Here is a 456428-nt window from a genome sequence, read left to right as displayed (position 1 = left end):
GGGGATGTCCTTACTGGAAGCGCCGGTAACGATGTCGTAGAAGCAGCGGGTGGGCACGACACCTTGCGTGGGGGCGGCGGCAGTGATGAGCTATTCGGTCAAGAGGGCAACGACACCTTGGACGGAGGTGCTGGGGCTGATTTGCTGGATGGCGGCAATGAAGACGACACCTATGTTTTCGGCCTCGGGTCAGGCCACGACGTTATTCGGGAGGGCATCCTGGACGGGAGCGAAGGCGGCTTTGACACGCTGCGCATCACTGGGGTCGCTCCTGCGGCGGTCAAGGTGAGCCGTGACCGCACGGACGTCCTCATCGCACTGCCGGGGCACGTGGAGGGTCAAACCTATGTGTATGACAGCGTCCGTCTGCAAGATGTCATCAGTCCATCAGCCGAAAAGACTTCGGGAATTGACAGGGTCGTTTTCGACGACGGTTCAGTGTGGACCATGGATCAGATCAAGAAGATGCTCGTAGAAGGCACCGACGGAGATGACCTCATCCAGGGATTTGCAGGGTCCGATTCGATAGACGGGCGTGCCGGCAATGATCACCTGATCGGCCTGGGCGGAGCGGACACTTTACTCGGCGGTGCAGGCAACGATCACCTCGACGGCGGCGACGGGGATGACTACCTGGATGGGGGATCCGGCAACGATGTGTTGATCGGGGGGCGGGGACAGAACCTTTACCTCCTGACACCCGGGTCTGGTGAGGATGTGATCGGGGTCATCGGTGTAGATGGCGGTAAAGATATTGTGCTGGTTCCCTCGGAGATTGGCCTCGACAATGTTGAGGTGCTGCGGGACGGCGGCGACCTGGTGTTCAGGCTCAAGGGAACGCTCGACAGCATCCGATTCCCTGCGATCTTGAAGAATGGCGGCGAAATCGTTCGCGGCTACGCTATTGAACTCCGTTCCCAAAGCGGTGAGAGTCGAGATCTCGATGCGTTGAAGATTGGCCTCCTGCGCGGCGGTGACGGGGACGACAAGCTGTTCGGATACAGCTCGGACGACGTCCTGACCGGGGGCGCAGGTGATGACATCCTCCAAGGAGAGGAGGGTTCAGACATGCTCGAAGGCGGATCGGGGGCCGACGTTCTCCTAGGTGGTGCCGGTGACGACCAGCTTGAGGGCGGGGACGGGATTGACGACTTGACGGGCGGCCTGGGGAATGACCGCTTGGCGGGTGGCGCTGGCGACGACTTGTTGCATAACGATGAGGGCAACGACACCTTCGTCTTCGGGTTCGGTGATGGCAACGACGTTGTTTATGAAGGCGACTTTGGCGAGTCCAGGGACCGAGTGGTGCTGAAGGAAGGGGTCCTTCCGGAGCATGTGACATTGGAGTGGGGTGACAGCCTGGGCTTTGATGAGGTGCGACTGCGTCTCACGCCCACCGGCGAATCGATCTCGTTCCGCGTGGATCTGACAGGGAAGGACCATGGCATCGACTCCGTCGAGTTCGCTGATGGCACGGTCTGGACCGCCTCGTACCTGCGGGAGCAGCTGAATCGACCTACCGAGGGGGCCGACCGCATCAACGGCACTTCGGAAGGAGAAGTGATTCGTGGCTTCGGCGGCAATGACACGATCAGCGCTGGCGACGGAGACGACGTGGTCACTGGTGGTGCTGGCGACGACGTTGTCAGCACTGGGCCGGGAGCGGACACCATTGTGTTCAACCGCGGAGACGGTGTGGACAGCTACAGCAACTATGGGGAGTTCCGAGCTGAAGAAGACGTGCCGGATCGGTTGGTGTTTGGAGAAGGGATCTCTCAGGACGAGGTGAAGGTCTGGCGAGGGATCTACGACAGCCTGGTCGTCACCGTCGGTGGTCTCTCCGATCGACTGGAGTTTGTAGGGCTGCTCAGTCAGCCCGCTGCACTTTCCACGATCCGATTCGCCGATGGAGGCGTGTGGACCGGCGAGCGCATCTACGCCAACTTCGCCGGCACCATCGGTAGCGAAGGCGGGGACGTCCTTTCCGCAGATGAAGGCGCTCACGTCGTCTACGCACTTGGTGGGGACGACTCGTTGTCTGGCTCCATGGGGAACGACGTGTTGGACGGAGGAAGCGGCAAGGACATCATGGATGGCTCTGGCGGGGATGACGTGTACATCGTCGACAACACGTCTGACCGGGTGAGGGAGCGCGAAGGCGCGGGACACGATCGCATTGAATCGAGCATCACCTACACGCTGCCCAATCAAATCGACAGCGAGGTCGAAGATCTTTGGCTGACGGGTTCCTCGCATATCAATGCCACTGGTAACGCGCTGAACAACGAGCTGCGTGGGAATGACGGCAACAACCGTCTCAACGGCGGCGCCGGCGCCGACAACATGAGCGGAGGCAAAGGCGACGACACCTATGTGGTCGACAATACGCTCGACCTTGTGACGGAGGCAGCAAACGCCGGGTTCGATAAGGTGGAGTCATCGATCAGCTATGTTCTCGGCGCAAACCTTGAGAGCCTTGCCCTAACCGGCTCGGCCGCCATCAGCGGCACCGGCAATGACTTGGCGAACACGCTGCTCGGCAACGGCGCGGCGAATCGACTGGATGGGGGCAAGGGCGCGGACCAGATGACGGGAGGCGCTGGCAACGATGTCTACGTCGTGGATAACGCAGGTGATGTCGTCACGGAGGCCGGATCTGCCGGGGTCGACACCATCGAGTCCAGCATCAGCTGGAAGCTGAATGACAACGTGGAGAACCTCACTCTCACGGGGTCCACCAGCCTCAATGGCACGGGCAATAGTTTGTCTAACACCTTGCAAGGTAACGCCGCTGCAAACACGTTGGATGGCGGCGTGGGAATCGACACGCTCATCGGTGGCCGTGGCAACGACGTCTACCTGGTGGACCACACGAACGACAAGGTCACCGAGAGCGTCGGGGAGGGCATCGACACCGTGCGCAGCTCTGCGACGTACACCTTGGCTGCAGAATCGGAGATCGAGGTGCTGGAGCTGACCGGCTCCGGAACGATCAACGGCACTGGGAACAAGTTCGACAACACGCTGTGGGGTAACGATGGCGCCAACCTGCTCAAGGGCGGTGAAGGCAATGACACCTACCGAGGCAGGGGAGGCAACGACACGCTGTACGACACCTCCACCACCTCGAACGATGTCTACATCTGGGGCCGCCAGGGTGGAGCCGACAACGTCACTGACGTTGGTGGTACCGACCGGCTCAGCATCCTTGCCGGGGTGACAGCGGATCAGGTGTGGTTGCGCAAGAACGGCAATCACCTTGAACTGTCAGTGATCGGTACGACGGACACGCTCACCGTCACCAACTGGTACCTCAATCCGGCAAACCGGCTGGAGTCGTTCGTGTTGGCTGACCAGAAGGCCTTGTCGGCGGCCAATGTGCAGAAGCTGGTGGACGCGATGGCCTCCTTCGCGCCGCCGGCCGGTGGTCAGACCACCCTCCCGCCGAACTACCAGAGCTCTCTGGGCGCGACGATCGCGGCCAACTGGGTCTGAACCGTCACGTCCTGACCCGCGAAAGCGGGCAGGACGCTCAGCGGGAACGGCTTGATCCCGTCGATCAGCGGACGCCTCGTCAAGACGCGGTCGGCCGTTCCCGCCGTTCCGCGAGTACTCACATCCGCACCGGTTCATAAGCCGGTGCGGGTGTGCTCCGCGCCGCAAGGGCGTCGGCAGTTGCCTCGGCGACTTTATCCCTCCCTTCGGGGATCCCTACATCGGCGTGCGGCCGCTAGACTGCCGCGCGCCAAACGCAAGCAGTGGACGAGAGAGTGAGATGTCGGCAGAAGTAGCGCTCATTGAGGGCCAAGAACGGCCGGAGCCCATGATGGCGTCGCACCCGCAGCAAGCCGAGAGTGCGGGCCTCGCTCGGCTGCAAGCCCTGTGTCTCATTGCTCGCCTGCACCATGTGGCTGCCGATCCAGCGGCCCTCCTCCACCAGCTCGGCAAGGCTCCCAGTGAAACCCTGAGCACGCAGGACCTGCTGCTCGCTGCCAAGCACCTCGGCCTCAAGGCCAAGCTAAGCCGCACGACCGCAGAACGCCTTCCGCTGGCCGCCCTGCCCGCTCTGGCCCTGCTCAAGGACGGCCGCCTGGTGGTGCTGGCCCAATGCGACGGCCAGCGCGTGCTGTTCCAGGACACCAGCGTCGAAGCCAGTCGGCCCACCATCGAGCCGCTGGAGGTATTCGCCGCCCAATGGACCGGCGAGCTGATCCTGATCACCAGCCGCGCCTCGCTCACCGGTGCACTGGCCAAGTTCGACTTCAGTTGGTTCATCCCCAGCCTGATCAAGCACCGCAAGCTGCTGGGCGAGGTGCTGCTGATCTCGTTGTTCCTGCAGCTCTTTGCGCTCATCTCGCCGCTGTTCTTCCAAGTGGTCATGGACAAGGTGCTGGTGCACCGCGGCGTGACCACGCTCGATGTGCTGATCATCGGCCTGCTGGTGGTGGTCACGTTCGAGAGCGTGCTCAACGCGCTGCGCACCTACGTGTTCAGCCACACCACCAGCCGCATCGATGTCGAGCTCGGCGCCCGACTGTTCCGTCACCTGGTACAGCTCCCGCTGGCCTACTTCCAGGCTCGCCGCGTGGGTGACTCGGTGGCTCGCATCCGGGAGTTGGAGAACATCCGCAGCTTCCTCACCGGCAACGCACTCACCCTGGTGCTGGACCTGCTGTTCTCGACCCTCTTCATTGCGGTGATGTTCGCCTACAGCGTGCCGCTGACGCTGATCGTGCTGCTGTCGGTGCCGCTGTACGTGGGCTTGAGCCTGCTGGTGGTGCCGGTGCTGCGCGCCCGGCTCAACGAGAAGTTCGCCCGCGGCGCCGAGAACCAGTCGATGCTGGTGGAAACCGTCAGCGCCATCCAGACCGTGAAGGCCACCGCGCTGGAGCCGGCCATGGCCCGCCGCTGGGACGACCAGCTGGCGGCCTATGTGTCGGCGGGCTTTCGCACGCAGACGCTGGCGAGCTTTGCCAACGAGGGCGTGAACCTGATCGGCAAGCTGGTGAACGCTGCCACCCTCTGGTATGGCGCTCACCTGGTGATGGACAACGAACTGACGGTCGGCATGTTCGTGGCCTTCAACATGTTCGCCCAGCGGGTGGCGCAGCCCATCATGCGCATGGCGCAGATGTGGACGGACTTCCAGCAAACGGGCATTTCGATGGCGCGGCTGGGCGACATCCTCAACACCCGCACCGAGGTGCCGCCGACCAATGCGGCCCAGTTGCCGCCGGTGAAGGGCCGGGTGACGCTGGACCAGGTGGTCTTCCGCTACCGGCCTGAGGCCGCTCCGGTGCTCAACGGCATCACGCTGGACATCCGGCCGGGCGAGGTGATCGGCATCGTCGGCCGCTCGGGATCGGGCAAGAGCACGCTGACCAAGCTGGTGCAGCGGCTGTACACGCCGGAGCAAGGCCGGCTGCTGGTGGACGGCATCGACATCAGCCTGATCGACGCCGCTCAGCTGCGCCGCCAGGTGGGGGTGGTGCTGCAGGAGAACCTGCTGTTCAACCGCAGCGTGCGGGAGAACATCGCCATCATCGATCCCGCCGCTCCGATCGAGGCGGTGGTGCGGGCGGCCCAGCTGGCCGGCGCGCATGACTTCATCAGCGAGCTGCCGGAAGGCTACGACACCGTCGTGGGGGAGCAAGGCGCCAGCCTCTCGGGCGGGCAGCGCCAGCGCATCGCGATTGCCCGTGCGCTGTTCAACAGCCCCCGCATCCTGATCTTTGACGAAGCGACGAGTGCGTTGGACTACGAGAGCGAGGCGATCGTGCAGCGCAACATGGCCGCGATCTGCAAGGGCCGCACGGTGTTGATCATCGCGCACCGGCTGAGCGCGGTGCGGCATGCCCACCGGATTGTGGTGATGGACAAGGGACGCATCGTGGAGATGGGGCCGCATGATCAGCTGATCGCCAAGGACAAGGGCCTGTACGCGCATCTTTGGCGCATGCAGGGCGGCCAGGGAGGTGCAGCATGAGTACCACCACCGCCACTACGACCACCACCGCCACCACGCCAGCGCCGTCCGTTCCTCGGCATCCCGTTGCGGAGCTGTTCGCGCGCTACAAGGCCGTCTTCCAGGCCGCATGGGCCGTGCGGCATGAATTGGCCGGCCCACGGCGGCTGGCGGACGAGGCGGCCTTTCTGCCGGCGGCGCTGAGCCTGCAGGAGACCCCGGTGCACCCGGCGCCGCGGCGCACGGCCTTCGTCATCTGCGCCTTGTTCCTCATCGCCCTGGTGTGGTCCATCGTGGGCGAGATCGACATTGTGGCCGTTGCTCAGGGACGGATTGTGGTGAGCGACCGCACCAAGGTGATCCAGCCGCTGGAGACCAGCGTGATCAAGCGGATCCTGGTGAAGGACGGCGACCAAGTCGAAGCCGGTCAGGTGCTGGTGGAACTCGACGCAACCATCGCATCGGCCGACCAGTCGAGCGTGGAGCAGCAGCTGCAATCCGCAAGCAGTGAGGCGGCTCGCAGTCAGGCGCTCCTCAAGGCGATGGAGGGCCACGGCAGCATCCCGCGACTGTCCGCGACGCCGTCGGACACCTTCGACCGCAGTAGCGCCGAGGCACAGTTGGATGCCGAGTGGAGCGACATCCGAGCCAAGCTGGCCAAGCTGGATGCCGAGCAGAGCCGGCGAAATGCGGAGATCGCGACGGTGGAGGCCAGCGTCGCCAAGCTGAACGCGACCCTGCCGCTGGTGCGTCAGCGCGAGGCGGACTTCAAGGCGTTGGCGGACCAGGGGTTCGTGGCCGGCCATGCGAACCAGGACCGCACCCGAGAGCGTATCGAACTGGAGCGTGACCTCGCGACCCAGGTGGCCCGCCTGGCCGAGGCTCGGGCGGCGCTCGCCGAGACGCACAACACGCGGGCCGCCTACCTGGCGGAGACCCGGCGAACGCTGAGCGACCGCCAGAGCGACGCGACGCTGAAGCTCAAGCAGCTGACCCAGGAGCGCGCCAAGGCGCAGCAGCGCACCCGGCTGACCCAGTTGACGGCACCCGTCGCCGGTACGGTTCAGCAACTCGCGGTGCACACCGCGGGCGGCGTGGCCACCGAGGCGCAACCGCTGATGGTCATCGTGCCGCACGAGGCACAGGTGACCGCCGAGGTGGTGATAGACAACAAGGACATCGGGTTTGTGAACGCCGGCCAGCTGGCGGAGGTGAAGCTGGAGACTTTCAATTTCACGAAATACGGGACCGTGCCGGCGGAGGTGAGCTGGGTGACGGCGGATGCCGTGGAGGACGAGAAACGAGGGGCGATCTTTCCGGCGACGCTGAAGCTCCAGCAGTCCACCATTCTGGTGGATGGCAAGCTGGTCCGCCTGTCGCCGGGGATGGCTTTAACAGCGGAGATCAAGACCGGCAGGCGCAGGGTCATCGAGTACCTGCTGTCGCCCGTCCAGCGGCACGTTGGAGAGAGCCTCCGCGAAAGATAAGGCACAGTGATACGAAGGCGAATCGGCGTGCAACGGGAGGGGCCGTGCGAATGAAATCGACCGCACCATCGGCAGCACGCAGACGTTGGCGCGCGGCGTTGAACGGCTGCATGCTCGCAGCGTCCTTTGTCGTGGCCGGAACGGCCAACGGTGCTCCGACGCGGGCAGTGCCGCTCGGCGATCGGGGTCCCCAGATCGTCTGCCCGTCCGGCGGCGACCTGTACTTCGAGATCGGCGGTCACCGTGTACGTATTGCCGCCGAACGCTGGGCAGTGCGGTTGCGGGTTGGTGACGGTTTCGAGGACCTGCACGGTGAAACGCTTGAGGCATGCAGCGCCGAGCCGCTGCGCGTTTACGAGCTCCGCGTCTTCGGTCCTGCCGAGCTTCCGCTCCGCGAGCGCCGGACCATTGCACTGCTCGATACCCGCTCGAACCTTATACGCGAGCTGCGCACGGACTTCCTGCCTCATGAATCAAGCTGCCGTCGAGGTCCCCACTGGACCACGTGCAGTACGGCCGCCATGATGCGCGAAATGGGGCCGGACGATTGGACGGCGAGCCTGCGCTTCGATCCGGACTTCTACCGCGCGCCGGACGGCGCGCCGTTCTTCATTGTCGGCACCCATGGCTATCCGATGATCGGCAACTTCGGGCCGGTCGCCTTCTATCGTTGGGATGCTGCGCTCGCCGTGGCCTACCGGGCTCGGCCTTGCCGGCCTCGCGGCCCGGACTTGCCTCCCGATTGCCAGCCGAATCATTACATCGAAGCCGATCGAGAACTCCGCCGTCTTGTGCAGGGCCTGATTGAACCAAGCCCGCTTCCAGCGCGCGCCGGCGACGGGCGGACTGTCACGCCTTGATCCGGTGAGCGCTGCAGCGGCCGGTCGCAAGCCCCAAAGGGCTGTGACTGAGAACATGAACTATGCCGCGAGCACAGGAGGCTGCGCGTTGTCTCAGTCGACCGATGCGGCGGCGGTTTCGGTGAGTTTGGGTTCGAGGATGACCCACAGGACGAGTGCTGCTGCAATGGCGCTTGCATCCAGTAGCGACTCCGCCGCGACTTCTTGCCTACCGCAGTAGGGAAGGGCCGCTAAATAGCCATCGACGGCCGCCGAACTGGGGGACGGCAGGCGGACCGATAGGTCGGCGTAGGAGAAGGTTTGCTGACCGAGGGGTTGCGGCGGCACCGCGGGAGGCAGTGGAAGAGCCAAAGCGGCGGTCGCTGGCGCTGCTGGAGCGGCAGTCGCGAGAGCAGCGACGCGCGTGGCCGCAGCCTTCGGTTGCTCCATCTGATGTAACAGCTGTTTGGTCAGACGTGGGTGACGCCGCCCGTCCCGCTCCCGGCGTAAGCGCGACCGGCGTAGCTGCGGGCGGCTCGGCACCAGCGAATGACTGCTATATTAGGTTTTGAAGATATGGTTGAACCGCCTCCCGTGTACGGAAAAATTATCTTGCGACTGATCGGGTTCGCAGCCCTCGTAGGTGTTGCGTCCTCAGTTGCCTGGTTTTGGCATAAATCAACAATCCAACAGTTGCCCCCTCTTTTTCCACCAGAGATGGTGGCGTCCGCCCTGTCGAGCAAGGATGTCGTAGGAGACCTTGGTGGCATTCCTGTGAAAATACCGGCACATTTCGCTGGTTACGTTGAGTATGACGGGGATCCCGGGTGGGGTCAGCGCGTTAAAGGTGATCCTGCAGTGAGAACGAGTCGGTCAAAGCTGCGCAGCTTCGGTTTTGACGTTCGTTATCCCGACATGGCAGGCACGTCAACGGTTGAACTCCGCCGAGATCAGCGCAGCCGTAGTATCGGCAGCACGCTTTGGATCGGTGTGGGAATCAATACTGGTAGCTACTATCCGGGCGATGGTTTTTTGGACCGAATCTTGGCATCTCGCTTGGCAACGAAGAAGGAGCGGCTGGAATACGAGCGCTACGAGGCATTGACGAAAAAGGAGCACGGTCTAGCAGCATATGCTCCATCGGGTTTCGATTCGCACAGTGGGCGCCCGTATCGTGAGGATCCGAGTGCCAAAGACTTGTTCGTGTATCGCGATTCGTCGCAACACGTCCGAACTTATATCGAATGTAGCAACCGGCCGCACGCTGCAGCCCCGTGTCAGCACATCTTCAGTCTAGAGCCGGAGGCCGGCGCGCAGGTGTACATCATGTATCGACGCGGGCTCTTATCTGAGTGGCGGCAGATTCAAGAATCTGTTCGTCGGCTTATGATGAGTTTTAAAGTTGAACCAGCTCTTTCGTGAGCGGAGCGACGTGGTCGCGGCTCCTGCTCACATTTTTGATATGGTAATGTAGATCGGCTGATGGAAGCGCGCCGCAAGTTTCAGCTCAGCAGAAAAATAACAACGGTTCTAAAAAGATTTCCGCACGTAGGTGTACGAACTGTTGAAGCCCCAATGTGCTACTTTAAGTTGCGGGTAGCGGGAGTGACTATATGAGCGCATTGCTTCTCCCTCTTGCCAGACAGCTCGTCTACTCGAAGCGGGCGCTGGTGCTATTTGTCGTCGTCGGACCTCTGGTCGCCCTGTTCTCGACTAGCGACGCAGCAGGTGCCATCAAAGCGGGAATTCTTCCGGTTTTATATCTCATTGGCTCGGTGCTTGCCGCAATGTGCTGGGTCCTCTTTTCCTTCACGTTTGCCGCACTTGCGAGACTCCAGGAGCAATCGGGACCTCAGTCGCTTGTCTCGACTGAGTGGTTTACTATCCTTCTAGGGCCGGTAGTCGGGGCCGCAGCCGGCTATTTGATCACCGGTATGACAACGTGTTCGAGCGTTCAACGCATAGCCCGCTTGAGCGAGTGTGCGATGGTGCTGATTGAAAGAGACTACGGCATCACGTTGTTGCCGGGCATGATTTGCGGACTGCTGGCCACCCTTATCTGGGCTCGCCGATAGCATGCCGCCTTCGGGCAGCGCCCGCCCTTGCTCGACATCGTCGAAAGCTGATCCTACATTTGTCTGATCATGCGAAGCCCGGACCATTTTGAGCCGCTCTTACATCGCGCACGATGTCCCTGCAGCGATGCTGTGCATCACTGCAGCCATGATGAATCGGGCGATTGGTTGACAATGAACGCTGATGTTGTTGATCCGTTTGCTTCTCGAGCATTAGATTTGCCGAACGGCGATGGATAAGTAGAGCGCCTGCCGTTGAAGGAGAAGCGATGACGTACATACTTCAAACAGTTGAAGAGGCTGGCAAAGAGAGAATCACTGCTGACGCAGGGGCGGACCCCAAAAAGCTTCGGCGCCTTCAGGCGCGTGGGGGATTTTTTGAGAACACCTTTGACCTGACGTGGGCCGTTGATCGAGAGATAAATAGCTATTTGGTCCGCGCGCCTAAGGTTGCTCCGGGTCCCCAGGAGTGTGCATATTTTTTTCTTTTTGAAGGGCATCTTTACGGACTCTGGAGGCCAACGTCGTCTCGTGAAATGCCAGTCAATTTCGATAAGGGCGACGAGCCAGATCCATCGATTTGGAATGCGGTGACTTCAGCGCTGACCGATGCATTTTCGGTTTACGGGCGTTATGGGAGCGTCAACGATCCAATGCACGTTCCGCCGATCTTCCCTAAGAAGAATGGTTGATGTGTTTTGCCTCGGCTATCAGGCGCTGTTGTTTCGTTGTCGTCGGCCATCAGCCGCTGGTGCGCACATAAAAATTCAGATGGCTCCTGCGTTATAGCAGCCCGTTATCCTGACGAGCGATGGGGTTCTTGAAGGACTCTTTGTGGCGCCTAGCGTGCCGTTTTCCTTCAACTCCGTTGTGGTAAACGCCGTAGCAGGTGCCGTGGTGGTCCTAAAGGTGCTACAGTGATTGCCTTGCACAGCAGACGAGCGAATCCGCCAACCGTCTGCGTGCGGGTGTTGGCCCAGTCGAGCCCGTGAATCGCGGATCTGGTCGAGTGGAGGACGCATGGGAGCCGAAGCTTGACAGGACAGTTGGTTTTACGTCATACTCGCTCCACCAAAATTCAGCGCCCAGCCGGTCTCGGTTGGGCGTTTTCGTTTGGGCGTTTCCCGCGCCAATGCGGGCTGCCGGGCCGTTCTGCCTGTGCCACGGGTCCGCTACTTTGGCCCAATTTTCGGCACAGTTCGATTCTGTCCTGCTCTCTCTTCTCTAAAAAAGAGGCTGCTTTTTCTAGTTGGCACACGCAAAAGTCCTTTGCTGACGCGGACTTGTGCGAGCGTCGAATAGAGCGGTTGTCTGACCGTCTTGGATGAGCAGAGACGGTGCGCGAACCCGATCACGCCCTCGTCACCTGCCCGGCAGCCGGTCAAACTTGTGGTCTTCGTCATACCGCGAAGGCATTCGGGTGACGTACAAAGTGAGCGGTGTCACGACAGCCCAGAAATTGACGTTAAGCACCGCAGACCTGCGCGCGACCGCACAGAGACTGCTCAGTGGTGCCTGCCCAGCTGCGATTTGCTGTCAACCGGCGACTTTGTGGTTGTACTGTTGGGGCCGGGCTAGGGGCACGACGTGGCGGCGCCTACTACCCGCGGGGCGACATGACGTGCTCCGTGCAGTTCCCGCCTCAGCCCAGGGCGTTACCGCATCAAAAGGCGACAAGTCGAGGTCGCGTGAAAAGTATCACGGCAGTCGCGCCCGCTACGGGTAGGAGAAGACTCGCTACTAGTGCTACAAAAGGCATTCGAAAGGTGCCAGGTTTGTCGCGGACGTGAGATGTCTCTGCGTCTGATTCGTCTCTTTTTCCTGGCCAGAATCGAATGCCGCGTCTTACCAGGGTCAGTATCGAAAGGTCCTTGCTCAAGGGCGAGGCAATCCATTTCCTTGAGGCCAACGGGAAGAACGGAGAGGTTGTCCTAAAGACACCGAACTCCCGCCGCATCTACGACTTTCTTAGGCGCTCAGACGTTCGGGATGCCAAGGACCTGCAGACAGACTTCATCGAAGGGCTGTGGGCCGCGTACGACCACGGAGATGATCCGGCGGCCGACCAAGGGCCTCAGGAGACCGGCGAGGCAGAGCAACCGCGCATCTGGCGCATCGCTGAGATTCAGACCACAAACTTCGGTGGCCTGAACGTCTGGGGCGGGCCTTCATTCACCTGGTCGGTCAACGGCGCGAGCTGGCTGCTCGACGGCGCGAATGGGAGTGGCAAGTCTTCTCTGCTTGGAGCAGTGGTGTGGGCCTGCACCGGGTATCGGCCACGGGATGAAGCAACGACCCCAGCTCACGTCCATGCACCTGTGCTCGATTCGCAAGACGAGAAGATTGGAACGTGGCCTCCGTTAGCCTGCTATCCCGATAGCGCTGAGGCGATTGCTGGAAGTCCCGAGGTAGAGGTAAGAGTCACATTTGCCGACGAGTTGACTGGTGAGAACGCCGTCATCTCGCGAGCATTGCGGGGGGGGAAGGTGCACGAGTCATGGGCCCCGGCGCTCAAAGTGCACGATGTCTTCCTAAACACTGGCATAGCAATGCCGGTTGCACTGTCGTCCTTGCGTCTAACAGACAAGGATGGTGATGGCGCTCTCACTCGTGCCGTGGCACAACTAACAGGACTCGATGAGCTTGCCGAACTAGGTGACCTGTGCAGCGGCTTGAGCAACGCCGGACGTGAGTACGCCTCATACGCGAAGAAAGCCGGATTGGCGCAGAAGGAATCGAGCTTTCGGGAAAAACTGACTAGCGCTGCGAAGGAACTTGCGCAAATCGGCGAGGTGCTGCCGAACTTCCACCCATCTGACGCACTCGGCAAGTCGGGCCCAATGGTGAAACTCGGCATCCAGTTGAAAGATGTCGCGGCCCATCATGCAAGCACCCTCGCCTCCGACCTAGCAGATGGGACCGAAACCTCCAGCACGGAGAGCCAGAGGGCAATTATTGTTGCCCTCACCGCCGTAGCGTCGAAGCTTGACGCGGGCCTTCAAAGCGTTGCGTTCTGGAAGGATCTGTCCGAGCTTGCAAACGCATTGACGCCAGAGGTGTGCATATCGATCCGAGGTGCTCTATTGGCAGCAGAAACAGAGCTGGCAGAGGCACTGGGAAGTCACGAGAGGCAAAAGAACGATACGCGCTTTCGCATGAAGGCTGCTGCTGCTGAATGGCACGTGAGGCATCGCGAAGGCGACATTCTTGAGTGTCCGCTTTGCTCGCAACGCCTTGACCTCCTTCCTGCGCTCCAGCAAGAACTGCAGTCGCTAAAAACGGCCGGGACTGTCGCGCAACTGACCCTACAACAAAGCGTCACTCAAATTCGAGAGACCTTGCTTACGGCCCTACCTGACAGCGTGGAGGAATTTGTTCGCGACCACGATATCCAAGAACCGCGACTAGTGATGTGCGAGTCGTTCCGAGAGGTTTTTGGTTCAGGTGCGAAACACGGTCGTCTGCTGACTAAGCTATGTCAGCTCGTAAATGAAGCACTGGAATCCGCCCCGCCTGATGAGCTCCTCATTGCGGCTGGCCCTGTGATGAAGTTTGCTGCCATCGAGCACAAGCAGCTCGTGTCACTCTTCCGCAAGATCGAGTGGTGCCTTGACCTCCAGCAGTGGCACCACGCGACGGCTGCGAGATGGGAAGCTTGGTGGTCCGCGCTGGATGCCGGGCCAGCTACGGAGCCACTCCAGCATAACCCAAGCGAGCTGCGGGCAGCGTCACGAGCCGAGTCACTGCGCCAACATGTGGCACGCCTTTCGAAGGCAATGGACAGCGCCAAGCCGTACGCACAGGCAGCGGAATACCTACGCGATGCCGTAAAGCTTGGACGGGAGATTTCTGGCATCCAAGGAGAGCACGAAAGGCGCGCTAAGGTCATAGAAGCGATCCAGCCTCTCAAGCTGCTCACGACCCTGTCCCAAGCAGTCGCACGACAAGCGATTGGGGACCTGTCGGGTCGTATCAGGCGGATCCTTGAGGACATGCACGTTTCCGAGCGGTTCCACTACCGAACTGCCAAGCTGCAAAAACGAGAAGGTCTGGTGGTGAGAGGCTCCTTTGACGGGGACCTTCAAGTCGATGCCACCCTCATTGCGAATACGTCCTGGCTGCGCTCCGCACTCTGGGCGTTCATCTTTGCCTTGCGCGAAGAGGCGGTGGAGCAGTACGGCGGCGACCCATTGCCTGTGTGGCTCTTCGACGATCCGCAAACTACATTCGACCTCGCCCACCGATACAACTGGGCGAGCTACGTTGCGTCATTGCAGAAGACAGCGCCAGCTGCGCAGGTCATCATCGCTACTCACGACGAAACGTTCGCGGCCAGGCTTAGACAATCCGAACTTCACGCCAGGGAGGGTCTGATCAAAGGTGCCTCGCCAGACAGCGGCGCACTTGCGGTGCTGGAAGGCTCCAGCGTCGACCGTTGCTGGAAGGTTGCCGACGCCAACCGTTCTTCGACAAAAGCCGCGGTTGACTACTTGGTGGATGCGCGCACTTACCTGGAAGGCATGCTCAGGGCGATGCTTGCGGGACAAGGCGGTGACATAGGGGGTTTTTCCATCACCCAACTCCGGAAGCGCATGGAAGAGCTTGGACGGCAAGGACGAGCGCCATGGGATAAGCAATGCTTTTCCGAGCTCGCTCAAATCCTCAAAAAAACAGCGATCGATTATCTTAACGAAGCCCACCATGCAACGCGGGCGCAGTTAACTTATGCGGAGGCCAAGGGATTCAACGTCATCTGGCCAAACCTTTTCAAGGTTCTCAATCAGTGTTATCGCGACATCAGGGACTATCGCCTGCTGCACGGAATGCCGAGCGCTTTCCATCTTTCCGAGCCGGCGATAGATTTCCCCGAGGGATTCTCTGAAGTTGTTAAGCGGAAAAGTTTGAGCCTCCTGGGTAGAGCGTCGGCATTCTCTCGAGGGATATCAGAAGGCTCGCTCACGTACGAGCCCTACGATGACATGCCGCGACCTGAGGTGCGTCTGGCGCAGCATTCGGCGTACAGGCTCGCCGCAAGCACGCTGGAGCCGGTCGCAAGACCAGGTGACATTCTCCTCGTGCATAACCTCAGTGAACCGCAGTCCAAGGCGCTGGTTGTGGCTATCGCTGAACAAAAAATCCTAGCTAGGCGCTTCGTTGTTTCTGACGCATCAAGCAACGTCGCGGTGCTTACGGCGAACGCTCTCGACCCCGTCGAGATTGCGTCCCCCGTTGTTGCGCGGCGGGAATCTATAAAGCTGCGCCGTGTCGTTGGTGTCCTTTTCGATCGTGCCCATTCAGTGACGCCTTCCATGGACCGTGAGGTTACGGCATGTGCTGGCGAGGCGGAAGTGCAAGCGATCCTGACGCGATGTGCGGGGTTAGTGGAGGTCAATGGACAGAGCGCTCAACCGCTTGCGCTCGATGGACAGCACATCTTGGTCGGCGCGCAGGTGAAGAACCGGACAGAGCTCGGGCGGCTTGATGGACTCCCAGTGATCGCACTGGATTCGGATCAACGTCGGTACTTCAAACGCCTGCGACTGGTAAGCGGCGGGCTCGTCATCCTTGAGAGCCTCGATGGCGGCGGCGACTATCCGCCGGAAGTAATGTGGGAGCCAGGGAATGAAGGGAAGCGCGTTATTGAGGAGGTTTGGGAAGTGCTCGGCGTCCTGTTTGAGCGCCCGGACCAGTAGCGCACGCTGACGAATAGACACGTCGGCAGCAAATGGCTGAACCGTTCCCGTGCTTTCGCAGTGTAGGGCGTCAGTGGCTGGTGCTTCGGCCTGTCGCAACCGTTGGAGGGACGAGCCGCCAGGCCACGGGCTCAGTGAAGTATGCTCGGCCACCCTTCTTTTGGAGGACTGTTCAATGCCGAAGACCTACGCCCAACTGCGCAATGAGATGGAAGCCCTGCAGCATCGCATGGAAGCGGCAAGGCGTAAGGAAGGCGCGGGTGCGTTGAAAGAGATCCGGAAGCTGGCCTCGCTGTACGGCTTCACCGCAGAGGACGTGTTCGGGGACGGACCGAAGGGCGGTACCGCCCTCAAGACATCGAGCCAGGCGCCCACGCAAGATGGCCCCAAGTACCAAGACGGGCACGGCAACAGCTGGTCCGGCCGCGGCCCTCGCCCGCGCTGGCTGCGTGAAGCTCTGGAGAGAGGCGAGGCCATCGAATCTTTCCTTGTCGCAGCCGAAGGCACCGGCGGAGTCAGCGCTGCCAACCGGAGGGCGCCAGCCAAGAAGCGTCGCTCCGCCGGTCGGCGGCCGGCTGCCAAGAAGGCCTCGCGCCGAACTGCTGAGGCGCCCGGGCGCAAGGCCGCATCGAAGAAGGCTGCGAAACCGGCCGCCAGGAAGCGCAAGGCGGCGGTGTCCGCTGCTGCGGAGGCGCCCGAGGCGGGCGCAGCCGAGTGAGAGCGGCCGCGCCCTCAGGTTCGGGAGGCAAATGCGGCCGATCGCCTCGCGTTACGCCGCTCGCGGCACAGAGGTCTCGGGAACCCGTGCCAACACCTGCGCCTCCAGCACCTTGATCCGATCAGCCGCATCGGTGACGGAGTCGGTGATGTACTGCGTGATTTCCAAGGGAATATCGAGGCCAGCCAGCTCGTTGATGACCTGCTTGGCCTGACGGAGCCATTCGACGTGCATGGCGCTCAGCGTCGCGAGCTGCTGCGCCAGCACATCCGGCGCTGCAGCGTCGAGGCAAGACTGAAACGCCATCTCCAGCGCGGCCGTCGCCGACAGCATCGCCGAGAACGGCTCATGCAGTGCACGAGGGATGGCGAGCTCCGCGCTCTTGAGCGAGTCCTGCTGGCTCACCCAGTCCGAGGCATGGCGCCACAGGCAGGCGAACGTCTGGAATCCGACGTAGCGCTCGTACAGGGCAGCAAGCTCCGCTTCTGTCGCTCCTTCGAGGATCTGCCGCAGGCCAGGCAAGAAGCCCAGCATTCGGTCGAGAATGATCTCCACAGACGCGCCTTGGGCGGCGAGTTGTTTGATGCGCAAATCGATGGCCGCAGCCACCTGATCATGTGCGTGCATGCTCATTTCCTTCAGAGGTGGGTGACGGTTGGCGAGGTGAGCCGGGGCACCTGCTAGAAATTGCAGCGTGCCACTGGGAACCAGCTACTGGAGCCCGTTCGCAAGGGGTCTGCACCGTCTGCTCACAAACCTGTCCACAGCTGTGGTGGACAACTGCGGGAGCGACGGGCGCCGACGGCTCAACGCACCATGGGGGAGGGGGCCGCTGCTAGCGGCCTGTTCGCCCTCCTTCAGTCCGTCGTCAGTACCAAGCACCCGGCCATGACGCGGACCCGCACCTGCGTGTCCACCTCAAAGCCTGCGTCCCTGAGCCATTTGCCACGCAGGCGCACCCACGGTACCGGTGTGTCCGCCACGCCAGAGGGCTGCCGGCTTCGGTCGTAGGGGAGGAACGCCCCATTGACGCTGAGGTAGCGCTCGTTCCTCTCTAGCTTGCTGGTTGTGGGCAATGCTTCGCCCGGCCTATGATTGACATCAGCCACGATTGACTTCCAGTTCAAGTTGATTGTGGTTAGCCGATCCGAGGTGTTGCTGCACCTTCGGGTCGGCGCCTTTACGGCGTCGCCGCGCGGACAGAATAAAGAGACAACCTCCCACAGGGAAGGACCCAGCGGGCGCTTTTCTGGCTCATCCAGCTACAAGCGCGTCTGCTTGATCGCTGGCCCGGTCTCCTCCTTCTATCCTTTCGCGCGACGAGCAGTAACCGTCTACAGCCGCAGTGCTGCAAGCACCGCGTGCTGTGGTGGAGGAGCAGCCGTCGTCGACGGGCTCTTCCCGATTCGCCTTTCCACATTGCATCGGGCCGCTGAACGGCTGGCTCGCGTCACACCGCAGTGAATGCTGTGCAAGGTCGCCCTCGAGAACGCGGGGGAGGACCCATGCGGCAGCCCTGTAGCCTTCCATCCAAAGGTCCCCGATGCATCACCTGCATCGATCTCCAAGATTGGCAAAAGGTCGCCGAGCTGCGCGACGATCAGGAGGGGGTCCTGCAGCAGTACCTGAACCAGCCGATAGCGGTACCGGCGCTCTCCACTGGGGCAGCGGTCCAGTGCCACCAGCACCGAGCGGTGAAGCCCAGTGATGAATCCATCTGAGCGTAGCTGTCGCTCCAGTCCCCGGTACCAGATGCGCCTTCGCTGCCACGAGACGTCACGTGCAAGCGTTGCGCAGCACCAGAAGCCGTATGGCGTGTGACCGTCGAGCATGCTTCTCCTTCAGATCGCCTGCAAAGCGCGCAGGCAAAGATCGCCCATCCCACACCCTCTTTGGGGCAGGAGCCTTTATCGGTTAAGGAATGCAGTCAGCCGGTTCTGATGCTGCTGACGGTAGTTGGGGAGCCGAGCCTGTGAGGGTGACGCAGAACATGCGACCGGGCTCTGAATGGATTGCAGGATGACCGCCAGGCTGCCGTCGCCTTAATCTCGACCAATCCTTCTTTCCCCATTGCTGCCTCCCTGTGTACGCGCTATTTTTCGCCGAGTTGGGCCCGCACTTCAATGACATATTGGGTCTGGGACCCATTCCTGAAAGTTATGGGAGGTCCAATGGAGCTAAGACACCTGCGCTACTTCGCAGCTGTTGCAGAAGCCGGCAGTTTCAGTGTGGCGGCAGAGGGACTGTTCATCGCTCAGCCAGCCTTGTCGAAGCAGATCCGTCAACTAGAAGAAGAGCTAGGGGTCCTGCTGTTCGCTCGGCATGCAAGGGGAGTTGTGTTGACGCCCGCCGGCAAAGCGCTGTTGCCCGAGGCCCGAGTGCAACTTGCGTCCATGGGACGTCTGGCAGACCTGGCGCGTCGTGCAAGGGGCGTGGAGAAGCACCGACTCAGGGTCGGGATCGCTCCTTCTTTGGCGATTCCGGTGCTGCGTGAGCTCTCAGCCCGGCTGCAGGCACACTTCTCCGAATTCGACATGGACGTGCGCGACATCGCAAGCACTGAGCAAACCGAAGCCTTGCTTGCGAATGAAATCGACATTGGTATGGCGTGCCTGCGGCCGAGACATTCCGCGGTGTCGGTGGCGTGCCACTTGGAGGACCGGCTCTGCATAGCAATGCACCAGCAAGATCCCCGAGCCAGACAAGAGTCCTTGAGCTTGCAGCAGTTCGTCGAGGACCGATTCGCGGCCTTCAGTGAGCAGTCTTGGCTCGCACGCGGGGACCGGCCCGACCCGATCTTTGCGAAGGCCAGATTCCAGCCCTACGTGCACTATGAGGTCGCGACGGTGCACCGGGTCCTGGACTTGGTCGCGGCAGGGCTGGGTGTGGCCTTGCTTCCTTCAGTCCTTGCGCTTCACCGGCCGAGGGAGGTGGCACTGCGACCGCTGCGCAACGTGCCGCGCTGCACCGCACTCGCGCTGCTTCGGCGGCGAGCCGACAGCAATCCGGTGCTCGCATTCGTCGATCCGGCGATGCGGGAGATCTTCGCCCGTCTCCAGCAAGCTGCCGCGGATGCGCTTGATGGCGCAACGCTCCAGCGTCGTCCCTGACCGTCCTCGCCGCTCCCCGGGACACGCATCCCGATTGATAAAAATCAGAAGCAACAAGCAGCTAGAAGGCGGTGTTTTCCGCTCATTTGAGGGAGATCGGCGCCAGCAGCCCCCCAAGAGAGGGGGGCTGCGCCCGTGGAATCACCTAGGGCGCACGATAGACTTTCGCGGCGCAAATCCGGGTACTGCGATCAGCACCGATCGCTGGCCGGCACAAATAGCAAAAAAGATCCGAGGGAGGTCTTCCAAGCATGAATCTGTCTGACCTGACAGACGCACTCGCGAGTGTCTTTGCCGAGCAGGCGTTTGACGAGGTCAATCGTCCGATGCGCATGCGACTGGCAGGGCGCCACGGCGTGCTTGACAAGGTGCTGCTGCTCCAACGGATCGACATCCGCGAATCATTGTGCGGCGGCATCGAGGGCCATATCACTTGCCTCAGCACTCGATCGGATCTGCCGCTGCAGCAGTTCAATGCGCTGCCATTGGAAGTGCAGTTGGTGACCGACAGCGGGCGTCTGCGTCCCATCTGCGGTCTCGTGACGGCGGCCCGGCGCGGCCAGTCGGACGGCTCGTTGACGTTGTACCAGTTGACCATGAGCGATGCGCTCGGTGTCATGGAACGGCGCGTCAACAGCCGGGTGTTTCGCAACCTGAGCGTGCTGGAGATCACACGGGTGCTCCTGGACGAGTGGCTGCAACGCTACCCAGCGCTGGCCCGTTCATTTACCTATGAACTGCTTCGTCTTGAAGCCAGTCGCTACCCCAAGCGCGAGTTCATCCGCCAGGCCAACGAAACCGACGCGGCCTTTCTCCGCCGGCTGTGGAAGCGGTCGGGATTGGCGTGGTTCTTCCGTCCTGTGGCTGGCGAGGGCAAGGACGACACGCCGCGGCACCAATTGGTGCTGTTTGATGACGCGATGCAGCTGCCCCAGAACGCGGCGGGGGAGATTCGCTATCACCGCCTGGACGGTACGGAGCGGCGCGACAGCATCACGCTGTGGGCTTCGGCGGTCCAACTGGTGCCGGGTAGCACGCGGCGCAGCAGCTACGACTACAAGGTATCGGGCATCAGCCAGGTCGAAGAGACCACGGTGATCGATCAAGGCGAGAGCGGCAACGAGTTCGCGGCGCTGCTGCAGGACGCGGTGGTGGAGCCTCCGCATGCCGGCGACAGCTACGCAGATCACCAGCGGCTGACGCGGTTGCGCATGCTGCGCCACGAGTTCGAGGCGGCTTGTACTCACGGCAGCGGTGGCAATCGTGACCAGGCGGTTGGGGAGTGGAACACCATCGCCGGCCATCCGGAGTTGGACACTCGCTCCGCTGAGCAACGCCAGTACATCACCATCGAGCTGCACCACGAGGGCGACAACAATCTGCCCAAGGAGCTGAACGACCGCGCACAGGCGCTTTTCGCAGCGTGCGAGCGGCACGTCCCCGGCTGGGCCGGTAGTCACCTCTCCGGCGGAAGCACTCCGAGCTTTGATGCTCAGCAACGCTATCGCAATCGGTTCATTGCGGTGCAGCGCGGCACGCCGCTGGTCCCGGCATGGAACCCAAAGCAGGACCTGCCGCCTACGCCACCGACCACGGCCATCGTGGTCGGTCCGGAAGGGGAGGAAGTGTGGTGCGACGAGCAAGGCCGCGTGAAGATCCAGTTTCCTGGCTTGAACTCTCGTGACCACGAGCATGCGCAGGGCGCGGGCACAAATGGCACCGACGCAGACAGCGCCTGGGTGCGCTGGATGACCTTGTGGGCCGGGGCGCACTATGGCCTCGACGCCATTCCGCGCGTCGGCATGGAGGTCAAGGTCGAGTTCGCCGACGGCGATCCGGACCGACCCTATATCGCCGGTGTGCTGCATGGCTCCACCACGCCGCCGGTGAACTTCAGCCATAAAGGCAACTTGCCCGGCAACAAGCACCTCACCGGGCTGAAGACCAAGGAGGTGCACGGGCAGCGCTATAACCAAGTGCGTGCGGACGACACGCCAGGGGAGATCAGCCTCCAGTCCGCCAGCGAGCACGGCCACAGTCAGCTCAACCTGGGCTACTTGACCCATCCTCGGCAGGACGGCAAAGCCGAGCCGAGGGGGGAAGGCTTCGAGCTGCGCTCAGACGAGAGCGGTGCGATCCGCGCCGCCAAAGGTCTGCTCATCTCCGCATGGAAGCGGCTCAACGCGAGTGATGGCCAGCTCGCGCGGGCGGAATATGAAACTCTGATGGAAGAGTGCCTCGAGCTGTTCAAGGCGCTCGGAAAGTACGCCGCCGAGCACCAAGCCTTGGCGATCGATGAGAAGCCACAGGATGAGCTGAAGAAGGCGGTCCACGACTGGGAGAATGGCAGCAACACCGACCCGAAGTCACCGCCATCCGATGCGCCGAGTATCGGCATCACGGCGCCCGCCGGTATCAGCTTCGCCACGCCGAAGTGCCTCGTCAGCTATGCCGGGGTGAACATCGACACCGTGGCCCAGCAGCACCTGCAGCTCACCAGCGGCCAGCGCTTCAACGTCAATGCTGGCAAGGGGCTCAGCCTGTTTTCTCATCACGATGGGCTGAAAGCGATCGCTCACCAGGGTGCGTTGCAGCTGCAAAGCCAGCACGACGACACGCTCGTCGATTCCGCCAAGGACATCGTCGTGCGCGCGCAGGGCAGCATCACTCTGATGGCCAAGGACATCAAGCTGGTCAGCGAGTCCGGTTCATTCATAAAGATTGATGGCGATATCACTCTCGGGACCAGTGGCACGATTACCAGTAAAGCGTCGAGCTTTCCTCATGGCGGACCAGCGACCATGGGTACTGACCTTCCGGCCTTTGCTGCCGGGAACGTTGATCAGCGATTCGTCTTGAAATACCCGGGCGACAAAGAATCGGCACTTCCAGCCGCGAACCGTCGCTACCGCATTGCATTGAGCGACGGAAGTGTCGCCGAGGGCATCAGCGACGCCAACGGATTCACGGAGCTATTGCAGCGTGATGCAATGCATATCGCGGCAATTCAAATATTGAACGAATCGGCTGGCTGACCAGCTGCCGCGATTGCGACCGCCTTTATACGGACAACGGAAATGGGAATTTATAAGCGCTGGGATAGTCTAGAGACCGAAGTTCGAGCGGCATTGGTTCCGGATAGAAAACTCGACCGCGCCGTGCTGGTGAGGCCGCCGCTCCCCGGCAATATCATCGTCATCCACGGCGTCAACGACGTAGGTGTGGGCTACGGAAATGTCGAAGCCGGGCTCTGCGAGGGGTTGAACGATCGCTTGTGGCCCGGTACGCCGCCCAACCAGCTTCCCTATCGTGCTGCACCCTGGCGCAATTACGAAGAGCAAGACCATAGCAAGCTGGAAGCGGACCCCGATGGCGTCTTCTTCCGCCGTAAACCGGACGGTAACACGTACAGCCCGGTCATTCCGTTCTACTGGGGCTTCCGAGAGCAGACGAGCCGCGCAAAATCGGGCGAAAAACTTCCTCACGGTCAGAACACCGATTACTACGGCAACCGCCTTGATGCTGATTTCAGCAAGGAAGGAGGCGCTTTTGCCAACGCGACCAATAACCTGCAAGACATGTGGAACAAGGGGACTGGAGCCACTGGCGGGATTCCTGACCTCGCTATGGGAGATCCTCTAAGGCCAGTGCTTGCGGCTCCCGGCCGGATGTACATGATCCTCGCGGCCATGAGGCTCGCCGCTCTCATCTCGATCATTCGTGACTACGATGAGAATGAAGTTGTTTCGTTGGTGGCGCACAGCCAGGGATGCATGCTGAGCCTGCTCGCCCAGGCATTCTTGATAGAAAAGGGTCTGCGGCCGGCTGATACGCTGGTGCTCACCCATCCGCCCTATAGCATTGACGAGGACCCTTTGGTGGAAACGTCCACTGGCGGTGGGGTGGACGACATGCTGATGAGCGAACTGCGTTACCGGTTCTTGGCCTCCGGCCAGACGCTCGGCGCACGTCTGTCGACCCTCGTGAATATTGTGAAGGGTGTGCAATCCGCAAAGAACACCACACCGGAAATCACGAAGTTGAAGGAGCCTCGTTTCCAAGGTGTGGTCGGCGGCCGGTGGGATGCCGGCAACGACCGAGATAACCGGGGAAAGGTGTACCTCTACTTCTGTCCGGAGGACGCCACGGTCGCGTTCAAGAACGTGGTCGGAATGGGGTGGCAAGGACTGCCGGATTACATTGAAGGTCATCAATGGCGCAGACTCAACCGCGGCAATTCCTATCACGTCGCATCTCCGGTCTTTGATCCCAGGTCGTGGGAAAAAATCAAGGTGACTCGGCAACCCATGAACGAGATGAAAGGCGCGTTCTTTCAACGTGTCTTCACCGCTCGGAGGCGGCCTGATCCGGCACGCGGGGCCCCGGTATTGGTCGGACAAGAGCCGCACTATTTCGCTTTTCGGATGCCCGGCGAGCACCCGTTTTCTCACCTTGCGGGCGTGCGCAGCCTCTGGCAAGACCCTGTGGACTACGGGGGGCGCTCCCAAGGCGATCTGGCCTCGGTCCCTCCCGACGAAAAACGAACGGGCTGGCGGTGGATCAATGGCGAGAAGCTGGTTAAACCAGTCCCTGCGGACATGTACTCTGGGGGGCTTGATGAAGATGCCAAGCCGGGACAGCCGAGGAGGGCGCCTCCGGGATCACCTCGCGGCTCATATGAAGAAGTCGACCCGGTAGACGCGAGCATTGGCCCTACTTCCGGCAATCTGAGGCGGGCGCGTTTCTGGGCCCTGGTTGATGAGCAGGATGACAACCAAAAGGTGCGGGCAGTGCATGCTGCAATGGAGCCTCCCGGTGCACGTCCGGCCCCGCAGCCCAGTCCACAACCAGCTGTGTTCGCCGGCCCTGTGCGCGCGGCTTTTCACATGAGGGACGTAGCCAAAGCGCTCTATAACGCAGGCAAGGCGACCAAGGATCAGACGCCCGTCGTCACTGCGGCATACGAGTGCCTCGAGAACGGCAGGCCCACCGGAAAACTGCTCCTTGAGCGCGAAGAGTCGAGCGAGGAGGCTCGGCTAAGGTTGCAAGTGAGTGGTATCGCCACGAGATCGTTCCATGGCGCAATCTTCGGTAGCCGCGTTAACCATCGCAATGTGACGGCTTACGATGTAGCGATTGGCGGCGGCAAGGCGACCAGCGATCCAGGTTTCTGCGAGTACCTATGCGCGGTCGCCGACTGGCGCATTCGGGACACTGCCACCGCTCGTCCGGGCTTCCTCACGTGGCGCCGCTTCGAGAAGCGATATAACACATACTACTCGGCTGAACCCGAGTGGCGGAAGTCGCTCATTAAGCAGACAAGCCAGTATTTCACGGGCGGAGAGTTGCCCAGATCCCTCCCTGTCGTGCCAGAAGGTGCCCCTAAAAGCGTCATCTTTGAATCGAAGAAGGGGGTCATCATTGCCCCCGGAGTGCCATATCCTGCCTGGTACCGATGAGAGCATTACTTGGTAGACCGCCAGTGCTGTGGCGATATTTTGCGGCCGCCATCCTCGCACTTCTTGTCTTGCTGCCCGTGTGGGTAACCCTTGGAATGGTCGTTGTTGAACCCAACGCCCTGATGACAGAGAACCAAACGATGACGAGTCGGATCATGTGGTGGATTGCTGTACCAGTGCTTGTTGTTGCGGCCTTCTTCGGGTGGCGATGGCATGTCGGACAGGGCGAGGCTCGACAATCCGCTTCGTCTTCCGGCCATCCACCCTCCCATCCGGCGGCCGCAACTGCCGCGTTGCCTAGTGCTGAAGTTGAGAGAACGGAAGTGCTGGAAGTGGTCGGTCTTGGCGTGACCTTTGAGAAGTACCGGCAAGGTCAACTGTGGGAGGCGCTGCAAAACGGAGGGGCAGTGTCCAGTATTCGGGAGCAAGACCCGAAGAAGTACCCTTGGAGTGCAGACGATAAAGCAGGGCAAGCTGCGACAAGGGTTGCGCACGCAGTAGACAACGGCTTGCGCGGAACTCCGATGTACTGGGGCATCCCGGTTTTCAACGCCAGTGGGCCAATTTCGGATCCAACAATGGCAGATCGCCCCGATGCGCCGCAGATTGGCATCGCAGATGCAGTGGACGTCGTGGGAATGGGGTGGCATCTACTTGTTGCGGGACCGCGCCGCTTCGAAGAACGCCCCGATAGGCTGCTGGAAGACGTCTTCGAGTTCTTTGACAACCATCGCGATGTCCCATTCGTGGTGCTAACAAGCAACGATGGTCTGGAACCGCGCGATCTTCACCGTGCACCCGGAACACCAGCACTGTTACGGAATGGGCACTATGTGCCAGAGACTCCAGATACGGACGTGGTGCTGGTGTTGGCCCGGCGTGACCGTGTCAATGCACTCCGTCAATGGGCGTTCGAAGACGTGGATGAAGCTTCAGCGAGCGTTGAAGAACTGAATCGGCGAGGAGTAGCGCGTCGGCTGTACCTTGCATACGACGCTTTCCAGCGGGCCGGCCGCGGCGAAGGGGGCGGGCGGCGCCCGACGGTAGATGAGTGGCTGAAAGTCAGCACTGATTTCGTACGGAACTCCGGGGTGTATTCTGAAGGCGTCTCCCCTTGGACGAAGCTCGGCGAACCGGATGCCGGATCTCCGAATCGTTCTTTCAAGCCTACGCCCTGGTTTCCGGTGCCGTGGAACAAGGACCAACTCGCATCGTTTGATCGACTTCCGACCCTTGGATATGTGCACCGGCCTGTGTTTGTGAAAACCGTCGATGAAAATGGTCAGGCGCTTTCGCGTAGCGACGCACGCGCCGCTGTGTTGGCGTCCGGTTGGCAGCGGGCATTGCAATCTCTCCCCGAGAGCGACCGGCTAAAGGCGCCATCCCGGATTGTCTCGGCGACAGGGGGCAACACTGATCAGACAGTCGCACTTCATCATGTGCTCAACGACTGGAGCGATCAAGGCGGCCCGGAGCTGGATCCCGGAAAAGTCGGGCAGTGGCTCAACGTTGATCGGAAGCTGGGTGACACCGGCGCCGCAACCTTGTTTGCCCAGATAAGCATTGGCATCATGGGAAGCTATCGCGCAGGCGGAACGAGCGTAGCGATCAATATGCGGGACGACAAGGAGACAAGCATCGTGTTCATTACGCCACCGGGCGAGGAACAGCGTCGGAAACAGCAGCATCGGCGGGGCGGTGACGTGTTCAAGAACGCAGCGACCCCGACGGTTGACCCCTCCAACTATGAGCAGCATTGAGCGCGTTTGAGACAGCACCGGCTGACGCTACATGCCCAACATCATTCGTCTCGGGGATCCCACCAGCCATGGCGGCAAGGTCATTGGCGTCGCAGCGACTCATCACACCGTGATGGGCATCCCAGTCGCTCGTCTGGGCGACAAGTGCACGTGCCCAAAGAAGGGCCACAAGAACTGCACCATCGTCGAAGGCGACCCGAACTACACGATCGACGGGGTGCCGGTGGCGTTCGAGGGACACAAGATCAGTTGCGGAGCGACGCTGATTGCCACGCTGGGCAACTTCTCCAAAGGCTGAGCTGTTCCGGGCGTGCTCCTTGCCGATCGATTCCCATGAACGACAGCCTCTCCGCATCACCGCACCCCATCCTGAGCCGCAGCGAAAGGCTGCGGTCGCGTGTGGCGAGTCTCCGGTGGCGGTGTCTCGACGACACCTGGTCCGGCTGGCACACCCGTCACCGCTTCCTCTGCGGGAAAGGACACGAGCTGAACGTCTATCCCAGCGTGCTGCTGCGCGGCAAGGGCTTCTGCGAGCAGTGCCGCTGCGAGGGGATGCTTCAGGACTTGCACGAAGCCGCCAAGCGGGATGGAGTGACATGCCTCGAGTCGCAGTGGAAGGGCGTGGAGAGCCCGCACCGATTTCGCTGCGCTTGCGGGCATGAATGGCTACGCGCTCCGAAGCACATGTTGTCGACAGCTGGTCGAGGAGCGTGCCCAAGGTGCACAGCAGAGAAAACCAAGAGCCAGCGGCGGCTGGTGGACGGATTGCAGCGCCTGCAAACGATCGCCGCTGGTCTCGGCGGGCAGTGCCTGAGCGACGCTTACCGTGGAGGCCTACACCGCTATCGCTTCAAATGCGCGCGGGATCACCAGTGGGACGCGATCGGTGCGGAAGTGCTGCGCGGCTCTTGGTGCGGCGCCTGTGCAGATGAGCACAAGCGGCACGCCTACCTTCTGTCGGACGGCCTTGAGCGATTGCGCGCTGCTGCCGCAGAGAAGGGCGGTTGCTGCGAAAGCGATGCCTACCTTGGCAAACGCCATCGCTATCGATTCCGCTGCGGAAACGGCCACAGGTGGGAAGCTCTAGGCGGCAACGTCCTCAACGGGTCATGGTGCCTCGAATGCACGAAGGACAGCAAGCGGCTGAGCATCGAAGCGGCGCATGAAGCGGCTCGCGCCCGAGGTGGCGAGTGTCTGTCGAGCACCTATATCAATGCCGCCACCAAGCTGAGCTGGGTGTGCGACCGAGGCCACCTTTGGCACGCGCCGCTCTCAATAATCCGTCGGGGCCATTGGTGCCGCGAGTGTGCCAACGTGGCACAGATCGCTAATCGCAAATCGAAAGCCAGAATTCGATACAACGGCGGGGGACGTCACGCGGCCCTGCCGGAATAGGGGCGTCGGAGCTCCCAGTCACTTGAGCCTGATTCGTCTGGTTTCGCTGCGCTGCGGCCGCCGCTTCAGGCTGAAAGCGGTCATCGAGCGGTGTCCTTGATCGCGGATCGGTATCCGCTCTCAAAGCCCACGAAAAGTAGTGCTCGACTTGCCGCATGGACAAGCGAGTTTCCAAGCGGACGTTGGACTTCCGAGGGGTTGGCCGGTGATTAGCCCCCGGCAAAAGTGGCAGGATTGGTCGATCGGCTCGTTGGCCTGCAACTGTCCCAGCGCCGCAAGCGTAAGCTCCCCCTGTGAGTAGACAACCGATTTTTGGAGAATGCGGCGTCATAGGAAGGAAGAGGCCGAATGAGGAAGAGCAAGTTCAGCGAGAGCCAGATCGTGGCGATCTTGAAGGAAGGGGAAGCCGGAATGCTGGTGGCCGAGGTGTGCCGCAAGCACGGCATCAGCGCGGCGACGTACTACGCGTGGAAGAGCAAGTACGCTGGGGCCACGGTATCGGACCTGACGCGCATGCGCGAACTCGAAGCCGAGAACTCGCGGCTGAAGCGCATGTACGCGGACCTGGCGTTGGAGAACGCGGCCATCAAGGACGTGCTGTCAAAAAAGTTCTGACGCCGTCCGCGAAGCGGCAGGTGGTGCAGGTCATGGTGACCGAGCATCGCTTGTCGATTGCGCGAGCCTGCACGGTTGCAGGCTTGTCGCGGGCGGCGTACTACAAGACGCCGGTACTACCCCAGGAGAAGGATGCCGAGGTCATCGACGCGCTCAACGGCGTGGTGGAGAAGAACGGCCGCTGGGGGTTCTGGAAGTGCTTCGACCGGCTGCGCCTGGATGGCCGGCCATGGAACCACAAGCGGGTCTGGCGCGTGTACTGCGAGCTGGGGCTGAACATCCCGCGGCGCACGAGAAAACGCATCCCCAAACGAGTTCCGGTCCCGCTGGCGGCCACCGGCTTTGTCAACGACGGCTGGGCGCTGGACTTCATGCACGACGTGCTGTACGACGGACGGCGGTTCCGCACGCTCAACGTGATCGACGAGGCCAACCGCGAAGCGCTGGCCATCGAGGTGTCGCAGTCCATCCCTTCGACGCTGCTGATCAGGACGCTGGATCGGTTGATCGAGTGGTACGGACCGCCGAAGTCAATCCGCATGGACAACGGCCCGGAGATGACCAGCCATGACTTCGTGAAATGGGCGCAGCGCAACGGCATCGCGCTGAACTACATCGAGCCCGGCGAGCCGAACCAGAACGCGTACATCGAACGATTCAACAAGACCTACCGCACCGAGGTGCTCGACGCCTACCTGTTCAGCTCGATTGAACAAGTCAAGGCGATCACCGAGGAGTGGATAACGCAGTACAACGAGTACCGACCGCATGACTCGCTGGGCGGCATTCCGCCACGCCAGTTCATGCCACGTTTGACGTGTCATAGCTACGACTTGATCTGACATTACCCTTGCCCGACAGGGCGTTCAAGGAAGTCAGATGACACAAGATCAGAAGATCATTCGCAACAAGATCGGGCTATTGAAGCTGGCGCAGACGCTGGGCAGCGTATCAGAAGCATGCAAGGTGCTGGGTTTCAGCCGAGACAGCTTCTACCGCTTCAAGGAACTGTACGAGACGGGCGGAGAAACGGCGCTCGCAGAGATCTCCCGCAAGAAGCCCAACCTGAAGAACCGGGCGGACCCCATCATCGAGCGAGCGGTGATCGACTTCGCGCTGGAGCAGCCGGCATACGGCCAGGTGCGCGTTGCCAACGAGTTGAGAAAGCGCGCCATCAGCGTATCACCCGCCGGCGTGCGCACGATCTGGCTGCGCCATGACTTGCAGACCTTCCAACTGCGCCTGAAGGCGCTGTCGGCCAAGGTGGCGCAGGAGGGCGTGATTCTCACAGAGGATCAGGTCCGTGCGCTGGAGAAGGCCAAGCAGGAGAAGGAAGCGCACGGCGAGATCGAGACCGAGCACCCGGGCTACCTCGGCTCGCAGGACACCTACTACGTGGGCAATCTCAAAGGCGTAGGGCGCATCTACCAGCAGACCTTCATCGACACGTACAGCAAGCTCGCGTTCGTCAAACTCTACGACCGCAAGCATGCGATCACGGCGGCGGATATGCTCAACGACCGGGTGCTGCCGTTCTTCGAGGAACACGGGGTGCCGCTGCTGCGCATCCTGACCGACCGTGGCAGCGAGTACTGCGGCAACCGGGAGACGCACGAGTTCGCGCTGTATCTGGACCTGGAGAACATCGAGCACACGCGCACGCGCACGAAGAGGCCTCAGACCAACGGGATCTGCGAGCGCTTCCATCAGACCATCCAGAACGAGTTCTACGCCAGCGCCTTCCGGCGCAAGCTGTACAACTCGCTGGACGAACTGCAGGTGGACGTTGACGAGTGGATGCAGAGCTACAACGCCGAGCGGACGCACTCGGGCAAGTACTGCTACGGTAAGACGCCGCTGCAGACCTTTATCGAGAGTGCAACGCTGGCGTACGATAAACAGCTGGATCAGATCAAGCAGACACCTCACGCCGATACGGCCGTCGCTTGACGGCTTGTCTGTCAGATCAAGTCTCGACTAGGACATTTGACGACCACAACCGCCGCAAACTTCAGTATTCAACTGTCTGCTTGACAGGGGAGCTTACGCAAGAACTTGCTCGGCCCCTGCCGGCAGGCTCCTGTCTGGCGGGGGCCGTTTGCTGTCCGTCGTGGTGGCTTCGGCGTCCTCGCTCCATACCCGATGACCAATCTTCCTCGCTTCGTCCAGCTCAAGGTCGAACACGCCGCAGAGAAGCGCGACGCACTCGAACCTCTTGAAGCCGTCCTTCAGAGCTTGCCTGTACACCTCTTCCGACGTTGCGCCGTTTCGCATCATCGCGACGTATGGAGCAGGGTCGTGCACCTTCTTGTCCATGCTTAAGCAGCCCTTCGATTTCTCCGTCACATTAGCCGCTTCAGACTGAAAGCGGCCGTCCGTCGCGAGCGGTCGACTCCCGAGTGAGCATGGCCTCTGTTTCGGTAATCATCGATTCGCAGCGAGCCCGATGCTCCGGGAACTTCACACCCACGATTCTCAGTTTGGCAAGCCTCACGCGGTGATCTATGAATGGATAGCCCTCCAAGCTCAGTGCAACGGCGATCTTCCTTGAGTCCGAGCACTCGTCTATCCAACGCTCAACCGTCCTCATGATCTGAGCGCCATTGTCGGAGGTTCTCCATAGCCAAAGGCTCAGTAGATCGGCTGCATCCTGACATCGGACGGAAGGGGGCAGGTCCGCCCAAATCAAGTCCGCGACGGGACCATGCGGGGGATAGGAAGTCAGGAGCGCGCAGATCGATTCATCCGAACTCGAAGTGGGGGCTGTCCTCCAACGGGCGACTTCTTTGAGGGCATCTCGTACCAACGGCGCGCGATCGATCATGTCTTCCTAACATGCTTTGAAAGAGAGCTTAGCCGAGTCAAAGGCTGGATGCGCAACCCGTTCTTGCGCCGACGAAGACCGCTTTTCCGCGCTGCGCGAGCGACCGCTTTCGCTGCAGTGCAGCAGCCGCTTCAGGCTGAAAGCGGTCCTTGCGCCGTCGAGCCCTTGCGGCGCGCAGCTAGCCCATCAAACGTTTCAGCTCAAGCGCAGTAAGCAGCGTAAACCTCGAGGGCTTGAAGTCAACGGCGTTCACGACGAGCCGGCGAACAGGATGGAAGCAGTCTTGTTTAGGGGCTGCAATACATGTTCAACGCCGCGCAGGATGCCGCGTTTCGCTTCTTCGACGAGCTCTGGGTCGGTTTCTTGAGGCACAACCGAATCGACTCGCACTGTCGTCTGACCGCATTCTGTGAAGTGGACCTCCGCCTCGAAGATGACCACTGAGCTTCCGCCGCCTGCGTTCTGGCGCACCTCGTGGATGTTGAGTTCGATCATTCTCAGATGGTCATTTCCATGTGCGGCGGAATCGTACCTGCCAGCGGCGGTTGCAACGTCCGCTTCCGCCTGCCCAGCCGAGACTGCATCAGGCTGAGAGCGGACGTGAATCAAACACGTTGCAAAGCCCTAGCGACTAGTTCTGCGGGCCACATCCCCATGTGGCCACAGCCCATGGTGGCGCTCGCTGCTGACAGAGTGCCTTCGACCACCACCCGCTTCCCAGAGAGGCGGCGGCAAACCTCTTAGTCAAATCCGAGTGCACCGCTGCCCACCGTGAGCCAAATGGAAGATCGATAGCCCTCACTCCGCTCGGCGACGGGGAAGTGGCTGATGCACACGTCCTCGAAATCAAAACTGAGAATGCCCTGCACGCTGATGTCTTGGCCGTCCAACTCCGCCAAACGCGCGAGAGCTTGGTTGACTGAAAGATGATGTTCCATGGCGCCCCAGCCTACCTTGTCGAAGTCCGCTTCCGCTGCAGTGCAGCCGCCGCTCCAGGCTGAGAGCGGTCGCTAGCGCGCTTGAGTCCCGGTCAGTTTGAGCTGTCGTATCTCCTTCGGAGTGCTTCCATCAGTTGGGCTCGGTCTTCCTCAAGACCAAGAACAACGGTTTCAATAACCGGCTTCCGCTGCGGCTCTGACACGCGAGGCAGGCACTTACCGACGTAGTTGGCCGCGTCCGAGAGAGCATTGCGGCAGTACGCGTTCGAAATCGAGTCCCAAGCCAAGGCTATCGCGTGCGCGATGAAAACAGAGAAGTTGCCCGCCTTGCCGCCGTTTCCTCCGACCTTCAACGCGATCGCCCCAGCACGGAGATGCAGCAGTTCGGTTGGCATGCCATCGATGATGATGCCGGGGACGGCGTCAGGCGAAGTTGCGATTTGGGTCATCGAGTCAAGCAGGCCGCCAAACTCGGCCTGCCTGATAGCGCCTTCACCGCGGTCGGTGAGCACCGGCGACGGCTCGAAATGCCGCCAAATCATCGTCCGCGCGCACACCACCGAGACCTTTCCAAGCCCGAATGTGATGCAGATCTCGGGATGGAACGATGGCATGAGCAACAAGCGAATCGCTTCCGCGGCGTCCGTGCACGCAGGATCGTTCTCGAACGACGCGATCCCCATAGATCTGCAAATTGCCTCGGACGTATAGGCGTCTGTTTTCATGGTGCGCCAGCTTACCTGACTGTCAACGTCGGTTCAAAACTGACCCACTTTCCGGCGATGGCGTCGGAGTAAATCTGACCCACCCGGGGCCTCATTGCGTCAATTCTTCGGCTTGACCTGTCCGGCCTTGCGCTTGTCCTTCAGGCGGTAGCTCTCGCCGGCGATCTGCACGATGTGCGCGTGATGCAGCAGCCGGTCGAGCAGCGCAGCCGTGAGGGTCTGGTCGTCGGCGAAGGCGCTGGACCACTGGCTGAACGGCAGGTTGCTGGTGAGCACAATGCTGCCGCGCTCGTACCGCTTGGCCACGACGTTGAAGAACAGCGTCGCCTCCTCGCGCCCGAAGGGCAAATAACCGATCTCGTCAACGACGAGCAGCTTGGGGCCCACCACCGCCCGGTTGAAGTAATCCTCGAGTCGGTCTTGCTTGTGGGCCGTGGCCAGTTGCAGCATCAGGTCGGCCGCCGTGATGAAGCGCGTCTTGATGCCCGCCATCACCGCCCGGTACGCCAGGGCTTGCGCCAAATGGCTCTTGCCAACGCCGCTGGGGCCGAGGAAGACGACGTTCTCGGCGCGCTCGACGAAGCTCAGGGCCGCCAGATCCTGGATCTGGCTCCGTGGCGCACCGCTGGCGAAGCCGAAGTCGTATTCCTCCAGCGTCTTGACCGACGGCAGCGTGGCCATCTTCAGCAACGCGCTGCGCTGGCGTTCCAGACGGGCGTTGTTCTCTTCGACGAGCACCTGCTCGAGGAAGTCAGCCAGGCTGGCATCTTGCTGCGCCGCACGCTGCGCGAGCGCTGGCCACTCGCTGGCGATGCGCTCCAGCTTCAGCATGCCGCAGAGGCTGGTGATGCGTTCGTGCTGCAGGTTCATGCCGGCACCTGCAGCAGCTCGTTGTAGACTGACAACGGGTGCTGCAGGCTCTCCACCGGCACAGGCAGGTGCCGCAGTTGGCGCACCGGCAGATCCGGTCGGCTCACCTGCGGCAGCGGCAGCAGCGCCTCCCGCTCGACCAGCAGGCGTCGATCGGGTCGCTCCTGCGTTGTGGCGTGGACCCGGCTGTTGGCCACCTCCGCCAGCCAGCGGCCCACATACGCGTTGGCCGCCTGTGCGTCCAGCTTCAGCCCGGCCTGCTTGAGCGTGGCAGCCAACGGGACGCAGAAGCTGCCCTTGAGGTAGGAGTTGAAGCGCTCGACCTTGCCCTTGGTCTTGGCTCGGTAGGGCCGGCACAGTCGTGGTGCGAAGCCGTACCGCTCGGACAGCTCCAGCATCCTGCTGTGCCAGCGATGCTGCCCCTCGCCGTAGGCGTCGCGTTCGACCACGATGGTGCCGGCGTTGTCGAACAGCACGTGCTGCGGCACGCCGCCGAAGTACTCGAAGGCTTGGCCAATGCACTCGCACAACGTCTCCGCGCGCTCGTTCGTAGTGAAGCGAACCCAGGCCGCTCTGCTGTAGCCCAGGGTTGCGACGAAGGCCAGCAGCGGACTGCGACCGCGCCGGATATGGGTGAAGTCGGCCTGCATCTGCTTGCCCGGCGGTGTCTCGAAACGCACCACCGGCTCCTCGGCCACTGAGCGGTGTTCGTTGATGAACTGCTTGAGCTGCGTGACGCCGCCGCTGTAGCCGAGTTCGGTGATCTCGCGCAGCAACACCACCGCCGGGATCCAGTGCGGCCTGGCCGCCTCGATACGCCCCAACAGGTAGTCCTTGTACGCGTCGAGCTTGGTAGGCCTCGGTGCCCTCGGGCCATAGTGCCTCGCCTCCTCGTCGCGCAGGTACCGCCTCACCGTGTTGCGCGAACAGTTCAACTGCCGTGCCATCTCCCGAATGCTCACGCCCCGCCGGGCCAGAACCTTGATCTCCACTGCTTGCTCCTGGGTCAACATCGGCGGACAAAGCCGCCATCTTCATCCCAGGCGGGTCAGTTTTACTCCGGCGCGGTGGGTCAGTATTACTCCGACGGCAACACCTGACGGCCAAGTCCCCCGCTGCATCCGGCAACGCCAACGTCTGCTTCCGCTGCGGAGCCGCCAGCCGCTTCAGGCTGAAAGCGGTCTCCCGTCGTAGTTAAGCCAGCAGATGCCAGCGCCTGGCTCGGAGGTCAAATACAGCCCTCCGGTCCACTGGACCGTCATACTCGTTGTCGACGTACGAGGTCTTCAACTGATCCTCGTCCAAGCTGGTGATGTAGATGTCATGCGGCGGCCAACGCCGACCCAACGCACGCAACCAAGACTTCAGTGTCAGCGTCCACGGGAGCTCGCTCCACGACCGTCCTCCGTCGGTTGACAGATGCGCATCCGACCGCCCGCAAGGGTTTGAGGTATCGCTGTAGTTCTCGACCACAACCCTGACTTCCCCCGCTGCCTCTGCGGGTCGAGTACGCCCAATCTCCGGAGCGGCGAGATAAGCGCGAGTTGGTTCCATTCGGTCAAGCGTACCTCAGCCGATGTCCGCTTCCGCTGCGAAGCGGGGCGGCTTCAGGCTGTGAGCGGAAGTTCACGCGGCAACTCTTCATTCTTCGTAGTCAGGCATCGGTGGCAGCTTGGTCTCCAAGGTAGCCGGTGAGATGCGGATTAACTCTTTCCATTCGAGCAACAGGCGAGCCACCGTGGAATCGGCCTCAGGCACCGCCGTGAGGCCCATTCGCTCTGTAGCGATGTTCCGCAAGTACGCCGAGATTTCTTCAGCGTTTTTCCCATCGCGCACAAGGGAGAACACGCCTGGCACGTAGGCGTAGTACTCGTCCCGCGCACGCGGTTCGCCAGCGACCCCAATGGGATCCCATATGTAGTGCAGAACCTCGTCAACCATGCGGTAGAGGTCTTTGTCATTCATCAAGTGCTGCACGTTTTCTCCAAGAGACGCGCGTGTGCGCAATCGGCTGGGCTGGCTGTCGCAGAGCGGTAATTCTGCCGCTACAAACGGCCGCTTCCGCTGCATAGCGGTCGTTCCGGCGTGCTCAAAGTCTCAGAGATTTGTGGCATGTCCGGGGCTTCAACGGCACGGAAGAGACATTCCGAAGCGGCAGGCACTGAGTCACAGGCACAAGCCCGGCAGCATGCCGCTCCCAGCCAATCAGCGTGCAGTGAGGCCAAACAGCTGCCGCTGCTCCTGCCACATCCGCGGTAGCAAGTCCTCTCGCCCGCGGAGCAGTTGAAAGTTCAGCTGCCGCGGCTGCTTGCCTTCCAGGACGGCCTCCACGATGTCGGGCGCCAGCAGGGTCAGCCGCAGCACCTCCGCCACCCATCCGGGCTCCAGCTTCAGCTTGCGCGCCAGGTCGCTGGCGTGCAGCACATCGCCGCTGTCGATCAGCCGCTGCCAGTAGAACGCCTTGCCCAGCATCTTGATCATGGAGGCATCCAGTGTGGCCTGCGTCGTCAGCGTCGGGGTCCCCGGTGGCGGCGTGAGCAGCTTGCGGTTGTGGCGCCGCTTGATGGCCAGCGGCACGAATGTGACGTTCTGCACTCCATCACGGTACTGCCGCGGTTCCCCCGCAGGCTCCACAGTGACCGTGCGCCGAGGGCTGTTGACCGGTCGTGTTGCTTGCACCATCACGCGAACTCCACCTCAGCATTCCGCATCCGCTGCTCCTCCACGAAGGGATGCCGGTGGATCTCCGGCCCAAAGCCATGCCAGCCGTCGCTGTGCCAGACGATGTCCAGCCCGTCGTCGCGCAGCTGGACCCGTTCGATGAGCAAGCGGGCGATGCGCTGCTGCTCGGCGGGGAAGAGCTGATCCCAGACGTCACCGATGCGCTGCAGCGCCACCACTGCGCGGGGCTCGTCGATCTCAGCACCTGCCGCGTGACCTTGCGCTGAGCGCCAGGTGGCAATCAGCATCTCCGGCTGCCGCAGTGCGGCGTGGATCTGCTGCAGCACGGCTGCTTCGATCTCGGCCGCTGGAATCAACCCGATGCTGCGGCGCCCAGGGTGCCGCACCGAGGAGGCCGACCGACGCTTGTAGAGGTAGGGCGCGTAGTAGCGATAGCGCTTGCCGTTCTTCTTGTCGGTGTAGGTCGGCAGCATGCGCTGGCCATCGGGTGCGAACAGCAGGCCCGTCAGCAGCGACGGGTTCTCCGAGCGGCGCTGGCGGGGACCCTGCTTGCGTTCGTCGATCAACACATGCGCAGCGTCCCACAGGGCAGGGGAAACGATGGCCGGGTGCTGCCCCGCATAGCGCTCACCCTTGTGCACGATTTCGCCGAGATAGACCCGGTTGCGCAGCAGCAAGAAGAGGTACTGCTGGTCGATGGGCCGGCCCTCCCGCAGCTTGCCGGACTGCGTCACCCACGACTTGGTGGTGCGCCCCTCGACGGCCAGCTCGCGTACCAGCGTGGCCGCCGAGCCATGCTCGGCGTACCGGCGGAAGATGTGCCGCACGAGTTCCGCCTCTGCCTCGTTGACCACCAGCTTTCGGTCCACGACGTCGTAGCCCAGCGGCGGCATGCCGCCCATCCACAGTCCCTTGGCCTTGCTGGCCGCGATCTTGTCCCGGATGCGCTCCCCGGTCACTTCCCGCTCGAACTGGGCGAAGGACAGCAGCACATTGAGCGTCAGCCGGCCCATGCTGGTGGTGGTGTTGAACTGCTGGGTGACCGAGACAAAAGACACGCCACAGCGGTCGAACACCTCCACCAGGCGAGCGAAGTCGGCCAGGCTGCGGGTCAGGCGGTCGATCTTGTAGACGACCACGATATCGATGCGACCGGCCTCGATGTCCTTCATGAGGCGCTGCAGCGCGGGGCGCTCCAGGTTGCCGCCGGAATAGGCCGGGTCGTCGTAGCCATCGGCCACCGCCACCCACCCTTCATGCCGCTGGCTGGCGATGTAGGCCAGGCCGGCGTCCCGTTGGGCTTCCAGGCTGTTGTACTCCTGGTCCAGGCCCTCGTCCGTCGACTTGCGGGTGTAGACGGCGCAACGACGCTTTGCAACCACAGGCGCGGACACCGCTCCTCGTGCCGTCCTCATGCCTTGTCTCCCCGGCGAGACGCTTTGAGGCCAAAGAAGGCCGGCCCGCTCCACTGCGTTCCCGTGATGGCGCGGGCGATGGCCGAGAGGCTCTTGTAGCGCCGGCCCTGGTGCTCGAAGTCACCCGGTCCGCGGACGACCACCCGGTGCACGACCCCGTCGTACTCACGCGTCAGGAGCGTTCCGGGCATCAAACTATCCGCTTCACGCTGGCTGAGCCGCGGCACGACGCCGGTCTCGCCGATCTGCTCCAGCCGACGGCGCACCGAGGGCGACAAGCCGCCGAAGGCGCGCTCCTGCAGCCGGTAGGCGAGGCGGGTCTCCAGGTAGGTGCGATTGCGATGGTTCGGCCGCTGCTCAAAGAGCTCATCCCACAGCGTCCACAGGTTCTCCATCGGCAGGTAGGGCAACTGGGCGATCTGCTCAGCGATGTGGGCAGTGCCGGCGTTTGCGGATGCCGGTGTCTTCATGCGTCAACTCCTTCTAGTCGAGACGGGTTGGCATTGACGCTCTGCTCGGGCAGGAAGTGAAGTCCAACCAGCGGGGCCGGCGAATGCAGTGGCGTAGGCGCCGCACTGGTACGCAGCTGCAGCCGCAGTAGCGCGAGGGCCAGCAGGTCGGCGATCTCCTGGTGTGGATGACGAGGTGGGTCGGCTTGCGCTTGGCGATGGCCGAGAAAGGAAGGTTCTTGCAGACGCATGAGAAGAAGTTCACGAACAAACCAATCCGATGCTAGGACGCAGCCTCGGTTGGCGTAACTCCTTTGCGCTCCCTCGCTGGGCTGACAGGGGTGGATGGCTTGATAGCAGATGTATGCGCAACTACCATTTGCGCTCGCAGTAAAGAACCTTAACTACTTGGAGACCTTATGAACAACTTCAGCAGCAAACGTGCAGAGGCCGATCAGCGCCGAATGGCAGATCGACATCGCATAGCCGTCGAAGGCCGGCGCATCCGCTGGTGGATTGAGCAAACCTGCAGCACTGCGTGAGCAACGGGCCGGAGGTGCCGGCCCGGATCTTGGAGAAGAAGAATGAAGAAAAGACGGGCCTCGAACGAGGCCCATTCGCATCTTGGTCATCACCAGGTGCGGCAGCAGCGGCCTCAGCAAGGCCCCCACTTCCGTTATCAGCAACGCCCCGTGGCCCTCAAGGAGATGGCACGGATCCTGGACTGCGCCATCGAGAAGCTGGCCAGCGGTGAACTGCCGCCCGAGTTCATGGAGCGATTCCAGCGTGGCGCGCGGCTGGCCAACTCCCTGGGCCGTAAGGCGATGCTCAAGGCGGCTGACGGGCGCGACGACGTGCTGCACGGCCTGGCCGGCTGCCAGCATGATCTGCACCGGTCCTTCTGGTTGCTGGTCCACCATCGCGATGTGTTCGAGCAAGCCTGTGACGCGATCGATTTGTGCCTGGACGGACTGCGCGGGGGCCATGTACAGGAGGTCAGCGCGGGGGCAGCTGAGGCGGTGCCGTCCGGATTCGACAGGGCGGCCCGCCCCGGGCGAGCGCAACCATGCAGTCGCGCTGAGGATGGCGCATCAGCGCAGGAGGGCACGAAGCGCCTGGCCGAACAACGGATCCCTGCCAGTGACGCCCTCGAAAAACCGATCTGGCGGCCCGGCGCGATTGAGCCCACGCCGGCGCCCTTTGCATTTGACTTCCGCTGCGTGCAGCTGGCCGACTGGCCGCATGGCGTGATCTGGCTGACGGATGCCCAGGCTGCGATCTTCAAGGCGCTCTGGTTGGCCAAGGGGAAGTGCCTCGCCGCCGAGGAGATCATGCGCCTGGCCGGGCTGAGCAGCGAGAAGCCCGGTGACCTCTTCAAGGTGAAGGCGTGCAACAAGGGTGAGCCGGAGTACGAAGGGCCGCTGTATGCCTATCGAGCGCTGGTCATCACGCATCGACAGCGCGGCACCTATTCGATGCCCATCGCCAGGCCGGGGCATTGCCTTCGCTCCAAGCCGCCTGCCCGCACATCACCGTGAGCAGCACCTGAGTCGAGCGGATCGTTCGACATTCGAAGCGACAACGGCGAGCCATCGGCTCGCCGTTTGCGTTTGGGAGGCCGCGGCCCTTGGGTCTGCGGCGTCATTTGTTGCAGCAGCGCTACGTCATAAGGAACCGATGTCAGTCCTATAAGGAACTGCATAAGGAACCGCATGAGGAACTGGCCCGATTCATAGGGAACTGCATAAGGAACTGGGGCGAATCTTAAGGAACTGCATGGGGAACTCGGTTCGCCATGAAGGCAAGAAGCCAGTGTTCATGCGGCTTCCATAAGGAACTGAACAACCGCTGAATGAGGAACTTTCGTTCCCTTATCAGTTCCTCAAGATAGTTCTTCAATCCTTCCTGTGCATCGCACATCAACACAGGAAGGTTCCATGTTCATCTCTTCACCCAAGGGCCGAGCGGCGCAAAGCGCGGCCCATCAGCTCGCCGCAGCGGTGGCGGACCTCGCCACGCCGGTGCAGCGCCAGGTCCTCAGCGAGCACGAGCTGGCTCACCGCTGGGGCATCAACCACAAGACGCTGGCGCGCTGGCGTCACGAGGGTCGCGGGCCGAAGTACCTGAAGCTGTCAAAGCGGGTCGGCTACCCCGTCGAGGCGATTGTGGAGTTCGAGCGGGCCGCGGTCTACAGCTCGACGTCGCAGCGTGCGGGTCAGTGAGGGCGCGGTCATGAACCACATCACCACGACCGATACGGCGCTGACCGGCTGCCATGTGTCCGAGCTCGCTGCGCTGCCGGCGATCGCCGCGCTCACCATTGCCGAGCTGGCAGCGATGCCCGCCGTTCACAAGGCCGACGTCCAGCGCCAGCTGCAGGACGCCGCTGCATGGCTGCGCCAGGCCGAGCAGAAGTTCGCCGCGGCACTCGACGCCGCCTACGGCGCCACCAGCCGGCAGGCCCTGCGCGACTCGGGCCGGGACTTCGGCACCGTGAATGGTCGCGACGGCAGCGTGCAGATCACCTTCGAGCTGCCCAAGCGCGTCAAGTGGGACCAGCAGCAGTTGCACCAGCTGGCCGAGCGCATCGTCGCTGGCGGCGAGAAGGTCGAGCACTACATCGACGCCAAGCTGTCCGTCTCCGAGACGAAGTTCAAGAGCTGGCCACCCAGCCTGCAGGAGCAGTTCGCGCCCGCCCGAACCGTCGAGCCCGGCAAGGCCAGCATCACCCTCCACGTCGATGCCAAGGAGTCCAACTGATGGCGCTGCCCATCGTCACCGCGGAGCAGCGGCTCGCAGAGCGCACCGGCGTCAAGCTGGTGCTGCTGGGACGCGCCGGAGTTGGCAAGACCTCTCAGCTGAAGACGCTGCCCGAGGCGAGCACGCTGTTCGTCGACCTGGAAGCGGGCGACCTGGCGGTCAAGGACTGGCGGGGCGACACCCTGCGTCCGGCGACCTGGTCCGAGTTCCGGGACACGGTGGTGTTCCTGGCCGGTCCGAACCCGGCGCTGCCCGCCGATGCCCCGTTCTCGCAGGCGCACTTCGATCACGTCTGCCAGCGCTACGGCGATCCGGCGCAGCTGGACAAGTACGACTGCTACTTCGTCGACAGCCTCACGGTCCTGGCCCGTTGGTGCCTGGCGTGGGCCAAGACGCAGCCGCAGGCGTTCTCCGAGCGCACCGGCAAGCCGGACACGCGCGGCGCCTATGGCTTGCTCGGCGCAGAAATGATTGGTGCGCTCACGCACCTGCAGCACGCCCGCGGCAAGCACGTCGTCTTTGTTGCCATCCTCGACGAGCGCCTGGACGACTTCAACCGCAAGGTGTTCCTGCCCCAGATCGAGGGAAGCAAGACCGCGAATGAGCTGCCGGGTGTTGTGGACGAAGTCGTGACCTTGGCCGAGATCAAGTCGGAGGACGGCAGCGCCTTCCGCGCCTTCGTCACCCACACCCTCAATCCCTACGGCTACCCAGCCAAGGACCGCTCCGGCTCGCTCGACCTGCTGGAGCCGCCCGACCTCGGCGCGCTGATCGCCAAGTGCGCCGCCACTCACAAAACCATCAACAACCAACAACCGCAAAGGACCGCCGCATGACGATGTGGAACGATTTCAACGACGCTGAACCGCAATCCTTCGACCTGATCCCCAAGGGCACTGTCGCACCGGTGCGCATGACGCTGAAGCCGGGTGGCTTCGATGACGAATCGCAAGGCTGGACCGGCGGCTGGGCGACACAGTCTTACGAGACCGGTTCGGTCTACCTGGCCTGCGAGTTCGTGGTGCTGGCCGGCGACTACGCCAAGCGCAAGGTTTGGTCGAGCGTTGGAATCTACAGCGCGAAGGGCCCGACTTGGGGGCAGATGGGCCGCAGCTTCATCCGAGCTGTGCTCAACAGCGCGCGCAACCTGCACCCGAAGGACTTGAGCCCCCAGGCTGCCGCACAGCGCTGCCTGCAAGGCTTTCACGAGCTGGACGGCATCGAGTTCCTTGCCCGCATAGACGTGGAGAAGGACGGCCGCGACGAACTCAAAAACGTCATCAAGGCCGCCGTCGAGCCGGACCACCCGGACTACGCAAGGCTGATGGGCGTGGCGCCGCGTGCGGCGCCGGCCGGCACCGCGCAGCCCACGACCCACGTGCCCCCCACGCCGGCCGCTGTCCCCGCGGCTCAGGGTTACCGACCCGCAGCGCAGCCTGCTGCCGCCACCCGTGCCCCTGCCCCTGGGCACACCGCGGCGCCGGGCCGTGCGCCCGTCACCGGCAAACCGGCGTGGGCCCAGTGAGGAGGAGGCCTATTGAAATGTTGGATCTGCTCACGCAGCGCCCGCGGCTTCGGACACAGCGACACCCGCTACGCACTGACCGACCCGCGGCACTACCCAATCGACTGGGTGTTCTGCTCACGCCGGTGCCAGGAAGCGTTCCACACGCTGTACGGGAGCTGGCGGGCCGTGCGCGAGGGGGACATCGACCGCAAGGAGGTGCTGATGATCGATCCGTCTGAAATCGAGCAGGCCTCGATGCGTCGCTGCCTGCGCGCCTTCGGCGAAGCCGGCTCGGCCATCGGGTTCGGCAAGCCGCTGGGCCAGTACAGCGAAGCGGAGGCGCTGCAGGTCATCGATTCAATTGTGAGCTGCTACACCGAGGCCATGGCCGAGCACCACGAGGCCACGAAGTACCCCCCCAGTGCGCGGCATGGCGCCCGTGCCCGACCCGCTCCTGGTGCCGTTCGCCGACATGGACAGCGATGTACCTTGGGAGGATCGACAAGTCGCCGCCGGGTCCAACTTCGGGAGGAACAAGTGACGAGTGAAATCGTCCGCCTTGGTGGCGACGCGCTGGCGACATCGCGTAGGAAACGGCGGCCTCTCGCCGATCGGCTCTGGGCTCGCGTGGACATCAGCGCAGGAAACGATGGGTGCTGGTTGTGGACAGGTTCAACGAATACGGGCGGCTATGGGGAAATCCGCCGCAGCCCCGTCGGAAACGAGTTGCGAGGAAAGAAGGAAAGTACGCATCGGATCGCCTGGGAGCTGACATACGGGCAGATCCCGCCTGGAGTTTTCGTCTGCCACCGTTGCGATAACCCCCGGTGCGTCAACCCACTACATCTATGGCTTGGCACCCAAGCAGAGAACTTGGCCGACATGAAGGCTAAAGGACGCTCATTGCTTGGCGATCGCAATGGTACTGCGCGCTTGAGCACCCGGCAGGTTCAGATCATCAAGCGGCTGCTCCAGTCGCAGGCGTGCTCGGCCAACGAACTGGCAACGCTTGTGGGTGTAAGCCCGTCAACCGTGTCGTTCATCAGGCGCGGAGGGACCTGGAGGCATATTGATGCTGGACTTTAACCCCACGTCCAACCTGGGCGAACGGGTGGAGGCGCTGATCGACGACGGCCTGCAGCGGCGGGCCGCCGAGCAGCCCGCTCGCAGCTACCTCGGCGCCTCGCGCGTCGGCGTGGCCTGCGAGCGGGCCCTGCAGTTCGAGTACGCGCAGGCCCCCGTGGACCCGGGACGCAGCTTCACCGGCCGCCTGCTGCGCATCTTCGAGCGCGGCCACCGGATGGAGGAGTGTATGGCGGCCTGGCTGCGTGCCGCCGGCTTCGATCTGCGCACCTGCAAGGCGGACGGCGAGCAGTTTGGCTTCAGCGTCGCCGACGGGCGGCTGCAAGGCCATGTCGACGGCGTGCTGCTCTCCGGCCCGGACGGGTTTGCCTGCCCGGCGCTGTGGGAGATGAAGTGCCTGGGCGCCAAGGGGTGGAAGGAGCTGCAGAAGCACGGCCTGGCCGCCGCTAAACCGGTCTACGCGGCCCAGGTCGCGCTGTACCAGGCGTACCTGCAACTGCACGAGCACCCGGCGCTGTTCACCGCGCTGAACGCCGATTCGATGGAGATCTACGCCGAGCTCGTGCCCTTCGATGCGGCGCTGGCACAGCGGATGTCGGACCGCGCTGCCCGGGTCATCCAGGCCACCGAGGCGGGCGAGCTGCTGCCCCGCGCCTTTGTCGATCCGACCCATTTCGAATGCCGGTTCTGCGCCTGGCAGGACCGCTGCAAATCACTGTCATGACCAAGAACCCATCACCTTTGACTGCTGAGGATCTGATGCAAGAGCGGCTGCTGACGGCCGACGAAACGGCCCACGCCCTGTGTCTGCCGTCCTCCCTCTTGAGCAACGCCGCCAAGCGCGAGCGCCTGCTCATCCCTCACTACTACATCAACAAGCTGGTCCGCTTCAAGCTCCACGAGATGCTGGCGTGGCAAGCGCAACGCGCCCGGAAGGAGGCGCCCGATGCTTGACTTCAACGACTACGGTACCCCGGTGCATCATCAGCTCGACGCGCAGCGCGACGAGATCCGGGCGGCCTTGCTCGCCCGACTGGAGTCGGTGCTGGCCATCATGTTCCCTGCCGGGAAGAAGCGCGGCGGCAAGCTGCTGATCGGCGACGTGCTGGGCAGTCCCGGCGACAGCCTGGAGATCGTGCTGGAAGGCGAAAAGGCCGGCCTCTGGACCGACCGCGCCAACGGCTCGGGTGGCGACGTCTTCTCGATCATCGCTGCGCACTACGGCCTGGACGTGCAGCGCGATTTTCAGGCGGTGCTGCAGAAGGCGTGTGATCTGCTCGGTCGCGCCCCGGTGCAGCCGGCGGCCAAGCCGCCCCGCAAGCAGCCGGTTGACGAGCTGGGCCCGGCTACGGCCCGGTGGGACTACCTTGACGCTGCAGGCCAACGGATCGCCAGCGTCTACCGCTACGACCCGCCGGGTGGCAAGAAGGAATTTCGGCCCTGGGATGTGCGCCGCAAGAAGGCCACCGCCCCCAACCCTCGCCCGCTGTACAACCAACCCGGCATCTCGACTGCCGACCTGGTGGTGCTCACGGAAGGCGAGAAGTGTGCCGATACGCTGATCCGGCTCGGCATCTGCGCGACGACAGCGATGAACGGCGCCAACGCACCGATCGAGAAGACCGACTGGTCCCCGCTGGCTGGCAAGACTGTGCTGATCTGGCCCGACAAGGATAAGCCGGGCTGGCAGTACGCCGAGAACGCGGCGCAGGCCATCCTGCGGGCCGGTGCGACCTCGTGCGCGATCCTGTACCCCCCGGAAGATACGCCGGAGGGCTGGGACGCGGCTGATGCCGCTGCGGAGGGATTCGACGTGCAGGGCTTCATCACGGCTCGTCGGGGCATGCCCGTGACTCTGCTCGCAGAGCCGGCATCAGCACAGGAGCTGCTGGAAGGCGTCGACTGGAACACCGAGGACGGCCTGGCCACGGCGTTCACCCGTCACTACGCAGCGGATTGGCGCTACTGCGCCGCATGGGGCAAGTGGATGGTCTGGACCGGCACCCGTTGGAACGAGGACGAGGTAAAGTACGTCCTGCACCTGGCGCGCGGCATCGGGCAGAGTGCGGCCACCGTGGCAGACAGCCCGCGCCAGCGGGCCCGGCTCGCCAGCTCGTCGACCTTCGCTGCCATCGAGAAGATTGCGCGCTCGGAACCCCGCCATGCCTCGCGTGCGAGCGAGTGGGACCGGGACCTGTGGGCCTTGAACACACCAGGCGGCGTGGTGCAACTGCGCGACGCGTCGTTGCGGGCTCACGCGCGCGGCGACCAGATGACCAAGATCACCACCGCTGCCCCGCACGGGGAGTGCCCCAACTGGTTGGCCTTCCTGGACTCGTCGACGGGGGGAGACGTCGAGCTGCAGCGCTACCTCGCGCGCATGGTGGGCTATTGCCTGACGGGCTCCACGCAAGAGCACGCGCTGTTCTTCCTGTACGGCACCGGCGGCAATGGCAAGTCCGTGTTCATCAACACCATTGCCTCGATCCTGGGCGACTACGCGACGCATGCGCCGATGGACACGTTCATGGAGTCTCGCTCAGACCGTCATCCCACGGACATGGCCGGGTTGCGCGGCGCCCGCCTGGTCTGTTCGGTGGAGACGGAGCAAGGCCGGCGCTGGGCCGAGTCCAAGGTCAAGGCGCTGACCGGTGGCGACCCGATTTCCGCTCGCTTCATGCGACAGGACTTCTTCCAGTTCACGCCGCAGTTCAAGCTGATCGTGGCGGGTAATCACAGACCCTCAATGCGCAACATCGACGAAGCGATGAAGCGACGACTGCACCTGGTGCCATTCACCGTGACGATCCCGGCCGAGCGGCGTGACAAATGGCTGCCTGAGAAGCTGCTGGCCGAGCGCGGCGGCATCCTCGCCTGGGCCATCAAGGGCTGCTTGGAATGGCTGCAACAGGGCCTGAATCCGCCGCAATCGGTGGTGGCGGCGACCCATGAGTACTTCGAGGCGGAGGATGCCCTCGGACGCCATATCGCCGAGCGCTGCGTGCTGGCCCCCAACGCGAAAGCCCTCACGATCGAGCTGTACGCCGACTTCAAGCAGTGGGCGGAGGCCAATGGCGAGTTCGTGATGTCCCAGCGACGGTTCTCGGATGCCTTGATCGCTCGCCGGATCGAGCGATGGCGCAACAGCGCGGGCGTCCGCGGCTTTGTCGGGATCGGCCTGAAGGTGCCTTCTGCTGCGCTGAAGACGCCGCTTCCGTACAAGGACGACTGAGCCAAACACCTGGGACCGGCACTTCGGTCTGACGCAACTGCCGCATTACATCGTTAACTCTCTTATATGCGTGTATGCGCGCATATAAAAGAGTTAACGATGTACTGTGTCCGCAGTGTCGGAAGACTGCCGGGGCATGCCTCGGTGCCGGTTCACCTGGAACGAAAACCGGAACAAGCAATGACACAGAAATTCACGGTGCTGGCCCTGGACCTGGGCACCGCGACCGGCTGGGCGCTGCGCCAGCGAGACGGCACGACCACGAGCGGCACGCAGCACTTCAAGCCGCAACGCTTCGAAGGCGGCGGGATGCGCTTCCTGCGCTTCAAGCGCTGGCTGACCGAACTGCGGTCCACCGCTGGCGACATCGGCGCTGTGTACTTCGAGGAAGTGCGGCGACACACCGGGGTCGATGCGGCGCACGTCTACGGTGGGTTGATGGCTCACTTGACGGCCTGGTGTGAGCAGCACCAGGTCCCGTACCAGGGCGTACCCGTCGGGGCCATTAAACGGCACGTAGCGGGCCGCGGCAACGCGGGCAAGGGGGAGGTGGCCACCGCGGTGAAAAAACGCGGCTACGGTCCTTTGGACGATAACGAGGCCGACGCACTCGCGCTGTTGCTGTGGGCCGTCGACACGGAAGGAGACGCCGAGTGAACGACAAAGCAGTGATTCCAGTGCTGTCGGGTCGCATCCATGGGACCAGCGTGCCGCTGGTCAATGCCCGGCGTCTGCACGAGTTCCTGGAGTCCTCGCAGGACTACACGACCTGGATCAAGGGGCGCATCCGCAAGTACGGCTTCGAGGAAGGTGCCGACTACTTGCTCCACAAGTTTGTGGAGCAAGTCCCCCACCAGGGAGGCTGGCGCACGGTACATCGATCGGAGGTGCACCTCACGCTAGACATGGCCAAGGAGTTGGCGATGGTAGAGCGCACACCGCGCGGTCGGGACGCACGGCGCTACTTCATCGAATGCGAGCGGCGCCTTCGGCAGGAGCAGTCCGCGCCCGTTGTGCCGACGGCGCTCAGCCGCGGACAGCGGCAGGCGATCAATCGGAGAGCTTGGGCGGATGTCGCTGGCGAGGCCTATGCAGCTTTTCATGCAAGGCGGGAGGAGTTGATCCGAGAGGCGGCTGCGCAGCCCGTGGCGCGGCCGGCATACCTGCCGCTTAGCCATCGCCCGAAGTGGGCTCGGTGAGGAGGGAATCCATGAAGATCGACACGTACCGGTATCGTTGCCCTTTAGGCAGGCTGCAGCCGCAGACGACCGACCTGGATGCTGTGAAGGAACACGGCTGGCGAGACCAACGCATCCTCGTGGTGAGCGAAGCCGACGAACGCTTGGACTTCGTCGAACGCGAGATCGTCCGCCGCATCGGCGAGCGGCTGTATGGCAAAGGAGGCAAGCGCCATGACTGAGCAGTGGACCGTTGAGGCTGTGGCGATGCGGTTCGCCGATGCTGCTGAGACGTCCCGACGGCTGCCTGCCGTTCGGGTGCAGGGCTACCTCAGCACCTGGCCGCGGGTCGTTCGGGAGCCGTGGGAGGCGCTGGGGCGCAGGGAGGAGGCACCGGTGCGCTTTCCGCCCAGCCCGCAGGACATCGAGCGCCTGCTGCAGGCCATGCAATGGGTGCAGTGGCTGCAGGTGGAGCAGCGGCACCTGGTGTGGATGCGGGCGCAGCGCTACGGCTGGCAGGAGATCGGCAAGCGCCTGGGCTGCGAGCGGACCACGGCCTGGCGTCGGTGGATGGTGGCCCTGCAGGTCATCGCCGATCGGCTCAACCAGCAGGCCGTGGGTGCCAGCGCTCCTTTGCGCTCCTTTGCGCACCCAGGTGCTCCTGAAATGCGGCTATAGCTCCCATGCGCGCCCTCAAGCGCTACTTGGGGGCTGCAACACTTTGGCCGTTTTTCGGTACAGTTTTGGGTACGGTGGCGCAGGGACCAGCAGTAGGGAGTGATCTCCCGGAGTGAAAAGCAGGGCCTGGTACCCAGCGTTACTTTGCGCTCCGATCCGCGGCGCAAGAAGGGCTGGCGTTCCCACATGCGGTGTGGCCGGCGTCTCGGAGTGGAAGACGGCCGGCGTTGTTCTCGGTACAGTTCGAACTGCGACTGCATAAGGACCTGCTGTAGAGCGACGCGATCCACCTCAGATCGCTGTCGACCCTCCGCTCAGCAGCCCACAGGAGAGTTTGTGGGTCCTTCCTTTTGGGTACCAATGCGGGCGGAAAACCCGCGAGGTATTTCTAGCGTCTAGCTGCAAACCTGTGTTTGCGGCGTTTGCACTGGCGAAGCTAGCCGCCAACCGTCGCCAGGACGTTTCGCCAGAGTTCCGCCGGTTGGACCCCAACGTAGCCTGACTCCTGAGCGTCGTTGCACTCGATCACGGTCCATTCGCCAGCGCTCGTCTTAGCGAAATCGACAACGAGGAATGGGACCTGGAGCCGCTTAGCCACCTCTGCTGCCATCGCTAGGCCTGCCCTTACGTCCGAACACTCATATGGGGGCAGCTGATACCAGTATCGCCCCCATCCAACGCAGGCCCCATGCCACCAGAAGGAGCGGTATTCGACGGAAGGCTGGACCTTCCCTGGCACACGGCCCGGCACGGGCTGCAAGGACACGAACTCGCGCACTACTGGCTTCTGCCAATGAAGGATCGGGTCGCTGCGATAGCGTCTCGCGACCTGCTCATACTGAAGCCGGTCCTTGATCACAGCAAGATCAGGATTGTGCTTGCTGGTTTGCCGCGACCCTTTCAAGAAGACCGGCCACTCGAAATCTGCTTCGATCTCCTCGACTCGGGGAAGCTGGTCGAAAACCCGACTGCGCGGTGTGTACTCCTCGATGAGCGGGTACCACTGCTCCAGCTCACTGGCTAGCGCGTGCTGCTCAGGCGAGTTCACTGGCCGCAGTCCAAATTTCATCTTCTCCTTGAACTCGGCTTCGTAGTCGACGATCGGACCAATTCGGAGGACGCAGACCTCTTCTCCATCGACTTGGTACGGGTGACTGCAGCTGAAGTGCAGTTCAAAGTTGAAGTCGTACGCTGATACGCCCACCTCCTCGGTGACTACCAGCAGTCGGTTGTCCAAGCGGGTGACGTTCACCGGCTCCACCTTCATAGATTGACAGCAGCCGTCGATCGTACACGCCGCCTTCCGATGTTGACCGATCGGTAGCTGAAGCGCGGGTCCGCCTGCCCGTTCCCCGTGAAGCCGCTCCTGCCACCTGCTTTCGGCGTTCTGCCTCCGTATCGGGAGGCAGGCGGTCCTTTCGTAGCCACTACATCCTCATGTTCATGCGAAGAATGTCATCTCAGGACTGCTCCAGGCCCCTGCAGCTCGAACACTGGCCCACGAGCAAACTCATCGCGTACGCCCGGAATCCGAGAAAAAACGACCACGCGGTAGACCAGATGGCGGCTGTCATTGCTGAATTTGGGTTCCGCTTGCCCGTGGTGGTGCGTAGCACCGGCGAGCTGGTCGACGGTCACCTGCGACTGAAGGCCGCGATCAAGCTCGGACTGGAGGCGATCCCGGTCGTCCTGGCCGATGAGCTGACCGACACGCAGATTCGTGCCTTTCGCCTCCTGGCCAACCGGTCCGCGACTTGGGCTGAGTGGGACGACGATCTGCTCCAGCTTGAGCTCGCTGCGCTGAACGAGGCGGATTTCGACCTGTCGCTCACCGGGTTCGATGCCGATGAGCTGGCGGACATCCTGTCCGGCGTTGAAGTGGAGCAGGATGGGCAGACGGACGATGACGCTGTTCCGGAGCCAGAGGCGCGCCCAATCTCCCAGGTGGGTGATGTGTGGCTGATGGGGAAGCACCGCCTGGTCTGCGGGGACGCAACCACCGTAGCGGCCTATCAGCTGCTGCTGGGCGATGGCCAAGTCGACATGGTGTTCACAGACCCGCCGTTCAACGTTGCGTACGGGGATAGCGCAATGTTCAGAAAGCGGGGCACGTCCCGACCCATCCTGAACGACGCCCTCGGAGCGGGCTTCCAGCAGTTCCTCGCCGACGCTCTGGCGTTGATGGTCCCGCGCTGTCGCGGCGCGATGTACATCGCCATGTCCTCCAGCGAGCTCGACGCGCTGCAGGCCGCCTTCCGAGATGCTGGCGGTCACTGGTCCACCTTCATCATCTGGGCAAAGAACCGCTTCTCGCTGGGAACCGCGGACTACCAGCGCCAGTTCGAGCCGATCCTCTATGGCTGGCCGAAGGGCGTCAAGCGCCATTGGTGCGGGGATCGTGACCAAAGCGACGTCTGGCAGATCGACCGGCGAGCGAAGAACGACTTGCACCCGACCATGAAGCCAGTGGAGTTGGTCGAGCGCGCGATCCGCAACTCCAGCCGGCCGGGTGACATCGTGCTCGATCCGTTCGCCGGTTCGGGCACCACCTTGATCGCGGCGGAGAAAGTCGGTCGAATCGCTCGCCTGATGGAGTTGGATCCGAAGTACGCTGACACCATCGTGAGGCGGTGGCAAGACTGGACGGGCAAGAGCGCGGTGCGCGAGCACGACGGTGTCGCGTTCAACGAGGTCGCTGGCACAGCAGAAGCTGAGCCCTGCAAAGCGGCCCCAGTGGACTGAGCCTACGCCAACTCCTCCTGCATGGCAGCGTCGATGACGAAGCCGGTGAGGTAGGGCAAGCCCCTCGGTATGCCGTGATACGCCGACGTCTTGGCGCCGATCCGCCACGCCATCCACCGGTCGATGGCTTTCTGGATCGCCTGGGGAAGGGGCTCGCCAGCGTGCACCTCGTTCAGAACGTCATCCGCGAAGTGCCGGCCCGAGCGGCTGTCGAGAAAGGCCCGGACCGACTCCATCGGTTCTCCCGTCGCCTTCGCGATGCCGCGCATGGCGATGGGCCAGGCGGTCGGGGCGTGTTCACGCATCGTGCCGATGAAGCCCCAGGCTTCGTTGGGTGCGGCGGGGACGTTGTCGTTGGGTTGCATGTCGTTTTCCTTCTGGAGGAGGGGTGCGTGCGATGACCCTATTCACGCTCTGAGCGAGCAGGAAGCCAAGGGGTCTTGGCCTCCAACCTGATACCGATTGATCAGCCGATTCGCGCCACGTAGCGCGCGTAGTCCGCGCCTTCCGGGTTGACGTAGAGGGTGGGACGCTGCGGCGCCACGACTTCGATGCAGAGCGCGGCGCCGTGAACTGACCCACCTGCACCGGCCAGCCAGCTCCGCCGGCGCATGAAGTTCGAGGTGAACTCGTCGAACTCGGCTGCTGTAAGGTGGTGGGTGGTGGTGATGTACACCCGCTGCGGGTCACCGTGAATCGCCACGTGGTCGAGGCAAACCGGCTTGCGGGTGAAGCTGAGCGCGACATCCAAAGCCATCACCTGGACTTGCCGTCCGTTGAAGGTCACCGTGCGGGTCACGTCTGTCGCCGGTGCTAGGGTCGTGTAGTTCATCTCTGCGTTCCTTCTTTGTTGCGCCGCGAAGCTGCGACACCGCTATGAACGCTCGGCGGGCGGAAGAAGTGAAGTCCCGGTGCCCCCTGAAATGGATACGGTTTGATCACGCTGGGTACATGGCCCAGGATGGCTTTGATAATGGCTGGTGCGCTGTGTGATGTCCGCGGCGCGGCTCCTGCTGCGCGGCCGCAATTCGCTGGAGGTGGTCGACCTCGGCAAAGGGGTCACTGACCGGCTTGCGTGGTCGGTCCCGTCCGAGCACGTCGTAGGCCAGCACGGCCACGAACCACCGGGTGCCGTCGGTGGTGACGACGCCAAGGTTGAACAGGTCCTGCAGCAGCGCATCGCGTGCAGAGGCCGGGAAACCCGGCGGCAGCGATTCGATCCGCCCTTCGGTGTGGTCCATCGCGTGCTCCAGGATGTAGCGCTGGAGGTCGTTCACTGCGGTGTGGGTCATCGTCTCTCCTTGAATGTCAGCGTGCCGCGAGACCACGCGGGCCGGCACAGCCGTGCATGAACGCTCCAAGGGCGTCCCGGCGTCAAGGGGTCACTGGCAGATGTGCCGGTGTTCACAGATGGGCCGCTTGGCGGCCCACCCTGGAATCACCGCAGCTCAGCGATGTCGAAGACGCTGCTGCCAGCCATCTCGCGATCGCCCGCTTCAACGATGCGGTAGACGCGCTTACCGCCATCCTCCTTGTCAGAGACCACCTGCAGGCCAAGGCGCTTGCGGAAGGTGCCCGAGAAGGTGCCGCGCACGGTGTGCGGCAGCCAGCCGGTCAGCGCCTGGATCTCGGCCACCGTGGCGCCGCTGGGGCGACGCAGCAAGGCAATGACCTGCGCTTGCTTGCTGCCGTCGCGGGGCGCGCGTGTCTTGCGTGCCGGCGCCGGTTGAGTGCCAGCCCAGCTGGCTTCCGCAGCCGCCACGTCATCCTCCAGCGTGCTGTCCTCATCGAGCGCCACCGCCTCGCCTTCCGGCTTGGGTCGCGCTTGGCCGATGGCCTGATAGCCCGTGTCGGTGACGGCATGGCGTTTCCCTTCCTGATAGGCCCAGCCGCGGGCCACCAAGCCCTGCAGCACCTTGGCACGGGCGCCACCCTTGACGCTGGCGGGGAACCACTCGATGCGGCCTTCGTTGTGCTCGGCCGCGTGAGTCAAGGTCTCGCGCTGGGTCGCGGTCAGGGTCGTTGCGTTCATGTTGTTCATCCTTTTGGGTTGGTTGGCTGTCGCTGTGCGACGTCGCTATGAACGCTCTTCTCGGGCCGCGCAGCAACGGAAGAGTTGATGCGAGTTGATTCAAGGTCGGCACGGCCGGCTTGTCCCTTGGAGTGCAATGAATGAGCTGGCTCTATTCGCGGGCGCTGGTGGAGGCCTACTCGGCGGCCACCAGCTTGGATGGCGCACCGTTTGCGCCGTCGAGCTCGACCCCTACGCCGCAGGCGTTCTCGTCGCCCGCCAGAACGATGGCCTTCTCCCGGCTTTCCCGGTTTGGGATGACGTGCGCACCTTTGACGGACGCCGATGGCGAGGCTGTATTGACGTGGTATCTGGCGGCTTTCCCTGCCAAGATGTCAGCGTCGCCGGCAGGGGCGCCGGCATCGACGGCGAGCGCTCCGGCCTCTGGGCCGAGATGGCGCGCATCGTGGGCGAGGTTCGACCGCGCCACGTCTTCGTGGAGAACAGCCCAGCGCTCCGTACTCGGGGACTCGGACGCGTCCTCGGTGACTTGGCCGCGCTCGGGTATGACTGCCGGTGGACGGTGCTGGGAGCTGCCGATGTCGGGGCGCCGCACCGGCGCGACCGCTTCTGGCTGGTCGCTACCGACGCCCACGGCACAGCGCAGCGGCACGAACCGCAGTCTGTCGGCCAATGCCGCGGTGCGGCCCTCGCTGGAGACAATGGCGCAGCGCGGATCGTGGCCGACCCCGACCGTGAGCGGCAATCACAATCGCAAGGGGGCCAGCGCAACGAGCGGCGATGGCTTGGCGACAGCGGTCCTGCGCTGGCCAACGCCGCACGGCTTCAGCCAGGCTGGCCGCAGCGACGGGCCGAGTGGCAACGAGCTGGGCGGGGCCATCCATCGGAGCCTGTGGCTAGCGACGCCGACGGCGCGCGACTGGAAGAGCGGCGCTGCGAGTCCGCTGACCCGCGAGCGCAACTCAAGGCCCTTGAGCGAGCAGATTGGTGGCTCGCTGAACCCGACGTGGGTCGAGTGGCTCATGGGGTGGCCGCTCGGGTGGACCGACTTAAAGCCCTTGGCAACGGGCAAGTGCCTCTGTGCGCCGCCACCGCTTGGCGGCTGCTCACCGCAGACATCATCGGTCCTTGACTTGACCGCTACGCCGCGGTGATGACTGCGCAACAAGCGACCGCTCGCGGCGAGGGCTTCCGCGCTTCCTGCCGCCAGTCCAGCGGACTCGACGACAGGCGCTGCCATGTCCGAGCTGGGCGGCAATCCAGATGCATCGAGCTGTGGTGTGCCGCCCGCCGAATCAGTTGGGCTCGGCGGCCTTCTTGCGGCTCTTGAGCCCGCGCTCGTAGCCAGCCTGGAAGGCCGCTTCCAGGGCGGCCCGCACTTCCCAGACGCTCAGCCCGTGAAAGTCCAGGCGATCCGAGTAGCGGACTTCGAGAGTCTCGATGGACAGGTGCTGGCTGGCGATGGCGGTCAAGAGGGTGTTGAGGTCTTGCATGGTCGGTCCTTGGTTGTGTTGCGGGACAACCGCATGAACGCTCTTCCCCGCGATGAAGCCAAGCACTGTTTGCAGTGAGTTGCCGTTCGATCGAGTAGACACATCTGCCGCCTCGGAGCTTGGCGACAACCTGATCCAACACATGTGAATCGATTGGTCGATGGGCATCTCGATACGCGCCTATGCCCGTCACCGGGGCGTCAGCGACACGGCAGTCCACAAGGCGATCCGGGCGGGCCGCATCACCCCGGAGCCGGACGGCACCGTTGATGCGCAAAGAGCTGACGCCGAGTGGGCGCAGAACACGGAAGAGCAGCGCGTCGGCACGCGGCAGCAAGCCCCTCGGGTGCAAAGCGACCTGGTGGAGCGCGGCGCTGCGTCAGCGGGTGGTACCTCGCTGTTGCAGGCCCGCACCGTCAACGAGGTCGTCAAGGCGCAAGCCAACAAGGTCCGGCTGGCCCGCCTCAAGGGCGAGCTGGTGGACCGATCGCAGGCGCTGGCCCACGTTTTCAAGCTGGCGCGTGCGGAGCGCGATGCCTGGCTCAACTGGCCCGGCCGGGTCTCGTCCGAACTGGCGGCCCGGCTCGGCGTGGACCCGCACGAGATGCACGTGGCGCTGGAGCGCGCGGTGCGTGAGCAACTGCAGGAGCTGGGCGAAGTAGAGCCGCGGCTGGATGGATGATGGACTTCAACTACGAAGGTGCGGTCGAAATCGAGCGGGCATGGCGGCAAGGCCTTACACCGGACCCGCTGCTGACGGTCTCCGAATGGGCTGACCGACACCGGGTGCTGTCCAGCAAGGCATCGGCCGAGCCGGGACGCTGGCGGACCGCCCGCACGCCCTACCTGCGGGAGATCCTCGACTGCCTCTCGCCCACTTCACCCGTGGAGCGCGTGGTGTTCATGAAGGGCGCACAGGTCGGTGCCCCGCTGGCGCTCGATACGCCGATTCCCACTCCCGAAGGGTGGAGCACGATGGGCCAGCTGAGCCCCGGCGACTATGTCTTCGGGGCCGATGGCTGGCCCTGCAAAGTCACGGGCGTCTCGCCAGTGCTCGAAGACCAGCCCTGCTATTGCATCCTCTTCGAGGACGGTCAGACCGTCGTCTGTGATGCAGCGCATCTCTGGCGCGTGTGGGACTTCACCAATGATGTTCCGCAGGAACGCACGCTGCGAACGGAGCACATGGTCGGGCGTGTGAAGTTGGGCCGGAGCAAGCGGTTTCGGTATGCCGTGGACTTGTGCAAGGCGGTGGAGTTGCCCCGCGAACCGTTGCTGATCGATCCCTACCTGCTGGGTGTCTGGTTGGGCGACGGCAGCAGCACGATGAATCACATCAGCGTGCATGAAGACGATGAGGAGATCGCGCAGCACTTGAACGCCTGCGGCGTCAATGCCGTATTCCGCCTGCCCACCTGGCGCAAGGGGCGCTGCGCCAATGTGATCATCGACCCGACGTACCGGGCCATCGGCGAGGATCAATTGCCCCTGGCTGGCAGTGGTCGCTCCCGTTTCATGACACATCTGCGGCTGCTGGACTTGCTGGACAACAAGCACATCCCGCAGGCCTACTTGCGCGCCGGGCGCCAGCAGCGTCTGGCCTTGGTGCAGGGCTTGATGGATACCGACGGCACCATCAGCGCCGACGGCAAGACATGTACCTTCTCCAACGTCGATCGCAACTTGATCGATGGACTGGTCGAGTTGCTGTACAGCCTGGGCTACAAACCCAGCGTGTCCAGCCGACCGGGCAGGCTGCATCAATTCCGCGAGCAAGGCTGGACGGCCAGCCAGGAGCATTGGCGGGTGACCTGGACCGCCTATGCAGAAGAGCCGATGTTCCGGCTCTCGCGCAAGCTTGCCCGCATGCGTTCGATCGACAAGGGGCTGCCCGCCAGGAGCCGGCGCCGACGTATCGTCGATATCCAGCCGGTGGCCTCGGTACCGGTGCGCTGTATCGCCGTGGACTCGTCCGATCACCTGTTCCTGTGCGGCAAGGGCTGGATTCCTACCCACAACACCGAGGCGGGCAGTAATTGGATTGGCTACGTGATCCATCACTCGCCGGGTCCCATGATGGCCGTCTGGCCGACGGTGGAGATGGCCAAGCGCAACTCCAAGCAGCGGATCGATCCGCTGGTGGAGGAGTCACCGGTGTTGGCCGAGCTGATCGCGCCGGCCCGCAGCCGGGACGCTGGCAACACCATCCTGTCCAAGGAGTTCCGCGGCGGCGTGCTGGTGATGACCGGGGCCAACAGCGCGGTGGGCCTGCGATCGATGCCGGTGCGCTACCTGTTCCTGGATGAGGTGGACGGCTATCCGCTGGACGTGGAGGGCGAAGGGGATGCGATCTCGCTGGCCGAGGCCCGCACTCGCACCTTTGCCCGGCGCAAGATCTTCATCGTGTCGACGCCGACCATCGCCGGAGCCTCGACCATCGAGCGCGAGTATGAAGCGTCGGACCAACGTCGCTACTTCGTGCCGTGCCCGCATTGCGGCCACAGCCAGTGGCTGCGCTTCGAGCGACTGCGCTGGGAGCGGGAGCGGCCGCACACCGTCGCCTACATCTGCGAGGACTGCGAAGCGCCCATCCCCGAGCACCACAAGACGCGAATGCTGGAGCGCGGGGAGTGGCGGGCGACGGTGACGGGCGGCTCGCGGCGGACGGCCGGCTTCCACTTGTCATCGCTGTACAGCCCGATCGGCTGGCGCTCGTGGCGCGACATTGCTGCCGCCTGGGAGAGCGCCACCGCGAAGGAGTCGCGCTCGTCGGCGGCCATCAAGACCTTCAAGAACACGGAGCTGGGCGAGACGTGGACCGAAGACGGCGAGGCGCCCGACTGGCAGCGCCTGCTGGAGCGGCGCGAGAGCTACCGCCCGGGATTGGTCCCCTGGGGTGGCCTGCTGCTGGTGGCGGGGGCCGACATCCAGAAAGACCGCATCGAAGTGTCGGTCTGGGCTTGGGGCCGCGGCAAGGAATCCTGGTTGATCGAGCACCGCGTGCTGATGGGCGACACCGGGCGAGCCGACGTGTGGCGACAGCTCGGCGCGCTGCTGAACGAAACCTGGACTCACGAAAGCGGCGTGCAGATGCCGCTGGCCAAGCTGGCGGTGGACACGGGTTTCCAGACACAGGAGGCCTACGCCTTCGCACGCGCCTGCCACGATTCCCGGGTGATGGCCGTCAAGGGTGTGCCGAGCGGCGCCGCGCTGATCGGGACACCCACCGCGGTGGACGTCACGGCAGGCGGCCGCCGGCTGCGCCGCGGCATCAAGGTCTTCGCGGTGGCTGTGGGTCTCGCCAAGCAGGAGCTGTACAGCAACCTGCGCAAGGCGCCGACCGTGGACCCGGGCACCGGCGAGATCGCCTATCCGCCGGGCTACGTGCACCTCCCCGCCATGGACGCCGAGTACCTGCAGCAGCTGTGCGCCGAGCAACTCGTCACGCGGCGGGACCGCAACGGCTTTCCGGTACGCGAGTGGCAGAAGATGCGGGAGCGCAACGATGCCTTGGACTGCCTTGTATACGCCCGAGCCGCTGCCGCTGCCTGCGGTCTGGACCGCTTGGAAGAGCGCCACTGGCGGGAGCTGGAGCGCCCGTTCACCGTAGAACAGACCCGACCGACGATCCGCCGGCCCGACCCAGATCCGCCGGATCTCTTCACCGCCGTACCGCCTGAAGCCACCGATCCCGGTGGCCTCGCTGTTTCTGGGCCCGCGCGGCCGGCCCGCCGCGTTGTCAAAAGCCGCTGGTTGGGCCGATGACCTCCACAAGGACCCTCTCCATGACCTACACCTTGGACGATGTGCAGCGCCTGCAGGCCGCTCTGGCCAAAGGCGAGCGGCGCGTCAGCTTCGGCGACAAGACCGTCGAATACCGTGACGTGACGGAGCTACAGGCTGCCCTGCGTGAGATCAAGCGCGGCTTGGCTGCCCAAGGGGTGACGGCCCGCCCGCCCCGGCAGATCCGCGTCACCACCAGCAAGGGCACCTGATGGGCTGGTTCGCCAAACTCAGGCGCGGGCTGTTCGGGGCGACGCCCACCTACGACGGTGTCGGCGGTGGCCGCCGAGCCGTTGCCTGGCAGGTCGGCAACCCGGGCGCCGTCGCGGCGCTGGCGTTCACTCAGAACGAGCTGCGCGCCAAGAGCCGCGACTTGGTGCGCCGCAACGCGTGGGCGGCGGCGGGCACCGAGGCGTTTGTGGCCGCCGCGATCGGCACCGGCATCAAGCCGCAGTCGCTGGTGCTGGATATCCCGCAGCGCGAGACGATCCAGGCGCTGTGGCGCGACTGGTGCGAGGACGCAGATGCTGGCGGCCTCACCGATTTCTACGGCCTGCAGGCGCTGGCCTGCCGGGCGATGCTGGAAGGCGGTGAGGCGCTGGTCCGGCTGCGCTATCGACGCCCTGAGGATCGGCTACCGGTGGCTCTGCAGATCCAGGTGCTGGAGCCAGAACACCTGCCGGCCACGATGAACCTGGAACTGCTTTCGGGCAACGTCGTGCGGGCGGGCATCGAATTTGACCGGCTGGGCCGGCGCGTGGCCTATCACCTCTACCGCTCGCACCCGAACGATGGCGCCTTGGCGCCGATGTCGGGCGTCGGCGGCATGGAGACGGTGCGCATCCCGGCCAGCGAGGTGATCCACCTGTTGCGTCCTCTGCGGCCGGGCCAGATCCGCGGCGAGCCCTGGCTCGCCCGCGCCCTCGTGAAGCTCCACGAGCTGGACCAGTACGACGACGCGGAGTTGGTGCGCAAGAAGACGGCGGCCATGTTCGCCGGCTTCATCACCCGGGGGGCTCCCGAGGACAACCTGATGGGCGAAGGCGAGCCGGATGCCCACGGTGCGGCGCTCGCCGGGCTGGAGCCCGGCACCCTGCAGTTCCTGGAACCCGGCGAGGACATCCGCTTCTCGGCCCCTGCGGACGTAGGCAGCAGCTACGCCGATTTCATGCGGCAGCAATTCCGGGCAGTGGCCGCCGCGATGGGCATCACCTACGAGATGCTGACCGGTGATCTCACCCAGGTGAACTACTCCTCCATCCGCGCCGGGCTGCTGGAGTTCCGCCGTCGCTGCGAAGCGCTGCAGCACGGCGTGATCGTGCACCAGCTGTGCCGGCCGATCTGGCGGGCCTGGATGACGCAGGCGGTGTTGGGGGGGGCGCTGGAGCTGCCGGGCTACACCCGGCGCCGCCGGCAGTACCAGGCGGTGAAGTGGATTCCCCAAGGCTGGCAGTGGGTGGACCCGAAGAAGGAGTTCGACGCGATGAACACCGCGATCCGCTCCGGTCTGCTCTCGCGCTCCGAGGCGATCTCGGCTTCTGGCTACGACGCCGAAGACGTCGACCGTGAGATTGCCGCTGACAACGAACGTGCTGACGCCCTGGGGCTGGTTTTTGACTCGGACCCGCGGCACGACCGGTCCACGGCACCACCAGCGGTACCCGCCGCAGACGAACAGGACCTCTGACATGTCACTCCCTTACCTGGCGTCCCGGCTCTATGGGACGCCGCTGCTGATCACCCGATCCAAGCTCGACGTTATCCTGGCAGTGCTGGGTTCGCGCCTCGGGTGGCCCAGCGTCGAAGCTCATCCGGCGCTGCCGGTTCCCCGGACAGCGGCCAGCCCGCCCGCCCCCGGCATCGCCCTGATCCCTATCCACGGCACCCTGGTGCGCCGGTCGATGGGTCTGGAGGCGGCCTCCGGCTTGACCTCCTATGCCGAGATCGGCGCCCGCCTGGACGCCGCGCTGGCCGATCCGGAGGTCAAGGGCATCCTGCTGGACGTCGACTCGCCTGGCGGCGAGGCGGGTGGTGTGTTCGAGCTGGCGCAGCGCATCCGCACGGCCAGCCGGAGCAAGCCCGTCTGGGCCCACGCCAACGATGCGGCCTACTCGGCGGCCTATGCGATCGCCGCAGCGGCCGGCCGGTTGACGCTGTCGCAGACGGCCGGCGTCGGCTCCATTGGTGTCATCGCCCTGCACGTGGACCAGTCGGCCAAAGACCTGAAGGACGGACTGGCGTACCGCGCGGTCTACGCCGGCCACCACAAGAACGATTTCAGCCCGCACCAGCCGCTGACACCCGAAGCCGCCTCTGCCTTGCAGGTCGAGGTCGATCGCCTCTACGGCATCTTCGTCGGCTCCGTAGCGCAAATGCGCGGCTTGAGCGAAGACGCTGTGCGGGCGACCGAGGCGCGGCTGCTTTTCGGCCAAGGCGCTGTTGACGCCGGGCTGGCCGATGCCGTGCTGAGCCTGGAGGCGGTGCAGGCGGAGTTCGCCGCCCACCTCGCCGGTCCGGCCGTTCTCCTTCCTTCGCTCATCGCGGTGACGTCACGGCTTGTTTCCGCTTCTCCTTCTTCCTCACCCACGGAGCACACGATGCACTCCAACGACCTCATGGTCCCGCCGGCTGACGCGGTGCCGTCCACCACTGCTACGCAGCCGCCGGTTGGCGCAACAGATCCCGCGCCTGCCGCTGCAGCTGCCTATCGCAACGAGGCGCATGCCATCGCCGAGCTGTGCCTGATCGCTGGCGCACCGGAGCGCACTGCCGAGTTCCTCGGTGCCAGCATGACCCAGGACCAAGTCCGACGGGTGCTGCTCGACGCCCGGGCCAGCCAGCCGGAGATCAGCTCTCGGATTACGGCCGACGCCGGCACGTCCGCATCGGCTTCGCCGGAATCGAATCCCCTGATGTCAGCCGTCAAGAAACTGATCTCCCGGAGCTGAACCATGCCCGTGCTTCGTGAACCCAACAACCTGGGCGACCTGCTGAAGTACGAGGCGCCGAATTTGTACTCCCGCGAGACCGGCACCGTGGCTGCTGGCCAGAAACTCGCTCTCGGCACCGTCGTCGGCCGAGAAGCGGCCACCGGCAAGATCAAGGCGCTGGCGACAGCCGCCAAGGACGGCACCGAGGTCGCGGAGGCCGTGCTCGCCTTCGACATCGATGCGTCGCAGGGCGAGCGGGCCGATGCGGTCCTGATCGTGCGCCACGCCGTCTTTGCCCGCGCCGCGCTGGTCTGGCCGGCCGGCATCACCCCCGAGCAGCGCTCCGCGGCCATCGCCCAGCTCGCGGTGCGCGGGCTGGCGGTCCGCGACAGCGCCTGAGCGCCTCGCTCCCGACGTCTCCCCCTCATCCAACCCGCCCGGCGTCACCCGCCCGGCGGGTTTTCTTTTACGCCACCGAATGCAGAACCCCTTCAACAACCCGGCGTTTTCCACCGCCGCCCCGACGGCGGCCATCAACATCCTGCCCAACCGCTACGGCCGGCTGGAGTCGCTCAACCTGATGCCGATCAAGTCGGTGCGGCTGCGCCAGATCTTGATCGAGGAGCGCAACGGCGTGCTCAACCTGCTGCCCACACGGCCGCCCGGCGCGCCGGGCACGGTCGGCACCCGCGGCAAGCGGGGTATCCGCTCCTTTGTGGTGCCCCACATCCCGCACGACGACGTGGTGCTGCCCGAGGAGGTGCAGGGCCTGCGCGGCTTCGGCAGCGAAACCGAGCTGGAGTCCATCGCGGGTGTCATGGCCGGCCACCTGGAGACCATGCGCAACAAGCACGCGATCACGCTGGAGCACCTGCGCATGGGGGCCCTCAAGGGCGTGATCCTCGATGCCGACGGCTCGGTGCTCTACGACCTCTACCGTGAGTTCGACATCCAGCCCAAGACGATCAGCTTTGGGCTGGAGAACGAGAAGACCAACGTCAAAGCCAAGTGCATCGAGGTGCTGGCCCACATCGAGGAGCACCTGCGGGGCGAGTTCATGACGGGCGTGCACTGCCTGTGCTCGCCGGAGTTCTTCGCCGCGCTGACCGGCCACGCCACCGTGATCAAGGCCTACGAGCGCTGGCAGGACGGGGCCGTCCTCATCAACGATGTGCGCCAGGGCTTCCGCTACGGCTCCATCCTGTTCGAGGAATACCGCGGCCAGGCCAGCGACGAAGACGGCAACACCCGGCGCTTCATCGGAGCAGGAGAGGCGCAGGCCTTCCCGCTTGGAACGATCAGCACCTTTGCCACCTATGTTGCGCCGGCCGATTTCAACGAGACGGTCAACACGCCAGGGCAGCCGCTGTACGCGAAGCAGGAGCCGCGCAAGTTCGATCGCGGCACCGATCTGCACACGCAGAGCAACCCGCTGCCGATGTGCCACCGGCCGGCCCTGCTGGTGAAGCTGAAGGTGTGATGCCCATCGAGGAGCTGTACCTCGCCGCTGCTCGCGCTGGATTGCTGAGCGACGCGGAGGTCGGTGGTCGCACCGTGGCCGTGGACTTCCGCGCTCCCGACGAGAGCGTGCTCGATGGCCTGGCGCTCTCGGCTGATCCGTCGATCCGCTACCCCGCGTCGTGGCTGCCTGAGTTGGCCGCCGGCGATTCGTTGCAGGTGGGCCGCCAAAGCTACCGGGTGAGGCTGGTCCGCGTCCTTGGCGACGGCACCGAACGACAGGCGCTGCTCACCTTGCTCTGAAATCGACGCTCGATGCCATCCCTGCGCGAACGCCTCGTGTTGGCGGTGATCGCCCGTGTCAGCGCTGCCGTGCAACCCGTGCCGGTGCTGCGCTCTCCGGCCACACCGGTGTTCCGTGACACCAATGCGGCGCTGCTGCTCTTTCCAGAAAGCGACGCGGTCACCGAGCACAGCAACGGCGTGGTCACCCGGGCGCTGACGCTGCGCCTGGTGGCGCTGGCGCGCGGAGACGACGCCTTTGCCGCCACCGACCACCTGATCGTCGCCGCCCACGCGGCATTGCTCGCCGATCCCAATTTTGGTGGCCTGGCGCTCGCTGTTCGTGAGCTCGATTGCGAGTGGGACAGCGACGACACCGACACAGGCGCGGTCGCCCAACCCGCCCGCTACGCGATCCGCTACCGAACCCATACCCACGACCTCACCGGATCCGGTTGATCGACGCCAGCTGCGTGATCTGACGCCCACCTCCGACCTGCGCCACGGCCATGGCCGCCTGCTGGATGCTAATGAAACCGGCCAGCGCCAGCTGGCCGAGTTCGGCCTCACCGAGGCGACCAAAGCGGTGGCTTCGACCCCTTGCTCTCTCGAACTTACCGAAGAAGGCGACTGACCATTCCTGATCAGTGGCCCAAGCCCAATGCAATGTTGAGGTACTGTCCCAACACCGCACTCGCGCCACCGCTGAAAAGGGGAATCAAGAAGAGCCCTACAGGTCGCGTCCACCAGGGGCCAGGAGATACAGAGGGCGCGGAGTGGATGTGGATATGAGTGCCGACGTTGGTGACGTGCGGGTGGGCTGGCACCTGGCCTAGCAGTTCGGCTTGCCATCGAGCTTGTTGTGCCCCTTCTCGTGCCTTCGTCAGCTCTCTTTTCAAGTAGAGCGAGGCCCTTTGCGCGAATCCACCACTGATGATCATCGAAACGCAAACCAAAAACATGGGGTGAATCAGCGACCAAGGTGGCACAAATGCTGGCACCCATTCAAATACGGGACCAATCCACGCCAGAGCTTGGACCTGGTAGCAAAGCCACTGCGTGCCGTATCCAACATAGGCGAATGGCCGAAACCCCCAATCCAGGTATCCGTGCGTGAGCCAGCACAACCCTTTGAGGCCTGATAGAAGCAACAGGGATGCGGGTGTCCATGTCAGCCAGCGTGAGAACCACTGATATCGACGCTGCCGCCGTGCCGCTTGTGCAACTGAAAGCATCTCCGCTTTTTCAGTCATTCGACCTCCCTGTTCGTGCTGAGCAGCAACGGTGTGTGCTCGCTCCTCAAGAGTAGCAGCAACGAGGGCATCGGCCTCGCTCACATGCGACGGCAACGCCCGCTTGCCTCGGGCGTCAATCCAGCGGGTTCTCGTCCCTAAAAGTCACCTCGGTGTTGAGCCGTGGGCGCCCTACTCACATCCATCAATCAGAACAAGGTACTGTTCATGCCCTACTTCTCCGGCCAAGGCCGCGTCTACGTCGGATCGCGCGATGCCGCCGGCCGCCCCCTCGGCCTGTCCTATGTCGGCAACGTCCCCGAATTGAAGGTCTCGCTGTCGGTGGAGACCCTGGAGCACCAGGAGTCCTCCAGCGGCCAGCGCCTCACCGACCTGCAGCTGATCAAAACCAAGAAGGGCGAGTTCTCCTGCACGCTGGAAGAGCTGGTGCCGGGCAATCTTGCGCTGGGCCTGTACGGCACCACCACGCAACAGGCCGCCGGCAGTGTGGCGGCCGAGGCGCTGCCCAATCCGGTCACGCCGGGCAGCCTCTACCTGCTGACCAAGCAGAACGTCTCCACGGTGGTGGTCAAGGATTCGTCTTCCACGCCGAAGACGCTGCCAGCGGCGCAGTACAGCGTCAATGCCAAGCACGGCTCGCTCGTGGTCAACGACAAGACCGCAGGGGGGCCCTACGTCGAGCCGTTCAAGGTCGACTATGCCTATGGGGTTGCGCAGGTGACCTCGATGTTCACCCAACCGCTGCCGGAGCGCTGGGTGCGCTTTGAGGGGTTGAACACGGCCGACGGTAACGCGGAGGTTGTCATCGACCTGTACCGAGTCGCGATCAACCCGGCCAAGGAGCTGTCGATGATCACCGACGAGCTGCTGAAGTTCGAGCTGTCGGGCCAGGTGCTCGCCGACACGCTGAAGCCCGCCACCGGGGAGCTGGGCCAGTTCGGCCGGCTCGTGCTGCTATGAGCGAGGATGGAGCCAGCATGGACCTGGACATCATCTCGCCGCTGACGGTGACCGTGGACATCGCCGGCGAGCGCCTAGAGATCCGCCCTCTGGTGCTGGGCGAACTGCCCGCCGTACTGAAGGCCATGCGGCCTTTTGCGTCGCAGCTGGCCGCGGAGCCGGATTGGCTGACGCTGCTGTGCGAGCACGGGGAGGCGCTGCTGCAGACACTCAGCCTGGCGGCACGCCGGCCCCGGGAGTGGATCGACCGCCTCGCCGTCGACGAAGCGCTGGTGCTGGCCGGCGCGGTGTTCGAGGTGAATGCCGATTTTTTCGTGCGGCGGGTGGCGCCGCGCATCGGCAGGCTGGCTCAGGCCATCAGCAGCCGCTTGGCTGGGCCAGCGCCATCGCCCGGCTGATCCGGGGGGGCCACCGGTACGCCGAGATCCTGAGCTACACGCTGGCCCAGGTGAACGCTTTTCTGGCGGCCGATGCCCGGATGGAGCACGAGCGGCTCGCCGCACAGCTCACTGTCACTGCGGTGGCTGCCCAGGGCAGCCGGGACGCCATTCAACAGCTGCAGCGGGAGCTGCAGAAGTACAGCGCATGAAACTGCAACTCACCGCTGGCGGCCTGCTGAGGCCGGGCGGTTTCGACGCATGGCAGGAGGACTTTCGGCGTTCCCTCCGAACCGACGTGGCAAAGGCCATGCGGGAGACCGGTAAGGAGATAGTCGAGACCGTCCGGTCCGAGATGCGTGCCAGCTTCAAGACCGCCAAGCCGTCCTTCCTGAAGTCCATGCGGTCCAAGGTCTTCGACAGCAAGCCGGACCGCTTGCCCGCGCTCTACATCGGCTCCAAGGTGCCCTGGCTCGGCCTCCACGAGCAGGGGGGTGCCATTCAGGGCCGCATGTTGATCCCGCTGCTGCCGCAACACCAGCGCCTGGGCCGCAAGGCATTCGCTCGGGTAGTGCGCGACCTGATGGACGCCGGCAACGCGTTTTTCGTCCAGAGGGACGGACGCGCGATCCTGATGGCGGAGAACCTCTCTGCCAACAGCCGGGCGCTCACCCGCTTTCGGCGCGCCGAGCGGGAACGCAGCGACGTCAAGCGGCTGAAGCGAGGACAGGAGATCCCGATTGCCGTGTTTGTGCGGCAAGTTCGCCTGCGGCGCCGGTTCGACCTGACGCGCACGGTGAGCCGCGACTTGCTGCGCTTGGTCGCGGCTATCGAGAAGGCCTCGACCTCATCCTGATTTCCTTCCAAGGAAATGTCATGGCTCAAAACCGAGCGCAGATCCTCATTACCGCCGTCGACGACACGCGGCGGGCGTTTCAGACCATACAGGCCAGCCTGGTGCAGCTGCGCGAGCAAGCCGCGCAGGTGGGAGACTCCCTGCGAGACGTGGGGGCGGGCATCGGCGCCGGAGCCGGCGTGCGAGACCTGCAGGCGGCAGCCGCGCAATACGACGCGCTGCAAGGCCGGCTCCAGCGGGCAGCGACCTCGCAGGGTGCCTCCCGTGCCGACGCGCCGCCGCTGGATGTCGCGGGGCGCGACCAGACCGTTCTCACCGAGACGGCAGCACTGCACGCGCGGCTGGCAGCGGCAGCGCGCAACGCCGCCCGGTCGCAGGGCGAAGTGGTGTCCGCAACGGCCGGTATCGGCCAGGCTGCTGCACAGTCGGCCCGCGCCTTGCAACCGCTGCAGGCCGGGATGGCGCGCCTGCGAACGGAGGCCGGCCAATTCGGCGCGGCGTTCGGGCAAATGGGCGCGGCCCTCGGCGTTGGCGCGGGCGTGCGCGAGCTGACGGGGGCGGCCGACCAGTACAAGGGGTTGCAGGCCCGCTTGAAGCTGGCGGTGTCTTCCCAGGAGGAGTTCAACCATGCCGAGGGCGAGCTGTTCGAGATGGCGCAGCGCAATCGGGCGCCGTGGGCGGAAACGGTGTCGCTGTACACCAAGCTGGCGCCGACCCTGCAGGCCCTGGGCCGGTCCCAGTCGGAGGCGTTGGACACCACCAACGCTGTCGGACAGGCCATGACGCTGTCCGGCAGCTCTGCCGAAGGTGCCTCAGCCGCGCTGATGCAGCTGGGCCAGGCCCTGGGCAGCGGCACGCTGCGCGGCGACGAGTTCAATTCGGTCATGGACCAGGCTCCCCGGCTGGCGACCGCCATTGCCGCCGGCCTGGGTGTCCCGAAAGACGCGCTGCGCCAACTGGCAGAACAGGGCAAGTTGACCTCTGCCGCAGTCATCGATGCCCTGCTCAAGCAGCGGGGCCGGCTCGCTGAGGAGTACGGCAGCCTGCCGGACACGGTGTCGGGGGCGTTGACCCGCCTGCAGAACGCCTTCCTGCGGGCCTTTGGCAGCCGCGACAGCGCGAGCGGCTGGACCGCTGGGCTAGCGCAAGGGATCCAGCTGCTGGCCCAGCACATCGGCGGTTTGCTGACACTGGTGGGCATCGGGTTGATGGCGGCGTTCGGGCGGCTGGTGAGCTCGATGGTCGCCAGCACGGCGGCGGCCCGCGCCGAGGCAATCGCCCGCCTCAGCCAACTGCGGGGGCTGGAGGCGGAGGCCATTGCTCGCATGCGGGTCACCGCAGCGGCCCTCGCCCAGGCGCGGGCGCAAGGCGCCACCTCAGTCGCACTCGTCACGGACGCGGTCCAGGCCCGTAAACAGGCTGGCGCGGCCAGCGCAGCCGTAGCGCAAGCGGCAGCATCGACCGGCCTGCTCGGCCGGGCCACGGCGGCGCTGCGCGGCGCCTTCACGCTCCTGGGCGGTCCCATTGGCATGGTGGTGACGGCGGTCGGCCTGCTGGGCTCTGCCTTGTACTCCGCCCGGGACGCAGTGGTCGAGTTTGGTGGCCGGACCGCCTCGATCCGGCAGATCGTCGCGGCCGCCTGGTCGCTGCTGACCGAGAAGGTGCAGGCCGCCTGGGGCGCCCTGGTGGAGTTGGTCCGCATCAACGACCACACCTGGGCGCGCCTGCGTGACACCGCCATCGGGGGTCTCACCCGCCTCGGCACCGGACTGCGGGCGCTGGTGAACACGGGGATCGGCGCCTTCACGGCGATCGGCTCGCTGGCGGCCAGGACAGCGGAGTTCCTGGTCGAGCGCTTCAAAACGGCGTTCTCCGACATCGGAGCGCTGACCCGCGCCTTGAAGCAGGACATCGCGGCAGCCTTCGAGGGTGATTTCTCGATGCGCGCGATGAAGGGTGAAATCGACCGCAATCTGCAGCAGATGCAGAGCGTCGACGACGAGCTCGCCGGCAAGGTGCGGGAGGCGTTCGACCGCGACTACGTCGGCGAGGCAGCCCAAGCCATTGCGGCCCGCATCCGACCCGATTCCAAGAAGAAGGACACCTTCGCGGAGCCGCCGCCGAAGGGCACCCCACCTCCGCCGCCGGGCGCCGCCGCTTGGCAAGCGTTGCTGAAGGCCCAAGCGGACGCCGCGTTCCAGTTGCTCAAGGACAGCCTGGAGCGGGAACAGCGGGCGCTGGACCGGGCACTGGAGGACCGCACCATTTCGATCCGCAGCTATCACGAGCGCAAGGCGCGGCTGGAGCAGCAGGAGATTGACGCGGAGATCAACCGCACGCGGCAAGCGATCGCCGAGCAGCAGCGTGCGGTCAAAGCAGCAGAGAAGCCGGACGACCGCGCCAAGGCGCAGGCCGATCTGGCCAAGATCAACGCCGACTTCACGGTGCTGCTGCGCAAGCGAGGGGACGTTGCTGTTGCCGCGGCGCGGGCCACCGCCCAGGCAGAACGCGAGCTGAGGGAGGAGCTCACCAAGGCGCGAGAAGAACTGCTGGACCTGACCCAGGCCAGCACGGCGCAGGACCGGCGTGCGACCATCGAGGAGCAGTACCGCAAGCTGATGGAGCGGCTGCGCGCTGAGGGCGACAGCGCCGGCATGGCAACCCTGGGCCGCCTCATCGACGTCAAGGCGGCATCTGCCGACCTAACCACCTACGAACGCGAATTCGACACCACCCTGGCCCGCATGCGCGCCAGCGAGCAGTCCATCGACCTGCAGCGTCAGGCCGGCCTGCTGACCGAATCCCAGGCGAAGCGGCAGATCCTGGCCCTGCACCGGGAGACCGGCACCGTGCTCGATGCTCTGCTGCCCAAGCTGGAAACCACCGGCGCCGCCATCGGCCCGGAGGCGGTGGCCCGGGTGCAGGCGTGGAAGAATGAGATCGCTCAGGTAAAGCTGGCGGTCGACGAGGTGGCGGTGGCCATCGACGGCAGCATTCGGGACGGCTTTGGGCAGCTGTTCGAGGACATCGGCCGCGGAGCGAAAACCGCCAAGGAGGCTTTCGGCGACTTCGCTCGCTCGGTGCTGGTGACCATCCAGCGGATTGCCTCGCAGAAGCTCGCGGAGTCGCTGTTCGCCAGTTTGCCGAAGGGAAGCGGCGGGGCGTCCGGCTTTGCCGGGTTCATCTCCTCGCTCCTCAAGGGCTACGCCTCGGGCGGCTACGTCACAGGCCCCGGCACCTCGACGAGCGATTCCATTCCGGCGCGTCTGTCGGCCGGGGAGTTTGTCGTCAACGCGGCAGCAGTGCGCCGGGTGGGCGTGGCTTTTCTGCATTCGCTCAATGGGGTGGCGCAGGGACCGACCTTCAAGGGTCCGGCACTTGCCTTTGCGGCCGGCGGCCTGGTTCCCGACGTCCAGCCTCGTCAGCAAGCCCCCGCCGCCCAGGGCGTGCGCATCGTCAACGTGATCGACCCCGCAATGGCGGCCGATTACCTCAACTCGTCCGCAGGCGAGAAAACCATCCTCAACATCCTGCAGCGCAACGCCGGCTCCGTCCGGCAGGTGCTGACCTGAGCAAGAGAGAACACCGATGGCATTTGAATCGGGCACCGCGACTGATTACCGCAACCTCCTGGAGCGCTTACGCGTCTTCCTGACCCAGCACCCGGCGCTGGTCGCCGCCGGCCAGCAATGGACCGAGCTGCGCTGGGTCTCAGACGCCGCGACCCAAGAGCTCCTCCTGCGGGCGCCCGGCCTCGCTGGTGCTGACGACATCTACTGCGGCGTGCGGTCCTACGAGAACCCCACCTCCGGCTACTACATGTGGGACCTCAACGGGAGCATTGGCTTCAGCCAGGTTGACACGTTCTACGCCCAGCCCGGCTGCCTGACCGGCTGGCTGCCGATGATGAGCCTCTGGAACGACGCGACGCCGTACTGGTTTGTCGCCAACGGCCGCCGGGCGGTGGTCGTGGCCAAGGTCTCCACGCTCTACCAGGCGGCCTACCTGGGCTTCATCCTGCCCTACACTGCGCCGGGCCAGTACCCCTATCCCTTGCTGATCGGTGGCTCCATGACGGGCCAGCGGGGGCGGCGCTACAGCGTCACCGGGCCCAACCACCGGCATTTTGTGGATCCGGGCGAGGACGTGCAAAACGCCAGCTCGACGGCCACGATGCTGCGGGGGCCGGCCGGCGCCTGGCTGCCGTTTCAGAACACCTACAGCCCGACAACGGAATCCCGATACGACAGCGCCCGGCCGGTCTGGCCGGGCAGCTACGCCTACCTCAGCGTGTTTCGGGAAGCGCTGGACGGCACCTACGTGCTGATGCCGATCGTGCTGTCGCAGGGCAACTCGGCCGGCGACCACGACCTGTTCGGTGAGCTGGACGGCGTCTACCAAGTCTCCGGCTTCAACAACGCGGCCGGAAACCTCATCCAGGTGAACGGGGTGGACCACCTGGTGGTGCAGAACGTCTTTCGCACCTCGGTGCGGGACTACTGGGCCTTGCGCCTGGCCTGAGGAGCGCAATGGCCTACCAAACTGGAACGGCAGCGGGTCCGACCCCGCTGCTGGACGCACTGCGGCTGTTCGCCGTCGCCAGCGGCTGGCAGGAGCTGCGCTGGGGGCCGTCCGGCCCCAGCCAGCAGCTGTCGCTGCGCAAGGGCGAGCTGATTTTTCACCTGCGCAGCGCGCTGGATGAGGCGCTGCGCTCCGGCTACCAGCGGGTGACCGGCATCTTTCTGGTCGGCTCCGACCAGTTCGATCCCGCGCAGCCTTGGAACAACCAGCCGGGTCTGCCACGCGACCCGTCGAAGCGCATCGAGGCGGTGGGCCTGTACGAGGTCGAAGGTCCCTGCACCTATCACCTGTTCTCGTCCGAGTCGCCGGTGCAACTGACGATGGTGGCCGAGGTCGCGCCGGGGGTGTACCACCACCTCGCCTTTGGGCAACTCGTGAAATACGGCGACTACCCGGGCGGCGCCTTTGTGTCGGGCGCCTTTGGCTCGTCGGACGCGCTCACCGCCAGCGCCAGCGACTACATCTTCGGGGACACGCAGGACCTGCATTTCGGCCTGCCGTTCAACGACTATAAATATGCAGGTGGGAACTACGTGCGGGCGGCGGCCGACGGCTTCGATGGCTGGTGGTCGGTCTGCCAGGCGTCGCCGATCACCGGCAAGCGAGCCATCTCTATCTGGGAGGAAGGGCCGCGCAGCCCGCGCGAGACGCTGGCCAACTACTGGTGGAGCCGCACGCCGAACACGCTGAACGGCATCGCGCCGCTGTTGCCGTTTTACGTTTTCCTGGAACGGCCTGATGGGTTCTTCTCGCCTTTTGGCTACCCAGCCCACTTGCGCTACCTGAACATCACGCACCATGCACCGGCGGAGGTGTTTGCGATTGGCCCCGAACAATGGATGGCGTTTCCGGCGCATTCGAAGAACAACAAGTCCGGTGTGCACGGCTACGCCGTGCGGCTGGAGCGCTGAGCGATGGCCGCCTTCGCAGGGATCGTGGCTCCGGGCTCGGCCGTTGGAGAGCCGGTCCACTATGAGCGCGCCAGGGGCATCTCCGGCTACCGGCCGGTGCGCTACCCCTTTGCCGCCGCCGACAGCGTTTCGCCCTTGGCGGGTACCAGGGGCGCAGCTCGGCCAATCAGTGAGCCGCAACGGCGGCTGGCCGGCGCCCGGATGCCGTCCTTCGCAGACGACTGGTACCACCGCATCCACCTGCTGCCGCCGCGGATCGACCTTGGCAATGTGATCAGCCCCATCGTGCGCCGGCTGGAGGTGTGGAATGCGCATCTCCAGGAGCAGACGGTGCTGGCCATCGAGGCCACTGGCGCAGATGGCCTGGCGCTGTCAGGGCCGCCCGCGCCACCGTTGGTCTTCGGAGCGCTGCAATCGCGGACCTACAGCTTCTCGGCGAGCCACCGCGGTACGCCGGCGATCAACGCGGCCTTCACCTTCCGCTTTGCCGGCGGTGCCGAGATGCGGTTGGGCGTTACCGGCCGGCGGGTGGTGGTGTTCGGCATCCGGCCCGACTGGTCGGATGGCATGACGGAGCGCTTGGAATGGCTGAGCGAGGTGCTGGAGGCACACGACGGCTCCGAGCAGCGCATTCGACTGCGGCAGCTGCCGCGGCGCAGCTTCGAGTACAGCTGGCTCCTGGAGGGGCAGGACGTTCGCCTGCTGGAGCACCTGCTGTTTGCGTGGGGAGCCCGCATCTACTGCCTGCCCGTCTGGACGGATGGCAGCCGGCTGCTGCAGGACGTGGTCGCTGGCGGCCGCCAACTGGTGGTGCCCGACGCTGCACACAGCGACTACCACCCGGGCGGCATAGCGGTGCTCTGGCGCTCGACGGCCGAGAACGAGGCGGTGGAGATCGCGTCGGTCGACGGCGCGGCCTTGACGCTGACCCTGGCGCTGGGACAGTCCTGGCCGGCCGGCACCCGCGTGCTGCCAGCGCGGCTGGCCCGCCTGGACGGAACGACGGGCGTCCGGCGGCTGACGGACACAATCGCCAGCGGCCGCTGCCGGTTCACGGTGGAGGATTTGGGCGCATCAAGCGCTCCTGAGCCTGGAACGGTCTATCGGAGCTATTCCGTCTTCGATTGGCCGCCGGACTGGAGCGAAGAGATCGACGTCAGCTGTCAGCGTAAGCTGACCGTGATCGATTCGGGCACCGGACCTCGGGGATTCGATGATGAATCCGGCGCGCCGCAACTCGGCCGGCGCCTCACCTGGCTGCTGCCGAATCGGCCGCAGATCACGGCCTTCCGCCAGTGGCTGGCCGCCCGGACCGGCCGGGTGCATCCCTGCTGGCTGCCGACGTTCACCTCGAACCTGCAGGTCAGTCGAGCGGTCGTCAGCGGCGGCTCGGGCCTCGTGGTGCGCAACACCGGCTACAGCCGCTTCGTCACTGCCCATCCACAGCGCCGAGATCTGATCCTGCGCACGAGGTTGGGCACGTTCTTCCGGCGCGTCACCGGTGCAGAAGAGCTCTCCGCCCAAGAAGAGCTGCTGTCCCTTGACCAGCCACTGGACGTCACCGTGACGGTCGACCAGGTGCTGCAGGTCTCCTGGCTGGAACTGGTGCGGCTCGACCAGGACGCGGTCGAGCTGTTTTGGGAGACGGATGGCGTCGTGCGCGTTCAGTTGTCGACTCGAACCCTGCCGTCATGAACTACCTGGAGCAAGACCAATCAATGCACGCCGGGCAGCCGCAGGAGCTGTATCGCTTCGCGCAAGAGCACCGGCGCTGGTGCTATACGTCCGGCCAAGTGCCGGTCACCTACCAATCGGAGACCTACGAGCCGGCGCCGATCTCGCGCAGCAACATCGAGCACAGCAACGAGCTGTCGCGCAGCGGATTGGAGGTGCAGGTGCCGCGGGACCTGCCCCTGGCGGCACTGTTTGTGGCCGCGCCGCCGGAGGGGGTGGTCAGCCTCACGCTGTACCGACGGCATCTGGGGCAGGGCGGCGAGGCCAGCGAGTTCGTGACCTACTGGAAGGGGCGGCTGACGGTGGCCCGCCTGGCGGGCGCGGAGGCCACGCTCAAGTGCGAGCCGATTGCCTCATCGCTCAAGCGGCTGGGCCTACGGGCCCGGTACCAGATCGCCTGCCGCCACGTCCTGTATTCGCCCGCTTGTGGAGTGGCCAAGGAGCGGTTCAGGGTGGAGGGCCAGGTCGACCGGATCGCTGGCACCTCGGTTTGGGTCGCTGCGGCGGCGGAGCGTGAGAACGGCTATTTCGGCGGCGGCTACCTGCAGTGCGCCGTCGGCGCCCGCATGGTGACCGGCCACAGCGGTGGCGAGCTGACCCTCACCGCGCCAATGGTGGGTCTGCTCCCCGGTGAGCGGGTTCAGCTCTACGCTGGCTGCGACCACTGGACCACCCACTGCCGCGACCGCTTCCAGAACCTGGACAACTTCGGCGGCTTCCCCTTCATCCCCTGGAAAAACCCGTTCTCGGGCGACGCCATCGTCTGATTCTCCATGTGGCCCCAACTCATTGTCTGGATCGCAACGACGGTCCTGTCGGCGCTGCTCGCGCCCAAACCCAAGTCCCAGGATGCGCAGCCGGGCCAGATCGGCGACAAGGACCTGCCCATCGCGTCTCAGGACGCGCCCATTCCGGTGCTGTTCGGCACCCGGGTGATCTCCGGCCCGAACGTCGTCTGGTACGGCGACGTGCAGGTCAAACCCATCAAGAAGAAGGGAGGCGGCAAGAAGTGACGGAGGTGATTGCCAAGCTGGAACACGCCCGGCAGCTGGGCTACTGCGCCCGCGGCATGCGGCGCTGGTTTGAAGGCCGAGAGCGGTCCTGGGCCGAGTTTGTCGAGCACGGCGTGCCGGCGCGCTGGCTGCGCGAGAGCGGCGATGCGCTGGCGCAGCGAGTCGCCGAGCAGGCTGAGCAGGTGACAGCAGAGGAGCGTCATCGATGAGCGGCGGCGGCAGCAAGAAGAAGGTCACCGTCGGCTACTGGTACGGGCTCGGGGCGCAGCTCGCGCTGTGCCATGGGCCGGTGGATGCCATCACCGAGATCCGGGTGGGCGAACGAGTCGCTTGGTCGGGAGAAGCGACCGGCAACATCACGTTGGGGATCCACCAGCCCGGCCTGTTCGGCGGCGAAGAGCGAGAAGGCGGCGTCGATGGGGTGGTGGACGTGCTGATGGGTGGCCCTGACCAGGGCCGCAATGCCTACCTCCACGAGCAGCTGGGACCGGACATCCCGGCGTTTCGCGGCATCGTCTGCCTGGTGTTGCGCCGCGTGTGGGTGGCGGCAATGAACCCGTACATCAAGCCGTGGTCGATCCGCGCGCGGCGCATGCCGAGCGGGTGGTATCCCTCGCGCGCAGCGATCGGCGCCGACGCCAACCCGGCGCACATCATCCGGGAGTGCCTGACCAACGCCGACTGGGGCATGGGCTATCCGGCGGCGGACATGGACGACCTCAGCTTCCGTGCCGCCGCCGACACCCTGTACGCCGAAGGATTCGGGCTGTCGCTGCTGTGGAGCCAGGAAGAGACCGTCGAGAGCTTTGTGCTCTCCGTGCTGAAGCACATCGACGGCGTGCTCTTCGTGCACCCGCGGACCGGCCTGTTTGTGCTCCAGCTCGCCCGCGCCGGGTATCAGCTGGATCAGCTGCCGGTGTTCGATCCCTCGAACGTCCTGCGCATCGAGGAGTTCACCCGGCCCTCGTGGGGTGAGACCGTCAACCAGGTCACGGTGTTGTACCGCGACGCGGCCAGCGACAAGGATGCCTCCGTGACGGTGCACGACGTGGCGGCCGTGCAGATCAACGGCGGTGTGGTGGCCACCTCGATCCAGTACCCGGGCATCAGCCATGCTGCGCTGGCCAACCGCGTGGCGATGCGCGAGCTGAAGCAGCTATCCGCCAGCTTGGCCAAGTGCACCTTTGTCGCCAACCGGCAGGCAGCGGGGCTGCAGATCGGGGACGTCATCAAGCTCGCGTGGCCGCCCTATGGCATCGAACAGCTGCCGATGCGAGTCGTGCGCATTGCCTACGGCGAGCTGACGAACGGCGCTGTGCGCGTCGACTGCGTGCAGGATGTCTTCGGGCTGCCGCAGTCGGTCTACTCGGCGCCGCCGTCCTCCGGCTGGAGGGAGCCGACCAGTGAGCCGCAACCCTGCCCGCAGCAGTTGCTGTTCGAGGTGCCGTACTGGTGGGTGGTGCAGGACCTGACCGGGGAGTCGGACAGCCGGCTCGGCGAGATCGACGAGCTGGACGGGCTCGTGGCCACCTGCGGCACGCGGCCGAGCAGCGATGCATTTGGCTTCAAGGTGATGGCTCGGCTGTCGGGTGGATTCGAGGAGAAAGGGCAGGGGAGTTTCACTCCCTCGGCGGTGCTGGTGGAAGCGTTGCCGCAGTCCGCAGCACAGGTCCGGGCGCCACTGTCCTCGGCAAGCGACCTCGCCGAGGTAGGGTCCGGTGGCCTGGCGCTGGTCAACGGCGAGTGGCTCAAGGTCACCGAGGTGGACGCTGCAGCTCCCGCCGTGGTACTGGAGCGCGGCTTGTTGGACACCGTTCCAGGCCACCACCCGGCTGGCAGCCGTCTCTGGTTTGTGGAAGAAGGCCGGCACTACCTGCGGCCGGAGTACGTGGCCGGCGAGACAGTGCGAGCGAATCTCCTCACCCAGACACCTCGCGGCACGCTGCCGGCCAATGTGGCGACCGAAATCAGCCTGCAGCTGAACAAGCGGTTCATCCGGCCCTACTGCCCGGGCCGCCTGCAGGTGAACAGCCGCGCGTACCCGGTGGCCGTGGCCGGCCCGATCTCGGTGAGCTGGGCGACCCGCAATCGCCGCAGCCAGACCGCCTACCTGGTGCTGCAGGCCGAGGGCAGCGTGACGCCGGAGGCGGGTCAGACCACCACCGTGCGTTTCTATGGCGAGACCGGCCGGCTGTGCCGAACCCTGACCGGCCTCACCGGCGACAGCGTCACTTGGCCGCTGGCTCAGGAGCTGGCGGATTCCGGACTGGGACGGGTCAACGGGCGGCTGCGCATCGAAGTTGAGGCGGCCCGCGACGGCCACAGCTCCTGGCAGCACCACAACATCGAGTTCGAGCGGACGGGCTACGGCCTGCACTACGGCAAGTTCTATGGAGGCGCGTGATGCCGATGACCGATCCGAACCTGGGCCTGAGCTACGGCTGGACCCAGGGTGAGCACAACTGGAATGGCGGCATGGACGCCAACCTGAAGCGGCTGGGCGCGGTCATTGGACTGGCGGTCAAGGACCGCGACCTCACCACGCCTCCGGCCGCTCCGGTGGAGGGTGAGCGCTACCTGATCCCTGCAGCTGCCACTGGTGCCTGGGCCGGAAAAGCCGGACAGATCGCAGTGCGCATCGGTGCGAGCTGGGAGTACCACGTACCGAGGCCCGGTTGGCTGTGCTTCATCGAAGACGAGAGCGTCCTCGCCGTTTTCAAGGCCACTGGCTGGAGTCCCGGTGTGCCGATCTGACCTCAACCCATCCCCCTGCACCCGCCCTTGAGGCGGGTTTTTTGTTTATGGAGATCCATGTGAACGATCAAACCAAACCCTCCCTCGTGAACAACATGCTGGTGCTCAACAAGGAGGACTTCGACGACCTGCTGGACCGCGCCGCCGAGCGCGGTGCCGAGCGTGTGCTGGCTCAACTGGGCCTGGAGAACGGCCACGCCGCCCGCGACATCCGCGAGCTGCGGGATTTGCTCGACGCCTGGCGCGATGCCCGCCGCACCGCCTGGCGCACGACCGTGAAGGTGCTCACCACCGGCCTGCTGGCTGCGCTGTTGATCGGGGCGTCCGTCAAGTTCAACCCCTGGGGAGGCAGCCAATGATCGAGACGCTGCTGGGCGGCCTGCTCGGTGGCATCTTCCGGCTCGCGCCCGAACTGCTGAAGTGGCTGGACCGAGCCGGCGAGCGCGCGCACGAGCTCGCCATGCAGGACAAGGCGTTGGAGTTCGAGCGGCTCAGGGGCGCGCAGCGCATGGCTGAGATCGGCGCGGCAGCCGACGCGGCCTGGACCACCGGTGCCATCGCGGCGCTGAAAGAGGCGATCGCAGCCCAGGGTCAGCCATCCGGCGTGCGCTGGGTCGATGCGCTGTCAACGAGCGTGCGGCCGGTCATCACCTACTGGTTCATGGCGCTGTACTGCGTGGCCAAGGGGGCGGCGCTGGCCGGTGCGGTCAATGCAGGGTTTGGCTGGGGGTCGATGCTGGCCCAGGCCTGGACCGACGCAGACCAGGCGCTGTGGTCGGGGATGTTGAACTTCTGGTTTGTCGGACGTGTGTTCGACCGGATGCGGTCGTGATCGCCGTGCCGCCGCAGGCCATCGAGCTGGCCAAGCGTTTCGAAGGTTTTCACCGGGTGCCCAAGCACGACCCTCTTCGCCGGGCCCACCCCTACATCTGCCCTGCTGGATACCACACCATCGGTTTCGGGCATCTGTGCCGGCCGGACCATCCGCCGATCACTGAGGCGGAGGGCGAGGCCTATCTGATGCTGGACCTGACGAAGGCTGTGGAGGCGACGCTGCGCTACTGCCCAGTGCTGGCCGTCGAGGAGCAAGGCCGGCTGGCCGCCATCGTTGACTTCACCTTCAACCTTGGCGCCGGACGGCTGCAAACGTCGACGCTGCGCCGCTGTCTCAACGAGCGCGCCTGGCCCGCTGCCGCAGACGAGTTGCGCCGCTGGGTGTATGGCGGAGGGCGTGTGCTGCCGGGCTTAGTGGTCCGCAGGCAGGCAGAAGCAAATTTGCTGCTGATCACTTGATAGCCAAACACCTAAATGTCGAAACGGAACGAACAGCAACATGGCTTTTAGAGTTTACTACGAGCACTGTCGCGCAAGTACCTCCACGGACACTGCTGCATGAATTGGCGCAGTTCTAGAGCTGCCTGCTCTTGAGTTTGGCTATCGTGCAAACCTATCACTAGACCCCCAAGTCTCTGCGCCCATGCCCGCTTATTCTGCGCCAATTGATTGATCGCCGCTGCTAGATCCTTGGATGAGTTCACGGGTGGTTGCGGTGTTTCGGGAAGCTCCGAAGCTAAAAAATCGAAAAACCAGGTTTTCAACTTTTCGGAGTAGAGCGCTTCCAACCCTTTCTCTCCGAGTGCAGCAAGTTCATGGAACCGCTCGATTCGAGACGTCGATTCTTCGCCGTTGATCATCACAATCTCACTCTTTGCAGCCTTTAGGGCCGTCACACAAATGGAAAGGCCATTCCTGTTCGGCAATGCACCGCCTAAGGCAGTTCTCGCAGTTGCCACGCCAACTGAATTCTTGGCAGATCGCGTAGAGCCGGATGCATTGGTTCTTCGGATCGTCCGGCCAACCCTCCGGTCTGTCAGCTGGGGGATCCTGCGGGGGCCATTGTCCAGGAATATAGCCTGGATTGAAATGCACCGGTTGGGGGCGCCTTTTCCACCAGTCATACACTTTTTTGGCTGCAACTCCTGCCGCTGCTGCCCCCGCTGCGAGTCCGGCTACGCAGGCGGGATTCGCAGCACATGCGGCAACAGCAGGAACAATCCGCCCGTCCGGATCTTTGTATCGTGTAGGCTGACCGAACGCATACGAAAAAGTATTCGTGCCTCCTGCTAAGCCAATCGAATCGCTTTGGATGTACCTGCCGGTTTGGAATTGGTAGGTTCGGAAGTAGTTATACGCATTTGCTGCTTCGGGATCAAAATATTGCCCCGGGAAACGAAGCTGGAAGTCTAGCCGCTGGGCTGTCGGTTGCCCCTGTGGCGTCCCGATGGCTGCCCCGATGCCGAAGGGCTCGGCGAGGATGCTCCACTCCCAGCGCTTGGCGGCCGATGTGTCGGTGATCAGCCTCGGCGTGTTGAGGTGGTCCGGATGAACGTAGCGGAGTTGGGGCGAGTTCAGCGGCGTGCCACTCGTGCGGATCGGCTGGGTCGGCGTAGCTCCGGTGATCACCGCCACCGGCGTGTCCCGCAGCCAGATGTACTCCCGCTTGACCAGTTGGTTTTGATCCCGCTCGGCAATGAGCTGCCCGCCCTCGTCATAGTGAAAGTAGGTGTCGCTCGATCCGACATAACTCGGTGGGTTGTACGTCGTGCCATTGGCCGTCAGGGTGGAGCCCGTCTTGCGCGTGCGCTGCCCCAGCCCGTTGTGGCTGTACACGTGCCGCGCCATCGGCCCGTAGCTGTGCGTCAGCCGCCCCGTCACCACCACCCCTTCCCCGGTGGTGTAGCTGTAGTTCACCGTCCCCACCGGGTTGGCCGGATCGACGGTGATGTTGCCCGTCTCGTCCGTCGTGATCGCCTGCGCGGCCTGGCTGTCCACCTGCACGCTCTGCAGCCGGTTGCTCGTCGCCGGGTAGCTGTACGTCGTGGCGCTGCTGCCCGCCCCGCTCAGGATGCGCCGCGTGCGGTTGCCGTTGAGGTCGTACTCGTAGCTGTACGTCGTGCTGCCGATCACCGCCTGCGTCAGCCGGTCCAGGTTGTCGTAGCCGAAGCTGGCCACGGTCGGGCTCGCCGCCAGCCCGCTCTGGATCGCCTCGATGCGGCTGGCCGCGTCGTACTTCAGCGTGTACTGCGCCTGCTCGGCGGTGACGCCGGTCGCCCCTTTGCCCAGCGTGAACCCGGTGATGCGCCCGTCCAGGTCGAAGCTGCGGCTGTAGCTCTGCACGGGGACGGTGCTGCCGTTGCCGTAGGTCCAGCTCTTCACCACGTAGCTGCCGGCGTCCAGCGGCTGGTACTGCACGTTGCTCACCACCGCCTGGGCCGTGCTGCTGCCGGGGTCGGTGGTGGTGATGCCGCTGATGCGGCCCTGGCTGTCGTACTGGTAGTCCACCCGGCGGCCCGACGGGTAGGTCAGCCCCTGCAGTCGCCCGCTGCTGCTGTCCCAGCGGTAGCTCAGCGTGTCGGCCGGGGTGCAACTCGCTGCGGCGCCCCAGATCTGGCAGCGTCGCAGCGCCCGGCCCTGCGGGTCGTAGGCGAACTCCAGCCGGCTGGTCTGCTGGCCGCTGGCGTTGAGTTCGGTGATGCTGGTCAGCCGGCCCCGCCCGTAGTTCTCCGCCCCCACGGTGGTGACGAAGGCGTCGTAGCCGTACACGGTCTTGGCGCCACCAGGGTAGCTGGCCTGCTTGAGCCGGTTCAGCGCGTCGTAGCTGTAGGTGATCTTCTGCCCGCGGGCGTTGCTCACCTCGATCACGTTGCCGGCTGCATCCACCTTGCTGCTGGTGGTGCCGGTGTCGGGGCTGATCAGGCTCACCGGGTTGCCCAAGCCGTCCACGGCATAGCTGGTGGTGTTCTTGCGCGCGTCGGTGACGCTGCTGAGCTGGTCGCGCTTGTCCCAGCCGTACTGGATCACCGGGGTGGCTTCGCCGGCCTTGGCCGCCGGCAGCGTCTGCTGCTTCAGCCGGTACAGTTCGTCGTAGCTCTGCGTGGTGACCTGCTGGCGCGGGTCGGTGATCTTGGTGCGATGGCCTTCGGCGTCGTATTCGTACTGCGTGGTGGTGCTCTGCTGTGCCAGGGCCGGCACGGCCTGCGCCACCATCAGCGCGCCCAGCAGCGTGCGCTGCCCCCAGTGGCGCGCTCGCTTGTTTGCTTGCGTCATGGTTCCTCCCCCGAGTGGGGTGTTGGATTGCTTTTGTTCGTTGTGGCCGCTCAGCTCAATGCACGGCGCCGGTCACGCTCTGCAGTCGGCCCAGTGCGTCATAGGCCCGGCTGATGTTGCGCATCAGCGCCCCGCTCGGGTCCTTCACTTCTTCCTTCTCCCGCTCGCCGGCGTTGTTCAGCGTGTACGTCACCGAGTTGCCCAGCCCGTCGCTGATGCCCGTCAGCCGGTGCGCGTCGTCGTAGCTGTAGCGCACGTAGCTGCCGTCGGGCTGCGTCACCTGCTTGAGCAGGCCCGTAGGCTCGTAGTCGTACTTGGTGCTCTGCCCGCCCGTGCTCACGCTCTTGAGCCGCTGCCGCAGGTCGTAGGTGTACTCGGTGCTGACGTTGTTCGGGTCCACCATGGTCAACACCTGGCCGTGCGGGTTGTACCTGGTGTAGCGGGTCACTTGGCCGGCGGCGTCGGTCACCTGCTTCAGGTCGCCCCGGGTCCACTCGGCCGTGGTGTCGGTGTAGTACTCGTACTTGGTCACGTCGGCCGCGTCGGTGCGCGGGCCGTCTTCGCTCAGCACTTGGCCGTACTCGTTGTAGGTGTAGCTCCACTGGCGCGCCGCCACGCCGGGAGCCAGCGTCGCTGCGAAGCCCTTGCTCCCGTCCTCGTCCGTAGTGGCCTGCTCCACCCGCTTGCACACCACGGCGATTGGCTTGCCGTTCGATAGCTTGGCAGTTGCTGGAGCACAACTAGCAGTCACATTGCCGTTGAAGGAATCCGGCTGACCGTTGTAAATGGTCGTCACGATACGTCGTGGCTCGGCCAGCTTCACCGTCATATGCCAATCGGGATGCCACTGCGTGCTGATCTTGCGGCTGGCAGTGGGTAGCGCTGCGCCAGCCACCAGGAATGCCGTGCATTGGGCGGCTTTGCCCAACCCCTCAACTCGGCTCGTCTCCAGCCCGCGACTGTCTCTTTCATAACAAGTCCGCTTGCCGGTGAAGTCGTCCCTCGAAATCGCTCTTCCGGCAACGTCGTACTCAACCGTGCTTGTGCTTGCGTCACACCCCGCGCCCTTCGGCTGGGAGACGCCAGCCCCCCGCATCGCCATTGCGGCGTTACTGAAGCGATGCGTCCGCTTCACACCCTTCGGATCAGTTTCAACAGTTCCAGAGCTGGAGTAGCTGTAGGCTCTAGCTCCAATTCTTGCGCCTTCCCCGTGTCCGACGTTGATAACCTTCAAAGCAGAGTCGTAGCCGTAAGTGGAAAATCGATGTCCATCTTCCCTCGTGATACCGGTAAGCGCAGCAGGAAATCTCAAATCTTCATAGTGATACGTCATCTTGCTCGAATCGGGATAGATGACCCCGGTGAGGAGGCCCTGCGCCAACTTGCCTTCCGGTAGTCCGACGTCAAATTCGAATGCAATGGAGCCGCGGCCTGGCGAGGTGACGGACAGCAGCCGACCCTCCGCATCGTAGTCGAAGCGAATGGACCGGAGGGATCGCGCCTCGGTGACCGTCTGAAGTCGCAACTCGGATGGGGAATTGTATGTTATATAAAAGCTGCCGCCACGGAGCGATTCAATACCCACCAGCCGCCCCAAACCGTCGAACGACTTGATCTGCTCCTCATCTTCAAACAGCACTCTCCAGCGCACGTCGGTAAGGCCGGCTCCTTCAATCTCCCACAGTTGCCCCCGCGTGGGTTCTTTCGGCATCCACTTTCCCTCGGGAAAGCGAAAAATGCCAGTCTTTCCGTCTGCGCGAACGATCAAAACAGACGCCAAGTTTCCATCGGCAGCCGGTGTGAAGCGCACAGATTCGCTGTAGGTATGCAACCACCCCGGCCCGATATAACTTCGGGACGCTATGGCGGCGTGGGAAGAATAGAAACGCCTGAGCGGAAAACCTAGAACTTCTGAATCGTTCTCCCTTTGAATCTTTTCGCCGACACCTAGCAAGGTAGGGTTGGCATGCGGACATGAGTGATCCTGAAGTCTCGGCGTATCTCTTTGTGCTGACCAGTAATAAGGACCCTTGGGGCTACATTCTTTCGTCTTCGAGTCATATCTCATGGCGTGCACTTTGATTAGCCGCACCTCCCTGAAGAATTTGTCAAAGAACCCGCCATCAAGAAATTTTGGGGTTTCGTTTACCCCGTCGGGAAGGGGGATGTTCCCTAATGTCCATCCGGTATCTTCATAGACGTACGGCGGCTTGCACTCTTTTGCAGTGTATCGCCTCAGGCCAAGTGCAACACGGTCAGCGATATTTCCGTCGTGAAGAACAATCAATGGGGGTTTGTGGCAATAGGGGCGCCCATCGGTGCTGCCCTTGCTTGACCATTCGCCACCATACGCATCACACTTCATGACGTCCTCGGCGCCAGTAAATATTCCCATTATCCCGGCTGACACAGTAACCTGCGCAGTAGCGACAGCCGAGAAAGACGCGATTAATATGCCGAAGGTTGCCTTCAGCGCAAATCGATTAGAATTGTTGAAATTTGTTGACAAGCAAGACATGCGAATATCAATAAATAAAACGAGAATGCCTTTATGGCAGCGTTCTTGCATGGACAACTGTGCGACTACTCTTGTCGATATCAATTAGCAAGAGATGGGAAATTCGCTGTCCTTCGCTGCGGCTGTGTTGGATCGGCGCTCCACCCAGCGCGGGGCAAAAGAGTAGAGTCTTCCACTGGACAATTGTGCCCCCCACAAGAGGGAGAGACAGGCTGAATGCCTCACTTCCTGGGAGGAGTCACAGCAAGGCCGCGCGCCGAAAAATGCGACCGCGCAGCTTTTTCGGGCACCCAACCCGTCAAAGGCCATCATGGCGGCACGCCATTTCGCATTGCAACCGCTGCGTTGGAGAAGCGCGACACCGAGCTATCGGGCTCTAAACCGGATCGAGGGCTGTCAGTCCTGCGCCAACTGGGCATGTGCCGCGTCAGCGAACTTACGGCAAACCGACGCTGCCTTGGCTGCGTTGAACCAAGGAGAACCGAACTGGATCGCTGGGCGGTACCTCTCAAGGCAAGGCAAGGCAAGGCAAGGCAAGGCCATGGCCATCCTTGCCGCGACGGCTTACATGCCCGTGTGGTCCCGTTGGCAACGCTCTACCGAACCATGCACGGAATCTGGTTCCCCAGGCCGTCGTCTCTTGTGACTGCTGATTGAACTGATCACGCAAGCGCACTCCCTCGCCTGCGCAGAATACAGGTCGACATGCCGCGGGCGCTTGGAACCGAAGAGACGGGTATACTGGATGCATCCACAGGGTCGCATTGCCAGTCTACCAAATGAAGCTAGTGCAGCGTCTGGCCGAGGAATTCCTGCGACCGTGACGCTACGCCGCCTTTATGCAGTGCGAGATCCTGCATTGGGCGTGTCGAGAACGTCGGGTAGGTACCTCAGCGAGCTGTCTTACGGGGAACAAGTCAGCGTTTTCATGTGTAGAAGCTGCTCTTGGCGAAGCCCCTGCCCCGGTTTGGCAGTAAACAGATATCATGCTGCCTGAAGGCGGTGCTTATTGATGAACTGAATTGCCGCGGGAACGCTATTGGTCAGTTCCGGTCAGAATGTGAAATTGGATGTATGTCGCAGCACAGTCCCATTCCGGTGATTGATTTGTTCGCCGGACCCGGCGGGCTCGGTGAAGGTTTTTCGTCCATTGTCGATGACACAGGTGCGCGCCGCTTCGCAGTCAAGGTGTCAATTGAGAAGGATGAGGTGGCATCCCAGACGCTTTCCTTACGCGCCCTGTTTCGTAGTTTTGCGCGAGGGAAAGCTCCGGACTGTTATTACGATTACGTTCGGGGCCGTATTTCCAGGCGGGAGTTATTCTCGCACCCGTCGATCTCCGAGGAGAGCCGCATGGCAGCAGGGGAGGCCAAATGCGCTGAACTCGGGGTGACGCCTCACAAGACAGTGGATAGATGGATACGCGAGGCCCTCGGGAACTCAAGGGAGTGGGTTCTTATAGGTGGCCCACCGTGTCAGGCATATTCAATGGTCGGCAGATCTCGGCTTCGCGGCAAGGACCCAAAGAAGTTTGAAAGTGACAAACGTCATTTTCTTTATACAGAATATTTGAGAATCATTCGACAATTCGGGCCGGCAGTTTTTGTCATGGAGAACGTTAAGGGAATGTTGACGTCGACGCATGGCGGCTCTCCGATTTTCGACAGAATTCTTGCCGACTTGAAGTCTCCCGGAAACGGGCTTCACTATTGCATAAGATCCTTCGTCGTCAGCGGAGAGGACATCAAGCCTGCGGAATACGTGATCGAGGCCGAGAAGTTCGGGCTGCCGCAGACAAGGCACCGTGTCATCCTTTTCGGGATACGCTCCGATCTGGCTGAGTCCGCTTCTGCGGCACTGCGGCAGATTGGCCGGTTCGTGCTGCAGGAGGTGGGGGCAAGGGTGGGCGTGAAGGCCGTTCTTGACGGGTTGCCGCGACTGCGAAGTCGGCTTTCCAGGGAGGCCGACAGTGCCGCGGCGTGGCTCGCAGCGTTGAAGGAGGCGCCGGTCGGCATGAAGGGGTGGCGCCAGCCCATCCGGGCCGAACTGGAGACGGCCATGGGGCGTGCTTGGCGCGAGGCTGCCAAGCATGAGTCCTTCGGTGGCCGGTTCATCGAGTGTGACATGGCCACCCCGGAATTCATGCCGGAGAACCTCTGGGCCTGGTTCCACGACCCGAAGCTCGAGGGCGTCCTGCAGCACGAAACCCGGCTGCACATGCGTTCGGATCTGCACCGCTACATGTTCGCGGCATGCTATGCGGCCAAGCATCGGCTGTCTCCGAAGTTGCCGCAGTTTCCGCCACGCCTGCTACCCGACCACGGGAACATGAAGGCGGAGGAGGTGCCCTTCCTGGACCGTTTTCGGGTCCAGTTGGCCGCCGAGCCATCCACAACGGTCGTCTCGCACATTTCGAAGGACGGGCACTACTACATCCACTACGACCCTTCACAGTGCCGAAGTCTCACGGTGCGAGAGGCAGCCCGGCTTCAGACATTCCCCGACAACTACTTTTTCGAGGGAAGCCGCACCCAACAGTACTGGCAGGTCGGCAACGCGGTTCCGCCATACCTGGCGCGGCAGATCGCCGAGGTTGTGTTCGATTTCATCCAGGCTTCCCGGCGCTGATTTCGCCAAGCGCCTCACCGCTCTCGATCCACCGGCGAAGGGTCTTCGGCATGGCAGCGACGGCGGAAGCATCCCTGGTGGCGCATTCCCAGCACACCAGAACGCGCCAACCTTCGGACCGCAGTGCGTTCACCGCCCGCCGGTCCCGTTCCACGTTGCCCTCCAGTTTCGTGCGCCAGAATTCCTCGCGGCTCGACGGCAGTTTGGCGTTCTTGCAGCCAGCGTGCCGGTGCCAGAAGCACCCGTGCACGAAGACAGCGACGCGACGCCCGGGCAGCACGATATCCGGCGCGCCCGGCAAGTCACGGCGATGCAGGCGGAACCGGTATCCGGCTGCAAAGAGGGCTTTCCGGAGCAGAATCTCCGGCTTCGTGTTCTTGCCGCGGATGCCGGACATCATCCGGCTCCTGGTCTCTGGGGCAACCACGTCCGTCATCGCGCGGGCCTTCAGCGAAGTTCGGGAATGTCTTCGGATGCCGCGGAGTAGCTTGCACCGAGAACCGCATCCCTGCATTCCGGCTTTTTCGCCCACTCGGAAACCATCCGGCCTGCCGCCGTCCGGTGCAGTTCGGCATCCACTTCCCTGGCCCATGTGGCGACCTGTTCCAGCAGTTCCGGAGAGCACGCTTGGCGAGCCCAGATACGGTCGAGATCAATGCGCTCGCCAAGTCGATCAGAGAGCACGGCCACCACGTAGGCCGTGACATTTGCCTGGAAGGCCTGGAACATCGGGCGGACAAGCTTCTGAGCGTCGCGGAAGAGCTTCGCCTTGGCGATCATGCCCTTGTAATCCGCAACCGTCGGCAACGGCAGCTCCGCCCCTTCCGGCCCGCTCAACGAGGCCATGAACCGGTCGAAGTTCTTCTGCGAGCCCAGGCTGACCACTTCCGGCTTGCGATCCCAAGCGTTCAGGTACTTCGCCAGGTCGGTCTTCGTGATCCGGCGGGCGGGAGGAATGGCTTCCTTGAGCGCCTTGAGCCTGGCTGGCGTCGTTCCTTCCCGGGCCAGCATCGTGTTGTAGCTGCCTGCTGCACGCTCGTAGAACCAGCGCCCGACCCCGTCCGGGCAGTAGACGGTGAGGGACAGCTTCTCGATCTCGACATGGAACGGCTTGTTTGCGGACAGGTCGGACTGCCGCACCGCGTTCTGGCTGTTGGCGAATCGGGAAATGTCGGAGACCAGCGCCTCCTCCCTCACCGGGTCCTGCGTCTTCATGACGATGATCTTGGCGGGCACTCGCACGCGGCTCAGGTCCGTGTCGGGAAATTTCTTCTTTGAAAAGTAGAGAGAGGCGGTCGTCTGCCCTCCGTTGACGATCTGCAGACCCTTTAGCCATGCAATGCCGGTCGAGCCGTCCTCCGCCTTTCCGAAGCGGATCTCGTCAGCGACGACCACGATGCCGTTGTTGTAGGCCATGAAGCGGCCCGGAGCAGTCCTCAGCGTGTTCTGGATTCCGGCGTTGACACCCTTGCCCTTGACGCTCAGGAAGGACCGGACGTTGGCCTCCAGCAGGCGTGCACCGAACTTCTCGTACAGCAGCCGTAGCGCTTCGCCGGGGATGGCGGTCAGTGCGTAGTCGTAATCGTCGTCGCCCGTCTCCCCGGGCACCGAGACGCACGGCAGCGGCCGGCCCGACACTTCGGTAAAGTCGACCACCAGCTCGTCGCGGGGTTTGCCCTCCGACAGGTGGCGGTACAACCGCTCGATGTCCATGACCTCGAGACGGACTGCCTTGCCGGCGATGTCCCGGGTCTTGAAACTTTTGGATTTCGTCACCTTGTCCGTGAGAACGAACACGCGGACCTGCTCGAGCTCGTCGTAGATCTCCTGAAGGATCTCGGCGAAGCTTCGCACATCGGATGTCGGCTCGAGCTTCGGCGCCAGCTTGCCCTCCGCGGCAAAACCGATGAACCTGAGGCATTGCTCGACCGCCGTTCGCGTTTCGGTGTCGGAGATGGGGGTCGGCTCCTCGACGCCCTCGTAGAGGCTAACGAACAGGTCGAGCTGGTCCTGCTCTTCCGACAGTGCGTAACCGCTGAGGCGCAGATTGGCATTGAGCACCTTCCCCTGGAAATGACAGGAAACCGGCTCGAAGGTCATGCCGATCTCGGCCATGTGCTGCATGGCAATTTCGCAGAAAACCAGCTCGGCAAACGGAGAACCGTCAGCCATCTGGTTCCTGACTTCGGTCTGCGTCTCTCGCAGGAAATCGGGCAGTGACATTTCTACAGCACCTTCAATGCTTGGAGCGCTTCGACAAGGCTGAGGCCATTGCCATGCACCCTGTCGAGGTCGAGTTCATAAGCCGCCCTGAATATTCCGGCGGGGACGGTCGCGTGAGTCAGACGGGGAAAGCTTGCGGTCACCAGGAGGATACGCATCTCTGCCAGTTCCACGCGCCGGGAGTACCGACCGGCGTGGCTGCCGAGGTAGCCCGCCGCCAGGAGGCGTTCCGCCAGCATCCTCCCGGCTTCGGTGTCGTCTCCGGTCCTGCTTCGCAAGTCGGCAACCGATTCGGGAAGCGACCGCCCGTCTGCATGCTGCCGAAATCTCAACCCGGCCAGGAAGAGTGGCTGGCGAACCGAGTCATCGAGCTGGTCGAGCGAAACGATTCGAGCGGGGAAGCCGGACGAGGCAAGTGTCGCCTTCACCTCGATCGCTCCTGTTCCGAGCAGGAAGTCCTGCGTACCGCCCAGCGGCCCCACCCATGACTCGATCGCTGCTGCGGGCGGCATGCCGGTCTCGACGATGGCCGAAAGCATTGTCAGTTCCCCGATCAGCCCCGTCTCTGCCTCGGCGCTCAGCGCCTGCCCCCCCGTGCGCATGAATTCCTGCCACGCACGCACGCGACCGAGGAAGCCGCGCAGTGATCGCTGGGGGTCAAGTGATGTCTCAGCATCGAGGGCCCCCGCCACGTCACAGGCCATGGCAAGGAACAGCTCGGCGCTGCCCGTCGACTTGCGGCTGAGAGCCAGAGACAGGGTGCCGGCCTGGTTGAGGTCAACCCGCTCCACGTTGAAGCCCTGGCCCTCGGGCAGCTTGTCCGCGGCCGGGAGCGACGCTCCGGGGAAGCGAACCAGCAATGCCTCCTCGTTGCCGGGGAAGCGCCGACCAGCACTGAGGAGGCACCGCCCCGATGGGGCAATCGGGATCGTCCGCCATCCGCTGTTTCCGTCGGTGCTCGACAGCGATTGCCAAGCCAGGATGAACTCCTCACTCTGTCGGGCCATATTCCTGCTCCCAGCGCTCCCACGTCAGGTGGTCCACCTTGTACTCAACCTTGATCCCGGAGTTGCTCTGCGGGAAGCTGAGGCCGATCGCGATCACCGGAGCCGTGCGGCCTTTGAGGGCCGGCTGGTCTGACTTGGCGGGATCGAGCGGATAAATCAGCAACAGTCCTCGCTCCGGTGCTGGCGCAACTCCCTCTGCACCGTTCCCGCGGATGCGCCGGATCGCCGGTCCGTTAGGAAGCTCCGGCGGCTGCGGTACCTGACCGTCCTTGTGCCGGCCCGGATCTTTTGTCCAGGCGTGCCGGGTTGCCGTCAAGGCGGCCTCCCAGGCGGGTCCCTCCAGGTCGATGGCTTCGTCCCTGGGCGAGAGAAGCCGGCCGATAGCATAGCGATCGCGCGGGTCCCCTGCCTTACGCTTGAGCATCCTATCAATCGTGATGCCCCCCGGGAAGGTGTAAGAACCGCCGTCCCCGCCTCCCAGCATCACAACGGTCCACGAGGTGAGTTCCCCTTCGGTAGCCATTGATCGGATGAACTGGGCGAGCAGGCCGCTCTTCACCTTGGTCGCCTTGGGGTGCGTCGCGTATCCTTCAAGAAACTCGGCGACCAAGTCGGCCGGGATGCCCTGCCAGAGGTGGCCCTGCCACACGTGTTTGCCACCCCCGCGCGACCGGCTGATCTCTCCTGCGTGGACTGGAGGCCCCATTGCCCGGATCAACTGCGCTGTCGCGGACAGGTTGCGATCGAGCTGAGGCCCGTCGTCGAAGAGGGAGACCGTTTCCAGGAGTTCGCCGCTGAACGAAAGCTGCAGGCTCTTCGCAGTGCGCATCTTGAGCGGCGACGTCACCAGCAGCGTCGGATGAGACTGAACTTTCAGACCGTAGTCGCGCGGCTTCGCGCCGCGATCGGCCATGTCGTCAAATTCCTCGCGCAGCTCCTCCGACGCGTCCGCGATGTGCCCGAACCATTCGACCAAGTCGTCACTGGTGTACAGGCGGCACAGGTCCACGTAACCCGGCCGGTACCCGAACCAGCGCCCCATTTGCATCAGCGTGTCGTACATCTTCGTCGTCCGAACGAAGTAGCTCGTGCACAGGCCTTCCAGTGTCAGCCCCCGTGCAAGCTTGTCTCCGCCGATCGCTATGACCTTCAGTCCGTGGCCTTCCTCGTCCGCGTAGTCGAGTGCGTCCTTTGCCGTGCCGTTCACCGTGCGGACCGAGATGTCCGAGATCACATCGGGGAGCGCATGCGCGATCTCGTCCCAGGCAGGAACCTTCCGCGCGCCATCTGCTTCCGGGACGAGCTGCTCGAGCTCTGCCGAGGTCGGAACGAAGTCCTCTTCCCACAACCGCCGAAGCTGCTCCAGCAGTTCCTCGTGGTCGATCCGGCGCGTGATCCGCTGTTTCATCCTCCGCACAGCCTCCTCGACCTGCAGATGCACGTGCTGCTGCACCGCGGTAAAGCGCGTCACGTGGACCAGCATGGAGGAGTGATGAGAGCCCTGCCCGCGGCAGGTCCGTGCAGCGCATGCCAGGACGAAGGAACAGATCGCGTTCCTGAGCGAGGGAGGAATCGCCTCCTGGCCGTTGTAGATGGGGATGTGCTCCTTCCTGTGTCTCGCAGGCATCCAGCCGCCCGGTTCCTCCCTGTTCACATGATCGGCGACCGGGCGCGTGAGCGGCAGCCCTCCGTCCCGCCCCTCGGGGCCCAGGAGACCGAAGACCCGGGCGGGACCTACATAGTTGGACGGGGCGGCTAGGTTGACGATGAACGCCTCGGGGAACAGGTCGGGGCCCTCTTCCGGGGTCTCGTTGCGCCGGTGGATGAAGATGTTGGCAAATGGCGTCGCCGTGTAGCCCACGTAGGCCGACTTCTCGAAGGCATGAAGGATCTTCCGGATGAGGCTGTTGATGGTCTTGGGCTGATGCTCCTCGTCCGGCTTGCCGTCCGCATCGAACAGCTGTTCGCCCGTGTCGACGGAAGCGTGGTCCGCCTCGTCGTCGATGACGAGCAGCGGCAGTTTGGTGACGACCCGGCGCCCGGTAGCCCTGTCAGTGGTGTCCGCGACGTGCCCCCGGATCCACTTGAGGAGCTGGGTGAGGACCGTCTTCTGCTTCTTCACGACGAACAGCCACGGCCGCTCCTCGGGCGTGATGGCGAAATGCCTGGCGACTGTCGCACTGAAGTCGCCGTTGTCGGCACGGGTTGTTGCGCAATGCGGGTGAATGCTCGGATCGCTATCAATCTCGGCAACGCCGATCGGCTTGCCCGGATCTCGGTTCGCCGACGTCTCATAGCCGAGGAAGCATTCTTCGAGACGGATCTGCGTTTGCGCCCGCAGGTTGTTGTGCACCCCGGCGAGGACGATGATGATCTTGTATCCGGCGTCTGCCGCCTTGCACACCAAGCCGGAGTAGTTGCTGGTCTTGCCCGACTGGACGTGGCCGACGACCAGTCCCCGGCGATCCCATGCACCTTCCCGGAGCGGATCCTCCAGCTGCCTGAGGATGTTGTCCGTTGACTCGTCAAGAGCCTGGACCACGTCGAGGGCCAGCTTTCGCTCCAGGTAGCCTTGATACCGCTGCCAGTAGCGCCAGTCCTTCTTCCTTGCCGAGACGAGCCAGGGCCTGTGGTTCTCGTCGTTCTCGAGCGTCGAGTCCCTCCCGATCCAGTGACTGAAGCGCCGGATGAGCTCTGCAACCGCACACGCCTCGTCAATCCCGCCGGGGTGCGCGGAGGCCAGCATTGTCGCGGCGACTTTCACCTTTTCCGCGATGAGGGCCGGTGTGATGCCTCCCTTTTCCTTGTCTCCACGCATAAGCGTCTGCGCGATGCTGATGGCGTCGGCGAGCGCTCGGTCGTTCTCGGTCATGTCGAAGTCCTTGTGCTTGCGTTCACTGCAGCTCGTCCGGTAGGCCGTCGACGAGCGCCGGATAGTTCTGGAATGGCTCCATGCCGAGCAGCGTTCGCTTGGCGGCCTGAGCACTCATCCCGCGGCGTTTGACCATGTCTTCGTAGAAAGGGAATAGCGCCTCGATGACGGCCTTCGGCGGTTCTCCCGCGAAGGCCGTGCGAGGGGTTTCCCTGTTCTCTGCCGTGTCAAGCCAGATGCGCTGCACCGGCACCGTTTCCTCGATCACCCTCAGCATGGCGCGCACGAGTGTGGCCTGGGGGCCTGAACCGTCAAGGACCGCCGCAATCGCCGGGTGTCTTTCGTCGATCCGGTATTTGACGCCCGACCTGCTGTGCTCGGCCCGCCAGGCATGATCCAGCGGGACACCTCTGTGGCCCGTTGCCGGTGCTCCCCGATACGCAAACACCTTTCGCGCGCGGGCACGCGTGTCCTCTGCCAGACGCGTCAGCCAGGGGCGAAGAGTCACGGGCGGCCGCGCCGTTGATTTCCGGATGTCGATCCTCCAGGCCGTGTCGGCCGTGTTCGGGATGTCGAGCCGGATGCGGGCCAGCCTGTGAGCCTCTTCCCGGTTCCATGCGCGGCCCTGCCCCAGGCCCAGCCATCCTCCGGCAAGCAGCAGCCGCTCGTTGCGATAGACATAGAAGCCCTGCTGCGCCGTCCAGCCCTCGGGACCGGCGGCCGCTTCGAACTCTTCCGCCGTCAGCTGGTCCTTGTGGGGCAGTACATGGCACTCGACCTCGATCTTGCCGACGTCGGTCGGCATCCTGGCGATCGGGGACGCCCATGGCTTTGCAGCATGACCGCTCATGAAAGGGTCCCAGGGCAGTACGGGCCGCCCGTTGATCAGCAGCCGCAAGCGCCTCCGGGGACCGCCCAGAAGGCGATGGAACACCATGGCCAAGTGCCGTTCGGCGCCATCTATCATGTCGTTGAAGTCGTCCGCCGTGTACCCGGGCGTGACGATCCGGTCCATCGCCTCCCACAACACGAGTGTTCCCGCGCTTCGTCCTGAGAGTTGCACGAGGAAGGGCTCGGAGCCGGTAGCCGGCCCTTCGAACAGCAGCCACCCTCCATCGGCACTGGCGGCCAGCTGGTCGAGGTCCCAGCGCAGGCAGGCAGTACTCGGGCCGACCACGGAAGCGACCGTCAGCCGCCGGCATTGCGAAAAGGAGGCGGTCTTCAGTCCCAGGCCGAAGCGGCCGAGATCCTGCGGTTCGCGGGAATCCACCGGGCTCTTGTCGCCGAGGGTCATCGCACTCTCGAGTTGGGAGTCCGTCATGCCGTCGCCATCGTCGAGAATCGAAATCCGGCTGTCGGGACCGCTCCAGGCGAAGTCGATGCGGACCTCCCGCGCTCCGGCCGAGATGCTGTTGTCGACGATATCGGCAAGTGCGGATCCGGTGGAGTAGCCGAGGCCGCGTAGCGACTGCAGCATCGCGGACGCGCGGGGCGGTGCGTTGCGAGTTCCGCGGCTCATCGCCAGTAACCTTTCCCCGGCCAGTGCTCGAAGCCCATGGCCATAAGATCCCGTGCCAGGCGACGCAGGGTGCTGTCTTCGGGGTCGTTGAGGTAGACCCAGACCGACCCGGCGCCGTGCTGCTGCCGGAGGTCCTCGACGGGAATGCCGTTCTGAAGGCACCTTTCGAGCAGGCGGGCAAGAGCGGACGGTTTCGCGGGCTCCTCCGGCGTGGAGGATGCCTCGACTGTCATGCGTTGCCTTCGTGCCCCCCGCGCGTTGGAGGGGAGAGCGCCCCTGCCGACCATCTTCCTGGCGGCATCGCTGTCGCGCTCGTGTTCGCCCTGTTGTACGGATGAAGGGTCCTTACCGAGCCACGCTGCAAGGGACCCGGAGCGGTGCGGATGTCGAAGGTCGCGGAGGGCGGCTGCCTCTATCTGCCTGATCCGTTCTCTAGTGACCTGGTACTTTTCGCCCACTTCCTCCAGCGTGAGTGCGTCGTCCAGCCCGAAGCCAAAGCGCATGCGGAGTACCTGCTCCTGCTTGGCCCCGAGGCCGCGCAGCTGCACGTCCAGCGTCCGGCGCAAGTGCAAGGCCGCGACATGCTCGAACGGATCGGCGTTGCACCGGTTCTCGATGCCTGGTTCAAGATCGAGCGCCTCAACAGGGAGGGGCTCGGAGGTTGCGCGCAGCGCCGGACCGATCTTTGCGATCGGCAGCGAAAGCCGTTCGGCCAACCATTTGACCGGGGCTCGACGGCCCGTCTCCCTTTCGAAGTCCTCGTCCTCTCTCAGAATGCGGCGGGCCGTGTCGAACATGTGGACCGGAAGCCGGATGAGGAGGGACTTGTCGGCCACCGAGCGGCTGACCTGCTGGCGGATCCACCAGATCGCCATGGTCGAGAACTTGAGCCCCCGGCGCCAGTCAAACTTGTCGACGGCCTTCAGCAGCCCGATGTTGCCTTCCTGAAGGAGATCTTCCATCGGTACGCCCAGGCCGTGATACCTCCTGGCAACCGTCAACACCAGCTTCAGGTTCGCATCCGTCAGGCGATCCCTCGCGTCCCGATAGGCCCGGACTGCGGAGGAAAAGCGCGACGCCGATGCCGTTCTGTCTTCGCTTGCCGCGGCGCATAGGTCCAGCAGGAACTGCCTCGTGATGCGAAGCTCGGCGAGTGTTCGACGAATCTCGATGGGAAGCGCGGCCGCTCCACACATGTTCGCCAGATCTGCAATCCTCCTGAGAAAACCAACAGGATCGGCCGAACGGTCCTCCAGTTCAACCCCCGGTTCGTCGTCGGATCCGTTCCCCTCTTGCGAGGAACGCGGTCGGCCAACATCTTCAATGCCTGCCGCATCTCCAGCGTCTTCCTCAGGCGGGACATCATCTCCAGCCTCGGCCGTAATCCAGCTCATGGGCCGGGCGCCCCTGCGCACGGAATCTGCTGCCACGACGAGGTGCTGAAGGCCTGCGGGCCATGCTGAAAGGGCGTCGAGCGCCTCATCCACGCCCCTCTCCATCGCCTGCGCCAGTGCAATCTCCTCCTCGGCGGTTACGAGTCGCTTGCGGTGCAGGTCTCTCATATAGAGACGGACCGGGTCGTTCCGGTTCGACCGGAGGTCATCCAGAAATGCCAGCGCGTCGGAGACGGCGGCCTCTTCCTCAGACGTCTCGTCGGGATCGACAAACACCTCGAAGTTGTCGAATGGAGAGCGGTACTCCACGCGGTCATCAATTTCCGCCCCGAGGTCGTTCAAGACAATGCGGAGCAGGACCTTGCCCGCCGCGTCCTTGTCCTGCTCGGGATCAAGGGACAGGTCCTCAACGGCGGCAAGCGGCACGCTCCCTTCCCGTACCGCTCTCAGGACGAGGCGGCGCAGTTCGGCGACACCTTTGGCGCCTTCCGCACTCGGCAGCGGGGCCGCCAAGTGCGGCAGAATCACCTCGATATCGTCCCACGCAGCGGACGAATCGACCGGGGCATGCAGTGAGATCGATGCCTGGATCGCTGCTGCTGCTTCCGCCACTGAGCGGTCATCCACCGGGGCCGGCCGATCCTCCTCTGCTTCCCAGGCGTCAAGAGCGGCAGGCAGGCCGCTGCCGAAGCCGTCCGTGAGCTCGTCAAGGTCCATGACATCCTGGCGCTGGTTGTCTCCTGGAGATGGGACAGGAGTCACGCCGTGGTTGCCGCCGGAAGGCGCACCTGCTGGGGCCGAATTGCTGAGGGCAATCGACGCCCGCTGCTCGCCCGATTGACCAGCGCTTGGCCCGAATTCCGGTAGAGGCGAGGCCGGTCGAAAGATCGGCAGCGTGACGCCCGAGGCCGGTGGATGGCTGTCTTCTTGCGGACACGCAACTGCCGTCGCGCCAGCGCCCGTTACGGATACGGCTGCCGCGATGCGTTCCGCCGCACGCTGAGCGCCGAGGCGCTTGGCGTGGAAGAGAGCGTCATTCCCGGCTGGATCACGCGCGGTCGGGTCGGCGCCGGCTTGCAGCAGAAGTTCGCATATGCCCGCCCGGTCGTGAGAGGCCGCGATCATCAATGCCGTCAGCCCCTTGTCGTCACGGGCATTGAGGTCGTCACCCCGCTCGATGTGCAGGCGAACCGCGCTCTCGACGCCTGTAACAATCGCCGTTCGAAACAAGCGATTGAGGCGCGGAGCATCAGGCTTCGGCTCGCTCACGCGGGCTTCACCTCGCTCGCGCTGATCCGCGAGTTGGAATCGGCTGTGCTACTCCCCGGGCCGGCTGCGACTGGCTCGGGTTGTGTTCCCTTCGGTCGGCTAATGTTCCCTGTGTCCATGGCCGGGCTTGTTCTGGCTAATTGAAACAAATTCTACAGTGCCCACCTGCAGCCGTGCGTACCATCACACCCGAATGATTCACAGTTGCCGGGAGACGGGATGACGTGAGGAGGGAGTCGATGGTCCCTAGCATCATGATGCCGCCGCGCGCAGATTTCGTTCCTTCCGAACGGCGCAGTCGCCCACAGGTGGACGAGATCAGGGCAGGGCAGGAGAGGGAGACGGGGCTCGGTTGGCCGCGTACGGTAGCGGGAACGACACAGGAAGGCTGGTCTTATGGTGGTTCTGCACCACCAAAATACGACGCCCAACCGTTCTCGGTTGGGCGCTTTCGTTTGGGCCTTTCCCGCGCCAGTGCGGGCTTGCGGGGCGTTCTGCCTGTGCCGCGGGTCGGCCACTTCAGGCGAATTTCTGGTCCAGTTCGATTCTGTCCTGCTCTCTCTTCTCTGAAAAAAGAGACCACTTTTTCTAACCGGCACAAGGAGAAGTCCTTTGCTCACGCGGGCTTACGCGTGTGTCGAATAGAGCGGTTGCAAACCGTCTTAGTGGAGCAGAGACGGGTAGAAAACCGGGGTGAGCTGCTACTCACATCCCCGGCCGCACTGCGACCTCGGTGACTTGTCGAGTTCCTCCCATTGAACACATTGGCGCCTCCATAAACTAGATCACGTGTGAATGATGCAGCGCGTCTTCTGCGCTGAGTGGAAACGTTGCCGACCTGTTGGATCACTGGAGCAGTGAGAGCCGAGTGAGGGGGGGGCAACTCCGAGATCGTGTCCGTCCTTCGCGGAGACGCTGAGGATGTTCGGGCATGTGCCTAACCTTTGCGTTGACCGGATCCGGCCGGGCAAGGCGAGGGCTGCTCCGCAGGCATGGACCCGTGTCTGTGCCGAGTAAAGCCGTTGCAGAATGGTGAAGAGTAGCTGTTCGGCTATCAAATCAAACCGCCAAGTGGATGCGCGCCAGGTTACGGTTCAAACAAGGAGAAATCCATGCTGGAAGGCGTCGCACACTCGGCTTTGGGCAAGGCGTTAAGTTGGCTGGCTGGGAAGGCAATGGCCCTTCTTGTTCGGCGCAAGGCGCGAGCGGCGCTCCATGGCGGCGACGCGATCGATGCCAAAACCGTCAAAGGCCAGGTCTCGCAGACCATCAAGCAGTTGCTCAACGAGCCACTTCTCAACGAGAAGACGAAAGTACGTGCGTCCCGCGAGTGGCTGGTCCGGCCCGACACGCACGCTGAGATGACCAACTACGTGACTGGGTGCCTAGGTAGCAACCAATCCCTCGAGAGCTCCAGCCTGGAGCGCATGAGCAAAACATACGCCGAGGTCACCGGCGAGGCAGCTCAACTGGCAAAGGGGGTTGTCATCGGCGTGGCCGGCTATATAAGTGAAATGCTGGCTGCCCACCCGAACTTTGTTGCCGCCAATCTTCTGGAGCTTGCTGCTGAGGGACGCGCGAGGCGCGCCGCACAATTGGCTGCACGGGACGCTCGAGTATTGATTGATGCCTCTAAGGCACTGCTCGACCAGGCGCCCCAAGCGGGCAACCTTTTGGCGCAGCGGGTACCTGCAGTCTTTGACTCCGGAAGTGGCTCGAAGGAACGCAAACGGTTGGACGTCGCTGCGCTTGTTCGGCTGCTTGTCGAGCGCCGTCTGGTCGTCGTCGCCGGCGAAGGCGGCATCGGCAAAACGACCGCTTTGGTTGAGCTTGGCAGGGCGTTGCTTGATGACCCCGCGCTGCCTGTTCCGCTTTTCGTTTCTGCAGCGGGTTGGTCGCGCACGGGACAGCCGCTCTTGGAATACCTCGCCAAACTCGGTGGCGTCCAGCGCAGTGGCCTCGAGGAAGCGGAGCTCTCCCTACTGCTCGACGAAGGCAAGGTCGCCGTCTTGCTGAACGGCTGGAACGAGGTGCCTGCAGCCATGAAGGCGTCCGCTACCGCGCGTGCAGATGATTTTCTGGCGGCGCACCCGGGAGTTCTCGTTGCGTGCAGCTCCCGACGTGCCGAAGGCCCCTTTGCGACTGCCTCTGGAGCGAAGGTCCGCGTTCTGGAGTTCAACTGGGAACGACAGCGGGAGCTCATGCAACAAGCGTTGGCCCCCGACGTGGCACGCCGCCTCATCGAACGCTTTCAAAGTGACACGATCTTGCGGTTGGCAGCTCGCAATCCTTTGCTTCTTTCCAGCGCGATTCGTCTCGCCCAGGAGGGCCACGAGGTTCCGGCGACCCTGTATGAGCTGCTTGATGCAGTGCAGTCCCTACTAGAGGCGTCGGGCCACCGTGAAGTTGTGCTGCGAGAAGGACCTGTCTTTGGTCAACAGCGGGTCTATCTGCGGCAGCTTGCAAGTGCAATGACCACTGCCGGTGCTGCCGACTTGCCTGTCGAAGATGCGCTACGGGTGGTGGGAGAAACTGTCGCCGAGCTTCGCTTGGCACACCGGGCCGGCAATAACGTCGAGCCGGCTCAGGTGCTCGAAGTCCTTTGCGATACCCACTTGCTCCACCGCGATTGCGCCGACGAGACGGTGCGATTTGCCCACCAACGCTTTCAGGAGTACTACGCCGCCGCGTGGGTGCTCCAGCAACTATCTGTGCAGGAACTCTCCGAGGACATTGAAGGTTCCTTGCTGCGGGATGTCTTCAATTGGCCGGCTTGGTCGGAAACCTTGCGACTGGCCGCTGACAAGCTGGCTACTGGGCCGGCAACTCCTCGAAGGCGCCTGGTCGACCTCGCGCTTCGCACCGACCTGACCTTGGCCAGTGCCCTGGCAGGTTCTGTCCGAATGCAACCTGAGGAGGGCGCTCCCTTCTCAACGCTCACCGAGGGCATCACAAAACTTCATGCGACTTCATCGGCGGCGGCCAGGAACCATGCGATGGCTTGTATGGCGCTGTGCCGTTGCTCGTTGTTCGGGGCTGAGTTGGCCGAGCTCATCGGAGCCGGCAACCTGCAAGAGACCCTCGCCGTGGTCCATGGTGTTGGCGGCCTCAGCGTCCGCTCCTTCGACGGAAGACTGATGGACCTTTACGGCGCCTGGGATGCGACGCAACGTGACGCATTTATCGGGGCTTTGGGCGGGCATCCGGAGAACCTGCCATTTCTCATTGACGTTGCAGCACGGGATGAAAGCGAGCAGGTCACCGAGCAGGCCATCGCGGCGCTAGCCTGGCAGTTCCCTGCCTCCGGAGCGGCTCTCGACGCCTGGTTCGCCGCACCAGACGAGGTGAAAATCTCGCATAACGCCTTCTATGCTGTCATGTTCCTCGTCCCGGTTGAACGAACGAAGGAGATTGTCAAGGAGGTGCAGAGACTGGCTGCGAGTAGAGGCGACGACGCACTCCTCCTGCGCCTTGCATATCAACTGCCAGTAGAGCAATGCGCCTTCGCTGTCGATGCGGCCAAGAAGGCCCTCCGCGAGGGCGAGCGCTACCAAGGGAACCATGCGCTCAAGCTCGTCCAGGCGTTCGCGCCTGAGGAACTAGCTGCGATTGCAGGGGAGCTTGTCCTTCTGCATCCCGTGGTTCCTGACTGGGCCGCCGAGCAGCTCGCTAACCTCGGCGCTGATGAACGACAGGCTGCATTCGCGCGGCTGTATCCTAAGGCCGTTGGCTCTTCGGCGGAAAAGGTCGACGCGGGGCGAATTGGAACCCTTGCATCTCCCGGCGACGTCTCAAGATTGTTTGACCGATGGCTCAACCAGCCTAACTCCTCAGAGGAGGAGCAGGTTCGCGAGCGCCTGCTGCATCGAATGCTGCTGGCTGCGTCGACGGAAGACCTTTCCAGCGCGGTTTTGGCGCAACGGCATGTGCTGGACGTCCTCCGAATACGTAGGATGCTCGCGCTCCTGTCTCGTCCGCGTACGCTCGAGCGCTACTCAGATCAGGCACTCGAGGAGCCTCGTGCTCCCGCGCGAGCCGTGGTCGAGGACTTGGTTACACGGTATTGGAGCACTGTGGAGCCTTACGACGTCCCTCCAAATGGCGCCAAGGCAGCCCTCTGCAGCCTCATGGCTGCCTCGGACCCTCAGTACTTCGAAGAACGCATTCTCGAAGGCCTCATGCTTGAGATGCAGCGGCGAAACACGGTCGCCGACTGTCGCACTCAGCAGAGTTCCAACTCGCATGCTGGCGAATTCGAGGACGCGGCCGTTGCTTGCGGAATATCAATGGCGCAACGGTTGATCCCATTGCTGGGTACCCGTGATGAGGGCTCCGTGCTGTCTGGCGTGCTGCGGCGGATCGCGCTCAAGCCCTGGAAACGAACGAAGTTTGATGGCCGCCTAGACATGCCTGCGCGTCGACAGCGGCTCTCCGAAGGACATGTCCTTCGCCAGCGGGACGCTGATTACCAGGCCGTCACCGATGCACTAGCGAAACATCTTGCGCACCGTATCCAGAAGCTCGGGGACGAGACTGCTCATCCAAGAGAGAATCTGTTCCACCGACGCTGGTGGCTGATGACACTGCTAGCAGGTCTACCCACCCATGTCGGCTGGGGGGAGCTGCGCAAATGCCTTACACGTGGCGATGTGCTTCTTGACCGCTTCATATATGCCCTGAACTCCCTCGTTTCCCAAGGTGCCGGCCTCGACGACGATGACCTGGTCGAGGCGTTGCGAGCCAAGTTTCACGAGCGGCTGGAGAGCAAGGAGTGGTTCGACCAGCAAGACACCACGTTGGAGGACTTGGCCGCCCTTCACTTCTTCATCGAGTCCGACGCCTTCTCCTCGTCCGACCTCGATTCCACCGTTGACCTTTGGGTCTCGAAAGCCCCGAACTACGTCATCGCGCGCAAGCTGCTCGAAATTGGCACGGCGGCAGCCATGGGCCAATTCTTCCGCCACGCGCTGAAGGGGACGTTCAAGGGTTTGGACGAAGTGGCGTCTGCCTTCTTGCACAGCTCGGACGGGCCGCTAGACTTGGTCACGATGTCGCTCGACGGCACACTGTTCAGACTGCTGCGGGGCTACCATGCTCAGGAAGCAGTGGCCACCGAATTGTCAAAGCGTCTCTCCGAGAAGCCAGAGCAGCTCCACAAGGTCTTGGAGACTTGCTTGCGACAAGGTACAGACGTTGCCGGAAAGCTAATTTTGTCTCTCGTGCGCCTCCTTCCGGAGCCCGATACGCGGTCCCTCGACTACGTGCTTGACTATTTCGACCTCGCTGTGCGTGGAAAGTGTGGAGGCGATGTGTTCTCGCTGACTGAATTCTTCGAACAACGGGAGCTCGTCGAGGGTTCAACGAATATCCAGAACGTCTCGTCCAGGGCATGCAACTATCTTCGAGTTCAGCTCTTTCAAAGAGCGTTGGCCGGGGCGCTGGGGGCTCGCGCGGCCGCGACACTGCTCCTTGCAGTGGAAGAACTGCGCTTCCACTATGGACGTCCCGTCGACGAACCGAGGCACCCCAACCTCGACGGTGGATCGGCCTGGCCGCATGCGCTTGCTGAAGCGTTCGCGCCTAGCGCGTGCTGACAGCTACAAGGCCAGGCCTACCGGCAAACGCTCATCGAGGTTGTCGGCAGGCCGACTCGATGCTGCTCAGTTGCAGCTATCGTTTCGCTATACTGCTGCGCAAAGGGGTGGCAGCCCCGCCGTCCGCGTCTCACCGAGACAAGGTGAATCTGCTAGCTTGTCTTCCGTCGCTGGTTCTTCTTCCGGTGCCGGGCGTAATGCGGACAACGCCCAGAGGGTGCACCGGAGACGGAGAAACAATGACCGATTCTCGATCTGCTACCCAAGCTTTTGTGTTTGAAATGAAGGGACAGGCAGCCGCGTTGCGCGAACAGGCGCGTAAATCAGGGACTGCATTGAGCCACAGCCAAGCGCTTGAGGTCGTAGCTCAGCTCAATGGCTTCAGAGACTGGAACGCTGCGGCGGCAGCCAGAAGCACCGGCAAAGCTGCAGCTGGCGATGCAAACCGAGCATCTCCAACGCGTCCCGCAACTCTTTCTAAGGTCCAGTTGGACCTGAAGAATTCTGCAGAGGCGACCCCGGCTATGGTGGCCGCTTTGCTGGCCTCCGTCGATGACGATCGACACTGGCAGCTGCGGGTCACAAAGGACGGCATCGCGTACCTATCTGATGTCGCGGGCAATTCTGACCTCGACAGCCTGGCGTTCAGGCTCGAAACCTGGTGTGCAGGATGCGGGGATGTTGGCCCGCAGGCGGCCGCAGACGAGCTATGGGTCCTGTCGGTGTACCGCGATCTTGTCGAGAACTGGCCTGATCCCAAGTCAGCGCTGATCGACTGGTGAATCGCAGGCATTCGGTCAGCCGCGTGTTGACCGGACGCTTCGACCGTGCGAGGGTCTGGTGTCGTCATGGCAAAGACGTCGGCCCTGGCGCCGGTCAATAGCGCGCCTGCAAGGATTGCGCGACTCGGGAGCGGTGGGCCTACCGCTGTGAAGGCTTCGTCTTCGAAAGGCTGGACAGCGGCACCCATCGGCCAACCTTGCCGGGTACGCCCTCGATCTGGCCATCATAATATTTCGAGACTCGGGCCCATCCGCCTTTCACTTCAAAAACTTCTAGCTGCTGTCGCTTGCGCAAAGTGTTTGTTGCCGGGGCGCGCTTGCTTGGCGCTAGCCGTTCCTGTACTTCATCGACGACGAAGTATTGCTCGGGAGGTGCTGCTTGGGCGCCCACGTTGTAGGCCAAAACAAATACTGCAGCGAGTGAGCGAAATCGCATGGTCGGGCCCCGGCGTTGAAGTGGGAGTGATTACACAGCGCTGGCTGACCCGGTTCACGTGCAGATGTCACGACGGCTATGCCAGAAACTGACAGGTCAGCCGCAATGACACCGCGGCGCCCGAGCTGGACGGTTCCACAAGGGAGGGGCACCGGTGAACGCAGCATGTCCGCAGTAAAGTACCGCACCAAACACACTATGGAGTACCCGCTGATGCCAAAAACGTACGCCCAGCTGCGTGACGAGATGGGAGCGCTTCAGCGCCGTATGGAAGCCGCCAGGCGCAAAGAGGGCGCCGGTGCCTTGAAAGAGATCAAGAATGTCGTCGCGCTCTACGGCTTTACCGCGGAGGACGTGTTCGGCGGTGAGAAGGCTCGGACCCGGAATTCATCAACGGGCAAGGCCTCACGGGCCGAAGTGCCGAAGTACCAGGACGCCCATGGCAACAGCTGGTCGGGCCGCGGCCCTCGCCCGCGCTGGCTGCGCGAAGCTCTGGAGCGAGGCGAGGTGATCGAATCCTTCCTCGTCGCCGAAGGTACCAGCGAAGTCCGCGCTGCAAGCGAGCGGGCGCTAGCCAAGAAGCGTCGCTCCGCCGGTCAGCCGCCGGCGGCCAAGAAGGCCTCGCGCCGAACTGCTGAGGCGCCCGGGCGCAAGGCCGCATCGAAAAAGGCAGCGAAACCGGCCACCAGGAAGCGCAGGGCGGCGGTGTCCGCTGCAGCGGAGAAACCCGAGGCGACCGCAGCCGAGTGAGAGCTACCCCAAGCCCGTTGGGAGGCAGATGGGCCGCTCTCCTCGCTCCAGGCCGCTCGCGGCACGGCGCTCTCGGGAACGCGTGCTAGGACCTGCGCCTCCAGCATCCTGATCCGGTCAGCAGCATCCGTGACCGAGTCGGTGATGTACTGCGTGATTCCCAACGGGATGTCGAGGGCAGCCAGGTCGTTGATGACCTGCTTAGCCTGACGGAGCCATTCGACGTGCATGGCGCTCAGCGTGGCGAGCTGCTGCGCAAGAACGTCCGGCGCAGCAGCGTCGAGGCACGATTGAAACGCCATCTCCAGCGCGGCCGTCGCGGACAGCATCGCCGCGAACGGCTCATGCAACGCGCGAGGAATGGCCAGCTCTGCGCTCTTCAGCGAGTCCTGCTGGCTCACCCAGTCCGAGGCATGGCGCCACAGGCAGGCGAAGGCCTGGAATCCGACATAGCGTTCGTACAGGTCAACAAGTTCCGCTTCTGTCGCTCCTTCGAGGATCTGCCGGAGGCCAGGCAAGAAGCCCAGCATTCGGTCGAGAATGATCTCTACAGATGCGCCTTGGGCGGCGAGTTGTTTGATGCGCAAATCGATGGCCGCAGCCACCTGATCATGTGCGTGCATGCTCATTTCCTTCAGAGGTGGATGACGGTTGGCGAGGTGAGCCGGGGCACCTGCTAGAAATTGCAGCGTGCCACTGGGAACCAGCTACTGGAGCCCGTTCGCAAGGGGTCTGCACCGTCTGCTCACAAACCTGTCCACAGCTGTGGTGGACAACTGCGGGAGCGACGGGCGCCGACGGCTCAACGCACCATGGGGGAGGGGGCCGCTGCTAGCGGCCTGTTCGCCCTCCTTCAGTCCGTCGTCAGTACCAAGCACCCGGCCATGACGCGGACCCGCACCTGCGTATCCACCTCAAAGCCTGCGTCCCTGAGCCATTTGCCCCGCAGGCGCACCCACGGTACCGGTGTGTCCGCCACGCCAGAGGGCTGCCGGCTTCGGTCGTAGGGGAGGAACGCCCCATTGACGCTGAGGTAGCGCTCGTTCCTCTCTAGCTTGCTGGTTGTGGGCAATGCTTCGCCCGGCCTATGATTGACATCAGCCACGATTGACTTCCTGCGTAAGTTGATTGTGGTTAGCCGATCCGAGGTGTTCCCGCACCTTCGGGTCGGCGCCTTTACGGCGTCGCCGCGCGGACAGAATAAAGAGACAACCTCCCACAGGGAAGGACCCAGCGGGCGCTTTTCTGGCTCATCCAGCTACAAGCGCGTCTGCTTGATCGCTGGCCCGGTCTCCTCCTTCTATCCTTTCGCGCGACGAGCAGTAACCGTCTACAGCCGCAGTGCTGCAAGCACCGCGTGCTGTGGTGGAGGAGCAGCCGTCGTCGACGGGCTCTTCCCGATTCGCCTTTCCACATTGCATCGGACCGCTGAACGGCTGGCTCGCGTCACACCGCAGTGAATGCTGTGCAAGGTCGCCCTCGAGAACGCGGGGGAGGACCCATGCGGCAGCCCTGTAGCTTTCCATCCAAAGGTCCCCGATGCATCACCTGCATCGATCTCCAAGATTGGCAAAAGGTCGCCGAGCTGCGCCACGATCAGGATGGGGTCCTGCAGCAGTACCTGAACCAGCCGATAGCGGTACCGGCGCTCTCCACTGGCGCAGCGGTCCAGTGCCACAAGCACCGAGCGGTGAAGCCCAGTGATGAATCCATCTGAGCGTAGCTGTCGCTCCAGTCCCCGGTACCAGATGCGCCTTCGCTGCCACGAGACGTCACGTGCAAGCGTTGCGCAGCACCAGAAGCCGTATGGCGTGTGACCGTCGAGCATGCTTCTCCTTCAGATCGCCTGCAAAGCGCGCAGGCAAAGATCGCCCATCCCACACCCCTCTTTGGGGCAGGAGCCTTTATCGGTTAAGGAATGCAGTCAGCCGGTTCTGATGCTGCTGACGGTAGTTGGGGAGCCGAGCCTATGAGGGTGACGCAGAACGTGCGACCGGGCTCTGAATGGATGGCAGGATGACCGCCAGGCTGCCGTCGCCTTAATCTCGACCAATCCTTCTTTCCCCATTGCTGCCTCCCTGTGTACGCGCTATTTTTCGCCGAGTTGGGCCCGCACTTCAATGACATATTGGGTCTGGGACCCATTCCTCAAAGTTATGGGAGGTCCAATGGAGCTGAGACACCTGCGCTACTTCGCAGCTGTTGCAGAAGCCGGCAGTTTCAGTGTGGCGGCAGAGGGGCTGTTCATCGCTCAACCAGCCTTGTCGAAGCAGATCCGTCAACTAGAAGAAGAGCTAGCAGGCTGCTGAAATACCTCGCCGTCGGCAGCGCATCCTGGCGGAGATGCGGCACAGTGTCACCCAGCACCCGAACCTGAATCTTGTTGTCACCTATGCGCGGTCCCGACACCTTCACCGAGAGCCTGTTCAGCGTCAAGAAGCTGGACGACTTCGTGCCGGCCACGCATCCGCTGCGAGCGATACGCGCGATGGTCAACGACGCGTTGATCGAGCTTGAAGACATGTTCGCCGACATGTATGAGGACGCCGCCAAGGGCGGGCGTCCGAGCATCGCCCCGCAGAAGCTGCTACGGGCGATGTTGCTGCAGGTGCTGTACTCGGTGCGCTCGGAGCGACTGCTGATGGAGCAAGTGCAATACAACTTGCTGTTTCGCTGGTTCATCGGCCTATCGATGGACGACAACGTGTGGGTGCCCACGGTATTCAGCAAGAACCGACAGCGCTTGATCGAGCACGATGCGGTGGTCGCGTTCTTCAACGAAGTGCTGGCGCAAGCCGAGCGCAAGAACTGGCTGTCCAAGGAACACTTCAGTGTGGACGGCACGCTGATCCAGGCGTGGGCCAGCCACAAGAGCTTTGTGCCCAAGAAGGCCGGTGACGACGACGACGCGGGCGGTGGCAGCAGCAACGATGGCAGCGACTTCCGGGGCCAGCCGCGCAGCAACGACACGCACGAATCGAAGACCGATCCAGACAGCCGCCTGTATTGCAAGGGCAAGACTGCCAGCGAGATGCGCTTCATGGGCCACACACTGATGGACAACCGGCACGGCCTGATCGTCAATGCCGTGGTCACTCAGGCAGACGGCTATGCCGAGCGCGCGGCGGCCCGGGCCATGATCAACGATGCCCGGCAGGTCAACCCTGAGGCAGAGATCACGCTGGGTGCAGACAAGGGCTACGACGCGGCGCAGTTCATCGCCGAGTTGCAGCAGCTCAAGGTCGAGCCTCATGTGGCGCAGAACAAGTCGGGGCGTCGCTCGGCGGTGCCCGATGAGATCGCCCAGACCGACGGGTACGCGTTGTCGATGCAATGCCGCAAGCGCATCGAGCAGGCCTTCGGGTGGGCCAAGACCATCGGCTCGATCCGGCAGGTGATGGTGCGCGGACTCAAGAAGGTGGACCAGTTGTTCGTGCTGAACATGGCGGCCTACAACTTGGTGCGCATGCGCTCGCTGGGACAGGTCCGTCTGCAAGGCGCCAGATGAGCAGCGCAGGTGCGCAACTCGGCCCTCCACAGGGGCGAACCGGCCCGGAAATGGCCCTTCTGACACTCCTCGCGACGGCAGCTACCGAAACTCCATCAGCTCGCGGGTCGAGGTAGGTGCTTCAGCGCAGTATTTCAGCAGCCTGCTAGGGGTCCTGCTGTTCGCTCGGCATGCAAGGGGAGTTGTGTTGACGCCCGCCGGCAAAGCGCTGCTGCCCGAGGCCCGCGTGCAACTTGCGTCCATGGGACGCCTGGCAGACCTGGCGCGTCGTGCAAGGGGCGTGGAGAAGCACCGACTCAGGGTCGGCATCGCTCCTTCGTTGGCGATTCCGGTGCTGCCTGGGCTCGCAGCCCGACTGCAGGCGCACTTCTCCGAATTCGACATGGACGTGCGCGACATCGCAAGCACCGAGCAAACCGAAGCCTTGCTTGCGAATGAAATCGACATTGGTATGGCGTGCCTGCGGCCGAGGCATTCCGCGGTGTCGGTGGCGTGCCACTTGGAGGACCGGCTCTGCATAGCAATGCATCAGCAAGATCCTCGGGCCAGACAAGAGTCCTTGAGATTGCAGCAGTTCGTCGAGGACCGATTCGCGGCCTTCAGTGAGCAATCTTGGCTAGCACGCGGGGACCGGCCCGACCCGATCTTTGCGAAGGCCAGATTCCAGCCCTACGTGCACTATGAGGTCGCGACGGTGCACCGGGTCCTGGACTTGGTCGCGGCAGGGCTGGGTGTGGCCTTGCTTCCCTCAGTCCTTGCGGTTCACCGGCCCAAGGAGGTGGCACTGCGACCGCTGCGCAACGTGCCGCGCTGCACCGCGCTCGCGCTGCTTCGGCGGCGAGCCGACAGCAATCCGGTGCTCGCATTCGTGGATCCGGCGATGCGGGAGATCTTCGCCCGTCTCCAGCAAGCTGCGGCGGATGCGCTCGATGGCGCAACGGTCGGGTGCTGACTCTAGCTGCACCATCGCCGGCGGCTTAACAGCGGACTACGTGGCGAGGACGGCCTCTGCTGGGCCGGTCCGCAGGTTGTCGTGGAACTTCTTAGACCGATGTGCACCGGTACCCCCTCGTTATGGGGGGAGCGCCTCGACCATGAGCGAGCAGACTGCACAATTGAGGTGCTAGGCAACAGGGAGCAAAATCGATGAGCCAAGAACTGCGCCGGGTCTATGAAAAGGCGGGTGCCCTTGATCGCTATTACGACGAAAGTACGCCGGTCGATCTTTATCGTGGTCGTAGGAAGGGCGACGCGACGGACCTGATGCAGCCGACATTGATCGGCTGGTACACCAAGCAGGACCTGCGGCGCCCAGACGTCCTCGCTGTCAATCAGCAGGGACAGAGTCCGCAGTATGTCGGAAGCGACTTTGGCCAGCTGGCGACGGAGGACCAGGCGAAACCCCTCACCGCCGACATGTTGCGCAACGCGGACAAGTTGATGGTCAAGGGATGTCGCACCATGAAGGGCGACCATCGAGGGGTGTCTGTGTTCGACAAGAAGAACACGCTACTGCCCAAGTTCGAGTGGTATCGGCTGCCTGCTGGGACGGCACTGCCCCCAGCACTTGCCGTAACGCGAGATGCTCCTTTTGCCACGAGCAGCAGACCCACCCACTACACCGTCGCCCCCAAAGACGACATGCCACTGTCGCTGTTTCTGCAGCATCTCAAAGGCCTCGCAGCGAAGGCTGTGGCCGAGTAAAAACGATCCTGGAGAAGAACCCCATGTCTGAACTGTCGATGCAATGCCTGTCCATTCTTGTTTCGTCCGTGCTGAACGAGCGAGAACGGCTGCTCAAGCGGATCCAGGAGGTCTCGGACGAGGTCGAGGAGGATGAGCGCCTGTCAGAGCGGGTCATGGACATTGACCGCGTGCTCGGGGAGCTGGAGGAGGCCTATGAGGCTGCCCGCGCAAAAGAGCCTGTTTACCCCAGTTTTGAAGCGCGCTACACCGCAGTGTTTCCTAGCTGATTAGTTGTGGGATTCGCAGACATCGTTTCACTAAGATGTCATAGCTACGACTTGATCTGACATTACCCTTGCCCGACAGGGCGTTCAAGGAAGTCAGATGACACAAGATCAGAAGATCATTCGCAACAAGATCGGGCTATTGAAGCTGGCGCAGACGCTGGGCAGCGTATCAGAAGCATGCAAGGTGCTGGGTTTCAGCCGAGACAGCTTCTACCGCTTCAAGGAACTGTACGAGACGGGCGGAGAAACGGCGCTCGCAGAGATCTCCCGCAAGAAGCCCAACCTGAAGAACCGGGCGGACCCCATCATCGAGCGAGCGGTGATCGACTTCGCGCTGGAGCAGCCGGCATACGGCCAGGTGCGCGTTGCCAACGAGTTGAGAAAGCGCGCCATCAGCGTATCACCCGCCGGCGTGCGCACGATCTGGCTGCGCCATGACTTGCAGACCTTCCGTAAGCTCCCCCTGTGAGTAGACAACCGATTTTTGGAGAATGCGGCGTCATAGGAAGGAAGAGGCCGAATGAGGAAGAGCAAGTTCAGCGAGAGCCAGATCGTGGCGATCTTGAAGGAAGGGGAAGCCGGAATGCTGGTGGCCGAGGTGTGCCGCAAGCACGGCATCAGCGCGGCGACGTACTACGCGTGGAAGAGCAAGTACGCTGGGGCCACGGTATCGGACCTGACGCGCATGCGCGAACTCGAAGCCGAGAACTCGCGGCTGAAGCGCATGTACGCGGACCTGGCGTTGGAGAACGCGGCCATCAAGGACGTGCTGTCAAAAAAGTTCTGACGCCGTCCGCGAAGCGGCAGGTGGTGCAGGTCATGGTGACCGAGCATCGCTTGTCGATTGCGCGAGCCTGCACGGTTGCAGGCTTGTCGCGGGCGGCGTACTACAAGACGCCGGTACTACCCCAGGAGAAGGATGCCGAGGTCATCGACGCGCTCAACGGCGTGGTGGAGAAGAACGGCCGCTGGGGGTTCTGGAAGTGCTTCGACCGGCTGCGCCTGGATGGCCGGCCATGGAACCACAAGCGGGTCTGGCGCGTGTACTGCGAGCTGGGGCTGAACATCCCGCGGCGCACGAGAAAACGCATCCCCAAACGAGTTCCGGTCCCGCTGGCGGCCACCGGCTTTGTCAACGACGGCTGGGCGCTGGACTTCATGCACGACGTGCTGTACGACGGACGGCGGTTCCGCACGCTCAACGTGATCGACGAGGCCAACCGCGAAGCGCTGGCCATCGAGGTGTCGCAGTCCATCCCTTCGACGCTGCTGATCAGGACGCTGGATCGGTTGATCGAGTGGTACGGACCGCCGAAGTCAATCCGCATGGACAACGGCCCGGAGATGACCAGCCATGACTTCGTGAAATGGGCGCAGCGCAACGGCATCGCGCTGAACTACATCGAGCCCGGCGAGCCGAACCAGAACGCGTACATCGAACGATTCAACAAGACCTACCGCACCGAGGTGCTCGACGCCTACCTGTTCAGCTCGATTGAACAAGTCAAGGCGATCACCGAGGAGTGGATAACGCAGTACAACGAGTACCGACCGCATGACTCGCTGGGCGGCATTCCGCCACGCCAGTTCATGCCACGTTTGACGACCACAACCGCCGCAAACTTCAGTATTCAACTGTCTGCTTGACAGGGGAGCTTACGCTTCCAACTGCGCCTGAAGGCGCTGTCGGCCAAGGTGGCGCAGGAGGGCGTGATTCTCACAGAGGATCAGGTCCGTGCGCTGGAGAAGGCCAAGCAGGAGAAGGAAGCGCACGGCGAGATCGAGACCGAGCACCCGGGCTACCTCGGCTCGCAGGACACCTACTACGTGGGCAATCTCAAAGGCGTAGGGCGCATCTACCAGCAGACCTTCATCGACACGTACAGCAAGCTCGCGTTCGTCAAACTCTACGACCGCAAGCATGCGATCACGGCGGCGGATATGCTCAACGACCGGGTGCTGCCGTTCTTCGAGGACCACGGGGTGCCGCTGCTGCGCATCCTGACCGACCGTGGCAGCGAGTACTGCGGCAACCGGGAGACGCACGAGTTCGCGCTGTATCTGGACCTGGAGAACATCGAGCACACGCGCACGCGCACGAAGAGGCCTCAGACCAACGGGATCTGCGAGCGCTTCCATCAGACCATCCAGAACGAGTTCTACGCCAGCGCCTTCCGGCGCAAGCTGTACAACTCGCTGGACGAACTGCAGGTGGACGTTGACGAGTGGATGCAGAGCTACAACGCCGAGCGGACGCACTCGGGCAAGTACTGCTACGGTAAAACGCCGCTGCAGACCTTTATCGAGAGTGCAACGCTGGCGTACGATAAACAGCTGGATCAGATCAAGCAGACACCTCACACCGATACGGCCGTCGCTTGACGGCTTGTCTGTCAGATCAAGTCTCGACTAGGACAGTTCAGCCGAACTTGGAGTGCCTTCCGAACCGCCTCGTACAACTCGGATGCCTCGTAGGGTTTCATCAGCAACACCGCACCGCCTAACCCTTCGCTCCAGCTTGCGGCGTAGTCCCCCGTCGCAAACACGATGGCGATGTCCGGTTGTTGCTGCCGCGCTTGCTGTGCGAGCGCAGTGCCAGAAGTCCCTGGCAGGCCGACATCTGCCAGCAGGACATCGACGCGGTGCTCCGACAGCTTGCGCAGGGCCGTCCCGGCGTCCGCGGCGTTGAGCACACGGTAGCCCTCATGCCGCAGCAGCTCAGTCGTGGTGTCGCGGATCAGACAATCGTCCTCAACGAACAGCACGGTCGCGCCGCTTGGTGTTGACCACCGCGCTCCTTCCGAGAGTATGCGCGTTGCGGCGAAGGAGGCGCTCTGCGCTGCTGCCGAGCGACGTTGCGCATCATTACCAAGCACGTGCCGAACCTTGCGAGCCAGCGCTTCGCGGGTGTACGGCTTAGACAGCAGTTCCACGCCGGGGTCCAGCCGCCCGCCGTGAACGATCGAATTTTCGGTGTAGCCGGAAGTGAACAGCACGCTGATATTGGGCAAGCGCTCGCGCGCCTTGCGTGCCAACTCTGGACTTCGGAGGGGACCCGGCATGACGACGTCGGTGAAAAGCAGGTCGATCGGCACGCCACTGTCGATGACCGTGAGCGCGCTGGATGCATCCTTGGCCTTCAGCACAACGTAGCCTAGATCAGCGAGAAGCGCGACAGCCGTGTCTCGCACAGCTTCGTCATCCTCGACCACCAAGACGGTCTCGCTCCCGCCTCGCACGGGGGCAGGAGCGGTATCGGCTACCACATCCTCAGCCTCAATGGCGCGCGGAAGGTAGATCTTGACAGTCGTGCCCTCTCCGAGTTCGCTGTAAATCTTGATATGCCCGCCCGATTGCTTGACGAAGCCATAGACCATTGAAAGGCCCAGCCCGGTGCCCTGTCCCTCGGGCTTGGTGCTGAAAAACGGCTCGAAAACACGATCGATGAGATGCGGCGGAATGCCCTCGCCCGTGTCAGACACTGCCAGCAGGACGTACTGCCCCGGGTGAATGTCTTCATCTCCGTGCAGTCGCGCGTACTCGTCATCCAGCATCGCGTTGCTTGCTTCGATCGTGAGGCGGCCTCGACCGTTCATCGCATCGCGGGCGTTGATGGCAAGGTTGAGAATCGCGTTCTCGGTCTGACCTGCATCAACAAGCGTGTTCCAGAGACCTCCGGCGATGACCGTTTCAACTTCGACCTCCTCACCGATTGCTCGCCGTAACATGTCGTCCATGGACCTGACGAAGCGTCCGATGTTGACAACCTTCGGCTCGAGCGGCTGCCGGCGACCGAATGCGAGCAACTGCGACGCCAGCTTCGCCCCTCGTTCCACGCCGGAAAGCGCATTCTGAACGCGTTGCAGCGCCCGATCCTTCCCTTGCAATTCACCAGCGAGCAGTTGGAGATTGCCGCTCACGACCTGTAGAAGGTTGTTGAAGTCGTGGGCCACGCCGCCTGTCAGCTTGCCTAGCGCCTCCATCTTCTGCGCTTGGCGCAGAGCCCGCTGCGCGGCCTCCCGTTCAGTAGACTCCCGTTGCAGCCGGTCCAACGCATCCGCCAATTCCTGCGTACGCTGAGCGACGCGCTGCTCCAGCGTTCCGTTCAGGGCATGCAGCGCTTCCTCTGCGTGCTTCTGGTGAGTCACGTCGTATCCATCGACGAAGATGCCGTCGACCGTACCATCGGCCCTCAGGATTGGCTGGTAAACGAGGTGGATATAGCGCTGCTCCAGCACGCCGCGAGGATCTCTCTGCAGTTGCACGCCGAGGTTGCGGCCCGTGAACGGCTGGCCTGTCTGATAGACGTTGTCCAGCAACTCAAAAAACCCCTGACCTTCGACTTCCGGGAGCGCCTCGCGCACGCTGCGCCCGATCAGGTCACGATGCCCAACCAACTGCAGATATGCATCGTTGACCAGCTCAAAGACGTGACGCTCGCCGCGCAGCAGGCACATGAAGCTCGGCGCCTGCTGAAACAGCGATCGCAGCCGGTCGCGCTCTTGCGTCCGTTGCTCAATTTCCGACGTCAGGCGGGCGTTTGCTTGGCGCAGCGCGTCAGCTGCCTCCTGACGCATCCGCAATGCCTCCGCCAGTGCCGCGGACCGCTGGCGCTCCGCTTCGTATACCTGCACGCTTGCCAAGCGCGAGGCGATCTGGCCGGCGAACAGGTCGAGAAAGGAGAGGTAGTCTTTGTCAGCAGGCCGAAACGGATTCAGCCCGACGACCATGGCACCCAGCGGCCGCTCAGTTCCCTGGCCCAGCAGCGGAATGAGCGCTGCTGTGCTCGGGGGCCGCATCCACTCGCCACAGGGAATGTCCTGGAGGCACGATAGATCCAGGAGCGTTGTTGCGACGCCGTCCCAGACGCTTCGGAGGTCCCATGTGACCGCTTGGTCCAACGCAACGTATGCGGGCGCATGAGGGTGGTCACGATGCAATCCGGCGGTGCAAGCAAGGCGAGCGTGCCTCGCTCCGTCGAAAAGGTAGATGACGCAGAACGGCATGTCCCGCTGGTTCTGCTCGAGCGCGAGCCCTACCGCGTCGAAGACCGCCGAGGTGGTCTCCGCATTTGCAAGGCCGGAAGCCAGCCCTTGAAGAGACGCAAGTCGGCGCTCACTGATGACTCGCTCCGTCTCCTCGGTGACGGCGCAAAAGACACCCTCCACCGTCCCGGTGTCGCCGAGCAGGGGACTGTAGGAGAACGTGTGGTAGGTTTCCTCAGGATAGCCGTGCCGGTTCAGGATGAGTTGCAGACCCCGGTCCCAAGTCGCCTCGCCTTTCTCGTAGACAAGCCGCAATCTGGGCTCCACCTCAGCCCATATCTCGGACCAAAGAACACGGGTCGGCTTGGCGAGCGAGTCGGGGTGTTTGTCCCCAAGCGTCGGACGGTACGCATCGTTGTACAGGAAGGCGATGTCCGGCCCCCACCCCAGCCACATCTCGAACTTGGAGGTGAGCAGCAACCGAACCGCCACTTTCAGCGCGTGCGGCCAGTTCGACGGCGGCCCTAAGCTGGTTGACGCCCAGTCGTGTTGCCTCATCAAGGTCGCCATCTCGCCACTCCCGACGAAGATGTCCTCATACTCGTCAACGCAAGGTTGGCTCGTCAGCTGCACGGAATGATGCATATCGAAACGACTAAACGACCTGTATTACGATAAAGCGCTCGCTTCGGAAAGGCGGTTTGCTTTCGCAGTGAGGCGACGCAGAAATGGCACAAGGTGAGCCGAGGCGCATTCTACGAAGGTGGCCATGATTGGCGCTATGCAACGTCCTGACGGGTTCTAGGACGTGCTGAGAACCAGTCCACCGCAGCCTTGGCTCCCCAGGGAAGCAGAATTGCCCGGCCTGGTGTCCAGAGCGGCTCAAACGCAACCTAGGTGCGTAGCACTGATTGGCGCCGCGGTATAACCAACTTCAATTTGGTGAGAGCCCTTAGGGACCATGAGGCTGGCAGCCTTCCGGTGCATGGGTTCGCGGAGCAAGCGTGCCCGTGCTCACGGGCTCGTAAGGACCGCCAGCGTTCAATCTCCCGTGCGAGCGGTACTGAAGGCGACGTAGCCGGCCAGCTGCGGCCCGGTGCAGTCCGATGCCTATGGATCGGCGCACCGCAGCTAGACGGCATCCGTGAACGGCAAAGCTGAAGCAGATGCAGATGCAAAATGTGTGCAGCATCTTTTGCAACAGAGAAGGACGATCTAGCCAATCACCGAAATGTTTAGGCCGCGTCTTCGTCCACAGCTTCCTGGTCCATTGCAGTCTCAATGCCACCGTGCGAGTAGCATGCGCCGCTGCAATTGTTCTCACCTATGCGTGTCCTGGCGAGGACGAAGCGGCCGTATTCCCTGCGCCGGCCGCTTCGCATAAGGATCCACCGTCTCTTCGGCACCACCGTGCCAGCGCTCTTGATGATTCCCGGGCCTGATGGGGCGATTTGCGCATTGGCGGAAAATCGCGAAGCCTTCATGCCGTCGTGAAGCTGCGTCATACCCGTACACGGGCCCTACCAGACACGTCAGACACACTAGCTACGGTTGTCCGCATGTTGGCCCACACGCCTACCTTACCAGTGCGCGTGGCTCGTAGAACTTTCAATGGGTCGCGAAGGCTTTGCGATGGGCGTGCAGGGACCCGACGAAGCCATTCGGTGAACAGAGCGCCCGGTACGACACGGATTGACCGCCGTGCAGCCGCCTTCCCTCCGAGGCGGGTGCCCTGCGCACTGCCGCGGTATGCGCCTGCATCAGCTCGGGCTGGCTAGGATCTGCCGATGTTCGTCCTGCGTAGAGCAGCGACCTAGCGCCCACTTGGGCAGGAATCCAGGGGGTCTCCTCTTGGTGTTCTTGCCGGTCACTGGCGGCTTGATGCGCGCCATCCTTAGAGCGGCTAACAAAACTCAGCGCAGCGGTTCTGGCTAGGCGCGCCGCCGCAGACAGTACGACCGGTACGGCAAGGCGGCGCAACGACGCCAGAAGAGTTTTGTTAGCCGCTCTTAGTCATGGTTGCCCTGCGAGCCGTCGCCCCGGTTGCTGACCACAGGAGTCTGTGCACGGCTATCCGACGCGGGGAAAACCGAACAGCACGCGGACGTCTGCCACGGAGCTCACAGCGGCCAAATCGGCGCCAGCAGGCTGTTGGGTTATGTCATCTCGCCAACTCCTCCTGGTAGCTCGCGGCGCGTTACGGCAATTTTCCTCGGATATTTCTAGACCTGGCGCGCAGGGGTCAACAAGGGCGGGCTTACGCCGAAAACCGCACTAGGCCTCGCGAGCCAACCCGGCTCGCAGCCCCAACCACCCTCCGAACAAGAAGATGACCTTCGTTCCAACAAAACAGCGAACAGCGGCGTATACACCAGCTGCCTTGGGTATCGTCGCTGCAGCCAGCCTTCTGGGCAGTGGGGCCGAGGGTGTGCTGTTCGGCCTGCTGGGCGTGGCGCTGATGGCGGTTGGTGGGCTGGCACCCCGCGCACCGCTGAAGTTCATTGCCGCAGCACAGCTGTCACAGCGCTCGCATGCCGAGTCCTTGAGCCGCTTCGCCGCGCAGTTGGGGCCCGTGTGGACAGCCCAAGTCGACAGTGCGCGCACGCAGACTGAATCCGCGATCGACCGCTTGAGCCAGCGCTTTGGCGGCATTGTCGGACGGCTGGGGCATGCGCTGGACGCGCAAGCGGTCAGTGCCGCGGGCGGCCCGCAACTGGTGGGCATCTTCCACGAGGCCGACAGCTCGCTAGGGGAGGTCGTCTCGTCCTTGCAGGTCATCACCGAGGGCAAGGCCGAGCTGGTCAAGGAAGTGCACGCGCTGGAGCATTTCATTGGCGAACTGGGCAAGATGGCGACCGACGTGGCACTGATCGCCCAGCAGACCAACCTGCTGGCCACCAACGCCGCAATCGCTGCTGCCCGGGCCGGCGAACACGGTCGTGCCTTCGCAGTGCTGGCGCAGGAGGTGCGCAAGCTGTCGGCCGAATCGGGCCACACCGGTTGCCGTATCGCGGCGCAGGTCGAAAGCGTGACTACTGCGATCGTCCGTGCCCGCCAAAAGGCCGAATCGACCGCGCAGCGGGACGGCGAGCGCATTGACATGTCTCGCGACGCCATCGCCTCGGTGCTTGACCGACTCCAAACGGCGGTCAATGCGGTGTTGCAGTCGCGCGACCAGCTACAACACGAGAGTGCGGCCATCCGGGCCGAGGTGGGCGAGGCGCTCGTGCAACTGCAGTTCCAGGACCGCGTGAGCCAAATTTTGTCGCATGTGGCGGCGAGCATCGACCAGCTGCCGCACGAGATGAACACCCATACCCGACGCTGCCATGCGGCGCGAGCGTTGCTTCCGCTCGATGCCTCATCGCTGCTGGCCGCCTTGCATAGCAGCTACGCGATGGCCGACGAACGCGCACTGCACGACGGCAGCTCCGCAGCGAAACCGGTCGAAGAAGTGACCTTCTTCTAAAGAGGAAACACCTTGTCCAAGACCATCATGATCGTCGACGACTCCGCTTCGCTGCGGCAGGTCGTCAGCATCGCGCTCAAGGGCGCCGGATATGACGTACTCGAAGGCAGCGACGGCCGGGCGGCGCTATCCAAACTCAGCGGCCAGCGCATACACCTCATCGTCAGCGACGTGAACATGCCCAATATGGATGGCATCAGCTTCCTGAAGGCAATGCGCCAGCTGCCGGCCTACAAGTTCACGCCTGTGGTGATGCTCACGACCGAATCGGCGGAAGACAAGAAGCAACAAGGCCGTGACGCTGGCGCCAAGGCCTGGGTGACCAAGCCGTTCCGACCGGAGCACTTGCTGGCGGTGGTGCAGAAGCTGGTGGCCGCGTAAAGGGAGGGGCAATGAAATGAATGCTGATTCGAGTCCTGTTTCCGCGCTGGCTTCGACGTCCACCACGCCAGCAGCCTTGCGAGTGGAGGGCGAACTCACGATCTACCGCGCTGCCGCACTCAAGCAGCACCTGCTGGGCTGGTCGCATGAAGCACCGGTGGTGGAGTTGGACCTTGCGGAAGTGACCGAGATTGATACCGCCGGCATCCAGCTGCTGCTGGCGCTAAAGCGCAAGGTTGTCGCGATGGAGCGCGAGCTGCGCCTTGTTGCACACAGCCAGGTCGTTCGCGAGGCGCTGCGTACGGTCGGCATGGCGGCCATGTTCGGCATCGGCGTCTCGGAGGCGGTGTGATGGACATCAACCAGGCATTGCCCACCTTCATCGCGGAAAGCCGCGAGCTGCTAGATGACATGGAGCAGCAGTTACTCCGTCCCGACGCGCGCGAGTGCGGCGAGGCGCTCAACGCAATCTTCCGCGCAGTGCACACGATCAAGGGTTCGGCTGGATTGTTCGGTTTGGACGACATCGTGGCCTTCACGCATGTGGTCGAAGGCGTGCTCGACGAGACGCGCGACGGCAGGCGATCGATGACAGATGACCTGGTCTCGGTGTTGCTGCAGTGCGCCGACCAGACCCGGGCGCTGGTGGATGCGGTGGGCGATACCAATGCAGCCGTCCACGCGCATCACCAGGCGGCCTGCCACGAACTGCTGCAGCAGCTGAGAAGCGAGACGAATCCAACAGCACATGGGGACGCGCGTGCCCTGGCGGCCTCAGTTGGAGGGCTGCGTAATCACTGGCACATCTCCTTGCGCTTCAAGCCCGACGTGCTACGCCACGGGCTGGATCCGATGCCGTTCATCCGGTACCTCGGTACGCTGGGTTGCGTGGAAGCGGTTGCTCCGATCGCCGACGCGATGCCCGAAAGCGAAGAGCTCGATCCCGAAAGCTGCTACCTCGGCTTCGAGATCGCCTTCAGCAGCCCAAACGCCGACAAGAAGCTGATCGAGTCCGCCTTCGAGTTCGTGCTAGATGATTGCGAACTGCGTATCGTGCCGCCGCACAGCCAGGTACAGGCATACCTGGACCTCATTGACCAACTGCCCGAGAAGCCCGCACGGCTAGGCGAGCTGCTGGTGCAGTGCGGATCGATCACCGAGCATGAGCTACAGGCAGCCTTGCAGGCGCAGGCTCGAACGGTCGGCGATCGCGCGCCACTAGGCGAAATCCTGGTAGGACAGGGCTCGGCGCCGGCGCATGTGGTACACGCGGCACTGTCCAAGCAGCGACAGGTCAAGGAGTCCAGGGCACTGGAGACGCAGACGGTGCGTGTTGATGCTGCAAAGCTTGACCAGCTGATCGACCAAGTCGGCGAGCTGATCATCGCTGCAGCCACTGCCAACATGCTGTCGCGCCGAAGCGCGAGCGCCGAGGTTCAGGAATGCAACGCGACGCTCACCACGCTGATTGAGGGACTGCGGGACAGCGCGCTGAAGCTTCGCATGGTCAAGATCGGTGCCACCTTCAGTCGCTTCCAGCGCGTAGTGCATGACGCGGCGCGTGAGCTAGGGAAGGACATCGCTCTGGAGATCAGCGGCGAAGACACGGAACTCGACAAGACAGTGGTCGAGAAGATTGGTGATCCGTTGACTCACCTAGTGCGCAATGCGGTGGACCATGGCATCGACACACCGGAGCTGCGAACAGCACGTGGTAAGCCACCGCGCGGCACAGTGCGGCTGAACGCGTACCACGAATCCGGCTCGATCGTGATCGAAGTGTCGGACGATGGGGGCGGGCTCAACCGCGAGCGCATCCTCGCCAAGGGTGTGGAGCGCGGCCTGGTGGAACTGGGAAAGGCACTGAGCGATGCCGAGGTGTTTGCGCTGATCTTCGAGCCGGGATTCTCGACGGCCGAGCAGGTCACCAACTTGTCCGGCCGCGGCGTCGGCATGGACGTGGTCAAGCGCAACATTGCGGCGCTTCGCGGCAGTGTGGATATTGAGAGCCGCCCTGGCCAGGGCACCACGATCCGCGTGCGCCTGCCACTGACTCTAGCCATCATCAACGGCTTCCAGGTGGCGGTGGGCAAATCGGTGTTCGTGCTCCCGTTGGAAATGGTGGACGAGTGCATCGAGCACGTGACTCACACCGGGCACGATTTCACCGACCTGCGCGGCGAGGTGCTGCCATTCATCCGTCTCCGCGATCAGTTCGGCATAGAGGATGAGCCGACGTCGAGGCAGAACATCGTCGTTGTCAAGCACGCCTCCCAGCGATTCGGCATCGTGGTCGACACGCTGCTGGGTGAAGCGCAGACCGTGATCAAACCCCTGGCGCGCATGTTCTCCCGTGTGGTGGGCATCAGCGGCTCGAGCATCCTGGGGAGCGGAGAGGTCGCCTTGATTCTCGACGTGCCGGCGTTGATGAACCACACACAACGCGAGTGCAACACGGCCTGAGTGCAAGCCGTCTGGAGCCGTGAGCACGCAAACTGTCATTCTGGGCAGAAAGACTGGCAATTCAACCAAGGGACACTGATGCTCAGCGACATCAAGATTAGCGTTCGACTAATCGCCGCCTTCCTCATCGTGGCCGCATTTTGTGCGCTCGTCGGCTTGGTCGGCATCACCGTTACCGCCAAGATTAATGACAAGGCCGAACGCATGTACGACACCGAGCTGCTGGGCCTCTCGCTCGTCAAGGAGGCAAACGTCGAACTCACCGCGGTCGGTCGCGCCCGCGCCAACTACATGCTCGCCGCGACGACCGACGACAGGGCGCGCCACCAAGACGCCGTCACAAAGGCCCTCGCTGCGATGAAGGACTACCTCGCGAAGGCGGCACCCCTGCTTGTGAGCAAAGAAGGTCAGCTGATCCTCAAAGCGTTCGCGACCGAGGCGACGCAGTACGAACGAGACCTACAGGCGCTGCTGGCGCTCGCCTCCACCCGCCGGCTTCAGGAAGCCGACGAGGCCTTGGACCGGCAGGCCCAGGCAGCCTTGAGCAAGGCCAAGCAGCTGGACGGAATGGTGGCGGAGTTGGTCAGACTCAAGGAAGCGCGCGCCAGGCAGGCTGCCGAAGAGGCACAGGCGCTGTACGAGCAGAGCCGCACGCTGATGATCCGAACGATGGTTGCGGCGCTTGTGGGCGGCGTGTGGCTGGCCTTCTTGATCAGCCGCAGCATTAGCCGACCGCTAGCGCAGGTGGTGCAGGCGGCCAACCGCATCGCTGAGGGCGACCTCACGGTTCAACTGGGGTGCACCACCAAGGACGAGAACGGGCAACTGCTACAGGCCATGTGCCAAATGGTCGCCCGTCTGACCGAGGTGGCCCGCGACGTAACCAGCAGTGCCGAGGCGCTCGCCAGCGCCTCCGAGGAAGTAGGCGCGATCGCACAGTCGCTGTCGCAGGCAACTAGCGAGCCGGCCGCCGGCGTAGAGGAATCCAGCGCCTCGATCGAGCAGATCACTTCCAGAGTCGCGCAGAACACCGAGAACGCGAGACTCGCCGACGGTATGGCAAAGAAGGCTTCAATCGGAGCCAGCGAAGTTGGCGAAGCTGTGAAGGAAGCGGTCAACGCGATGGAGCAGATCGCGCAGATGATCGGCATCACTGATGACACCGCCTACCAGACTGGCCTGCTGGCCCAGAACGCGGCGAGCAAGGCCGCCCGCGCTGGCCAGCATGGCAAGGGCTTCGCGGTCGTAGCCGCCGAAGTGCGCAAGTTGGCCGAGCGCAGCCAGGTGGCGGCACAGGAGATCGGAATGGTCGCCTCGAGCAGCGTGGATCTGGCCGAAAAGGCCGGCCGCCTGCTCGACGAGATTGTTCCGAACATCCGCAAGACCAGCGAGCTGGTGCAGGACATCATCGCGGCCTCGCAGGAGCAGAGCTCGGGTGTGCGTCCAATCAACGCTGCCATAAGCCAGCTCAGCCGGACCACGCAGCAGAACGCGTCCAGTTCCGAGGAGCTGGCAGCCACCGCTGTGGAGATGCGCCACCAGGCGCAGCAGCTGCAGCATGTGGTGTCGTTCTTCAAGTTTGGGGCCGCACGAGCTGGCACGCCAAGTGAGCCGAAGCGGCCGCTGAAAGCCAAGGTTCGGCAAGCAATGGGCAAGGTGGTGGCGGCTGCCAGCCCAGGGGCAGCGGCTGCGGCGGCCCTGGCACTCAATCGCGACGAAGCAAGTATCGCCCAGTTCTGAACCTGGCGACCCTAAAGGAGTAATCATGGATACCGCACTCGCCCCGGTGCCCGCCGAGGCAATGGCAGCGCCGTTGTCCTTAGATCCGGCGCAGTACCTCACCTTCATGCTCAATGGCGAAGCGTTTGCCATCGGCATCCTCTCGATCAAGGAGATCATCGAGTACCACGGCCTGACGACAGTGCCAATGATGCCGGGCTGCGTGCGCGGCGTTATCAATCTGCGCGGTGCCGTGGTGCCGGTGATAGACCTGCAGGCGCGCTTTGGCCGCGGCACCTCCCCCGTGACCAAGCGCACCTGCATCGTGATTGTTGAGACGCAGCACGACGATGGGCGCCAAGTCGTCGGTGTCATCGTCGACGTCGTTAATGAGGTGCTGGAGATCGCTCCGGCCGACGTCGAGCCGGCGCCCGCGTTCGGCGCGCGCATCAACACCGAGTACATCGCCGGCATCGGCAAGGTGCGCGGCAAGTTCGTCATCCTGCTGCAGGCCGAGGCGGTGCTGCGCATTGACGACGACAGCTTCGCAGAGGCCACCCCCCGTCACGGCCGGCCCTTCCTGAACTGACTAACCGCTGCCTCGCAGTTCCGCGAGACGCCCCGTATACCTTGTAAGGCAATATTCCCATGTTCAACAATCTCAAAGTCGCGACTCGCCTCGCGATCGGATTCGGGCTCCTGATCGCCCTGCTCGTCACGATGTCGCTCATCGGCATGGCAAAGATGTCCAGCATCCATGACAGCCTGGAACTCGTCGTCGGCGACCGCGTCCCCAAGGTGCTCGATGCCAACGAGATCGCGCGAAACACGATCGACAACGGCCGCTGGATGCGCGCCATCTTGCTGGCGGCCAACGAGTCGGAGGTCGACGGCCTGAAGAAGCGCATCGATGCCAACTTGACGGAGAACAACGAGCGGCTGGCCAACTTGGAGCGTATGGTCAGCAGCGACGAGGGGCGGGCCCTGCTGAAAGAAGTCACCGTACGTCGACAGGCGCTGGCTTTGAAGTACGACCCGTTCTACGTTCACGCCAAGGCCGACCGTGTGAAAGCCGCCGAGTACATGCGCAACGAGGTGTGGCCCGCGAACAATGCGCTGGAAGAATCGCTGCAGGCACTGGTGAAGCTGCAGCAGAACAACATGACGGCCGACTCTCAGGCGGCCACCGAAGCATACAAGCAAGCCACGCTGCTGATCATCGCGATTGGCGTGGCGGCGCTGCTGATCGGCGTCACGGCAGCTTGGGTCATTACACGCAGCCTGCTGCGGGTGCTCGGGGGGGAGCCGGCCTATGCGGCAGAGGTGCTACGCGCGGTGGCGGACGGCAAGATCGACGTCGAAGTAAAGACCGCCACTACTAACGACGACAGCATGCTGGCGGCAGTGAAGGCGATGGTCCAGCGTCTGCTGACGGTGATCGAGGGCCAGCGCCGTGCCATCGAAGCGGCCAACCACGGCGACTTCAGCGTCCGGGTGGACACGCAAGGCCTCAAGGGCTTCCAGCATGAGATGGGCAATGGCGTGAACCGACTGATGTCCACCGTGGGCGACAGCCTGAACGACGTACGCCGCGTGATGGGTGCGATGGCCGAGGGCGACCTGACGCAGACGATCGACAAGGACTACGAAGGCGCCTTTGGTGAGATGAGGCGCCACGTGAACGACACGGTAGCCCGGCTGTCGCAGGTCGTGACCGATGTGACGGGCAGCGCTGAGGCGCTGGCAGGTGCCTCCGAAGAGGTGAGCGCGACCGCGCAATCGCTGTCACAGGCGACCAGCGAGCAGGCAGCTGGCGTGGAGGAGACCAGCGCCTCGATTGAACAGATGACGGCCAGCATCGCCCAGAACACCGAAAACGCAAAGATCACCGACGGAATGGCAACCAAGGCTGCCAGCGAGGCGGGCGAAGGTGGCGACGCGGTCAAGGCCACCGTGCAGGCGATGAAGCAGATCGCGCAGAAGATCGGCATCATTGATGACATCGCCTACCAGACCAATCTGCTGGCCCTGAACGCGGCGATCGAGGCCGCCCGCGCTGGCGAGCATGGCAAGGGCTTCGCAGTCGTGGCCGCAGAAGTGCGCAAGCTCGCCGAGCGCAGTCAGGTGGCCGCCCAGGAGATCGGCACCGTGGCTTCCAGCAGTGTGGAACTGGCAGAGAAGGCCGGCCACCTGCTCGACGAGATCGTGCCGAACATCCGTAAGACCAGCGATTTGGTGCAGGAGATCACCGCTGCTTCCCAGGAGCAGAGCTCGGGTGTCAGCCAGATCAACGCCGCCGTGAGCCAGCTGAGTCTGACCACGCAGCAGAACGCGTCCAGCTCCGAGGAACTGGCCGCTACAGCGGAGGAGATGAGCAGCCAGGCCCAACAGCTGCAACAGACGATGGCGTTCTTCCGTGTCGGCAGCCCGGCTATTGCCGGCAGGAGCGGGCCGGCGCTCAGCAAGCCGATCCAATCGGGAGCGATCAAGCGCAAAGCGCAACCGCCAGTGTCGCCGCCGGCTGCGCAAGTGCGTGCACGGGCAGGCATGAACGGCCATGCGGTCCCTGACGAGGCGTCGTTCGCGAGCTTCTGAGCCGCGACTGGAGGCATGGCGTGTATCCCACTCTGAGCGACAGCGAGTTCGACTGTTTCCGGCGCTTCATCCTTAACGCGGCCGGCATCCATATGTCCGCTGCAAAGAAGCAGCTGGTGGCTGGTCGGCTGGGCAAGCGGCTGAAAGCACGGGGCCTGTCCAGCTTCGGTGCCTACTATGAGGTGCTGCAGTGCGGCCAGGACCGGCAGGAAGTGCAGACCGCAGTCGACCTGCTCACGACTAACGAGACCTACTTCTTCAGGGAGCCGCGTCACTTCCAGCTGCTGCGGCAGCTGGCGCAGGACGCCGCCGCAGCCTCACGACCACTGACGGTCTGGAGCGCGGCCAGCTCCACTGGCGAAGAAGCCTACAGCATTGCGATGGTGCTCGCCGACCTGATGCCCTCGCTGCCTTGGTCGGTGATGGGCAGCGACATCAGCCAGCGTGTGCTGGACCGGGCGCGAACCGGGCACTACGACCTACAGCGTGCACGCCAGACGCCCCCCGAATACCTGCGGCGCTTCTGTCTGCGGGGCCACGGAGAGCAGGAGGGGACGCTGCTGGTCCGGCGCGAGTTGCGCCAGCGGGTTCAGTTTCAGCAAATCAACTTGAATGAACCCTTGCCCTCGCTCGGCAGCTTTGATTTGGTGTTCCTGCGCAACGTGATGATCTATTTCAACGGAGATACCAAGCGCCAGGTGGTCCAGCGCGTGACCTCGGCGTTGGCATCGGGCGGCCACCTGTGCATCGGGCACTCGGAGAGCATTAGTGACCTCGCGACCGGTCTCACGCTGCTGGCGCCGTCGATCTACCGCAAGCCATGACGCGGCGATGTAACTTCAAGCCAACGACGTGGTATTGCAGCCAGGACGGTGGTGCATCGGCAAGACGTCGGCTCATGTGTGGACGCTGCTTGGTTCCTGCGAAGCGTTGACCGCATGGCACCCGCGCAGTATTGGACTGCTCCCGGTCCGGTAGACAAGCCTGACCTATCCTTTGAGCATAGGAGGCAGACTGAATCGCCCCAGGATTTGTGGAGGCTCCAACTCTTGAGAAGATGGAGCCATGAAAAAGTCGAACAAGTTCTCACCTGAGGTTCGCGAGCGCGCGGTGCGGATGGTGCATGAAGCACGCGGGGAGTACCCGTCGCTGTGGCGCGCAGTCGAATCGATCGCGCCGAAGATCGGCTGCGTGCCGCAGACGCTGCTGGATTGGGTCAAGCAGTCAGAGGTAGATGCCGGTACGGGCGCGGGCACTACGACAGCGGAGGCGCAGCACGTGAGGGAGCTGGAGCGCGAGGTCAAGGAGCTGCGCCGGGCCAACGAGATCCTGAAGCTGGCCAGCGCGTTTTTCGCCCAGGCGGAGCTCGACCGCCGCACGAAGTCTTGAAGGCGTTCGTCGATGCGCATCGGAGTGACTTCGGGGTTGAGCCGATCTGCCACCTGCTGCAGATCGCCCCGTCGGGTTACCGACGCCATGCGGCGCGCCGGCGCGAGCCGGGCCGCTGGTGCGCACGCATGCAGCGCGATGCGCAGTTGATGCCGGAGATCGAACAGGTCTGGCAATCCAACCGGCAGGTCTACGGTGCGGATAAGGTCTGGCGCCAGCTCGGCCGGCAAGGCACGAAGGTGGCGCGCTGCACCGTCGAGCGCCTGATGCGCAGGCTGGGTCTTCGCGGCGTGATCCGAGGCAAGGGCATTCGCACGACGGTGCCCGATGCCAAGGCGCCGTGCCCGCTGGATAAGGTCAACAGGGTATTCCGGGCAGATCGGCCGAACCAACTTTGGGTGAGCGACTTCACCTACGTGTCGACTTGGCAGGGCTTCGCCTACGTCGCCTTCGTCGTCGATGTCTCCGCACGGCGCATCGTGGGCTGGCGCGTGAACCACTCGATGCGCACCGACTTCGTCCTGGATGCGCTGGAGCAGGCGTTGTACGCCCGCCAGCCCGAAGCCGAAGAGGGGCTGATCTGCCACTCGGACAGGGGCTCGCAATACGTCAGCATCCGCTACACCGAGCGGCTTGCCGAGGCGGGAATCGAGCCCTCGGTTGGCAGCAAGGGCGACAGCTATGACAACGCCCTGGCCGAGACCATCAACGGGCTGCACAAGGCCGAGGTGATCCATCGGCGCAGTTGGAAGACCCGCGAAGCCGTTGAGCTTGCCACGCTCGAATGGGTCGCCTGGTTCAACCATCATCGATTGATGGCACCGCTGGGCTACATTCCGCCGGCCGAGGCCGAGGCAAACTACCACCGCCAACTCGCCGAGCGATCGGCCGCGACGGCGTGACCACTTAAACCAACCAGCCTCCACTAAAGCCGGGGCGGTTCACCTTCGCGGTCAGCCGATGAGGGATCGCAGTGATCGGAAACGGACGAGCGCGCTGGAGCATCGGCCCCTACTGCCTACACCCAAGGTGGGACACAGACATCGAGACGTCTACGGCTCTGACGCCATGGAGCAATCGCGTTGAACGAAATCGAGCACCAACTGCGGCGGCACTGGCTTGACCAAGTGGAGATCGAAGCCGGCAGCCTCGCTGCGAATTCGATCAACCTCTTGTCCATAGCCTGTCAGAGCAACAAAGCGGCATGCGGCAAGGTCCCGGTACTCGCGCATCCGGGCTGCTAGCGTATAACCGTCCATCGCAGGAAGACCGATGTCAAGGATTGCAACCTCGGGCGTGAACGACTCGATATGCCGCAATCCCTCCGCGGGGTCATGCGCGATCCGAACATCGTGGCCGTACGCGCGCAGCAAATGCCCGAGCGATTCGGCCGCGTCTACATTGTCGTCCACCAGCAGGACGCGCAGACCGCAGGAGCCAGACGGCTGGACGAGCATTTCACTATCCGGACGGTCCTCCTTCGCGCTATCAGGCACCTCTCCGAAGGCAATAGGTAACCGAATCGTGAACTCACTCCCGTGTCCCGGCCCCTCACTTTGTGCGGAAACAGTGCCGCCATGCAGCAGCACGAAACTCTTCACCAACGCCAAGCCAATGCCCAGTCCCCCTTCAACGCGAGCGATGTCTCGAGCGCCCTGAAAGAAGATGTCAAAGATGCGCGGCAACATCTCCGCCGAAATGCCTTGCCCATTGTCTTTGACGCTGATGACCACGGACTCGTCGCTCGAACGGCTTGCACTCAGGCGGATATCGCCTCCAACGTCCGTATAGCGGGCAGCATTGGTCATGAGGTTGGACACCACCTGGGCCAGCCGTACTGAATCGCCTTGGACATACAACCGGTCGTCGATGCTCACCGACAGGCGGTGGCCGCGTTGCTCCAGCAGCGGGCTGGACATCTCAACGGCCTTGTTCAGCACGTCCGAGATACGCACCCGCTCTTGCTTCAGCTCAATTTTCCCCCGCGCAACTTTTGATATATCGAGGAGATCGTCGACTAGCCGGACAAGATGATCGAGCTGGCGCTGAATGATCGCCTGCTCCCGGCTCGTGCCGGTGTCGCCGCGCATGCGCATCAGCTGAAGCGCAGTGACGATAGGAGAGAGAGGGTTGCGCAGCTCGTGACCAAGCATGGCCAGGAATTCATCCTTTGCGCGACTGGCTTCCTGCAACTCCGCAAGCAGCCGCTCACGCTCTGCATAGGCGCGTTCAAGCCGCCGTCGATTGCCCACCTGCTCGGTGACATCGACGGCGATCAGGATCACGCCATCCACCGTCCCGTCGTCCGCTCGGAGTGGCTCTAGATTGAACTTGAAGAACCGCTCCTCGCCGGTGCCCCGTTCAAGGAGGTACTCCTCCGCTGAGAACCGCTCGCCGGTCACGTACACCCGATGCAGCTCCCGCCCAAGGTCTGACCGGTCCCATTGCGGCAGTGCCTCCGCCAGCGTCTTGCCAACAAGGTCATCGCATCCCACCATTTCGCAATAACGCTCGTTCGCCAAGCCGAACACGTGCTCGGCGCCAACAAGCAGCGCGGCAGCCACCGGCGCATGGGTCAGCACCCTTCTCAGCCGTGCTTCGGCTTCTTGGCGCGCGACGCGGTCGGTGGCATCACGTGTGAAGCACCGGGTATAGGCCAGCTTCCCGTCCTCGAAGCAGGCATTGGAATGGATCAACACCTGCTTGATGCTGCCGTCTTTGCAACGCAATCGAGCCGGTTGGTCGCGCAGCGTGCCCCCGGCGTTGAGTGTCGCAAGGATCGAATTCAGCACATCGGGGTCGACATGGAATTTGGAGAGGTGGTGACCCACGTACTCGTCGCGGTGGTATCCCAGCATCTCGAGTTCCGCACGGTTTGCCCACAGTATCGTCCCGTCGCCGGCGACACGGTGCAGCCCCTCAGCTGCGTTCTCGACGAAGTCGGCCAGTTCCTTTTCACGGTGGTGCAACGCCTTCTCTGCTGCCTGGCGTCGGGCGACCTCGATTTCCAGTGCGTTCGCCCTTTGTTGCCACATTGCGACGAGGCGATGCAAATCTGCCGGTTCCCGGGTCAGCGAAAGCTGTTCGCTGGCGCAAACATGATGGTGGGCACCACACACTTTTTGGAAGGCGACGATGTGGTCGGCATCATTGAAAAGGCGGAACGGGTAGGCACAAAAGAGGTGAAATTCATACTTTTTCACCAGGGCATTCCAGAGCTCCTCAAGACGGATGGCCGCCTGGAAATTCCCTTGTGCGCAGAGGAGGGCCACCATTTCCCCAAAGGCGTGCACTGGTGCGCCTATCGCCGCGGCCCGTGCAACGCAGGCGCCGACGCTTTCAAGGAACCGCGCTTCGTCTGGCCACCCTTGCTGCATGAAACGATTCAATGTGGCTTGGGCATCGAGGGCAAGCCATTGCCCCGGACCGAGCTGGTCCGGACCCGTGGCGCACCTGAAGACGCTGAGCCGCCTTTGCAGCACAGTCAAATGCTCTTCAGCCGCGATGACAATCCCCACGCCTCCGGCACACAGCGCGCTTTCAAGGAATTCGCCCACCTCCTCGAGCAAGAATGCGTCTTCGTCATAAAAGCGGACGAAGTGGCCAGTGCGTGAGGTTTCGGGCGCGCGCGGTCGACTGGATGTCTGAAGCATCTGGGCTCCGGGTGATGATGAGAACAGCGCTTGGATACCAGCGAGGAACGCGGGAGGGTGCTACGGTCTCGAGCCAAGTCAGCCTCGAGTGCCTTGTGACGCATGCCCTTTCACTCTCTGTGAGAGTCATTCTAAGTCAGGCATGCTTTCGGCATTGAAGCTGGTCCATACTTTGTTGCTCCGCGAAGGCCGCATTGAAGGCATTTGCGCTCGCACCTATAGCATTCCACTCCGAATCGGAGGGTTGATCGTTGGGAATCTCCTCTCCAACTATCGACCGTATCGCATGGACGAGGTACGCAGCTCGCACACGTATTCTCGAGTTGCAAGTTGAAACGGCGGCTCGGCCTGAGGGGAACGCGCCGACTCCAGCAGAGGACCCGCCGAAACTTGGCCCAACACCGAGGCCAGGCGCCAGGTTGCCCGCGGAATGTGGAAGTGGCCACGCTGCAAGGGCAGCGCCGATGCCGATGGAACGAAACACAGGATCAACACCGCGACGGGGTACCATCGCGCGCTTACCCGGGAGTAGCAGTGAAGAAGGACTTTGCAGGCATCGAACTTTCGGCTTCTGAATTCAGCCAACTGAGCCTTCTTTGCCAGTCGGACCCAAAGTTTCCCCAGACGTACCTTGAGTGGCTCACACTCGTGGAAGAAGGCCGCCTCTTAGCGCTGGGGGTGGGGCTAGTCGCTTCGCCCTTCCGCATGGACGTTGCGAATTTCGGGGCCTGGTGCAGCCTGGTTGGAATCGTGCCGTGCTTAGAAGCGCTGCGGGCCTATGCAATCATTGGCCGAAAACAGCAGATGAAGGATTAAGAGCGGCTAACAAAACTCAGCGCAGCGGTTCTGGCTAGGCGCGCCGCCGCAGACAGTACGACCGGTACGGCAAGGCGGCGCAACGACGCCAGAAGAGTTTTGTTAGCCGCTCTAAGCGTGAACTCGCTGTGCCCGGGCTGCCTAGCGTGAAGGAGGATGCGGTTCCTCGCGTTGCCCCGGATTTCCTTGAAGTGGGCGAACAGGTCCTTGCTGCCGTGGTCCGGTAGGCGTTCCGCCATTCCATCTTGAACGTATGCGTCCGGTCTGGGCACATTGATCCATGTCCCGAGGGCGTTGGATAGTTCCCACTATGGACATAGTGGACGCTAACAAGAGTGGCAAGAGTGCAGCCAGCACGCCTCGTAAGCGACGCCCGCATGCTGAGGAATTCAAGCAGACGGTGGTCGATGCTTGTCGGGTACCGGGCGCCTCGCTTTCGGGCGTCGCGCTCAAGTACGGCGTCAACGCGAACCTGGCGCGGCGCTGGTGCAAGGAGCGACCCGAGGGCAGGCAGGCGCTGCCACCGGCGCTACTACCGGTGAGCGTCTGCGATCGGGCACTGAGCCCGACGGTCGCTCCGACAGCTTCGCCCATCGAGATCGGGATCCAGAGCGTCCGCATCATCGTGCCGGCTCACGTCGACGCCGGCACGCTGCGCGAGGTGCTGAAGGCCGTAAGCGAGGTCCATGGCTGATGCTGGGCCTGCCGCCGAGCACGCGGGTGTGGATCGCGGCCGGCCACACCGACATGCGCAAGGGCTTCGACGGCCTGGCGGCCCTGGTGCAGACCGCGCTGGCCAACAACCCGTACTCCGGCCACGTGATTGTCTTCCGCGGCAAGCGCGGCGACATGCTCAAGGTGCTGTGGTTCGATGGCCAGGGCCTGCTGCTGTTGAGCAAGCGCCTGGAGCGTGGCCGCTTCGTCTGGCCGCAGGCCACCTCGGGTGCCGTATCGCTCACCCCAGCACAGCTGTCGATGCTCCTGGAAGGCATCGACTGGCGGATGCCCGTACGGACCTGGCAGCCGGAGATGGCGGTGTGAGGTAACCGGCGGTCAACGCGGTTGCGAGCGGACCGGGCCGTTGGCACAGTACAGCCCGTGGCCGCGATCTCCGTCGAAGACTACGAAGCGCTCAAGGACCGCCTCGCGCAACGCGAGCGTGAGCTGCTGCTGGAGCGTCTGCTGGTCGAGAAGCTCAAGCTGGAGGTCGCCCGGCTCAAGCGCGACAAGTTCGGCGCGAGTTCCGAGCGCCTGGAGCACATCGAGCAGCTGGAGTTGCTGGTCGAAGACCTCGAGACCCGGTGCAGCGCCCTGCCGGACGGCGAGGCGCAGAACACGGCGGCGTCCACACCTGCGCATCATCCCCCTGCACGCAAGCCGCTGCCGCCGCACTTGCCACGCGAGACGGTACGTCATGAGCCGGCGTGCAACTGCAGCGAGTGCGGCGGCAAGCTTCGCTACGTCGGCGAGGATGTGGCCGAGGTGCTGGAGCTGGTGCGGCAGCGCTTCAAGGTCGTGCGGCATGTGCGGCCGAAGTACTCGTGCCCGCGGTGCCAGACCCTGATCCAGATGCCGGCGCCGAGTCGCCCGATCGCGCGTGGCCTGGCGGGCTCGAACCTGCTGGCACACGTGCTGGTCAGCAAGTTCGCCGACCACCTGCCCCTGTACCGCCAGAGCGAGCTCTACGCCCGCGAGGGGGTGGAGCTGGAGCGCTCGACGCTGGCCGACTGGGTGGGTGGTGCCTCGCGCCTGCTGGAGCCCTTGATGGACGCGCTGCAGCAGTACGTGCTCAGCGCCGAGAAGCTGCACGCCGACGACACACCGGTGGCGGTGCTCGCGCCCGGCAAGGGACGCACGAAGACCGGGCGGCTGTGGGCGTACGTGCGAGACGAGCGGCCGATGGGCAGCCAGGCGCCGCCGGCGGTGTGGTTCCAGTATTCGCCCGACCGCAAGGGCGAGCGGCCACAGGAACACCTGAAGCGGTTCACCGGCATCTTGCAGGCCGACGGCTATACGGGCTTCGAGGCGCTGTACGAGCAAGGCCGGGTGGTCGAGGCAGCCTGCTGGGCGCATGCCCGGCGCAAGTTCTTCGAGCTGAACCAGGCGACGAAGTCGCCGCAGGCCCACGAGGCGTTGCAGCGCATCGCCGAGTTATACGAGATCGAGCGGCACGTTCGCGGCCGGCCGCCCGACGAGCGGTGGCGGGTGAGGCAGGACCAGGCGGTGCCGAAGCTACAGGCACTGCGAAGGTGGATGGACAGCGTGCTGGCGGCCACCTCGTCGAAGTCCGAACTCGCCCGGGCCATTCGCTACTCGCTGGGCCGCTGGCCTGCGCTCGTGCGCTACGCCGAGGACGGGCGCGTAGAAATCGACAACAACGCCGCCGAACGCGAGATCCGGGCGGTGGCCCTTGGCAGGAAGAACTGGTTGTTCGCCGGATCTGATGCAGGAGGCGAGCGGTCGGCAACGTTTTATTGTCTCATCGGAACGGCCAAGCTGAATGGCCTGGACCCGCAGGCGTACCTGGCGCATGTGCTGGAACACATCGGCGAACATCGCGTGGATCGAGTGGATCGAGTGGCGGACTTGCTGCCGTGGAACGTGGTGAGCCGGCTGATCCGCGGCGGTACCGAGGAACTACAGGCAGCCTGATGTCAAGGTGTCGACCGGCGACGCTTACCAAGGATCCACGCATTGCCCAGCTTATCGAAGAATGGCAATTCGAGTACAACTGGCGCCGTTCGCATGGGAGTCTGAAGGGCCGAACACCGGCTGAACGGGTTGGCGAACTGGCAGCAAAGACGCCCCTACATGAAGAGGTCGCTGCTCTATACGACTGCTCCAAGGAACGCCTTCGCTACAGCGCTTGGAAGACCGACCAAATCGTTGCCGGGTCGCCCTCTGCCCGCTCAAAGCGGAGCGACCAAGCAGGGGGTGGCGTCAAGCCAAAAAAGTGAAACGATGTCTGCGAATCCCACAGCTCATGCGCCGCTTGAGCCTGCAGGGCGTGCGCCGCGGCAAGGCAGTGCGCACGCACCGTCAGCGATTCCAAGGCACCGTGCCCGCTCGACCGGGTCAGTGGCGTCTTTAAGGCCGAACGACCCAACCAGCTCTGGGTCTCGGACTTCACCTTCACCTACGTCAGCACCTGGCGAGCCTGGCTGTACGTGGCCTTCGTGGTTGACGTGTACGCACGGCGCATCGTGGGTTGGCGCGTGAGCAGCACGATGTGTCCTAGTCGAGACTTGATCTGACAGACAAGCCGTCAAGCGACGGCCGTATCGGCGTGAGGTGTCTGCTTGATCTGATCCAGCTGTTTATCGTACGCCAGCGTTGCACTCTCGATAAAGGTCTGCAGCGGCGTCTTACCGTAGCAGTACTTGCCCGAGTGCGTCCGCTCGGCGTTGTAGCTCTGCATCCACTCGTCAACGTCCACCTGCAGTTCGTCCAGCGAGTTGTACAGCTTGCGCCGGAAGGCGCTGGCGTAGAACTCGTTCTGGATGGTCTGATGGAAGCGCTCGCAGATCCCGTTGGTCTGAGGCCTCTTCGTGCGCGTGCGCGTGTGCTCGATGTTCTCCAGGTCCAGATACAGCGCGAACTCGTGCGTCTCCCGGTTGCCGCAGTACTCGCTGCCACGGTCGGTCAGGATGCGCAGCAGCGGCACCCCGTGTTCCTCGAAGAACGGCAGCACCCGGTCGTTGAGCATATCCGCCGCCGTGATCGCATGCTTGCGGTCGTAGAGTTTGACGAACGCGAGCTTGCTGTACGTGTCGATGAAGGTCTGCTGGTAGATGCGCCCTACGCCTTTGAGATTGCCCACGTAGTAGGTGTCCTGCGAGCCGAGGTAGCCCGGGTGCTCTGTCTCGATCTCGCCGTGCGCTTCCTTCTCCTGCTTGGCCTTCTCCAGCGCACGGACCTGATCCTCTGTGAGAATCACGCCCTCCTGCGCCACCTTGGCCGACAGCGCCTTCAGGCGCAGTTGGAAGGTCTGCAAGTCATGGCGCAGCCAGATCGTGCGCACGCCGGCGGGTGATACGCTGATGGCGCGCTTTCTCAACTCGTTGGCAACGCGCACCTGGCCGTATGCCGGCTGCTCCAGCGCGAAGTCGATCACCGCTCGCTCGATGATGGGGTCCGCCCGGTTCTTCAGGTTGGGCTTCTTGCGGGAGATCTCTGCGAGCGCCGTTTCTCCGCCCGTCTCGTACAGTTCCTTGAAGCGGTAGAAGCTGTCTCGGCTGAAACCCAGCACCTTGCATGCTTCTGATACGCTGCCCAGCGTCTGCGCCAGCTTCAATAGCCCGATCTTGTTGCGAATGATCTTCTGATCTTGTGTCATCTGACTTCCTTGAACGCCCTGTCGGGCAAGGGTAATGTCAGATCAAGTCGTAGCTATGACAGCTGACGGTGCTAGGGCGTGACAGGAGTGCAGTCTGCTTATCACACGCATTTCGCCGGGCAACCCTGCGAGGTCCTCAGTTCACGCGCTCTGCGTCTTCGGTCTGTCCAAAAATCATTACGGCCCACCCGGCGACGGTGATCCGCGCAGGACGCCTGCAAGTAGTGGAGCGGACGTGTTGGTCGCGCAGCTGCGCTTCCGCATTGCTTGGCGCCGTGGTGCCGAATAAGGCGCCTCGTCGCGTATGGAAGCAGCAGCTTGACAGGATGGTTGGTTTTACGTCATACTAGATCCACCAAAATTCAGCGCCCAACCGGTCTCGGTTGGGCTTTCTCATTGGGCCCTTTCTCGCGTTGGCGGGGACTTCCGGGCCATAGCGCCTGTGCCAAGCGGTCTGTCTGTCCCGACCGTTTTGGGTCCAGTTTGATTCTTCCCCGCCCTCTGTTCTCCGGAATGTGAGACGACTTGCGGCGCGTGGCACACGCAGAGTTGCCGTGCCGGCGGGGACTTACCCATGTGTCGAATGGAGTGGTTGCCACACCGTCTTGGAGCAGCAAGGACGGTGGGTCGACGACCAGGAGCCGGTGGCGCCCCTAGCGGGACCCACTGCCGGTGACTGTCGTGGCGCCTCGAGCGTCCTCCTCGCACAGCCTCTTGCCATGTGGACGAGCCATTGCGGCCTGTTTCGCATCGCCCCTCCACATCCTGACCCGAGGAGACTCACCATGGCCAAAGAAGAACTGATCGAAATGCAGGGCCTCGTCAACGAGATCCTGCCGGACTCCCGCTTCCGAGTGACGCTGGAGAACGGTCATCAGCTGATCGCTTACAGCGCCGGCAAGATGCGCAAGCACCACATCCGCATCCTGGCCGGCGACAACGTGTCGCTGGAGCTGTCGCCCTACGACCTGTCGAAGGGACGCATCACGTTCCGACACCTCGAGCGCCGGGGGCCGCCGGGCGCCTCGTCGCGACAAGCGCGCCGCTGATGATCAGTTTGCGCGCAACGTCCCCTGAATACAGCTTGCTTCTCGAGAAGCTACTGAACATCACCAGCGCAAGCTGGAGCATTCTTTCAACCCATCCATCAAGGAAAAACGATATGGCCACCGAAACCGGTACTGTGAAATGGTTCAACGAAGGCAAGGGCTTCGGCTTCATTGCCCCTGACAACGGCGGCAAGGACCTGTTCGCCCACTTCAAGGAAATCCAGGGCAACGGCTTCAAGACGCTGCTGGAGAACCAGCGCGTGGAGTTCGAAGTCACTGAAGGGCAGAAGGGCCCGCAGGCTTCGCGCATTCGTGCGCTCTGACTTGCAGGGAGTCCTGCTGCGCCTTTGCCGGCCTAGCCGATGAAGGACCTGCAGGAAGCGACCGAGCGGATTTGTGAACTCAAGGGTTCACTCATCGCGCTCGACGCCCTGATGACGGCGGTGCTGCACACGCTATCTACCGACATGCGAAGTGCAGTGCTGGAGCGCTTTGCGGTCCATGCCGAGGTGGCGAGAACCGTGCTGTTGCACGACGCCATCTCGGAGCACACCATTGCGGCGTTCGAGCATGACGTGGGCCGATTCATCGCAATCGGACATGCGCCATGTGAGCCGGGTGGAATCAAGAAGAAGTAGCCGTCGTGAGAGTTCCGCTGTAGCGCCCAACCGGTCTCGGTTGGGCGTTTTCGTTTGGGCCTTTCCCGCGCCAATGCGGGCTTGCGGACCGGTCTGCCTGTGCCACGGGTCCGTTACTTTGGTCCACTTTTTGGCCCAATTCGATTCTGTCCTGCTCTCTCTTCTCTGAAATGGAGGCCACCGGACCGGGAGCAGTTCAAGGATAGGTCAGGCTTGTCTACCGGACCGGGAGCAGTTCAACGAGAGCTGATCGCTAATAGAGTGTGCGAGATCAGAGGGGCGCGATAATAAGAGATCTGGACCTAGACGACTTGCTTGGCAACCGGCATCCGGACGCTACTTTCCATGATGCAAAAATGGCGTCACTAACCGTAGACTTGTCGACCAATTCGATAAGTTTCGACTTCCTGATCCCATGCGGCTCCGCAACCGGGAACGAGCTGTCATATGAGAGAGGCGTGCTGACATTCCACCATATCCTCTTCTACTATGTAGGGCCGAGCGTCTACCATAGCAGTTCGAACGACAGGGCAGCACTATGGATCGCATCAATCGGGTCGGTTTCTGAACTCCCCACTGAGGTGCGCTCTGCACTGCCCGAGGAATTGCCGCAGGGTCCGATCAGCCACTACTTCTATTCGCTTACTACAAATAGCTTCATTGTTGTGGTGGCCTCGAGCGCCGCATTCGACTGGCAGTGACGGGAACGAGCGCCACCTCGATGGCCACGGCTTCTTGCCTCGTTTGGCCCAGCACGTTGAGCCTCCCTGCAGCGCCGGCCGTTCGCACGGCGCGTCGTGCATGAAGTGAAGTCCAAGACGCAGCCTTGGTTGACATACTCGCCGGAGTCCAGCCGCACAGGGTCACGTTGCGGCACGCGCTTTTTCGTGCGCTGCGGCAGGGTCAACCCCATCTCACAATACGCCCGCCAGACCCTCTTGTGGTTTCTCACTCGCCCGCTGGTAGCACTTTCAGAAGCCGAATAGCTGCGGCCAGCAAGTATGTCAACGCCCAAGCCAAGCCGAGTGAGATGTGCGACCGAGGGCACCTTTGGCACACGCCGAGTTCAAGATTCCTGTACCGGTTGATTCACGACTGATGTCGGGAGGCAGACGCGTATCGCTGTTCCTCGGCCAACTGTTGATGTGACTCTGATCTCGGCGCCGATCAAATCGAGCAGACGCTTGACAATGGATAGGCCGAGGCCGTAGCCCCCGCCGACTGGCGTGGCAGCGACATGCCCGCCGACTTGATAGAACGCGCTGAAGATGCGCTGCTGAGCAGTGGCAGGAATACCCACGCCGTTATCAGCCACGATGAGTTCAACGCCTGCCGATCGCCGTCGCGCTGCAACCCGGACCTTGCTTGAGGTGAACTTGATCGCGTTGGAGATCAGATTCTCCATGATGCGATAGAGCAGTTTCTCATCGGTGGCCACCTGCAGCGCGGTGTAGCGAAACTTCAAGTCAATTTTTCGGGTAGTGGCTGCATCTTCAAACTGAAGCTCCAGTCCTTGAAACATGTCCTGCAGCGAGAAGCTCTGGACAGTGGCTTGTACCGTGATCGTCTCGAGCCGAGTGATCTCCAGGAAGTTGGCGAGATACCGTTGCAGGTCGCCGATTGCGGACTTCACCTTCGGTACGATGACGTGGAAGTCTTTGGCACTGTTCTGCGTGAGCGCGTTGACGAACAACTGCATGCCGTGCAAACGCTGGCGGAAATCGTGGCTCGCCTCGTTGAAGAACTGAGTTTTGATACGCAGCTGATTCTGCGACTCTGCTCTCAGCTGCTCAAGCATTTCGTTTTGAGCCTGGATCTTCACCACGAGACCGTGCGTCAAGAACCAAACGAGCGCACACACCGCCAACGTCAACATAACCAGAATGAGGCCCAGGTTGCGTGCGAGCTGGTTGAATGACTGGAAGGCCTCATCCTCCGGATAGACCGCAGCCAACAGCCAGGTGGTGCTGGGAATGCGCTTGAAGGTGCAGATCGCGCTGCGGCCGTCGTGCTCTATCGACGTGCCGGTGCCTTCGAAGCCCGCGAGCGCCCTCTCGAAGATGGGGTTCCCACCGAGGGGATAGGCCCGCTCCAGCAAGTGGCTGCGATCGGGATGCATCACCAATCGCCCATCGCCAGTCACGATATACATGAAGCCCGTCCTTCCAATTGCCGTTCTGGCGATCGGTCCGAGCAGCTGGGGATGGGAAAGGCCGAAACTGCCGGCATTGATGGCGATGATCTTGCTGCGGTCCCTTGAAAACACGGGCGTTGCAAACATGATCACTACGTTCCGATCCGCCTTCGTCGTCACGAAGGGCTCAGAGATCACCGGCCCCCGTGTGCTGATCTGTCCTAGTCGAGACTTGATCTGACAGACAAGCCGTCAAGCGACGGCCGTATCGGCGTGAGGTGTCTGCTTGATCTGATCCAGCTGTTTATCGTACGCCAGCGTTGCACTCTCGATAAAGGTCTGCAGCGGCGTCTTACCGTAGCAGTACTTGCCCGAGTGCGTCCGCTCGGCGTTGTAGCTCTGCATCCACTCGTCAACGTCCACCTGCAGTTCGTCCAGCGAGTTGTACAGCTTGCGCCGGAAGGCGCTGGCGTAGAACTCGTTCTGGATGGTCTGATGGAAGCGCTCGCAGATCCCGTTGGTCTGAGGCCTCTTCGTGCGCGTGCGCGTGTGCTCGATGTTCTCCAGGTCCAGATACAGCGCGAACTCGTGCGTCTCCCGGTTGCCGCAGTACTCGCTGCCACGGTCGGTCAGGATGCGCAGCAGCGGCACCCCGTGTTCCTCGAAGAACGGCAGCACCCGGTCGTTGAGCATATCCGCCGCCGTGATCGCATGCTTGCGGTCGTAGAGTTTGACGAACGCGAGCTTGCTGTACGTGTCGATGAAGGTCTGCTGGTAGATGCGCCCTACGCCTTTGAGATTGTCCACGTAGTAGGTGTCCTGCGAGCCGAGGTAGCCCGGGTGCTCGGTCTCGATCTCGCCGTCTCGCCGTGCGCTTCCTTCTCCTGCTTGGCCTTCTCCAGCGCACGGACCTGATCCTCTGTGAGAATCACGCCCTCCTGCGCCACCTTGGCCGACAGCGCCTTCAGGCGCAGTTGGAAGGTCTGCAAGTCATGGCGCAGCCAGATCGTGCGCACGCCGGCGGGTGATACGCTGATGGCGCGCTTTCTCAACTCGTTGGCAACGCGCACCTGGCCGTATGCCGGCTGCTCCAGCGCGAAGTCGATCACCGCTCGCTCGATGATGGGGTCCGCCCGGTTCTTCAGGTTGGGCTTCTTGCGGGAGATCTCTGCGAGCGCCGTTTCTCCGCCCGTCTCGTACAGTTCCTTGAAGCGGTAGAAGCTGTCTCGGCTGAAACCCAGCACCTTGCATGCTTCTGATACGCTGCCCAGCGTCTGCGCCAGCTTCAATAGCCCGATCTTGTTGCGAATGATCTTCTGATCTTGTGTCATCTGACTTCCTTGAACGCCCTGTCGGGCAAGGGTAATGTCAGATCAAGTCGTAGCTATGACAGCTGATCGCGTCCCGGTTGTACTGTCGCCAGCTGAAGTCTTGACCGCGCCTCCCCGGCAGAAAGGGCCGCTCGGCGATGATCCGGCCCTCGGGCGAAAACAGGAAGACGCTCCGCTCGAAGATCGCGTTCAGTCCCGCGTTCGTGTCCAAGTACCGTTGTGCTGCATCACTCGATGCGACGTCGAGTTCGGTCACGGCAAGCGCACTGAGCGACAGCGCATTCTTGAGCGTCACCAGCTGCTGGCCCAGGTTTTCCGCCATGCTGGTGGTGAAGCTCGCTTGTTCCTTGTGCAGCGTCTGCTCTAGGTTGCTGCGGAACAGGCGCAACTGCAGGGTCGTGATGAGCAAGGCCATCATCGCCAGGGCGACTGCCGATATCGCCGCGACCTTGTTGGACAAACCCAAGCCGCGGAGCCTTGGAAGCAGGCCCACCTACACCCCGTGCTGCTCGATGTAACCCAGCTGCATACCCAGTGCGACGGCATGAGTCCTATCGTGGGCGCGGAGGGCTCGTATCAGGGCGGACACATGGTTGTCCACCGTACCAGAGGAGATGTTGAGCCGACGAGCCACGTCCTTCGTTGAGCAACCGGCCGAGAGCAAGTTGAGGATCTCGATCTGTCGGCGTGTGAGATGACTTTGCTGAGCTTCAGTCGTCTGCGTCTCGAAGCACAACCGGCCGTCGAGAATCTTCGCAATGGTCCCGCTGAATTCCTCGACGCTCGCTGTTTTGAGCACGTAGCCAAGAAATCCCATCCCCCGGATTTCCTCTCGCCACTGTGAATTCTCGTAGGCTGTGATGATTGCAGTGCGAGGGGCCAGTCCTTTACGATGAACATGGCGCACGAGAGATAGTCCATTCGCGCCAGGTATTCCGATGTCTAGCAAGACACGGAACCAGCAGTCCTCGGTCAAGAGCGCAGCGGTGGCCTGGTCGGCATCCCTGCAGATTTCAACCCGATCCACCATCCCGGCGAACAACGACCGCGTCGCTTCAGCGACCAGCGGATGGTCCTCGATGATCAGGATGACCTTCATGCTTCGCCTCCCAAGACGTGCGACTTCCATGCTGATGCATTGCGTGGCCTGCACTGGACTCTTCTCGACCGCTGCAGTGTCCGAAGACCATCCAGAAACCGATGCCGTAGTGGCGATCGACGAAGAGCCGAGCCATCACCTTGTGTTGTGGACAAGGGCACTCAGGGTGTTTGACGTGTCTTTCCTGCCAGGGGCTGTGTCCCTGTGGCACCGGCACGAGAAGGACAGCGTCCTTCTGTGCCTGGACGGCGCCGACGTTCCTTCAGAGGAGCCAGGGAAGCCGCTCGAAGTCCGCCCCCCGATACCGGCAGGGCGAATCTATTACAAGCCCTACGAGCAGAAGCCGTATGTCCACAGAATCCGCAATGTTGATAGAACCGCGTTCAGGATTCTGGACATCGAAGTGCTCGCGCGCCCACGTCCCAACGCGGTCAGTCTGGACCCGCTCGACGAAGCTTGGCAGGTGCTCATCGACAACGATCGTGTCCGTGTCTCGAAGATCTTGCTCAAATCGCGCACAGCCACTGCACCCGTCCGGTTCAAGGGCGCTCGCCTCTTCGTGGCCTTGACCGAGGGTGTCTACGCGATCGAGTCCAGCACCCGGAGTGCGCAAAGACTCAAGGTCGGGCGCGGAGACCTTCGCGCCGTGGACGAGGACGGGATCGAAACCGTCCGGAATCTGGCTGCATCGGAGCTGGAACTGGCCGTTGTCGAGGTGAAGTGACACGCGACATATCGCTCAGCCGTCTGTCGCCGCTGTTCACAGCCTCACCGCGGTGGAGCGTGGCACCTGCTGCGGCCACCGCTGCTGAACGAACGCCACCTCAGCGCGGAGCAACGCGCCTCGTGTCCTGCGGGGCACAGCTGCCGCCCCTTCCTTTGTGTGCGGTGCATCCGCAAGTGGCCCTTGCGTAGGGGCCGCGCCGTCGCGCCTCGTCTCGATCGTCATGTGGCTTCCATCCCGGCGCGCGGCCACGTCCCTGCCCTTGGCAGTGCGATCTTCTCTAGCGAGAAGCGACAGGAGCCGCGCTAGAGGCTCTGCTGATGCCGCGGTGGCACCTGCCTATCAGTGCAGGCGCGGGCGCATCCGTGAGAATCGGCATATTTCCATCATGCGCGTGTCAAGTCACCATGTCGGTCCCTGTCGCCCACAGAAATTGGGAGTGGTGAATGCCGCAAGCCAAAGAAGAGGAAGTCGCGCCCGGCGAATTGGTGGTGCTGGTTGTCGACGACAACATCGATGCTGCCATGTCGCTTGGCTGTTTGCTGGAACTGCTCGGATGCGAGACCGCCGTCGCGTACGACGGTCCTACTGCAATCCAGGTGGCGGCCGTGGCGCACCCACACCTCGCAATCATCGATCTGGACCTGCCCGGCTTTGACGGGTGTGAAGTGATAAGACGTTTGAGGGCCAACGGCTGGATCGGGCCCGGTGCCCGTATCTGCCTGACAGGGCGCGGTGGACCGGAGGACCGGACACGATGCACTGAGGCGGGCTTTGACGAGTTCTGGTCCAAGCCGTTGGAGCTGTCAGATTTGCACCGTGCGCTGGCCTCTTCCCGCGAGGCCGTGCGAGGGCGCCTGGAACAGCAGCAAGGCCGCGGTCTAGGTGTGAAGCTTCAATAGGTTGTATCTGTGGTTCACCCGGACTGAGTCTGGGAGACTGGAAGTCGCCAAACACCCAGCACTTCCAGGAAACAGCCGGATGAACACCCATAAGAATGCCCGACTTGCGTTCGCCCGTCGTCTCGAAATGGTTCTTGACATGACCGATCGGGGCCTCAAGCCAGCAGAAGCGGCGTTGCGCCACGGCGTCACACCGCCCACGGCGCGCAAGTGGCTGGGGCGCTACCTGGCAGAGGGACAGGCCGCGTTGGGCGATGCGTCTTCCAGACCCAAGCACTCGCCTCGCGCGATCGAGCCCGGCAAGGCGTTGCTCATCGTCGAGTTGCGGCGGCGCCGGATGATCCAGTCAAGAATCGCCAACACCGTGGGAGTGTCGGAGGCGACGGTCAGCCGCGTGCTGGCTCGTGCAGGACTGTCCAAGCTGTCGGACTTGGAGCCGCGAGAGCCGGTGCAGCGCTACGAGCATGCAGAGGCAGGGGACTTGCTGCACATCGACACCAAGAAGCTCGGGCGCATCGAACGGCCCGGCCATCGTGTCACGGGCAACCGCAAGGACTCCGTTGAGGGCGCCGGCTGGGAATTCCTGTTCGTGGCGGTGGATGACCACGCGCGGGTCGCCTTCACCGCCATGCATCCCGACGAGCGCGGGCAAAGCGCTGTGCAGTTCTTGCGCGACGCCGTGGCTTACTACAACCGCCTGGGTGTGACGATCAAGCGCTTGCTGACCGACAACGGCTCGGCATTCCGATCCAAGCCCTTTAGACACGCTTGTCAACAGCTGGGCATCACTCAGAAGTTCACCCGAGCGTACCGCCCGCAAACCAACGGCAAGGCCGAGCGATTCATCCAGTCGGCCCTCCGTGAGTGGGCCTACGGCTGGACCTACCAGAACTCCGAGCAGCGACGCCAGGCGCTTCACCGCTGGCAACACCACTACAACTGGCACCGTCCACATCACGGCATCGGCCGCGTTGCACCCATCTCCCGCCTTCCTCCGCCAAGAAACAACGTCTTGACAGTTCACATCTAGGCAGGCCCGGATTCAGAGCGCCGGGGCAGCGAAACCCAGCATTCACGTGCTGACGCTGCCCTTCGGCAGGCGGCAACCCGGTCCGGCCCTTCCCGCAAATGGCCCCGCAGATGCAGCGGCTGCTTGCAGGCCACAATGTGAGGCGCGGACGGCCAGTCCTGAGCGGGTTCCGCATTTGTGACCCACGGCAGCTCGGTCTCCTGGCTCAACATGCCGGGAGGCGGCACACACAGCGGTGGAGCCGATGTCAACGATCGCGGTTGGGGGACTGGCGCCTACGGACTACGAGCCGGGAGAAACCCACGCCGTACGGTTCGGCGGACCGGGGTGGGTATGACCGATCGGGGCACCCTTGGTGGCCAATTTGCCCGCAGCCATGCAGTGAACAACGAGGGAAGGGTGGTCGGCACTTCATTCACGGGTGGCGACGCCGAACGCGCGCCCGCCTGTTCGATCGCAGCCGAATGCTCGACCTGAACACGCTTGTCATGCAAGCGGCGCGGGCTGGCTGCTCACGGAGGCCAGCAACATCAACGTTTGCGGCCAGATCGTCAGAACAGGCGGGATCGGCCGCGCCTCGCCTTCGTTCCTGCTGTCGTCGGTGCACAAGGCCGGCACTTTGCTGTTGTGCCCGCCCGGCGCGCTCCTATTGACGCTTCGGAGGCGGCACACGCGCGACTGACGCCGCACACCGGTCGCACAACTCAACCACGGGTTTGTTGACGGAAGCCATGATCAAGGCGGCGTGCGCCGTGGTTCGACGGCCAGGGTCGCCTGCTGTCGAGCCAAGCGGCCGAAACGCGGCCTGCTGGGTCTGGCCGCAGCCCGCCTCAGTCACCGCCTCTCGCACCGGGGCGTCGCTGCCGATGCGGCTGGATGGTATCGGCTGGCGAATGCCAGTACCGAGCCGGCACCGGCCAATGGCGGTTTGAGACCACGGACAGCCGATCCGGGTGCGCTGCAGCCGGCCGTTGACACCGCGCCGCCAGTGGTTGGCCCGCGCCAAACGGTCGCATCGGGGGCCGGCCGTTTTTGCACTTGGGTCGCCTCCCGCTGCAAGGACTGGCATCGACGCCGGGCGGAACTGTTACGCTGCTTGAATCGGGCCTACCGGTCCGGTCCCACCCCAGTGCACATCGGCACATAGAAAGGAACCACCATGCCTAAAGGCCAACAGCGCAGCAACAAGGAAGCGAAAAAGCCGAAGAAGGACGACTCGAACTCGAAGCCGCTTTCCTCGGCAGCCGTGATGCCTTCCATCACCACCGTCGTTCCGGATCGCAGCAAGAAGAAAAAGTGATGTGACGGATCCAAGCACCGAAGACCACCGCCCGGGCGCACCGCTCACCGCGGTGTTGAACTGCACCACCGCCTCTGTGGCGGCTGCCCGGATTCGGTGCTCAGGCCGCCACGCACGATCGGACGGTGGCTTGACCACAGCCGCCGGCCTCGGCCTCAGCCGGAAGGAGGTGGCCAGCAGCGGCATCTGCCGCATGGTGACGGGGCCATCCGCCCCACTCGAACACAGCCCTCCCCACCGCCTCGCGGATCTCCCCGCATTGCCGGCGGATCACCTCGGCCTTGTACCGGACGTTGATGCTCTTGGCCCGCGCCTGATCGTTGCTGTCGGCCGGCGGGCAACGCCGGCCCAGAACGGGCTCCTCCGCCATCCGTGTGGCCTCACTCGATTGGAATTGAAGACCTGAAGGGGCCTCAGCCCGACTTCACATGACCGCACATCCGCCGCCCGAGGTACCGGCGCCGGTGGACCTGACCGTCGCCCTTCCCAGTGCGCCAGGAGGAGGCGGTGGCGGCCCGTATGACGCCGCTGCCCTTGGCGAACCGGCGCAGCTCGGCGACGCTGCAGCCACGGGCATGTGCCAACCATGGGTCGGCGCTTTCGATGTCCCGGCTCTGCAGCGCGGCAAGGACGCCGTGCGCCAGAGCACGTACCCCCTCGGTCACACGGGTTCCAGTTCGCATAGTCTCTGAACCAATCGCTGCCATGCCGCCCGGCTGGCATCGCAACGCCGTGGAGACGGCGCGCCCAGCTGCCGGGCGAACGCTCGCTGCGATGGCCGGGCGTTGGTGAGCACCTGCGATGGCGGCAGCCCGCCGATTCATCATCCTGAACGCCATGGCGCGTCCTAGAACGAGCTTCACATGTGAACATTATCCTGCCTTCGCGCTGAGCTGGCGTTTCCGATTCGGCCGGCGTGTGGCCCCCCAAAACGGGGGGCCGATCCGTACCTCAAGCGCAGGTGGTATGCAGCAAAATGCATATCGTTACAGGTGCCACATCTCCCGTGCTTGGAGCTCGGCGTTGAGCCACGCCCGGCCTGAGGCCACCACGGAAGTGCTTCGAGCCGGACTCCACACGCGCAATTCATTCCGATGCCCACCCTGGTCTTCACCCCTCGCTACACCGCTGATTCCCAAGCACTGTGGAAGGCGGCTGGCCATCTGGGCTGGAAGACAGAACGTCTGACGGCTTGGAAGGTGCCCGAGCATCTGAGGACCCTTCCCGATCCGGTGCTGTACGGTGAGGCGCTATTCGGCCCCGCGCTCGCGGAGCAATTGGGCCTTGTGTTGCTCAATCCGCCTGAGGATTGGTTGGTTCGATTGCCCGAAGAATTCAGGTTGCGCGACATCGTGCTGACCACCCTCGGGACGGCTCGCGCCTCCTTGCACCGTGCCTTTGTCAAGCCGCCGAATGACAAGAGCTTTCCAGCCAGCGTCTACACGGGAAGCGATTTGCCGCGGGAGTATCCGGATGAGATGCCGGTGTTGGTGTCGGAGATCGTGAGGTGGGAGAAGGAGTTTCGCTGCTTCATCCTCGACAGGTCACTGCGAACGTACTCTGTCTATTCCCGCCATGGGGAGCTGCAGCATCACCAAGCCTTCTCCAGTTCTCCGGAAGAGAACCGGGAACTGGAGGACTTCGCCACTCGACTTCTGGCTGATCCCCGAGTCGACCTGCCGCGTGCGGCAGTCGTCGATATAGGAAAGATCGAGGGTCGGGGCTGGGCCTGTGTGGAGCAGAACGCTGCTTGGGGGGCCGGCATCTATGGGTGCGATCCGTCGGCTGTCCTGGAAGTTGTTCAGCACGCCGCCAGCAAGCTTTGAACGGGCGGATCGAATGCCTGTCTTGATGTGTCGTGGAGAGTTCGCATGAGCGACGTCGTGAAATGGAGATTCGGGGGAATTGCCCTGGTCATATACGGCCTGAAGCTGATCTTCTTCGGCGGCAACAAAACAGTGGGGGGCCGCTACATCGAACTCTTCGGGTGGCGGTTCGGCAGCGGGGAGCAAGAGCCGCTCAGCACGTTCGAAGCTTGGTTCTGGGGTGTCGCTCTCATCGCCGCGGGTGTTTTTGTCTACAAGCTTGGGGGCTGATCCGCCAAAGCGGGGAACCCCACTCCATGGTTTGGTCTCATTCGAGAAATAGGACGATGTACACACTGCTCTTTCGCGTACCGCAGGCCAGTTTGAGTACCGAGGCGATGGAACTCGACGTCTTGGAGCAATACGAGAAGCTGGAGATGGATGGCGTTTGCTCCAGCTACTGGCCGCTGCTGGCGACCCAACTTGCTCTGCCGGGAAACGCTGCTTCGACACCGATCGTCTACGAAGAAGAAGACGGGTTGGCCATATTCGAATGGAGCAAGGAATTCATTCAGGCGTATTGCTCTTTGGACAAGCAGGTGCTGGCATCCGCTGTGAACGAGCTCGAGCGCGTCCAGGCCTGCCCAGGTGTCGACTGTGCGCTCGCGCATGACGCCGCGATCGAGCTTCAAGAGTTCTTGGGCAAGACGCTGCGCAGCCAGTTCGCGGTCATTGAGTACGCGACATTCTGACTGGACGAACAGCAAGATGCGCCCTGTGGCCAGCTTGTTGACGAAGATGAAGATCCCGCGATGCACCGGCGCTTCGATGCTGACCGGTCCACGAGCACGCCCAGCGCGGGGACTGTCGTCATTCGCTCTTCAGTGGGTGGCGCCTATGCCAACCGAAGGTGGAATCGCGGTCTCCAGCACGCCAGCGCCTGCTGCCGGCCACCAGCCGGAGCCGCCTGGGAGACCCGGGCCCGGAAGGCCTTTGCGCGCAATGCGGTTTCCTCTCCAGCGCCGAACTGCCAGGGCGCCCATGGCCACCGCGAATCAGGCCGTGGCCCACGCCTCGCTGCCTGCAGGCGCTTTGGAGCGAGGCAGGCCCTCGCGTTCATTCCCGGATGAAGATGAGGCACGATGATCCATCGACCGAAGCCCCACCTGCGTGGTCACGAACCGCTGCCCGCGTCAGCCGTCTCGGCTGCACTCCAGAGGTGAGCACGTCGCTTGCCGGCCCGCTTCGCGCTGTATAACGCCTGGTCGGCGTCGGCAAGAAGTTCTTCTGGGGCGGCCTCTTCGGCATGGGCAACGATACGCACGCCAATGCTGACCGAGACGTTCGCGCCGCCCGCGCTCAGTGGGTAGGGCTCGCTTCCAGCCGCGATGATCTTCCCGGCAACGCGCTGCGCGTCCGCCACGTCTCCCAGCCCTTCCAGCACCACAACGAACTCGTCTCCACCGAGGCGCGCAACCAGGTCAGATGCACGCACGCAACTGCGTAGCCGGCGCGCGAACTCTTGCAATAGTTCGTCGCCGGCCTGGTGGCCGAGGCGGTCATTCACCGATTTGAACCCGTCCAGGTCCAGGTAGAGGATGGCGATCCTGCGGTTGGAACGCATGGCTCTTGCCTGCGCTGCCGGGATGCTGAGCAAGGCTGCGCGCCGGTTCGGCAGCGTGGTGAGAGCGTCCTCCATCGCCAGGGCCTGCAGCTGTGCTTCGAGGGACTTGCGTTCGCTGATGTCGCGCATGAAGGCATCGAAGAAGCGGGTGCCATCGCGGTGGCTCCTGACGCGTACCGCCACTTCCACCGGAAAGGTCGTGCCGTCGCGGCGCCAACCGGTCAGTTCAGCCCGGCGGTCCACCATGCGCGTCGTGCCACCATGCTCCAGGTAGCGGCGCATCCAGCCGGGATGCATCGACCGCATCTCGGGCGGCATGATCAGTTCAGCGAGGGGGGTGCCTATCGCCTCCTCACGGGTCCAGCCGAACGTCCGCTCCGCCGCCCGATTCCAGTTCACGACATGCCCGTCTTCCCGCACGCTCACGAAGGCGTCGTTGGCCTGCTCCAGGATGGCCACCAGAGCGGTCTCACTCTCGGCCAAGGCGGCCGTGCGTTGCTCCACACGCGATTCCAGGTCATGATTGGCCGCCAGGAGTTGATCCTGCTGTGCGGCCAGGGCGTCGAGCATCTCATTGAACGAAGCCCCCAAGCGCCCGATCTCGCTGCCCTCATCGGCGGCAGCGCGCACATTGCGCTCGCCGCGGCGGGTCGCGTCGGTGACCGCCATCAGGCCGTACAGTCCCCGTGTGGTGCTGCGCGCCATCCAGACGGCCAGTAACACTCCCAGCCCGACCGCGAGCACGGCGAACCCCAGGCCTTCGAGGGTCACCTTGCGCAGCTGCCGGTTGACGCCTTCCATGCCTGCTGCAAAGCGCACCCAGCCAAGCGACGTCCCCTTCCACAACACAGGCGCAGCGACGTCCAGAACGCGGCCGTCGTCGATCAACACCGCCGCCGCCTGTGGGCCGCTGAGCATTCCCCGTGTGACGGCGTCTGACATGTACATGCCGATGCGGTTCGGCTCCGAGTGCGCAACGATGCGGCCGGTGGAGTCCAGGATGGCGACATAGCGCAACTCGGGATAGGACACGAACCCCTGGACGACTTCCTGGGCCGAAGCGAGGTCGGCGCTGAGCAGCTCGCTGACGGCATGTTGAGCGATGCCCTGTGTGAGGCTCATGCCGCGTTGGACCTGCCGCTCATGAAGGAAGCGATGCTGCTCGACGACAAGATCGGCCACGAACAAGGCCATCAGCACGGCATGCACCAGCGCCACCCCGGCTGCGAGCTTCACACGGAACGACCGGAACCGATGCAGCGACGCGGGCATGACGATCAGTTCCATCCCACGGGCCGAATGTCCCGCTCGAAGTCGCGCACGAAACGGCGCACCTTGTCGTAGTCGGCTGCGACCGCGGGCTCGAAACCGCCGACGGCCATGCGCGCCAGGATCGCCCGGCCGGGCTCCTGTGTTGCGAGCGAGACCAGGGCATCCCTGATCTGCGCCGCCATCATCTCGCTGACGCCGGACCGGACCATGACCGCGTTGTTGACGAGCGGCTCGGTTGTCCACTTCACCATCAGCTGCGAGGCAAGGTGCGGCCGGTCCTGCTCGAAGCTGCGCCACGCCTGCGGCCAGCTCCCTGCCGCGGCGGTCTTGCCGAGTGCAACGTTGAGGATCGAACTCTCCTGGGTTCCTGCGTAGATGACGTTCATCGAGCCGATGTCCACGCCGTGGTCGTGCAGCCAGCGCTGGGGCAGGAGTGTCGCTGCCAGGGCGGTGGGAGCGGGGAAGCTGACCGCTTTGCCATTCAGATCGGCCGGACGTTGAACCACGCTGTCCTTGCGAACCAGGATCAGGCCCCGGAAGTCGCGATCGTCCGCCACTTTTGCGATCACGCGATAGCCGTACTTCTCGGCGACCACGGTCTGGTAGGGATTGGGCAGCGCAACGTGAACCTTTTGCTCACGGAGTTTCTGCTCAAAGGCACTGTAGCTCGAAGACGCTTCGAGTGCGAAATGGACGCCCTTGATGCGGGCATTCAAGTGGTCGACGAGCGGCTGGTACAGCGTGGCCAGCTTCTGCGGGCTGTGCAGCGGGTGCACGGCAACGGTGACGACCTCGCTTTCGGGCGCGATCGGCTCCGTGGAGTAGCTGGGCTGGTACTCCGGCGTCTCGGAGCGGCATCCGGCCAGGGCCGCCGCGAGCACGCAGCAGAAGCTGGCCGTCATCTGCCGGACAGCCTGAGGAGCGCCCGAAGTCTGGCGGGCCGACAGAAGGGGAGCGAGCGTATTCATGGAGGGAACCCGGTCGGCGGAGGCCCGACATGCCAGCTCGGATGGTGGCACCCCCGCCACAGGCCCAGTCGAAGGAATAGGGGCGCACCGGCCACGTTTATCAGGGATACCGCGCCGCCGGAGGGGAATCAGTCAGCCGCCTCCAGGTCGAGCTGTCGCCATGGCGCGCGGAATCGCCGCATCGGCGCAGCATCACCGCAGTGCTTGGGACATCGAGCGCATGGCCTGCCGTGGCGGCATCCTCCCGCCGAAAGCGGCTGCGGCGAAGCGGCCGAGGCTTGGTGGCAGGCGGGGAGGCCTGCATCCTCGGCCCGTGCCGCCGGGAAGCCGAAGGTGATGACCCGGCTCATCGTCGGGCAGGCAACGCGTTGCGGGCGCCTGCGGCGCTGGCGACCCGGAGCAGGAAGTGCGATGACAGCAGCCGGCCGAGGGCGCCGCAAGGGCGCGTTGCTCGTGCCTGGGGCGCCTTTCCTCGGTCATGGGCTGCCCTGCTCGAGGGGCTGCAACCTGTGCGTCGAGTCCCTCGGTCCTGCTGCTGTCGTCCAGGCGCTCGAAGGAGGCGTTCTGACGCCGCTCACCTGGCTGGATGAAGTGGGCGCCCGTCCTCGCCAGCGGCTCACGCGGGGACGCCCGGGGGAGCGTCTCCCGTCCATGCTCCAGGTCGCGGGGCCGGGCAGGCCGTGGCCGTGCAGCAGGCGGCCCGGGGCAGGTCGGTCTGCCCGCGGGGATCGGCCTACCGGCTCCCCCTGGATGTCCGCAGCGGGATTGCGTCCTCTTCCTTGGGGCGGCATTCTGCCGTCGCAGCGCTGTACTGGCAGGGCGGGCGCAAGGCCAGACGACCCGTGCACCGTGTGGGCAGGCCAGGTCCAGCCGGGCCGCTGGCCTCAGGTCTCGATCAACATCCCGATCGGCAGGAAGCGCTTGACCTGCAGAGGAAGCGCGAGTTCCGAAATCAGGAAGCGCATTTCCTCCGGGCTGTACGCGCGCCGGTAGGAGGTGAACCCGTCGGAAATGAACTCCCGCGAGTAGAACGGCGAAATGGCTGCCAGGAACAGGAGGCCTTGAATGGTTCGCCGAATGTCGAAGATCGACACCACCTTGGCCACCCGGGTCGCTTCCTTGAGAACCTGGGTGAGCGCCGAAGGCGCAAAGTGATGCAGCGACTGAGCGCAAATCAGGAGGTCGAAAGAACGATCCTCGAAGGGCAGGTCGGTGGCGTCGGCCGCGCATGAAACGATCCGATGGACGTCGCACCGGGGGGCGCAAAGATCACTGACCGTGATCTCGAAATCGCAGCCGCTTCGCTCCAGCCGCGCGGCGAGCCGTCTGCTGAGCCACCCGCTTCCGGCGCATATCTCGAGGATCCGGGTTGTCCTCGTTGCCCCGGGAAGCGGCGCCAATCGGGCGGCGAAATGCTCGGCGAGCTGCTCGCCCAAGGGAAATGCGGTCGCCAGCCTTTCCAGGTCCCGCACCACTTTTTCCGCGGCCTCCGAGCCGGGATAGAGATCGAGGATTTCCGGCTTCTGCTGGAACAACCAGCTGTCGATCCATCTCGAGTTGGCGCGCCGGAAATCATCTAGGAGGGCGTCAAGCGTCGGCATGGCGTCATTGCGGTTCGGTGTTGTTTTCAGAAGCCTGAAGGCGGAATTGTCGTAGATCCACCTTTCCTCGCGAGGCAGGGTGTTCACCTCCCGGGGAAAGGCCGTCACTGCGAAGCGGTCGCAGCGCCATAGGCAGGCCGCGGCGCATCGGCGAGATGCCATCCAATGCGCCGCTGCGCAGGGCAGTGCACCAGGCCTGCGCCCATATGCGGCACGCCCGGACCGGGCTTCCCTCTGGCGCAGGCCAGCCCTGTTCGTTGACGCGGCGGCGGTTGATACTTGGGCCCATCACCAATGAGCCAGGGAGCAAGCATGGGAACATGGGCCGTCGACGCCTTCGGCAATGATGATGCGGCGGACTGGCTCCGCGAACTCCAGGAGGCAGACGACCTGGGGCCTGTCGTGGAGGCCATCCAGGCAGTGACGTCGGTCGGCGAGGACGAGCTGGAGGCCCCCGAAAGTGCGGTGGCGTTGGCCGCCATCGAGGTGCTGGCACGGCTCGGAGGCAGCACGGGCGAGCGCGACGCTCACACCGAGGCGATCGACCAGTGGATGGAGAGGACCCGCGCCGTGCCGACCCCGGAGATCCTGGCGAGTGCAGAGGCGGCGATCGATCGCATCCTCGGCGAAGACTCCGAACTCCGCGAGCTGTGGGAGGACAGCGACGACTACGAAGCCTGGGTGCGGTCGGTGCAGTCCCTGCGCACGCGGGTGGCGGCCGGGGCCTTTCGATAGCGAATAGCGAACCTCCAGCGCGCGCCGGGGCCCTTGCATCGCTGAATGCGAAGGCCGGCCGGATCAGGCCACTGACGCGGCCAGCAGAGGGCCACCCGGCGGAGCCAGCAGAGGCCCACCCGATGGAGGACGAGCGGTGCGCTCACCGGTGCGGCGGCAAGCGACGGCCGGCATGGCCATCGCTATCGCTGTTGCATCGCAGGGGTCGACAAGGCGCATGCTGGCTGCAAGCTGCCGCGCGGGGCCTGCCTTGGGAAAGCAGCTCGCCCCGGTGGCTCGGCGGCACGGCCGGTCGAGCAGGGTGGCGGCGCGCCACCGGCCGGCAAGAGCCGGCGCGGGGGGCATGCGCGTTCACCCCATCTGCCCGTAGATCATGTTCGCCGCCGCAATCCGGCTCTCGTCGACCGGGTTGGCGGCTCGCTCAAACACCTTGCGGAAGACCACGGCGGCCTCCTCCGGCGAGCGCGCCTGCTTCAACGCATCCAAGGTGCCGGCTTCGCTCGTCTCGAGTTCGTGCTTCAGCATCGCGTAGTTGGCAGCCGGGCTGCTGGGGTCCAGCCCTTGCTCCTTGGCGAAGTTGAGGAAGGCGGTCTTGCGGTCGCCGGTCCATTGCGCCCAGCCATAGCCGAACTGGCTGCCGTTCGGCGAGCCGAAGGTCGGATGGCTGGGGTCGGAGCCGAACTCGTTGACATTCGAGTTCATGCCTGCGCTCTCGTGATAGAGGTTGCCCACCACACCGGCCGCCTGCTCACGCGTCAGGCCGAAGTCCTTCGACAACTGCTCAGCCACGTCGAGGGCCATCTTCTTCCCGTCGCCTTCGGAGAGTTGTCCCGACACCGCTTCCTTGCTGAAGGGGGCCAGGCCGCCCTGGCGGCCGCCGCCCGAAGCCGCAGGTGCGGGTGCGCCCGCGGCGGGTGCAGGCGCCGGCGCGCCCGGGACCTTGGGCTGGCCGTTGGTGCTCCAGGGCGAGCCGGCGCCCCACGGGTCCGCCGCCTGGCCCTGGGCCGCGGGGCCAGCCTCCGGTGGCGACAGTGGCGCACCGGACGGCGAACCGAGTCCCTTGGCGACCGGGCCGGCAGCTGGCGCTGTCGAGCCACCCGGGCTTGGCTGCCCCTGTGGCTGCAGCATCTGCGTCAACAGCTGCAGCAGCTGGACCAACGATTCCAGCAAGCCCTGCATGTGTTGCATCGGCCCCTGCTGTTGTTGGGGCCCGGAGGCGCTGCCCACGCTGCCTCCACCGAAGGGGTCGGCATCGCCGCCCAACTGACGGGCGCCGGCCTGCAGGTTGTTGTTGAGCTGCTGTCGCAATGCCTGCCAGGCGTTGGTGGTGTCCGCACTCGGCGTGAAGCCGGCGCCCTGCATGGCTTGCATCATCATGTCGAGCATGAGCTGTGACATCAGGCGACTGGTGGCTCCGGTGCCGCTGACATTGCCTACCGCATCGAGGGCGTCGGCCATGATCTTCTCCTTCGGGGTGGTTGGGGGCCGTCAGGTGCAGCCGCGGCAGAGGCGGGCGGCCTCCGGGCATGACCTGCGGGCGGCGGCGGTGGCTGCCGCCTGAGCCGACTTTACGAAGCGACCGCTGCCAGGCCGTCAGGAAGGCGAAGCGGGGATCGCCGGGGCGAAGCGGCGCATTGCCGGCCAGATGCCCTTCACAGCCGCTCCCGGGTGCGGCAAGCGCACGGTGGTGGCGTCCGCCCGACCCACACGCCACGGGCGCCGTGGCGGCCGACCGATTCCGGCGCCGCCGGGATCGGCGCATCGCGCCGTACCGCGGCCTGCGGGCCCGGCTCGCAGGCGGCCCCGTCGAAGAGCCTCGTCGCCACAGGTCCGCAGGCGCAGAGCCGCATGCGCAGCCGCTCCCGGGGCTGCCAATGCCGAAGCCAGCACCGCCCGGCAAGGGAAGGCCACCGGCGTCGATCGCGGTGGGCAGGAGGCCCGATCGCTCATCTAAGATGAGGCGGGCAATCCGGAGACTGGATGATTTCCTCCCCCACGCAGCACGGCGTCCAAGAAGATGGCGGTCCCAATCCCACCCGGTGCGCCGCCGTCGCATGGTGCAGTCCCTGAGAACTGCCGCCTCCGAGGGGCGGATGAAGGACGCTCGCCGAGGCGACGAAGCGTCCGTCCGTCGGGTGGCCCTGTGGCTCGTGGCCGGCAATGTCGCCCTGGCCGGGACCCTCACGGCGGCCACTTGGCTGGCGCTCGAATCGAGCTCCCAGGCGCATGCCGACCGTGCCCGGCAAGCCACCGAGAACCTGGCGGACAGCCTGAGCGCACAGATCGGCGCTGAACTGAAGCAAATCGACAATGCGCTTGCCACGGTGGCGCTGCACGCACAGCGCAGCAGCGCCGATGTCGACGAGCGGCGAGGAACGATCGAGCGCAGCATCGCCGAGCAGCGTGCGCTGGTGCCTCAGGTGGATGCGATGCGAGCCACCGATGCCGAAGGCAGCGTCGTCTATGCCGTCGTCCCCGGAGGCGCCCGGGTCAACGTCGCCGACCGCGATTACTTCAAGGCGGCCGCCGCAGGGGCGTCCGGCCTCATCGTGTCCGAGCCCTTGCAGGGGCGCATTGTGCGCAGCTGGGGCATCATCCTGGCCAGGCGCCTTCAGGATGCCGACGGCCGGTTCGCCGGTGTCGTCTACACCAACTTGTCGACCGCGCACTTCATGGCGGAGTTCAAGCGCTTCTCGGTGGGCAGTGAGGGTGCCATCGCCCTGCGATCCAAGGGCATGCGCCTGGTGGTCCGGTACTCCGCGAGGGAGCCGCACTCCACGCAGGGCATTGGCACCACTTCCGTGTCCCCGGAGCTGCAACGACTGCTGGCGCTCCAGCCGACACACGGCTGGTACCGTACGAAAACGGCGCTCGACGGCATCGAGCGGATCACCGCGTACCGTCAGGTGAGTGGTGGCTTGATGACCGTGATGGCCGGCCTGGCGACCAAGGACTTCCTCGCCGCCTGGCACCAGGAAGTGGCGCAGCAAGTCGCGCTGCTCGGTGTGGTCCTTGTCGCCCTGGGCGGGTTCTCGGTCGTCATTTTCCTGCAGCATCGCCGGCAGCGCGCCGCCCGCACCGAGTTGGCCCGGCTGGCTGCCGAGCAGCATGCCATGCTCGACAACGAACTGGTCGGCATGGCGAAGATCAAGGACCGGACCATCCAGTGGAAGAACCGGGCCATGGAGCGGCTCTTCGGTTACGGCGATTCGGAGCTGCTGGGGGCGTCCATCCAGCAGCTGTTCCAGGACGAAGCCGCCTACCTCGAAAAGGGAAAGCTCACCGACGCCTTGCTGCGCGAAGGCGAGCCGTATCGCACGCAAGTGCTGATGCGGCACAAGCGCGGGCAGTCGGTCTGGATCGACCTGGCCGGCGTCAATCTCTCCGGGGACGAGTCCTTGTGGCTGATGGCCGACATCAGCGGCCTGAAGGCCAGCGAGGAAAGGGCGCAGCACCTGGCGCTGCACGATCCGCTGACCGGCCTGGCCAACCGCCTGCTCTTCAAGGAGCGGCTGGAATACATCCTGGCGGACGCCAAGCGCAGCGGTGAAACAGCGGCGGTCTGCTACCTGGACCTCGACGGCTTCAAGGAGGTGAACGACGGACTCGGGCACGACGCGGGCGACGCCGTGCTGCGCGAGGTTGCCCTGCGCATGTCGGCCTGTCTGCGCGCCAACGACGTGGTGGCGCGGCTGGGTGGCGATGAATTTGGGCTGGTGCTGACCCACCTCGGCGAGGCAGGCGAAGCACACGCGGTGCTCCACCGGCTGGTCCAGGCCGTGGGCCAACCGGTGGCGTTGCCGCAGGGCGCCTCTGTGGCCGTCGGCGTCAGCATCGGTGTGGCGCTGACACCCCGCCATGGCAATGACGCGGCAACGCTGATGAAACTGGCTGACGGCGCCATGTACCGTGCGAAGAAGGCGGGCAAGGGGCGCGTCTTCGTGCACGAACAGGCGGCGTGATCGAGGGGGCGCCCTCCCGGGCGGCCGTGCGCATCGACGTGGCTGTCCTTGTGTTGCGCAGACCGGCGCCGCCACCCGCCGGCACGTCGCTGCCGTCCTGCGGACCGATCAGCGCGAGCCAGCGCCCGTTTGCCTGCACCGCCCGCCTCAGTGCAGGCCGCTCGGGTCGAACTCGACCGCCAAGCCCGCGCCTGTGCGCAGTTGCTGAGCCAGTGAAGCCAGCGACAAGGGCTTGACCAGGAAGGCATTCATGCCGGCGCCCTCACAGGCGCGCCGTGTCGACGGGCTGTCATCCGTGGTGGAGGCAATGATGGGCAATGGCGTCAAGCCATGCTGCTCGAACTGGCGCAGCCGACGTGTCGCCTCCAGCCCATCCATGACCGGCATGTTGACGTCCATCAGCACCGCGGAGGGTCGCAGGCGTTGGCAATACTCGAGCGCCTCCAGCCCGCTTTCCGCGGTCTCCGAGTCGCATTGCAAGACCCGAAGCATCTGCGTCGCCAGGATGCGATTCACCTCGTTGTCATCCACCACCAAGACCAGGGGGCGGCCGCTGTCCAGACTGGCTGGTGCGGTGTGGCCGCTGTGCTCCGTTTCCCACCGGGACGCGGACAGCTTGATCTGCCGCAGGTCGCCCGGGCTGAACGGCACCATCCAGAACTCGAGCTTGCCGATGGCGGTCCCGGCAATGGCCGCGTACAGCGAGTCCTTGTCGACACCGAGAATCAGGCGGCCGCCTGGCGGCAGCAGGTCACTCCAGGGGCCGAGCGCTTCGGCCGACACGCCGCTGCTCTCGTGCCCGATCACGAGGGCTGGTGAAGGGCGCCGCTTCACGTCGAGCTCATGGCGGGCCTCATCGACCTTGCTGAAGTGACGAACGATCCAGCCATCGCGCTGAAGCCGGCGGCGCAGCGCCTGGTCCTTCTCGAGGGTGGCGCCGATCAGCCAGGCCTGCGGCAGGGACAACAGCGGGTTGCCGGTGGGCGCATTGGGATGCCGGCGGCCCAGCGTCACTTCGAACTGCAGGACCGTCCCTTCGCCGGACGAGTGGGTTTGCGAGTATCCCGGCTGGCTGCGGGCTTCGAAGGTGACGCCGGCCAGGCCCAGCGGGCTGCCGGCCGTGTCCGGGGCCACGATGCGAGTCACTCGTGCGTTCTCGGACAGCCGCGCGAATGTCGACGGGTCGCCCGCATCGGGATAGGCCACCTGCAAGAGCAGCCGGGACCGCTCTTCGTCCAGCGTGTAGGTGTGCGTGGTGAAGAACACGCTCCGCGGCGATTGCGCGACGGCTGCTTCCGCCTGGCCAAGGAGGAAGGCGCCGACCGCTGTCACATGGAGCACATCGCTGGCGCTGAACAGCGCATCGCCCTGGTAGTCGAAGTCGAGATGCGCGCCCAGGGCTCGCAGGCGGACCGAGGCATCCTGAGCGGCGGCGGTGAGTTGGTCGGCCAGATTGGCGCTGCCTTCACTTGCCGCGGGTTCGGTGCTCATGCCAAGCTCCTTGAAGCCTCGGTCAGACTATCCTGCCGGGGCCCTGCAAACGCAAGGATGTCAGCCCCTGTGGTATTTCTCAGGGGGCCTTGCGCGGCCATCAGGACGAAAGAACGCGAGCGCCAGCTCCTGTGGCTGGCGTTCTCCTGCATGCGATCCCCGCCGCATGCCATGCAACGGTTCGCTTGCGGCGGCCACGGGTCGTCCCCGGGCAGCGAGGCCCTGGCGGTCCCGGTCCCCGGGGTCGCCCTTCGCCGAGGGCACCGGCGCATTGGCGACCCCCACCCTCGACTCGAGGGGACGCCGCCGCCGGCCGAGCGCCGATCTTCTGCAGCAGAATCACCACTGCATGAAAACGACGGTCTTCACGACATGGTCCCATTGCAGAAGCTGCTGGTTCTCGACCTCGACGAGACGCTGATCCACGCGACGGAGCTCCCGCTCGAACGCCCGGAAGATTTTCGCGTCGGCCCTTACTGCGTTTACCTGCGCCCGCAGCTAAAGAGCTTCGTCAGTGCGATGCTGGACGTGTTCAAGGTCGGCGTCTGGACCGCCTCGGGCGAAAGCTATGCCGCCCAGGTGGTCGAGCGCATCTTCCCGGTCGACTCGCTCGAGTTCGTCTGGTCCAGCCAGCGTTGCACTGTCGCGCGCGACTGGGACACGGGCGGCTACCGGACGATCAAGAACCTGCGCAAGCTGAAGGCACGTGGCTATGCCTTGGAATCCATCATTGCAGTGGACGACACTGCGTCGAAGTACGCGCGCAGCTACGGCAACCTGGTGACGGTTCAAGAGTACCGCGGTGCCGCGCACGATGCGGAACTGCCCCTGCTCGCCCAGTACCTGGCGTCCCTGGCTGGGGTTCCGAACGTTCGTGCCGTCGAGAAGCGGGGGTGGCGCGAGCGCATCGGGTCATGCCCCCGTCGCTCATGGGATGACGCGACCGCCTGTCGCGAGGTTGAAGCGGCACCGTGACTGGTGCGACACATGCGGCGGTCTTCCCGCATGCTCACCGTCGCGGTGGCGCTCGCTGCCGCCATTGCCTTGCCGGTGTCGCTCGTGCTCGGTGGATGATCGGGAAGGCCGCGACAGGGTAGCCAGATGGCGATGGCTGCATAGCACGGGTCCGCGGCCCTCGCTGTGGCGGTGGTCGAGTTGGCGCGGCAAGCCATGCGGGGCCCTTGGATGGCAAGGGGGCCCTTGCACACCGCGCCGCCCGCCGCCGAGTGAGGTGTGCCGCTGCCGCCCGGCATCCCGGCAGCCCGGACGAGCAGCCGCTTCACCCAGCGGCCCCTGCGGGAGAGGACCGCATCCCTGGGCAGGGCCCGGGCCACGGTCCTCGGCAGCCAGTGCGTTCAGCGCTTGATGAACTCGAGCAGGTCCTGGTTCAGGCGATTCTTGTGGGTGTCGGTGATGCCGTGCGGGCCGCCGGCGTACTCGATCAGGCGGGCGTTCTTGACGAGCTTGGCGGTGGCGCGGCCGGTCGTCTCGATGGGCACGATCTGGTCGTCGTCACCGTGGATGACCAGGGTCGGCTTGTCGAGCTTCTTCAGGTCCTCCACGAAGTTGCTCTCGGAGAAGGCCTTGATCGAGTCATAGGTGGCCTTGTGGCCCGCCAGCATCCCCTGGCGCCAGAACGAGTCGACCTGGCCCTCCGACGGCTTCGCGCCCGGGCGGTTGAAGCCGAAGAAGGGGCCACCGGCGATGTCCTTGTACAACTGGGCCCGGTTGTCGGCCGAGGCCTTGCGCAGGCCGTCGAAGACCTCCATCGGCACGCCGTCGGGGTTGGCCGGCGTCTTCACCATGAGGGGCGTGACCGCGCTCACCAGCACGACCTTGGCGACACGCTGCGAGCCATGCCGGCCGATGTAGCGCGCCACCTCGCCGCCCCCGGTGGAGAAGCCCACCAGGGTCGCGTTCTTCAGGTTCAAGGCCTCGATGACGGCCGCCAGGTCATCGGCGTACTGGTCCATGTGGTTGCCGTTCCACGGCTGGCCCGAGCGGCCATGGCCGCGCCGGTCGTGTGCGATGACCCGGTAGCCCTTGTCCGCCAGGAACATCATCTGCGACTCCCAGCTGTCCGAGTTGAGCGGCCAGCCATGGCTGAAGACGACGACCGGGCCGTCCTTCGGACCCCAGTCCTTGTAGTACAGCGGCGTGCCGTCCTTGGCCGCGATGTAGTTGGAGGCCAGGGCGGCCACCGCGCGAGCGGCGGGCTGCGCCACGGGCTGCGCCTGGGACGTGGCGGCGGCCAGGGCAAGGGCCGAGACGACGAAAAGCTGGGCAAACGCGTTCATGGGGATCCTCCGGTTCAGATTTGAGTGAGATGGGTGCCGCGGCGTCGAGGCTCCTGCGTTGTCGCGGAAGCTTGCGATGGATTGCCTGCCGACAGACGCTACTGTGCCGGGATGTGCCGTACGATATGCGTCTTCCGGTACGAAGTTTTTGATCAGGAGTTCAGGTGATGGTGGATCGACTGGCAGCCTTGCTGAGCCACTTCTCGGTCAAGGCACGCACCTTCCAGGCCGGTGCGTTGTGCGGCATCCATGCGCTTGGCGCCGAGGAGCCGTACGGCCAGCTGCACCTGATCCGCGAGGGACAGGTGCAGGTGCGCCACGGCCGGGGGGCGGCCTTGCACATCGAACAGCCCACCCTCTTGCTATACCCGCGCCCGATAGCCCACCGCTTCATCACCGACCGGCAGCAGGGCGCCGACTTCGTCTGCGCGCATGTGGAGTTCGAAGGCGGGGCCGCCAATCCCATCGTCGCGGCCTTGCCTGCATTCATCTGCCTGCCCCTCGACCGCTTGCCCAGCTGCGAGCCGGTGCTGCGCCTGCTCTTCAGCGAGGCCGGGTCGGCCCACTGCGGCCGCCAGGCGGTGCTGGATCGCTTGTTCGAGGTGGTGCTGATCCAGGTCCTGCGCGAGCTGATGGAGCAGCGCCAGCTCCAGCCTGGCATGCTGGCCGGCCTGGCCCACGAGCGCTTGCGGCGGGCGGTGGTGGCGATGCACGAAGCGCCGCAGCGCGACTGGTCGCTGGAGGCCTTGGCAGAGCAGGCCGGCATGTCGCGCACCGCCTTTGCGACCACCTTCCGCGACGTCATCGGCCTGACGCCCGGCAGCTACCTGCAGCGTTGGCGCATCGGGTTGGCGCAGAAGCGGCTGCGGCAGGGCCAGGCCTTGAAGCTGATCGCGGCAGAGGTGGGATACGGCAGCGAGGCGGCCTTGTCACGGGCGTTCCGTGCGCAGACCGGTGCCTCCCCGAGGGACTGGCGCAAGGCGGCGGGCGGCGCGGCTTGAGGCCGGGCGGGCGGCGGCCGCGCCGGCGGCTGGCGGCGCCAAGCGGTGCGCGGCGCGGTCGCCGCAGTGCCGGCCGGTCCGGCACGGTCGCTCGACCACTATTTTTGGGGCGCCTGAATCCTTTCGGCCCGCAGCCGCCTCTAGGCAAGGGTCACAAGAACTGGAGTGTTGACGTGCGTTTGCAAACATGTTCCGGGGCGACGGCCAGGGCCGCTGTCTCCTGCATCCCGGCAGCCGGTGATTCGGGGAAGCGCCCATGATCCGGGCTGACAGTCATCTCATCGAGGCCGCGCGCTCGGGCGATGCCGCGGCGCTGTCCCGGCTGCTCCAGGTGTGCCAGCCCGACTTGAAGCGGTTTGCGCGCCGCACCTGCGCCACCAGCGAAGACGCCGAGGACGCGGTACAGCTGGCGCTCTGGCACCTGTACCGCAAGGTCGGGGCGCTGCGCACCGTGGCCGCGTTCGGCACCTGGCTGTTCCGCATCGTCGAGCGCGAGTGCTACCGGCTGTTCGGCGGGCGCCTGCCGGTGGACGAAGTGGCGCGGGTCGATCCAGATGCGGCGCCGGCCCCCGGCCTGCCGCTCGACCTGCGGGCCGACTTGACGCGGGCGATCGCCGAGTTGCCGGCCACTTACCGCGACGTGCTGATCCTGCGCGATGTCGAGGAGCTGACGGCGCCCGAAGTGGCGGCCCACCTGAACGTCAGCGTGGAGGCGGTGAAAAGCCGGCTGCACCGCGCCCGCGGCATGGTGCGTGAGCGGCTGCTGAGCAGCGGCTACTGGCTCAAGGACGGTGGCGGGCCGCAGGCCGGCCGCAAGGGAACGACCGATGTTCTGTAGCACCTCGCTTCGCCTGCACCTGCTGCGGGGGGCGGCCGCGCTGGCCTTGATGGCGGTGGCGGCCTTGATCGGTGCCCGCGATCCGCTCCTGTCCGTGCTCCCTGTCGTGGGAGCGGTCGTTCTGCTGCGCGGATGCCCCATGTGCTGGACCCTGCAGCTGGTGCAGTCCCTCCGGTCGCGCCGCTGTGCGGCGCCGGCCTGCCCGAAAGACCCGCGATGAACCACTACCAATCCCCCGATGACCTCCGACTGTCCGGCGAGCTGGCCCGCCTGGCGCCGGTAGAAGCGAAGGCCTTCCTCGCGTTCGACCATGCCGCCAAGCGCGCCGGAGGGCAGCTGGAGCCGAAGGTGCGCGAACTGATCTCGGTCGCAGTGGCGCTCACCACCCAGTGCGGCTACTGCCTCGACGTGCACACCCGGGCGGCGAAGCGGCTCGGATGCAGCCGGGAGGAGCTGGCCGAGGTGGCCCTGGTCGCCGCGGCGGTGCGAGCGGGCGCCACGCTTGGGCACGGGCTGCTGGCCTTGCGGCTGTTCGACGAGGCGCCGGGGTGAGCGATGCGGCCCGCGCGCTGCCAGGCAGGCGGGCCACCGACCCCCGGAGCCGCCCGGTTCAGGCCAGGCTGGCGTACAGAACAGTCACCCGGTCCATCACCTGCAGGATGTTCTCGCTGGTCGTGAACACCTGCCGGGCGTTCGCCTCGGGGCTGTTGCCCTCGCTGGCCTGTGCCAGCGCGTTGTGGAAGAACACCCATTGCTGGCGTGCCAGGGCCAGTTCCCGCCGTATCGGCTCGGTGGCCTCGGGCGCATCGTGCAGTTCGCGGAGCGCTTCGACGAACTCGTGTTTGGCGTCGTTGAGTTCCCGCTGTGCCTGCGGAATCTCGGTCTTCCAGCGCTGCAGCAAGTAGAACTTCGCGGCGCGCTGCGACAGCATGCGCTCGCGTCCGGCGATGTTGACCAGGCGGCCCACCGCCTTGCCCGAGTGCCGTTCGAGCTGCACCGTGCCGCGGTCGGCCAACTGCAGCACACGGGCGTCGAGCGTGACGAGGCGCGCCGCCTGGGCCTGTTGGGGGGCTTGCGACAGCAGCGCCTGCTTGTAGTCGCGCCAGGCCAGCGCGAGCTCGGCATAGGTGGCGGCGATCTCGGTGGTGGGCGCGGAGGCCGACAATTCGCCCAACTCGCGCTCGAACAAGACCGAGGCCTCGTTCAGCAGGCGCTGCGCGCGCTGCGGCTCGATGCCCTGCCCGAGCGCCAGCCACGCCTTTGCAAGCCGTTGCGACAGCATGCGCTGGCGGCCGGCCTTGTTGACTGCGTCGAAGACGCGGGTCTCGGCGGCAGGCGCCGGGCCCGGCCGCAAGAACAACCCGGCGCCGAGCAGCGTCACCGCCGCCGCCACAAGGCGACGCCGGGGTGCCACCTGCGGGAAGGGGGTGGAGGAGAGGGACATTGAAAACTCCTGCTTGATGTCATACCGGCCGGAGCTTGGACTCCGCCTGTCGACGCCGGCCCGCTCGGCCGACCACTACCGGTCGCCTGGGTCCTGGCGTGCGAACTGCCGTGGCGAAGGCAGCGACTTGCGATTGTCGGCACCGTTCAGGCGTTCCGTCTTGACGCAATCGATGCTGATGCGATCTAGGCGACCCCGGTGTGCCAGGGAGCGGCGGTTCACCATGCAGCAGGAGGGCAGGACAGGCCCGGCCCGGCCCGGCCCGGCCCAAGCGGGGCCGTGTGGCAGCGGCGCTTGGAAGTCCCACTGCATCGGCAAGGCCCATGGCGACCGTCTCCTCCTCCGCGCGGGATGCACGCTGCGACGGTTCCCGCTCCCGGAACGCCCTCATCCGGCCGGCAACCACCGCTCCACCAGCCGCACCCAGAAGGTGGCGCCCACCGGGATCAGCGCATCGTTGAAGTCATACGATGCGCTGTGCAGGGTGCAGGGGCCGGGTCCATGGCCGGGCAGGCGGTGGTCGGTGTCGCCTGCCTGCGGTCCACTGCCGACCCAGAAATAGGCGCCGGGCCTGCACTTGAGGTAGTAGCCGAAGTCCTCGCCGCCCATCGTCGCTTCGCGCTCGTGGACATGCGCTGCGCCCACCACGTCCAGCATCAGCTGCCGCACGAACTCGGTTTCCTTGGGGTGGTTGTCCACCGACGGGCAATACCCGCTCCACTCGGTGTGGCCGGCCAGCCCGAAGGCCGCCGCGGTGTGCCGCACCATTTCCTCCATGCCCTGCTTCAGCAGCTGCAGCACCGGCTCCGGGCCGCGCACCGTGCCTTGCAGCACGCAATTCGACGGCACGACATTGGTGGCCTCTCCGGCATGCATCATCGTCACCGAGAGCACCGCAGGGTCGATCGGGCGCTTGTTGCGGCTGATGAGCGTTTGCAAGGACTGCACCAGCTGGCATGCGGCGGGGATCGGGTCCAGGCCGAGGTGCGGCATCGCGGCATGCGCGCTCCTGCCTTCCAGCGTCAGCTTGAAGTTGCACATCGCCGAGCCGCTGCCGAAGCGATAGGCGAAGTCGCCCACCGGCAGATTGACGAAGTTGTGGAAGCCGAAGATCGCGTCGATCGGAAACCTGTCGAACAAGCCGTCCTCGATCATCGCCCGGGCGCCGCCGATGATCTCCTCGGCCGGCTGGAACACCAGCACCACGCTGCCACCGAACGCCGCCTCTTCCGCCAGGACGCGTGCCGCGGCGAGCAGGGTGGTGGTGTGGCCATCATGGCCGCAAGCGTGCATCTTGCCGTCGATGGTGCTGCTGTGAGGAAACCGGTTCAGCTCATGGATCGGCAGTGCGTCCATGTCGGCACGCAAGGCCACGCTGCGTGGGGAGCTGCCCTTGCGCAGCAGGCCGACGACACCAGTGCCGCCCACGCCGCGGTGCACTTCGTAGCCCCAGGCTTGCAGGCAGTGCGCCACCCGGTCGGCCGTGCGGTGCTCCTCGAATCCCAGTTCCGGATGCGCGTGGAGGTCGCGTCTGAAGCGGGTGTACTCGCCGGCATGGCGTGTCAGGCTGTCGATGATTTGCATGAGCCGTCGTCCTCGTGCAATGCACTCGTGGCGTGGGGGCCGTGGTTGGGATCCGGTGGGGGCCGGGCCGGGACTGCGGCTCGCCATCATTGGCCCGGCTCGACCGGCGCGGCCGTGGCGCCCAGCGAGGCGGCGGGTGACGAGAAATACCTCGTGCCATTGTCGGTCCATGCACACGAGCGCGGCTCCTGCGGGTTCAGCCAGGGATCTGGCCGTCCGGTACCTGCTTGGCGTTCAGGGTGGGCTGCACGGGTCGCAGCGGGGCGGGGTCCATGCCGATCGCTGCCTTGCAGGCGCCAAGGCTGCTCAGCCGGCGGCGCCAGCGGGGCAGCTGTCTCATCGAGCGCCCGAGCTGCGCCGGCGATCCGCAGCTTCGGCCTTGCAGTCCCGACGCTTGCGCGCTGCCGCACCACGGGCTGCCGCCGGGCGTGGGTCGCCGCCCCCGCCGCGGCGGCCCGCAGCGCGGCTTCCCTCCACCTCGCATCGACCAGGGGACGCGCGCAGGTCGCTTCCTCCTTGCAGAGCTCGACGCGCGCCGGCTGGGGCCCTCGACCTCGTTCGTGGTGGCGGTGCAGGTCGAGCAGGAGCGCCCCGAGCTGCTGGCCCAGTTCCGTGACTGGCTGGCCGCGCAGGAGCCGGTCCAGGAAGCCTTCTACGTGACCGGCGACGCCGACTTCATCCTGGTGGTCTGCGCGCCCGACACTGCGACCTACGATGCATGGACCGCCCGCATGGTCAGCGAGAACCCCAACATCCGGCGTTTCACCACGCATGTGGCGCTGCACGTCGTCGAGCGGGGGCTGGGCGTACCCATTGCGCTCGACGCCGGCGCCTGAGGGCGGCGCCGGAGCCACGGCCGCCGGGCTCAGGCGAAAGCCAGCACCTGGTGCACGGGGTGCCGCGGCTTCTGGGGCCAGTTGCCCGGGGCGCTGCGGCCCACGGTGAGCAGGATCACCGGCAGCTCGTTGTCGGCCAGGCCGAACTCGCGCGCCACGCCGGACGGGTCGAAGCCGCTCATCGGGCCGGTGGCCCAGCCACGCGCTTCGGCGGCGAGCATCAGCGTCATGGCGGCGAGCGAGGCCGAGCGCACGGCTTCGTCGCGCTGCAGCACCGGGTTGCCCTGGTGCGACTGCCGTGCCATGCCGACCCAGCGGTCCACCAGCGACGGCTCCACGATGCCCGCATCCACCGAGGGCTGCAGCGCCGCGGCCAGCCCTTCATGCGCGCCCAGCGTGCCGCAGATGATGAAGGTGACGGCCGCGTCCACCACCTTGTGCTGCGCGTAGCACACCGCTTTCAGCCTGGCCTTGGCCTGCGGCGTGCGCACTGCGATGAACTTCCAGTTCTGCAGGTGGAAGGCGGTCGGCGCCAGGGTGGCGAGCCGTACCAGCTCGGTGATCTCGTCGTCGTCCATCCGCTGCTCGGGATCGTAGTGGTTGGCCGAGAAGCGGGATTCGATGAGGGTGGTGACGGGATGGGACATTCCAGGCTCCGTAGGAAAAAGGAAGGGGAAAGAGTGCAGGGGGCAGGGGCGGCCCGCCAGCGGCCGCCCGGTGGGAATTCAGGCGTCGCGCACCGCGCCTGCCGGCCGGCTCATGGCCCATTGCACGGCCAGGATGCTGGCGAGCACCGTCACCAGCCCGGCCAGCGAGAGCCCGCTCATGCGTTGGTCCAGCACGGCCCAGCCGAGGATCACCGCGGTGAGCGGGCTCAGCAATCCCAGCGACGAGACCGCCACCGGCGCCAGCCGCGCGATGCCGCGGAACCACAGCGTGTAGGCCAGCAGCGCTCCCACCACCGACAGGTAGGCATAGCCGAGCAGGTGCGTGGAGGTCAGCGTGGGCAGCGGTGGATCGACCGCCCAGGCCACCGGCAGGAGCATCGTGCCGCCGACCAGCAGCTGCCAGCCCGTGAAGGCCAGCACCGGCAGTTGCGAGCGCCAGCGCCGCGCCAGGTAGGTGCCGGTCGCCATGCACGCGGCGCCGGCCAGTGCGGCACCGATGCCGATGGGGTCCCACACCGAGCCCGGTGACAGCAGCAGCGCCGCCATGCCCGCCACGCCGGCGACGGCCGCCGCCACCGCCACCGGCACCGGCCGCCGACCGTCCAGCAGCCACGCCAGCCCCATCACCAGCAGCGGCTGGATGGCGCCCACCACCGCGGCCAAGCCGCCGGGCAGTCGATAGGCCGCGAGGAACAGCAAGGCCTGGAAGCCGCCGATGTTCAACGCCGACAGCAGCAACAGCCGCCGCCAGCCCTCGCGCTCGGGCAGGCGGCGGCAATACAGCGTCAACAGCAGGCCGGCTGGCAGGGTGCGCAGCAGCGCGGCGGTGAAGGGGCGGTCTGGCGGGAGCCATTCGGTCGTGACGATGTAGGTGGTGCCCCAGATGGCGGGTGCCGTCGCCGTGACGAGCACGTCCGCCCAGGAGAACCGGCCTTGCGTTGAGTGGCCTTGCATGGCAGCAATTTGTCTTGATTTCGAGATAAATCAGCTTAGCAGATAATCTTGAAGTCAAGACAAGCAGGTGAACATGGCCAGACAACGGGACACCGCGCCGCGGCCGGACGCCGTGGATGCCATCCTCGATCAGTGGCGCCGGGAGCGGCCCGACCTGGTGCTCGGGCCGATGGCCACCATCGGCCGGCTCAAGCGCTGCTCGGCCCTGGTGCAGCGGCGGCTGGACGAGACCTTCTCGGCCTTCGGCCTGAGCGGCGGGGAGTTCGACGTGATGGCCACCCTGCGTCGCTCGGGCCGGCCCTACAGCCTGGCGCCCACTGCGCTGTTCTCGGCGCTGATGGTGACCTCGGGCACCATGACCCACCGGCTGCAGCGGCTCGAATCAGCCGGCCTGGTGCAGCGGGTGCCCAACCCCGACGACGCCCGCAGCCTGCTGGTGCAGCTGACGCCGCAGGGGCTCGAGCTGATCGACCGCGCCGTGCAGGCGCATGTCGAGAACGAAGCACGCATCCTCGCGCCGCTCAAGCCGGCCGCGCTGGCGGCCCTGGACGAGAGCCTGGCACGGCTGCTGGCGGTGCTGGAGAATGGCGGCGACTGAGCCGGCCAGCTTTCGCAGCGGCCTGCCGCCAGGCCGCTGCGCGGCCGCATCCCCGACTCCCTCATCCACTCCGGAAGGACGACACCATGGCCTCTCTCTCGAGCTTCGCCATCACCCGCAAGTGGCCGGCGCAGCATCCCGACCGCCTGCAGCTGTACTCGCTGCCCACGCCCAACGGTGTGAAGGTCTCCATCATGCTGGAGGAATGCGGCCTGCCCTACGAGCCGCACCTGGTGGACTTCGAGAGCCAGGACCAGATGTCGCCCGAGTTCCTCTCGCTCAACCCGAACAACAAGATCCCCGCCATCCTGGACCCCAGCGGGCCGGAGGGCGAGCCCCTGGCCTTGTTCGAGTCGGGCGCCATCCTGCTGTATCTCGCCGAGAAGACCGGGCAGTTCCTGCCCCGCACGCCGGCGCGCCGCCATGAAACGGTGCAGTGGTTGATGTTCCAGATGGGCGGCATCGGCCCGATGTTCGGCCAGCTCGGTTTCTTCCACAAATTCGCCGGCCGCGAGTACGAGGACAAGCGTCCGCGCGACCGCTATGTGGCCGAATCGAAGCGACTCCTGGCGGTGCTTGAGCAACGCCTGGCCGGCCGCGCCTGGATCATGGGCGACGACTACACGATCGCCGATATCGCCATCTTCCCCTGGGTGCGCAACCTGGTCGGCTTCTACGGTGCCGGCGAGCTGGTGGGGATCGAGCAGTTCCCGGAAGTCCGGCGCGTGCTGCAGGCATTCACCGCGCGCCCGGCTGTCGAGCGCGGGCTGGCGAACCCGCGGCGACCGGCCGCCGCCTGAAAGGCGGGCGCGGCGCCCCGGCCACCACGGCCGAGGCGCCCCGGCCTCGGGGCCGGCAGGCGTGTGCCGCAAGGCCCTGCCTCGCTGCGCCGGCCCTCACGGACGAGGCCAGGGCACCCGCAGCTCGATGCGGGTGCCTTGTGAGGGCAGGGCCGCAATGCGCAGCACGCCGCCGGCCGCCCAGGCCCGCTCGCGCATGCCCACCAGCCCGAGGCCGGCACCGCGGGCCGGCTCGGTGGGCAGGCCGCAACCGTTGTCGTAGACGGTGATCTGGATCTCGCGCCGCACCTCGTCCACGCCCAGCCCGACCTCGACCCGCGTGGCGTTCGCATGCTTGACCACGTTCGACAGCGCTTCCTGCACCACCCGGTAGGCATTGATGGCCAGCGTGCCGGGCAGGCCGGGAAAGCGCTCGTCGACCTTCAGCGTGAAGCGGCATTCGGGATGCAGCGTGTCGTAGTCGCGCACCGCTTCGGCCACCGCACCGCAGAAGCCCAGGGTGTCCAGCACCTCCGGGCGCAGCCGTTTGACGATGCGCCGGGCACTGTCGTAGAGCTGGTCGGTGGTGCGGGTGATGCGCTGCGCAATGCGCTCCAGTTCGTCCTGGGCCACCGGCGGGCCGCCACGCGCGCTGAGGGCGGCCGCACCCAGCCGCACCGAGATCAGCGAGGCATTGAGCTGGTCGTGGATCTCCACCGCGATGCGCCGGCGTTCTTCCTCCACCAGCGCATTGCCATGCGCGATGAGGCGGCGTTTTTCCTCCTCCGCCGCCCGGGCTGCCTGCACGGCGGCTTGCAGCGCCGCGGTGCGATGGGCCACTTTTTCTTCCAGCTCCTGGCGGGCGGCGGCCAGCTCGCCGGCCATCTCCGCCATGGCGTCCTGCAGCTCGCCCAGCTCGCCGCCCCGGCCGCTGCCCAGGCGCACCTGGTAGCGGCCCTGCCGGATGTCGCGCACCGCGGCCATGATGGCCGCCAGCGGCCCATGGATCATGCGCGCCAGCAACAGCCCCAGCAGGCCGCTGCCCAGGGCCGCAGCCAGGGTCACGCCACCGGCGAAATACAGGTTGCGGCGCTTCGCATCCACCAGCCGCTGCGGCGACATCAGCACCCGCACATGGCCCAGCACTTCGCCGGGCGATGCGCGCAGGTCACGCGGCGGGCCGGCGACATGGGGCCGTGCCGGATCGTCGAACAAGTCGACATCGATGGCTTGCGCGCGGATGGGGTGCTCGAACGGCATCGCTTCGCCCGCCTCGGCGGCCGACTGCGCGCCGGCCAGCCGTTGCCGGGTGGGGCCGAGCACCTCGATCCGCGCGATGCTGGGTTCCGAGGCGAGCAGGCCCTGCAGCGTGCCGGCCAGTGCCGCGCTGTTGCCCGACACGACGGCATAGCGGCTGGCCTCGGCCAGCGTGGCTGCCAGCAGGCGGCCCCGCTCGTCGATGTCGGCGCGGATGTCCTTCAGCTGCGAGCCGTAGATGGTCGCGCTCACCACCAGCCACATCACCAGGGCAGGGAGGATGGCCACGCACAGCATCAGGGTGGTGATGCTGGGGCTGCGGCGAGGCGGCCTCACCGGGGCCTCCCCGGCGGCCGGTTGCCCATCTCGCGCACCGCGTCGCTCACCGTGATGGACAGCGAGCGGGCCACATGTTCGTTGATGGCCACGCGCCAGTACATCGGGTACTGTGGCTCCGGCAGGCGCCCGGCCTCCAGCTGGGGCAGCACCTCGTCGAGGTGGGCCGCGATGTCTTCCACCGAGGCATAGGCGCTGGCCAGCGTGCCGGCGTGCACGAGCGCCGGCGAGAAGCCCACGATGGGCTGGCGCCGCCGGTAGCTGGACTCGAGCAGCAGTCCCAGGTTGTCCTTGCTGTAGAGGCTGCTGTCCGGCAAGGCAAGGATCACTGTCGCCGACGACAGGGCGTTCAGTTCGCGCACCACGTTGTCGCCCGCCGCCACCCGGTGCACGGCCAGGTTCAGCCCGAGCCGGCTGGCGGCGCGGCGCAGCCCGGGTTCGAGGCGCGCGGTCAGCTCCGACAGCAGCACGCCCACGGTGACCCGTCGCTGGTACAGCGCGGCAATCACCTCCAGCTGGGCTTGCGGCGATGCTTCGGCGTAGATGGCGGTGACCGCGGAGCGGCGTTCCGGGTCCGCGGCGGCCAGCACCTGCTGGTAGGTCTGGCCCGACGCGAAGAGCGAGACCACCGGCTGCAGGTCGGCCTCCAGGGCCGCCTGCAGTGCGGCCGGGCCCACCGCGAGGTAGACACCCGGCCCGGCACGCTGCGAAAGCACGCGGGCGTCGCTGCTGTGCGGCAGCCCGGGATAGTGCTGCCGGAAGGTGTCGAGCACCTCGCGCACCGCGGCACCTTCCCCGAGCGCGAGCACCCGCAGCTCATGCGCAGGGTGCCCCACCGCCCCCAGCACCAGCCCGCATGCAGCCAGCAGCAGCGAGCCGGCGGCAGCCAGCTTGCGGACCGAGGGCGATCGCGCGGCGATGTCGTTCATCTCAGCCACCGGCACGACGGCGACCCTGCGCCCGACAGCGGCGATGGCGGGCGCCGCGGCTCATGCGCGCCACCACGGCCGCCCTGCCGGCCGGGCCGGTGTGCCGTGGGGTGCCATCGCGCTTCCCGGCGGGCAGGCGCAGTGCAGCGATGCCACTCCCCCAAGCGTCCCGGTCCGGCACCGGCGGCTGCCCACCTGGTGCCACCGTCTCCTCATGCTTCAGCCCTCCTTCCCGGCGCTGCGCCGGAATCGCGTTTTCTACAACACGACGCGCTGTTCTTCCCTGATTCGCACTTGTTGAAGGTGACAGGGCTGGCTGGCGAGTGGTCACGATGATTGCTATCGTATGGAGGTGCCAGGTGCGGTGTACTGGCAAATCGAACGGTAGTTCCGGAGCGATCGACCATGCATCAACTGCAGCACTCCCCCGCCTCCCCTGTCGCATGGCTGCCGATCGGCTCGGGAGGCACCGGCCAGTTGTCGCGACCGTTCTGATGCCCTGCGGTGGCCCACGCAGGCATGGCCTTGCCGAGGCCGGCGCGCCCTGCGGCCGACCGGTCCGCCGGCGACTCGTTCAGGGCGAGATCAGCAGGTGCCGCACCGCCAGCCGAGTGATCTCGGCCGGCCGATGCACGCCAAGTTGTTCCTTGATCGACTGGCTCACATTGCTGATGGTCTTCGGTGACAGGCTCATCGCCTCGGCGATCTCGAGGTTCGTCATGCCCAGGGCCATGCGCTTGAAGACCTCGAGCTCGCGGGCGTCGAGCTTCGACTGCGGCGATTCGTCGCCTCGCACATTGAGCAGCGCCAGCCGCTGCGCAATCTGCGTGGCGAAGTAGAGCCGGCCTTCGTGCGCATGCCGGATGGCTGCGGCGAGCACGTCCACCGGCGCGTTTTTCGTGACGAAGGAGAGCCCGCCGAGCCGGTAGGCTTCCCTGACGAGTTCGTCCTGGTCGAACTGGGAATAGAAGACGATGCGTGCCTTCGGGTGGCGTTCGAGCAATGCGCGTGCAACGTCGAGCCCCGATGCCTGGCCCTCGCCGAAGCGGATGTCCAGAACGATCACCACGTCCGGCGGGCCGGCCTCGAAGGCAGGCAGTACGTCGGCCGCCTCGCATGCCTGCGCCACACAGTCGATGTGCTCGCGCTTGAGGGCGCTGACCAGGCCTTCGACAATCAGCGGATGGTCGTCCGCGATCAGCACTTTGATTCCGTCTGTCGCCATGACTGATCCTTTGTCCTTGGTGGACCTTCGGGGTGGGTTCTTGTACAGCACGAAGCCGCTCGCTGGGGGACTCCCTACTTGTTAGATACGACAGGTCATGCTGGCGGCTGCAGGTGTCAGTTGCTATGGTATGGAACCCGCCAGTGCTGTTCACTGGCATATCGGCCGGTAGCTCAGCAGCGAGAAACCATGCACAAATCTACGCTCACCCCCTTCCTCAAGGCGACAGGGGGCCCGCCGGGCTCCGGCGGTACGGGGCAACGCATCTCGCGCCTGCTGCTGCTGCCTTGCCGCGTGTCCGGGGCCGGCAATGCCAGGTCGCCCGAAAGAACAGCACGTGGCGGCCGGCATTGCGCAGCGCATGGAGCGGGCCTTGCTCCTTGAGGGGAGGCTGCCGGCCCTTGGCGGGCGGCGACGGGCACGTGAGCCGCTTTGCCGCCGTGGCGCAGCCGACGTGCCGGGGGCCGTCGCACCGCACGACGGTGCGGCTTGCGTCACGGGACACAGGGGAGTCGCGCATGTTGCCACTCAGCAGGGAAGAAGGTCGCACCGAGGCACTGGTCGTGCTGGTGGTGGATGACAACGTCGACGCCGCCGTCTCTCTCAGCTGCCTGCTGCAGCTGCTTGAGTGCAAGACGGTGGTGGCCTATGACGGGCCGACCGCGGTCGACGTGGCGGTGCTCGTTCCCCCGCAGCTGGCCTTCATCGACCTCGACCTGCCCGGCTTCGACGGTTGCGAGGTGCTGCGACGGCTGAAGGCCGCCGACGGGCTGGGGCCCGCCGTGTCGGTCTGCCTGACCGGGCGCGGTGGCCCGCACGACCGGCTGCGCTGCCTGGAAGCCGGCTTCGACGACTTCCTTTCCAAGCCGCTTGAACTGGCGGACCTGAACCGCGCTCTGCAACAGGCGCGCGAGGCGGTCGCGACGTCGTCGCTGTTGTCCCTCGATTGCCTGCCCGGTGGCTGTGCCGGCGCTGCCTTGGCATTGGGAGACGCCGGCCGCAGGGCCAGCTGAGCCAGCGCGCCGGCCGCCAGGTGAGGGGGCCGCGCCCACCTGTACCGCGGCACCTTTCGACCGGCTCAGAAGTTCAGCTCGAGCTGCCCCAGCCACTGCAGGCGGTGGTGGTACTCGCTCTGAGGCCAGCTGCCGACGTCGCGGAAGTAGCCGACGGTCTTGTTGTCCAGGCGGCGCACGATCAACGAGCCGCGGCCCCGCAGGCCGTCATGCTGCAAACGCTTGTGCACGGCCAGGTCCTCGCGGCCGAAATGCCGTTGTCCCGGCGCCTCGGCGGAGGCGCCGTAGTACGCCAGCGATGCCGACCAGCCACCACCAAAGGCATGCGACAGCCCGGCGGCGCCGCTGTGGCGCGAGTACTGGCTGCGCTCCAGCACGGTGGTGGCGGCGTGGTTGCGCAGGTAGGAGTAGTGGGCAAAGGCCGACCACTGTGGCGTCAGGTCCAGGTTGAGCTGCAGCTCGACGCCGCTCAGGCGGACCGCGTTGTCGTTCGACGGCCGGAAGTCCGACACCTGCAGCTTCTCGGAGATCAAGTCGCTCAGGCGGTCGTCGAACAGCTTGGCGTCGAGCAGCAGGCCGCTTGCGGGCAGGTTGAGCAGGTAGCCGATTTCCCGGGAGGTGATGCGCTCGCTGCGCAGCCCGCCGGTGCTGTGGGCGCTCTGAAAAAAGCGGACATGCGACGAGCCGTTCAGCGGCGGCTGGGCGTCGTGCAGGCTGTAGACCCACTCGGTGCGCTGCTCGTGCACATCCGGCGTGCGGGAGCCGCGTGACCAGACCAGGCGCAGGGTCTGTGCCGGCGACAGGCGAAAGTTGGCGGCGAAGCGCGGCGAAACGGTGGTGCCGCTGGTCTGGTCCCGCTCGACATACGCGCCGGCATTGACCGTGAGCCAGTCGGTCGGCTTGAACTCGGCATTGCCGAACGCACGGCCACCGGAATTGCGCACCGACCGGCCCATGAAGGTCTCGCTGTGCCCGCGATGCTGGCGGGCACCCAGGCCGGCGACGGTGCGCAGCCGGTCAGAGAAGACGTAGGTGTCCTGCAACTCGATGTCGAAGCGGCTTTCGCTCAGGTTGTGGTTGGGCGTGCCGCAGGTCGGTGCCATGGCGCCGCCCGGCCCCAGCCGGGCGATGGCCTGCAGGGCCTGCATCGCCAGCAGGTCGTCCTGCGGGGTGCCGCCGGTCGGGCGCCGGCCGGCCAGGATGGACCGGGCATAGCCTGGATTGGCCCGCCAGAGCGTGTACATCTCGGGCAGCACGAAGGCCGTCGGCATGCAGGTGAACCACGGCTGGCGCACCCGGTCGCGCCAGTACGAGGCCAGCACCTGCACCTCGTGGGCCGGCTCCGGGCTGTGGGTGATGCTCGCAGACACGAAATGGTCCCGCACCTTCTGGTCCGGGAAGCTGCGCTGGTAGGACTCGACGAAGGGCACTTCCTTGGTGCCGCCGACATAACCGGCATCGACGTCGAGCCGGGTCGAGGCCGACAGCAGCGTCTGGCTGCGCAGGTTGATGCGCTGCAGCCGGGTGCTGTCGTGGCCGCCACCGCTGATGCGAGAGAGGTGGTCGTAGCCGCGGTCGCCTTCCTGGGACAGCGTGAGCCGCAGCGCGGTCGGGCCGAGGGTGGCGGCCAGGCGCGCCGTCACGTCCACCGTGCCGCGCGTGCCGAGGGTGGTGGACAGGGTGGCTCGGTCGACATCGCGCGGATGCTTGGTGATGATGTTCACGATGGCCAGCATCGAGTTGGGGCCGTAGGCCGCCGAGTTCGGGCCACGCGTGACCTCGATGCGGTCGATGTCGAGCAGGGTGACGGGCAGGTTCTTCCAGTCCACCCGCGAGAACAGCGGCTGGTACACCGACACGCCGTCGACCAGCACGTTCATGCGCCGCGGCGAGAGCAGATTGGTGCCGTGGTAGTTGATGCGGAAGTCGGGCCCGCTGGTCTGGGTGATGGCCATGCCGGGCACCAGGCGCAAGGCCTCCGGCAGGCTGGTGATGCCGAAGCTCCACAGCGTTTCAGCCGTCAGCACCGTGACGCTGGCCGGCACGTCCTGCAGTGGCTGCCGCAGCCGCGCCGGTGTGAGCACCATGGGATAGGGTTCGGCGCCATTGTCGAGGTCGACGCTGGCGGCCGGCCCCGTCTGGGCCATGGTGGCGGCGGCACTCAGCAGCGCCGTCGCAGACAGGGAACGCAGGATTGCCATTGGATGACCTCGCGACGCCAGCAGGGAAGGACCATCGACCCGGGCGGGCGGCGTCTTCACCGCCACAGGTGCCCGGCAGGCGCGGGCAGCATCGGCCGTGCAAGCCGCGGCGCGACCCATGCCGAAGCCAGCCGGCATGCGATGTGCTGTTGCAGGCGCCGGCCCCTGGTAGGCGGCACCGCTGCCGGCGGGCGGCGCCGGTGACGCGCACAGAGGGACCGGACAGTGCCGCCGGGCGGCACGGCGACAGCCTGGTGGGGCCGGCCCGGCCAGCTGGCCAGGCCGGGGCGCGCGGAGCTCGGATCCATCGGCGGTTTCCTCCTGAGTGAGCGCCAGGGCCACTGCCGGGCACGGGAAGCGCTGAGCGTCGGCGCCCGGTGTGTCGTGTTCATGAAGGCGGCGGAAGCGATGGGACTTGCTTGCGACTGGGATGGGGCGACAGCGGTTGCGATGCGATGCAATGCGACTCCCGGTGCCAGGAGCCCCGGCCGGCGCGGCGGGTCGCGGGGCAGGCGGTGTCGATGCCGGAGGCCGGGCGGGGTGTGCTCGGGCACGGTGCATTCCGAGCGGGAGTTATACGTGCTTGCCCTGTGCTCCATCACCTGTCAGAGTTTTCGACGGGCTGCGGCGCCGCGGCGATCGGGTGCCCCGCAGGCCGCGGGCAGCGGGCAATGGCCGCGCGGCTTCACGGGGCCTGGCAACGGCTGTAAGCTGCAGCGCAACCTGCTCATCCGTGCGGTCTTCTTCTCCGATTGTCAGTGTGGCCACGCAGTCTCCCCCGGCTCCGACTCGGTTGATTCCCCGCCCATCCGGCGATCCGGCGGCGCAACAGCGGGCGGCCGGCCGGGGCACCGGTCGCCGCCTGCGGGCCTGGGTGGTGCTGGTGGCTGGGCTGCTGCTCAGCGCGGCGGCCGCCCTGCTGGCGGTCCGGCTGCAGGAGCGGGCAGCGCAGCACGACCTGCGGGAGCGGGCCCGCATCGTCGCCGGCATCGTGGAGCAGCGGGTGGGCCGCTGGGCCGAAGTGCTGCAAGGGGTGCGCGGGCTGTTCGCCGCACGTGCAGGGACCGTCTCCGCCGCCGAGTTCCGGGACTACTACGACCACCTGGAACTGCCGCGGCGCTATCCCGGCTTCCTGTCGCTGCAGTTCGTGCGCCATGTGCCGCACGCGCAGAAGGACGCCTTCGAAGCCGCGGTGCGGAGCGACCGCAGCCTCCTGCCTGGCGGGAACCCGGGCTTCGTGGTGCGGCCGCCCGGCACGCGGCCCGACTACTACGTGACGCACTACATCGAGCCCATGGCGGGCAACCAGGTGGCCTTCGGCTTCGATGCGGCCGCCACGACGGCGCGGCGCGAGGCGCTGGAGCGGGCCCGCGACGCCGGGACGATGATCGGCTCCGGGCGCCTGCAGCTGGTGCAGACCGGGCCGCAGGCCGGCTATGTGCTGCGGGCGCCGGTCTACCGGGCCGGCATGCCGCGCGACACGGTGGCGCAGCGCCGGGCGGCTTTCATCGGCCTGGCCACCGTCGCCTTGCACATGGAGGACTTCATCACCGCGCTGCTGCCCGATGCGCAGCTCGAACACCTGGACTTCCGCCTCAACGACCTGGGTTGGGCCGGCCAGGCGGTGGCGGCACCGACGCCCGGCAACCTGCTCTACGACACCTCAGCCCGCCGGCCGGTGCCGCGGCGCAGCGAGGCGGCCCTGGTCCATGTGATCGACGTTCCGGTGGGCGGGCGGCTGTGGCGCTTCGAGTTCCAAGAGCGCAACGGCGCCCTCGGCCTGGCGCAGCCGCTGCTCGTCGCGCTGGCCGGTGGGCTCATCAGCGTGCTGGTGTTCCGGCTGCTGCAGTTGCAGAGCGCCGCACGCGAACGCCTGGAAGCGCGGGTGGCCGAGCGCACGGCCGAACTGGCGCTGGCCAACGAAGCGCTGCGCAGCAGTGAAGAGCGCCTCGAGCTGGCACTGGCCGGTGCCGACCTGGCGCTGTGGGACTGGGATCTGGCAAACGACACCCTGGTGTGGAACCAGCGCTGGCTGGAGATGCGCGGCTACCGGGCCGATGAAGCGAAGTCCGAGGTGTCGTTCTGGAAAAGCCTGATCCATCCCGAGGACCGGCCGGCGGTGCTGGCGGCGCTGCAGGCGCACCTGGAGGGACGGCAGCCGGCCTATTCCGCCGAGTACCGGGTGCGCACCCGCGATGGCCACTGGCTCTGGCTGCTCGACCGTGGCCGGGTGGTGGCGCGCGACGCCGCAGGCCGCCCCTTGCGCATCACCGGCACCAACCTCGACATCAGCGAGCGCAAGCGCGGCGAGGAGGACCGCGTCACCGCCGCCACCGCGAGCCGGCTGGCCAGCGTGAAGGACGAGTTCATGGCCCGCATGAGCCACGAACTGCGTACGCCGCTGAATGCCATCCTCGGGTTTGCACAGCTGCTGGAGCGCGACCCGTCGAGCCTGCTGACGCCGAGCCAGCTCGAACGCGTGCAGCAGATCCAGCGCGCCGGGGCCCACCTGGTGGCGATGGTGAGCGACCTGCTCGACCTGTCGGCCATCGAGGGCGGCCGGGTGCCGATGGCGCGCCAGCCGGTGATGCTCGGCGAGGTGTTGTCCGAGGCGCTCGACCTGGTGCGCAGCCAGGCGCAGGCCGCCGGTGTGACGCTGATCGACCGAGTCGGCCCCTCGCGCGATGCGGTGATGGCCGATCCGCTGCGGCTGCGTCAGGTGATGGTGAACCTGCTCACCAACGCGATCAAGTACAACCGGCGCGGCGGCAGCGTCACGGTGGCGGCCCAGTCGCGGGGAGCGCAGCAACGGGCGGTGTCGGTGGCGGACACGGGCGTGGGTTTGCGGGCGGAGCAGATCGGCAAGCTCTTCCAGCCTTTCGAGCGGCTCGGGGCGCAGCGGTCGGAGATCCCGGGAACCGGCCTGGGCCTGGCCCTGTCGCGGCGCCTGGTGGACATGATGGGTGGGCACATCGAGGTGAGCAGCGAAGTCGGCCACGGCGCCTGCTTCACGCTGGTGCTGCCGGCCTGCCGCGCTGGCGAGGCAGGCGGTGCACCGCCGATGGCGGCACCGCCGGAGCCGCCCGCCAGTGATCTCGGCCTGACCGTGCTGTATGTCGAGGACGATGATGTCAACGTCACGGTGGTGCAGGGCATGCTGGCCTTGCGGCCCTCGGTCCGCTTGCTGATCGCCCGCAGCGGCGCCAAGGCGCTGGAGCTGCTCGCCCACGAGCGGCCCGACCTGCTGCTGGTGGACATGCAGCTGGGCGACATGCATGGCATCGAGCTGCGCCGCCGGCTGGCGGCGGATCCGGCGCTGGCCGCAGTGCCGTGCGTCGGCTTGTCGGGCGACGCCTTGCCGGCGCAGCGCCAGGCAGCCCTGGACGCCGGATTCGAGCAATACCTGACCAAGCCGGTGCAACTCGACGAGTTGCTGGGCGTGATCGACCGGCAGGCCCGCGCACGGGCGGCGCAGCCGCAAGCCCGGGCGGGGGGCCGATCCTAGCCACCCGCAGGCCGAGGTGGGCGGCAGGCGAGCGGCACGGGGGTCGTCCGCCATGACGGGCCTGCCGCGGGCCGGTACGCAACGGTCTTCCGGCGGCGGTCCGGCGCCCTGCGCGCCCGGCTGCTCGCGATGGCCGCTGCGGCATCGAAGGTGTCGCTGGCGTCACCCGCTGCCACCTCGACGTCGGCCTCTCGTCGGTGGCTGAGAGGAGCATCGGGCGATGCTGCAAATGGCGGGCGGAAGGGGGCGCGGCCCCCGGCGGCGCACACGCTTGTTCACCTTGACAGGTTTCTTCCCGTCCTGCCGGCCACTACGCTTGCCCGTCACAGGCGCGTCGTGCGCGGCATCTTCCGTGCCGCCGGCGCCAAGCCGAGGGGGAAGCCAGATGCGAGTCGCGCACCCGTTGTCACGCCCAGCCGTGCTGCCATTGTCGGCGCGCCTGAACCGGGCCCGCCTGTGGGCCGTGGCGTTGTTCAAGTGCTGGCGGCGGCCATTCTCGGTCCCCGCCCTGTCCGCGCTCTCGCGGGCCGTGCGCAGCGGCCGGGCGCACCGAGACGCGGTGCAGTACATGCTGTCCGACCCGCGCGTGGCCGAGTTGTGCCGCCAGCGCTACACCGGCGGCAGCAGTCCCCCGGGCGCGCTGTTGTGCCAGCCGCCCGGGTCACTCGGGCATGAAGTGGCCGTGGCGGTGCTGGCGTCGCCCGCGTCGGAGGCCGGCTGGCGCGAGCCGCTGGAGCCTGACGCCGCCCAGGCCGGCGAGGACGACTACCTCGCCGGGCGGGTGCGCCAACTGCACGAGGTGGCCCATGTGCTGACCGGCTTTGCCGGCAATGAAGTGGCCGGTGCGCTGGGACTGCAGGCCTTCTGGGCGGCGCAGACGCGCCGCCCGTTCAGCATTGCGCTGCTGGCGCTGGGCCTGCTGCGAACGCTGGCCCGGCCCGCCGAGCTGCCGCGCACCTTGAGCCAGATCGCCAAGGGCTGGCTGCTCGGCTTTGCCGCGCAGCCGCTGCTGGCCCAGCGCTTCGAGGACGACTGGGCCCGGCCGGTGGAGCAGTGGCGCCGCGAGCTGGGCCTGGTGCACGAGCGTTCCCTGGACCTGCGCAACACCGTGGCATCGATGCTGCGCCCGCTGCCGGCCTCGGCCGCGGCGGCGCCCGCTTCCTCGCGGCCCAAGCGTTGAGGCGGCCGGGCGTCAGCCGGCGTACCGGTGGGCTGCCAGGCCGGTGGCATCGGTCTCGACGCTGAACAGCGAGCCGGCCTGCACCTGGGCGGCCAGTTGCGAATCGCTGAGGCCGAAGCGGGCGCTGGTGATGAAGAGCGTGCTCAGCGTCGGCCCGCCGAAGGCGACGTTGGTGATATGCGCGGTCGGCAGTTCGACCCGCGCCAGTTCCCGGGCGGTGAGCGGGTCGCGGCAGGTCACGCGACTGCCGCCCCAGTGCGCCATCCACAGCCGGCCCTGTGCGTCGGTCGTCATGCCATCGGGATGGCCTTCCTGCTCGCTGAAGCGGTTCCAGTGGCGCTGGCCCGACAGCGTGCCGCTGACGGGATCGACGTCGAAGGCATAGGTGTCGCGCCGCGCGGTGTCGTTGAAGTACAGGGTGCGGCCGTCGGGCGACCAGGTGGGGCCGTTGGTGACGGGAAAGCGGGCATCGAACATCCTGCTGCAGCGCTGCTGGCTGTCGAAGCGGTAGAGCACGCCGGTGGGAGCCGAGGCGTCGAAGTCCATGGTCGCGCCCCAGAAGTGGCCCTGGGCGTCGCACTTGCCGTCGTTGAAGCGGTTGCCCGGCGGCTCGCCGTCCGGCTCGTGCAGCCGTTGCAGCCGCCCGCCCGGGGCGTCGGGATCGAAGAAGGCGAAGCCACGTCGCAGCGTGACGATCAGGCCGGGGCCGTCGCGGCGCTCGGCCACCGCCGAGACGGTGTCCGGCAGCGACCAGTGTTCCCGCTGCCCGGTGGCCGGCGTGTAGCGCATCAGCCGCTGCTCGAGGATGTCCACCCAGTAGAGCGCCTGCCGCGACGGCGACCAGCAGCAGCCTTCGCCCAAGGTGGCGCCGGCGCGCCAGACTTCGTTCACCGGTCCGAGCAGCCGCGGGGCCGCAGCGCTGTGTTCACTCATGCCTGTCCTGTCCTCAATGCGAGTCACGCGGAATGCCCGCGCCGCTGCAACCGACCAGGAAATCGAGGTCGGCGCCCAGGTGCGCCTGTTGCACATGGTCCACATAGAGTTTGTACCAGCCGCGTGATGGCGGTGTCGGCGGCTGCCAGTCGGCGCGGCGGCGAGCCAGTTCCTCGTCGCTCACCTCGAGGTGCAGGCGACGGGCCGCCACGTCCAGCTCGATGATGTCGCCTTCACGCACCAGCGCCAGCGGGCCGCCGGCGGCTGCCTCGGGCGAGGTGTGCAACACCACCGTGCCGTAGGCGGTACCGCTCATGCGGGCGTCGGAGATGCGAACCATGTCGGTGATGCCCTTCTTCAGCACCTTGGGCGGCAGCGGCATGTTGCCGACCTCGGCCATGCCGGGGTAGCCGCGCGGGCCGCAGTTCTTCAGCACCAGCACGCAGGTCTCGTCCACGTCCAGCTCGGGATCGTCGATGCGCTTGTGGAATTCCTCGATGGTTTCGAACACCACCGCGCGGCCGCGGTGCTTCAGCAGGTGGGGCGAGGCTGCTGACGGCTTGATCACCGCGCCGTCGGGCGCGAGGTTGCCGCGCACCACCGCGATGCCGGCGGCCGGCATGAAGGGCTCGTTGAACGGGCGGATGACCTCCCGGTTCCAGCAGGGCGCATTGGCGATGTTCTCGCCCTGGGTCTTGCCATTGGCGGTGAGCGCGCCCGGATGCAGCAGGTGCTGGATCTCGCGCATCACGGCCGGCAGCCCGCCAGCATAGAAAAAGTCCTCCATCAGGAATCGGCCCGAGGGCTGCAGGTCCACCAGGCAGGGCACCTCGGCGCCCAGGCGGTCCCAGTCGGCCAGCGTCAGTGGCACGCCGATGCGGCCGGCGATGGCCAGCAGGTGGATCACCGCATTGGTCGAGCCGCCGATCGCCGCGTTGGTGCGAATCGCGTTCTCGAAGGCTTCGCGCGTCAGGATCTTGGACAGCCGCAGGTCTTCCTTCACCATCTCCACAATGCGCCGCCCGGTGAGCTGGGCCAGGCGGTTGCGGCGGGTGTCGGGGGCCGGGATGGCGGCGTTCTCCGGCAGCGACACGCCCAGCGCCTCGACCATGCTGGCCATGGTCGAGGCGGTACCCATCGTCATGCAGCTGCCCTTGGAGCGGTGCATGCAGCTCTCGGCGGCGGTGAATTCCTCCATCGTCATCTCGCCGGCGCGCACCATCTCCGACATCTTCCACACGCCGGTGCCCGAGCCCACGTCCTGCCCGCGGAACTTGCCGTTCAGCATGGGCCCGCCCGACAAGCCGATGGTCGGCAGGTCGCAGCTGGCCGCGCCCATCAGCAGCGAGGGGGTGGTCTTGTCGCAGCCCATCAGCAACACCACGCCGTCGATCGGGTTGCCGCGGATGGACTCTTCGACATCCATGCTCGCCAGGTTGCGGAACAGCATCGCCGTGGGCCGCAGCTGCGTCTCGCCCAGCGACATCACCGGGAACTCCAGCGGGAAGCCGCCGGCCTCGTAGACGCCGCGCTTGACGAACTCGGCCAGCTCGCGGAAGTGGCCGTTGCACGGCGTCAGCTCGCTCCAGGTGTTGCAGATGCCGATCACCGGCCGGCCGTCGAGCAGGTCGTGCGGGTAGCCCTGGTTCTTGATCCAGCTGCGGTGCACGAAACCGTCGCGATCCTGCCGGCCGAACCAGGCATGGCTGCGCCGGAAGGGCTTCTTCTGCTCGGGGTTGTTGTCGTCGTCCATGCGTCTCCTCTGCGTCCTTTGTAGGTCTTGACGCGAGGCATGCTAGCAAGGCACATTGATATTAGAAAAATAAAAAGAAGCGCTACACCGATATCTAAATCGATATGACACTCACAACATTGAGGAGACCCGCCGTGAGCCGAGCCCCCCTTGCCGCCCCCGACTACGCATCCTTTCCCAGCCTGCGCGGCCGCGCAGTGTTCGTCACCGGAGGGGGCTCCGGCATCGGCGCTGCGCTGGTGCTGGCCTTCGCCGAGCAGGGCGCGCGGGTGGCCTTCATCGACATCGACGAGGCGTCCAGCCGCAGCCTGGCTCACCATCTCGCCGAAGCGGGCCACAAGGTGTGGTGGCGGCTGTGCGACGTGCGCGACGTGGCGGCCCTGCAGGCGGCGATCAACGACGCCGCCATGGCCATCGGCGACTTCCATGTGCTGGTCAACAACGTGGCCAGCGACGACCGCCACACGCTGGAGTCGGTCACGCCCGAGTACTGGGACCAGCGCATGGCGATCAACGAGCGGCCGGCCTTCTTCGCCATCCAGGCGGTGGTGCCCGGCATGCGGCGCCTGGGCGGCGGCTCGGTGATCAACCTCGGCTCGACCGGCTGGCAGACCAAGGCGGCGGCCTATCCCTGCTATGCCATCGCCAAGTCGTCGGTGAACGGATTGACGCGCGGGCTGGCCGCTTCGCTGGGGCAGGACCGCATCCGCATCAACACGGTGTCGCCCGGCTGGGTGATGACGCAGCGCCAGGTCAAGCTGTGGCTGGATGCGGCCGGCGAGCAGGAGCTGGCCCGCAACCAGTGCCTGCCCGACAAGCTGCAGCCGGAAGACATTGCGCGCATGGTGCTGTTCCTCGCCTCCGACGACGGGCGCATGTGCACCGCACAGGAGTTCAAGGTGGACGCCGGCTGGAGCTGATGGGCCGGGCCGGGCTCGGCGCCCCGGCGCGCCGGGCTCACGCCCGCTCCTGTCCTTCGCTCAGCTGCACGCCATAGACGGTCAGCGCGGTGCTCTTGAGGGCGCGCAGCATGACCTTGGCGGCTGGCGACAGCAGCCGGTCGGTGCGGGTGATCAGCCCGAAGGCGTCCATCTTGCACGGCAGGGCGATCGGCAGCACGGTCACCAGGCCGTGTTCGGCGTAGTAGCGCGCGACGTCGGTCGCCACCACCGCGACCAGGTCGCTCTGTTGCAGCATGCGGGTCATGAAAAGCAGGGCGGACGTCTCGATGACGTTGCCGGGCGCCTCCAGGCCTTCCTCCTGGAACATCAGGTCGAAGCGGTGCCTCAGCACGCTGCCGGCCGGCGGCAGGATCCAGCCGGCACCGACGATGTCGCGCAGCCCCAGGCGGGCGACGCCTTGCAAGGGGTGGCCCGGCCGCGCCACCGCGCAGACCGGTTCCTCCACCAGCGCTTCGTAGCGCAAGTCGGTCTTGTCATGGCGCTCGAACAGGCGGCCCACCACCATGTCGAGCTTGCCCTGCGCCAGCCGCTCCATCAGCACATCGCTGGTCTCGATCTGCAATGACACCCGCAGGTCCGGGTGCTCCTGCTTCACCAGCGTGACCGCGGGTGGCAGCAGCGTCATGCCGGGGGCCGTGATGGCCCCCACGCTCACCTGGCCGTAGCGGCCGGCCTTCAGGGCCTCGATTTCGTCATGCGCCTGCGACAGGCTGGCCAGCGCCATGCGGGCGTGGCGGATCATGGTCTCGCCATACCAGGTGGGCCGCATGCCGCGCGGCAGCCGCTCGAAGAGCGACACGCCCAGCATGTCCTCCAGGTCCTTGAGCAGCTTCGAGGCGGCGGGCTGCGTCATGTTCAGCACCTGGGCCGCCCGGTGGATGTTGCCTTCCTCCTCCAGCGCCATCAGCAGCAGCAGTTGGCGCGTCTTGAGCCGGGCGCGGATGAACCAGTGGGTGTAGCTCGCGGTTGTCATATGTCAAATCGTATATGGGTGTTCTTGGAAAATCTATTAGAAAGTTATCGGTCGTCTTCGTACCATCCGCCCCGGATAGCGCGCAATAGCACACAAACAATTCGCAGCCGCCGGCGCCCGCCGCAGCCGCTGCCTTCGATGGAGACACGATGCGACTGATCCAGTTTCTCGATGCCGCCGGCCAGGCCGCCGTCGGGGTCGTCGACAAGGACGGTGCCACCGTCCGCCCGCTGCAGGGCTACACCTCGACCTATGCCCTGGCGCTGGCCGCCATCGAGCGCGGCGAGTCGCTGGAGTCGGTAGCCACCGGCACACTGGCAGCCGCCCGGCTGTCCTATGCCGACCTGTTGCACGGGCGCCGCCTGCTGCCGCCCCTGACCCATCCGGACCCGGCCCATTGCCACGTCACCGGCACCGGCCTGACCCACCTCGGCAGCGCCGCTGCCCGCGATGCCATGCACCAGAAGGTGGCCGACGACGAGGCCACCCTGTCGGACTCCATGCGGGTCTTCAAGTGGGGCATCGAGGGTGGGCGGCCGCAGCCAGGCCAGGCTGGCGTGCAGCCGGAGTGGTTCTACAAGGGCGACGGCAGCATCGTGGTGGCGCCGGGTGCACCGCTGGTCTCACCTGCCTTCGCACTGGATGGCGGTGAGGAGCCGGAACTGGTCGGGCTCTACCTGATCGGCCCGGACGGCCGGCCGCACCGGCTCGGCTACGCCATCGGCAACGAGTTCTCGGACCATGTCACTGAGCGCCAGAACTACCTCTACCTGGCGCATTCCAAGCTGCGGCCCTGCGCCATCGGCCCGGAGCTGCGCACCGGCGAGCTGCCGCAGCACCTGGAAGGACGCAGCCGCATCCTGCGTGGCGACGCGGTGGTCTGGGAGCGGCCCTTCCTGACCGGCGAGGCCAACATGTGCCATTCCCTGGCCAACCTCGAATACCACCACTTCAAGTACGCGCCGCACCGCCGGCCCGGCGACGTGCACCTGCATTTCTTCGGCACCGCCACATTGAGCTTCGCCGACGGCATCCACCTGCAGCCGGGCGACCGCTTCGAGATCGAGCTGCCCGACCTGGGCGCGCCGCTGTCCAACCCCTTCGATGTTGCCGAGGCCGAGTTCGCGGCTGGCAGCGTGGCCGCCCTCTGAGATCGCGATGACCCAACTCTTCAAGCACTACATCAACGGGCGCTGGGAAACCGGCGTCACCATCGGCGTCAGCGAGAACCCGTCGGACCTGTCCGACGTGGTGGGCGAGTTCGCCCGGGCCGACGCCAGCCAGACCGAGGAAGCCGTCCGCGCCGCGGCGGCGGCCCGGGACGCCTGGGCCCACAGCACGCCGATGCGGCGCTTCGAGGTGCTCGACTTCATCGGCACCGAGTTGCTGGCGCGCAAGGAGGAACTGGGCCGGCTGCTCTCCCGCGAGGAAGGCAAGACGCTGCCGGAAGGCATGGCCGAAGCCGGTCGTGCCGGCCAGATCTTCAAGTTCTTCGCCGGCGAGGCCTTGCGCGCCCATGGCGAGCGGCTGGCCTCGGTGCGGCCGGGGGTGGAGGTCGAGATCACCCGGGAGCCGGTGGGTGTGGTGGGGCTGATCACGCCCTGGAACTTCCCGCTCGCCATTCCGGCCTGGAAGATCGCGCCAGCCCTGGCGCACGGCAACACGGTGGTGTTCAAGCCGGCCGAGCTGGTGCCCGGCTGCGCCTGGGCGCTGGCCGACATCATCAGCCGCTCCGGCCTGCCGGCCGGTGTGTTCAACCTGGTGATGGGCAGCGGCCGCAAGGTTGGCCAGGCGATGGTGGAGCATCCGCTCATCGACGCCATCAGCTTCACCGGCTCGGTGCCCACCGGCGACGCACTGCTCAAGACCGCAAGCGCGCGGCGCGCCAAGGTGCAGCTGGAGATGGGCGGCAAGAACCCGCTGGTGGTCCTGGCCGATGCCGACCTGGAGCAGGCCGTCGAGTGCGCGGTGCAGGGCTCGTTCTATTCCACCGGCCAGCGCTGCACCGCATCGAGCCGGCTGATCGTGGAGGCCGGCATCTTCGACCGCTTCCGCCAGCGCCTGTTGGAGCGCACCCGGGCGCTCAACGTGGACCATGCGCTCAAGCGCGGCACCGAGATCGGCCCGGTGGTGAGCGGCGCGCAGCTGGAGCAGGACCTGAGCTACATCGAGATCGGCCGTGGCGAAGGCGCCGAGCTGCTGTGCGGCGGCGAGCGGCTGGAACGCGAGACGCGCGGGCACTACATGAGCCCCGCGCTGTTCGTGGCCGAGCCGCACCACCGCGTGGCGCGCGAGGAGATCTTCGGCCCGGTGGCCTGCCTCCTCCGCGCCGACGATGCAGCCCATGCGCTGGCCCTGGCCAATGACACGCCCTTCGGCTTGTGCGCCGGCATCTGCACCACCTCGCTCAAGCAGGCCAGCCACTTCAAGCGCCATGCCCAGGTCGGCATGGTGATGGTCAACCTGCCGACCGCCGGCGTCGACCCGCATGTGGCCTTCGGCGGCCGCAAGGGCTCCAGCTACGGCCCGCGCGAGCAGGGCAGCCATGCGGCCGAGTTCTATTCCACCGTCAAGACGGCCTACACCATGCCGTGACCGGCCCCTTCCCGCCGCGAGACCAACCAGCCGCGGCGTTTTTCCCGCCCAAAGAGGAGACAAGAGAGATGGACGCATTGAGGCGCACGGTGCTGGCCGGACTGGCCACCGCACCCCTGTGGGCACGGGCCCAGCAGAAGAAGATCGTGCTCGGCTTCAGCCAGATTGGCGCTGAGTCGGAATGGCGCACCGCCAACACCGAATCGATCAAGTCCGCGGCCCGCGAGGCCGGCATCGAGCTGAAGTTCTCGGACGCCCAGCAGAAGCAGGAGAACCAGATCAAGGCGCTGCGCTCCTTCATCGCGCAGCGGGTCGATGTGATCGCGTTCTCGCCGGTGGTGGAGTCCGGTTGGGAGACCGTGCTGCGCGAGGCCAAGGCGGCGAAGATCCCGGTCATCCTGACCGACCGCGCGGTGAACGTGAAAGACGACAGCCTGTGGGTCAGCTTCATGGGCTCGGACTTCCTGGAGGAAGGCCGCAAGGCCGGGCGCTGGCTGCTGGAGAAGACCAGGGGCGGCAGCGGCGACGTCAACATCGTGGAGCTGCAGGGCACCGTGGGCTCGGCCCCGGCGCTGGACCGAAAGAGGGGTTTCGAGGAGGTGATCAAGGCCGATCCGCGCTACAAGATCATCCGCTCGCAGACCGGCGACTTCACCCGGGCCAAGGGCAAGGAAGTGATGGAAGCGTTCCTGAAGGCCGAGGGCCGCAAGATCCACGTGCTCTACGCGCACAACGACGACATGGCCATCGGTGCCATCCAGGCCATCGAAGAGGCGGGCCTGCAGCCGGCAAAGGACATCACGATCATCTCCATCGACGCGGTCAAGGGCGCCTTCGAGGCGATGCTGGCCGGCAAGCTCAACGTCACGGTGGAATGCAGCCCGCTGCTCGGGCCGCAGCTGATGCAGGCGGTGAAGGACCTGAAGGCCGGCAAGACGCTGCCCAAGCGCATCGTCACCGAGGAGTCGGTGTTCCCGATGGAAGTCGCGGCCAAGGAATTCCCCAAGCGCAAGTACTGACGAGCCCCGTGCTGCCGCCGGGCAGCACAGGCCGGAGCCGGGTCGCGCACCGGGCCCGGCCGGCCCGACACAAGCCGGTGGTGAGCCGGCCCCCATACCCACAACGGAGGATGACATCCCATGAAAACCCTGCTCAAGCACCTTGCCGCCGCCTGCGTCGTGGCCCTGGCCGCCGGCCCCTTGCAGGCCGCCGAGAAGCTCGGCTACCTGGTGAAGCAGCCAGAGGAGCCCTGGTTCCAGACCGAATGGGCGTTCGCCGAGAAGGCCGGCAAGGAGGCCGGCTTCGAGGTGCTCAAGATCGCAGTGCCCGATGGCGAGAAGACCCTCAATGCCATCGACAGCCTGGCCGCCAACGGCGCCAAGGGCTTTGTCATCTGCACGCCCGACCCCAAGCTCGGGCCGGCCATCATGGCCAAGGCCAAGTCGCTGGGACTCAAGGTGGTGACGGTGGATGACCAGTTCGTCAATGCCAAGGGCCAGCCGATGACGGACGTGCCGCTGGTGATGATGGCCGCCAGCAAGGTCGGCGAGCGCCAGGGCACTGAGCTGTACAAGGAAATGCAGCGCCGCAAGTGGAAGCCCGAGGAGACCGCCGCAATGGTGATCACCGCCAATGAGCTGGACACCGCCCGCCGCCGCACCGACGGCGCGATGGCCGCCCTGAAGGCGGCCGGCTTCCCGGCCAAGCAGATCTTCACCGTGCCCACCAAGAGCAACGACATTCCCGGCGCGCTGGACGCCGGCAACTCGCTGCTGGTGCAGCACCCCGGCGTGAAGAACTGGCTGGTGGTGGGCATGAACGACAACACCGTGCTGGGCGGCGTGCGTGCCACCGAGGGCAACGGCTTCAAGGCCGAGAACGTGATCGGCATCGGCATCAATGGCGTCGACGCGGTCAACGAGCTGTCCAAGAGCAAGGCCACCGGCTTCTACGGCTCGCTGCTGCCCAGTCCCGACGTGCACGGCCGCACCAGCATCACGATGCTGCACGACTGGGTGGTGAAGGGCCAGGAGCCGAAGAAGTTCGTCGAGGTGACCGACGCGGTGCTGATCACCCGCGACAACTTCCGCGAAGAGCTGAAGAAGAAGGGCCTCGGCTCCTGAGCCGCAGCGGGAGCGCCTGGCGATGACCCCTCCTTACCTGCGTTTCTGCAACATCGGCAAGAGCTTTCCCGGCGTCACGGCGCTGCAGCACATCGACTTTGGCTGCCGTGAAGGCTCGGTGCATGCCCTGATGGGCGAGAACGGCGCCGGCAAGTCCACCCTGCTGAAGATCCTGAGCGGGGCGCTCAAGCCGAGCACCGGGCACCTCTCGCTGGGCGGCCGCGAGGTCCACTTCGGCGGCACCGACGACGCGTTGCGCCAGGGGGTGGCCATCATCTACCAGGAGCTGCACCTGGTGCCGGAGCTCACGGTGGCCGAGAACCTCTACCTCGGCCAGCTGCCGCAACGCGCCGGCGTGGTGGGTGCGCGCGAGCTACGTGCCCGCGCCGCCGCCCAGCTGCAGCGCCTGGGGCTGGACATCGACCCGGCCACCTGCGTCAAGCACCTCTCCATCGGCCAACGCCAGATGGTGGAGATCGGCAAGGCGCTGACGCGCGACGCCAAGGTCATCGCCTTCGACGAACCCACCTCCAGCCTGTCGGCCCGCGAGATCGACCAGCTGATGCGGGTGATCGGCGAGCTGAAGGCCGAGGGACGGGTGGTCATCTATGTGTCGCACCGCATGGAGGAGGTCTACCGCCTGTGCGACGAGATCACCGTCTTCAAGGACGGCCGGTTGGTGCGCAGCTTTCCGGACATCTCGCAGGTCAGCCACGAGCAACTGGTGCAGGCCATGGTGGGCCGCGACCTCGGCGACATCTACGGCTATGCACCGCGCCCGCTGGGCGACGTGCGGCTGCAGGTGAGCGGCTTCCTGGCGCCGGGCCTGCGCCGGCCGGTGGACCTGTCGGTGCGGCGCGGCGAGGTGGTGGGCCTGTTCGGCCTGGTGGGGGCCGGCCGCACCGAACTGATGAAGGGACTGTTCGGCGCGACCCGTGCCAGCCAGGGCGAGATCCGCATCGACGGCCGGCCAGCCGCCATTGCGGCGCCCTCGGATGCCATCCGCCAGGGGCTCATGCTGTGCCCCGAGGACCGCAAGGCCGAAGGAATCGTGCCCATCCATTCCGTGCTGGACAACATCAACATCAGCGCCCGGCGCGACCGGCTGAAGCCGCTCGGCCGCATCGACATGGCCTGGGAGCTGGCCAATGCGCAGAAGATGATCCGCCGCCTGGGCATCAAGACGCCGTCGCCGCACCAGGCCATCCAGAACCTCTCCGGCGGCAACCAGCAGAAGGCGATTCTGGGCCGCTGGCTGTCGGAAGACATGACGGTGATGCTGCTGGACGAACCCACCCGCGGCATCGACGTCGGCGCCAAGCACGAGATCTACAAGGTGATCTTCGAGCTGGCCGCCACCGGTGTGGCGGTGCTGTTCGCCTCGAGCGACCTGCCCGAGGCGCTCGGCCTGGCCGACCGGGTGCTGGTGATGCGCGAAGGCGAACTGGTGGGCGAGCTGTCGCACGCCGAGGCGAGCGAAGAGAAGGCCCTGGCCCTGGCCATGCTGGGAAAGCCCGGCGCGGCGCGGGCGGCCTGAGGCCGTCCGCAGGACAAGCAAACGAGGAGACCGATCCCAATGAACAATGTGCAAAGTGGTGTGACGCCGCCCGGTGTGGCCGGTGCAGCGGCAGGCCGCGGCCCCGCCATGGCGGCGGGCCCGGGCTATGCGGCGCGGCTGTGGGACGGCTACGGCATGCTGCTGGTGTTCGCTGCGCTGTTCGTGGCCTGCAGCGTGTTCGTGCCGAACTTCTTCACGGCCATCAACATGCGCGGCCTGGCGCTGGCGGTGTCGCTGGCCGGCATGGTGGCCTGCGGCATGCTGTTCTGCCTGGCCGCCGGCGACTTCGACCTGTCGGTGGCTTCCGTCGTGGCGGTGGCCGGCGTGGCCTGCGCGGTGGCCATCAACCGCTATGAGAGCGTCACCGTCGGCGTGGCGGCCGGCCTCGCGGTGGGCCTGGCCTTCGGCCTGCTCAACGGCGTGGTGGTGGCGGGGCTGAAGATCAATGCGCTGATCGCCACGCTGGCCAGCATGCAGATGGCACGCGGGCTGGCCTACATCATTGCCGACGGCAAGGCGGTGGGCATCGCCGAGGAAGGATTCTTTGCCATCGGCAACTCCGACCTGTTCGGCGTGCCGACGCCGGTGTGGCTGACGCTGGCCTGCTTCGTGGTGTTCGGCTTCCTGATGGGCAAGACGGTGTTCGGCCGCAACACGCTGGCCATCGGCGGCAACGAGGAGGCGGCGCGCCTGGCCGGCGTGAACGTGCGGCGCACCAAGCTCATCATCTTCACGCTCAGCGGCCTGGTGTCGGCCTTCGCCGGCATCGTGCTCGCCTCGCGCATGACCTCGGGCCAGCCGATGACGTCCATCGGCTTCGAGCTGACGGTGATCTCTTCCTGCGTGCTGGGCGGCGTGTCGCTCAAGGGCGGGGTGGGGCGCATCTCATATGTCATCGCCGGCGTGCTGATCCTCGGCACGGTGGAAAACGCGATGAACCTGCTCAACATCTCGCCCTTCGCGCAGTACGTGGTGCGCGGGCTGATCCTGCTGGCGGCGGTGATCTTCGACCGCTACAAGCAGCGCAGCAGCCGCTGAGGGGAGCCGGCCGTGGTCCCGCCCGCAACCCTGTCCCTGCCGCCTGCCGCTGCTGTCCCTGCCGGGGAGGCCGCCGCAGCACCGGTGCTGCACCTGCACGGCATCTGCAAGCGCTTCACCGGCGTGCGGGCGCTGCATGACGTGGCACTGCGCCTTTACGGCGGCGAAGTGCATGCCCTGATGGGCCAGAACGGCGCCGGCAAGTCCACCCTCATCAAGGTGCTGACCGGCGTGCACCCGGCGGATGCGGGCGGCATGACACTGGCGGGCCGGCCGATCCGGCCCGCCACGCCGCAGCAGGCCCAGCAGCTGGGCATCAGCACGGTCTACCAGGAAGTGAACCTCTGCCCCAACCTCACGGTGGCCGAGAACATCTTCGCCGGCCGCTATCCGCGGCGCGGCTGGCGCATCGATTGGCCGCGCATGCGGCGCGAGGCCCAGGCCCTGCTCGCCCGGCTGAACCTGGACATCGACGTCGGGCGCAGCCTGGCGAGCTTCCCGGTGGCGATCCAGCAGATGGTGGCGATCGCCCGGGCGCTGGCCGTGTCGGCCCGCGTGCTGGTGCTCGACGAGCCCACCTCCAGCCTGGACGACGACGAGGTGCAGCGCCTGTTCGAGGTGCTGCGCCGGCTGCGGCAGGAGGGCCTGGCCATCCTCTTCGTCACCCACTTCCTCGACCAGGTGTATGCCCTGGCCGACCGCATCACCGTGCTGCGCAACGGCGAGTGCGTCGGCGAGTACCTGCCCCGCGACCTCGACGCCACCGCGCTGGTGGCCGCCATGGTGGGCCGCGAATGGCGCGCCGCCGCCGGGCGCGACCGGCAGGGCGCCGCGCCGCCCGCCGGCGAGCCGCTGCTGCAGGCGAGCGCGCTCGGCCGCCGCGGCCAGCTGCGCCCCACCGACCTGGCGCTGCGGGCCGGCGAGGTGGTGGGCCTGGGCGGCCTGCTCGGCTCCGGCCGCACCGAGCTGGCGCGGTTGCTGTTCGGCCTGGACCGCGCCGAGCAGGGCGAGGTGCGGGTGGCCGGCCAGCGGCTGCGGACCGGCGAGCCGACCGAGGCCATCCGCCACGGCCTGGGCCTGCTGCCGGAAGACCGCAAGGCTGACGGCATCGTCGGCGAGCTGTCGGTGCGCGAGAACATCGCGCTGGCCCTGCAGGCCCGCACCGGCCTGTGGCCCTGCCTGGGCCGCCGGCAGCAGCAGGAGCTCGCCAGGCGCTATGTCGATGCGCTGGGCATCCGCACGGCCGACCTCGACACGCCGATCGCCCAGCTGTCTGGTGGCAACCAGCAGAAGGCGCTGCTGGCTCGCTGGCTGGCCACCGGGCCGAAGCTGTTGATCCTGGACGAGCCGACCCGCGGCATCGACATCGCGGCCAAGCAGGACATCATGGAACAGATCCTGGCACTGGCGCGCGACGGCATGGCGGTGCTGTTCATCTCGTCCGAGATTGACGAAGTGCTGCGGGTGGCCGACCGCATCGTGGTGATGCGCGACCGCGCCAAGGCCGGCGAGCTGCCCGGCGGCAGCGACGAGCAGGCCGTGTGTGAACTGATCGTGGGAGGGCACTGCGCATGACGACACTCCGGCGATGGCTGGACCATCCACTGTGCTGGCCGGCGCTGACGCTGCTGTTGCTGCTGGCGCTGAACGCCGCCTTCAACCCGGCGCTGCTCAAGCTGCAATGGCGCGACGGCCACCTCTACGGCGGGCTGGTCGACATCCTCAACCGCGCGGCGCCCCTGGTGCTGGTGGCGCTGGGCATGACCCTGGTGATCGCCACCCGTGGCATCGACATCTCGGTGGGCGCGGTGGTGGCCATCTCGGCCGCCATTGCGGCGCTGATGATCGGCGGCCAGCTGGTGGTGGAGGATGGCGTGCCGCGCCATGTCAGCCGCTTCCCGATGCCGCTGGCGCTGGCCGCGGCGCTCGGCGTGGCGCTGCTGTGCGGGCTGTGGAACGGGCTGCTGGTGGCACGCATCGGCATGCAGCCCATCATCGCCACGCTGATCCTGATGGTGGCCGGCCGCGGCGTGGCCCAGCTGCTCACCAACGGGCAGATCGTCACGGTCTACTACGCGCCCTACTTCTTCATCGGCAACGGCTTCCTGCTGGGCCTGCCGTTTGCGCTGTTCATCGCTGCGGCGGTGTGGCTGGCGCTGCACCTGCTGCTGTCGCGCACCGCGCTCGGGCTGTTCGTGCAGGCCATCGGCATCAACCCGGCCGCGGCCCGGGTGGCGGGCGTGCGGGCCGGGCTCATCACCGTCTGCGTCTATGCCTTCTGCGGCCTGATGGCGGGGCTGGCCGGCCTGCTGGTCAGCTCCAACGTCAAGAGCGCCGACGGCAACAACGCCGGCCTGCTGATGGAGCTGGACGCCATCCTCGCGGTCGCACTGGGCGGCACCCTGCTCAGCGGGGGCCGCTTCACGCTGGCCGGCAGCGTGCTGGGCGCGCTGATCATCCAGACGCTCACCTCCACCATCTACTCGATCGGCGTGCCGCCCGAGGTCAACCTGGTGGTGAAGGCGGCCGTGGTGTTCGTGGTCATGCTGCTGCAGTCGGCCGACTTCCGGCGCTGGCTGCGCACGGCCGTCATGCGTCCGCCGCTGCAGGAGGTGGCCCGATGAGCGCCCGGCTCGACACTCCCCTTGGGCTGCCCGCGGCCGGGCCGCTGCCCGCGCAGCGCGGCGCCTGGCTGTCGGCCGTGCAGCTGCCGCTGGCCGCCACCGTCTCGCTCTTCACCGCGATGGCGGTCTTCGGCAGCCTGGCCTATGACGGCTTCTTCTCGGCGCAGGTCTTCCTGAACCTGCTGATCGACAACGCCTTCCTCTGCATCGTCGCCACCGGCATGACCTTTGTGATCCTGGCCGGCGGCATCGACCTGTCGGTGGGCGCGGTGCTGGCGCTGTCCACCATGGTGTCGGCGGTGCTGGTGGAGCAGCGCGGCTGGAGCCCGGCGCTGGTCATCCCGCTGGTGCTGGCCATGGGCGCCGGCTTCGGTGCCGTCATGGGCTGGCTGATCCAGCGCTTCCGGCTGCAGCCCTTCATCGTCACGCTGGCCGGCATGTTCCTGGCGCGCGGGCTGTGCTACTTGCTCAGCATCGACTCCATCAGCATCACGCATGACGTCTATGCCGGCGTGGCGCAGTGGCGGCTGCCGCTGTGGGGGGACGAGGCGGCGCTGTCGGCCGGTGCCCTCATCGCGCTCGCCGTGCTCCTCGTCGCCTGGGGCGCCGCACGCTGGACCGAGTTCGGCCGCACGGTGTACGCCATCGGCGGCAGCGAAGCCTCGGCGGTGCTGATGGGCTTGCCGGTGGCGCGCACGGTGGTGCGGGTCTACCTGCTGAGCGGCCTGTGCTCGGCGCTGGCCGGGGTGGTGTTCACCTTCTACATGCAGTCGGGCTACGGGCTGCATGCGATGGGGCTGGAGCTCGATGCGATCGCCGCGGTGGTGATCGGCGGCACCCTGCTCAGCGGCGGGGTGGGGCATGTGGCGGGCACGCTGTTCGGCGTGCTGATCCTCGGCATCATCCAGACGCTGATCATGTTCGACGGCAGCCTCAGCTCCTGGTGGACCCGCATCGTGATCGGTGCGCTGCTGCTGGTGTTCTGCCTGCTGCAGCGGGTGTGCGAGGCCGCAGGCCGGAAAGGGCAGGGACGATGAGCACGAGGGACTGGGTTGGCATCGACTGGGGCAGCACGCACCGGCGGGCCTGGCACTTCAGGGACGGCGCGTTGCTCGCTCGACAGTCCGACGACCAGGGCCTGCTGGCCTGCGCGCCGCACTTCGAGGCTGCACTGGTGGCGCTGCTGCAGCGCTTCGGCCTGGCACCGGGCGGCTGCCGGGTGGTGATGTCCGGCATGGTGGGCAGTGCCCAGGGCTGGCACGAGGTGGCCTACCTCGATGCCCGGCTGCCGCTGTCGAACTGGCGCGACGGGCTGGTGCCGGTGCCGGGCACGGCGGACTGCTGGATCGTGCCCGGCTGCCGCTGGCGCGACGGTGACGCGGTGGACGTCATGCGCGGCGAGGAAACCCAGCTGCTTGGTGCCCAGGCACTGCCCGGCACCGGTGACGGCTGGTACGTGCTGCCCGGCACCCACAGCAAGTGGGTGCGGCTGCAGGGCGGCCGGGTGGTGGTGCTGCGCACCTACCTGAGCGGCGAGCTGTACGCCCTGCTGTCGCAGCACGGCACGCTGGCGCCACTGCTGCAAGGCACGGCGGACGTCGCTGGCACCCCTGGGGCGGCCGGCGCTTTCGAGCAGGGCTTTGCGGCGGCCCGCGAGGGCGCCCTGAGCCACGGCCTGTTCGGCGTGCGCGCGCGGGTGCTGGCCGGCGACCTGCGGCGGGAGCTGGCCTCGGCTTGGCTCAGCGGCTTGTTGCTGGGCAGCGAATGGCAAGACCTGGCGGCCCGCCACGGCAGGCCGGACGGCAGCGTGCGGGTGATCGGCAGCCCGGCGCTCGCCGCCTGGCATGCGCGCTGCGGCGAACTGCTGGGCCTGGGCACGCAGGTGCTGGACGTCGAGGCGGTGCAAGTGGCCGCCTGGCAGGCCCTGGGAGCGACACCAGCATGACCGGGCGCGCGTCTTCCTTGCCTTCGCTGCCGGCCTCCACGCCGGCCTGGCCGCCGCAGCCGCCACTGGTGGCCATCCTGCGCGGGCTCCTGCCACTGCAGGCCCGCGACGCCGGCGAGGTGCTGCTGCAAGCCGGCTTTCGTGCCATCGAGGTGCCGCTGAATCGGCCCGGCGCGCTGGAGTGCATCGAGATCCTGGCCCGCCTGGCGCCACCCGATGCTGTGGTGGGGGCCGGCACGGTGCTGGAGCCGGCACAGGTGGATGCGGTGTCGGCCGCTGGTGGCTCGCTCATCGTGATGCCGCATGCCGACACGGCACTGATCCGCCACGCCGTCGGCCGTGGCCTGCGGGTGGCCCCGGGCGTGTTCACGGCCACCGAGGCCTTCGCTGCGCTGCGCGCCGGTGCCCATGCCTTGAAGCTGTTCCCGGCGGAGGCCTTGGGGCCGGCGGGGCTGAAGGCGCTGGCCACCGTGCTGCCGCCCGGCACGCCGCTGTGGCCGGTGGGCGGCGTCTCGCCCGAGAACCTGCCCGCCTGGCGGGCCGCCGGTGCAACGGGCTTCGGCATCGGCGGGGCACTGTTCCGGCCCGAGGCCGGGCTCGAGGCGCTGCGCCGGCAGGCCGAGGCCTTCATGCGGGCCTGGCAGGCAGGCTGAGGCGGCTGCTCGCCGCCGCCCTCCTGCTCGGCCGGCTAAGATCCGCGCCACATTCATTCCTCCACGGACGAACGGAGAAGGCGTCGATGAGCATCAGCCTGAAGAAGGGCGCATCCCTCAACCTGAGCAAGGCCGAGCCGGCGCTGCAGCGCGTGCGTGTCGGCCTGGGCTGGGAGATGCCGGACAACATCCCGCCGCTGGACCTGGACGTGTCGGCCTTCGTCTGCCGGCTCGATGGCCGCAACGAGCCCAAGCTGCTGAGCGAGCAGCACTTCGTCTTCTACAACAACCTCGCCACGCCCAACGGCTCGGTGCGGCACAGCGGCGACCAGCGCACCGGCGATGCCGAGGGCGACGACGAAACCCTGCTGGTGGAGCTGTCCAAGCTGGAAGACGCGGTCAGCGAGATCTCCTTCGTCGTCACCATCCACGAGGCGGCCGAGCGCGGGCAGCACTTCGGCTTGCTGCGCGACGCCTACATCCGCGTCTACAACGCCGACACCGGCAAGGTGCTGTGCCTGTACGACCTGGACGCCCAGTTCGGCCGCGAGACCGCGGTGCAGATGGGCTCGCTGGTGCGCAGCGGCGACCGGCACTGGGAGTTTCGTGCGGTCGGCGCCGGCTACACGTTGGACCTGGGGGCGTTCGTCGAGGGCTACCTGGGCTGAGGCTCGACCGCCTCAGTCGACCGTGATCACCAGCCGCGGGTCGAAGCCCGGGTTGTCGGTCACCTCGCTGTGCGGCTCGCAGTAGCCGCGCGGGTTGCACACCACCTGCGTGGCCCCGACCCGGTAGTCGCTGTTGGCATGGATGTGCCCGTGCACCCAGAGCCGGGCCCGGTTGAAGAACTCGGCCGGCAGGTCCGACGCGAAGGCCGGCGACAGCGGGTGGCCGTCGAAGGCCTCGGCCACGCTGCGCGGGGTCGGGGCATGGTGGGTCACCACCACCGTGGGCAGGTCGCCTGGCGCGGCCGGCTGCGCCAGCTGCTGCTGCAGCCAGGCTCGGCCCAGCTCGTGTTCCTGCAGCGCGTCCTCCGGGCGGAAGGGCTCGGCGCCGTCTTCGTCGGTCTCGTGGCCTTCCTGGATCAGGCGGAAGTCGTTCATGCGGCCGCCGGCGATCTCGGCCGCCTCGGGCCCGGGGATGCCCAGGTGCTCGTAAAGCCGGAAATCGGTCCACAGCGTGACGCCCAGGAAGCGCACGCCGGCCACTTCGCAGGCATCGCGGTCCAGCAGCCGCACGTTGCTGCCGGCGGCGATGTCGCGCATCAGCGCCAGCTGCATGGCTCGTGGCTGGCCGTAGTACTCGTGGTTGCCCGGCACGTAGATCACCGGCTTGCCGCCGAACACCGCCTTGCGCTGCGCCCAGCGCACGCCGCGGGTGCCGGGAGTGTGGATGTCGCCGGCCAGGATCACCACGTCGTACGCCAGGTCGGGTGGCGGGGTGTAGGGGCCGAACTCCAGGTGCAGGTCGGAATAGATCAGGATGCGAGCCACGGCGGTCTCCCGGCGACGAGGGTCGGCGCAGCCAGCGGGTGCTCACCTCGCGGCAGGCGTCGGCGTGTCGGGCCACTATACGGGAGCGGGACCCGCGGAGATGTATCGGCAGCGGCCGGACATGCCGCTTGCGGTGACCGTGTAGAGTGCACACCTGCCGCACGCGACCCCTTTTTTGGGGGGCGAGGCCGCGGGCATCTGCGGCTAACATCCGCGTCCAGGCAGTAAGCACACATCGAAGAGGGTACTGATGACCATCAATCTCAAAAAGGGCGGATCCCTGAACCTGACCAAGACCGAGCCGGCGCTCACCCGCGTGCGCATCGGCCTGGGCTGGGAACTGCCGCAGTCGACGCCGCCGCTCGACCTCGACGTGTCGGCCTTCGTCTGCCGCCTGAATGCCCAGCAGGAACCCAAGCTGCTGAGCGAGCAGCACTTCGTCTTCTACAACAACAAGGCCACGCCCAACGGCGCCCTGGTGCACAGCGGCGACAACCGCACTGGCGCCGGCGAAGGCGACGACGAGAGCTTGATTGCCGACCTGCCCAAGCTGGAAGCCGAGGTGCGCGAGATCTCCTTCGTCGTCACCATCCACGAGGCGGCCGAGCGCAACCAGCACTTCGGCCTGCTGAAGGACGCCTACATCCGCATCTACAACGAGCAGACCGGCAAGGTGCTGTGCACCTACGACCTGGACGAGCAGTTCAGCCGCGAGACCGCGGTGCAGATGGGCTCGCTGGTGCGCACCGCCGACGGCCAGTGGGAGTTCCGCGCGGTCGGTGCCGGCTACACGCTGGACCTGGGCACCTTCGTCGGCGGCTACCTGAACTGAGGCCCGACGGCCCGACAGCCTTCATCTTCCTGGAGCGACGCATGACGCGTCCGCTGTTCGGCGGGGGACGGGTGGTCCCGGCCGGCGCCGAGGCTCCGGCGCCGCCAGCGCCTGCCGACGCCCGGCCACGCGCCGCTGCCGAGGCCGCGCCGGTGACGCCCGGCAGCCTCCCGGACGGTCCCCTGCCGGGTGTGCTCGACGCAGCGGCTGCCAGCCCGCCGGCGGCGGCGGTGCGCACCTTCCATGGCGTGTCGCGGCCGGCCGAGGCGCCAGCCGCCGCAGCGCCGGCGATGAGCGCCCCGCCGGTCCGCACCTTCCACGATCTGCAGCGCCCGCCGGCCGCCACCGGCACGCCGGGAGCCGCAGCGCCGGTGCAGCGGTCGCTCGCTGGCACGCCGCTGCCGTCGGTCACTGCGCAGCCGGCGCCGGCCGTGCGCACCTTCCAGGCCGAGCAGCACCGCGCCGCGGTGCCGCCCAAGGCCTTGTTCTCGCCCTCCATCCAGGCGGAGCTGCCGGCCGACTTCCTGGCTGCACTCGCGCAGCTGCCCCGGCCACCGGAGGATGCGCAGCAGCAACGTACCGTGTTCCGCCTGCTCAAGGACCTGGAGGCCGCCCGCGACGAAGACATCCTGCAGTTCGGCGAGGCACCGGCAGCGGCGGTGGACGCGCTGTTGAAGCAGGCCCTGGCCATCATGATCGACCCCGACCTGCCCCGCGTCGGTGCGCTGCTGAAGGAAACCCTGGACGACCTTGGCCGGGTGCGGCCGCAGGCCAAGCCCGGCTGGCTGCAGCGCCTGACCCGCTCGCCTGCCAGCTGGCTGCAGGCGCTGGACCGCACGCTGGACGCCCGGCTGCAGGAGCTGGCCCGGCTGGAGCAGGAGGTGCTGGTCGACGCTGGCCGCCTGCTCGCCCTGATCGAGCAGAACGAAGACCAGTTCAGCTTGCTGGCCAGCCACCATTGGGCCTGCAGCCTGGCCGAGCCCTGGCTGGCCCACCGCCCGCCGGCCACCCGCGAGCGCCTGGCACGGCGAGCACAGCTGCTCTACACGCTGCGCACCTCGGCCGACATGACGCGCCGCCAGCTGGAGATGTCGCGCGAGCACCTGCTGGGCGTGGCCGAGCGGGTGCAGACGCTGCGCTTCGCCACGCTGCCGCTGTGGCGCCAGCAGTTCCTCGCGCCGCTGCAGTCGCAGAAGGAACTGGCCGCCGGCGATGCCCAGGCCCTCGACACCCACCACCAGCTGATGGACCAGCTGGGCCAACTCGTGACCCTCACTTCCCGGAAAGTCTATGACTAGCTTCAAGCCGAAATCCGCCCTGGCGATGGACCCGCCCGCCGTGGCCCCCGTGGGCCATGCGCCCGAGGCGGGCACCGCCGTGACGGTAGCCCCGGCGGCCGCGCCCTATGCGCCGGCCCAGGCCTATGCCCCGGCGCCGGCCTTTCCGCTGCAGGCGCCGGCTGCCCCCAGCCTCGACCAGCTGCTGAGCGAGCAGCAGCTCAACCCGCAGGACGCCGCCCAGGTGCAGGCCCTGGCGCAGCGCCTGGACCAGACCAAGCCGATGACGGTGCACGACCTCGGCTCCGAGGCGGCCAACCATGCCACCCAGTACGCCGACCGCATCCTGGAGCAGGTGAAGAACAAGGACCTGGGCCAGATCGGCACCAAGCTGAGCGAGATCGTCATCACCGCCAAGTCCATCAACCTTGGCGCGCTGAGCAGCGAGCGCAGCCGCGTGCCGCTGATCGGCGGCCTGCTGGACCGATTCAAGCTCGGCAAGGAGGCGGTGGTCCAGCAGTTCCAGTCCACTGACAAGCAGCTCGAGAAGCTGGTCAACGAGGTCGACGTCTCGCAACGCGGCCTGCGCCAGCGGGTGCTGGACCTGGACCAGGCCTTCGCGGCCACCCAGGAGGAGTTCCGCCGCCTGAGCGTCTCGGTGGCGGCCGGCAAGCTGAAGCTGGCCGAGCTGCAGGGCCAGCTGACCGCGCAACCGGCCCCCGGCGATGTCGCCGAGGCACAGCGCATCAACGACCTGCGCCAGTTCGCCGAGCGGCTGGAGAAGCGCGTCTCGGACCTGCTGGCGCTGCGCATGTCGGCGCTGCAGACGCTGCCGATGATCCGCCTGATCCAGAGCAACAACCAGACGATCATCGAGAAGTTCCAGAACATCAAGGAACTCACCATTCCCGCCTGGCGCCGCCAGTTCATGCTGGCGCTCTCGCTCAACGAGCAGAGCCAGGCCGTGGCGCTGGCCAAGAACATCGACGACGCCACCAATGAGTTCCTGCGCAAGAACGCCGAGCTGCTGAAGCAGAACTCGGTCGAGACCGCTCGCGCCAACCAGCGCTCGGTGATCGACATCGAGACGCTGGAGCAGGTGCAGCAGACGCTGATCTCGACGGTGGAAGAGGTGCTCTCCATCCAGCGCGAGGGCCAGGCGCAGCGCCAGGACGCCGAGCGCCGCATCGGCGCGCTGCAGACCGAGCTGAAGGCCGCCATCGGCCGCCCGGCCTGAGCGCGGCACGCCACGCCATCCACATCATTCCGAGAGGGAGCTGTCCATGTCCATGATCAACCTGGTCAAGAAGACCGAAATCGTGCTGCAGAAGCGCGGCATCACGCCCATCCCGTCGCAGGTCGCGCTGGCCATCGACATTTCCGGCTCGATGAAGGACGAGTACGACGCCGGCATCGTGCAGTCGGTGGTGGAGCGCTGCCTGGCAGTGGCGATGAAGTTCGACAGCGACCAGCTGCTGGACGTCTGGGTGTTCGACGACGGCTTCGGCTATGTGGGCCAGGTGCAGGCCGACAGCATCGACGGCTTCGTCAGCAAGCGCATCGTGCGCAACGGCAAGCTGAAGAAGTGGGGCGGCACCGCCTACGCGCCGGTGCTGCAGTCCATCGAGGCGCACTACTACGGCGTGGAAGGCAAGAAGGCCAGCGCGCTGGGCCGCTTCTTCGGCGCCAAGGACAAGGCGGGCCAGGACGCCAAGCAGGCGGTGGGCGAGCAGCCGCTGATGGTGCTCCTGATCACCGACGGCGAGAACATGGACCGCAGCGCCTTCGAGGCGACGCTGGCCACGCTGCGCCGCCGCCGCACGTATGTGCAGTTCGTCGGCATCGGCAACTCCGATCTCAGCTACCTCGAGTCGGTGGCCGAGGCCGAGCCGAACGCCGGCTTCGTGCAGCTGCGCCAGCTGCGCGGCATCGACGACGAGGCGCTGCTGGGCGCGCTGATCACCCCCGAGTTCTCGAAGTGGATCGCCAAGCAAGCCTGAGGGTGCCGAGCCGCTGCCGCGGCCACTAGGCGCAGCCACAGCGCCGGCCGTCCGCATGAAGGGCCGCAGGGAGCCTCCCTGCGGCCCTTTGCTTCTGGGCGGCCGAGCCCGGGCCGTGGCGCGCAGCCGACTCCGGTGGCGACCGACGGGGACGCAGGATGCCGGCCAGGCAGCCGGCAGCGACGCTTGGTTGCAGCCGCGCGCGACCGCTGGCAAAGTCGCGCGCCCTGCGGCATACAATCAAATGTTTATCCTACGTCCCTGGAGCTTGAGCCGTGTTTATCTCTGAAGCGTTTGCACAAGCGGCACCTGCAGCCGCCCCCGGCGGCATTGCGTCCAGCCTGACCAGCATGCTGCCGCTGGTGCTGATGTTCGTCGTGCTGTACTTCATCATGATCCGTCCCCAGATGAAGCGGCAGAAGGAGCACAAGGCCATGATCGAGGCGCTCGCCAAGGGCGACGAGGTGGTCACCTCCGGCGGCCTGCTCGGCAAGGTCACCAAGGCCGGCGAAAGCTACCTGAGCCTGGAGATCTCCAACGGGGTCGAGATCCAGGTGCAGCGTGGCGCGGTGGTCCAGGTCCTGCCCAAGGGCACCATCAAGTAAGCCGCTCGCCGAGCACATCCTTGCCGGGCCCGGGTGCCCGGGCACAGCCTGAGGCAGAAGAGTCGTCATGAACCGCTATCCGTGGTGGAAATACGCGATCCTGGTGGTCGCCGTGCTGGTGGGGTTGATCTACACCCTGCCAAACTTTTTCGGTGAAGCGCCGGCCGTGCAGGTCTCCAGCGGCAAGGCCACCGTCAAGGCGGACGCCGCGCTGGCCCAGCGCGTCGAGCAGATCCTGGCGCAAGCCGGCTTGAAGCCGGACTTCGTTCAGTTCGAAGGCAATTCGGTCAAGGCCCGCTTCGCCGACGCCGACGCCCAGCTCAAGGCCAAGGACGTGCTGGCCAAGGCCCTCAACAGCGACCCGGCCAATCCGTCCTACATCGTGGCGCTGAACCTGGTGTCGCGCTCGCCGCAGTGGCTGACCTCGCTGCATGCGATGCCGATGTACCTGGGCCTGGACCTGCGCGGTGGCGTGCACTTCCTGATGCAGGTCGACATGAAGGCCGCACTGACCAAGCGCGCCGAGGCACTCACCTCCGACATCCGCACCTCGCTGCGCGAGAAGGACGTGCGCCATGCCGGCGTGAACCGCGTTGGCGACGACATCGAGGTGCGCTTCCGCGACCCCGAGATGCTGGCCCGCGGCCGCCAGCTGATCACCGACCTGGTCACCGACATGCAATGGACCGAGGCCGCTGACGGCGACCAGGTCAAGCTCACCGGCGTCCTTAAGCCCGAGGCCGCGCGCCGCGTGCAGGAACAGGCGCTGAAGCAGAACATCACCACGCTGCACAACCGCATCAACGAGCTCGGCACCAGCGAGCCGGTGATCCAGCAGCAGGGCCTGGACCGGGTGGTGGTGCAGCTGCCCGGCGTGCAGGACACCGCGCGCGCCAAGGACATCATCGGCCGCACCGCGACGCTGGAAGTGCGCATGGTGGACGACAGCGTCGACGCGATGAGCGCGGCTGCCGGCACCGGCCCGGTGCCCTTCGGCACCGAGCGCTATGCCGAGCGCGGCGGCGGCGGCATCATTGTCAAGCGCCAGGTCATCCTGACCGGCGAGAACCTGACCGACGCCCAGGCCGGCTTCGACGACCAGCAGCAGCCGGCCGTTCACCTCACGCTGGATGCCAAGGGTGCCCGCATCTTCCGCGACGTCACGCGCGAGAACATCAACAAGCGCATGGCCATCCTGCTGTTCGAGAAGGGCAAGGGCGAGGTGGTGACCGCGCCGGTGATCCGCTCCGAGATCGGCGGCGGCCGGGTGCAGATCTCCGGCTCCATGACCACCCAGGAAGCCAACGACACCGCGCTGCTGCTGCGCGCCGGCTCGCTGGCCGCGCCGATGGAGATCATCGAGGAACGCACCATCGGCCCCGCGCTGGGCGCCGACAACGTCGCCAAGGGCTTCAACAGCGTGCTGTACGGCTTCATCGCGATCGCGATCTTCATGTCGGCCTACTACCTGCTGTTCGGCGTGATCTCCACGCTGTCGCTGGCGGTCAACCTGCTGCTGCTGATCGCGGTGCTGTCGATGCTGCAGGCCACGCTGACGCTGCCCGGCATCGCGGCCATCGCCTTCACGCTGGGTGCCGCCATCGACGCCAACGTGCTCGTCAACGAGCGCGTGCGCGAGGAGCTGCGCAACGGCGCCGCGCCGCAGACCGCCATCTACCACGGCTACGACCGCGCCTGGGCCACCATCCTCGACTCCAACGTCACGACGCTGATCGCCGGCGTCGCGCTGCTGGCCTTCGGTTCTGGGCCGGTGCGCGGCTTCGCGGTGGTGCACTGCATCGGCATCCTGACCTCGATGTTCTCGGCGGTGTTCTTCTCGCGCGGCCTGGTGAACCTGGTGTACGGCCGGCGCAAGAAGCTGAAGTCGGTCTCCATCGGCCAAGTCTGGCGGCCCGATGGCGCGGCTGCAGGTGCCGCCCAGGGCGAAAGCTGAGGTCGCGGGCGCGCCGCCGGCTGACGGCGCCGCGCCCCGCCACCGTGTTATCAAGTAAGACGCATCTCACCAGAGACACAAGCGATGGAATTTTTCCGGATCCGGCGCGACATCCCGTTCATGCGGCACGCGCTCGTGCTGAACGCCATTTCCTTGCTGACGTTCGCGGCGGCGGTGTTCTTCCTCGTCACCCGCGGCCTGCACCTGTCGATCGAGTTCACCGGCGGCACGCTGGTGGAGGTGCGCTACGCCCAGGCGGCCGACCTGGCCAAGGCCCGCACGGCGGTGGAGACGTTGCACCTTGGCGAGGTGCAGGTGCAGAACTTCGGCACCTCGCACGACGTGCTGATCCGCGTGCCCTTGCGCGGCGACGTGAAGCAGAGCGAGGTCGTCGGCAAGGTGTTTGCCGAGCTGTGCCGTGCGGAAGGTGGCGCGGTGGCGCCGGCCGCCGGCAGCGGCCGTGCCGAATGCCGCTCGGGCGAGGCCCATCCGCTGACGCTGCAGCGCAGCGAATTCGTCGGCCCGCAGGTTGGCTCCGAGCTGGCCCGCGACGGCGCGCTGGCACTGCTGGCCACGGTGGTCGGCATCATGATCTATCTGGCCTTCCGCTTCGAATGGAAGTTCGCGGTCGCCGGCATCATCGCCAACCTGCACGACGTCGTCATCATCCTGGGCTTCTTCGCCTTCTTCCAGTGGGAGTTCTCGCTGGCGGTGCTGGCCGGGGTGCTGGCCGTGCTGGGCTACTCGGTCAACGAGTCGGTCGTGATCTTCGACCGGATCCGCGAAGCCTTCCGCAAGTACCGCAAGATGACGCCGTCGGAAGTCATCGACCACGCCATCACCAGCACCATCAGCCGCACCATCATCACCCACGGCTCGACGCAGGTGATGGTGTTGTCGATGCTGCTCTTCGGTGGCCAGACGCTGCACTACTTCGCGGTGGCGCTGACCATCGGCATCCTGTTCGGCATCTACTCTTCGGTGTTCGTCGCCGCCGCCATCGCGATGTGGCTCGGTGTCAAGCGGGAAGACCTGATCAAGCCCACCCGGCAGGAGACCGATCCCGACGATCCCAACGCCGGTGCCGTGGTGTAGAGTTGACGCAACTTTCCGCATAGGACGCAGGCGACTCCTCCATCATGGCGATTCCCGCCGATCCGAAGGCGCTCGCAGCCCAGGCCCGCAGGACCTTTCTCAACGTACTTCTCTACGGGGCTCCCAACGCCCTGTCGGCAGTGGAAGAGGGGGCGAAGGCGCTCGCCCTGCAAGCCGCCCCGCCCGAACTGCTGATGCGCCGCCGCGATGCGTGGGCGGATGTCCAGCGGCTGCGCGGCGCCTGGCAACGCCTGCTGGCCGAAGGCCTGCAGCGGCGCGCCGCCACCGTGCACGAGCCCACCCCCAGCCAGCCTGGCGGGCTGAGCCACCGGGGGGCGGAGCTGTCGTTGGTGGACGATGACACCATCGAGCACGAGATCCTCACCTCGCGGCTGGCATTGGCCGCGATGGACCAGGCCGCCTCCGAGTTCACCGACCTGCGCTCGCGACTCGGCACCATCGAGCGTCGCGCCGACCTCGCCTCCGGCGACGTGCTGCGTCCCCATGTGGTCTCACGCGAGCTGGTCGACGCCTGGCGTGGCGCCGGCCTGAGCATCGGCGCCTGGCGGGTGCTGCAGCCGTTGCTGCATGACGAGCTGGGCCACCTGATGGTGCTGGCCTACCACGAGACCAACAAGTGGCTGATCGCCCACGGCGTGCTGCCCGGCATCGACCTGCGGCCGCTGATCCGGCGCAGCCGTGCGGCCGGTGCCGCCGGCCAGCCGGCTGCCGCGGCCGGCGGCCCGCCGAGCATGCCGGCCCACCCCCCCACGCAGGGCCCCACCGGCGTGCCGGGCGGGCACAGCCTGCCGGCATCGGCCGTCTCGGCGCTGGCCGGCGGCGCCGCGGCGCCCGTCGTGGCGGCTTCGCGGCCGGCCATGCTGCGCCAGGCGGTCGGCGAAGAAACCCGCATGATGACGCGCGCCTCCAACCTCATGCGCGCGTCCGAGCAGGCGCAGGCAGTGCTGGGCAAGCTCAATCGCCTGGTGGGCCAGCAGGTGCCGGACTTCGATGCCACCACCAGTTTCCAGCCCTCGCCGAAGCTGGCGGCCGCCATCGCCGATGCCGAGCGGGAGGTCGCGCAGCGCCTGCGCACCACCCGGCCGGATGCGCTGGTGGCCAGCGCACCGGCGCTGCTGGATGACCTGCAGGAGCGCAAGCAGGCGCTCAAGCAGGCCACCGAGTCGCCCATCGAGCGCGCCACGATCGAGATCGTGGCGCTGTTGTTCCAGTCCATCCTGACCGAAGAGCGGTTGCCGCCTTCGGTGCGGGTGTGGTTTGCCCGCCTGCAGATGCCGGTGCTGCGGGTCGCCGTCAGCGAGCCCGACTTCTTCGCCACCACCGACCACCCGGCCCGCAAGCTGATCGACCGCATGGGCGCCTGCGTGATGGGGTTCGACGCCGCCACCGCCGGCGTGATGGGCGACGCGCTGGAGAAGGAAATCAAGCGGGTGGTGCAGGTGGTGGAGGCCTACCCCGATACCGGCCGGCGCGTGTTCCAGACCGTGCTGGTGGAGTTCGAGAAGTTCCTCGAGCACTACTTCCGCACCGAGAACGAGGTGTCGCGCAAGGGCGTGTCGCTGGCCCAGCAGGTCGAGCAGCGCGAGATCCTCGCCATCCAGTACACCATCGAGCTGCGCAAGATGCTCAACGAGGTGCCGGTGCAGGAAGGCGTGCGCGACTTCCTGTTCCAGATCTGGGCCGACGTGCTGGCGATGACGGCCGTCAAGAGCGGCGTGCAGAGCGAGGCCACCAAGGCGATGAAGCGCGCGGCCGCCGACCTGATTTGGTCGGCCAGCGCCAAGGTCTCCCGCGAGGAGCGGGCCGAGGTGATCCGGCGCCTGCCGCCGCTGCTCAAGACCTTGCGCGACGGCATGGCCACCGCCGGCGTGGCAGGCGCCAGGCAGGATGAGCACATCCAGGCGCTCAACAACTCGCTGGCGGCTGCCTTCACGGCCAAGACGGCCGCCATCCCGGCCGAGCGCCTGGACGAGCTGATGCTGCGGCTCGAGACGCTCGAGGAATTGCTGCCTGACACCGAGGTCGAAATCGACGAAGCCATGGTGCTCGACCTGTCCGGCCATGAGTCGTCTGGCCTGGAGGTGGTGGCCGAGGGCGGTTCCATGCCCAGTCCTGCCATGGTCGGCTGGGCGCGCAGCATCCAGGTGGGCAGCTGGTTCAAGCTGGACTACCGCGGCCGCAACGAGGCGGTGCAGCTCGCCTGGCAGGGCCTGCGCAAGCAGCTCAGCCTGTTTGCCTCGCCGAACGGCCGCTGCGTGCTGTTCCAGCAGCACCGGCTGGCAGCCTTCCTGCAGGCCGGCCTGATGGTGCCGGCCGAAGAGGAAGCGCTGACGGTGCGCGCAACGCGCGACGCACTGGCCAAGCTGGATGCCGATCCGAGCCGGCTGCTCAGCTGAGTGAGGAGGCGGCCGGGGGCCGGGTGGCCCCGGTGCCGGTATGCGACCGGTGGAGGCGCCGGGGTGGCGCTCAGTGGATCAGGCGGTCGGCGACGTCGACGAACAACTCGTCGAGGATCAGCGCGTCAGGCTCTTCGCCGAGGCTCCAGAACACCATCAGCACGATGATCTTCAGGTCTTCCAGCGACATCGGGCTGCCGCTGCTGACCATGGCGCGGTCGATGACGATCTCGCGCATCGGCGCGGGCAGCACGCCGGCGCTGCCGAGGAAGCTGATGAAGCCCATGCATTCCTCGCCCAGCTGTTCCTGCTCGGCCGGTGTGAAGACGCGCATGCTGAGCGGGCCTTGGGTGCCGGCATGGGTCTCGGACGCATGCGTGAGGCCGTCCAGCCAGCTCAAGGCTTCCTGGATCTCGTCGCTCTCGAAGCCGACGGCCGACAGCTTGCGCGTGAGCTGCGCATGGTCGGGACAAGCGTCCGGCCGCCAGTAGTTTTCGTAGAGGTAGACGAGCACATCGAACATGCGCCTCACTATACCCGACCCGCACCCCCCGCCCTCCATCAAGAAGAGGGAAGCACGGCGGCGCGGTCTTTGCCCGCAGCCGCCTCAGGCCGACGCAATGCGCTGGAAGAGCTGGCCTGGCAGCCGCGCCACCTGGCCGCTCAGCTCCAGTTCGAGCAGCCGGGCGCTCAGCTCCGCCGCCGGCCATCCGGTGCGTGCGACCAGCGCATCGAGGCTGCCCGGTTCCCAGCCCAGGGCCGCCAGGACCGGGTCGCCGTCGTCGCCCTCGGGGCCGCCCTGCGGCAGGCCGGCCGTTGCCGGGGCGGCCGGCGCCTGCAGTTCTTCGAGGATGTCGGCGGCGCTTTCCACCAGCTTGGCGCCCTGCTTGATCAGCAAGTGGCAGCCGCGCGACTGCGGCGAGTGGATGGAGCCCGGTATGGCAAAGACCTCGCGGCCTTGCTCGGCCGCCATCCGGGCGGTGATCAGCGAGCCGGACTGCAGGGCGGCTTCCACCACCAGGGTGCCCTGCGCCAGGCCCGAGATGATGCGGTTGCGCCGCGGAAAGTTCGCCGCCAGCGGCGGCGTGCCAAGCGGGTACTCGCTCAGCAGCAGGCCGTGGCCCGCGATGCGGTGGGCCAGCGCCTGGTGACGCGCTGGATAAACCCGGTCGAGCCCGGTGCCGACCACCGCGATGGTGGCGCCTCCTGCGTCCAGCGCCCCTTCATGGGCGGCGCCGTCGATGCCGAGCGCCAGGCCGGAGACGACCACCTGGCCGGCCTGGCTCAGGGCCGCAGCGAAGGCGCGGGCATGATCGGCTCCCGGGCGGGTGGGGTTGCGGCTGCCGACCACCGCGACCGCGGGGGGCCGCAGCCAGTCGAGGCGGCCCTGGGCGTACAACAGCAGTGGCGGATCCGCGGTGGCCAGCAGCAGGGCCGGGTAGGCGGGGTCGCCCAGCGCCAGCAGGTGGCGGTCGGCCGAGGCGGCCAGCCAGGCGGTGGTGGTGTCGAGCAGGGCCGGGAGATCGGCGGGCGGGGCGGCAAGGGCAGCCGCCTGGGTGGCGGACACCACCCGGCGCAGGGCCGCTTCCGAAGCCTGGAAGACGGCCTGTGGAGACGCAAACGTCGCCAACAGGCGGCGTGCGGATTCGCTGCCGATGCCCGGGGTGCCGAGCAGCCGCAGCCAGGCAGCCAGTTCGTCGCGCTCGATCATGGCCGGGCGCGACGAAGCGCTCAGGGCTGCGTGAAGCGGTCGCCGACCCGCACCGGTTCCTGCACGTTCAGGACCAGCGCATACGACATGCGGTCGAACACACGGAACACGAACAGCAGGCCATGCCGTTCGTCGGGCAGCTTGATGGCGACGCGCTTGCCGTCGGTGTTGTCCACCGCGTTACGGCCATAGCGCCACAGGGCCAGCACATGGCCACGCTCCAGGCCGTCCTGGCTGCCCTTGTTGAGCGCCACGATCTGGTTCTGGCCGGCGGTCAGCGCATCGCCGTAGAGCGAGGCGATCAGGCCGTCGACTTCCTGTTGCGGTGCATGCGGCACGTAGCTGATGAAGTCGCGCGGCGGCACCGGCGAGAGGCGGTCGCCAATGCCGGCTTCCAGCCGCGTCGACTCGATGCGGAAGGTGGCGGGGATGACTTCGCCGTTCTTGCCGGTCTCACCGGGGCGGGTGTAGGACGCAGTGCCGACATAGACGGCCTCGTAGCCCAGCACTTCCTTGCTGCGCGGGTCGACCAGCGGCTTGGGATTGCGGAACAGGCGCCAGTCGCGCAGGTCGGCAATCTCGCCGCCACGCACATAGGCACTGTCGCCACGGGTCAGCAACACCCGGTTTTCCTGAGCGGCGACGATGCGGGGGGCGGCCTCCAGCTCATTGGTGTTGAAGATCACCGCCTCGTTGAGGAAGGGCTCGATCAGGTGCAGCGGGATGGAGCTGATGGCGCCGTCCAGGCCTTCGCTGCGCACGCGCGGCGAGAGCTTCACCGTGCCGTTGCCCACCGGGCGGCCCACGCGCAGTCGTGCACGGCCGTCGACCTTTTCAAGGAACAGCACCTGGCCGGGGTAGATCAGGTGGGGGTTGCGGATCTGGTCGAGGTTCATGCCCCACAGTTCCGGCCAGCGCCACGGACGCTTGAGGAACATCGAAGAGATGTCCCACAGCGTATCGCCGCGCTTCACGGTGTAGGAGTCAGGGGCGTTGGGCGACAGTTCCGACAGCGGCACACCGGCTTCGGCCACCTGCTGTGCGGTGGAACGCTGCTGCGGCGTGATCGGATAATTGACGGCCCAGGCCGCGGTGGTGCCCGCCAGCAAGGCGATGCCGATGGCGGCACGCCATCCGCCCATGCGCTGGGCTGCGGTCAGTCGGGCTGGCAGCCACTGGGTTCGAATCATGCAGGGTCTCCGCGGGCCGGCATGGCCTGGAAGATGGCGGCCATGACGCTATATGGTTAATGAATTTGTCGTCTCGCCGGGCAGCTGCAGTTCGGCGAAAATCCTCACATAGTTTCACAGATTCTGCCCATAAACCCTTGATGCCGCAACGAATTTTGTTGAAGGTTGCCGTTCGCCCGGCACTGTTTCACGCTTGAGCGGCATGCCTTCCCCTTAAAAATCGTCCCGGCGCTTCCCCGATCATGGCCAAACTGAACATCCTCCGATATCCCGATCCCCGCCTGCACACCGTCGCCAAGCCGGTGCAGGCGGTGGACGCCCGCATCCAGCGCCTGGTCGACGACATGCTGGAAACCATGTACGACGCCAATGGCATCGGGCTGGCCGCCACCCAGGTGGACGTCCACGAGCGTGTCATCGTGATCGACGTCTCCGACGAGCGTGACGAGCCGCGCGTGTTGATCAACCCCGAGCTGGTGGCCGTCAGCGACGAGATGCTGGTGTGGGAAGAGGGCTGCCTGTCGGTGCCCACCTTCTACGACAAGGTGGACCGCCATGCCCGTGTCACCGTGAAGGCGCTGGACCGCGAGGGCCGGCCCCACCAGTTCGACGCCGAGCAATTGCTCGCGGTCTGCGTGCAGCACGAGATGGACCACCTGATGGGCAAGGTCTTCGTGGAGTACCTGTCGCCGCTCAAGCGCGACCGCATCCGCAGCAAGCTGGTCAAGCGCCACCGCGAGGACACGAAGGCGCGCTGAAGTCGGCCCGCTCTGGCGGGCTGCGCCCTGTGGCCGGCCCGCCGTCTTGCCCAGCCGCCGGCCCGGCGGTGCCCTTCAGACGGGTTCCAGACAGATGAAGCTAGTTTTTGCCGGCACGCCGGAATTTGCCCAGGCCGCGCTGGCAGGGCTGCATTCCGCGGGCTTCGAGATCCCGCTAGTATTGACCCAGCCCGACCGCCCGGCGGGCCGCGGCATGAAGCTGCAGCCCAGCCCGGTGAAGCAGTTTGCCCTGTCGCACGGCATCGAGGTGGCGCAGCCGCGCAGCCTGCGCCTGGACGGCAAGTTTCCCGACGAAGCGGCCGCCGCCCAGGCCCGGCTGCAGGCGGTGCAGCCGGACGTGATGGTGGTGGCTGCCTACGGGCTGATCCTGCCGGCCTGGGTGCTCGCGCTGCCGCGGCTCGGTTGCCTCAACATCCATGCCTCGCTGCTGCCGCGCTGGCGCGGGGCGGCGCCCATCCACCGCGCCATCGAGAGCGGCGACGGCAGCAGCGGCATCACCATCATGCAGATGGACGAGGGCCTGGACACCGGCGACATGCTGCTGACCGAGGTGCTGCCGATCGCCGCGACCGACAGCACCGGCTCACTGCACGACAAGCTGGCGCCGCTGGGCAGCCGCTTGATCGTCGAGGCGCTGGAGCTCGCCGCCTGCGGCGGCCTGTCGCCCCGGCCGCAGCCGGAGCAGGGCGTCACCTACGCGCACAAGATCGACAAGGCGGAGGCCGAGATCGACTGGCGCCTGCCCGCCGACGTGCTGGAGCGCCGCATGCGGGCGTTCGACCCTTTCCCCGGTGCGGTGGGCTTGCTCGACGGCGTGGCCCTGAAATGCTGGCGCGCCGAACGGGTCGACGCGCAGGGTGAGCCGGGGCGGGTGCTGGCGGTGGATGCTGCCGGCCCGGTGGTGGCCTGCGGCAGCGGGGCGCTGCGGCTCACGCAGTTGCAGAAGCCGGGCGGACGCCGGCTGGCGGCGGCCGAATTCCTCTCCGGTCATACTGTGAAGCCAGGCATGGTTTTTGAGCTGCCTGCCGCTTGAAATACAAACGCGGGGGCCGCAGATAGCGGCTAGCGTCTGTAGGAGGCTCACATGTTCAACTTGCTGAAGACGGCGGTCCTGATGGCCGCCATCACCGCGCTGTTTGTCGCCATTGGCGCCGTGCTCGGCGGGCAGCAGGGCATGATGGTGGCGCTGCTGATCGCCCTGGGCATGAACTTCTTCAGCTACTGGTTCAGCGACCAGCTGGTGCTGAAGATGTACAACGCCCGCGAGGTCGACGAAAGCACCGCGCCGCAGTTCTACCGCATGGTGCGCGAGCTGGCGCAGCGGGCCCAGCTGCCGATGCCGCGGGTCTACATCATCGACGAGCACGCGCCGAACGCCTTCGCCACCGGCCGCAACCCGTCCAACGCGGCGGTCGCCGCCACCACCGGCATCATGCGGGTGCTGACCGACCGTGAGCTGCGCGGCGTGATGGCGCACGAGCTGGCGCACGTGAAGCACCGCGACATCCTCATCAGCACCATCAGCGCGACGATGGCCGGCGCCATCTCGATGCTGGCCAACATGGCGATGTTCTTCGGCGGCCGCGACAGCGAAGGCCGTCCGGCCAACCCCATTGCGGGCCTGCTGGTGATGTTGCTGGCCCCGCTGGCGGCCAGCCTCATCCAGATGGCCATCAGCCGTGCACGCGAGTTCGAGGCCGACCGCGGCGGTGCCGAGATCTCGGGCGATCCGCAGGCGCTGGCCTCGGCGCTGGACAAGATCCACCGCCATGCCCGCGGCATCCCGCTCGACGCCACCGAGCGCCATCCCGAGACGGCGCAGATGATGATCGTCAATCCGCTGTCGGGCGGCGGGCTGAGCGGCCTGTTCAGCACCCACCCGAGCACCGAGGAGCGGGTGGAGCGCCTGCTGGCCATGGCGCGCGGCGCCGCCATGCGCTGAGCGCGGGGCAGGGCGTGCTCTCCGCGCTCGCCTCAAGTGGGCGCGTTTTGTGCCGAAGAGCGGTCATGACCCTTTCCACTTTCATGCGCCCGGGCGGGCGGCTGGCCCTGGCGGGGCTCTGCCTGGCGATGCTCGGCGGCTGCGACATGCTCGGCATTGAAACGGGCGCGCAGTCGGCGGCGCGCAAGGAGGCCGAGGGCCGTGCCATTGGCGCGGCCTGCCGCCATGCGGGCCGGGCCATCGAGGACTGCTACGCCCTCAATGCCAAGGCCGACAAGGCCGCCATCTTCGCCGGCTGGCGCGAGATGAACGACTACATGGGCGAAAACAAGATCGAGGAAGTGAAGCCGGTGGTGGCACCGTCGCAGCCGGTCGCGCCGCCGCCGCCCAAGGCCTCCGCGCCGGCCCGGGCGGCCGAGGACGAGGAAGAAGAGGTCGAGGAAGTCGAGCCGACGCCCAAGAAGGCGGCCCCGGCCCACTGAGGGCCGGTGGCCGCGGGGCGCTGCGGTGCAACGCGGCGCCGCTTACCCCTCTACACTGGCCACATGTCTGCCACCGCGATCGACCCCGCCCGAGCCTGGACCGACCACTGTCTGGAGCTGCTGCAAAGCCTGGGGCCTTGCAACGCCCGGCGCATGTTCGGCGGCTGGGGCATCTACCACGACGGCCTGTTCTTCGCCCTCATCGTCAGCGAACGCCTCTACTTCAAGGTCGATGCGCTGACCGAATCGCTGTGGCGCGAGGCTGGCGGCGAGCCGTTCATCTACGCCGCCCGCGGCCGCGAGGTCAAGGTGCGCTACTACACGCCGCCGGACGAGGCCCTCGAATCCTCCACCCTGATGCTGCCCTGGGCCCGGCTGGCGCTGGAGGCGGCGCTGCGCGCCCGCTCGGCCGGCACCGCGCGCACCCGCCTCAGCGCCAAGCCCGCTGCGGCGCCCGCGCCGAAGCGGACCACCAGGCGCCGAGCGCCTTGAGGGCCGGCCACAGCGGCGGCATGGCAGCCTCCTGGCGGCGCACCGGCAGCGCCGCCAGGGCCATCTCGAAGCAGGCGCTCGGCCAGCCTTCAATCACCAGGGTCTGGCCGGCCGGCAGGGCCAGCTCCTCGCCGGCCGACAGCACGAGGTCATCGGACGTCTGGTCGCTGCCGTCGCCGGCAGTGGCCCAGACGCGGCCCGAGGAGACCTTGAGCACCGTCGGCGCCACCGTCTTCAGCGTGATTGACCGCCCTGCGGCCAATGTCCATACTGCGCTGCCACATTGTTGCGATGTGAACATGAGTGCCGAGCTGTCGATGCGGTCCATGAGATCTGCTCCTTCTTGCTGCGATATGAGTGAATCCTAGGGTTTGCCCGGGGCGCGGTCCAATGACTTCCTTGCGCTGTATTGATGAGACACAAGCATGAATGAGCATCGTCAGCGGCCGCTAGCGGTGGGCACGTTGCGTGCATTCGAGGCGGTGGCTCGCCACCTCAGCTTCCGCTTGGCGGCGGAAGAGCTGCACCTGACGCAGTCGGCCATCAGCCGGCAGATTCAGTCGCTGGAGCAGGAGGTGGGGGCGCCCCTTTTCGTGCGCGGCACGCGGCATGTGGAGCTGAGCCAGGCCGGCACGGCGTTGCTCCGCACGGTCGCGCCGCTGCTGCACCGGCTGGACCTCACCGTGCGGCAGATCCGGCGCACGCGGTCACGCCGCACCATCAGTGTGACCACCTTCGCCTCGATGGCGTCGCTGTGGTTGATCCCGCGGCTGGAGGCCTTCCAGCGCGAGCATCCCGACCTCGACATCCGCGTCAGCGCCTGCGACGCCTTCGTGGAGGTTGACGGTGTGGAGATCGACGCCGCCCTGCGCTATTCGCGCGGTCCCCAGGACGGCTGCGAGGCCCGCCGGCTGTTTGGTGAAGTGTTGACGCCGGTGGTCAGCCCCTGGCTGCTGGAGCGGGCCAGCAACGGCCAGGGGCCGCCGCTGCGCAGCCCTGCGGATCTGGCGCAGCACACCCTGCTGGAGGAGGACGATGGCCATCCCTACAGCCACCTGCTGAGCTGGCGCACCTGGCTCGCACATCAGGGCCTGCCGGAGCTGACGCCGCAGCGCTGGATCTACTTCAACTACACCTACCAGCAGGTGCAGGCCTCGCTGACGGGCCAAGGCGTGGCGTTGGCCCGCCTGCCGATGGTCGCGCCCGCGCTGGCCTCCGGCGAGCTGGTGGAGCCTTTCGGTCCCGCCGGCCGCCTGCAGGGCGCCCATGTCTACTGGCTGGTGGTGTCGCCGCTCGCGCTGGAGCGGCCGGAGGTGGCGCAGTTCTGCGCCTGGGTGGAACGGCAGGCCGCGCTGACGCGCGCCGGGGTAGAGGCCGAATCGGACGCCTCGACCTCGCTCAGCTCCCTGGACTGACCACGCCGCGTTCGGTCACGACCAGCATCAACGGCAGGTCGTGTGCCTCCGGCTCGAAGGCGACTTCGCTGCCGGACCAGGCGATGCCTACCGCCGTCACGTGCGGGTGGCGTGCCAGCCAGCGGTCGAAGTAGCCGCCGCCGTAGCCGAGCCGAAAGCCCTGGGGGTGGTAGCCGACGCAGGGCACCAGCAGCACGTCCGGCACCACCGCGGCACCCGCCACGCTCGGAATGCCGCACTCGTCCAGCAGCGTCGGCGCGTCACCTTGCCAGCGGCGGTACTCCATCTCGCGCGGTGTGCGGCGCGCCCAGGGCAGCGCCAGCGGCAGCCGGGCGCACTCGTTGTCGGCCTTTAATGCAACTGCTGCGTTAAATTCGGATCGTATCGGCCAGTACACCCCCAACAACTGCGGCTCCAGCATCAGCAGTACCTGCCGGAGATGCCCCGCCATCGCCTCCTGCACCGCCTGCCATCCGGCGTCGGACGCCATGCCGCCCGCCCAGCGTTCGCGTTCGGCCAGCAGGTGCCGACGCAGGGCGGCACGATCTTTGATGAGTGCCTGAGGGGGAGCGGTCCAATCCATGTCTCGAGAATGATGAAAAAGGCAAACCGTGTGAATTCAGTATATCGGCGCACCTGGGCGGCCTTGCTCGCGGCGGCCAGCCTGTGCCTCGCGGCGCAGCCCTCGGCCGCGCAGGCACCGGTGGACCCGGTGCTCGACGCCCGCGACGCACTGCGCCGCCGCGACGCGGGCCGGCTGGCCCTGGCCAAGGCAAGCGCCACCTCGCAGCAGCATCCGCTGGCACAGTGGGTGGACTACTGGGAGCTGCAGAACCGGTTGCAGCAGGCCGATGCGGAGGAGCTGAACGCCTTCTTCGCCCGCTGGCCCGACACCTACGTTGCCGATCGGCTGCGCAACGACTGGCTGCTGGAGCTGGGCCGGCGCAACGACTGGGCGACCTTTTCCACCCAGTTGCCGCGCTTTCGCATGCAGGACGACAAGCAGGTCGACTGCTATGCCGTGCTGGCCCGCCGCGACGGCGGCGGCGACGACCTGCGCGCCGCCGCCCGCAAGGCCTGGATGGCGCAGCGCGAGGCCGACCAGGGCTGCTCCCTGATGGCCTTGACGCTGTACCAGGCCGGCGTGCTGACCCATGCCGACATCTGGCGCAAGGCGCGCCTGGCGACCGAGGCCGGCCGCCGCAACCCGGGACGCCAGGCCGTGGTGGTGGTGGGCACCGACGCCGCCCAGCGCTACGACGAGCTGTACGAGAACCCCGCCCGCTACCTGGCGCGACGGGCCGGCTCCGCCAACCGCACCGACGCCGAGCTGACCACGCTCGCGCTGGTGCGCCTGGCCGCGAGCGACCCCGAGGCCGCCGCCGCGCAGCTTGAGGGCTGGACCGAGCGGCTGCCGCAGGAGCTCTCGGCCTGGGCCTGGGCCGCCATCGGCCGGCAGGCCGGCATTCGGCTGTCGCCGCGGGCCACCGAGTTCTACCAGCGCGCCAGCCAGGGCGCGCGCGAGGCCGACTGGTCGGACGACATGCTGGCCTGGAAGGCGCGTGCCGCCTTGCGCGCCGGCCGCTGGCAGCAGGTGAGCCAGGCCATCAATGCGATGCCTGAAACTCAGCAGGCCGATTCCGCCTGGGTGTACTGGAAGGCGCGCGCGCTGCAGGCGCTGGCGCGCGACTCGCAGGACGGCGAGAAGCTGAGGGCCGAGGCCCACACCCTGCTGGACTCGATCGCCGGCTGGCATGACTTCTACGGCAAGCTGGCCGCCGAAGACCTGGGCCGGCCGCTGATGCTGCCGGCCCGGCCGGCGGCCCTCACCGACGAAGAGCGCGACGTCGCGCGCCGCAATCCCGGCCTGCAGCGCGCGCTGCAACTGTTCAGCCTCGGCCTGCGCGGCGAGGCGGTGCGCGAATGGAACTGGACCTTGTCCTTCGGCGGACCGGGCGGCGCTCGCATGAACGACCGGCAATTGCTGGCGGCCGCCCAGATCGCCTGCGACCGCGAGATCTGGGACCGCTGCATCAACACCAGCGACCGCACCGAGGCCGAGTTCCACATCGAGCAGCGTTTCCCGATGCCCTTTCGCCGCGAGGTGGTGGCGCGCGCCCGCGAGATCGGGCTCGACCCGGCCTATGTCTATGGCCTCATCCGGCAGGAATCGCGCTTCGTGATGGACGTGCGCTCGCATGTCGGGGCCTCCGGCCTGATGCAGCTGATGCCCGCCACCGCCCGCTGGACGGCGCGCCGCATCGGCATCAACTACACGCCGGACATGATCACCGACCGCAACACCAACATCGCGCTCGGCACCAGCTACCTGAAGCTGGTGCTCGACGATGTGGGCGGCTCGCAGGCCATGGGCGCCGCCGCCTACAACGCCGGCCCCGGGCGCCCGCGCCGCTGGCGCGAAGGCGCGGTGCTGGAGACGCCGATCTGGATCGAGAGCATTCCGTTCTCGGAAACGCGCGACTATGTGAAGAAGGTGTTGTCCAATGCGACCTACTATGGGGCGCTGATCAGCGGCCGCATGCCCTCGCTGAAGGCCCGCCTGGGCCCCACGGTGGGCCCGCGCGACCCGAATGCGCCGCCGCCGCAGACCGACTTGCCCTGACCATGAGGGGCGCCAGGAGGTGAGCATGAACAGGATCGTCGTCCTGGGTGGGTCCGGCTTCATCGGCCGCCACCTGTGCGAGAAGTGGGTCGCCAGCTGGCCGGAGGGCAGCGCGACCGTGGTGGTGCCGACCCGCCGCCCCGCCCATGTGCGCGACCTGCTGCCGCTGCCCGGCATCGAGCCGGCCCTGCTCGAGCGGCTCGACGAAAAGCGCCTGGCCCCGCTGTTGCACGGTGCCGATGCGGTGGTCAACCTGGTGGGCATCCTGCACGGCAGCGAGGCGGCCTTTCGGCAGGCCCATGCGGGCCTGCCCGAGCAGCTGGTGCGGGCCTGCCGCCAGGCTGGTGTCCGGCGTGTGGTGCACGTCAGTGCGCTGGGCGCCTCGGCGGACGCTCCTTCGCACTACCTGCGCTCCAAGGCGGCTGGTGAAGCGGCGCTGCGGGCGGCCACCGACCTGCAGCTGACGCTGTTGCGCCCGTCTGTCGTGTTCGGCGAGGGCGACCGCTTCCTCACGCTCTTCGCCCGCCTGCAGCGCAGCTTCCCGGTGCTGCCCCTGGCCGGTGGCGAATCGCGCCTGCAGCCCGTGTGGGTGGAGGATGTGGCGCGTGCCATCCTGCGCTGCCTGGACCGTCCCGACAGCATCGGCCAGGTCTACGAGTGTGCCGGGCCGCGCGTCTACACCTTGCGCGAGCTGGTGCATTGCGCCGGCGTGTGGTCGGGGCATTCGCGGCCCGTCCTGCCGCTGCCGCCCGTCCTGGGCCGCCTGCAGGCCCTGTTGCTCGAAGCACTGCCCGGCGAGCCGCTGATGACGCGCGACAACCTCGCCTCCCTGCAGGTCGACAACGTCGCTTCCGGACGCTGCCCGGGCCTGCGCGAATTGCACATCACGCCGGCCGCGCTCGAGGCCATCGCGCCGGGCTACCTGGCCGAGCCCGGGCTGACCGACCGGCTCTACGGCCTGCGTGCGACGGCACGACGGGGATGAGCCCACCACGCGAGCTAGCACCGTCGATTCCCGAACGCGGCAAGGTGCTCCTCGGCTAGCATCGACCTCCCTGAAACACTGCATGGGGAGCGAGCGTGCAACTGGTGATTGGCAACAAGAACTACTCGTCCTGGTCGCTGCGGCCATGGCTGGTGCTGACGCAGGCCGGCATTCCTTTCGAGGAAGTGAAGCTGCGCCTGAGTTTCGATGCCGGCTCGGAATTCAAGGCCGCGCTGTCCCGCTGGACGCCCACCGGCAAGGTGCCGGTGCTGGTGGACGACGGGTTTGCCGTGTGGGACACCCTGGCCATCTGCGAATACCTGGCCGAGAAATACCCGGACAAGCGCCTGTGGCCCACTGACGTGCGCCAGCGGGCCCGGGCTCGAAGCGTCTGCGCCGAGATGCACGGTGGCTTCCAGGGGCTGCGCCAGCACTTCCCGATGAACATCGAAGCCCGCCTGCCGCAGGTCGGCGAGCAGGTGCTGGCCAGCCGGCCGGAAGTGGCTGCCGATGTCGAGCGCATCGTGCAGATGTGGCGCGAGCTGCTGCAGGCTTCCGGTGGCCCGATGCTGTTCGGCGACTTCACCATCGCCGACGCCTACTTCGCGCCGGTATGCACCCGGCTGCGCACCTACGGCGTGCCGGTGCCGGCCGACATCGAGGCCTACGTCGAGCGGGTGTTCGCGCTGCCCGCCATGCGATCGTGGGTCGAGGCGGCGCTGGCCGAGCGGGATTTCCTCGATTTCGACGAGCCCTACCGCCAGAGCCGCGACTGAGCGGCCAGTGCTGCCCCAGCCGGCGGCAGCACCTCGACGGCAGACACAAAAAAAGGCGGGCCGCAGCCCGCCTTGCACCTGCGCGGAACGCGCCTGGAAGCTCAGTTCGCCCGACGACGGCGGGACATGTAGCCCACCACCCCAAGGCCGGCCAGCATCAGCGCATAGGTCTCGGGTTCCGGCACCGGGTTGGCAATCACGGACAGGCTGTAGGAGCCCTTCAGTCCCGGGTTCCACGGCGAGCTGCCGTCGCCGATGGCCGCGCCCTTCAGCACGATGGAGAACGAGCCGGGCACCGGCAGGCTGTCGCCGAAGGTGAAGTGGATGGGGCCGTTTTCGCCGGCCTGGAACAGCACCGAGCCGTCGGCGCCGATGACGGAGAAGGCGGCCGTGTCGTCCCAGTCGATGTTGACGTTGTTCGCCAGCTTCACTTCGATGAGGCTGAAGGACACGGAGCCACCGTTCGGGCCGGCAAGGAAATCGTAGGTGTCGGTGAAGGGACTGGTGCTGAACTTCTTGGCGTCGAAGTCGTACGGCCCGTTGGACAGGTCCACCGCCGCGAAGGCTTGGGATGCAAGGCCGAGGCCGAGGGCCGCTGCCAGGAGGAGTTTTTTCATCTTAGTACTTCCAGAGAGTGTTGAGAGTGGTTGTACGCGCGCGGCGTCTCCCCGGCGGCGCCACCCGGCAGACGCTGCGCGACTGCCTTTTTACCTAGCTCTGCTGTGGGAGGGAACGCCATGCCTCGGGGGGAGCACTGGGCATGACCAATGCTCTTGGCGCAAGGAAATGTGTCCGATGCCTCCTCCCGGCCGGCCGGGATGACGTGCCGCTCTACCCGCTGACCGCCGCTGCTGGGCCTGCCTGAGCATCGGCCTGCAGTGGCCCACCGTCGGCACCGGACGCTGCGAGCCCGGGCTGTCAGTGACGATCGGCTTCCGTCGCGGCCGCAGATGGCCAGGAGGCAATCGATCCGATCCGGCCCTGCTTGCATCAGCGCGAGGCGGCTGGCGGCTTCTTCGCCAGCCGCGCCACACCGCGCGGGAGGGGGGCGACCCGGGCGCGCCGATACACTGCCGGCATGAAGGTCTACATGGTTGGCGGCGCGGTGCGCGATCGCCTGCTCGGCTTGCCGGTGCAGGATCACGACTGGGTGGTGGTGGGAGCCACGCCCGAGGCGATGCTGGCGGCCGGCTACCTGCCGGTGGGCAAGGATTTCCCGGTGTTCCTGCATCCGCAGACCCATGAGGAGTACGCGCTCGCCCGCACCGAGCGCAAGACGGCGCGCGGCTATCACGGCTTCAGCTTCCGCACGGCGCCCGACGTCACGCTGGAGCAGGACCTGCAGCGCCGCGACCTCACCATCAACGCCATGGCCCAGGCCGAGGATGGACAGCTGATCGATCCCTACGGCGGCCTGCACGACCTGCAGGCGCGCGAGCTGCGGCATGTGTCCGATGCCTTTGTCGAAGACCCGGTGCGCATCCTGCGGCTGGCCCGGTTCGCCGCGCGTTTTGCCGACTTCAGCGTGGCCGCCGAAACCCAGGTGCTGATGCAGCGCATGGTGCAGGAAGGCGAGGTCGATGCGCTGGTGCCCGAGCGGGTCTGGCAGGAGCTGGCCCGCGGCTTGATGGAGGCCCGGCCGTCACGCATGTTCGAGGTGCTGCGCAGCTGTGGCGCGCTGGCTCGCATCCTGCCGGAGGTCGACCGCCTCTGGGGGGTGCCGCATCGGGCCGGATACCACCCGGAAGTCGACACTGGCATGCACGTGATGATGGTGCTCGAGATGAGCGCTCACTTGCAGGCCAGCCTGCCGGTGCGCTTTTCCTGCCTGACGCAGCATCTCGGCAAGGGCGCCACGCCGGCCGAGCTGCTGCCCCACCACCCGGGCCATGAGGCGCGCAGTGCCGAACTGCTGCGCCAGCTCTGCCAGCGCCTGCGGGTGCCCAACGAATGCCGCGAGCTGGCCGAGCTCGTGGCTCGCGAGCACAGCCACTTGCACGACAGCGGCGAACTCGGGCCGGCGGACATCGTCTGCCTGTTGGAGCGGTGCGACGCCTTGCGCAAGCCGCAGCGGTTCGCCGATGCGCTGCTGGCCTGCGAATGTGACGCTCGCGGCCACGTCGACATGGAGCACGAGCCCTATCCGCAACGCCCCCGCCTGCTCGCCGCCCTGGAGGCTGCGCGCGCTGTGCCGACCGCGCCGATCGCGGCCGCTGCTGCCGCGCGTGGGCTGCACGGGCCGCAGATCGCCGAGGCCATCCACCAGGCCCGCATCGAGGCGGTGGCCGCCGTCCACCCCCATTAAGTAGGGGGCGCCAAGCGCGCGACCCCTTGTTACACTGCGCCGCTTCTAACCGGGCCGCGGTGGCTGCGGGAAACGTCCGGCGCGAGGGGCGCCACAGGGAGTGCGAGGGATGAAGAAGCCATTGGCCGTCGGCCTGGGTGTGGTGGCGCTGGCTGCGGCCGCGTATGTCGGATCGGCGGCCTACGTCGGCGGCCGGGTGCAGACCGAACTGCTGGCTCAGCAGACGAAGCTGTCGGAGCAACTGCCTTTCATCAAGGTGACCGACCACAAGTACGAGAAGGGCCTGTTCTCCGCCACCCGTACCGTCACCGTGCAAATTGGCTGCGATGCCGGCACCCCGGCAGAGGGCGAGGAGGCACCGCCCAAGCCGGTGCTGATCACCCTGCGCGACCACATCAGCCACGGCCCGCTGGCCGGTGGCCAGTTCGGCGCCGCGCTGATCGAGTCCGAGCTCGAACTGCCGCCCGAAGTCCGCAAGGGCCTGACCCAGCTGTTCGGCGACAAGAAGCCGTTCACCGTCCGCACCCTGGTGGGTTTCGGCGGCGGCTACAGCAGCGAATTCTCCAGCCCCGACATCCAGTTCAAGGGCCCGCAGGGCGAGCAGCTGGCATGGAAGGGCGTGAAGGCCAACATCAGCAGCGATGCTGGCGGCACCTACCTTAAGTACGACGTCAGCGCACCCGGCCTGGAAGTGAACGACCCGGCCAAGGGCGCCAAGATGGTGGTCACCAACATCAGCTGGCGCGGCGAAAGCCGCCCGGTGAATGGCTCGATGTGGCTGCGCACCGGCAAGGACGAGGGTGAGATCGCGAGCATCGAGTTCGCCGCGCCGCCGCTGGCACAGCAGGCCGCCGAAGGTGCAGGCGAGCCCTTCAAGTTCACCTTCGACAAGCTGAAGTTCGCGTCGGACACCAGCGTCGAGAAGGACCTGCTGAACAGCAAGGTCACGATGACTGGCGCCGGCACCATTGCCGGCACCAAGCTCGACAAGCTGGAGATGCAGGCCTCGCTGAAGCGCCTGCATGCGCCGACCTACCAGCGCATCATGTCCAGCCTGATGAAGGCGGCCGGCACGGCCTGCGCCAAGCCTGAAGAGCAGCCGAATCCGGACGAGATGCTCGCCGGCATGCAGAACGAACTGCTGGCCCTGCTGCCGTACAACCCGGAATACGCCCTGGACAAGCTGGCGGTGGAATACGCCGGCAAGCGCGGCGAACTGTCGTACTCGGTGGGCGTGGAAGGCGTGACCGAAGCCGACCTGAAGACCCCGGCCATGATGCTGCTGATGGGCAAGGGCGTGGTGAAGGCCGACGTGAAGCTGCCGGTCACCTGGATCGAGCAGATCGCCGCCAAGGCGCCGACGCAGACCGCTGCGATGGAACCCGGCATGGTGGGCATGATGCTGGACCAGTTCGCGCAGCAAGGCTTCATCGTCCGCCAGGGCGAGCACGTGGCTGCGAGCATGCGCCTGGAGAAGGGGGCCGTGCTGCTGAACGGCAAGCCCATCCCGGTGCCGGGCCTCGGCGGTGGCCTCCCCGACCTGGGCGAAGCCGAAGAAGACGCCGAGCATGGCGACCATGCCGAAGGCGCGGCTGCCGGCCAGTGAGTTCGCGGCGCAAGCCGACATGACGCAAAAGCCGGGCTGATGCCCGGCTTTTTCTTTCCTGGGACTGCGGCGGGTGGCGGCGACGTCAGAACAGCTGCCCGATGGCCATCGCCAGCAGGCTCAGCACGACAGTGCTGCCCAACGGCAGCTGCCACTGCCGCCCGGCGAAGCGAAACCGCAGGTCGCCGGGCAGTCGGCCGAAGCCGAACTTCTCCAGCCACGACCGCAGGCTGGTGAAGACCAGCATCGCCAGCACGACCACGATGAGCCAGCGCAGCATCGGCCGGGCTCCGCTAGAGCGTGTGGCTGCGGTCGCCGCTGGCGAAGCCGATGGCGTTCGCCAGGTCGGCGCCACGGCTGAAGCCGATGACCTTGAACAGCTCGCCCATCTCATGCTCGGCCACCAGCTTCTGCGCCAGCGCCACCTCGCGCAGCCGGGCTGCCTCGGTGGGGCCACCTTCGGTGGCTGGCGGCAGCAACTCGAGCAGGCCGCAATTCAGCAGGAAGCGGCCCTGGGAGGTGTAGCCCAGTACGTCCAGCCCGCTGTCCTGGCCCGCGAGCGCAATGCCGGTGAAGTTCACGTGGGCGGTGATGTCCTTCAGCCCCAGCTCCACCAGCGGATTGGGGTCGGCGCGATGGGCTCGGTGGCACATCAGCGTGCCGCCGGTGCGCTGCGGATGGTAGTACTCGCTTTCAGGGAATCCGTAGTCGATGAAGAAGGCGGCACCGCGTGTCAGCCGGTCGGCCATCGTGCGGATGAAAGCTTCCGCCTGGGGATGGATCTCGCACACCGTGCCGGGCACGAAGGGCCCGTCGACCGGCGGGCGCAGTACGGTGGGCCGGTCGGCCCAGGCGAGCCCGGTCTCGGCCACCGCCACGCCGCGTTCGTGCCAGTCCTGCCCGTCGAAGTGCAGCAACTGCACCGGCATCGCGTCCAGCACCTCGTTGCCCACCACCACGCCGCGCATCTCGGCCGGCAGCTGCTCGTGCCAGACCACGCGGTGGGCAAGCGTAGGCGCCTCCCGCTCGACGCGCTCGCGCTGGCGCTCGCGCAGCACGCCCGACAGCTCCACCACATGGTAGGCATTGCAGGCGCTGCCGAGCGCCTGCAACAGGGCCGAGGCCAGGGCCCCGGAGCCGGCACCGAACTCCCAGACCTCGGCCGTGCCGGTTTCCACCAGTGCCTGGCGGACCTGGCGCGACAGCGCCCGGCCGAACAGTGGCGTGAGTTCCGGCGCGGTGACGAAGTCGCTGCCGCTGCCGGGCAGCAGGCCGAACTTGCGGCCGCTGTTGGCGTAGTAGCCCAGGCCCGGCTCGTAGAGCACGATGGCCATGAAGCGGTCGAAGCCCAGCCAGCCGCCGTCGCCCTGCGCGGCCTCGCGAAGCCGGGCAAGCAACCGGGCCTGCAGCTCGGCCGCTACACTGACAGGTTCTTCGTGTTGCATTGCCGCATTGTAGGAAGAAGCCGTCCTGCAGCGCTGCGAGCCGGGCGCCGCGCCGGGCCATGCAACGGCCGGTGCCGGCGGCGGCACGGCACGCGAACAAGGAAACCTGAGATGCACAGCATGTTGAGTCACCCGAGCCTGCTTGATTGCAGGCGCCTGTTCCTGCGCAACTACGAGGTGTGGATCAACATCGGCGTGCATGACTATGAGAAGCGCGGCGAGCAGCGCGTGCTGATCAACGTCGAGCTGTACATCCCGCTGGCGCTGTCCACCCCCCGGGCCGACCAGCTGCACGAGGTGGTCGACTACGACTTCATGCGCCGCACCATCGCCCAGCGTGTCTCCCAGGGCCATGTGCACCTGCAGGAGACGCTGTGCGACGACGTGGCGGAGCTGATGATGGCCCACCCCCGCGTGCGCGCGGCGCGCGTTTCCACCGCCAAGCCCGACGTCTACCCGGATTGCGAATCCGTCGGCGTCGAAGTGTTCCGCATCAAGTCCTCGATGACCGAGATCCAGCCATGAGTGCCGTGTTGCACCCCCACGACGAATCCACCACGCCGGCCGGCGACGACGACGCCAAGAAGGCCGCCAAGGCCGCCTTCGAGGCCCACAAGCTGTCCAAGCGCCTGCACCGCCTGGTGGGCCAGGCGATCGGCGACTTCAACATGATCGAGCCGGGCGACAAGGTGATGGTTTGCCTCTCTGGCGGCAAGGACTCCTACGCCCTGCTCGACATCCTGCTCAACCTGCGGCGGCGCGCGCCGGTGCACTTCGACATCGTGGCGGTCAACCTCGACCAGAAGCAGCCCGGCTTCCCCGAGCATGTGCTGCCCGAGTACCTCAAGGGCCTGGGCGTGCCCTTTCATATCGAGGAGCAGGACACCTATTCCATCGTCAAGCGGGTGGTGCCCGAGGGCAAGACCATGTGCTCGCTCTGCTCGCGGCTGCGCCGCGGGGTGCTCTACCGGGTGGCCGGCGAGCTGGGCGCCAACAAGATCGCGCTGGGCCACCACCGCGACGACATGCTGCAGACCTTCTTCCTCAACATGTTCTTCGGTGGCAAGCTCAAGGGCATGCCGCCGAAGCTGGTGAGCGACGATGGCAAGAACATCGTCATCCGCCCGCTGGCCTATGTGAACGAGATCGACCTGGAGCGCTGGGCCGAGCACCGGCGCTTCCCCATCATCCCCTGCACCCTGTGCGGCAGCCAGGAGAACCTGCAGCGCAAGCAGATCAAGGCCATGCTGCGCGACTGGGACAAGAAGTTCCCGGGCCGCATCGAGAACATGTTCGGCGCCCTGCAGAACGTGGTGCCTTCCCACCTGATGGACCGGAACCTCTATCCCTTCGCCGGCCTCCAACCGACGGGTGTGGCCCATCCCGGCGGCGACAAGGCCTTCGATGACGACGATGATTGCGCCACCCCCGCGACGACGTCGGTGGTGCGCTTGAAGCTGGACGAATAGATCCCGGCGGCGCCTGCCCCAAAAGCAACCAGGAGGTGTGAGATGTGGAAGGTGTCGGTGTGTGCGGCCGCGCTGCTGGTGTTGGGCGGCTGCTCGACGGTGCGGCTGGTCGAGAGCGACGTGCGCAGCTATACGCAGTGGCCCGAGTCACGCCAGCCGGGCACGTTCTCGTTCGAGCGCCTGCCGTCGCAGCAGGCGCGCCCCCAGGAGCAGGACAGGCTGGAGCAACTGGCCCTGCCCGCGCTGAAGAAGGCCGGCTTGCGCCCGGCGGCCAGCGGCAGCGGCGAGCTCACGGTGCAGGTGGGCCTGAGCGAGACCTACTATGACCGCGCACCCTGGGACGACCCCTATCCCTGGGGCTTCGGCTCCGGCTTCTACTACGGCGGCCGCTATCGCCACCGGGGCGGGGTGGGGCTCGGCATGGGATGGTATGCGCCGTCGCCCTACTACGTGTTCGACGCTGCGGTGCTGATCCGCGACGCCAAGAGCAAGCAAGTGCTCTACGAGACCCATGCCAAGCACGACGGCCGCTGGGCCGACGATGTGCTGAGGGCGGCCCTGTTCGAAGCCGCCCTGCAGGACTTCCCGAAACCCGCCATCAGCCCGCGGCAGGTGCGCATCGAGCTGCCACGCGACGCGAAAGCGCCGACCGAGGCCACCGGCGCCCCGGCCCCGGCGCCCGCCAGCAAGCCTGCCACGCCGGCGGCCAGCCCCCAGGCGCCCGCCAGGTAGTGTGGCCGGCCGCCTGGCGCCCCGGCGGCGCCGAGGGGCGGTCGTTGGGTAGCGGCAGCGGTGGCCCCGGTGTCCTCGACACGCGAGGCCGATGCACTGCCCGCGGCTGCCGTCCTGCGCCGCATCGCCTGCAGGTGCGGCCTCAGTGCCCCGGCATGGCCGACAGCGCCCGCAGGTCCTGCTCCCATTGGTAAAGCTGGCCCTGTGCCCGCTTGCGCTGTGACGGCGTGGTGCGGTTGTGCAGCTCGGCCACCAGCTCGCAGTTGTAGGCCGTCAGGCGCTCCTGGTAAGCGCGGTAATTCGCATCGGGGGAGGTGAGCAGCCGCTGCACCAGCTCGCGCACCGTGTGGCGCGCCTGCTCGGCACCGGGCTGGCTGGCCTGCAGGCTGCGCAGGCTTTGCAGGATGTCCTGCTGTCGGCGCAGCCGTTCGCGCTGTGCCAGCTCGGCGTCGAAGGGCGACGCCTGCATGCGTTGCGCCAGCCAGTGCCGCTGGGTGGTGTCGAGGCGGCCGTAGAAATCCTCCGCCCGCTCCAGCGAGCGTTTCAGGCGGGCCCGCAGGCGTTCGTCGGGCGCCTCCTGGAGGTGCTCCTTGCGGAACTTCTGGTTCGACTTGGCATAGCGCGCCTCCAGGTGTTGCAGCTGCTCGGGCGTCAGGCGCAGCGCCAGGTCGGCCATGGCGGGCAGGGCCTGTTCCAGCGCCTCGTCGCGCCAGCGCTGCACGCGGATCCACCACTGACAGGCCTGGGCGGCGGTGCCGTCGCGCAGGGCTTCCTGCTGCACCTGGGCCAGTGCCTGGACGTAGAGCGGCAGCTGCGTCTTGCGGTGCCAGCTGAACCAGCTCGCCAGCGCTTCGCGCGCCTGGGGGCGCTGCGCGTCGTGGAAGTCCACATAGTCATCGAGCCACCAGTAGGCCACGGTCGGGCCCTGTCCATAGGCCAGCCGCAGGCTGCTGCAGCCGCTCAACACCGAGAGCAGGACCAGCAGCATCACCAGGATCAGGGGGCAGATCCCGCGGGGCCGGGCGCCGATAATCGCCGCATCGCCCTTCGTCACCGAAGCGTTCAACGAATACATCCTCCACAGAATCGGCATGGCACTCGACGTCGTCATCATGGCCGCGGGCAAAGGCACCCGCATGAAATCCAGTCGTCCCAAGGTGCTGCATGCGCTGGCGGGCCGGGCGCTGCTGCAACATGTGCTGGCCGCGGTGGCGGGCCTCGCGGCGCGTCGCACCGTGGTCGTCACCGGACATGGCGCCGAGCAGGTAGAAGCCGCAGTGCAAGCGCCGGGCCTGAGCTTCGTGCGGCAGTCGCCGCAGCTCGGCACCGGCCATGCCGTGCAGCAGGCGGTGCCGCAGCTGGGCGACGACGGCAGCACGCTGATCCTCAACGGCGACGTGCCGCTGCTGGAGCCCGCCACCGCCGAGGCGCTGGTACAGGCATGCGGCGGCCAGCGCCTGGCACTGCTGACCCTGCAGGTGCCCGATGCCACCGGCTACGGCCGCATCGTGCGGGGCGGCGTCTCGGGCAGCGAGGTGCTGGGCATCGTCGAGCACAAGGACGCCACGCTGGAGCAGCGCCTGATCCGCGAGATCAACGCCGGCGTGATGGCCGCGCCCACCGCCCTGCTCAAGCGCTGGCTGTCGCTGCTGAAGAACGACAACGCCCAGGGCGAGTACTACCTCACCGACATCGTGGCCCTTGCGGTGGCTGATGGTGTGCCGGTGGTGGCGGTGCAGCCGGGCAGCGAGATCGAGGTGCTGGGTGTCAACAGCCCGGCCCAGCTGGCCGACCTGGAGCGGCGCTACCAGCGCCGCCAGGCCGAGCGGCTGATGGAGGCCGGTGTGCGCCTGGCCGACCCGGCGCGCTTCGACCTGCGGGGCACGCTGGAGTGCGGCATGGACGTGGAGATCGACGTCAACTGTGTCTTCGAAGGCCGCGTGGCGCTGGGCGACGGGGTGCGCATCGGCGCGAACTGCGTGGTCAAGAATGCCGTCATTTCTGCAGGTGCCGTCATCCATCCCTTCACCCACATCGACGGCGAGCAGCTGGGCGTGAAGGTGGGCGAGGGCGCGCTCATCGGTCCGTTCGCCCGGCTGCGTCCGGGAGCTGACCTGGGGGCCGAGGTGCACATCGGCAACTTCGTCGAAGTGAAGAACTCGACGCTGGCCAAGGGGGCCAAGGCCAACCACCTGGCCTACCTGGGCGATGCCACGGTGGGCGAGCGGGTGAACTACGGCGCCGGCAGCATCACCGCCAACTACGACGGCGCCAACAAGCACCGCACCGTGATCGAGGCGGACGTGCATGTGGGCTCCAACTGCGTGCTGGTGGCCCCGGTGACGCTGGGCGCCGGCGCCACCATCGGTGGCGGCAGCACGATCGCCAAGGACGCGCCGGCTGGCCAGTTGACGGTGGCGCGTGCCAAGCAGGTGTCGCTGTCCGGCTGGCAGCGACCGAAGAAGGCGCGTTGAGGCGCAGCAGCGGGCGCCTCGACGCCGCCCGCTGCTGCGCCCGGCGTGGGGGATGTCCGCCCGTCAGCAAGCGCCCGCCGCGGCGCTTGCTGCGCAGCACAGCACGGAGCCTGATGCATGACCGCTGAAGCCGAGATCGACACCACCCGCTGCCCCCTGTGCGGCGCCTCCAACCGCTGCGTGATGGCGGCCTCGCCCGGGGCGGGCGATCCGGGCCTGCCGTGCTGGTGCACCACCGTGCAGTTCGACCCGGCGCAACTGGCCCGGGTGCCGGAAGCCGCGCGCAAGCTCGCGTGCCTGTGCCCGGCGTGCGCGGTGCGTCAGGCGGCCGGCGGTGAAGGCAGCGCGATGGCGGGTTCGAACTTGGCGCGCTTGACCGAGAAGTAGGTCTTCACGTTACGGACGTTGGCGTCGCTGGTGAACAGCCGCTGCACGAGCGCGTGGTAGGCCGCCATGTCCGGCACCTGGGTGATGAGCACAAAGTCCGGCCCGCTGGAGGTGCGGTAGCACTGCTGCACGGCCGGCTCGGCAACCGCCCGCGCCTCGAAGGCCTGCAGCTTCTCCGCCGCCTGCTGGTCCAGCGTGATCTCGACGACCGCGGTGAGGCCGGCGCCGAGCCGGTCCGGCGACAACAGGGCCACGGTGCGCTCGATGAAGCCCGACTCGGTGAGCCGCCGCACACGGCGCAGGCAAGTGGCCGGCGACACATGCACCTGCTCGGCCAGCGCCTGGTTGCTGAGCGATGCGTCCCGCTGAAGGCACTCCAGCAGCCGCAGGTCCAGGGCATCCAGTTGAGGGGGTGACTTGATCGATTCCTTCATTGAGAGGAGGATCTTGAAAGTTTGTTGCGGATCCTTATGAGTATGGATGATTCCTTCGAAAGCAGCGTCTAGCGGAAAGAAAATTTCTTGACGCCTGGCCTACCATCGGCGCATTCATTTCATCACTCCGTTGAGGAAGCACCATGTGCGGCATCGTCGGCGCGGTCAGCCAGCGCAACATCGTTCCCATCCTGCTCGAAGGCCTGAAGCGCCTGGAATACCGCGGCTACGACTCCTGCGGTGTGGCGGTGCACCAGGACGGCCAGCTGCGACGGGCCCGCAGCACCTCGCGGGTGGCTGAGCTCGATGCCCAGGTGGCGGCCGACGGTGTCGGCGGCTTCACGGGCGTGGCCCACACCCGCTGGGCCACCCATGGCGCGCCGGCGGTGCACAACGCCCACCCGCACTTCTCGCACGGCCCGGGCGAAGACGCCTACGCTGCGCGCCCCGGCCGGATCGCGCTGGTGCACAACGGCATCATCGAGAACCACGACGAGCTGCGGGCCGAGCTGCGCGCGAAGGGCTATGTGTTCGTGAGCCAGACCGACACCGAGGTGATTTCGCACCTGGTGGACCATCTGTACGACGGCGACCTGTACGACGCTGTCAAGCGTGCCACGCTGCAGCTGAAGGGCGCCTATGCCATCGCCGTGTTCTGCCGCGACGAGCCGCACCGTGTCATTGGCGCACGCGAGGGCTCGCCGCTGGTGCTCGGCGTGGGGGCCAACGGCAGCGAGAACTTCCTCGCCTCGGACGCCATGGCCCTGGCTGGCGTGACCGACCAGATCGTCTACCTCGAAGAGGGTGACGTGGTGGACCTGCAGCTGGGCAAGTACTGGATCGAATCACGCGGCGGCGAGGGCGATCGCTTTGCCCGGGTGGAGCGCGCAGTGCGCACCGTGCACGCACACACCGGTGCGGCCGAGCTGGGCCCGTACCGCCACTACATGCAGAAGGAAATCTTCGAGCAGCCGCGGGCCATTGCCGACACGCTGGAGGGCGTGGAGGGCATTTCGCCGGAGCTGTTCGGCGACGGTGCGTATTCGGTGTTCAAGGACATCGACCGGGTGCTGATCCTGGCCTGCGGCACCAGCTATTACGCGGGCTCCACCGCCAAGTACTGGCTGGAGTCGATCGCGCGCATCCCGACCAGCGTGGAGATCGCCAGCGAATACCGGTACCGCGACAGCGTGCCGCACCCGAAGACGCTGGTGGTGACCATCACGCAGTCGGGCGAGACGGCCGACACCCTGGCGGCGCTCAAGCATGCGCGCAGCCTGGGCATGCAGCACACGCTGACGATCTGCAATGTGGCCACGAGCGCGATGGTGCGCGAATGCAAGCTGGCCTACATCACGCGGGCGGGGGTGGAGATCGGCGTGGCGTCGACCAAGGCCTTCACGACGCAGCTGGCTGGCCTGTTCCTGCTGACGTTGGCGCTGGCCCAGGTGCGTGGACAGCTGAGCGACGAGCAGGAGGCGTCGCACCTGAAGGCGATGCGGCACCTGCCGGTGGCGCTTCAATCGGTGCTGGCGCTGGAGCCGCAGGTGATCGCCTGGGCAGAGGAATTCGCGCGCAAGGAGAACGCGTTGTTCCTGGGGCGTGGCTTGCACTATCCGATTGCGCTGGAGGGGGCGCTGAAGCTGAAGGAGATCAGCTACATCCATGCCGAGGCGTACCCGGCGGGCGAGCTGAAGCATGGGCCGCTCGCGCTGGTGACCAGCCAGATGCCGGTGGTGACGGTGGCGCCGAACGACACCTTGCTGGAGAAGCTGAAGAGCAATCTGCAGGAGGTGCGGGCCCGGGGCGGGGAGCTGTACGTGTTTGCCGACGGGGACACGCGCATCGAGAGCGAGGCGGGTATCCATGTGATCCGCATGCCGGAGCACTACGGGGCGCTGTCGCCGATCCTGCATGTGGTGCCGCTGCAGTTGCTGGCGTATCACACGGCGTGTGCGCGGGGAACGGATGTGGACAAGCCGCGGAATTTGGCGAAGAGTGTCACGGTGGAGTGAGGCGTAAGCTCCCCCTCGACGTAGACACCTGAATCTGGAGAATGCGGCCTCGAACAGGAAGACGAGGACGATGAGAAAGAGCAAGTTCAGCGAGAGCCAGATCGTGGCGATCCTGAAGGAGAGCGAGGCCGGTGTCGCGGTGGCCGAACTGTGCCGCAAGCACGGCATCAGCGCTGCGACGTACTACAGCTGAAAGAGCAAGTACGCGGGAGCCACGGTCAGCGACCTCACGCGCATGCGCGAGTTGGAAGCCGAGAATGCAAAGCTCAAGCGCATGTACGCGGAGCAGGCGCTGGAGATCGTGGCGACGAAGGACGTGCTGTCGCGAAAGTGGTGACGCCGTCTGCGAAGCGGCAGGTGGTGCAAATCATGGTTGACGAGCACCGCGTGCCGGTCAAACAGGCCTGTGCGCTGGCGGGCCTGTCGCGGGCGGCGTACGACCGTCAGCCTGTCAATGGTCTGATGCGGGACGGGGATGTGATTCAGGCGCTGAACGAGGTTGTCGGGCGCAATGGTCGCTTGGGCGTCTGGAAGTGCTACCAGCGGCTGCGCCTGGATGGGCGTGCGTGGAACCACAAAAGGGTATGGCGCGCGTACTGCGAGATGGGATTGAACCTGCCGCGGCGAACGAAAAAGCGTGTGCCACAGCGGGAGCGAGTGCCGCTGCAGGCGGGCCAGTACGTCAATCAAGGCTAGGCGCTGGACTTCATGCACGACGCGCTGTACGACGGCAGACGCTTCAGGACGCTGAACGTCATCGACGAAGCCAATCGAGAGGCGCTGGCCATCGAGGTCGGCAGCTCAATTCCGGCCATGCGGCTGATTTGCACGCTCAGCCGCTTGATCGAGTGGTATGGCACGCCGGACTCGATTCGCTTGGACAACGGGCCGGAGATGACCTGCCTGGCGTTCACCGAGTGGGCCGCTGCCAAAGGCATCGCGCTGCGCTTCATCGAGCCGGGCGAGCCCCACCAGAATGCCTACATCGAGCGCTTCAACCGCACGTACCGCAACTAGGTGCTCGATGCCTACCTGTTCAAGTCGATCGAGCAGCTGCAGCACATCACCGAGGAGTGGCTGCTCGAATACAACGAGCGCCGGCCTCCCAATGCCCTGGGAGGGCTGCCGCCGCGGCAGTTCCTGCCCTGAATCACAACAGCCACAGACTCCAGTTCTGGGATGTCTACTCGACGGGAAAGCTTACGCGACGCCTATTTCTTCTCTTTCAGAATCGACTTTCCGGTTTGCAAGATGCGGAACTCCGGAGTGAGGACCACAGTGGCCAAATGAGCCATAGAGCACTCGACAAACGTGGCCTCGGTGATTGTCATCACCTCATACAACTGCCCTTCCTTTGTTTTTACTGTGAACTTCTCGATCTGCTGATAGACATCTGACTTCGGAAATTCCGGGCCAGAAAACACGCCCACCTTGTACGAGTCGAGAAGTGCAGTAGTTAGGGAATATGGAGTGTCACCCCGGTAGATTGATGATGAGTCGCGAATCAATCCAGCATCGACCATGTGGCCAAGCGCCACTCGTGTAGCCCACCTGTCCGGCCCATAGCACAACGGAACTTTCTCGGATGGCTTTGCCGGCACGCCTTGCGCCGCCCCAAAAAAGCTTGTGAGAACTAAGGACAGTACCGCTGCCGATTTGCGCATCACCAAACAACCTCAAGATCGCTGTCGCCAGAGTTGACGATTGCTAGACGTGCGTTGTAGCCCACGATGATGCAACCCTCAGAGGCCGTGCCAGGGTTGCTGATGCTGTCCCCATGGATACGGAAATCGGTCCTTCCGTAGGTATGTGTTCCGGCCACGGGAGTGAGAACAATCGTGAGGGGCCCCTTGCTGTTGGTGTGCCCGTTAATCCGCCACTTTCCGCGAGGAATAGGCCCCCAGTTGGAGATGTGTTCGGAGGTTGGTTTATCTTTATGCTCCCCGCGACCAGCATAGCCGTTGCTATAAATAAGCACGTTATTGTGGTACAGCTTTCTTGTCGTTACTTCGTAAGCCCAGACCATTGAACACCCCTTCCTGATTGTTTTATCTGAAATATCGCTTTCCCTTGCCGGGGAAGCATTTACCTGGATAGGAATGTAGTGAGTGAGAGAGTAACTGTCTGTAGATCCCGACTCCCTCAATCGGGGGGCGAGGCACCCGGCTTGTTGCAATTACTAGGGTGTGTTGATAGGCGAGCCGATCCCGCCTAGGGTGAACGGGCATAGGTGAGGTTCGAAGGAACGGATGGCACATCATCGTCATGAACTGTCAGATGCTGAGTGGGCGGTGCTGGAGCCGCTGTTGCCACCGCGCAAGACGGCGGGGCGACCGTACGGGGAGCATCGCAGGATGCTCAATGCCATGCTGTTCCGGCTGAACACCGGTATTGGGTGGCGCGATCTGCCCGAGCGTTACGGCCCGTGGCAGACGGTGTATTCGCGCTCGCGGCGGTGGTGCCGTTGTGGATTGTGGGACCGGATGCTGCAGGCGCTGCAGAGCGAACTGGACGCGGTGGGCCGCATCCAGTGGTGGCTGTGATGTGTAGACGGCTCCAACGTGCGCGCGCACAAAGCGGCGGCTGGCGCCCAAAAAAAGTCGCCCGGCGCGCGAACCAGCGGACCATGCACTGGGGGCGTAGCCGCGGCGGCTGCGGCAGCCAGCATCATGTGTGAGTGACGGCGCCGGGATACCGCTGGCCGTGAAGCTCAGCCCTGGGCAGGCCCATGAATCGCTGTACGCTGAGTCAGTGCTCGACTCCGTGCGCGTCTGTCGGCCCAGCGGCACAGTGCGGCAAAGGCCCGAGCGCGTGGCTGGCGACAAGGCCTACAGCCAGCGGCGTATCAGGCAGTGGCTGCGGCAGCGACACATGCGAGCCGCCATCCCTGAACGGCGTGATCTGCCACAGCGTCGCCGGGGCCGACCTCCTGACTTCGACCTTCAGCAATATCGCCGCCGTAACGTCATTGAGCGCTGCATCGCTGGTTGAAGGAAGCACGTGCCGTTGCTACCCGCTTCGAGAAGCTGCCCTTGCACTATCTCGGTGGCGTCAAGCTGGCCATGATCCGGCGGTAGTTGCGAGCCGTCTTGTCAAATGGACAACTTCGCACGCAATGCGATTCGACGGCAGTACGAACAAGTTCGCGGTCGCTAAGGAGCCATCATGGAACTGAGGCCTCAATCATTGATGGTGGCGATTCAATGTGTCGCCGCGCAGGTGCGCTTGCTGGATGAGCAACTCCAGAACGATCAAACGCCCGACCCGGAGGAACTGGAGCAGTTGCTGCTCAGCTTCGACCTCGCTGCGGATGATCTGAAGAATGCCTATGAGGACGCATTGCAGCGCTACGGTGGGCTGCCTTCCTATGAAAGCCTGGTTGCCCGGACAGGGACGTGACTGTGCGATGCACTTGGGGGCGGGCGAATTCGGCGGGGGTGGCCCATTCCAGCGCAGAGTGGGGCCGTGTCTCGTTGTCGTGGCTCCGCCAGGCCCCGATCTTGGTCTTTGCGTCGTCCAGTGACAAGAACCCATTCGCGTTCAGGCACTCCTGACGCAGTCGGCCGTTGATGCTGTCCACCCCGGCGTTGTCCGTCGGCCGGCCTGGCCGGCGGAAGTCCAACTCCAACCCGGTTGCGGCGAATAGCCTAGCGACCGAGCAGTCAGGAGCTGGCGCCGGTTAGAAGGGGCTCAGCAAGCCTGCTTCGCGCTCAAACTTCGCAGCAATCCGAAGTAGCGAGCACCGCGATGCTGCTCCAGCCCGGCGAGGCGGACCGGGTTGCTCGACAGAATCGGGCGGCACCTGCCCGTTCACGAAGGACAGGTCGCGCTAGCCTTTCAGCACGAGCGACCCTTCCGGGTACTGCGCACACATGAACTCGACAAACGCGCGCACCTTCGGCGGCGGCAAGCGACGAGATGTGTGCAAGACCCACAGCGCGACCTCCACGTCCGAGACCGTTCCCCACTGAAGCAGTTCTCCGCGGCTGAGCGGGTTCCACGCGATCGACTGCGGCAAGAGCGCAGCGCCCGCGCCGGCCACGGCGGCGTCGCGGATCATGAGGAACGATGAAAGCCGCAGCTTCGGCACTGGCTCGATGACCAGGCGCCCGCCGTCCAGGGTCCAGTGGGTCGGCTGGAAGTTCGAAAACACGATGCTCGGTACGGGCAGGACGGCACCGGGTTCGGGCATCGGCACCGAAGGCGCCGCCACCACCACCAGCCGGTCCTTGGCGAAGCAGCGACCGACCAAGCTGCTGTCCGGCGCCGGGTTGACTCTGATCGAGACGTCGAACTGCTCTTCCACCAGGTCGACGATGCGGTCGTCCGACACCACCTCGAAGGTCACCTCCGGGTAGGCCGCGCAGAACTCGGCGCAGATGCGCCCCATCGCGAGCTGCGAGAACAGCACCGGCGATGCCACTCGCAGGCGGCCGCGCGGCGTGGACACCCCCTCGCGTGCGGCCGTCACCGCTTCCAACATCTCGTGCATCGGCCCTTCGGTGCGCGCCGCCAGCAGCTCGCCGGCCTCGGTCAGCTTGACACCCCGGGCGCTGCGCTCGACGAGGCGCACCCCCAGTGCCTCCTCCAGGTCGGCAATGCGCCGCGACAGCGTGGCCTTCGACCGGCCGCTGGCGCGGCTGGCCTTGCCCAGCCCGCCGTTCGTGGCCACCAGGGCAAAGTCAGCCAAAGCATTGAGGTCCATGGTGTTCCGGTATTGAAACGGTGTGTCCCGATTTTCTGGTCTTCGTTTGGTTCCTGCAACGGCCTATCGTTCACCCATCGCAACGTTTTCAAGGGGAACTGACATGACCATGCAACGCGCCGTACTGATTCGGCACTATGGCGGCGCGCATGCCGCCGAACTCGCGGAGGTCGCGGCGCCCAGCGCGGGACCAGGCCAGGTCCTGGTCCGGGTGGGCGCCGCGGGCATGAACGCCATCGACTGGAAGGTTCGCGAGGGCAGGGTGCGTGACGCCTTCCCGCTTCAACTGCCCGCCGTGCTGGGCATCGAGTTGGCGGGGGTCGTCGAGGCGGTCGGCCCTGGCGTGTCACGCTGGCGTGTCGGCGATCGCGTGATGGGCCCGCTGGGCGGCTTTGGCGCGTATGCGGATGCGGTGGTCGTGAACGAGTCCCATCTGTCACGCACCCCTGAAGCGCTGAACGACGTGCAGGCAGCGGCTCTGCCGGTGGCGACGGTGGCGGCTTGGCAGAGCCTGCACCACGCTGGCCCGATCCGCGCCGGGCAGCGGATCCTCATCCACGGCGCCGCCGGCGCCCTCGGAGGGTATGCCGTTCAGTATGCCAAGCAGGCGGGTGCCGAAGTGGTCGCCACCGCGGCCGCGGCGCACGTGGACTACGTTCGCAGCCTCGGCGCGGACCGCGTCATCGACGACCGGGCGCAGCGTTTCGAGGACACCTTACGCGACATCCAGCTGGTGCTCGACTACGTCGGCGGCGAAGTGCTCGACCGTTCGTGGCCGGTGCTGAGCGACACCGGCGTGATCGTCGGCACCTCGTCTCCCGAGATCCTGGCACGCACGCCTGCCGGCCGCCGCGGCCTGTGGTTCATGCATCAACCGGATCCGGCGCTTCTTGAGAGGCTGGCAGCCCGTGTCGTCGATGGTTCGCTGCAGTCCAACGTCAGCGAGGTGGTCGGGTTCCAAGACATCCCCGCCGCGATCGAGCGCAAGCGCGTCGGCTCGCACGCCGGCAAGACCGTGGTCGACTTTTCCCGCTGACCTGCCACTCACATCCACCCCCACCCAACGCATCCTTGAAGGAAATTCAAATGAGCATTCTGGTCACCGGTGCCACCGGCACGATTGGCTCTCTCGTGGTCCAAGGCCTGGCCGCCGCAGGCGCCGACGTCAAGGCCCTGGTTCGCGCAAAGGGCAAGAAGACCTTCCCTGCAGGTGTCACCGAACTGGTCGGTGACCTGACCGACGTGCCCTCGCTGCGCGCAGCGTTCTCGTCGGTGCGCACGCTGTTCCTGCTCAATGCGGTCACGGCCGACGAGGTCACGCAGGCGCTCGTCGCACTGAACCTGGCGCGCGAGGCGGGCATTGAACGCATCGTCTACCTGTCCGTGATCCACGCCGAGCGGTACACCAACGTGCCGCACTTCACCGGCAAGCACACGGTGGAGCGGATGATCGACAGCATGGACGTTCCGGCGACCATCCTGCGGCCTGCGTACTTCATGCAGAACGACCTGACAGTGCAGCAGGTCATCCGCAGCCATGGCGTCTATCCGATGCCGATCGGATCGACGGGCGTCGCGATGGTTGACGCGCGCGACATCGCCGATATCGCCGTGGCCGAACTGCTGCGTCGCGACAAGGCGGCCGGCCCGCTGCCACGCTTGACGCTCGACCTCACCGGCCCTGACGTGCTGACCGGCCAGTCCGCGGCTGCGGCCTGGAGCGCGGCGCTGGGTCGCAAGATCGGCTACGGGGGCGACGATGTGGTGGCCTTCGAAGGACAGATGGCGCAGTTCAGCCCGTCATGGTTCGCCTATGACATGCGGCTGATGATGTCCGGCATCCAGACGATCGGCATGCATGGATCTGAAGGAACGGTTGCCCGGCTCGAGGACATCCTGGGCCGCCCGCTGCGCAAGTACGCTGACTTCGTCAAGGAAGCCATCGAGGCGGCCTGACCGCCGGCGCATCCGTCTGCCTGAGCAGTGGCTGTCGCCGATGCATGCAGTGCTGTCATGCTCGGTCGTCATAGAATTCGAGGGTGGCTATGGGGGTCCTTCCTTCTCCACCCTGAATACCTAGGGTCCCCGCTCTCCACACCAACGCCTGCCTTTGGCAGGCGTTTTCACATCGACCATTGAAGCAACGCCGAGTTGCCCGTGACGGGCTGGCCATGGCCAGGTTCGGTCCGCACGGTAGGAGGCAACCGGGGAGTCAGGCGGATGAATCGTGAGCTCTATTTGCGCCGTCGCGGCAAGGTCTACGTTCGCGAAGGCACGGGCGGCGCAACGCGCAGCCAGATCGCCACGGCCCAGAAGGAAATCGCGGCGCTCGGCTATGCGTTCTCCGAGGCATTGACTGAGCGCCTGGCCACACTGTCGACCGACCACCTCACGCTGTGGTTGCGCGAGACGATGGATCTGCTCAAACCCCAAACCGGAGCGCATCGGTCTCACACGCCGCTGTTTCCCGGGTTCCCGGAGCAGGTACTCATGGCGCAAGAGGCGGAGTTGTACCTTCATGCAGTGGTGCACTACCTCACCCACCGGCAACTGCCGCCGTCGGAGTTGGCTCGGCCCGCATTGCTGGAGGGACGAACGCCTCGCGTTCTCGATCTCGGTAGTGTCGAAGAATTCGAAGGCCTGCTGGCGCCGCTGGTGGCTTCACGAACGTCGCTATCCGTTCAGGACGCCGAGGATATCCACTGGTTCGTTCGGCAATACCGGGCCGACGTGTTCCGGCTGCTGCCTGAATCGGTTCCGTTCCGCGAAACGCGTGCCCAGGTGGGCGGAGCGCTGCTGAAGCACATCCCCGGTGATCCACGCGTCGAGGCGTTTCTCGAGCGGCACGTCGAGACCGCAACGGACGTCCTGCGCCTGGCCGTCGCCTTCTGCGGCGGAGACGTTTCGCTCGCCACGGCAACCCGGTTCCTGGCCATGAAGCGGTCCATCCGCCGCCAGCTGCTCCGGCTGCTCGACCGGGCGCCCAACGCCGTGGAAGACGTGATGCGCCATGCCGAACGGTGGAAGCGGCTCGGCGAGGTGCTGCATCCCGGGGACTATGCTGAACAGCTTCCGCGGGCTTTGGGCGCCATCACTGCCGCAAGACGCGGGAATGCGCCGCCCACCTTCGCGTCGCGTGTGGAAACGCTGCTGGACCAGGGGTGCATTGAAGCACTCGCCACGTTGCTGCTGCAGCGCCCGGGTGAGTTCGCCCGGCGCCTTGACGTGTTGCTGCGTCGCGCGCCCGACGCCGAAGCGATCGTCGACAGCTTCGAGGCGATTGCATCGCAGGTCGCCACACCGGTCTTGTTGCAGGTCATGGCACAAACGCGGTCGGCTCGACCTCTGCCCCTGCGTGCGTTCGTGCCGAAGGGCTCATTGGCCAAGGTGTTTGGCACCACAGATCAGCGAGGACCTGTTGCGCCCACTTCACTGGCACGCGCCGCCCACGTGTGCGAAGCCGCATTGCTGGCCCGGTTTGCCCAACTGCCGCCGCTAGGCCGGTGCTATGTGGATGGTGCGCTGGCGGAGTACAAGGTGCCCATGGCGCAGCGCGCCGCGTCGAAGTCCTTGCGTACCCTGGTGCGTGGCAGCCGCCTGCCCATGCCGGACACCCGCTTCATCCGCCTCTTCCTTTGGTGGAAGAATGGCAGTTCGCGCACGGACATCGACCTCTCGGTGGCCTTCTTCAATGCCGAATTCGTCTTCAGACAAACCGTCGCCTACTACAACCTGAAGGCGTTCGGTGGATACCACAGCGGCGACATCGTGGATGCGCCGAAAGGCGCAGCCGAATTCATTGACCTTGATATCGACGCGCTGACCGAACAAGGCATTCGCTACGTGGTGCCGTCGATCAACAGCTACACCGAGCAGCCGTATTGCGATCTGCCGGAATGCTTCGCGGGCTGGATGGCTCGTGGCGACGTGAACTCCGGTGAGGTCTTCGAGCCCCGCACCGTGGTCGATCGCATCGACATCGCCTCCGACACCCGCCTCTGCCTGCCCTTCATGATGGACTTGCACGAGCGCCGGGGGCTGTGGGCGGACCTGGGTCTGACCGCCTCGCCCCGCTGGAACAATGTTCGCAACAACCTGCGCGGCGTGTCGCTCATGTTGCGCGCCTTGGTCGACACGCCGCGGCCCGATCTTGCCACCCTGTTCTCGTTGCACGCCCGCGCGCGTGGGGTGCTGGTGGACAGTCCAGAGCAGGCAGACGCCGTCTTCTCTCCGCATGAGGGCGTCACGCCATTCGACATGGATGTCATTCGCTCTCAGTTCATGTGAGCTCGCATGTGGGCTTCGCATCCGGTTGCCCGCTGCCAGACGCGCACCGCACCGGAGTAGCCGCGCCATTCAGTGCCGTTCAGCCATACCCGATGCGCACAGCGGCCCCCTGCGAACCCCACACCTGGGTGGCACCCTCGTGTTGTCCTCGTGACACAATATGAAACGCTGAGGGTGTTTGAAGGGGCGAGGCAATGTTCATTGTGTGGGGACGCAAACTGGTGCGGCGCGGCCTCGGCTACGTGGCTGATTTTTGCCCTATTTGCAGAGTGATCCAGCCGTTCAAGCTGGAGCGGCTAGGGTCGGTGGGCCACGTCTATTACCTCAGTTTCGGGCAGGGCGAGCTCGTCGGCTACGAGCGTACTTGTCAAGCCTGCAAGACCTCTTTCAATGCCGAGCCCTCGGTTTATGCAGGGGCAGTGAAGACGGTCGTGCCGTTGCCCGAACTGCAGCAACGCACGTTTCCCCACCTTGCCACCGTGCTGCGTGAACGGCTTGAGCTGGAAGCGAAGGTGAAGCGCGATCCCACGCTGCTGTCCGGCGAAGAGCGGTATGCACTGATCAGAAATACCTTCGAACTGCTTTCTCCCAAGGTTGAGAAGCGATTCGCTGCCACTCACATTGACAAAGAGGTCGCTTTGGCTGCTGGTGGTGCGCTGGCTCTCACCGCTGTAGGGCCTGGTGTTGTCCGTTCCGTTTACCCGGATGCCGCCGAGCTGTCGCTGCTGGTCTTCATGGGCTTGGGCGCCTTGCTTCTCGTTTGGCAGTTCGCGCTCTCAGGCCGCCGGTTCATGCGGCGTGACGTCATCCCGACTTTGGCCATGTCACTCCATCCCCTTCGCCCCTCCGAAAGGGAGTTGACCAGCGTGCTGCAGGATCTGAAGCAATTGCGCCATAAGATTGCCTCAAAGCTCAAACTCTCCGACCTGCAGATGCAGTTGCGTCAAGGTCCAGCGGGTCACTCTGCCCCCTGATCCCATCGATACGGCTGGCCTCGCACATGCACCGCGGCTGTGCATCAACCGCGTCTGATGTGCCCAGCGGGCGCCTTACTGGAGCCTTGCGCGAGAAGCGAACTGCGCGGCGATGATTCACGAAGAGGAGCACACAAGGTGCAGAACTCCATCGAGGTGGTTGGTGCTGCCCAACTGGTCGAGACGGCGGCCGAGTACCGCGCCGATCTGACGATGTCCGTGCGAGCCGCGCAGACCGAGACGGCGGTGAACGAAGCGACGGAGTTGCGTCGTCGATGCGTGGAGTCGCTTCGCAAGAGCGGCTTGAGAGACAGCGAACTGCAGGAGGGCGGAGCGGATGTTTGGCGTCCATGGTACGGGAAGCGAAAGGCCGGCCAAGAAGCCTCGCACCGCATCTTGCTGGCATGCGATGACATGCAGCGACTGAGCGGCGCGCTGGCGGCGCTGGAGCCGCTGTTCGAGAACCAGCGCCACACCCTGTCGGTCTTCATGCGCCCCCCACGATTTGCCACATCCGAAGAAGCAAGGCGCAGTGCCGAGCGGGAAGCCTTGGCGAACGCACGGACCAAGGCTGAAAACATCGCGGCCGCCGCTGGACTCTGCCTCCGAGGTGTTGTCGAGGTCGAGGAACTGGGCAGCAAGATCGGCCACTCCGGCGCCTACGGCGATGAGGCTTGGGGAGGGTATGCCGCGGCGGCAATGGGCCCGGGGGCAGGCGCAGACGAAGACGCGCCAGTCTCTCTGGACCCTGCAACACGTTCCTCCACGATCCGGTTCCGGGTTCGTTTTGCCTGCCAGCAGCCGGCTTGAATCACCAACCGTTTGCGGCACTCGAACTACTGCAATCGGCAGTCGTTGAGCCTGGCCAGGCGCGGCTGCTCCTTGCGTGGGCTCCCCCAAGCCGAAGATGCCTGCATCTGGACAATGCGGTCGCGAGCGGGAGGCGAAGACCGATAAGAGAGAGCAAGCTCAGCGAGAGCCAGGTCGCCTGGAAGCAGAGAACGCCAAGCTCAAGCTCATGTACGCCGTGCAGGCCTTGGATCATCGAAGGTGCTGCTCGACCACAACGAGCGCACATCTCACGACGCCCTGGGAGGGCTGCCGCCACGGCAGTTGCTGCTCAGGATCACGGCCGCCGAGGACTCGGGCAATAGGCTGTCTACTTGACGCGGACGCTTGTGTGGTGAGAGCGAACCCCAGGCTGCGCCGTTTCAGTCCCCATCCCGTCGCCTTGCGTTCCCCTGCCGCCGCCACCGTGCCGCCAGCGCAAAGCTGCGGTGTCGCAGGCGCTGGGAGAACGGCTTCCTGCTGACCTCTTCGAGCGCGCAGGCAATGCCTTCATCGATCGGCGCTCCCTGCTCGATCCATGACACCGCCAGGTCCACCCAGTGTTCGGTCGGCCAAGTCAAGCCGGCGAGAAGCAGCTCCGTTGGCGCAGCCAGAGATCCGTCGAACGCCGCGTACGGATGCTCGAGAAAGAGCACGAGTTGCCTGCGGTCCATGCGGAGCTCAAAAGCGGGAAGGGCCCGCGCTTGGCCTGCTCCCGCTGCCATGCGGCCTTCGTCCCGAGGCGCGCTGTCGCAGGCATGGGTGCGATGTCCGAGAGATCAATGACACGGATCGTTCGCGGCAAGACGAGAGGGCCCGCTGCCGGCAGCGGTCGCCCGGCGTTGCCCGCTCGATCGGAGAGTCAGGCCTCCGGTGCATGGCAAACCACTTCGATGTTGTGCCCGTCGGGACCAATGACGAAAGCCGCATAGTAGTTCGCGTGGTAGTGCGGGCGCAGGCCCGGCGCACCATGGTCTTTGCCACCCGCCGCCAGGGCCGCGCGATGGAAAGCCGCGACCTGCTCGCGATTCTCTGCCACGAACGCCAGGTGAAGATGCGCTGGCTTCTCCTGGGTTTCGTAGATGCACAGAGACGACTTGCCGTCTGCGCTGAGCTCGACACCGTAGGTCGGCGGTCCCTCCGCGACAAGGGCGACGCCCAGCGGCTCGAGCGCCTGCAGGAAGAACGCCTTGCTGGCTGCATAGTCGCTGGCTCCGAATTTCACGTGGTCAAACATCGGTTCTCCTGAAGAAGCGCGCGGGCCTGCGCACAGCGTAGCTTGCTTTCGATTCCAGCTCAGCCTGGCGCCTCCGGGTAGACCGGGTCAGGCGGAGGTGCTTGCAACCCGTCGGGCGTCGGAAGCGACCGGCCGGTTCCCGCCCGCGCCACCCCTCTGCTGTGGATCGCAGCGGACATGGTGCTGGCCACTTGAACGGCGGGCGTGGGTCGGGCGCGCCGCGCGGCCCGGGCACATCGGATCACATGATGGATTGCGCCCGGGCCATTTCCACAAACGCCCGCGCGCCCGGCGACAGCGCGCCCTGATCCAGCATCGCCAACCCCACATGCCGGGCCGCCGCCGGCCGCAACGGCCGGTACACCACGCCGGGCCACACATCCGGCAACGCCAGCCTCACCGACACCGACACCCCCAGCCCCTGCTGCACCAGCCCCAGCACCGACAGCACCTGCGGCAGCCTGAACAGCTCCACCGGTTCGGCCCCCGCGCGAGCCAGCAGCGCGGCAATCTCGTCCCCGCAGCCGGCCGAGGTGGCGATGTAGCGTTGCCGATGCAGCTGCCGTGGGCGCACCGCTTCCTGGGCGGCCAGCGGATGGTGCTCGGGCAGCACCGCCACGTATTCGTCGCTCGCCAGATGCACCGTGTCGAAGCGAGCCTCGGGCAAGGTGACAAAGCCGAGTTCCACCCGCCGGTCGACCAGCCACTGCGCAATGACACCGTCCGCCTCTTCCTCCACCCGCATCTCCACCCCCGGGTGACGCAGCGCAAAGGCACGCAGCAGCTGCGGCAGCAGGCGCAGGGACGAACTGGGTCCGAAGGAGCCAATGCGCAACAGGCCCGCCTTCAGCCCCTTCTCGGCCTGCACCTCCTGGCGAATGGCCTCGGCCGCGGACAACATGGCCCGCGCGTGGGGCAGCAGGCGGCGCGCGCCGTCGGTGAGCACCGGGGCGACTGGCGGCGATCGAACAGCGGGGTGCCCAGCGCCTGCTCCAGCGCCTTCACCGTGTGGCTGACCGACGACTGGCCAATGCCAAGCCGCGCCCCCGCGGCCGAGAACCCGCCGGCCTCGACCAGTGCGACAAAGAGCTCCAGCTGACCGAGGGTCATTTGCGGGCTGCGTGGCATCCGTGGCACCCCAGGGTATGAATGACGATTCATTTTGGCATCAGGCAGCATGAACCATGATCCCGGCATGGACCCGTTTCACCCCCACCCTGTTTCCAGGCGGCAGTGGCTGCAGCGCAGCGGCGCCTGGTGTGCCGCAGCGGCGCTCGCCGCCTGCACTGCGCCGCGCACGCCCACGCCAGCATCGGCGCTGAACCGGCAGCTCGACGCGCTGCTGGCCCAATGGCTGGCCGACGCGCCCCACGAGGCCACGGCCCAAGGGCTGGACCTCGGCCAGCACCGGGCGCTGCGCAGCCGGTGGGCCGATCGGTCGCTGGCTGCGGCCCAGGCGGGCAGCGCACGCAATGCGGAGGCACTGGCACGACTCGACCGCCTGCCCCGCGCCGGCCTGGATGCCAGCGCCGCTGCCACGCTCGATGCCGTGCGCTTTGCGCTGGAGCTCGCCGTGGAAGGCGCCGCCTTCGGCTACGGCGACCAAGGGCTGGTCGCCATGCTGTGCCAGGAGAACACGCCCTATGCGATCAACCAGATGCTGGGCCTGGCATTGAACGCGCCGCCCTTCCTGGCGAGCCACCAGCCGCTGCGCACGCCGCAGGACCTCGATGCCTGGCTGGCCCGCCTGGCGGCCCTGCCCGCGCAGATCGACCACGAGACCGAGCGATTCCGCCACGACGCCGCACGGGGCGTCCTGCCACCCCGCTTTGTGCTCGCGACCCTGCTCGATCAGCTCGACGGCTTGCTCGCCACGCCGCCGGCGGCCTCGCGCCCGCTGGCGGCCTTGCGGGCCAGTGCACCGGGCACGCCTGGCGCGCTGGCGCAGGCGGGTTTTCATTGGGAACGTGGCTTTCATCCCGCCGTGCAGCGTCAGCGTGATGCGGTTCACGCCGCGATGGCGCGTGCACGCGACGAGGCTGGCGTGTGTCACCTCCCCGACGGCGAGCGCTACTACGCCTGGGCCCTGCGCGTGGGCACGACCACCGCGCGGTCCGCTGCCGAGGTCCACCGCATCGGGCTGGCGCGGTCGGCCGAGATCGGCGCGGAGATGGACCGCCTGCTGCGATCGCAGGGGCTGGCGCAAGGCTCGGTGGGCGAGCGCATGCGGGCCCTGGGCCGCGCCGCCCAGCACGGCTTCCAGAACACCGACGCCGGCCGCGAGGCGGCCCTGACCTTGTGCCGGCAGTGGGTGGTCCGGTTCCGTGCCGCCATGCCGCGCTGGTCGGCACTGCCCCTGCGGGCGCCGCTGGCGGTGGAGCGAGTGCCGGTAGAGGTCGAGGCTGGGGCGGCCGGCGCCTACCTGTCCCCCGGCTCGCTCGATGGCTCGCGCGAAGCCACCTTCTACCTCAACCTGCGCGACACCGCGCAGTGGCCACGCTGGGCGCTGCCCACGCTGGTGGCGCATGAGACCCTGCCCGGCCACGTGTGGCAGGAGGCGAACGAGGCCGAGCTGGCACGGCGCCATCCGATCCATGCGCTGCTCAAGTTCAACGGCTATTCCGAAGGCTGGGCGCTGTATGCCGAGCAACTGGTGGACGAGGCGCGCTTCTACGACGACGACCCATTGGCCCGCCTGGGCTACCTGCAGGCGCAGCAGTTGCGCGCGACGCGCTTGGTGGTGGACACCGGGCTGCATGCCCTGGGCTGGAGCCGCGAGCGCGCGATCCAGGCCATGGCGGACGCCACCGGCCGCCCGCGCGGCGCGCTGGAAGGCGAGGTCGACCGCTACTGCGTCAAGCCGGGCCAGGCCTGCGGCTACATGATCGGGCAGGCCGAGCTGCTGCGCTTGCGGACGCAATGGCGGAACCGGCGAGGCAGTGCCGGCGGCGACGTGCGCTTCAACGATGCGGTGCTGCGCGCCGGGAACCTGCCCCTGGCGGTGCTGGCCCCCGTGCTGCAGGCGGCCTGAGGGGACGGCCTGAGGGGCGCCTGTTCCTGCCGGCCGGCGGCCGGGCCTTCCGGGTCGCCGGGCGGCTGGTCTCTGCCATTGGCTTGCTCTGGACAGGGAGGCGGCCTGCGAGGCTGGCCGTGTCACCGAGCCGCTGTCTCCGGCCTTCGAAGCGCTCTTTGCGTCAAGCGCCGCGTCGCAAGGGCGATGACGCAGGGTCGGTGCCACCAAAAAAAACGGGCGCCCGAAGGCGCCCGTTTTCCACGAGGAAAGATCCATCCGAAGACAGTGACGAGGATCGGTGAAACGTCGTGCTCTACCTACTGAGCTACGTTCCCCTTGCGGAGACCGGCGGGACTCGAACCCGCGACCGCGAGCGTGACAGGCTGTAGTTCCACCTGCATTCACCGCCTTCGAACGGAAAAGGGTGGCGCGACCAGAATGGGCAAGACCTCGCCGGTCGCCCGGCGTCAAGAGTCGAACTTGATGATCCATGGAGTCCTGCCCGCATTCGCGCCGAAAACAGGGCGGGTGGCGTCGCAGGCGACAAGAGGCGCAAGAGCTGCCGGCCGGGGTCACCGGTGGAGGTCAGCGGCCTCCTGGGCAGGGTGGTGCTGTACTCCTGCGCGCATTCGCCTGCGACGCCGTTCTACTGCTTCCTCACTGCGCCTCGAGCGGGATCTTCTCGATCTCGCCCACCCAGTGGCCGGCGTCCAGCGTGCCGTTGGCAAACTGCGCCACCGCGAGGAAGACCGCATCCGAGAATCCGCCGACGTTCATCACGTCGGCCCGCTCCGCCGCCTGGCTGGTGCGGTTCGGCTGGATGTCGATGCACACCAGCTTGGCTGCGGGGCAACGGGCCTTCAACGCGGACCATTGGCGCATCGTTTCGGTGCCGCCGTGGTGGCGGGCATCCACCCACGACTCGTTGTCCGAGACGATGACGACCAGGTCCACCATGGCGCGCTGATCGTTCAACCGCGCCAGCGGTGCGCTGACGTTGGTGCCGCCGCCGCCGATCGATGCCAGCCGGGCCGCGTTGGTCAGCACCGAATCGCGAGGATTCAGATCGACCTGCACCACCGTCCGCTCGAACGGCAGCACCTGCGTGTGCCGGTTCTTCGCGCAGAAGGCCGCTGCCACCAGCGCCGCGATGTCGATGCAACGCACCGCCGAAGTGGCAGTGCCGCGCTGGCCCGTCACTGCCGAGCTCATCGAGCCCGACACGTCGGGACACACCACAACCTGGCCGTCGAGCTGCGGCACGTTCACCAGTGCGGTGTCCATCGCGTCCTGCAGCGCTTCACGCACCACCGCCGGCACCTCCGGGCCCGCCGCCTTGAAAGCCGCCAGCAACTGGTAGGGCAGCACGCGGGCCCGCCGGATCGAGGAGAGGTCGCGCAGCTTCGCCGCCACAGCCTCGGCCACCCCCGGCACCGCGAACACGCCGTGGCGCGCAAAGGTGTTGAGGTTCTGCCGCACCATCTGCCACGACCCTTTGCGGGCGATGTCGGACCAGTGCCCGGTCGACAAGTCGAGGGCGGTCAGCAGCTGGAACGGCACGTCCGGCAGCGCCGGCAGCGGCCGCGTGGCATCCGGCCCGTTCAGCAAGGCGCGCTTGAATTGCTCGAACGCCCAGGTGAGCGGCGGCAGCGCCGCCTCGTCATGCGGCTTGCCGATCAACCAGGCGAACCAGGCGGCGCGCCAGGGCTCCGTCGGCTTGGGGTGCACCATCTTGACGACGTCTGCCAGCGACGGGCTGTTGCCCACCGACGCCTGCAGCAGCTGCGCTTCGCTGGCCGTCAGCAGCCATTGCTGCACCAGCTTCTTCGGCCGTGAGCCGAGCGACTTGCGACCGGTCACGCCGGAGCGGACGATCTGCACGAAGTTGCGCAGCATCTTGCCGCTGTCCACCACACGGCCGAAGGCGGATTCGAGCAGTTGCACGTCGCGGCTGGCCAGCACCGCCAGCAGCAGCGCCGGCATGTCCTTCATGTGGCCGGCCTGTCGCGCGTGGATCGCCGTCTTTGCGACGAAGGCCGGTTCGAGCTCGCGGGCCAGGACCAGCACCTGGTCGAGCTGCTCGTCGGCGGTGGCGTAGAAGGTGTGGTTGAGGCAGCCGGTGGCTGCCAGTTGCGCCAGCTGGTGGCGAGGGCTGAAGGCGTAGGCCGGGGCCTGCGCGTGGTTCACGGCATCGGCCTTCGGCAGCAGTCCACCCTTCAGCGTCTGGAACAGTTGGGTGTTGACCATTGGAGCCTCCTTCGGGTCATGGTCGGGGTGTGGGTGTCAGTTCAGCCGCGATCCCCTCGGCAGGCGTGCGGCCAGCCACTCGTGCACGTCGGCCCGGATGTGCCGGCCTTCGAGCAGAAAATCTTCGAAGCGGCTGGGCACATAGGGCAGGTAGAGCAGCGGCATGGCGGCCTCCTCGGGCGTGCGGGCGGCCTTGCGGCCGTTGCACGGGCCGCAGGCAGTGACCAGGTTCATCCAGGTCCATCCGCCACCGCGCGATTCCGGCACGATGTGCTCGCATTGCAGTTCACGCTCCTGGAAGCGCTGGCCGCAGTAGGCGCAGGTGTATCGGTCGCGGCAGAACAGCTTGTGTTTCGCGAGCGAGGGCGTGACCTCGAACAGGTTGATGCGGGACGCGCCCCGCAGCGCGATGATCGGGTGCACCTCGATCAGCGACTGCCGGCCGGTGGCCGCGTTGACGCCGCCGCGCAGCGTGCGCAGCGGCTCGTTGCCGTCGACCCAGGCGACCGTGTCGGTGGCGTAGTGCAGGGCCGCCTGCTCCAGCGTGATCCAACGCTGTGGCGTACCCTGGATGTCCAGTTGCAGGACGTGCTGGTGCATCGGAGTTTCCTCCTTTCCTTCCTTCTGCTTTTCTTGGGGAATCGCTGAAGGAAGATGGCAGTACCAGCCCCCTCCAGCCTTTCAGCCTTTCACACACAAGACCTGCTTGAGCGTGTGCTCCACGCTCACCAGGTCGGCCTGCGCGGCCATGACGGCATCGATGTCCTTGTAGGCGCCCGGAATCTCGTCGAGCACGCCTTCGTCCTTGCGGCATTCCACGCCGGCCGTCTGGGCCGCCAGCGCGTCGAGGTCGAACAGGCGCTTTGCCATGCCGCGCGAGTGGCGCCGGCCGGCGCCATGCGAGCATGAGCAGTACGACAAGGGGTTGCCCTTGCCCCGCACGATGTAGGACTTGGCGCCCATCGAGCCGGGAATGATCCCGAGCTGGCCTTCGCGCGCGCTCACCGCGCCCTTGCGGGTGATCCACACCTTGGCGCCGAAATGCTCTTCGACCGTCGCGTAGTTGTGGTGGCAGTTGATGGCTTCCTTGGTGGAGCCGATCTCGCGCCCGAGTGTCTCGCGCAGTGCGCGCATCACGCGGAACAGCATCAGGTCGCGGTTGAGCGCCGCGTAGTCCTGCGCCCATTGCAAGGCCTGCACATACTGGTGGAACTCGGGCGAGCCTTCGTTCAGCCAGGCCAGGTCGCGGTCGGGCAAGCCCACGCCGGCCCGGGCGCACGCTTCGCGCGCCATGCCGATGGCGGCTTCGCCGATCGTCTTGCCAATATTGCGCGAGCCGGAGTGCAGCATCACCCACACCGCGCCGGCCTCGTCGAGGCACAGTTCGATGAAGTGGTTGCCGCCGCCCAGCGTGCCGATCTGCTTCCAGATGCGGCGGGCGTCGAGGGCACCGAGCACCGACAGGATGGACAGCTTCTCGAACCGGGCGTACAGCGCGTCCATGCGCTGCTTCAGCACGCGGCCATGGGCGGCTTCATGCGTCGGGTTCACTTCCTTGTCGTGCGCCGCGAACCCGACCGGCACCAAGGATTCGATCGCCGATCGAATGGCGGCCAGGCTGTCGGGCAGATCCCCGGCCCGCAGGTCGGTTCGCACGGCACACATGCCGCAGCCGATGTCGACACCGACGGCCGCGGGAATGATGGCGCCCCGGGTGGGAATCACGGAGCCCACCGTCGCGCCCTTGCCCAGGTGCACGTCGGGCATGATGGCCACATGACCCGCCACGATGGGCAGGCCGGCGATGTGGCGGATCTGGTTGAGCGCCTGGTGGTCGACCTCGACGCCTTCGGTCCATCCCTGGACATTCTTCATCAGCTCCATGGCTGTTCTCCTTATTGGGGGGTGATGCGTCCGGATGGACTGGCAGCTTCGGGCAGCCTCGGCGATCGGCGAGCCTGCACCGGCGCGAAAGCGGCCGGCGGCGATGCCGCAGGACATTGCCGTTGCCGAGCGGCACGGCCCGGTCGATGGCGCCGGCTACGCGCGGTGGTCATGAGGGTGCCGCATGCCGTCGAAGCAGCCGCTGCGCTCGCAGCAGCGCTCGAAAGCAGCGACCCCACCCACACGGGCAGGGTGCATGGCGGCCGAATGTCTCGTGCAGGGGCTTGGCGCCCTGCACGACAACGGTGCCGCCTGCACGCGGGCCTCAGACCACTGCCTCTTGCGACGCTTGCTCGTCGTCTCGACACCGGAATGGCGGTTCTTGCTTGTGATTCTTCATGATGTTCTCCTGGGGTGGCCCGCTTCCCCGGGACGGAGACCGGGGGGCGGGCCTTGTCGCCAAGGCGACTGAAACCCCCGGGGCCGCGCGCCGATCACATCGGCACCCGCACGAGGGGAAAGGGGGATGCGCTCAGGGGTGGCCGGTCGGAATCGAACCGACACCAGCGGGACCACAACCCGCGGCTCTGCCGTTGAGCTACGGCCACACCTGAGCGCACCGTGAGGGGGGAGGTGGCAGGCACCGGCCGCGCCGCCTCCGGCCCCGGGCCGGGCGCCGCCCGGTTGCGCGCCATTGCGACGCGATGGTCTCGGTGGTCCGGATCGAACGGACGACCTCATGCTCCCAAAGCACGCGCGCTGCCTGCTGCGCCACACCGAGTTTGTCCTGCCCGCACGGGCGGCCCTGGTCGAGGCACCGCTCTTGCCTGTCAGCAGGAGCAGCGGTCCCGGACGGGCCTGCACGCTGGTCTTGGTCCTCGTGGGTGGGAACGATCCACCGGCCCCCGCCTTATCAAGACGGTGCTCTGCCACTGAGCTACACGAGGTGCGGGTTGAAGGGAATCCCGGCACCGTGGCCCGCATGCAGCATGCGGCTGGCACAGCAAGCAAGGGCCGGGGGCGGCCGCTCGATCCGAGCGGGTGCCCCCGGCACCGGGCAAAGGACTCGGGAGCTGGATTCGAACCAGCGAGGGCAAGATGCCGGCGGTGTTGCAAACCGCTGCCTTCGACCGCTTGGCAATCCCGAGATGATTTGGGTCACCGACCGAACTCGACCGGTCGGCTTTCCGGGGAGACGCAGCCACTTCGATGACCGGGCGGCGTCCCTCCGGCCCGCCCGAGCCGGCCAGCCCGATCCCCGGGGCGCTGGCGGCATGCGGGGGCGGCTGGGGTCTTCCGCCGGTTCGGTGGGTGATGACAGTGGCGCCCCGTGCGGGAGTCGAACCCGCGGCTTCCGGCTAGACAGGCCGGCACTCTGGCCTCTGAGTTAACGGAGCAATTGGGTGGCGAGGACCTGCATGCCCGGCCTCCCTGGTGTTCTACGGTGACGGGTTCCGACGCCGCCCCGTCCTTGCGGCCGATGGCAGCCCGCCTGGCGCGGGCCCGATGAGGGCTGCCGTGGTGCCTGCCCCTGGCCGGCGGCTTGGCTGCATCCGCTCCTGCCGATGGGGCAGCGGCGCGGAAGGCCGGGCAAGTTGGTGGCGGTGCTGCCTTTGCGGCGGGACTCGGACCCAGGTGCGGCCGGCGGGCGGGCCGGCGCAGCACCGGTCGCGGCGGCGCCAGGCCGGGGAGCGGTTTCGCGCTTCAGCAGCGGCCCGAGCGCCGGCTGCGCGGCTGCAGCTTGTCGAGTTCGGCCAGCTGCTGCTTCAGCAGGATGAGCAGGGTGCGGGCATCGTCGACCTGCAGGCGCAGGCTGCTGGTGGCGGACTGCTCGTCGCGCACGGCACGGGCCAGCACGAGGGCATCGATGTTGATCTCGATCAGGCCCTTGTCGTGCTTCATCGACTTCAGGCGCTGTACTTCAATTTCATAGGTTTTCAAGCGCGTTCTCCAAACGGGGGGCGACGCTGGATTGTCCCTGTTGTCCGAACCGCGCTCCGGCCGCAGGGCCGGCACGCGGTGGCACCTGCCGGGCCGTGCACTGGGCAGGGCGGGCTGGCTCGACATGAAGGATCCGTTCGAAGGCGGTGACAAGGAGCGGTGAAACATCGTGCTCTAACCACTGAGCTACGGCCCCCCTGACGGGAAGCCGGCGGGATTCGAACCCGCGACCACGAGCATGGCAGGCTGTAGTTCCACCTGCATTCCCCGCCCTCGAACGGAAAAACGGGCGGCGCGACCCGGGCGGCAAGGACATCGCAGGCTGCCCGACGTGAAGCGTCGATGCGGCCTTTCCTGTCCTTTGGCCGGCCTTCGCGCCGGAAGAGAGAGGGGCGCCCAGGGCCCCTCCGTGCGCGACATCGGCCCATGCGGGCGGTGTCTGTCATCGGCGCGGCGAGCCGCGCATTGGAGCGTCCGGATGGACTTGAACCACCGGCCTTGGCCTTCGGACGGCCACGCTCTTGCCAGCTGAGCTACGGACGCAAGGGTGGGGGGATGATGCGCCTGCCACGGCAGTGGCCACATGCGCGTCCTGGCTGGGGTTGGCCCTGCACGACACGAGGGCCGGCACGGGGCAGCACCAGGCAGGCAGCGCAGGGCCTGTCCTGTGCAAGCGCATCCGGGGCCTGGCAGGGGCACCGTCGCGGGGGGCAGGGGCGGCAGGATTCGAACCTGCGTACACCGGGTCAAAGCCGGCTGTCTGAGGCCACTCGACGACACCCCATCAGATCAGTGTGAGCCGCCAAGGGGGTGCCGCCCAGTCAAGGCCGGATCAGGCCGGCGCCGCTGGAAGCGGGCCAAGGTGCTGCCAGGCAGGCTGGCGTTTCGTACGGGGATCGAACCCGTGTTCCGACAGTGAAAGCGTCGTGTCCTGGACCGCTAGACGAACGAGACTCATGAACCAGATGATCAATTGGCGGAGAGCACAGGATTCGAACCTGTGCGGCGCTTTCGCACCGGCCACGGCTTAGCAAGCCGGCCCCTTACCGCTCGGGCAGCTCTCCAAATGGGCGGCTCCTGGAGTGACGGAGCGCTGCCCTGTATCCCATTGCGGTTGTGCTTCGGCGCGAGCGCGGGGAACTCCCGCTCAGCGCGGTCTCGCTGCACGATGCGGGCCGGCCCGCTGCGCACATCCCGGCCACCCCTGCGCTTTCAGAGGCAACTGACTGGCCGTGGTGCTGAAGCACACCCGCAATGAGATGCTGGAGCGGATACCGGGATTCGAACCCGGGGCCTCGACCGTGGCATGGTCGCGCTCTGCCGACTGAGCTATATCCGCTTCATTTCTTCTTGAGATGCGAGCGCGCCTTGTACCCAGTGGCACAGGCGGCTCGCGGCAACTTGTTAAAGAGCAGTCCGTTGCGCCGTGCGCAACGGTGTGTCCCGGTGGAACACGATGGCCGGTCGCCAGCCGGCTCGGGATGGGCTGAACCGCTTTGCGGTTGCCCGGCAGAAAGCAAAAAGGCCCGGATCCTTTCGGAATCCGGGCCTTGATCGGTGATCAAGCGACAGGGGTGTGCGCCTCAAGCGCCTCCCTGGCCCGGATGTTTTCGATGTTCCTCACCCTGCGATGCAGCCACTGGCCGGCGCAGGACGGACGGATCTTGATTCATCGAACGGTCACTGTGCCGCTGGCTGCAGCACTGGCTCTCGACGCCCGCCGGCACGAAGCCGCACTGACCCAGCAGGGACAGCGAGCGATCGATGATGTGGCCGTGGGTTTTCACGATGAACTCTTCAGTGGAATGGTCGGTACGATTCAGGAGCTGCAGCGATGGCGTTGCAGCGACAGGTTGAACTGTAAAGAGTCTTCACTTCTTCGTCAAGCAGGTGTGCGCGATTTTTTTTCGGCCTGCGGCGAGTGCCTGATCGAGGAGTTGCTGTTGACCCCCCACCCTATCGACATCCGGCCCCTGCAGCCCGGAACATTGCCCGACTTCCTTCGCCTGTTCGACGGTGATGCGTTCGCCGACAACCCGGCCTGGGCCTTCTGCTACTGCCAGTGCTTCCATGAAGACCATGCGGTGGTGCACTGGCCTTCCAGGACGGCCCAGGAGAACCGCCAGCAAGCCTGCCAGCGCGTTGCCAGCGGCGCGATGCAGGGCCTGCTCGCCTACCTGGACGGCCGGCCGGTGGGTTGGTGCAGTGCCGGGCCGCGCCGGCTATACCGGGCGCTGGACAACGAACCCACCCCCGACGCGGACGCGGTCGGCGCCATCATGTGCTTCCTGGTGGCGCCGAACCACCGTGGACAGGGCATTGCCAGCGCGCTGCTGGAGGCAGCCTGCGAGTCGCTGCGGGCGCAGGGCCTGCGCTATGCCGAAGCGAATCCGCGGCCGGCGGCAACCAAGGATGCCGAACATCACTTCGGCCCGTTGAGCATGTATCTGGCAGCCGGCTTCTCGATCCACCGCACCGACAGCGACGGCAGCGTGTATGTGAGGCGAGACCTGCAAGGCGCCTGAGGGCGGGGGCCGGCCTCAGGCCGCGGCGGCGGGACTGGTGGCGTCGGTCAGCGGCAGGCTCAGCCCGGCATGGCGGGCTTCGGACAGCAGCAGCGCCTGCTTGACGCGCGTGCCGTCCGGCGCGGAGAAGCCACCGATCAAGCCGCGGGAGCCGAGCACGCGATGGCAGGGAACAATGATGGACCACGGGTTCTTGCCCAGCGCCTGCCCGACGGCCCGCATGGCGCCCGGGCTGCCCACTGCGGCGGCGACTTCCTTGTAGGTCATCGTCCGCCCGGGCGGAATGGCATGCGTCGTGATCAGCACGCGCTTGCTGAAGTCGCGCACCAGGGACCAATCGAGCCGGGCCAGGTCGAACGCCACCGGCTGCCCGTCCACCGCCCGGCGTATGCCATCGATGGCCTCGGCCACGAAGGGCGGCACGCTGTCTGCGACGGAGGATTCGTCAGACAGGCTCTGGTTCAGGTGCACGCCCTGCAGCAGCTCGCCGGACCAGTCGATGCGGCACAGGCCGACCGAGGTCTCGACATACCGGCATTGCGTTCCCTTGATCGGCGCACAGCGCCGGGCCAGGCGGGCCTTGTCGATCATGTTGATGGCTCCTCAGGCCGTGGGCCAGTCGATGGGCCGGCGCGGCCCGTTGCCGATGATCCGCCGGCCCGATGCCACCTCATGCCGGCTGCTGTGCCGGCGGCAGCCGGGCGGCGAAGTCGGTGATCTTGTCCAGCAGCTGCTCGAAGTCGCCCATCGACAGGCAGGGGTTCAGGATGGTGAGCTTCAAGGCCACTTGCCCGTCCACCATGGTCTCGCCCAGCACGGCCACGCCGGCCTTCAGGAGGCCGACGCGCAGCCTCCGGTTGAAGTCGTCGAGCGCGTCGGCCTGCGGCACGCCGACGTACCGGAACAGGATGGTCGACAGGCTGGGACGGGCCAGCAGCCGAAGCGCCGGGCGGTCCCGCACCAGGCCGGCCACGGCCTGGGTCTGTTCGAGCAGGTGGTCCACCATGGCACCGATGGTAGCCGCCCCGACCGCGCGCAATGTCATCCACACCTTCAGTGCATCGAAGCGCCGGGTGGCCGAGATCGATTTGTCCACCAGGTTCGGCAGCTCGTCGCTTTCACGGTTCAGGTACTCGGCGCGATGCAGCAGGTGGCGGAAGTGGCCGCGGTCCTTGAGGAGGATGGCGCCGCAGCTGATGGGCTGGAACCAGAGCTTGTGGAAGTCGACGATCACCGAGTCGGCCTGCTCGATGCCGGCCAGCCGGTGCCTGGCCCGGCTCAGCATCAAGGCGCCGCCATAGGCCGCGTCCACATGGAACCAGGCCTGGTGCTGCTGCGCGATGGCCGCGATGGAGCGCAGGTCGTCCACCGCGCCGTGGTCGGTCGTGCCGGCCGTGCCCACGACGGCGAAGGGAATGAGCCCGGCCTGCCGGAGGCCGGCCAGGGTGGGCTCGAGCGCCTCCACCACCATCGTGCCGTCGGGATGCGAGGGCACGGTGACCATCGCCTGCTGGCCCAGGCCCATCAGGGCGGCGGCCTTCCTGAGCGTGAAGTGGCTCTTGGCCGAGCCGACGATGCGCAGCTTGGAGAAGTACGGGGGCAGGCCGTCGCGCTGCACGTCGTGGCCCGAGATGCGGTGGGCGGCCCAGTCGCGGGCAATGAGCAGGGCCATGATGTTGCCCTGCGTGCCGCCGCTGGTGAAGACACCGTCCCCGCTGCCGGCATAGCCGAACAGCTCGCACATCCAGTCGATGACATGCTGCTCCACATAGGTGGCCGCGCCCGACTGGTCCCAGGAGTCGAGCGACTGGTTCTGGGCGGACATGAAGCGGTCGGCCACCATGCCGGCGATCATCGGCGGTGTGTGCAGGTGGGCGATGCAGTGGGGGTGCTGCACCAGGATGGAGTTGCGGCCGATCAGGGTGCCGGCCTCCTCGATGGCCGCCGCCAGCGGCACCACGCTCTCCTGCGACAGGGGCTGCCGGGCGATGGCCGCGCGCAGGGCCAGCGGATCGATGCCCGAGTAGGGCGCCTGCGCTGCTTCGAACAGCGCGGTGATCTGCTCGGTGCAGGTGGCCATGGCCTGGCGGTAGTCGTCGCTGCCGCCGGCGCCGACCCGGATGAAATGCTGTTGCCAGTCCTGCATCGCGCTCACTCCCCGCACAACCGGACCGCCTGGGCGAACGCCCACGCGGCATAGTCCACCTGCTGCTCGGTGATGTTGAGGGGCGGCAGGAAGCGCAGCACCGCACCATGGCGGCCCCCCTTCTCGATGATGAGGCCGTGCTTCAGCGCGGTGTGCTGGATGCGGTTGGCCAGCTCCGGATGTGCCAGCGGCTGGCCCAGTGCGTCGGCCTTGCGGGGATCGACGATCTCCACGCCCAGCATCAGACCCCGCCCGCGCACTTCGGCGATGCAGGGCTGCTCGCGCTGCAGCTCGCGCAGCCGCGCGGCGAGCCGCTCACCCCTGTGGGCAGCGTTGGCGACCAGGTCGTCGCGCCGGATGATCTGCAGCGTCTTGGCGCCCGCCGCCATGGCGAGCTGGTTGCCCCGGAAGGTGCCGGCATGCTCGCCCGCGTTCCAGGCATCGAACTTCTTCTTGAACACCAGGCAGGACAGCGGCAGGCCGCCGCCGACGGCCTTGGACAGGACGAGGATGTCCGGGTCGATGCCGGCGTATTCGAAGGCGAAGTTCCGGCCCGACCGGCCGATGCCGCACTGGATCTCGTCCAGGATCAGCAGGATGCCGAGCTCCGACGTGATGCGGCGGATCTCCTTCAGCCAGGCCGGCGATGCCGGGATGACGCCCCCTTCGCCCTGGATGGGCTCCAGGATGATGGCTGCCGGCTTGACGATGCCGCTCTCCTGGTCATGCAGCACCGATTCAATGTAGCGGATGGAGGCGCGCTCGCCGGCCTCGCCGCCCAGGCCGAACTTGCAGCGCAGGCTGTAGGGGAAGGGCAGGAAATGCACATCCGGCATCAGCCCGCTGCGGCGGGCCTTGGCGTTGAGGTTGCCCATCAGCGCCAGCGAGCCGTTGGTCATGCCGTGGTAGGCGCCATGGAACGCCACGATGTTGCTGCGCCCGGTGTACAGCTTGGCCAGCTTCAGCGCGGCTTCCACCGCGTCCGAGCCGGACGGGCCGCAGAACTGGATGCAGGCCTCCTGGGCGAAGGATTGCGGCAGGAAGGCCATCACTTCCTGCACGAAGGCGTCCTTCACCGGCGTCGTCACGTCGAGCGTCTGGTAGGGCAGGCCGGCGTTCAGCTGGGCCACGATCTCCTGGTTGATCTCGGGATGGCTGTGGCCGAGCGGCAGCGCGCCGGCGCCGGACAGGCAGTCGAGATAAGCCTGCCCGCGGGTGTCCTCGATCATCGCGCCTGCGGCGCGCTTGATCGAGATGGGGAAGCGCCGTGGATAGGATCGGACGGCCGATTCCAGCTTTTCCTGGTTGCCCAGCGTCTGGTCCTGCGGGAAGTCATAGTCGCCCCGGTGGCCGGGGAAAGCCTGGGGGCCTGCGAGGGGGCGGGTGGCGATGGTGCTGTTCATGGTGTCGAAGGGATGCCATGTCGAAGAGGCCGCAGGCAGCTGGTGTGGGCATGCCGGCCCCGGGTGGAGGAGGGCGTGCTCAGGCGGCGTCCTGGATGGCGGTGCGCCATTTGTCCGCGATGCCGAAGCTCTGGAACACGTTGCGAGAAGACACGCGGTAGTGCTCGCGGCCGAGCACGGTGTTGATGATGGTGGCGCTGCGGTAGGGGCCCAGGCCCAGGTCCTGCGCGCCTATGCCGTGGGTGTGCATCTCGCCGTTCTGCACATAGATGCGGCCGCCCAGCGTCGCATCGCTCACGATGCCGTAGTTGCGGTCGATCAGCGGCTGTCCTTGCGCATTGGTCTGCAGGGCATGCCGGACGCCGTTCAGGAAGGACGGGAACACGTACTGGTGTCCGGTGGCCAGGACCACCGCGTCGCTCTCGACCTCGAAGCACTGCTGCAGGTCGAGGTGCCGGAACGTCAGCCGCAGGCGCCCTGCCTGCGCTTCGAGCTGCGTGAGCTCGGTGCGGGCCTGCAGCACGACCGGTGCTGCTTTCTCGATGGAGCGGATGTACAGGCGGTCGTAGATGTCCTTGATGGTGCTGAAGGAGATGCCCTTGTACCAATGGCCCTGGCCGCTTCGGACCCGGTTGCGCTGTTCCTCGGGCAGCCGGTGGAAGTGCTCGATGTAGTCGGGCGAGAAATGCTCCAGCCCGAGCTTCGAGTACTCCATGGGGAAGAACCCGCTGCTGCGCGAGATCCAGTGCAGTTCATAGCCGTGCGCCGGCTGCTCGTTCAGCAGGTCGAGCACGATCTCGGCCGCGCTCTGCCCGCCGCCGACGATGGTGATGCTCTTCTTGCGCTGCAGCTCGGCTTTGCGGAACAGGTAGTCGGCCGAGTGCAGGCAGCCGGGATGGCCCTGGAAGTCCCGGGCCGCCTCCGGCCAGCTCGGCACCGTGCCGATGCCCAGCACGAGATTGCGGGCCAGGTGGTGGGACACGGCCTGGCTGGCGGTGTCCCTCACCGACACCCGGAACAGCGGGCCGGCGGGCTCGACCCCGATCACCTGGGTCGAGAACTGCATGCCGCGCAGCTGCTGGCTGACCCATTGGCAATACCGGTTGTATTCGGTGCGAGGGATGTGGAAGTTCTCGTAGAAGTAGAACTGGTAGAGCCGGCCCTGCTCGTGCAGGTAGTTGAGGTAGCTGTAGCGGCTGGTCGGGTCGACCATCGTCACCAGGTCCGCCATGAATGGCACCTGCAGGGTGCAGTCCTCCATCAGCAGCCCGGCATGCCAGTTGAAGCGATCCTTGGCTTCGAAGAACCGGCAGCTCAGCGACGGGAGGGGATCGAGCAGGGCGGCGAGGCCGAGGTTGAACGGTCCGGCGCCGACGCCGATCAGGTCGTGTATGGGTGCGCTGGCAGTGGATTCCATGGAGTGTGTTGGGCAGTTGGGGTCAGGTCGGCACGGACCCGGGACGACGTCTGGGGGCACACAGGGGCGCGGCAGGCCGCGTGCTCGCAGCGGCCCGCCGCCGCGCCCACGCGCTGTCCGGCGGCGCGCGGTGTTCAGCGAAGGCCGGGGGCGACCCTGGCACGGCAGGCCAGCCCGCCCCGTCGCGGGCCGCCTGCGGGGACGGCTTGCTCCACCGGCCAGTGCCGGCCTGCCCAGCGTGGAGCTGGCCCTACGGCCGGGCTCCCCGGCGGGCGGGCGGCTGAGTCGAGCTGCGCCGCCGACGAGTCAGGGGCCGGCCGTGGCGACGCGTCACAGGATCTTGTGATAGGTGATGAACACCTGTTCCTTCTCGTAGCCGAGCGATTCGTAGAGACGTTGCGCGGCATGGTTGGTGGTCGCCGTCTCCAGCGTCAGGCGCTGGATGGCGCGCTCGCCGAAGTAGAGGATGAGGTATTCCATCAGCTTCTTGGCATAACCGTGGCGCCGGGCCGACTTGTCGACGTAGAGGTCCGACAGGTAGTAGAACGGCTTCATCGCGATCGAGCAGTACGACGGGTACAGCTGCGAGAAGGCCACCGCCCGGCCGCTGTCGTCCAGCAGGAGGAAGATCTGCGAGCGATCGTGCTCGATGTTGGCCTGGATGAAGGCGCGGGCGCCTTCCGGGTCACTGGCCTGCTCGTAGAAGATCCGGTAGTTGTCGAACAGCTCTGCTGCGCTTTGCAGGTGCTCGAGTCCGCATTTGATGATTTTCATGGTGGCTCCGGGCCTGGCCTCAGTGGACCTGGCCGATCTCGATCTGCACGCCGTTGGGGTCACGGAAGAAGAAGGCCTTGTAGCCGCCCAGGTCGGTGGCGGTGTAGGGCGCCCGGGTGGTGGGCTCGATGCCGAGCGTTTTCACCCGCTGGTAGATGTCCTCGATGTCACTGACCATGAAGGCGAGGTGGATGCCGCAGACATCGTTGTGGTTGGCCACCAGGTGCCGGCCCTTCGAGCTGAGGTGCTCGATCAGCTCGAAGCTGCGGTTGCCGATGCGGACCATGCAGGACTTGTAGTCGGGCTTCTGCACATTGATCACTTCGCCCACCCCGTCGCCGGAGATGTGGACCGTTTCCTCGAACACCTCGACGGTGGTCAGCTGCTTGTAGAAGCGGATGGTGTCCTCGATGCTCAACACGGTGAGACCGACGTGGTTCATGGCTATCAACATGGTGTGTCCTGGCTTTCGCTGAGAGAGTGAAATAGAAACTCGATGGTCGGTTGTTTGAAGAAGTCGATGAAGCTGACCGAAGCGCCGAACCGACTCTCCACGGCGCTCAACAGATGCACGATGTCGATCGAGCTGCCGCCCAGCTCGCGGAAGTTGGACTGCAGGTGCAGGGCGGCCGCGTCGACGCCGAGTGCCTGGGCCCACAGCTCGGCAATCGGTGCGTGACGCGCATCGAGCGCATCGGCCGGGCCCCGGCCTGGATGGGTCGCTGCTGCCGGCTCGTGCGCCGGCAAGAGCGCGTGGTCCACCTTGCCGTTGCTCTTGTGAGGCAGGCGAGGCAGCGCGACGATGTGCTGCGGCACCTTGAAGCTGCTCAGGCGCTGCTCGAGCGCCGCCTTCAGCGCTTGCGCATCGAGCGGCTCCCCGGTGGCGACATAGGCGACGAGCGCGCCCTTGGGCGACAGCGTCACGGCCACCTCCCGGCAGCCCAGCGAGAGCAGCGCGCCCTCGATCTCCTCCAGCTCGATGCGATAGCCGCGTACCTTCACCTGGCGGTCCTTGCGGCCGATGAAATGAAGCTCACCGGCCTCGTCCAGCTCGACGATGTCGCCCGTCTTGTAGAGCACGCTGGCATCGAGGGCGCTGATCCGCACGAACTTGGCCGCCGTGCTGGCCGGGTCGCCGACATAGCCGGGCGACACCGCGAGCCCGGCTATGTGCAGCTCTCCGCGCCGGGCGGGGCGGCCCTCCTCGTCGAGGACGTGGGTGCGCACCCCGCTGATGGCGCGGCCGAGGTTCTTCGGCGAGGCCCCGGCATCCAGCAGCCGGCAGGTGGCCAGCACCGTGCACTCGGTGGGACCGTAGAGGTTGTAGAAGTGCCTGCCGGGCGCCCAGGCCTGCGTCACCTGCGGGCTGCAGGCCTCGCCACCGGTCAGCAGCGTGCCGATCGAGCGGAAGGCCAGAGGATCCAGCACGCCGAGCAGCGAGGGTGGCAGGAAGGCCTGGTCCACCCCGGTGCTTCGGCAGAACTCGGCCAGGGCGCCTGCCGCGAGCCGCTGCGTGGCGGTGGGGATGCACAGGGCACCGCCGCTCAACAGCGTGGGGAAGATGTCGAGGATGGAGGCGTCGAAATTGATGGTCGAGTACTGCAGCACCCGCGTGGTGGGCGACATCCCGAAGGCCTGCACCGCCCAGTCCACCAGGTTGAGCAGGTTGGCGTGGTGCACGGCAACGCCCTTCGGCTTCCCGGTGGAGCCGGAGGTGAAGATCGTGTAGCAGATGTCGGTCGGGATCGTTGCCGGCGGGGGCACCACCGCCGGCTCCGGCCCGGTGCCGGGCCGGCTGCGCTCCACGGCGAGGCCGGCGCATCCTTCAGGCAGCCCGCAGGATGTGCCCAGCGTGAGCACGAGCGGGCAGGCGCACCGCTCCATGATGTAGCGCTGGGTGTCCGGGGCCAGCTCCGGGTCCAGCGGCACATAGCTCGCGCCTGCAAGGAGGACCCCGACGATCGCGATGTAGAGGTCCGCACATTTCTCGATGCGGATGCCGATCACGTCCGTGGGTTGCACCGGCCGGCCCTTCTCGGCCTGGAACCACTGGTGCACCGCGTGGGCGACGCCGGCCGCATGGCGATGCAACTCGCCATAGCCGAGCGTCTCGGCATCCGACACCAGGGCCGGTCGGGCGGGATGCGCCTGGGCGATGCCCAGGAAGCGGGAGACGACGGTGTCCATCAGCAGGCCCTTTCGGTGGAGCGAGGCAGCTTCTGCAGGACGCAGGCGCCCCACTGGATGGGCCCGGTGCTGAACAGCAGGGCGGTGTCGCCGTCCTTCATGCCACCGGCCGCGGTCAGCTGGCTGAGGTTGATGAGGTTGTCTGCGCTGAAGCAGTGCGCGTGCGTGGCGATGGTCGACGTCCAGGCCTTTGCGAACGGGAGCCCGGCCAGCTGGCAATAGAGCCGGCTGATGTCGAGGGAATAGTTGTTGGTGATGAAGGCGTCGATGTCGCGCGGTGACAGGCCCGCCTGCTCATAGGTCTTCTGGAACAGGCGGGAGATCGTCTCGATCTCACTGTCGATCGAGGGCCGTGCGATCTGCTTGCCGTCATACAGGTTGACCACCTGCCCCAGCAGCCGGTAGTCCAGGCCCTCGGCGCTGTTGCCGATGACGCAGGCCGCGGCTGCATCGCCGGTGACATAGGTGAAGCTCGTGCCTTCGCCGTAGAGGCGCTGCAGCGGCCCCGCGGCCTGGTCGAAGCAGACAACCAGGATGCGGCTGCAGCTGCCCGCGCCCACCAGGCCGGCCGCCAGCCGGGCTGCCCAGTGGAAGCCGCCACAGCCCGTGATGCCGATGTGGTAGTGCACGGCCTGGTCGAGCTCGAGGCGCTCGTTCAGGTCTCCCAGCCAGGCAGGGTCGAGGTTGTTGCGGGCGTCCAGCGCGCTGGAGACAAGGAACACGGCATCGATCTGTCCGGGCCGCAGCGCCGCGCCGGCCAGGCAGGCGCGCATCGCCGCCTCCGCCAGTTCGAGGATGTCCGATGCATGGTGCGCATAGGTGTTGGCGCCGTGGTTGCCGGCGCGCAGCGAGGCGCAGATGGCGGGATCGGGAATCCCGTGCTCGATGGGTAGGAGCGTCCCGGCCGCATAGTGCGCCGCGCCTACGTAGACTTCACATGTCATCGGGTCTCGCAGTGTTGTTTCCCGGTGGGGACAGGACGGCCCTGGCGGGCTCAGTCCTTCCAGAACAGCGGATGGCGCACGACCACCTTGGACAAGGGTTCCGCTTGCTCCCAGATGCCCTTGAAGCCTTGCGGCAGGACGAACAGGTCACCGGCCGCGTAGTGGCGCGTGCTGCCGTCCGCTTCGGTGATGCTTACCCGGCCGGACACGATCTGGATGACCTCGGTCTCGGGCCAATGGAGGATCTGCAGCTTGACCGGATCGATCTCGCACACCTCGATGGCCGCCTGCTGCGTGCTCAGCACGTAGGGCACATGGCAGCGGTAAGAGAAATGAGTGCCGGCGAGGACCTGGTAGTGGGCCGGATCGGTGTCGGGCGCCTGTGTCGTCTTCACATGGTCGGGCACCCGCTTGGCGATTGGCACCGTCTTGCCGGTCTCGCTTGGCGGAGTCACCGCGCAGGCCGCCAGCAGCAGGGCTGGAGCCAGCGTGAGGGCCCGGACCCAGGCACCCGGCATGCGGGACCCTGGGGGGGCCGTCCTGGAAGTGGCGTCGCGCATCTGGATCGGGTCAGGAGACATAGTTGAGGTAGGGCTTGTAGAAGCGAAACAGCAGCTTCTCGGGCAGCTTGAGAACCAGGCCGAGGAACGAGATGAGGTTGTAGTAAAGCGCTTCCCTCGGCATGCCGCGATTGATGAAGCGGAAGCTGTCCATGACGCTGCTCGGCGTGTGGAAGTCGATATTGAAAGAAATGCAGGGATCGAGGCTGCGCACGTGGTGCAGCGTGCCCGGCGGAATGTAGAGAAGGTCGCCGGAATCGATGGTGACGGTCACCGGCCGGGCCTGCCGGTATTCAGGAAAGCGGGCCAGGTCGGGCGCTTCCGGATCGAGGTCGAACCAGCGCCATTGCCGGCGGCCACAGCGCTCGAAGTCGGAAGGCGGCAGCAGCGTCCAGGTCTTGCGGCCGCTCACCTGGAAAAAGAGGTTGTGGGTCCGCAACGTGTCGAAGTGCAGCTTGGTCACGCTGCCGGAGGGGCCCATGAAGAACTGGACATACTGGCTCCAGTTCGCCCGATAAAAACGGGGCAGCAGTGCTGGCTCGAACTGCGCCACGTCCTGCATCAGTTCCTCGAACATCTGGAAGATCGGCACGTCATGCCAATAAGCCGGGCGTGCACGGGGCGCCGAAGTTGCGAGTGATTCCTCATATTCCGTCAGGCTGTCCATATAGGAGGACAGGTCGGCTCGTTCCAGCACGATTTTTCCGTTACCGGGAAATGTTTTCGTCTGGATGCTCGTGTCGCCGAACCGCTGCTTGAAATACTCGGGTTTCCACTTCTGGGTGGCTCCCCAGTCCTTGCCATATCCTCGGACCAGCAGCGGCCTTCTTTTGGCGACAAAGTCGTTCCTGAATGCCGCGGGGTCGATGCTGCGCTCCAGAATTTCGATCTGCATCCGGTTTTCCTTGTTGTTCGATGTCATGGCCTGCCGATGCGCAGCCAGCCTGGTGGCTGGCGCTGCCCGCCTGGCGGAAATAGCCATCCCGGCGTCCGGGGCCGGTCGGCCGTGGCGTGAGGGGGCGGCGCGTCAGCGTCCGCGTGCAGGGAAGGTTGATTCCCTCAGGGCAGGGCCGGTGAGCGCGCCGGGGCGGGACTCAACGACCCGGGCCTGCGGCCTGGAGCGCCCGGCGGAACAGCCGTCAGCCGAATGGCGAATGGGTGGACACCATCGCGTGCCGCCGTCACGGCACCGCAAAAACGGCCGGAGCCGCGGCATGGGGAAAATCTGGAAAACATGGGGCAGGCGGGATTGTTTTATTGATTATCAAGACCGTCGCCAAATGTCGCGACGCAATGCCGCACCATCAGACCCGCCGCGCAGTGGATGAAAATGGCCGGTGGCCTATAAGCAACTGCGCCAGCCTGTCAAGCGATTCGATCAACTCTCCGAATGGAACCACTATATTTCAATCGGTTTCAGCGTGGACACCCCCTTTCGGGGGGATGATTGGCAGTTGTTTTTACACGTTCTGTTACTTGAATCTGGCGGGGTGAATGCTAGGGGTTATTGCCGAATGGCGCTTCGGTCCGTTTTGGTTCTCGAAAAACGGCGGGAAGAATTGCTTGTCACCTGTCAGTTCTTGCGGTGGTTTTTGCGCGGCATCGTGATAATGGTGCCGTGATCTTTGTGTTTGAGGTAATCGATCCCATTTAATGGGGCGGCCCTTCTTTCACCACAGAGAAATTGCCTGGCCTGCAGTGAATACCGGAAGCAGCGAGGCGAAAGGCAGTGCTGAACCGTGGCATGGGTTGCCGTGCGCGGGGGGCCGAGCTGGCAGGGCCGACCGGAGTCGCCCCATGCCAAGTAGCGTGCCGCCGGCACCGGACACCGGGCAGGGCCGGGCGTGCGGGGCGATCGCCGGCGACCGCGGCACATCACGGCGCGGGCTGCCGTCGAAGGGCGCGCAGGCAGGCGACTCCCGCGTTGGCGCTGCGGCACGCTACCCAGGTGAGGATGCCGGCCACCCCCAGCATCACCGCGGTGTGAATGCCGGCGGCCATGACGGTGAGCAGCAACGGATCAGTGCGGATGTCTGCGGCGGCAGCCGCCTGGCCGGTGCACAAGGAGGCGAGGGCGGGCAGCAGCAGCCAGCCGGCGCCATGGGCGACCGACATCATGAAAGACCAGGCGGCCAGCCCAGCCTGCCCGGCCGCCGGCACCCAGGCCGGCTTGAAGATGCGGCCCGGGCACCGGGCGGCCAGTGCCACTGCGAGCAAGCCAAGCGCCGCAGCCTGCAGCCAGCCGCGGTCCATCGACCAGCCGAGCGCCGCCGCGGCCGCCACCCAGACGACCGAGGCAGCGTGCCCGGCGGCGATCGCCATCAAGGCTCGCCCTGCATGCCTGCGGTCGCCAGAGCGCAGGCCGCAGGCGGCGGCGAACATCCAGCCATTGACCGGGTTCAGCCCATGCAGCGCACCGGCGCCTGCGATGGCGAGCCAGGGCCAGATGCTGTCCATCAGTGGCTTGCCTGCCCGAGGGGACCGCAGGTCAGGCCGAGGCCTTGCAGCACGCCGCGGCCGCTGGCGTGGCCTGGCCGGCGAGGGGCGGAGAGGGGTAGCGGTCGTGGTGGCGCACCCACGCCATCGGGTCATCGTGCGGATCTTCGTCGCGGCCCTTGGGCACCAGGTCGAGCAGTGGGTAGGTGCCCATCATCACCTCCACGCCTCGGCCATAGGTGGAGTAGGTATGGAAGACATCGCCCGCCTCGTCCCTGTAGAACACGCTGATCCCCGGCGCTTCGGGCTGCGGGAAGGGCTGGACGACGTAGTTGTAGTTAACCCCGCCGCTGGCCATCTCCTGCGGCGTGAAGCTGACGCCGAAGTCGTGGTTGAAGTCGCTGCCGTGGGACGACACCCATCTGAACTGCCAGCCCATGCGCTGGCGGAACCGCATGATCTCGCCGAGCGGGGCGCGCGACACGACCAGCAGCGCCAAGTCGCGTTGGGCCAGGTGGGGCCGGGCGCCGTCCAGGTGGTCAGCCATGAAGGAGCAGCTCTTGCAGCCCTGGTCCCAGCCGGGCGCGAACATGAAGTGCTGCACCAGCAGTTGGTGGTGGCCTTCGAACAGCTCGGCCAGCCGGCGCGGGCCCTCGGGCGTGGCAAAGACGTAGGGCTTCTCCACACGCACCCACGGCAGTGCGCGCCGCTCACTGGCGATCTGGTCGCGCAGCTGCGTCAACTCCTTCTCGCGGGCCAGCAGGGCCTTGCGGGCGGTGACCCACTGGTCGCGTGGGACGACGGGATGGCCGGAAGTGCTCGGGCGGGCAATGGTGGTGTTCATGGTTCACTCCTGGGCTCGACGAGCCGTTGCGTTACTGGGGTCGATGCGGCAGCTTCGGCCCCGGGTGCCGCTCGTGCCGTTGGCAGAGGCAGGAAAGCCGGCAACCGGGCGCTGTCTCGCCCGGTTGCGCGGGGACGCCGGGGGTGATCGGGCGGCGTCCATGAAGGGGCGGGCACCGTGGGCCCCGCCTGGGTTGGCGCAGCGGCCGTGCCGCTGAAGGATCGGCTGCAGCCGGTCCTTGGGCGCTTCAGCGGGTGGCCGGGCGCTGCACGGTCAGGCAGCCCCTGGCTTCGGGCGCCGCACTGCACGCACCTTGCCGCTCGCTCCGCCGCCGCAGTAGAAGAGCCCGTCACCGTCGGACTCCAGCCCGCTGACGCCGGTGCCGCTTGGCATCGTGAGCCGCTCGATCACGGCACCGCTGCCGGGGTCGATGCGGCGGACCTCGCTCTCGCCGCCTTCCCAGGTGCCATGCCACAGCTCGCCGTCGACCCAGGTCACACCGGTGACAAAGCGGTCGCACTCGATGGTGCGCAGGACCGCGCCGGTGGCCGGGTCGACCTGGTGGATCCGGCGATCACGGTACTGTCCGACCCACAGGCTGCCTTCGGCCCAGGTGAGGCCCGAGTGGCTGCCGTGGCCGGGCGCCGGAATCGATGCCACCACCTTGCCGGAGGCGGGCTCGATCTTGTCGATGCGCGCCTCGGCGATCTGGTAGAGGTGCGTCCCGTCGAAGGCCGTGCCGGCGTCGCAGGCGCAGTCGAGCGCTGCGGTGGGCTCGCCGCTGCCGGGATCGAAGGCCAGCAGCCGGGCGCCGGTGGCGGCCCAGACGCGGTGTCCGTCGTGGGTGACGCCATGGATGCACTCGGCGTCGGGGAAGGGGCCGTACTCGCGCACGATCTCCGCGGCATGAGCGGGGGCGGGGGGGCGGTGGGGGTCTGTCCTGGATGTCATTGCCGGTGTCCTTGCGCGCCGTCGGGTGGCGCGACAGGATCACTCTACGCAGGCGGCAGCGCAGCGGGGAGTAACAAGATCGTCGTGAATCCGGCCAGCGGCGGCGACAGCCAGCGCTGCGCGCGGCCCTGCCCGATCGAGCGCACCCGCCCCGCATCTTCCAGCTCGGCCAGCGCTCGTTGCACCGTGCGCTGGCTGGCGCCCAGCGCCAGGGCCAGGGCCGATGTCGACCACGGAGCACCGTCGCAGAGCAGTGCCAGCAGCGCTCCCTGCTGGCCATCGATGGGTGGCGCGAGGACGACGACCTCGCGCCCGTCACGGGGCTGCAGGGCAAAGCCCCGCTCACTCGCTTCGATATCGGCCAGCCCTGCCAGCACGGCGCGCAACCGCCCGATCTCGACGCGCAGGCGGGCACGGTGTGTTTCGTCCGGCTGGCGAAAGCCGAAGGCGGATGCGATCAGGACGGGGCGTGCCACGTCCGCGGGCCAGGCCTGCGCCAGCGCTTGGGCGAGCGCGAACAGCACCGGCCGGCGCGCCAGGGACCGCCACTGTGCACCCGCCCTCAGGCCGCGGCGGCAGGCATCGACCACCAGCGCCCCGGAGGCCAGCAGCGTCGCCACCTCGTCGAGGCGCAGCGGCTGCTCCGCACCGCTGCGAAGCTGCCGCGCGGCGGGACGGTCCAGCAGGCTGCGCGCTTGCGCCACTTCGGCCAGCAGCGCCGGTACACGGGCGCGTTGCGCTGCCTCCCCGGCGCGTGTGAGTGCCGCGCCTGCCGCGCCGGTGTGCAGGGAGCGCAGTGCGAGCTCTGCCGCGGCCAGGGCGGCCAGGGCCTCGAGCGCAGCGGGGAGGCCCTGCGTGTCCAGCCCGGCGAGCGCCGCGGCGGCCTCGTCCAGGCGGCCCAGCAGCAAGAGCCGGCGTGCCGCGATCAGCCGGGCCTGCGCTGCATTGGCGCGGTCGGCCCGTGCTTCCAGCATGGCCGCCGCGGCGCCCAGCGAGCGGGGCGAGCCGGCAAGGTCGCGCATGGCCAGTGCCACCTCGGCCTCGGCCACCACGCAGCGGGCGCGGGCCAGCTCCTCGTGGCTGCCGAAGCGGCGGGCAGCGAGTCGCAGCAGTTCGCGGGCGCGCACGTGCTCGCCGAGCTGTGCCATGGCAATGCCCCGCAAGGCGAGTGCGGGCGGGTCGTCGCGCAGGGCGACGCGCTTGAGTGCGCCCAGCGCGTCGCCGGTGGCCAGCGCGCGGGCGGCGGCAGCGATCAGTGCATCCATGCCGGCCGGCGATGCCGAGGGAGGACGCTGCCCTCTCGCTGCGAGCAGCCGAGGCGGCCGCCCAAGGCCAGGTGGCCATGGACCGCGCGACCGCGGTGGCGATGGGGCGCGGGCACGCCACGTCGCCCCCTGCGGGGGGTCACCCGGTTGTCGGTCGTCCTCGCCATGGTGGGCGCATTATGGTTCGGCGGTCAGGGTGCGTGGCCCCGGCGGCGGCGACTCAGCCGAGTGCGTTGATGGCGTTCACGAACGTCCCCAGGTCGCAGGCATAGAAGCGGCTGGCGTTGATGGCATTGATCTCCAGCACCTTCAATCCGTCCGGCGTGTCGGCGACGTCTAGGCAGAAGGCCCGGTTCGGGCACCAGATGTCGGCGCAGGCCTGTGCGAAGCGCCGCACCCGGTCATCGACCCGCGCGTCCTGGCAGACGCTCGCGCCCCGCCGGTACAGCGAGCCGGAGATCACCCGCGCATCGACCACCTGGAAGCGGTATTCGGCATGCAGCGGCTTCGGCCGGGCGATGACGATCGGATCGTCGCCCGTCAGGGTGGAGTGCGTGTGCGGGCGGTCGGGCTTCATGACACTCGCCTGCCAGTGGCTGAATTCGGCTTTTGTCATGACCTGGCCGGGGAACTGCTTGTCGTCGTCGACCGGCCTGACGAAAGCCGCGTCTGCGCCCAGGCACGCATCCTTGAGGGGCGCGACTCTTGCGTCCGCGTTCAGCATGCGCGGGCCGTAGTGCTGCAGCAGCAGGCGGTAGTCAAGGTTCTGGTCAAAGTAGCCGGGCGACCAGCCCTTGCGCCGGGCCACATGGCGCAAGCCGGTGCTGCCGCACACGAACACCGGCCCCGACACCTCGACGTCCGGCTCGATCTCGTGGGTGAAGGGGCGCAGGTGGACCACGGCATGAGGCACCTGCTGCACGACGAGCTGGTCCTGCAGCGACTGGAATGCGGGTTCGTTGAACAGGTTCTTCTGCAGGATCCAGAACATGGTCGTCTCTCTCTAGGTCAAGCCGGCGCAGCGGCTCCCAAGGCGCACAGGGCGGGGCCCTGCCGGGCTGCCCGAAGGTGAATCGGTCCGCCGAGGCGGGGCATCTCCTGTCGCGGTGCATGGTCTGCGCCGTTCAGGCAGCTTGGGCTCAGGGCAGCGCGAAGGCGCTGCCCACCCATGCTGCGGGACGCCCGCAAGGCAGCCCCGGCGCGCTGCCGCGCAGGCCTTGTCGAGGCCCGGCGATCGGTGGGGCCGTCGAGGGCTGCCTCCGGGGGAGTCGCATCGCACGCGACCACCACGCAATCAACACGCAATCAGGCGCGATGCCGGACACCTGCGCGCCACCGCAGCAGTCCGGGATGCTGCGCGGCTTCAAGCACCTGCAGGCGAGCGGCTCACGGCGGGCACTTGCCAGAACCGTGAACCCCCTGGCGCCAGCCAGCGGGCTGCGGCGAGGGATGGCACTGTAAAGAGTCTTCACTGCCTGGTCAAGCGACCGCCCCGGCGCTGCCCGCATCAGTGGCTCGATGGTGACGGCCTGGCCGGCCAGGGAAGGGTGTGCAGGAGGCGTGATCGACCGGGCTGCCTGGCAGCGTGGCCAGGCGCCCGGTGTCCGGGGATGCGGGTCCACAGCCGATGGCCGGATCGGCACTTGCGTCGTCGGCGCCCTGCTCTACCGGTGCATTGACCCGGAGGGGCACCGGCCCCGCTCGGTGGGCGCGCGAAAGCGCGTCCGGCGAGGCGGGTCGGGACCCGCCTCGTGCAGGCGGGCCGGGCCGCAGCGGCCCGGCCGTTCCGGTTCTCCCTACTGCGGCCGGTAGCTCACGCTGAGGTTGTAGCTGCCCGCGGTGTACCCCTTGAGCAGCACATACACGTCGCCGTTCGCGGTGATGTTGATGCTGCAGGTCTCCGAGGCGGTGCTGCCGTCCGACTTGCAGTCATAGCTGCTGGTCGTCGGCACGCTGCTGCGCTTGGCATAGAGGTCGATGTCGCCGGTGCCGGTGGTGCTGGCCTTGAAGGTGCTGCCCGCAGCTGCCTTGAACGGACCGAAGCTCTTCGTCTGGCTGCGGGTCAGGCTGCCGCTGAAGGTTTCCACCTTGTCGGGCAGGCCCGGGCCGTCGCTGCCCAGCTCCACCATGTAGGCCAGCGCCATGCGGGCGAACTTCACCGAATGCTCGGCATTGCTGCCGGTGTTCTCATAGGTGTCGTTCGCGGTGTGGATGTAGGGATCGCTCTCGCTCATGGCCGCCTCGAAGGGCATGGAGGCGGCATAACCCTGGGCGTTCCACGATGCATGGTCGGAGCAGCCGTAGCCGCAGCGGTCGCTGCCTATCGTCACATTCGGCAGGTAGGTGCGGATCAGGTTGGTGACGAAGGTGTTCTGCTGGCTGTCGGTGTAGTCGGTGTAGATGTAGATGTCGTTGACCGACCCCTTGTAGTTGGTCATGTCCAGCTGCATCACCCCCACCACGTTGACGCCGGCGTTGGCATGGCTCCTGGCGATCTCCTGCGAGCCGCGCAGGCCCACTTCCTCCGCGGCATAGGCCATGAACTTCAGCGTGCGGCGTGGCTTGTAGCCATTGGCCACCAGCGTGCGGAACACCTCGGTCAGGCTGGCCACGCCGGAGGCGTCGTCATCGGCGCCCGGTGCGCGGGTGGATTCCCCGGTGCCTGCCTGGTTGATGGAGTCCAGGTGGCCGCCCAGCACCACCACTTCATCCGGGTTGTCGGTGCCGCGTATGGTGGCGATCACCGACTTCTGCTTCCAGTTGGGGTGGCTGAACTGCTCCACGGTGATGTCGCTGCGCCCGTTGGCCAGCGTGGTCCAGCGCTGCTTCAGCCAGTTGGAGGCGTTGACGCCGGCGCTCGTCTGGTAGTGCCGGTTCACGAAGCTGGACAGGTCGATGATGGTCTGTCCGATGTTGCTGGCCTGTACCTGGGGCAGCATCGGCGTGACCAGGCTCTGCTGGTCGATCACATAGCTCGGCCTGGTGGCGGCGGCCGCCGTCACCCGCCGCGCGGCGCCCGACTGGCGCTGCAGGGTGGCCAGGCCTTCGGCCTGGCTGGCGTGGTACATGAAGCCGCCGCAGCGGCGCAGCTCATGGTGCACCGAGGCCGAGAGCTTGGCCAGGTCGTCCTCGTCCACCTGCACCAGGTGGACCCCCTCCGCAGCAGCGGCCGCCGCGACAGCAGCGCCCTCGAGCGGTGCCGGCCGGGCCTGCACGCTGGCAGCGACGGCGGCGGTGGTGTGTTTCTGCAGTTGGGCCAGGGCGGCATCGCCCAGGCTGATCCAGACTTTCTCGCCGGCATGGGCGGCGGAGCAAAGCGCCAAGAGGCCGGCACATGCAACGGCCACGGGATGAAAACGCATCACGATTCCCCGAACAAGATGAATGAACTCGGGATCAGTGCCAGGCAAGCTCGTGACTCCCCTGACATCGAGCGTCCCGAACGCGGGCTAGCTGTGAATGTTGTCAGCGAGCTCGCCGATCCTAGGGTTTACCTGTCGGGGTCAACCCAGGGTTTTCGGCAGTAGGAGAGCCAATCTGTAAGGGTTGTCAGGTGTGTTCGGGGGCGGAATTCGGGCAGACACTTTCCAAGTCAAGGGCGGTCCGTGAGGTCAATGATCAGCATAGACAGGAAGGACGGCACGACGGCTCACGAAGCATGTCCTTGGGCGGCGCCGCAGCGGACCGCGGTGCCGTGCCGCCCGCGGGAAGAGAAGGCGGCATGGGGTTGCCGGAGCAACACCGACGGCCGGTCGCCGCCGAAGACATGAACAACGGAGCAGGCTCCTGAAGATCTGAAGCAAGCCGGTGGATGCGCCGAGCTGCACCGGCCAAGCGGGCGGCAGGCGATGGGTCGTACCGGCCGGCGCTCGCGCGCCTCAGCGTGCCGGGGCCGCGGACAGGGTTGGAGATCGCGCTGACCCACCATGGCGGCGCGGCCGCCGACAACGCGGGCTGTGCTGCGGGCAGGGGCGCGGCCGCGCTCCTCGCAGCGCCAGGAGGCCGGCTGCGCTCCGCGGTGGAGCGACAACTTCGTCCGGCGTGCCGCGGTGTCGGCAGCGCCGTTCATGCACACCTTCCGACCCCGTCCGCCCCGGCTTGCCAGGCCGCCGGAGCACGCCTCCCAAGGAGGCAGTACTTTCCCCAGGCCGGGCGATTTTTCAGGCAGGGTTCAGCTTTTTAACCCTACAGTGGCGCCCGACATCAGGTAGCGCTCTTGACGCTGCCGGGCACCCATCGAGGAGACATCGTCGTGCCAATCTTGCTTCGGTTCACACGATTCGTGGATGCCATCACCGACCTGTTCGCCGGCTTCGCGCAGGTGGCGGTCGTGGCCTCCTGCTTCATCAGCGCAGGCAATGCGGCCATCCGCTATTCGTTCAGCATCAGCTCGAACGCCTGGCTGGAGATCCAGTGGTACCTCTTCGCGGCGTGCGTGATGCTCGGCGCGGCGCAGGTGCTCCGGCTCAACGAGCATGTGCGGGTGGACGTGTTCTACGGCCGCCTCTCGGGCAAGGCCAAGGTGTTGGTCGACCTCTTCGGCCTGGTCTTCTTCCTGGTGCCGGTGATGCTGGTGATGCTGGCCTACGCGGTGCCGATGTTCATCCAGTTCTATGTCAGCGGCGAGGTCTCGGGCAATGCCGGGGGCCTGGTGCGCTGGCCTGCGGTGCTGATGCTGCCGCTGGGCTTCTCCCTTGTCCTGCTGCAGGGGGTGAGCGAAATCATCAAGCGTGTCGCGTGGCTGTTCCACCGCTATGACATGGACACCCACTACGAAAGGCCGCTGCAATGAGCATGGAGAACTTCGCCCCCCTGATGTTCGGGGGGCTCATCCTGGTCATGCTCATCGGCTTCCCGGTGGCCTTCTCGCTGGCGGCGCTGGGCCTGCTGTGCGGCTTCATCGCCATCAACATGGGCTGGTTCCCGGAAGCCTTCATGGCGAACCTGCCGCTCAATGTGTTCGGCATCCTGTCGAATGACCTGCTGCTGGCGATTCCCTTCTTCACGCTGATGGGGGCCATCCTCGAGAAGTGCGGGCTGGCCGAGGACATGCTCGACTCCATGGGCCAGCTCTTCGGCCCGGTGCGTGGCGGCCTGGGCTACTCGGTGATCATCGTCGGCTTCATCCTCGGCGCCATCACCGGCACGGTGGCCGGGCAGGTCATTGCCATGGCCATGATCTCGCTGCCGGTGATGATGCGCTACGGCTACAACATGCGCTATGCCACGGGCGTGCTGGCGGCGTCGGGCACCATCACGCAGCTGGTGCCGCCGTCGCTGGTGCTGGTGGTGCTGGCCGACCAGCTGGGCCGCTCGGTGGGCGACATGTACAAGGGCGCCTGGGGCCCGTCCATCCTGCAGGTGCTGCTGTTCGCGCTCTACACCTTCCTGTTGAGCCGCTTCCGGCCCCACTACGTGCCCGGCGTGCCGGTGTCGGCCCGCACCCTGCAGGGCTGGGCGCTGTGGAAGAAGTGCCTGCGCGGCATCATTCCCTCGGCCATCCTGATCTTCGCGGTGCTGGGCAGCATGGGCGGGCTACCGGGCATCACCACCGCGGTGGCGACGCCGACCGAGGCCGGTGCCATGGGCGCCGTCGGTGCCTTCATCCTCGCGGCCCTGCACAAGCGCCTGAACTGGTCGCTGGTGCGCGACGCCATGGCCGGCACGATGCGCATCACCGCGATGGTGGTGTTCATCCTGATCGGCTCGCGGGTGTTCTCGCTGGTCTTCCAGGGGGTCGACGGCGCGAAGTGGATCGAGCACATGCTGTCCAACCTGCCGGGCGGGCAGGTCGGCTTCCTGATCGTGGTGAACGTCTTCATCTTCTTCCTGGCGTTCTTCCTCGACTTCTTCGAGATTGCCTTCATCATCCTGCCGATGCTCGGCCCGGTGGCCGACAAGATGGGCATCGACCTGGTGTGGTTCGGCGTGATGCTCTGCGTGAACATGCAGACCAGCTTCATGCACCCGCCCTTCGGCTTCGCGCTGTTCTACCTGCGCGGGATCTCCGACACGCTGTTCAAGAACGGCAGCATCCCGCACCGGGTCGAGTCCAAGGACATCTACCTCGGCTCCATTCCCTGGGTGGTGCTGCAGCTGCTGCTGGTGGTGATCGTCATCTTCGTGCCGCAGACCGTCACCGTCTTCCTCGACAAGCCGGAAGCGGTCGACCTGGACAAGGTGACCATCGAGGCGCCGGTGGATGATCCCTATGCCACGCCGGAAGACGGCGCGGCCAGCGATGTGATGCAAGGCTTCGAGGTACCGCCGCCGGACGCGGGCGAAACGCCGCCCAGCATGCCGGAGGAACCGGCCTCGGCACCCTGAGGGCGACAGGCATGTCCGAAGCACTGGCAGCCGGCGTGGCGTCGTCCGCGTCCGCACCCCACCTGGGTCCCTCGGGCAGTGCCTGCGAGGGCCCGGCCTTCCCGCTGGCGATCAAGCTGCTGGCCGGCGCGCTGGTACTGGCCGTGCTGTGGCAGGGCGGGCTGGCCTTTGGCGAACTGCAGCGGCAGGACTGGCCGGCGGGCGTCCACCTGTTCCTGCTGCTGGTGGCCGCCGGTGTCCTGGTGGCCTATGCCAGCCTGCTGCAGAGCCGCACCCGCATCGATGCCAGCCACATCCGCCAGACCGGCTTGTGGTCGAAGGAGGTGGCGCTGGCAGACGTGGTGCAGGTCAAGTTCATCTACCTGCCCTACCTGAGCTGGCTGCTGGTGCCGCGCCTGGTGCTGAAGCTGCGCACCGGGCGCAGCGTGGTGGTCCAGAGCGCCGACGTGCAGGTGCTGCGCGCCTTTGCGCGGCTCACCTACGGCGCGCTCTGGGACTAGCACCGGCATAGCGACCCGCTCGTGCGGCCCGCCCGGGCCATGGCACGGCGTGCGCAGGGGAGATGCCGGCGCCACGTCATCCGCACTGGCGTTGGCAGGCAAAGCCGGCCCTGGCCTGGCCGCTGACGCCTCCGTACCGGTTCAACACATTCAGGCCGTCCCGCAGCAGGGAGCCGGTGTCGCCGCCCTGACGCTAGTTGCGCCCCTGGTTGCTGTCCCAATCGGTGCAAGCTGCCAGCACGGTCTTCGCCCGCGATCGATTCCGCCGGTGCTGCTGATGCAGGAGCGCGGGCGCCCGCCGCCACCCGGCAGCAAGCGCGCCCCCCGTTCGAGTGGGTCGGGCACGATGGCGCCGGTGTAGCGTCGAAGCCGCTCCTTCACTGCCTTGATGCCGTGCACAGTTCGCGACTGCAGCAGGGCGCAAGGATGGACGGCTCCTCACCCTTGCCCGGGAAACAACCATGTTGACTGTTGCCAGAGCTTGCGCCCTCGTGCTCACACTCGCGTCGAGCGGCCACGCCGCTGCCGCCCTTGAAGGGCGCGACCTCGGCGGCGGCAGCGCCTTCGATGCGTATTACGACACCGAGCTCGACATCACTTGGCTGGCCGACGCGAACCTCGCCGGCACCACCGGCTATACCGAGGGCGGCTGGATGGACTGGCAGACCGCGATGGACTGGGTGTCCAGCCTCGATGTGCATGGCGTCAAGGGGTGGCGGCTGCCGCAGATCCACGTCCCGGAGGGCGTGCCGCACTCCGACTTCTTCGGCCAGGCGGAAACCGGCGTGGGCTGGGGAAAGGCGTCCGAACTGGGGCACATGTTCTATGTGACGCTCGGCAATTCCGCCTACGACCCACCGGGAGGCGACCCGGGTTGCAGCCCGGAGGGGTGCGCGCTGCAGAACAGCGGGCCTTTCACCAACCTGGTGGCCTCCGTGGCTTACTGGACCGGAACGCTGTACCCCAAAAGGCCGTATCCGGGGAGCACGCAGTCGGCGTGGATGTTCGAGACATGGAACGGGCGGCAGATCGACTACTCGCTCGATACGCCCTTGATCGCCTGGGCCGTGCACCCGGGCGACGTGGTGGCCGTCCCCGAACCGCAGACGGTCGCGCTGCTCGCTGCCGGCTTCGCCGCCATCCTGTGGCGGCGCCAGCGGGCGCAGCGGCCACAGTGACCTGACGGCGGCCGTCGCGCTGCACGTGGAGATGCATGTCCCCCGACCCGCGCCGTGCGAGGCGGCGGGCAGCCGCGTGATGATGGCTGCCTCAGCCGTCTCAAGGCCAGGGCCGAAAAGCCGCAGCAGCGAGCGCGGCCGCGCGCCAGGTGCAAGGAGCGGCGCAGGCCGCCCCTCGTTGCACCTTGGCAGAAGCGTCCACGGCCACTCGCCGCCGGTGCCGGGTGCCGGGTGCCGGCACCATGGCACAGCGGGACGCCCGGCATTTTCAAGGGAGGGCGATGCGGCCGTGCGTCATCGCAGTGCAGATGAAGGCCGGCCTTGCGGCGGGTCGCTTGTGTCGCCGGTCCGGGGCGCGTGCCGGTCGGCGCGCGCACTCACCGGCGCATGCTGCAGCATCAGTGCGGCCACCCAGTCGACGAACACCCGCAGCTTGGCGCTGACATGCCGGTTCGGCGGGAACGCGATGTACAGCGGCATCGGCTCCACATGCCAGTCGGCGAACACGGGCACCAGCTCGCCGCGGGCCACATGGGCCTTCGCCATGTAGTGCGGCAGCCAGAGAACACCCATGCCGGCGAGGCCGGCCGCCAGGTAGGCATTGCCGTCATCGACCGCGACCACGTAGCGGCCCTGCACCTCGACCTGCTCGGTTTGGCGTCGCATGGTGATGCGGACCACCCTGCCGCTGCGGGCACTCAGGAAGCCGACGATGCGCTGGTGCGTGTCTTCCAGATCGCGCGGATGCGCGGGCGTGCCGGCCTGTTCCAGATAGCCGGGCGCCGCATAGACGCCCAGCTGCAGCTCGCCGACACGGCGGGCGAGCAGCGAGGAGTCGGTCAGCTCGCCCCCGCGCAGCACGCAGTCGACGTTGTCGCCGATCAGGTCCACCATCCGGTCGCTGACGCCCATGTCCAGCTGGATCTCGGGGTAGCGCGCGTGGAACGCCGGCAGTGCGGGCATCAGGATCAGGCGGGCGAGCGGACTCGGCACGTCCACCCGCAAGCGGCCCCTCGGCGAGGCGGCAGCGCCGGACAGGCTGGTGTCGGCATCTTCCAGGTCGGCCAGCACGCGCACCACGCGCTCGTAGTACGCCGCGCCGTCGGCAGTCAGCCCGACCCGGCGCGTGGTGCGATTGAGCAGCTTGACCCGCAGCCGTGCCTCCAGCTGCTGCACCAGTTGCGTCACGCTGGTCTTGTTCATGTGCAGCGTCTGCGCGGCCTTGGTGAAGCTGCCTGCTTCCACCACGCGAACGAAGGCCCGCAGCGCATCGAAACGGTCCATCCCGGCTCCTGGCGCCTCGAAGATTGTTTGGATTGTGCAAACAGTGATTGTGCGTCTTGCTGGTCTATCGGCAGGAGATGCGCCCTTAGAGTGCCTTCACCGCAGCAGCCATGCGCAACGGCTGCCGGTGCAAACCGCAGGGCCCGTTCTTCCAGCGCAGGCAAGACGCGCCGCATCGCCCGGACCCGGGCGCAAGCCGATTCTCATCCATCTGAAAGAGGTGATTCATGTCTGCACGAGATGCCGTGTTCCCGGCTGGCCGCCAGGCCTTGTACGAAAAGAACCGCTACTCGCCAGCCATCCGCTCCAATGGCTTTCTGTTCGTCTCGGGGCAGGTGGGCAGCCGGCCGGACGGGTCGCCCGAGCCCGAGCTGGAGGCACAGGTCCGGCTCGCGTTCGAGAACCTGAACGCCATCCTGTCGGCTGCCGGCTGCACCTTCCGGGACGTGGTCGACGTGACCCTCTTCATCGTCGATCCTGCTTCCAAGCTCGAGCCCATCTGGAAGGTCGTCGGCGAGTACTGGGGCGATGCGCCGCATCCAACGCTCACAGGTGTGGGTGTGACGTGGCTCTATGGCTTCGAGTTCGAGATCAAGGTGATCGCGAAGCTGCCCGAGACCAGCGCCGGCTGACCCGGCCGGCGCGTGGGCCGCCGCCGCGCTTGCGGGCCGGCTCCGCTGCGCGTGCCGGGCCCCGTGCGGGGGCCGACGCGGCCGGTTCGGTGCGCTTGCCCGGGCGGATGCCGCGTTGCCGGCCGGCCCATGTGCCTGCCGCAACGCACTGCTACCATGCCCCGCAACAACAAGCGAAAGAGGGCGGCATGAACTTGCGACTGGCACTGTACGAGCTGGCTGAGCGGCATCACCTCGATGCCCGATCCAGCCAACGCCTGCAGCAGCTGGCGGGCCTGCATGAGGAGCCGGCCGGTGTGTCCCGCTGGATGCCGCTTGCCACCGCGGTGCTGGCTGCGGTGCTTGGCGGGCTCGGATTGGTGTTCTGGGTCGCGGCCAACTGGCAGGACTTCGGCCGCGCCGGGCGCTTCTTGCTGCTGCAGGCGTTTGTCGTGCTGCCGCTGCTTGGCGCGCTGTGGAAGCCGGCGGCTCGCGCGCCGCTGGCGCTGCTGTCGCTGCTGGGCATTGGCGCCTTGTTCGCCTACTTCGGCCAGACTTACCAGACCGGTGCCGACCCCTGGCAGCTGTTTGGCCTGTGGGCCGCACTGGCGCTGCCGCTGTGCCTGGCGTTGCGCAGCGACGTCCTCTGGGCGCCGTGGGCGCTGGTGAGCGTGACGGCGGCATCGCTGTGGGTGCACGCCCACATCGGCCACCGATGGAGCACCGAGCCGCAGGACCTCGGTCTGCATGCCGTCGGCTGGGGCTGGGCCCTGGCGGTGGTGGCCGGGCTCAGCCCGCCACTGCAGCGCTACAGCGGTGCCGGGCCATGGGCGCTGCGCACGGCCGTCACGCTCGCCGTGGCGATGATCACCACCACCGGCATCATCGGCGTCTTCCGCGACACCGTCGCGCCGCACTACCTGCTTGCCTTGCTGCTGTTGCTGGCCGCCGGGGTCGCGCTGGCGCAAGCCCGCAGCTTCGACATCTTCGGCCTGAGCGCCACTGCGCTGGGGCTGAACACCCTGCTGTTTGCCGGCCTCGTGCGACTGCTGTTCAGGCACCACCGCGGCGACGCCATCGGGGAGTTGCTGATCCTCGGCCTCACCGCGGCCGGCCTGCTGGCCGCCACGGTGCAGGTCGTGCTCAAGCTGGCGCGGCAGCATGCACAGCGAGGAGGCCGACCATGAGCACCGATCGGCTTGACCGGGTCCTGCAGTCCGCGGTGGCGGCCGGCCTGTTGCCGGCCGCGGCCGACCGTCCGGTGCAAGAGGGCCGGCCCTGGCCCGTGGTGTTGCTGACGGCCCTCGGCGCCTGGCTGGCGGCGTTGCCGCTGCTGGTCATGCTGGGCATGCTGCTGGGCGACGTCATCCAGCGTGGTGTCGGTCTCTACCTGGTGGGGGGGCTGTTGCTGGGCGGGGCGGTGGTGGTGCTGCGCGCGCGTGCGGTGCCGTTGTTCGTGGAGCAGCTGGCGGTGCCAGCGTTGCTGGTGGGAGGCGGCGCCCTGGGCATGGCCTTCGACCGCGACTGGCCCGACGCGGCTGGCTTTGCGGTGCTGGCCGCCATCGCGTGCGGCCTGGCCATCGTGATTCCCCGCCCCTGGTTGCGCACGCTGCTGGGCGCGGCCTGCGGTGTGCTGGTGGCGCTGGCATGGCAGACCGGCTTGCGATCGTCCTGGGACCTGTGGTCGAGCGGTGCCCTTCGCGACTGGCTGGCCTGGCATGGCTGCCTGGTGCTGTGTGCGCTGGCCCATGGCCTGCAGTGGCGCGCGCATGGGGCCGGGTGGCCGCGGCCGCGCCATGCCGCGGCGCTCGAAAGCCTGACCGCCGGCTGGCTGCTGGCGGCGCTGGCGGGGCTGGCCTTCTGGTCCGGCATGAGCTTCCTGGTCGGGGCCAGCGTGGGCGCCGGCGCCGGGTCCCACCCAGGCGTGGCATCGCTGCGCGGGCATGACGCGGTCGTGCCCGTCATCTCCGCCGTGCTGGCGGCTGCGGGCGCCGTGCTGGTCTCGCGGCGCTGGGCGAGCTTGCGCCAGCCGGCAGGGGGCGGCTTGGCGCTGGTGCTCGTTGTGCTGTCGTGGTTCCTGCCGGCGCTGGGCGCGGTGGTGCTGGCCATGGCCTATGCGGCCGCCACGCAGCGCTGGGCGCTTGCCACGGCGGCGGCGGTCGCGGGTGCGTGGATCGTCGGCACCTTCTACTACCAGCTGAGCTGGCCGCTGGCCTACAAGGCAGGCGTGCTGCTCGCGGCCGGCGCGGCCCTGGCCCTGCTGGCGGCCTGGGCCCGGCACCGGCTGCGGCCGCAGGCGACGCAGGCGGCCGCCCCGGTGCGCTCCACCTGGCGCCGGGAGCGGCTGGGCCTGCTGGCCAGCGGCGTCGCCGTGCTGGCGGTCGCCAACATCGGCATCTGGCAGAAGGAAAGCGTCATCGCGCACGGTCAGCCGGTGCTGGTGGCGCTGGCTCCGGTGGACCCCCGATCGCTGATGCAGGGCGACTACATGCGGCTCAACTTCGACCTGTCGAGCGAGATCGTCGCCCAGCTCGACGCCGAGGTGCGCTATCACCGGCCGCAGCTGGTGGTGCGGCTGGATGCTCGTGGCGTCGCGACGCCGCTGCGCCTGCACAGCGGCGGCCCGCTGGCGGCCGGCGAGAAGCGCATCGAGCTCACGCCGAAGAACGGGCGCTGGGTGCTGGTCAGCGATGCCTGGTTCTTCGAAGAGGGCGACGCTGCGCGCTGGCAGGCTGCCCGCTACGGTGAATTCCGGGTGGCCGAAGACGGCCGCGCCCTCCTCGTCGGCTTGCGCGATGCGCAGTTGAAGCCGTTGTAAGCCATCGCTGCCGGGGACCGTCACTGGACGGCCGGCACGCTGCCTCACGCTGCATTGCCCCGGGCACATGCCGTTGCAGTGAAGGAAACACTGAAGATGTTCAGGGCCGGTGGCCGGGCCTTGCGGCGCTCGATGAGGCGGACTCTGTTTCCCTGATGCAACACTGTCAGGCCCGGATGCCGCTGCCGGGCTCCCACCTGCCGGTGGCAGGCCGGCGCAGGCGACGCAACACCGGCGCAGCGCTGCGATGGGCCGGGCGCCAAGGCGCCGACGCATGTGTTTGTGGAGCCCGGGCATGGGCCCGCCACCGTCACCGGAATCATCGCACTCGCCCCGGGCAGGTGCGAGCCATCGGGTGTATGTGCAATCGTCCACACATTGCGCACTGTCGGACGGCAGAGGCATGCCTTGGCAGGGGCGCCCGCCCGGGCGTCTAACAGAGCACGGTGGTGCAGGGCAATCGTGACATTCTCGCGACATGGCGGCCGAAAAAATCGGTGCAGAATCTTGCGGACCCATCGTAGAAGTCGAAGCCGTGACACGAGCCACGGGCATCACCACCATATCTGAGGAGCACTCCATGTCTTTCGGGACTTCCCGCCTGATCCGTCCCGCCCTGATCGCCGCGGCCATCGGCGCGGCTTTCGGCAATGCCTCGGCCGCCGGCCTCGTGTTCGGCACGCAAAGCGCGAGCAACATGGGCACCGCCAATGCAGGTGCTGCCGCCGTGTTCGACGCCACCACCATCTTCACCAACCCCGCCGGCATGGCGCGGCTGAAGGGCACCCACCTGTCGGGCGCCCTCAACCTGGTCTTCCCCGACACCGAGTTCACCGACACCGGCTCCACCACCGCCCTGGGCACCCCGACGCCCGGCCGCAAGAAGGCCGAGTTCGGCCACACCGTGGTGGTGCCGCACCTCTACGCGACGCATGAGCTGCAGTCGGGCCTGGTCGCCGGCCTCGGTGTGTTCGTGCCCTACGGCTCGGCCACCGACTACGACAAGGACTGGACCGGCCGCTACCACTCCACCGAGAGCGAGCTCAAGAGCGTCAACATCAACCCCTCCATCGCGTGGAAGCCCAATGAGCAGTGGTCGCTGGGCGCGGGCCTGAGCGCGCAGTTCGTCAAGGGCAAGATCTCCAAGGCCATCGACTTCGGCAGCATGACCGGCCTGCCGGCCATGAGCGGCAACCGTGCGCTGGACGGCGACGTGGCCGTCAAGGGCGATGACTGGGGCTTCGGCTACAACCTGGGCGTGATGTTCGAGCCGACGCCCGCGACGCGCTTCGGTCTGGCCTACCGCTCGCGCATCAAGCACAAAGTGACCGGCGACGCCGACTTCACCGTGCCGGCCGCTCTGGCGTCCAACCCGCGGGCCGCGGCGCTGCGCGACACCGACGCCAGCCTCGACCTGACGATGCCCGAGACCTTCTCGATCCACGGCTTCCACCAGATCGACTCGCGCTGGGCCGTGATGGGGGACATCACCCGCACGCGCCACTCGCGCCTGCAGGAGATCCGCATCAAGCTGAAGAATCTGCCCGACTCGGTGACGCCCACCAAGTGGCGGGATGCCACGCGCTTTGCAGTCGGCGCCACCTACAAGTACAGCGATGCGCTGACCTTCCGCGGTGGCGTGGCCTATGACAAATCGCCCGAGGACGACGGCAACCGCATTGCCAACATCCCTGACGCGCACCGCACCTGGCTGGCAGGCGGCGTGTCCTGGGCGCTGGACGACAAGCGGGTGCTCGATGTCGCGCTGGCCTATGTGAAGCTCAAGGACGGCTCGGTCGCGCAAAGCGACGTCGCTGCCCCGCGCTCCGTGGTGCGTGGCGAGTACGACACCAAGTCCTTCGTGCTGGGCGTCCAGTACAACCAGGGCTTCTGAGCCTCACGGGGGGCTGTTCGTGCCCCCCATGTCTGCCGGCCGCCGCAGCCGCGGTGCGCCCGGCAAGGCATGCACCTCCCTCTCGCCAATGCGCCGGTGAGCGCGGCCACGGTCACCGTACCGGGTCGCGCCTGCTGGCCGCGGCATCTTGCTCGCGCGTCCTAGGGCGGCACGATGAAGGCCATGCCGCTCCCGGCGTCCGCATGCCTGGCCATCCTGGCCAGCCAGGAAAGGCCGGCATCGGTGTGCCGGCTCGGCCACTCGCTCTTGCAGTCGCCGGGCAGGATGGGGGCACACAAGCAACTGCGTGTCGTGCGCTGTCCCTGCTGGACCCCGGGGGTCTTGACCAGCGAGGCATCACGACGGGCCGTGCGTTGAAGGCGGCCATCGCGGGCTTGCTCCGCCGCGCGTGCCGACTGCATCGAGCCGAAGCTGCCGGCCGGGTGCGGCTGTCGGCCCCGCTGGCTCGGGCCAGGTCGGGCAGGGGCGGTGCGCCCGCCGGCACGGCGTGCGACAGCTGCGTGGCCGAGACAACCGGCCGCAAGAACGGTTGCCTGGGTGGCCGGGCGCGACCCGGCCGGCGGGGGCGCCGGGCACCGCATGCATACTGTGGCGCGGTCGCCCGACACCAACGCGGGCGGCCGCTGGTTCGCGGTCTCCCGTCCGGCTCTCTCGCCCTGCCATTGCATGCGCCATATCGACCCTTCCCCGGCCCGTCGCCTTCCGGCCGCCACGCGCGGCCCTGCGCGGGCCATGGCGGTGCCGGCTCGCGCGCTGGCGGTCCTGCTGCTGGTGCTGGCCACCGGTGTGGGGGCCGCGCCGCCGCTCGATGTCTACCACCTGGCGACGCTGGTGCAGCAGAACAGGTCGGCCGAGCTGCGGCGTGAGCTGGAAGGCCACAGCCCGCGCGACATCAACTTCCTGGCGCGCTCACTGCTGCTGGGCAGCGCCCTGCATGGCGCCCGCGTTGATGCACTGGAGGCGCTGCTCGACTGGGGCCTGTCGGCCGACCGCAGCCTGCCGGTGCCGGGCGGTCCGGGGCTGCAGGCCATGACACCGCTGATGCTCGCCATTGCCGCAAGCGGCGATGCGCGCCTGGTGGCACTGCTGCTGGAGCGCGGTGCCGACGTGAACAAGGACATGGACGGGTCCACGCCGCTGGGCCTGGCCTTGTCGATGCGCCGCCATGCCGTGGCGGCCCTCCTGCTGGAGCACGGAGCGCGGGTCGAGCGGCCGGAGGACGCGCCGGTGGTCACGCCCTTGATGGAGCTGTGCCTCTCGCTGCAGCCACAGGACGGCCAGGCGGTGCTGGACCTCATCCGCCGCCTGGTGGCCGCGGGCGCCCGCATCGACCGCGCAGGTCCGGGTGGCAGTACCGCGCTGTCGCTGGCCGCCCTGAACGGGCATGCAGCAAGCGTGGCCCTGCTGCTGGACTTGGGGGCCGATGTGTCACAGCGCAACCGGCGCGGTGAATCGGCCCTGGACCTGGCCCGGCGCAAGGGGCATGTCGAGGTGGTCGAGCTGCTGCTGGCGGCCGGAGCCCGGCCATGAAGCGGCTGGCCTGGGCGCTGCTCTGGGCGGTGTGCTCGACCACCGCCTGCCCGCAATGGGCCACTGCCGCCACGCCGGCGGCGGCGGTGGAGGCCGACCGGATGCTCGCCCGCGTCCTGCGCGGCAAGGACCCGGCCGCCCTGCGCTGGCTGCTGGCGCCTGCGCGCATCGCGCGGCTGAGTGCCGAGGACCGTGCCGACCTGGTGTCAGCGCTGCTGCAGCATCGCGACCTGGGCGGCCTGGCGCTCGCCGTGCGCGCGGGCATCGATCCGAACCAGGCGCTGGCCGTCGTGCGGGAAGGCGAAACGCTGAGCGTGATGCCGCTGACCGTGGCGCTCGGGCTCCCCGAGCCGCTGCCGCTGGTGCGCGAGCTGCTGCGGCTCGGCGCCGATCCGCAGGCGGTGGCGTTCGACGACCAGTGGCCGCTGGTCAGTGCCGCGGCGATGGGCCAGCACGAGGTGCTGGCCGCCTTGCTGGCCGCCGGTGCGCGGGCCGAGGTGGCCGAACCGCTGCTGGGCATGACGCCGCTGATGGCGCTGCTGTCGCGGCCGGGCGAACCGGCAGCGTTGCTGGACAGCGTGCGTCGCTTGCTGGACGCGGGTGCCGACGTCAACGCAGTGGCCCGCACCGGCCAGACGGCCTTGCTCATCGCGGTGGCTGGCGGGCATGTGGCCGTGGTGCCGCTGCTGCTGCAGGCGGGAGCCGATGTGCAGGCCCGGGACGAAGCAGGCCGCAGCGCCCTCGACCTGGCCCGCGCTGGCGGCCACCCGGAGCTGCTGCGCCTGCTCAAGGCGGCTGCGGCCGCCTCCTGCTGCAGCCGGCCCTGACCCCTGCGCCGTGGCAGGCCGGCAAGCGCGCCGGCTACTCGGCCGGCCGCAAGCCCGCAGCACCCAGCGCGTGGACGAACAGCTCGTTGGCCTGCGCGGTCGCGACGCGCACTTCACGGCTTTCGAGGTCGATCTGCAGCACGGCACGTGGATCGACCGAGTAGACGGTCTGGGCGACGCAGCCCGCGGCGTGCGCCGAGCACATCGCGTCGATGGTGAATTCAAGCATCAAGTCGGAAACTCCCGGTCGTGGGGTGGCAGGCTGCAGCATGAACCCTGACATTGCGGCAAGGTCAAGCTCGCCGCAGCGCTCAGCCGGTCGCCAGCGCATAGGGGCGGGCCTGCCGCGCGTCGCGCAGCGCGTCGGACCACCAGCGCAGGCGGGCCAGCAGCAGGTGCATGGAGCGGCGGGCGCGCTCGGGGGCCAGCAGCTGGCCTGCGGCGTCGAACTGGTCCCAGGCATTGGCGAAGCTCACGCAGTCGCGCACCGTCACGGCATGCAGCTCGGCGAACACCTGGCGCAGCTGCTCCACCGCCCGCAGCCCGCCGGAGATGCCGCCGTAGGACACGAAGCCCACCGGCTTGGCATGCCAGGGTTCGCCGACGGCATCGATCAGCGCTTTCAGGGTCGCCGGGTAGCCATGGTTGTACTCCGGGGTCACCACCACGAAGGCATCGGCCTGCGCCAGGCGGTGCGCCAGCGTGGCCAGCGCATCACCGTGCAGTGGGCGGTGGCCGAAGCCGGCCGGGTCCACCAGGTCGACGCAGAAGCGGCCGTGCTCGGCGATCTGCGCGGCGGCCCAGCGGCCGACGACCTCGCACAGCCGTCCTTCGCGGGCGCTGCCGTAGATGAGGGCGAGGTGGAGAGGGGGATGGGGACGGTGGTCGGTCATCTGAGGGCTCCCGGCATGGCTTGTCGAACAAAGGGCGCCAGGTTAAAACCTCAAGTTTTGTTGAGGTCAAGCGGCAGGTGCACATGAGCAAGGGCAAGGGCAACGGGGCGGGTGGCAGCACCGGCAGGGAGCGTGGCAAGAGCGGTGGCCAGGCGGCCGGCAGGCCGGCAGCGACGAGTGCGGCCCAGGCGTTGACGGTGGGCGAGGTGGCGGCACGCAGCGGGGTGGCGGTGTCTGCGCTGCATTTCTACGAGAGCAAGGGCCTGATCCACAGCGAGCGCAATGCTGGCAACCAGCGCCGCTTCGCCCGCGAGGTGCTCAGGCGGGTGGCGGTGATCAAGGTGGCACAACGGGTCGGCGTGCCGCTGGCCGAGATCCGCGCGGCGCTCGGCGAACTGCCCAACGGCCGCACCCCGACCGCGGCTGACTGGAACCGCCTCTCGGCACGCTGGAAGGCGCAGCTCGACGAGCGCATTGGCCAGTTGATGCTGCTGCGCGACCAGCTCAGCGGCTGCATCGGTTGCGGCTGCCTGTCGATGCAGGCCTGCCCGCTGCGCAACCCTGGCGACCAGCTGTCGGAACAGGGGCCCGGCCCACGGCTGATGCCCGCGCCGCCGGAGGCGGCTGCAGCGCCTGCGCCGGCCGCGGCGGCCGGCTGCCAAGGCCGCTGCCCTGAGGCCGCGGCAGGCAGCTGAACGGCGGCCTGTGCTTCAGCGCGCGCCGCTGCCCGGCCCCGCCGGGGGCAGGGCGACCGGCGGTGGACGGGCATAGATGGTGGAGGGCTGGTCCCAGGGGTTGGCGCTCAGGGCCCGGGCCTGCCCCAGGGCCTCCATGCGGGCCATCCATGCGCGGTCGAACAGCTTGTCGGCCGCCGCGTCGGTGGCCAGCTCCGACGGGATGCTGGTGACGCGCAGCTGCAGTTGCAGCTGCGGATGGTCCAGCCCGGCCAGCCGCACCATGTCCTGCAGGCCCTGCAGCAGCTGCGGCTGCTGGGCCCAGAACAGCATCAGTGCCGAGCGGCGCGACATCGACAGCACGCTGTGCGGGTCGACCGCCATCGGCCGCGGATGGGTCCACAGGTTCATCACCACCCACAGCCGCACGGTGACCGGTTGCCTGATGCCGGCCGCCGGCAGCGCTTCGGCCAGCAGGCGCAGGCCGTCGCGGTCGGGCGCCACCAGCAGGTTGGAGACGATGCCGCCGTCGGCATGCACCCGCCCGTCGATGACCACCGGCGGAAAGGCGCCCGGAATGGCCGATGAGGCGATGAACAACGAGCGGGCCCGCGGCAGGCCGTCTTCGTCGGCCAGCACCTGCGAGAGGCGCCACAGGCGGCCGGTGCCGAGGTCGAAGTCCGAGGTGGCGATGGCGATGTCGCGTCCCTCGGCGAACTGCTCGCCCAGCGCCTGCGCCAGTCCGGGCGACAGCACCTCCTCCACCGCCTGGCGGTAGCGGGTGGTGTCCAGCACGCCGCCGCTGCGGTTGAGCCAGAACCACCAGTCGAAGCCCGGCGCAATGCGGTCGGCCGCCTCACGGTAGAGGCCGGCCGCCTGCTCCAGCGCGGCTTCGCTGCCCAGCAGCGCAAACGGGGCCTGCAACGCCCCGGTGCTGACGCCGGTGACCAGGTCGAAACGTGGCATGGGCTGGCTGGGATGGCGGCGCCAGCCGCGCAGGAAGCCCACGCCATAGGCGCCGTGCTGCCCGCCGCCGGACAGCATCAGGATGTCCAGCGTGTGGTCGCCGCGCGCCTGCACCCGCTGCACCAGCCGGGCCACCAGCGCCTGCTGTGCCTGCGCATGCAGCTGGCGCGACGCCTCGGCGGCCTGCGGCGTGGCGGCCGCGTCGACGGCAGAGGGCGGCTCCACCGAGGCGCAGCCGGCCAGCAGGAGGCTGGCGGCCATGGTGCGCAGGGTGCGGGGGCGGTCGGTCATGGGGAAGCGCCGGCAGGCCCGGCGTGCGGTGGCAATGCGGCGCGATCTTAACGGCGCCTGCCCGCCGCGCCGCTGCGGCCCGGCCAGCTCCCCCTCAGCCAGGTGGCGCTGGCTGTCCCGGCGGCTGGCTGCCCCAGCGCCGTGAGTTCTCGTCGCTGCGGTAGAGCAGGCCAGCGCCGCGGCTGGCATTCGGCACGAAGCGCAGCGGCTGCGCCGCTGCCGCAGGCGCGGCACGGGCGGCGGCAATCACCTGGTCCACCCGCCCCCGGTCGGGGCTGTGCGGGCAGACCGGGTCGGTCGCCTCGGCCGAGCCAGTGAACAGCCAGGCCTGGCAGCGGCAGCCGCCGAAGTCCTCGCCATGCCGGTCGCAGCTGCGGCAGGTGTCGTTCATCCAGGCATCGCCGCGGAAGCGGTTGAAGGCCGGGCTGTCGTGCCAGATCTCGCGCAGCGACGCCTGCCGCACATTGGGCAGCTGCAGGCCCGGCAGCATGCGCGCACTGTGGCAGGGCTGGGCCAGCCCGTCGGGCGCCACCAGCAGGAACACCGAGCCCCAGCCGTTCATGCAGGCCTTCGGTTTCGCGTCGGCATAGTCGGGCGAGACCCAGAGGATCTTCATGCGCCCGGCCAGCCGCTGCCGGTGGTGGCCGACGATGGCCTCGGCGTCGGCCAAGTCCTCGGGCGTGGGCATCAGCCGGTCGCGGTTGAGCCAGGCCCAGCCGTAGTACTGCGTGTTGGCCAGCTCCAGGAAGTCGGCCCCCATCGCCTCCGCCATCTCGATGATGCGGCCCACATGCGGCAGGTTGAAGCGGTGCATCACGCAGTTGAGCACCATCGGGTAGCCGAGCGACTTGATGAGGGCCGCGGTGCGCGACTTCAGCTCGAAGGTGCGGGTGGACGAGAGGAAGTCGTTCAGCTCCCGGGTGTGGTCCTGGAAGGACAGCTGGATGTGGTCCAGCCCCGCCTGCTTCAGCGCCCGGGCCCGTGCCGGCGTGAGGCCGACGCCCGAGGTGATGAGATTGACGTAGAAGCCGAGCCGGTGCGCGTGCGCGACGATCTCCTCCAGGTCCTCGCGCAACAGCGGCTCGCCGCCCGACAGGCCGAGCTGCACCGCGCCCAGCGCGCGCGCCTGCGTCAGCACATCCAGCCAGGCCGCTGTGTCCAGCTCCGCCGCGTGGCTGGCGTAGTCCACCGGGTTGGAGCAGAACACGCAATGCAGCGGGCAACGGTAGGTCAGCTCCGCCAGCAGCCACAGCGGCGGGCCGGCTGCAGGCCGGGCGGCCGGCTCAGATGATCCAGCCGCGGCCATAGGCGTCACTCAGGAATTCGCAGATGTCGTCGCTCAGGTCGGACTGGCGGTAGTCGCGCTCCAGGCCCGCGATGAGCTGCTGCACGTTCTGCGTGCCGCTGCAGCGCCGCAGGATCTCGGCGGCCGGGTCGTTGAGCTTGACCATGCCTTCCGGATACAGCAGCACCCAGGCGTTCTGGGCCGGCTCGAACTGCAGCCGGTACATCGGCGCGATGGTGGGCATGGCCTCGAAGCCGCGCGGCAGGGGCAGGGGCCGGGCAGTCACGGTCGCTTCTCCTCGGGCAGGTCGTCGGGATAGGCCCGCTCGATGGCATCGAGCATGGACCACAGGATGTCGAGCTTGAACTGCAGGATCTCCAGCGCACGCTGCTGCCGCTCGCGGCTGCGGCACCAGCCGAGCGCGATCTCCAGGCCGTGCTCCACGTCGCGCGAGGCGAGCGGAATGCGGCTGCGGAAGTACTGCAGGCCGTCGGCCTCGATCCAGGGGTAGTGCTGCGGCCAGCCGGCCAGCCGGTCGGCATGGATGCGCGGCGCGAACAGCTCGGTGAGCGAGGAGATGGCCGCCTCCTGCCACGGCGCCCGGCGCGCGAAGTTGAGGTAGGCATCGACCGCGAAGCGCACGCCGGGCACCACATGCTGCTGCGACCACAAGGCCTCGCGCGACAGCCCCACCGCCTCGCCCAGGCGTGACCAGGCCTCGATGCCACCGGCTTCGCCGTCACGGAAGCGGCCCTGCGCGTCGGGCCGGCCGTCGTGGTCGAGCAGGCGCTCGATCCAGCGCCGGCGCACCTCGCGGTCCGGGCAGTTGGAGAGGATGGCCGCATCCTTCATCGGGATGCACAGCTGGTAGTAGAAGCGGTTGGCCACCCAGCCGCGCACCTGGAAGGGCTGCAGCCGGCCGCTGTTGAGCCGCAGGTTGAAGGGATGGTGGATGTGGTAGCCGGCTTCGAGCTCGCGCAGCCGGGCCTCGAATTCCTGTTCGCCCCAGGCGGGGGCATCGGTGGCAGTGTCCGCGCTCACAGTTCGATCTCCATGCCGTCGAAAGCCACCTCGATGCCGTGGCGTGCCAGTGCCTGGCGCTCGGGGCCGGCTTCATCGAGGATGGGGTTGCTGTTGTTGATGTGGATGAGCACCTTGCGCGGGCCGTCGAGCCGGTCCAGCGCCTGCAGCATGCCGGGGCGGCCGGCCTGGCCGCATTGCGGCAAGTGGCCCATCTCGGCGGCTGTCTTCGCGCCCAGCCCGGCGTGCGGCATCTCGTCCTCGGTCCAGAAGGTGCCGTCCACCATCACGCAGGAGGCAGCCTGCATCCAGGCCTGTTCCCGGGGGCCGACGGCCGCCAGGCCCGGCGCATAGAACAGGCTGCGGCCGCTGCGCCGGTCCTCGATGTGCAGCGCGATGTTGTCGCCCACCGCCGGCGCATGCCGGTGCGGCGAGTAGGGCGGCGCCTTGCCGGGAATGGCCAGGGCCTGCCAGCGCAGCCCGGGCAGGCCGTCGATCTCGAAGTCCGCCTCGCTGCGGCTGCCGGCCACCGGCAGCAGGTGGGGGCGCACGCCGCAGTAGTGCTGCAGCGCCGGCAGCAGCGGCAGGCCGGTGTTCAGGTCATCGAACACGCAGGGCGTGCAGTACAGCTCGATCGGCGGGCCCTCGCGCAGGCTCAGCAAGCCGGCGGCATGGTCGATCTGCGCATCCATCAGCAGCACTGCCGCGATGGGCGTGTGGCGCGTGCCGTGCCGCGGCTGCAGCTGCGGCTGGCTGCGCAACTGGTGGCCCAGGTCGGGCGAAGCGTTCAGCAAGGCCCAGTGTTCGCCATCGTCGGAGACCGCAATGGAACTCTGGGTGCGTGGCCGGGCCTGCACCCGGCCGTGCCGCTGGCCGGCGCACAAGGTGCAGTTGCAATTCCACTGCGGAAAGCCGCCACCGGCGCCAGAGCCGAGGACCAGGATCTTCATCGTGCCGTCTCCCAGGGAAGGGCGCTGCGGCAACACTTACCTGCGCCGCCAGGCCAAAAGGAAATCTCCCTGCCATGTCGACGGCTCGCCGAACGGCGGCCGGCACGGCAGGGAGACCGGGTCACGACGGGCTCAACGAGCCGCGATATACATCGTCACTTCGAAACCGAAGCGCAGGTCCTGGTACTGTGGCTTGCTCCACTGCATGGCTAGAGTCCTTTCAAGAAGAGGAAAGTTCGACATCGCATGCCGCGACTGTCGGCTGCCGGGCCGCAGGGGGCGGCCCGGCGCCGGGCAGTTGCGACCCGGGCCAGCCAATTCAGCAAGCGCTGTGCCTCTCCTACTTTCGATCTGAAGCGACATGCAGACACCGCACGGCGCCACCGGCGACCAGCTCATCGACACCGGCGACGGCCATCGGCTGTGGTGGTCGCAAGGGGGCGACCCGCACGGCCCCACCGTGCTCGTCATTCACGGCGGGCCGGGCGGCCGCACCCGGCCGGAACCCGTGGCCTGGTTGCAGGGGCTGCCCGTGCGCTGGGTCTGCTGGGACCAGCGCGGCTGCGGCCGCAGCGAGCCGGCCGGCGAGTGCCGGCACAACACCCTGCGGCACCTGCTGGCCGATATCGAGCGCCTGCGTGCCCACTTGCGGCTGGGCCGGCTGGCGCTGCTGGCCGGCTCCTGGGGCGCGGTGCCGGCGCTTGAATACGCCTGTCTCCGGCCGCAGTCGGTCCGCGGGCTGTTTCTGCGCAGCGCCTTCCTCGGCAGGCGTGACGAGATCGACGCCTACTGCGCTGCCTGGGACCGTTGGCTCGGCGATGCCGGGCGGCGCCTGCTGCAGCTGCCACCGGGCGGCACGGCCGCCCTGCTGCGCGGGGCAGCACAACGGCCGCCCTCTGGCCTGCTGCTGCAGGCGTGGACCGCCTTCGAAGCCGCGCATGCAGCCGCTGGTGGCGCGGCCGGTGAATGGCCGGGCGCCACGGCAGCGGAAATCGACCCGCAGCAAGCGGCCGCCTGGGCGGTGTTCGCGCAATTCATGCGCCACGCCTGTTTTCTGCCGCACGGCGCGCAGCAACGCTGGCACCGACGGCTCTCGGCCTGGCGCAGCGGGCCGCTTGCATTCGTCCATGGCTTGCGCGATACCACCTGCCCTCCGGCCAACACCGAATGGCTGGCTGCGGCCGCGGGGGGCGCGGCCGAGGTGCACCTGGTGGCCGATGCCGGCCACCGCACCGCCGACCCGGCCCTTGCGCCGGTGCTGCGAGAGGCGGTGCGGCGCTGGGCGCTCGCCTTGTGTGCCGAGTCCGGCCCACCGCCTGGACGCGATCACCCCGGCGGGCACTGAGCGCCCGAGGTACCCGGGCTGACCCGGCCCCCTGGCTGAGGGGGCCGGGCATGCCGGTGCACGGATATGTTGGCGACGCGCCGGGCGCGTGTGCCTGCCTGTCCCGCCGCGCTGCCGGCTCGCATGCCGGGCCGGCAATGCAGGCCACCCCTCGGCTGCCATCAACCTTCAAGGAGCCATCATGCGAAGTCGGCACGCCCTTCGTTTCCCCCCTGCCAGCCTGCGCCCGCCCCGCCGCGGCCACTGGCGACCCGCCCTGCGACGGGCGGCATTGGCACTGGCGGCCCAGCTGGCGCTGGCGGGGCCGGCCGCCTGGGCGATCGACACGCACTGGACGGGGGCCCAGGGGCCCGACCAGTCCTTCTGGGACCTGCTGCCCAACTGGTCCGCCGGACCACCGGCGAGTGCCTCCACCCGGGCCTTGCTGGGCAGCGCCGACACCGAGCTGCGCAGCGGCTTCTTCGAGGTCGACAAGGTCTATGGCACCGGCAGGCTGCGACTCAGCGGCGGCGAGCTGCGCCTGACCGGCGAAGGCTCGGCGCTCGGCACGCTCGACTTCGCGGGCGGGCGCATCACGGGGGTCGGCTCCACCACCTTGCAGCGGCTCGACTGGACCGCCGGCGAGGTGCTCGTCAACCCCAACACCTGGGGCGACGGCGCCACGCTGATCGTGCTGGGGGCGGCGCGCCTGTCGGGCAGCGGGAACAAGTACCTCGACTACGCCACCCGGCTGGAATTGCTCGGCGAGACGACCTTCGCTGCGGACATGCAGGGCGGCGGTTTCGACGGCGGGCTGCTGGTCGGCGGCGGTGGCCGGCTGCACGACCAGGCGACGCAGGGCAGCCGCACCGTCCAGGTGGGCGGCGGGCTGGTCAACGACGGCAGCTACCTGAAGACCGGCAGCGGCTCCACCGTGCTGAGCCTCTCCTATGGCGGGGCGCGCTTCGAGAACCACGGGCTGTTGCGTGTGGAGGCGGGCGCCCTGAACTTTGAGGCCGGCTCGGCCGGCGCCAGCTGGAGCAACAGCGGCGTGATCGAGGTGCTGCGCAACACCTCGATGGCGATCGACCTGTACCGCGGTGACTGGACGCATACCGGCAGCATCCGGGTCGACGGCAGCATGAGCGTGTCCACGCCGCGCACCTACCTCAACAGCAGTGGCCAGTGGACGGTGGGCAGTGACGGCCGGCTCCGCTTCGCCGACTGGCGCTTCGACGAGCACGCGGTGACCGCCGTCTTCAGCGGCAGCCGCAGCATCATCGACAACAGTGGCGAGCTCAGCTTCAGCGGTGGCAGCTACCTGTTCCGCGAAGGCGGGCGCATCACCGGCCGAGGGCAGGTGAACGTCCTGGAGGGCGCGGCGCTGACCATCGACGGGGCGCTGGAGGTGGGCGCGCTGCGGGTGGCCGAGCGGGCGTGGATCAATGGGGGGCCGGTCGACAGCGAATTGACCGTCAACGGCAAGATCGTCGTCGACCGTCTGGTGTGGGGCGAAGGGGAGATCCGCGCCAGCGGCGGCATCGTCGTCAACGGCTATGCCGAACTGTACGAGGGCAGCTACGACTTCCTGCAACCGGAGGACTGGTTCCGCAAGCGACTGGACAGCAGCCTGAGCCTCAATGGCGGCGGCTTCTGGGCCGGCGACGCGCCGCTGCTCGGCAGCGGCAGCATCCGCATCGCGGCGGGTACCCGTTTCGAAGACCGCAACGCCCGCCTCATCAGCCAGCCGGATGGCAGCATGGGCGCTGCCCGCATCCGCCTGAGCCACTTCCACAACGCCGGCACCTACCTGAAGACCGGGCGCGGCCACACCGCGCTGGAGACGCCCCTGCTCAACGAGGGCCGCCTGCGTGTGCAGGCCGGACGCATGACGCTGGCCGGCCCGGTGGACAACCGCGGCGCGCTGGAGGTCGACAACGCGCGTCTCGACGTCAACGGCCCGCTTGCGCAATGGGACCCTGCCGCGCGCAAGCTCACGGCGGGAACCTATGTGATGCGCAATGGCACGCTGGGCCTGAACCTCGGCTCGGCCGCCGGCATCGTGCACAACGCCGGCACCGTGGTGCTCGATGGCCCGCTGGCCCGCATGTCCAACACCTGGAACGGCGGCAACCGGCAGGCACTGGCGGAGCTGGGCATCAACGACAATCGGCTCGAGTTGCACCGTGGCGCGGTGCTGCAGACCGACACGTCGCTCATCAACCGCGGCACGGTCGGCATCTATTCCGACAGCACGCTGAGCATTGGCGGCGTCTATCGCCAGGAGGGCGACGGCGCGCAGACCTGGGTGTCACACCTGTTCGACGCCACCTTGTTCGACCTGCGGGGCGGCAGCTTCGGTGCCGGCGCCGACGGCAAGGTCGCCACCGGCGAGCTGCGGGGCGGCGACTTGCTGCTGGGCGCCACCCGCTTCGTGGTGGACGTGCTGGCGGCCGACACCTACGACCTGCTCAAGGTGGCCGGCGCCGCCACACTGGGCGGCGTGCTGGCGGTCGATTTCGAGCCTGGCGTGACGTCCGGTACCTTCCGGGTACTCACGGCCGACGGCGGCATCGACGGCACCTTTGCCTCGCTCACCAGCAACCTTGACCCGACGCTGTACCGGCTCACCGCGGTCTATGGCGACACCTATGTCGACCTGATGATCGGCGGCGTGGCGGCCGTGCCCGAGCCGGGCAGCTATGCGCTGATGGGACTGGGCCTGCTTGGCATCGTGGGCTGGACACGTCGCCGCCTCGGCCGCGGCGGCTGAGGCCACCATGCAGGGCCGCGCCCGCGCCGCATACGGCCCGGGCGCGGCGGCTCAGCCAGGCTGGCCCAGCAGCGCGTTGCGGGTGGAGGCGCGAACGCGCGGGCCGATCCACACCTTCATCATCATCTGGTAGAAGCTTTCGCCCTTGATGAGCTCGCCCACGCGCTCGCCGTTGAGGCGGAACTCGGTGGTTTGCGTGGCCGGCATCCAGTCGATCGTCACCATGTCGCTCTTGCGCAGTTCCTTGCGGGTACCGAACACGGCGCCGAGCTGGGAGGTCTGCACGATGTTGGCCGTGAATTCCTCACTGCTGTTGTTCTGGCGAATGCGGTCCAGCAGCGCATTGCTCAGGTCGCGCGCCGAGACGTCGCGCACCATGAAGTACTGGATGCGCTTGGGGCCCTTCACTGCGAGCGCGGCTTCCATGGTGGTCTGCTTGGCCGGCAGGTAGAAGGCGACGGCGGTGGACTTGGCCGACAGGATGCTGGACAGCCCGGCGCCGTTGAGCACCAGGTTCTGCCCGGCCACCTGGGCCGCCGCATCGAAGCGGAAGCCTTCCACTTCGATGCCGCCAGCGGACGCAGCGGCGGCCGGGGTGGATGCCGTCGGTTCATTGGCGAGGACGCCGCCGGCGGCGGCGGCAAGCGTCACCAGCGCGCAGGCGCGCAGGAGGGCAGCGAGGGGAGCAGGAGCGAACAACATGGCGATACGGCGGATCGGGGCGCGAGGGTCGCGGGAGCGGGCCGGGGAAGACCCGGTTCGTGGAAAAACGTTACATGTTATGCCCCGAGTCCCCTGATATATCAATCAGGTGTCTCCCTGCAACAACATGTAAGGGAATTCCTCGAATGGGACGCTTCTCCTCGTTATGATCGCGGCCCGATCGACCCGGCAAAGCACCGGTTCGGCCGCGCTACGCGAGGCGCGCACCCCCGAGGGGCCTGGCTGCCAGGGCCGGCCCCGACCCGCACCAGGGGCGGACCCTGCCGGTCCGCCGAGAGCCTTCGAGAGACCGACATGACATTGCATCGCCCCGTTTTGCTGGCCCTGATCGCCGCCGGCCTCGCCACTTCCGCCGTCGCGACCGAGAAGCGGCAGGTGCGCGCCCTGCTGGGCGGTCCGGCGCAGGAGCTGACCACGCCCCAGTTCCCGGGCCTGTACGGCCAGGTCTGGCTGCAGCACTACAGTGCTGACAAGCTGCGCGACGACGACGGCGACCGCTACAGCCTGACGGCCGGCGGGCAGCCGGTGAAGGTGAAGTCGGACATCGAAGCCACCGTGCTGGTGCCGCGGCTGACCTACATGTCGGAGCAGCGCTTCTTCGAAGGCCGCTGGGGCACCTCGGTGTCGCTGCCCATCGTGCACCAGCGCACGCGGGTTTCCCTGTCGGGCAACCTGCCGGCTGCCAGCCTGGAGGCCGGTGGCCGCAGCCAGTCGGGCAGCGAAAGCGGCCTCGGCGATACCGAGATCTCGACCTTCCTCGACTGGCAGACCGACGACTACCGCATCGTCACCAGCTTCGGCGCGGTCGCACCGACCGGCGACTACGACAAGAAGCGGGCGGTCAACCCCGGCGCCGGCAACTACTGGACGTTCCGGCCCATCCTGGTCGCGTCGTATGTGTGGGAGAACGGCTTCGAGGTCGGCTCGCGCACCACCTACTCCTTCAACACCCGCAACCGCGACACCAAGGTCCGCTCCGGCCAGTACCTGCACAGCGACCTGAGCGCGCTGTACCGGGTCAATGACACCACGCGGGTGGGCCTGCAGGGTTTCGTGCTGAAGCAGACCACCGACGATCACGGCGGCGACCAGGCGACCCACTTCAACGATGTGCAGGCACTGGGCCTCGGGCCGGTGGTGGGCTACACCTCGGAGAGCGGGCGCTGGGCGGCCGATGCCAAGGTGCTGCGCGAGTTTGCGGTGCGCGACCGGCCGGAAGGCACCATCACCTACCTGCGCCTGCAGGTGCGGCTGGACTGAGGCCCGTGCCCTGGCGGGCTGCTCAGGCCTGCCACACGCCGTAGCCCGCCTCGCGCAGGGCAATGGCCAGTTCCACCTCCATCTCCCGCGCGCCGTCGTAGGGCATGGGGTTGTACACCTCGTAGAGCTGCGGCAACAGCCGCAGCCCGTACTCCCGCACGAAGCGGTTGGACTGGATGCCGGCCTTGTGCTTGTCAAAGCGCAGATCTGGGTCCAGTCCCGTCATGCCGACGTAGACGCAGGGCCGGCTCAGGCAGTAGTGCGGGTTGGCCTTGCGAAAGCGCGGCTCGCGCCACACCGCGTCGGACAGCTCGACGACGTAGACATGGTGGTGGTGCAGGCCTCGGGTGCGGCGCTTCATGGGGCGGGTGATGCAAAGGCGGCCGGCGGCCGCTGTCCGGGGCCCCGATGATAGGGCGCTGCCTGCTGTGCTAGCGTCGCGCCTTTTGCTTGCCTCTGCTGGGCGGCGCCCCGCGCCCTGCGTCGCCGCTCCTCCCTTGCCCCGCCTGCCCACCTTGCCGACCACCCCTGCCACTACCTTCCACTGGCGCGCCATGGGCGCTGCCGACCTGAGCGCCGTGCTCGACATTGCCGGCCGCGTGCATCCTGCCTATCCCGAAGACGCCGCGGTCTTCGCCGAGCGGCTGCGCCTGCATCCGCCCGGCTGCCTCGTGCTGGTGCGGCAGGGGCGGCTCGCTGGCTATGCCATCGGCCACCCCTGGCGGGCCGGCCGTCCGCCGGCCCTGAACTCCCTGCTCGGCACGCTGCCGCCTGCGCCGGACACCTATTACCTGCACGACCTGGCGCTGCTGCCCGAGGCACGCGGCAGTGGCGCGGCCAGCGCCTTCATCGAAGTGCTGCTCGCATGCGCGTGGGAGGCGAAGCTTGCGCAGCTGTCGCTGGTGGCGGTCAACCACTCAGCGAGCTTCTGGCAGCGCCACGGCTTCCGTGCGGTGGAGGATGTGGCCTTGCAGGAGCAGCTCCGCACCTATGACAGCGCAGCCTGCATGATGGTGCGGCCACTGCGGTGAGGCGCCGGCTGGCCTGGCAATTAGTAAAGTCACTGAAGTAGTTGGTGGCGCCTGTTCCGGGCCGGCCGAGCGGCAGCAGCTTGAAGCCACTGTAGTTACGGCGCGCCACCGTTCTGCGAGGGACGATCGTTGCATCGGCGCACCGCTCGGAAACCCTCACATCAGAAGCAAGGCCGACACGCTAGGCACGGCGGTGCCTGCACGCCTCCAGCGACCCTCCGCGGCGCCCTCCGCAGCGCTGCTCCTGCAGGGACAAGATCCCTTTGCTGCGCAGCAGCAGTTCTTCGCGTCTGAATGAATTCCGGGTAAAAGCGCACGAAATAAGGCCGGCACGGCCCTTGCATTCTCGTCGCCCGGCATGTGTGCGGCACCGCAGCACAGGGAAAGACGGGCCGTTTTTGCACAAGACGGACGGCATCGCTGCTGCTTTATGTGCATGCACATCGAATGCGCCGTCGTGGGGCAGCACAGTGCGCAGGCACCAAGTGGTTACGGTTTGATAAACGCAAGGTCCTGCTGGCTGTAGATACTGCCTTTTCCAAACCTTACTGAGCGGTAAATGCTCAACATCGTCAGGAACTGACTTTGATCGGAGACAAATTGGTGAAGCGAAATAACTATCCCACCCCGGGAGCGAAGGCCTGGATCGGCGCGTCCATGATGGCCGTGGCGGCCATGATGGCCGCCTGCGGTGGCGGCGGTGGGGACGATGACGAACCGGCACCGGCACCGACCCCCGCACCGGCGCCGACCTGCGCGACGCAGGTGAACGACACCAAGGAAAAGCTGATGGCCTGCGTCACGCTGCAAGGCGTGAAGGCTCGCCTGCAGACCCTGCAGGACATCTCCAACGCCAATGGCGGCAACCGCGCCTCCGGCAACCCGGGCCACCTGAAGTCGGTGGAGTACGCCGAGAAGGTGTTCAAGGACGCCGGCTACGACGTGAGCCGCCAGACCTTCAGCTTCATCGTGTTCGAGGACAAGGGCGGCAGCGTGCTGGAGCAGCTGACCCCGACGCCGGTGACGCCGATCGCGCACCAGGTCATGTCCTACTCGGGTTCCGGCACGGCGAACGCCACCGTCACCAAGGTGGCCAACCTGGGTTGCAACGAGGCCGATTTCGCCGGCTTCACCGCAGGCCACATCGCGCTGATCAGCCGCGGCGAGTGCCCGTTCGGCCAGAAGGCCACCAATGCGGTGGCCAAGGGCGCCTCCGGCGTGGTGATCTACAACAACGCCGACGGTGACCTCAACGGCACGCTGGGCGACACCTTCACCGGCAATGTCCCGGTGGTGTCGGTCTCCAAGGCGGTGGGCACCGAGCTGGCCGGCAAGGCAGGCCTGACGATGCGCATCGTCACCTCGACCACCCGCACGACCACCGAGACCTACAACGTCATTGCCGAATCCAAGACCGGCGATGCAACCCGCGTTGTGATGGCTGGCGCCCACCTGGACTCCGTCCATGAAGGCCCGGGCATCAACGACAACGGCACGGGCTCGGCCGCCATCCTCGAGACGGCAGTGCAGATGGCCAAGGTCACGCCGCGCAACAAGGTGCGCTTCGCCCTGTGGGGTGCCGAGGAATCGGGCCTGCTGGGTTCCGAGCACTATGTGGCGACCCTGAGCGCGGAAGAGAAGGCGAAGATCCAGCTGTACATGAACTTCGACATGATCGGCTCGCCCAACCCCGGCTACTTCATCTACGACGGCGACAACTCCGACAATGAAGGTGAAGGCGCGGGTCCGGAAGGCTCCGCTGGCATCGAGAAGACCTTCGAGGCCTTCTACACCGAGCGCGGCAAGCCGTTCCAGGGCACCGATTTCGACGGTCGTTCCGACTACGGTCCCTTCATCGCCAATGACATCCCTGCCGGTGGCCTGTTCACCGGTGCGGAAGACATCATGACGCCCGAGCAGGCGGCACTGTGGGGCGGTGAGGCTGGCAAGGCCTTCGACAAGTGCTACCACCAGGCTTGCGACGACATGACCAACCTGAACGACGCCGCACTGGACCTGAACTCCGACGCGGTGGCCTACGCCACGCTGCACTACGCCATGAGCACGGAAGAAGTGCGTGCCAAGGCGCTCAGCGCGACGAAGGGCAAGTACGTCCCGCCGTCCGACATGCGTCCGAAGCACCTGCCGGTCCTCCGGTAAGGGCTGCATGAGGGGCTGGCTGCCGCCCGCGGCGGCCGCCCCTGTCGCGATTCACTCGATCTCTGCCGCAGTGCGCCTCCGGGTGCCCTGCGGCTTTTTTCATGGGGACTGCGCGAGCGCCTGCGCCGCCTGGGCGCGCCGCTGCCAGAAGGGGTGGGCCTGCCAGCGCCGCTCCAGCGCGTAGTAGGCCGCCCGCTCCTGCAGGTAGCGGCCGCAGTCCTGGTCCAGCGCCGCTTCGTAGGCCGCCATGCTCTCCAGGGCCCGGGCACTGCCCGGCACAGGCAGGCACTCGAGCGCGGCGGCGGCCGCGGCCGCCGCGCCGCGCAGCGCGCGCACCACGCCGCTGCCCGAGATCGGGTCCACCGCCAGGGCCGCATCGCCCACCGCCAGCCAGGCCGCCGATCCCGGCGGCCGCCACAAGCGATGGCTGGCCGCCGAACAGGCGCGCGGTCCCCAGCGCAAGGTGTGGCCGGCCAGGCGCTGCCGGGTGGCCGGCGCATCTTCGAGGCGCGCTTGCCAGTGGCGGGCCTCGGCCAGGCCGGCGCGGCCGCACAGGTCGGCATCGGTGAACAGCATGGCCACCATGCCGGCGCCGCTGCATCCGCCAGGCAGGGGGGCCGAGTACCACCAGCCCTCCGGAGCCGTCTCGACCAGCACCACCTGCTGCGCGGCGGCAGCCTGTCCGGGCCCGGGGCCCCAGGCGGCAGGTGCCCAGTGGGCCGCCACGCCCACCAGTGGGTCGAACAACAGCCGGCGTGCGCCGAGCCGGCGTGCAAGCCGAGCCTGCCGGCCTGTGGCGTCGATCAGCAGGCGGGCCTGCAGGACGCCGCCCGCGCCAGGGCAGCCCTCGCTGGCGCCAGGCCCCAGCAGTCGCAGCTGCCAGCCGCGCGGGCCCGGCGTGCAGGCCTGCACCGTGCAGCCGTCGAGCCGGCGGGCTCCGGCGCTGACGGCAGCGTCAGCCAGGAGGCGGTCGAAGGCCAGGCGGTCGACATGCCAGCCACAGCCCCAGGCGCTTTGCAGATGGCTGTGGGTTTGCTCCTCGTCGGTGCCCCAGCGGCTGCGTGTGCCCCACGACGGTGCCGTGGCCAGCGCGGTGAAGCCGTGCCAGACGCCCAGTGCCTGCAGCAGCGGCTGCACCGCCGGTGCAAGCGACTCGCCGACCCGGGGGGCCTGGAAGCGGCTGCCTTCGACCAGCACCACCCGCCAGCCGGCGAGTGCCAGCCGCCGCGCCGTGGCGGCGCCGGCCGGGCCGGCGCCGACCACCACCACGTCGGCCTGGCCGCCGGGTGCCGGCTCAGCCATCCTGGTTGCCGCGGCGGGTGGCGCGGCCCTCGGCGCAGAAGCTGGCGAGGCACTTGCGGGCCAGCTCCAGGTCGATGCCCGCTTCGTGCAGGCGGCGTTCCAGCTCGGCATCGAGCACATGGCCCCGGGTCAGCAGGCAGCGCAGCAGCCGGCACAGGCGCTCGTCGCGCTCCTGCAGCAGGTCTTGCAGGCTGCCGCCGGCCCCCCCGGTGGCATCGTGGTCGCCGCCGCGCCAGACGGCAGCGGTGAGCTGCTGCTCGCGGGTGAAGGGCAAGCCCTTGCGGGTGCGGCCGCGCGCCCGCAGGCGCACACGCCAGACGCCCGGGCTGGCGGCCTGGAAGTCGCCCTGGTAGCGCCCCGCTTCCGCCATGGCCAGCGGGACCTCGGTGCGGCTGCCGTCGGGGCGCGTGAGCTCGGCCCACACGCTGGCCTCGCCCTGCAGCGGCAGGCCGGACTGCGTCAGCGTCGCGGTGAGCTGCACACCGGCGCCGGGCTCATGGCTGTCCTGCCGTGCCTGGCCGCGCAGCGACACGCTCGAATAGCTGTGCACGACCAGGCTGTACGGCAGGCTGCGCCGCCCGGCGGCGGCCGCCTGCGCTGCGGCGGCGGTGGCGCCGGCAGCGCTTGCCTGCGCAACGCTGAAGGCGCGCCCGAGCTCGCCCGGCAGGGCAGGCGGCGGGCGGCGTCCGGCCTGCAGCGCCTGCGGCGAGTGCAGGCCCTGGAGGATGCCGTGGTCGGCGCCGTCGGGGCTGCCTTCGCTGGGCTGGTGGCGCGGCTCGCCGATGCGCAGCAGTGCATGCCAGGTGCCCTGCTGGTCGTAGCGGCCGGCCACCAGTTGCACGGGCAGCACCAGCCGGTAGTAGCAGACGCCGTGGGCCGCCACGAAGCGCATGCCCGGCTCACTGGCGGCCCGCCAGGGTTCCAGCAGCAGGCCGTTGGGCGTCTGCAGCCGGAAGTCGATGGCTTGCGGATAGGGGGTCAGCAGGATCACGTCCACGCCGGCATCGGCCTCGCTCAGCACGAAGGGAATGCGGTGCACGGCGCCCGGCCGCAGCTCACCGTCCGGGTCGAGCACCACCTCGGCATTGCTGACGCCGGCCAGGATCTGCAGGAAGTACTTCTGCAGCAGGAAGCGGTTGTCGGTGTCGATGGCACCGGTCACCAGCAGGAAGCCGCCATGGTTGCCGGACACCGTCTGCAGTGCTGCGGCACTGGTGTTCTGCGGCGTGCCGAGGCCCACTGCATAGGTGCGCTCGTTGATCTCGCCGGCCACGTCGGCGATGTAGCGGGCGCGGTTCTCCTTGCCGTCGGTCAGCACCACCAGCGCTTTCAGGTCGTAGCCGGCGCCGGCGGCGTCGAGGATCTGGCGGCCCTCATGGATGCCGTCGCCGATGGAGGTCGCCCCTTGCGGGTCGAGCTGGTTGCCGTTGATGAGGTCCACGGTCTGGTTGCGGTTCAGGTCCGACAGGCCGCCGCCGCCCAGCGCGAGCACCGGCTGCAGGGCCTGCGCGTCCTCGTTGTAGCGGACGATGCCCACGCCGTCGCCTTCCAGCATCACGTCCACGAACACACCGGCCGCCTGCTGCAAGGCCACCTGCTTGGAGGTGCCGTCGCCGCGGTCCTCGGCCATGCTGCCGGAGCGGTCGAGCACCAGCGCCGCAGCGGCCGTCTTGCGTGCGACGGTGTTGCCGTCGATGCTGACGCTCCATTGCTGTCCGCTCACCGGCTCGCGCACCGTGACCACTTGCGTGGGCAGGGCCGAAGGCGCCAGGCCGGTGCGGTAGACCACCCACAGGCGGGCTGTGGCCACGCTGCTGCCCGCCGTGGGTCCCACCGTGACGCTGGTGTTGGCGGCCACCAGCTGCGGGTGCGCCGGCGCGCCGCCGGGGGCGTACTCCAGCGTCACGGCGGCGGCGGTCGAGACCACTTCGAAGCTGATGGCCAGCGGCTGCTCGCGCACCATGCCCATCGGCCCCTGCGGGATGTCGACGAAGTCGAGATGGGGCGTGAGCAGCGTGATGCTGGCCTCGCCACAGCGGTCCACCTCGACATGCTCGCTGCCTTGCCTCACCACGAAGCCCAGCGTGTGCCACTTCGCCACCATGTCCTCGTAGCTGCCGACGCCACGGTCCCATTCGACATAGCCGGCGTTGCTTTGCGGCCGGACCTGGTTGGGTCGCGGCACCGGCCACCAGTTGTCGGCGCAGGCGTTGAAGTCGGCCTGCCAGGGCAGGGCCATCGTGGCGGTGATGCCGCCGGGCGCCACGGCCGCGGCGTTGATGCGCAGGAAGCCCTGGTAGTTGGCCGCCGTGACGATGGGCCGCTGGCTGTCATCCAGCCCGCCGGCCTCGATGCCGGGGAAGAAGGCGCCGCCCACGCCGGCCTCCAGCGCCGCGCGGTCCAGGCCGTCCGGGTCGAGCGCGGCCTCGGGCAGGGGCACGCCGGCCCAGTCGTTGTCGAAGTTGCCGTCCTTCCAGCGTTGCATGTGGGCGTATTGCACCGCGGTGAGGGCAGAGTCGCCGCCGTTGAGGGCCGGCATGTTGCCGCCCGGGCGCAGCCGGTTGAAGATGGCCTCGCGCAGCGGCTGGCTCACCACCGGGTCCGGCCAGCCGTGGGCGAAGGTCTCATAGACCCACTTCGTGTCGCGGGCGCGCTGCAGGATGGGGTAGACGTCCCGCGTGTAGCTGGTGGTGGCAGGCGCACTGGCGTGCCCGGCGTCCACCATGGCCTGGAACACCCGGTCGTAGAGCGTGACGATGCTGTCCTGGTGCGGCGCGAACTTCGGGGGCGCCACGATCACCCAGGCTCCTTCGACCGCCGGCGTTTCACCGGTGGCCCGGATCTTCACGGTGGCGCTCACCGGGCCGTCGGAGACGTCGTCGTACCAGCCGGCGTTGCCCCAGAAGCTGCCGATGCCATTGCCACCCGGAGAGGCCGAGCGCCCGAGGCCACCCAGCACGATCAAGTGGTTGTCGTCGTCGCTGCGGATCTCGCCCAGCGGCACGGTGGTGGCCTGCTGGCCGGAGAAGCGGATGCTGCCGCTGTCGAACGGCTCGATCTGGTTGGGCCCTTCGAGCGTGCGCGGCCCGGGGTCGATGACCAGGTCGGCCGCCGGCTCGTTGTTGCCGCGGCCGGGGAAGGCGGCCTTGCGGTTGGCAAGGTGCACGGTCCAGGTGATCTCGGCTTGCGCATCGGTGATCTCCTCGACGCTGTTGTCATCATGGTGGGCATAGATGCGAAAGCGCGCCGCCTGGCGCTTGACGCGGCACTGCGCGTCCTTGAAACCGCCGGCCGGCTCGGGGTGGGCGCCCGGTCGCTCCGGGCCGATGAAGAACTCGTCCGGGCTGTTGCCCAGCCGGGCAATGCCAATGGCAGGATGGATCCTGTAGACGGTGGCCATGGTGTTCTCTCCCTGAGTTGACCGATCGCACCTGCAGCGCAGGCGCTGCGCACGGCAGGGTGCGTCGATCAATGAAAGGCGATGGAACCCCGGGCCACCACCCCCCGACTGGGGAGGAGGCCGCTAGGACTTACGCGAAGTCCTGCAGAGGAATTTCACAGCTGTAGGAGTTGCTTCAAGCCCGAAGCGGGCACTGTGGCGCCACGAGGGCGCTGGGTGGCCCGCTGCGGGTGTGGATGGACCCCATCGGCCAGCTCAGCCCGCGGTGGTGCCTCCTGGCGACCCCTGCAGGCGCTGTGCTCCGGCACCGCCCGCGTCACCGGCATCACCATGGTCCAGCAACAAGGTCACCAGCACGGCCGAGTCGCTGCGGGCGCGCAAGGCATGGGGCTGCCCGCCCGGCAACACCACCAGTTGTCCCGGGCCGAGCCGGCGGGTGCCGCCCGGCATCACCACCTCCACATCGCCTTCCAGGCAGTGGATGCTGCATTCGAGGGCGACATGGTGCTGCGGCTGGTCCTGGTGGGCACGCAGCACGAGGTGCAGCAGTTGCAGGCGGTCGGTCTTCAGCAGGCTGGTGCTCACCGCCTGGTCCAGCGCCTCGCCGAGCGGACGGACGCTGATGACATCGAGGGGCTGAGCATGCGGAATGGCCATGGTTCGATCTCCTGGGCGGTCGGTGCGGAAGCCGGTGCGTGCAGCGACGCCCGGCCGACCGTGGTGACCAGCATCTGCGATGCCCGCGGCCGCCGGCCTGGCTTCAGCCGAGCGGCCGGGCCACCTGGGCCGGCGTGACGCCCAGCACGCGGCGCATGCAGCGCGCCATGTGGCTCTGGTGGGCGAAGCCGGCTTCCAGTGCCACCTGGCTGGCCGGCAGGCGGCCGTCCTGCAGCAGGGCCTTGGCCCGGGCCACCCGGCGCTGCACCACGTACTCATGCACCGGCAGGCCGGTGGATCGCTTGAACAGGGTCTTGAAGTGCGAGGCGCTCAGGTCGGCCAGGGCGGCCAGCACGGCCAGCGACAGGTCCTGGTCGAGGTGGGCCTCGATGTACTCCGTCACCCGCTGCAGCTGCCGCGTCGGCAGGCCCTGGCGCGGCATGCGCTGGGGCACCCGGTAGCGCCCGAGCAGGTGCACGGCCAGCGCCATGCCAAGGCTCTCGGTGTACAGCAGGCCGCTCGGGTGGCCGGCACGGCGCTCGGCTTCCAGGGCCCAGGCGATGTGCTCGATCTGCTTGTCCTTGAACTGGTGCCGCGGCTCCAGGCCGGCGGCCCCGGCGGCCACCCCCATGTCGTCGGCCGCCCGCTGCAGCAGGGCCGGCGAGAGCAGCAGGATCAACGAGGTGCTGGCGTCCTGGTCCTCCCAGACGTCGGTGGTGCCGGCCGGAAAGATGTCAAGGTCGCCACGCCGGTAGGTGAAGCGGTGCTGCCCGCAGGTGCCGCGCACCGGCGCGCCCGCATGCAGCCGCAGGCGGTGCTCGGGCCGGGCCTCGAAGCCCGAAATTCCGGCCGGGGTGGTGCGCAGGTCGAGCTTCAGGCCGACGCGGGCGGAGGCCGCCGGCGGCTGCCGGCTCGTCGTGCCAACGGCCGCCGCGTCCGCCTGCCGCTCGGCGGGGGCAACTGCTTCCTTGTCCATCGTCGGTGCTCCTTGCATGGCGTCGATGCGGCGTCCGATTGTGCTTGAAGTACGTCCTTTCGTGCGCGACGCGCCGGGCGGCTGTCGGCATCCTTGCTCGCTCCCCGGGCCTGCCGGCCGGCGTGGCCCGCCACCCTCTCCTGAAAGGACATCATGCAAGTTTCCCCCTCCTCGCACGGCGACGGCCGCTACCTCGGCAAGAAGGCTGTCATCACCGGCGGCACCATCGGCATGGGGCTGGCCGCCGCGCGGGCGCTGCTCGACGGCGGCGCCGAGGTGCTGCTGACCGGCCTGAACGAGACGAACCTGGCGGCGGCCCGCCGCGAGTTCGGCGGCCGGGTGCATGTGCTGCGCTCCGACACCTCGCGCGTGGCCGACATCGACATGCTCCGTGACGCGGTGCAGGACAAGCTGGGCGAGGTCGACTTCGTGTTCATCAACGCCGGCTTCGCCTCGCTCGAGCCGCTGGAGCAGGTCACCGAGGCGAGCTTCGACAAGATGTTCGGCATCAACACGCGGGGTGCCTATTTCACGGTGCAGCGGCTGGCGCCGCTGGTGCGCCGCGGCGGCTCCTTCGTCTTCACCACGGTGGCAGATGTGTCGGGATCGCCCGGCATGAGCGTCTATTGCGGCTCCAAGGCCGCGCTGCGTGCCTTTGCGCGGGCGCTGGCGGTCGAGCTGCTGCCGCGCGGCATCCGTGTCAACAGCGTGGGCCCGGGCTTCATCAAGACGCCGACCATGGGCGTGGCCGGCACCCCGGAAGACGAGCTGGTGGCCTTCGAGCAGCTGGGCAGCCGGGTCACACCGATGCAGCGCGTCGGCACTGCCGAGGAAGTGGCTCGCACCGCCTTGTTCCTGGCCTTCGAGGCCACCTTCACCACCGGTGCCGAGCTGCCGGTGGACGGCGGCCTGTCGCGGCTGGAACCGATGCATGGCTGACCGGGCGGGCCGGTGGCGCCGCTGCTCGGCACCTTTGCTGTTTCGATGAGAAGAAAGGAATCCACATGACAGACGTTTCCATCCTCGGGCTGGGCCCGATGGGCGCCGCCATTGCCCGCGCCGTGCTGGCCGGTGGCCACCGTGCCACCGTCTGGAACCGCACGGCTGCCAGGGCCGCCGCCCTCGCCAAGGCGGGCGCGGTGGTGGCGCCGAGCGCGGCAGCAGCGATCGCGGCGAGCCCGCGGGTGTTGGTTTGCGTTGCCGACTACGCTGCCTCGCGTGCGGTGCTGCAGAGCCCCGACGCCGCCGCAGCACTCGACGGCCGCGTGCTGGTGCAATTGAGCACCGGCACGCCGCAGGACGCGCGCGATGGCGAGGCCTGGGCCCGACAGCAGGGGGCCGACTACCTGGACGGCGCACTGCTGGCCACGCCCGGCCAGCTCGGACGGCCCGACACGCCCTTGTTCGTGTCGGGCGCCCGCACTGCCTACGAGCGCTGCGCGTCGGTGCTGGCCGCGGTGGCTGGCGAGACACGCTACATGGGCGAGGCGGTCGGGGCGGCCGCGGCCTGGGACCTGGCCGCGCTGTCGAGCATGTTCGGTGCGATGTTCGGCTTCTTCCACGGGCTGCGCATCTGCGAGTCAGAAGGACTGCCGCTGGCCGGGTTCAACGCGATGATCCAGGCCATCTGGCCGGTGCTGGGCGAGATGGTGGCCAGTGAAGGCGAGGCGGTGCTGGCCGAGGCCTATGGCAAGCCAGCCAGCTCGATGGACACCTGCGCCGGTTCCGGCCGGTTGTTCGTCCGGCAGGCGCGCGAGGCGGGCATCGATGCCTCCTTCCCGGCTTTTGCTTCGGCCCTGTTCGAGCGCGCGTTGACGGCCGGCCTGGGGACCGAGCGGCTGGGCGCCATGATGAAGGTGCTGCGGCAGCCAGCCTGAAGCCGGCAGCGGCAGACGGCGCGGCGAGCGCCCCTGCGGTGGTGCGGCACGCTCGCGCGCAGGCGACATCAGCCACCTCAGCGGGCCCCGGCCGCCTGCCCCCGCCCATCGTGGTGCGGGCGCGGCTTCCCGGTGTCTGGCTGCTGCGGCGTCGCGCGGCTGCCAGGGGCGCGGCGTCGTGCCCTTGCGGCGCCAGGGAGGCAGGCGGTTGTGCATGAACGGTTTGCCTCACAGCTGCTTGAATGTGTTCAGATGTGAATAGATTCGGCCATGGCGTCCGGGCGTGTTGTTTTTCGTCCTCGGCATCGTCGGGGCGGCGGCGGGCGCGCCGGCGGCACCCGCGAGACCGACCGCTGGATGCGCGGATGGGCGGCCGGTCGCAGTGGCGTGCATCGGCTTCGATGCAAGGGCGCACTTACCCCTGGCCGTGATTTTTTGACGCTCGTTTTGCCGCCCCCCTGACCCAGGGGGGCGGTGGCGCGGGCCCCCTGCCGCGCCCAGGCAGGGCCTCATACACTGCGGTCGCCCACCGGGGAGGTGGGGCGGCCACGCCAGCGTTTTCCTGCATGCGGCGCGGCCCCTACAACAAATGACGATTAGGGGAAGTTCAACATGAAGAAGTCGCGTCTGAAGTCTTTCAGCCTGTCCGCGCTGGCCTGCGCGGCGGCCCTGCTGGCGCCGCTGGGTGCGGCGCAAGCCGGCGTGTTCGATGCCTCTGGCCAGGCGCCGGTGGATGCTGCCAGCTACCAGGCCGGTGGTGACCTCGACTGGATCACCGTGACCCGTGGGTCCTCGGTGAGCAACAGCGGCGCCAACTTTGGCTGGATCGATGCGTTCGGCAGCTCCTCCGTGCTGCAGCAAGCCGGCCGGGTCGAGTACTACACCGGCAACGACAACAGCTCCCTGCAGCTGCTGGGCGGTGGCATCAACTGGCTGGCGCTGACCGGCGACGCCAGCGCCGAACTGCGTGGCGGCGACATCTCCTGGCTGCACCGCAGCGGCAATGCGCACCTGACCGTCTACGGCCAGAACCTGCGCTATGACGGCCAGCTGCTGTCGGGCCTGTGGGCCGATGGCACCCGCTTCAGCTTCTCGCTGCTGGACGGCACCGCCGAGGACTCCTTCGCGGTCAACCTGAACTACGTGACCCTGGTCAACCTGGCGCCGGTGCCCGAGCCCGAGACCTATGCGCTGCTCGCGCTGGGCCTGGGTGTCGTGAGCATGGTGGCCAAGCGCCGCCGCGCCGCTCAAGCAGCCTGAGCCCGCAGGCCTGCCCGGCCGCCTGCGGCCGGGCAGGTGTCGCACCGGCCCGCGACGACGGGCGCTTGCCGCAGGCGGCCCGCCAGGCGCGGCGCACGCCCGCCTGGCCCGCCACTGCTGCGCGGCCGGTTGTCCGGGCGGTCGAGGCCGGACAGCCACGGACGTCCTCGGCTTCGGCGGCCTTCCGGGCCGCCGTCCAAACGACAGCGGGCGGCACTTGCCGCCCGCGCTATCGCCACTGGCGGCCTGCGCCGCCGTGGTTCCGGCCAAGGGCGGCTCGCGCCGCCGCTTGCCTCACTCCACCCGTTGCAGCGTCCAGTTCTGGTTCGCCGACGACAGCGAGTCCCACTGCTGGATATTGCCGGCATTGCTCATCGAGCCGCCCGCCACGTCGAGCACCTTGCCGCTGACGCGCGCCACCATGCGGTAGCTGCCGTCGCTGTTGGCCACCGGCTTCCATTGCTGGGCCGTGCTGCGGTTGCAGGACCACTGGTGCACGTTCACGCCATTGGAGGTGCCGCTGTGGTCCACGTCCAGGCACTTGCCGCTGTGCTTGACCTTCACCTCGTAGTAGCCGTTGTTCAGGTTGGTGAAGATCCAGCGCTGGTTGTTGCCGCCATGGCAGGTCCACTGGAACACGTTGCGGCCCTCGTCCTGGCGGGCGTTGTCCACATCCATGCACTTGCCGCTGTGCTTGGCCTTCACCAGGTAGACGCCGTTGGCCAGGGTGGTGCCCGGGTTGGTCGGCGGCTCGGTGGGCCCGCCCACGCGCGTCGGGCGGAAGTTCGCCAGCTCGGTGCGCACGTTGTTGAGGGCCTTGACCGCGTCGGCCTGCTCCGGCTGGCCTTCCGGCACGCCGCAGGGCACGCCCTTGCAAGTCTGCCGCGGGTTGGAGAACTGCGGGATGCGCGGCGCGTTGAACAGGAAGGCATAGGTCATGATGGTGCCGAACAGCCGATCCACCCCGTGCCCCAGCGCATAGGCATAGCGGGCGCCACCGGTGTCACCCTGGCGGCGCGAGTGGCTCAGGCCCATGTTGTGGCCCAGCTCGTGGGCCAGCGTGTAGGGGCCGCAGGTCGGGCCGACCACGTTGAAGGCCACGTCGGCGCGCACCGCCACATAGCCGATGCCGCATTCGCCGCTTTGGTGGATCTGGGCCACGAAGTCGGCGCCCAATTCATCGCGCCGGCGGGCCACCGCGCTGTCGGAGCGGATGCGCTCGAGCACATCGCCCATGTCGGAGGCGGCGACGTTGTTCAGCTGGGTGCCCACCAGGCGCAGCTGGATGTCGATGCCGCTGTTGACGTACATCGTGTTGACCTGGTCCACCCAGCTGCGCAGCGCCGTCTGCGGCTGGCCGTTGAAGTAGTTCTGGCTGTAGCTGTCGTACAGCAGCAGCAGGTCGACCGTGACCGCTTGCGCGCCACAGCTGCCGGCGGCCAGGGCCAGGGCGGCCCCCCAGCGTTTCCAGCCGCCGCGCGAGGCAGCGGGCGTCGTCCCAACGACTGCGGTCGAGGATGAATCCATCATTTTTTGGTTGCTCCGTTCTTAGGCAATGGAGGCCGCCCTCCCGGACGGCCGCGGAAAGAGGCCGATGGCCCGCCGAGGGCCTTCAGCGCAATACCGGGGGATCGGTGGCGGGGTTGTGGTTGGGCCCCATCGGGTGGCGGCCGCCGCGCAGGTCGTGTTCGTCGCCGCGGATCTTGAAGAGCGAGGCACTGGTGGCCATCCAGCCCACGTTGTCGTAGACCTGCAGCACATAGCTTTCGTCCGGGGTGGTGACCCCGCCATGGGTCAGCCCCTTGCGGTCGCCCCCGCCGAGCGCCTGGGTCAGCGTGACCTGGTTCTGCTGCGGGAAGTCGCGCAGCTTGCCGGTCCAGGTCACGCTGCCGTCGCCGTGCGACTCGACGCTTTCGACCACCATGCGGTAGGTGGCGTTGGCCTGCTTGATGGGAATGTCGAGCGTGTCGCCGGGCATCAGCGTCTCCAGCTTCAGCGGATTGAAGCGCATGAAGCTGCGGCCGTCGGTGCGCTCCTCGTTCGACAACGGCAGCTGGGCCGCCACCGAGGGATCGTCCTGCCAGGCGGCCGGCTGCTGCATCGCGGCCAGTGCCTCGGCAGGGTCGATGCTGTTGCCGTCGCGGCGGGCCGCCATCTCGGTGAGGCGGGTGGCGAGGGTCGGGTACTCGGTGTTGTTGCCGACGAGCACCTTGGCAGGGTCCACCTTCGCGCCGGGCACCGCGGGGGTGCCGGCTGGCGGCAGTGCGCCGGCCGGCTGGGCGGCGCTGGCCGCGGCCAGCGAGACCGCCGCAGCGCCGGGCGCGGAGGTGCCGCCCGCGGCGGCGGGCGGCTGGCCGCCGGCCACGGTCGTGCCGTCGCCACGCAGGGACCAGGTCAACAGGCCGCCAAGCGCCAGTGCGCCCGCGGACGCGAATATCAGCGCGCGATGTTTCATGCGTCGAGTCAGAAAGCGGGTTGGGATCACCGTGCAGGACAGCACGCCGGCCGCATCGGGAAGCGGCGGACACCCGGAGGTGCCTGAAGGCGGGAGCACGGCTCGATGGGCCGCATTGAATGACAGGTATTTGCTTCAGTCCAGCTTCGAGGGCGGCTGGCTCACATCTCTTACCTGATTCACATTTCGCCAAGCGAAGTTGACAGGGCGGGTTCGCGGTGAGGGGGTGTACTGCCGGTCTTTGTCGCTTGTGGCAGCCGTGGCATGGGTGGAGAGCCCACGTGACCGGGCCCGGGCGGGGCCGCATGCTGCGGGTCGCGCGGGCCTTCGCGCGGCGCTGCGTCAGCGTCGCCGCAGGGCCTTCTGGCGACTGCTTGCCGGCTCGCCGGCAAGGCGCTCCCAGGGCGGGACTCCACCCAGCCGCTGCGCCAGGAAATCGACGAAGGCCCGCACCCGGGGTGGCACCAGGCGGCGCTGCGGCATCACGGCATGGATGCCGCTGTCCTCGATGCGATGCTGCGGCAGCACCACCTGCAGGCGGCCCTGGCGCAAGTCGTCGCAGACATGCCAGGTGGAGTGCATCGCGATGCCCAGGCCGGCGAGCGCCGCGTCGCGCAACAGCTCGCCCTGGTTGCACTCGAGCCGGCCGGTCACACGCAGCGCGGTCTCCTCGCCCTTGCGGTTCTTCAGCCGCCAGAGGTCGCGCCGGCCCTGCCGGCCGGCCAGCACCAGGCAGTCGTGCTGCAGCAGCTCGGCCGGCGTGCGGGGCAGGCCGCGGCGGCGCAGGTAGTCGGGCGAGGCGCACAGCACCCGCCGGTTGTCGGCCAGCTTGCGCGCCACCAGCGCCGAGTCGTGCAGGGTGCCGATGCGAATGGCGAGATCGAAGCCCTCGCTGACCAGGTCGAGCGTCTGGTCGTTGAGGTCCACCGTCACCTTCAGGTCCGGATGCAGTGCCAGGAACTCGGGCAGCAGCGGCGAGATGTAGAGGTGGCCGAAGGTGGCCGGCATGGTCACCCGCAGCACGCCGGCCACGCCGCTGCCGACGCGGCGCAGGCCGGCGGTCAGCGCCTCCAGGTCTTCCACCAGCACCCGGCCCTGCTCGGCCAGGGCGCGGCCTTCGGGGGTGGGCTGCAGCTGGCGGGTGGTGCGGTGCAGCAGCCGCACGCCCAGGCCTTGCTCCAGCCGCTTCAGCCGCTGGCTGGCCACCGCCACCGAGAGGTCGAGGCTGTGGGCCGCCGCGGTGATGGAGCCCAGGTCGAGCACGCGCAGGAACAGGCTGATATCGCCAAGGTGGTCCACGATTCTCAACAATTCATTGAAACTGATTGCCGATGATGCGGCTTTTCGGAGGGAATCGCCAGGCTTACGCTGCCGCTTCCCTTCCTTCCTGATGGAGCGATTCGATGCAGACCTCCCGCCCTGCCGGCACGCGACTGCCCGCCGCCTTGTACGCGCTGACCATCGGTGCCTTCGGCATTGGCACCACCGAGTTCGTCATCATGGGGCTGCTGCTGCAGGTGGCGGCCGACCTGCAGGTCGGCATCGCGGCGGCCGGCCTGCTGATCTCGGGCTACGCCATGGGTGTTTTCGTCGGTGCGCCGCTGCTGACGGCGGCCACCGGCCGGCTGCCGCGCAAGACGGCGCTGACGGCCCTGATGGTGGTCTTCACCCTGGGCAACCTGGCCTGCGCACTGGCGCCGGACTACGCCACCCTGATGGTGGCGCGTGTCCTCACCTCGCTGGCGCACGGCACCTTCTTCGGCCTCGGTGCGGTGGTGGCCACCGGCCTGGTGGCACCCGATCGCAAGGCCTCGGCCATCTCGATCATGTTCACTGGCCTGACGGTGGCGACGCTGCTCGGCGTGCCGGCGGGCGCCTGGCTGGGGCTGCACTTCGGCTGGCGGTCCACCTTCTGGGCAGTGAGCGCGATCGGCGTGCTGGCCACGGCTGTGATCCTGTGGCTGGTGCCGGCCGACCGGCAAGACCGCCCGGCCGGCCTGTCGCTGGCTGACGAAGTGAAGGTGCTGGCGCGGCCGCAGGTGCTGCTGGGCCTGCTGGCCACCGTGGTGGGCTTTGCAGGCCTGTTCGCCGTGTTCACCTACATCCAGCCGCTGCTCACCCGCGTCAGCGGCTTCAGCGAGGCGGCCGTGTCGGGCATCCTGCTGGTGTTCGGTGTCGGCATGATCGCGGGCAACCTGGTCGGCGGGCGACTGGCCGACCGCTGGCCGGTGGCGGCGCTGCTGGCCTCCCTGCTGGTGCTGGCACTGGTGCTGCTGGGCATGGGCTGGGCGGTCCACCGTCCAGTGGCGGCGGTGGTGTTCACCGGCTTGCTGGGTGCGGCGGCCTTCGCCACCGTGTCGCCGCTGCAGATGCGGGTGCTGCAGAAGGCCGAGGGGGCCGGGCAGCACCTGGCGTCCAGCCTGAACATCGCGGCCTTCAACCTCGGCAATGCCCTTGGCGCCTGGCTGGGCGGCCGCGTGATCGACCAGGGGTCCGGGCTGGCGGCGGTGACCTGGGTGGCCGCGCTGGTGACGCTGCTGGGCCTGGGCGTGGCCGCGCTCAGCGTCTGGCTCGAGCGCCCCGGCGGTGGCGTAACCCCTGAGGTTCCTGCTCCCGGTGCCTGCCTGCAGGCCGACCGCTGAGGCCGCGCCGGTGGGGCCGCGCCGCGCCGCCCTCAGGCGCCGATGACGCCCAGGCCGCGTGCCAGCAACAGCAGGGCCACCACCGCGCTCACCAGCGCAAAGGCCTGTTGCAGCCGCGCGCCGGCCAGCCGGGCTGCCAGCAGGCGGCCGGCCAGCAGGGCCAGCATCGCGCCGGCCGCAAAGGGTGCGGCGATGGGCCAGGCCACCGCCCCATGCAGCATGGCCGCGCCCAGCCCACCGGCCGACACCAGCGCGATGACGGCCAGCGAGGTGGCCAGGATGCTGCGGGCCGGCAGGTCGGTATAGCGGGTGAGGGCGGGCACGACGACAAATCCGCCACCCACTCCCAGCAGCCCGCTGAGCGCGCCGGACACCGCCCCGGTGAGGGCCAGCGTCCAGGCGCAGGGGCGGGTCCAGCGCAGGCGGCCGCAGCCAGGGTCGAGCACGCAAGGCGGCGGCGCCGGTCGTGGCGGGCTCGGCCGGCCCGCGGCGCTGGCCGAAGCGCGGTGGAACATCCGCCACGCCGTGCCGGCCAGCACGCCGGCGAAGGCAATGGTCAGCGGCGCATTGGGCAGGCGCTGCGCCAGCCAGACGCCCAACGGCGCCAGCGCCATGCCGACACCGCCGACCAGTGCCGCGGCGCGGTAGCGCACGATGCCTTCGCGCAAGCCCAGCAGCGCGCCGAGCGCGGCCGCGGCGCCGACGGCGAGCAGGCCGGCGGGCGCCGCCTGGGCCACCGTCAGGTGCAGGCCGAACACCAGCAGTGGCACGGCGAGGATGCCGCCGCCCGCGCCGGTGAGTGCCATGATCAGGCCGACCAGCGCGCCCAGGCCGGCCCCCAGCACGGCTCGATCGTCCACTGCCGCCTCAGCCTTGCACCGGCGGGCGGGCGAGCCACTCCCGGCCCTTGAGCATGGCTTGCCAGTAGACCGGCGGCAGCAGGTCCTTCTTCAGCAGCCAGGCGAGCCGCGAGGGGCGCCCGCCGCCCGTCAGCCAGTCGGGGAAGGTCGGTGCGAGCTTGCCGCCGTACAGGAACTCGGCCAGCACGATCTTGCCGCGCTCCACCGTCAGCGGGCAGGAGCCATAGCCGTTGTAGGTGGCCTGGCCGCTGGCCTTGCCGAGGGCCACCAGCAGGTTGTGTGCAACGACCGGCGCCTGCTTGCGCGCGGCGGCGGCGGTCTTCGCATTGGGCGTGTTGCCGGCATCGCCGAGGCCGAACACATTGGCATGCTGCTTGTGCCGCAGCGTGGCAGGGTCGAGGTCGAGCCAGCCGGCGGCATCGGCCAGCGGGCCGCGTCGCACCACGTCGGGGGGCACCTGCGGCGGCACCACGTGGATCATGTCGAACCCGGTGGTGTAGGTCTCGCGGCTGCCGTCGGCCGAGGCGCGCGCAAAGGTGGCCTGCCGGGCCGGCCCGTCGATGGACAGCAGGGTATGGCCGAAGTCCAGCTGGATGCCATAGGCCTCGACATACGCCATCAGGGCCGGGATGTAGTGCGCCACGCCGAACAGGGCCCCGCCGGCATTGCAGAAGCGCACCTCGCTGGCGGCCAGGGTGCCGGCACGGCGCCAGCTGTCGCACGACAGGTACATGGCCTTCTGCGGTGCGCCGGCGCACTTGATGGGCAGGGCCGGCTGTGTGAACACGGCCTTGCCGCCACGCCAGCGCCGCACCAGCTCCCAGGTGTAGGGCGCCAGGTCGCGGCGGTAGTTGGACGTCACGCCATGCTGGCCCAGCGACTCCTGCAGCCCCGGCACCGCCTGCCAGTCCAGCGTGAGCCCGGGGCAGACCACCAGCTGCCGGTAGCCGATGCGGCGGCCGTCGTCCAGCTGCACCGCGTTGTCCTGCGGCTCGAAGGCCGTTGCCGCCGCACGGATCCAGGTGACGCCGCGCGGCATCACGGTGGCCATCGGCCGCACCGTCTGCGCGGCATCGAAGACGCCGGCGCCCACCAGCGTCCAGCCGGGCTGGTAGCAGTGGCTCTCGGCCGGCTCGACGATGGCGATGTCCAGCCCCGGCGCGCGCGCCAGGAGGCTCGCCGCGGTGGCGATGCCCGCGGCGCCGCCGCCGACGATGAGCACCTCGTGGTGCACGGAGGGCGAGGGGGCGTGGGAGGAAGGCTGCATGCTCATGGGGTCTGTCTCCTGGTCTTCTGAAGGGGGCGGGGCCGGCCGGGTCTACAGCGCGTCCAGCGGAATCTTGAGGTAGCGCACGCCGTTGTCCTCCGGCTCGGGCAGCTGGCCGGCGCGCATGTTCACCTGCACGGCCGGCAGCAGCAGGGCCGGCATGGCCAGCGTGGCATCGCGGCTGGTGCGCACCGCAACGAAGTCGGCCTCCTCCACGCCGTCGTGCACATGGACGTTGTGGGCTCGCTGCTCCGCGACCGTGCAGGTGAAGCGCAGCTCGCGGCCACCGGGCTGATAGTCGTGGCAGGTGTAGAGCCGGGTCTCCGGCGGCAGGCTGAGCACGCGCCGGATGGAGCGGTACAGCGTGCGCGCATCGCCGCCCGGGAAGTCGCAGCGGGCGGTGCCGTAGTCCGGCATGAACAGCATGTCGCCGACGAAGGCGACCGACCCGGGCGGCTGGCCGACGACATAGGTCATGCAGGCCGGCGTGTGCCCCGGGGTGTGCAGCGCCACGGCCGGCAGCGAGCCGATGCGAAACGCCTCGCCGTCGGCGAAGAGGTGGTCGAACTGCCGGCCATCGCGCGCGAAGTCGATGCCGGCATTGAACAGCTTGCCGAAGACCTGCTGCACGGTGGTGATCTCCCGGCCGATGCCAAAGCGCCCGCCGAGCCGCCGCCGCAGATAGGGGGCGGCCGACAGGTGGTCGGCATGCACATGGGTCTCCAGGATCCACTCCACCTGTGCCTCGAGCGCGTGCACACGCTCGACCAGCCGGTCGGCACTCGTGGTGGCGGTGCGGCCGGACTTCGGGTCGAAGTCGAGCACGCTGTCGATCAGGGCACAGCGGCGGGTGGCGCTGTCGAGCACGAGGTAGCTCATCGTGCTGGTGGCCGGATCGAAGAATCCTTCGACCACCGGCTGCGGGGCAGGGGGCTGGCTCATGGCAAGGGCGGGTGGAGGGCCCGAAGTACTGGCAGGCTTGTCTCATATCAAGTCGCGTGCCTCGCTGCGCTGCACCCTGCGACCGACGCAAGTCCTTGTCAGCCGGGCAGATCCGGCCCCCGGCGGCAGCCGGTTGCACTGCCACACTGCCAGCCGGCTCTGCCATGGCAGCATTGGCGGACTGCCATGATGTCCATCGGCAGCCCTGACGCGCACCCTGTCATGACCGACCTGCCTCGCGACCTGCCCCTGCATGGCCTGCATGCCGGCACGCCATCCGGCGCTGCGGCCGCCGCCGCGCCGCCGCCCGAAGTCGAAGCCCTGGTGTCCTACCTGGAGCACGAGGCGCAGCCGATGATCGTGCTGGACCCGCACTACAACATCCTGGCGGCCAACACCGCCTACCAGCGCCACTTCGGTACCGCCGACCGGCCCCACCTGGGGCACAAGTGCTACCGCATCTCGCACCATTACGACCGGCCTTGCGACCAGGCCGGCGAGCACTGCCCGATGAAGAAGGCGCTGGAATCGAAGGCGCCCGACCGGGTGCTGCACATCCACCACACGCCGCGCGGGCCCGAGCATGTGGACGTCGAGCTGCGGCCCATCCTGGACGCCCGGCAGCAGGTGGTGGCCTATGTCGAGCGGCTCACCACCGTGCGCAGTGCTTCGGCCCGGCCCAGCGCGGCCGGGCTGGTGGGGCGCGCGCCGGCCTTCAACGCCGCGCTGGCAGAGCTGCAGCGGGTGGCTCCGTCGATGCTGCCGGTGCTGCTGCTTGGCGAGTCGGGCACCGGCAAGGAGCTGTTTGCGCGCGCCGTGCACGAAGCCAGCGACCGGGCCTGCGGGCCTTTCGTGGTGGTGGACTGCTCGGGGTTGACGGAAACCTTGTTCGAGAGCGAGCTGTTCGGCTATGAGAAGGGCGCCTTCACCGGGGCCCAGCTGCGCAAGCCGGGGCTGGTCGAGACGGCCCAGGGCGGCACCCTCTTCCTCGACGAGATGGGCGACGTGCCGCTGTCGATGCAGGTCAAGCTGTTGCGGCTGATCGAGTCGCGCACCTACCGACGTGTCGGCAGCGTCGAGACCCAGACGGCCGATTTCCGGCTGGTGGCGGCGACCCACAAGCCGCTGCAGGCAATGGTCGAGCGAGGCGAGTTCAGGCAGGACCTGTACTACCGCATCAACGCCTTCCCGATCCGCCTGCCGCCCTTGCGCGAGCGGCCCGAGGACATCCCGCTGCTGGCGCAGTCCTTCCTGCAGCGGCCCGATGCCAAGGGCCGCCGCTGCAGCCTCCAGCCCGGAGCGCTCGAACGGCTGGCGGCCCATTCCTGGCCCGGCAACGTGCGCGAGTTGCGCAATGTGCTCGACCGTGCCCGCCTGTTCGCCGACGACGGCCTGATCCGCGCCGAGCACCTGCCGGCCGACCTCGGCCGCAGCGCCCAGGCGCGGTCGATGAGCCCGCCCGGCGCGGCTGGCCGCGCCGAGTTGGACGACCAGGCCCTGGCGCGCGAGGCCGTCGGCTTCCGCGGCACCCGCAAGGCACTGGCCCTGCACCTCGGGATGAGCGAGCGGACCTTGTACCGCCGGCTCAAGCAGCTGCGCCTGCTGTAACGCACGATGCGCAGGCCCGCGACAGCCGCCGGCCCAGTGCCGGTGCGGCCGGGCGGTGATGCTGCGCTGCAGCGATGCTCGCCGCGTCGGCACGTGCGCCGGTCCGGCCGCCGCCGTCATTGCCCTGCCGCTTGCGCCGTCCGAACCTAGGCGCGCGCCGGCGGCCCTCATGCAGCGGATCCGATGGCTGTGTCATTCAGGCCAGCAGGGACGCCGTGGCGGGCAGGGTGCGGGGGCACCTGTTTCGCCGTCCGCCGGCGCACCGTGCGCCCCCTGTCCCTTCTGCCCTGAGGATCACAGCATGATGAAGACCCAGATGAAGCCCCGCCTGCGTGTCCTGCTGTCGGGGGCCGCACTGGCCCTGGCGGCCGCCGCGGCACCGGCACAGGCCCAGCTCGTCGGCCAGTCCGTCCTGACCTTCTCCAACGAGGCGCTGAGCACCTTGTCCCTGATCGGCGTGCAGGTGACGGCTGCCGGCACCGCCGGCACCGTCACCCCGGGCCAGGCCTTTTCCTTCCCGGTCACCGACGGCGCCATCACCGGCGGCGCGGTGAGCTCGGTGATCACCGACCCCGCGGCCGGCGTCACGCTGACCCGGGGCAGCACGGTGGTCACGCTGTTCCGGTTCAAGGTCAACGTCCCGGGCCGCTCGCTGGTGGGCGACCTCAACGTCAACGGCAGCACCAGCCCGAATGAGCCGCTGTACACGCTGCGCTCGACCTCCGAGCGCCCCGGCACGCCACCGTGGCGGGAGCTGCAGGCGACCGGCCTCTACCTGACGCCGTCGGCGGTGGACAAGCTGGGTGATGCGCTCGGCGTGCCGCCGGTGCTCAGGCCCGCCGTGGCGCGTATCGACTTCGGCCGGCTCGACAGCCGCGTGCGCTCGGCCCCTTGAGCGCCCGGTCGCGGGCCTTGCCGACGGCCGCGGCCTGCGGCTGAGTGCGGGCGCGCCATGTCCCGTTGATGGGGGCGACGGCGCGTCCGCCCTGCGGGCCGGGATGCTTGATCAGCTGGTTGTGCAACTGATGTAAAACACTCATGTTTATATATTGAAATGACGTTCCACATGATCCAATCGCCCTGTCATCGCAGCGATGCCGGGCCGACGGGGTTCCGGGTTTCTCGCATGCAGGAAGGTCGGCGGCAAGGCGCCGCGGCGCGCTCGATGGCGTCTCCGGCAAGTGCCGGGAGCCAACCAAGGAGAGCCCGTGAAATTCAACAAGACCCAAGTTTTCATGGCAGCGGCGCTGCTCGGCGCGACGGCCGCCCATGCACGCGACTGGCCCGCCAGCTTCTCGAAGTGCGCTGACGAGGGCGAGCGCTGCGAGGTCGGTGCCGCGCCGCGGCAGGTGTCGTTCGGCATCAAAGACAAGTGGGTGGTGGTGCAGGGCCTGAAGGGCAGCGTGGCCTGCGACGTGTCGACGTTCGGCACCGACCCCTATCCCGGCAAGACCAAGAAATGCGCGATCGGCCCCGCCCCGGCGCCGGGGCCCGCGCCGACACCCGCCCCAACGCCCGCCCCGACGCCGGCTCCCGCGCCAGCGCCCGGCGCTGACGCCAGCACCGAGGCCGCGCCGGCGACCGGCTGGGCCGGGCAGGCTGGTGGCACCACCGGCGGCCGTGCGGCAGCGTCGAACGCGATCTACAAGGTCAGTTCGCCGTCACAGCTGCTGGCGGCCCTGCAAGCGCAGGGCGACCAGGCCAAGATCATCAAGGTCTACGGCACCATCGACATGGCGTCGGCCGACAACGGCGGGCCGTTCAAGAGCGCCTCCGACCAGGCGGCGCGCAACGCCATCAAGCTGCCCAGCAACACCACGCTGATCGGCGTGGGCGGGGATGCAGAGGTGGTCAACGGCCGCATCGTGGTGAAGGGCGTCGAGAACGTCATCGTGCGCAACCTGCGCATCGTCAACCCCTGCGACATCGCGCCCCAGTGGGACCCGAACGACGGCTCCAGCGGCAACTGGAACTCCGAGTACGACGGCCTGGTGGTCGACGGCTCCCGCCACGTCTGGCTGGACCACAACGTGTTCACCGACGCACCGCTGACCGACGACCGCCTGCCGGTGGAGCACGGCAAGACCAAGCAGTGCCATGACGGCGCGCTCGACGTGAAGAACGGCAGCGACTACGTCACCATCTCGCACACGGTGTTCGAGCTGCATGCGAAGAACAACCTGATCGGCTCCTCCGACAGCGCCGGCGGCGACGATGGGCACCTGACCGTGACCTTCCACGACAACCATTTCCTGAATGTCGCCGAGCGGGCGCCGCGGGTGCGCTTCGGCAAGGTGCACCTCTACAACAACTACCACGAAGGCAGCCGCTCGCATGCCGCTTATGCGCACGGCTACAGCGTGGGCGTGGGGTACAAGGCGAAGATCATCTCGCAGAACAACGCCTACGACATCGACGGCGCCAGCTCCTGCGCCCACGTGGTGAAGAACCCTGGCTCTTCCAGCAAGACCGGCGCCATCAGCGATGCCGGCTCCCTGCTCAACGGCGCGGCCCTCAACCTGGCCGGCAACTGCAACTTCAGCAGCGCGGTCGGCTGGACGGTGCCGTACCGGGTGCAACTGCTGCCGGCCTCCGCAGTGAAGGCCTCGGTGCGCGCCAAGGCGGGCGTGGGCAAGATCACGGTCAAGTGAGCTTCGCGGCAGGCTGCGTCCGCCGCCGGCCGGCGGCCAGCCGGCCACGGACAGGGCGCGCCTGGCTGGCCGCTGCCGCGCCGGGCACGCGCCTCCCGTCTTCGAGGGATAGGACCGCGGGGCTGCCTCCCGTATCCTCGCGCCTTCCGACCACGGCACCCCCGGCGCCGCAGACCGGGCCGGCCGCGGCCTGCCTGCCGTGCCTGCGCCCGGGGCATGGCTGGCGCCCCTGGGCGACCGAGCCTCCCCTTCCTCGAAGAAGCGAATCTCCTATGGCTCTTTGCATGGCAATGCTCACGTTGAGCGCCCCGGTGCGCCTGTCTGCCGCTGCGGTGGCGCAGGCGCTGGCCAGCGACTGGACGGGACTGCAGGCGGGTGAGGCGAGCGACCAGGATGAACCGGTGCTGTCGCTGCGGCTCGACGATGCCGACCTGGCCATCGCGCTCATGCCGGCGCCACTGCCCTGGAGCGATCTCGACGAGCCGTGCCAGACCAGCGTGCTGTGGCCCCAGGCCGCCTCGGCCCTGCGGTCCCATGCGATGCACCTGATCGCAGTCGTGACGGGCGAGGCCGCGCCGCTCACGCTGGCGCAGCGGCTGACGCAGGTGATCGCCTCGCTGATCGCCCGGTGCCCCGAGGTCAGCGGGGTCTACTGGACGGCGGCTGGACTGGTGTTGCCCCCTGCGCTGTTTCGCGACTTCGCAGTGCAGGTGGCGCCCCACATGCCGCCGGTGCCTCTGTGGGTGCATTTCCGCATCGGGCAGACCGCCGAGGGGCTCAGCTGCGGCTACACCCGCGGGCTGGGCGCGCTGGGGCTGATGGAGATCGAGGCGCAGGCCGCGCCCGAACCGGTGGCCGAGCTGCGCCAGCGGCTGCAGGAGCTGGCCGAGTACCTGCTGGTGCACGGCCCCGTCATCCAGCACGGCGACACGGTGGGCGCGGATGCGCAGGAGCAGATCCGCGTCGAGCACGGCACCTCGGTGTTCGGCGCCGAGGCCCCGGTCCTGCAACTGCTGTTCGAGCCGGCGGCATGAAGCCGGCACGGCAGGACCTGCTGCCGTGCGATGCTGTGGTGATGAAGCCGGCCGATCTGCCCGACGACCCCCAGCCCGTGCCGCCCCGTGAGCCGGCGCTGGACGAGTGCTGCGGGCAGGGCTGCGAGCCCTGCATCTTCGATCTCTACGAAGCGGCCCGCCAGCGCTACCTGGCCGAGCTGCAGGCATGGCAGGCGCGCCACGCCAGTCGGCTGACACCGGACGGCTCGTCCTGAGCTGAAGGCCGGAGGGAGGCGACGCTGGGACCGACCTGACGCCTCGATCGGCTTCTCGCCTCACTGCCCCTCAACGCACCTCACCTCACCGCAGCCCGCCGGCACCACCCTGCCATCCGCCTGCACCTCCTGCGGCAGCCCCTGGTTGCGACGGGCAGGGCGGCAGGGCCGCAGTGCCGCGTGTCGGTCGCCATCACGTCTCCTGCGGTCGCCTGCCGACGCCAAGCTGTCATCTGCCCTCGCTAACCTCCGGCCGCTGGATTGCTTCTCACGGCCGAAGGCGGCCGCGCGGCGGTCCGCCCCTGTGCATGCGGCGGGCCGCAGGCGCGCTGCGCCGCCCCCTGCTGCTCTCTCGTGACCCTTCTGGAGGATGCGATGCCCTTGTCCCTTCCCGCCTGGCTGGGCGCTGTAGCACTGGCCCTGGCACTGCCCTGCGCCGCCGTCGCCGCGCCGACCGTGCTCCATTTCGACGACCTTGGCAGCGACGGTCCGCTGCCGGCGGACTACGGCGGCCTGGACTGGTCGGCATCCGGGTGGTCGGCCTTCTCGGCCCTGCAGCCTCCGTACACCGCTCACTCCGGCAGTGGCCGGCTGCACACGGCCTGGGGCGGCGAGGACGGCGGCAGCGTCATCCGGTTCCGCCAGCCGGCCAGCTTCGAAGGCGCCTGGTTCGCCGGCCTGTCGGGCGCCACCGTCAGCTTCCAGCTCTATGCGCAGGGCGTGCTGGTGGCCCGCTCCACCACCCTGGACCCGGGCGCAACGCCCGCCTTCCTGGCCAGCGGCTATGCGGGCCTGGTCGATGCGGTGGTGGTGGCCAGTCCCGAGCACGGCAGCTTCGTGATGGACGACTTCAGCTTCAGCACCCCGGTGCCCGAGCCCGCCGCCCTGCTGCAGATGCTGGCCGGCCTGGGCGCGCTGCTGGCCGTGCGGCCGCTGCGCCGCCGGGCCTGAGGTGGCTGCCCACCTTCTGCCGTCCTGCTTCCACCCGCCATCCCCCTGCCAGCCCCTTCTGCAGAAAGAGTACCGCCGATGAGCCAACACGACCGCCGCCATTTCCTGCGCAGCGCCGGTGCAGCCGCCGCGCTGACGGCCTGCCCGCCTGCCATCCAGCGAGCCCTGGCGATCGCCGCTGACCGTCGCACCGGCAGCCTGCGCGACGTGCAGCACATCGTGATCCTCACGCAGGAGAACCGGTCGTTCGACCATTACTTCGGCAGCCTGCCCGGCGTGCGCGGCTTCGCCGACCGTTTCCCCGTGCCGGTGGCCGACGCGCCCGGGCTGCCGCAACGCACCGTGTGGGTCCAGCCGCGTCGCGAGGCCGGGGCCGGCACGGCCGGCATCGCACCGTTCGCGCTGGACACCACCCGCCGCTTCGAGCACATGCGGGTGGAAGGCACACCGCACAGCTGGGCCGATGCCCAGGCTGCCTGGGACCACGGACGCATGGCCGCCTGGACCGTGGCCAAGCACGATCACGCGATGGGCCACTACAGCCACGCAGACCTGCCCTTCCAGTGGGCGCTGGCCAATGCCTTCACGATCTGCGACGCCTACCACTGCGCCTTCCAGGGCGGCACCAATCCCAACCGCCTGTTCCTGTGGACCGGCAGCAACGACCCGCTGGCCCGTGGCAACGGCCCGGCCATCTACAACGACTACGACTGGTTCGATGCCGACCATGGCGACGGCGGCTATCGCTGGACCACCTATCCCGAGCGGCTGGAGCAGGCCGGCATCAGCTGGCAGGTCTACGAAGACATGGCGGACAACTTCACCGACAACCCGCTGGCCGGCTTCCAGGTTTTCCGCGCGGCCTACCGGGGCTTACCGGGGTCGTCGAACGCGCTGCGCGAACGCGGCGTCAGCACCCGCGGACTGGACCTGCTGCGGCAGGACGTGCAGGCGGGCCGCCTGCCGCAGGTGAGCTGGATCGTCGCCAACGCCGAGGGCTCGGAGCACCCCGGCCCCTCCAGCCCGGCACAGGGCGCCGACTACACCGCCCGCGTGCTGGACGCGCTGACCAGCAACCCGGAGGTCTGGAGCCGCACGGTGCTGTTCGTCAACTTCGACGAGAACGATGGCTTCTTCGATCACGTGCCGCCGCCGGCCGTGCCCTCGCGCCTGCCGTCCGGCCGCGGCGGCACCGTGCTGCATGGCGCTTCCACCGTCGACGCCACCGGCGAGTACCACCAGGTGCTGCCGCACTACCACGATGATGCCGAGGAGCGCGCCCTGCTGCAGCGCCCGTATGGCCTGGGGCCACGGGTGCCGATGTATGTCATCTCGCCCTGGTCCAAGGGCGGTTGGGTCAACTCGGAGGTGTTCGACCACACCTCGGTGATTCGCTTCATCGAGCGTCGTTTCGGTGTGCGGGAGCCCAACATCTCACCGTGGCGCCGGGCCGTCTGCGGTGACCTGATGTCGGCCTTCAATTTCGCCGACCCCGAGGACAGCGCCTTCTTCGACCGACTGCCCAAGACCGTGGCGCGGGCGGAACGGGCCCGCGCACTGCCGGGCCGCACGACACCGCCGACACCGTCGACGCTGGCCCTGCCGGTGCAGCCGGCGGGCATCCGCCCGTCACGCGCCTTGCCCTATACGCTGCAGGTGAACGCTCAGGTGCGGCCCGACACGCAGCGGGTCGGCGCCAGCGAGGTCGAGCTGGAGTTCTTGAGCCACGGCCAGGCCGCCGCGGTCTTCCATGTCTACGACCGGCTGCGCCTGCACGAGGTGCCAAGGCGCTACACGGTGGAGGCTGGCAAGCGCCTGGCCGGGCGCTGGACGCCCGCGCCGTCCGGGGCCTATGACCTGTGGGTGCTGGGGCCCAACGGCTTTCACCGGCACTTCACCGGCAATGCCCGCCGGGTGGCGGCGGCAGGCCAACCCAACCCCGAGGTGGACGTGGTGCATGACCGCCAGGGCGGTGGCCTGCTCATCACCCTGCGCAACACCGGGCCGGTGCCTTGCGTGTTCACGATGCAGGCCAACGCGTACTTCGGCGCTTCGTCCGGCGCCCGCCAGGCGGTGATGGCCCACAGCGACTTCCGCCTGGCCCGTGCGCTGGACAGCAGCGGGCACTGGTACGACTTCAGCGTGCGGGTGGAAGGCCAACCCGACTACAGCCGGCGCTTCGCCGGGCGGGTGGAGACCGGAGCCGCCTCGATCAGCGACCCGGCCATGTCCGGCCAGGCCATCGCGAGGCAGTGGGCGCTGCCGCGATGAGGGGCCGCCGCGGCATGCCGATGCGGCGCGGCCGTCGGCAGTCGTCCGTGGCGACGGGCGCCGCTGTGGCGCGCCCGGTGGTGGCGCTGATCCGCTCCTGGCGCGAGGTGGCGGCCCTGGCGCACGGCCGGCTGCCGCGGCGCTGAAAGGCAAAACGCCCGGCCGCAGGGTGCGGTCGGGCGTCAGGCGAAGCGGGCCAGTCCGTGTCGCGGCCGGCCCTTCAGCCGAGGCTGGCCGACTCGCTGCCCAGCTTGAAGGCGCCCACCGCGCCGGTCAGCCGGGTGGCCTGGTCGCGCAGGCTCTCTGCGGCCGCGGCCGACTGCTCCACCAAGGCCGCGTTCTGCTGCGTCATCTGGTCCAGCGCGTTCATCGAGGTGTTGACATGGCCGATGCCGCCGGCCTGCTCGGCGGTGGCATGGCTGATCTCGGCGATGATGTCGGTCACCCGCTGCACGCCGTCGACGATCTGCTGCATCGCGCCGCCGGCGTCCTGCACCAGCTGCGCGCCGCTGTCGACCTTCTCGCTCGACGCATTGATCAGGCTCTTGATCTCGCGCGCCGCCTGTGCCGAGCGCTGCGCCAGCGAGCGGACCTCGCCGGCCACCACCGCGAAGCCGCGGCCCTGCTCGCCGGCACGGGCGGCTTCCACCGCCGCGTTCAGCGCCAGGATGTTGGTCTGGAAGGCGATGCCGTCGATCACACCGATGATCTCGCCGATCTTGCGCGAGGCGGCGCTGATCTCGTCCATGCTCGACACCACCTGCGAGACGATGTTGCCGCCGCGCTGCGCCGCTTCGGACGCGCTGCGGGCCAGCTGGTCGGCCTGGCGGGCGGCTTCGGCGCTCTGGCTCACGGTGCTGGTGAGTTCGTCCATCGACGAGGCGGTCTGCTGCAGGTTGGAGGCGGTGGCCTCCGTGCGGCTGCTCAGGTCCTGGTTGCCCACCGCAATCTCCCGCGAGGCGGTAGCAATGGAGTCGGTGGACTGCCGGATGGTGCTGACCGTGTCGCGCAGGCGCAGCGCCATGGTGTACACCGCGGCATGCAGCGAGCCGCTGACCAGCGCTGCCTCACGCACGCGGGCCGCTGCGCTCAGGTCGCCGTCGGCGACGTCCTGCACCAGCTGGCGCAGGCGGGACGGCTCGTCACCCAGGTCGCGCCACACCGAAGCCACGATGAAGCGCGAGGCGATGCCCAGCGTCATCAGCACGGCCAGGCAGGTCGCCAGGCCCACCCAGACCGAGGTCTGGGTGCCGCTTGCCGCGGCGTCCAGTGACTGGCTCACGCCGGCCGCAGCGTCCTTCTTGCGCGCCTCGATCAGTTGGGTGAAGGCGGCTTGCGCACTTTGCATGCGGGTGACGAGGTCGCCCATCTCGGTCTTGCCCAGCATCGCCCGGGTGGCACCCACCGCGGCCGACTGGTAGGCCTCGAAAGCCTGGCCAAGCGCTTCGGCGTCCTGGCGATGGCCTTCGAGGCGGGCGGCCTCGGCCACGGCGGCCCGGGCATCCTTGACGATGGCTTCGACATCGGCGAGCCGCGAGTCATCCCCCTCCGAGGCCGCGGTCTGCAGCGTGAGGCGGAAGGCCTCGGCCGCGCGGTCGATGCGCACCACTTGTTCGAGGTAGGGATACGAGGTGCCCCGCAGGCTTTCCAGCGCGGCCGACGTGCGGCTGCCGACCGCCACGCTGATCGCCTGGCCCACGAAAAACACCGCCGCCGCGCACAGCGGCAACATCCAGATCTTGGCTCGGAACTTCACAATGTCATCCAGGTAGGGGGAGTCCGGGGAGCGCCGCGGCGTGTCGCGACGCCGGTGCTCCGCAAGGCCGGTCGCATGCACCGGCCGGTGGTCAGTCAAGGCTGACGAGCACCTTCACGCTGCCGTCGACGGCCGACTTGTCGATGTAGCCCACCACTTTCGGATCGGCGGCGACCGCCTTCTTCACCGCCGCGGCATCGGGCAGTTCCTTGGGGGCCAGGCCCTTGCCGGTGAACACCAGGCGCGACCAGGTGGCCTTCACCTGAGCGGCATCGCGGCCGGTCGCCTTCTTGTAGAACTCGGCCCGGATGGGCGCGCTGTCGACCTGGTCGACAGGCGTGTACGACTGGTTCTTGCCGAGGAACACGTCCGACACCTGCTCCTTGGTGAGGCTGCCGGCGGCAGGGTTGCCGATCACGACGATGTCGGCCCGGGCGAGGGTGGCGGCGCCGGCCAGCGCCAGCGTGATGCAAAGCTTCTTCATGATCTGTTTCCTGTGCACGCCAGCCATCACCAGACGAAGTCCACGGCGACGCTGTACACGTTGACCGACTTGCCGTTCAGGCCGGACTGGCCTTCGCGCACCACGAACTGGCCGCTGCTGCGCGCGTCGGGCTTGATGTGGTCGAACTGGGCCTTCACCGCGATGTTCTTCATCGCGTCCCAGCGCACGCCGGCCGCGACGGTCTTCTGGCCGACAGAGGCCAGGGTGTCGTTGACACCCTTCGACAGCGCGGCCATCGTGCCCGCCAGCTGCGGGATCGGCGCGGCCGGCAGTGTCTTGGAGCTGTCGCTGTCCTGCTTCAGCTTGGACAGCGTGACATACGGCGTCCAGGTGCCGAAGCGATAACCGCCGGTGAGGTACCAGCCGGTGGTGTCAGCCAGGAACGAGTCGGTGCGGCGACGGGTGTACTCGGCGCTGCCGACGATGTTGTTCCAGTCCAGCGAGGCGCCAATGCCGGTGAAGGTGGCGTCCTTGGAATCGGCCTCCAGATCGTCGGCCAGGCTGCCGAGCGAGCCCAGGCCCACCGGCAGGGCGGCCACGGTGCGCAGGCCGTTGAACAGCTGGTCCAGGCGCTGGGAGCGGGTGACGCTGAACTTGCCCTGGGCATGGCCCGCGCGCAGCGTGACCGGGCCAATCTCCGCCGAGGCGTTGACGCCGACAATGCGCTTGAGCTCGGGGCGCGCGCCGTTGGCGTACTTCACCTTGCTGCTGCCGGCGAAGAACTGGGCCGTGACGTTGGTGTCGCCGATCGAGGAGCTGTACAGCAGGTCGGCGCCGTCGAAGTGGCTGAAGGTGATCTGGCCATAGACGTCCAGCGGCGGACGGATCCAGGTGTTGGTGTAGCCGACGTCACGGAAGTCGCTCACCATGAAGAAGGGAGCGCCCATGCGGCCCACGCGCAGCGAGAACTTGTCGCCGAGCTTGGCCTTGCCGAAGGCCCATTCCAGCCCCGGGGTCCACTTGCCTTCGGAGTTGTGCTTGCTCAGCACCTGCGCGGTGGCCGAGAACATCAGGTTGAAGGTGGCGGTGGCCTGCACGCCGATCTTGCTGTCGACGCCGAAGTCGACCGACTTTCCGGCACCGTCGGGCTGGCCGGGAATGACGTAGTCGGCGTCGGAGTTGTTCGTCTTGACCGCCCCCACGGTGCCGAAGCCCGACAGGCTCAGTGCCGGGCCGCCAGTGTCCTGCGCAAGGCCGGGGGTCGAGAAAAGGGCCGCCAGGGCGGCAAGCGCGATCGTGCGCCGTTGGTGAGACATACGGTACTACCTGCTGAAGGATCGAACACAGGAGCCCTGCCTCGCGGGCAACGGACTCCGACTCGGGATTTATCGGTAGCTGCGGGGCCCGGTGAAGTGGGACATCGAACCATCGGCCCGCAAGCTGTGAGAAAGTTTGCGGAAAATGCCCTCGGACCCCGGTCAAGTGGCTCGAAAAACCGCAGTTTTGCGGAGCCCGCCGATGTGCTCCCAACGCCGGCGGTGCCTCCGTCGCACGGCCGGCGGTACGACGCGAGCCGCTCGGCGGCGCTTGTCCGCATGGCGAACGACGGCAGGCGCTGCAGGGCGCGCAGTGGCGGCGTCGAGCCGCGCGGCACTGGGTGACGGTGAAGGTACGGAGGCAGTGCAGGTGCGATGCGGGGATGCCGGAGTGAGCATTTGCGGCTCACGCGGGACCGGCCCGCGCAGCCGGCGGGTCAAGCCGGCCCGACGGCGGCCCCCGCTCCGCCGGCCGGGTTTCGCTACATGGTGCGATAGAGGCCAAAAGGCCGGTGGATCGGCGTGCCGGCCCGGATCGGCCCCTGCAGGCAGAGGCCGGTGATGCGGCTGCCGGAGAGGTCCTTCAGCAAGCCGAGCACGGCGAAGACATATTCCGGCTCGGGCGTCGTCAGATTGGTTTGCAGCAGCAGCAGGGTGCCCACCATCGGGTTGTCGGGCACCGCGGTGAAGGTGCCGACGCGGGTCTGCGGCATGCCGGTCGCCGAAGTGAACACGCCGAGGAAGGTGCCTTGTGCCAGCACCGTGTCGGGCATCGGAGGCTGCAACTGGAAGCTGATGCTGACCGGCCGGTCGACCACCACTTGCGGTGCACCGAGGAAGGCACCGGTCAATCCATCGTAGTTCGGAATGAGGCTGTCGAGCGGAATGCCGACACATTCCGGGATCGCCTGGCCGGCGGTGGCTTCGGCATGCAGCGTGCGGGCGTCACCGGGCAGCATGCGGGCCAGTTGTTCGATGAAGCGATGGTCTGCCTCACTGCCGGCCGCCTGCGCGGGACCGCAGACGATCGAAGCGAGGGCCAGGGTACAAGGGAGAAGAATGCTCCGCATGACGTGCTCCGTGGTTGGTGTCTCGATGCCACAAGCGAATGCTGCTGCCCATGACGCCTCGGCGGCCATGCACTTCGCGGCACACGCCGCCTGCTGCATGAATAGTGGCTGCCGCCACGGGCGGCAAGTGCAATCGGCCCATGACTGCACGAACCGGGGCCCCTTGGGCAGGGGGCAGGCCGTGGCCCGGTGCGGGCACGGTGCAAGCAAGCCGGCATCCCAGATGATGGCCGCCAGGGGCTGCGCAAGACCGTGGGAAGCCGGCTTGCCCAAGCCCGATGGCCGGTCTGCAGTGCGGCACTTTCGAGCTGAAGATTCTTCGGCATCCGGCTTCTCGGGCAGCGGTGCGCACTGGGTCATGGGCACTGGTCACTGCTCGCAGGCGGCGGCCGTCGCCCGCTGTGGCCCCTGCCACGCCGGGCCTGTTGGCTTTGGCGTTGGACGCCGACGGAGGCCGAGGGTACAACCGGACGACGGCAAAGCAGACCTGGAGGCCAGCCATGGATTTCAACGACCTCCTCACCTCGGGACCGGCCATCGGGACCGCGGTGGCCGGTGTGGTGGCGGCGCTCTACAAGGCGGCCAAGTCACTGCTGGAGTTCAACGACGAATACCTGCAGAAGCGCCGCTTCCGCCAGTACGCGTGGCTGCTGGCCGAGGCCGAGGAACATGCAGATCTGCGGGACTTCATTCATCTCGTCAAACGGGAAGACATCTTCCGTGGCGTGTTCGGCAAGCCGGTCTCACCGCAAACGGCGCGCGCGCTGGTGGCGCTGTACCAGAGCGGGCGGTATTCGATGGAGGAGCTGCGCGCCAGCTATCTCTACGCCCGGCTGCGCGACGACGGCACGCTGGAGGTGAAGCCGGGCGTGGGCGGTGCATTCGTGCTGGCCTTCACACTGAGCCTGGTGGCGGCGATGAGCGTCTATGCGGTGCTGCTGATCGTGCTGTTCCTGGGCGTGCAGAGCTGGTCGGCCGCGCTGGCGGCGGCCGGCGTGCTGGCGGTCTACTCGGGGCTGACCTGGCTGTTCTGCCGCGACGTCCGGGCCGTCATCCTCGCCCGCCGCGTGCAACGTCGCCTGGCCCAGGGGCCGGACGCACCGCAGGTCGCGCCGCCGCCCGCGTCGGTGGCACGCCAGCGCCTGGGCCTGCGCGCGGGCCCGGCGCGCAAATAGCGTGGCCGCCGGCCGCGGCTTGCCCCGTGCTGGCCCGGCCGCAGGCACCGCCCGGCCAGCACGGCGGGCCGCCGGACACTTCAGCGGCCGGCAGCGGGCCGGAAAGCCCGCACAATGGAGGGTTCGTCTACTTTCGGTCCTGCATGGAGCCCCTGATCACCCTGCTGCATCGCTTTGCTGTCGGCGATGCCTGGCGCATTGCCCTCACGCTGGCCGCGCTGGTCGGCACCACGGTGCTGCTGCGCCTGTCCCAGAAGCACCTCACGCGCACTGGCGCGTCGATGGCCGAGCGCCGCGAGCGCTTCGTCTTCGGCCGCAACGTCATCATCCTGCTGGCGATGGCCGGCATCACCGGCATCTGGGCCTCCAAGATCGCCGGCTTTGCCTTGTCGCTGGCCGCGGTGGCCGGTGCCATCCTGATCGTCAGCAAGGAGGCACTGTCCAACCTGCTGGGCTTTGCGATGATGACCGTGTCGCGGCCCTATCGCATTGGCGACTACATCCAGATCGGCGCGGCCGGCGGCCGGGTGGTCGACATCGATGCGATGTGCACCACCCTCATCGAGACCCTCGAAGGCCACCAGGCCACCGGCCGCACGGTGACCGTGCCGAACGCGATGCTGCTGACCCAGCCGGTGCGCAACCTCAGCGTGACCGGCCAGTTCGTCGTGCACCTGTTGCACATCGGGCTGGAACCCAAGGAAGACCTGCTGGCCCACGAAGCGGTGCTGCTGCAGGCAGCAGCCGAGGTTTGCGAGCCCTGGCGGGCCGAAGCCAACACCCACTTGAGCCGGCTGGAGGAGATCCGCAACGTCGACCTGCCGTCGGCCGAGCCGCGGGTGGTGGTGGAACTGGGGGACGCGAAGGCCGCGACGCTGGCGCTGCGCTATGTCTGCCGGCCGCACGAGCGGGTGAAGGTCGAGCAGGCCATCCTGCGCCACTACCTGGCGCACCGGCCGGCCTGGCTCGACGGCAGCAGCGAAGCCCAGAAGGCCGCCTGAGGCGGGCGGCCGCTCAGTGCTCCGCGGCGCGCGGGTGCATCACCGCCGCCACCAGCAGTTCCAGCCATTCCGACCAGCCGGCCAGTACCGCTGCACGCTCTTCCTCACTGAGGCCGAGGCCATGCCAGCCGTTGGTCACCGTCAGCTCGGTGGCCGCCGGCCCGAGTGGATGGAAGCGCACTTCGACAAATTCGTCGACCTGCCCATCCACGCCGGGGTCGGCATGGCAGAAGGTCTGCACGATGCGGTGGCCCGGCTCCAGCACCCGGTACTCGCCGGTCAGGCTGTTGGCCTGGGCGGGATCGCCGTCGTCGGAGGATGGAAAGCGGTAGCGGCCACCCACGTTCACGTCGGTGTCGACCACTTCCGCCAGCCAGCGCCGCATCAGCTCGGGTTCGGTCCACGCGGCATACAACTCATCGGCCGGGGCATCGACGCGCCGCCGCACCGTCACGACATGATCTGGCGTGCTCATCGCTTCCTATCCTTTCCGGGCCGGACGACGCAGAACAGGGCATGCGCGGCTCGGGGTGCCCGTCGGCCGGGCCAGCGCAAGCGGGTCAGTTCCCACTGAGCAAGCCGAGCGCCCGAAGTGCGGCTGGCGGCTGGCTGCCGCGGCATTTTGTCACGGCGCGCCCGGCGACAAGCCCATTTCCCGCGCGGAGCCGGCGAACTGCTCGCGCAGCCAGGCCAGCACCGCGGCGCGGCGCGCGTCGGCCTCGAAGGGCTGTGGCGACAGCAGGCAGTACGAGGAGCCGTCCTGCACGAAACCGAAGGGCGCCGCCAGCTGGCTGCCGGCCAGGTCCTCCTGCACCATGTAGGCCGAGCCGATGGCCACGCCCAGGCCCGCCCCGGCAGCCTGCAGGCTGAGGTAGAAGTGCTCGAAGCTCTGGCCCTGCCGGTGCGACACGGCCACACCCGCCGCCCGGGCCCAGCTGGCCCAGGCCGACTTGCGGGTGGCAGTGTGCAGCAGGCGTTGCGCCGTCAGTTCGAGGCGCCCGCGGCGCAGCAGGGCCGGCGCGCAGACCGGCCCGGTCCATTCCTCGCCGACCACTTCGGCCGCCAGGCCGGGCTCCCAGCGGAAATCATTGCGCCGCAGTGCCAGGTCCACGCCGGCGCGCTGGAAGTCCACCTTGCCGCCCGCCGCCGACAGGTGCAGCTGGATTTCGGGATGCCGCTTGTAGAAATTACCGAGCCTCGGGATCAGCCAGCGCATGGCAAGGGTCGGTTCGCAGGACAGCACCAACGGCGCTTGCGGCGGTGGGGCCGCCAGCTCGGCCACCGTGCGGGCCAGCTGCTCGAAGATGGCCTGGGTGGTGGCCTGCAGCTGCACACCCTGGGGCGTCAGGAAGACCGCGCGGTTGCGACGCTCGAACAGGGCCACGCCAAGCGCGTCTTCCAGGCTGCGCACCTGCCGGCTGACCGCGCCATGGGTCACGTGCAACTCGCTGGCGGCCGCCACGAAGCTGCCGAGCCGCGCCGCCGCGTCGAAGAAGCGCAGGCTGGAAAGGGGAGGGAGGCGCTGCATCAGTGAGCCAGGGTCACAGAAAAGCGCGCACTATAAATCGTTCGTCGACCGGCCGGTTTGCCGACACCATGCACGGCGTGGACGACAGCAGGTGCGTGTGCCCCGAGGCAGGTGCCGGCGGTCGCTTCGCCAGGCAGCGGTGAGGCGTACTCACCGATGGCCTGCCGCCGGGGCCTTGGCCTGCACTTCGGGCCGCCCGTCCTTCACGTCTTGCCGTCAACCGACGATATGAACGAATTTGCCGCCGTGGCCGCCGTCACCCTTGTCGCCACCGTCAGTCCTGGCCCGGACTTCGCCATGGTGAGCCGCAACAGCCTGCTGTTCGGGCGCCGCTGGGGCCTGTGGTCGGCGGCCGGCATTGCACTGGGCGTGCAGGTGCACGTGGCCTACACGATGTTCGGCGTTTCGCTGCTGCTGGCCCACACGCCGGCCTGGTTCGGCGTGCTGAAGTGGCTGGGCGCGGCCTACCTGGTCTTCATCGGCGCCCGGGCCCTGGCCGCGCACGGTGCCGGCCTGCCGGCAGACGGCCTGCCGGCCGGGACCGCGCCCAGCCGCGGCGCGCTGAGGACCGGCTTCATGACCAATGCGCTCAATCCGAAGACGACGCTGTTCGTGATCAGCACCTACACCCAGGTGGTCGGCCCCGCCACGCCGCTGCTTCGCCAGTTTGGCTACGGCCTGCTGATGTCGGCCGTGCACCTGGGCTGGTTCGCGCTGGTGGCGTTGCTGCTGTCGCAGCCGCGGCTGCGTCAGCGGGTGATGCGGCACCGTGTCGCGGTGGACCGCCTGACCGGCGCGGTGCTGGTCGGCCTGGGCCTGTCGCTGGCGCTCGCGGGCGTCAATCGGTGAGGCGGCCGCCCGCCTGCCGGGACCATCACGCCGGCTGCAGCTGGAAGCCGGCCATCACGCCGGCTGGCCGCCGGCTGAAGTGAGCGCGGCCGACTGAGGGCACTGGCGGGCGACTCAGTGCGCGGCGTTGCGCTGCTCGAACCAGCGGCCCAGCAGCTCGCGCTCGCCGGCCGTCATCTGGGTGGCGTTGTTGAGTGGCATGGTGCGGGTCACCACCGCCTGCTGGTAGATCTGCTGCGCGTGCTGCTCGATCAGCGCGGCGCTGCCGAGCTCGATGTTCTTGCTCTTCACCGCCGCGCTGTGGCAGAGCGTGCAGCGCTGCTCCACCACCGCCTGCACCTGGGCCAGCGTGACCGGTGTCGCCGCGGCGGCGGAGGTGGCCGGCGCCGACACGGTGGCGCGCGGCGCGGCCAGCGCCAGCAGGCCGACGATCATCACCACGCCGGCAGCCGCATAGCCGAAGGGCGGCGTCTTCTGCTGCAGCTTGGCGCGGTGCCGGGCAACGAAGTAGTGGCGGATCAGCGCGCCGGCCAGCATCAACACCGCCAGGGTCAGCCAGTTGTTCTCGCCGCTGTAGAGGAAGCCATAGTGGTTGCTGAGCATGGCGAACAGCACCGGCAGCGTGAAGTAGGTGTTGTGCACGCTGCGCTGCTTGCCGCGCTTGCCGTGGATGGGGTCCACCGGCTGGCCGGCCTTCAGCTGTGCCACCACCTTGCGCTGGCCGGGGATGATCCAGAAGAACACATTGGCACTCATGGCGGTGGCGATCATCGCGCCCACCAGCAGGAAGGCCGCCCGCCCGGCGAACAGCTGGCAGGCCAGCCAACAGGCGAAGACCACCGCGGCGAACACCAGCCCGCCGACCACCTTGTCGCCGTTCGGCCGCTGGCCGAAGACGCGGCAGATGCCGTCGTAGAGCAGCCAGAAGCCGGCCAGGAAGCCCAGCGCGACCGCCACCGCGAGCGAGGGCGACCAGTCGTGCACGCTCTTGTCGACCAGGAAGGTGCCGGCATTGAAGAGGTAGAGCACCGTGAAGAGGCCGAAGCCGGTCAGCCAGGTGGAATAGCTCTCCCAGTAGAACCAGTGCAGGTGCTGGGGCAGTTGCTTGGGCGAGACCAGGTACTTCTGCGGGTGGTAGAAGCCGCCGCCGTGCACGGCCCACAGCTCGCCGTCCACCCCCTTGGCCTTGAGGTCGGGCGCGGTCGGCGCGGTGAGGCTGTTGTCGAGGAAGACGAAGTAGAAGGAGGAGCCGATCCAGGCGATGGCCGTGATGACATGGGCCCAGCGCAGCAGCAGGTTGGCCCAGTCGAGCAAGTAGGCAGTGTCCATGAGACAGGGGCGTTCGAGTCGGGCCGCCGCACGCAACGCCGTCGGGCGATGCCGGTGCGCCGGCCGAAACCCCTTACCACTGCGGGCTCTGTAAGGAGGACACGTCGCAACCGGCCTGCAGGGGCAGGAGCCGGGCTCCGCGGCGACGCGGGGATTAAAGTGTATGCAATCTGACGGGTGAAGCGTGCACCGGGATTACCCTAGGAAAAGGCAGGCGGCGGTGCCGACTCAGCTGCCCCGATAGGTGGAATACGACCACGGGCTGGCCAGCAGGGGCACGTGGTAGTGCAGCGAGGCATCGGCGATGCCGAACTCCAGCGGCACGTCTTCCAGGAAGGCCGGCTCGGGCAGCGTGCGGCCCCGGCCGCGGAAATAGGCGCCCACCGCGAAGACGAGCCGGTAGCGGCCCGGCTGCAGCGCGCTGCCTTCCAGCAGTGGCGCGTCGGCCCGCCCGTCGTGGTTGAGGGCGAGGCGGGCGAGCGGCGTGGCGGCCTCGCCGTCGAGCCGGTAGAGCGACACCTGCAGGCCGGCGGCGGGGCAGCCGTCCACGGTGTCGAGCACATGGGTCGTGAGTTTTCCCAATCGATCCTCCAGATCAAAACAGTCCAAACCAGGCGCCACCCAATGTCTCGGCGGCAGCGCCGGCTAAAGTGTATACAGTCTTGCGTACCGCAAGTACAAATGCGTGTGTCCTGCGTACAGCCAGATAAACGGCGACGCAGCCTCCCCACCTGCCGGCGAACCGAAGGAGACATCGTGGCAGCCATTCTTTCCCCCTCCCGCGCGCTCTCGGAGGAGCGCCTGTCCCTCGGCCGCCTGCTGGCGCTCGGCCTGCAGCATGTGCTGGTGATGTATGCCGGCACGGTGGCCGTGCCGCTGGTGGTCGGCGGTGCGCTGAACCTGCCCAAGGACCAGCTGGCCTACCTCATCAACGCCGACCTGTTCGCGGCCGGCCTGATCACGCTGATCCAGGCGCTGGGCTTCTGGAAGTTCGGCATCCGCATGCCGGTGATGATGGGTGTCACCTTCGCGGCGGTGTCGCCGATGATCGCCATCGGCGCCAACCCGGAGGTCGGCCTGCTGGGCATCTACGGGGCGGTGATCGTCGCGGGGCTGTTCGGCATCGTGGTGGCTCCCTTGATGGGGCGCCTGCTGGGGCTGTTCCCGCCGGTGGTCACGGGCACCGTCATCGCGCTGATCGGCATGTCGCTGCTGGGGGTGGCCATCAACTGGGCCGCCGGCGGGCAGCCGAGCGTCACCGCCATGGTGGACGGTGTGGCCCACCAGACGGCCAACCCTGGCTATGGCGAGCTGGGCAACCTGGCGGTGGCCGCGGTGGTGCTGGCGGTGGTGCTGATCCTCACGAAGTACGGCCGGGGCCTGATTGCCAACATCGCGGTGTTGATCGGCCTGGTGGTCGGCACGGTCGCGGCCGCGGGGCTGGGCAAGGTGCATGTGGACGGCCTGTCGGAGGTGGCATGGATGTCGGTGGTCACGCCGCTGCATTTCGGCATGCCGGTGTTCGACGCCTCGGCCATCGTGTCGATGTGCATCGTCATGCTGATCACGCTGGTGGAGTCGACCGGCATGTTCCTGGCGCTGGCCGACATCACCGGCAAGAAGCTCAGCACCGAGGACCTCACGCGCGGCCTGCGCGCCGACGGGCTGGGCACCGTCATTGGCGGCGTGTTCAACACCTTCCCCTACACCTCGTTCTCGCAGAACGTGGGCCTGGTGACGGTGACCGGCGTGCGCTCACGCTATGTGGCGGCGGCCGGCGGGCTGATCCTGATCGCGCTCGGCCTGTTCCCGAAGATGGCGCACATCGTCGCCTCGGTGCCGCAGTTCGTGTTGGGCGGTGCCGGCATCGTGATGTTCGGCATGGTGGCCGCCACCGGTGTGCGCATCCTGGGCACGGTGGATTTCGAGCGCTGCCGGCACAACCTCTTCATCGTGGCGATCTCGATCGGCTTCGGCATGATGCCCACGCTCGCGCCGACCTTCTTCCAGCACTTCCCGGCCTGGATGGGCGCCATCACCCACAGCGGCATCGTGCTCGGCACGCTGGTGGCGGTGCTGCTGAACCTCTACTACAACGGCATGCAGTCGCGCGAGCTGGCCTTCGCCCAGGCCGCCGCCACCTCGCATGGCGCGGAATGAGGCGGTGACCATGGACACGAGACGGCCGCCGCTGGTGCTGCGCCATGCCGATGTCGTGGTGACGATGGACGCCGGGCGCCGCGAGATCGCCGACGGGACGGTGGTGGTGCAGGGCGGCACCATCGAATGGGTGGGGCCCACCGCGGCGCTGCCTTCGCGGCATGCCGAGGCGGTGCACAACGGCACTGCCCGGGTGATCGAGCTGGCCGGCCATGCGTTGCTGCCCGGCCTGGTGAACACCCACCACCACATGTACCAGAGCCTGACCCGGGCGCTGCCCGGCGCGCAGGACGCCGAGCTGTTCGGCTGGCTGCAGCACCTCTACCCGGTGTGGCGGCAGCTGACGCCGGAGATGGTGCGCGTCTCCACGCTCACCGCGATGGCCGAGCTGCTGCTGTCGGGCTGCACGACCAGCAGCGACCATCTCTACCTCTATCCCAACGGCAGCCGGCTTGACGACGCCATCGAGGCGGCGCACCAGATCGGCATGCGTTTCCATGCCGCGCGCGGCAGCATGAGCGTGGGCCGCAGCCAGGGTGGCCTGCCGCCCGACAGCGTGGTGGAGGACGAGGACGCCATCCTGAAGGACACCGAGCGGCTGATCCGGCAGTGGCACGACCCACGCGATCAGGCGATGACGCGCATCGTCGTCGCGCCCTGCTCGCCGTTCTCGGTTTCGCAGGACCTGATGCGCGAGTCGGCCCTGCTGGCCCGCCAGCATGGCGTGTCGCTGCACACCCACCTGGCGGAGAACGACAACGACCTGGCCTATTCCCGCGAGCGCTTCGGCAAGACGCCGGCCGAGTACGCGGAAGACCTGGGCTGGGTCGGGCCGGACGTCTGGCATGCGCACTGCGTCAAGCTCGATGCCGCCGGCATCGCGCTGTTCGCCCGCACCGGCACTGGCGTGGCGCACTGCCCCTGCTCCAACATGCGGCTGGCCTCGGGCATCGCGCCGGTGCGCGCCATGCGTGACGCCGGCGTGCCGGTGGGCCTGGGCGTGGACGGCAGCGCTTCGAACGACGCCGCCCACCTGCTGGGCGAAGCCCGGCAGGCCCTGCTGCTGCAGCGGGTGGGCCACGGCCCGCAGGCCATGACGGCTCGCGAGGCGCTGGAGATTGCCACGCTGGGCGGCGCCCGGGTGCTGGGCCGCAGCGACATCGGTGCCCTGGCGCCCGGCATGGCGGCCGACCTGGTGGCCTTCGACCTGCGCGGCGTCGCGCATGCCGGCGCCCAGCACGATCCGGTGGCGGCGCTCGTGTTCTGCACGCCAGGCACGGCAGCGGTGGTGGTGGTGAACGGCCGGGTGGTGGTGGAGGGCGGGCAGCTGTGCACGCTGGACCTGCCGCCGCACCTGGAGCGACACCGCGCGCTGAGCCTGCAACTGGCCGAGCGGGCCCGCCGCGAGGCCTGAACGACCTTCTTCACAGCTTCTTCGACATGCACACCCTGGAACAACTCAACCGCGCGTCGGACGACGACGTTGCCGCCGCGCTGGACGGCGTCTACGAACACTCGCCCTGGGTGGCGCGGGCGGCCGCCGCGATGCGGCCCTTCCGCAGCCTGGCCCACCTGAAGTACACGCTGGCGCGTGCCGTGCGCGAGGCTGGCCGCGAGGCGCAGCTGCGCCTGCTGCGGGCCCACCCGGAGCTGGCCGGCAAGGCCATGGTGGCGAGGTCGCTGACGGCCGAATCGACCCAGGAGCAGTCCGCCGCCGGCCTGACCGCCTGCACACCCGAGGAGTTCGCGCGGCTGCAGCAGCTCAACACCCGCTACAACGAGCGCTTCGGCTGGCCTTTCATCCTGGCGGTGCGCGGCCCGCGCGGCCGGGGCCTCAGCCGCCGCGAGATCATCGAGACCTTCGAGCGGCGCCTGCAGGGGCATGCGGACTTCGAGTTCCAGGAATGCTTGCGCAACATCGACCGCATTGCCGAGCTGCGGCTCAACGACAAGTTCGGCCAGCGGCCGGTGCTGGGCGAGCAAGTGTGGGACTGGGCCGAGGCGCTGGCCCGCCACAGCGATGCCGGCAGCGCGCCCGGTGAACTGACGGTGACCTACCTCACCGAGGCCCACCGTGCCTGCGCGCGCCAGCTGTGCGCCTGGATGCAGGACGCCGGCTTCGACGAGGTGGCGGTCGATGCCGTCGGCAACGTGGTGGGCCGCTACCTTGGCGAGCAGCCGGGGTTGCCCGCGCTGATGACCGGCTCGCACTACGACACGGTGCGCAATGCCGGCAGGTACGACGGCCGCCTCGGCGTGCTGGTGCCGATAGCGGCGGTACAGCACCTGGCGCGGACCGGACGCCGCCTGCCCTGCACGCTCGAGGTGATCGGCTTCGCGGAAGAGGAGGGCCAGCGCTTCGCGGCCACCTTCCTCGGCTCCAGCGCGGTGGTGGGCAACTTCGACATGGGCTGGCTGTCGCAGGTGGATGCGGCCGGCGTCACGATGCGCGAGGCCCTGGCCACGGCCGGGCTGGACCCGGCGGCCATCCCCGCGCTGGCCCGGCGGCGTGAGGACTACCGGGGCTTCGTCGAACTGCACATCGAGCAGGGCCCGGTGCTCGACGGCCTGGACCTGCCGCTGGGCGTGGTCAGCTCCATCAATGCCAGCGTGCGGCTGCGCGGCGAGGTGGTGGGGGTGGCCAGCCACGCCGGCACCACGCCGATGCACCTGCGGCGCGATGCGGCGGCCGCGGTGGCCGAGCTGTCGGTGTGGATGGAGGCGCGGGCCGCGGCCGACGGCGACTCGGTGGCCACCATTGGCATGCTGCAGGTGCCCAATGGCTCGGTGAACGTGGTGCCGGGCCGCTGCAGCTTCAGCCTGGACTTGCGTGCGCCGTCAGACGCCCAGCGCGACCGGCTCGACGAGGACGTGCGGGCCCAGCTGGCGCGCATCTGCGAGCGCCGCGGCCTGCAATACAGCCTGCAGCAGACGATGCGGGTGGCGGCCGCACCGTGCGATGCGGCGCTGAGTGCGCGCTGGGCGGCCGCGGTGGAGCGGCTGGGCCTGCCGGTGCACCGGCTGCCCAGCGGCGCCGGCCACGACGCGATGAAGCTGCACGAGCTGCTGCCGCAGGCCATGCTGTTTGTGCGTGGCGGCAATGCCGGCATCAGCCACAACCCGCTGGAAAGCATCACCAGCGACGACGCCGACCTGTGCGTGCGGGCCTTCCTGGACCTGCTCGACTCACTCTCAGGAGACCCTTCATGACGACCACCCCCCACCAGGCGCTGGACGCCTGGATCGAGGCGCATTTCGACGAACAGGTGCGCTACCTGCAGGCGCTGGTGCAGGTGCCCACCGACACGCCGCCCGGCAACAACGCGCCGCATGCCGAGCGCACCGCCGAGCTGCTGCGCGGCTTCGGCCTGCAGGCCGAGCACCACCCGGTGCCCACCGCGCGGGTGGAGGCCGCCGGCCTGCAGAGCATCACCAACCTGGTGGTGCGGCATCGCTTCGGCGAGGCCGGTCCCACCATCGGGCTCAACGCGCATGGCGACGTGGTACCGCCCGGCGAGGGCTGGACGCGCGACCCCTACGGCGCCGAGATCGAGGACGGCCGCCTCTACGGCCGGGCCGCCGCGGTGAGCAAGAGCGACTTCGCCACCTTCACCTTCGCGCTGCGGGCGCTGCAGGCGCTGGGCCGGCCGCTGAAGGGCGGCGTGGAGCTGTACTTCACCTACGACGAGGAATTCGGCGGTGAGCTGGGCCCCGGCTGGCTGCTGGAGCAGGGCCTGATCCGGCCCGACCTGCTGATCGCCGCCGGCTTCAGCTACGAGGTGGTGACGGCGCACAATGGCTGCCTGCAGATGGAGGTGACGGTGCACGGCAAGATGGCGCACGCCGCCATCCCGCACACCGGCGTCGATGCGCTGCAGGCGGCAGTGCAGCTGTTGAATGCGCTGTACCGCGAGAACGAGCGCTACCACGGCATCGTCTCGCAGGTGCCGGGCATCCGGCATCCCTACCTCAACGTCGGCACCATCGCCGGTGGCACCAACACCAACGTGGTGCCCGGCAAGGTGTCGTTCAAGCTCGACCGCCGCATGATTCCGGAGGAACGCCCGGCCGAGGTCGAGGCCCAGCTGCAGCGCCTGATTGAGGAGACCGCCGCCCGCCTGCCCGGTGTCACCGTCGAGGTGCGCCGCCTGCTGCTGGCCCGTGCGATGCAGCCGCTGCCCGGCAATGCGCCGCTGGTGCAGGCGCTGCAGGCGCATGGCGAGGTGGTGTTTGGCGAGCCCATTCCGGCCATGGGCACGCCGCTGTACACCGATGTGCGCCTGTTCTGCGAGCGTGGCATTCCGGCCGTGATCTACGGCGCGGGACCGCGCACGGTGCTGGAGTCGCATGCCAAGCGGGCCGACGAGCGGCTGGTGCTGGACGACCTCAAGCGCGCCACGCGGGTGGTTGCGCGGGCCTTGTACGACTTGCTGGCCTGAGGGAGGCGCCCGCGGGGCCTGGCCCGCAAGGCCTCAAGGCGCCTGCCCGGGTGCCATGGCGGCCGGCAGTCGCTTGAAGTAGTAGACGGTGGGATGCAGGCTGCCGTCCGGCGCCGCCGCGTAGTCGGGGATTTCGCCGGCGCGCTGCCAGCCCTGCCGCAGGTACAGCGCTTCGGCCTCGGAGCCGCGCAGCGTGTCGAGCACGAGCAGGCGGAGGCCTTCGCTGCACGCCTGCCGCTCCACGGCGGCGAGCAGTTGCGAGGCCACCCCTTGCCGGCGTTCGGTGCGCAGCACCAGCAGCTTCTGCACCTCGGCGCGGTGGCGTCCGTTTTCCTTGCTGCAGGGCGCCAGCTGCACCGCCCCGGCCACCCGGCCGCTGCGCTGCGCCACCCACAGCTGCAGGCCGGGGCCGAGGGCGGCGAACACCTGGTCCCAGTAGCGCTCGGCGGTGCCTGACGCCACCGGGGCGAGGAAGCCGACCGAAGCACCGCCATGCACGCAGTCGGTCAGCAGATCACAAAGGCCGCGGTAGAGGCCGGCCTCGGGCGCGGGGACGTTCCGGATCACGAGCATGCAGGCTCCTGGCTCAGCACCGATGGTTTCCACATCTTAGAGCGGCTAACAAAACTCTTCTGGCGTCGTTGCGCCGCCTTGCCGTACCGGTCGTACTGTCTGCGGCGGCGCGCCTAGCCAGAACCGCTGCGCTGAGTTTTGTTAGCCGCTCTTAGACCGAGGCTGGCGACGAGGGGCGGGATCATGCAACACGGAACGGCTTGCTTCACAAGGAAAGCCTTCAGCGCCGCCCCGGGAGCCAAAGGGGCGGGCTGGTCATGCCGCTCGGCGCGGCGTGCGGCGCAACCTCTGTAGGGGAGACAAGGGTTGCGGTCGCGATGCCGCCATATGCAAGCCACTGACCCCTGCCCATCGACCCGGCTGCACGGTCCGGCCGGCGGCTCCATCGCCGAGACGGTGAGCGCCGCCTGCCGGGCGGTGTTTGCCGGGGCGGGTTCGCATTCGTCGGCAGCCGCCCTCCTGCAGGACCGCGGCATCCCGATGAAGGCCTGTGACCGTCCGCCTTGCCGGCTGTTTGACGCCCGGGCGAGTGCTGGTGCTGGTGCGACCGCTCAAGGCAGTGGCCGCCCGTCGCAGGTTTAACAGGGTGCCTCAAGACGGCGACAAGCGGTCCTGAGTAGGGTGCCTGCGGAGCTTGAACGTCCCGCTGCGATTGCCGCCTGCCTGGCGCACAGCGAAACATCCCTCCAGAGACAACAAGATGAACAAGCCACTGACCATCGTGCTCGCTCTGGCGCTCGCGCCCGCGGTCCACGCCACCCCCACCAGCACCCCCACCAGCACCAGCACCCCCACCAGCACCAGCACCAGCACCAGCACCAGCTACGCGAGCCTGACCCACCTCCAGTTCACCTCGAAGGACCTGAGGCCCCGCGACGGTACCGAGGCCGGCTTCGGCTTCGTCATGCCAGCGCAGACGGTGGTGGCGGTGAGCAACACGGCCGACGGGCCGCCGGGCCACGAGAAGAGCGTGGAAGGCGGCTTCAGTGAGCTGTCGATCTCGCAGGACGATGGCCATGCGCAGGTGGGCCCCGGGTTCCTGATCGCCGAGGCCGCCAGCCACACGCCGGGCAAGCGGGTCGACGTCACGGCCTATACCGGCGGCGGTGGGATCGAGCACGGGCAAGGCTGGCAGCAGATCATGCTGGCCCCGCATGTGTCGCTCACGATGTCGGGATTCGCGCAGCTCAGCATCCATTGCGCCGAGGGCGTCGGCCGGGGCTGCGACAACACGCTGGCCTACGTCCACTTCGGCTTCTGGGGCGTCGTACCCCGCGAGACCTGGCAATGGCTGTCCGCAAGCCGGCCTGGCGAAACGCGGACGGAGCAACGCTTCATGGAAGCACCCATCGAGAACCACTCCGATGAGCCCATGGTGCTCGGCTTCCAGGCCTATGTGCAAGCCTCCGCCGACCCTCTCAGCCCCATCCCCGAGCCAGGGACATACGCCCTGTTGCTGGCCGGCCTGGCGATGCTCGGTGCGCGCACGCGCAGGCGGCAGTCGTGGTCATCCTGGGGCGCGGGTCCGGCAAGCCCACCCCGCAGCACCTCTGCTGGCTGGCAACGCCGGGCTGAAGGACCGGCAACACCGCGAGGTGGCCCGCCTGGGCAGCGCCGGTCCACGGCTCCAGCCTCCGGCGGCTCCCATCCGGCGGCGGGCGCCGTTGTGGCCACTGGCCTGATCGACCCGGCACGGTGCCGCCGAGTGCGGAGTGCGCTACACCCGCGCAACCCGCAACAGGTTGGTCGACCCCGCCTGGCCGAAGGGCAGGCCGGCCACCAGCGTGAACAGGTCGCCCGGCGCCGCCAGCCCCTCGCCCAGCAGGTGGCGGCCGGCCAGGGCCACCAGCTCGTCGCTGCCCGGCACCTCCTGGCAGCGCACCGAATGCACGCCCCAGGCCAGCGCCAGGCGGCGGGCGATCGCCTCGCTTGGCGCCAGGCTGAGGATGGGCACCGCCGGCCGCTCGCGCGCGGCGCGCAGGGCCGTGTGGCCGGAGGTGGTGAAGGCCACGCTGGCGCGCGCCTTCAGCACGCCGGTGGTCTCGCGCAGCGCCGCGCACAGCGCGTCGGCCTCGTTCGACTCTGGCGCGGCGCGGGCCGTCGCCAGCGTGGTGGTGAAGTCGGGATCGGCCTCCACCTGGCGCAGGATGCGGTCCATCATCGCCACCGCCTCCACCGGGTGCCGGCCCGAGGCCGACTCGGCCGACAGCATCACCGCGTCGGCGCCTTCATAGATGGCGTTGGCCACGTCGGAAGCCTCGGCCCGGGTGGGCACCGGGGCGCTGACCATCGATTCGAGCATCTGCGTCGCCACGATCACCGGCTTGCCCTGGCGGCGGCACAGCCGCACCACGCTGCGCTGGATGCCGGGCACCGCCTCGGGCGGCATCTCCACGCCGAGGTCACCGCGCGCCACCATCACCGCGTCGGCCTGCTGCACGATCTGCGGCAACTCGGCCAGCGCCGCCGGCTTCTCGATCTTGGCCAGCAGCCAGGCCCGCGGGCCCACCAGCTCGCGCGCTTCCACCAGGTCGGCGGCGCGCTGCACGAAGGACAGCGCCACCCAGTCCACCCCCAGCGCCAGGGCGAAAGCCAGGTCCTCGCGGTCCTTGGGCGTCAGTGCGGGAATGGGGATGGCGGCGTCCGGCAGGTTGACGCCCTTGCGGTCGGACAGGCGGCCGCCCACTGCCACGCGGGTGTGCAGCCGCTCGCCGTCGTTGTGGCGCACCACCAGCCGCAGGCGGCCGTCGTCCAGCAGCAATGCCTGGCCTGGCGTGGCAGCGGCAAACAGCTCGGGATGCGGCAGCTGCACCCGGCGGCCGTCACCGGGCGCAGGGTCGCGGTCGAGCAGGAAGTCCTGCCCGGCCAGCAGTTCCACACTGCCTCCCTCGAAGCGGCCGACCCTCAGCTTGGGGCCCTGCAGGTCGGCCAGCACCGCGATGGGCCGGCTGCGCTGGCGCTCGACGCTGCGCACCTGCTCGTAGCGGCGGCGGTGGTCCTCGTGGCTGCCGTGGCTGAAGTTGAGGCGGAAGACATCGACGCCAGCGTCGAACATCGCCCGGATGGTGGCCGCCTCGCTGCTGGCGGGGCCCAGGGTGGCGACGATCTTCGCCTGGCGGAGTCTGTGCATGGTGGGCTGGGCGCGCTCAGTAGACGAGCAGCGCGCGGAAGTCGTTGACATTGGTGCGGGTGGGGCCGGTGACCAGCAGCTGGCCGCAGGCGGAGAAGACGCTCCAGGCATCGTTGTCGGCCTGTGCAGCCAGCGGCTGCAGCCCGAGCTCGGCGCAGCGCTGCAGGAAGTCGGGGCCGCACCAGGCGCCGGCGTTGTCCTCGGAGCCGTCGATGCCGTCGGTGTCCGCGGCCAGCGCCCAGACGCGCGGCTCGCCCTGCAGCGCCAGGGCCAGTCCGAGCAGGTATTCGGCATTGCGCCCGCCGCGCCCGCGGCCGCGCACCGTCACGGTGGTCTCGCCGCCCGACAGCAGCAGGCAGGGGCGGGGAAACGGCCGGTCGTGGCGCGCCACCTGGCGTGCGAGGGCCGCATGGGCCTTGGCCACCTCGCGCGCCTCGCCCTCCAGGTCGTCGCACAGCACATGCGCGGCGATGCCCATCGAGCGTGCCGCCGCCGCGGCCGCGTCGAGCGATTGCGCGGCGGTGGCAATCACGCGGACCTCGTTGCGCGCAAGCCGCGGGTCACCCGGCTTGGGGGTTTCGTTCTCGGGGTCGCGCAGGTGGGCGAGCACCGCTGGCGGCACGTCGATGCCGTACCGCTGCAGCACGGCCAGCGCCTCGGCAGCGGTGCTGGCATCGGGCAGGGTGGGGCCGCTGGCCACCACCGAGGGATCGTCGCCCGGCACGTCGGAGATCACCAGCGTCAGCACCCGGGCTGGATGGCAGGCCAGTGCCAGTCGCCCGCCCTTGAGGGCCGACAGGTGCTTGCGCACGCAGTTCATCTCGCCGATGGAGGCGCCGCTGCGCAGCAGCGCCCGGTTCACCGCACGCTTGTCTTCCAGGCTGATGCCGGGGGCCGGCGCACTCAGCAGCGAGGAGCCGCCGCCGGAGATCAGGCACAGCACCAGGTCGTCCGCGCCGAGGCCGCTGACCAGCGCCTGGATGCGCTGCGCCGCCTGCTCGCCGGCCGCGTCGGGCACCGGGTGGCCGGCCTCCACCACCTCGATGCGATGGCAGGGCGCGCCGTGCCCGTAGCGGGTGACGACCAGGCCCGACAGCGGCTGCGCCGGCCAGTGCGCCTCGACCGCCGCGGCCATGGCGGCCGCGGCCTTGCCGGCGCCGACCACCACCACCCGGCCGCGCCGCGGCGGTTCGCCCAGGTGGCGGCCCAGGCAGCGGGCCGGGCTGGCCGCCTGCACGGCGGCATCGAACAGGGCCGCCAGCAACTGCGGCGGCGACTGTGCCGCTTGCGGCAGGGAGGGGGTGGCAGCCATGCGTCAGCTCGCGTTCGGGTTGGGGGCGATCTGGTGGGCCGACATCAGCTCGATCGCGCGGCACAGGGCCGAGTGGTCGGCCCCCGACAGGCCGTTGGCCGCGCAGGTGTTCATCAGCTCCTGCACCACCGCGGTGTTGGGCAGCGCCACGCCGAGCGCCTTGGCGCCCTGCAGGGCGAGGTTCAGGTCCTTCTGGTGCAGCTCGATGCGGAAGCCCGGCTCGAAGGTGCGCTTGACCATGCGCTCGGCATGCACCTCCAGGATGCGCGAGGACGCGAAGCCGCCCATCAGCGCCTGGCGCACCTTGGCCGGGTCGGCGCCGGCCTTGCTGGCGAACAGCAGCGCCTCGGCCACCGCCTGCAGGTTGAGCGCGACGATGATCTGGTTGGCCACCTTGGTGGTCTGGCCGTCGCCGTTGGCGCCGACATGGGTGATGTTCTTGCCCATCAGCTCGAACAGCGGGCGGGCCGTCTCGAAGGCCTTGGCCGGGCCGCCCACCATGATGGTGAGCGAGGCCGCCTTGGCGCCCACTTCGCCGCCGGACACCGGTGCGTCCAGGTAGAGGCAGTCCAGCGCATTGATGCGGCGCGCGAAGTCCTTGGTGGCAATCGGCGAAATCGAGCTCATGTCGATCACCAGCTTGCCGCCGCTCAGGCCGCGGGCCACGCCGTGCTCGCCGAACAGCACGTCTTCCACGTGGGGCGTGTCGGGCACCATGAGGATGACGATGTCGGCCCGCTTGGCCACTTCCGCGGCATTGGTGCAGACGGTGGCGCCGCCTTCGACCAGCGCCGCCGGCGGGTTGCCGCGGTCGTGCAGGAAGAGCTTGTAGCCGCCGCGCTGCAGGTGGGCCGCCATCGGCGCGCCCATGATGCCGAGTCCGATGAAACCGATCTTGTTGCTCATGTTCACGAATCCTTGAAGAGGGGAGAAAGTCGGGCCCGGCCGCTCACAGCCCGAGCCCGCGGCGCCAGCCCAGGCCGGCGGTGGTGCCATTGCGCGGCTTGTATTCGCAGCCCACCCAGCCGCGGTAGCCCAGCGTGTCGAGGGCCTGGAACAGGTGGGGCCAGTGGATCTCGCCGGTGCCCGGCTCGTGGCGGCCTGGGTTGTCGGCCAGCTGCACATGCGAGATGCGCGGCAGCAGGCGCTGCAGGGTGGCGGTCAGCTCGCCTTCCATGCGCTGCATGTGATAGATGTCGTATTGCAGGTAGAGGTTGTCACTGCCCACCTGCTCGAACAGGGCCAGCGCCTGCCGGGTGGTGGACAGGTGGAAGCCGGGGATGTCGTAGGTGTTGATGGGCTCGACCAGCAGGCGTCGGCCCGCCGCCTGCAGGGCGGCGGCAGCAAAGCGCAGGTTCTGCACCAGCGTGGCCTGCGCGTCGGCCTCGCTCACCGCCGGCGGGCGGATGCCCACCAGGCAGTTGAGCTGCGGCACCTGCAGTGCGTCGGCATAGGCCAGCGCGCGCTGCACGCCGTCGCGGAACTCGGCCTCGCGCCCGGGCAGGCAGGCGATGCCGCGCTCGCCGGCGTCCCAGTCGCCGGCCGGCAGGTTGTGCAGCACCAGCTGCAGGTCGTGCGCCTCCAGCCGGGCGTGGATCTCGGCTGCGGGCCAGGGGTAGGGAAAGAGGAACTCCACCGCGCTGAAGCCGGCCTGGGCGGCGGCCTCGAAGCGGTCGAGAAAGGGCAGCTCGGTGAAGAGCATCGTCAGGTTGGCGGCAAGCTTGGGCATGGCGGGTCCTGGTGGTGCGGATGGCGGCGGTTCAGTCGAGCAGCGAGACGGCGGTGGGCGCGTCGAAGGCGGTCTCGGCCAGCGGCTCGAATTCGTGGACGGCATCGATGTCGGTGCCCATCGCGATGTTGGTGACCCGCTCCAGGATCACCTCCACCACCACCGGCACCCGGTGTTTCAATGCCAGCTGCTGGGCCTCGCGCAGCGAGCCGGCCAGCTTGCCCGGATCGGTCACCCGCAGGGCCTTGCAGCCCAGGCCCTGGACCACGGCCACATGGTCGACGCCATAGCCCTGCAGCTCGGGCGAGTTGATGTTGTCGAAGGCCAGCTGCACGCAGTAGTCCATGTCGAAGCCGCGCTGCGCCTGGCGGATCAGGCCCAGGTAGGAGTTGTTCACCAGCACATGCACATACGGCAGCTGGAACTGCGCGCCCACCGCCAGCTCCTCGATCAGGAACTGGAAGTCGTAGTCGCCCGAGATGCCCACCACCGGCTTGCTCGGGTCGGCCGCCACCACGCCGAGCGCGGCCGGAATGGTCCAGCCCAGCGGGCCGGCCTGGCCGCAGTTGATCCAGTGGCGCGGCTCGTAGACATGCAGGAACTGCGCGGCTGCGATCTGCGACAGGCCGATGGCGGTGACGTAGCGGGTGTCGCGGCCGAAGACGCGGTTCATCTCCTCGTACACCCGCTGCGGCTTGATCGGCACGTTGTCGAAGTGGGTGCGCCGCTGCAGCGACCGCTTGCGCTCGGCGCACTCGGCTTCCCAGGCGCTCCAGTCGGGCAGCGCCTGGGCGGCACGGCGCTCGCGCGCGCCCTCCACCAGCAGGGCCAGGGCCGCACCGGCGTCGGAGACGATGCCCAGCGTGGGCCCGAAGACGCGGCCGATCTGGGTCGGCTCGATGTCGATGTGCACGAAGCGCCGGCCGCGGGTGTAGACCTCCACCGAGCCGGTGTGGCGGTTGGCCCAGCGGTTGCCGATGCCCAGCACGAAGTCGGACGCGAGCATGGTGGCATTGCCATAGCGATGGCTGGTTTGCAGGCCCGCCATGCCGGCCATCAGCGGATGGTCGTCGGGAATCGTGCCCCAGCCCATCAGCGTGGGCACCACCGGCACGCCGGTGAGTTCGGCGAACTGCACCAGCAGGCGCGAAGCGTCGGCATTGACGATGCCGCCGCCGGCGACGATCAGGGGCCGCTCGGCACTCGCCAGCAGGTCCAGCACCTTGTCGACCTGCGCCCGCGTGGCTTGCGGCTTGTAGACCGGCAGCGGTTCGTAGGCCTCGATGTCGAACTCGATCTCGGCCAGTTGCACGTCGACCGGCAGGTCCACCAGCACCGGGCCGGGACGGCCCGAGCGCATCAGGTGGAAGGCCTGCTGGAAGACCTGTGGCACCAGGGCCGGCTCGCGCACCGTCACCGCCCACTTGGTGACCGGCTTGGCGATGGACTCGATGTCCACCGCCTGGAAGTCCTCCTTGTAGAGCCGGGCGCGCGGCGCCTGGCCGGTGATGCAGAGGATGGGAATGGAGTCGGCGCTGGCCGAGTAGAGGCCGGTGATCATGTCGGTGCCGGCCGGCCCCGAGGTGCCGATGCACACGCCGATGTTGCCGGCGCGCGCCCGGGTGTAGCCCTCGGCCATGTGCGAGGCGCCTTCGACATGGCGCGCCAGGATGTGGGAGATGCTGCCGCGCTGCCGCAGCGCCGAGTACAGGGGGTTGATCGCGGCGCCCGGGACACCGAAGGCCTGCGAGACCCCCTCACGTTCCAGGACCAGCACCGCGGCATCGACCGCACGCATTTTTGCCATCGAGGGCTCCAGGTGAACTTGACCGGAGCCCATCGTATTTAAAACAATTGCCTAGGAGAATTGGACAAAAAGTCCGTTCATACCCAACTTATTGTTTGAACTGATGGACAGACTCAAGCAGATGGAAACCTTCCTGGCGGTCACCGAGGAGGGCAGTTTTTCGGGTGCGGCGCAGCGCGAGCATGTGAGCGCCACCATCATTGCGCGGCGCATCAACGAGCTGGAGCAGCGCCTGGGCGTGAAGCTGGTGCACCGTTCCACCCGCCACCTGCGGCTGACCGAGCAGGGCGTGCTGTTCGCCGAGGAGTGCAAGCGGCTGCTGCAGGACCTGGAGCTGGCCGAGCACAGCATCCAGGACGTCAGCCAGCAGGCCACCGGGCACCTGGCGGTCTCGGCGCCGGCGGCCTTCGGGCGCAAGCATGTGGCCGCGCATGCCAGCAGCTTCCTGGCCGAGCACCCGGGCGTGAGCCTGTCCTTCAACCTCACGGACCGGGTGGTGGACCTGGTGCGCGAGGGCTATCACCTGGGCATCCGCATCGGTGGCGCGGTGGACCCGAACATGGTGGCGGTGAAGCTCGCGCCCAACCAGCGGGTGGTGTGCGCCTCGCCGCGCTACCTGCAGCGCCACGGCCGGCCGCAGACGCTGGACGACCTGGCCCGCCACCAGTGCCTGGCCTTCAACCTGCAGGGCGGGCAGCAGCGCGGCTGGTTCTTCCACAAGGACGGGCGCGACGTGACGGTGCGTGTGCGCGGCCACCTGGACTGCAACGACGGCGAGCTGCTGCACCGCTGGTGTGTCGAGGGGCTGGGGCTGTCATGGCGCTCGACCTGGGAGATCCAGCGTGAGCTGGCGGAAGGCTCTCTGGTGACCGTGCTCGACGAATACGCCTCGCCGGACTACGACATCACCGCCATCTTCCCGCAGCAGCGCTACCAGCCGGCCAAGATCCGGCTGTTCATCGCGCACCTGAAGGCGGCCTATGCGATGCCGGACTACTGGATGCGGCCGGTGGCCTTGCGTTCGGCCTGAGCACGCGGGAGCCGCCGGCCGCCCCGGGGAAGCGGCAGGCAGGCACCGCAGCGCGCGCCTCACACCCCGCGCCCGGCCAGCCGCTTGGCCGTCTCGCGCACCTGGCCGCGCAGCCACACGCCGGCGGCCGAGCGGTGGCTCAGGTCGTGCCACAGCTGGTAGTAGGTGAGGGGCGGGAACTCCACCGGGCAGCGCACGATGCGCACCGGCAGCGTGTCGAGGTAGCGGCTGCAGAACAGCCGCCCGGTGGTCAGCACCAGCCGGGAGCGGGCCACCATCGGCGGGATCAGGCCGAAGCCGGGGCTGCGCACGGCGATGGGGCGGGTCATGCCCTGGGTGGCCAGGTAGTCGTCGATGACGCCCGGCGTGCCGGCGCTCAGGGGCGTAGGTGCCACATGGGCGCTGGCCAGGTAGCGCTCGGCGGTCCAGGTCCTGGGGCTGCGGGCGGCCGGATGGTCGGCCGCCACCAGGCAGACGATCTCGTCGCTCAGCAGCCGTCCCAGGTGCAGCTCGCCGGGCGGCGCCAGCCAGTTGCCCACCACCAGGTCCACCTCGCCGCGGGCCAGCGCGCGCCGGTAGTCGAAGTCGCCGCTGAGCGGCAGGATCTCCAGCGTCACCTCGGGCGCCGCCTCGCGCAGGCGCACCACCAGCTCGGGCAGGAACAGCGGGTCCAGGTAGTCGCTGGCGGCAATGCGGAAGGTCAGCCGGCTGCTGGCCGCATCAAAGGCCAGGCCCTCCGCGCGCGCGCCGAACAGGGTGTCGGCGTGGTGCAGCAGGGCGGCGGCCGGCTCGCGCAGCTGCAGGGCCACCGCGGTGGGCACCATGCCGTGGCCGGAGCGCACCAGCAGCGGGTCGCCGATCAACTCGCGCAGGCGGCGCAGCTGGGCGCTGATGGCGGGCTGGCTGGTCTGCAGCTGCACGGCCGCCCGCGAGACGCTGCCCTCGCTGAGCAGGGTGTGCAGCACCCGCACCAGTTGCAGCTCGATCTTGTCGAAGGGGGCGCGCTTGGACATGGGGCGCCGTTTATATCAGACATGAACGAAGGCGTATGCCACAACGGCCGCTGAAGAGTACTGTTGAGGCATTCCCCCACGGCCTGCCCCATGCACACTCGTCCGATCCGCTTTTTTCATCACGAGCGCGGCGACATCGTCAGCGTCGATGACGTCGCCACCACCCACACCGTGCTGAACTGGCTGCGCAGCGATGCGCGCTGCACCGGCACCAAGGAAGGCTGCGCCGAGGGCGATTGCGGCGCCTGCACCGTCATCGTGGCCGAGCTGGCCGACCGCGCGCAGGCCATCGGCACGCCGTCGGCCGCCGCGACCCTCGTCGGCGGCCTGTCGCTGCGGCCGGTGAACGCCTGCATCCAGTTCCTGCCCACGCTGGACGGCAAGGCCCTGCTGACGGTGGAAGACCTGCAGCGCATCGCTGGCGGCACGCTGCATCCGGTGCAGCAGGCGCTGGTGGAATGCCACGGCTCGCAGTGCGGCTTCTGCACGCCGGGCTTTGCGATGTCGCTTACCGCCACCTACGAGCGACACTGCACGGCGGGCACCCGGCCGAGCCGCCAGCAGATTGCCGACGACCTGGCTGGCAACCTGTGCCGCTGCACCGGCTACCGCCCCATCCTCGATGCCGGCCAGCGCATGTTCGAGCTGCCGCCGGTGCGGCTCGACACGCGGCCCATCGAACAGGCGTTGCGCCAGCTGCAGGCCGAGGCGGGCGGCGAGGACTTTGCCTACGCCAGCCTCAACCGGCGCGCGCAGGCCGAGCCGCGCATCGACCACTACTGGGCGCCGCGCAGCGTGCAGGCTCTCGCCACCCTGCGCGAGCAGCACCCGGACGCCCGCCTGCTGGCCGGCAGCACCGACATCGGCCTGTGGGTGAACAAGCAGTTCCGCGACGTCGGCGACCTGATCCATGTCGGCGAGGTCGACGCGCTGCGCCGCATCGAGCGGCACGAAGGCGACCCGGGCCGCGCCTGGCTGCGCCTGGGCGCCGCCGCGCCGCTGGAGGACGCCTGGTCGGCGCTGGCCACCGCGGTGCCGAGCCTGCAGGAGGTGTGGCTGCGCTTCGCCTCGCCGCCGATCCGCCATGCCGGCACGCTGGGCGGCAACATCGCCAACGGCTCGCCCATCGGCGACGGTGCACCGGTGCTGATGGCGCTGGGCGCGCAGGTGGTGTTGCGCCGCGGCGAACACCAGCGCCGGCTGCCGCTGGAGGCCTTCTATCTCGACTACATGAAGAACGCGCTGGAGCGCGGCGAGTTCCTGGAGGCGATGGACGTGCCCCTCCCGGGGCCGGCCACTCAGGTGCGGGTCTACAAGCTCTCCAAGCGCTTCGATTCCGACATCTCGGCGCTGTGCGGCGCCTTCGCGCTCACGCTGCAGCAGGGCCGGGTGGCGGAGGCCCGCCTGGCCTACGGCGGCATGGCCGCCATCGTGCGCCGGGCGGCCGGCGCGGAGGCCGCGCTGCAGGGCCAGCCCTGGGGCGAGCCCGCCGTACGCGCCGCCATGGCGGCCCTGGCGCAGGACTTCACTCCGCTGAGCGACATGCGGGCCAGCGCCGCCTACCGGCTGCGCACCGCCCAGAATCTGCTCTGGCGGCTCTGGCTGGAGACCCGTGAAGCCGATCCGCTGCCGCCTTCGCAGACCCGCGTGTGGAGTGTGATGCCGCACGACCGCGTGCCGCAGGCGCCCCTGCCTGTGTCTGCCTCCCCCTCCGCCACCTCCGTGTCCACCGCCGCCGCCGCCGGGAGCCAGCCGTGAACCAGCAAGTCGAAGCCTTCCTGCGGCAGCCGCCGCCCGACACCCGCCCCGAGGCGGCTGCACCGGCCGGTGTGGTGGCCTGGGCCCTGCCGCACGAGTCGGCCCAGCTGCACGTGAGCGGCGCCGCCCCCTACACCGACGACCTGCCCGAGCTGGCCGGCACCCTGCATGCGGCGCTGGGCCTGTCGCCGGTGGCGCATGGCCGGCTGCTGGGCATCGACTTGCAGGCGCTGCGGCGCTGCCCCGGCGTGGTGGCGGTGCTGACCGCGGCCGACATCCCGGGCGAGAACAACTGCGGGCCGGTGGTGCATGACGACCCCATCCTGGCTGACGGCGAGGTGCACTACCTCGGGCAGCCCGTGTTCGCCGTGATCGCGACCGACCGCGATGCCGCGCGTCGCGCCGCCGCGCTGGCCCGCCAGGTGCTGCAGATCGAGCCGCTGCCGGCGCTGCTGACGCCCGAGGCGGCGCATGCGGCCGGGCAGTACGTGGTGCCGCCCAAGCACCTGGTGCGCGGCGATGCGCGGGCCGCCATCGCGGCCGCGCCGCACCGGCTGAAAGGCCGGCTGCAGGTGGGCGGGCAGGAGCAGTTCTACCTCGAAGGCCAGATCTCCTACGCCATCCCCACCGAGAACCAGGGCCTGCGCATCCACTGCTCCACCCAGCATCCCAGCGAGATGCAGCTGCTGGTGGCGCACGCACTGGGCCTGTCCTCCCACCATGTGCTGGTGGAGTGTCGCCGCATGGGGGGCGGCTTTGGTGGCAAGGAGTCGCAGTCGGCCGTGTTCGCCTGCATTGCCGCGGTGGCCGCGGCGCGCCTGCGCCGGCCGGTCAAGCTGCGGCCGGACCGCGACGACGACTTCATGATCACCGGCCGCCGCCACTGCTTCCACTACGAGTACGAGGTGGGCTTCGACGAGGAGGGCCGGGTGCTGGGCGCGGAGATCGACATGGTGTCGCGGGCCGGCTATTCGGCCGACCTCTCGTCGGCGGTGATGACGCGCGCGCTGTGCCACTTCGACAATGCCTACTGGTTGCCCGACGTGGCCCTGCACGGCTACAGCGCCCGCACCAACACGCAGAGCAACACCGCCTTCCGCGGCTTTGGCGGCCCGCAGGGGGCGATCGCCATCGAGTACATCCTCGACTCGGTGGCCCGCCGCCTGGGCAAGGACGCGCTGGAGGTGCGCCGTGCCAACTTCTACGGCGTGGGCGAGCGCAACGTCACGCCCTACGGCCAGACGGTGGAGGACAACGTCATCCACCGCCTGGTGGCCGAACTTGCCGAGCGGGCCGACTATGCCGGCCGGCGCGCGGCCATCGACGCCTTCAACGCCACCAGCCCGGTGCTCAAGAAGGGCCTGGCGCTCACGCCCGTGAAGTTCGGCATCTCCTTCAACGTGCCGCACCTGAACCAGGCCGGCGCGCTGGTGCACGTCTACAACGACGGCAGCGTGCTGGTGAACCATGGCGGCACCGAGATGGGCCAGGGCCTGAACACCAAGGTGGCCCAGGTGGTGGCGCACGAGCTGGGCCTGAGCCTGGACCGGGTGCGCGTGAGCGCCACCGACACCAGCAAGGTGGCCAACACCTCGGCCACCGCCGCCTCCACCGGCAGCGACCTGAACGGCAAGGCCGCGCAGGCGGCCGCCCGCACCGTGCGCGAACGGCTGGCCCAGCATGCGGCCCAGCGATACGGCGTGGCGCCAGCGGAGGTGCGCTTCCTGCACAACGAGGTGCACGCCGGCGGCCAGGTGGTCGACTTCTGCGTGCTCGCGCGCAGCGCCTACGAGGCCCGCGTGCAGCTGTGGTCCGACGGCTTCTATGCCACGCCGGGGCTCTACTGGAACCCCGACACGCTGCAGGGCCGGCCCTTCTACTACTACGCCTACGGCGCGGCGGTGAGCGAGGTGGTGATCGACACGCTGACTGGCGAGTCCAAGCTGCTGCGGGCGGACGTGCTGCACGACGTGGGGCGCTCGATCAACCCGGCCATCGACATCGGCCAGGTCGAGGGGGCCTTCATCCAGGGCATGGGCTGGCTGACGACGGAGGAGCTGGTGTGGCATCCGTCCACCGGCCGGCTGAGCACCCACGCGCCCAGCACCTACAAGATCCCCACCGCCAACGACTGCCCGCCGGTGTTTGACGTGCGGCTGTTCGACAACTGCAATGCCGAGGACAGCATCCACCGCTCCAAGGCGGTGGGCGAACCGCCGCTCCTGCTGCCGTTCTCGGTCTTCCTCGCCATCCGCGACGCGGTGTCGGCAGTGGGCGGCCACCGGGTCTGCCCGCCGCTGCGCGCGCCGGCCACTGCCGAGGCGGTGCTGGATGCCATCGATGCGGTGCATGCCGCGCTGGACGCAGCCGCATGAGCCCGGAGGCCGCCCGATGAGCACCGCTCTGCGCAGCACCGCCGAACAGTGGCTGGCGGCCGGCCTGCCGGCCGTGGTGGTGGAGGTGGTGGCCACCCGCGGCTCGGTGCCGCGCGAGGCCGGCACGCGCATGCTGGTGGCTGCAGGCGCGGTGGCCGGCACCATCGGCGGCGGCCACCTCGAGCTGCAGGCCATCGAGCTGGCGCGCGCCTGCCTGCAGGGCGGCCTGCCCGAGCCGCTGGAGCGGCACTTCCCGCTCGGCCCGGCGCTGGGCCAGTGCTGTGGTGGCGCGGTGACGCTGCGCCTGGCCCGGCTGGCGCGGCCGCTGCTGGACGGCTGGGCGCTGCCGCCGCCGCGCTTCCACCTGCAGCTCTATGGCGCTGGCCATGTCGGCCGGGCCATCGTCGCGCTGCTGGCGGGGCTGGACTGCCGGGTGCAGTGGATCGACGAGCGCGAAGCGGAATTTCCCGCCGGGCCGCTGCCGCCGCATGTGGAGGCGGTGTGTGTGGAGGCGGTCGAAGGCGAGGTTGCGCTGGCGCCGCCGGGCGGCTTCTACCTGGTGCTGACGCACAGCCACGACCTCGATGCCCGCATCACCGAGGCGGTGCTGCGGCGTGGCGACTTCGGCTACCTGGGCCTCATCGGCTCCAGGACGAAGCGCGCCCGCTTCCTGCATCGCTTCGAGGCGCGCGGCGTGCCGGCCGCAGCCCTGGCGCGCCTGACGTGTCCCATCGGCGTGCCGGGCATTGCCGGCAAGGAGCCGGAGGTCATCGCGGTGTCGGTGGTGGCGCAGCTGCTGCAGCAGGCGGAGGCGGCTGCAGCGACGCGGCCGGCAAGGTCCGCCCGCCTGGCCCTGAACCCCTAGGCCGGCCATGGACCGCATGCTGGGCATGCAGCTGTTCATCCGCGTCGTCGAGACGCGCAGCCTCTCGCGGGCGTCGGCCGACCTCGGGCTGACCCAGCCTACCGCCACCAAGCATGTGGCGGCGCTGGAGGCCCAGCTGCAGGCGCGCCTGCTGCACCGCAGCACCCGCGGTGTCACGCCCACCGAAGTGGGGCTGGCCTACTACGAGCAATGCAAGCTCATCCAGCGCCAGCTGGACGAGGCCCACAACCTGGCCACCCTGCTGCAGACCGGCCTGAGCGGCAGCCTGCGTGTCAGCGCCTCGGTGGCCTTTGGCCGCCAGGTGCTGATGCCGCGGCTGCTGCGGTTCATGCAGCAGCATCCGCAGCTGCGGCTCGACCTGCGGCTGGAAGACCGCTACGTGGACCTGGTGGAGCAGGGCGTGGACGTCGCCGTGCGGCTCGGCCGCCTGCACGATTCGGCACTCGGCGCCCGCCCGCTGGGTTGGAACCCCTGGTCGGTGCTGGCGGCGCCGGCCCTGCTGCAGCAGGGGCCGCCGCTGCTGTCGCCGCGCGAGCTGGGCAGCCGCCCCTGCATCGTCTACAGCAGCGTGCAGGGCGACGACATCTGGCGCCTGGCGGATGCCGGCGGGCGCCAGCAGGCGGTGCCGGTGCGGGCCGTGCTGCGCAGCAACGACCTCTATGCGGTGCTGGCCGCCGCGCAGGCGGGCATGGGCTATGCGCTGCTGCCCGACTGCCTGGCCGAGGCCGGCTGGCGCGACGGCACGCTGCGCCGGGTGCTGCCCGGCTGGCGGCCGCCACCGCAGCCGGTGCATGCGGTGTTTCCATCGCCCCGGCTGCTGCCGGCCAAAGTGGCCGCGCTGGTGCGCTTTCTTCAATCCGAGCTGACGCCGGGGCTGGCCCCGGCGCCGGGCCGCGGCCTCAATGCGGGTGCACTTGCGCCTGCCGATGCTGCTGCCGCGATTCCGGAGCGCTCCAGCGCCGCCCCATGACGTAGGTGGCTTCGACGTTGCGGTCGTCCCCCAGCGTCTGCAACACGAACAACCGGTCTTCCAGCGTCTTGGCCCGTTCCATGCGGAAGCGCATCAGCGGCGTGGCGTTCGGGTCCAGCACGATGAAGTCGGCCTCGTTGCCGGCGCGGAAGCTGCCGATGCGGTCCTCCAGCCCCAGTGCCCGCGCACCACCGAGCGTGGCCAGGTAGTAGCTCTTGAGGGGCGTCAGCGGGCGGCGGGCCTCCGGCGTGTCGGTGAAGGCCTTGTGCAGCTGCGTCACCTTGTAGGCCTCGCCCATCGTGCGCAGCAGCGAGAAGCTGGTGCCGCCGCCCACATCGGTGCCCAGGCCCACGGCGACCTGGTGCTGCTCGGCTTTCTGCAGGTCGAACAGCCCGCTGCCGAGGAAGAGGTTGGAGGTCGGGCAGAAGGCGATGGCGGCGCCGCTGGCTGCCAACGAGGCGAACTCCTGGTCCTGCAGGTGCACGCCGTGCGCGTAGACCGAGCGCTTGCGCGACAGGCCGAAGCGGTTGTAGACGTCGAGGTAGCCGCTGGCGTCCGGGAACAGCGACTTCACCCAGGCCACCTCGCCGCGGTTTTCCGAGACATGGGTGTGCATGTAGACGTCCGGGTACTCCTGCAGCAGGCGCCCCGCGGCCTGCAGCTGGGCCGGCGTGGAGGTGGGGGCGAAGCGCGGCGTCACCGCATACAGCAACCGGCCCTGGCCGTGCCACTTCTGGATCAGCGCCTTCGACTCGGCATAGGACGACTCGGCCGTGTCGAGCAGGTAGTCCGGCGCATTGCGGTCCATCATCACTTTGCCGGCCACCAGCCGCAGGTTGTGCGAGCGCGCCTGCGAGAACAGCGCGTCCACCGACTGCGGATGCACCGTGCCGAACACCAGCGCGGTGGTGGTGCCGTTGCGCAGCAGCTCGTCGACGAAGGTACGGGCCACCCGGGCGGCATGGGCCGGGTCCTTGAACTGCCCTTCGGTGGGGAAGGTGTAGGTGTCGAGCCACTTCAGCAGCTCCTCGCCGAAGGAGCCGATCATCTGCGTCTGCGGATAGTGCACGTGCGTGTCGATGAAGCCGGGCAGGATCAGGCGGCCGCCGTGGTCCACCACCCGGTCCGGCCGGTGGCTGCGCAGCAGCTCGGCCGCCGGCCCGACGGCCAGCACCTTGCCGTCGCGCACCAGCAGCACGCCGTCCTCGTGGTACTCATAGGCGCGGGCGCTGCGAGCCGGGTCGTCGAGGAAGTGCAGCACCGAGCCGCGGTAGGCCACCGTGCCGGCCTGCGCCGCGCGTGGCTGGGCGGCCACCGCGGTGCCCAGCAGGGCGGCCGCCGCCAGGGCGGCGCCGCGCAATGCAAGAGCCCGCAGTGCACGGGCAGCGGTGGACAGGCGCCGCCGGCCTGCAGGCAGGCTGGGCGAGGCGGCAGGGGCAAAGTGGAAGCGCTTGTACACCTGTGTTCCTTTTCATTTAGCAGTGAAAGAAGGCTGGCGTATCGTCGGGTCGGCCCAGGCAGGCCGGAAGCGCAGCGGGCGAATAAGCGGTATTCCACGGTGGAATGGCGCAGGGCCGGCCCGCGGCCGGGCGCCGCCGCGGAGGGGGAGCTTCCGGGCTGGCGCAGGGGGCTGCCTTACCCGTGGGCCGGCGCCTGCCTCGGGTACCGGAATTGCTGTGACTGCAGAGCCGTTGCCGCCGCGACGGGGCGGCAGGAACGCATCCACCCGGGCCGGACCATGGTCCGGGGGCGCCTGGCGCCGGGCCGGCACAATGTGACGGTGCAGGGCCGGCAGACAGTGACGAGGTGTCGCCGCCCGAGTCCGATCCCGGTATCCCCTCCTCGTGCCGTCGAGAGTGCCCCATGTTCCAACAGTCCCGTGCCTTCCCCCTGCTGGCTGCCCTCATGCTGACCAGCCAGACCGCCCTCGCGGGCCCTGTCATCGACCGCATCGTCAAGCGCGGTTCGGTGGTGCTGGCGCATGAATCCGAGACCATGCCGTTCGCCTACCTCGATGCCGCCAAGCGGCCGATCGGCTATTCCATCGACGTCTGCAAGCGCCTGGTCGAGGCCATCGGCAAGCAGCTCAAGCAGCCGGCGCTGCGCACCGAGTACCTGCCGGTCAGTTCCGACGGCCGCTTCACCACCATCACCGAAGGCAAGGCCGACATCGAATGCGGCTCCACCACCAACAATGCCGAGCGCCGCAAGCGAGCCGCCTTCACCGTGCCGCACTACGTCACCGGTGCCCGCTTCGCGGTGCCGGCGTCGAGCACGGTCGAGGGCATCGACGGCCTGCAGGGCAAGCGGGTGGTGTCGGTCAAGGGCACCACCCCGCTGGCCGCATTGAAGCAGGCCAACCAGGAGCGCCTGCTCGGCCTGCAGGTGCTGGAGGCCGACAGCGAGGCCAAGGCGCTCGACATGGTGGCCGCCGGCCAGGCCGATGCCTTCGCCATGGACGACGTGGTGCTCTATGCCCTGATCGCCGCCCGCAAGGATGCCGACCGCTTCAAGGTCACCGGCAAGTTCCTCTCGGTCGAGGCGCTGGCCTTCATGCTGCCAACCAACGACGCCGAGTTCAAGCGCATCGTCGACGAGGAGATGCGCCGCCTCATCTACTCCCGCGAGATCCACGAGATCTACAAGAAGTGGTTCGAGATGCCCATCCCGCCGAGCAACACCGTGCTGCGCCTGCCGATGAACTACCTGCTGAAGGACTTCTGGAAGTACCCCTCGGACCAGGTGCCCTACTGAGCCTCGGCCCCTGCTTTGGCCCGAAGCCGCCCCGGCGGCCCGCCGCAGTTTTTCGTCAGCACCGCGGCGACGCAGCGGCGCGCCACGATGCGGCGGCATGCGCTGCATCGGTGCGACGTGGGAGCCGCGTCAGCGCGGCCGGCTGGCGCGTTCCCAGTCGCGGGCCAGCACCCAGCCGCGCGATGCCTGCGGGGCCGGGTGGCGCCGTTCGACCAGGCGCCTGCCGATGTCCAGGATCGGCTCCGGGCCCACGGCCGCCAACGCGTCGGTGTCGAAGTAGGCGGTTTCGACCAGCGTGCCGTTCAGGAACACAGCCAGGGTCTGTTCGTCATAGCGAATCTCGTAGCTGAGATCGCGCGCATTCGGGGGGGAATACCAGGCAGTTTTCATGTGGGTACGACCTCCAGGGACCGCGCGGGTTTCGCCCCGCCGTGTCGGACAAGCTCCGACGACGCATCAGCCGTGCCAGCGTCCCGCCAGCACACCGCGCGGCAAGAATTTGAAAGCCGGTGCTCGGTGCTGTAGTTAACAGTCTTTGCGGTGGACTCCCGGGGTCAGCACACCGTGTGCCGCTGCAAGCGGCGGCAGCCAGCGTTTTGACGCTGCCCTGCCATCAACCGGGCGAAGCCCCCCATGCCCGCCCGCCTTTCGATCGCTCGACGCCAGCTGCCCCGCCAGGGCCGCCACGCGACCGTGTGCGCGGTGTCACAGGGCTGTCGCAGTTCGATCACGGGAACGTTCCACGGGCTGGGCCTGCCGCAGGCGGGCTGGCCCGGCCATGAAGACGCCCCCGTCCGGGTGAGGGCTCCGTGCAGTAGCACCGCCCTCCGCGCTCGATCCGTCGAGGCCCGGCATCCGTTGAGGATCCGGGCCTTCTTGTTTGTTTTCCAACACCGTGTCGACATCTCATTGCGGGTGTGCTCGCACCTAACCGGCCTGACAGACCCGCCCCTCAGCAGGGGCTGGCCGGGAGGTGCGCCACCGTCGCAGCTGCAAGACGGTGTCGTGCAGCGAGGGTGCTGGGCGGCTGGGCCGCACTCACGTCCGAGCACAACCGCAATGGGAGGAAGGGATCCGGCATCGCAACGCCCCCTCGTGGCGGAATTGGCAGACGCACCGGTCTTGGAAGCCGGCGCCGGGTGGCATGTCCGTTCGAATCGGACCGCGGGGACCCAGCAAGGCCGCGGCGGGTCCGTGTCATGCACGATGGCTTCGATGCCGGCCCCGGATGGCGACCGGGGCCAGTGCGTACCCCCTGCTGACCGCTGCCACCTCGATCCCGGTGCACCAGGCGGCCGCGACGCGGCGGGCCAGGAGGTGGCCCGCCCTGCTGCTGGTGCGTGCCTGCGCCAGCAAGGCGGGCTCGCTCAGCGCAGCTTCGCTACCGCACTTCCCTTCACATGCGAAACAAGGTCGGCACAGCAGCGGCGCATGCGGCGCTGGCCATAGCCGGGCAGGACGCTCGACGCTCGAGGGTACCCCCATTCCGGTGGGTTGATGCCCGGGCCGGCCTCCGCTATCTTCGCCGCGTGGCCATGAGGAACAGCCTTCCCGGGTCCGGCACAGCGCTGACGCCGTCCTGGTTCAGCCCTGATGCTGCCGTGAGAGCGATGGTCCGGGCCTTGCACTCTCGTGCGTGTCGCTTCACAGCGGGCGATGTCGAGAGTTCAGACATGAACAACATCCAAACATGCCGGCGTGGACAGATCCACGTCACGGCGGGTCGGAGAGGGCAGGGGTCGGCATGGAGCCGCTCCCCTGCGGCACGAGACCGGGCGTCGATGCGCTCGCCTGTGGGGGCTGCTGACTTGCTGGCGTCCTCCATGGCGGGCGGTCCGGCGGCACCGTAAAGCACGAGCTGAGTGCTCGGTGAGCGCATCGACAGGCGCGACCTCCTGCCCGGTGGCATCAGCCGCCGGGTGTGAGGCTGATGCCACAGTGAAAGAGCGGCTGCGTTTGCAGCCAAGGTAAGACAGCCTCACAATATGCACTTGCATTGATGCGGCGCCCGTGCGCCGCCAACGATATCAACAGAAGCCATGAACGCCTCCGTGAACGTCCTCCACAACGCGCAAGACCGCAAGGTCGGCGCGCAGCGTGTGCGCGCGACTTTCGCTGACTAGTCCGGCTTTTCGATCTTTATCGGGAGGCCGCGAGCCTTCCGGCATCTCCAGCCCCGGCAGGTTCGCACCTCCGGGGTTTTTTGTTTTTGATCTTCATTCCTGCCATGCGCACCTACGACAAGCTGATCGCCACGATTCCTGACCGCCAAGGCACGGGGGACTTGCGCCCGTACTTTGGCGGCAGCGTGGCACGACGCGGTGCGGGCAGCAGGCCCGTCGCGTCGGGCCTTGACCAGCAAGTGAGCGGCTAGCCCGGGCGGATCTTTCCTTCGCCCGTGGCGGCCAGAAGCCACCGGCATGGGCCGCCCGCAGCTGCAGGGCGCCCGAAGAAAGATCCCTATGAACACCCCTATCGTCAGGAAACTCAGGAACATCGGCATCATCGCTCACGTGGATGCCGGCAAGACGACCACCAGCGAACGCATCCTGTACTACACGGGCGAGAGCCACCGCATCGGCGAGGTCAACGACGGCGCCGCAACGATGGACTTCGACGAGCAGGAGAAGCGCCGCGGCATCACCATCAACAGCGCTGCCACGACGGTGTTCTGGCAGGGCACGCAGATCAACCTGATCGACACGCCGGGGCACATCGACTTCAACATCGAGGTGAACCGTTCCCTGCGCGTGCTCGATGGCGCGGTGGTGGTGTTCGATGGCGTGGCCGGCGTGGAGCCGCAGACCGAGACCAACTGGCGCCTGGCCGATGCCTACCGCGTGCCTCGCATTGCCTTCATCAACAAGCTCGACCGCGTCGGCGCGGACTTCGGGCGGGTGGTGCAGATGATGCAGGACCGCCTGGGCGTGCGTCCGCTGGTGCTGCAGTGGCCCATCGGCAGCGAGGGCGGCTTCCGTGGCGTGGTCGACCTGCTCGGGCGCGATGCGCTGGTGTGGCGGTCGGACGAGCAGGGCGGCGTGCCGTCGCACCAGGAGGTGCCTCCGGAGCTGATGGCGCTGGCGGCGCAATGGCGGCAACGCCTGGTGGAGCTGGCGGTCGAGCAAGACGATGCCGTCCTCGAGGCCTACCTTGACGGGCAGGAACCCAGTGTCGAGCAGTTGCGCGCCTGCATCCGCAAGGGCACGCTGGCCGGCGCCTTCGTGCCGGTGCTGGCCGGGTCCGCATACAAGAACAAGGGCGTGGAGCCCTTGCTGGACGCGGTCGTGCACTACCTGCCGGCGCCGGGCGAGGTGCTGATCGAAGGGCAGCCCGAAAGCGACGCCGATGGTCCGCTCGCGGCACTGGCCTTCAAGGTGGTGGCCGACGCCCACGGTGCGAAGGTGTTCGTGCGGGTCTACCGGGGCCGGCTGCGGCCGGGTGACGTGGTGCTGAACGCCAGCACCGGGCGGCGCGAACGCATCGCGCGCCTCTACGAGGTGCATGCCAACCGCCACGTGGAAAGGAGCGAGCTGCAGGCGGGTGACATCGGGGCGGTGGTCGGGGCCAAGGACACGCTGACCGGCCATACCTTGTGCGACCCGGCGCATGCCCTGTTGCTGGAGGAGATCACGGTTCCCGAGCCGGTGATCGACGTGGCCGTGTCACCGAAGACGCAGGCCGACCAGCAGCAGCTGGGCAAGGCGCTGCAGGCCCTGGTCCGCGAGGACCCGAGCCTGCGGGTGCACCAGGATGCCGAAAGCGGGCAGACCCTGGTGTCGGGCATGGGCGAGTTGCAGCTGGAGGTGTCGCTGGAGAAGCTGCGCAGCCGCTACGGTGTGGAAGTGGTGGTGGGCCGTCCTCAGGTGGCATTCCGCGAGACCATCACCCGGGAGGCGCAGGTGCGGCACGTGCACAAGAAGCAGACCGGCGGCCCCGGCCAGTTTGCCGAGGTGCTGTTGCGCCTGCAGCCGCTGCCCCGTGGCACGGGCCTGCGCTTCGAGAGCCAGGTGGTGGGTGGCGCGATCCCGCGCGAGTTCATCCCCGGTGTCGAAGCGGGCGTGCGGCATGCGGCGATGGCGGGTGGGGTGGCCGGCTTCCCCTGCGTGGACCTGGAAGTCACGCTGTTGGATGGCAGCTTCCATGAGCGCGACTCGTCGGCGCTGGCTTTCGAGCTGGCCGCCGTGGCGGCGTTCCGGGAAGCGGCTGCCCTGGCCGGCCCGGTGCTGCTGGAGCCGGTGATGGCGGTCGAGGTCGTCACGCCGGCCGAGTACCTGGGCGACTGCATCGGCGACCTGAACCGGCGCCGCGGCCACGTGCGGGGCCAGGACCAGCGTGGCACGGCCGCGGTGATCCAGGCTCATGTGCCCCTGGGCGAGATGTTCGGCTACATCGGGCAGCTGCGTGCGCTTTCTTCGGGACGCGCACAGTACTCGATGCAGTTTGACCATTACGCGCCGGCCCCCCGCTCACTGACGCCCGACGCCGCGCGCGTGCGCCACTGAGCATCGCCACCGTCTTTGCGGCGGTGGGGCGGCCGGGCACCTCGAGTGCCCGGCCGCTGGCGTGACCGCTGGCGTGACCGCTGGCGTGACCGCTGGCGTGACCGCTGGCGTGACCGCTGGCGTGACCGCTGGCGTGACCGCTGGCGTGACCGCTGGCGTGACCGCTGGCGTGACCGCTGGCGTGACCGCTGGCGTGACCGCTGGCGTGACCGCTGGCGTGACCGCCCTGCGCGGTCCTCCGACGCTGAGATGCGGGCCACCCGGCCCGCATTTTTTTGCCTGCGCCCGGCAGCTCAGAGCTGCCTCAGATAGGCGGGCGGCACCGCCTCCACCAGCCACACGCCGTTGTCCGAGCGGAAGAAGGTGTGGCCGTCCGCCGCCATGCGCCGGCTGTCGACCAGCAGCAGCACCGGCGGCCCGTACCGGCGGCCGACGGCCAGTGCGACCTCGCGGTCCTCGCTCAGGTGCACGTGGTGGCGTCGCTGCTTCTGCAAGCCTTCTTGCAAGATGGCGGCGACTCGGCCCGCGGCCGTGCCGTGGTAGAGCCAGTCGGGCGGCAGGACCGGCGCCAGCTGCAGGTCCACCGGCACCGAATGGCCCTGGTTGGCGCGAATGCGAAGGCCGTCCTCGCTGAAGGCGAAGCGCTGCTTGTCGCTTTGCGCGACGATCTGGCGCAGCAGCTCCAGCGTGAGGGGATGACCGGCCCGCTGGGCATTGGCCACCAGCCGGTCCACCGCCACCCAGCCGGCGTCATCCATGTCCAGGCCGAGCTGCTGCGGCTGATGCCGCAGCACCAGGCTGAGGAACTTGCTGGTGCGCTTCAGTGAAGGATCGGACGTCATGGTCTTGATGTTCCTGTTGTCGTTCTTGTTGTTCATTGTCTTGAATGGCAAAGAGCAGCTGGCTGGCCGTCACACCACCAGGCAGCCGCGGCATTCGGCCACGCCGACGGTGGCTTCCATGCCGGCGGTGAAGCGCAGGTAGTCGGCCTCGATGCCGTCCGAGAAGATCACGCCCTGCTCGGGCATCCGGGAGCGCAGGCGCAGCGGCTGCCCGGCCTGCACCGCGCCATACACCAGGGTGGCTTGCGAGGAGCGGCTGGGAAACGGCTCGCGCACCGCGAACACGAGGTGGTCGGCGTCCCACGGCAGCGGCTGCCAGGGCGCGGCATCGACCTCGAAGGGTGACATCGCCTGCGCGATGCCGACCGAGCCCGCCACCACACTGCGCAGCCAGGCGGTCGAGCCGAGGCCGGTGGAGACGATCACGCCCGAGGAAGATTGCAGCTCCCGCTGCTCGCCCAGCTGGATCTCGTACAGGGCCGAGGTGTGGCTGCGCGGGCCGATGAAGAAATCGTTCACCGCGCGCAGCGTCTGCCCGTCGGACAGCCGGGCCTCGGCCATCGTCACGCTGCGGGTGGGCCGCCGCTCGAGCGCCACCTCGGGCAGCAGCCGGGCCAGGTCGGCCGGCTCGAAGGGCAGCAGCACACCGTCCCAGCGCCGGGGCTCGGGATTGAGGCCGATCAGTGGCTGGCCGCGCAGGTATTTCATGGTGTTGGCCACCAGGCCGTCCTGGCCCAGCGCCACCACGATGTCCTCGCTGCCGAAGATGAAGTTGGGCAGGTGGCCCCGCTCGATCACCTGGGCGCGGCCCCAGCCGCGCAGGGCCTCTCGCGCCACGCGCAGCCCTTCGGCATGGGCCTGGTCCTCGGCCAGGTAGTCGGAGAAGTCGGCGCCCATGTGCTCTACATAGAAGCGGGCCTGGGCCAGGGTGTGGTGCTGCGCCACCAGGTCCTGCAGCCGGGTGCGGCGGGTCACCAGCACCACCTTGCGTTCAGCGCCCGCGTTCACGTCCGCCTCCGCTGCGTGCCTCGCTGGCTTCCGGCTGGCCCAGCAGGGTGCTCAGCAGGTCAGGCGACACGTTGAGCTGGCCGATGCGCTCGGCCTTCTCGGCAATGCCGCCGAAAGCCTGGGCGATCAGCTGCCCCGGCTGCATGCCGGCTGCAGCGAGCGCCTGGACGATGCGCGGGTCGGCCTGTTCGAGCGCCTGCATCACCGAGCCGACGCGGTGCGCCTCGGCCTCCGCCAGCTGGCGGCTGTTGTCGGCTTGCCGGGCCACCAAGGCCTTGCGCTGTTCCTCCAGTTCCACATCGGCTGCCATCTGCTCGGTGCGCAAGGTGTTCTCCTTGCGCATCAGCGCGGCTTTGGCTTCCATCTGGGTTTCCCGGATCTGGCGCTTCTTCTGTTCGACCGCGATCTCGGTGTCCAGCTCGTTCTCTCGGATGGCGCGCTCGTTCTCCACCGCCGACATGCGCCGCAGGTAGACCGCGTCGTCGGCCGCCTTCAGGTTGGACTCGCGGGCCTCGGCTTCCAGTGCACGGGCGATGTCGGGCGTGGGCTTGACCGCGATGATCGACACGCCCAGCACTTCCAGGCCCAGTGCGTCCAGCTCCGGCTGACTGGCCAGCGCGTCCTGCGCGGCCAGCGCGATGTCGGCCGAGGCGCGCAGCGCCTGCTTGAGGTCCATCGACTGCACCGCCTGCTGGATGATGACCTCCACCTGCATCGCCACCCGCTCGCCCAGGCGTATCGGGTCTTCGCTGGCATGCCCCTGGCCGCTGCGACTGAGCGAGAAGTCCATCATCGCGGCGGTGCGGCGCGGCTCGCGGATGCGGTAGGTGACCTGGCCCTGGACCGTCACGCTCTGGAAGTCCGCCGTCACCAGCTCCAGCATGAAGGGCCGGTCCTGGCTGCTCAGCGGCACCGCCACCAGGGTGGAGGTGGGGCCGTAATAGAAGAAGGACAGGCCCACGCCTTCGCGCACCACCCGCCCGCCGCGAAACTGCATCAGGTGCACGGTGGGCTGTGCCTTGACGAAACGAATGCCAAACATGTGAGGCTCCCTGCTTGTTGTTTGTGAGGTGTCTGGTGTTCTTGCTATAGGTTGTACAGAACAACTTATATGGGTTGTACAATACAACTTAACAACGCAACCGTCAACGCCAAGGAGCCGAGATGTCATCCAGGACGCCCCGATCCGCCCAGGCGCCGGCCCCCGCCAGGCCGGCAGTGCCGACGTTCCCGCTGCCGTACACCACGGTGGACGTGGTCATCTTCACCGTGACCGACGGGGCCTTGCAGGTGCTGCTGGTGCAGCGCCCCGACACACCGGGCGAGCCCCATCCGTCGGCATGGGCGCTGCCCGGCGGTTTCGTCGACATCGACCTCGACGCCGACCTGCTGGCCTGCGCGCGCCGCAAGCTGAAGGACAAGACCGGCGTCAGCAGCCCCTACCTGGAGCAGCTGGGCAGCTGGGGCAGTGCCCGTCGCGACCCGCGCGGCTGGTCGGCCACGCATGTGTATTTCGCCCTGGTACCGTGCGCGGAGGTGGTGCTCACCCGTGGCGCCAATGCGGCCGACGTGGGCTGGTTCGAGGTGGCCAAGCTGCTGCGCCGGCCGCGCCTGGCCTTCGACCACGCAGAGATCCTGAAGGCGGCGGTGGAGCGGTTGAAAGGCCGGGCGGAATACACCTCGCTGCCGGCCTTCCTGTTGCCCGAACCCTTCACGCTGCCGCAGCTGCAGCGCATGTACGAGGTGGTGCTGGGCCGTCCGGTGGACAAGAGCGGCTTCCGCACCCGCATGCTGGCCGCGCAGTGGCTGGTGGAGGCCGGGTATGTGGAGGGCGAGTCGCACCGGCCCGCGATGGGCTACCGGCTGCTCGACCGGGCGGCGCCGGTGGTGTTTCCCCGCACCTTCAGCCCGCGTGGTGGCGACTAGCGCAGGCGGTGCGACCTTCCAGAAAGGACATGCAACCATGACATCGATGCTGGACCGCTACCGCGGCTGCCTGCTGGGCCTGGCCTGTGGCGATGCAGTGGGCACCACGGTGGAGTTCTGCCCGCGCGGCAGCTTCGAGCCGCTGACCGACATGGTCGGCGGCGGCCCGTTCGAGCTGGCGGCCGGGCAGTGGACCGACGACACCTCCATGGCCTTGTGCCTCGCGGCCAGCTTGCTGCATTGCGGCGGCTTCGATGCCCGCGACCAGATGAACCGCTATGTCAACTGGTGGCAATGGGGCTACTACAGCGCCACCGGGGAGTGCTTCGACATCGGCATGACGGTGCTGCGCGCCCTGCAGCGCTACCAGCTCACCGGCGAGCCGATGGCTGGCTCCACCGATCCGGCCACCGCTGGCAACGGCTCGCTGATGCGCCTGGCGCCGGTGGTGCTGCATGCGCATCCCGACGCTGCCCGGGTGCGTGCCCTGGCGCGCGCCAGCTCGGCCACCACGCATGCGGCGCCCGAGGCGCTGGCGTGCTGCGAGTTGCTGGCGCTGTGCCTGCACCGCGCGCTGGCCGGTGCACCGAAGGACGAAGTGTTGGACCTGGGCGACGTGGGCGGGGAGTGCGAACGCGTGGCATCGCTGGCTGCCGGCAGCTGGCGAGGCCAGTCCGAAGCCCGACTGCGCGGCAGCGGCTATTGCGTGGAGTCGCTGGAGGCAGCGTTGTGGTGCTTCGCCACCACCTCGTCTTTCGAGGCGGCGGTGCTGCGGGCGGCCAATCTCGGCGATGACGCCGACACCACCGCCGCCATCACCGGCCAGCTGGCCGGTGCTTATTACGGGGTGGCGGGGCTGCCGGCGCACTGGCTGGCACGGCTGCACCTGCGCGAGGAGATCGACCGGCTGGCTGGCGAGCTGTGGCGCTCGGCCGCCAGGCCGGCGGCCGCGGCGCCCGGATAGGGAATTTCCTGGGGGCGCGACTCAAGTGGCCGTGCTTGCCGGTCTAAATGGCACGCAGAGGCGCTGGCCCTGGCCGCGCCATGGCGCCCTTGCCGCGCCTTCCGTGCAACCGTGCCGCCCGGCCGCGGGGTCCGCTCCCGGCCTTGGCGCTGGCATCCATCGATGCCGCCATTTGCGTCCGCCATGAGAAACAACGGTTCTGTCCCATCGCGAGTACCTGCGGCCCGAGGGGGCCACCCTGGTATCGGCAACCGACCTGAAGAGCCGCATCACCTACTGCAACCGGCCTTCATCGAGGCCAGCGGATTCGAGCGCGGTGAGCTGCTGGGCCAGCCGCACAACCTGATCCGTCATCCCGACATGCCGGCCGAGGCCCCTTCCGCGACATGTGGGCGACGCTGCAGGCGGGCAGCCTTGGTCCGGCATGGTCAAGAACCGCCGCAAGGACGGCGACCACTACTGGGTCCAGGCCAATGTAACGCCGGTGCTCGAAGGCGGCCGCACGGTGGGCTACCTCTCGGTGCGGACCCGGCCGGGCCGGGCTCAGGTGCAGGCGGCCGAAGCGCTCTACGGCAGGCTGCGCGAAGAGGCCGCCCGCACGGAGCGCCGCATCGGCCTGGGGCATGGCGAGCCAGTGCGCCTCGATGCCATGGGCCGCCTCGGGCACTGGCTGCGTCCCGGGGCCCGCGCACGCCTGGTCGGCGTGACGCTGCTGCTGGCCTGGGCCAGTGCCGCGCTCGGCTCGGCTCTGCCAGGCCAGCCGGGTGCGTGGCCGATGTCGCTGGCCGGCGCGGCGCTGCTGGCGCTGGCTGCGGCGAGCTGGCTCGGGCGTGCCGCCGTGGCGCCGTTGCGCGGTGCGACGGCGGCGGCCAACCGCATGGCAGCCGGCGAGTTGGGTGGTGCCTGTGCGGGCCACGGCCGGGACGAGGCGGGCCGGCTGGCACGCGGGCTGGGGCAGTTGAATGTCAATCTGCAAGCCGTCATCGGTGACGTGCGGCGCGAGGTGGTCGGCATCCACGGCACGTCCGACGACATCTCGCGGGGCAGCGAGGAGCTGTTCGGCCGCACCGAGGAGCAGGCGGGTCAGCTGCAGCAGACGGCGGCGGCCCTGGAGCAGATGACGGCCTCCATCCGCCAGAACGCCGACGCTGCCGGCAGTGCGGCGGGCCTGGCTCAGGAAGCGGCCGATGTGGCGCAACGCGGCGGCAGTGCCGCCAGCGAAGCGGCCGCGCGGATGGAGGAGATCCGCCATGCCTCGGCCCGTATTGCCGAAATCATCGCGGTGATTGACGGCATCTCCTTCCAGACCAACATCCCGGCGCTGAATGCCGCGGTGGAGGCGGCTCGCGCCGGCGAGTCGGGCCGCGGCTTCGCGGTGGTGGCCGGCGAGGTGCGGGCGCTGGCGCAGCGTACCAGCGGCGCGGCCCGCGAGATCAAGACGCTGATCGAGGACGCCTCGGCCAAGGTGGAGGCTGGCAGCCGGCTGGTGCAGGACACCGGTGCGACGGTGCAGCAGACGGTGGCGACGGTGCAGCGCGTCAGCGGCCTGGTGGCCGAGATCAGCCATGCCTCCGGCGAGCAGGCGGCCGGCGTGACCCAGCTGAATGCGGCCATGGCCCGGCTCGACAGCCTGACGCAGCAGAACGCGTCGATGGTGGAGCCACTGGCCGACGCGGCGCACCGCCTGCAGGGCCAGGCGCGGTGGTGGCGGACGCGGTCCATATCTTCCGCGACCGCCCCGTGCAGCCCGCCTGAGCGGGCGGCCTTGCGACCCAAGTCGGCATCGCTGCTTGCAGGCCGTGGCTGGCCCGACTGGTGAACGAGCTGGGCTGCGCGCGCAGGCGTGTCGGCGCCCCGCGGCGCTGCGTGCCGGGTAGTGCCGGGTAGTGCCGGGTAGTGCCGGGTAGTGCCGGGTAGTGCCGGGCGCGGCGGCCGCGGGGCGTCGCGCCCGGCACTACCCGGCCGTTGCCCAGCTGCCCAGCTGCCTGGCTATGCCGGGCCGCCCGGCCCCCGAGCCTGCCGGGCCTGCTCGCGCAGCATGAACAGGTACAGGCTTTCCACCTTCGCCCGGGCCCAGGGTGTGCGCCGCAGGAACTTCAGGCTGGAGCCGATGCTCGGGTCGCTGGTGAAGCAGCGGATGGCAATGCGGCGTCCAAGCTCTGGCCAGCCGAAGTGATCGACCAGTTCGTGCAGCAGCTGCTCCAGCGTCTTGCCGTGCAGCGGGTCGGGGGAAGGCGAGTTGTGCATGCGGCGATGATGCCGCGAATTGGCGCCACCGCCGCCGCGGTGCCGTTGCCTGCGTGCCGTGGGATGGCGCCGGCCGGGCGCTTCACTCGGCGGCGGGCAGCGGGCGACGCGACTGGCGCGCCAGCAGCCGGCGGGTGAACCATTCCAGCAGCGGCTGGTAGGCCGAGCCGCACAGCCGCACCAGCAGGTCGAGCAGGCGGGCGTCCGGCCCCACCAGCACGCGGCGACGGTTCTTCTCGACCGCGCGCAGGATCTGCCGCGCGGCTGCGCGGGCGGAGGTGGTGTTGAGCAGCCGGTCGAAGCGGCGCCGGGCTTCTTCGGCATCCAGCCCGGTCAGGGATCGCATGCCGGGGTCGATGCGGCCGCTGCGGGCGATGTTGGTGCGGATGCCGCCGGGGTGCACGCAGGTGGCGCTGACCGCCTGGCCGCTCAGCTGCAGCTCCATGCGCAGGGCCTCGGTGTAGCCGCGTACCGCGAACTTGCTGGCGTTGTATGGCCCCTGGCCGGGCACGGCCAGCAGCCCGAACAGGCTGGAGGTGTTGACCACATGGCCTTCGCCGGCTGCCTGCAGGTAGGGCAAGAAGGCCTGGGTGCCCCAGACCACGCCCCAGAAGTTGATGTTCATGATCCACTCGAAGTCCTCGCGCGAGACATCCGCGAGCAGGCTGGACACCGAGACGCCGGCATTGTTGAAGATCAGGTTCACGCGCCCGAATTCGCGCGCGGTGGCGGCGGCCCAGTCGAGCAGGGCCTGCCGGTCGGCCGTATCGACGCGGCTGGTGCGGATGCGCACCGCGCCGGTGGACGCGAGGCGGGCGGTCTCCTGCAGGCCGGCCTCGTCGATGTCGCTCAAGGCCAGGTGGCAGCCGCGCGCGGCCAGCTCGATGGCGAGTTCGCGGCCCATGCCCGAAGCTGCCCCGGTGATGGCTGCCACCTTGTCGCGAAAGCTTTTCATGCCGCCTCCCGGTGCGCGGCCTGGCTCCAGTGGCGCAGCAGGAAATCCGCCTGCCGTTGCAGTGCCGCGGCGGCCTGGGCCAGCACCGCGGCGTGCATCTGAAAGACATGCCAGCCGTCGGGAATGATCTCGAGCTCCACCTGGTTGCCGGCCGCTGCGGAGCGCTGGGCGAAGGCAACGGAATCGTCGTACAGGATCTCGTCCTCGCACACCTGCACCAGCGTGGGCGGCAGGCCGGCGAGGTCGCTCTGCATGGGATTGGCCAGCGGGTGGGCGGGATCCACCGCGTACCAGCGGCCGGCTTGCTCGGCCCAGCCGGCCCGCAGCAGGGGATCGCGCCGGCCGCGCTCCTGCAGGCTGCGTGCGTTGAGCCGGGTGTCGGTCAGGGGCGACAACAGCACCAGTGACGCCGGCAGCGGCAGCCCCAGGCGGCGCAAGGCCAGCGGCACCAGCAGGGCCAGCGTGCCGCCGGCCGAGTCGCCAGCGATGGCAATGTCCTGCGGCGCCACGCCTTCGGCCAGCAGCTGCCGATAGGCGGCCACGCCATCGTCGATCTGGGCCGGAAAGGGATGCTCCGGCGTGCGGCGGTAGTGCGGCACCAGCACTTGCGCCCGGGTCAGCCGCGCCAGCCGGGTGGTGAGTGCCCGATGGGTGCGGGGGCTGCAGATGCAGAAGGCGCCACCGTGGAGGTAGAGGATGGCGCGGGCCGGCCGCTGGCCCGCGGGCAGGATGCGCTCCGCAGCCATCTCGCCATTGGCGTGGCGGATGCGCTCGGCCCGGATGTCCACTGCGCGCCCGGGCAGCGCGGGCAGGGCCAGCGCATGCGCCACCGCACGCTGGAAACCGACCGGGAACGGCGGGCCCACGAGTGCCTTGAAGGTCAGCCGCGAGCCCAGCCTCAACAGCGCGGCGGCCAGGCGCTGTCCGGGCGCCCGGGAAGGCGGCAGGTGGCGCACGCTGGGCAGCCGCGACAGCGGCGGCAGTTCGGCCCGGGTTCCGGCTTGGGGATCGGCTCGCATGAAGGGGCTCCTCGGAAGGGGGGCGGCGTCAGCCGGCCTTGCGGATGAGATAGCGGCCGGGCTGGAAGCTGCGCAGCCGCTGGCGAAAGCGGAAAGTGAAGCTGGGCCACAAGGTGGTGTTGCGCCCCTGCGCGTCGAGGTACCAGCTGCGGCAGCCGCCGCTGCTCCACACCGTGCCTTGCAGCATGCGCTGCAGTTCCTCGTTGTAGCGGCGGCTGACCTCGGGCCGCACGCTCACCTCTTGAAGGCCATCGCGGTGCATCGTCCGGATCGCGTCGACGATGTAGCGCACCTGCGACTCGATGATGTAGATCATCGAGTTGTGCCCAAGACCGGTGTTGGGCCCGACGATCATGAACAGGTTGGGAAAGTCCGGCACGCTGGTGCCCAGGTAGGCCTGCGGCCCCTGTCGCCAGGCGTCGGCCAGGTCCAGCCCGCGGCCGTTCACGTAGAGTCCGGGCGGTGCCATCTCCTGCACCTTGAAGCCGGTGGCGAAGATCAGCACGTCCACCTCCCGCTCCTCGCCGGAGGCGGTCACCACGCCGTGCGGGCGGATCTCGCGGATCGGGTCGGTGATGACGTTCACCTGCGGCAGGGCCAGTGCCGGGTAGTAGTCGTTGGCCAGCAGGATGCGCTTGCAGCCGGCCCGGTAGCGTGGCGTGAGCCGGCGGCGCAGCTCGGGGTCGGCAATGTGGCGGCGCATGGCCTGGCGCGACTCCCATTCCACCGCCCGCATCAGCTTCGGCGCCGAGGTGAAGGCGATCACCCGCATCTCCAGCAGCCAGTAGGTCCACCAGCGCCAGAGCTTCTGCGTCATCGGCAGGTGGCGGAACAGCCAGCGCTCCCAGTCGCGGATGGGGCGGTCCGGCTTGGGGATGACCCAGGGCGGCGTGCGCTGGTAGTAGTCGAGCCGGGCCACCTGCGGCGCGATGCGCGGCAGGAACTGGATGGCGCTGGCACCGCTGCCGATCACCGCCACCCGCTTGCCGCGCAGGTCGCAGCCGTGATCCCACTGCGCCGAGTGGAAGGCCGTGCCACGAAAGCCGGGCAGCCCGGGCAGCTCCGGCATGGCCGGGTTGCTCAGCCCGCCCATGCCGCTGACCAGCACCGGTGCCGAGAATCGGCGGCCGTCACGGGTGTGCACCTGCCAGCGGGCGCTGGCATCGTCATAGCGGCAGCCTGCGACGTCGGCGTTCAGTCGCAGGTGGGGCTGCAGGCCGTACTTGCGCGCGCAGTGCCGCTGGTATTCGAGCAGCTCCGGCTGGGTGGGGTACTTGCGGGACCAGTCGGGATTGGGCTCGAACGACAGCGAGTACAGCACCGACGGCACGTCGCAGGCCGCGCCGGGATAGTGGTTGTCGCGCCAGGTGCCGCCCACCTCCGGGCCGCGCTCCAGCATCAGGAAATCGTGGATGCCGGCCTGCTTCAGGCGGATCGCCATGCACAGGCCGGCAAAACCGCTGCCGACGATGATGACGGCCGCTTGCTCCTCGGTGCTGCTTGTCTCCACCTTGTGCTCCTTGGGCTGCGCCAGCCCGTCCGGCGCGGGTGTCCGGGCGAGGCGGTGGGCGCTGCGTTTTGCGAATCTATTGTTGACAACAAACAATGTCAACAATGAGGGTAGTCATAATGGCCGCGGGTTTGCGGACCCCGGTGCCGCAGCTGCGGTGCCAAGGCGGCACGGCCTGGACGCCCGGCAGGCTGCGGTTTTCCTGGGATGCCGGGCGGCGGCTGGTTTCGTGAGTCGATCTATTCCGTCATCGTCTGCCCGGCGGCACTACCTGGGCGTACCCGCCGAGGAGCGGCAGCAGCAGCGTCGCCGCCGCCTGGTCGAGGCCGCCATTGCGGTGTTTGGCGAGCGTGGCTACCACGCGGCCACGGTGCGCGAGGTGTGCGCCCAGGCCCGCCTGACCGAGCGCTACTTCTACGAGTCGTTCAAGAGCATGGCCGAGCTGTTTGCGGCCGCCTATGCCGAGGTGCTGGGCCAGCTCAAGCAGCGCACCCTGCCGGCCATCCAGGCCCATGCCGAGGACCGGCCGCTGCAGATGGCTGAAGCGGGCCTGCGGGTGTTCTTCGAATATGTGCGCGACCATCCGGCGCAGGCGCGCCTCCTGCTGGTGGACGCGCTCAGCATCAACCAGGACGTGCTGCAGCTGTGCGGCGACGCGCTGCACGAATACACCGCCCTGGCCCGGGAACTGCTGGCCCGCAGCCCGGCCGGCGCGCCGGCCGGACAGGCCGAGCCGGGTCTGTTGGCGGCCGGGCTGATCGGTTTCAACATCCACGTGGCCACTGCCTGGCTGCTGGAAGGCTGCGCCACCCCGCTGGACCGGGTGGTGCAGACCGCGCTGCTGGCCTACCGCATGCTCGAAGCCCCTCCCGCCGCCCCGCCCGGCAAGGAGCACTGAGATGGACGTGGCACCGCTGTCCGATCTGCAGGCCCTGTTGCGCGGGCTGGAGCCGGTGCTCAACGAAGGCGTGTATGTGTACTGCTGCCTGCCCCAGGCGCGCCCGCCAGAAGGCAAGACGGTGCTGGGCACCTTCCGCGAGGCGGAAGGCTGGACGGTGATCGTCGAGGAGGGCGAGGCCCGGCAACGCGGCTGGCCAGCCTTGTTCAGGGCCGCGTGGATCACCCTCCGGGTGCCGTCCGACCTGCATGCCGTGGGCTTGACGGCCGCCTTCGCCTCCGCGCTGGGGCAGGCGGGCATCAGCTGCAATGTGTCGCTGCCGCCAGGCACGACCAGTTGTTCGTGCCATGGGCCAGTGCCGAGAAGGCGCTGGATGTGCTGCGCGAGCTGCAGCGCGCCGCCAGCGGCGGCAACGGCTGAGGCTGAGGCTGAGGCTGAGGGGCACGGCGGCGCGGCGCCCGGGCGCCGGGGCGAACGGTGCCGGCCCTGGCCTCTCAGCCGCCGCTGAGCACTTGCTCGAACTCGTGCGCCTTGTCGGCCCCCTTGATCGGGCCGTGCGCGGCGATCAGGGCGTCCTTGATGCGCGGCGCCAGATCCTGCAGGTCCTTCAAGTTCATCGCCGACTCCACCGCCAGCTGAAGCCGGAAGCCGCGCAGGCCCAGTTCGGAGGTGAACTGCGTGGCCATGCGGTACGCCAGCTGGTATCGGTCGGCCGGCACGCCGGCCGCCGGCGTCACGGGCGCCGGGTCGCCCGCGGCGGGACGCGAGGTGCTGCTTGCCGCTGCGGGCGTGCCGATGCTACGCGGTGTGCCGCCCACTGCTTCGATCAGGCCCAGCGCCAGCAGCTCCTGCATGTCGGCCGCGCTCGCGCCCATCCCCTGGGTGGTCGCCAGCACCTCGGTGTCGGACCGTTGTCCATCGCACAGCAGCAGCAAGGTACGCAGTCGAGGGCCCAGCGGCATGCTGCGCGACTTGATGACCTCGGCCCCCTGGCTTGTTTTGGTGTATTTCAAGTGACACTCCCTTGAACAGCCCAGCCATTGTGGAAGGGGGTCAAGCCGCAGCGCACCGCGCTTTCCCGTAGCCAGGCCCTGCAAACCATGAACTACGCCACAGGACGAGGGCATCATGTCGGGTCGGGTGGTCCGGCACGGAGCGTGTGGACCTGGCGCCGGCTGTGCCGGCCTCTGCGCAAACCGAGGCCGCGACGGAGCGAGCGCGGCCGCGGCGCCGGGTTCGCGCCTCGTGCAAGGCCTTCGGTTGCCGGCACACACCCGCTGAAAGATCGGCGCCAATGAAGTGGGCGGTGCCAGGCCGAGCCGTCGGCCTGCCAGCGCGCCGGCGCTTCCCGCTCCTGCTCGTCCGGCCGTTGCCTTGCTCGGGTTCCGGCGTGTCGGGGCAGCCCACCTTTGGAAAGGAATTCCCGTGACCTACCGTCCCGCCTGCCTCCTGGCGACCCTTGCGTTGGCCGCCTGTGCCAGTCGCCCCCCCGAGCCGCCGACTGTTCCGCAGGAACTGCGACCCTCGGCCTCCGCCGTGCTTACCCTCATGACCCGGGCCACCGGTGTTCAGATCTACACCTGTGCCGCCGCCAAGGACAACCCGGCGCACTACGCGTGGGCCTTCACCGCACCTGAAGCCGAGCTGTTCGATGCTGCTGGCAAGAAGATCGGCACCCACTACGCCGGACCGACGTGGGAGGCCGATGACGGCAGCAAGGTGGTCGGCGCGGTCGCCGCCCGTAGCGACGCACCTGACTCAGGAGCCATACCGTGGTTGCTGCTCGTCGGCCAGGCGGAACCGCAAGAGGGCCGTCTGGCCCGCACCAGCCATATCCAGCGCCTGTCGACGGTCGGCGGCAAGGCCCCGGCAGATGGCTGCGATGCCGCACGAGTGGGGCAAGTGCGGCGCATTCCTTATGAGGCGGCCTACTACTTCTATCGCCAGGGTTGAAGTCGCCGACGTTCAAAGGGACGCTGAGCCCCAAGCCCGTGTCAGGTGAGGCTGTGGTGGCAGGGCGCGCGTTACGCCGGATGGCGAGAAACGCCGCCCTCGATTCTTTTCGCGAAGCGCGAAAAAATTGCTTGCACGAAGCAAAAACTTTGTTAAAGTCACGCCCTCGCTGATCACGGCGCTGCAGACGAAACGAACCGGGAAGCTGGTGAGTGGGGTGGAGGCGGCGGTTTCTGAAAAGAAAGAAAGTGGCAGCGAAAAATAAATGAGCCGAGTGCTTGACAGGGTTTAAAGAAAACGTCAAAATCTCGCCTCTCTGCTGATAACGACGAAAGACGAAATCAGCGCTGACGACGAAGCTGAGGTGCTGCGAATGCGGCAAGGATAGCAGGGTTGGAGCAGCAAGCTCTTTAACAAATAACAGCCGATAAGCGTGGGCGTTTGAAGGCGAGTGCCAAGATCTGTGGGTAACTGCAGATCAGGTCGAAAGACTTTAAACGCTCATGGAAGTGAAGTTCACTTCAATTCTTTGAGCGAAATTCAAGATCGAACTGAAGAGTTTGATCCTGGCTCAGATTGAACGCTGGCGGCATGCCTTACACATGCAAGTCGAACGGCAGCACGGGAGCAATCCTGGTGGCGAGTGGCGAACGGGTGAGTAATACATCGGAACGTGCCCAGTAGTGGGGGATAGCCCGGCGAAAGCCGGATTAATACCGCATACGACCTGAGGGTGAAAGCGGGGGATCGCAAGACCTCGCGCTATTGGAGCGGCCGATGTCAGATTAGCTAGTTGGTGGGGTAAAGGCCTACCAAGGCAACGATCTGTAGCTGGTCTGAGAGGACGACCAGCCACACTGGGACTGAGACACGGCCCAGACTCCTACGGGAGGCAGCAGTGGGGAATTTTGGACAATGGGCGCAAGCCTGATCCAGCCATGCCGCGTGCGGGAAGAAGGCCTTCGGGTTGTAAACCGCTTTTGTCAGGGAAGAAAAGCTCTGGGCTAATACCTCGGAGTGATGACGGTACCTGAAGAATAAGCACCGGCTAACTACGTGCCAGCAGCCGCGGTAATACGTAGGGTGCAAGCGTTAATCGGAATTACTGGGCGTAAAGCGTGCGCAGGCGGTTGTGCAAGACAGATGTGAAATCCCCGGGCTCAACCTGGGAACTGCATTTGTGACTGCACGGCTAGAGTGCGGCAGAGGGAGATGGAATTCCGCGTGTAGCAGTGAAATGCGTAGATATGCGGAGGAACACCGATGGCGAAGGCAATCTCCTGGGCCTGCACTGACGCTCATGCACGAAAGCGTGGGGAGCAAACAGGATTAGATACCCTGGTAGTCCACGCCCTAAACGATGTCAACTAGTTGTTGGACGGCTTGCTGTTCAGTAACGAAGCTAACGCGTGAAGTTGACCGCCTGGGGAGTACGGCCGCAAGGTTGAAACTCAAAGGAATTGACGGGGACCCGCACAAGCGGTGGATGATGTGGTTTAATTCGATGCAACGCGAAAAACCTTACCTACCCTTGACATGCCAGGAATCCTGCAGAGATGTGGGAGTGCTCGAAAGAGAACCTGGACACAGGTGCTGCATGGCCGTCGTCAGCTCGTGTCGTGAGATGTTGGGTTAAGTCCCGCAACGAGCGCAACCCTTGTCATTAGTTGCTACGAAAGGGCACTCTAATGAGACTGCCGGTGACAAACCGGAGGAAGGTGGGGATGACGTCAGGTCATCATGGCCCTTATGGGTAGGGCTACACACGTCATACAATGGCCGGTACAGAGGGCTGCCAACCCGCGAGGGGGAGCCAATCCCAGAAAACCGGTCGTAGTCCGGATCGCAGTCTGCAACTCGACTGCGTGAAGTCGGAATCGCTAGTAATCGCGGATCAGCATGTCGCGGTGAATACGTTCCCGGGTCTTGTACACACCGCCCGTCACACCATGGGAGCGGGTTCTGCCAGAAGTGGTTAGCCTAACCGCAAGGAGGGCGATCACCACGGCAGGGTTCGTGACTGGGGTGAAGTCGTAACAAGGTAGCCGTATCGGAAGGTGCGGCTGGATCACCTCCTTTCTGGAAAAAAGCACTCAAGTTTGGGCGCCCACACTTATCGGCTGTTGTTGTGTACGACAGCAAGTGAACGTGAACCGGCAGGCGTGAACCTGGCAGGGATGAGAATCCTAGGTTGACGGTGCTGCAGACGCGGTTCGAGCGGAAGTGAAGAGCGGGTCTGTAGCTCAGTCGGTTAGAGCACCGTCTTGATAAGGCGGGGGTCGTTGGTTCGAATCCAACCAGACCCACCAATCCTTCTGCATGAAGCATGTTCGGGGGATTAGCTCAGCTGGGAGAGCACCTGCTTTGCAAGCAGGGGGTCGTCGGTTCGATCCCGTCATCCTCCACCATCACTGATCACTGAAGTCGAACGTTAACGCAAGGGTTCCCTGAGAGCAGGGATGTTTGCGTTAGCGGTTCGAAAGAATGGCTGTTGTTCTTTAACAATTCGTAGAGTCGAATCAGCGTTGTTGACGGAAAGCATCTATGGGATGCACCGTGCCGTCAACAACATTTGATTGCGTCACCAGACTTCAACTCGAAGTAAAGAGCGAGTTTGAAGACGGCATAACGCGTAAATACTCAAAAAGCGATCTTCTCGAACGATGAGGAGGTCGAGTCCTTGACGACGTCGAAGAGGCGTCAAAGTTATAGGGTCAAGTGACTAAGTGCATGTGGTGGATGCCTTGGCGATTACAGGCGAAGAAGGACGTGATAGCCTGCGATAAGCTTCGGGGAGCTGGCAAATTAGCTGTGATCCGGAGATTTCCGAATGGGGAAACCCACCCTTAGGGGTATCGCATACTGAATACATAGGTATGCGAGGCGAACCGGGTGAACTGAAACATCTCAGTAGCTCGAGGAAAAGACATCAACCGAGATTCCGAAAGTAGTGGCGAGCGAAATCGGACCAGCCTGCACGTTTTAGCATCGTACTTATCAGAACGGTTTGGAAAGGCCGGCCATAGCAGGTGATAGCCCTGTATGAAAAAAGTGTGGTGTGGAACTAGGCGTGCGACAAGTAGGGCGGGACACGTGAAATCCTGTCTGAAGATGGGGGGACCATCCTCCAAGGCTAAATACTCGTAATCGACCGATAGCGAACTAGTACCGTGAGGGAAAGGCGAAAAGAACCCCGGGAGGGGAGTGAAATAGATCCTGAAACCGCATGCATACAAAAAGTCGGAGCCCGCAAGGGTGACGGCGTACCTTTTGTATAATGGGTCAGCGACTTACATTCAGTGGCAAGCTTAACCGAATAGGGAAGGCGCAGGGAAACCGAGTCCGAATAGGGCGTTCAGTCGCTGGGTGTAGACCCGAAACCAAGTGATCTATCCATGGCCAGGATGAAGGTGAGGTAACACTTACTGGAGGTCCGAACCGACTAGTGTTGCAAAACTAGCGGATGAGCTGTGGATAGGGGTGAAAGGCTAAACAAACTTGGAAATAGCTGGTTCTCTCCGAAAACTATTTAGGTAGTGCCTCAAGTATTACCATCGGGGGTAGAGCACTGTTATGGCTAGGGGGTCATGGCGACTTACCAAACCATTGCAAACTCCGAATACCGATGAGTACAGCTTGGGAGACAGTGCACCGGGTGCTAACGTCCGGACACAAGAGGGAAACAACCCAGACCGCCAGCTAAGGTCCCTAAAATTGGCTAAGTGGGAAACGAAGTGGGAAGGCTAAAACAGTCAGGATGTTGGCTTAGAAGCAGCCATCATTTAAAGAAAGCGTAATAGCTCACTGATCGAGTCGTCCTGCGCGGAAGATGTAACGGGGCTAAGCCAGTTACCGAAGCTGCGGGTGCACAGCAATGTGCGCGGTAGGAGAGCGTTCTGTAAGCCTGTGAAGGTGTCTCGAGAGGGATGCTGGAGGTATCAGAAGTGCGAATGCTGACATGAGTAGCGTTAAAGGGGGTGAAAAGCCCCCTCGCCGTAAGCGCAAGGTTTCCTACGCAACGTTCATCGGCGTAGGGTGAGTCGGCCCCTAAGGCGAGGCAGAGATGCGTAGCTGATGGGAAACAGGTCAATATTCCTGTACCGATGTGTAGTGCGATGTGGGGACGGAGAAGGTTAGCTCAGCCGGGTGTTGGATGTCCCGGTTCAAGCCTGTAGTCGTGCCTGGTAGGCAAATCCGCCGGGCTAAGATGAGAGGTGATAACGAGGCCGCTTGCGGCCGAAGTGAGTGATACCCTGCTTCCAGGAAAAGCCACTAAGCTTCAGCTACACACGACCGTACCGCAAACCGACACTGGTGCGCGTGATGAGTATTCTCAGGCGCTTGAGAGAACTCTGGAGAAGGAACTCGGCAAATTGACACCGTAACTTCGGAAGAAGGTGTGCCCTTAGTAGGTGAACCTGTACAAGGGGAGCCCAATGGGGTCGCAGAGAATCGGTGGCTGCGACTGTTTAATAAAAACACAGCACTCTGCAAAGACGAAAGTCGACGTATAGGGTGTGACGCCTGCCCGGTGCCGGAAGGTTAAGTGATGGGGTGCAAGCTCTTGATCGAAGCCCCGGTAAACGGCGGCCGTAACTATAACGGTCCTAAGGTAGCGAAATTCCTTGTCGGGTAAGTTCCGACCTGCACGAATGGCGTAACGATGGCCACACTGTCTCCTCCAGAGACTCAGCGAAGTTGAAATGTTTGTGATGATGCAATCTCCCCGCGGAAAGACGGAAAGACCCCATGAACCTTTACTGTAGCTTTACATTGGACTTTGAACAGATCTGTGTAGGATAGGTGGGAGGCTTTGAAGCGGTGCCGCTAGGTGCCGTGGAGCCGTCCTTGAAATACCACCCTGGTGTGTTTGAGGTTCTAACCTTGGCCCGTGATCCGGGTTGGGGACAGTGTATGGTGGGCAGTTTGACTGGGGCGGTCTCCTCCCAAAGCGTAACGGAGGAGTTCGAAGGTACGCTAGGCACGGTCGGAAATCGTGCTGATAGTGCATAGGCAAAAGCGTGCTTAACTGCGAGACTGACAAGTCGAGCAGATACGAAAGTAGGACTAAGTGATCCGGTGGTTCTGTATGGAAGGGCCATCGCTCAACGGATAAAAGGTACTCTGGGGATAACAGGCTGATACCGCCCAAGAGTTCATATCGACGGCGGTGTTTGGCACCTCGATGTCGGCTCATCTCATCCTGGGGCTGTAGCCGGTCCCAAGGGTATGGCTGTTCGCCATTTAAAGAGGTACGTGAGCTGGGTTTAAAACGTCGTGAGACAGTTTGGTCCCTATCTTCCGTGGGCGCTGCAAGATTGAGAGAGCCTGCTCCTAGTACGAGAGGACCGGAGTGGACGCACCTCTGGTGTATCGGTTGTCACGCCAGTGGCATTGCCGAGTAGCTAAGTGCGGAAGAGATAACCGCTGAAAGCATCTAAGCGGGAAACTCGTCTCAAGATGAGTCTTGCCGGGGCCTTGAGCCCCCTGAAGAGTCGTTCAAGACCAGGACGTTGATAGGCTGGGTGTGGAAGCGCAGTAATGCGTTAAGCTAACCAGTACTAATTGCTCGTGCGGCTTGACCCTATAACTTTGGTGATCCTCAGCGACATCGAAGTGAGTCAAATAGCTTATGCCGAGTGAGGCCACTACAGCGCCTCGCCATCCGGTGCGCAATCAAATCTGCTGATTCACACAGACTCTACGAATTGGTCGTCTTGCTCCAGCAGCAAGGCGGCATCCAGTTATGCCTGATGACCATAGCGAGGTGGTCCCACTCCTTCCCATCCCGAACAGGACAGTGAAACGCCTCAGCGCCGATGATAGTGCGGATTCCCGTGTGAAAGTAGGACATCGTCAGGCTGTTATTCCCCAAAACCCCGCCCACTCTCGCAGTCGGCGGGGTTTTGCTTTTGCGGTATTCAAACCCCCGTTCCGCTGCGCCGCGTCAGTAGCGAAAGTAGTGCGTCCCCAGGGCGGCTGGGTCGGCTCGCGTGCGCTTCTTGAGCGTTGCGCTCATCAGGTCCACCCGCGCCGGGTCGCGCCAGCCCAACGCCGTGAACACGCGCTCGGCCGTGCGGGCATATGGGCGCCACCTAAGCGCCATGCTGTAGGCCAGGAGGGCCAGGAGGCCGGAGATCGCGCTGGCACCGGTGGCGCCCACCCACAGCACCGTGGCTGCGAACCCTGAAGCAGGCGATGCCAGGCTGGACAACAGGCACACGGCGATGCACAGAGCCGCCGTCGCTCCCCAGGTCACTGCCAGGCCAAACAGCGCCCACCAGCGCCAGGCTGCTCGCATCTGGCTCACGCTCCCTCGGCAGCAGAAGGGATAGAGCGCGATGGCCCGGTCGCGCGGGCGAGCAATGCCGAACACCTCGTAGTGGTCGCCCCGCCACTGGGCTGCAACATCCACGCGATCGCCATCGCTGAAGGGGCTGCGCCAGACCCAGCCGCTCATGGCTCGTCCGTCGAGCAGGAAGTCGACGAAATCGGCCTCTTCTTCGACGCCGTGGCCCCAGGGCCGCCTGGCGGGTGGTGTCTCTGGCTCCGGCTCGGGCGCCACCGCGATGGCGCTGGCCCGGTCGGAGTCGAGCTGTGTCAGTACAAACCGGACCCGTGCCCGGGTCCGGCGGAAGCCGGACACGGTGCCGGACAGCCGGACCAGCCGCCGGCCCGCGACCACACCTGCGCCGCCCGTCACGACCACCTCGCATCAGGTCTCGCTACACGCATGACATCCTCCTGGCCCGCTCCAGGGCCGGCCTCAGGGGCCGCCACGGGCAGGACCGGTGTCCAGTGCGGGCAGGTGTCGCCAGCCAGGCTCACCTGCCGGATGTCAGACGGTCGATTCGGGAAAAAGGGTGGCCCAGCGCGGCAGCAGGTCCGCAATGGAGAACAGCCCGGCTAGCAGGTACGGCAGGGTTGGGCAGGGCCCAAGATCGCGTCTGACGGCAAGACTGCATTCGCCGCGAACACCGGGTGGCTGGACCCAGCGCGGCAAACGGTGCCGACTGTGCCACGCACCCGGCTCGACGTCCATCAGGCGACGACGGTGTGCCCTTGCAATGTCGCCGCCAAGTCACGGCAGCGCTGGTCGTGGAGCAAGACGCTGTCTTCCTGCGAGACAGCCGGTACTGCAGCCAGCTCCGCGGTGGACCCGCGGGTGAAGCGCGGGCACGGCAGCGGCCTCGCCCGCCGTCTTGCCGGACCGTCCAGGCCGCCGCAGTTGGCGCTCAAGTCGCGCTGATCATGCGCCGGTGTGGGCGAGCGTTCCCGCAGTGGCGGACGATGCGTCGGTCTCCGCCTGAAGCTCTTGCATCAATGCGCTCACCTGCGCGGCCAGCTGGGACTGCGAGGCGGCCGCCTGCCCGATGGCGCTGACCGCACGATCGGTGCTCGCAATGCCCTCCGCGATGCGGGCGAACGCCTGGCTGGCCTGCTTGGCGGCACTGACCGCCGGCGCAATGCGTCGGACCGAATCGATGATCAGGCGGCTGCTCTGGCTCGCTGCGCCGGTCGCACGGTCGGCCAACTGGCGCAGTTCATCGGCGACCGTGGCGAAGCCCTGGCCTTGATCCCCGGCCCGCACCGCCTCGAGCGCTGCAGTGAAGGACAGCAGCGTGGTCTGGCTGGCGAACTCGCTGACCAGTCGCACGATCTCGCCCATGCCGTCGGAGGCTTGCTCGATCTGGGCCATGGTCTGGGCCGACCCGTCCAGCCACTGGCCGCCCTTGCCGGCCTCGGCCTGTGATGCCTGCACCACCGTCTGCGCGGACTGCGCGGCGGCCGCGACCTCGCCCAGCGAGCCGAGCAGCCGGGCCACCGGGGCCATCACGGTCGCGCTGCGCTCGCGGGCCTGTGCTTCCTGGGCCACCTGCGCGGTGATGTCCATCGCGAACATCAGGACCTTGAGGGGCTTGCCTTCGCCGTCGAGCACCGGGCTGTAACTGGACTGCAGCCACAGCTCCTCACCATGGCGGCCCTTGCAGGGGTAGCGGCCCGAGGCTGCTTCGCCGGCTGCCAGCCGGCTCCACAGTTCGGCGTAGGCGGCGGTGGTGAGATAGGCGCCCGGGCACAGCATGCCGTGGTGCTGGCCGGTCAGCTCGCGCAGGCTGTAGCCGGTCAAGGCCAGGAACCGCTCGTTCGCGGACAGGATGTTGCCGGCGAGGTTGAGCTCGACGACCGCCTGTGCGCGGTCCAGCGCGGCAGCCTTGCCACGAACTTCAGCCAGCATCTGCTTGTTCAGCGTGACGTCAGTGCCCAGCATCACGACCTTCGCCAGGCCACCGTTTTCGTCGGCCACCGGGTTGTAGGTGGCCTGCAGCCAGACTTCCCGCCCGGTCTTGGCCAGATGGCGGTATTCGCCGGCGTCGAACTCGCCCCGGCCAAGCTTTTGCCAGAACCGCTGATAGGCTTCCGAGCGGCCGAATTCCTCGTCGCAGAGCACGCGGTGTGGGCGGCCGGTCAGCTCATCGAGCGCGTGGCCCAGCGTCTGCAGGGCATTGCCATTGGCCCACAGGATGCGACCTTGCATGTCGAATTCGACGATGACCTGCGAGCGGTCGATGGCGGCCCAGAGGGCGCCCGAGGAATGTTGCGCAGCGGCGAGAGTGTCGAGGGCGGGACTGTAGGGGGCGTTCATGGAGGAGACGGTCTTGGTGTACAGGACAGACGAGAAGCCGAAAGCATGCGGTCGCCGCAGGGCGGGCCGCACCGCGCCCATGGAGCCAGGCGCTGGAGCCAGACGGGGCGTGCATCGCGGCTCGCCCCTTCAAGGCCGGCAGTGTCTCCCGCCGGCGCAGTACGCACTGACGGAATCCGCTCGGGGACGGGGCAGAGATTTCCCTAAAGGGCGCCGCCCTGCTTTCGCGGCTGCTGGGCCGGGACGACAGCTTCAGGGCGACCGCAGCGTCGGCGCCCGGCACGGCCAGTGGCGGGCGTTTCTCGTCCTGCCACTCCACGCCGCGCTACGCCACACCCTCATGCCGTCGCACACCCCGCCCAGCCGACACCGAGCCCGAGGCGCTTTCACCCCGCCCCCGCTGCAGCGTCGTGACACGATTTCGCCGCAGCACCGCGGCTAGCATGAACCGCGCACGCAATGCCGGCAGGGCAGCCTGCCCGGCGCAAGCTGCTCCTCGGCCCTCCGGACAGCGCGCACCGACGCAGACATGCAGGTCGGCTGCGCGGCGTCCACCGATCCCGACTCCCACAAAAGGAATGGCACCCCCATGCAGAAACAGAAGCTCAGGGACCTCTTTCGCAAAGGCGGCGCGCTGGCGCTGACCGCGCTCGCCCTGGCGGGCTGTGCCGGCGACGATGACGGCCATAGCGTCGACATCCGGTTGCTGGCCTTCAACGACTTTCACGGTGCGCTGCAGCCGACCGGCTTGACGCTGAACCTTCCCGATCCGGCCCAGCCCGGCAGCACCTTGCGCGTCAACACCGGTGGCGCCGCCTATCTCGCGGCCGCCCTGGAGGCTCAGCGCGCCGGCCGTCGGCACACCGTCACCCTGTCCAGCGGCGATCTGGTCGGCGCCTCGCCGCTGGTGTCGGCGTTTTTCCGGGACGAGCCCACCGTCGAGGTCATGAACCAGTTGAAGCTCGACTTCAACACTGTCGGCAACCACGAGTTCGACAAGGGCGTGGCGGAACTCAAGCGGGTCGCCGCCGGCGGCTGCAGCACCGACACCGCTCACCCCGACCTGTCGTCCTGCCAGGGCCCGGTCCGGCCCTACGCCGGGGCCCGGTTCGACTTCCTGGCCGCCAATGTGGTCGACGCCGGCACCGGCCAGCCGATCTTCAAGCCCTATGTCGTGAAGCAGTTCGACGGCGCCAAGATCGGCTTCATCGGCGTGGTGACCCGCAGCACGCCCACCATCGTCACCCCGGCCGGGGTCGCGGGCGTCAAGTTCCTCGACGAGGCCGACACCCTCAACCGCTACGCCGACGAGCTGGAGGCGCAAGGCGTCAAGGCGCTGGTGGCCGTGATGCACGAAGGCGGCCAGACCGATTCGACCTGGAACGACGACAACTGTGCCGGTGCGCGCGGCCCGGCCTTTGAGATCGCGGCCCGGCTCAGGCCGTCGATCGACGTCATCTTCAACGGGCACTCGCATGCCGGCTACCGGTGCATCCGCAACGGGGTGCCGATCGTGCAGGCCTTCTCCAACGGCCGTGGCATCAGCCAGGTCGACGTGACGGTCGATGCCACAAGCGGCGACATCGACCGCAGCCGCACCGTTGCGCTCAATGTCCCGGTGGTCAACGACACCAACACCGATGCAACGGTGCTCGAGCGCTTCCGGCCGCTCATGCCCGACGCCACGGTGCAGCAGCTGATCGCGAATTACGCCGCCCTCGCCGCGCCCAAGGCGCAGCGCGTCGTCGGCCACATCACCGGCACCATCGACCGCACGCCCAGCGCCGGCGGGGACTCACCTGCCGGCCGCCTGATCGCCGACGCCCAGCTTGCCGCCACCGCGGCCGCCGGGCAGGGCGGCGCCCAGATCGCCTTCATGAACCCCGGAGGCGTGCGCGCCGACTTCCTGTGCCCCAGCGGCCCCTGTGAGGTCAGCTTTGGCCAGGCCTTCACGGTGCAGCCCTTCGGCAACAGCCTGGTGGTGCTGACGCTCACCGGGCAGCAGCTCAAGGAACTGCTCGAGCAGCAGGCCACCGGGCCCAACGCGACCTTCCCGCGCATGCTGCAGCCCAGTGCCGGATTCACCTATAACTGGGCGGCCGGCGCGCCGGACAACCAGCGCGTCAGCGCCATGAAGCTCAACGGAGTGGAGGTGGTGCCGGCACAGACCTATCGGGTCACGGTGAATTCCTTCCTGGCGGACGGCGGCGACGGCTTCACCGTTCTCAGGAGCGGAGGCGACCGGCTCGGCGGCGTGCAGGACATCGATGCCCTGCTCGATTTCCTCCAACAGCACGATCCCCTCGCCCCGAGCACCGAGGCCCGCATCATCCCGGGCTGAATCCGGGCTTCCGACCTGCGGACGAGGCCGGACGACCAACGGGGGCGTGGGCGCCGGCCCACACCGGGCCTGGAAAAGTATCTACCTGTCACTTCATCCACAGCTCCTGTGGAAGGAGCTGTGGACAAGCTGTAGGCCGAGGCCGCCAGGCCGCTGTTCATGCGGCTGCTCCTCAATCTGCCTCCTTCTGAGGCAGATGCCCGCCTGCCAGGCGGCCTGCAAGGCAGATTGCAAGCCAAGTCTCAGCTTTCAATGCGCGAAAAGGTCATCTCGCCCATGCGTTCAGACCCCGCGAAAAGGGCAGTGGCTGGCCCGATCGCACCTTCTTTGTAAAGGCTCAAAGAGCAATCAGAGTGCCTGTTCGGCCCTACTTCTACTGTTACTCATAGCAGGTTTACATCCGGTCGGTTCGACAGGAAGCTAGCGCCCATGCAAGCGCTTTCATGACTGTCGGCCGGCTCCGTCGGACGGCGGCCAGCGCTTGAACAGGAGCCGTGCGCGGACCTCCTGAAGTGCCCACCCGACGTCGAGAACGAGGAGACGAGGGGTGGATTGCCATGGCGTCGCTCCACAGGACGCGCGCCATTCTTCTGCCGGTAGGAAACAACCATGAGAACGCCCTTTCCCGCACCTTCCCGCACCCCACGCCTGAAGCGTTGGGCGAAGACCGCAGCCAGCGGATTGCTGGCCTGCTCCAGCCTCGGGGCCTCGGTGGCCCTCTTGAGCGCGTCGCTCGCCACGTCGGCCCAAGCCGCCGATGCCGAGTACGCCCAGCGCTTCCTGACCCAGTACAACAAGATCAAGAACCCCGCGAACGGCTACTTCAGCCCGGAGGGGGTGCCCTACCACTCCGTCGAGACCCTGATGGTCGAGGCGCCCGACCATGGCCACGAGACCACCTCCGAGGCCTACAGCTTCTGGCTGTGGCTCGAAGCGCAGTACGGTCGCGCCACCGGCGACTGGCAGCCGCTGAAGAAGGCCTGGGCCAACATGGAGAAGTACATCATCCCGTCCACCCAGGACCAGCCCACCAACAGCTTCTACAACCCCGGCAGGCCGGCCACCTATGCCGCCGAGCACCCGCTGCCGGAGAACTACCCCTCGCGCATCGACAGCTCCGTCCCGGTGGGCCAGGACCCGCTGGCCAATGAACTGGCGGCGGCCTACGGCACCCGCGAGATCTACGGCATGCACTGGCTGCTCGACGTCGACAACTGGTACGGCTTTGGCCGCTGCGGCGACGGTGTCACCAAGCCGGCGTACATCAACACCTTCCAGCGCGGCGCGCAGGAATCGGTCTGGGAGACGGTGCCCCACCCGTCCTGCGAAACCTTCAAATGGGGCCGCAACACCGGCAACCAGGGCTTCCTGAGCCTGTTCACCGGCGACAGCAGCTATGCCCGCCAATGGCGCTACACCAATGCACCGGACGCTGATGCCCGCGCGGTGCAGGCCATCTACTGGGCCTCGGTGTGGGCCAAGGAGCAAGGCAAGGGCGCCGAGGTGGCCGACCTGGTGAAGAAGGCGTCGAAGATGGGCGACTACCTGCGGTACGCCATGTTCGACAAGTACTTCAAGAAGGTCGGCAACTGCGTCGGCGCCTACAACTGCCAGGGCGGCTCGGGCACGCCCGACGCACGCGGCTTCCGCGACAACCAGCACTACCTGCTGAGCTGGTACTACGCCTGGGGTGGCGCGGTCGACCAGGGCGCCGGCTGGGCCTGGCGCATCAGCTCCAGCCACGCGCACTTCGGCTACCAGAACCCGTTTGCGGCCTGGGTGCTGTCGAGCCAGCCCGAGTTCAAGCCCGTCTCGGCCACCGGCGCGAGCGACTGGGGCAAGAGCCTGACCCGCCAGGTCGAGTTCTACCGCTGGCTGCAGTCGGCCGACGGCGCCATCGCCGGCGGGGCCACCAACAGCTGGGGCGGCAACCATGGCACCCCGCCGGCCGGCACCGCGACCTTCTATGGCATGTTCTATGACGAGAAGCCGGTCTACCACGACCCGGCGTCCAACACCTGGTTCGGCTTCCAGGTCTGGTCCATGCAGCGGGTCGCCGAGTACTACTACGCCACCGGTGATGCGAAGGCCAAGGCCTTGCTCGACAAGTGGGTCGGCTGGGCGCTGGCCAACACCACGCTGAAGGACGACGGCACCTACCGCATCCCCAACACGCTGAAGTGGAGCGGCCAGCCCGACACCTGGAACCCCGACAGCCCAGGCGCGAACAGCGGCCTGCGGGTCAGCGTGGTCGACCATACGAACGACGTCGGCACCGCGGCCGCCTTTGCCCGCACGCTGATCTACTACTCGGCCAAGGCGAACCACGCGGCATCCAAGGCGATGGCCAAGCAGCTGCTGGACCGCATGTGGACCAAGCATCAGGATGCCAAGGGCGTGGCGGTCGAGGAAGAGCGCACCGACTACAAGCGCTTCGACGACAAGTTCAACCCCGCCACCGGTGACGGCATCTTCGTGCCGCAGGGCTGGGTGGGCACCAATGCGCAAGGCGCGACCATCGACAGCAACTCGACCTTCCTGAGCATCCGGCCGAAGTACGAGCAGGACCCGCAGTGGCCCAAACTGAAGGCCTACCTCGACGGCGGCCCGTCGCCCAAGTGGACGTATCACCGCTTCTGGGCCCAGGCCGACATCGCCCTGGCGATGGCGGACTATGCCCACCTGCTGGACGGCACCGGCGGCACGGCCGCGGTGAAGGTCAACAACACCGCGCTGCGCGTGCCCGAAGGCGGCAATGCCCGCTTCTTCGTGACGCTGTCGCAAGCCCCGGCCAGCAACGTCACGGTGACGGTGGCCAAGGCCGCTGGCGGCGACGCCGACCTGAACGCCTCGCGCACCACCCTCGGCTTCACGCCGGCCAACTACAACGTGGCGCAGCCGGTGTATGTGCAGGCGGCGGAGGACGAGGACCAGGCCAACGGCAGCGCGGCCTTCACGGTCTCGGCACCCGGCCACACGGCTGTCCGCGTCTCGGCCACCGAGCTGGACAACGACGTGGTCGTGCCGGTCACGCTGGTGCTGTCCGGCACGCCGGTGGCGGTGCCCGAAGGCGGCACGCGCAGCTTCCAGGCGCGCCTGGCAGCCAAGCCGGCCGGCAACGTCACGGTGCAGGTGGCCCGCACCGGCGGCGACGCCGACCTGTCGGTGGCGTCCGGCGCGACGCTCACCTTCACGCCGGCCAACTGGAACGTCAACCAGGCGGTGACCCTGGCCGCCGCCGAGGACGCTGACGGCAGCAACGGCAGTGCCACCTTCTCGCTGAGCGGCAGTGGCGGCCTGAGCGCCACCGTGCAAGCCAGCGAGCAGGACAACGATGCTGTGGCCGCCGCCTGCACCGTGGTCTTCGACGCCAGCAGCGACTGGGGCTCCGGCCAGACCCAGGCCATCACGCTGCAGAACGGCAGCGCCAGCGCCATCGAGGGCTGGTCGGTGAGCTGGACCGCGGCCAGCGACTTCCAGGTCACCAACTCCTGGAACTCGACTGTGACGCAGAGCGGCCGCACGGTGGTCGCCAAGCCCACCGCGTGGAATGCCACGGTGCCGGCCAACGGCAGCGTGTCCTTCGGCGTGCAGGTCGCCTACTCGGGCAGCAAGCCGACGCCGAGCGCGGTGAAGTGGGAAGGCCGCGACTGCAAGGTCGTGGTGAAGTGACCCGCCTGCCATTGGCCTGAGCAGTGAGAAGGGCCCGCGGCAGTGATGCCGCGGGCCCTTGTGCTTCCAGCATGGGGCCGGCCGGCCGCCCCGGCCGCGCCTTAGAAGCGGATGCTTTGCTCGGCCGAGCAGCGCTTGCGGGCGCCGCTCTCGCACACCTGGTAGCGCCAGGTGCCGCTGCTGCGCATCTCGCGGTGGCTGCCGTCATTGCGGCTGGCCCCCAGCGACACCCCGTTGCGGTAGAGGTCGACGCTGGAGCCGCGCGCGCCGCTCCACGACACATCCACCTGCCAGCCGCCCCAGGGGCGCCGCTGGCTCGCCAGCGACAGCCGGATGCCGTCCGGCGGTCCACCCGCTACCTTCAGGAAGACCGCCGAGATCGGTCCCCAGACGCCCGCGGCATCGCGGCCCCGCACGAACACGATGTGCTGCCCGGGCTTCAGGCTGGCCGTGTCCAGCGTGCCGCGGACCGTTTCCGTGGCGGTGTCGAAGCCGCCATCGGCCGCGGCCAGCGGCACCGGCGTGGCACCTTCCAGCCAGGGCGGCGTGTCGATGTAGGCCTCTGCGGCCGCGATGGCCTGCGTCGGCTCCACCCCGTTGCTGTTGTTGAAGCGCGTGTCGGTGACCGAGGCCGTCAGCGTCACCCGCTCGCCGGCGGGCACGCCGGCGCCGCTGGCGTCCTTGTCGAGCGACGGCTGCAGCACGTCGGGACCGGCGGGCGTGATGTAGGGGGCGCCGGCCACCTTGGCCGCATAGATCAGCGCCGGCAGGTTGTCCGGCTTGATGGTGCGGTTGTAGTCCTCGCAGCTTTCGAAGAAGCTGTCGCCCAGCTCGAAGGTGTAGGACGGCACGCCCAGCTCGCCATAGCTCGGGCCGTCGGTGGTGCCTTCGGTCGGATACAGGCCGATGGACTGCTGTGGCGAATAGCCGTTGTAGTAGGCGAAGCGCCGGCCCAGCGTCTGCAGTTGGTCGGCATTGCCGCTCTTGGTGGCCGTCTCGCCCCAGGGCCACAGCACCAGGCGGCTGTAGCTGTGCAGGTCGAGGTGCAGGCCGCTGGTGTCGGCCGGTGCCGGGTCGGTCAGGCCGGGCCCGCGGCGGTCCGGCCACAGCGAGCGGATGTAGTGCTCCATCGCCTTCACTTCCGGCTCCGACGCGGCAGATCGGCCACGATAGGTCGGCGCGCATTCGTCGCCGCTGGAGCCAGCACCGCCGGTGCTGTTCCAGGTGAAGCTGAAGTTGCGGTTCAGGTCGGCCCCGCGCTGGTTGCTGGTGGCGCCGCAGTAGTCGCGGTTGGTGTTCTTGCGCCAGGACAGGCCGGTCTCCGCCAGCTTGCGGCCATCCGGGTTGCTGTGCAGCAGCAGATGCACTTCGTGATGATCCAGCAGCCAGGTGGCGTCGGCATTCTTGCCATAGCCGTCGATCAGCCAGCGGGCCAGGGCGAGGGCGAGCGGCGCCGTCGTGTACTCACGCGCATGGATGGCGCTGTTGATGAACAGCTTGGGCTTGTTGCGCCCGCCCACTGCCGCATTGCCGAGCTTGAGCACCCGCATGTCTTCGCCGCCCAGGCCGCGGGTCTTCTCCCACGAGTCGCCGATGTCCACCCAGCGGGCCAGCTTGGGATGGCTGGCAACCATCGCGTCGCCGGCGGCGAAGGTCTCGGCCACCGTCTCGTAGCAGGCGAAGCCGGGGATGGACTGCGTGTCGGCCATGAGGCCCGCGCGGCTGCGCTGCTGGGCCGCCGCCGCAATCGCCTTCAGTCGTTCATCGCGCTTGGCGACATAGTCCGGCGCATGCTCCACTCGGAAGCCGAACTGCCGCAGCTGCGCGATTTCCGCACCGTCGAGTTCCAGCACCAGGAAGCCCTGCCCGTAGTTGGCTTCGAGCAGGTTGGCATGGAAGCTGATAGCCGCCTTGCGTCCGGTGGCCGCATCTGGAAAATAGGCCTTGTACAGTTGGACCCGCTGGCGTTCCTGGTCGTGCAGTGCCCGCAGTTCCTCCGCAGCGCCGGCCGGGCCGGCGCAGGCGGCAGTGGCGGCCAGGGTCAGGCCAAGCGCGGCGAGTGCCGCCCCGAGGTGGGGATGAATGGACTTCATGTGGCTCCTTACAGTGACGCTCCACAGCGCCGGACTGGGCGGCAGTCGCCGGCATCAGGGTTCATCGTCGGCAGCCGCCCACGTGGAGCGCCGATTCTCCGGGAGGAAGGACTGGCTCATGGCAAACACCCTGAAAGACCACCGGGGCATCGCCCTGGTGCTGTGCCTTCTTGGAGCAGCGGCGTCGGCCACACCGACCGCGCAGGCGCCCATGGCTCCCGCCGCTGACGCGCCTGCAGAAGGGCCAGCCGACGCGCAGGCCCTCTCCCGCAGCTACCTGGCGCTGCGCAAGGCGCCCGGCCATTTCAATGGTGGCCGCTGGAACGCCGAGGTCGACGGCTGGGGCGGCCGCAAGCAGCGGGTGATGGAACAGCTGGCCGCCGAAGTGCTGGGCCGGCCCACCACCGCAGCCGGGCTGCGCCGGTTGATGCAGCAGCCGGACGAAGTGACGGCCTGCCCGTCGGCCGGCTGCAGCACCATCGTGTCGGGGCTGAGGGAGGGCGGTGAGTCGTCGGCCACATCGATGGCGCCGGCCGGCTGGGGCCGCGAAGCGGTCGGCAGCGCGCTGAAGCAGACGACCGGGGCGAGCCTCTGGATCTATGACTGGCGCGGCCGGCATGACCGGTTGGTGTTTGTGGTGGCCGGTGACCAAGTGCAGGCCGGCGGCTGGCTGTACGCCGGCGAATGAACCGACTGGCAGCGCGCTAGCGGCCTCGCCCACGGGGCATGGTGCGGCGTGTCTTTGGTGCCTTCGAGTTCGATGCGCGCCGATGAAGTCCGCGATCCCCAGCGCCGCGGAAGGACCCTTCTGCTGCGAAAGCTGATGCCTTGGCTGGCGGCGGCGTGCCGCCGGTCAGCCGCCTCGCCCGAACCGCCGGGCATGCCCCAGCATGCTGGCACTTCGGGGTGCTGCATCGCGGGAGGTCCGCCCGGGCGTCGAGAAGCGAGTGAGGGAGGTGATCGTCAGCGCCGAGGGCCTGGGCGTGGTGGCCGCGATGGCGTTGAAGGCGGACACGGCGGCTCACCCGAAGATCCGCTATGCCCCCGGACCCGCCAAGCGCATGTGCATGCTGCGTCGATTTGCGCCCGCCAGCGTGCTGGATGCCGGTGTACGCAAGGACCTGCGTCTCGCCGCCTGAACAAGAACAGGAACCTCATCAAAGCATTTGCTCTCGAGCGCTACGGCAGGAAGCGCTCGCTGTCGCCGACCGAGATGCCGACCTCGCCACTGCGCGATGACGAGGTCCTGGCCGAGGTGCACGCCGCGGGTGTCAACCCGCTGGACGTCAAGGTCAGGGACGGTGAGTTCAAGCGCATCCTGCCCTATCACCTGCCCTTCATCCTCGGCCACGACGTGGCGGGTGTCGTGGTCAAGGCCGGTCCGCAGGTACGGAAGTTCAAGGTGGGGCGACGAGGTCTACGCGCGAGTCGATGATTCGCGGATCGGCACATTCGCGGAATTCGCCCCGTCCAGGCGTCGTCGCTCGCGTTCAAGCCGCGCGGCCTCATGATGGAGGAGGCCGCCTCCATTCCTCTGGTCGGTTTGACTGCGTGGCAGGCACTTGTCGAGAAGGCCGGCCTGAAAAGAGGCCAGAAGGTCTTCATCCAGGCCGGCTCCGGCGGCATCGGCACCTTCGCGATCCAGCTGGCCAAGCAGTTGGGCGCAAGTGTCGCGACGACAACGAGCGTGGCCAATGCCGCTCTGGTGAAGGGCCTGGGCGCAGACGTCGCGGTCGACTACAAGAGCCAGCAGTTCGAAGACGCCTTGCGCGACTATGACGTCGTTCTGCACAGCCAGGATGGCAAGACGCTGGACAAGTCCCTTCGGGTGCTCAAGCAGCGGCGTCAACGCATGCAGCGGCTGATCAGGTCAGGGCGCAGCTGGCGCGGAGACTGATGGACCGCTGCGACGACTGGTCCTGACCCTGCGCCATGGCGAGCAGCCGCCGCGGTTCCTCGGTCATTGGCTGCAATGCCCGCGCTGCAGTGGACGTGGAGCACCACCTGCTTGTCGTGCATGAGGTGGCCCACCACAGCAGTGACCGGGCACAGCTGGGCAAGATGGCGGTGGTCACGCTCGCGTGAAGCGATGGGCACGACCCAGCGCAGGCTACTGCGGACCGCGGCCACGACAGCTGCGTGCAGCTCAAGGCCCGCCGCCACAAGGGGGCCGCGGCGTGCATGCCCCAAGCCGGCGATCTCCAACGCCCCGACTTCGCGGGGAAGCCTTGCGGTCGCGCACCGGGAAGATCCGTCGCCGACGAGGTCGGCCGGGAACACGACGCCGCGCTGCCGTGGCTCACACCGCCGGCGGCACCGGATGTTCCGGGTAGTTGGCCATCGCCTGGCCAAGCGAGACCGGCCGCTCCGGGGCCCAGGCAGGGTTGAAGCGCAGCGGGCTCTTCGGAAACAGCAGCACGACCGTGGAGCCGAGCAGGAAGCGGCCCATCTCGTCGTTCTGCTGCAGCACCACCTGCTGGTCCTGGTAGGTCCATTCGCGGATGCGGCCCGGGCGCGGCGGGTTCACCACGCCATGCCAGACGGTGGCCATGCTGCCGACGATGGTCGCGCCCACCAGCACCAGCGCAAAGGGCCCGCGCGGCCCGTCGAACAGGCAGACCACCCGCTCGTTGCGGGCGAACAGCCCGGGCACGCCGCGCGCGGTGGTCGGGTTGACCGAGAACAGGTCGCCCGGCACATGGATCATGCGCAGCAACCGGCCGGCGCACGGCATGTGGATGCGGTGGTAGTCCTTCGGGCTGAGGTAGAGCGTCGCAAAGCTGCCGTCCTCGAACTGGGCGGCCAGCGCCGTATCGCCGCCCAGCAGGGCGGTGGTCGAGTAATGGTGGCCCTTGGCCTGGAAGATCTGGTCCCGCTCGATGCGGCCGAACTGGCTGATGGCGCCGTCCACCGGCACGATCAGGTCGGCCGGCGCCACCGGCCTGGCGCCGTGCTTGAGTGCCCGGGTGAAGAAGTCGTTGAAGCTCTTGTAGCTGCGGATGTCCTCGTCCACCGCTTCGCTCATGTCCACGCCATAGTGGCGCACGAACCAGCGAATGATCTGCGTCGTCAGTGCACCGGCCTGGGCCGACGCGATCCGGCCCGCCAATGCCGTCAGTGCCTGCTTGGGCAACAGGTATTGATGGAGGACGGCGAGGCGGTCGGACATGGCGTTGGCACAAGTGGATGCAGGGACGCAAGTGTATGCGGGCCGCCGGCCAGGCCGCCCCATGCACGGCATGCCGACGATTGTTGCAGCGAGCGGCGGGCCTGGGCGTCGGACGGAGGCCGACGCGATGCGCACAGCGACCGTCGTCGTGGCTGCCACGGTCTTGGTCCAGGCACCGCGGCGCCGGGGCGCCCCCTGCGGGCCGGCCGGTGTGGCGCCCAGGCGCGCTTCAGTAGCCGAAGAAGGCCCAGTCCGGCTCCAGCCCGAACAGCAGGCGGCCGGCCGATTCGTAGCGGCTGGTCGAGCCGAAGGCGTGCTGCGTCACCACATGCACGTCCCGGAAGTGCCGTTCGAACGGCTGTTCCTCGCGGATGGCCGTGGTGCCGGCGGCCTCATGCACCAGGTCGACCGCCTCGGCCGCAGCCCGGATGGCATGCGTGGTCGCCAGTTGCAGCTTCACCTTCTGCGGCAGCTGCAGGCGCTCGCCGGCCTGGGCTGCCTGCCAGGCTTCGCGCACGGCCTCGTGCAGATAGGCCCGGCCGGCTCCCAGCCAGGCCTCGGCACGGGCCGCCTGGGCCTGCACCACCGGGCGGTGGTGCAGGGGCGTCTGGGTGTAGTTGGGCGTCTTGGTGCGGCCCAGCGCCAGCAGGGCGTCGATGGCTGCGCGGGCGATGCCGAGTGCGGTGGGCGCCAGCCCCACCACCGCGAGCCAGATGCCGATCCGGTAGAGCGGCCCCTGGAAGGCGGACGCCAGCCGCTGCGGTGGCAGCAGCGGCGCCGCCCGCCGGGCCGGCACGAACACATCGCTGGCCGTCACGTCATGGCTGCCGGTGCCGCGCATGCCCAGCGTGTGCCAGGTATCGAGCACGCGGGCCTGGCGCGCCGGCAGCGCGGCAATGATCTGCTCGGGCTGGCCGGCCGGGCCGATGCGCGGCTGCCCGTCCTGCATCACCAGGGCCGACACCAGGTGCCAATCGGCCGCCTGGCAGCCGCTGTGGAAGCTCCAGCGGCCGCTGATGCGCCAGCCGCCGTCCGCCGCCACGGCCTGGCCCGGCGGGAACAGGCCGCCGCTGAAGACCGGCGTCGCCGGCCCGTGGAAGATCTCCTGCACGCCGTCGTCCGGCAACCAGGAGAGAAACGGTGCAGCCGACGCCGAGACGGTGAGGTTCCACGCCGCGGCGCTGTCGATGCGGGCCATGGCTTCGAACACGGCCAGGGCGGTGAGCGGGTCGACCTCCAGGCCGCCGGCCTCTCGCGGCACCCACAGCCGGTAGAGGCCGGCCCTGGCGAGTGCCTCGACCACCGCGGGCGAAAGCCGGCGCTCCTGTTCGGCGCCGGCGGCATGCTGGCTCAGCAGCGGGGCCAGTTCGCGCACGCTGTCGAGCAGCGCGCCACGGCTCTCAGGGGTCACGGTCATGGCGGGGTACCTCCTTGTTGCATCAGGAGGCGCACGGCCGGCCACCCGCCCGGGCGGTCTGCAAAGCCGAGCGCCCTGCGGGCAGCCCGGTCACTGTGCCACCTGTCCCGGCGGGCCTCGCGGTCAAGGTGCAAGCGCGAGAAACAGGAAGGCCGCGAACAGCACCAAGTGCACCGCACCCTGCATGACATTGGTGCGGCCGGTGCCGAGCGTGATGGTGCCCACCAGGAAGGTGAGGGCCAGCAGCACCATGTCCTTGGGCGCCAGGCCCAGCTCCAGCGGCATGTCCAGCACCACCGAGGCGGCCGCGACGGCGGGAATGGTCAGGCCGATGCTGGCCAGGGCCGAGCCGAGCGCCAGGTTCAGGCTGGTTTGCAGCCGGTCGGCCCGGGCCGCACGCACGGCCGCCCAGGTCTCGGGCAGCAGCACCAGCAGGGCGATCGCGATGCCGATCACTGCCTTGGGCGCGCCAGCCGCCGCCACGGCGGACTCGATGCCAGGTGACAGCACCTTGGCCAGTCCCACCACCGCGACCAGCGCCAGCATCAGCAGGCTGAAACTGATCCAGGCCTGCCGCGGCGTCGGCGGCACGGCATGGGCGTCTTCATTGGCGATGTCCTGGGCCGGCAGGAAGTAGTCGCGATGCCGCACCGTCTGCACAAAGACGAACACCGCCCACAGCACCAGCGAGGCCACCGCCGCGAACGCCAGCTGCATCGTGGTGTAGGTGGCCCCCGGCGAACTGGTGGTGAAGCTCGGCAGCACCAGCGACAGCGTGGACAACGCCACCAGCGCCGCCAGCCCCGAGCTGGCACCTTCGATGCGGAAGGACTGCTCGCGGTGGCGGATGCCGCCGGCCAGCAGGCACAGCCCGACCACGCCGTTGCAGATGATCATGACTGCCGAGAACACCGTGTCGCGCGGCAGGGCGGCCTTGTCCGGGCCGCCGGTGAGCATCAGCGAGACCATCAGCGCCACCTCGATGATGGTGATCGCGACCGCCAGGACCAGGGTGCCGAAGGGTTCGCCCACGCGATGCGCCACCACCTCGGCATGGTGCACGGCCGCCAGCACGGCGCCGATCAGGCCGGCCACGCAAACGACTGTCAGCACGCCGCTCATTGGCAGCATGAAAGCCGCCAGCAGCACGGCACAGGCGCCGGGTGGAACAAGCAGGGGCCACACAGCAGGCATCGGCATTCTTTCTCGGTGGAAGACGGAAGGCAGCGGCAGCCGACAGGCGCCGCCCGCAGGACGCGGCCGATCTTAGCGGAGCGGTCCGATCTGCCGGCGGCGCTCAGGCGCGTGGGCAGCGTGCTGCAATTGCTGCTGTACGGCTTCCTTGAAGCCCGGCCTGCCGCTTGCCGATGAAGACAGTGTTATCGTGGACCGGCCGGAGGGTCCGGCAATGGGAGGCCGATCATGCAGACGCTGAAGGAAATGCGCCAACTGGGCTTGCTGACGCAGGAGCAGTACCTGGAGATCCGTGCTTATGTGATGAGCCATCCGAGCCCGGAGCAAATCACGGCCATGCCGGCCCACCTGTGGCAGGCCATGCTGCATGCGGATGCCTTGATGTACCCGGACGACGAGCCGCAGCCCCTGCACTGACCCCGCCGGCGCGGCCAGGGCCGTGCGCAGGGCGCGCGGCACTCAGTGCTTGACGTTCTCGCGATTGAATCCCGGCGTGGGCGGGATGGTGCTGGGCACGCCTTCGGAACCGTCGCTGCACGGCGACTGCCATTCACGCAGCAATTGCTCGATCTGCGTGTGGCCGTACTGCGCCGCCAGGTCGATGAGGGCATCAACGTTGCCGTCGTTCACGCGGTCGTGGCCCAGGCCCTTCTTCAGCTGTTGAAGAATCTCCCGCAGTTCTTCAGGATTCGGGGAACGGTCGGCGTCTAGCATCGTCGTGTCCTTCTGAGCGGTGGTTGTTGAACCAGCCAGAAGGCGGGCAAGGCCCGTGCCAGGCGGCCGCGAGTGGCCGCCGGGGCTCCTTGCCTAGCGGGCGGTGTGGCGGCCCAGGTCGTCGAAGCTGTCCTGAGCGTGTGCGGTCCATTCGGCCGCCAGGTCCCAGGTGGCGGGTGCTGCCGGGGGCACGCTGCCGCGCTGCTGGCCAGGCTTGCGCCGCAGGGTCCTGTCCTGGGTGCTGTGGGTCGCGTTGCTCCACGCGGTGCCCGGATCGAAGCCCAGTTGGCCGATGGCGTCCACCACGGTACCGGACTTCTCCAGGGTCAGCGTGTCGTCGCCATTGAAGTTGGCGACCTGGCTGCGCAGGGGCGCGGCCAGCGGCAATTCGGTGGCGAAGCTCGGATGCAGGATCACCAGCGTGCCGCCTGCCGGCAAGGAACCGCTCAAGGCCAGCGACTGGCTCACCGCGGTGCCGCCGTTCGCGTAGAGCTTGAGGGTGTAGGCACCGAGATCCAGCGCCGCCCCGGTCGGGTTGTACAGCTCCAGCGCCTTGTGGTTGCCGCTGCCTTCGACGTATTCGCTGAAGAACAACTCGGCCGCGCCGCCCTCGCCAGGGCCTGCCGCGATGCGCAGGGGGCCGCGGCGTTCCGCCTGCTGGCCGCGGGCGTCACGCAACCGCAGGCTTACGGTGTAGCTGCCGGGCTGTGCATAGCTGTGGCTGGCGCTGCCGGTGTCCAGCGCCAGCGACTCGACGGGCGATCCATCGCCCCAGTCCACGCTCAGCTCGGTGCCGGCGCTCGCCACGATGCCGGTGATCTGCACCGCCGTACCGACGCTGCCGGAGGCCGGCAGCACGGCCGCCAGGCGCGGCAGCGGCGCGACGGGGTCGGCCTTGAGCTGCAGGCCGACCAGCACCGGGTCGTGGTCGGAGGAGCGGAAGGGCGTCGCCGCATAGCGGTCGTCCGTCTTGAATTCGGTGTTGTAGTCCAGCACCAGCGGCTCATCCGCATTCACGTGCCACACCGTCACGCCGCTGACCTGCCGACGCAGCGAGGCACTGGCAAAGGCATGGTCCAGCGCGCCCGACTCGCCCGAGAACACATAGGTATAGCGCTGCCGCGGCGGCAGGCGCTTCAGCAGGTCTTCATGGCCGGCGGCTTCCAGCGTGCGGATCGGGTCTTCCTCGAGGTAGGAGTTGAAGTCGCCCACCATCAGCACATCGGCTTCACCCGACTGGCTGGCCAACTGGCCGACCCAGCGCTGCAGCGCCTGCGCCTGCGCCGTGCGGGCCGCATTCCAGCAGCCCTGGCCCAGGTCGCGATTGGGGTCGTCGCTGCCCGAGGGGCAGGAGCCCTTGCTCTTCAGGTGGTTCACCACCAGCCAGAAGCTGCCGTTGTTGGCTGTCGAGACGAAACGCTGCGCCACCGGCGGACGGAGCCCGCCGTCCACTTCAAAGCCGGGGTCGTTGGGCACCTCGGCATTGCCGAGTGGCTGCACCCGTGCCGGCTTGTAGATCATCGCGACCGTGATGGCGTCGGTGCCGGGACGGCCGCCATCGATCCAGGCATAGGTGTCGGCCCCCACCCTCGCGTTGACCGCAGCGACCAGGTCGGACAGCGCGGTGCTGCCGTTGTTCTCGATCTCCATCAAACCGAGCACGTCGGCATCCAGTCCGGCGATGGTCTCCACCAGCTTGGCGCGCTGGCGGCCGAACTCGGCTGCAGTGTTGGCGCCACGCTGGCCCAGCGTGGTGAAGTAGTTCAGCACATTGAGGCTGCCGGCCTTGAGGCTGCCGCCGACCGCGTCGGGTGCGGCCGGCCGCGGGTTGGCGGGCTTGAAGATCGGCGCCTCCACCGGGTGGATGCGCCAGGCGTCGGCCCCCCAGGTCAGCACGCCGCGCACGCTGTCGACGCGGTCGCCGACCCGGCGGGTGCCGCTCGTGTCGGCCGCGCTGAGGTAGGGGATGGGCGAGGGGTTCTGCACGCTGCGGCCGTCGTCGAGGACGATGCGACGCAGGGCCCGCTCGGTCTCGTCGTGCCGGCCGCGCGCATCGTTGTTGGGGTGGAACAGCCGCTCGCCCGCCGCCAGGCTCAGCTCACCGTAGCGGCCGAGCTGGTACACCTCGGTGACGGCCAGCTTCTGGTGCAGGCTCACCAGCATGCCTTCCACTGGCTCCAGCGCCTCCTGGCTCTGCAGCGGCAGCTTGAGCTTGCGCACGGCCGGCCGCGGGCCGGGGCCGCAGATGTCGAGCTGGCTCAGCTCGGTCAGCTCGGTGAGCGTTTGCGATGCATCGCTGCCGCTCTTGAACTCGACCACCTTGCCGCTCACCTGCACGTAGTCGCCGGCCTTCACGTCGGCCGCATGGGCGGCATAGACGAACAGGCCTTCGGAGGTCGCGGGGTCCTTGTCCGCCACCGGCTGCTGGATGAAGAAGCCCTTGAGCTGATCCGCCGCCTGCAGGTCGGCCGTGACGACACCGCGCACCGTGACGGTCTGGCCCGCCAGCGGGCTCTGTGCGCCCGGGCCCTGCACGGCGGTGATGTCGTGCAAGGGCTGCGCGGCCGCAGGGCAGGCGGGCAGCTTGGCAGCGATGGCCTCGACCTCATCGCGCTCGGGCTCGGTGTGGCAGCCGGCCCCGCTGTCGCAGTCCTGCGCGGTGGCTGGGCTGGACGTGCCGGCGGCCGACGCGCCGTCCGAGCCGCCGCAGCCGGGCAGCAGTCCGGACAGCGCAGCCAGGGAGGCCAGCAACACCAGGCGCGTCTCGATGGGTCTCGTCATGGAAGCAATCCTCTGAGGGCGTGGGGAGCGGCGAGGCCTGCGGCCCGGCCGGGAATCGCGAAGCATCACCCGACGGCAGTGTCAGCTTGGTGACAAGGCGTTCATGTTGCAGAGGAAGTCGCGGCTTGTGAGCTCCTTGCCAAGCGGCAGCAGGCGCCGACGGTGCAGCCCCGTGGGAGCCGGCGCAGGGCTTGAGGCGGTGGCGCGCCGGGTGTTACCCGGCATCACCACTTCGCCGGACTGCATCGACGCAAGCGGGCGGCCAGGCGGCCTGGCGTCCTCGGCCTTGCGAACCGCCAGCGCTGGCACGGGTGGCGCGGATCGAGCGTCGCGTGAGCCGCTTCCCCGCCGGCAGCCACGCGTCGTCGAGCCCCGATCGCCGGCGGCAGCGATCCTTCCCGGGCAGGCGGGGGTCCTAGCCGATGAACTCCTTCATCAGCAGCTTGAGGCGCTTGCGGCCCTCGGCATTGGTGGCGCGCCAGGCTTTGAGGGCCATGGCGATGAACTGCTGCTCGGCACTGCTCAGGCCTTGCGGCTGGCGTTCTTCGTCGAGCCAAGCCACGGGTTGTGCGCAGGCCGATTCGATCTGGCGCGCCAGTTTGTCTCCGATGGGGCGGCTGCTCTTGATCTGGCTCCACATGCTCGGGCTGATCTGCAGCTTCTGCGCGAAGGCCTGCTCCAGGCCCTTGGGCGGCACGCCGGCACGCATCTGCTCCTCCGCGAACTGCTGGAAAAGGTTCAGGACGTTCTGTCTTCGGATGACGGTGGGGTTGGACACTGTTGTGTTCGATACACGAGGTCGAAAGAAATATTGTCGCACCTGCTTGACGCGAGGGTTAAGACTCTTTACAGTCCATCCCCATGGTGCCAATGAGATGGCACCGATGCCGAAATCGCAGAAGCCGGTCCCTGGCCTTGTGCCGGGCCTGCTGCAACAGCCACTGAACTGAACCGCGTACCGCTGACCTTCATCCGAGACCACACCGTGAAAGCCAAGCGTCCCACCACCATTCACCTGCTGTCTTTGGCAGCGGGCCGTGCTTTGGCGCTGGCAACGGTCACGGAGATTCGCATGCCGGTGTCCAGCCTGCAAGGCGAGTGGTCGCGAAACCCTGTTCATTGCCTGCCACCGGGAGAGGACTGCGCCGCCTAGCGCTCCCTCCAAGCTCGATCAGTCGAGGCCCGGGTTTCTGCAAGGAACCCGGGCTTTTTGTTTTGTCAGCTGCGAACGGAGCAGCAGGCCAGCCACCGAAGAATGAAGGAGGGAAAGAAAGAAGCAAGCAGCAGCAGTCGACAGCGTCACCACGACGTCTCATTGCGGGTGTGTTCGGGCACCACGGCCAGCCAAGCCCATCAGCGAGGGGCGGCCGGGATGTGCGCTGCCGGAGAGCCCTCCGGCATCGTGCAGCGAGAGCGCTGGGCGGGACACCGCACTCGCGCTGGAGCACAACCGCAATGAGAAGGTGCAGCACGGCCCTGCAAGCCAGGGTGGCAGGGCTGCCATGAGACACCGCCTCTTTAGCTCAGTGGAACAGAGCACCGGTCTACGAAGCCGGGGGTCGCACGTTCGAATCGTGCAGGAGGCGCCAACCGATCGATCCGGACGGCAGAACAGCCGGCCACCAGAAAAGGAGAGTCGCCATGATGAAGTTCACGTTTGCCCGTTGCGTGGCGGCACTCAAGCGCCGTCCCCGGCGAGCCTGGTGGGTGCCGGCTCGCGCCGCGCGCGCCGCCGCGCCCGGTCCGGCAGGGCCCAAGGACCTGCTGCAGCGCCTGCGTGAAGCGGGCCTCTAGAAAGAACAAGCGCGTTGCAAGCGTAGCCACCCGGCTCCACGGTGGTGACAGTGAAGTGGAGAAGGATCGCACCGCGGTCGAGCGCAGTCGTCACGATAGACGGCGCCAACTCGATGCCTGCCGCCATCCAAGGAAAACGGTCGCGCAAGATGGTCGCGCGACTGGTCGGATCCATACCGATGATGCAACGCGGCGGCGGGCCGGAACGCTCCGGCTCGCCGCCTGCGCCAGCAGACACAGCAAGAGACCGAACAACAGATCAGATGCGGGTGTAGCTCTGTGGCAGAGCACCTGCCGACGGCGGTGGGCCGATGCGCACCACGGCCTTGGGGCAGGCGGTTGCGCGTTCGATTCGTGCCATCCGCGCCATTTCGACGATGAGTCCTGTTCGCGCCCGACGGCGCGAACGTCCGGGGTGCGTAGCTCAATAGGCAGAGCACTGGATTCCAAATCCAGCGGTTCGCGGTTCGAGTCCGTGCGTGCCCGCCAGTTTTCCCCCACCGGCTTGCCATGCCGGCAACCGTGCAGGAGCAGCGATGAGAAAGCCCAAGCAAAACAGTCCCCGCCCGCCGCGCAACCCCTTGGTGGCGCCGAGCCGGCAACGCAAGGCCGGCAGCCACCGCAAGACCGAGACGCATGAACGACAGTCCTGCAAGCGGGCGCTGCGGCGGGAGTTGTCGTCCATGCATTGAAAAACTCGGGAAAAAGCCGGGAAGCACCGAATTTCTGACGCCAGAAGGCCGAATGCACAAGAAAATGGCAGAGTGATGACGAGCCGCTCCAGCAGCGGCTCCGCAACATCGGCCTACAGCTTGTCCACAAGCCCATCCACAAGCGCTGTGGATTTCATGGCTGTCACGGGTGCGTGCCTGCCTGCCGCCCGACGGAGACCGCCATGACCCAGACCGATCCTTCCGCTTCCCCCGCTTCCCCCGCTTCCCCCGCTCTCGACGCGGCCCACCCCATCGACGTGTCCGTGCGCGCCGCAGTGCTCGGCAAGCTGGCCGCGCTCGAACACGAGGCAGGGGTGCGCATCCTCTACGCCTGTGAATCGGGCAGCCGCGGCTGGGGCTTCGCCTCGCCGGACTCGGACTACGACGTGCGCTTCATCTATGTGCGCCGCCTCAGCGACTACCTGCGGATCACGCCGGTGCGCGACGTCATCGAGGAAACGCCCGGGCCGGTCTTCGACGTGAACGGCTGGGACTTGCGCAAGGCCCTGCAACTGCTGGCCAACGGCAATGCAACGCTGGTGGAATGGCTCAGTTCACCGGTGGTCTACCGCCAAGATGAAGCCTTTGTCAGCCGCCTGAGGCAGGTGGCCGCGGCGGTCTACCAGCCCGTGCGTTCCTTCCATCACTACTACTCGATGGGACGCGGCAATCTGCGCACATATCTGTGCGGCGACCAGGTGCGCGCGAAGAAGTACCTGTACGTGTTGCGGCCGCTGCTGGCCGCATGCTGGGTGCTGGAGCGCGAGGCCGCACCCCCGATGGCCTTCGAGGCCCTGGTGGACGCCCTGGTGCACGAGCCGGAGGTGCGCGATGAGATCCGCCAGCTGCTCGTGCTGAAGCGGGCCAGTGGTGAGCAGGCCTGGCTGCCGGCCCGGCCGCGCCTCAATGCCTACCTGGAGCACTTGCTTGCCCGGCTCGCCGAGGCGCAGCCCGCCGTGGGCCGGCCGCCTATGGAGCCGCTGGATGCACTCCTGTTCGATGCAGTGATGGAGCTGGCACCGCGCTGAGGGCCGCGCCGCTGCAGCGCCCGTGCACGACCCCAAGGCCCAAGGCCCGCGGGCGGGCTGGGCCGCACCTTATCCGCTCCGCCGGCCGGGGATTGCTGCGCACGACCTTGACGCTCACGGGACGCCAGCGCAATGATCGCGCCACTTCGCGGCGGCCCTTGCGGGCACGGAGGCCGCGTCTCGCTGCAGTACTTTTCGCGAACTCTCACTCAGGGGTGACGAATGAAGAGACTCTTGTTCCGAGGCGTGGCGCTGTGCGCCCTCGCTGCCTGTGGCCCGGCCCTGGCGCTCGATGCCGAACTGGTCGGCTCGGGCTTCGATCAGCCGGTGTTCGTGACCGCGCCGAGCGGCGACAGCCGGCTGTTCGTGGTGGAGCGGACGGGACGCATCAAGTTGATGAACAACGGCAGCGTCTCCACCTACCTCGACCTGAGCGCGCAGGTCGACACCACCGGCGAGCGCGGGCTGCTCGGCCTGGCCTTCGATCCCGGCTTTGCCAGCAACGGCAAGTTCTATGTGAACTACATCGACAAGACCACGAAGAACACCGTGGTGGCGTCCTATCGGGCGCCGAGCGCCGGTTCGTCGACCGCCGACGCCGCCTCGGCACGCACGGTGATCACCGTGGAGCAGCCGGACTTCGGCAACCACAAGGCGGGCTGGATCGGCTTCCGGTCCACCGACCCGGGCCAGCTGTATGTGGCCACCGGCGATGGCGGCGGTGCCAACGATCCGGGCAACCGGGCACAGAACCTCGACAGCAACCTCGGCAAGATCCTGCGCATTACCCCGGGTGCCGAGGGCGGCTACACCGCGCCGTCCGACAACCCGTATGCCGGCGCGACGCCGGGCAACGACGAGATCTGGTCCTATGGCCTGCGCAACCCCTTCCGCGCCAGCTTCGACCGGCAGACGGGCGACTTCTGGATCGCCGATGTGGGGCAGGGCACCCGCGAGGAGATCGACTTCGAGGCGGCCGGCACCCCCGGTGGCCGCAACTACGGGTGGCGGCCGCGTGAAGGTTCGGTCGACAACCCCGACGTGCCGGACCCGGCTCCAGCCGATGCCGTCGATCCGCTGTTCGACTACGAGCATGGCGAACTGGGGCGCTCGGTGATCGGTGGCTATGTGTACCGCGGCGGGCTGGAGCCCGGCCTGGACGGCACCTATTTCTTCGGCGATTTCGTCTCGGGCAAGATTTTCTCGCTCAGGCGGCAGGGCAACAGCTTTGTCGATTTCATCGACCGCACGGCCGAGCTTGGCACGCCGTTTGGCGCCTCGCAGCTGGCATCGTTCGGCGAGGACGGTTTCGGCGCGCTGTACGCAGTGGGCCTCAATGGCGAGATCTACCGCATTGCCGGGGCGGTGCCGGAGCCCGGGCAGTGGCTGATGATCAGCCTGGGCGGCATGATGCTGCTGGGTGTGATGCGGCGCCGCCGCGCCCGGGACTGAGCCGAGCGGATCAAGGGGCGGTCCCCAGCCGGCGTACCGAAGGCCGCTTGGCGCCGCTCCCTGCAGGATCCGCGGGCGGGATCGGCTTGCGCGTGACTGCAGGTGGGATGCCCACGGCCTGGAACCGCGGGCGTCGATTTCCAGGGCCGCGCCGGCTGCCTGCCGACGGCAGCCCGCGACCGGTGGGCGGACGTCAGTTGCTTGCCACTTCCAGCCCGGCCACTTCCCACTCCGGCAGGCCGCCGCGGAACCAGTACACCTGGCGGAAGCCCTTCTGCGTGGCCATCTTGCTGGCCTTGTACGACTTCCAGCATTCGGCGCCGTTGCAGGCGAAGATGGTGGGCTTGTTCTTGTCGAGCTTGTCGAGGCCGGTGAAGCTGTCCTGGCTGGCGTCGAAGGCCACGTCCTTGAGGCTCTTCTCGACATAGGGCACGAAGACGGCCTGTGGCACCCGCTTGGCCTTGTATTCCTTCTCGGTGCGAGTGTCGACCAGCACGGCGCCCTGCGCGAGCAGCTGCCGCACGTCAGCGGCGGTGACGAGCTTGGCGCCCGGCAGGTGAGTGGGCGTGAACAGGCCCAGTTCGGCCACCGCCTTGTATTCGCCCGACTCGGGCTTGAGCGTCACCGGTTTCAACCCGGCCACGCCGGCGGAGGTGGTGAACCATTTGGCAAGGCGGCTGCGAATATCGGCCGGCAGCACCTTCTTGACCACCACCGAAAACCCGCCAGGCACCGAGCCGGAACTGGCCAGGACCTTGCCGACGCCGGGGTTGTCCTTGTTCCAGGCCTCCCAGTCGCTGCGCCGCACGACGGTGGCGTCGGAGGTGCCGATCATCAAGGCGGTGAGGCCGGCCTGCGGATAGCGCTCGTGCTGCACCAGCGTGTCCTTCAACGACAGGCCACTGGCGTTCAGCATGCCGCGCGCCATGTAGGTGTAGATGGAGTCCTGCTGCGGCAGGTAGAGCTTGGCACCGCGCACATCCTGCAGCGAGGCCAGGCGCTTGCGGCCCACCAGCACGAACTGCTCTGCCGAGTCGGTGGCGCCGATCAACTCGTAGCCGCGCAGCAGTGCCGACGCCGCCACCTGCGCGGGTGCGATGAACACGTCGTATTCGGCACTGCGGGTGGCGCGCATCGCGTCGGCAAGGTCCTCGCTCTTGCTCACGCTCACCGCCTGGCTCACGGCGCCACCGAGGCTCGACTCCAGGCCGCTGCGCGACAGCAGAAACGCGTCCTGGCGGGAAGTGGGCTCGACGGCCACCAGAGCGGAAATGTCAGCGCGCGACAATGCGGGCGCGAGCAACAGGGCAGAAAAGAAAAGCGCGTTGATATTCTTCATGGCGTGACCCTTGTTTTCAGAATTGCCGTCCCTTTTTTCTTATATGCCAGGCGCTCCGGCGAATCATCTGTCAAGGGTTGCGAACGGGCGTGTCTGGCCGGCGGCCTGATATTCGGCGACTGCCGGTGGCTCCGCTCGCGTCTCCAGCGCCTTTTAGATGTATTCGCCATGCCGCGCCTGTGTTGCATTCTGTAATGGCACCGTGGCAGTGTGATGGCGGCATTTTTGAAGAGCTCTGAGCTGCGTGAAAAACTGCTGTCAGGCCCGCCCCATGTTTTGTAAGTAAACTTTTCAATTTTGGCCAGAGGTAAATGGCACCATCCTGGGGGCAGGCCCGGGGCCGCGCAGCGGCCGCGAATCTCCGCTGCCAGCGGCACTAGGTGGCGGCGGGTTGCCTCGCATGCCGCACAGGGGGCGCTCCAGCGGCGCCATGTCTTGCGGCCGGCCGACCCCGGTGCCGGGGTCAGGGCGAGCACTCCGGCCGCTGCAGCGGCCCCAGCATTGCATCGGGTTGGGCGGGCGCGGCTTCGGTGTGAGCGCCTGGCACGCTGTAAAGGTGCGCGCCCGCCCGGGCCGGCAGCAAGGCAGGCGCCCGGACAGGGCCAGGCGCCTGCCGCCTCCAAAGACGCGCTCCAGCCCTTGGCTTCGCGGCCGGCGGCTGTGCGTGATACCCGCCACCTTGCCCGCCGTTGCAGCCTCCTACCGACCGCACTCCAGGATTTTTCGTCGCGGACCGGCTTTCCCCATTGCGAAGAGAGAAGTCACTGCTATACTCTCGCGCTTCGCGGCTGTAGCTCAGTTGGATAGAGTATTTGGCTACGAACCAAAGGGTCGTGGGTTCGAATCCTGCCAGCCGCGCCAAATCGACAAGGGTCAGCAAGCCTCCAGCTTGCTGACCCTTTTGTCTTTTTATCGCTGGTGTGACGGGCGGCACCTGCAGCCGACGTCACAGGCCGAAGCGGCCGCCCGTCGCTGCAGAGCCGCGATGAAGCCGACAGCCAATGGCGCGAGGCTATTTCTTCAGGCACTCGCTCATGAAGGCCTTGCGTTCGTCACCCTTCATGCCTTTGGCTTCCGCATTGCAGCGCGTCATCTTGTTCTGCTGCGCCTTCTTCTTGTCGGTGAGGCAGTCTTTCATGAACGCCTTGCGCTCTTCGCCCTTCTTGCCGGCGGCCTCCTGGTTGCAGACGGCCATCTTGTTCTGCTGGGCGGTCGGCGCGGTGGCCGAGGCGGCGGATGCTGCTGCGGCGGGGGCGTTGTCCTGGGCTGCAGCCCAGCCGCTTGCGACGGCCAGCAGCAAGGCCATCGACAGGGACGTGTAGTTCATGGAGGCTCCTTCAGGGCAATGTGCCGCGCCCGGACATCGGGCAGCGGCCGATGGAGCGCGATGCTAAAGGAAAGCAGGCAACGCCGGCCTTCAGCGGCGCCCGCCGTCTGCCGCGGCGCACAGTCGCGCCGGTCGATGGACAATGGGTTCCACCTTCCACACAGCCGCTTCCTTTCCATGCCCGCCACGCTCGACGCCCTGCACGCTGACATCACCACCCTGGCCGTGGATGCCATCGTCAATGCAGCGAAGCCGTCCCTGCTGGGCGGCGGTGGCGTGGACGGCGCGATCCACCGCGCGGCGGGGCCCGAGCTGCTGCAAGCCTGCCGGCTGCTTGATGGGTGCGCGACGGGCGAGGCCAAACTGACGCCCGGCTTCCGCTTGCCGGCGCGCTTCGTGGTGCACACCGTCGGGCCGGTGTGGCGTGGTGGCCTTCAGGGCGAAGCCGGCTTGCTGGCATCGTGCTACCGGCGCTCGCTGGAAGTGGCGGCCGCGGCCGGGGCCCGCAGCATCGCCTTCCCCGCCATCAGCACCGGGGTGTATGGCTATCCGGCCGACGCGGCGGCCGAGGTCGCGCTGGCAGCCGTGCAGCAAGCCCTGCCCGGACTGCCCGGGATCGAACGGGTGCGCTTCTGCTGCTTCTCGGCCGCCGACCTGGCCCGCTACCTCGCGCTGCTGGCGCGGACGCCGGGCTGAGTGCCGTTGTTCCCGAGGCCGGCCCTGAGCCGGCGCCAGGCGGCCAGCGAGGCTGCGCGGCTTCAGCAGCCCGCCACCAAAACACCATTGTTTCCAGGAGAGGACATGACCCCCACCGACCGTGCACCGGCCTCGCCGGGCAGCGCCCGCATCGACGCGACGCTGGCCGCCCGGCTCAACCTGGCCGACTTCCTGAACGCGGTGCCGGTGCTGCGGGAGCTGGCGGTGCTGAACGCCGGCGAGACCAGCCTGCAGGAGGTGGAGCTGGTGGTGAGTGCCGAGCCGGCCTTCCTGCTGGAGCGCTGCTGGCGCATCGACGCCCTGGCCGCCGGAGAACGCCTGCGCATCGACGATCTCGACCTGCGGCTCGACGGGACGCTGTTCAGCCGCCTGACCGAGGCGGAGCGCGCAACGGTCGAGTTCTCGCTGCGCCGGCGGGGCGACACCTCGGTGGTGCTGGCGAGCCATCGCACGGAGGTCGAGCTGCTGCCGCGCCATCAGTGGGGCGGGCTGGCCGGCCTGCCGGAGATGGTTGCGGCCTTCGTGCAGCCGAACGATCCGGCGGTGGACCGCCTGCTCAAGCGGGCCGCAGAGGTGCTGCGCCAGGCCGGGCGGGGCAGTGACCTGGACGGCTACCGGCAGGGCAGCCGCAGGGCGTGGGAGCTGTTGTCGGCATTGTGGAGCGCGCTCGGTGGGCTGGGGCTGGACTATGCGCTGCCGCCGGCCAGCTTCGAGCACCGCGGCCAAAAGGTGCGCAGCCCGTCGCAGGTGGTGGAGGCGGGCCTCGCCACCTGCCTGGACCTGGCCTTGTTGTTCTGTGCCGCGGCCGAGCAGGCGGGCCTGCATCCCTTGCTGGTCTTCACCGAGGGGCATGCCTTCGCCGGGGCCTGGCTGCAGCCGGAGGAATTCAGCAGCTGCGTGGTCGACGACCCGACCGCCTTGCGCAAGCGGGTGCGGCTGAAGGAGTTGGTGCTGTTCGAGACCACGCTGCTCACGCAGCGCCCCTTGCCGCCCTTCAGCCATGCGATCGAGCGCGCGCTGCAGCAGGTGGCCGAGGACCGCGGGCAGGCCTTCGAGCTGGCGGTGGACGTGCGCCGGGCGCGGCTGCAACGCATCAAGCCCCTGGCCAGCGCCGAGGCCGCCCTTGCCTCTGCACTGCCGAGCAGCGAGGCCACCGTGGCAGAGCCGGGGTTCGAGGCGGCACCCGACGGGCCGGACGACCGGCCCGCCACCGACGAGCCGCTGCCCGAAACACCGCAGGACCGGCTGACACGCTGGCAACGCAAGCTGCTCGACCTGTCGCTGCGCAACAACCTGCTGAGCTTCAAGGCGGGCAAGAAGTCGTTGCCGCTCGACGCGCCGGAGGCCAGCCGGCTGGAAGACCTGCTGGCGTCAGGCCAGGCGGTGAAGCTGCTGCCCCGGCCGGGCTTGATGGAGGGGGCAGATCCGCGCAGCCAGGCGCTGCACGAAAGCCGCGAGCGCGAGGACCTGCGGCGCCAGCACGCGCTGGAGGCGCTGGAGCGCAAGGAGGTGTTCGTCGGCCTGCCGGCGCCGGAACTCGAGGCGCGCCTGGTGGAGCTGTACCGGTCGGCCCGCGCCACCTTGCAGGAGGGCGGCTCCAACACCTTGTACCTGGCGCTGGGCTTCCTGTCCTGGACCCGCGGCGACCGCGAGGGCCGCCGCTTCAAGGCGCCGTTGCTGCTGGTGCCGGTGCTGCTGGAGCGCAAGAGCGTGCGCTCGGGCTTCAGCCTGCGCCTGCATGACGACGAGCCGCGGTTCAACCCGACCCTCATCGAGATGCTGCGGCAGGACTTCCGGCTCCACCTGGGCCTGCATGACGGCGAGCTGCCGCGCGACGAGGCGGGGCTGGACATTGCCGGTGTCTGGCGCCAGGTGTCGGCGGCCATCAAGGAGGTGCCCGGCTGGGAGGTGGTCGAGGACGTGGTGCTGTCCACCTTCTCCTTCGCCAAATACCTGATGTGGAAGGACCTGACCGAGCGCACCGGCCAGCTCAAGCACAACCCGGTGGTGCGCCACCTGATCGAGACGCCGCGCGAGTCCTATGCCGGTGCGGTGGCCTTTCCCGAGCCGCAGCGGCTGGACCAGGAACTGGCGCCGCGCGAGACCTTCTGCCCGCTGCCGGCCGACTCGTCGCAGCTGTCCGCGGTGGTGGCGGCCTCGCGTGGCAAGGACTTCGTGCTGTTCGGCCCGCCGGGCACGGGCAAGAGCCAGACCATCTCCAACCTCATTGCGCAGTGCCTGGCCGAAGGCAAGCGGGTGTTGTTCGTGTCCGAGAAGATGGCGGCGCTCGACGTGGTGTGGCGACGCTTGCGCGATGTGGGGCTGGGCGACTTCTGCCTGGAGCTGCATTCGAGCAAGGCCCGCAAGGCCGAGGTGCTGGCCCAGTTGCGTCGCGCCTGGGAGGCCGGCGGCAGCGCCGATGCCGAGGCCTGGCAGGCCGAGGCCGAGCGGCTCGCCGCGCTGCGGGCTCAGCTCAACGGTCATGTCGAGCGGCTGCATCGCCGCCATGCCAACGGCCTCAGCGTGCACGAGGCGCTCTCGCGGGTGGTGGCGGGGCCCGAGGTGCCGGCCCAGCACCTGGGCTGGCCGTCGCCGGACAGCCATGATGCCGTCGGGCTGGCGCGCCTGCGTGAGGTGGTGGACCTGCTCGAGGTCAACGCCGAGGCGGCCGGCAGCGCAGCGCTGGCGGCGCCCGGCTTGCAGGCGGTGGGCCGGGCGGACTGGTCGCCCACCTGGCAGGCCGGCCTGCTGGAGGCGGCGCGCGCGCTGCAGGCCTCGGCGCAGGCGGCCGAGGCGGCGGGCGCTGCCTGGCTGCAACAGCTCGACCTGCCCACTTGGCCGCTGCAAGCGCCGGTGCGCGCAGGCCTGCGGGCGCTGGCCACCGCGCTGCCGCAGGCGGCCGGGCACGACTGGCGCTTCGTGCTGCGGCCGGACGCGGCCGCGCTGGTGGAAGGCTTGCGCCAGGGCCATGCGCTGCTGCTGGCCCGGCAGGCGGTGCTGCAGCAGCTGCCGCCGCCCTGGGAGCCGGCGGTGCAGGAGCGCATGCGCCAGGGCCTGGATCTGCTGGCGCGCCGCCAGGCCCTCGTCGGCCAGCTGGGGCCGGCCTGGTCGGCCGCGCTGGTGGAGGAACTGGCTCGCGGGGTGGCCGCACTGGCGGCCCATGCGGCATTGCACCGGCAGCTGTCGCTGCCCTATGGCCATGCGGCAGGCGGGCTGGATGCCCGGCAGCTGCAGCGTGACTGGCAGCGGGCACAGCAGGCCGTCTGGCCCTTGGGCTGGTGGCGCCGGCGCCGCTTGAGCCGGCAGCTGCAGGCAGCGGCCGGCGGCGCCGGCGAGCCGGACCTGGCGGGCGACATCGAGCGGCTGGTGAAGATGCGCGCGCTGCAGACGGAGGTCGAGTCGCTCGACACGCTGGCCTTGCGCACCGGCCGGCTGTGGGCCGGCATGGCAACCTCGCTGGAAGCCGCGCGGGCAGCGCTCGCCTACCAGGCGGCGGCCGCTCGGGCATTGGCCGGCCAGCCCTGGGACGAGACCGGGCTGGAGCCGCTGGCCGAAGGCCTGTGTGGCCCGGCGCTTGGCGAAGACCTGCGCCGGCTGCGTGAGCTGCGCGCCATCGATGCCGAGCTGGCCGCACTGCAGCCGCTGCTGGCGGGCGCGGCCGGCGAGGTGTGGGCCGGCTGGCGCACCGAGGCCCCGGCCGCGGCGGCGGCCTTGCGGCTACACCGTGCATTGCAGGCGGTGCAGGCCGGACAAGCGTGGCAGGACGAGGGCCTGGCGCCGGTGGAGGCGGGGCGCTGCGGCGCCGCCGCAGCCGCGACGCTGCAGCACCTGCGCGAGCTGTCCGCGCTGCAACGGCGGCTCGACGGCCTCGCTCCGCTGGCGGCGGCCGTTCCCACCGTGTGGCAAGGCGCGTCGACGCCGGTCGATGCGCTGGCTGCCGCGCTGGCCTTCCAGGCGGCCGTGGCCGAAGGCCTGGCCGGGCTGGCCACCAGTGCGCAGGCTGCCACGGCGGTGCGCCGCTCGCTCGAGCAGCGCCTGGGCGACGCCGGTGTGCTGCTCCAGGCCGCAGGGCCACTGGCGGCGGCCGCCCGCGGCTGGCTGGACGCCCTGGCCGCGCTGGAGGCCGCCTGGCACCGCTATGCCGAGCTGGCCGAGATGCCGGCCGCGAGCCGGCAGGCCTTCGAGTGGCAGCCGCCGGCGGCGCTGTCGGAGCTGGCCGCGGCACTGCTGGCCTCGGCCGGCAAGCTGCCGTTGTGGTGTGCCTGGCGGGCCGCCAGCCGGCAGGCCGCCTCCCTCGGGCTGGGCGCGCTGGTGCAGGCGGCCGAGCAGGGCCGCCTGCTGCCCGGCACGCTGCGGCACGCCTTCGAGACCGACTACAGCCGCTGGTGGCTGAACGCGGTGGTGGATGCGGACGAAGGGCTGCGCAGCTTTGTCTCGGCGGTGCACGAGAAGCGCATCCGCGACTTCCAGGCGCTGGACGAGCGCTTCACCCGGCTGACGCAGGAGTGGGTGCGGGCCCGGCTGTGTGCCGCGCTGCCGGCGCCCGACAGCGTGGGCAAGAACACCGACTGGGGCCTGCTGCGCTACGAGATGCAGAAGAAGACCCGCCACCTGCCGCTGCGCGAGTTGATGCGGCGGGCGCCGCAAGCGGTGCTGAGCCTGACGCCCTGCCTGTTGATGAGCCCCCTGTCGATCGCGCAGTACCTGTCGGCCGACACCGCCAACTTCGACCTGGTGGTGTTCGACGAGGCCTCGCAGATCCCGGTGTGGGATGCCATCGGGGCCATCGCCCGCGGCAAGCAGGTGGTGATGGTGGGCGATCCGAAGCAGCTGCCGCCCACCCGCTTCTTCGACCGCGCGGAAGCCGATGACGAGGCCGATGCCGATGTCGAGGCCGACCTCGAGAGCATCCTCGACGAATGCATCGGCGCCAATTTGCCGACGATGAAGCTGGCCTGGCACTACCGCAGCCGCCATGAAAGCCTGATTGCCTTCTCGAACCGGCATTACTACGGGAACGAGCTGGTCACCTTCCCGTCGCCGGTCACCGAAGACCGGGCGGTCAGCCTGCACCATGTGGCCGATGGCCTCTACGAGAAGGGCGGCTCGCGCACCAACCGGCCCGAAGCGGTGGCGCTGGTGCGGGAGCTGGTGGGCCGGCTGAAGTCGCCGGCCTTCCGCGAGTCGGGCATGACGGTGGGCGTGGTGACCTTCAATGCCGAGCAGCAGACGCTCATCGAGGACTTGCTGGACGAGGAGCGCCGCCAGGATCCGGCCATCGAGGCCTGCTTCGCCGAGGACCGCCTGGAGCCCGTGTTCGTGAAGAACCTGGAAAGCGTGCAGGGCGACGAGCGCGACATCATGTACTTCTCGCTGACCTACGGCCCGGGGGCCGGCGGCGCGGTGTCGATGAACTTCGGGCCGATGAACCGCCAGGGCGGCGAGCGACGGCTCAATGTCGCCATCACCCGCGCACGGCATGAGCTGCGGGTGTTCTCCAGCCTGCGGCCGGAGCAGATGGACCTGTCGCGCACCGCCTCGGCCGGGGTGCGCGACCTGAAGCACTTCATGGAGTTCGCCGAGCGCGGGGCGGCCGCGTTCGGTGAGCCGGTGCCCGCCGCGGGCCACCCCGCGGACGGGCTGTTCGAGTCGGTGGTGGCCAGCGCGCTGGCCAGCCGGGGCTGGCAGGTGCGCCGGCAGGTCGGCGTCTCGGCCTTCAAGGTCGACCTGGCGGTGGTCGATCCGCAGCGGCCCGGCCACTACCTGGCCGCGATCGAATGCGACGGCCTCACCTACCGCCGCGCCGCCACGGCGCGTGACCGCGACAAGCTGCGCGAACAGGTGCTGCGCGGCCTCGGCTGGCGGCTGCTGCGGTTGTGGTCGACCGACTGGTGGATCGATCCGCAGGGCACGCTGCAGCGGCTGGACGGCGAGCTGCAGGCACTGCGGCAGCCGGCCGGCGCCGCGCTGCCGGCCTGAGCCGGTCGCTCAGCTGCGCACGCTGTCCATGTGCGCCAGCTGCGCGGCCGGATAGCGGGTGCCGGCCGCGGCGCCCGCCGGCACGGCGGCTTCGATGCGGGCCAGCTCGTGCGGCGACAGCGTGACCTGCAGGGCGCCGAGCGATTCGGCCAGCCGGGGACGGCTGCGGGCACCAATCAGCGGCACGATGTCCGTCCCGCGCGAGCGCACCCAGGCGATCGCCAGTTGTGCCACCGTGCAGCCGCGGGCCTCGGCGATGCTGCGCAGCGCTTCCACCAGCGTCAGGTTGCGGTCGAGGTTGCCCGGCTCGAAGCGCGGGCTGCGGCTGCGGAAGTCCCCCGCCGGCAGGCGGCGTGAGGCGTCCCAATGGCCGCTGATCAGCCCGCGCGAGAGCACGCCATAGGCGGTGATGCCAATGCCCAGCTCACGGCAGGTGGGCAGGATCTCGGCCTCGATGTCGCGAGACAACAGGGAGTACTCGATTTGCAGGTCGCTGATCGGGTGCACTGCCTGGGCCCGCCGCAGCGTGTCGGCGCCGACTTCCGACAGGCCGATGTGGCGCACCCAGCCGGCCTTCACCAGGTCGGCCAGCGCGCCCACCGTGTCCTCGATGGGCACCTGCGGGTCGAGCCGTGCCGGGCGGTAGATGTCGACATGTTCGGTGCCCAGCCGCCGCAGCGTGTAGGCCAGGAAGTTCTTGATCGCCACCGGCCGCGAGTCGTAGCCGTTCCAGCCGCCGGCCGGGTCGCGCAGCGCGCCGAACTTCACGCTCAGCACCGCCTGCTCGCGGCGCCGGCCCTTCAGCGCGTCGCGGATGAGCAGTTCGTTGTGGCCCATGCCATAGAAGTCGCCGGTGTCCAGCAGCGTGATGCCGGCGTCGAGCGCCGCCTGTAGCGTGGCGATGCCTTCGGCCTCGTCGGCCGGGCCGTAGAGGTCGGACATGCCCATGCAGCCGAGGCCGAGGACGGACACGTGGGGGCCGGCGGCGCCGAGTGGGGTGCGTTCCATGGAAAAACTCCGGGTGGGTGGGAATGGCGTCATGGTCGCTGTGCGGCGGCTTTGCATAAAGTGGTTGAGCTTGGCTTTACTATTCGAGGATTACGAACAATCGAGCCCGCATGGACCGTCTCGACGCGATGAAGGTGTTCTGCCGGGTGGCTGAGCACGGCAGCTTCTCGAAGGCGGCGGCCCAGCTCGACCTGCCGCGCGCCAGCGTCACCGGCGCGGTGCAGCAGCTGGAGCGTCACCTGGGCGTGCGCCTGCTGCACCGCACGACCCGCAAGGTCTCGCTCACCGAGGAGGGCGGCCTCTACCTGGAGCGCTGCACGCGGCTGCTGCAGGAGCTGGCCGACACCGAGCACCTGATCGCCGGGCGGTTGCGGCCGCAGGGCGTGGTGCGGGTCGACCTGCCGGAGCGGCTGGCGCACCTGGACGTGATCCCGGCGCTGCCCGCCTTCTTCGAGCGCTATCCCGAGCTGCAGCTGCGCCTGGGCACCACCGACCGGCTGGTGGACCCGGTGGGCGAGGCGATCGACTGCGTCGTGCGGATCGGCCCGCTGCGCGACTCCAGCCTGGTGGCCCGGCGGCTGGGCTCGCTGGCGCAGGTCAACTGCGCGGCGCGCAGCTACCTGGAGCGGCATGGCCGGCCGCAGCAGCCGGCCGACCTGGCCGCGCACTGGGCGGTCAACTTCTTCTCCAGCCGCACCGGCCGCGACCTCGACTGGGAATACGAGGAGAACGGGCAAACCCGCCTGCTGAAGCTGCGCTCGCGCATCTCGGTCAGCAGCTCCGAGGCCTACCTGTCGTGCTGCCGTGCCGGGCTCGGCCTGATGCAGGCGCCGCGCCACGGCCTGCAGGCCCTGCTCGACAGCGGCGAGCTGGAAGAGGTGCTGCCGGCCTGGCGGCCGGCGCCCATGCCGGTGTCGGTGCTGCATGCGCACAGCCGGCAGCTGTCGCCGCGGGTGCGGGTGTTCGTGGATTGGCTGGCCGAGACACTGCGGCTAGGGTGAGGCCAGGCGCCCACCAGCGGCGCCGCGCGGCGGCCCGTCATGGGCCTGTCATGGCGTCGCACTAGGGTGCGCGCTGCGTGGCAGGCCGGTGCCGGCCCGCATTCCCGCCCCTCAGAGGAGACCTGCTTGCTGACTTTCCGCACCCGCCTGCTGGCCGCCACCGCGGCCCTGATGTTGTCGGCCGCCGCCGTGGCCACGCCGGCCGAGCACCGCCCGTCGCCCCCTGCCTCCGCCTCGCCGCGGCCCATCGTCATTGCCCACCGTGGCGCCAGCGGCTACCTGCCGGAGCACACGCTGGCGGCCTACTGGCTGGCCATCGAGCAGGGCGCCGACTACATCGAGCCGGACCTGGTGAGCACGAAGGACGGTGCGCTGGTGGCGCGCCACGAGAACGCCATCGCCATCCTGAATGCCGACGGCAGCATCAAGGAAGCCACCACCGACGTGGCCGAGCGGGCCGAGTTCGCCAGCCGCAAGACGACCAAGACCATCGACGGCACGGCCATCACCGGCTGGTTCACCGAGGACTTCACGCTGGCCGAGCTGAAGACGCTGCAGGCCCGCGAGCGCCTGCCGCAGCTGCGCAGCGCCAACACCCGCTTCGACGGCATGTTCGAGGTGCCCACCTTCGAAGAGGTGCTGCAGCTCGTGCAGCAGGCCAACGAGCGCCGCCGCGAGGAAGCGCGCCGGGCGGGCCGGCCCTTCGCCTGGCGGCCGGTGGGCGTCTATCCGGAGACCAAGCACCCGAGCTACTTCCAGGGCATCGGGCTGGCGCTGGAGGAGCCGCTGGTGCGCACGCTGCACCGCCATGGCTACCTCGGCCGGCAGGCGCCGGTGTTCATCCAGTCGTTCGAGACGGCCAACCTGCGCAAGCTGCGCCGCATGACGCGGCTGCCGCTGGTGCAGCTGCTCAACGGTTCCGGCCGGCCGTGGGACTTCGTGCAGAGCGGCGATCCGCGCAGCTACGCCGACCTGGCCCGCCCGCAGGGCCTGGCCGAGATCGCCAGCTACGCCGATGGCATCGGCGCCAACACCGGCCTGCTGATCCCGCTGGTGGCGGGGCGGCTGGGCACGCCCACCTCGCTGGTGCGTGACGCGCATGCCGCCGGCCTGCGGGTGCATGCCTGGACCTTCCGCGCCGAGAACAGCTTCCTGCCCGACGACTTCGACGCCGGCAGCGACCCGGCCGCCATCGGCAACCTGGCGGGCCAGGTGCACGCCTTCCTGAAGCTCGGGCTGGACGGTTTCTTCACCGACCATCCCTTTCTCGGCGTGAAGGCGCGCGACGCCTACGTGAAGCCGTAGTCCGGCACCGCGGGCGACGGGCTGCATGTTCTAATCGCCCGTCGTCGAGGCCGCGTCCGGCCCCGCTGCGCAGGGGATCGCAATGCCATACATGCTGCTGATCATGGAGCCCCCGGGGCAAAGGCGCACCCGGAACGAAAGCGAAGGCCGTGCCGCCTACGAGCGCATGGTCGACTTCGGCCGCAGCCTGAAGGAGCGCGGCCTCTTGCTGGCCAGCGAGTCGCTGCAGTCGCAGGCCGGCGCCGCCCGGGTGGCGGTGCGCGGCGGCCGCCGCGAGGTGCTGGACGGCCCCTTCGCCGAAGCGAAGGAAATGGTCGGCGGCTTCTTCCTGCTCGACTGCGACAGCCGCGAGCAGGCCATCGCCCTGGCCGCCGAGTGCCCGGCCGCCGAGTGGTGCACGGTGGAAGTGCGGGCGCTGGCGCCCTGCTACGAAGACGCGGCCGCCTGAGCGGCATCGCATCCGGGTTTCCACTGATCTGTCGGCTGTCGAAATCTCGCGGCCCGCTTCGTCGTGGTGATGAGCGCCGGGTTCCGGTTCCACAGTTCCAGGCCCGGCTCCCCGTCCCCCGAAGGAGAACCGAGATGCGATTCATGATCCTGGTGAAGGCCACGCCACAGTCCGAGGCCGGCGAGATGCCGCAGCAAGCGCTGCTGGCCGCCATGGCCGACTACCACGAGCGACTGGCGCAGGCCGGCGTGTTGCTCGACGCCTCCGGCCTGCAGCCCAGCGCCAAGGGCTGGCGCATCCGCCATGCCGGTGGCCGTCGCACGGTGATCGACGGCCCCTTCACCGAGACCAAGGAACTGGTGGCCGGCTACACCGTGATCCAGGTGCGCTCGCGCGAGGAGGCACTGGAATGGACGCGGCGCTTCCCGGCCCCGCACGGCGATGCCGTCGACTGCGAGATCGAGGTGCGGCAGATGTACGAGCTGGACGATTTCGACGCCGGCGAGGCGATCGAACGCTTCCGCGAGATCGGTGTGGGCCAGCACTGACAGGGGCCGCCATCGTGTTCGCCTCGCCCCCGGCGGCCCTTGGCCCACCAGCGGCCACCTGGCCCGCCACTTCCGATGTCCCGACCGGCGCGCCTGCCCGGCGCGCCTGAGCCGTCCCCATCCGTTGCCCACTCCAGAAAGGACCGATCCATGGCCACCCAGATCTTCGTGAACCTGCCCGTCAAGGACATCGAGCGCACCCGCACGTTTTTCACCGCGCTCGGCTACAGCTTCAATCCCGAGTACAGCAACGACAAGGCGCTGTGCATGGTGATCGAGGAGAACATCTTTGCCATGCTGCTGCTGGAATCCTTCTTCCAGACCTTCACCAAGAAGCCGATCGCGGACGCCAGCAAGACCACCGAGGTGCTGGTGTGCCTGAGCTGCACCAGCCGCGCCGAGGTGGACGAGCTGGTCGCCAAGGCGCGCGACGCCGGCGGCGCGGTGCCGAACGAGCCGCAGGACCACGGCTTCATGTACGCCCACGGCTTCGAAGACCTCGACGGCCACATCTGGGAGCTGGTGTACATGGACCCGAACGCCGCCATGCCGCAATGAGGTGCCGGTGATGCCGCAGGCCGACCCGCACGCTGCCATCGAGGCGGTCTGGCGCATCGAGCGCGCCAAGATCATCGCCACCGTCGCACGGCTGGTGCGCGACGTCGGCGTGGCCGAGGAGCTGGCCCAGGACGCCCTGGTCGCGGCCCTGGAGCACTGGCCCGGCGAAGGCGTGCCGGCCAATCCGGCCGCCTGGCTGGTGGCCACCGCCAAGAACCGTGCGCTCGACCGGCTGCGCCGCGACAAGCTGCTGGCCGGCAAGCACGAGCAGCTGGCCCATGAGCTGGAGGCTCAGGAAGCCGGCGTCGTGCCGGACTTCGTCGATGCGCTGGACGCCGCCCGAGCCGACCAAATCGGCGACGACCTGCTGCGGCTGGTCTTCACTGCCTGCCACCCGGTGCTGTCGACCGACGCCCGGGTGGCCCTGACCTTGAAGCTGCTCGGCGGGCTCACCACCCTGGAGATCGCGCGGGCCTTCCTGGTGCCGGAAGCCACCATCGCCCAACGCATCGTGCGGGCCAAGCGCACGCTGGCGGCGGCACGGGTGCCGTTCGAGCTGCCGCGCGGCGACGCGCTGGCGAGCCGGCTGGCCTCGGTGCTCGAGGTGATCTACCTGATTTTCAACGAAGGCTATACCGCCACCGCCGGCGAGGACTGGATGCGCCCGGCGCTGTGCGACGAGGCGCTGCGGCTGGGCCGCATCCTGGCCCAGCTGTCGCCGGCCGAGCCGGAAGTGCACGGCCTGGTGGCGCTGATGGAGCTGCAGGCCTCGCGGGCCGCGGCGCGCGTGGATGCGGCCGGCCGGCCGGTGCTTTTGCTGGAGCAGGACCGCGCCCGCTGGGACCGCCTGTTGATCCGCCGTGGCCTGGCCGCCCTGCAGCGCGCCGAGTCGCTCGGCGGCGCGCTCGGGCCGTATGCGCTGCAGGCCGGCATCGCGGCCTGCCATGCGCGGGCCCGCACCGCGGGCGACACCGACTGGGTCGCCATCGTCGCCTTGTACGACGCGCTGGCCCAGGTCGCCGCCTCGCCGGTGGTGGAGCTCAACCGCGCGGTGGCGGTGGCGATGGCCTTCGGGCCGGCGGCCGGCCTGGAGATCGTGGATGCGATGCGCAGCGAGCCCAGCCTGCGCCAGTACCACTGGCTGCCGAGCGTGCGCGGCGACCTGCTGGCCCGCCTGGGCCGCAACGGGGAGGCGCGCGCCGAGTTCGAGCAGGCCGCCGCACTGGCCCGCAATGCACGAGAACGGGCGCTGCTGCAGGAGCGGGCCCGGGCACTCGGCCCGGCGGCGGGCGCGCCGGAGTGAGCGGGCCGGGGGGCAGCAGCGGCTCGGCCAGGCTGACCGACGGATTCAGCGAGGCAGGGCGGCCGCGTCCTCCTCGGGCAGCAGTTCCTGCACCCGCGCGAGGAAGAGGCCGGCGCGCTCCTCGCCGGCCACCTGCTGCAGCGCGTGCCGGCAGTCCTGCAGCCAGCGCAGCAGGGAATCGCGGTCGGCCACCTCGCGGGCGGCCTCGCGCAGTGCGGCATCGGCCTGGCCCAGCATGCGGCCCACCTGTTCCAGCGCGTAGAACTTGGCGGCCGCGAGCGATCGCGGCGTGGTACGCGACACCATCGGCGCCGGCTCGATGGGCGGCAGCGCCGCCGCGGCAGCCGCCCCGGGAGCCGCCGCGGCCTGCGCCGGCGCGATGTAGCCCAGCGCGGCCAGGGCCTCGACATCGTGCATTCCCACGCCCAGCGCCCGCGCAGCGGCCGCCAGCCGGCGCAGCGGTTGCCTGCCGTCGAGCAGGATGAACAGCGCACGTTGGGCGGGCGTGCCGGCAAAGCGGCGTTCGGACAGCGCGCGGCGGCCGGCATCGGTCTTGGCATAGACAAGAGGGGAGAGGGTCAGCTCGCTCATTTCAGGCCCCGGTGGAGGCGCCAAGATAGAAACCAAACGTGACGGCGGGACGACAGCGACCAGGCCGGGCGGCTGGATGAGGCAAATTTCACGGTTCATGTGCCGTCATTGCGCAGCCCGGCCGATCGGACAGGTGCCAAGCGGCCTGCCGCCCGGTGCCTGGCGGCAGGACCGTGATGTGCAGGCAGCGTGGCAACGCCCAGCCAGGAGCTTCCCGCGATGATGCTTTTTGCCGACACCCGGCGCGATTCTTTCGATGCGCGCGACCGGGTCTACACCTCCTTCCGCCCGGTAGTGCCCGACACCTTGCTGCCGCTCCCCCACTTGGTGGCGGCCCGGCAGCAGCAGGCCGAGGGCGACGGCCCCGGCTACGCGCTGGCCACCACCATCGACTGCCTGCTGCAACGTGCCGGCCATGCCGGCAGCGTCAGTGCCCGCATGCTGGTCGAGACAGGCCGCCGCTACGACCGCTGGCCCGGCCTGGACGCCCGCAGCAGCAGCGCCCGGGCGGTGTTGCAGGCCTGGCACAAGCATGGCGTGTGCAGCGAGGCCGCGTGGCCCAGCGATCATCCGCAGGACACCGCGCTTGACCGGCACCGCCAGGCCCAGGCGCTGCAATGGCCGCTGCGGCAGTACTGGCGGGTGCTGCCGCGGCGCTGCGAGGTGCAGGCGGCGCTGTGCGAATGCGGCGCGCTGCTGGCCACGGCGGCTTTCCACGACGGCTGGCGGCAGCCGCTGCAGGGGCTGATCGCGGCCGCACCCGGTGCGCGGCCGGAGGGCGGCCATGCAGTGACGCTGGTGGGCTACGAGCCGCGCGGCTTCCTGGTGCTGGCGCCCGGGGGGGGTGGCTGGGGCGGCCTGCCGCTGGCCGGACTGGCACGGCCCGGGCTGGCGCTGTGGCCGTATGAGGACTTCGATGCTCATGTCTGGGATGTGTGGGCCGTCGCGCTCGCACAGCCGGTGCCGCAGATGGCGGCCCTGCACGGCGGCCGGCCGCGCGCGGCCGTCAGCGGGCTGGTCGGCGGGCTGGTCGGCGGGCCACGGCCTGCGGAGGTGGCCCAGCACCTGGTGCACATCGACGACGGGCAGTTCGTGCCCGATGGCGACTATGCAAGCACGGCTGCCGGGGTGCGTGAGCTGCTACATGCCAAGGTGCAGGCCGGCATGGCACGCGGTGCGCTGAACCTGCTGCTGATCGCGCATGGCGGCCTCAACACGCTGAACCGGGCGGCCAACCGGGTGCGGGCCTGGCGTGATGTCATCGACGACAACGGCATCGAGCACCTGCACTGGCTGTGGGAGACCGGCTTCATCGAAGAGCTGGGCGACGTGCTGCTGGGCAAGGACCGCTACGCCACCGAGCGGGCCGGCCTGGGCGAATGGAAGGACCGGCTGCTGGAGCGCCTGACACGCCCGCTCGGCAAGGCCTTGTGGCGCGAGATGCAAAGCGATGCGGCAGCCGCCCACGCCGGCGACGGCGCCGGCGCCCAGGTACTGGCCCTGCTGGCCGAGGCGCTGGCCGCGCCACAGGCCGCCGGGCTGCCGGTGCGCATCACGCTGCTGGCCGACAGCGCCGGGTCGCTGTGGCTGGGCGAGGCGCTGCAGGCCTGGGCCCGGCTGCTGCCGGGCCGCCCGGTGGACCACCTGGTGCTGATGGCCCCGGCCTGCAGCGTGGACTTCTACCGCCGCCGCTTGCATCCGCCGCTGGCCGCCGGCTGGGTGAAGGCGCTCACCGTCTTCCAGCTGCCCGACGCGCTGGAGCGCGACGACAACGTGGCGCTGGTGTACGGCAAGTCGATGCTGTACTACGTCTCCAATGCCTGCGAGGCGCGTGAAGGCGGCACGCCGGTGCTCGGGCTGCAGGCCTGCAACCCGCACTGGCAGGCCGAGCGCGAGGCGCTCCGGCAGCAGGGCCGCTTCACCCTCTACACCGCCACCGAAGACCGCGAGCAGTGCCGCGCCACGCAGCACAACGGCTTCGACGACGACCCCTACACCCTCAACACCGTGCTGCGGCTGGCGGCCGGTGGGCCGCTGGCGCGGCCTTTCACCGCGGACGACCTGGCCGGGCAATAGCGGCAGCGGCTTCAGGATTTCCAGAAGCGCGGCGCGTCGGCCACCTTGCGCAGCGCCTTGCGGCACAGCCGCGCACTCACCTCGCGGTGGGCGGTGAGCCAGCCGACGGCGAACCAGGCGGCGGGCTCCGATGCCGCGGCGGCACGATAGTGCTCCAGCGCCACCGCATCGTCGTTGTGCAGGCCGAGCGCGTCCTGCGCGGGGCGCAACCGGTCGAGGTAGGCGGCAACCGCCCGTTCGCCGAACAGCGGGGCCACGAACTCCGCCAGATAGCGCAGCCGCTTCAGGCGCTTGCGCACGCGGTGCTGGGCCGGCACGTCGAGCCGCGTGAAACGCCGGCCGTCGCGCACCACCTGGCGGTGCAGCCGCCGCAGGCGCGCCGCCGCCTCGCGCCGCGTGGTGCGGCTGGCATGCGGCGCCTCGCCGCCCGCGGGCTCGGCCAGGCTGAATTCGATGAGCCCGAGCAGCGCCGCCTGGAAGCCGGCCTCGCGGACCGCCTGTGCCGGGTCGGCCGCCGTCGCGGCCGGGGGCAGCTCCACCAGCGGTGCCCCGGCCTCCTGCAGTTGCGGCCGCACCGAGCGCAGCACCGTGTCGCGGTCGCGGTAGTCGCCCAGTGCCTGGAAGGCCTTCACCAGCGGCGCTTCCCAGTCCGGCCGCACCTCCGCCGACAGCGAGCCCAACTCGCGCAGCGCGCTGCGCAGCCGGCGAATGCCGACGCGCAGCTGGTGCACATGGTCCTCGTTGTAGCGGTCCTGGCCGACCTCGCTGGCATTGCCGAGGATCTGCTCCAGACAGGCCGCCACCACCGCGCGCAGCTCGGCGTCGCCGGAGGCCGGATGCGGCAGGCGCGGCGGGCGCGCCTTCAGCACCGGCCCCAGGTCTTTGCCGCGCGCCAAGCGCTCGCCGCGCTGGCCCTTGGACACCACGCTCAGCCACAGCCCGTGCTGCAGCGCCCAGCGCCGGCCGACCTTCATCAGCGCCGCCACCGGGCCTTGCAGCAGCTCCAGTTCCAGCTCGCACACCGGCAGGGTGCGTCCGCCGGCCTGCAGGCGGCCCTCATCGAAGGCCAGTTGCACCCGGCCGCCCCCGGGCACCCGCAGCTCGCGGGTCTGGCGGGTGATGTCGGTGCTGTAGCGGGGCAGCAGCATCGGCGGTTCTGCCCGCGGGCCCGGCGGGTCGGGCTGCAGTGCGGCTTTCAGGCGCTCGCCGGCTGGTGTGCCGGCATGCAGGGCCGGATCGATGGCGGGCGGCTCGCCGCGCGCGGCGGGGTGCACTTCCACCTCGTGCTCCAGCCGGCGCACCGGGCTGTCGCCGTCGGCCTTCAGCGTCTGTACCCAGAGCCGGCCTTCCCGGCGCAGCCGCAGCGAGAGTCCGGCGCGGGCCAGCCGGCCGTCCTCGGTGTCGAAGTACCGGGCCTGCAGCCGGGTGCTGGCGCAGCCACCCCGGTGCACGGCGGCTTCGACCCGGTCGCGGGCTTCCGGCGGCACCTGGAATTTCAGTTCAAGTTCATGCATCGCATCCTCCTTGTTGCTGTCAGGCGGGCGCCCGAGCCCGCAGGCGCGGGCGCCGCCGTCCCCCGGTGCTGGCAAGGCGCGCGCCGGCCGGGCACGCGGCCCCGGCCGGGCGCCCATGGCGCAGGGGTTCGCCGGCGCTCGGACGACGACCGGGCAGCGCGGCGGCGGCATCTGGCATGCGACCGGCCGGCTGCCGGGCCTCGCTCAGCTGGAGGCGGTGTATTCGACCGTGCTGTCCGCGCGGCAGAAACCGAACAGCCGCAGGCCGGCGCGACGGGCGATGTCCACCGCCAGCGTGGTGGGCGCGGAGATGGCCGCCAGCGCCGGCAGCTGCAGCCGGGCGCACTTGCGCACCAGCTCGTAGCTGGCGCGGCTGGAGACGATGGCAAAGCCCGGCTCGGCCAGCCGGCCGGTGCGCGCCAGCCGGCCGATCAGCTTGTCGAGCGCGTTATGGCGGCCGACATCCTCGGCCACCTCGAGCAGGCGGCCGTCGGCTGCGGCCCAGCCGGCTGCATGGCAGGCGCCGCTCTGCGCGTTCAGCGGCTGGCGTCCCGCCAGCTCGTGAAAGGCCCGCGACACCTCGGCGGGGCCGAGCGCCGGCAGGGCCCGGCCGGGGGGCAGTGGCTCGGGCTGCAGGTCCAGCGCGGCCAGGCTCTCCACACCGCACACGCCGCAGCCGGTGCGGCCTTCGAAGGCCCGGCGGCGCTGCTTCAGGGCCTCGAAGGCGCGGCTGGCGAGCTGCAGCTGCACGTCGACGCCGGCGTCCACCGCCCGCACCTCGATGCCATAGCACTGGGCCGGCGAACCGATCAGCCCCTCCGACAACGCAAAGCCGAGCGCAAAGTCCTCGATGTCGGCCGGCGTGGCCATCATCACTGCATGGCTGATGCCGTTGAGGCTCAGGGCCACCGGCACCTCGGCAGCCACCTGGTCGAGCGCCGCCTGGCGGCCCGACGGCGTGCTGCGGACCACCGGCAACTCGCCGATCGGCGCCGGCAGGGCCGGGTCGGCACTCACGGCTGCGTGCCCGTGTCCGCCCCGGGCGCCGGCCGGTGGCGGCGCAGCACCACCGGAATGGACTTGGAGGCGGGAGTGCGTGCGCCCTCGGCATGGCTGGCCAGCGGCACCAGCACATTGGTCTCGGGGTAGTAGCTCGCCAGGCAGCCGCGCGGGATGTCGTAGGCCACCAGCAGGAAGCGCTCGGCGCAGCGTTGCTGGCCGTCCTCGAAGACGCTGACGAGGTCCACCCACTCGCCGGCCGCCAGGCCTTCGGACTGCAGGTCGTCCTGGTGGATGAAGACCACCCGCCGGTGGCCGAACACGCCGCGGTAGCGGTCGTCATGGCCGTAGACGGTGGTGTTGTACTGGTCGTGCGCCCGCACCGTGGCCAGCGCGAAGACGCGCTGCGTGCTGCGCGCGCGGGCCCGGTGCACGGCGGTGGCGCGCGGCACCGGATGCGCCTCGAACTGCGCCTTGCCGGAAGCTGTCAGCCAGACCCGCTCGGCAGCCGTGTTGCGCAGCCGAAAGCCGCCCGGCGTGCGCACGCGGGTGTTGAAGCCGGCGAAGTCGTCGAACACCGCCTCGATGCGGTCGCGGATGCGGTCGTAGTCTTCCACCAGCCACAGCCAGGGCGTCTTGCTGCGCGGCAGCGTCGCGGCCGCCAGGCGGGCCACGATCATCGGCTCGGACAGCAGCTGCGGCGCGGCCGGCTCGTTCATGCCGCAGGACAGGTGCACCATGCTCATCGAGTCCTCCACCGTCACCGACTGCGGGCCGCCCGCCTGGCGGTCGATCTCGGTGCGGCCCAGGCAGGGCAGCACCAGGGCCTCTCGCCCGTGCACCACGTGGCTGCGATTGAGCTTGGTGGAGACCTGCACGGTGAGCGCGCAGCGGCGCAGCGCCTCATGGGTGAGCGCGGTGTCCGGGGTGGCGGCGGCGAAGTTGCCGCCCATGCCGAAGAACACCTGCGCCTGGCCATCCAGCATGGCCTGGATGGCGCCCAGCGTGTCGTGTCCCGGGCGGCGCGGCGGCTCGAAGCCGAAGACCTGGCCGAGCCGGTCGAGGAAGGCCGGCGAGGGCTTCTCGTGGATGCCCATCGTGCGGTCGCCCTGCACATTGCTGTGGCCACGCACCGGGCAGACGCCGGCACCGGGGCGGCCCAGGTTGCCGCGCATCAGCAGCAGGTTGGTGATCATCTGCACGGTGGCCACCGCATGCGGGTGCTGCGTGATGCCCATGCCCCAGCAGGCGATGACCTTGCCGGCCCCCGCGTAGACCGCGGCGGCGGCGCGCAGCTGCGCTTCGCTGAGGCCCGATTCTTCGACCAGCAGCGCCCAGGACTCGGCCCGCACGTCGGCCTCGAAGATGTCGAAGCCGCGGGTGTGCGCTTCGATGAAGGCCAGGTCCAGCACCCGCGGCTGGCCGGCGGCACGGGCCGCGTCGTCGAGTTCGAAGACCGCCTTGCACAGGCCCTTGACCGCGGCCAGGTCGCCGCCGATGCGCAGCTGGAAGTAGTGGCTGCTGATGGCGGTGGAGCCGAGCGTGGCCATCTCCAGCGGGCTCTGCGGATCGGCGAAGCGCTCCAGGCCGCGTTCGCGCAGCGGGTTGAAGCTGAGGATGCGGGCGCCGCGCCGGGCGGCTGCGCGCAGCTCGCCCAGCATGCGGGGATGGTTGGTGCCCGGGTTCTGGCCGAAGATGAGCAGCGCGTCGGCCTCGGTGAAGTCGTCCAGCGTCACGCTGCCCTTGCCCACGCCGATGCTCTGCCGCAGCCCCAAGCCGCTCGGCTCATGACACATGTTGGAGCAGTCGGGGAAATTGTTGGTGCCGAACTCGCGCACGAACAGCTGGTACAGGAAGGCGGCCTCGTTGCTGGTGCGCCCCGAGGTGTAGAAGACCGCCTGGTCCGGATGCGGCAGCTGCTGCAGGTGGTGGGCGATGCGCCCGAAGGCGGCGTCCCAGCTGATGGGCCGGTAGCGGTCGGTGGCCGCATCCCAGGCCAGCGGCTCGGTGAGCCGGCCGAGTGCTTCCAGGTCGTGGTCCGACCAGCGGCTCAGCTCGCTGACCGTGTGCTGGCCGATCACCTCCGCGGTGGCGCGGCGGGCGGTGGCCTCCGCCGCCACCGCCTTCACGCCGTTCTCGCAGAACTCGAAGGTGGAGGTGTGGTTGCGGTCCGGCCAGGCACAGCCGGGGCAGTCGAAGCCATCGGGCTGGTTGGCCGAGAGCAGGGTGCGCGCCCCCTTGCCGGCGATGCGGTGTTGCAGCAGTTGCCGCGCCGCACTGCGCAGCGCGCCCCAGCCACCGGCGGGGTAGGGATAGAACTCGATTTTGCTGTCGCTCATGGCAGTCGCACCCGGCAGGCGTGAAGGTCAGGGGACGAGGGTATACCACCGGCCGCTGCAGCGCCGGGCTGGCGCGATGCGGCCCGGCCCGGCGGCCTGTCTACCGCAGGCGCGCCGCGATGCCCGGGGCTGCTCGGTGCGCCGGCCTGCGGTACATTGGCGCCCGTTGGTGCGCGTGCCGGCGATCTGCCGGCACCGTGAAACGGGAATCAGCGCCGGGCCGCCTGGGCGGCCTGCAAGCTGAGCTGCCCCCGCAACGGTAAGCGGAAGCCAGGGGGCCTCGCCCCTTGCAGTGCCTGTCCGATGCCCACTGGCCGCCTGCGGCCGGGAAGGGCCAGGGCGCTGTGCCGCCAGCCCGGAGACCGGCCAACACGCGGGCCGCGCGCGAGCGCGCCGCGCTGTGCCCGGCGGCGGGGATGCGGCCGGGTGCCTCCCCGCGAGCCGGCCGGCTCGCCTTCCTGCAGACACCGAGGGACCGCGATGATGATCGAAACCGGCATGGCGCAGCTGGCGCAATGGCTGCTGTGGCCCGTCTCGCTCGGCGTGCTGGCGACGTTCGCCGCCGCGCTGTGGGCGCTCGGACGCATGCTGGCCGAGGCTTGGCAACGCTGGCGCCGTCCCGGCTGGCGTGCCCTGCCGGTGGCGGACCACATCGGCCTCGACGCGCTGGAGCTCGCCGCGCTGCAGCAGCTCGAGCCGCTGCGCCTGCTGGCGCGCATCGCGCCGCTGCTCGGCCTCATCGCCACCATGATTCCGCTCGGGCCGGCCCTGGCCGGGGTCGCCTCGGGCGATGGCGGACGCACCCTGCTCGGCTTCGGCAATGCCTTCTCGGGCGTGGTGCTGGCGCTGGCCGCAGCCGCCATCGCGCTGGCCGTGCATTCACAGCGGCGGCGCTGGCTGCTGGCCGAGCTGCATGCGGTGCGGCAGGCCCGTGGCCTGGCGCAGTGAGGCCGGCCATGCGACACCGCCATCTCGACGCGCTGGCTGACGACGATGACGACCCGATGCTGTCGGCCGTCAACCTGGTGGACGTCTTCCTCGTCGTGGTCGCAGCGCTGCTGGTGGCGCTGACCCTGAGGGCCGAGCGCGAGGCCGGCGAGACGGTGACCGTCATCCGCAACGCCGGCCGGCCCGACATGGAAATCGTCGTGCGCGAGCACGGCCGCGAGCTGCGGCTGCGCGGCGATGGCAGTGCCAGCGCCGGCAACGGCGTGCGCACTGGCATCGCCTACCGCCTGCAGGACGGCAGCGTGGTGTACGTGCCCGAGCCGGCGGCTTCCGGGAGCCGACCCTGAGGCCGCGCGCCGGCACGCGCCCGCGACCCGGCTGGCTGGCATGGGCCTGGTGCGCATGGCTGCTGTGGGCCGCCGCAGTGCAGGCCGCGCCCCGGCTGCTGTGGCTGAGCACCGACCTGACGCCGGCCACCCGCAGCGCCCGGCTGGCCGAGCTGGCCGAGCAGGCCGGTTTCGAGTGGCAGCACGTGCAGTTGCCGCTGCAGGCCGGTGACGACCGCTTGCCCCGGCAAGCCCTGCAGCAGGCGCTGGCACTGGCCGACTGGGTCTGGATCGACGCGCCGCACCCGACGGCACGGGCGCGGCTGGACGCCGCCTTCGGCGCCGAGCTCGCCGGCCACGCCGCGCGCCGGCCCGGCCGCCTGGCAGCCACCGATGCCGCCGCGGGCGACGATGCAGCCGCCCGCATCGCCGCCTACCTGCGCGCGGGCGGACCGCGGGCCTGGAGCCAGGCGCTGCAGCTGGCGGCTGCCGTGTCGGCCGGGCAGCCGGTGCCCGCGCTGCCACCGCCCGAGCCCTGGCCGGCCCGCGGGCTCTACCATCCCCGCGCGCCCCGGCTGTTCAGCGATGCCGCCGAGCTGGCGTTGTGGCAGGCCAGCGATGCCGGGCTGGCCGGCCGCCCCGCGGTCGTGCTGCTGGTTCACCGCCATCACCTGGTGGACGGCAGCAGTGCCTGGCTGGATCGCTGGCTGGCCATGTTCGAATTGGCTGGCCTCGCTGCCTATGCGGCCTTCAGCCAGTCGCTGGACGCCGCCTCGCTGGCGGCGCTGCTCGAGGTGGATGGACGCCTGCAGGCCCGGGCAATCGTCACCCACCAGCTGCTCACGCCCGGCGCCGCGCTGCAGCCGCTGTTCGAGCGCTGGGACGTGCCGGTGCTGGCCACACTGCCCTACCGCAGCGGCGACAGCGGCGCCTGGCAGGCCGACGCCACCGGCCTGGGGCTGGCCGAACTGCCCTTCTACCTGGCCCAGCCCGAGGCCGCCGGCACGGTCGATCCGATGCTGGTGACGGCCCGGGGGGATGCCCGGGAGGGCTGGCGCCTGATCGAGCCGCAGGCCGCCGCCGTCATCGCCAAGCTGCAGCGCCTGCTGGCCCTGCGCGACACGGCCCCTGCCGACAAGCGGCTGGTCGCAATGGTCTACAACTACCCCGCCGGCGCGAGCAACTTCGGCGCCTCCTTCCTCAATGTGCCGCGCAGCCTCGAGACGGTCAGCCAGGCGCTCGCCGAAGCCGGCTACCGCACGCACCGCCTCACCGAGGCGGAATGGATACGGCAGCTGTCGCCGCTGCTCGCCGCCTACTACGAAGGGGCCGACCTGCAGGGCCTGCTCGACAGCGGCGCGGCAGCCGCCCTGCCGCTGGCGCGCTACCGCGCCTGGTTCGACACGCTGGACGCCGCCGTGCGCGAACGCATCCTGGCCCAGTGGGGGCCGCCCGAGCGCAGCCGCTTCGTGCTGCGCCATGGCGGCGAGCCGGTGTTCGTCATCCCACGGCTGGAGGTGGGCCGGCTCAGCGTGCTGCCGCAGCCGCCCCGCGAGGAAACCCGGCGGCCTGGCGAGCGCGTGTTCTCGCACCGCAGCCGCCTGCCGCTGTCGCATCATTACCTTGCGGTCTACCTGTGGGCGCGCGAGGCGCACGCCCTGGTCCACTTCGGCACGCACGGGACGCAGGAATGGGCCAACGGCAAGCTGCGCGCACTCGCCGTGCAAGACGACGCACTGCTGCCGCTGGGCGACGTGCCGGTGATCTACCCCTACATCGTCGACAACCTCGGCGAGGCCCTGACGGCCAAGCGCCGCGGCCGTGCCACCATGATCAGCCACCGCACGCCGTCCTTCGCGCCGGCCGGCTTCCAGGTGCGAATGGCCCGCATGCACGAGCTGATGCATGAGTGGGAGACCGCCAGCCACGGGCCGACCAGGCGATCGCTGGAAGCCGCACTGCTGGCGCAGTTCGTCGAGCACGGCTTGCACCGCGACCTGGGCTGGAGCGCCGAGCGCATCCAGGCCGACTTCGCCGGCTTCCTCGAGCTGCTGCACCCCTGGCTGGACCGGCTGGCGCAGGACGCGCAGCCCCGCGGCCTGGCGGTGTTCGGTCGGGTGCCGCCGTCGGCCGAGCGCCGGCTCACCATCCTGCAGGCCCTGCGCCAGCCGCTGATCGAGGCCCTGGGCGAGGACATTGACGAAGCCTTCCTGATCGACCATGCCGAAGTGGCCGACTCGCGCCCGGCCCGCTGGCTGGAGGTGGCGCTGCGCGATGCCGACGCCGCCGCCACGCTCGACCTGCGCCCGCCGCTGCCCGAGGGCCCGGTGCCAAACCGGGCCGCCCGCCGCCCGATCGATCGCGACGCGCTGCACCAGCTGGCGCTGCGCGCCCAGGTGCTGGAGCAGCGCCTGTCCACCGAGGGCGAAATCCCCGGCCTGCTGCGTGCTCTGGACGGCCGGTTCGTGCCGGCCGCCTATGGCGGTGATCCGCTGCGCAATGTCGACAGCCTGCCCACCGGCCGCAACCTCACCGGCCTGGACCCCAGCCGCCTGCCCACCCGCCAAGCCTGGCAGGCGGCCCAGGCCCTGTTCAAGGACTGGCTGGCCGGCTGGCAGCGCGACCACGGCGGCCGCCCGCCACGGCGGCTGGCCCTGTCGCTGTGGGCCGGCGAGACCTTGCGCCACCAGGGCGTGCAGGAGGCACAGGCGCTGGTGGCGCTGGGCGTCGAGCCGGTCTGGGACGCCGCGGGCCGGCCCACCGCGGTGCGTGTGATTCCCGCCGACCAGCTCGGCCGGCCCCGGGTGGATGTGCTGCTGTCGGTCACCGGCTCCTACCGCGACCAGTTCCCGGCGCTGATGGCCCTGGTGGACCAGGCGGTCGCAGCGGTCAGCGCCGCCGAACCCGAGGGCCCGGTGGCCAGTGCCAGCCAGGCGGTGGCCGGGGAGCTGGCCGGCCGCGGGCTGCCGGCGGCGGTGGCTGCGCGGCTGGGCCGGGTGCGGGTGTTCGGCAATGCGCCGGGCGACTACGGCACCGGCCTGGCGGAGGCGGTGCAGTCCGATGGCCTGGATCGGCAGGACAGCCGGCTCGGCGAGCTGTTCCTGCAACGCATGAGCCAGCCCTTTCTCGATGGCGCACCGCTGGCACAGGACGAGGCCGGCGAGCAGGGCAGCGGCCGGAGTGCGTTCGCGGCCCAGCTGCGCCGGGCCGATGCCGCGCTGCTGTCACGCAGCTCGCACCTCTACGGGATGATGACGTCGGACGATCCCTTCCAGTACCTCGGCGGCCTGGCCGCAGCCGCCCGCAGCGCCGGCCGTCCGGAGCCGCTGCCGCTCTATGTCAACCAGCTCGCCGACGCCGGCGACCTGCACACGCAGACCGCCGCGCAAGGCATCGCGCAGGAAATGCAGTCCCGCTACCTCCATCCCGGCTGGCTGGCCGCGCAGCGGGACGAGGGCTACGCCGGCACCCTCCAGGTGGTGAAGGCGCTGCAGTTCGCCTGGGGCTGGCAGCAGGTCGACAGTCACAGCGTGCGCGACGACCACTGGCAAGGCTTCTTCGAGGTGCTGGTGCGCGACCGTCACCGGCTGGGACTGCCGCAATGGCTGCGCAGCCATCCGCAGGCCTACGCGCAGGCCCTGGAGCGCCTGGCCCAGGCCGACCGCCACGGCTATTGGCGTCCGGATGCCGGCACGCGGCGCGAGCTGGCCGGCCTGTTGCAGACGCTGGACCGCCTGGCGCCCCGCCCCGACGCTTCGCGCGAAGTGCGGGACTGGGCCCGGCGGCAGGCCCAGCGCCCCGCCCGGCCAGGCGCGTCCCTGCGCGGCACGCCTGCAGCCGGCGTGGCACAGCGGCCGGCCGCCACGCCGCAGCAGGCGGCGCCGTCACCCGCCCTGCAAACCGGCATCCGGTTGCGCCCGCTGGAGACCCCGGGCGCCGGCCAGGCAGTGGCGGACCGGCTGCTTCAGCTCTTCCTGGCGGCCCTGGCGCTCGGCATCTTGCTCGCCGGTGCCCTGTATCAGCTGCGCCGCCCGGCCGCCGCCGGGTGAAGGGGAACACGGAGGAAAGGGGGAACAGGCGAGGAGGCCGCGCCGCCAAGCTCCGCCGCGGCGGGAAGCTGGGCCCGCCGGCGTGGCACCGGGCGCGGCAGAGGCGCGGGCTGCCCCGCCGTAGTGGCCCCGGTGCGCCGCTGCGGCGGCCACGGGAGCCATCAGACCTTGGTTCGAGTCGCCCCGCCGCGGGGCAGGCAAAAGGGCGGTGTTGCTTTGTGTCGGATGTAAAGCGCCGGGCCGCGACGGCGGCCCGGCGAACCCTTTGGCGGCCTCAGGCCGCGTCCAGGGCGGGCTGGCGGAAGCGGCCTTCATCGTCGGCCGCCTGTTCCGGGTCGAGACCGCTGCCTGCTTCTTGCCAGACCTGCTCTGCCAGGTGCAGGGCATCGCTGCTCTGCAGCGCGGGCTGCTGGGCCAGCATGCGGGCCGCGCAGCGCTCGATCCACTCGTGCTTGCTCATCTTGTCGCTCATTTGCAGCTCCTTCCCTGATTGAGCAGGCGATTTTGCCCGCTCAATGCGAACAGCGTGTGCTGCTCACCCGTTCAGGGGGCCGCTTCCTCCCCCAAACCAGGGACGGCACTTGACGGCAGGCGGCAAGCGGCTTCGCGGCCCGCTGTGCAGCCGGCCCGCCTGGCAAAACGGTTAATACATCGGTACAACTGTTTCAGGCTAGGATGGGTCCGCCGCGCGGCGCCTCGGAGTTCCCGGTGTTGCGCAGCGACCAAGAAGCCTTGCCCCCGTCCTTCGGGGGCTTTTTTTTGCGGTTGGCGCTCGCTCGCCTCGGCGCTGCGGGGGCGGCGCATGGTGCAGAATGCCCGCTGCTTGCGGCCCGGACGTGATGCATGTCACGAACGGACACCGGCATCGCTGCCTTGGGCAGGCCGCTGTGCGGAGCCGGCCAGCGACCCGTGGCCGCTCGCAAGCCGCCGGCATGCACCGTTTTAGGCATTCCGTTTGCTACCGGACGGTGCGCCGGTTCGCGATGAGATCCGGCCGCGCCCTGGAAGGGGGCGCTTGCGGGGGGCTAGAGCCTGCCCACGCCGGGCTCCGGTCCGGCCTGCACAACAAGGCGCCGCCCCCTGCGGCGTCAACGTGACGACAAGACGGAGGTGTAAGACATGGTGGACGAGCTGACCCAGGCCCTGTCCTTTCTCGGCGCTGCCTTTTCGTGGGAGGGGCCCAATGCGCTGCTCGGATCTTCGCTGGTACTGATCGCCGGCGCGCTGATCGGCGAGCTGGTGTTCCGGCGCCTGGGGCTGCCACGCATCGTGGGCTATTCGCTGGTCGGCATGCTGGTCGCCGCCGGCGGCTGGGGCGTCGCCAGCGGCACCATCCCCGGCCCGGTGCGGCTGGTGGTCGATCTGGCGCTGGCGCTGCTGCTGTTCGAGCTGGGCGCGCGGGTGCACCTGCGCTGGCTGCGCACCAATCCCTTCCTGCTGGTGACCAGCCTGGCGGAGGCGGTGCTGACCTTCGCCGTCGTCTACCTGGCGATGCGCTACCTGGGCCTCGACGCCTCGTCCTCGGCCGCCGTCGCGGTGCTGGCGGTGCCCGCCTCGCCCGCAGTCATCTCGCGGGTGGCGTCCGAGTTCGGTGCCGAAGGCCAGGTGACCGAGCGTGTGACGATGCTGGCCGCGCTCAATACCCTCTATGGCGTGTTCGCGAGCAAGCTGCTGCTGGCCTGGCTCGACCTGGACACCGGGCAGAACCCCGTGCAGGCGGTGGTGCACCCCTTGTACGTGTTCGCCGGCTCCTTCCTGATCGCCGGCGTGCTCGGCTTTGCGGTCGCCCGGGTGGCACGCGGCCTGGACCTGCGCAATGAGAACTCCACGCTGCTGCTGCTGGGGCTGGTCACGATGGCGCTGGCGCTGACGAAGATGTTCGGCCTGTCGACCCTGCTGATGCCGCTGATGGCGGGCCTGTGGCTGCGCAATTCCACCGAGCGGCCCTGGGTCTGGCCGCGCCACTTCGGCACCGCCGGTGGTGTGCTGGTGCTGATGATGTTCGTCATCGTCGGTTCGTCGTGGTCGGTCGAAGGCCTGGCCACCGGCGGGCTGATCGCGCTCGTCGCCATGGCCGCCCGGGCCGCGGCCAAGGCCACTGCGGTGCTGACGCTCGGATGGTTCAGCGGACAGTCGGTGCGCCAGGGGATCGGCGTGAGCCTGGCCCTGACGCCGCTGTCGGCCACCGCACTGGTGATGTACTCGGACCTGCAGGCCTCGCACGGCAGCTTTGCCGGCCAGCTGGCGCCCATCGCGCTGAGTTCGATCGCCATCATGGAACTGCTGGGCGCCCTGGCCGTGCTCGCTGCATTGCGCAGCGCCCACGAGATTGCCGCGCGCCGCACCTGAGACCTTCGCAGGAGACTGATCGCATGACCTTGGAAGCCTTCGCCACCTCGCAGCCGCTCACCCTGGGCGTCGAGCTGGAGCTGGGGATCGTCAATACCCACGACTACGACCTGTCGCCGAGCGCGGTCGACCTGCTGCGGCTGATGGCCAAGCGGAAGATCCCCGGCGATGTGAAACCCGAGATGACCGACAGCATGATCGAGCTGTCCACCGGCATCTGCTACAGCCATGACGACGCCCTCGGCCAGCTGACCGAACTGCGCGGCGCCCTGGTGGACTGCGCCCGCAAGCTCAACGTCGGCCTGACCGGCGGTGGCACCCATCCCTTCCAGGACTGGAGCGAGCGCCGCATCTTCAACACGCCGCGCTTCCACATGCTCTCGGAGCTGTACGGCTACCTGTCCAAGCAGTTCACCATCTTCGGCCAGCACGTGCACGTGGGCTGCCCGAGCCCCGACGAGGCGCTGGTGCTGCTGCACGGCATGTCGCGCTTCATCCCGCACTTCATCGCACTGTCGGCTTCCTCGCCGTATGTGCAGGGCACCGACACCGGCTTTCATTCGGCACGGCTGAACTCGGTGTTCGCCTTCCCCTTGTCGGGCCGGGCGCCCTTCGTCACAACCTGGGACGACTTTGGCGTCTTCTTCGGCAAGATGACCCGCACCGGCGTGGTCAAGAGCATGAAGGACTTCTACTGGGACATCCGGCCCAAGCCCGAGTTCGGGACCATCGAGGTGCGCGTGCTCGACACGCCGCTCACCATCGAGAAGGCCGCTGCGCTGGCCGCCTACATCCAGTGCGTGGCCAGCTGGCTCACCAAGGAAAAGCCCTTCCCGCTGGCCGAGGACGACTACCTCGTCTACACCTTCAACCGCTTCCAGGCCTGCCGCTTCGGGCCCGAGGGCACCTTCGTCGATCCCAAGACCGGCGAGCACCGCAGCCTGCGCGAGGACATCATGGCCACCATGGCCGCGATCGAGCAGCACGCCATCGACCTCAAGGCCGATGCCGCCATGCGCTACCTGCGCGGCGAGCTGCAGCGCTTCGGCAACGACGCCACCTGGGCCCGCCAGGCGCAGCAGAAGGAGCACCTGCTGGCCGAGGTGGTGCGCCAGCAATGCCTGCGCTGGAGCGGGGAGCTGGTGGTCTGATGCAGCTGTCGGGCATCCACCATGTGGCGCTGATCGCGTCCGACCTGTCCCGCGCCAAGCGGTTCTATGTCGACCTGCTGGGCCTGCGCGTGCTCGCCGAAAACTACCGCGAGGCCCGCGATTCCTGGAAGGTCGACCTGGAAGGCCCCGGCGGCCTGCGTCTGGAGCTGTTCACCTTCCCGGGCGCGCCGGCGCGCCCCAGCCGCCCCGAGGCGCAGGGGCTGCGCCATCTCGCCTTCGCGACGCCTGACGTCGACGCCTGCCGCAGCCGGCTGGCCGCCGGCGGCGTCGACTGCGAGCCGGTGCGGGTGGACGAGTACACCGGCCAGCGCTTCTTCTTCTGCGCCGATCCCGACGACCTGCCGATCGAGTTCTACGAAGTGCCGCCGGTGTGAACTGGTGGATGTCCTAGATCGCCCCAAATCGGGGGGGCGCCAGCGCGGTGGGCGCCGCGCCCGCGCATTTCCCGGGCCGCCGGCCAGCGACGCACGCGAGCGGTGATCCCTGCTCCGGGGCGCGCCCGGCAGGCCTGCCGCCGCGCCGCCCGGGGTCCGGCCCGGCACGGCGCCTGTCCTCCAAAATGCATCCCGCACGTTGTTTTGCTGCACCTTGGCATTGCTCTTGCACTGCTGCGGCCCCTGACCGCCCGGCGTTTTTGGTGTCCGTTGCGGTCAAAATGCAGGTTTACCGATTTTCACGAGGGTTTCATGAGCACCTTGAGCATCTCTTCCCCGTCCCTGTGGCAGCGTGCAGGCATGCTGCTGTGCGGCCTGGTCCTGGCTGCCTGCGGCAAGCAGGCCGAGCCGCCGGCGCCCGCTCCGGCGACGACCGAAGCCTCGGCCCCGGCCCCGGCACCGACCCCCGCCAAGGTCTACGCCGTCGGCACCGACGCGGCCTATGCGCCGTTCGAGTCGCAGGACTCCACGGGTGAGATCGTCGGTTTCGACATCGACGTCGTGCGCGCCGTGGCCGCCAAGGCCGGCATCGAGGTGAAGTTCGTCAACACCCCCTGGGAAGGCATCTTCAACACCCTGGCCCAAGGCGATCGTGACCTGCTCGTCTCCTCCATCACCATCACCGACGAGCGCAAGCAGACGATGGACTTCTCCGACCCCTACTTCGATGCCCAGCAGCTCATCGCCGTGCGCGAAAGCTCCAAGGTTGCGAAGTTCGACGACCTGAAGGCCCTGAAGGTCGGCGTGCAGACCGGCACCACTGGCGACGAGGTAGTCACCAAGCTGCTCGGCAAGAACAGCACCAACATCAAGCGCTTCGAATCCACGCCCCTGGCCCTGCAGGAGTTGCAGGCCGGCGGTGTTGACGCGGTGGTGGCCGACAACGGCGTGGTGGTGAACTACATCGCCAACAACCAGGGCGCCAAGTTCAAGACGGTGAACGATGCCGGCTTCGCTCCGGAGCATTACGGCATCGCCGTGCGCAAGGGCAACACCGAGCTGCTCGAGAAGCTGAACAAGGGCCTGGCCGACATCAAGGCCGACGGCACCTACGATCAGATCTACGCCAAGTACTTCGGTGCCAAGAAGACCGACGCAGCCGCGGCACCCGCCTCGGCCGCCTCGAACTGACGCGCTGAGCTGCCACGGAAGGCATCGTTGTGGATTTGCGCTGGGAAATCCTGTCCGGCTACGTGCCGCTGTTCACCGCCGGCTTGTGGATGACCATCAAGCTGACGCTCGTGGCCATCACGGCCGGCCTGGCGCTGGGCCTGGTGCTCGGGCTGATCGGTAGCTCGCGCCAGGCACCGCCGCCGAAGTCGGCGGTCGCCGCGGCCCTGCTCAAGCCCTTGCAGTGGCTGACGCTGACCTATGTCACCTTCTTCCGCGGCACGCCGCTGTTTGTGCAGATCCTGCTGGTGCACTTCGCGCTGATGCCGACCCTGGTGCACCCGGAGCACGGCCTGCTGCTGACCGGTGAATCGGCCACCGCCTTTCGCCAGGAGTACGGTGCCTTCTTCTCGGGGGCACTGGCGCTGACGCTGAACGCGGGGGCCTACATCTCCGAGATCTTCCGCGCCGGCATCCAGTCCATCCATGGCGGCCAGACCCAGGCGGCCTACAGCCTGGGCCTGACCCATGTGCAGAGCATGCGCCATGTCATCCTGCCGCAGGCGGTGCGGCGCATGGTGCCGCCGCTGGTGAACGAGGCCGTCACGCTGGTGAAGGACTCATCGCTGGTATCGGCCATCGGCCTGGCCGAGCTGGCGCTGGCCGCCCGCACGGTGGCCGGCGCCTACTCGCGCTACTGGGAGCCTTACATCGCCATTTCGCTGATGTACCTGGTGCTGACCCTGCTGCTGTCGCTCGTCGCCAAGCGGCTGGAAGCCCCGGCCCACCTGCGCGGCCGCTGAAGGCGCTTGCCGCCCGCTGCCCGACGCCGGCCTCGTGCCGGCGTTTTTCATGGCGGGCCCTCTTGAAACTGCGCCATCCGACCCTATCCTTTGCGGCCGCAGCCACAACACAGACTCTCTGGGACACGCCATGGAAAAGCAGACACTGTCGTTTCAAGCAGAAGTCAAGCAACTCCTGCACCTCGTCACTCACTCGCTGTACTCCAACAAGGAGATCTTCCTGCGCGAGCTGATCTCCAACGCCTCGGACGCCTGCGACAAGCTGCGCTTCGAGGCGCTGGACAACGGCGCGCTCTATGAAGACCAGCCCAACCTCGAAGTGCGGGTCAGCTTCGACAAGGCCGCCCGCACGATCACCATCAGCGACAACGGCATCGGCCTGTCCAGCGAGGAGGCCATTGCCAACCTGGGCACCATCGCCAAGAGCGGCACGCGCGAGTTCATGGACCGCCTCTCGGGCGACCGGCAGAAAGACGCGCAGCTGATCGGCCAGTTCGGCGTCGGCTTCTACAGCGGCTTCATCGTGGCCGACCGCATCACCGTCGAGTCGCGCCGCGCTGGCGCCAAGCCCGAGGAAGGCGTGCGCTGGAGCAGCGACGGCAGCGGCGACTTCGAAGTCGAGGCCCTGACCCGCGAGAAACGCGGCACCGACGTCATCCTGCACCTGCGCGAGGGCGAGGAGGAATACGCCAGCACCTGGAAGCTCAAGTCCATCATCTCCAAGTACTCCGACCACATCTCGCTGCCCATCCTGATGCGCAAGGAAGAGTGGGACCAGGAGAAGGGCGAGTCCGTCACCAAGGACGAATGGGAGACCGTCAACCAGGCCGCCGCGCTGTGGACCCGCTCCAAGGGCGACATCACCGAAGAGCAGTACCACGAGTTCTACAAGCAGATCAGCTACGACTCGCAGGCGCCGCTGGCCTACACCCACAACCGGGTCGAAGGCCGCAGCGAGTACACCCAGCTGCTCTACATCCCGTCCAAGGCACCGTTCGACCTCTGGAACCGTGACAAGCGCGGCGGGGTGAAACTCTATGTGAAGCGCGTCTTCATCATGGACGATGCCGAGGCGCTGATGCCGGTCTACCTGCGCTTCGTGAAGGGCGTGATCGACAGTGCCGACCTGCCGCTCAACGTCTCGCGCGAGCTGCTGCAGGAAAGCCGTGATGTGCGGGCCATCCGCGAAGGCTCCACCAAGCGGGTGCTGTCGATGCTGGAAGACCTGGCCGAGAACGCCAAGGACAAGTACGCCAGCTTCTGGAAAGAGTTCGGCGCCGTGCTCAAGGAAGGCATTGGCGAGGACAACAGCAACCGCGAGCGGCTGGCCAAGCTGCTGCGCTTCGCCTCCACCCATGGCGAGGACGGCGTGTCCTTTGCTGACTACGTGGCGCGCATGAAGGAAGGCCAGGAGGCCATCTACTACATCACCGCCGACACGCTGGCCGCCGCCAAGAACAGCCCGCAGCTCGAGATCTTCCGCAAGAAGGACATCGAGGTGCTACTGCTCACCGACCGGGTCGACGAGTGGATGCTCAACTACCTCTACGAATTCGACGGCAAGCCGCTGCAGAGCGTCGCCAAGGGCGCGGTGGACCTCGGCAAGCTGCAGGACGAGGAAGAGAAGAAGAAGGCCGAGGAAGCGGCGTCCACCTTCAAGCCGCTGCTCGACCGCCTGAAGGAGTCGCTGAAGGACAAGGCCAAGGACGTGCGTGTCACGACCCGCCTGGTGGATTCGCCGGCCTGCCTGGTGACCGAGGCGGGCGAGATGAGCGGCCACCTGGCGCGGCTGCTCAAGCAGGCTGGCCAGTCGGCGCCCGAGGCCAAGCCGGTGCTCGAGATCAACGCCGAGCATGCGCTGGTGCAGCGCCTGCAGGGCAGCGAGCGTTTCGACGACCTGGCGCACATCCTGTTCGACCAGGCGCTGCTGGCCGAAGGCGGGCAGCTGGAGGACCCGAGCGCCTACGTGCGCCGCGTCAATGCGCTGCTGACGGCCTGAGCCAGGTAGCGCCGCATCGCGCGAAGCCGCCCTTCGGGCGGCTTTTTCGTTGTACGCGCGGCTGTGGAGCCGGCCGGGGCTGCATGGCCATGAAAAAAGCCGCCCGAAGGCGGCTTCCGCTGAATAGGCTCAGGCCGTCAGGGCAGGAGCTTACTCGGCTTGCTTGCGGCGGCGGGCCATGAAGCCCAGGGCGCCCAGGCCAGCCAGCATCAGGGCATAGGTCTCGGGTTCCGGCACCGGAGCC

Annotated in this window: 381 protein-coding genes, 17 tRNA genes, 3 rRNA genes, 13 pseudogenes, 1 riboswitch and 1 other annotated feature (2 of these 416 cut by a window edge); of the genes and pseudogenes, 244 read left to right on the top strand and 170 right to left on the bottom strand. The window is 67.5% G+C overall.

The annotated features are described in order from the left end of the window. The 9 genes from N7L95_RS13510 to N7L95_RS13470 form a co-directional block, all read left to right on the top strand. A protein-coding gene (locus tag N7L95_RS13510; RefSeq protein ID WP_301255769.1) for an SPM autocatalytic domain-containing protein crosses the window boundary here: on the top strand, window positions 1–3495 show its final stretch. Its footprint begins 3576 nt before the window's first position; 3495 of the gene's 7071 nt are visible here — the last part of the coding sequence; the start codon falls outside the window, past its left edge; its stop codon occupies window positions 3493–3495. A 328-nt stretch (window positions 3496–3823) separates the two neighbouring features. Continuing rightward, the gene (locus N7L95_RS13505; RefSeq protein WP_301255768.1) at window positions 3824–5986 is read left to right on the top strand and encodes a type I secretion system permease/ATPase; all 2163 of its coding nucleotides are present in this window, start codon (window positions 3824–3826) and stop codon (window positions 5984–5986) included. Next, window positions 5983–7452, top strand: a complete 1470-nt coding sequence (locus N7L95_RS13500; protein ID WP_301255767.1) for an HlyD family type I secretion periplasmic adaptor subunit — start codon at window positions 5983–5985, stop codon at window positions 7450–7452. Before N7L95_RS13505 ends, N7L95_RS13500 begins: the two co-directional genes overlap by 4 nt. A gap of 50 nt (window positions 7453–7502) precedes the next feature. After that, entirely contained in the window at window positions 7503–8312 is an 810-nt protein-coding gene (locus N7L95_RS13495) for a hypothetical protein (protein WP_301255766.1), read from the top strand. 555 nt (window positions 8313–8867) lie between these two features. Next, a complete protein-coding gene (locus N7L95_RS13490) occupies window positions 8868–9713 on the top strand; it encodes a hypothetical protein (protein ID WP_301255765.1) in 846 nt (281 codons plus the stop codon). A 191-nt stretch (window positions 9714–9904) separates the two neighbouring features. Next, window positions 9905–10366: a hypothetical protein gene (locus tag N7L95_RS13485; protein WP_301255764.1), complete on the top strand. Its 462-nt coding sequence runs from the start codon at window positions 9905–9907 to the stop codon at window positions 10364–10366. A gap of 269 nt (window positions 10367–10635) precedes the next feature. Beyond that, entirely contained in the window at window positions 10636–11058 is a 423-nt protein-coding gene (locus N7L95_RS13480; RefSeq protein WP_301255763.1) for a hypothetical protein, read from the top strand. 1179 nt (window positions 11059–12237) lie between these two features. After that, complete coding sequence (locus N7L95_RS13475; RefSeq protein ID WP_301255762.1) at window positions 12238–16059, top strand: ATP-binding protein; 3822 nt, start codon at window positions 12238–12240, stop codon at window positions 16057–16059. Between the two features lie 175 nt (window positions 16060–16234). Next, window positions 16235–16777 (top strand): H-NS histone family protein, encoded by a 543-nt coding sequence (locus N7L95_RS13470; protein ID WP_301255761.1) that lies wholly within the window; start codon window positions 16235–16237, stop codon window positions 16775–16777. 51 nt (window positions 16778–16828) lie between these two features. On the opposite strand, the gene N7L95_RS13465 is transcribed toward N7L95_RS13470, so the two are convergent. Both N7L95_RS13465 and N7L95_RS29620 read right to left on the bottom strand, forming a co-directional pair. Further along, window positions 16829–17404 (bottom strand): hypothetical protein, encoded by a 576-nt coding sequence (locus N7L95_RS13465; RefSeq protein ID WP_301255760.1) that lies wholly within the window; start codon window positions 17402–17404, stop codon window positions 16829–16831. A gap of 230 nt (window positions 17405–17634) precedes the next feature. Beyond that, window positions 17635–17736: a SymE family type I addiction module toxin gene (locus N7L95_RS29620; RefSeq protein ID WP_363324881.1), complete on the bottom strand. Its 102-nt coding sequence runs from the start codon at window positions 17734–17736 to the stop codon at window positions 17635–17637. Between the two features lie 1212 nt (window positions 17737–18948). Here N7L95_RS29620 and N7L95_RS13460 point away from each other — a divergent pair. The 8 genes from N7L95_RS13460 to N7L95_RS13425 all read left to right on the top strand — a co-directional run bounded on the left by N7L95_RS13460 (window position 18949) and on the right by N7L95_RS13425 (window position 31066). Further along, window positions 18949–19887 carry a LysR family transcriptional regulator gene (locus tag N7L95_RS13460; protein WP_301255759.1) on the top strand — a complete coding sequence of 313 codons (939 nt, stop codon included), beginning with the start codon at window positions 18949–18951 and terminating at the stop codon, window positions 19885–19887. A 251-nt stretch (window positions 19888–20138) separates the two neighbouring features. Further along, on the top strand, window positions 20139–22922 hold the full coding sequence (locus N7L95_RS13455; protein ID WP_301255758.1) for a type VI secretion system Vgr family protein: 2784 nt from the start codon (window positions 20139–20141) through the stop codon (window positions 22920–22922). Window positions 22923–22964: 42 nt separating this feature from the next. Continuing rightward, window positions 22965–25346: a T6SS effector phospholipase Tle3 domain-containing protein gene (locus N7L95_RS13450; protein ID WP_301255757.1), complete on the top strand. Its 2382-nt coding sequence runs from the start codon at window positions 22965–22967 to the stop codon at window positions 25344–25346. 23 nt (window positions 25347–25369) lie between these two features. After that, window positions 25370–27106 (top strand): type VI lipase adapter Tla3 domain-containing protein, encoded by a 1737-nt coding sequence (locus N7L95_RS13445; protein ID WP_301255756.1) that lies wholly within the window; start codon window positions 25370–25372, stop codon window positions 27104–27106. 31 nt (window positions 27107–27137) lie between these two features. Further along, entirely contained in the window at window positions 27138–27404 is a 267-nt protein-coding gene (locus N7L95_RS13440) for a PAAR domain-containing protein (RefSeq protein WP_301255755.1), read from the top strand. 35 nt (window positions 27405–27439) lie between these two features. Beyond that, window positions 27440–28501, top strand: coding sequence for a hypothetical protein (locus N7L95_RS13435; RefSeq protein WP_301255754.1), 1062 nt, complete (start codon window positions 27440–27442; stop codon window positions 28499–28501). Between the two features lie 348 nt (window positions 28502–28849). Continuing rightward, window positions 28850–29958, top strand: a protein-coding gene (locus N7L95_RS13430) for an IS3 family transposase (protein WP_435870022.1) whose coding sequence is annotated in 2 segments (ribosomal slippage) — window positions 28850–29111 and window positions 29111–29958 — 1110 coding nt in all. Because the reading frame shifts where the segments join, the coding sequence is not laid out codon by codon here. Window positions 29959–29995: 37 nt separating this feature from the next. Next, window positions 29996–31066 carry an IS481 family transposase gene (locus N7L95_RS13425; protein WP_301255661.1) on the top strand — a complete coding sequence of 357 codons (1071 nt, stop codon included), beginning with the start codon at window positions 29996–29998 and terminating at the stop codon, window positions 31064–31066. 93 nt (window positions 31067–31159) lie between these two features. Here the strand turns inward: N7L95_RS13425 and N7L95_RS13420 are convergent, their stop codons facing one another. The 11 genes from N7L95_RS13420 to N7L95_RS13370 form a co-directional block, all read right to left on the bottom strand. Next, window positions 31160–31432, bottom strand: coding sequence for a hypothetical protein (locus N7L95_RS13420; RefSeq protein ID WP_301255752.1), 273 nt, complete (start codon window positions 31430–31432; stop codon window positions 31160–31162). Window positions 31433–32189: 757 nt separating this feature from the next. Next, the gene (locus N7L95_RS13415; RefSeq protein ID WP_301255751.1) at window positions 32190–32435 is read right to left on the bottom strand and encodes a hypothetical protein; all 246 of its coding nucleotides are present in this window, start codon (window positions 32433–32435) and stop codon (window positions 32190–32192) included. Window positions 32436–32680: 245 nt separating this feature from the next. Beyond that, window positions 32681–32878, bottom strand: coding sequence for a hypothetical protein (locus N7L95_RS13410; protein ID WP_301255749.1), 198 nt, complete (start codon window positions 32876–32878; stop codon window positions 32681–32683). 92 nt (window positions 32879–32970) lie between these two features. Beyond that, on the bottom strand, window positions 32971–33603 hold the full coding sequence (locus N7L95_RS13405; protein WP_301255748.1) for a hypothetical protein: 633 nt from the start codon (window positions 33601–33603) through the stop codon (window positions 32971–32973). A 99-nt stretch (window positions 33604–33702) separates the two neighbouring features. Continuing rightward, window positions 33703–34473 (bottom strand): IS21-like element helper ATPase IstB, encoded by a 771-nt coding sequence (gene istB / locus N7L95_RS13400; RefSeq protein ID WP_301255747.1) that lies wholly within the window; start codon window positions 34471–34473, stop codon window positions 33703–33705. Then, window positions 34470–35486 carry an IS21 family transposase gene (gene istA, locus N7L95_RS13395; RefSeq protein WP_301255746.1) on the bottom strand — a complete coding sequence of 339 codons (1017 nt, stop codon included), beginning with the start codon at window positions 35484–35486 and terminating at the stop codon, window positions 34470–34472. Before istA ends, istB begins: the two co-directional genes overlap by 4 nt. A gap of 628 nt (window positions 35487–36114) precedes the next feature. Further along, the gene (locus N7L95_RS13390; RefSeq protein WP_301255745.1) at window positions 36115–36438 is read right to left on the bottom strand and encodes a hypothetical protein; all 324 of its coding nucleotides are present in this window, start codon (window positions 36436–36438) and stop codon (window positions 36115–36117) included. 240 nt (window positions 36439–36678) lie between these two features. Continuing rightward, the gene (locus N7L95_RS13385) at window positions 36679–37068 is read right to left on the bottom strand and encodes a hypothetical protein (RefSeq protein WP_301255744.1); all 390 of its coding nucleotides are present in this window, start codon (window positions 37066–37068) and stop codon (window positions 36679–36681) included. An 86-nt stretch (window positions 37069–37154) separates the two neighbouring features. Continuing rightward, entirely contained in the window at window positions 37155–38549 is a 1395-nt protein-coding gene (locus tag N7L95_RS13380; protein ID WP_301255743.1) for a recombinase family protein, read from the bottom strand. Between the two features lie 17 nt (window positions 38550–38566). Continuing rightward, window positions 38567–39040 (bottom strand): DUF2924 domain-containing protein, encoded by a 474-nt coding sequence (locus N7L95_RS13375; RefSeq protein ID WP_301255742.1) that lies wholly within the window; start codon window positions 39038–39040, stop codon window positions 38567–38569. Then, window positions 39037–39270 carry a hypothetical protein gene (locus N7L95_RS13370; protein ID WP_301255741.1) on the bottom strand — a complete coding sequence of 78 codons (234 nt, stop codon included), beginning with the start codon at window positions 39268–39270 and terminating at the stop codon, window positions 39037–39039. The genes N7L95_RS13375 and N7L95_RS13370 overlap by 4 nt, the downstream gene beginning before the upstream one ends. Window positions 39271–39603: 333 nt before the next feature. Between N7L95_RS13370 and N7L95_RS13365 the strand changes: the two genes are divergently transcribed. The 14 genes and pseudogenes from N7L95_RS13365 (at window position 39604) to N7L95_RS13300 (ending at window position 49457) form a co-directional block, all read left to right on the top strand. Then, window positions 39604–40557: a hypothetical protein gene (locus N7L95_RS13365; protein WP_301255740.1), complete on the top strand. Its 954-nt coding sequence runs from the start codon at window positions 39604–39606 to the stop codon at window positions 40555–40557. A 399-nt stretch (window positions 40558–40956) separates the two neighbouring features. Beyond that, window positions 40957–41241 carry a helix-turn-helix transcriptional regulator gene (locus N7L95_RS13360; protein WP_301255739.1) on the top strand — a complete coding sequence of 95 codons (285 nt, stop codon included), beginning with the start codon at window positions 40957–40959 and terminating at the stop codon, window positions 41239–41241. Between the two features lie 10 nt (window positions 41242–41251). Next, the gene (locus tag N7L95_RS13355) at window positions 41252–41779 is read left to right on the top strand and encodes a hypothetical protein (protein WP_301255738.1); all 528 of its coding nucleotides are present in this window, start codon (window positions 41252–41254) and stop codon (window positions 41777–41779) included. Beyond that, window positions 41779–42615 carry an ATP-binding protein gene (locus N7L95_RS13350; protein ID WP_301255737.1) on the top strand — a complete coding sequence of 279 codons (837 nt, stop codon included), beginning with the start codon at window positions 41779–41781 and terminating at the stop codon, window positions 42613–42615. The genes N7L95_RS13355 and N7L95_RS13350 overlap by 1 nt, the downstream gene beginning before the upstream one ends. Beyond that, a complete protein-coding gene (locus tag N7L95_RS13345; protein WP_301255736.1) occupies window positions 42612–43304 on the top strand; it encodes a hypothetical protein in 693 nt (230 codons plus the stop codon). The genes N7L95_RS13350 and N7L95_RS13345 overlap by 4 nt, the downstream gene beginning before the upstream one ends. A 12-nt stretch (window positions 43305–43316) precedes the next feature. Next, window positions 43317–43827: pseudogene (locus N7L95_RS13340) on the top strand (DUF6511 domain-containing protein). Further along, window positions 43824–44372, top strand: a complete 549-nt coding sequence (locus N7L95_RS13335) for an HNH endonuclease (protein WP_301255735.1) — start codon at window positions 43824–43826, stop codon at window positions 44370–44372. The pseudogene N7L95_RS13340 and the gene N7L95_RS13335 overlap by 4 nt, the downstream one beginning before the upstream one ends. Then, a complete protein-coding gene (locus N7L95_RS13330; RefSeq protein WP_301255734.1) occupies window positions 44359–45093 on the top strand; it encodes a PD-(D/E)XK nuclease family protein in 735 nt (244 codons plus the stop codon). Before N7L95_RS13335 ends, N7L95_RS13330 begins: the two co-directional genes overlap by 14 nt. Next, the gene (locus tag N7L95_RS13325) at window positions 45090–45323 is read left to right on the top strand and encodes a DNA-binding protein (protein ID WP_301255733.1); all 234 of its coding nucleotides are present in this window, start codon (window positions 45090–45092) and stop codon (window positions 45321–45323) included. Before N7L95_RS13330 ends, N7L95_RS13325 begins: the two co-directional genes overlap by 4 nt. Beyond that, window positions 45316–47601: a phage/plasmid primase, P4 family gene (locus tag N7L95_RS13320; RefSeq protein WP_301255732.1), complete on the top strand. Its 2286-nt coding sequence runs from the start codon at window positions 45316–45318 to the stop codon at window positions 47599–47601. Before N7L95_RS13325 ends, N7L95_RS13320 begins: the two co-directional genes overlap by 8 nt. 180 nt (window positions 47602–47781) lie before the next feature. Next, window positions 47782–48258, top strand: a complete 477-nt coding sequence (locus N7L95_RS13315) for a hypothetical protein (protein ID WP_301255731.1) — start codon at window positions 47782–47784, stop codon at window positions 48256–48258. Further along, complete coding sequence (locus tag N7L95_RS13310; protein ID WP_301255730.1) at window positions 48255–48800, top strand: antA/AntB antirepressor family protein; 546 nt, start codon at window positions 48255–48257, stop codon at window positions 48798–48800. The genes N7L95_RS13315 and N7L95_RS13310 overlap by 4 nt, the downstream gene beginning before the upstream one ends. 11 nt (window positions 48801–48811) lie before the next feature. After that, the gene (locus N7L95_RS13305; RefSeq protein WP_301255729.1) at window positions 48812–49021 is read left to right on the top strand and encodes a hypothetical protein; all 210 of its coding nucleotides are present in this window, start codon (window positions 48812–48814) and stop codon (window positions 49019–49021) included. Continuing rightward, window positions 49014–49457 carry a DUF6362 family protein gene (locus N7L95_RS13300; RefSeq protein ID WP_363324838.1) on the top strand — a complete coding sequence of 148 codons (444 nt, stop codon included), beginning with the start codon at window positions 49014–49016 and terminating at the stop codon, window positions 49455–49457. Before N7L95_RS13305 ends, N7L95_RS13300 begins: the two co-directional genes overlap by 8 nt. Window positions 49458–49893: 436 nt before the next feature. Here N7L95_RS13300 and N7L95_RS13295 read toward each other — a convergent pair whose 3' ends face one another. Then, entirely contained in the window at window positions 49894–50709 is an 816-nt protein-coding gene (locus tag N7L95_RS13295) for an ATP-grasp domain-containing protein (protein ID WP_301255726.1), read from the bottom strand. A gap of 200 nt (window positions 50710–50909) precedes the next feature. Between N7L95_RS13295 and N7L95_RS13290 the strand changes: the two genes are divergently transcribed. Further along, on the top strand, window positions 50910–52199 hold the full coding sequence (locus N7L95_RS13290) for a DNA modification methylase (RefSeq protein WP_301255725.1): 1290 nt from the start codon (window positions 50910–50912) through the stop codon (window positions 52197–52199). 2 nt (window positions 52200–52201) lie between these two features. Here the strand turns inward: N7L95_RS13290 and N7L95_RS13285 are convergent, their stop codons facing one another. The 4 genes from N7L95_RS13285 to N7L95_RS13270 all read right to left on the bottom strand — a co-directional run bounded on the left by N7L95_RS13285 (window position 52202) and on the right by N7L95_RS13270 (window position 54231). Then, window positions 52202–52564, bottom strand: a complete 363-nt coding sequence (locus N7L95_RS13285; RefSeq protein ID WP_301255724.1) for a hypothetical protein — start codon at window positions 52562–52564, stop codon at window positions 52202–52204. Window positions 52565–52665: 101 nt separating this feature from the next. Next, window positions 52666–53031 carry a hypothetical protein gene (locus N7L95_RS13280; protein WP_301255723.1) on the bottom strand — a complete coding sequence of 122 codons (366 nt, stop codon included), beginning with the start codon at window positions 53029–53031 and terminating at the stop codon, window positions 52666–52668. 106 nt (window positions 53032–53137) lie between these two features. Further along, window positions 53138–53491 carry a hypothetical protein gene (locus N7L95_RS13275; protein WP_301255722.1) on the bottom strand — a complete coding sequence of 118 codons (354 nt, stop codon included), beginning with the start codon at window positions 53489–53491 and terminating at the stop codon, window positions 53138–53140. 146 nt (window positions 53492–53637) lie between these two features. Next, complete coding sequence (locus N7L95_RS13270) at window positions 53638–54231, bottom strand: DUF3489 domain-containing protein (RefSeq protein WP_301255721.1); 594 nt, start codon at window positions 54229–54231, stop codon at window positions 53638–53640. A gap of 136 nt (window positions 54232–54367) precedes the next feature. On the opposite strand from N7L95_RS13270, the gene N7L95_RS29615 reads away from it, so the two are divergent. Then, window positions 54368–55363, top strand: coding sequence for a DNA cytosine methyltransferase (locus N7L95_RS29615; protein ID WP_363324837.1), 996 nt, complete (start codon window positions 54368–54370; stop codon window positions 55361–55363). A gap of 163 nt (window positions 55364–55526) precedes the next feature. On the opposite strand, the gene N7L95_RS13260 is transcribed toward N7L95_RS29615, so the two are convergent. Beyond that, complete coding sequence (locus tag N7L95_RS13260; protein ID WP_301255719.1) at window positions 55527–55724, bottom strand: DUF6900 domain-containing protein; 198 nt, start codon at window positions 55722–55724, stop codon at window positions 55527–55529. Window positions 55725–55884: 160 nt separating this feature from the next. Here N7L95_RS13260 and N7L95_RS13255 point away from each other — a divergent pair, with 160 nt between their 5' ends. From N7L95_RS13255 to N7L95_RS13215, 9 genes are all read left to right on the top strand, one after another. Beyond that, window positions 55885–56406, top strand: a complete 522-nt coding sequence (locus N7L95_RS13255) for an elements of external origin (RefSeq protein ID WP_301255718.1) — start codon at window positions 55885–55887, stop codon at window positions 56404–56406. Next, complete coding sequence (locus N7L95_RS13250; protein ID WP_301255717.1) at window positions 56406–59489, top strand: terminase gpA endonuclease subunit; 3084 nt, start codon at window positions 56406–56408, stop codon at window positions 59487–59489. Before N7L95_RS13255 ends, N7L95_RS13250 begins: the two co-directional genes overlap by 1 nt. A 20-nt stretch (window positions 59490–59509) precedes the next feature. After that, window positions 59510–59719 (top strand): phage head-tail joining protein, encoded by a 210-nt coding sequence (locus tag N7L95_RS13245; RefSeq protein ID WP_301255716.1) that lies wholly within the window; start codon window positions 59510–59512, stop codon window positions 59717–59719. Beyond that, window positions 59719–61194 carry a phage portal protein gene (locus N7L95_RS13240; protein ID WP_301255715.1) on the top strand — a complete coding sequence of 492 codons (1476 nt, stop codon included), beginning with the start codon at window positions 59719–59721 and terminating at the stop codon, window positions 61192–61194. The genes N7L95_RS13245 and N7L95_RS13240 overlap by 1 nt, the downstream gene beginning before the upstream one ends. 1 nt (window position 61195) lies before the next feature. Next, window positions 61196–62455, top strand: a complete 1260-nt coding sequence (locus N7L95_RS13235) for a S49 family peptidase (RefSeq protein ID WP_301260147.1) — start codon at window positions 61196–61198, stop codon at window positions 62453–62455. A 3-nt stretch (window positions 62456–62458) separates the two neighbouring features. Then, window positions 62459–62836 carry a head decoration protein gene (locus N7L95_RS13230; RefSeq protein ID WP_301255714.1) on the top strand — a complete coding sequence of 126 codons (378 nt, stop codon included), beginning with the start codon at window positions 62459–62461 and terminating at the stop codon, window positions 62834–62836. Between the two features lie 79 nt (window positions 62837–62915). Continuing rightward, on the top strand, window positions 62916–63917 hold the full coding sequence (locus N7L95_RS13225; protein ID WP_301255713.1) for a major capsid protein: 1002 nt from the start codon (window positions 62916–62918) through the stop codon (window positions 63915–63917). Next, entirely contained in the window at window positions 63917–64198 is a 282-nt protein-coding gene (locus tag N7L95_RS13220; RefSeq protein WP_301255712.1) for a head-tail joining protein, read from the top strand. Before N7L95_RS13225 ends, N7L95_RS13220 begins: the two co-directional genes overlap by 1 nt. Before the next feature lie 12 nt (window positions 64199–64210). Next, entirely contained in the window at window positions 64211–64636 is a 426-nt protein-coding gene (locus N7L95_RS13215; protein ID WP_301255711.1) for a hypothetical protein, read from the top strand. Window positions 64637–64821: 185 nt separating this feature from the next. Here N7L95_RS13215 and N7L95_RS13210 read toward each other — a convergent pair whose 3' ends face one another. Then, a complete protein-coding gene (locus N7L95_RS13210; RefSeq protein ID WP_301255710.1) occupies window positions 64822–65430 on the bottom strand; it encodes a hypothetical protein in 609 nt (202 codons plus the stop codon). Between the two features lie 207 nt (window positions 65431–65637). Here N7L95_RS13210 and N7L95_RS13205 point away from each other — a divergent pair, with 207 nt between their 5' ends. The 16 genes from N7L95_RS13205 to N7L95_RS13130 all read left to right on the top strand — a co-directional run bounded on the left by N7L95_RS13205 (window position 65638) and on the right by N7L95_RS13130 (window position 79909). Beyond that, on the top strand, window positions 65638–66390 hold the full coding sequence (locus tag N7L95_RS13205; RefSeq protein ID WP_301255709.1) for a phage tail tube protein: 753 nt from the start codon (window positions 65638–65640) through the stop codon (window positions 66388–66390). Window positions 66391–66407: 17 nt separating this feature from the next. After that, window positions 66408–66788, top strand: a complete 381-nt coding sequence (locus tag N7L95_RS13200; RefSeq protein ID WP_301255708.1) for a DUF6631 family protein — start codon at window positions 66408–66410, stop codon at window positions 66786–66788. A gap of 50 nt (window positions 66789–66838) precedes the next feature. Further along, a complete protein-coding gene (locus tag N7L95_RS13195; RefSeq protein ID WP_301255707.1) occupies window positions 66839–66979 on the top strand; it encodes a hypothetical protein in 141 nt (46 codons plus the stop codon). Continuing rightward, entirely contained in the window at window positions 66976–67623 is a 648-nt protein-coding gene (locus tag N7L95_RS13190) for a DUF6441 family protein (RefSeq protein WP_301255706.1), read from the top strand. The genes N7L95_RS13195 and N7L95_RS13190 overlap by 4 nt, the downstream gene beginning before the upstream one ends. A 20-nt stretch (window positions 67624–67643) precedes the next feature. Next, entirely contained in the window at window positions 67644–71195 is a 3552-nt protein-coding gene (locus tag N7L95_RS13185; RefSeq protein WP_301255705.1) for a tape measure protein, read from the top strand. A gap of 16 nt (window positions 71196–71211) precedes the next feature. Next, complete coding sequence (locus tag N7L95_RS13180) at window positions 71212–72144, top strand: hypothetical protein (protein WP_301255704.1); 933 nt, start codon at window positions 71212–71214, stop codon at window positions 72142–72144. Window positions 72145–72152: 8 nt separating this feature from the next. Further along, window positions 72153–73115 carry a hypothetical protein gene (locus N7L95_RS13175; protein ID WP_301255703.1) on the top strand — a complete coding sequence of 321 codons (963 nt, stop codon included), beginning with the start codon at window positions 72153–72155 and terminating at the stop codon, window positions 73113–73115. Between the two features lie 3 nt (window positions 73116–73118). Continuing rightward, window positions 73119–74810, top strand: a complete 1692-nt coding sequence (locus tag N7L95_RS13170) for a hypothetical protein (protein WP_301255702.1) — start codon at window positions 73119–73121, stop codon at window positions 74808–74810. Then, entirely contained in the window at window positions 74807–75616 is an 810-nt protein-coding gene (locus tag N7L95_RS13165; RefSeq protein ID WP_301255701.1) for a phage/gene transfer agent baseplate hub protein, read from the top strand. Before N7L95_RS13170 ends, N7L95_RS13165 begins: the two co-directional genes overlap by 4 nt. 6 nt (window positions 75617–75622) lie before the next feature. Beyond that, window positions 75623–75862, top strand: coding sequence for a hypothetical protein (locus N7L95_RS13160; RefSeq protein WP_301255700.1), 240 nt, complete (start codon window positions 75623–75625; stop codon window positions 75860–75862). Between the two features lie 5 nt (window positions 75863–75867). Next, window positions 75868–76071: a hypothetical protein gene (locus N7L95_RS13155; RefSeq protein WP_301255699.1), complete on the top strand. Its 204-nt coding sequence runs from the start codon at window positions 75868–75870 to the stop codon at window positions 76069–76071. Beyond that, entirely contained in the window at window positions 76068–78266 is a 2199-nt protein-coding gene (locus N7L95_RS13150; RefSeq protein ID WP_301255698.1) for a phage tail protein, read from the top strand. The genes N7L95_RS13155 and N7L95_RS13150 overlap by 4 nt, the downstream gene beginning before the upstream one ends. Next, a complete protein-coding gene (locus N7L95_RS13145; RefSeq protein WP_301255697.1) occupies window positions 78266–78616 on the top strand; it encodes a DUF2793 domain-containing protein in 351 nt (116 codons plus the stop codon). Before N7L95_RS13150 ends, N7L95_RS13145 begins: the two co-directional genes overlap by 1 nt. A 95-nt stretch (window positions 78617–78711) precedes the next feature. Beyond that, window positions 78712–78975, top strand: a complete 264-nt coding sequence (locus N7L95_RS13140; RefSeq protein ID WP_435870101.1) for a DUF6127 family protein — start codon at window positions 78712–78714, stop codon at window positions 78973–78975. Next, entirely contained in the window at window positions 78972–79448 is a 477-nt protein-coding gene (locus N7L95_RS13135; protein ID WP_301255695.1) for a hypothetical protein, read from the top strand. Before N7L95_RS13140 ends, N7L95_RS13135 begins: the two co-directional genes overlap by 4 nt. After that, window positions 79445–79909 carry a lysozyme gene (locus N7L95_RS13130; protein ID WP_301255694.1) on the top strand — a complete coding sequence of 155 codons (465 nt, stop codon included), beginning with the start codon at window positions 79445–79447 and terminating at the stop codon, window positions 79907–79909. The genes N7L95_RS13135 and N7L95_RS13130 overlap by 4 nt, the downstream gene beginning before the upstream one ends. Window positions 79910–79956: 47 nt before the next feature. Here the strand turns inward: N7L95_RS13130 and N7L95_RS13125 are convergent, their stop codons facing one another. From N7L95_RS13125 to N7L95_RS13115, 3 genes are read right to left on the bottom strand one after another with little or no spacing between them, the layout of a single operon-like run. Beyond that, window positions 79957–80310, bottom strand: coding sequence for a hypothetical protein (locus N7L95_RS13125; RefSeq protein WP_301255693.1), 354 nt, complete (start codon window positions 80308–80310; stop codon window positions 79957–79959). A gap of 7 nt (window positions 80311–80317) precedes the next feature. Next, complete coding sequence (locus N7L95_RS13120) at window positions 80318–82723, bottom strand: RHS repeat-associated core domain-containing protein (RefSeq protein WP_301255692.1); 2406 nt, start codon at window positions 82721–82723, stop codon at window positions 80318–80320. A gap of 55 nt (window positions 82724–82778) precedes the next feature. Further along, complete coding sequence (locus N7L95_RS13115; RefSeq protein WP_301255691.1) at window positions 82779–85292, bottom strand: DUF6531 domain-containing protein; 2514 nt, start codon at window positions 85290–85292, stop codon at window positions 82779–82781. 894 nt (window positions 85293–86186) lie between these two features. Between N7L95_RS13115 and N7L95_RS13110 the strand changes: the two genes are divergently transcribed. Beyond that, window positions 86187–87869 carry a DNA cytosine methyltransferase gene (locus N7L95_RS13110; RefSeq protein ID WP_301255690.1) on the top strand — a complete coding sequence of 561 codons (1683 nt, stop codon included), beginning with the start codon at window positions 86187–86189 and terminating at the stop codon, window positions 87867–87869. Here the strand turns inward: N7L95_RS13110 and N7L95_RS13105 are convergent. Genes N7L95_RS13105 through N7L95_RS13080 form a run of 6 tightly spaced genes read right to left on the bottom strand, consistent with a single transcriptional unit; the run spans window position 87847 to window position 98153 of the window. Beyond that, window positions 87847–88305 carry a very short patch repair endonuclease gene (locus N7L95_RS13105; RefSeq protein WP_435870021.1) on the bottom strand — a complete coding sequence of 153 codons (459 nt, stop codon included), beginning with the start codon at window positions 88303–88305 and terminating at the stop codon, window positions 87847–87849. The two genes, N7L95_RS13110 and N7L95_RS13105, sit on opposite strands and share 23 nt — an antisense overlap. 11 nt (window positions 88306–88316) lie before the next feature. Further along, entirely contained in the window at window positions 88317–90092 is a 1776-nt protein-coding gene (locus N7L95_RS13100; protein ID WP_301255688.1) for an AIPR family protein, read from the bottom strand. 2 nt (window positions 90093–90094) lie between these two features. Next, the gene (locus tag N7L95_RS13095) at window positions 90095–91099 is read right to left on the bottom strand and encodes a PD-(D/E)XK motif protein (protein ID WP_301255687.1); all 1005 of its coding nucleotides are present in this window, start codon (window positions 91097–91099) and stop codon (window positions 90095–90097) included. Then, window positions 91083–93971 (bottom strand): Z1 domain-containing protein, encoded by a 2889-nt coding sequence (locus N7L95_RS13090; RefSeq protein WP_301255685.1) that lies wholly within the window; start codon window positions 93969–93971, stop codon window positions 91083–91085. The genes N7L95_RS13095 and N7L95_RS13090 overlap by 17 nt, the downstream gene beginning before the upstream one ends. A 22-nt stretch (window positions 93972–93993) precedes the next feature. Beyond that, window positions 93994–95490, bottom strand: coding sequence for an ATP-binding protein (locus tag N7L95_RS13085; protein WP_301255684.1), 1497 nt, complete (start codon window positions 95488–95490; stop codon window positions 93994–93996). After that, window positions 95487–98153, bottom strand: coding sequence for a sigma-70 family RNA polymerase sigma factor (locus N7L95_RS13080; RefSeq protein WP_301255683.1), 2667 nt, complete (start codon window positions 98151–98153; stop codon window positions 95487–95489). Before N7L95_RS13080 ends, N7L95_RS13085 begins: the two co-directional genes overlap by 4 nt. A gap of 1112 nt (window positions 98154–99265) precedes the next feature. Between N7L95_RS13080 and N7L95_RS13075 the strand changes: the two genes are divergently transcribed. The 3 genes and pseudogenes from N7L95_RS13075 to N7L95_RS29610 all read left to right on the top strand — a co-directional run. Further along, the gene (locus tag N7L95_RS13075) at window positions 99266–103747 is read left to right on the top strand and encodes an NACHT domain-containing protein (protein WP_301255682.1); all 4482 of its coding nucleotides are present in this window, start codon (window positions 99266–99268) and stop codon (window positions 103745–103747) included. 239 nt (window positions 103748–103986) lie between these two features. Continuing rightward, complete coding sequence (locus N7L95_RS13070) at window positions 103987–104529, top strand: glyoxalase superfamily protein (protein WP_301255681.1); 543 nt, start codon at window positions 103987–103989, stop codon at window positions 104527–104529. A gap of 514 nt (window positions 104530–105043) precedes the next feature. Next, a pseudogene (locus N7L95_RS29610) lies at window positions 105044–105442 on the top strand (H-NS histone family protein); the annotation flags it as partial. A gap of 119 nt (window positions 105443–105561) precedes the next feature. Here N7L95_RS29610 and N7L95_RS13065 read toward each other — a convergent pair. Further along, window positions 105562–106338, bottom strand: coding sequence for a hypothetical protein (locus N7L95_RS13065; protein ID WP_301255680.1), 777 nt, complete (start codon window positions 106336–106338; stop codon window positions 105562–105564). A 230-nt stretch (window positions 106339–106568) separates the two neighbouring features. After that, a complete protein-coding gene (locus N7L95_RS29605; RefSeq protein WP_363324881.1) occupies window positions 106569–106670 on the bottom strand; it encodes a SymE family type I addiction module toxin in 102 nt (33 codons plus the stop codon). A gap of 1213 nt (window positions 106671–107883) precedes the next feature. Between N7L95_RS29605 and N7L95_RS13060 the strand changes: the two are divergent. From N7L95_RS13060 to N7L95_RS13025, 8 genes and pseudogenes are all read left to right on the top strand, one after another. Next, window positions 107884–108012, top strand: a pseudogene (locus tag N7L95_RS13060) (LysR family transcriptional regulator); the annotation flags it as partial. A 95-nt stretch (window positions 108013–108107) separates the two neighbouring features. Then, window positions 108108–109223, top strand: a complete 1116-nt coding sequence (locus N7L95_RS13055; RefSeq protein WP_301255679.1) for an IS5 family transposase — start codon at window positions 108108–108110, stop codon at window positions 109221–109223. A gap of 184 nt (window positions 109224–109407) precedes the next feature. Continuing rightward, a complete protein-coding gene (locus N7L95_RS13050; RefSeq protein ID WP_301255678.1) occupies window positions 109408–110175 on the top strand; it encodes a LysR family substrate-binding domain-containing protein in 768 nt (255 codons plus the stop codon). Between the two features lie 194 nt (window positions 110176–110369). Then, window positions 110370–110927, top strand: a complete 558-nt coding sequence (locus N7L95_RS13045) for a Tse2 family ADP-ribosyltransferase toxin (RefSeq protein ID WP_301255677.1) — start codon at window positions 110370–110372, stop codon at window positions 110925–110927. A gap of 23 nt (window positions 110928–110950) precedes the next feature. Next, on the top strand, window positions 110951–111196 hold the full coding sequence (locus N7L95_RS13040; RefSeq protein WP_301255676.1) for a hypothetical protein: 246 nt from the start codon (window positions 110951–110953) through the stop codon (window positions 111194–111196). 97 nt (window positions 111197–111293) lie between these two features. After that, a pseudogene (locus N7L95_RS13035) lies at window positions 111294–111653 on the top strand (helix-turn-helix domain-containing protein); the annotation flags it as partial. Window positions 111654–111716: 63 nt separating this feature from the next. Further along, window positions 111717–112843 (top strand): IS3 family transposase gene (locus N7L95_RS13030; protein ID WP_435870020.1). Its coding sequence is split into 2 segments (ribosomal slippage): window positions 111717–111978 and window positions 111978–112843, totalling 1128 coding nucleotides; the frame shifts between segments, so codons are not numbered across the junction. Window positions 112844–112858: 15 nt separating this feature from the next. Next, window positions 112859–113578: pseudogene (locus N7L95_RS13025) on the top strand (integrase core domain-containing protein); the annotation flags it as partial. A gap of 11 nt (window positions 113579–113589) precedes the next feature. Here the strand turns inward: N7L95_RS13025 and N7L95_RS29600 are convergent. After that, entirely contained in the window at window positions 113590–116814 is a 3225-nt protein-coding gene (locus N7L95_RS29600) for a hybrid sensor histidine kinase/response regulator (protein ID WP_435870019.1), read from the bottom strand. A gap of 1696 nt (window positions 116815–118510) precedes the next feature. On the opposite strand from N7L95_RS29600, the gene N7L95_RS13010 reads away from it, so the two are divergent. The 9 genes from N7L95_RS13010 (at window position 118511) to N7L95_RS12970 (ending at window position 129099) form a co-directional block, all read left to right on the top strand. Next, the gene (locus N7L95_RS13010; RefSeq protein ID WP_301255674.1) at window positions 118511–119650 is read left to right on the top strand and encodes a methyl-accepting chemotaxis protein; all 1140 of its coding nucleotides are present in this window, start codon (window positions 118511–118513) and stop codon (window positions 119648–119650) included. A 12-nt stretch (window positions 119651–119662) separates the two neighbouring features. Beyond that, entirely contained in the window at window positions 119663–120031 is a 369-nt protein-coding gene (locus N7L95_RS13005) for a response regulator (protein ID WP_301255673.1), read from the top strand. 16 nt (window positions 120032–120047) lie between these two features. Next, window positions 120048–120383 carry an STAS domain-containing protein gene (locus tag N7L95_RS13000; protein WP_301255672.1) on the top strand — a complete coding sequence of 112 codons (336 nt, stop codon included), beginning with the start codon at window positions 120048–120050 and terminating at the stop codon, window positions 120381–120383. After that, window positions 120383–122494 carry a chemotaxis protein CheA gene (locus N7L95_RS12995; RefSeq protein ID WP_301255671.1) on the top strand — a complete coding sequence of 704 codons (2112 nt, stop codon included), beginning with the start codon at window positions 120383–120385 and terminating at the stop codon, window positions 122492–122494. Before N7L95_RS13000 ends, N7L95_RS12995 begins: the two co-directional genes overlap by 1 nt. Before the next feature lie 78 nt (window positions 122495–122572). Further along, entirely contained in the window at window positions 122573–124234 is a 1662-nt protein-coding gene (locus N7L95_RS12990) for a methyl-accepting chemotaxis protein (protein WP_301255670.1), read from the top strand. Between the two features lie 25 nt (window positions 124235–124259). Next, window positions 124260–124802, top strand: coding sequence for a chemotaxis protein CheW (locus N7L95_RS12985; RefSeq protein WP_301255669.1), 543 nt, complete (start codon window positions 124260–124262; stop codon window positions 124800–124802). A gap of 59 nt (window positions 124803–124861) precedes the next feature. Then, window positions 124862–126808: a HAMP domain-containing methyl-accepting chemotaxis protein gene (locus tag N7L95_RS12980; RefSeq protein WP_301255668.1), complete on the top strand. Its 1947-nt coding sequence runs from the start codon at window positions 124862–124864 to the stop codon at window positions 126806–126808. Between the two features lie 20 nt (window positions 126809–126828). Beyond that, window positions 126829–127632 carry a CheR family methyltransferase gene (locus N7L95_RS12975; RefSeq protein ID WP_301255667.1) on the top strand — a complete coding sequence of 268 codons (804 nt, stop codon included), beginning with the start codon at window positions 126829–126831 and terminating at the stop codon, window positions 127630–127632. A gap of 241 nt (window positions 127633–127873) precedes the next feature. After that, window positions 127874–129099, top strand: a protein-coding gene (locus tag N7L95_RS12970; RefSeq protein WP_301255666.1) for an IS3 family transposase whose coding sequence is annotated in 2 segments (ribosomal slippage) — window positions 127874–128162 and window positions 128162–129099 — 1227 coding nt in all. Because the reading frame shifts where the segments join, the coding sequence is not laid out codon by codon here. Further along, window positions 128152–128268, top strand: a sequence feature (AL1L pseudoknot). Its footprint overlaps the gene before it by 117 nt. 150 nt (window positions 129100–129249) lie before the next feature. Here the strand turns inward: N7L95_RS12970 and N7L95_RS12965 are convergent. Further along, on the bottom strand, window positions 129250–131850 hold the full coding sequence (locus N7L95_RS12965; protein WP_301255665.1) for an ATP-binding protein: 2601 nt from the start codon (window positions 131848–131850) through the stop codon (window positions 129250–129252). A gap of 534 nt (window positions 131851–132384) precedes the next feature. Here N7L95_RS12965 and N7L95_RS12960 point away from each other — a divergent pair. From N7L95_RS12960 to N7L95_RS12940, 5 genes and pseudogenes are all read left to right on the top strand, one after another. Further along, complete coding sequence (locus N7L95_RS12960; protein ID WP_301255664.1) at window positions 132385–132666, top strand: hypothetical protein; 282 nt, start codon at window positions 132385–132387, stop codon at window positions 132664–132666. A 310-nt stretch (window positions 132667–132976) separates the two neighbouring features. Beyond that, on the top strand, window positions 132977–133360 hold the full coding sequence (locus N7L95_RS12955) for a transposase (RefSeq protein ID WP_301255663.1): 384 nt from the start codon (window positions 132977–132979) through the stop codon (window positions 133358–133360). Then, a complete protein-coding gene (gene tnpB / locus N7L95_RS12950; RefSeq protein WP_301255662.1) occupies window positions 133360–133707 on the top strand; it encodes an IS66 family insertion sequence element accessory protein TnpB in 348 nt (115 codons plus the stop codon). Before N7L95_RS12955 ends, tnpB begins: the two co-directional genes overlap by 1 nt. Window positions 133708–133764: 57 nt before the next feature. Further along, on the top strand, window positions 133765–135318 hold the full coding sequence (tnpC, locus tag N7L95_RS12945) for an IS66 family transposase (protein WP_435870018.1): 1554 nt from the start codon (window positions 133765–133767) through the stop codon (window positions 135316–135318). A gap of 283 nt (window positions 135319–135601) precedes the next feature. After that, a pseudogene (locus N7L95_RS12940) lies at window positions 135602–135896 on the top strand (DDE-type integrase/transposase/recombinase); the annotation flags it as partial. 35 nt (window positions 135897–135931) lie between these two features. On the opposite strand, the gene N7L95_RS12935 reads toward N7L95_RS12940, so the two are convergent. Further along, complete coding sequence (locus N7L95_RS12935) at window positions 135932–137002, bottom strand: IS481 family transposase (protein WP_301255661.1); 1071 nt, start codon at window positions 137000–137002, stop codon at window positions 135932–135934. Between the two features lie 785 nt (window positions 137003–137787). On the opposite strand from N7L95_RS12935, the gene infA reads away from it, so the two are divergent. The 4 genes from infA to N7L95_RS12915 all read left to right on the top strand — a co-directional run bounded on the left by infA (window position 137788) and on the right by N7L95_RS12915 (window position 139390). Then, window positions 137788–138051 carry a translation initiation factor IF-1 gene (infA, locus tag N7L95_RS12930; RefSeq protein WP_301255660.1) on the top strand — a complete coding sequence of 88 codons (264 nt, stop codon included), beginning with the start codon at window positions 137788–137790 and terminating at the stop codon, window positions 138049–138051. A gap of 113 nt (window positions 138052–138164) precedes the next feature. Beyond that, on the top strand, window positions 138165–138374 hold the full coding sequence (gene cspE / locus N7L95_RS12925; protein WP_301255659.1) for a transcription antiterminator/RNA stability regulator CspE: 210 nt from the start codon (window positions 138165–138167) through the stop codon (window positions 138372–138374). Window positions 138375–138413: 39 nt separating this feature from the next. After that, window positions 138414–138689 (top strand): hypothetical protein, encoded by a 276-nt coding sequence (locus N7L95_RS12920; protein ID WP_301255657.1) that lies wholly within the window; start codon window positions 138414–138416, stop codon window positions 138687–138689. A gap of 458 nt (window positions 138690–139147) precedes the next feature. Next, complete coding sequence (locus N7L95_RS12915) at window positions 139148–139390, top strand: hypothetical protein (RefSeq protein ID WP_301255656.1); 243 nt, start codon at window positions 139148–139150, stop codon at window positions 139388–139390. Between the two features lie 365 nt (window positions 139391–139755). Here N7L95_RS12915 and N7L95_RS12910 read toward each other — a convergent pair whose 3' ends face one another. From N7L95_RS12910 to N7L95_RS12895, 4 genes and pseudogenes are all read right to left on the bottom strand, one after another. After that, window positions 139756–140970 (bottom strand): ATP-binding protein, encoded by a 1215-nt coding sequence (locus N7L95_RS12910; RefSeq protein WP_301255655.1) that lies wholly within the window; start codon window positions 140968–140970, stop codon window positions 139756–139758. A 105-nt stretch (window positions 140971–141075) separates the two neighbouring features. Next, window positions 141076–142154 (bottom strand): annotated as a pseudogene (locus tag N7L95_RS12905) (IS481 family transposase). A 37-nt stretch (window positions 142155–142191) separates the two neighbouring features. Beyond that, window positions 142192–142620, bottom strand: coding sequence for a hypothetical protein (locus N7L95_RS12900; protein WP_301255654.1), 429 nt, complete (start codon window positions 142618–142620; stop codon window positions 142192–142194). A 27-nt stretch (window positions 142621–142647) separates the two neighbouring features. Then, window positions 142648–143253, bottom strand: a complete 606-nt coding sequence (locus N7L95_RS12895; protein ID WP_301255653.1) for a response regulator transcription factor — start codon at window positions 143251–143253, stop codon at window positions 142648–142650. Window positions 143254–143281: 28 nt separating this feature from the next. Between N7L95_RS12895 and N7L95_RS12890 the strand changes: the two genes are divergently transcribed. The 7 genes from N7L95_RS12890 to N7L95_RS12860 all read left to right on the top strand — a co-directional run bounded on the left by N7L95_RS12890 (window position 143282) and on the right by N7L95_RS12860 (window position 149766). Further along, window positions 143282–143977 (top strand): cupin domain-containing protein, encoded by a 696-nt coding sequence (locus N7L95_RS12890; RefSeq protein WP_301255652.1) that lies wholly within the window; start codon window positions 143282–143284, stop codon window positions 143975–143977. A 446-nt stretch (window positions 143978–144423) separates the two neighbouring features. Beyond that, on the top strand, window positions 144424–144879 hold the full coding sequence (locus N7L95_RS12885; protein ID WP_301255651.1) for a response regulator: 456 nt from the start codon (window positions 144424–144426) through the stop codon (window positions 144877–144879). A gap of 79 nt (window positions 144880–144958) precedes the next feature. Next, the gene (locus N7L95_RS12880) at window positions 144959–145909 is read left to right on the top strand and encodes an IS481 family transposase (protein ID WP_301255650.1); all 951 of its coding nucleotides are present in this window, start codon (window positions 144959–144961) and stop codon (window positions 145907–145909) included. Between the two features lie 1159 nt (window positions 145910–147068). Next, on the top strand, window positions 147069–147209 hold the full coding sequence (locus N7L95_RS12875) for a hypothetical protein (protein ID WP_301255649.1): 141 nt from the start codon (window positions 147069–147071) through the stop codon (window positions 147207–147209). Between the two features lie 1094 nt (window positions 147210–148303). After that, complete coding sequence (locus N7L95_RS12870; RefSeq protein ID WP_301255648.1) at window positions 148304–149035, top strand: ATP-grasp domain-containing protein; 732 nt, start codon at window positions 148304–148306, stop codon at window positions 149033–149035. A gap of 45 nt (window positions 149036–149080) precedes the next feature. Continuing rightward, window positions 149081–149305: a hypothetical protein gene (locus tag N7L95_RS12865; RefSeq protein ID WP_301255647.1), complete on the top strand. Its 225-nt coding sequence runs from the start codon at window positions 149081–149083 to the stop codon at window positions 149303–149305. A gap of 56 nt (window positions 149306–149361) precedes the next feature. Then, window positions 149362–149766, top strand: coding sequence for a hypothetical protein (locus tag N7L95_RS12860; RefSeq protein ID WP_301255645.1), 405 nt, complete (start codon window positions 149362–149364; stop codon window positions 149764–149766). Between the two features lie 422 nt (window positions 149767–150188). Here the strand turns inward: N7L95_RS12860 and N7L95_RS12855 are convergent, their stop codons facing one another. The 3 genes from N7L95_RS12855 to N7L95_RS12845 form a co-directional block, all read right to left on the bottom strand. Continuing rightward, entirely contained in the window at window positions 150189–151925 is a 1737-nt protein-coding gene (locus N7L95_RS12855) for a diguanylate cyclase domain-containing protein (RefSeq protein ID WP_301255644.1), read from the bottom strand. Next, window positions 151916–152878: a phosphate/phosphite/phosphonate ABC transporter substrate-binding protein gene (locus tag N7L95_RS12850; RefSeq protein ID WP_301255643.1), complete on the bottom strand. Its 963-nt coding sequence runs from the start codon at window positions 152876–152878 to the stop codon at window positions 151916–151918. The genes N7L95_RS12855 and N7L95_RS12850 overlap by 10 nt, the downstream gene beginning before the upstream one ends. 884 nt (window positions 152879–153762) lie before the next feature. Continuing rightward, on the bottom strand, window positions 153763–154566 hold the full coding sequence (locus tag N7L95_RS12845) for a methyltransferase domain-containing protein (protein ID WP_301255642.1): 804 nt from the start codon (window positions 154564–154566) through the stop codon (window positions 153763–153765). Window positions 154567–154791: 225 nt separating this feature from the next. Between N7L95_RS12845 and N7L95_RS12840 the strand changes: the two genes are divergently transcribed. After that, window positions 154792–155214, top strand: a complete 423-nt coding sequence (locus tag N7L95_RS12840) for a DUF4259 domain-containing protein (RefSeq protein WP_301255641.1) — start codon at window positions 154792–154794, stop codon at window positions 155212–155214. A 351-nt stretch (window positions 155215–155565) separates the two neighbouring features. Here N7L95_RS12840 and N7L95_RS12835 read toward each other — a convergent pair whose 3' ends face one another. Continuing rightward, window positions 155566–156672 carry a phage tail tip lysozyme gene (locus tag N7L95_RS12835; RefSeq protein ID WP_301255640.1) on the bottom strand — a complete coding sequence of 369 codons (1107 nt, stop codon included), beginning with the start codon at window positions 156670–156672 and terminating at the stop codon, window positions 155566–155568. Window positions 156673–156935: 263 nt separating this feature from the next. On the opposite strand from N7L95_RS12835, the gene N7L95_RS12830 reads away from it, so the two are divergent. Beyond that, on the top strand, window positions 156936–159176 hold the full coding sequence (locus tag N7L95_RS12830; protein ID WP_301255639.1) for a diguanylate cyclase domain-containing protein: 2241 nt from the start codon (window positions 156936–156938) through the stop codon (window positions 159174–159176). A gap of 147 nt (window positions 159177–159323) precedes the next feature. Here N7L95_RS12830 and N7L95_RS12825 read toward each other — a convergent pair whose 3' ends face one another. Beyond that, complete coding sequence (locus N7L95_RS12825; RefSeq protein ID WP_301255638.1) at window positions 159324–160667, bottom strand: response regulator; 1344 nt, start codon at window positions 160665–160667, stop codon at window positions 159324–159326. Between the two features lie 381 nt (window positions 160668–161048). On the opposite strand from N7L95_RS12825, the gene N7L95_RS12820 reads away from it, so the two are divergent. Next, entirely contained in the window at window positions 161049–161642 is a 594-nt protein-coding gene (locus N7L95_RS12820; protein ID WP_301255637.1) for an HAD family hydrolase, read from the top strand. 380 nt (window positions 161643–162022) lie between these two features. Here N7L95_RS12820 and N7L95_RS12815 read toward each other — a convergent pair whose 3' ends face one another. Beyond that, window positions 162023–162964 (bottom strand): alpha/beta fold hydrolase, encoded by a 942-nt coding sequence (locus N7L95_RS12815; RefSeq protein WP_301255636.1) that lies wholly within the window; start codon window positions 162962–162964, stop codon window positions 162023–162025. A 167-nt stretch (window positions 162965–163131) separates the two neighbouring features. Here N7L95_RS12815 and N7L95_RS12810 point away from each other — a divergent pair, with 167 nt between their 5' ends. The 3 genes from N7L95_RS12810 (at window position 163132) to N7L95_RS12800 (ending at window position 165355) form a co-directional block, all read left to right on the top strand. Next, window positions 163132–163965 (top strand): AraC family transcriptional regulator, encoded by an 834-nt coding sequence (locus N7L95_RS12810; RefSeq protein WP_301255635.1) that lies wholly within the window; start codon window positions 163132–163134, stop codon window positions 163963–163965. A 256-nt stretch (window positions 163966–164221) separates the two neighbouring features. Beyond that, window positions 164222–164803, top strand: coding sequence for an RNA polymerase sigma factor (locus tag N7L95_RS12805; RefSeq protein ID WP_301255634.1), 582 nt, complete (start codon window positions 164222–164224; stop codon window positions 164801–164803). Between the two features lie 216 nt (window positions 164804–165019). Next, window positions 165020–165355 (top strand): carboxymuconolactone decarboxylase family protein, encoded by a 336-nt coding sequence (locus N7L95_RS12800; RefSeq protein ID WP_301255633.1) that lies wholly within the window; start codon window positions 165020–165022, stop codon window positions 165353–165355. 58 nt (window positions 165356–165413) lie between these two features. On the opposite strand, the gene N7L95_RS12795 is transcribed toward N7L95_RS12800, so the two are convergent. The 3 genes from N7L95_RS12795 to N7L95_RS12785 form a co-directional block, all read right to left on the bottom strand. Further along, window positions 165414–166247, bottom strand: coding sequence for a type IV pili methyl-accepting chemotaxis transducer N-terminal domain-containing protein (locus N7L95_RS12795; protein WP_301255632.1), 834 nt, complete (start codon window positions 166245–166247; stop codon window positions 165414–165416). A 387-nt stretch (window positions 166248–166634) separates the two neighbouring features. Next, complete coding sequence (locus N7L95_RS12790; protein ID WP_301255631.1) at window positions 166635–167831, bottom strand: amidohydrolase; 1197 nt, start codon at window positions 167829–167831, stop codon at window positions 166635–166637. Between the two features lie 196 nt (window positions 167832–168027). Next, window positions 168028–168171, bottom strand: a complete 144-nt coding sequence (locus N7L95_RS12785) for a hypothetical protein (protein ID WP_301255630.1) — start codon at window positions 168169–168171, stop codon at window positions 168028–168030. A gap of 88 nt (window positions 168172–168259) precedes the next feature. On the opposite strand from N7L95_RS12785, the gene N7L95_RS12780 reads away from it, so the two are divergent. Then, window positions 168260–168667 (top strand): Lrp/AsnC family transcriptional regulator, encoded by a 408-nt coding sequence (locus N7L95_RS12780; RefSeq protein WP_301255629.1) that lies wholly within the window; start codon window positions 168260–168262, stop codon window positions 168665–168667. A gap of 29 nt (window positions 168668–168696) precedes the next feature. Here N7L95_RS12780 and N7L95_RS12775 read toward each other — a convergent pair whose 3' ends face one another. Both N7L95_RS12775 and N7L95_RS12770 read right to left on the bottom strand, forming a co-directional pair. After that, window positions 168697–169314 carry a nitroreductase family protein gene (locus N7L95_RS12775; protein WP_301255628.1) on the bottom strand — a complete coding sequence of 206 codons (618 nt, stop codon included), beginning with the start codon at window positions 169312–169314 and terminating at the stop codon, window positions 168697–168699. Between the two features lie 78 nt (window positions 169315–169392). Continuing rightward, a complete protein-coding gene (locus tag N7L95_RS12770) occupies window positions 169393–170289 on the bottom strand; it encodes an EamA family transporter (protein WP_301255627.1) in 897 nt (298 codons plus the stop codon). Window positions 170290–170362: 73 nt separating this feature from the next. Here N7L95_RS12770 and N7L95_RS12765 point away from each other — a divergent pair, with 73 nt between their 5' ends. Beyond that, window positions 170363–170887, top strand: coding sequence for a MarR family winged helix-turn-helix transcriptional regulator (locus N7L95_RS12765; RefSeq protein WP_301255626.1), 525 nt, complete (start codon window positions 170363–170365; stop codon window positions 170885–170887). Window positions 170888–170973: 86 nt separating this feature from the next. Beyond that, window positions 170974–171687 (top strand): glutathione S-transferase N-terminal domain-containing protein, encoded by a 714-nt coding sequence (locus N7L95_RS12760; protein ID WP_301255625.1) that lies wholly within the window; start codon window positions 170974–170976, stop codon window positions 171685–171687. Between the two features lie 96 nt (window positions 171688–171783). Here the strand turns inward: N7L95_RS12760 and N7L95_RS12755 are convergent, their stop codons facing one another. The 3 genes from N7L95_RS12755 to N7L95_RS12745 form a co-directional block, all read right to left on the bottom strand. After that, window positions 171784–173259, bottom strand: a complete 1476-nt coding sequence (locus tag N7L95_RS12755) for a sensor histidine kinase (protein ID WP_301255624.1) — start codon at window positions 173257–173259, stop codon at window positions 171784–171786. After that, entirely contained in the window at window positions 173256–174188 is a 933-nt protein-coding gene (locus N7L95_RS12750) for a type 1 periplasmic-binding domain-containing protein (RefSeq protein ID WP_301255623.1), read from the bottom strand. The genes N7L95_RS12755 and N7L95_RS12750 overlap by 4 nt, the downstream gene beginning before the upstream one ends. A gap of 574 nt (window positions 174189–174762) precedes the next feature. Then, the gene (locus tag N7L95_RS12745; protein ID WP_301255622.1) at window positions 174763–175413 is read right to left on the bottom strand and encodes a response regulator transcription factor; all 651 of its coding nucleotides are present in this window, start codon (window positions 175411–175413) and stop codon (window positions 174763–174765) included. A gap of 518 nt (window positions 175414–175931) precedes the next feature. Between N7L95_RS12745 and N7L95_RS12740 the strand changes: the two genes are divergently transcribed. Further along, window positions 175932–176426 carry a response regulator gene (locus N7L95_RS12740; protein WP_301255621.1) on the top strand — a complete coding sequence of 165 codons (495 nt, stop codon included), beginning with the start codon at window positions 175932–175934 and terminating at the stop codon, window positions 176424–176426. A gap of 65 nt (window positions 176427–176491) precedes the next feature. Here N7L95_RS12740 and N7L95_RS12735 read toward each other — a convergent pair whose 3' ends face one another. Next, entirely contained in the window at window positions 176492–178627 is a 2136-nt protein-coding gene (locus tag N7L95_RS12735; protein WP_301255620.1) for a TonB-dependent receptor plug domain-containing protein, read from the bottom strand. A gap of 793 nt (window positions 178628–179420) precedes the next feature. Between N7L95_RS12735 and N7L95_RS12730 the strand changes: the two genes are divergently transcribed. Continuing rightward, window positions 179421–182132, top strand: a complete 2712-nt coding sequence (locus tag N7L95_RS12730; protein WP_301255619.1) for a CHASE domain-containing protein — start codon at window positions 179421–179423, stop codon at window positions 182130–182132. Window positions 182133–182517: 385 nt separating this feature from the next. After that, entirely contained in the window at window positions 182518–183312 is a 795-nt protein-coding gene (locus N7L95_RS12725; RefSeq protein ID WP_301255618.1) for a Coq4 family protein, read from the top strand. Window positions 183313–183324: 12 nt separating this feature from the next. Here the strand turns inward: N7L95_RS12725 and N7L95_RS12720 are convergent, their stop codons facing one another. Further along, on the bottom strand, window positions 183325–184245 hold the full coding sequence (locus tag N7L95_RS12720) for an SMP-30/gluconolactonase/LRE family protein (protein ID WP_301255617.1): 921 nt from the start codon (window positions 184243–184245) through the stop codon (window positions 183325–183327). Window positions 184246–184258: 13 nt separating this feature from the next. After that, window positions 184259–185998 (bottom strand): IlvD/Edd family dehydratase, encoded by a 1740-nt coding sequence (locus N7L95_RS12715; protein WP_301255616.1) that lies wholly within the window; start codon window positions 185996–185998, stop codon window positions 184259–184261. Between the two features lie 134 nt (window positions 185999–186132). On the opposite strand from N7L95_RS12715, the gene N7L95_RS12710 reads away from it, so the two are divergent. After that, window positions 186133–186918, top strand: a complete 786-nt coding sequence (locus tag N7L95_RS12710; RefSeq protein WP_301255615.1) for an SDR family NAD(P)-dependent oxidoreductase — start codon at window positions 186133–186135, stop codon at window positions 186916–186918. A gap of 37 nt (window positions 186919–186955) precedes the next feature. Here N7L95_RS12710 and N7L95_RS12705 read toward each other — a convergent pair whose 3' ends face one another. Continuing rightward, entirely contained in the window at window positions 186956–187933 is a 978-nt protein-coding gene (locus N7L95_RS12705) for a LysR family transcriptional regulator (RefSeq protein ID WP_301255614.1), read from the bottom strand. Between the two features lie 149 nt (window positions 187934–188082). Between N7L95_RS12705 and araD1 the strand changes: the two genes are divergently transcribed. The 12 genes from araD1 to N7L95_RS12645 all read left to right on the top strand — a co-directional run bounded on the left by araD1 (window position 188083) and on the right by N7L95_RS12645 (window position 201137). After that, entirely contained in the window at window positions 188083–189084 is a 1002-nt protein-coding gene (gene araD1 / locus N7L95_RS12700) for an AraD1 family protein (protein WP_301255613.1), read from the top strand. A gap of 7 nt (window positions 189085–189091) precedes the next feature. Next, window positions 189092–190528, top strand: a complete 1437-nt coding sequence (locus N7L95_RS12695) for an aldehyde dehydrogenase family protein (RefSeq protein ID WP_301255612.1) — start codon at window positions 189092–189094, stop codon at window positions 190526–190528. A gap of 68 nt (window positions 190529–190596) precedes the next feature. Further along, the gene (locus tag N7L95_RS12690; RefSeq protein ID WP_301255611.1) at window positions 190597–191547 is read left to right on the top strand and encodes an ABC transporter substrate-binding protein; all 951 of its coding nucleotides are present in this window, start codon (window positions 190597–190599) and stop codon (window positions 191545–191547) included. Between the two features lie 120 nt (window positions 191548–191667). Then, complete coding sequence (locus N7L95_RS12685) at window positions 191668–192651, top strand: arabinose ABC transporter substrate-binding protein (RefSeq protein ID WP_301255610.1); 984 nt, start codon at window positions 191668–191670, stop codon at window positions 192649–192651. 22 nt (window positions 192652–192673) lie between these two features. Beyond that, window positions 192674–194188, top strand: coding sequence for an L-arabinose ABC transporter ATP-binding protein AraG (gene araG / locus N7L95_RS12680; protein WP_301255609.1), 1515 nt, complete (start codon window positions 192674–192676; stop codon window positions 194186–194188). Between the two features lie 39 nt (window positions 194189–194227). Then, window positions 194228–195247, top strand: coding sequence for an L-arabinose ABC transporter permease AraH (araH, locus tag N7L95_RS12675; RefSeq protein ID WP_301255608.1), 1020 nt, complete (start codon window positions 194228–194230; stop codon window positions 195245–195247). A gap of 30 nt (window positions 195248–195277) precedes the next feature. Continuing rightward, window positions 195278–196822: a sugar ABC transporter ATP-binding protein gene (locus N7L95_RS12670; RefSeq protein WP_435870100.1), complete on the top strand. Its 1545-nt coding sequence runs from the start codon at window positions 195278–195280 to the stop codon at window positions 196820–196822. Next, window positions 196819–197871 carry an ABC transporter permease gene (locus N7L95_RS12665; protein ID WP_301255607.1) on the top strand — a complete coding sequence of 351 codons (1053 nt, stop codon included), beginning with the start codon at window positions 196819–196821 and terminating at the stop codon, window positions 197869–197871. The genes N7L95_RS12670 and N7L95_RS12665 overlap by 4 nt, the downstream gene beginning before the upstream one ends. Then, window positions 197868–198908 carry a galactofuranose ABC transporter, permease protein YjfF gene (gene yjfF / locus N7L95_RS12660; RefSeq protein WP_301255605.1) on the top strand — a complete coding sequence of 347 codons (1041 nt, stop codon included), beginning with the start codon at window positions 197868–197870 and terminating at the stop codon, window positions 198906–198908. Before N7L95_RS12665 ends, yjfF begins: the two co-directional genes overlap by 4 nt. Next, window positions 198905–199816: a 2-dehydro-3-deoxygalactonokinase gene (locus N7L95_RS12655; RefSeq protein WP_301255604.1), complete on the top strand. Its 912-nt coding sequence runs from the start codon at window positions 198905–198907 to the stop codon at window positions 199814–199816. Before yjfF ends, N7L95_RS12655 begins: the two co-directional genes overlap by 4 nt. Continuing rightward, a complete protein-coding gene (locus N7L95_RS12650; RefSeq protein WP_301255603.1) occupies window positions 199813–200469 on the top strand; it encodes a 2-dehydro-3-deoxy-6-phosphogalactonate aldolase in 657 nt (218 codons plus the stop codon). The genes N7L95_RS12655 and N7L95_RS12650 overlap by 4 nt, the downstream gene beginning before the upstream one ends. Window positions 200470–200555: 86 nt before the next feature. After that, complete coding sequence (locus N7L95_RS12645; RefSeq protein ID WP_301255602.1) at window positions 200556–201137, top strand: TerD family protein; 582 nt, start codon at window positions 200556–200558, stop codon at window positions 201135–201137. A gap of 12 nt (window positions 201138–201149) precedes the next feature. Here the strand turns inward: N7L95_RS12645 and N7L95_RS12640 are convergent, their stop codons facing one another. Next, a complete protein-coding gene (locus N7L95_RS12640; RefSeq protein ID WP_301255601.1) occupies window positions 201150–201962 on the bottom strand; it encodes a metallophosphoesterase in 813 nt (270 codons plus the stop codon). Between the two features lie 250 nt (window positions 201963–202212). On the opposite strand from N7L95_RS12640, the gene N7L95_RS12635 reads away from it, so the two are divergent. The 8 genes from N7L95_RS12635 (at window position 202213) to N7L95_RS12600 (ending at window position 212142) form a co-directional block, all read left to right on the top strand. Continuing rightward, complete coding sequence (locus tag N7L95_RS12635; protein ID WP_301255600.1) at window positions 202213–202794, top strand: TerD family protein; 582 nt, start codon at window positions 202213–202215, stop codon at window positions 202792–202794. Between the two features lie 41 nt (window positions 202795–202835). Then, window positions 202836–204092: a hypothetical protein gene (locus N7L95_RS12630; RefSeq protein WP_301255599.1), complete on the top strand. Its 1257-nt coding sequence runs from the start codon at window positions 202836–202838 to the stop codon at window positions 204090–204092. Continuing rightward, window positions 204085–205308, top strand: a complete 1224-nt coding sequence (locus N7L95_RS12625) for a toxic anion resistance protein (protein ID WP_301255598.1) — start codon at window positions 204085–204087, stop codon at window positions 205306–205308. Before N7L95_RS12630 ends, N7L95_RS12625 begins: the two co-directional genes overlap by 8 nt. Window positions 205309–205354: 46 nt before the next feature. After that, entirely contained in the window at window positions 205355–206071 is a 717-nt protein-coding gene (locus N7L95_RS12620; RefSeq protein ID WP_301255597.1) for a VWA domain-containing protein, read from the top strand. A gap of 275 nt (window positions 206072–206346) precedes the next feature. Beyond that, window positions 206347–206676: a preprotein translocase subunit YajC gene (gene yajC / locus N7L95_RS12615; RefSeq protein ID WP_301255596.1), complete on the top strand. Its 330-nt coding sequence runs from the start codon at window positions 206347–206349 to the stop codon at window positions 206674–206676. A 67-nt stretch (window positions 206677–206743) separates the two neighbouring features. Then, a complete protein-coding gene (gene secD / locus N7L95_RS12610; protein WP_301255595.1) occupies window positions 206744–208630 on the top strand; it encodes a protein translocase subunit SecD in 1887 nt (628 codons plus the stop codon). 84 nt (window positions 208631–208714) lie between these two features. Beyond that, window positions 208715–209725 carry a protein translocase subunit SecF gene (gene secF, locus N7L95_RS12605; protein WP_301255594.1) on the top strand — a complete coding sequence of 337 codons (1011 nt, stop codon included), beginning with the start codon at window positions 208715–208717 and terminating at the stop codon, window positions 209723–209725. 44 nt (window positions 209726–209769) lie between these two features. Continuing rightward, complete coding sequence (locus tag N7L95_RS12600) at window positions 209770–212142, top strand: DUF1631 family protein (protein WP_301255592.1); 2373 nt, start codon at window positions 209770–209772, stop codon at window positions 212140–212142. A 70-nt stretch (window positions 212143–212212) separates the two neighbouring features. Here the strand turns inward: N7L95_RS12600 and N7L95_RS12595 are convergent, their stop codons facing one another. From N7L95_RS12595 to N7L95_RS12585, 3 genes are all read right to left on the bottom strand, one after another. Next, the gene (locus tag N7L95_RS12595) at window positions 212213–212665 is read right to left on the bottom strand and encodes a Smg family protein (protein WP_301255591.1); all 453 of its coding nucleotides are present in this window, start codon (window positions 212663–212665) and stop codon (window positions 212213–212215) included. 84 nt (window positions 212666–212749) lie between these two features. Beyond that, complete coding sequence (gene dprA / locus N7L95_RS12590; protein WP_301260144.1) at window positions 212750–213850, bottom strand: DNA-processing protein DprA; 1101 nt, start codon at window positions 213848–213850, stop codon at window positions 212750–212752. A gap of 23 nt (window positions 213851–213873) precedes the next feature. After that, entirely contained in the window at window positions 213874–214995 is a 1122-nt protein-coding gene (locus N7L95_RS12585; RefSeq protein WP_435870099.1) for a LysM peptidoglycan-binding domain-containing protein, read from the bottom strand. Between the two features lie 290 nt (window positions 214996–215285). On the opposite strand from N7L95_RS12585, the gene def reads away from it, so the two are divergent. From def to N7L95_RS12560, 5 genes are all read left to right on the top strand, one after another. Next, window positions 215286–215801, top strand: coding sequence for a peptide deformylase (gene def, locus N7L95_RS12580; RefSeq protein WP_301255589.1), 516 nt, complete (start codon window positions 215286–215288; stop codon window positions 215799–215801). Window positions 215802–215895: 94 nt separating this feature from the next. Continuing rightward, on the top strand, window positions 215896–216855 hold the full coding sequence (gene fmt, locus N7L95_RS12575) for a methionyl-tRNA formyltransferase (RefSeq protein WP_301255588.1): 960 nt from the start codon (window positions 215896–215898) through the stop codon (window positions 216853–216855). 51 nt (window positions 216856–216906) lie between these two features. After that, entirely contained in the window at window positions 216907–217764 is an 858-nt protein-coding gene (gene htpX / locus N7L95_RS12570) for a zinc metalloprotease HtpX (RefSeq protein WP_301255587.1), read from the top strand. A gap of 65 nt (window positions 217765–217829) precedes the next feature. Then, window positions 217830–218246 carry a hypothetical protein gene (locus N7L95_RS12565; RefSeq protein ID WP_363324836.1) on the top strand — a complete coding sequence of 139 codons (417 nt, stop codon included), beginning with the start codon at window positions 217830–217832 and terminating at the stop codon, window positions 218244–218246. A 63-nt stretch (window positions 218247–218309) separates the two neighbouring features. Further along, the gene (locus N7L95_RS12560; RefSeq protein WP_301255586.1) at window positions 218310–218738 is read left to right on the top strand and encodes a TfoX/Sxy family protein; all 429 of its coding nucleotides are present in this window, start codon (window positions 218310–218312) and stop codon (window positions 218736–218738) included. Here N7L95_RS12560 and N7L95_RS12555 read toward each other — a convergent pair. Further along, on the bottom strand, window positions 218677–219066 hold the full coding sequence (locus N7L95_RS12555; RefSeq protein WP_301255585.1) for a DUF2917 domain-containing protein: 390 nt from the start codon (window positions 219064–219066) through the stop codon (window positions 218677–218679). The genes N7L95_RS12560 and N7L95_RS12555 overlap by 62 nt on opposite strands. Window positions 219067–219163: 97 nt before the next feature. On the opposite strand from N7L95_RS12555, the gene N7L95_RS12550 reads away from it, so the two are divergent. Beyond that, window positions 219164–220153, top strand: a complete 990-nt coding sequence (locus N7L95_RS12550; RefSeq protein ID WP_301255584.1) for a LysR substrate-binding domain-containing protein — start codon at window positions 219164–219166, stop codon at window positions 220151–220153. On the opposite strand, the gene N7L95_RS12545 is transcribed toward N7L95_RS12550, so the two are convergent. After that, window positions 220137–220736, bottom strand: coding sequence for a 5-formyltetrahydrofolate cyclo-ligase (locus tag N7L95_RS12545; RefSeq protein WP_301255583.1), 600 nt, complete (start codon window positions 220734–220736; stop codon window positions 220137–220139). The two genes, N7L95_RS12550 and N7L95_RS12545, sit on opposite strands and share 17 nt — an antisense overlap. Before the next feature lie 12 nt (window positions 220737–220748). Here N7L95_RS12545 and N7L95_RS12540 point away from each other — a divergent pair, with 12 nt between their 5' ends. The 3 genes from N7L95_RS12540 (at window position 220749) to N7L95_RS12530 (ending at window position 224537) form a co-directional block, all read left to right on the top strand. After that, the gene (locus tag N7L95_RS12540; protein ID WP_435870098.1) at window positions 220749–222776 is read left to right on the top strand and encodes a lytic transglycosylase domain-containing protein; all 2028 of its coding nucleotides are present in this window, start codon (window positions 220749–220751) and stop codon (window positions 222774–222776) included. A 25-nt stretch (window positions 222777–222801) separates the two neighbouring features. Next, window positions 222802–223761 (top strand): complex I NDUFA9 subunit family protein, encoded by a 960-nt coding sequence (locus N7L95_RS12535; RefSeq protein WP_301255581.1) that lies wholly within the window; start codon window positions 222802–222804, stop codon window positions 223759–223761. 95 nt (window positions 223762–223856) lie between these two features. Further along, on the top strand, window positions 223857–224537 hold the full coding sequence (locus N7L95_RS12530) for a glutathione S-transferase family protein (RefSeq protein ID WP_301255580.1): 681 nt from the start codon (window positions 223857–223859) through the stop codon (window positions 224535–224537). A 101-nt stretch (window positions 224538–224638) separates the two neighbouring features. On the opposite strand, the gene N7L95_RS12525 is transcribed toward N7L95_RS12530, so the two are convergent. Continuing rightward, the gene (locus tag N7L95_RS12525) at window positions 224639–225154 is read right to left on the bottom strand and encodes an FxDxF family PEP-CTERM protein (RefSeq protein WP_301255579.1); all 516 of its coding nucleotides are present in this window, start codon (window positions 225152–225154) and stop codon (window positions 224639–224641) included. Between the two features lie 461 nt (window positions 225155–225615). Here N7L95_RS12525 and N7L95_RS12520 point away from each other — a divergent pair, with 461 nt between their 5' ends. Next, a complete protein-coding gene (locus N7L95_RS12520; RefSeq protein ID WP_301255578.1) occupies window positions 225616–226842 on the top strand; it encodes a multifunctional CCA addition/repair protein in 1227 nt (408 codons plus the stop codon). 109 nt (window positions 226843–226951) lie between these two features. Further along, complete coding sequence (locus N7L95_RS12515; protein ID WP_301255577.1) at window positions 226952–228448, top strand: YdgA family protein; 1497 nt, start codon at window positions 226952–226954, stop codon at window positions 228446–228448. An 85-nt stretch (window positions 228449–228533) separates the two neighbouring features. On the opposite strand, the gene N7L95_RS12510 is transcribed toward N7L95_RS12515, so the two are convergent. Together N7L95_RS12510 and N7L95_RS12505 are read right to left on the bottom strand one after the other, a co-directional pair. Further along, complete coding sequence (locus N7L95_RS12510) at window positions 228534–228728, bottom strand: DUF2905 domain-containing protein (protein ID WP_301255576.1); 195 nt, start codon at window positions 228726–228728, stop codon at window positions 228534–228536. Window positions 228729–228741: 13 nt separating this feature from the next. Continuing rightward, a complete protein-coding gene (locus N7L95_RS12505; RefSeq protein ID WP_301255575.1) occupies window positions 228742–229893 on the bottom strand; it encodes a class I SAM-dependent methyltransferase in 1152 nt (383 codons plus the stop codon). A gap of 111 nt (window positions 229894–230004) precedes the next feature. Between N7L95_RS12505 and N7L95_RS12500 the strand changes: the two genes are divergently transcribed. The 3 genes from N7L95_RS12500 to N7L95_RS12490 are packed head-to-tail and all read left to right on the top strand — an operon-like array spanning window position 230005 to window position 232094. Continuing rightward, the gene (locus tag N7L95_RS12500; protein ID WP_301255574.1) at window positions 230005–230418 is read left to right on the top strand and encodes a dihydroneopterin aldolase; all 414 of its coding nucleotides are present in this window, start codon (window positions 230005–230007) and stop codon (window positions 230416–230418) included. Then, a complete protein-coding gene (ttcA, locus tag N7L95_RS12495; protein WP_301255573.1) occupies window positions 230415–231362 on the top strand; it encodes a tRNA 2-thiocytidine(32) synthetase TtcA in 948 nt (315 codons plus the stop codon). Before N7L95_RS12500 ends, ttcA begins: the two co-directional genes overlap by 4 nt. A 42-nt stretch (window positions 231363–231404) precedes the next feature. Beyond that, window positions 231405–232094, top strand: a complete 690-nt coding sequence (locus N7L95_RS12490; protein WP_301255572.1) for a DUF4136 domain-containing protein — start codon at window positions 231405–231407, stop codon at window positions 232092–232094. A 142-nt stretch (window positions 232095–232236) separates the two neighbouring features. Here the strand turns inward: N7L95_RS12490 and N7L95_RS12485 are convergent, their stop codons facing one another. Then, on the bottom strand, window positions 232237–233082 hold the full coding sequence (locus N7L95_RS12485) for a DUF6279 family lipoprotein (RefSeq protein ID WP_301255571.1): 846 nt from the start codon (window positions 233080–233082) through the stop codon (window positions 232237–232239). A 103-nt stretch (window positions 233083–233185) separates the two neighbouring features. Here N7L95_RS12485 and glmU point away from each other — a divergent pair, with 103 nt between their 5' ends. Together glmU and N7L95_RS12475 are read left to right on the top strand one after the other, a co-directional pair. Further along, window positions 233186–234568, top strand: coding sequence for a bifunctional UDP-N-acetylglucosamine diphosphorylase/glucosamine-1-phosphate N-acetyltransferase GlmU (glmU, locus tag N7L95_RS12480; RefSeq protein WP_301255570.1), 1383 nt, complete (start codon window positions 233186–233188; stop codon window positions 234566–234568). 117 nt (window positions 234569–234685) lie between these two features. Beyond that, on the top strand, window positions 234686–234955 hold the full coding sequence (locus tag N7L95_RS12475) for a cysteine-rich CWC family protein (RefSeq protein WP_301255569.1): 270 nt from the start codon (window positions 234686–234688) through the stop codon (window positions 234953–234955). On the opposite strand, the gene N7L95_RS12470 is transcribed toward N7L95_RS12475, so the two are convergent. After that, complete coding sequence (locus N7L95_RS12470) at window positions 234889–235389, bottom strand: Lrp/AsnC family transcriptional regulator (RefSeq protein ID WP_301255568.1); 501 nt, start codon at window positions 235387–235389, stop codon at window positions 234889–234891. The genes N7L95_RS12475 and N7L95_RS12470 overlap by 67 nt on opposite strands. Window positions 235390–235532: 143 nt before the next feature. On the opposite strand from N7L95_RS12470, the gene glmS reads away from it, so the two are divergent. Next, window positions 235533–237404 (top strand): glutamine--fructose-6-phosphate transaminase (isomerizing), encoded by a 1872-nt coding sequence (gene glmS / locus N7L95_RS12465; protein WP_301255567.1) that lies wholly within the window; start codon window positions 235533–235535, stop codon window positions 237402–237404. Between the two features lie 70 nt (window positions 237405–237474). Next, a pseudogene (locus N7L95_RS12460) lies at window positions 237475–238553 on the top strand (IS3 family transposase). Between the two features lie 62 nt (window positions 238554–238615). On the opposite strand, the gene N7L95_RS12455 reads toward N7L95_RS12460, so the two are convergent. Next, on the bottom strand, window positions 238616–239071 hold the full coding sequence (locus tag N7L95_RS12455; RefSeq protein ID WP_301255566.1) for a hypothetical protein: 456 nt from the start codon (window positions 239069–239071) through the stop codon (window positions 238616–238618). After that, window positions 239068–239430, bottom strand: a complete 363-nt coding sequence (locus N7L95_RS12450; protein WP_301255565.1) for a tlde1 domain-containing protein — start codon at window positions 239428–239430, stop codon at window positions 239068–239070. The genes N7L95_RS12455 and N7L95_RS12450 overlap by 4 nt, the downstream gene beginning before the upstream one ends. 223 nt (window positions 239431–239653) lie before the next feature. Between N7L95_RS12450 and N7L95_RS29755 the strand changes: the two genes are divergently transcribed. The 3 genes from N7L95_RS29755 to N7L95_RS12440 all read left to right on the top strand — a co-directional run bounded on the left by N7L95_RS29755 (window position 239654) and on the right by N7L95_RS12440 (window position 240803). Continuing rightward, a complete protein-coding gene (locus N7L95_RS29755) occupies window positions 239654–239947 on the top strand; it encodes a transposase (RefSeq protein ID WP_435870017.1) in 294 nt (97 codons plus the stop codon). Between the two features lie 130 nt (window positions 239948–240077). Continuing rightward, window positions 240078–240395, top strand: coding sequence for a transposase (locus N7L95_RS29750; RefSeq protein ID WP_435870016.1), 318 nt, complete (start codon window positions 240078–240080; stop codon window positions 240393–240395). Window positions 240396–240569: 174 nt separating this feature from the next. Next, window positions 240570–240803, top strand: a complete 234-nt coding sequence (locus tag N7L95_RS12440) for a Tsi2 family anti-toxin (RefSeq protein ID WP_301255564.1) — start codon at window positions 240570–240572, stop codon at window positions 240801–240803. 19 nt (window positions 240804–240822) lie between these two features. Here N7L95_RS12440 and N7L95_RS12435 read toward each other — a convergent pair. Together N7L95_RS12435 and N7L95_RS12430 are read right to left on the bottom strand one after the other, a co-directional pair. Then, window positions 240823–241035: pseudogene (locus N7L95_RS12435) on the bottom strand (integrase core domain-containing protein); the annotation flags it as partial. 198 nt (window positions 241036–241233) lie between these two features. Beyond that, entirely contained in the window at window positions 241234–242109 is an 876-nt protein-coding gene (locus N7L95_RS12430) for a LysR family transcriptional regulator (RefSeq protein ID WP_301255563.1), read from the bottom strand. A 103-nt stretch (window positions 242110–242212) separates the two neighbouring features. On the opposite strand from N7L95_RS12430, the gene N7L95_RS12425 reads away from it, so the two are divergent. From N7L95_RS12425 to N7L95_RS12405, 5 genes are all read left to right on the top strand, one after another. Beyond that, a complete protein-coding gene (locus N7L95_RS12425) occupies window positions 242213–243145 on the top strand; it encodes an NADP-dependent oxidoreductase (RefSeq protein WP_301255562.1) in 933 nt (310 codons plus the stop codon). A gap of 50 nt (window positions 243146–243195) precedes the next feature. Beyond that, entirely contained in the window at window positions 243196–244065 is an 870-nt protein-coding gene (locus N7L95_RS12420) for an SDR family oxidoreductase (RefSeq protein WP_301255561.1), read from the top strand. A gap of 264 nt (window positions 244066–244329) precedes the next feature. Next, window positions 244330–246396, top strand: coding sequence for a TerD family protein (locus N7L95_RS12415; RefSeq protein WP_301255560.1), 2067 nt, complete (start codon window positions 244330–244332; stop codon window positions 246394–246396). A 194-nt stretch (window positions 246397–246590) separates the two neighbouring features. After that, window positions 246591–247370: a hypothetical protein gene (locus N7L95_RS12410; RefSeq protein WP_301255559.1), complete on the top strand. Its 780-nt coding sequence runs from the start codon at window positions 246591–246593 to the stop codon at window positions 247368–247370. Between the two features lie 138 nt (window positions 247371–247508). Beyond that, window positions 247509–248180, top strand: a complete 672-nt coding sequence (locus N7L95_RS12405; protein WP_301255558.1) for an SIMPL domain-containing protein — start codon at window positions 247509–247511, stop codon at window positions 248178–248180. A gap of 401 nt (window positions 248181–248581) precedes the next feature. On the opposite strand, the gene N7L95_RS12400 is transcribed toward N7L95_RS12405, so the two are convergent. The 4 genes from N7L95_RS12400 to N7L95_RS29595 all read right to left on the bottom strand — a co-directional run bounded on the left by N7L95_RS12400 (window position 248582) and on the right by N7L95_RS29595 (window position 250545). After that, window positions 248582–248872: a hypothetical protein gene (locus N7L95_RS12400; RefSeq protein ID WP_301255557.1), complete on the bottom strand. Its 291-nt coding sequence runs from the start codon at window positions 248870–248872 to the stop codon at window positions 248582–248584. 188 nt (window positions 248873–249060) lie between these two features. After that, window positions 249061–249435, bottom strand: a complete 375-nt coding sequence (locus tag N7L95_RS12395) for a VOC family protein (protein ID WP_301255556.1) — start codon at window positions 249433–249435, stop codon at window positions 249061–249063. Between the two features lie 241 nt (window positions 249436–249676). Then, window positions 249677–250336 carry a LysR family transcriptional regulator substrate-binding protein gene (locus tag N7L95_RS12390; protein WP_363324835.1) on the bottom strand — a complete coding sequence of 220 codons (660 nt, stop codon included), beginning with the start codon at window positions 250334–250336 and terminating at the stop codon, window positions 249677–249679. Then, complete coding sequence (locus tag N7L95_RS29595) at window positions 250282–250545, bottom strand: helix-turn-helix domain-containing protein (protein WP_363324834.1); 264 nt, start codon at window positions 250543–250545, stop codon at window positions 250282–250284. Before N7L95_RS29595 ends, N7L95_RS12390 begins: the two co-directional genes overlap by 55 nt. A gap of 67 nt (window positions 250546–250612) precedes the next feature. Here N7L95_RS29595 and N7L95_RS12385 point away from each other — a divergent pair, with 67 nt between their 5' ends. Beyond that, the gene (locus N7L95_RS12385; RefSeq protein WP_301255555.1) at window positions 250613–252466 is read left to right on the top strand and encodes a DUF885 domain-containing protein; all 1854 of its coding nucleotides are present in this window, start codon (window positions 250613–250615) and stop codon (window positions 252464–252466) included. Between the two features lie 639 nt (window positions 252467–253105). Here the strand turns inward: N7L95_RS12385 and N7L95_RS12380 are convergent. From N7L95_RS12380 to N7L95_RS12315, 14 genes are all read right to left on the bottom strand, one after another. Then, a complete protein-coding gene (locus N7L95_RS12380; RefSeq protein WP_301255554.1) occupies window positions 253106–254695 on the bottom strand; it encodes a vWA domain-containing protein in 1590 nt (529 codons plus the stop codon). A 36-nt stretch (window positions 254696–254731) separates the two neighbouring features. Then, a complete protein-coding gene (locus N7L95_RS12375; RefSeq protein WP_301255553.1) occupies window positions 254732–255295 on the bottom strand; it encodes an HNH endonuclease in 564 nt (187 codons plus the stop codon). Between the two features lie 81 nt (window positions 255296–255376). Further along, entirely contained in the window at window positions 255377–256579 is a 1203-nt protein-coding gene (locus N7L95_RS12370; protein ID WP_301260142.1) for an RtcB family protein, read from the bottom strand. Window positions 256580–257116: 537 nt separating this feature from the next. Continuing rightward, window positions 257117–257187: transfer RNA gene (locus N7L95_RS12365), tRNA-His, on the bottom strand. Window positions 257188–257284: 97 nt separating this feature from the next. Further along, window positions 257285–257360 (bottom strand) — tRNA-Pro (locus N7L95_RS12360). A gap of 91 nt (window positions 257361–257451) precedes the next feature. Beyond that, window positions 257452–257526, bottom strand: a tRNA-Ile gene (locus tag N7L95_RS12355). A 117-nt stretch (window positions 257527–257643) separates the two neighbouring features. Continuing rightward, window positions 257644–257727, bottom strand: a tRNA-Cys gene (locus tag N7L95_RS12350). 173 nt (window positions 257728–257900) lie between these two features. Further along, a tRNA-Asp gene (locus tag N7L95_RS12345) sits at window positions 257901–257976 on the bottom strand. Between the two features lie 307 nt (window positions 257977–258283). Then, on the bottom strand, window positions 258284–258520 hold the full coding sequence (locus N7L95_RS12340; RefSeq protein ID WP_301255552.1) for a hypothetical protein: 237 nt from the start codon (window positions 258518–258520) through the stop codon (window positions 258284–258286). A 466-nt stretch (window positions 258521–258986) separates the two neighbouring features. Continuing rightward, window positions 258987–259063, bottom strand: a tRNA-Arg gene (locus N7L95_RS12335). A gap of 168 nt (window positions 259064–259231) precedes the next feature. After that, a tRNA-Gln gene (locus N7L95_RS12330) sits at window positions 259232–259303 on the bottom strand. Window positions 259304–259398: 95 nt separating this feature from the next. Continuing rightward, window positions 259399–259474 (bottom strand) — tRNA-Glu (locus tag N7L95_RS12325). Window positions 259475–259494: 20 nt separating this feature from the next. Beyond that, a tRNA-Ser gene (locus N7L95_RS12320) sits at window positions 259495–259584 on the bottom strand. 199 nt (window positions 259585–259783) lie between these two features. Beyond that, a tRNA-Gly gene (locus tag N7L95_RS12315) sits at window positions 259784–259859 on the bottom strand. A 163-nt stretch (window positions 259860–260022) separates the two neighbouring features. Here N7L95_RS12315 and N7L95_RS12310 point away from each other — a divergent pair. Next, the gene (locus tag N7L95_RS12310) at window positions 260023–261045 is read left to right on the top strand and encodes a GNAT family N-acetyltransferase (RefSeq protein ID WP_301255551.1); all 1023 of its coding nucleotides are present in this window, start codon (window positions 260023–260025) and stop codon (window positions 261043–261045) included. Between the two features lie 15 nt (window positions 261046–261060). Here the strand turns inward: N7L95_RS12310 and N7L95_RS12305 are convergent, their stop codons facing one another. The 10 genes from N7L95_RS12305 to N7L95_RS12260 form a co-directional block, all read right to left on the bottom strand. Continuing rightward, on the bottom strand, window positions 261061–261636 hold the full coding sequence (locus N7L95_RS12305; protein WP_301255550.1) for a methylated-DNA--[protein]-cysteine S-methyltransferase: 576 nt from the start codon (window positions 261634–261636) through the stop codon (window positions 261061–261063). Window positions 261637–261715: 79 nt separating this feature from the next. After that, entirely contained in the window at window positions 261716–263191 is a 1476-nt protein-coding gene (locus N7L95_RS12300) for a pyridoxal phosphate-dependent decarboxylase family protein (protein WP_301255549.1), read from the bottom strand. Window positions 263192–263196: 5 nt separating this feature from the next. Then, window positions 263197–264594, bottom strand: a complete 1398-nt coding sequence (locus N7L95_RS12295; protein ID WP_301255548.1) for a diaminobutyrate--2-oxoglutarate transaminase family protein — start codon at window positions 264592–264594, stop codon at window positions 263197–263199. A gap of 79 nt (window positions 264595–264673) precedes the next feature. Then, entirely contained in the window at window positions 264674–266011 is a 1338-nt protein-coding gene (locus tag N7L95_RS12290) for a lysine N(6)-hydroxylase/L-ornithine N(5)-oxygenase family protein (RefSeq protein ID WP_301255547.1), read from the bottom strand. A 330-nt stretch (window positions 266012–266341) separates the two neighbouring features. Then, the gene (locus tag N7L95_RS12285; protein WP_301255546.1) at window positions 266342–266785 is read right to left on the bottom strand and encodes a GNAT family N-acetyltransferase; all 444 of its coding nucleotides are present in this window, start codon (window positions 266783–266785) and stop codon (window positions 266342–266344) included. A gap of 19 nt (window positions 266786–266804) precedes the next feature. Next, window positions 266805–267227, bottom strand: a complete 423-nt coding sequence (locus tag N7L95_RS12280; protein ID WP_301255545.1) for a VOC family protein — start codon at window positions 267225–267227, stop codon at window positions 266805–266807. A gap of 5 nt (window positions 267228–267232) precedes the next feature. Further along, window positions 267233–268972, bottom strand: a complete 1740-nt coding sequence (locus N7L95_RS12275; protein ID WP_301255544.1) for a non-ribosomal peptide synthetase — start codon at window positions 268970–268972, stop codon at window positions 267233–267235. After that, window positions 268972–269916 (bottom strand): 3-oxoacyl-[acyl-carrier-protein] synthase III C-terminal domain-containing protein, encoded by a 945-nt coding sequence (locus N7L95_RS12270; protein WP_301255543.1) that lies wholly within the window; start codon window positions 269914–269916, stop codon window positions 268972–268974. The genes N7L95_RS12275 and N7L95_RS12270 overlap by 1 nt, the downstream gene beginning before the upstream one ends. 50 nt (window positions 269917–269966) lie before the next feature. Continuing rightward, on the bottom strand, window positions 269967–270434 hold the full coding sequence (locus N7L95_RS12265) for a cupin domain-containing protein (RefSeq protein ID WP_301255542.1): 468 nt from the start codon (window positions 270432–270434) through the stop codon (window positions 269967–269969). 52 nt (window positions 270435–270486) lie between these two features. Further along, window positions 270487–271458: a cupin-like domain-containing protein gene (locus N7L95_RS12260; RefSeq protein ID WP_301255541.1), complete on the bottom strand. Its 972-nt coding sequence runs from the start codon at window positions 271456–271458 to the stop codon at window positions 270487–270489. Between the two features lie 355 nt (window positions 271459–271813). On the opposite strand from N7L95_RS12260, the gene N7L95_RS12255 reads away from it, so the two are divergent. Beyond that, entirely contained in the window at window positions 271814–272098 is a 285-nt protein-coding gene (locus N7L95_RS12255; protein WP_301255540.1) for a hypothetical protein, read from the top strand. Window positions 272099–272351: 253 nt separating this feature from the next. Here N7L95_RS12255 and N7L95_RS12250 read toward each other — a convergent pair whose 3' ends face one another. The 6 genes from N7L95_RS12250 to N7L95_RS12225 form a co-directional block, all read right to left on the bottom strand. Continuing rightward, window positions 272352–272933, bottom strand: a complete 582-nt coding sequence (locus N7L95_RS12250) for a hypothetical protein (RefSeq protein WP_301255539.1) — start codon at window positions 272931–272933, stop codon at window positions 272352–272354. A gap of 31 nt (window positions 272934–272964) precedes the next feature. After that, complete coding sequence (locus N7L95_RS12245) at window positions 272965–273756, bottom strand: DUF899 domain-containing protein (RefSeq protein ID WP_301255538.1); 792 nt, start codon at window positions 273754–273756, stop codon at window positions 272965–272967. 273 nt (window positions 273757–274029) lie between these two features. Then, window positions 274030–274707 (bottom strand): Vgb family protein, encoded by a 678-nt coding sequence (locus N7L95_RS12240; RefSeq protein ID WP_301255537.1) that lies wholly within the window; start codon window positions 274705–274707, stop codon window positions 274030–274032. A 44-nt stretch (window positions 274708–274751) separates the two neighbouring features. Beyond that, window positions 274752–275972 (bottom strand): helix-turn-helix domain-containing protein, encoded by a 1221-nt coding sequence (locus N7L95_RS12235; RefSeq protein WP_301255536.1) that lies wholly within the window; start codon window positions 275970–275972, stop codon window positions 274752–274754. Between the two features lie 220 nt (window positions 275973–276192). Beyond that, on the bottom strand, window positions 276193–276963 hold the full coding sequence (locus N7L95_RS12230; RefSeq protein WP_301255535.1) for an ATP-grasp domain-containing protein: 771 nt from the start codon (window positions 276961–276963) through the stop codon (window positions 276193–276195). 805 nt (window positions 276964–277768) lie between these two features. Further along, window positions 277769–279295: a M20/M25/M40 family metallo-hydrolase gene (locus N7L95_RS12225; RefSeq protein WP_301255534.1), complete on the bottom strand. Its 1527-nt coding sequence runs from the start codon at window positions 279293–279295 to the stop codon at window positions 277769–277771. A 929-nt stretch (window positions 279296–280224) separates the two neighbouring features. On the opposite strand from N7L95_RS12225, the gene N7L95_RS12220 reads away from it, so the two are divergent. The 4 genes from N7L95_RS12220 to N7L95_RS12205 all read left to right on the top strand — a co-directional run bounded on the left by N7L95_RS12220 (window position 280225) and on the right by N7L95_RS12205 (window position 283977). Continuing rightward, complete coding sequence (locus N7L95_RS12220; protein ID WP_435870015.1) at window positions 280225–280764, top strand: TRAP transporter small permease subunit; 540 nt, start codon at window positions 280225–280227, stop codon at window positions 280762–280764. Then, window positions 280761–282299: a TRAP transporter large permease gene (locus tag N7L95_RS12215; protein WP_301255533.1), complete on the top strand. Its 1539-nt coding sequence runs from the start codon at window positions 280761–280763 to the stop codon at window positions 282297–282299. The genes N7L95_RS12220 and N7L95_RS12215 overlap by 4 nt, the downstream gene beginning before the upstream one ends. 11 nt (window positions 282300–282310) lie before the next feature. After that, window positions 282311–282799, top strand: coding sequence for a hypothetical protein (locus N7L95_RS12210; protein WP_301255532.1), 489 nt, complete (start codon window positions 282311–282313; stop codon window positions 282797–282799). 461 nt (window positions 282800–283260) lie between these two features. Further along, window positions 283261–283977: a PEP-CTERM sorting domain-containing protein gene (locus N7L95_RS12205; protein WP_301255531.1), complete on the top strand. Its 717-nt coding sequence runs from the start codon at window positions 283261–283263 to the stop codon at window positions 283975–283977. Between the two features lie 294 nt (window positions 283978–284271). On the opposite strand, the gene N7L95_RS12200 is transcribed toward N7L95_RS12205, so the two are convergent. Further along, entirely contained in the window at window positions 284272–285261 is a 990-nt protein-coding gene (locus N7L95_RS12200) for a LysR family transcriptional regulator (RefSeq protein ID WP_301255530.1), read from the bottom strand. Window positions 285262–285488: 227 nt separating this feature from the next. Here N7L95_RS12200 and N7L95_RS12195 point away from each other — a divergent pair, with 227 nt between their 5' ends. The 6 genes from N7L95_RS12195 to N7L95_RS12170 all read left to right on the top strand — a co-directional run bounded on the left by N7L95_RS12195 (window position 285489) and on the right by N7L95_RS12170 (window position 292962). After that, window positions 285489–285893 carry a RidA family protein gene (locus N7L95_RS12195; protein ID WP_301255529.1) on the top strand — a complete coding sequence of 135 codons (405 nt, stop codon included), beginning with the start codon at window positions 285489–285491 and terminating at the stop codon, window positions 285891–285893. Window positions 285894–286081: 188 nt separating this feature from the next. Further along, a complete protein-coding gene (locus tag N7L95_RS12190; protein WP_301255528.1) occupies window positions 286082–287059 on the top strand; it encodes a DUF2157 domain-containing protein in 978 nt (325 codons plus the stop codon). Continuing rightward, entirely contained in the window at window positions 287056–288690 is a 1635-nt protein-coding gene (locus N7L95_RS12185) for a GDYXXLXY domain-containing protein (RefSeq protein WP_301255527.1), read from the top strand. Before N7L95_RS12190 ends, N7L95_RS12185 begins: the two co-directional genes overlap by 4 nt. Window positions 288691–289270: 580 nt before the next feature. Beyond that, complete coding sequence (locus N7L95_RS12180; protein ID WP_301255526.1) at window positions 289271–290584, top strand: OmpP1/FadL family transporter; 1314 nt, start codon at window positions 289271–289273, stop codon at window positions 290582–290584. A 753-nt stretch (window positions 290585–291337) separates the two neighbouring features. After that, window positions 291338–292135, top strand: coding sequence for an ankyrin repeat domain-containing protein (locus tag N7L95_RS12175; RefSeq protein ID WP_301255525.1), 798 nt, complete (start codon window positions 291338–291340; stop codon window positions 292133–292135). Continuing rightward, complete coding sequence (locus tag N7L95_RS12170; RefSeq protein ID WP_301255524.1) at window positions 292132–292962, top strand: ankyrin repeat domain-containing protein; 831 nt, start codon at window positions 292132–292134, stop codon at window positions 292960–292962. The genes N7L95_RS12175 and N7L95_RS12170 overlap by 4 nt, the downstream gene beginning before the upstream one ends. A 34-nt stretch (window positions 292963–292996) precedes the next feature. Here the strand turns inward: N7L95_RS12170 and N7L95_RS12165 are convergent, their stop codons facing one another. Together N7L95_RS12165 and N7L95_RS12160 are read right to left on the bottom strand one after the other, a co-directional pair. Continuing rightward, window positions 292997–293194 (bottom strand): hypothetical protein, encoded by a 198-nt coding sequence (locus tag N7L95_RS12165; protein ID WP_301255523.1) that lies wholly within the window; start codon window positions 293192–293194, stop codon window positions 292997–292999. A 79-nt stretch (window positions 293195–293273) separates the two neighbouring features. Then, window positions 293274–293855 (bottom strand): NADPH-dependent FMN reductase, encoded by a 582-nt coding sequence (locus N7L95_RS12160; RefSeq protein WP_301255522.1) that lies wholly within the window; start codon window positions 293853–293855, stop codon window positions 293274–293276. Window positions 293856–294046: 191 nt separating this feature from the next. Between N7L95_RS12160 and soxR the strand changes: the two genes are divergently transcribed. Next, window positions 294047–294550 carry a redox-sensitive transcriptional activator SoxR gene (gene soxR, locus N7L95_RS12155; RefSeq protein ID WP_301260140.1) on the top strand — a complete coding sequence of 168 codons (504 nt, stop codon included), beginning with the start codon at window positions 294047–294049 and terminating at the stop codon, window positions 294548–294550. A gap of 15 nt (window positions 294551–294565) precedes the next feature. On the opposite strand, the gene N7L95_RS12150 is transcribed toward soxR, so the two are convergent. The 6 genes from N7L95_RS12150 to pqqA all read right to left on the bottom strand — a co-directional run bounded on the left by N7L95_RS12150 (window position 294566) and on the right by pqqA (window position 299248). Then, the gene (locus tag N7L95_RS12150; protein WP_301255520.1) at window positions 294566–295786 is read right to left on the bottom strand and encodes a patatin-like phospholipase family protein; all 1221 of its coding nucleotides are present in this window, start codon (window positions 295784–295786) and stop codon (window positions 294566–294568) included. A gap of 94 nt (window positions 295787–295880) precedes the next feature. Further along, the gene (pqqE, locus tag N7L95_RS12145; protein ID WP_301260139.1) at window positions 295881–297092 is read right to left on the bottom strand and encodes a pyrroloquinoline quinone biosynthesis protein PqqE; all 1212 of its coding nucleotides are present in this window, start codon (window positions 297090–297092) and stop codon (window positions 295881–295883) included. Next, window positions 297070–297315: a pyrroloquinoline quinone biosynthesis peptide chaperone PqqD gene (gene pqqD / locus N7L95_RS12140; protein ID WP_301260138.1), complete on the bottom strand. Its 246-nt coding sequence runs from the start codon at window positions 297313–297315 to the stop codon at window positions 297070–297072. The genes pqqE and pqqD overlap by 23 nt, the downstream gene beginning before the upstream one ends. Before the next feature lie 38 nt (window positions 297316–297353). Next, entirely contained in the window at window positions 297354–298112 is a 759-nt protein-coding gene (pqqC, locus tag N7L95_RS12135) for a pyrroloquinoline-quinone synthase PqqC (RefSeq protein WP_301255519.1), read from the bottom strand. Further along, complete coding sequence (gene pqqB, locus N7L95_RS12130) at window positions 298109–299041, bottom strand: pyrroloquinoline quinone biosynthesis protein PqqB (RefSeq protein WP_301255518.1); 933 nt, start codon at window positions 299039–299041, stop codon at window positions 298109–298111. Before pqqB ends, pqqC begins: the two co-directional genes overlap by 4 nt. A gap of 132 nt (window positions 299042–299173) precedes the next feature. Next, entirely contained in the window at window positions 299174–299248 is a 75-nt protein-coding gene (gene pqqA, locus N7L95_RS29590; RefSeq protein WP_363324879.1) for a pyrroloquinoline quinone precursor peptide PqqA, read from the bottom strand. A gap of 154 nt (window positions 299249–299402) precedes the next feature. Here pqqA and N7L95_RS12125 point away from each other — a divergent pair, with 154 nt between their 5' ends. Beyond that, window positions 299403–300386 carry an alpha/beta fold hydrolase gene (locus N7L95_RS12125; protein ID WP_301255517.1) on the top strand — a complete coding sequence of 328 codons (984 nt, stop codon included), beginning with the start codon at window positions 299403–299405 and terminating at the stop codon, window positions 300384–300386. A gap of 181 nt (window positions 300387–300567) precedes the next feature. Beyond that, the gene (locus N7L95_RS12120) at window positions 300568–303138 is read left to right on the top strand and encodes a PEP-CTERM sorting domain-containing protein (RefSeq protein ID WP_301255516.1); all 2571 of its coding nucleotides are present in this window, start codon (window positions 300568–300570) and stop codon (window positions 303136–303138) included. A gap of 51 nt (window positions 303139–303189) precedes the next feature. Here the strand turns inward: N7L95_RS12120 and N7L95_RS12115 are convergent, their stop codons facing one another. Further along, window positions 303190–303840: a chalcone isomerase family protein gene (locus N7L95_RS12115; protein ID WP_301255515.1), complete on the bottom strand. Its 651-nt coding sequence runs from the start codon at window positions 303838–303840 to the stop codon at window positions 303190–303192. A 315-nt stretch (window positions 303841–304155) separates the two neighbouring features. On the opposite strand from N7L95_RS12115, the gene N7L95_RS12110 reads away from it, so the two are divergent. Then, window positions 304156–305121 carry a SphA family protein gene (locus N7L95_RS12110; protein ID WP_301255514.1) on the top strand — a complete coding sequence of 322 codons (966 nt, stop codon included), beginning with the start codon at window positions 304156–304158 and terminating at the stop codon, window positions 305119–305121. Between the two features lie 22 nt (window positions 305122–305143). Here N7L95_RS12110 and N7L95_RS12105 read toward each other — a convergent pair whose 3' ends face one another. Beyond that, complete coding sequence (locus N7L95_RS12105; protein ID WP_301255513.1) at window positions 305144–305482, bottom strand: hypothetical protein; 339 nt, start codon at window positions 305480–305482, stop codon at window positions 305144–305146. 136 nt (window positions 305483–305618) lie between these two features. On the opposite strand from N7L95_RS12105, the gene N7L95_RS12100 reads away from it, so the two are divergent. Together N7L95_RS12100 and N7L95_RS12095 are read left to right on the top strand one after the other, a co-directional pair. Further along, on the top strand, window positions 305619–306152 hold the full coding sequence (locus tag N7L95_RS12100) for a GNAT family N-acetyltransferase (protein ID WP_301255512.1): 534 nt from the start codon (window positions 305619–305621) through the stop codon (window positions 306150–306152). Between the two features lie 603 nt (window positions 306153–306755). After that, window positions 306756–308312, top strand: coding sequence for a M28 family metallopeptidase (locus N7L95_RS12095; RefSeq protein WP_301255511.1), 1557 nt, complete (start codon window positions 306756–306758; stop codon window positions 308310–308312). Between the two features lie 99 nt (window positions 308313–308411). On the opposite strand, the gene N7L95_RS12090 is transcribed toward N7L95_RS12095, so the two are convergent. The 4 genes from N7L95_RS12090 to N7L95_RS12075 all read right to left on the bottom strand — a co-directional run bounded on the left by N7L95_RS12090 (window position 308412) and on the right by N7L95_RS12075 (window position 314647). Next, window positions 308412–309614: an NAD(P)/FAD-dependent oxidoreductase gene (locus N7L95_RS12090; RefSeq protein WP_301255510.1), complete on the bottom strand. Its 1203-nt coding sequence runs from the start codon at window positions 309612–309614 to the stop codon at window positions 308412–308414. Then, complete coding sequence (locus tag N7L95_RS12085) at window positions 309607–313014, bottom strand: LodA/GoxA family CTQ-dependent oxidase (protein WP_301255509.1); 3408 nt, start codon at window positions 313012–313014, stop codon at window positions 309607–309609. The genes N7L95_RS12090 and N7L95_RS12085 overlap by 8 nt, the downstream gene beginning before the upstream one ends. A gap of 255 nt (window positions 313015–313269) precedes the next feature. After that, entirely contained in the window at window positions 313270–313671 is a 402-nt protein-coding gene (locus N7L95_RS12080) for a cupin domain-containing protein (RefSeq protein ID WP_301255508.1), read from the bottom strand. A 103-nt stretch (window positions 313672–313774) separates the two neighbouring features. Then, window positions 313775–314647 (bottom strand): AraC family transcriptional regulator, encoded by an 873-nt coding sequence (locus N7L95_RS12075; protein ID WP_301255507.1) that lies wholly within the window; start codon window positions 314645–314647, stop codon window positions 313775–313777. A gap of 153 nt (window positions 314648–314800) precedes the next feature. On the opposite strand from N7L95_RS12075, the gene N7L95_RS12070 reads away from it, so the two are divergent. From N7L95_RS12070 to N7L95_RS12060, 3 genes are all read left to right on the top strand, one after another. Further along, the gene (locus N7L95_RS12070) at window positions 314801–315586 is read left to right on the top strand and encodes an SDR family oxidoreductase (protein ID WP_301255506.1); all 786 of its coding nucleotides are present in this window, start codon (window positions 314801–314803) and stop codon (window positions 315584–315586) included. Window positions 315587–315651: 65 nt separating this feature from the next. Beyond that, the gene (locus N7L95_RS12065; RefSeq protein ID WP_301255505.1) at window positions 315652–316524 is read left to right on the top strand and encodes an NAD(P)-dependent oxidoreductase; all 873 of its coding nucleotides are present in this window, start codon (window positions 315652–315654) and stop codon (window positions 316522–316524) included. A gap of 612 nt (window positions 316525–317136) precedes the next feature. Continuing rightward, window positions 317137–317784, top strand: a complete 648-nt coding sequence (locus tag N7L95_RS12060) for a PEP-CTERM sorting domain-containing protein (RefSeq protein ID WP_301255504.1) — start codon at window positions 317137–317139, stop codon at window positions 317782–317784. A gap of 294 nt (window positions 317785–318078) precedes the next feature. Here N7L95_RS12060 and N7L95_RS12055 read toward each other — a convergent pair whose 3' ends face one another. From N7L95_RS12055 to N7L95_RS12045, 3 genes are all read right to left on the bottom strand, one after another. Continuing rightward, the gene (locus tag N7L95_RS12055; RefSeq protein WP_301255503.1) at window positions 318079–319314 is read right to left on the bottom strand and encodes an RICIN domain-containing protein; all 1236 of its coding nucleotides are present in this window, start codon (window positions 319312–319314) and stop codon (window positions 318079–318081) included. 82 nt (window positions 319315–319396) lie between these two features. After that, complete coding sequence (locus tag N7L95_RS12050; RefSeq protein WP_301255502.1) at window positions 319397–320239, bottom strand: protease inhibitor BamI-like protein; 843 nt, start codon at window positions 320237–320239, stop codon at window positions 319397–319399. Window positions 320240–320581: 342 nt separating this feature from the next. After that, window positions 320582–321538, bottom strand: a complete 957-nt coding sequence (locus tag N7L95_RS12045) for a LysR family transcriptional regulator (RefSeq protein WP_301260137.1) — start codon at window positions 321536–321538, stop codon at window positions 320582–320584. Window positions 321539–321642: 104 nt separating this feature from the next. On the opposite strand from N7L95_RS12045, the gene N7L95_RS12040 reads away from it, so the two are divergent. Then, the gene (locus tag N7L95_RS12040) at window positions 321643–322881 is read left to right on the top strand and encodes an MFS transporter (RefSeq protein WP_301255501.1); all 1239 of its coding nucleotides are present in this window, start codon (window positions 321643–321645) and stop codon (window positions 322879–322881) included. A gap of 32 nt (window positions 322882–322913) precedes the next feature. Here the strand turns inward: N7L95_RS12040 and N7L95_RS12035 are convergent, their stop codons facing one another. The 3 genes and pseudogenes from N7L95_RS12035 to N7L95_RS12025 form a co-directional block, all read right to left on the bottom strand. Next, on the bottom strand, window positions 322914–323687 hold the full coding sequence (locus N7L95_RS12035; protein ID WP_301260136.1) for a sulfite exporter TauE/SafE family protein: 774 nt from the start codon (window positions 323685–323687) through the stop codon (window positions 322914–322916). A gap of 61 nt (window positions 323688–323748) precedes the next feature. Beyond that, window positions 323749–324984 (bottom strand): annotated as a pseudogene (locus tag N7L95_RS12030) (NAD(P)/FAD-dependent oxidoreductase); the annotation flags it as partial. A gap of 75 nt (window positions 324985–325059) precedes the next feature. After that, window positions 325060–325950: an MBL fold metallo-hydrolase gene (locus tag N7L95_RS12025; RefSeq protein ID WP_301255499.1), complete on the bottom strand. Its 891-nt coding sequence runs from the start codon at window positions 325948–325950 to the stop codon at window positions 325060–325062. A gap of 354 nt (window positions 325951–326304) precedes the next feature. On the opposite strand from N7L95_RS12025, the gene N7L95_RS12020 reads away from it, so the two are divergent. From N7L95_RS12020 to N7L95_RS11990, 7 genes are all read left to right on the top strand, one after another. Continuing rightward, complete coding sequence (locus N7L95_RS12020; protein ID WP_301260135.1) at window positions 326305–327558, top strand: sigma-54 interaction domain-containing protein; 1254 nt, start codon at window positions 326305–326307, stop codon at window positions 327556–327558. 301 nt (window positions 327559–327859) lie between these two features. Continuing rightward, on the top strand, window positions 327860–328453 hold the full coding sequence (locus N7L95_RS12015) for a hypothetical protein (RefSeq protein WP_301255498.1): 594 nt from the start codon (window positions 327860–327862) through the stop codon (window positions 328451–328453). A gap of 313 nt (window positions 328454–328766) precedes the next feature. Further along, window positions 328767–330209, top strand: a complete 1443-nt coding sequence (locus N7L95_RS12010) for a pectate lyase family protein (RefSeq protein WP_301255497.1) — start codon at window positions 328767–328769, stop codon at window positions 330207–330209. Window positions 330210–330493: 284 nt separating this feature from the next. Next, window positions 330494–331243 carry a DUF4261 domain-containing protein gene (locus N7L95_RS12005; protein ID WP_301255496.1) on the top strand — a complete coding sequence of 250 codons (750 nt, stop codon included), beginning with the start codon at window positions 330494–330496 and terminating at the stop codon, window positions 331241–331243. After that, window positions 331240–331479: an oxidoreductase-like domain-containing protein gene (locus N7L95_RS12000; RefSeq protein WP_435870014.1), complete on the top strand. Its 240-nt coding sequence runs from the start codon at window positions 331240–331242 to the stop codon at window positions 331477–331479. The genes N7L95_RS12005 and N7L95_RS12000 overlap by 4 nt, the downstream gene beginning before the upstream one ends. A 375-nt stretch (window positions 331480–331854) precedes the next feature. Beyond that, window positions 331855–332430 carry a hypothetical protein gene (locus N7L95_RS11995; protein ID WP_301255495.1) on the top strand — a complete coding sequence of 192 codons (576 nt, stop codon included), beginning with the start codon at window positions 331855–331857 and terminating at the stop codon, window positions 332428–332430. Window positions 332431–332508: 78 nt separating this feature from the next. Beyond that, window positions 332509–334701: a phosphocholine-specific phospholipase C gene (locus tag N7L95_RS11990; protein ID WP_301255494.1), complete on the top strand. Its 2193-nt coding sequence runs from the start codon at window positions 332509–332511 to the stop codon at window positions 334699–334701. A gap of 220 nt (window positions 334702–334921) precedes the next feature. Here N7L95_RS11990 and N7L95_RS11985 read toward each other — a convergent pair whose 3' ends face one another. The 4 genes from N7L95_RS11985 to N7L95_RS11970 form a co-directional block, all read right to left on the bottom strand. Next, window positions 334922–336457 carry a methyl-accepting chemotaxis protein gene (locus N7L95_RS11985; protein ID WP_301255493.1) on the bottom strand — a complete coding sequence of 512 codons (1536 nt, stop codon included), beginning with the start codon at window positions 336455–336457 and terminating at the stop codon, window positions 334922–334924. A gap of 91 nt (window positions 336458–336548) precedes the next feature. Beyond that, window positions 336549–336941, bottom strand: a complete 393-nt coding sequence (locus N7L95_RS11980; RefSeq protein WP_301255492.1) for a hypothetical protein — start codon at window positions 336939–336941, stop codon at window positions 336549–336551. Between the two features lie 26 nt (window positions 336942–336967). Further along, window positions 336968–338218 (bottom strand): porin, encoded by a 1251-nt coding sequence (locus N7L95_RS11975; protein WP_301255491.1) that lies wholly within the window; start codon window positions 338216–338218, stop codon window positions 336968–336970. 482 nt (window positions 338219–338700) lie between these two features. After that, window positions 338701–339357, bottom strand: a complete 657-nt coding sequence (locus tag N7L95_RS11970; protein WP_301255490.1) for a hypothetical protein — start codon at window positions 339355–339357, stop codon at window positions 338701–338703. A gap of 431 nt (window positions 339358–339788) precedes the next feature. On the opposite strand from N7L95_RS11970, the gene N7L95_RS11965 reads away from it, so the two are divergent. Further along, the gene (locus N7L95_RS11965; RefSeq protein ID WP_301260033.1) at window positions 339789–340463 is read left to right on the top strand and encodes a hypothetical protein; all 675 of its coding nucleotides are present in this window, start codon (window positions 339789–339791) and stop codon (window positions 340461–340463) included. Between the two features lie 143 nt (window positions 340464–340606). Beyond that, the gene (locus tag N7L95_RS11960; protein ID WP_301260032.1) at window positions 340607–341464 is read left to right on the top strand and encodes a mechanosensitive ion channel family protein; all 858 of its coding nucleotides are present in this window, start codon (window positions 340607–340609) and stop codon (window positions 341462–341464) included. 13 nt (window positions 341465–341477) lie between these two features. Here N7L95_RS11960 and N7L95_RS11955 read toward each other — a convergent pair whose 3' ends face one another. After that, window positions 341478–341939: an SRPBCC family protein gene (locus tag N7L95_RS11955; RefSeq protein ID WP_301260031.1), complete on the bottom strand. Its 462-nt coding sequence runs from the start codon at window positions 341937–341939 to the stop codon at window positions 341478–341480. 150 nt (window positions 341940–342089) lie between these two features. Continuing rightward, window positions 342090–342992 carry a LysR substrate-binding domain-containing protein gene (locus N7L95_RS11950; protein ID WP_301260030.1) on the bottom strand — a complete coding sequence of 301 codons (903 nt, stop codon included), beginning with the start codon at window positions 342990–342992 and terminating at the stop codon, window positions 342090–342092. A gap of 228 nt (window positions 342993–343220) precedes the next feature. Here N7L95_RS11950 and N7L95_RS11945 point away from each other — a divergent pair, with 228 nt between their 5' ends. Further along, on the top strand, window positions 343221–343841 hold the full coding sequence (locus N7L95_RS11945) for a LysE family translocator (RefSeq protein ID WP_301260029.1): 621 nt from the start codon (window positions 343221–343223) through the stop codon (window positions 343839–343841). Window positions 343842–343955: 114 nt separating this feature from the next. On the opposite strand, the gene N7L95_RS11940 is transcribed toward N7L95_RS11945, so the two are convergent. Further along, complete coding sequence (locus tag N7L95_RS11940) at window positions 343956–345170, bottom strand: urate hydroxylase PuuD (RefSeq protein WP_301260028.1); 1215 nt, start codon at window positions 345168–345170, stop codon at window positions 343956–343958. Window positions 345171–345398: 228 nt separating this feature from the next. Beyond that, the gene (uraH, locus tag N7L95_RS11935) at window positions 345399–345752 is read right to left on the bottom strand and encodes a hydroxyisourate hydrolase (protein WP_301260027.1); all 354 of its coding nucleotides are present in this window, start codon (window positions 345750–345752) and stop codon (window positions 345399–345401) included. Window positions 345753–345926: 174 nt separating this feature from the next. Between uraH and N7L95_RS11930 the strand changes: the two genes are divergently transcribed. Genes N7L95_RS11930 through N7L95_RS11915 form a run of 4 tightly spaced genes read left to right on the top strand, consistent with a single transcriptional unit; the run spans window position 345927 to window position 351769 of the window. Further along, on the top strand, window positions 345927–347330 hold the full coding sequence (locus N7L95_RS11930) for a nucleobase:cation symporter-2 family protein (protein WP_301260026.1): 1404 nt from the start codon (window positions 345927–345929) through the stop codon (window positions 347328–347330). 10 nt (window positions 347331–347340) lie between these two features. After that, window positions 347341–348744, top strand: a complete 1404-nt coding sequence (locus N7L95_RS11925; protein WP_301260025.1) for an 8-oxoguanine deaminase — start codon at window positions 347341–347343, stop codon at window positions 348742–348744. A 26-nt stretch (window positions 348745–348770) separates the two neighbouring features. Further along, window positions 348771–350540, top strand: coding sequence for a 2-oxo-4-hydroxy-4-carboxy-5-ureidoimidazoline decarboxylase (gene uraD, locus N7L95_RS11920; RefSeq protein WP_301260024.1), 1770 nt, complete (start codon window positions 348771–348773; stop codon window positions 350538–350540). Further along, complete coding sequence (locus N7L95_RS11915; RefSeq protein ID WP_301260023.1) at window positions 350537–351769, top strand: M20 family metallopeptidase; 1233 nt, start codon at window positions 350537–350539, stop codon at window positions 351767–351769. Before uraD ends, N7L95_RS11915 begins: the two co-directional genes overlap by 4 nt. A 33-nt stretch (window positions 351770–351802) precedes the next feature. On the opposite strand, the gene N7L95_RS11910 is transcribed toward N7L95_RS11915, so the two are convergent. After that, window positions 351803–352342 (bottom strand): GNAT family N-acetyltransferase, encoded by a 540-nt coding sequence (locus tag N7L95_RS11910; protein WP_301260022.1) that lies wholly within the window; start codon window positions 352340–352342, stop codon window positions 351803–351805. 591 nt (window positions 352343–352933) lie between these two features. Further along, complete coding sequence (locus N7L95_RS11905; RefSeq protein WP_301260021.1) at window positions 352934–353161, bottom strand: hypothetical protein; 228 nt, start codon at window positions 353159–353161, stop codon at window positions 352934–352936. Between the two features lie 85 nt (window positions 353162–353246). Here N7L95_RS11905 and N7L95_RS29585 point away from each other — a divergent pair. After that, window positions 353247–353813 (top strand): annotated as a pseudogene (locus N7L95_RS29585) (hypothetical protein); the annotation flags it as partial. Between the two features lie 246 nt (window positions 353814–354059). Here N7L95_RS29585 and pyk read toward each other — a convergent pair. Genes pyk through gcl form a run of 5 tightly spaced genes read right to left on the bottom strand, consistent with a single transcriptional unit; the run spans window position 354060 to window position 360320 of the window. Beyond that, complete coding sequence (gene pyk, locus N7L95_RS11900) at window positions 354060–355472, bottom strand: pyruvate kinase (RefSeq protein WP_301260020.1); 1413 nt, start codon at window positions 355470–355472, stop codon at window positions 354060–354062. A 16-nt stretch (window positions 355473–355488) separates the two neighbouring features. Then, entirely contained in the window at window positions 355489–356784 is a 1296-nt protein-coding gene (locus N7L95_RS11895; protein WP_301260019.1) for a glycerate kinase type-2 family protein, read from the bottom strand. Between the two features lie 3 nt (window positions 356785–356787). Then, window positions 356788–357690: a 2-hydroxy-3-oxopropionate reductase gene (locus N7L95_RS11890; protein ID WP_301260018.1), complete on the bottom strand. Its 903-nt coding sequence runs from the start codon at window positions 357688–357690 to the stop codon at window positions 356788–356790. 43 nt (window positions 357691–357733) lie between these two features. Then, complete coding sequence (hyi, locus tag N7L95_RS11885) at window positions 357734–358513, bottom strand: hydroxypyruvate isomerase (RefSeq protein ID WP_301260017.1); 780 nt, start codon at window positions 358511–358513, stop codon at window positions 357734–357736. Between the two features lie 31 nt (window positions 358514–358544). After that, complete coding sequence (gene gcl / locus N7L95_RS11880) at window positions 358545–360320, bottom strand: glyoxylate carboligase (RefSeq protein ID WP_301260016.1); 1776 nt, start codon at window positions 360318–360320, stop codon at window positions 358545–358547. Between the two features lie 103 nt (window positions 360321–360423). Between gcl and N7L95_RS11875 the strand changes: the two genes are divergently transcribed. Beyond that, the gene (locus N7L95_RS11875) at window positions 360424–361350 is read left to right on the top strand and encodes a LysR family transcriptional regulator (protein WP_301260015.1); all 927 of its coding nucleotides are present in this window, start codon (window positions 360424–360426) and stop codon (window positions 361348–361350) included. Window positions 361351–361409: 59 nt separating this feature from the next. Here N7L95_RS11875 and N7L95_RS11870 read toward each other — a convergent pair whose 3' ends face one another. Further along, the gene (locus N7L95_RS11870; protein WP_301260014.1) at window positions 361410–362363 is read right to left on the bottom strand and encodes a LysR family transcriptional regulator; all 954 of its coding nucleotides are present in this window, start codon (window positions 362361–362363) and stop codon (window positions 361410–361412) included. A 90-nt stretch (window positions 362364–362453) separates the two neighbouring features. On the opposite strand from N7L95_RS11870, the gene xdhA reads away from it, so the two are divergent. The 4 genes from xdhA to N7L95_RS11850 are packed head-to-tail and all read left to right on the top strand — an operon-like array spanning window position 362454 to window position 368352. After that, window positions 362454–364121 carry a xanthine dehydrogenase small subunit gene (gene xdhA / locus N7L95_RS11865; RefSeq protein ID WP_301260013.1) on the top strand — a complete coding sequence of 556 codons (1668 nt, stop codon included), beginning with the start codon at window positions 362454–362456 and terminating at the stop codon, window positions 364119–364121. Continuing rightward, window positions 364118–366496: a xanthine dehydrogenase molybdopterin binding subunit gene (gene xdhB / locus N7L95_RS11860; RefSeq protein WP_435870081.1), complete on the top strand. Its 2379-nt coding sequence runs from the start codon at window positions 364118–364120 to the stop codon at window positions 366494–366496. Before xdhA ends, xdhB begins: the two co-directional genes overlap by 4 nt. Before the next feature lie 16 nt (window positions 366497–366512). Beyond that, on the top strand, window positions 366513–367361 hold the full coding sequence (gene xdhC / locus N7L95_RS11855; RefSeq protein WP_301260012.1) for a xanthine dehydrogenase accessory protein XdhC: 849 nt from the start codon (window positions 366513–366515) through the stop codon (window positions 367359–367361). Between the two features lie 7 nt (window positions 367362–367368). Further along, a complete protein-coding gene (locus tag N7L95_RS11850) occupies window positions 367369–368352 on the top strand; it encodes a LysR family transcriptional regulator (RefSeq protein ID WP_301260011.1) in 984 nt (327 codons plus the stop codon). Here the strand turns inward: N7L95_RS11850 and guaD are convergent. Beyond that, window positions 368282–369667: a guanine deaminase gene (gene guaD / locus N7L95_RS11845; RefSeq protein WP_301260132.1), complete on the bottom strand. Its 1386-nt coding sequence runs from the start codon at window positions 369665–369667 to the stop codon at window positions 368282–368284. The two genes, N7L95_RS11850 and guaD, sit on opposite strands and share 71 nt — an antisense overlap. A 548-nt stretch (window positions 369668–370215) precedes the next feature. On the opposite strand from guaD, the gene N7L95_RS11840 reads away from it, so the two are divergent. Continuing rightward, window positions 370216–371106 carry an amino acid ABC transporter substrate-binding protein gene (locus tag N7L95_RS11840; RefSeq protein ID WP_301260010.1) on the top strand — a complete coding sequence of 297 codons (891 nt, stop codon included), beginning with the start codon at window positions 370216–370218 and terminating at the stop codon, window positions 371104–371106. Between the two features lie 129 nt (window positions 371107–371235). Here N7L95_RS11840 and N7L95_RS11835 read toward each other — a convergent pair whose 3' ends face one another. Continuing rightward, complete coding sequence (locus N7L95_RS11835; RefSeq protein WP_301260009.1) at window positions 371236–371496, bottom strand: hypothetical protein; 261 nt, start codon at window positions 371494–371496, stop codon at window positions 371236–371238. Window positions 371497–372194: 698 nt separating this feature from the next. Between N7L95_RS11835 and N7L95_RS11830 the strand changes: the two genes are divergently transcribed. Together N7L95_RS11830 and fusA are read left to right on the top strand one after the other, a co-directional pair. Further along, window positions 372195–372281 (top strand) — tRNA-Pro (locus N7L95_RS11830). Window positions 372282–373568: 1287 nt separating this feature from the next. Continuing rightward, window positions 373569–375608 (top strand): elongation factor G, encoded by a 2040-nt coding sequence (fusA, locus tag N7L95_RS11825; RefSeq protein ID WP_301260008.1) that lies wholly within the window; start codon window positions 373569–373571, stop codon window positions 375606–375608. A 293-nt stretch (window positions 375609–375901) separates the two neighbouring features. On the opposite strand, the gene N7L95_RS11820 is transcribed toward fusA, so the two are convergent. From N7L95_RS11820 to N7L95_RS11810, 3 genes are read right to left on the bottom strand one after another with little or no spacing between them, the layout of a single operon-like run. Continuing rightward, a complete protein-coding gene (locus N7L95_RS11820) occupies window positions 375902–376486 on the bottom strand; it encodes an RNA 2'-phosphotransferase (protein ID WP_301260007.1) in 585 nt (194 codons plus the stop codon). 33 nt (window positions 376487–376519) lie between these two features. After that, complete coding sequence (locus tag N7L95_RS11815) at window positions 376520–377458, bottom strand: diacylglycerol kinase catalytic domain-containing protein (protein ID WP_301260006.1); 939 nt, start codon at window positions 377456–377458, stop codon at window positions 376520–376522. Continuing rightward, window positions 377442–378500, bottom strand: a complete 1059-nt coding sequence (locus N7L95_RS11810) for an SPFH domain-containing protein (RefSeq protein ID WP_301260005.1) — start codon at window positions 378498–378500, stop codon at window positions 377442–377444. The genes N7L95_RS11815 and N7L95_RS11810 overlap by 17 nt, the downstream gene beginning before the upstream one ends. 122 nt (window positions 378501–378622) lie before the next feature. On the opposite strand from N7L95_RS11810, the gene N7L95_RS11805 reads away from it, so the two are divergent. The 3 genes from N7L95_RS11805 to N7L95_RS11795 all read left to right on the top strand — a co-directional run bounded on the left by N7L95_RS11805 (window position 378623) and on the right by N7L95_RS11795 (window position 382167). Then, window positions 378623–379384, top strand: a complete 762-nt coding sequence (locus N7L95_RS11805) for an NUDIX hydrolase (RefSeq protein WP_301260004.1) — start codon at window positions 378623–378625, stop codon at window positions 379382–379384. A gap of 37 nt (window positions 379385–379421) precedes the next feature. Beyond that, the gene (locus N7L95_RS11800) at window positions 379422–380348 is read left to right on the top strand and encodes an ADP-ribosylglycohydrolase family protein (RefSeq protein ID WP_301260003.1); all 927 of its coding nucleotides are present in this window, start codon (window positions 379422–379424) and stop codon (window positions 380346–380348) included. A gap of 424 nt (window positions 380349–380772) precedes the next feature. Continuing rightward, a complete protein-coding gene (locus N7L95_RS11795) occupies window positions 380773–382167 on the top strand; it encodes a methyl-accepting chemotaxis protein (RefSeq protein WP_301260002.1) in 1395 nt (464 codons plus the stop codon). Window positions 382168–382337: 170 nt separating this feature from the next. On the opposite strand, the gene N7L95_RS11790 is transcribed toward N7L95_RS11795, so the two are convergent. The 4 genes from N7L95_RS11790 to N7L95_RS11775 form a co-directional block, all read right to left on the bottom strand. Beyond that, window positions 382338–382595 carry a VF530 family protein gene (locus tag N7L95_RS11790; protein WP_301260001.1) on the bottom strand — a complete coding sequence of 86 codons (258 nt, stop codon included), beginning with the start codon at window positions 382593–382595 and terminating at the stop codon, window positions 382338–382340. Window positions 382596–382677: 82 nt separating this feature from the next. After that, window positions 382678–383550 (bottom strand): SDR family NAD(P)-dependent oxidoreductase, encoded by an 873-nt coding sequence (locus N7L95_RS11785; protein WP_301260000.1) that lies wholly within the window; start codon window positions 383548–383550, stop codon window positions 382678–382680. Beyond that, entirely contained in the window at window positions 383547–384569 is a 1023-nt protein-coding gene (locus tag N7L95_RS11780; protein WP_301259999.1) for an alpha/beta hydrolase, read from the bottom strand. Before N7L95_RS11780 ends, N7L95_RS11785 begins: the two co-directional genes overlap by 4 nt. Before the next feature lie 28 nt (window positions 384570–384597). Further along, the gene (locus N7L95_RS11775) at window positions 384598–386079 is read right to left on the bottom strand and encodes a flavin-containing monooxygenase (RefSeq protein ID WP_301259998.1); all 1482 of its coding nucleotides are present in this window, start codon (window positions 386077–386079) and stop codon (window positions 384598–384600) included. A 229-nt stretch (window positions 386080–386308) separates the two neighbouring features. Between N7L95_RS11775 and N7L95_RS11770 the strand changes: the two genes are divergently transcribed. Both N7L95_RS11770 and N7L95_RS11765 read left to right on the top strand, forming a co-directional pair. After that, window positions 386309–386977 carry a TetR/AcrR family transcriptional regulator gene (locus tag N7L95_RS11770; protein WP_301259997.1) on the top strand — a complete coding sequence of 223 codons (669 nt, stop codon included), beginning with the start codon at window positions 386309–386311 and terminating at the stop codon, window positions 386975–386977. 1 nt (window position 386978) lies between these two features. Further along, window positions 386979–387397: pseudogene (locus N7L95_RS11765) on the top strand (ACT domain-containing protein). A gap of 74 nt (window positions 387398–387471) precedes the next feature. Here N7L95_RS11765 and N7L95_RS11760 read toward each other — a convergent pair. Next, complete coding sequence (locus N7L95_RS11760) at window positions 387472–387990, bottom strand: hypothetical protein (protein ID WP_301259996.1); 519 nt, start codon at window positions 387988–387990, stop codon at window positions 387472–387474. A gap of 535 nt (window positions 387991–388525) precedes the next feature. On the opposite strand from N7L95_RS11760, the gene N7L95_RS11755 reads away from it, so the two are divergent. The 6 genes from N7L95_RS11755 to rrf all read left to right on the top strand — a co-directional run bounded on the left by N7L95_RS11755 (window position 388526) and on the right by rrf (window position 394792). Continuing rightward, window positions 388526–388930, top strand: a complete 405-nt coding sequence (locus tag N7L95_RS11755) for a DUF3455 domain-containing protein (RefSeq protein ID WP_301259995.1) — start codon at window positions 388526–388528, stop codon at window positions 388928–388930. 548 nt (window positions 388931–389478) lie between these two features. Then, window positions 389479–391009, top strand: a 16S ribosomal RNA gene (locus N7L95_RS11750). Between the two features lie 153 nt (window positions 391010–391162). Beyond that, window positions 391163–391239: transfer RNA gene (locus tag N7L95_RS11745), tRNA-Ile, on the top strand. Window positions 391240–391262: 23 nt separating this feature from the next. Continuing rightward, a tRNA-Ala gene (locus tag N7L95_RS11740) sits at window positions 391263–391338 on the top strand. Window positions 391339–391642: 304 nt separating this feature from the next. Further along, window positions 391643–394516 (top strand): 23S ribosomal RNA (locus N7L95_RS11735). Between the two features lie 163 nt (window positions 394517–394679). Further along, window positions 394680–394792 (top strand): 5S ribosomal RNA (gene rrf, locus N7L95_RS11730). Together the 16S, 23S and 5S rRNA genes with 2 tRNA genes alongside form the textbook arrangement of a ribosomal RNA operon. Before the next feature lie 85 nt (window positions 394793–394877). Here rrf and N7L95_RS11725 read toward each other — a convergent pair. Together N7L95_RS11725 and N7L95_RS11720 are read right to left on the bottom strand one after the other, a co-directional pair. Next, window positions 394878–395633 (bottom strand): putative type VI secretion system effector, encoded by a 756-nt coding sequence (locus N7L95_RS11725; RefSeq protein WP_301259994.1) that lies wholly within the window; start codon window positions 395631–395633, stop codon window positions 394878–394880. Between the two features lie 546 nt (window positions 395634–396179). After that, the gene (locus tag N7L95_RS11720) at window positions 396180–397574 is read right to left on the bottom strand and encodes a methyl-accepting chemotaxis protein (protein WP_301259993.1); all 1395 of its coding nucleotides are present in this window, start codon (window positions 397572–397574) and stop codon (window positions 396180–396182) included. 589 nt (window positions 397575–398163) lie between these two features. Here N7L95_RS11720 and N7L95_RS11715 point away from each other — a divergent pair. Beyond that, window positions 398164–399915 carry a bifunctional metallophosphatase/5'-nucleotidase gene (locus N7L95_RS11715; RefSeq protein ID WP_301259992.1) on the top strand — a complete coding sequence of 584 codons (1752 nt, stop codon included), beginning with the start codon at window positions 398164–398166 and terminating at the stop codon, window positions 399913–399915. Between the two features lie 609 nt (window positions 399916–400524). After that, a complete protein-coding gene (locus tag N7L95_RS11710; protein WP_301259991.1) occupies window positions 400525–403587 on the top strand; it encodes a glycoside hydrolase family 48 protein in 3063 nt (1020 codons plus the stop codon). A gap of 101 nt (window positions 403588–403688) precedes the next feature. Here the strand turns inward: N7L95_RS11710 and N7L95_RS11705 are convergent, their stop codons facing one another. Next, a complete protein-coding gene (locus N7L95_RS11705) occupies window positions 403689–405680 on the bottom strand; it encodes a M14 family metallopeptidase (RefSeq protein WP_301259990.1) in 1992 nt (663 codons plus the stop codon). A 118-nt stretch (window positions 405681–405798) separates the two neighbouring features. Here N7L95_RS11705 and N7L95_RS11700 point away from each other — a divergent pair, with 118 nt between their 5' ends. From N7L95_RS11700 to N7L95_RS11685, 4 genes and pseudogenes are all read left to right on the top strand, one after another. Next, window positions 405799–406368, top strand: a complete 570-nt coding sequence (locus tag N7L95_RS11700) for a hypothetical protein (RefSeq protein ID WP_301259989.1) — start codon at window positions 405799–405801, stop codon at window positions 406366–406368. Window positions 406369–406570: 202 nt separating this feature from the next. After that, window positions 406571–406819: a Rossmann-fold NAD(P)-binding domain-containing protein gene (locus N7L95_RS11695; RefSeq protein WP_301259988.1), complete on the top strand. Its 249-nt coding sequence runs from the start codon at window positions 406571–406573 to the stop codon at window positions 406817–406819. A 17-nt stretch (window positions 406820–406836) separates the two neighbouring features. Further along, a pseudogene (locus N7L95_RS11690) lies at window positions 406837–407517 on the top strand (NADP-dependent oxidoreductase); the annotation flags it as partial. 95 nt (window positions 407518–407612) lie between these two features. Further along, complete coding sequence (locus N7L95_RS11685) at window positions 407613–407765, top strand: hypothetical protein (protein ID WP_301259987.1); 153 nt, start codon at window positions 407613–407615, stop codon at window positions 407763–407765. Between the two features lie 214 nt (window positions 407766–407979). Here the strand turns inward: N7L95_RS11685 and asd are convergent, their stop codons facing one another. The 3 genes from asd to N7L95_RS11670 all read right to left on the bottom strand — a co-directional run bounded on the left by asd (window position 407980) and on the right by N7L95_RS11670 (window position 411460). After that, the gene (gene asd / locus N7L95_RS11680; RefSeq protein WP_301259986.1) at window positions 407980–408849 is read right to left on the bottom strand and encodes an archaetidylserine decarboxylase; all 870 of its coding nucleotides are present in this window, start codon (window positions 408847–408849) and stop codon (window positions 407980–407982) included. Between the two features lie 229 nt (window positions 408850–409078). After that, on the bottom strand, window positions 409079–410266 hold the full coding sequence (locus N7L95_RS11675) for an acyl-CoA dehydrogenase family protein (RefSeq protein ID WP_301259985.1): 1188 nt from the start codon (window positions 410264–410266) through the stop codon (window positions 409079–409081). Between the two features lie 123 nt (window positions 410267–410389). Next, window positions 410390–411460 carry a calcium:cation antiporter gene (locus tag N7L95_RS11670; protein ID WP_301259984.1) on the bottom strand — a complete coding sequence of 357 codons (1071 nt, stop codon included), beginning with the start codon at window positions 411458–411460 and terminating at the stop codon, window positions 410390–410392. Window positions 411461–411688: 228 nt separating this feature from the next. Between N7L95_RS11670 and N7L95_RS11665 the strand changes: the two genes are divergently transcribed. Continuing rightward, a complete protein-coding gene (locus tag N7L95_RS11665) occupies window positions 411689–411877 on the top strand; it encodes a hypothetical protein (RefSeq protein WP_301259983.1) in 189 nt (62 codons plus the stop codon). A 42-nt stretch (window positions 411878–411919) separates the two neighbouring features. On the opposite strand, the gene N7L95_RS11660 is transcribed toward N7L95_RS11665, so the two are convergent. From N7L95_RS11660 to N7L95_RS11650, 3 genes are all read right to left on the bottom strand, one after another. Then, window positions 411920–412174 (bottom strand): hypothetical protein, encoded by a 255-nt coding sequence (locus N7L95_RS11660; RefSeq protein ID WP_301259982.1) that lies wholly within the window; start codon window positions 412172–412174, stop codon window positions 411920–411922. A 93-nt stretch (window positions 412175–412267) separates the two neighbouring features. Next, window positions 412268–414955 carry an ExeM/NucH family extracellular endonuclease gene (locus N7L95_RS11655; RefSeq protein ID WP_301259981.1) on the bottom strand — a complete coding sequence of 896 codons (2688 nt, stop codon included), beginning with the start codon at window positions 414953–414955 and terminating at the stop codon, window positions 412268–412270. 415 nt (window positions 414956–415370) lie between these two features. Continuing rightward, window positions 415371–415733, bottom strand: a complete 363-nt coding sequence (locus N7L95_RS11650) for a hypothetical protein (protein WP_301259980.1) — start codon at window positions 415731–415733, stop codon at window positions 415371–415373. 734 nt (window positions 415734–416467) lie between these two features. On the opposite strand from N7L95_RS11650, the gene N7L95_RS11645 reads away from it, so the two are divergent. The 7 genes from N7L95_RS11645 to N7L95_RS11615 all read left to right on the top strand — a co-directional run bounded on the left by N7L95_RS11645 (window position 416468) and on the right by N7L95_RS11615 (window position 419942). Continuing rightward, window positions 416468–416544 (top strand) — tRNA-Arg (locus N7L95_RS11645). Window positions 416545–416596: 52 nt separating this feature from the next. Continuing rightward, complete coding sequence (locus tag N7L95_RS11640) at window positions 416597–416749, top strand: hypothetical protein (RefSeq protein WP_301259979.1); 153 nt, start codon at window positions 416597–416599, stop codon at window positions 416747–416749. A gap of 265 nt (window positions 416750–417014) precedes the next feature. Continuing rightward, window positions 417015–417118: transfer RNA gene (locus N7L95_RS11635), tRNA-OTHER, on the top strand. Window positions 417119–417162: 44 nt separating this feature from the next. Then, window positions 417163–417238: transfer RNA gene (locus tag N7L95_RS11630), tRNA-Trp, on the top strand. Window positions 417239–417285: 47 nt separating this feature from the next. Next, window positions 417286–417441: a hypothetical protein gene (locus N7L95_RS11625; RefSeq protein ID WP_301259978.1), complete on the top strand. Its 156-nt coding sequence runs from the start codon at window positions 417286–417288 to the stop codon at window positions 417439–417441. Between the two features lie 203 nt (window positions 417442–417644). After that, the gene (locus N7L95_RS11620; protein WP_301259977.1) at window positions 417645–418490 is read left to right on the top strand and encodes a nucleotidyltransferase domain-containing protein; all 846 of its coding nucleotides are present in this window, start codon (window positions 417645–417647) and stop codon (window positions 418488–418490) included. A gap of 222 nt (window positions 418491–418712) precedes the next feature. Further along, window positions 418713–419942 (top strand): PQQ-dependent sugar dehydrogenase, encoded by a 1230-nt coding sequence (locus N7L95_RS11615; RefSeq protein ID WP_301259975.1) that lies wholly within the window; start codon window positions 418713–418715, stop codon window positions 419940–419942. A gap of 193 nt (window positions 419943–420135) precedes the next feature. Here the strand turns inward: N7L95_RS11615 and N7L95_RS11610 are convergent, their stop codons facing one another. Further along, window positions 420136–421281, bottom strand: a complete 1146-nt coding sequence (locus N7L95_RS11610; protein WP_301259974.1) for a rhodanese-like domain-containing protein — start codon at window positions 421279–421281, stop codon at window positions 420136–420138. Window positions 421282–422065: 784 nt separating this feature from the next. On the opposite strand from N7L95_RS11610, the gene N7L95_RS11605 reads away from it, so the two are divergent. Next, window positions 422066–422142, top strand: a tRNA-Arg gene (locus tag N7L95_RS11605). Between the two features lie 151 nt (window positions 422143–422293). On the opposite strand, the gene N7L95_RS11600 is transcribed toward N7L95_RS11605, so the two are convergent. Next, window positions 422294–422608, bottom strand: coding sequence for a PsiF family protein (locus N7L95_RS11600; protein ID WP_301259973.1), 315 nt, complete (start codon window positions 422606–422608; stop codon window positions 422294–422296). 177 nt (window positions 422609–422785) lie between these two features. Between N7L95_RS11600 and N7L95_RS11595 the strand changes: the two genes are divergently transcribed. Both N7L95_RS11595 and N7L95_RS11590 read left to right on the top strand, forming a co-directional pair. Further along, a complete protein-coding gene (locus tag N7L95_RS11595) occupies window positions 422786–423304 on the top strand; it encodes an O-acetyl-ADP-ribose deacetylase (RefSeq protein ID WP_301259972.1) in 519 nt (172 codons plus the stop codon). Window positions 423305–423409: 105 nt separating this feature from the next. Further along, window positions 423410–429304, top strand: coding sequence for a DUF4011 domain-containing protein (locus tag N7L95_RS11590; protein WP_301259971.1), 5895 nt, complete (start codon window positions 423410–423412; stop codon window positions 429302–429304). Window positions 429305–429313: 9 nt separating this feature from the next. On the opposite strand, the gene N7L95_RS11585 is transcribed toward N7L95_RS11590, so the two are convergent. Continuing rightward, window positions 429314–430312, bottom strand: coding sequence for an aldo/keto reductase (locus N7L95_RS11585; RefSeq protein WP_301259970.1), 999 nt, complete (start codon window positions 430310–430312; stop codon window positions 429314–429316). Between the two features lie 110 nt (window positions 430313–430422). Here N7L95_RS11585 and N7L95_RS11580 point away from each other — a divergent pair, with 110 nt between their 5' ends. The 6 genes from N7L95_RS11580 to N7L95_RS11555 all read left to right on the top strand — a co-directional run bounded on the left by N7L95_RS11580 (window position 430423) and on the right by N7L95_RS11555 (window position 435475). After that, window positions 430423–431313, top strand: coding sequence for a LysR family transcriptional regulator (locus N7L95_RS11580; protein WP_301259969.1), 891 nt, complete (start codon window positions 430423–430425; stop codon window positions 431311–431313). Window positions 431314–431439: 126 nt separating this feature from the next. Then, window positions 431440–432618, top strand: a complete 1179-nt coding sequence (locus N7L95_RS11575; protein WP_301259968.1) for a glycerophosphodiester phosphodiesterase — start codon at window positions 431440–431442, stop codon at window positions 432616–432618. Window positions 432619–432700: 82 nt separating this feature from the next. Then, a complete protein-coding gene (locus N7L95_RS11570) occupies window positions 432701–433066 on the top strand; it encodes a YciI family protein (RefSeq protein ID WP_301259967.1) in 366 nt (121 codons plus the stop codon). A 134-nt stretch (window positions 433067–433200) separates the two neighbouring features. Beyond that, on the top strand, window positions 433201–433614 hold the full coding sequence (locus tag N7L95_RS11565; protein WP_301259966.1) for a YciI family protein: 414 nt from the start codon (window positions 433201–433203) through the stop codon (window positions 433612–433614). A 150-nt stretch (window positions 433615–433764) separates the two neighbouring features. Beyond that, window positions 433765–434172, top strand: a complete 408-nt coding sequence (locus N7L95_RS11560) for a VOC family protein (protein WP_301259965.1) — start codon at window positions 433765–433767, stop codon at window positions 434170–434172. Window positions 434173–434182: 10 nt separating this feature from the next. Next, window positions 434183–435475, top strand: a complete 1293-nt coding sequence (locus tag N7L95_RS11555; RefSeq protein WP_301259964.1) for an RNA polymerase sigma factor — start codon at window positions 434183–434185, stop codon at window positions 435473–435475. 45 nt (window positions 435476–435520) lie between these two features. On the opposite strand, the gene N7L95_RS11550 is transcribed toward N7L95_RS11555, so the two are convergent. Continuing rightward, window positions 435521–436066 carry a hypothetical protein gene (locus N7L95_RS11550; RefSeq protein ID WP_301259963.1) on the bottom strand — a complete coding sequence of 182 codons (546 nt, stop codon included), beginning with the start codon at window positions 436064–436066 and terminating at the stop codon, window positions 435521–435523. A 219-nt stretch (window positions 436067–436285) separates the two neighbouring features. Here N7L95_RS11550 and N7L95_RS11545 point away from each other — a divergent pair, with 219 nt between their 5' ends. Then, a complete protein-coding gene (locus tag N7L95_RS11545) occupies window positions 436286–438142 on the top strand; it encodes a C1 family peptidase (protein ID WP_301259962.1) in 1857 nt (618 codons plus the stop codon). 11 nt (window positions 438143–438153) lie between these two features. On the opposite strand, the gene N7L95_RS11540 is transcribed toward N7L95_RS11545, so the two are convergent. The 3 genes from N7L95_RS11540 to N7L95_RS11530 all read right to left on the bottom strand — a co-directional run bounded on the left by N7L95_RS11540 (window position 438154) and on the right by N7L95_RS11530 (window position 442994). Beyond that, window positions 438154–439656, bottom strand: a complete 1503-nt coding sequence (locus tag N7L95_RS11540; protein ID WP_301259961.1) for a CYTH and CHAD domain-containing protein — start codon at window positions 439654–439656, stop codon at window positions 438154–438156. Between the two features lie 204 nt (window positions 439657–439860). After that, entirely contained in the window at window positions 439861–440673 is an 813-nt protein-coding gene (gene fdhD, locus N7L95_RS11535; protein ID WP_435870080.1) for a formate dehydrogenase accessory sulfurtransferase FdhD, read from the bottom strand. After that, the gene (locus N7L95_RS11530) at window positions 440670–442994 is read right to left on the bottom strand and encodes an FdhF/YdeP family oxidoreductase (RefSeq protein ID WP_301259960.1); all 2325 of its coding nucleotides are present in this window, start codon (window positions 442992–442994) and stop codon (window positions 440670–440672) included. The genes fdhD and N7L95_RS11530 overlap by 4 nt, the downstream gene beginning before the upstream one ends. Before the next feature lie 165 nt (window positions 442995–443159). Then, window positions 443160–443365, top strand: a riboswitch (cobalamin riboswitch). 109 nt (window positions 443366–443474) lie between these two features. On the opposite strand from N7L95_RS11530, the gene N7L95_RS11525 reads away from it, so the two are divergent. From N7L95_RS11525 to cobN, 3 genes are all read left to right on the top strand, one after another. Continuing rightward, on the top strand, window positions 443475–443942 hold the full coding sequence (locus N7L95_RS11525; protein WP_301259959.1) for a hypothetical protein: 468 nt from the start codon (window positions 443475–443477) through the stop codon (window positions 443940–443942). An 8-nt stretch (window positions 443943–443950) separates the two neighbouring features. Beyond that, entirely contained in the window at window positions 443951–444289 is a 339-nt protein-coding gene (locus tag N7L95_RS11520) for a DUF2149 domain-containing protein (RefSeq protein WP_301259958.1), read from the top strand. A gap of 77 nt (window positions 444290–444366) precedes the next feature. Then, window positions 444367–448317 (top strand): cobaltochelatase subunit CobN, encoded by a 3951-nt coding sequence (cobN, locus tag N7L95_RS11515; RefSeq protein ID WP_301259957.1) that lies wholly within the window; start codon window positions 444367–444369, stop codon window positions 448315–448317. A gap of 274 nt (window positions 448318–448591) precedes the next feature. Here the strand turns inward: cobN and N7L95_RS11510 are convergent, their stop codons facing one another. Beyond that, window positions 448592–448789: a hypothetical protein gene (locus N7L95_RS11510; protein WP_301259956.1), complete on the bottom strand. Its 198-nt coding sequence runs from the start codon at window positions 448787–448789 to the stop codon at window positions 448592–448594. Window positions 448790–449436: 647 nt separating this feature from the next. Here N7L95_RS11510 and N7L95_RS11505 point away from each other — a divergent pair. The 6 genes from N7L95_RS11505 to htpG all read left to right on the top strand — a co-directional run bounded on the left by N7L95_RS11505 (window position 449437) and on the right by htpG (window position 456184). Beyond that, window positions 449437–450666 carry a cation:proton antiporter gene (locus tag N7L95_RS11505; RefSeq protein ID WP_301259955.1) on the top strand — a complete coding sequence of 410 codons (1230 nt, stop codon included), beginning with the start codon at window positions 449437–449439 and terminating at the stop codon, window positions 450664–450666. Window positions 450667–450689: 23 nt separating this feature from the next. Then, on the top strand, window positions 450690–451817 hold the full coding sequence (locus N7L95_RS11500) for a YbdK family carboxylate-amine ligase (protein ID WP_301259954.1): 1128 nt from the start codon (window positions 450690–450692) through the stop codon (window positions 451815–451817). Beyond that, window positions 451817–452212 carry an SMU1112c/YaeR family gloxylase I-like metalloprotein gene (gene gloA2, locus N7L95_RS11495; protein WP_301259953.1) on the top strand — a complete coding sequence of 132 codons (396 nt, stop codon included), beginning with the start codon at window positions 451817–451819 and terminating at the stop codon, window positions 452210–452212. The genes N7L95_RS11500 and gloA2 overlap by 1 nt, the downstream gene beginning before the upstream one ends. A gap of 312 nt (window positions 452213–452524) precedes the next feature. After that, complete coding sequence (locus tag N7L95_RS11490; RefSeq protein ID WP_301259952.1) at window positions 452525–453403, top strand: basic amino acid ABC transporter substrate-binding protein; 879 nt, start codon at window positions 452525–452527, stop codon at window positions 453401–453403. A 29-nt stretch (window positions 453404–453432) separates the two neighbouring features. Continuing rightward, on the top strand, window positions 453433–454185 hold the full coding sequence (locus N7L95_RS11485; RefSeq protein ID WP_301259951.1) for an amino acid ABC transporter permease: 753 nt from the start codon (window positions 453433–453435) through the stop codon (window positions 454183–454185). A 130-nt stretch (window positions 454186–454315) separates the two neighbouring features. Next, window positions 454316–456184 (top strand): molecular chaperone HtpG, encoded by a 1869-nt coding sequence (htpG, locus tag N7L95_RS11480; protein ID WP_301259950.1) that lies wholly within the window; start codon window positions 454316–454318, stop codon window positions 456182–456184. 150 nt (window positions 456185–456334) lie between these two features. On the opposite strand, the gene N7L95_RS11475 is transcribed toward htpG, so the two are convergent. After that, window positions 456335–456428 carry the final stretch of a PEP-CTERM sorting domain-containing protein gene (locus N7L95_RS11475; RefSeq protein WP_301259949.1) on the bottom strand. 518 nt of this gene lie beyond the right edge of the window, so the window shows 94 of its 612 coding nt (coding positions 519–612); the start codon falls outside the window, past its right edge; the stop codon is at window positions 456335–456337.

The organism is Eleftheria terrae, from assembly GCF_030419005.1.
Lineage (GTDB): Bacteria > Pseudomonadota > Gammaproteobacteria > Burkholderiales > Burkholderiaceae_C > Caldimonas > Caldimonas terrae.
Note: the sequence above shows the minus strand (reverse complement) of the source record. Positions and strands in the feature narration are given on the sequence as shown.

Excerpts from the sequence above, each read along its gene's own strand:
- N7L95_RS13505 (WP_301255768.1), top strand. The coding sequence starts at position 3,824 with ATGATGGCGTCGCACCCGCAGCAAGCCGAGAGTGCGGGCCTCGCTCGG.
- N7L95_RS13500 (WP_301255767.1), top strand. The coding sequence starts at position 5,983 with ATGAGTACCACCACCGCCACTACGACCACCACCGCCACCACGCCAGCG.
- N7L95_RS13495 (WP_301255766.1), top strand. The coding sequence starts at position 7,503 with ATGAAATCGACCGCACCATCGGCAGCACGCAGACGTTGGCGCGCGGCG.
- N7L95_RS13490 (WP_301255765.1), top strand. The coding sequence starts at position 8,868 with ATGGTTGAACCGCCTCCCGTGTACGGAAAAATTATCTTGCGACTGATC.
- N7L95_RS13485 (WP_301255764.1), top strand. The coding sequence starts at position 9,905 with ATGAGCGCATTGCTTCTCCCTCTTGCCAGACAGCTCGTCTACTCGAAG.
- N7L95_RS13480 (WP_301255763.1), top strand. The coding sequence starts at position 10,636 with ATGACGTACATACTTCAAACAGTTGAAGAGGCTGGCAAAGAGAGAATC.
- N7L95_RS13470 (WP_301255761.1), top strand. The coding sequence starts at position 16,235 with ATGCCGAAGACCTACGCCCAACTGCGCAATGAGATGGAAGCCCTGCAG.
- N7L95_RS13465 (WP_301255760.1), bottom strand. The coding sequence starts at position 17,404 with ATGCACGCACATGATCAGGTGGCTGCGGCCATCGATTTGCGCATCAAA.
- N7L95_RS13460 (WP_301255759.1), top strand. The coding sequence starts at position 18,949 with ATGGAGCTAAGACACCTGCGCTACTTCGCAGCTGTTGCAGAAGCCGGC.
- N7L95_RS13455 (WP_301255758.1), top strand. The coding sequence starts at position 20,139 with ATGAATCTGTCTGACCTGACAGACGCACTCGCGAGTGTCTTTGCCGAG.
- N7L95_RS13450 (WP_301255757.1), top strand. The coding sequence starts at position 22,965 with ATGGGAATTTATAAGCGCTGGGATAGTCTAGAGACCGAAGTTCGAGCG.
- N7L95_RS13440 (WP_301255755.1), top strand. The coding sequence starts at position 27,138 with ATGCCCAACATCATTCGTCTCGGGGATCCCACCAGCCATGGCGGCAAG.
- N7L95_RS13435 (WP_301255754.1), top strand. The coding sequence starts at position 27,440 with ATGAACGACAGCCTCTCCGCATCACCGCACCCCATCCTGAGCCGCAGC.
- N7L95_RS13425 (WP_301255661.1), top strand. The coding sequence starts at position 29,996 with ATGACACAAGATCAGAAGATCATTCGCAACAAGATCGGGCTATTGAAG.
- N7L95_RS13420 (WP_301255752.1), bottom strand. The coding sequence starts at position 31,432 with ATGGACAAGAAGGTGCACGACCCTGCTCCATACGTCGCGATGATGCGA.
- N7L95_RS13415 (WP_301255751.1), bottom strand. The coding sequence starts at position 32,435 with ATGATCGAACTCAACATCCACGAGGTGCGCCAGAACGCAGGCGGCGGA.
- N7L95_RS13410 (WP_301255749.1), bottom strand. The coding sequence starts at position 32,878 with ATGGAACATCATCTTTCAGTCAACCAAGCTCTCGCGCGTTTGGCGGAG.
- N7L95_RS13405 (WP_301255748.1), bottom strand. The coding sequence starts at position 33,603 with ATGAAAACAGACGCCTATACGTCCGAGGCAATTTGCAGATCTATGGGG.
- istB (WP_301255747.1), bottom strand. The coding sequence starts at position 34,473 with ATGAACCTGCAGCACGAACGCATCACCAGCCTCTGCGGCATGCTGAAG.
- istA (WP_301255746.1), bottom strand. The coding sequence starts at position 35,486 with ATGTTGACCCAGGAGCAAGCAGTGGAGATCAAGGTTCTGGCCCGGCGG.
- N7L95_RS13390 (WP_301255745.1), bottom strand. The coding sequence starts at position 36,438 with ATGAATGACAAAGACCTCTACCGCATGGTTGACGAGGTTCTGCACTAC.
- N7L95_RS13375 (WP_301255742.1), bottom strand. The coding sequence starts at position 39,040 with ATGAAGACACCGGCATCCGCAAACGCCGGCACTGCCCACATCGCTGAG.
- N7L95_RS13370 (WP_301255741.1), bottom strand. The coding sequence starts at position 39,270 with ATGCGTCTGCAAGAACCTTCCTTTCTCGGCCATCGCCAAGCGCAAGCC.
- N7L95_RS13365 (WP_301255740.1), top strand. The coding sequence starts at position 39,604 with ATGAAGAAAAGACGGGCCTCGAACGAGGCCCATTCGCATCTTGGTCAT.
- N7L95_RS13360 (WP_301255739.1), top strand. The coding sequence starts at position 40,957 with ATGTTCATCTCTTCACCCAAGGGCCGAGCGGCGCAAAGCGCGGCCCAT.
- N7L95_RS13355 (WP_301255738.1), top strand. The coding sequence starts at position 41,252 with ATGAACCACATCACCACGACCGATACGGCGCTGACCGGCTGCCATGTG.
- N7L95_RS13350 (WP_301255737.1), top strand. The coding sequence starts at position 41,779 with ATGGCGCTGCCCATCGTCACCGCGGAGCAGCGGCTCGCAGAGCGCACC.
- N7L95_RS13345 (WP_301255736.1), top strand. The coding sequence starts at position 42,612 with ATGACGATGTGGAACGATTTCAACGACGCTGAACCGCAATCCTTCGAC.
- N7L95_RS13330 (WP_301255734.1), top strand. The coding sequence starts at position 44,359 with ATGCTGGACTTTAACCCCACGTCCAACCTGGGCGAACGGGTGGAGGCG.
- N7L95_RS13325 (WP_301255733.1), top strand. The coding sequence starts at position 45,090 with ATGACCAAGAACCCATCACCTTTGACTGCTGAGGATCTGATGCAAGAG.
- N7L95_RS13320 (WP_301255732.1), top strand. The coding sequence starts at position 45,316 with ATGCTTGACTTCAACGACTACGGTACCCCGGTGCATCATCAGCTCGAC.
- N7L95_RS13315 (WP_301255731.1), top strand. The coding sequence starts at position 47,782 with ATGACACAGAAATTCACGGTGCTGGCCCTGGACCTGGGCACCGCGACC.
- N7L95_RS13305 (WP_301255729.1), top strand. The coding sequence starts at position 48,812 with ATGAAGATCGACACGTACCGGTATCGTTGCCCTTTAGGCAGGCTGCAG.
- N7L95_RS13300 (WP_363324838.1), top strand. The coding sequence starts at position 49,014 with ATGACTGAGCAGTGGACCGTTGAGGCTGTGGCGATGCGGTTCGCCGAT.
- N7L95_RS13290 (WP_301255725.1), top strand. The coding sequence starts at position 50,910 with ATGTCATCTCAGGACTGCTCCAGGCCCCTGCAGCTCGAACACTGGCCC.
- N7L95_RS13285 (WP_301255724.1), bottom strand. The coding sequence starts at position 52,564 with ATGCAACCCAACGACAACGTCCCCGCCGCACCCAACGAAGCCTGGGGC.
- N7L95_RS13280 (WP_301255723.1), bottom strand. The coding sequence starts at position 53,031 with ATGAACTACACGACCCTAGCACCGGCGACAGACGTGACCCGCACGGTG.
- N7L95_RS13275 (WP_301255722.1), bottom strand. The coding sequence starts at position 53,491 with ATGACCCACACCGCAGTGAACGACCTCCAGCGCTACATCCTGGAGCAC.
- N7L95_RS13270 (WP_301255721.1), bottom strand. The coding sequence starts at position 54,231 with ATGAACGCAACGACCCTGACCGCGACCCAGCGCGAGACCTTGACTCAC.
- N7L95_RS29615 (WP_363324837.1), top strand. The coding sequence starts at position 54,368 with ATGAATGAGCTGGCTCTATTCGCGGGCGCTGGTGGAGGCCTACTCGGC.
- N7L95_RS13260 (WP_301255719.1), bottom strand. The coding sequence starts at position 55,724 with ATGCAAGACCTCAACACCCTCTTGACCGCCATCGCCAGCCAGCACCTG.
- N7L95_RS13255 (WP_301255718.1), top strand. The coding sequence starts at position 55,885 with ATGGGCATCTCGATACGCGCCTATGCCCGTCACCGGGGCGTCAGCGAC.
- N7L95_RS13250 (WP_301255717.1), top strand. The coding sequence starts at position 56,406 with ATGGACTTCAACTACGAAGGTGCGGTCGAAATCGAGCGGGCATGGCGG.
- N7L95_RS13245 (WP_301255716.1), top strand. The coding sequence starts at position 59,510 with ATGACCTACACCTTGGACGATGTGCAGCGCCTGCAGGCCGCTCTGGCC.
- N7L95_RS13240 (WP_301255715.1), top strand. The coding sequence starts at position 59,719 with ATGGGCTGGTTCGCCAAACTCAGGCGCGGGCTGTTCGGGGCGACGCCC.
- N7L95_RS13235 (WP_301260147.1), top strand. The coding sequence starts at position 61,196 with ATGTCACTCCCTTACCTGGCGTCCCGGCTCTATGGGACGCCGCTGCTG.
- N7L95_RS13230 (WP_301255714.1), top strand. The coding sequence starts at position 62,459 with ATGCCCGTGCTTCGTGAACCCAACAACCTGGGCGACCTGCTGAAGTAC.
- N7L95_RS13225 (WP_301255713.1), top strand. The coding sequence starts at position 62,916 with ATGCAGAACCCCTTCAACAACCCGGCGTTTTCCACCGCCGCCCCGACG.
- N7L95_RS13220 (WP_301255712.1), top strand. The coding sequence starts at position 63,917 with ATGCCCATCGAGGAGCTGTACCTCGCCGCTGCTCGCGCTGGATTGCTG.
- N7L95_RS13215 (WP_301255711.1), top strand. The coding sequence starts at position 64,211 with ATGCCATCCCTGCGCGAACGCCTCGTGTTGGCGGTGATCGCCCGTGTC.
- N7L95_RS13210 (WP_301255710.1), bottom strand. The coding sequence starts at position 65,430 with ATGACTGAAAAAGCGGAGATGCTTTCAGTTGCACAAGCGGCACGGCGG.
- N7L95_RS13205 (WP_301255709.1), top strand. The coding sequence starts at position 65,638 with ATGCCCTACTTCTCCGGCCAAGGCCGCGTCTACGTCGGATCGCGCGAT.
- N7L95_RS13200 (WP_301255708.1), top strand. The coding sequence starts at position 66,408 with ATGGACCTGGACATCATCTCGCCGCTGACGGTGACCGTGGACATCGCC.
- N7L95_RS13190 (WP_301255706.1), top strand. The coding sequence starts at position 66,976 with ATGAAACTGCAACTCACCGCTGGCGGCCTGCTGAGGCCGGGCGGTTTC.
- N7L95_RS13185 (WP_301255705.1), top strand. The coding sequence starts at position 67,644 with ATGGCTCAAAACCGAGCGCAGATCCTCATTACCGCCGTCGACGACACG.
- N7L95_RS13180 (WP_301255704.1), top strand. The coding sequence starts at position 71,212 with ATGGCATTTGAATCGGGCACCGCGACTGATTACCGCAACCTCCTGGAG.
- N7L95_RS13175 (WP_301255703.1), top strand. The coding sequence starts at position 72,153 with ATGGCCTACCAAACTGGAACGGCAGCGGGTCCGACCCCGCTGCTGGAC.
- N7L95_RS13170 (WP_301255702.1), top strand. The coding sequence starts at position 73,119 with ATGGCCGCCTTCGCAGGGATCGTGGCTCCGGGCTCGGCCGTTGGAGAG.
- N7L95_RS13165 (WP_301255701.1), top strand. The coding sequence starts at position 74,807 with ATGAACTACCTGGAGCAAGACCAATCAATGCACGCCGGGCAGCCGCAG.
- N7L95_RS13160 (WP_301255700.1), top strand. The coding sequence starts at position 75,623 with ATGTGGCCCCAACTCATTGTCTGGATCGCAACGACGGTCCTGTCGGCG.
- N7L95_RS13150 (WP_301255698.1), top strand. The coding sequence starts at position 76,068 with ATGAGCGGCGGCGGCAGCAAGAAGAAGGTCACCGTCGGCTACTGGTAC.
- N7L95_RS13145 (WP_301255697.1), top strand. The coding sequence starts at position 78,266 with ATGCCGATGACCGATCCGAACCTGGGCCTGAGCTACGGCTGGACCCAG.
- N7L95_RS13140 (WP_435870101.1), top strand. The coding sequence starts at position 78,712 with ATGCTGGTGCTCAACAAGGAGGACTTCGACGACCTGCTGGACCGCGCC.
- N7L95_RS13135 (WP_301255695.1), top strand. The coding sequence starts at position 78,972 with ATGATCGAGACGCTGCTGGGCGGCCTGCTCGGTGGCATCTTCCGGCTC.
- N7L95_RS13125 (WP_301255693.1), bottom strand. The coding sequence starts at position 80,310 with ATGATCAACGGCGAAGAATCGACGTCTCGAATCGAGCGGTTCCATGAA.
- N7L95_RS13120 (WP_301255692.1), bottom strand. The coding sequence starts at position 82,723 with ATGACGCAAGCAAACAAGCGAGCGCGCCACTGGGGGCAGCGCACGCTG.
- N7L95_RS13115 (WP_301255691.1), bottom strand. The coding sequence starts at position 85,292 with ATGCAAGAACGCTGCCATAAAGGCATTCTCGTTTTATTTATTGATATT.
- N7L95_RS13105 (WP_435870021.1), bottom strand. The coding sequence starts at position 88,305 with ATGACGGACGTGGTTGCCCCAGAGACCAGGAGCCGGATGATGTCCGGC.
- N7L95_RS13100 (WP_301255688.1), bottom strand. The coding sequence starts at position 90,092 with ATGTCACTGCCCGATTTCCTGCGAGAGACGCAGACCGAAGTCAGGAAC.
- N7L95_RS13095 (WP_301255687.1), bottom strand. The coding sequence starts at position 91,099 with ATGGCCCGACAGAGTGAGGAGTTCATCCTGGCTTGGCAATCGCTGTCG.
- N7L95_RS13090 (WP_301255685.1), bottom strand. The coding sequence starts at position 93,971 with ATGACCGAGAACGACCGAGCGCTCGCCGACGCCATCAGCATCGCGCAG.
- N7L95_RS13085 (WP_301255684.1), bottom strand. The coding sequence starts at position 95,490 with ATGAGCCGCGGAACTCGCAACGCACCGCCCCGCGCGTCCGCGATGCTG.
- N7L95_RS13075 (WP_301255682.1), top strand. The coding sequence starts at position 99,266 with ATGCTGGAAGGCGTCGCACACTCGGCTTTGGGCAAGGCGTTAAGTTGG.
- N7L95_RS13070 (WP_301255681.1), top strand. The coding sequence starts at position 103,987 with ATGACCGATTCTCGATCTGCTACCCAAGCTTTTGTGTTTGAAATGAAG.
- N7L95_RS13065 (WP_301255680.1), bottom strand. The coding sequence starts at position 106,338 with ATGCACGCACATGATCAGGTGGCTGCGGCCATCGATTTGCGCATCAAA.
- N7L95_RS13055 (WP_301255679.1), top strand. The coding sequence starts at position 108,108 with ATGCGCGGTCCCGACACCTTCACCGAGAGCCTGTTCAGCGTCAAGAAG.
- N7L95_RS13045 (WP_301255677.1), top strand. The coding sequence starts at position 110,370 with ATGAGCCAAGAACTGCGCCGGGTCTATGAAAAGGCGGGTGCCCTTGAT.
- N7L95_RS13040 (WP_301255676.1), top strand. The coding sequence starts at position 110,951 with ATGTCTGAACTGTCGATGCAATGCCTGTCCATTCTTGTTTCGTCCGTG.
- N7L95_RS13010 (WP_301255674.1), top strand. The coding sequence starts at position 118,511 with ATGACCTTCGTTCCAACAAAACAGCGAACAGCGGCGTATACACCAGCT.
- N7L95_RS13000 (WP_301255672.1), top strand. The coding sequence starts at position 120,048 with ATGAATGCTGATTCGAGTCCTGTTTCCGCGCTGGCTTCGACGTCCACC.
- N7L95_RS12995 (WP_301255671.1), top strand. The coding sequence starts at position 120,383 with ATGGACATCAACCAGGCATTGCCCACCTTCATCGCGGAAAGCCGCGAG.
- N7L95_RS12990 (WP_301255670.1), top strand. The coding sequence starts at position 122,573 with ATGCTCAGCGACATCAAGATTAGCGTTCGACTAATCGCCGCCTTCCTC.
- N7L95_RS12985 (WP_301255669.1), top strand. The coding sequence starts at position 124,260 with ATGGATACCGCACTCGCCCCGGTGCCCGCCGAGGCAATGGCAGCGCCG.
- N7L95_RS12980 (WP_301255668.1), top strand. The coding sequence starts at position 124,862 with ATGTTCAACAATCTCAAAGTCGCGACTCGCCTCGCGATCGGATTCGGG.
- N7L95_RS12965 (WP_301255665.1), bottom strand. The coding sequence starts at position 131,850 with ATGCTTCAGACATCCAGTCGACCGCGCGCGCCCGAAACCTCACGCACT.
- N7L95_RS12955 (WP_301255663.1), top strand. The coding sequence starts at position 132,977 with ATGGACATAGTGGACGCTAACAAGAGTGGCAAGAGTGCAGCCAGCACG.
- tnpB (WP_301255662.1), top strand. The coding sequence starts at position 133,360 with ATGCTGGGCCTGCCGCCGAGCACGCGGGTGTGGATCGCGGCCGGCCAC.
- N7L95_RS12935 (WP_301255661.1), bottom strand. The coding sequence starts at position 137,002 with ATGACACAAGATCAGAAGATCATTCGCAACAAGATCGGGCTATTGAAG.
- infA (WP_301255660.1), top strand. The coding sequence starts at position 137,788 with ATGGCCAAAGAAGAACTGATCGAAATGCAGGGCCTCGTCAACGAGATC.
- cspE (WP_301255659.1), top strand. The coding sequence starts at position 138,165 with ATGGCCACCGAAACCGGTACTGTGAAATGGTTCAACGAAGGCAAGGGC.
- N7L95_RS12920 (WP_301255657.1), top strand. The coding sequence starts at position 138,414 with ATGAAGGACCTGCAGGAAGCGACCGAGCGGATTTGTGAACTCAAGGGT.
- N7L95_RS12910 (WP_301255655.1), bottom strand. The coding sequence starts at position 140,970 with ATGTTTGCAACGCCCGTGTTTTCAAGGGACCGCAGCAAGATCATCGCC.
- N7L95_RS12895 (WP_301255653.1), bottom strand. The coding sequence starts at position 143,253 with ATGAAGGTCATCCTGATCATCGAGGACCATCCGCTGGTCGCTGAAGCG.
- N7L95_RS12890 (WP_301255652.1), top strand. The coding sequence starts at position 143,282 with ATGCTGATGCATTGCGTGGCCTGCACTGGACTCTTCTCGACCGCTGCA.
- N7L95_RS12885 (WP_301255651.1), top strand. The coding sequence starts at position 144,424 with ATGCCGCAAGCCAAAGAAGAGGAAGTCGCGCCCGGCGAATTGGTGGTG.
- N7L95_RS12880 (WP_301255650.1), top strand. The coding sequence starts at position 144,959 with ATGAACACCCATAAGAATGCCCGACTTGCGTTCGCCCGTCGTCTCGAA.
- N7L95_RS12875 (WP_301255649.1), top strand. The coding sequence starts at position 147,069 with ATGCCTAAAGGCCAACAGCGCAGCAACAAGGAAGCGAAAAAGCCGAAG.
- N7L95_RS12870 (WP_301255648.1), top strand. The coding sequence starts at position 148,304 with ATGCCCACCCTGGTCTTCACCCCTCGCTACACCGCTGATTCCCAAGCA.
- N7L95_RS12865 (WP_301255647.1), top strand. The coding sequence starts at position 149,081 with ATGAGCGACGTCGTGAAATGGAGATTCGGGGGAATTGCCCTGGTCATA.
- N7L95_RS12860 (WP_301255645.1), top strand. The coding sequence starts at position 149,362 with ATGTACACACTGCTCTTTCGCGTACCGCAGGCCAGTTTGAGTACCGAG.
- N7L95_RS12855 (WP_301255644.1), bottom strand. The coding sequence starts at position 151,925 with ATGGAACTGATCGTCATGCCCGCGTCGCTGCATCGGTTCCGGTCGTTC.
- N7L95_RS12850 (WP_301255643.1), bottom strand. The coding sequence starts at position 152,878 with ATGAATACGCTCGCTCCCCTTCTGTCGGCCCGCCAGACTTCGGGCGCT.
- N7L95_RS12840 (WP_301255641.1), top strand. The coding sequence starts at position 154,792 with ATGGGAACATGGGCCGTCGACGCCTTCGGCAATGATGATGCGGCGGAC.
- N7L95_RS12835 (WP_301255640.1), bottom strand. The coding sequence starts at position 156,672 with ATGGCCGACGCCCTCGATGCGGTAGGCAATGTCAGCGGCACCGGAGCC.
- N7L95_RS12825 (WP_301255638.1), bottom strand. The coding sequence starts at position 160,667 with ATGAGCACCGAACCCGCGGCAAGTGAAGGCAGCGCCAATCTGGCCGAC.
- N7L95_RS12815 (WP_301255636.1), bottom strand. The coding sequence starts at position 162,964 with ATGAACGCGTTTGCCCAGCTTTTCGTCGTCTCGGCCCTTGCCCTGGCC.
- N7L95_RS12810 (WP_301255635.1), top strand. The coding sequence starts at position 163,132 with ATGGTGGATCGACTGGCAGCCTTGCTGAGCCACTTCTCGGTCAAGGCA.
- N7L95_RS12805 (WP_301255634.1), top strand. The coding sequence starts at position 164,222 with ATGATCCGGGCTGACAGTCATCTCATCGAGGCCGCGCGCTCGGGCGAT.
- N7L95_RS12800 (WP_301255633.1), top strand. The coding sequence starts at position 165,020 with ATGAACCACTACCAATCCCCCGATGACCTCCGACTGTCCGGCGAGCTG.
- N7L95_RS12795 (WP_301255632.1), bottom strand. The coding sequence starts at position 166,247 with ATGTCCCTCTCCTCCACCCCCTTCCCGCAGGTGGCACCCCGGCGTCGC.
- N7L95_RS12790 (WP_301255631.1), bottom strand. The coding sequence starts at position 167,831 with ATGCAAATCATCGACAGCCTGACACGCCATGCCGGCGAGTACACCCGC.
- N7L95_RS12785 (WP_301255630.1), bottom strand. The coding sequence starts at position 168,171 with ATGAGACAGCTGCCCCGCTGGCGCCGCCGGCTGAGCAGCCTTGGCGCC.
- N7L95_RS12775 (WP_301255628.1), bottom strand. The coding sequence starts at position 169,314 with ATGTCCCATCCCGTCACCACCCTCATCGAATCCCGCTTCTCGGCCAAC.
- N7L95_RS12770 (WP_301255627.1), bottom strand. The coding sequence starts at position 170,289 with ATGCAAGGCCACTCAACGCAAGGCCGGTTCTCCTGGGCGGACGTGCTC.
- N7L95_RS12765 (WP_301255626.1), top strand. The coding sequence starts at position 170,363 with ATGGCCAGACAACGGGACACCGCGCCGCGGCCGGACGCCGTGGATGCC.
- N7L95_RS12760 (WP_301255625.1), top strand. The coding sequence starts at position 170,974 with ATGGCCTCTCTCTCGAGCTTCGCCATCACCCGCAAGTGGCCGGCGCAG.
- N7L95_RS12750 (WP_301255623.1), bottom strand. The coding sequence starts at position 174,188 with ATGAACGACATCGCCGCGCGATCGCCCTCGGTCCGCAAGCTGGCTGCC.
- N7L95_RS12745 (WP_301255622.1), bottom strand. The coding sequence starts at position 175,413 with ATGGCGACAGACGGAATCAAAGTGCTGATCGCGGACGACCATCCGCTG.
- N7L95_RS12740 (WP_301255621.1), top strand. The coding sequence starts at position 175,932 with ATGTTGCCACTCAGCAGGGAAGAAGGTCGCACCGAGGCACTGGTCGTG.
- N7L95_RS12735 (WP_301255620.1), bottom strand. The coding sequence starts at position 178,627 with ATGGCAATCCTGCGTTCCCTGTCTGCGACGGCGCTGCTGAGTGCCGCC.
- N7L95_RS12725 (WP_301255618.1), top strand. The coding sequence starts at position 182,518 with ATGCGAGTCGCGCACCCGTTGTCACGCCCAGCCGTGCTGCCATTGTCG.
- N7L95_RS12720 (WP_301255617.1), bottom strand. The coding sequence starts at position 184,245 with ATGAGTGAACACAGCGCTGCGGCCCCGCGGCTGCTCGGACCGGTGAAC.
- N7L95_RS12715 (WP_301255616.1), bottom strand. The coding sequence starts at position 185,998 with ATGGACGACGACAACAACCCCGAGCAGAAGAAGCCCTTCCGGCGCAGC.
- N7L95_RS12705 (WP_301255614.1), bottom strand. The coding sequence starts at position 187,933 with ATGACAACCGCGAGCTACACCCACTGGTTCATCCGCGCCCGGCTCAAG.
- araD1 (WP_301255613.1), top strand. The coding sequence starts at position 188,083 with ATGCGACTGATCCAGTTTCTCGATGCCGCCGGCCAGGCCGCCGTCGGG.
- N7L95_RS12695 (WP_301255612.1), top strand. The coding sequence starts at position 189,092 with ATGACCCAACTCTTCAAGCACTACATCAACGGGCGCTGGGAAACCGGC.
- N7L95_RS12690 (WP_301255611.1), top strand. The coding sequence starts at position 190,597 with ATGGACGCATTGAGGCGCACGGTGCTGGCCGGACTGGCCACCGCACCC.
- N7L95_RS12685 (WP_301255610.1), top strand. The coding sequence starts at position 191,668 with ATGAAAACCCTGCTCAAGCACCTTGCCGCCGCCTGCGTCGTGGCCCTG.
- araG (WP_301255609.1), top strand. The coding sequence starts at position 192,674 with ATGACCCCTCCTTACCTGCGTTTCTGCAACATCGGCAAGAGCTTTCCC.
- araH (WP_301255608.1), top strand. The coding sequence starts at position 194,228 with ATGAACAATGTGCAAAGTGGTGTGACGCCGCCCGGTGTGGCCGGTGCA.
- N7L95_RS12665 (WP_301255607.1), top strand. The coding sequence starts at position 196,819 with ATGACGACACTCCGGCGATGGCTGGACCATCCACTGTGCTGGCCGGCG.
- yjfF (WP_301255605.1), top strand. The coding sequence starts at position 197,868 with ATGAGCGCCCGGCTCGACACTCCCCTTGGGCTGCCCGCGGCCGGGCCG.
- N7L95_RS12655 (WP_301255604.1), top strand. The coding sequence starts at position 198,905 with ATGAGCACGAGGGACTGGGTTGGCATCGACTGGGGCAGCACGCACCGG.
- N7L95_RS12650 (WP_301255603.1), top strand. The coding sequence starts at position 199,813 with ATGACCGGGCGCGCGTCTTCCTTGCCTTCGCTGCCGGCCTCCACGCCG.
- N7L95_RS12645 (WP_301255602.1), top strand. The coding sequence starts at position 200,556 with ATGAGCATCAGCCTGAAGAAGGGCGCATCCCTCAACCTGAGCAAGGCC.
- N7L95_RS12635 (WP_301255600.1), top strand. The coding sequence starts at position 202,213 with ATGACCATCAATCTCAAAAAGGGCGGATCCCTGAACCTGACCAAGACC.
- N7L95_RS12630 (WP_301255599.1), top strand. The coding sequence starts at position 202,836 with ATGACGCGTCCGCTGTTCGGCGGGGGACGGGTGGTCCCGGCCGGCGCC.
- N7L95_RS12625 (WP_301255598.1), top strand. The coding sequence starts at position 204,085 with ATGACTAGCTTCAAGCCGAAATCCGCCCTGGCGATGGACCCGCCCGCC.
- N7L95_RS12620 (WP_301255597.1), top strand. The coding sequence starts at position 205,355 with ATGTCCATGATCAACCTGGTCAAGAAGACCGAAATCGTGCTGCAGAAG.
- secD (WP_301255595.1), top strand. The coding sequence starts at position 206,744 with ATGAACCGCTATCCGTGGTGGAAATACGCGATCCTGGTGGTCGCCGTG.
- secF (WP_301255594.1), top strand. The coding sequence starts at position 208,715 with ATGGAATTTTTCCGGATCCGGCGCGACATCCCGTTCATGCGGCACGCG.
- N7L95_RS12600 (WP_301255592.1), top strand. The coding sequence starts at position 209,770 with ATGGCGATTCCCGCCGATCCGAAGGCGCTCGCAGCCCAGGCCCGCAGG.
- N7L95_RS12595 (WP_301255591.1), bottom strand. The coding sequence starts at position 212,665 with ATGTTCGATGTGCTCGTCTACCTCTACGAAAACTACTGGCGGCCGGAC.
- N7L95_RS12585 (WP_435870099.1), bottom strand. The coding sequence starts at position 214,995 with ATGGGCGGATGGCGTGCCGCCATCGGCATCGCCTTGCTGGCGGGCACC.
- def (WP_301255589.1), top strand. The coding sequence starts at position 215,286 with ATGGCCAAACTGAACATCCTCCGATATCCCGATCCCCGCCTGCACACC.
- fmt (WP_301255588.1), top strand. The coding sequence starts at position 215,896 with ATGAAGCTAGTTTTTGCCGGCACGCCGGAATTTGCCCAGGCCGCGCTG.
- htpX (WP_301255587.1), top strand. The coding sequence starts at position 216,907 with ATGTTCAACTTGCTGAAGACGGCGGTCCTGATGGCCGCCATCACCGCG.
- N7L95_RS12565 (WP_363324836.1), top strand. The coding sequence starts at position 217,830 with ATGACCCTTTCCACTTTCATGCGCCCGGGCGGGCGGCTGGCCCTGGCG.
- N7L95_RS12560 (WP_301255586.1), top strand. The coding sequence starts at position 218,310 with ATGTCTGCCACCGCGATCGACCCCGCCCGAGCCTGGACCGACCACTGT.
- N7L95_RS12555 (WP_301255585.1), bottom strand. The coding sequence starts at position 219,066 with ATGGACCGCATCGACAGCTCGGCACTCATGTTCACATCGCAACAATGT.
- N7L95_RS12550 (WP_301255584.1), top strand. The coding sequence starts at position 219,164 with ATGAATGAGCATCGTCAGCGGCCGCTAGCGGTGGGCACGTTGCGTGCA.
- N7L95_RS12545 (WP_301255583.1), bottom strand. The coding sequence starts at position 220,736 with ATGGATTGGACCGCTCCCCCTCAGGCACTCATCAAAGATCGTGCCGCC.
- N7L95_RS12540 (WP_435870098.1), top strand. The coding sequence starts at position 220,749 with ATGAAAAAGGCAAACCGTGTGAATTCAGTATATCGGCGCACCTGGGCG.
- N7L95_RS12535 (WP_301255581.1), top strand. The coding sequence starts at position 222,802 with ATGAACAGGATCGTCGTCCTGGGTGGGTCCGGCTTCATCGGCCGCCAC.
- N7L95_RS12525 (WP_301255579.1), bottom strand. The coding sequence starts at position 225,154 with ATGAAAAAACTCCTCCTGGCAGCGGCCCTCGGCCTCGGCCTTGCATCC.
- N7L95_RS12520 (WP_301255578.1), top strand. The coding sequence starts at position 225,616 with ATGAAGGTCTACATGGTTGGCGGCGCGGTGCGCGATCGCCTGCTCGGC.
- N7L95_RS12515 (WP_301255577.1), top strand. The coding sequence starts at position 226,952 with ATGAAGAAGCCATTGGCCGTCGGCCTGGGTGTGGTGGCGCTGGCTGCG.
- N7L95_RS12510 (WP_301255576.1), bottom strand. The coding sequence starts at position 228,728 with ATGCTGCGCTGGCTCATCGTGGTCGTGCTGGCGATGCTGGTCTTCACC.
- N7L95_RS12505 (WP_301255575.1), bottom strand. The coding sequence starts at position 229,893 with ATGCAACACGAAGAACCTGTCAGTGTAGCGGCCGAGCTGCAGGCCCGG.
- N7L95_RS12500 (WP_301255574.1), top strand. The coding sequence starts at position 230,005 with ATGCACAGCATGTTGAGTCACCCGAGCCTGCTTGATTGCAGGCGCCTG.
- ttcA (WP_301255573.1), top strand. The coding sequence starts at position 230,415 with ATGAGTGCCGTGTTGCACCCCCACGACGAATCCACCACGCCGGCCGGC.
- N7L95_RS12490 (WP_301255572.1), top strand. The coding sequence starts at position 231,405 with ATGTGGAAGGTGTCGGTGTGTGCGGCCGCGCTGCTGGTGTTGGGCGGC.
- N7L95_RS12485 (WP_301255571.1), bottom strand. The coding sequence starts at position 233,082 with ATGCTGCTGGTCCTGCTCTCGGTGTTGAGCGGCTGCAGCAGCCTGCGG.
- glmU (WP_301255570.1), top strand. The coding sequence starts at position 233,186 with ATGGCACTCGACGTCGTCATCATGGCCGCGGGCAAAGGCACCCGCATG.
- N7L95_RS12475 (WP_301255569.1), top strand. The coding sequence starts at position 234,686 with ATGACCGCTGAAGCCGAGATCGACACCACCCGCTGCCCCCTGTGCGGC.
- N7L95_RS12470 (WP_301255568.1), bottom strand. The coding sequence starts at position 235,389 with ATGAAGGAATCGATCAAGTCACCCCCTCAACTGGATGCCCTGGACCTG.
- glmS (WP_301255567.1), top strand. The coding sequence starts at position 235,533 with ATGTGCGGCATCGTCGGCGCGGTCAGCCAGCGCAACATCGTTCCCATC.
- N7L95_RS12450 (WP_301255565.1), bottom strand. The coding sequence starts at position 239,430 with ATGGTCTGGGCTTACGAAGTAACGACAAGAAAGCTGTACCACAATAAC.
- N7L95_RS29755 (WP_435870017.1), top strand. The coding sequence starts at position 239,654 with ATGGCACATCATCGTCATGAACTGTCAGATGCTGAGTGGGCGGTGCTG.
- N7L95_RS12440 (WP_301255564.1), top strand. The coding sequence starts at position 240,570 with ATGGAACTGAGGCCTCAATCATTGATGGTGGCGATTCAATGTGTCGCC.
- N7L95_RS12430 (WP_301255563.1), bottom strand. The coding sequence starts at position 242,109 with ATGGACCTCAATGCTTTGGCTGACTTTGCCCTGGTGGCCACGAACGGC.
- N7L95_RS12425 (WP_301255562.1), top strand. The coding sequence starts at position 242,213 with ATGACCATGCAACGCGCCGTACTGATTCGGCACTATGGCGGCGCGCAT.
- N7L95_RS12420 (WP_301255561.1), top strand. The coding sequence starts at position 243,196 with ATGAGCATTCTGGTCACCGGTGCCACCGGCACGATTGGCTCTCTCGTG.
- N7L95_RS12415 (WP_301255560.1), top strand. The coding sequence starts at position 244,330 with ATGAATCGTGAGCTCTATTTGCGCCGTCGCGGCAAGGTCTACGTTCGC.
- N7L95_RS12410 (WP_301255559.1), top strand. The coding sequence starts at position 246,591 with ATGTTCATTGTGTGGGGACGCAAACTGGTGCGGCGCGGCCTCGGCTAC.
- N7L95_RS12400 (WP_301255557.1), bottom strand. The coding sequence starts at position 248,872 with ATGGACCGCAGGCAACTCGTGCTCTTTCTCGAGCATCCGTACGCGGCG.
- N7L95_RS12395 (WP_301255556.1), bottom strand. The coding sequence starts at position 249,435 with ATGTTTGACCACGTGAAATTCGGAGCCAGCGACTATGCAGCCAGCAAG.
- N7L95_RS12390 (WP_363324835.1), bottom strand. The coding sequence starts at position 250,336 with ATGTTGTCCGCGGCCGAGGCCATTCGCCAGGAGGTGCAGGCCGAGAAG.
- N7L95_RS29595 (WP_363324834.1), bottom strand. The coding sequence starts at position 250,545 with ATGACCCTCGGTCAGCTGGAGCTCTTTGTCGCACTGGTCGAGGCCGGC.
- N7L95_RS12385 (WP_301255555.1), top strand. The coding sequence starts at position 250,613 with ATGAACCATGATCCCGGCATGGACCCGTTTCACCCCCACCCTGTTTCC.
- N7L95_RS12380 (WP_301255554.1), bottom strand. The coding sequence starts at position 254,695 with ATGGTCAACACCCAACTGTTCCAGACGCTGAAGGGTGGACTGCTGCCG.
- N7L95_RS12375 (WP_301255553.1), bottom strand. The coding sequence starts at position 255,295 with ATGCACCAGCACGTCCTGCAACTGGACATCCAGGGTACGCCACAGCGT.
- N7L95_RS12370 (WP_301260142.1), bottom strand. The coding sequence starts at position 256,579 with ATGGAGCTGATGAAGAATGTCCAGGGATGGACCGAAGGCGTCGAGGTC.
- N7L95_RS12305 (WP_301255550.1), bottom strand. The coding sequence starts at position 261,636 with ATGATCGACAAGGCCCGCCTGGCCCGGCGCTGTGCGCCGATCAAGGGA.
- N7L95_RS12300 (WP_301255549.1), bottom strand. The coding sequence starts at position 263,191 with ATGCAGGACTGGCAACAGCATTTCATCCGGGTCGGCGCCGGCGGCAGC.
- N7L95_RS12295 (WP_301255548.1), bottom strand. The coding sequence starts at position 264,594 with ATGAACAGCACCATCGCCACCCGCCCCCTCGCAGGCCCCCAGGCTTTC.
- N7L95_RS12290 (WP_301255547.1), bottom strand. The coding sequence starts at position 266,011 with ATGGAATCCACTGCCAGCGCACCCATACACGACCTGATCGGCGTCGGC.
- N7L95_RS12285 (WP_301255546.1), bottom strand. The coding sequence starts at position 266,785 with ATGAAAATCATCAAATGCGGACTCGAGCACCTGCAAAGCGCAGCAGAG.
- N7L95_RS12280 (WP_301255545.1), bottom strand. The coding sequence starts at position 267,227 with ATGAACCACGTCGGTCTCACCGTGTTGAGCATCGAGGACACCATCCGC.
- N7L95_RS12275 (WP_301255544.1), bottom strand. The coding sequence starts at position 268,972 with ATGGACACCGTCGTCTCCCGCTTCCTGGGCATCGCCCAGGCGCATCCC.
- N7L95_RS12270 (WP_301255543.1), bottom strand. The coding sequence starts at position 269,916 with ATGACATGTGAAGTCTACGTAGGCGCGGCGCACTATGCGGCCGGGACG.
- N7L95_RS12265 (WP_301255542.1), bottom strand. The coding sequence starts at position 270,434 with ATGCCGGGTGCCTGGGTCCGGGCCCTCACGCTGGCTCCAGCCCTGCTG.
- N7L95_RS12260 (WP_301255541.1), bottom strand. The coding sequence starts at position 271,458 with ATGGCTATTTCCGCCAGGCGGGCAGCGCCAGCCACCAGGCTGGCTGCG.
- N7L95_RS12250 (WP_301255539.1), bottom strand. The coding sequence starts at position 272,933 with ATGGACAGCATCTGGCCCTGGCTCGCCATCGCAGGCGCCGGTGCGCTG.
- N7L95_RS12245 (WP_301255538.1), bottom strand. The coding sequence starts at position 273,756 with ATGAACACCACCATTGCCCGCCCGAGCACTTCCGGCCATCCCGTCGTC.
- N7L95_RS12240 (WP_301255537.1), bottom strand. The coding sequence starts at position 274,707 with ATGACATCCAGGACAGACCCCCACCGCCCCCCCGCCCCCGCTCATGCC.
- N7L95_RS12235 (WP_301255536.1), bottom strand. The coding sequence starts at position 275,972 with ATGGATGCACTGATCGCTGCCGCCGCCCGCGCGCTGGCCACCGGCGAC.
- N7L95_RS12230 (WP_301255535.1), bottom strand. The coding sequence starts at position 276,963 with ATGTTCTGGATCCTGCAGAAGAACCTGTTCAACGAACCCGCATTCCAG.
- N7L95_RS12215 (WP_301255533.1), top strand. The coding sequence starts at position 280,761 with ATGAGCATGGAGAACTTCGCCCCCCTGATGTTCGGGGGGCTCATCCTG.
- N7L95_RS12210 (WP_301255532.1), top strand. The coding sequence starts at position 282,311 with ATGTCCGAAGCACTGGCAGCCGGCGTGGCGTCGTCCGCGTCCGCACCC.
- N7L95_RS12205 (WP_301255531.1), top strand. The coding sequence starts at position 283,261 with ATGTTGACTGTTGCCAGAGCTTGCGCCCTCGTGCTCACACTCGCGTCG.
- N7L95_RS12200 (WP_301255530.1), bottom strand. The coding sequence starts at position 285,261 with ATGGACCGTTTCGATGCGCTGCGGGCCTTCGTTCGCGTGGTGGAAGCA.
- N7L95_RS12195 (WP_301255529.1), top strand. The coding sequence starts at position 285,489 with ATGTCTGCACGAGATGCCGTGTTCCCGGCTGGCCGCCAGGCCTTGTAC.
- N7L95_RS12190 (WP_301255528.1), top strand. The coding sequence starts at position 286,082 with ATGAACTTGCGACTGGCACTGTACGAGCTGGCTGAGCGGCATCACCTC.
- N7L95_RS12185 (WP_301255527.1), top strand. The coding sequence starts at position 287,056 with ATGAGCACCGATCGGCTTGACCGGGTCCTGCAGTCCGCGGTGGCGGCC.
- N7L95_RS12180 (WP_301255526.1), top strand. The coding sequence starts at position 289,271 with ATGTCTTTCGGGACTTCCCGCCTGATCCGTCCCGCCCTGATCGCCGCG.
- N7L95_RS12175 (WP_301255525.1), top strand. The coding sequence starts at position 291,338 with ATGGCGGTGCCGGCTCGCGCGCTGGCGGTCCTGCTGCTGGTGCTGGCC.
- N7L95_RS12170 (WP_301255524.1), top strand. The coding sequence starts at position 292,132 with ATGAAGCGGCTGGCCTGGGCGCTGCTCTGGGCGGTGTGCTCGACCACC.
- N7L95_RS12160 (WP_301255522.1), bottom strand. The coding sequence starts at position 293,855 with ATGACCGACCACCGTCCCCATCCCCCTCTCCACCTCGCCCTCATCTAC.
- N7L95_RS12150 (WP_301255520.1), bottom strand. The coding sequence starts at position 295,786 with ATGACCGACCGCCCCCGCACCCTGCGCACCATGGCCGCCAGCCTCCTG.
- pqqE (WP_301260139.1), bottom strand. The coding sequence starts at position 297,092 with ATGGCCGCGGCTGGATCATCTGAGCCGGCCGCCCGGCCTGCAGCCGGC.
- pqqD (WP_301260138.1), bottom strand. The coding sequence starts at position 297,315 with ATGCCCACCATCGCGCCGATGTACCGGCTGCAGTTCGAGCCGGCCCAG.
- pqqB (WP_301255518.1), bottom strand. The coding sequence starts at position 299,041 with ATGAAGATCCTGGTCCTCGGCTCTGGCGCCGGTGGCGGCTTTCCGCAG.
- N7L95_RS12125 (WP_301255517.1), top strand. The coding sequence starts at position 299,403 with ATGCAGACACCGCACGGCGCCACCGGCGACCAGCTCATCGACACCGGC.
- N7L95_RS12120 (WP_301255516.1), top strand. The coding sequence starts at position 300,568 with ATGCGAAGTCGGCACGCCCTTCGTTTCCCCCCTGCCAGCCTGCGCCCG.
- N7L95_RS12115 (WP_301255515.1), bottom strand. The coding sequence starts at position 303,840 with ATGTTGTTCGCTCCTGCTCCCCTCGCTGCCCTCCTGCGCGCCTGCGCG.
- N7L95_RS12110 (WP_301255514.1), top strand. The coding sequence starts at position 304,156 with ATGACATTGCATCGCCCCGTTTTGCTGGCCCTGATCGCCGCCGGCCTC.
- N7L95_RS12105 (WP_301255513.1), bottom strand. The coding sequence starts at position 305,482 with ATGAAGCGCCGCACCCGAGGCCTGCACCACCACCATGTCTACGTCGTC.
- N7L95_RS12090 (WP_301255510.1), bottom strand. The coding sequence starts at position 309,614 with ATGGCTGAGCCGGCACCCGGCGGCCAGGCCGACGTGGTGGTGGTCGGC.
- N7L95_RS12085 (WP_301255509.1), bottom strand. The coding sequence starts at position 313,014 with ATGGCCACCGTCTACAGGATCCATCCTGCCATTGGCATTGCCCGGCTG.
- N7L95_RS12080 (WP_301255508.1), bottom strand. The coding sequence starts at position 313,671 with ATGGCCATTCCGCATGCTCAGCCCCTCGATGTCATCAGCGTCCGTCCG.
- N7L95_RS12075 (WP_301255507.1), bottom strand. The coding sequence starts at position 314,647 with ATGGACAAGGAAGCAGTTGCCCCCGCCGAGCGGCAGGCGGACGCGGCG.
- N7L95_RS12070 (WP_301255506.1), top strand. The coding sequence starts at position 314,801 with ATGCAAGTTTCCCCCTCCTCGCACGGCGACGGCCGCTACCTCGGCAAG.
- N7L95_RS12065 (WP_301255505.1), top strand. The coding sequence starts at position 315,652 with ATGACAGACGTTTCCATCCTCGGGCTGGGCCCGATGGGCGCCGCCATT.
- N7L95_RS12060 (WP_301255504.1), top strand. The coding sequence starts at position 317,137 with ATGAAGAAGTCGCGTCTGAAGTCTTTCAGCCTGTCCGCGCTGGCCTGC.
- N7L95_RS12055 (WP_301255503.1), bottom strand. The coding sequence starts at position 319,314 with ATGATGGATTCATCCTCGACCGCAGTCGTTGGGACGACGCCCGCTGCC.
- N7L95_RS12050 (WP_301255502.1), bottom strand. The coding sequence starts at position 320,239 with ATGAAACATCGCGCGCTGATATTCGCGTCCGCGGGCGCACTGGCGCTT.
- N7L95_RS12040 (WP_301255501.1), top strand. The coding sequence starts at position 321,643 with ATGCAGACCTCCCGCCCTGCCGGCACGCGACTGCCCGCCGCCTTGTAC.
- N7L95_RS12035 (WP_301260136.1), bottom strand. The coding sequence starts at position 323,687 with ATGGCACTCACCGGCGCGGGCGGCGGCATCCTCGCCGTGCCACTGCTG.
- N7L95_RS12025 (WP_301255499.1), bottom strand. The coding sequence starts at position 325,950 with ATGAGCCAGCCCCCTGCCCCGCAGCCGGTGGTCGAAGGATTCTTCGAT.
- N7L95_RS12020 (WP_301260135.1), top strand. The coding sequence starts at position 326,305 with ATGATCGTGCTGGACCCGCACTACAACATCCTGGCGGCCAACACCGCC.
- N7L95_RS12015 (WP_301255498.1), top strand. The coding sequence starts at position 327,860 with ATGATGAAGACCCAGATGAAGCCCCGCCTGCGTGTCCTGCTGTCGGGG.
- N7L95_RS12005 (WP_301255496.1), top strand. The coding sequence starts at position 330,494 with ATGGCAATGCTCACGTTGAGCGCCCCGGTGCGCCTGTCTGCCGCTGCG.
- N7L95_RS12000 (WP_435870014.1), top strand. The coding sequence starts at position 331,240 with ATGAAGCCGGCACGGCAGGACCTGCTGCCGTGCGATGCTGTGGTGATG.
- N7L95_RS11995 (WP_301255495.1), top strand. The coding sequence starts at position 331,855 with ATGCCCTTGTCCCTTCCCGCCTGGCTGGGCGCTGTAGCACTGGCCCTG.
- N7L95_RS11990 (WP_301255494.1), top strand. The coding sequence starts at position 332,509 with ATGAGCCAACACGACCGCCGCCATTTCCTGCGCAGCGCCGGTGCAGCC.
- N7L95_RS11980 (WP_301255492.1), bottom strand. The coding sequence starts at position 336,941 with ATGAAGAAGCTTTGCATCACGCTGGCGCTGGCCGGCGCCGCCACCCTC.
- N7L95_RS11975 (WP_301255491.1), bottom strand. The coding sequence starts at position 338,218 with ATGTCTCACCAACGGCGCACGATCGCGCTTGCCGCCCTGGCGGCCCTT.
- N7L95_RS11970 (WP_301255490.1), bottom strand. The coding sequence starts at position 339,357 with ATGGCCGCCGAGGCGTCATGGGCAGCAGCATTCGCTTGTGGCATCGAG.
- N7L95_RS11965 (WP_301260033.1), top strand. The coding sequence starts at position 339,789 with ATGGATTTCAACGACCTCCTCACCTCGGGACCGGCCATCGGGACCGCG.
- N7L95_RS11960 (WP_301260032.1), top strand. The coding sequence starts at position 340,607 with ATGGAGCCCCTGATCACCCTGCTGCATCGCTTTGCTGTCGGCGATGCC.
- N7L95_RS11955 (WP_301260031.1), bottom strand. The coding sequence starts at position 341,939 with ATGAGCACGCCAGATCATGTCGTGACGGTGCGGCGGCGCGTCGATGCC.
- N7L95_RS11950 (WP_301260030.1), bottom strand. The coding sequence starts at position 342,992 with ATGCAGCGCCTCCCTCCCCTTTCCAGCCTGCGCTTCTTCGACGCGGCG.
- N7L95_RS11945 (WP_301260029.1), top strand. The coding sequence starts at position 343,221 with ATGAACGAATTTGCCGCCGTGGCCGCCGTCACCCTTGTCGCCACCGTC.
- N7L95_RS11940 (WP_301260028.1), bottom strand. The coding sequence starts at position 345,170 with ATGGACACTGCCTACTTGCTCGACTGGGCCAACCTGCTGCTGCGCTGG.
- N7L95_RS11925 (WP_301260025.1), top strand. The coding sequence starts at position 347,341 with ATGGACACGAGACGGCCGCCGCTGGTGCTGCGCCATGCCGATGTCGTG.
- uraD (WP_301260024.1), top strand. The coding sequence starts at position 348,771 with ATGCACACCCTGGAACAACTCAACCGCGCGTCGGACGACGACGTTGCC.
- N7L95_RS11915 (WP_301260023.1), top strand. The coding sequence starts at position 350,537 with ATGACGACCACCCCCCACCAGGCGCTGGACGCCTGGATCGAGGCGCAT.
- N7L95_RS11910 (WP_301260022.1), bottom strand. The coding sequence starts at position 352,342 with ATGCTCGTGATCCGGAACGTCCCCGCGCCCGAGGCCGGCCTCTACCGC.
- pyk (WP_301260020.1), bottom strand. The coding sequence starts at position 355,472 with ATGCACAGACTCCGCCAGGCGAAGATCGTCGCCACCCTGGGCCCCGCC.
- N7L95_RS11895 (WP_301260019.1), bottom strand. The coding sequence starts at position 356,784 with ATGGCTGCCACCCCCTCCCTGCCGCAAGCGGCACAGTCGCCGCCGCAG.
- N7L95_RS11890 (WP_301260018.1), bottom strand. The coding sequence starts at position 357,690 with ATGAGCAACAAGATCGGTTTCATCGGACTCGGCATCATGGGCGCGCCG.
- hyi (WP_301260017.1), bottom strand. The coding sequence starts at position 358,513 with ATGCCCAAGCTTGCCGCCAACCTGACGATGCTCTTCACCGAGCTGCCC.
- gcl (WP_301260016.1), bottom strand. The coding sequence starts at position 360,320 with ATGGCAAAAATGCGTGCGGTCGATGCCGCGGTGCTGGTCCTGGAACGT.
- N7L95_RS11875 (WP_301260015.1), top strand. The coding sequence starts at position 360,424 with ATGGACAGACTCAAGCAGATGGAAACCTTCCTGGCGGTCACCGAGGAG.
- N7L95_RS11870 (WP_301260014.1), bottom strand. The coding sequence starts at position 362,363 with ATGTCCAAGCGCGCCCCCTTCGACAAGATCGAGCTGCAACTGGTGCGG.
- xdhA (WP_301260013.1), top strand. The coding sequence starts at position 362,454 with ATGCACACTCGTCCGATCCGCTTTTTTCATCACGAGCGCGGCGACATC.
- xdhC (WP_301260012.1), top strand. The coding sequence starts at position 366,513 with ATGAGCACCGCTCTGCGCAGCACCGCCGAACAGTGGCTGGCGGCCGGC.
- N7L95_RS11850 (WP_301260011.1), top strand. The coding sequence starts at position 367,369 with ATGGACCGCATGCTGGGCATGCAGCTGTTCATCCGCGTCGTCGAGACG.
- N7L95_RS11840 (WP_301260010.1), top strand. The coding sequence starts at position 370,216 with ATGTTCCAACAGTCCCGTGCCTTCCCCCTGCTGGCTGCCCTCATGCTG.
- N7L95_RS11835 (WP_301260009.1), bottom strand. The coding sequence starts at position 371,496 with ATGAAAACTGCCTGGTATTCCCCCCCGAATGCGCGCGATCTCAGCTAC.
- fusA (WP_301260008.1), top strand. The coding sequence starts at position 373,569 with ATGAACACCCCTATCGTCAGGAAACTCAGGAACATCGGCATCATCGCT.
- N7L95_RS11820 (WP_301260007.1), bottom strand. The coding sequence starts at position 376,486 with ATGAACAACAAGAACGACAACAGGAACATCAAGACCATGACGTCCGAT.
- N7L95_RS11810 (WP_301260005.1), bottom strand. The coding sequence starts at position 378,500 with ATGTTTGGCATTCGTTTCGTCAAGGCACAGCCCACCGTGCACCTGATG.
- N7L95_RS11805 (WP_301260004.1), top strand. The coding sequence starts at position 378,623 with ATGTCATCCAGGACGCCCCGATCCGCCCAGGCGCCGGCCCCCGCCAGG.
- N7L95_RS11800 (WP_301260003.1), top strand. The coding sequence starts at position 379,422 with ATGACATCGATGCTGGACCGCTACCGCGGCTGCCTGCTGGGCCTGGCC.
- N7L95_RS11795 (WP_301260002.1), top strand. The coding sequence starts at position 380,773 with ATGGTCAAGAACCGCCGCAAGGACGGCGACCACTACTGGGTCCAGGCC.
- N7L95_RS11790 (WP_301260001.1), bottom strand. The coding sequence starts at position 382,595 with ATGCACAACTCGCCTTCCCCCGACCCGCTGCACGGCAAGACGCTGGAG.
- N7L95_RS11785 (WP_301260000.1), bottom strand. The coding sequence starts at position 383,550 with ATGAAAAGCTTTCGCGACAAGGTGGCAGCCATCACCGGGGCAGCTTCG.
- N7L95_RS11780 (WP_301259999.1), bottom strand. The coding sequence starts at position 384,569 with ATGCGAGCCGATCCCCAAGCCGGAACCCGGGCCGAACTGCCGCCGCTG.
- N7L95_RS11755 (WP_301259995.1), top strand. The coding sequence starts at position 388,526 with ATGACCCGGGCCACCGGTGTTCAGATCTACACCTGTGCCGCCGCCAAG.
- N7L95_RS11720 (WP_301259993.1), bottom strand. The coding sequence starts at position 397,574 with ATGAACGCCCCCTACAGTCCCGCCCTCGACACTCTCGCCGCTGCGCAA.
- N7L95_RS11715 (WP_301259992.1), top strand. The coding sequence starts at position 398,164 with ATGCAGAAACAGAAGCTCAGGGACCTCTTTCGCAAAGGCGGCGCGCTG.
- N7L95_RS11710 (WP_301259991.1), top strand. The coding sequence starts at position 400,525 with ATGAGAACGCCCTTTCCCGCACCTTCCCGCACCCCACGCCTGAAGCGT.
- N7L95_RS11705 (WP_301259990.1), bottom strand. The coding sequence starts at position 405,680 with ATGAAGTCCATTCATCCCCACCTCGGGGCGGCACTCGCCGCGCTTGGC.
- N7L95_RS11700 (WP_301259989.1), top strand. The coding sequence starts at position 405,799 with ATGGCAAACACCCTGAAAGACCACCGGGGCATCGCCCTGGTGCTGTGC.
- N7L95_RS11695 (WP_301259988.1), top strand. The coding sequence starts at position 406,571 with ATGCTGGCACTTCGGGGTGCTGCATCGCGGGAGGTCCGCCCGGGCGTC.
- N7L95_RS11685 (WP_301259987.1), top strand. The coding sequence starts at position 407,613 with ATGGCGAGCAGCCGCCGCGGTTCCTCGGTCATTGGCTGCAATGCCCGC.
- asd (WP_301259986.1), bottom strand. The coding sequence starts at position 408,849 with ATGTCCGACCGCCTCGCCGTCCTCCATCAATACCTGTTGCCCAAGCAG.
- N7L95_RS11675 (WP_301259985.1), bottom strand. The coding sequence starts at position 410,266 with ATGACCGTGACCCCTGAGAGCCGTGGCGCGCTGCTCGACAGCGTGCGC.
- N7L95_RS11670 (WP_301259984.1), bottom strand. The coding sequence starts at position 411,460 with ATGCCTGCTGTGTGGCCCCTGCTTGTTCCACCCGGCGCCTGTGCCGTG.
- N7L95_RS11665 (WP_301259983.1), top strand. The coding sequence starts at position 411,689 with ATGCAGACGCTGAAGGAAATGCGCCAACTGGGCTTGCTGACGCAGGAG.
- N7L95_RS11660 (WP_301259982.1), bottom strand. The coding sequence starts at position 412,174 with ATGCTAGACGCCGACCGTTCCCCGAATCCTGAAGAACTGCGGGAGATT.
- N7L95_RS11655 (WP_301259981.1), bottom strand. The coding sequence starts at position 414,955 with ATGACGAGACCCATCGAGACGCGCCTGGTGTTGCTGGCCTCCCTGGCT.
- N7L95_RS11640 (WP_301259979.1), top strand. The coding sequence starts at position 416,597 with ATGATGAAGTTCACGTTTGCCCGTTGCGTGGCGGCACTCAAGCGCCGT.
- N7L95_RS11625 (WP_301259978.1), top strand. The coding sequence starts at position 417,286 with ATGAGAAAGCCCAAGCAAAACAGTCCCCGCCCGCCGCGCAACCCCTTG.
- N7L95_RS11620 (WP_301259977.1), top strand. The coding sequence starts at position 417,645 with ATGACCCAGACCGATCCTTCCGCTTCCCCCGCTTCCCCCGCTTCCCCC.
- N7L95_RS11615 (WP_301259975.1), top strand. The coding sequence starts at position 418,713 with ATGAAGAGACTCTTGTTCCGAGGCGTGGCGCTGTGCGCCCTCGCTGCC.
- N7L95_RS11610 (WP_301259974.1), bottom strand. The coding sequence starts at position 421,281 with ATGAAGAATATCAACGCGCTTTTCTTTTCTGCCCTGTTGCTCGCGCCC.
- N7L95_RS11600 (WP_301259973.1), bottom strand. The coding sequence starts at position 422,608 with ATGAACTACACGTCCCTGTCGATGGCCTTGCTGCTGGCCGTCGCAAGC.
- N7L95_RS11595 (WP_301259972.1), top strand. The coding sequence starts at position 422,786 with ATGCCCGCCACGCTCGACGCCCTGCACGCTGACATCACCACCCTGGCC.
- N7L95_RS11590 (WP_301259971.1), top strand. The coding sequence starts at position 423,410 with ATGACCCCCACCGACCGTGCACCGGCCTCGCCGGGCAGCGCCCGCATC.
- N7L95_RS11585 (WP_301259970.1), bottom strand. The coding sequence starts at position 430,312 with ATGGAACGCACCCCACTCGGCGCCGCCGGCCCCCACGTGTCCGTCCTC.
- N7L95_RS11580 (WP_301259969.1), top strand. The coding sequence starts at position 430,423 with ATGGACCGTCTCGACGCGATGAAGGTGTTCTGCCGGGTGGCTGAGCAC.
- N7L95_RS11570 (WP_301259967.1), top strand. The coding sequence starts at position 432,701 with ATGCCATACATGCTGCTGATCATGGAGCCCCCGGGGCAAAGGCGCACC.
- N7L95_RS11565 (WP_301259966.1), top strand. The coding sequence starts at position 433,201 with ATGCGATTCATGATCCTGGTGAAGGCCACGCCACAGTCCGAGGCCGGC.
- N7L95_RS11560 (WP_301259965.1), top strand. The coding sequence starts at position 433,765 with ATGGCCACCCAGATCTTCGTGAACCTGCCCGTCAAGGACATCGAGCGC.
- N7L95_RS11555 (WP_301259964.1), top strand. The coding sequence starts at position 434,183 with ATGCCGCAGGCCGACCCGCACGCTGCCATCGAGGCGGTCTGGCGCATC.
- N7L95_RS11550 (WP_301259963.1), bottom strand. The coding sequence starts at position 436,066 with ATGAGCGAGCTGACCCTCTCCCCTCTTGTCTATGCCAAGACCGATGCC.
- N7L95_RS11545 (WP_301259962.1), top strand. The coding sequence starts at position 436,286 with ATGATGCTTTTTGCCGACACCCGGCGCGATTCTTTCGATGCGCGCGAC.
- N7L95_RS11540 (WP_301259961.1), bottom strand. The coding sequence starts at position 439,656 with ATGCATGAACTTGAACTGAAATTCCAGGTGCCGCCGGAAGCCCGCGAC.
- N7L95_RS11530 (WP_301259960.1), bottom strand. The coding sequence starts at position 442,994 with ATGAGCGACAGCAAAATCGAGTTCTATCCCTACCCCGCCGGTGGCTGG.
- N7L95_RS11525 (WP_301259959.1), top strand. The coding sequence starts at position 443,475 with ATGATGATCGAAACCGGCATGGCGCAGCTGGCGCAATGGCTGCTGTGG.
- N7L95_RS11520 (WP_301259958.1), top strand. The coding sequence starts at position 443,951 with ATGCGACACCGCCATCTCGACGCGCTGGCTGACGACGATGACGACCCG.
- N7L95_RS11510 (WP_301259956.1), bottom strand. The coding sequence starts at position 448,789 with ATGAGCGACAAGATGAGCAAGCACGAGTGGATCGAGCGCTGCGCGGCC.
- N7L95_RS11505 (WP_301259955.1), top strand. The coding sequence starts at position 449,437 with ATGGTGGACGAGCTGACCCAGGCCCTGTCCTTTCTCGGCGCTGCCTTT.
- N7L95_RS11500 (WP_301259954.1), top strand. The coding sequence starts at position 450,690 with ATGACCTTGGAAGCCTTCGCCACCTCGCAGCCGCTCACCCTGGGCGTC.
- gloA2 (WP_301259953.1), top strand. The coding sequence starts at position 451,817 with ATGCAGCTGTCGGGCATCCACCATGTGGCGCTGATCGCGTCCGACCTG.
- N7L95_RS11490 (WP_301259952.1), top strand. The coding sequence starts at position 452,525 with ATGAGCACCTTGAGCATCTCTTCCCCGTCCCTGTGGCAGCGTGCAGGC.
- htpG (WP_301259950.1), top strand. The coding sequence starts at position 454,316 with ATGGAAAAGCAGACACTGTCGTTTCAAGCAGAAGTCAAGCAACTCCTG.